This is a genomic window from Mucilaginibacter sp. OK098 (genome assembly GCF_900142915.1).
Classification (GTDB): Bacteria; Bacteroidota; Bacteroidia; order Sphingobacteriales; family Sphingobacteriaceae; genus Mucilaginibacter.
Genome location: NZ_FRCM01000003.1, coordinates 235,518 through 696,890 on the forward strand (window position 1 = coordinate 235,518; position 461,373 = coordinate 696,890).

Genomic DNA, 461,373 nt, shown 5'->3' on the forward strand with positions numbered 1-461,373 from the left:
CCAACCCATGGAATGTTGTTAATATCGAGCGCAACGCCGTGGTCGGTAACTTTTCCACCAATGCGATCAAGCGACAATATGTGATAATCACGCATTGCAAAATGATCGCCATTATCATTTTCGGGTACGCCTGCGTCAATATCATGGGATGGATAAATGTAAATTTTCCCATTGAACACGTGTGCGGATGGATCGGCTGTATAAATGGTTTTAATTAAGGGTTGATTAAGGAACTTAATTTTGTTGGTGTTTTTCTGCGCACTCAAGGAATTGAACACGAGTGTCGACGCCAGGGTCAAAATCGCGATCTTTGAAATAGTTTTCTTCATTATTTGGTTTATTTAGTATTGATTGACATCCTTAGGTCTTTGAAGTTTTACCTGTTGGCGAAGATAAGCCGGATTAATATCTCTGCTATACACGTTTGTGTATAGATATAACTCATATGTTCAATTGCTTTGTTCATATGTTATATTAATATACACAAATGTTGTGTTTTAAGATTTCGGGCTCATTTAAATTTGCTTAGTTAAGCATCTGCATCCAATTTTAAACCAGTTATCATGTTGTTGAGATATAGAATATTTACGATGTTATTTATAACAGGTATTTACGGTTTGGTGATCTCCTGCAAACCACATTCCCCAGCTAACATGGCCGAACTGTTGCAGCATCTTAAAAAACGAAATTATAACCCGAAAAATGTCTTTAGTTCTGATGCCCGGCTGGCGTCCAGTGATTCCACATTAAAGGCAGATTCGCCAAACTACGACGTTCAATTACTATCAAAAAAGGCATTGTTTGAATTGCAGGAAGGCCATGAACAACAGGCTGTTGATATATACGAGAAAATTTCAAAGATCCCTCATTACATGAGCCCTGTAGACATAGCGACTGACCAGGCCATCGCCTACATGCGTTTAGGGGAACGTGCTAATTGCATGTTCAATCATAATGGTTCATCTTGCATATTCCCAATCCGGGGAGCGGGTGTACATCAAGTGCAAACAGGATCGCGGCAGGCAATTGAAAAGCTGGAGAATATTTTGAAGAACAACTCCCACGATGTCCAATCCCGATGGTTGTTAAACATTGCTTATATGACATTAGGGCGTTATCCGGCGGAAGTCCCTACTCAATATCTTATCCCCAATTTAAATGCTGACGATGGGCCGTATAAAGTGAAGGCGTTCACAGACGTAGCAGCAAGCGTTGGCATTAATTTGAACAGCAGGGCCGGTGGCTCCATCGTCGATGACTTTGACAGTGACGGCTATTTAGACATCATTACATCAGGGATGGATCTACAGGATCACATGCATTATTTTCATAATAACGGAGACGGCACTTTCAGCGACCGAACCGCTCAAAGTGGCCTGCAAGATGTGGTGGGAGGATTGAATATTGAGCAAACCGATTATAACAACGATGGACACCCTGATATTTTTATAATGCGTGGAGGCTGGCTTAGGGATGGTTTTGGCAACCAGCCAAGTTCATTACTTAAAAACAATGGCAACGGTACGTTTACCGATGTAACCTTTGCGGCCGGTTTGAAGTTTATGCACCCTACACAAACTGCCGTGTGGGCCGATTTTAACAACGATGGCTGGCTTGATGTTTTTATCGGGATGGAAAGCCAATACGGAACAGGCCCTGACAATAATCATCCATCTGCACTTTATATCAATAACCATGATGGAACCTTTACCGAAATGAGCCAAAACGCACATTGCCAGATCAACGATTTTGTGAAAGGCGTAACAGCGGCAGATTATAACAACGATGGTTGGCCCGACATTTTTGTCTCGACGATGAGCGGGAGGAAATATTTACTAAAAAACAAGTGCAAAGGCGGCAAAAATGTAGAATTTGAAGATGTTACCGGCAAAGCTGGCATCAACATAAAGCAAAACACATTTACTACCTGGTTTTTTGATTACGATAATGATGGATGGCCCGATATTTTGGTTAGTAGTTATAATTTTAGCAACACCCTGGGTTATTACGCTGCGTTAGAGGCGTTGGGTACTCCTGTACCCGATAATGGTAATATTTTTCTTTTTAGAAACAACCGCGACGGTACATTTACCAATGTAACCCATAACGTCGGGCTGGACAGGGTAGTGTTTAGCATGGGGGGCAATTTTGGTGATATCGATAATGACGGCTATCCTGATATTTATTTTGGAACCGGCAATCCGGATTTTGGGTCGCTTATCCCAAATAAGCTTTTCCGGAATATAGGAGGCAAAAACTTTGCTGATGTAACCAATTCGTCACGTACAGGCAATTTGCAGAAGGGGCATGGTGTATCGTTTGCCGATTTCAGAAATAATGGACTGCAGGATATCTTTATCGAAATGGGCGGGGCGTACATAGGCGATGCTTATCCGAGTGCATTATATCTAAACCCGGGCCAAAATAATAATAATTGGATAGGTCTAAAACTGGTGGGTACAAAGTCAAATAGGTCTGCCATCGGCTCACGAATCAAAATCACCTTTACAGAAAATGGCTTACAGAGAAGTGTGTTTAAGGATGTAAACTCTGGCGGAAGCTTTGGTTCGTCTCCGCTCAGACAAGAGATAGGGGTAGGAAAGGCCAATATCATCGATGATATCGAGATCCGATGGGCGGGGAGCGGAATGGTGCAGCATCTCAGTAAGATAAAGCCGGGGCAGTTCCTGGAAATAACGGAGGATGGCAAGGTAATGCCACTTAATTTGAAGACTCTAAAATTTAACACCAGGACGCCGGCGATGTCAATGCCGATGGCTGATATGACGGTAAAGAGGTAAGGATATATTTGAGCAAAGGGCCCTATGTATCCAGAAAAAAAACCGCTATTTGACCTATGCGCAAAAAATAGTTAACAAACCATCTATAAAATCTTACACCGGCTTACGCAACAGCAAAATCAAAATAGTCATGCAGTCCGGCATGACTATTTTGATCAGCACCGATAGAAGAACGCTTTTTTAGGACAGCTATTCAATAATTAAACTACTAAAGATATCCGAGCTAAAATTTAACAACCCTCGTTTTCCCTGAACAATTTTTTATTGATACCTGTGCTACCTTATCATTGATGAGGATAAACCTGGAGGATTGGGAAAGAAACGAACTTCCATAGTAGAACTCCTGTTTGGTGCGGCTGCCATCTTTGCAAGTGATAACAGCGCTTTGATCTGTATCGCCTATTTGTAATACGGAAACATTAGCATTTAATCGAAAAATGCGGAGAGGCCCTGCGTGTTCGCTGGCCGCAAGCAGGTAGTTATTCGCGGCGCCTTTTAATTTTACAAGCGCCTTCCCGTTTCCGGGTAAGTAGATGCCGCTCCTTGCAATTGATAAAGGGGTAAACCCGCCCTTGCCGTCACCTTTTAATAATAAGCCATTTAAGGCATCATATCTTCCAATGGAAACATCGGTGCCAAAATCATTTCCATTGATCAATAGATCGAGATTGCCGTCCCCGTCAAAATCGTCGGCCACCATTCCATTTAATGCTGAAACCTGCGCCTCGGGAGGCAAGGGAATTGCTGTGAATTTGCCTTCGCCATCATTCCTGAAATAGCATGATCTCAATTCGGTGGCTTTAAGCCGCAACGCATTTTTCATTTGATCGGCACTCAGCACATCCTGCATAGTAGCTTCGGCATATGAATGATAATTAGTGAATTTTACGCGTAAACTTATCATCTGCTTAAAGGCGTCCTCCCTTACATTTGCAGGATATTCCCGTTTTATGCCGTCTTTGCCTGGGAGAAACAATGATGGAAATGCATCAAACCTGTCTCTTTTGTCGAAATCATTTGCTGTTATAAACACCGGAAATTCCTCACTGGCCTGGTACAGAGAGTTTAATCCAGCATTTCCAACTATATAATCCATTCTGCCTGTATGCCTGAAATCACCCGCCACTATTGAGTTCCACCACCCGGTTTTGTTGCTGACGCCACTTTTTGGTGTAACGTTTACAAACCTTCCATTTATATTTTTTAAGAAAGTTAGCGGCATCCATTCTCCCGCTAATACCAGGTCTGTTTTACCATCGTTGTCAAAGTCGCTAAAAATGGCATCGCATACCAATCCGATTTTTTTCAGGTCGGGTGCAACTTCATTGGTTACATCCGTAAACTTTACCTTGCCGTTCTTTGTGTCGTTTCTTAATATATAACTATTTACGGGTTCAGGATATCTCCATGGCTCAACTCTCCCGGAGATAAACAGATCTAATTTGCCATCATTATTATAATCGAATGCCCTTACACATAACTTACTTTTAAAACATACAGGTAACGCATCCTTTGCAAGTGTAAAATGGCCTTTGCCATCATTAATATACAAGCGGTCCTGGTATGCCGGATCATTTGCCGGCGTTTTGTAACCGCTGCCGGTAATTAATACATCCGGAAATTTATCGCCATTCGAATCAAAGATCAGAATTCCTCCGTCAAGGTAGGGGTGGTCGTATTTCTTTTCCTCTAAAAGGCCCCTTTGCATAAATGTGCCGTCCCTTTGTTGGAAAAAAACCTGTGCCGGTTCAGTAAAATTCCCACCGACAACTATATCATCTAAACCATCGCCGTTGATATCGCCAACAGACAGCGCAGGATTGTATTCTGAAAGCTTATGCGGCAAAAGCTTTTGAATATTAAAGTCTGCATAATCTGTGTCGCGATGAATGTACTTTACTGCGCTTTTGCTTGTGATATTTGTAAATAGCGGAGTTTTTATTTGTGCTGGATTTACCCAGGTATATGTTTGACGTGCATTATTAACGTTTGCGGACAACGTTTGATCTGTATTTACGTTTAAAAATGTTTGGCGATATTTGTTCGGCCATTTAACAACCACCGAATCGATGGTTTTGCATTTACCTAATCCAAAATGTGCCATAGGCTGGATGCTGGAGAGGTAGCCCCTGTAAGGATTGTTTTCATATACCTGATGCAACCCGTGCTGATAATAGATATCGACAAAAGCCCCGATTCCTTCTCGGTTCTTATCTGGACCTTTAAACGCTACGTTGAGATAATGCTGCACATTTTTTTTATCCTCCGCAGCGGTGTTTTTATAAATCAGCGCTTCATCATTAATATTATTAATCACAAGGTCCATTGCGCCGTCATTATTTAGGTCGGCATATACTGCCCCATTCGAAAAGGAAGGAATACCCAAGCCCCAATTCTGGCTCACGTCACTAAATTGCACACCGCCCTCATTACGAAAAGCGTAGTTGTGAATTTTGACAGACGGGATCTGGCTGAGGATCTCCTTTTTTGTAGCCATTAAAAATGCATTAGATCTGTAGGTAATAAAATCATGATCGGTAACATCGCGGGGATAACCATTAGTAACTATAATATCGCGGTAGCCATCGTTGTCAAAATCGGTAACCATCGGGGTCCAGCTCCAGTCTGTTTGCGCTACACCGCTTAAAAAGCCAATTTCGCTAAACGCAGGGTGACCGACCTGGTTGTTTTCTCCAATAGAAGGACCTTGATTTAACTGAAGTGTATTTCGCACATATTGATATTGATAACCGTAGTGGTCGAAATTCTGAATAGTATTATAGCTGCTTGGCCCCGACATCATTTTTTTTCGGAAATTATCAGCCGGGCTCATGTCTAATTCAAAAATGTCGGCCAGTCCATCGTTGTTTATATCCTCTATATCTTGCCCCATGGCATTAAACGAGGTATGCTTAAAATACTCTTTTGATTTGTTAGTAAAAGTGCCATCATGATTATTGATGTATAATATATTATTCGAAAGGAAGTCGTTTGTAACATAGATGTCCTTCCAGCCATCAAGATTAATATCGGCAATGGTTGCAGCGTGTCCGTATCCTTCTATTTTGATCCCCGCTGCCGCTGAAACATCTTTAAACACAGGATGTTTAAGTTTCGGGTTCCAGTCGTTCCGGTACAATCGTCCCATGCTTCTGCCGTTGCCGGCGGTATCAATAGGCCTGAACTGATTGGGGAATTCGGCAGGGTTCGGCTCATTTACGGTCAAATACATATCAAGGTCGCCGTCATTATCATAGTCAAAAAAACTGGCCATTGTAGAAAATAACTGAATATCAAGGCCATATTCCTTTGCCTCCTCCTTAAATACAGGGACACCGGCCTTATTACCCCCCTGGTTGATATACAGTAGGTTTTGCCTCTTTTTTGGATCATTTGCAAACGAATTACATACATATATATCAGGTAACCCATCATTATTAATGTCGATAATAGAAACGCCCTTTCCCCAACGCCCCTTGCCATCTACTCCTGCCGCGGCGGTAACATCCTCAAACCTAAAGTTCCCTCTGTTGAGGTATAACTTATTTGGTACCATGTTGCCGGTAAAATAAACATCCGGCAAGCCGTCGTTATTAAAATCTCCTATGCCAACACCTCCGCCATTGTATACAGTCGCATTATCGATAGGATTAATTGAATCGTTTTCGGTAATCAGGTTATTAAACGTGATGCCGGAACCGGATGATGATATTTGCTCAAATAGCGTATGTTTTTTACACGAAGACATTAGTATTGCTATAGTAAAACCAATAAAGAGCCTCTTCATAATTCGACAGGAGATTAAAGAAAAAACAGGCGGCTTATTGGCCGCCTGTTTTTAAAATTAGTACAAATAAATTAATAACCAGGATTTTGCTGCCCTTTAAGTAGCGGATTATTGTCAAGTTCAGCCTGTGGTATAGGCAGTAGCTCATCTCTGCCAGCGTGAAACTTATCAATCGGCTCAGTAGAGAAATATCCCTTTTTACGCCATCTTAAAATGTCGATATTACGTACCTGTTCATCGCCCAATTCTACCATTTTCTCGTGCATTATTGCCTTAACCACATCCCCTTTTGCAGCAACAGGAAATTGTGTTGTTGGATATGGCGGCATTGCAACATCGGGCCTTGCTCGTACCATATTCAGATAGGCTACAGCTCCGGGAATGTCACCCAGCTCATTAGCACATTCGGCAAGGTTAATTAAAATCTCCGAATACCGTATAATACGCTGGTTGTTACCGCCAGGGTGGAATCCAGCCGTACCTGCACTTTCCTGATAAATAAGCATAAATTTGCGCCAGCTTATTTTTTTAGTCTCACCGTGAAGAATAGAAGAATTTCCGTTTTGATCACCATCCGTTAAAACACTTAGCCCGTTATTATACTTATCTCCGCTTTGATAAACGCTATATGAAAAGCGCGGGTCCGTTTTTACAGCACCAGTAGCTGTACTTTCAAATTCATTTAAGTATTTGTCCGAAGGGATAAGGTTCCTCCAGGCAACAGGGCAATATTCCTGATTTCTCACCGTTGTTTGAGATTCAGTCGCGCTTTCGCCGCCCCAGTTATAGCTATTGTCACCTTTGTCCACAAATACAACTTCAAAAATTGATTCCTGGTTAAACTCTGTCGCTAACTCAAAATTATCCAAATAACGGTTTGTTAAAGAGTATCCGTCAGGACCTGTGGTCGGGATTTTTAAAAAGGCAGCTTTAGCACCCGCATAATCCCCTTTTTGCATTAACACCCTGCCTAACATCGCATTGGCAGCGGCGGCTGTGGCCCTTCCTTTATCAGTCCCTGTTTTCCCGGGTAATACGGCGGCGGCATCGGTCAAATCCTGAATAATCTGCGTATAAACTGAAGCAACAGATGCACGGGGCTGAAATGCGGCCGGACTTTTCGCTACTGCTGTTAACAAAGGCACACCGCCCCACATGCTAACCAGGTCAAAATAAGCCCAGCCACGTAAAAACTTCGCCTCGCCAACTGTTTCATTCTTGTCCGCCACATTGTCGGTAACGTTTGGCGCATTGTCGGTTACCACGTTGGCGCGGAATATTACTGTGTACCAGCCGTTCCATACTGAGTTCGTAACCGAATTTGTAGGGTCGTCGGTGTTTTCATACAACTGCCTGCGTGGTACTTCCAATTGACCACCGCCGGGGAAAACCTCATCGCTGCGGGTGTCATGTAAGTAATACCACTCACGAGACACCAGATTGTTCTGGTGCATAGCTGCGTAGGCAGCGTTAACCGCCGACTTTAACTGTGCTGCTGTTTTATAATAGTTACCGGTAGTCAGGTTGTTGGGATCAGATGTATCCAACGCTGATTTTTTACAAGAGAATACGATCACCGTTATCATTAGTATGATAGTGGCGGATAATAAATAAATTTTTCGGTGTTTCATAATATACAATTTTTATGATTATTAAAATGTTGCCTGTAAACCTACCAGAAGCGTCCTTGGTTGAGGGTATTGCCCATAGTCAATACCATTTGTAAGCGTTCCATTTTTAGAGCCGACCTCAGGATCCAGCCCAGTATATTTGGTAACAGTGAATATGTTTGCTCCCGACAGGTAGATCCTAACTTTGCTTACGTTATTATCGGTAGCATTCTTAAGCCACCCTATTGGTAAGCTGTATCCTATCTGCAGATTTTTTAAGCGAAGATATGAACCGCTTTCAATCCAGCGTGACGAAACCCTTAAATTACTGTTAGGGTCGCCAGAGATTGCTCTCGGAATATTAGTGTTAGTATTTGACGGAGTCCAGGCATTTAAAACGTTAACATCTGAATTAAACAACCTTGCCATACCTTCAAGTATTACTTTTTCGGCATTAAATATTTTATTGCCATACACTCCCTGGAAAAATGCAGTCAGATCGAAATTCTTGTAACTGGCGGAATAATTTAACGAATATGAAAATTTAGGAAGGTAACTGCCCAGGTTAACCCGGTCATTAGCATCAATAACGCCATTATGATCCTGGTCCTTAAATTTAATGTCGCCTGGTGCCGCATTGGTTTGGGTGGCATGGCCGCTTACATCAGCTGCACTTTGAAATATACCTTCAACTACATACCCATAAAAATACTGGATAGATTGGCCGGGTACAGTATTAGTAATCACGCCGTTTCCAAAGTCAGCATCCTGACCGGCCGATATAGAACCATTCGCACTTCCAGTTAATGAGGTAACTTTATTCCTGTCTAAACTAAACACACCGGTGATATCATATTTAAAGTCACCGGTTTTTTTATGATAAGCTGCGGTAAGTTCAATGCCCTTATTGTCCATTGAACCAACATTTGCTATAGGCCCGCCAACACCAAAGCTCGGTGGGATTGGTACACTTAAGATCAGGTTATCGGTTTTTCTGTCATAAACCTCGGCCGATAAAGTAAACGTGTCTTGGAATAAGCCCAGGTCAACACCAATATTCGTTGAATTGGTTATTTCCCAATGAAGCTGAGAATTACTTAGCCCACCGTAATAAGAACCGTTACCCTGGTTAACGCCGGTTGCCAAATTGTTAAACGGATAGGTTGTTCCGCCCGCTGAAACATTCGATACGTATGGATAATTACCCAATACAGTTCCGTTTATACCGGTACGACCATAACCGGCCCGCAGCTTCAATTCGCTGATTGAAGTGATACCTTTCATGAAATCTTCCTGGTCAACCTTCCAGCCCACTGAAGCTGCAGGGAACCATTCATATTTGTGCCCCGGTGCCCAAACCGACAGGCCATCCTGGCGTATTGAACCGGAAAGCAGGTATTTCCCCTCATAATCATAACCTACACGCCCAACATATGATGTCAATACATTAGTACCATAAGTATAATTAGTAGTTGTGTTAGTGGCGTTCTGCAGGGTTTTTATGGTGTTATTATTTTGGTTACCAAAGGAGTTTTGGTTATCACTCCGGTTGGTTTGAGCTTCGTAAACTGCCACAGCCGAAACGTGATGTTTGGTGGCGAATGTCTTGTCGAAGGTTAATTGCTCTGTATATAGCGTAGTTGTTCCGCTATTGGTATTTTCGGTTATAGAAGCAAGCGGGCTGCTTGACGTGCCGCCGTCATTGTATATGGGCGTATACTGTTCTTGCCTGTTTGTTCCGTAATCGATGCCGTAAGTAGAATTAAACTTCAGCCATGGGGTAAGCTTTACTGTTAAAAAAAGGTTACCATGTATTCCGAAGCCGTAATTACGGTTGTCATTAATTAACGCCTGTTCAACAGGGTTAACCGGGTCGGCGCCATCGAAACTGTTTTGAGGACCGAAATAACCACCCGGATTATTTGGATTGTGAACAGGTATATATGGCTGCATCCTTATCACATTGGTAAGAGGTGTCCTGTTGCCCGGGGGAATGCCAAAACGTTGGCGGGTAGAAGAAACATTGAACGTTTCGCCGATAGTAACGAACTTGTTTACATTGTGATCGGAATTCATACGAAAGTTTTTCCGGGTATAAAACGTTCCAACTGTGATGCCATCCTGATCAAAATAACCGCCGGATGTAAAGAAACGGGAAACATCATTTCCGCCGCTTATGGTAATATCATGCTGCTGTATAGGCCCTTTTTGGAAATATGCGCTTTGCCAGTCGGTATTAGTTTGAGCAAAAGTTTGCGTAGCCCCGGCGTAAATAGGCAGGTTAAAATTCGCAGGTTGTAAACGTGGCGGTAGCCCAATTCCTGCAGCTCCATCTAATGCCCGCTCATACTGAAGGTATTGATTTGTATTAAGGAGATCATAACGCTTGGTAACTTCCTGTATGCCTCCGTAAGAACTGATGCTTACCTGAGCCTTATTATTTCTTGACCCCTTCCTGGTGGTAATCAGGATAACGCCGTTGGTTCCCCGGGAGCCGTAGATGGCTGCCGAGCTTGCGTCCTTAAGTACATCAACGGATTGTATGTCCTGGGCGTCCAAGCCTCCGATAGATCCGGCGACACCATCAATAATGTACAGAGGATCACCTCCATAACCTATCGAACTTACACCGCGGATTTGAACTACAGGCGCACTGCCGGGAGAACCATTGTTGGTAACACTTAAACCAGCTACCCGGCCTTGTAAAGCCTGATCGACACCGGATACAGGGAGGTCTGTTAACGTTTTGCCGCTTACTGACGAAACAGCGCCGGTTACATTGGCACGCTTTTGCGTTCCGTAACCTACTACCACTACCTCATTTAGTGATTTGGTATTATTCCTTAACGTTACGTTGATTACTGAATTACCCGATACAGCTACATCTTTTGAAGCATAGCCTACAAAGCTAAAAACAAGTACTGCCTGGTCATTAGGTACCTCGATGTGAAACGCGCCGGTATTGTCGGTTGCGACTGCAGTAGTTGTGCCTTTTAACGTAACCGTTACACCGGGCAGCGCTAAACCATCCTCGTCGGTTACTTTGCCTGTTATAACCTTGTTTACATCTGATTTTGCTACATCAGGATTTAAATGCCGCAAATGAGCAGAGCCATTAGCCGCAAATGCGGAGTTTATAATAGTAATACATATAATTACCATTATAACCGTCATTCTCATGAAAGTGCTTAGTAAATATTTTTTTTTCATAATTGGTTTGTTAATTGAAAATTGGTGAAAATTAAATTGGCTGTTCGACCGGTGGTAGGTAACTGAGCGTCGATTCAATTAAATGCTGCTACGCAGTTGGAATACGCACCGATGTAGTTTAATACGGGCCGCAAACTGTGGCCGGCAAAACAAAAACATTTGATTTATTCTCTCATAAATATGTATTTAAAGGATCTGCAATCGATTGTAGAACCTAACCTGCTTATGCTTTCCGGCATGCAACAAAACATTGTGCGCAAGTCCATCAAGGGTTTAACTTAAATCGAAATTTAAAAGAGCTAACGGGTCGGCTTTACTGGTTTATTATACTAGCGGACAATGGATGAATTGCAAGTGCTATATGGGAGTAAAATTAGCTTTGCTGAATAATTCGGTAACACATTTTTTACCATAAAAAGACAACATTTGTCAAACACGGATAAATTCAAAGTGCATAGATTACCGCAAAGGGAGCCTGGCCGGTTTTGAAAAATTCCTTACCCGGTTAATGGTACGGTTCCCTCACCTTACGGCCTGGCTTAGCTCGTTAATTGAAGTGTTCGGCGGCCTGGCGATATTGTCCGGCCTTTTTGTAAGTATCATGGCTATCCCGCTGATCTATACCATGCTGGTTACTATGCTTTCCCCAATCTTATAATTACCGTTGGTACGATAAGGAAACAGTTTGTTTGAGGCCCAAAGTGACTTTAGAAGACGAACAACCCATCGATCATGTCATTCCGAACCAATTGCCCCGGCTTCGTATCTGATCATTTAAATGTTTTTCCACTTTGCTGTAAACAATTAAATTAAACGTGTATGCACAGATGTCATGATCAAACCCTTCGAAATACGCAGGCGTGATACTTTTTCCATCAATTTGAACATCCCGCACTCTATTTTTTGACTTTTGTACCCGTCCATTCAATTTTAACCTCTATAATTTTACCACCAGATTAATAAACCTGGTACCACTTAAAAAATATTGCCGCTAAAATTTGCTGTTGTTCCAATGGCTGCATTTAAGTGCCCGTGTTTTTATTAATTATCCTTTCGCCTTGCGCAAATAAAATTTAACCAATATATAAAATAAATGATAACGAGCTATCCATCCTTAATGAGCCTGATTATCTGATACCCTTACTTGCAATTAACCAATTATTAATAGCGGCAAATTGTATGTCGCATCTTAACCATTTTTTATGAAGAAGACTTTAAATTATCTATTGTGCATTCTTGCCATCCTGGCGCTGACCAGATGTACGAAGCAAATGACTGTTACTCCGCGTATTAAACCGCTTATGTCAAAAACGATTACTAGTTCATTGGATTCGTACCCGGGGTATAACACTTCGCCGCTTCCGCCAGATCAGACAGGGGTAGCCAGTACGGCGGTTCAGATCGCTTCAAGAATAACACTAGGATATAATATAGGCAACACAATGGAAGCCCCCGGCAGCGAAACCGGATGGGGAAACCCCATGATTACCCAGGCACTAATTGACAAGGTAAAACAAAGCGGTTTTAACGCAATACGGATTCCTTGTAATTGGGATTGGTCACATATATCAAACAGAACAACTGAACAAATAGACCCGGCCTGGCTCGCCCGTGTGCAGCAGGTTGTGCAATACTGCGTTAATGATGGTATGTATGTGATATTAAATATACATTGGGACAACGGATGGTTGCAAAGCAATGATACGGTCACCGCGCAGGCTGCAACTAATGCCAAACAAAAGGCACTTTGGGAGCAAATTGCAACGCAAATGCGTGGTTTTGACGAACACCTGCTTTTTGCCAGCACGAACGAACCCGGTGGAACCACTGCCGCCGCAATGAGCGTTCTGCTTTCTTATCATCAAACTTTTATCAACGCGGTGAGGTCAACCGGCGGCCACAATAGTTACAGAACTTTGGTTATCCAGGGCCCCAACGGAGCTGATATTGTAGCGACAAACAACCTGATGAACACGATGCCCACAGATCCGGCATCCAATCGTTTGATGGTGGAAGTCCATAACTACACTCCCTACAACTTCTGTTTGATGGGCTCGGACCAATCTTGGGGCAATGTGTTTTATTATTGGGGCTCGGGATATCATACCACTTTCGATGTTGCGCACAATCCTACCTGGGGCGAGGAATCGACCCTTAGCAGCTATTTTCAAATGATGAAAACAAAGTTTGTTAACAATGGCATCCCGGTGGTAATGGGCGAATTTTCAGTACAGGGTCAGAATCTTACAGGAGATTATTTAAATTACAACGTTGCTTCAAGGGCGTATTGGTATAATTACAATATGCACCAGGCATTGGCAAACGGGATGCTTCCTTTTCTGTGGGACACCGGTTCGATCATTAACAGGTCGACTTACGCTATACAAGATCAAAAACAGTTAGCGGCCCTTATACAAGGAACGCAAACTGCTTCCTCCCCTGGAATTCAGGTTGGTTCTGTTTACCAAATTATCAACAGGTACAGCTTTAAGCCTTTAGAGATTGCCGGGTGGGGCAATGCTAATGGATCGTTGGCAGATCAATGGGATTATTTAGCCGGACAAAATCAGCAATTTAAAGTGCAGAGCACAGGAAATGGCAGCTACCTGTTAACGCCTATGCATGCTTCGGCGGAGTGTTTGGAAGTATATGGGTGGAATGGCGCTAACGGCGGTACCGTGGATATTTGGTCTTACTCAGGAACAGGCGGGAATAATCAAAAATGGCTAATTCAGGCAACCGACAATGGATACTATAAGATTATCAATGTAAATAGCGGAAAAGCACTGGAAGTTACTTTAGGAACAAATGATCCACCAACTCCACTCAGAAATGGCGCTAAGGTTGATCAATATGATTATAACGGCGGCAAAAATCAGCAATGGGGATTTGTAAAAATATAGAGCAGAATAGAAGTAGATTAATCTAGTTAGATACAATCCCACAAAATCTCTAGTGCCTTACTTAAGTAAGATGTTAGAGGTTTGTTTATGCTACATGCTGATGATTATTTGAGTCAGTTGAACAAAGTTAAGGGACTTACAGCAATGCCTTAAAACAACGGAGTAACGGTACATATAAAAATTAGTCTGAAAATAATAAGAACGATTTTTATCAAATTGAACATTTCGTACTCTATTTTATGACTTTTGTACCCCCTCTTCCATTTTCCTCCTCTATACTTTTATCGCCGAATCAATAAACCTAAGACGGTATTAAAAATATTAGCAGCTCAAATTTACCTGTACCGGGACGGTTTGGGATGCTGGCTTTTAAACAGCGCTTGTTTTTATTATTTATCATTTCGCTTTGCGAAAAATGACATATAGCCAATAAAATAAATAAACCGGGAATAACCCTGTATTCATGATAAACACAAAAGTTATGTTAAATTCTGCGTTGTTCAAAATAATGACAGCCGTTCTATTGCTCTTAATTATGACAATACCTGCTGCTAACGCCTCCGTTATATCTTATAAAAAAGAGGCTAACGGGCTTTTATTTACATTAGATAAAGGCCTTATGAAGGTTGCCATTTGCAGGGACGATATCATCGAAGTAAAATATACTATTTTCAACGACTTCGCCAACAAGCCCTCACTAATCGTAAACGCAAAATGGAGTTTTCCGTCGTTTAAGGTTTCAGAAGACAAGAACCGGGTTACCATCATAACCGCGAAGTTGAAAGTAATAATAAACAAGGCCACTAACAATGTTAGCTATGAAGACCTTCACGGTAAAGAGATCGCTTCCGAAGACAATAAAAGCATTACTCCGGCCACCATTGCCGGGATAAGCACCTACAATATAAGCACCCAATTCAATTCACCAAAGGACGAGGCGTTTTTCGGCCTGGGTTCGCACCCTACCGACACGGGTTCTATCAACTATAAAGGCAGAAACCAGGATATGGCGATAAAATATATGACAGGTGCCGTACCTGTATTGCTATCCACCAGGGGCTATGGTTTAATGTGGGACAACTATTCGGCATCCAATTTTTATGGCGGCGAAGGAAATAATACCAAATTTAAATATGTATCCGAAAGCGGCAGGCAAGCTGATTATTATTTTTTCTATGGCCCCGGTTTCGATCAGATCATCAATCTTTACCGCACCGCTACCGGCAAAGCCCCCATGTTCGGTAAATGGGCATTCGGCTTGTTCCAGTCACAGAACAGGTATATGAGCCAGGATGAAATACTTTCGGTAAAGGATGGGTACCGCAATAATCACATCCCGGTAGATGTTATCGTGCAGGATTGGTATTATTGGGACCCATTCCCGATCGGCTCCCATATAATGAACCCGAGCCGTTATCCCAGCCCCAAAAACCTGCTGGATGAATTGCACAAGGCCAATATTCACGGGATGATATCCATCTGGCCTGTATTTGGTAAAGGAACAAAAGACTTTGATACCCTGAAAAAAATGGGCGGATTAACAAGTATTACCTGGGATAATGTTGTCAGCCATACCTTTGATACCTACTATGATGCACACAATCCAAAAGCCCGTGAATTATACTGGGACATGGCGCGCGACAGCCTGGTTAAAAGATATGGTTGGGATGCATGGTGGGTTGATCAATGTGAGCCGGACAACGGCCTGTTATTGGACGAACGCAGGAAAGCCGACTTTTGGACTGGTAAGGGGATTGATTATTTTAACACCTATTCGCTGGAGCATTCTACCGGCATCTAGCAGGGTTGGCGGCGGGATATTCCTAATAAAAGAGGCTTTTTTCTGCTCAGGCAGACCTTTGCCGGCGAGCAGCGAAATGCTGCGGTGATATGGACATCAGATATTTCCTGCTCGTTTGACGCGTTAAAAAGCCAGGTACCGCAAGGCATCAATACCTGTGTATCCGGCATTCCTTACTGGACCTCGGATATAGGCGGATTCCAGTACAACTGGACCATTCCAGATTGGTCGAAACCCGAATTCAGGGAACTGTTTACCCGCTGGTTCCAGTTCGGTGCATTTTGTCCCATTATGCGCATCCACGGCAATGGTGAACGGGCGATATTTTCAAAGAACTGGGACGAAAATACACGGGCAATCCTTTTAAAATACGACAAATTGCGTTATCGCCTGTTGCCTTATATCTATTCGCTTGCCGGAAAAGTTACCTCAGACAATTACACCATGATGCGTTCTCTGGCATTTGATTTTAGGAATGACACCAACGTTTATAAAATACCTGACCAGTATATGTTTGGCCCTGCATTTTTAGTTAACCCGGTAACCGCCAAAGGCAAAGCAGGAAGAAAAGTTTATTTACCCGGATCGGACCTATGGTATGATTTCTGGACTGGTGAAAAGACCGGCGGCGGCAAAACAATTAATGCAGCTGCGCCGATAGACCAAATGCCAATATACGTGCGTGCAGGTTCCATCGTCCCTATGGGCCCCGAAGTGGAGTATGCTACCCAAAAAACCAATAAGGTTATTGAACTGCGGATCTATCCGGGTGCTGATGGCCGGTTTACCTTTTATGAAGACGAGAATGATAATTATAACTATGAGAAAGGGCAATATGCCAATTTTACGTTTGCCTGGAATGACAAACAGAAAGAACTAAGTATATCAGGTACCAAAGGCAATTTTCCTGGTATGTTAAAGCAGCATACCTTCAATATTATTATGGTCCACGGCAAACATGGTTCAAGCTCAATCGCAACGACTAATGCTGACGAAACGGTTAAATACAACGGTAAAGCAATGGTAGTGAGATTGCGGTGAATGGCGTTTCGCAATGTCCCGGCTGTTCAGTTGCAGCATCGTATAATGTAATAAAGGATAGTCTTTAGTTGATGAAACCCTTAATTTATTTGATAAACAACGGGTTGATGCGTTCCGGGGTGAGATACGGGGCGCATTATTTGTTAATAAACTAGCTATTAATCCGGGGCATGAATTAAAAAACATCCGTTTTTATTAATTCACAAATTGTCTGTATATGCGGCATTTATATTATCTTAGTATACGCCTTAAAAAGTTAATCTGTTGCCTTTGGGCTTTTTTTCAAATGATACTCGATGCGCGTAAAATTTTTTTTTCTTGTTGGGGTTGCACTAATTTTTGCATGTAATAGCACTTTGGGGCAAAGCAGCCAGTACCGGTTTTCGCACCTGGATATCACCAACGGTCTGTCACACAACCAGGTAAATAGCATATTTAAAGATTCGCAGGGCTTTATGTGGTTTGGCACAGCGTCGGGCCTTAACCGGTATGACGGTTATAATTTTAAAGTGTTTAAGCATGATGCCAGTAATAAAAGGTCTATTAATGATGATTTTGTTTACAAAATTTTTGAAGGTCCCGGTAAAAAGTTATGGATATCAACGCGGGGCGGGTATTGTTTTTATGATCCGGAAACGGAACAGTTTAACAGTGATATGCAGCCGTTGCTTCGGTCTTTAAAGCTTCCTGGTTATCCCCTTGTTTCTAAAATAGTGAGGTCTGGCTCAGCGGACTTTTGGTTTTTGATCCCGGACTCCGGTATTTACAGATACAGTTTTTTAACCGGACAGACCAAGCGTTATTATCATAGCATTCATTCAACACCATCATTATACTCAAGTTCCATCGCGGATATCACCGTTGATGGCAAAGGCAATACATGGATAGTTTATAGTGATGGGATAGTTGAGATGTTTGATAATAGACTTAATAAAATTAGCTATCAGACTGATGTTTTTAGTAAGGCAACCCACAATAAAAACGGAAATTATTCCCTAACAATTGATCGGGATAATGATTTATGGCTTTACGAATCATACGTTGAATCAGGTGTGTTTTATTACAAACCGTCAACCGGGGTTTTCAGACACATTGATAAGGAATCAGCTGGGGTAAAATTAAAAGCAAACGTCATCAATAATATTATTCAAGCCGATGACGGCTTGATATGGATTGCCACCGACCACGGAGGCATCTGTGTATTGGATAAAAAGAATTTCACCGTCGCTTACCTGCTAAACCGCGAAGAAGACCCCACATCGTTAAAGCAAAACAGCCTGTTTCTGTATAAGGATAACCTGGGGATTATTTGGGCGGGTACTTTTAAAAAAGGAATAAGTTATTATCATAAAAATATCATCAGGTTCCCCCTTTACAGGCATCTTGCCTCGGATCCCGGTAGTTTGAGTTTTAACGATGTAGATAAATTTGCAGAAGACCAGCAAGGGAATTTATGGATTGGCACCAATGGGGGCGGCCTGATTTACTTTAACCGAAAAAACGGCAAGTTTACACAGTATAAATACGATCCTGCAAACCCAAATAGCCTGAGTAATGATATTATTGTTAGCCTTTGTATTGACCATGAGCAAAAATTATGGATAGGCACTTATTTTGGCGGTCTGGATAGTTTTGATGGAGCCACATTTACCCATTACAAACACGATGATAAATTAACTACCAGTGTTGCTGACAACAGGATATGGAGCATCATAGAAGATTCATCGCACCGCTTGTGGATAGGAACGTTTGCTGGAGGTCTTCAAATTTTTGACCGCTCAAAAAAAATATTTTATCACCCGTATAAACAGACCGATATCAGGTGTTCGATGATAGGCGCACTGTTCGAGGATAAGTTCGGCAATATTTGGACAGGTGGATACCTGGGTGTGGACGTAATACTAAAAAACGAGAAAAAAGTAATTCATTACGTCTCAAATGGCAGCGGCATAAATAGTTTAGTCGATAATACCATAAATAGTATTAACGAAGATAGCCGCGGGTTGATTTGGTTAGCCACATCAGGCGGAATAAGCATTCTGAACCCTAAGACAAACACTTTTACCTCGCTAACAACAAAAAACGGGCTCCCGGCAAATTCAATATCGAATACCCTTGAGGATAATAAAGGAGCCATGTGGTTAAGCTCCTCAAACGGCTTAAGCCGTATCTCTTTAAATCCAAAGGCTAATACTTTTAACTTTCACATCGAAAATTTTGATGAAATGGCCGGTCTGCAGGGCCGCGAATTTAATATAAATTCCGCTTTAAAGACACGCAAGGGCGAGCTGATATTTGGGGGCGGTGATGGGTTTAATATGTTCGATCCGGCAAGCTTAGAACCCAACACGAATAAACCTCAATTAATATTTACTGATTTTCAGTTGTTCAATAAAAGTATAACAGCTAATGAGGCAGTTGATGGCCACGTAGTACTCACAAAAGCTATATCGGTTACACGCCAAATTACACTCAATCACAGCGAAAATGTATTTTCCATAGAGTTTGCCGCTCTTGATTTTCTTAATCCCGGTAAAGTACAACATCAGTATACGCTGGAGGGTTTCGACAAAGGATGGGTAAACGCAGACAATAGAACCCGGAAAGCTAACTATACTAACCTGGACCAGGGCGACTATGTGTTTAAAGTACGGGCTTCAAATTCAGAGGGAGTGTGGAACCCGGATTATATTTCGTTAAGAATCAAAATACTGCCTCCATTTTGGAAATCGACCTTTGCTTATATTATTTACCTGGCACTTGTTATTGGCATTCTGTTGTTTATCCGACAGCGGGGAATCCAAAAAATAAGAAGGGGATTTGCGGCTGAAAAGGAAAAAGAAGAAGCGAAATTATTACTTGAACAGGAGCGCCAGGAGGTTAAGCGGATGCAAGAGCTCGACCAACTGAAAATTAAATTTTTGACGAATGTGAGCCACGAGTTTAGAACGCCGCTGTCATTGATTATGGCGCCGGTTGACAAAATGCTTCCCCGTGCTGACCAGGAGCAAAAACAGCAGCTCAATATGATAGGAAAAAATGCCAGGCGGTTGTTAAACCTGGTAAATCAGTTGCTTGATTTCCGTAAGATGGAGGTTCAGGAGTTAAAGCTGCATAGGAAGCCGGGGGATATTGTGAAGTTTATCGGAGAGATAAGCTTGTCGTTTACAGATATTGCAGATGAAAAACAGATTGACTTCATATTCGATACCACGGTTGATTCCTTGTTTACCAGTTTTGACCATGATAAGATAGAAAGGATTTTATTTAACCTGATATCGAACGCCTTTAAATTTACCCCGGCGGGTGGTCATGTTAGCGTGTTACTTAATGTATCGGAAAACCAGGGTAACAATGGCGTTTTACTTGAAATTAGAGTGATTGATACGGGTATTGGCATTCCATTTGAAAAACAAGATAAAATTTTCGAGCGATTTTTTCAACATGATGTTCCTGAGTCAATAATTAACCAGGGAAGCGGCATCGGTCTGGCAATTACACGTGAGTTTGTGAAGATGCATGGAGGAGAAATAGCGGTTGAAAGTGAACCTGACCATGGCAGTTGTTTTATGTTCAAACTACCGCTTGTTATACATCAGCAACCTGAAACGGATCGATTGGTCAATAATGGTGCTGATGACGAGAAGCCGGACATCAATAGCTACAATGAAGATAGAAGTACACCCATCCAGCACCACACAACTAAAAAACCGGTGGTTCTCCTGATTGAGGACAACGACGATTTTCGTTTTTACCTTAAGGATAATTTAAAGGATATATTTTTTATTATTGAAGCTTCGAACGGGAGAGATGGCTGGCAAAAGGCGCTTTCCCAACATCCGGATATTATAGTAAGTGATATTAGTATGCCTGAAATGACAGGTATTGAGCTTTGCAAAAAACTAAAAGGTGATAAGCGCACATCGCATATCCCCGTTGTCCTGTTAACAGCCTTAACTGGTGAGACCGAACAGTTAAAAGGTTTGGAAATTGGAGCTAATGATTATATGACAAAACCCTTCAATTTCGAGATACTTCTCTCAAAAATCAAGAACATACTTATTCTTCGGGATACCTATAAACGGACTTATAAAAAGCAAATAGATGTGCAATTGCAGGAAACTCCTTTACAAAATGAGGATGAGAAACTGTTACGGAGTATAGTTGAATATTTAGAACTCAATATATTAAATGAGAATCTGTCCGTCGAAGAATTAAGCCGCCAGATGAACATGAGCCGGGGGTCGCTGTATAATAAAGTCTTGATGCTTACGGGTAAATCTCCTGTTGAATTTATCCGTTCCATAAGACTAAAAAAAGCGGTGTATTTGTTGGAGAATAGCCAGATGACCATAAGCCAGATATGCTACGAAGTCGGCTTTAACACCCCCAAATATTTTACAAAACTATTTAAGGATGAGTATAACATCCTTCCGTCAGCGTATAACAGTTCAATTCGCCAAAAGAAAAACTTAACCGGGAGTAAAGAATAACAACTTAATTATTTCGCGATTAGCCCCACCCTCACGAGTTCGGTTATTCAGGCTTGTTTGTTATAGCTCCTGAAAAAACATACAAACGGCAGCCTTTTCACGCGCAAACCCCAAAAAAAACGCAGGTAGCCAATTAAACAGTATAGCTTGTTGTTTATATGTGTGTAAATATCTCATTTATAGCAAGTTGAATTCCTTTAAACATTTGGTCTATATTTTTGCTCAACTCTGCCACCCCCGCGTTTGTAACTAACCATAGATTCGTTTCTTAAGAATAGCGGCTCAATGTGATATGTTAAATATCTGTCGGGCCTTATTCCCCAATTATAATAATAGACCAACACGACTACTTTATTTTTTGAGACAATAAACAGGTTTTACCTGTGGCTAAAGTTTTTAATGGCAGTTCGGGCAGCGTATGCAAAAGAATTCCGGTAAAGTAGACTTTGGGTTGGTTTTGAACACGTGTTTATCACCTGCAATATTAAAACCAAAATAAATTATGAAGTAAAATTAAATCCAGAAAATCGCTAACCAAAAACCAATGAACCAATTATTAAAAAACATTTAAATCCCTTTATAAGATGGATAAAAATTTACAAAGAAGAATGAAATGCGGTATTTCGTTATTTATAGGCAGCATGTTGCTTTGCCTATCAAGCTACGCGCAAACCTTCCGTATCTCAGGAAAGGTAACAAGCGCCGATAACTCTGAACCAATGGTAGGAGTGAGCATTAAAGTTAAAGGGACAGCAACCGGCACCCTGGCAGCTATTGACGGTAGTTATGTTATAACAGCAAAGCAAGGCGATATACTCGTCTTTACTTATTTAGGCTATACACCTCAGCAAGTAACGGTTGCAAAACTCGACGTAATAAATGTTCAGTTGAGTTCAACATCCAGCAAATTAAACGAAGTTGTTGTTATTGGTTATGGTAAAGCGCGGAGACCAGACGTAACGGGCTCTATAAGTTCAATATCGGGGGCCGACCTGCGCCAAACGCAACCAACTACTTTTGACCAGGCCCTGCAGGGGAAAGTTGCCGGGGTTGTGGTTCAACAGATCTCGGGGCAACCCGGTGGCGGCGTATCTATTCAAATACGTGGAGTGTCGTCAATAAGCGGCACTAACTCGCCGTTGTATGTAATAGACGGTGTTATTATTCCTCCGGTAAACGACCCGGGTAAGGGTTCCAATCCATTAAATACCATCAATCCCGCTGAAATAGAATCAATAGATGTATTGAAAGATGCCTCGGCAACAGCCATATACGGTTCGCAGGCAACCAATGGCGTAATTGTTATTACTACAAAAAGGGGCAAAGTTGGGCCGCCACAGATAGCTTATGATTTCTATGCCGGTTACCAGGAAATACCAAAGCGGCTCCCGGTAGTGAACCTGCAGCAACTTGCCACTTTTATTAACGCCCGGGCTGTTGCCTGGGGCTTCGATGTGAGGCCCGAATTTGCCAACCCCCAATATTTAGGTACCGGTACCGACTGGCAAAAAGAATTGTTCCGAAAAGCACCGGAAAACAGTCACACAATTACTATAAGCGGCGGGGATACCAGAACCCAGTATTTACTATCAACCTCGTATTTTAATCAGCAAGGGATAGCCCTTGGATCTGATTTTAAAAGATACTCGGTACGGCTGAATTTAGATAATAAAACCACTAATTGGTTAAAAATTGGAACGAGCCTTCAATTGGCGCATGTTGATGAAAATGTAAATTCAACTGCCAATAATGTAATTAACGCCGCGTTAAACAATACCCCTGATGTTGCGGTAACAAACCCTGACGGCTCCTGGGGTGGTGTTACCAACACCAGCGGCTGGGTGCAACCTACTGCCAACCCGGTGGCATTAGCCAAAATAGTCAAAAACCTAAGAAAGAGAAATCAAATATTCGGCAATGTATATGCCGAAATACAATTCACTAAAGATCTGTCGCTGCGCAATGAACTATCCGGTAATTTCGATTTTAATACAGAAGATAGTTTTTCGCCAACTTATGCTTTTGGTAAAGGTGTTCCCAGCCCTAACAGCGGCTCCTCAAACGCCAGCCAAAATTTTTATACAGTAATTCGCAATTTTCTAACTTATAACCATAATTTCAGGAGATTTAATGTTAACGCTTTATTAGGGCATGAAGCGCAGTCAAGCACTTTCGAAAATGTTGGCGGTGCGCGAAGAAATTTCCCATCAAACAATGTACAGGCACTTAATGCCGGGGATGCTACCACTGCCACAAACTCAGGCGATAATTCGGGCTATAATGGAGGCTCTGCACAGGAATCCTATTTCGGCCGTATCAATTTTTCCTGGGATGATAAATATCTGCTAACCGGCAATGTACGGAACGATGGTTCTTCAAATTTTCCAGCTAACAATCGTTGGGTTACTACCTATTCAGGTGGATTTGCCTGGAAAATTAATAATGAGGCGTTTTTGAAAGGTGTGGAGAGTATAAATGAATTGAAGCTGAGGCTTGGCTATGGGCTTACCAACAATCAGGGCATACCGGGCAATACTTTTATAACTCAACTTACATCGGTGTCTAATAGCCTGGCAGGTACAGCACAGTTTCAGAGCAATTTGGCAAATCCGTTCGTAAAGTGGGAAAAAACAGATTATTACAGTGGGGGAATTGACGGAACGTTTTTGAATGGCCGCTTAAGTTTTTCATTTGATGTTTATGACCGTGAAACACACGGACTTTTATTGAAGGTACCGCTTCCGTTATACACCGGTACTGCCGCGGGTTATTCGCCGGGAACCATGGCAGCACCTTATGCCAATGTCGGTTCGCTCAGCAATAAAGGTTTTGACCTCCAAATCAGTTCTACCAATATTAATTCTAAAAATTTTAATTGGAAAACCAGTGTTACCGTATCGCGGAATGTTAACAAAGTGCTCGATTTAGGTTCAGGTGGAAGTCAGGCTAACTTAAGCGAGTCATTTAATAACGATGTAATTGAAAAAACGGTAGTGGGCCAGCCCATTGGCGAATTTTATGGCTATGTATTTGATGGAATTTTTTCAAAGCCAAGTGATTTTCAAAACCATGCCCGGCCTGTCGACCAAAGCGGCAAACCCTATCCAATTTCTCAGGCAGGCGGGGGGATTTGGTACGGCGACCGCATGTTCAAGGATTTGAATGGCGATGGCATTATTGACTCAAGAGACGAAACTTTTTTGGGTTCGCCGATCCCCAAATTCCAGTATGGTATCAATAATACATTTATTTACAAAAATTTTGATTTGAATATTTTCTTCAGTGGCAGCTATGGCAACAAAGTGTTCAATCAATTGGCAGTATCGCAAACCAATTCGCAAAATAATACTACCTATTTTACATCAGTATTAAATTATGCACGGTTGGCTCTGGTAAACCCCAATGGCTCTGCATCCGATGTTAACAATGTATATGTTATCAACCCAAAAACAACCGTTGTAGGATTGAGAAATGACAATACCAACAGTAATAATCGTCCTAATAATTTGTTTATCGAGGATGGTTCATTCCTGCGGTGCAAAGACATCACATTAGGTTATCGGTTGCCAGAAAACCTTTTATCAAAAATATCTGCACGTTCTGTTCGGATATATGCTACTGTATCCAATGCCTTTTTAATTACAAAATATAAGGGCATGGATCCTGAAATTGGCTCATGGAATCCGCTTCAGGCAGGTTGGGACGGCGGTAATTATCCGCTGCCAAGAATGTTTACTATTGGTGCAAACATAACCCTGAAATAATAAAACGATCACCGATTTAAAATATATGTTTATGAAATCAATTAACAAAATTATCATCATCCTGCTATTTGCAGCAGCAATTGCCGGATGTAAAAAGAGTTTCCTTGACCGTCCGTCCAACTCGCAGATCAGCTCTAACAATTTTTACAAAACCAATGCCGATTTAAGGCTGGCTACGGCAAGCCTATACGCCGGTGCGGAGTGGTGGCGATGGAGTAATAACGCTTTGATTCCACTTGGCGACGTATTGGCCGGCACCGGTGGTTTCCAATATAATGGCGATTTAGTACAGCTTTATACACGTACTATTACCGGGCAAAATAATCTTGTGTCAGATGGTTGGATTGGCTTGTACAGTGTTATAGCGCAATGTAATACGGTTATTAATGCCATACAGCAGCAGGCGCCCGCATCCATCCTGCCGGCAGACAAAAATGCGGCTATAGCAGAGGCGAAATTTATTCGTGCCGTAGCTTATTATCATTTGGCCGTGTATTGGGGGGCTGTACCTATTATTGAAGATAACACCAAACTGATAAAAGATCCGCTGCTTAACCGCAACATTGTTTCGGATGTTTATAAATTCATAGCCAGAGACCTAACTTACGCAGCGCAAAATCTTCCCAAAACAGATGAAAAAGGCCGGGTAACTTCATGGTCGGCGCAGGGAATGCTGGGCAAAGCATATTTGACGATGGCCGGTGTAGGCAAAAGTGGCGGGATGCGCGACCAGGCTTTGCTTGACAGTGCCAAAAAGTATGCGGGCAATGTATGTAAAAATAGCGGATTGGCGTTATTTTCCAGCTACTATGACCTTTTCAAGTCGCAAAACAACGATAGCCCGGAATCATTATTTGCCCTTCAATGGGCCGCAGGTGTGGGTTACGGTAATGGCAACGACATACAAACTTATTTTGCACCAACCAGCGAGGTGCTTCCTCAAAAGAACGGTGGATGGGAAGGATTACAGCCAACTTACGATTTATATCGGATGTATACGGCCAAGGATACAGTAAGGCGCAAAGCCACCATTATGCTCACCGGAGATTATTATCCCGAATTGAATGCAGCCGGTGGTGGTTATAAGGCAGGCGGTGTGGGCATGAAAAAACACGTTATTGGCAACGAAAAAGATAACAATGCACCAACAATGGATATTTGGTCATCCGTTGAACACAATGCAATTCTTAGATTGGCTGATGTGTATTTGGTGTATGCCGAAGCTATTTTGGGTAATAGCGCCACTACTGCCGATGGTAATGCGCTGTACTTTTTCAATGCTGTACGGAAAAGGGCCGGCGTGGACCCTGTGGCTGTGCTTGACCCTGTTACATTGCGTACCGAGCGGAGAGTTGAACTTGCTTTTGAAGGGCAATATTGGATAGACCTGGTTAGGTATTCTTATTATGATCCGGCTAATGCTGTGAAGTTACTTAATGATCAGGATGCAACTCACGGTCGGATTTCGTTTACTTATGATCCTAAAACGCATGTGGCTACAAGGGATACTACTGCCCCTCCGTCTGCGCTTCCGGCAACTATTAGTGCATTTACATTACCAATTCCGGCATCTGAGTTAACCAGTGACCCTAAATTAACACAGCCACCAGTACCTTACTATTAATTTTAATAATTAAAAATATATAATTATGAAAAAGAATTCATTTATCCGCTTGTGTTTATTGGCACTCATCTTCGGGATGGTGGCTTTATTCTCTGCTTGTAAGAAGAACAACGACAGCGGTGCTGCTCCTGTTATTACCGGCGTAAGACTTTATAAACCGTCACCTGGCGATACGGCATTAAAAAGCGTTCAGCCCCAGGGCCAGTATGTGGTTTTAGAAGGCCATCACCTGAAAAATGCCGTGCTGATAACTTTTGACGGTGTGAAGGTGCCTTTCAACATCGCACTGTTTTCAGATACGAGCGCAGTTGTACAGATACCTTCTATAATCCCGTATGACAATGTTTCAGCCAGTGATTTAAACACCATTAAGTACTTTACCACCAACGGTTCCACCACTTTCAATTATAATATCATAATTCCGCCGCCCGTTATAACAGGTATTTCAAACGAAGACGCCTCCGTTGGCGACTCTGTCAAGATCTATGGCGCAAATTTCTTTTTAATAAAGAGTTTAACCTACGCTGGTTTACCTATACCCGTTACCGGATATTCGCATTCAGGCGATGGGACAGTTATCAGTTTGGCAGTACCTTCAGGAATTCCGCAAACTGGCGGAATTGTTTCTGTTACTACAAAATCAGGGGTAGCCTCTACCGTTTACAACGTTGAAGATTTTGTTGACGGTGTGTTTCAAAACTGGGACAATGTTAACGGTTATCCATGGGGTTGCGGCTCATCAAACAGCTCGGCAGACTATCCGGGTAATGCTAATTGGTATGGTGTATTTAGCACATCTGACATGGCGGCTCACGATGGTAGTTGGTGGGCTCATCCTGGCGTAAATATGGGAGGCAACCAATGGGTGCCAGCTTCTGATATTTCAAACAGCCCGGCTAATTACGCGGTAAAATTTGAAATATCTGTGCCCGCTTCTACACCGTGGACCAATGGTTCTATTTTTGTAGCAGTAAACTATAGTTTTAACTATATAGCATTGTATAGGCCATGGAAAAGCAGTGGTTCATTTACCACCAACGGCTGGCAAACGGTAACTATTCCTTTGTCGACCTTTAAACCTAATAACGGTACAGGCGACCCCAGCGTTGCATCAATAACAGCTTTGGTTGGCGCCAGCGGTAATAATGGTATGAATATCTGGTTTATGAATGATGGCGATACCCCTGTAACGTCATTTAAGGCAGCAATAGATAATATCCGGGTTGTAAAAATTAAATAAACTAAAGCCCCACAGCAGCATATTGCTGCGGGGCTTTTTAACAAACAAAAAGGTTACTTTTTCCCTAAAACAAAATGTATATGAAAATAAGGTTAAGAAAAATTGAGACGGTGTATGCCATCATGGGGATATGTATTGCAGCTATGGTTGCGATCTCTTGTAAAAAAAATGAGACAGCGGCGCCAAAGCTTACACTTTCCAATTTAACAGATACTATACCCGAGGGTGGTGGTACCAAGGCTTTGGCGTTTACTTCTAATGCTGCATGGAGCGTTGATACTACTGGTACAGGATGGCTGCATTTGAGCCAAACATCAGGCAATAGCGGTGCTGCAACCATTAATTTGACAGCAGCAGGAAATTCAACAGGCAGTACCCGTTCTGTGCTTTTGAATTTAATTTCAACTAACGGCCAAAGCCGGCGGATTTCGGTATTACAAGCTCCCCAAATTTATCCATCCTATAATACATCGGCCATCGCACCCGATGCAACCGGCATGGGCAGCACTGCTACGCAATTGGCCGCAAATATTAAAATGGGATGGAATATTTATAACACAATGGAAGCCTCCGGCGGAGAAATCCGATGGGGAAACCCTAAAATTACCCAGCAACTGATTGACCTGGTAAAACAAAGTGGAATGAATGCCATACGCATACCGATCCAGTACGATTGGTCGCATATAATTGATAAGAAAACAGCCAAAATAGATCCTGTATGGCTTGCACGGGTTAAAGCAGTGGTTCAATATTGCTTTAATGACAATCTGTATGTAGTGGTCAATATCCATTATGATGGTGGCTGGCTTGATTGCACAGCTACTGGTGCGAAGCAGGACACTGTTAATGCGAAGCAAAAAGCATATTGGGAGCAAATAGCAACAACATTGCGGGATTTTGACGAACATTTGATGTTTGCCAGTTCCAACGAACCCAATGCGTCCGATGTTCCCACAACAGTTACGTTAATGCATTATCACCAAACGTTTATTAATGCAGTGCGCAGTACCGGCGGTAAAAACAGTTACCGTGCCTTGATTATTCAGTCCCCTTCTACATCAATTGATTTGGCTAACGCTTATCTCAATCAGGCTAACGTATATAAAACACCCACACTGCCTACTGACCCCGCACCTCATAAAATGATGCTTGAGTTCCACTATTATAATCCGCCGCAGTTTTGCATATTAGGTGGCGACGCAAGCTGGGGAAAAGAATGGTATTTTTGGGGAAAAGACTTTCATACAAAAAATCCGCTCTTCCTTGACCGCAACTCCACAGCTCCAACAGAAGAACACTATGTAGACTCTATATTTAACACTGTGAAAGTAAACTTTGCTTCGAAGGGTATTCCATTGGTTATGGGCGAATTTGACGTGCAATATCACGCTGAGAGATTAAAAGGGTATCCTCAGGATTCGCTATTGGCGTTAAAGTCGGGTTGGCATTTCTATGCTTATGTTACAAAACAAGCCAAAGCAAATGGCGTGCTGCCGTTTTTATGGGCCAGTGGTATATTTAACCGGTCAACTAACACTATAGGAGACCAGGCGGCACTGGATTCGTTGAAAAAAGGAGCAGGGTTTTAAGCAGAAAAGATCAAACTATGATTTTATCACAGCAATAGATAACATCCGGTTTGTGAAAATTAATTAATGCAGTTTTTAGTTAGTTTATATATGCCACGGGCCTTTCAAAAGGAGGCCCGGGCTTTTTTTAATAAATAAAAGCGTTGTTTACCCGTCATGAGAACAGAGGTAATAAGTGATGTTTTTGGGGCTATTTTACTGATCTGCAATGCGTTGAATTTAATCAGGTGTGTGGTTTTTAATAAGTCGTTTAATAGTAAATCTTATTTATAAAATGGGAAAGAGAAATGCCTTTAAAGGAGTGGAAACGCTTCACGAAGCTTTTAATAAGGTACAGATGAATATGCATTTTGAACAGGTGGATGTACAAAATGAAGATGAGAAATTTTTAGCAGAATTAGTTAAATACATCAGGGAAAATATTTCAAGCCCTGACCTGTCCGTTGAGGCACTCAGTTGTGAAATGAAAATGAGCCGGGTGTGGCTTTATAGAAAAATTTTAATGCTTACGGGCAAGTCGCCAATCGAATTTATACGTGCAATCCGGCTACAGAAAGCAGTTCTATTGCTCGGAAATCCACAGATGAGCATCGGCCGGATCGCCAGTGAAGTTGGGTTTGACAATCCTCCTTATTTTTCAAAGATTTTTAAAAAAGAATATGATATACTTCCCTCAATCTACATTCATTTTGCCCGAAAAACTAAAGCCCAGGCCATATTAAATGATTATGCGCTGACTAGTGTGGCTAAAACAGACGGATATTGTGATAGCGGTATGTCAAATCAAAAACTTTAATTTATTCAAAAAATAGCATAATTTACTAATATTCAATAAGTAACATGTTAATTTAAAGTTGCTTATAGTTGTTTGAACATTTGTTCTATATTTTTAATCAACTCTGCTATGCTTTTTTTTTAAGTAATCATAGCTTCACCCTTCCGAACTATGGTTCAATATGAACGTGTTTAAACATACTGTCTTTGAATCGTATTCGATCAATTATAACAATTTGAACCTGCGCGGTTAACTTATTTTTTGACTTATCTAAACGGCTTTATACCTGTCTTAAGTTTTTTTGATGGTAGCAGAGCGCCTGATGTAAGAATTATAAGCCGCAATAAAGGCAGGGATTGTTGGCGTGATAAGGTACAATAGTCACGGATTACATTACTTAAACAAAATTAGGTACCCTGGGAAAACTGATAAAAATAACATATTCAAATTAAATTAATATTTCATGAAGTATACAATAGTCTTCTTTATTACAATTTTTCTTTTTAGCGGAGTTTCGGCGCAAAGCAAAAAAGAGACCGCCCTTAAAACGAAGATCAACAGCATCCTCAGTAAGATGACCCTTGAAGAAAAAATTGAAATGCTTCATGGCAATGCCTTATTTTCTTCGGGAGGGGTAAAGCGTTTGGGTGTCCCTGAGCTAACATGTGATGACGGTCCCTTAGGTGTGCGCGAAGAAATAAAGCGCTTTGACTGGAACTCAGCCAATTGGACTACTGATTCCGCCACATTTTTACCAAATGGTTCAGCAATTGCAGCGACATGGAACCCCTTAATGGCGAATAAATATGGAGTAGTTATAGGAGAGGAGGCCAACTCCCGGAAAAAGAATGTAATGCTTGCACCGGCATTCAATATTTGCAGAATGCCGCTTTGCGGCCGCACCTATGAATATTATTCCGAAGATCCTTATTTGAACGGTCAATTGGCCATTCAATCAGTAAAAGGGATTCAAAGCCAGCACGTGGCAGCCTGTATAAAACATTTTGCTGCCAACAACCAGGAACTTAATCGCGATAGCGTAAATACGTTAGTTGATGAAAGAGCACTGCGCGAAATCTATTTCCCCGCATTTAAAGCAGCTGTACAGCAAGGTAATGCTTATACTGTTATGTCGGCTTATAACAAAGTGAATGGTTATTGGTGCTCAGAGAATGATTTTTTATTGAATAAGGTATTAAAAAATGAGTGGGGCTTTAAAGGAGTTGTCATTTCAGATTGGGGCGGCGTGCATCATACTGTTGCTGCCGCTAACAACGGACTGGATATTGAAATGGGATCAAGCGGGCCGTATGAGCAATGGTATTTTGCTAAACCACTGCTTGAGGCTGTAAAATCAGGCCAGGTTTCAGTAAAAACAATTGACGGTAAGGTGAAAAGAATTTTATGGCTGATGTACCATACATCCATGAGTGCAAATCATCCTAAAGGATCCATTGCTACACCGGCGCATGCCAAAACCGCATATGCGATTGCGTCAGAGTCGATAGTTCTGTTGAAAAATGACGCCCATTTATTGCCTTTGAAAGTGGGTAACATTAAAAGTATTGCGGTAATCGGTGATAATGCCACCCGTACATTTGCTTCGGGTGGTTATGGCGCCGGTGTAAAAGCTAAATATGAGATAACCGCATTGGAAGGCATAAAATCAAGATTTGGTAAAACGGCCGAAATTAAATTTGCGCAAGGGTATAAGGCCAATTATTCGGCGAGCAAAACTGATGCGCAAAACGCAGGATCTGATCAGCCAGATCAAACCTTAATTAACGAGGCCGTAGCGCTTGCAAAAACAACCGACGTTGCCATTTTGTGCATCGGTTCAAACCGCGAATATGAAAGCGAGGGCCATGATCGTAAAAATCTCGACCTGCCTTTTGGAGAGCAGGCTTTGGTTAACGCGGTTACCGCAGTTAATCCTAATACTATTATTGTAATTATGGCCGGCGCTCCTTACGATCTGAATGAAATCAGAAAGTCGAATCATACTATTGTTTGGGCGTGGTTTAATGGGTCAGAGGGAGGGAGTGCACTTGCCGACGTTTTAAAAGGTGTTGTAAACCCATCAGGTCGTCTACCGTTTACTTTTCCCGTCTCATTAAAAGACTCACCCGCTTCCGCCTTAAATACCTATCCTGGTAACAATATGACGGCTGATTATAAAGAGGGAATATTGGTTGGCTATCGCTGGTATGATACCAAAAATATTAATCCTTTGTACTGTTTTGGTTATGGATTGTCTTATACCAATTTTACTTATACTGGTTTGGCTACCAACAAGAAAACCTATAGCCCGGGTGACAAAATAATGGTGTCTTTAAAGGTTAAGAACTCAGGCAGCTTTGCAGGTAAAGAAGTTGTTCAACTCTATGTCTGCAAAATGAACTCCATAGTTTTACGTCCTGAGAAAGAATTAAAGGCATTTAAAAAGATTATGGTCTCGCCGGCTGAAACTGCCGCTGTTTCGATGAACATCGATGTAAATGATCTCGCCTATTTTGACATTAAATTACGCAAATGGATTGTTGAACCTGGCCAGTATAAAATACTGGCTGCCTCGTCTTCAAAAGATATCAGACAAATGGCATCTTTTCACATAAGCAGATAAACAATAACTGCCGGTAAACATAGGGTAATGTATGCATTAAGAATGACTAACGTTAAACAATATATAATAAATTTCAGATACTCGAAATTAGAAAATTGGCAATTACCCTTTCTTTGTTATTGTTGGCATTCACGCTTTATATCAATGCCCGGGTGCATGTAGGAAATGAAAATACAAACACATCGGATGTGATCACTGTTGACCAGGATTCGCTGGGTGTAGAAGCTTATCATTATTGTGCTTTTACGGCCTGGAATGTGAGTAAAGTCATCAAAGAACAACGAGGTTGGGGTTTGCTTCGTGAACCGGGTGTCGCATCTTGCCTTCTTTGAAAAAAGTCGGATTTATATAAAACAAAGTCTATTTAATACAATGGTAGACGTAAGGCTGACTAATAAATTTGTTATTACCAATTGTATTGATACGGCTTAAATATTAATAACTCAATTTTTGATAGATGCCCCTGTGAAAATAGCGTCCTCACATGATACTTGTAATTCTGGATTTATGCTTTTAAAACAATTTGGAATATAACAAACAATTTATTACGATGAAAAAATCTATACCACTAATTATATTAACAATACTTATTTCGGTATTGAATGTGAAATCGCAGGAAGTCAATCGTTTTTTTCCTGAAAAAGACTTGATCACTACCGGAATATACTATTATCCCGAACATTGGAAGGAAAGCCAGTGGGAGCGTGATATTAAGAAGATTTCGGATATGGGGTATGAGTTTGTACACCTTGCTGAATTTGCCTGGTTTAAGATGGAGCCGGAAGAAGGGAAGTTTGATTTTGAATGGCTTGATAAGGTGGTAGGCCTTTGTGCTAAATACAAGGTTAAGGTGTTTTTGTGCACACCTTCAGCCACCACCCCCATCTGGATGAGGGTTAATTATGCGGAGACCTTTATCATGGATGGTCATTATATCCGCGCGGAGAATGGCACACGGGGATTAGGCTCAATCGTCAATGTGAAGTATCGCGCGTTCGTCAAAAAAATCGTGTTGGAAATGGCAAGGCGTTACGGGCAGAATAAAAACGTGATCGGGTGGCAAATAGATAATGAACCGGGTGCTGTTACGGATTATAGCCCACCGTCGCAGGACGCATTCAGAACATGGTTAAAAAATAAATACAAAACCATTGATGCATTAAATACGGCCTGGGGAGCCGCATTTTGGAGCCAATGGTTCAATAATTTCGATCAGGTGATCATTCCGAATACAAATTTAGTAGGCTGGTGGGGAAATAACCCCCATGCCCTGCTCGATTTTAAGCGCTACTCGGCGGATGCCCAGGCTGAATTTCTCGATTTCCAGGCCGGCGCCTTGCGGAACTATATTTCCAATAATCAGTACATCACCACTAATTATACCGCAGTCTGCACCGGTTCTGATCCCGGGCGAACAAAGAAACTCGATTTTGCAGCATATACAGCTTACCCTAACGGTGGCAGCGATAATATTGGTGAGCTTGGATTCAGGTTAGGAAATAGCAAAGTGATCCTTTTTGCATCAGAATATTATAAAAAGGTGGGCGGCGTATCGGGGGTGATGGAAATTCAGCCAGGTCCGGTAAACTGGGGTTCGTATAACCCGCTTCTTTTGCCGGGAACAGTGCGCATGTGGTTGTACCACTCCTTTGCTGCAGGTGGGAAACTTGCCTGTTCCTATCGGTTCCGCCAGATTTTATACAGTTCGGAACAATACCATGCAGGCGTAATACTGACAGATGGGGTAACGCCTTCGCCCGGGGGTGAGGAGTATATGCAGTTTATGAAGGAAATAAAAGACTTGCGCAAACAATATAAGGCAGGAGCTAAGATGCCGGAAAAACTGGCTGCGCGGTCAACTGCTATTCTTTGGAACCTGGAAAATTACTGGACTATCGACAGGCAAAAGCAGACCTCGCAGTGGGACGCCTGGAATTATCCCATTAAGTTTTTGGAAATGGCGAAGTCTTTAGGGGCCCCGGTTGATGTAGTATCTGAAACCAGCGATTTGTCGAAATATAAGGTGGTAATTGTTCCTGCTTACGAAATGGTTGATTCTGCTACCGTAAAGAAATGGAATGATTATGTGGTCGGTGGCGGGCATTTAATCGTTACATGCCGCACAGCAACCAAAGACCGCATGGGGCATTTCTGGGAGGGCGCATTGGCAGCGCCAATATCCGGCCTTATCGGAGCTCACGTTCAGGCAACCGATATGCTTTCAGCTTATGGCAAAGGGGATATTCAAATAAAGTCAAAACATTACAATTGGAACACCTGGGCAGACTTGCTGGCGCCCGATCAAAATACAGAGGTACTAGCAACATACGACAACCAGTTCTATATGGGAAGAGCGGCGGTTGTAAAACATAAAATTGGTAAAGGTTCTGTAACCTACATAGGCGCAAACACTGGTGATTCCAAGCTGGAAAAGGATTTATTACGCGACATCTATGCAGACGCCGGAGCAACAACCGAAGACTATCCGGAAGGTGTTTATGTTTATTGGAGGGATGGTTTTTATATGGCCATGAATTATTCTTCTACCGATTATACCGTGAATATTCCCGGGACTTCTAAAATTCTTGTTGGGGAGAAAATATTGAAACCTGCCGGTGTATTGGTTTGGAGTGAGTGACTAATAATATAAAAAATGCTTTAAATGGAAACGGGCCTGTCATAGTGGTTCGTTTCATGATCATTAAAAGACAGAAGAACAGTATATAAATTAACATGAAAAGCTTTTTTTTAGTTCTGAGCCTTTTTTTTGGCGGCGTGAGTTATGCCCAACAGATTTTATCCCCTAATAAAAAAATTAAGGTTGTTGTAGAAATGCAGCAGGCAGGTTCAGATGGCTTAGGCGAGGCTTATTTTAAAGTGCTGTATAAACGCAAAGGGACTTATGTTGAAGTGCTGCCAACTTCGCCATTGGGCATATTAAGGGCTGACCAGCAATTCGTATCCAATCTCAAATTAATCGGCGAGAGCAAGTCTGCCGCAGTTCATGACAAATATGAAATGCTGACCGGAAAGCGGAGACTTTGCGAAAATTTTGGCGCCGAAAAAACGTTTAATTATCAAAACGCCTCAAAACAGCCCATGAATATCACTTTCAGGGTTTATAACGATGGGGTCGCATTCAGGTATGCTTTCCCCAACAAATCCGACTCTACTTTAGCAATTACCGATGAAGCTACCAGTTATGCTATCCCGAAGAGTACGGCAAGATGGATGCAGCCCTTTGATCAATCTTATGAAAAATTTTATCTCCTTAATACCGGGGCAAGTGACGAAAAAAACAATGGTGAGTGGGCATACCCGGCCTTGTATAAGGTTAATGACCAGCCTTTATGGGTGCTGATTTCGGAGGCAGGTATAACGCCGCAAAATTGCGCGGCGCGGCTTAGCTATAAGCCAGGCACTAACCTGTATAAGGTGAGTTACCCTCCGGCGAAAAAAAGCTGGCATGGCGGAACTGTGTCCAATTTGCCATGGAAATCGCAATGGCATGTGATGATAATTGGCGGACTAGCTGACCTAATGGAAAGTACACTAATCACTGATGTGAGCGAACCTGCTGCCTTTAAGGACACGAAATGGATTGCGCCGGGAAGCGTTGCCTGGGTATATTGGGCGAATAACCACGGCTCAAAGGATTATCAGAAGGTGATAGAATACATTGACCTTGCCCAAAAAATGAAATGGCCTTATGTGCTTATCGACTGGGAATGGGACGTAATGTCAAATGGTGGAACACTAAAGGATGCCCTGAGTTATGCAAAAGGTAAAGGTGTCAAAACGCTTTTATGGTACAACTCGGGCACCGATTGGCTTGATCCGACACCGGCAGACAAGCTGTTAACACCAGAGAAAAGAGCAAAGGAATTTTCATGGCTGAATGAAATTGGTGTATCAGGTATCAAGGTCGACTTTTTTGCGGGAGACCAGCAAGATATGATGAAGTATTATATGGATATTCTGGAAGACGCAGCAAAATACCATCTTTTGGTTAACTTTCATGGAGCTACCTTACCCCGTGGCTGGGCGCGTACCTATCCTAATTTAATGAGTACCGAAGCGGTGTACGGTGCAGAATGGTATAATAACGATGGTATTTTAACAGATAGGGCTGCTGCGCATAACACAACTCTTCCATTTACGCGGAATATAGTAGGTTCTATGGACTATACGCCGGTAACGTTTTCCAATTCGCAGCACGAACATAAAACATCCTATGCGCACGAGCTGGCTTTGGCTGTTGTATTTGAATCGGGACTGCAGCATTTTGCAGACAGGCCTTCTGCCTATTATGATTTAGCGGATGCACCCCGTAAATTTCTGATGGACTTTCCTACAACCTGGGATGAAACGAAGCTGATAAACGGCTATCCGGGCGAAATGGTTGTTATAGCACGAAGAAAAGGCAAACTATGGTATGTGGCCGGGCTTAATGGGAAAGATACTCCGCAAACACTTGATTTGAGTTTTAACTTTTTAGGCAACGCGGATTATTCCTTCCAAATATTTAAGGATGGAGCAGATACGAAGTCCATTACAAGCGAAACCAACGGTGTGAAAAGATCAGATACACTGCACATCCAATGCCTGCCCCGTGGCGGCTTTACTGGAGTGATAGGCGGGAAATAGCTGATAGCTTAAATAAAAATTGGTTAATAATGAACGAAGACGACGTTAAAACAAGAGATTAATAATATGAATAAGAAATTTATACCCATCGTGTTAGCTGGCTTACTTTTTAGTAATGTTTTTGCTCAAAGTAACAATCCAAAGAAAACGGCAAAAACCGAAAGAATAATCAGCCTTGACTTTAATAAAGAAAAAGGCCCTTTAAACACCGCATTTAAAGCGTGTGTGGGTGCAGGCCGTGCAAATGAAGGATTAAGAGCCGACTGGCAGCAGCAGTTAGCTATTGCTGGGAAAGAATGCGGTTTCAAATATATCCGGATGCACGGATTGCTCACCGATGATATGGCTGTTTACAGCGAAGATGGCAATGGTAAGCCGCAATATAATTACCAGTATGTTGATGCTTTATATGACTACATTATCAGTATCGGCATGAAGCTATTCGTAGAGTTAGGCTTTATGCCGGGAGCGCTTGCCAGTGGAAATAAAACAATTTTTTGGTGGCGGGGCAACGTAACACCGCCTAAGGATTATGAAAAATGGGAGGGGCTAATTCGTAACCTGACACAACATTTTACAGAGCGATATGGAGCCAATGAAGTGAAGACCTGGTATTTTGAGGTTTGGAATGAACCGAATCTGAAGGATGGCTTCTGGACGGGTTCGCAAGCAGACTATTTCAAACTATACCAATACAGCGCAAAGGCAGTTAAAAGCGTAAACCAGGCATATAAAGTTGGCGGCCCTGCAACAGCAGGTGCGGCATGGGTGCCTGAAATGATAGCCTTTTGTAAAAATAATTCGGTGCCTATTGATTTTATCAGCACACATTCCTATGGTGTAAAGCAAGGATTTCTGGATGAGCATGGATCGTCTGGAACCGTACTTGATAAAAACGAATGGAGCGTTAGTGGCGACGTTTTAAACTCGCGTAAGCAGATCCAAAATTCAGCTATTTCAGGTCTTGAACTACATTATACCGAATGGAGTTCGTCTTATACGCCTGCCGACCCGCTTCATGATAGTTATCACGAAGCAGCGTATATACTTAAAAAGTTAAAACAATCTGAACCTGCGGCCAATTCAATGTCATACTGGACGTTTACCGATATTTTTGAAGAGTCAGGGCCACGTTTTACCCCTTTCCACGGCGGATTTGGTTTAATGAACATCGAGGGGATCAAAAAACCTGCATTTTTCGCCTATTCCTATTTAAACAAACTGGGTGAAACTGAGTTAGCCAATCGTGACAGCTCATCGTGGGTCTGCAAAAATCACAAAGGAGATGTTCAGGTATTGTTATGGGATTATACCTATACTTTGCCCGATTCGGTAAACAACCAGGCTTATTATATTAAGGATCTGCCTGCCAAAACGAAGGGCAAAGTAAAAATAAATTTATCGCATATACCGGCTGGAAGGTACACGATGGAAATTTATAAAGTAGGTTATAGGGTGAACGACGCATATACAAGCTATGTGGATATGGGCAGGCCAGGACAGTTAACCTTGCAGCAGGTTAAGAAGCTAAAGGAACAAAATGGCGCTCCCGTGGCAACACAGCAAATTGAAATAAAGCCCGGCACTGCGTTTTCCCGCGAATTGGATATAAGGGAAAATGATGTTCTGTTGATAAACCTGGTTAAACATTAAGCAGCAAAGTTTCATTTAAAGAATCATTTCAGAAAGCGACAAAAAATAAAAAAGACACTAACTATATACCTTGCAAATAACTCCAATGATAAAAATAACTAATAAGTTTTTCCTGACGTTTTGTATGCTATTGCTAGCCGGCTTGTCAGTTAACGCTCAAACATTATACGTTGGCACCAATTATCATCCGCATGACGATAAGGATCAGGAAAAAATAAAAAAGGATATCATGTTGATGAAGGCTGCCGGATTCAAGTTGGTTCGGATGGGCCATTTAGCCTGGGACAGTTATGAACCCTCGGAAGGTAAGTTTGATTTTGAATGGTTTGATTTTGTGATGGATATGATGAATAAGGCAGGGATTAAGGTGATTCTTGATATCGCTATTCGCCCGGCTCCTATTTGGTTGCATCATAAGTACCCCTCAATTGATGTTACAAGTCCGGCTGGCGTGGCACAATATCCCAACCATCGCTACATGGATGATGTAGGTAACCCGATGTATCAAAAATATGCTGTACGCTATGCGGATTCACTTACAAAGCATTATGCCAAACACCCGGCCCTCTTAGCTTTTGGCATTGATAATGAATCTGGTGACGGCCCTATTTCCTATTCAGAAACGGTGAGAAAAAGATTCGTTGTTTGGTTGACGAATAAATATTCGAACCTTGATAATTTAAACAAAGCATGGGCTACACAACGTTGGTCAAGGCGGATTAATGAAGTTGATGAAGTTGGGCTACCCGCAAGCGGCGAAAAAAATGGCGCCCCTGAGAAAATATTAGATTTCAGACGTTTTATTTCAGATGAAGTCAACCAGATATTATTCAAAGTGCTCGACAAGGTTAATACCAATGCCCCCGGTGTACTTACCAATACCAATGCCTGGTTTTACAGTGCTTTGAAATATTTTGATTATTCACAGATTGCCTATTCCGGCAAAATGGCACGTGAAGGGGCAGGCTTTTATCCCGGAAATTCGTTGATAACAAACTGGGGGATCATGAATGCCCTGTTTGGGATTTCCCGTATTCAGTTTGAAAGTACAACCCCTTTTTGGTGCAGCGAGTTTACTACAATGACGGCGGTGCCCAATTCCATCAGAAAATCGGCCTATGCCACACTGATGTATGGCAATCAAGCGGTTTGCGGATGGACCTGGCAAAGTATGTGGTCGGGCGAAGAGCAATACCTGGAAGGGATGCTTGATTGGGACGGAACCCCCAACCGTAAGTATGACGAATACAAAAAGATAGCCACCGAGTTTAAAAAGATTGAAAAATTCTTTCCCTACAAGTCCAGCCCCGAAGTTGGCTTGGCATTCTCTTTCCCCAGCCAGATAGCCAGCAGTTCTTTCCCCGAGGCGCTGGACCAACAATTACAGGCCTGCTGGAATTTGTTTTATTTCCGCAATATGGATTCCCGTGTTGTTGAAATCAGCAAAAGTTCATTAAACTACAAATTACTTTTTGTGCCTGGTGTAACGGTAATGGATGAAACAACTGCCAATAAAATCCGGGATTTTGTAAAAAATGGCGGGACTGTTATTATGACAAGTAATTCCGCCGTGGTTGACGAAACCGGGAAAGTATTTGCATCCACCCATCCGGGGCGTTTAAGCGATGTATTTGGGATACGGGTAGCAGGTTATGAAGAAACAGAAACGATGAACGAATTATCCCGTGCATCACTGAAAGGCAAAAAAATCGAATTAAATTATAAAGGGAAAAATATTGAAACTGAATCAACGCGGTTTGATGTTATCGAATCTAAAGGCGCTGAAATTCTTGGTAATATAACCAGCTTAGATAAAGATTATCCGGTTATTACCGCTAACCAATACGGCAAAGGCAGGGCAATTTATGTCGGCTTGCCTGCCAGTGGCGAGGTACTGGGTCCATTGCTTGACGAACTGATAGATAAACTGGGTATTAAAAAAGGCCCCCAAGTACCAGACGGTGTTATGGCACGTCAAATCGATGCGAAACATGTTTTGTATCTAAATACTGGCAGGAATGCGGTTGAAATCAAGTTAAAAGGCGCCTTTAAAGGCATACTTACCGGCAAAAAATTTGTCGATAGCTTTAGTTTGCCGTCAGAAGAGCCGGAACTTATCGAAATTGACTGATCTTTTAGAATATGTTACAATAATATCTAAGGGCACTGAATTGGTAATAAGAATTTATATAGGTTAAAATGTTTAAAAGATTAATAAGGTATTGCGGCATCTGCTTTTTTTTATTGTTGTGCGCGATAAAGGGAATAGCGCAGAACGCGCAGCAAACAAGTCTTTCAAAAAGATCGAAGGAGTGCTTTGATTTTAACTGGCAGTTTCATAAGGGCGACATAGCGATCAAACGGGCAGTGAAAGCTGCTGGTTATGGAGGTTTAACTGATATCAACGTAAAAGTTGAAACAAACAAAGAAGCAGTTATTGCTTATACCGATGTTGATAAGGCAGCTATATTCAAACCCGAAGACTGGAAGGAAGTAAACCTTCCGCACGACTGGTGCGTGGAGGGGACTTTTGTTAATGATAAATCAATCGGGAGTTCGCCTGCCGTAAGCGGATATTTGCCTGGTGGGATAGGTTTTTATAGAAAAGAATTTGAAATACCTGAAACGGATAAAGGAAAAAAGATCTCTGTAGAATTTGACGGGATTTTTAGAAACAGTACCGTTTGGGTTAATGGTCAGCTTATAGGCAACCACCAAAGCGGCTACACTCCTTCAAACTACGATTTGACAGATGTTTTGCGTTACGGTAACGAAGGCAAAAATGTTATTCTGGTAAAAGTTGACGCTACCGAATACGAGGGTTGGTGGTATGAAGGGTGTGGGATTTACCGTCATGTTTGGCTCGATAAAACCAACCCTGTGCACGTTGATCGGTTTGGTACCTATGTTACTACATCCCCAGTTTCGCCGGATGAAGCAGCTGTCAACATAAAAACCAATATAAAAAACGAATACGGGGTAGTTAAAAATGTTACGCTAACCTCTAAGATCGTCGATAATAAAGGCGTTGTGCTCAATATAAAGACTTCCTCGCAAGCAATTGAGCCGTTTAGCACTACTGAATTTTCACAAAAAGGAGATATACAAAAGCCATTGCTTTGGTCGCCCGAAACGCCGAATCTTTATAAGGTACTAACAGAAGTTTCTGAAAACGGGATTGTCATCGACAACTATGAAACCATTTTTGGGGTAAGAATAATCGAAATTAACCGAAATGGGGTCTTTCTGAACGGAAAGCTTTATCCTGTGAAGGGTACCTGCAACCACCAGGATTTTGCCGGGATAGGTGTAGCCTTGCCTGATAAAATAAATGAATATAAATTAAAGTTGCTCAAAGAAATGGGAAGCAACGCTTATCGTTGTTCCCATAATCCACCAACTCCGGAACTGCTTGATATGTGCGACAGGATGGGTTTGCTTGTACTTGATGAAAATCGCATGTTATCAAGTTCTGAAGAAGGTAAAAAGGATTTGACAACCATGTTATACAGGGACCGCAATCATCCATCCATTTTTATGTGGAGTATGGAAAATGAAGAAGGGATCCAGGGTACCGTAACCGGGGCAAGGATACTTAAAACACTGGTTGACATCACACATAAAATTGACCCTACGCGCCCCGTGACTGCTGCCATGAATCATGGACGGAACGAAGGCGGGTATAGTGATGTGCTGGATGTTGTGGGGTATAACTATGGCGACAAGGGATTGGCCTATGTGAGAGACCATGAAAAATATCCCCGGCGAATAGAGTTTTGTACAGAAGCCACAAGTTTTATTTCAACTCGTGGGGAATATCAGAACGATTGGGGAAAAGGTTATGTTTCAAACCTTGGGCTATGGCAACCCAACTGGGGACCGCTGCCCGGCGAAGACTGGGCTGACATTGTTAAATATCCCTATCTCGGAGGGTTGTTTGTATGGACAGGTTTTGACTATCGCGGGGAACCTACACCATACCAATGGCCGTGCTTAACTTCTCATTTCGGATTTATGGATATTTGCGGCTTTCCCAAAGATGGATATTATGCGTACAAAGCTGCCTGGACAAATAAACCGGTAGTCCATATTTTTCCGCATTGGGACTGGCCCGGCAAAGAAGGAGACAGTATACAGGTGCATTGTTACACCAATTGTGATGAAGTCGAGTTGCTGCTCAACGGCAAAAAAGTGGGCACGCAAAAAGCAGTTCCGTATACTAAGCTGATTTGGAAGCTTGTATATAAACCCGGTAAACTGGAAGCAAGGGGTTATAAAGGCGGAAGATTGGTAACCACAGACATTGTTAAAACCACAACTGCGCCGGCGCAGGTTACCCTCAGCTGCGATACCAGCGTACTTAAGGCAGATGGTTGCGATGTGGCAGTAATACGGGTGGCGATTAAAGACAGCAAAGGAAGGGTTAATCCAACAGCCGCGAACCTGATAACGTTTTCCATTGAAGGCCCCGGACGAATCATTGGTACAGGCAACGGTAACCCCAGCAGCCACGAACCGGATAAAGCCAGCCAGCGGATGGCGTTCAACGGCTATTGTTTGGTGCTGGTTCAATCAAATAAACAGGCGGGGGAGATCCGGTTAAAAGCAAGTTCTGAGAAGCTTAAAGGAGACGAAGTGGTTATAAAAGTTCAATAGGATGAACTATTAAACTATCGCTTCGTCAAAAAAAATAAATCGTTATGAGACAGCATAATATTTACAACGTATTATATCACATGAAAACAATGCTTATCGCCGGCTTGCTTTTGGCTGGCAGCATGGTATGCCAGGCTCAAAATCCCAATAAAATTGAGCGAAAACAGCTATTTGACTATAAATGGAAATTTTATCAGGGAGATACGGCAGCAGCCAAATCACGGGATTTTAACGATCTAAATTGGCGAAGCCTTAATTTACCGCATGATTGGAGTATTGAAGGGAACATAGGTCCTAAAAATCCAACAGGCGGCGCAGGTGGATACTTTCCTCCGGGTATTGGCTGGTACCGGAAAACCTTCAAGGCCCCCGACGGATGGAAGGGCAAAAAAGTTTCTATCTATTTTGAAGGGGTTTATATGAATTCCGAAGTTTTTATTAACGGAAAATCACTTGGGATCTATCCTTACGGTTACTCATCGTTTAGTTATGACCTGTCGCCTTATTTGGATTTTAATAATGAGAATGTAATAGCTGTAAGGGTCGACAATTCGCAACAACTAAACAGCCGTTGGTACAGTGGTTCCGGTATCTATCGCCATGTTTGGATGATGGTTACCGATGCAGTGCATATTGCTAAATGGGGCGTTACAATCACAACCCCTGATGTTTCTTCGGAAAAAGCAACCGTTCGAATTAAAACATTAATTAAAAACGAAACTGGTTTATCTCAAAGCATTGTACTTAACACCCGGTTGCGGGACGCTAATTCTAAAGATGCAGGCTATAATCGAATAAACATTGGAGTGGCCGCCAATAGTGAGAAGGAAGTGACGCAAACAATAATCGTAGCGACTCCTTTGCTATGGACACCGGAAACGCCCCGTTTATACAATGCGCAAATACATATCATAAAAATTAATAATATAGCTGACGAGACTGAAGCCAGTTTTGGGATACGTTCCCTCAAATTTTCTGCTGAAAACGGGTTTCAACTTAATGGAAAAACGGTTAAGCTTAATGGCGGGTGTGCGCATCACGATAACGGCTGCCTGGGTGCTGCTGCATTTGATCGGGCTGAGGAACGGAAGGTTGAGTTACTAAAAGCTGCTGGCTTCAATGCCGTAAGAACTTCTCATAATCCCCCTTCCGAGGCTTTTTTAAATGCTTGCGATAGGCTGGGTCTGTTGGTGATAGATGAATCCTTTGATGGGTGGAGAACCGGCAAGAACAAATATGACTATTCCGTTTATTTTGACCTGTGGTGGAAGAGCGACCTTACTTCGATGGTAAAACGAGACTTGAACCATCCATCTGTTATCATGTGGAGCATAGGCAATGAGATCATAGAACGAAAGGAACCACGAGCTGTAGCTACTGCTAAAATGCTCGCAGGTTGTATCCATGAGCTTGATCCTACCCGCCCTGTAACATCAGCCATGACAACATGGGACCAGGACTGGAATATATTCGATCCGCTGATGGCAGCGCATGATGTATGCGGGTATAATTATCAGCTGTTTCGCGCTGCCACCGATCATATAAGAGTTCCTTCCCGTATCATTGTACAAACGGAATCCTATCCGCGCGACGCACTTGCCAACTGGCAACTTGTCCAAAAAAATAAATATATTATTGGCGACTTTGTGTGGACAGCGATAGACTATCTGGGTGAATCAGGTATTGGTCGGTATTATTATCCCGGCGAGACGGAAGGAGAACATTGGACGCACGATTTTTATCCCTTTCATGGCGCTTATTGCGGAGATGTTGATCTGACGGGATGGAGAAAACCAATTTCACATTACCGCAGTTTGCTTTACAACGGAAACGAAAAGATCTATATGGCGGTTAAAGAGCCGAACCCGCCTTCAGGTGAAATTAAAGAAACATTGTGGTCTGTGTGGCCAACCTGGGAAAGCTGGACCTGGCCGGAAAATGTAGGAAAGAACATCCAGGTAGAAATTTATTCGAAGTATCCTAAGGTGAGACTCTACCTCAATAATAAACTGATTGGCGAAAAATCAACTACTGAAGAACAGGGATATAAAGCTGAATTTGCAGTGGCTTATGCCCCGGGTGTAATTAAAGCCGTAGGCGTGGATAATGGTAAGGAAGTTGAATCAACCAATTTGCAAACGGCCGGCGATGCAACAAAAATTCAGTTAACTGCTGATCGAAAAGAAATAGCAGCAAACGGACAGGACTTATCATATGTTACTATAGAGATAACTGACGGGGATGGGGTATTTCAACCAAATGCCGCAAACCGGCTGGACTTCAAGATTGAAGGCTGCGGCACTATTGCAGGAATAGCAAATGCGGACATGAAGGACACAGACCCATATGTTGGAAATACCCGTAAAGCATGGCGCGGGCGGGCATTGGTTGTAATCAGGAGCACACACAGCGCCGGTGGTATTAAACTTACCGTTAGTTCCACAGGGCTTTCGGGAGCCGTACTAAATATCAAATCATTTCTAAAAAAGTAGCTTTAGCTGCAAGATAAAAGACGATCTCACATTCAGAGATACGAGAAGTTCAGATAATGCCAATTTCAAAATTTAAAAAGTAAAAAATTGAAAACTCCTAAAATTGTTAAAGCCTGTTTGTTTACAGCCCTCTTTTTCCTTTGTTGTTTTAGCGGCCATGCACAAAAAAATGCACCTGCCCCTTGCGGACCTTTGCCTTCGGAAAATCAAATGAAATGGCAGGAACTGCAATACTATGCGTTCGTGCATTTATCGTTGAATACTTATACCGATCAGTCCTGGGGATTCGGTAATGAAGATGTTAAACTCTTCAACCCAACAGCGCTGGATTGCCGCCAATGGGCCCGCATCTGTAAAAATGCAGGGATGAAAGGAATTATTCTTACCGCCAAGCACCATTGCGGTTTCTGTCTTTGGCCTTCCAAATACACCGATTACTCTGTGAAAAATGCCCCCTGGAAAAATGGTAAGGGAGACGTGGTCCGTGAGATGGCAGATGCCTGCAAGGAGTATGGTTTAAAGCTCGGCATTTACCTGTCACCCTGGGACAGAAACCGGGCCGACTATGGCAAGCCGGAATATATTACGTATTTCCGCAACCAGTTGACGGAACTGCTTACCAACTACGGCCCTATTTTCGAGATCTGGTTTGACGGCGCTAACGGTGGCTCGGGATATTATGGCGGTGCAAATGAAACCCGTATGATCGACCGTAAAACTTATTACGACTGGGCCAATACCTATAAACTTGTGCGCAAATTGCAGCCCAATATCGTCATATGGAATGATGGCGGAGAACGGGCCGACCTGCGATGGGTAGGAACAGAAGGCGGATCTGTCGGTGAGACAAATTGGAGCCTGCTGAATGCCACGGGTGATGTACCTTATGATATGTTGCATTACGGAGTGGAGAACGGCGATGCCTGGGTACCCGCAGAAGTTAATACGTCTATCCGGCCTGAATGGTTTTACCATCCGAGTGAAGATAAAAAGGTGAAGACTGTACCGCAATTAATGGATATCTACTACAATTCAATCGGCCATAACGGTAACCTGCTGCTTAATTTCCCGATTATGTCGAACGGACTTGTCCATCCAACAGATGAAAAAAATGTACTGGATTTTGGTAAGGCTGTAAAAGCGGCGTTCTCAGTAAATCTGGCTAAAAACAAACCGGCAACTGCGTCCAATGTACGCGCCAGAAGCAAAGAATTTGGCGCAGGCAACGCGACTGATGATAATAAAAATACTTATTGGGCCACAGATGACAATGTTAAAGCGGCTTCACTTACGATTGATTTCGGCCGACCAACCAGGTTTAACCGCTTTTTAGCGCAGGAATACATTGGATTAGGGCAGCGGGTAAAAGCGTTTACCGTTGAAGCACTCATTAATGGCAAGTGGCAGGAACTGGCAAAAGGGACAACTATCGGATATAAACGCATACTAAGCTTCCCGACTGTTAAGGCCACTCAGGTACGGCTGCATATTATTGATGCTAAAGCCTGCCTGGTTATCTCTAACGTTAGCGTTTATTATGCTTCGCAAATACTTGCCGCTCCCTCCATTGCCAGAAACCAGGCCGGTGAAATAACCATAACACCGGCAGATAAGGAATCAGCAATTTATTATACCACAGACGGAAGCATGCCGACCCCCGGAAAGAAAAAATATAGCCGACCTTTTCTCGCGGACGGTAAACCACAGATACGTGCGATTGTTTACGATCCCTCTAACCATCAAAGCAGCCCCGAAACGCATGAAAAATTTGACATTGCGAGAAAAGACTGGAAAATTGTTGGCATTGACGATAAAAAGGCTTCTGCTGTTTTAGATGGCGATCCGTCTACAGCATGGCACCAGGATAAAAACAAAAAAATGCCGGTTGATTTGGTGATTGATTTGGAAAAAGAAGAAAATCTATCCGGTTTCAGATATCTACCGGACCAGGGCCAATGGAATCCGGCTATTATTGCCGGCTACGAGTTTTATGTTTCGGATAATGGCGCAGACTGGAAACTGGTTAGCCACGGCGAATTTCCTAATATAAAAAATAATCCTTTGTGGCAAACCATAAAGTTTGCCAGGCAAAAAGCCCGTTATATAAAATTGAGAGCGGTAAAGAATACAGAGAATAGCGATGATGCGGGCTATGCCGAAATAGATATAATTACAGAATAGCAGTATTTTGTTATTAAGCCGCTGAATAAACAATTATGAATAGACTTAAAATAATCATGGTGATTACAATCACGCTACTTTGCCCGGTGCGATTGTTTTCGCAGGTAAATTATTTCGTGTCATCCCACGGAAGTGATACTAATCCGGGTACACTGGTAAAGCCTTTTGCCTCCATTTCCAGCGCGGTGGAAAAAGCCAGGGGCCAAAGTGGTAAAATTAACGTGTGTCTGATGGGGGGAACTTATCGTTTGGACCGCCCCGTTATTTTCACCGGTCAGGATTCAAGGCAAAACGGCAGCACACTTACGCTTACCAGCTACAAAAAGCAAAAAGTAATTGTCACCGGTGGCGCAGTGCTTCACCTGAAATGGGCGCCTTATAAAGATGGCATTTGGAAAGCCGATGTGGCACAAAATGTTCAGTTCGACGAACTGTTCGTGAACGGGCAGTTACAGCATATGGCCCGCTATCCCAATTATGACCCTTCTGCCCATTATTTGGGTGGAACTGTAGAGGATGTGTTATCACCACAGCGTATCGCCCGTTGGAAATCGCCGGAGGGCGGATATGTACACGCATTACACCCTTCCCAATGGGGTGATGTTCATTACAGGATTACCGGGAAAAATGACAAAGGTGAGCTAGTACTGGAAGGAGGATGGCAAAACAACCGCCGCATGGGGATGAGTGAAAAACACCGATTTGTTGAGAATGTTTTTGAGGAACTTGATACAGCGAACGAATGGTACTATGATAAGAATGCTAAAACGCTATATTACTTTCCACCTGCCGGGCTTGACCCGAAGGCCGCAACATTTGAGACACCGCAGCTTGCGAGCCTGTTCGAATTCCGCGGTACGGAAACAAAACCCGTTAGAAATATTACAGTATCCGGTTTGATTATCACTCAGACGGCAAGGACCTTTATGCAAAATAAGGAGCCTTTGTTGCGCAGCGACTGGACGATTTACCGCGGTGGTGCCGTAACGTATGAAGGCGCGGTAAATTGCAAACTAGTGAATTGTACGCTGGATAATGTTGGTGGTAATGCCGTGTTTTTCAGTAAGTATAACCGTAATTGCGCGGTATCAGAGTGCCAGATTTCTGATGCAGGAGCAAGCGCAGTTTGTTTTGTCGGTGATCCGGGCGCAGTTCGTTCTCCTAGTTTTGAATATAACGAGTTTGTTCCATTATCGAAAATGGATCGCACGCCGGGACCCAAAACCAACAATTATCCAAAGGATTGCAGCGTATATGATAACCTGATGTTTAACATTGGATTGGTGGAAAAACAATCGGGCGGTGTGGAGCTGTCCATGTGCCAAAATATCACTGTCAGTCACAATACAATTTATGATGTTCCCCGCGCAGGCATAAATGTAAGCGAAGGAACGTGGGGTGGTCATGTTATCGAGTACAACGATGTTTTTAACACGGTTAAGGAAACCGGCGACCATGGAGCCTTTAATTCCTGGGGCCGGGATCGTTATTGGCATCCCGACAAAAAGAGACTGGATTCAATTGTGGCAGCATACCCGGATTGGACCCTGCTTGATGTGGTAAGGCCGATCATTCTGCGCAACAACAGGTTTCGTTGCGATCATGGGTGGGATATTGACCTGGATGACGGATCTAGCAATTACATTATTTACAACAACCTTTGTTTAAACGGAGGTATTAAGCTGAGGGAGGGTGTGAACCGTGTTGTCGAAAACAATATTATGATAAATAATACCTTCCACCCTCACGTATGGTTTAAGAACAGCAATGACATATTCAGGCACAATATAGTGGGTGCGGGCTATCTTCCGATCGGGATTTCTGTATGGGGGAAGGAAGTTGATTACAACGTATTTCCTGACTCCGCCTCCTTATCCGAGGCACAGGCGAGAGGAACCGACATCCATTCAGTATCCGTCCCGCAGGTATTTGAAAACCCGGCAAAAGGAGATTTTCGGCTTAAGGCCAATGATGATGCATTTTCAGTTGGCTTCAAAAACATTGCAATGGACAGGTTTGGAGTGGTTTCTCCAAGGCTAAAGGCAATTGCCAAGCAAGTTGATTTTCCTCTGGTTGTGGTGCAAGGCCCATCAGTCGATAGTGAAATTGTTGATTTTATGGGTGCAAAGGTGAAAAAGTTGGCTACCCTGGGAGAACGATCCGCAACGGGAATGGATGATATCAGGGGCGTTTTGGTCATATCAATAATACCTGGGCGTGCCAACGCGTTTTTCCAGGCAAATGACGTGATCATATCACTAAATAGTGTACCAACGAACAGTTTGAAGGAATTGCAAAAAGCAAGAATGTCGGTTATTGCGACATCGGCAGAAATTGTCATTTTCCGTAACCAACGTGCGTATACTAAGAGAGTCGAGTTTGATGACCGTAAGTAAGCCGGGCTTAAGATTACGCTCAAACTTCTACGTGTAAAAATCAATACAGTGCCTCCTGATATTGGAATAGCTCAATAATTGCAGCTATGTAATAGCTTTATTTATAAGCATTTGCATTTGCTTGTACATTTGGTCTATGTTTTTATTCATCCCTGCCCCCTCCTTCTTTCTAAGTTACCATAGTTTCACCTCCCGGAATATATCTTCAACCCGGCAGTATTAAAAATACTGCTTTTGAATAATGTTCCACCAATTATCCATTGAACCAACATTTAATTTATTTTTTGACTTACTACACAGCTAACTGTGCTTAAGGTATTTAATGATATGTTAAAAAAGCCACTAATAGCCTGTAATATGTTTTTTGATGCCGAAGTTCTGCAATCGATTGCATATGGCAATAGATTCTTTGTATCAAAAATAGCATGGGTTGCCGCTGGGAAAGAGCACCAGGATGAACCCCAGCTTATAAATATAAATTGAGTTTTGCATGCGAGTACTTTAAAGCCAGCTATTCTTACCCTTAATATCCTGAATAATCAACCAATTATTTCACTTAAATTTTAAATTCATGAAAAGAAAACTACTAACAAAATTCCTGATTTTTATCGGGATGACCTTATCAGCTTTATTGATAAGTCTACCGGGCTTTTCCCAAACGGGGAAAATTACCGGCAAAGTGTCGGGTTCGGACGATGGGCTTTCCCTGCCTGGCGTTACGGTTAGAATAAAAGGCACGTCTGGGGGTACGGTTACGAATGCAGACGGTGTTTATTCCATAAATGCTGCTCAGGGAAGTACCTTAATTTTCTCTTTTCTTGGTTACGAACAAAAAGAGATTGTCATTTCGGCATCAGGCACACTTAACGTAACCCTGTCTAAAAGTACCAATAGCCTCAACGAAGTAGTTGTAATTGGATATGGTACGGCTCGCAGAAAAGACCTGGTAAGTTCTGTTGATGTGGTGGCCGCGAAAGATGCAGGTGCCAATACATCAACAAGTCCCGCACAATTATTGATAGGTAAAGCTGCGGGCGTTCAGGTGTTGCAGGCAAATGGTGTACCTGGTTCAGGAGCGCAAATCATTATACGCGGCACCGGTTCCTTCACTGATGTTAGCCCGCTTTACGTTATTGACGGCATCCAGGGCGACGCCAACCTTTTTAATACGATCAGTCCGCAGGACATTGAAAACATAACCATATTAAAGGACGCTGCGTCTACGGCAATATACGGTGTAGCCGCTGCAAATGGCGTTGTTATGATCACAACAAAAAAAGGTAAGGCAGGCGCCACTCAAATATCATTTATATCACAAGTTGGTCTATCCAATGTGCCGAAAAAGCTCGATTTACTAAAAGCGGCCGATTATGTAAAGCTCCTTAAAGACATTGATGTTTCGCTCAATCAGACAATACCGGCAAAACTTAACACGCCGTATGTTTTGGTTGACAGAACCGACTGGCAAAACGAAATTTTTAAAACAGCTTTGTCAACTCAAAATGATGTGAGTGTAAGCGGCGGAGGTGACAAGGTTACCTATAATATGTCGGCAGGATATGTAACGCAGCAAGCCCTGGTTAAGGATTATCAGTTTAAAAGGTTTAATAACCGGTTCGTATTGGACGAAAAATTGGGCCGCTTTCATTTCGGGCAAACTTTAAATTTAAGGTACACCAAAACTAATGGCCAAACAGCAAGCATCGGTAACGCACTTACTTATGCTCCTTATCAACCCATTTATGATTCTTCAATTCCGGGCGGTTACTCCATCCTTACCAATGTTGATGACAACAGCAATGCCGGAAACCCATTACAGCCGCTAGGCGTACAAACAGAAAGCAGCCGTGAAATGGTATTATATCCACAGGTATTTGGCGAAATAAGAATCATTGATGGTTTAACATTTCGTTCGCAGGCATCAGGAGTATATGGCAGTAGTGTAAGTGATTCTTATCAGATACCCTATGTAACTTCTAATAAACTGGCTTTCGACCGGCAGGCGGGACGTTCTTCCGGCAGCTTCTCCAATTATACCATTGAGAATTATCTATCTTATAACCATAGCTTCGGTAAACACAATCTTTCACTAACCGTGGGTACGAGTTACATAGACGCAGGTAATACCGAAAGTCTTGGTGCAACAGGGACCGGTATGCTTACTGATGCTGTAAAGAATATAGCTGTAGCCACAACTATAACCGGGAGTGCTTCTTCAGGTTATTACACTCAATTTGGCGATGTACAATCATATTACGGGCGTTTGATTTATTCTTATGACGATAAGTATATTCTTTCAGCCAGCATAAGGCGTGATGGATCTTCAAATTTTGGCCCCTTAAGCCGTTACGGTAATTTTCCGGGTGTAGGCTTCGCATGGCGTTTCAGTCAGGAAGATTTCATAAAGGCAGCCCTTCCATTTATCAGCGATGGTAAACTGCGCGTTGGATGGGGGCGTACAGGTAACAACAGGTTCGGCCTTACGAGTACAAATGTGTTTACCTTTGCCGGATCGCCTACCGGAAATTTGGTCTATTCTTTTGGTCAGCCTGAACAATTCGTTAGCGGAACAACGGTTACTACCATCGCCAACCCATTATTACACTGGGAATCAACTGATCAAACCGATGCCGGCATTGATCTTGCATTTCTCAATAACCGGGTAACTTTTACTGCCGATTACTATAACCGGAAAAGTAGTGGTTTGTTAGTGCAAATTCCCCTGCCGCCAAGTTTAGGTGTAGGCATAAATACAGGAGGCAGTAGTGAGACTGTTAACGCGGCCGATGCACAAAACAAAGGTTTTGAATTTCAACTAGGTTACCATTCTGAGGTTAAAAGGGATTTTAGCTATAACATAAGTGTTAACGGCGCTTTTAACAATAATAAAACAATATCGCTGGGTGTCCAATCGCCAACTCCGATAATTGGAGGAACCGGTGCTGTAGAGACAATGACTATGCAAGGCATCCCTATCGGATCATACTATGGTTATAAGGTTGATCATGTAGCCAGAAATCAGGCTGAAATCGATGCGTTAAATAAAATAGCGCAGCAGAAAAGCGGCAATCCGACTGCAGTTTACCAGGCTGGACTGCTCCCGGGCGACTTTATATATAAGGATTTGACCGGCGATGGAACCGTTAATTCAAAAGATCAGCAGTTTTTGGGGAGTTCTATTCCAAAGTTTATTTACGGAATTAATTTGGGTGCTACCTTTCATAATTTCGATCTTAATATAGTGTTATCAGGCGTGCAGGGCGTGCAAATTGGAAACAATCTGAAATCCACTTTGGAGTTCGCGGCAACAGGGCATAACGCCTCAACCGCCATATTAAACCGGTGGGAAAACCCGGGCGACAATGCCGCATTGCCAAGAGCAGGACAGAATGCAACCGGATCTGGGAATACAAGGCCATCAGATTTCTTTATAGACAACGGCGCCTATTTACGTGCCCGTAACATCACCCTCGGTTATACATTTAGTAAGGCCACTCTACAATCGTTTTCGGGTAAGGTTTTAAGCAAACTGCGTATATATATTGCCGCGGAAAATTTATTTACGATAACCGGCTATAAAGGGTATAATCCCGAACTAAGCACGGTTAACGGTGATAACAATGCGAACGACACTATTTTTAACCGTGGTATTGATAATGGCCAGATACCGCAGCCGCGTACATTTTTATTCGGGATACAAGCAGGATTTTAAGTGACATTTTTAAAAAATATAAACATGAAAAAATATATAAAATTTCTTATGACGGGAGGGCTTTTGATTCTCTCGATAGGGTGTAAAAAAGATTTAAGTTTACCAAATAAAAGCGCGTACACGTATGACACTTATTTTACCAGCGATGCTGCAATAAACCAGGCCGTTGTGGCCACTTACGCAGGTTTGTTGCATACTGGTTTGTGGGCACGGGAGTGGTATTATACCTTTGACCTGCTTGGCTATGATGGCAAAAACAATCAGCCCCTGGTAGGCGACCTGCTGCAAATGGCTCAGTATAATTTTGGTCCGGATCTTGACGTGATGAACGAAACATGGTCAGCATTATACCAGATAATAGCGCGCGCCAACGTCGTTATTGATCGTGCAGGGGCATGGAAACCAGCTAACGCCACGGAGACAACTGACCAAACTCAATATATTGCCGAGGCGAAATTTCTGCGTGCTTATTCCTATTTTCAACTCGTTAATTGTTTTGGGCGTGTGCCTTTGCGTACCAAGTATATCCCCCTGCCAACACCTGCAGAGATTAACCTGGCGAGATCACCTGTTGCAGATGTATGGGCGTTTATCGAACAGGATTTAAAAGATGCTGAGGCAGGCCTTCCTGTTTCATATCCTGCTGCTAATTATGGGCGTGCAACACAAGGTGCTGCAGTGGCACTTTTGGGTAAATCTTATTTATATGAGAAAAAATGGAGCCAGGCACAAACCGAACTTACGAAGTTAACCCAGTCAACTTTCGGTTATGCACTTGCACCAGTATATAACGACCTCTTTGACGATCCTAACCAGGATAATATTGCTAAAAACCCTGAAACCATTTTCCAGGTGATGAACCAACAGTGGACTGATTGGGGTATAGGTAATCAATACTACCTATTTGGGGGCCAGGAAACCTGGGGCGGAAAAGCAACACACTCAGGCCGTGCGCAGGAATATGGGTTTAATGATTGGAACAATGTACTTGTAACTACAACTGCTGTTAAAGCCTTCACCTACCCTAATCCACAAAACCCATCTGCGAATTATGTAGACCCCCGCGCAGCTTTCACCTTTTATGGCGATGCTGCAAGTGGCGGGCAAACGCAATATTGCCAGCAATGTTCTACAGGCCCCGTAGCTTATCCTTACGCCACAAAAGGGTACGAGTGGCTTAAATATGAATATTATAATAAGACAGCGTCTTTTGGCGGACCGGCAAGTGGTATAAATGGCCAGGTAATACGCTATGCTGATGTATTGCTTATGCTGGCAGAAGCTTACATACAGCAAGGAAATACTGGAGCACAGCCCTTGGGATTGATTAACCAGGTACGCAGCAGGCCAAGTGTTAATGCCCCGCAATATACCTCGCTGGGCAGCCAGACGCAAGCCATGACCATCTTAATGCGTGAAAGACAGTTAGAACTAACAGGTGAACAAAGCCGTTATTTTGACTTAATACGCTGGGGCATTGCGAAGCAAACAATAAATTCAGAAAGGCAAATTGAGGATGGTACACAGCCCTTCCAGGATAAAAATGTGCTTTTCCCAATACCTTTAGCCGAGAAGAATGCCAATTCTGCAATTGCTAAAGATGTTACAGGTGACTGGAATTAATAAGTTTTAGTTTATAATTATGAGAGCTTGCGACATTAAAATGTTGCAAGCTCTTTTTAGTTTAACACTGGTTGTCCATTCCTGTAATCATTTATTAATGCTCCGGGGTAACACCAGCAAATACATTTATCATTTCATCTATAACAGGGTTCTTTGCCTTTATGATAAAATCTTTATCACATTCGCATAGGTCAAATCATCAGAAGTTTTTTCAGGTAAGGAAACAATCAAGCCGTTTTCATTTCTTTCAAAACTTAACGACTGCTTTGTTGGCACCCATTCCATTTTCTGAATCTCCTTCGGAAAGTGTTCGTTATTTTTTGCTAAACTTTTTATAATCAACTTACCATTCTCCGGCCACCCCATTGCTGTCGCATAAAGCGCACCGTCTTTTGTTGCAAAGCGGATGTCTTCATGTGTAAACGGTTTCCCTTTCCCTTCATTGAAACCTTGTGCACTTAGTTGCGCTGCCGCTTTTTGTGCCGGGCCTTCGCCAAATATTTTCCATGGCCTTGTAGCATAAATGCTTTCGTTATTCGCCTTCATCCATCTGCCAATTTCTTCAACTATCCTTCTTTCTTTTTCATCAATGGTGCCATCGCCGCGAACAGGGATGTTTAACATCAGGTTTCCGTTCTTGGCTACAATATCAACTAAAGTTTGAACTACCGTCTTTGCCGTTTTGTATCCATCGCGTTCGTACAGCGCCCGGTCGTAGTGCCAGCCGCCAATACAAGTATCAGTTTGCCATGGCAATGGTTGAATTTCGTTGGCTTGTCCTCTTTCAATATCCCAAACCATTGCTCTACGTTGGTTTGGATCCAATATTTTTCCATTGATCACGGCACGAAGTTCCCCATGCTCTTTAATGCTCTTATTGTATAAATGGGCTGCTATTCGTAAACCAACATCGCTAACCGGCCAGAGCGGAAGTTGATTATCATCGAAATAAACAAGATCAGGATTGTATTTGTTGATCAGCTCTATGGTCCGGTTATAAAACTTTTCGATGTATGCTTTTGTTGGCGGATATACACCACCTCCCCAGCCCCATTGCTCTGCGTTGAAATTATCATCTAAACTGCCCTGGCTTAAGGGATGATTTTGAGCATACAGCTCTTGCGGATCCAACCCATCCCACCATTTTCCTTTTCCGTCTGCCGCTGTAAGTTTTCCATCATAAGGTATGCCTGCGTATGCCCCGGTTTTATCTGAACGTTGCGCCACTTCATACCAGCGCCAGGCATGCGAGGCGTGAACACTTACGCCAAATGGAAGTCCGTTATTTCTTGCTGCCTGTGCCCAACCGCCGATCAAGTCTTTTTTCGGCCCGATCCTGATCGAGTTCCAATGCTTTTGATATTTACTATCATACAGGTCAAAATTGTCATGATGATTGGCAAGCGCCATAAAGTATTGTGCACCGGCGCTTTTATATAAGCCCACCAATTCTTCAGGATTCCAGTTTTCAGCCTTCCATACATTGATCACATCCTTAAATCCAAACTTTGAGGGATGTCCATATTTTTGTAAATGAAGCTTGTATTGCCATGAACCTTCCTGGTACATGCCTCTGGCATACCAATCACCCGCTTCAGGCTGGCATTGCGGCCCCCAATGCGCCCACATGCCAAACTTTGCATTGCGATACCATTCAGGCGTTTGATAATTCTGCAACGATTCCCATGTGGGATTGAACGGGCCTTTTGCAATCGGCTCATTTACAAATTGGCCTTCAAAAAAATTATTGCCTAATGCCCGCGATAACCATAACGATGGTAAAGTGGCGGCAATTCCTTTAATTAATGTTCTGCGTCTCATTATTAGAAGTTAAGTAGGTTTATAAAAACTTGCTGAGTTAGGTCAGCATTATGATTACAATTGAAAGATCTTGTCCATCAAAATCCATTTCTCTCCTTTTTTAGCCCAGGGCAATGGTTGTTGAAACTTCCACATTAATTGTTCCCATTCCTGAACTTTTTGATTTGTATCGTCCATGGAAGCTTTGCGTTCAAAACTAAAACTATCATCAGTTTCCATGATCATGAACAAACGGCTACCCGTTCGGTAAATTTCCATATTGCGGATGCCCGAATCGGTAATACTTTTCATGACCGCAGGCCATGCGTTCTCTTTTTTGTGCCAGTTTTCATATTCGGCAATTAGTTCCGGGTTATCTATCAGGTCAACGGCCAGGCAATATTTTTTCATTTTTGTTCGGTTTTTGGGGATGATTAATTTTAAGCAACGTACATTTGTTAAACCATTTCCACTATTGCTTTTATTACGCCGTTAGCGGGGTTTAGCCAACCCTCAAATTCATCCTTCACCTGGTCAAAATAAACGCGGTGAGTGATATAAGTGGTTGGGTCGACTATTTTTTTCTTCATTGAAGAAATTACATGCTCAAAATCTTCTCTTGTTGCATTCCTGCTGCTCATGAGTGTTGCCTCTCTTTTGTGAAACTCAGGATGGCTAAAGGAAATCTCTTCTTTCTGCAGCCCGATCAAAACGTACCTTGCTCCGTGCGACATGTATTGAAACGCATTATTAATGGCTTTTAAATTTCCTGTTGCATCAATTACAACTGTTGGCATATCACCATTCGTGATTGATTTTAACTGCTCCGTTACATCAGCGTCCATTGCATTAATGATGTGCTCCACCTTTAACTTTTCCTTACAAAAGCTCAATCGGTCGTTGTTGACGTCAAGCGCAATCACACGCGCTCCCGCAATACGGGCAAATTCCATTGTTCCCAATCCAATAGGCCCCGCCCCAATCACTAAAACAAATTCATCTTTTGTTACTCCTGCTCTTTTTACCCCATGTGCGCCAATGGCCAAAGGTTCAACTAATGCCAATGCATCAAAACTCAATCCATCACCATGAACCAAAGAATAAGATGGAACAGAAAGATATTCAACCATTCCTCCATCCTGATGCACGCCACACACTTTTATGTTCTCGCAGGCATTTTGCTTTCCTTTACGGCAGGCAATGCATTTACCACAAAAGAAATACGGAATGAATGTTACGGCCTCTCCAATCTCAAAACCCGGCGCTCCGTCAACCGCAATTAATCCACCTGAAAGCTCATGACCAAGAATGCGCGGATATTCAAAATAGGGTTGTGTTCCTTCAAAAGCATGTAAATCGGTCCCACAAATTCCTATTCGCTTAATTTTTATGATGGCTTGTCCTGGTTTTAATTGGGGTTGTTCTCCAATTGCATATTCAAACTCGCCTGGTTTTGTACACACTAAAGTTTTCATTTTCGTTTTATTAATTTCAAGCAGTAGTTGCCCGTCGAAACAAGGGCGCGATATCTGCTTCAATTAGATTTTTATTTTTTAATTCTTTCCAAAATTGCGTTGGAATATTTTTGTCAACCATTTCCAGGTTGGATTGAACACGATCCGCATTAGTTGTGTTTAATGCTATGCTTTTTATTCCGGGCACATTTAGTGCAAATTGTACACATGCTTCAGCGGGTTTAACATCAAACTTATTGCATGTTTCAAAAAACTCATCCCGCCATTTGTACAATGCCTCATTTTGCAAAGCACCTCTTTCAATCAGGCGATAGTCGAAATAATTACTACCTACCAGGAAGCCCGAATGAAACACTGCGGAATTAATTACATAAACACCTTTTGCCGCCATCTCCGCAATAAAATCCAATAGTTCCTGCGAGTGACTTTTTATAGTCATACTGTTGGCAATCATGATCCAATCCAATTCTACATCCTTCGCTATCCGTTCTATGATTTTCCAATTTTTTGCACCCACACCGATAAACTGTACTTTTCCATGCTTTTTTAAATCATGCAATGCCTTGTACGCATTGAGAATATCATCGTACAATTTCTCCGAATGCTCATGATCTTTTGCGGTATTGATGTATTCATCCGGATCATGAACAGAGACCATTTGAGGAAGATATCCATTAAGCAATTCATTACCCTGTTCGAAACATTCGATAATGCCATCATAACTTATTTTTTGAACCGCATCATGTTTTAAACCCTTCCAAACACCGGGCTCGAAAGTTGGTTCTTTTGTTATTAGTTTGGTGCGAAACCAACCTAACTTGTTACTGATAATAACGTTTTCCCGCGGAATATTCAATTGCTTAAGACACTTTCCAAGCGTTTCCAGCGCAAGGCCTGCACCATACTTACCGGCAGAATCAAATACCACCTTTCCTTTCGATAAACGGACACATTCACTTACGATATTCAACTTCTCTTCATTTTGAAGAGCAATAAATAAGTTCCCTAAGCCACTGGTGCCAAAAATAACAGGCGGAAGATTCAGATGTGCTTTCTCCAACTCTTTTGGTGCTGTATTTTTATATTCCTTCATTTGTGCTTCTTAATTTTAGTAACATATTATAATGTTGCGCCAATCGGCGGTTCTTCTTCAAAATCAACTGCTTCAACCGTTTTATAACCCCTCCATCCGAAGTATGCTATGATCACAAAACAAATTAGTGGAACTATATAACCTAATTGGATATTGCCGGTTGAATCACTGATTACTCCGAAAATCCTTGGCAGAATGGCGCCACCAACGATGGACATGATTAATAAACTACTCCCATATTCCGTATCGCCACCAAGGTCAGATATTCCGAGGGCAAAAATGGTTGGGAACATTACAGACATAAAAAAGCAAACCGACATCACTGCATAAACAGTGATCATTCCATGGGCTGTAACCGCTACGGTACATAACAAAATGTTGATAACGGCGTAAATTGTAAGCAACCTGTTTGGCTTAATGTATCGCATAAGGAAAGTTCCGAGAAAACGGCCGATTAAAAACATTATACCACAAGCGCCTAAGTAATCTGCGGCTTTCATTTCGCTTATGCCTGCAGATTTAGTAGCATACAATACAAATAAGCTAAAAACACAAACTTGCGCGCCTACATAAAAAAACTGTGCGATTACCGACCAGGTAAGATGTTTATGTTTAAACGCATGCAGAATATTTCGGCTTTTCTTTCTTCTTGTCACTTTGTGTTGAATCTTGGGCAACTCGGTTAATGCAAAAGCAAGGGCAATGAGTAATAATACAGTGCCCAAAATAAAATATGGAGTTTTAACTGAAGAAGCTTCTGATGCCAAGGCGATCCGTTTTACACTGGGTGCCATTGCATTTAGTTGTTGTTCAGTATATACTTTGACAAGGATCACCCTTGCTCCAATAACAGGTGCAAGGGCAGCTGCCAACCCATTAAATGATTGGGCAAGATTCAGTCGTTGCGTACTCGTTTCGTGAGGGCCTAAAGCCGCCGCATACGGATTGGCCGCTGTTTCGAGAAATCCTAAACCACAGGCTATAACAAACAATGCAAACAGAAAAAATAGATAAGACTGCGTGTTAGCAGCAGGGATAAATAAAAATGAACCGATTGAAAAAAACATTAACCCTGTTATGATGCCAACCTTATAACCAAATCTTTTCATTACATAACCGGCCGGTAAGGCTATAAGGAAATAAGCGATATAGACTGCTGAATCAACTAAGGTTGATTGTGTAGTTGTTAGTGTAAACGATTTTTTTAAATGCGGGATCAGAATAGGATTCAGGTTGTTTGAAAACCCCCATAAAAAAAATAAAGTAGTCACTAAAATAAATGCAAACCCCGTTTTGGAAACTTTAGTCGTTGCTATGCTGTTGAGAGGTGAAGTGTTCATAAAATATGCATGAGAATTGGTGAAATTGGCTAACAACAAATTTATTAGCCAGCCTTATGCTTATCATTGTATTAAATAGACTTTATTTTATATAAATCCGACTTTTTCCGAAATTTGAGGCTTCATCATGAGTAAAAGATTATTTGGCTATAATTTTTCGTTATTGCACGTGGACCATGTTCAACTGAATGAAAAATGGAACTATACAAATGTAATTAGTCCTTATTATCGGATCTATTATATTGATGAGGGGGAAGGGCTTGTCTCAACCGGGCAGGACAAGATTAAACTTGAACAAGGCTATTTATATATTATTCCAAGCTTTACATTATGTAACTTATTTTGTAATGGATATTTAAGTCAGTATTTTCTTCACTTTTTTGAAGAATCTGCAGACAATATTTCACTCTTTGAAAATAACAGAAAAGTCATAAAGGTTTCAGCATGCGATATTGATATTGCGAACTTTAAGAGATTGCAGCAGATAAATCCAGGCAGGGGGATTAACAGGTCAGACAATCCAACGGTTTACGAAAAAAATACGTATTACAAAAGTTACCAGGAGCTTAACAATACCGTTAACGATTCCGTTTATTTTGAGACCCACGGTATAGTAATCCAGTTGATTTCCCGCTTTTTAAATTCTCATCGGTTTAACAGCAGGAACCCCGACCCCGTCCCTTCAAAAATATTAGATACAGCCAGGTATATCCAATTAAACCTGAAAGAAAATTTAACAGTTAGCTACTTAGCCAGCAGAGCAAACCTGCATCAGGATTATTTTTCAAGGTTATTTTTTAGATACACAGGGCAAAGGCCGTTAACTTATGTACACGAAAAGCGAATTGAACGGGCACAATATTTAATTGCAACTACTACTTTGTCCTATAGTGAAGTCGCTGAGGTAACAGGGTTTGAAAACCTACCCCATTTCTCAAAAATTTTTAAAAAGGTTACCAGCCTTACGCCAGGTGAGTATAAGAAACAAAACAGATTGATTTATTGAACATTATAAAATGCTTATGATGCATTTGGAGGCAGTAAAATATCGCCTCTTGCTATTATTCATTGAGGAAAGAAGATGGTATGGCGGCCTTGGAAATTCTTACTGTTCGAAAAAGAGAATTTCAATTCAGACTGGAATATTTACAATATACATTGTTATTCGGCAATCATCGCCGAAAAGCAGCTTTTTTACAAATCAATTTATTTGCGTATCTTTTAGTTTTCGGCGACCATCGCCGAAAACTATTTTTTTACATGCCGATAGATTCGCAACTACGTAAAGAAATGTCCCGTTTGGTGCAGGGGGTAACAGCGGCCTGATCAATCCTCCCTATGGTTCATCAGAGCCGGTCCCTTTGTCCGGAAAAAGAATCTCGATGCCAAAGCCACCGTTTTTCTTTACGATCTTTTCCCGATTTAGAAGTATTTGTAACATGACTAACTGTTTAACTTATCTTTTAAAAAGTTGCTGGCTTCCTGCATCGCTTGTTCTCCCATCGAACCCATCCCGAAAAATCCATGTATATTTTCGTAATTTTTATAAACCGTTGGTACGCCTGCCTTTTGCAATTTTTCCGCATAGGCTTTTCCCTCATCTCTTAACGGATCGTAGTTGCAGGTAAAGATCATGGCCGGGGGCAGGCCTGAAAAATCTGCCGAACGGAGAATTGATGCTTCTTCGAACAGAGCAGGATCAGCCACATAATTGTCCCAAAACCATTTCATGATCGCCGCTGTAAGCACATAGTCCTTCCCGCTTTCCTGGTATGATGGATGATTGGCACTGTAATGATCTGTCACAGGGTAGGTTGCGAACTGTGCTTTCAGCGCAATGCCTTGCTTTGTTAACATCCTGGCGACATATAATGCCATATAACCGCCCGCACTGTCACCTGCTACCGCCATACTTCCGCTTGAACCTTTATATTCCGCAGCATGTTCGTGAAGCCAAACAGCCGCTGCAACGCTGCTTTCTGGCCCTTGAGGATAGGGATGCTCGGGGGCCAGTTTATAAGCCACCGACATAATAATACAGCCTGTGTTTTTACAGATCTGCCGACAAATTTCGTCATGCGTTTCCAATCCCATCAAAACAAAACCGCCACCGTGGTAATAACTGATCACAGGAAATGGCCCTTCACCAAAAGGTATATAAATGCGAACCGGGATGGCGTTGTGCGTAATGTTTTTACTGATCACGTTTGCCACAGCAGTGGGGCCGGGATCCGGCATAGCCTTCGCCATCGCGTTCCTTGTTTCTTCCAGGGGGCGCAAGGTTTAATTTGTCAAATCCGTGTTGCTTTGAGAAAGCTATCGTGTCTAAAACTTCTTTTGATAATGCCATGATTTTATTTTAAAAAATTAGTGTTATAAATTACCATCCTTAAAATTTTTTGGTTTCACCTTAAAATACTTTTCAAACAAACGGGAGAAATAGCTCATATTGGTAAATCCCAGTATGTAGCCCGTTTCTGATACCGAACCCTCGGCCCTAACCGATGAGGTCATTTGAGCCTGGTTGATATCGCCAGAATTCCAATGGTTCCAATAAGCCAGAATTCCGAAGAGTTTTGAGGCGTTTTTAGTTCAAATTAATGATGCTAACTAATTGGCAACCATTTTGTTAACAGTTAACTCCAGACTAATTTAGCGTTTAGAAGCAGGCCACCGAATAGGTCACCTGCGTGAGTCATAAAACCTGAGTAGTTATGCGATTTTTTGAGCAAAAAAAACGCTTAAACCAGATGATTTAAGCGTTTTACGAAACCTTGCGGCTCTTTTTGCGGAATGGACGGGACTCGAACCCGCGACCCCATGCGTGACAGGCATGTATTCTAACCAGCTGAACTACCACTCCGTTTGGGATGGCAAATATACGCACCTTTTTGTTTTACACAAGCTGTTTTTCAAAAAAGTTTATTTTTAATGAAAAACACACCCGCATTGCCTTTTAAATCAGCTTTTTACATTTAAACCAAAGTTTATGCTACATTAAATTGTTGCTCTTTTTGGCTGTAATTTATCCATTCGGCCACCAAAAGGTTAGGGACCCAGCTTAAAAAAGCTATGATGAGGTAATTATTTTCAAAACCTACACCACTACCGAGTACGGTAAAAAGCCAGATATAGAACCGTAAGGTTACCGCGCCAAAAGCCAGGGCATAGCTTCTCCGCATCATTTTAATATGATCGTTAACGCGGCCGTTCATTACCAGCAGCCACGCTGCAAGAGTAAAAGCTACCCAAAGCGTGTTTTGCAGCAGGAAGGATATAAATACGCCTGTACCGCGATTAACAAACAGCGTCATAATATAAGCCCCGGGCGCGGCAAAAAATAAAACTCCGAACACATAAAACTTACCAAACACCTTATGTAAGGCGCGGTTATTATAAACCATTTTTGAGAACTGAAAAAAACCGATCATTAATATTATGCTGCTGCCAATAATGTGGCAATAAAAGGCAGGCAGGTACCAGCCGGTTTTAACTGCAGCTTGTTTTATTTGTAAAAAAGTTGAATTGTTTTTAAAATCATAATACTGGAAAAATGTACCAGCGCATAAAATCACGATCCAGAAAAAAGCAAAATACCATAATACCCTCCCTACTAGTTTCATTTAGCAGCAATTGTATTTTGAGGCGTCTTCTTGCCATTTAGCTTTTGGTTTATCCAGTTTACATTGTATTTATCAATTACTGTTAATGAATCGTCAACATTAGGGTTGTTGGGTTTGTTATCATTCCGGTGTCCATTATATGCAGGATTATCACCATCTTCAAATACGGCTACCCATCTTTTATCCTTAAATTGATATGCATAATCAGCAAATATTTCGTTTTTCATATAGCGCAGCATCTCAGGCGTTATTTGATTAATTGTTTTTTTCTGCATGTCTTTAAAGCTTCCGGATCCTATTTGCAAGTTATAGCACGCATTCAAATAAGAATCGTCCATTTTTACATACTTGGTAAAACCAAAGTTCCTGTTGTTGGGCAGTTCAACCAGCTTATTATTTTTAACGGCTAAATAATGATAGTAAGGACCACCCTCAATACTTTTGGTAGAATCATAAAGCTCAATATATAATGCAGCTCCCGCCTTTACTTCGTATAGCGAATCATTAATTGCTTTAATATTGTTTATATCGCACAAACCTTTGAATATGCTTCCACCCTCACCTGGGGTATAATCTACCATAATGTCCTTGGTAAATATCCTATTGTTCTTTTTGTCGACAATTACAATATTCTTTTTGTCGTAGAATTCTCCTCGTCCACCTAAAAAATAATCCCGGATAGAGTAGAAAGAAGCCTCCAGCCAGTTGTCGGGTTGTTTAACAGTACCTGTAAAACTCACCTGATAATTTGTATGTACCTCCTCATAATCAATCTTTCTTAAAGGATTTTTAAAATCACTCTCCTTCGATACCAGATTCATCTCCACAAGGTATGATGGGGCTATATAGATAGCGCCGTGCTCTGTTTTTGAATTATATTCGGTAACAACTTCCATTGCTTTTTTATACAGATCAAATGAACTGGTAAGGTTTTTAACTTTCGAAATAAAATCACCTATCTTCAGGTCAACCTTTTCAGAAATACTCAGATCTTGTTTCAGGTAGAAGTAGTCACCACCACTTCTTAAAACAGCAAGGTTCCCGTCATCGTTAATGGGTAATACCTGGTCGTAACTAACTGGGACAACAATTTTACCGTCAAGATCATAAAAGCCTTTTTTGTTATCCTTTTCAACTTCAACCAGGCCCGGAAAGGTCCCGCTGATGTTATGGATTAGATCGTACTCAGGTGGTATTATCTCCTTCAGCTCCGGATTAACCAGCCCCATTTTATAGGGTTCAACTACAGAATCTTTATAACGGTTTATATCTTCGTGCATTGCCCACTTACCTTTTACAACATAGTAAAAAGTTTTTTGGTCAACATGGGCAAACCAAACAACACTATCGTATTTTGTTTTTAAGAGATTAGCTGCTTTAAAGGCGGCAAGCGTAATAGGGCTGAAGATGTCTTTTTCGGACATAGTTTTTTGCCGCACAAAACTTTCATAGGCTACATAATCTGCCAAAAAGCGCTTTGCATCAACCACCGTAATTTTATACTTATGCGGGAGCACCTTATGAAGAGTTAAGGTTAAAACGGACTGCTTATCGCTCAAAGAATCATGACTGAACTTTGCAGGAATATGAGCCACAGCAATTTCCTCATTAATAAACTTGATATCTGAGCCATCAACATCAAGGTTAATGGCTGCTATAGCTTTTGTATCGCCGTTAAAACCTGTCCGGCCTATCAGTAAATTTACCAACCTGTTAAATGCCGGGTTTTGTCGGCCATTGTCAAAGTAATCTACAAGCGAATCTGTATTATTAGCTTTTGTGCTTTTATTAAAAGCAGCTAAAAACGCGTTTATTTCGGTTTTTTGTGCAGGAAGTGAACTTTTGCATTGGGCCAATAAAAGCACTGCAAAAACAAGGGCTGTACCTATAATTGGGGATAGGAAAGGTCTGGTTTTCATAACACCAATATAAGGTGTTTTGTATTACCCCAATAATATTTTTTTTTACTGCTTCTTAATTATAATGACCCCGGCTAAAAGAATAATTTTAAGGCCAGGGTAGTTTTTTGATCAGGCTTGCAGCTTAAATTTCATTTATTTTTCATAAATCACGTTTCTATCGCCAATAAAATTTGCGTTTTTCGCATTAAAAACTGTACATTTAGACCTTAGATTAAATAAATCCTGGCTTCATACCTATTAAGTTGTTACCGGGGTGAGAATAAAATTTTAATTGTAGTTTTTTGGGGAAAGCTGTTCATGTTAAAATGAACAGCTTTTTGTCATTAATGAGCATCTACAGGCATCTTTACAGCTTTCTTAAACGGCTGCAAATAAAGCAGCGGGATTGAGAAAAGCATTACAAGCCCCGAGATCCAGTAAGCATCATCATACGTTAACAGCAGGGTTTGCTTTGTTAGCGCGCCCTCAATAGCAGCATAAGCCATATGAGTGGCGTCAAGCACAGATTTTCCACTTGCTATAAATTTTTGCGTATACATATTAAGCCGCTGGGTAAAGTTTGGATTATACGGATTAATATTTGTTAAAAGGTTACTGCGATGCAAGCCTGAGCGGATATGTATAATTGTAGTTAATACTGCAATACCAAATGAACCACCCAACTGGCGCATCATATTGTTTAAGCCTGTACCCTGTCCCAGTTCGGGGCCTTTCAAATCGGCTATTGCCAGGGTAGTAAGCGGTACAAATAACAGCGCCATACCAACACCTCGAATCAACAGCGGGATAAGCACATCGCCCTGACCGGTACTGAGTGTAGAGTTGCTGAGCATGGTGGTAAACACAAAGAACAGGAACATACCTGCTGTAGCCATAAACTGCGCGGGAATGCCTTTGTTAAGCATTTTACCAATAAAGGGCATCATTATAATGGTACATAGCCCCCCCGGGAACAGCAGCTCGCCTGTTTGTTGTGCCGTAAAACCCAGCAGGTTTTGACAGAACACAGGGAACACGAAAACCGATCCATACAGACCAAAGCCCAGCACAAAGGACGTAAACATCCCTACCGCGAAACTTCGATGTCGCAAAATGCCAAAATTCACTATCGGAAACTCAATACTCAATTCACGCCAAATAAAGCAAATTGTTCCAATTACTGCGGTAATAGTAAGTATAAGGATATATGGTTTAGCAAACCAATCTTCTGATTCACCTTTTTCAAGGATGGTTTGCAAGCTACCTACTGCAACAGCAAGCAGGCCAATGCCCCACCAGTCTACCGGTTTCCCTTTGCCTTCCTTTGGTGTTTCTCTTACAAACGTATAGGCGCAGAAGGCCGCAATAGCTCCAACAGGAATGTTTACATAAAAGATCCACCTCCATGAGGCGTGGTCGGTAATATAGCCACCAATGGTAGGCCCAACGGTAGGCCCAACAACCGCTCCCAAACCAAATAATGCAGTAGCTGTGCCAATTTGTTCGCGCGGCCAGGTTTCAACAAGGATAGCTTGCGAGGTTGATATTAACCCACCGCCTGCAACTCCCTGCAGGATCCTGAAAAGCACCAGTTCATCAAGGCTGGTAGCATTACCGCATAAAAATGATGCGATGGTGAATACTATGATGGAAGTAATAAAATATTGCTTTCGCCCAAACCTGCTGCCCAGCCAGCCCGACATAGGCAGTACAATTACGTTTGCAACGGCATAACCTGTAACAACCCAGGCTACGTCTTCAAGTGTGGCACCCAGGTTCCCCTGGATGACAGGCAAGGACACATTCACAATCGTGGTATCGATCAGCTCCAGTAACGAAGCTACGATCACCGTGATGGTAATGATCCATTTTTTAAAGCCAGTTTCAGCCATTATATTGGTATATATTATTAATAGATAGTCTTAAGTTCTGAGTCGGTAATCTTAAGTCGATTTGACTCAAGACTACTGACTTTCGACTAATGCCTTAGTCTTTTACTATTACAGATACATTAACGCTCATCCCAGGGCTGAGTTTAGCCAGGTCTTCTTTTGATCCGGTTATTTTTATTTTAACCGGGATGCGTTGTACCACTTTAACAAAGTTACCTGTTGCGTTATCAGGTGGCAATAATGAAAATTTAGCACCTGTTGCAGGGGCAAAATTGTAAACCGTTCCCTGTATTTTCAGATCAGGGTATGCATCAATATCAACATTCACTTTTTGCCCGTTGCGAATCTTATCCAGCTGCGTCTCCTTAAAGTTGGCAGTGATGAATATGCTGTTATCATTAACTATTGAAAACAAAGTTTGTCCGGCTTGCACCAACTGACCTACCTGTACATTCTTTTTTGATGCCACACCGCTTGATGGGGATTTAACAATGGTATAAGAAAGCTGCAATTTTGCATAATCAACATCAACTTGCTTTTGCGATACGCCGGTGTGGGTAACATTCAACTGGCTTTTTGTTGTGCCCACCTGTTCAAGTGCAGCTTTATATTCATCCTGTGATGCTTTGTAGGTAGCTTGTGCTACTTCTAAATCGGCCTTAGCCTGGTCAAACTGTTGCTGGGTAACTGAGCCATCCTTTACCAGGTTAGCATAACGGTCGTAATCCTTTTTAACTTTTTCAAGCCTTGCAGCAGCTGATGCCACCTGGGCTTTTGCACTTGATGAATTAGCCGTGTTTGCAAAAATTTGTGATTGGCCAACGTTAATACCTGCACTCGCGCCGGTTTCGGCAGCTTGTGCCTGCTCCAGCTTAATTTTATAATCGTGGTCGTCAATTTTTACCAGTACCTGGTCCCTGTTAACATGAGTATTTTCCTGGAAGTAAATGCTGTCGACATAACCACCAACACGCGCTACAACCGGGCTTATGTCACCATCAATTTGTGCATCGTCAGTATCTACGTGCTTGCCGTAGTATATATATTCTTTGATCCCGAAAATAACACCCACCACAAGTATTATCCCCAGTATAATAGGAAGTACTTTGTTTGGTTTCTTTTTAGGTTCGTTTTCTTGTGTTTCTTGTGCCTTTGCCATTGTATGAATTGTTTGGGTGTGATTATTATTTGTTTAGTTTTCCGGTTGATTTTAGTAAGGTATAATATGCCAGGCCTGCATCGGCTTTTGCCAATTCAAGATTTATCTGTGCCTGGTATAATAATGTTTCGGCATCTGCCCGGTCTGTTGCCGAGGCTATATTGCTTTTATATTTTGATTCCAGGATCTTATTATTCTCACCAGCCTGGTCAATAGAGGTTTGCAAAAGCTTTATCTTATCCAAAGCCATTGTATAGTTCTGGTAATCCTGGTTAACCTCTTTCTTTACATTATCAAACTCAATGTTTTTGTTGATGATGGTTTCCTCGCGCTGGATCCTTGCTTCTGATACTTTGTTCTTGTTTGTCCATAACGATGCAAAGTTCCATTTTAAGCCTAACCCTAAAGTTATAGGTGTAATATAGCTCCCGCTTTTAGGGATCGGGTTTGCAGAAACATCAACGTAATAACCACTTACCGATGCACCCAGGGTTGGTAAGGTATTAGCCTGGATGTTTTTGATGCTGGTTTCAGCCACTTTAGTGCGTAAATCAAGTTGTTTAAACTCAATCCTGTTGCTCATTGCTGTATCCAGGTAGTTTGATAATGGTGCAACCCGTCTGTCAGCTTCATTTATTTGTGCTATTGTAAGTTGCGTACCTTCATTTAAGCCTAAAAGCACATCAAGGTTATAATTAATTATTTTACGGTTGGTTTCCAGGTCGATGCCGTTCAGCTCGATATTTGAACGTTGCAATTGAAAGCGCAACACATCATTTTTAGTAACAAGCCCCTGTTCAAAAAAGCGTTGCGATTGTTTGATCTGCTGATCAATTGATCCCAAATTTTGCTCAACCACTTTTTTGCTTTGTAAAACCTTGTACAGGTTATAGTAAGCGTTAATAATATCATAAGTGATTTGATCTTTGTCATTATCAGCGTCCAAACGCGCAACTTCAGTAAGCAGGGTTGTTGATTGCCTTGCGTACTTTAATTTATTGCCGCCAAATATGGTTTCGTTAAGCGAAACAATACCAAGGTAAGCATTTGCGCTTTTTGGTAACGACAAACTTTGATCGCCAAAAGCAAGCTTGTTTGCAGGGATCTGTGCGCGGTTATAATCAAAGCTTGCGCTCGCGGTTGGCAGCGCCTGGTCCTTTGCCTGGTTAAATTGCGATACAGCTCTGTCGATCTTATTTTGCGATAATTTTAAAACCTTGCTGTTATCAAGACCCAGCTTAATGGCTTCGTTAAGGGTAATTGTCCTGTCCTGTGCTTTCGCAGCCATGCCAAGCAGCAGCGTTAGCAATATTGCAGGAATAAGGATCCGCACGAAATTTTTTATCGTGCTTTTGTAAGGGTGTAGGTCGGTGTTATTATTTTGTGTTGTCATTGTCAGTCATTAAGTAAGCTTTTAAAAGTCTCTTCATGTAGGTTTTTATCCGGGGCTTTAATTTCTCCTCCATCATTTTATCATCCTGCACATCAAAACCCAGCATAGTGCTTGCCATAAGCGGCGTGTTTATTATATAGTTTTTTGTTCCGTAAAGCGTTGCCATCACCATTGCCACATCAATATCAGCACTAAACTGTCCCAACTTAACGCCTTCATCCAGAATTTTGGTAAGCTCACCTACATTTATCATCAAAATACTGCGAAGCTTATCCGAAAGCTCCGTCCGCCGGGTTATGCCCAACTCACGGTACAATAGTTTTTGGAAACAATTGTTATTCACTACTTTATCTCCATATATTTCTATATACCGCTCTATTTTATCCCATGGGCTCATCCCGGTATTACTCAGGTTTATCAAAATATCCTGGAATGAAGTTATTTTACGCTCCACAACGGCAATAAACAAACCTTCCTTCGAGCCAAAATAATAGTTAAGCATTGCCATATTAACATTGGCTTCACCAGATATCATCCTGGTAGAAGCGCCATCAAACCCATGTTCTGAAAATACCTTTTCAGCAACATCAAGAATGTGGTCTTTCTTATCTATTTTTTCCTTATCCATTTCTTTCTCTTGTACAAAATTAATCAAACGATTGATTGATTCAATCATTCATTTGTAATATTTTCCTAAGCAACTGATAATCAATAACAAATAATCAATCAACCGATTAACAAATGAGGATAAATATTGTTTTTAGGATAATATTATAATAATAAACGTGCCATAATAGTTAGTAAATTACTGATTGAGTGAATTAGTGATTGATGAATAAATACAGCAGAATATTGAGAACTACCGGCAGGTAATCAGGTGGTTTGGGTATGCTGATAGTCAGCCTTTCGTAACAATATTATCTTTCGGACTTCCGGACTTTCCCGACTTTCGGACTATTCCACTTCTTTCAATATATTTGCTTACATGAACCGCATTAAACTTATTGCCGCGCTTTTATTTGCCGCTCCTTATGCCTTTGCTCAAACGGCTCCGCCCACTGATATAGCTTCTATCCAGCAAAATTTCAAAAAGCTTGATGTGCTTGGAAGTGTGCTTTATGTAGCCGCTCACCCTGACGATGAAAACACCCGCCTGCTTGCTTATCTGGCGCAGGAAAAACATTACCGAACCGGCTATCTTTCAATGACGCGCGGCGATGGCGGACAAAACCTGTTGGGCAATGAACAAAGCGAGCTTTTAGGTTTGATCCGTACGCAGGAACTTTTGGCTGCCCGTAAGGTTGACGGCGCAGAACAGTTTTTTACGCGCGCAAATGATTTTGGTTTTTCGAAGGGGCCGGAAGAAACCTTAAAGATCTGGGATAAGGAAAAGGTTTTGAGCGATGTGGTTTGGGTGATCCGTAAGTTCAGGCCAGATGTTATTATATGCAGGTTCCCAACTACGGGCGAAGGTGGCCACGGGCATCACACTTCATCAGCCATATTGGCGCAGGAAGCATTTGCTGCGGCGGCTGATCCAAAACGCTTTCCTGAACAATTACAATATGTACAGCCATGGCAGGCCAAACGCCTGCTTTGGAACACCTTTAATTTCGGCACAACAAATACCACCAGTCCTGATCAGTTTAAGATTGATGTAGGTGTTTATAATCCTACCCTTGGTAAAGGCTATGGTGAACTGGCTGCCGAAAGCCGCAGCAATCATAAAACCCAGGGCTTTGGCTCTGCAAGGCAACGCGGCGAATCATTTGAATATTTTAAAACTATTTTGGGCGATGCGCCGCAAAATGATTTGTTTGATGGTGTAAACACATCATGGAAAAGGGTTAAAGGCGGTGAAGATATTGATGCGGGCATCAGCATAATCCGTAAAAGCTTCGACGCAGATAAGCCGGAAGAATCAGTAGCGGCATTGGTAAAGCTGCTTGGAAAGGTTGAAAAAATTTCGGACACTTACTGGCATACTCAAAAAGCAAAGGAGCTTAATAACCTTATTGCGGCTTGCGCCGGTTTATGGTTTGAAAGCTATGCCACCGAATCTTCATATGCTTTGGGCGATAGCATTCATATCCGCTCGCAGGTGCTTGATCGTTACAACAACAAAGTAAAGCTGAACAGCATCAGCATAAATCAAACAGAAAAAAGCTTTAACAGCCTGGTTATTCCTGCAAATCAATTGCAATCATTTAATACCAGCGCATTAGCCAATAAAATTACACAGCCTTACTGGCTTGAAACCGCACATAGTGTTGGTGCTTACAATATTCCCGGTCAGCTGTACGTAGGGAACCCTGAAAACCCAGACCTGCCAACGGTTGATTTTGAATTTATAATAGAGGGTAAGCCTATCCACTTTGAACGCCGCCTGGCTTATAAATATGTAACTCCGGTTAATGGCGAGATCTATCAGCCTATTGAAATAACACCTCCGGTAACTGCTAATATTGCCAGCCAGGATTATATTTTTAATAGCATCAATCCGCAATCCATTCAAATAAAATTAAAGAGCTATACTAAAAGCAGCGGAAATATCAGCCTAAAACCTATAGCGGGCTGGAAGATCAGTCCGGATAAATTTGACTTTTCCGGCAAAGAGAAGGGTGATGAATGGACAGTGGCCTTTACTGTAAGCCCAACAGACCGGCATCCCGGAACTGTCATTTTAGAGGCGGTTGCCACCGTTAATGGCAAGCCTTTTTCGTTGGGGATTCAGCATATTAAGTACGATCATATTCCTAATATTACCTTATTCCCGCCGGCACAGGCAAAACTGATAGATCTAAACCTGAAAATCGCAGGTAAAAAAATCGGCTACATTGAAGGTGCCGGCGACCTTGTGCCCGAAGCATTAAGGCAGGTGGGTTATGATGTGCATGAGCTTACAGAAAAAGAAATAATGAATGGCGATCTCGCAGGTTATGATGCTATAATTACCGGTGTGCGTGCCTATAACGTAAATGATCGCCTTGCCGTTGAGCAGCCAAAGCTGCTTGAATATGTAAAAAATGGCGGCAACCTGGTGGTGCAATATAATAACAACAACGGCCTTGTTACCAAACAAATTGGCCCGTACCCGTTTAAACCGGTTAACCAGCGGGTTACTGATGAAAATGCAAAGATCACCATTTTAGACAAGCAAAACCCCATAGTAAATTATCCAAACACAATAACACAGGATGATTTTAACGGATGGGTGCAAGAGCGCGGCTTATATTTTGTGGGCGATATCGACCCTAAATACCAGCAGGTATTACAGATGAACGACCCCGGCGAAACGCCAAATAACGGAGCGCTGATAACCGGTAATTATGGCGAAGGAAGGTTTGTTTATACTTCGCTTGCATTTTTCAGACAATTGCCTGCCGGGGTTCCGGGAGCATACAAGCTGTTTATAAATTTGTTGAGCAAGCCTAAAACACAGGCAATACCGTAAGCTTAAGGTACGCCTGGCTCTGTAAGAGGGACGTATGCGATACGCCCCTGTCCAATATACATTGTGTAATCTAATCTCAAAACAATTAACAATTACCCTATTGCTATCCATCATTTAATCAACTATTTTTGCCCCATAACAAACAACGTATTATGACACATCACGAAGAAGAAAAAAGTTACGATTACATATATTACCTTGTTGGCTTGCTTAGCGGCCTTTTTACAGGAATTGTTATTGATACGAGCTTTATATTGATCCCTATTTTAGGAATTGTAGGCTTATTGTTTGCCGGCTTCTTCCTGAATGTTTTTGTTAGAGGTCGTGGCAAAGCCTGATCCTGAACTGCCATCATTTATACATAGCTGGAACCAGTTTTACGGCATTGTGGCCGGCTGGCTGGTTCTGTTAATTTTTGTTTTCTGGCTCATTACCATCTTTTTTGAATGAGCTTAACCGACTGGATAGTTCTTGGCGTTACACTGCTTACCATTGTAATATATGGGGTATGGAAAAGCGGCGCCAACAAAAATATCGACCAGTATCTTATGGGCGGGCGCTCATTGCCCTGGTACCATGTTGGCCTCTCGGTAATGGCAACGCAAGCCAGCGCCATCACCTTTTTATCTGCACCGGGCCAGGCTTATTCAGACGGGATGCGCTTCGTTCAGTTTTACCTCGGGCTCCCGCTGGCCATGATAGTGCTTTGCGTAACGTTCGTGCCAATCTTCCATAAGCTTAAGGTTTACACTGCTTACGAGTTCCTGGAAAATCGGTTCGACCTTAAAACACGGGCGCTCACTTCTTTTTTATTCCTGATCCAGCGCGGCCTTTCAACTGGTATCACCATTTATGCACCATCCATAATTTTATCTACCATCCTTAATATCAATACGGTTTATACCACCCTGTTTATAGGCAGCCTCGTAATATTTTATACCGTTTATGGGGGCACTAAAGCGGTATCCTATACCCAGCTGCTGCAAATGAGCATTATATTTTTAGGGATGTTTTTTGCCGGAGCAATGGTAGTACACCTGTTGCCTGAGCGTGTTGGTTTTGTAAAAGCAATTAAGCTTGCCGGCAAACTGGGCCGGATGAATGTGATAGACTGGAAATTTGATCCAGGTAACCGCTATAACGTATGGAGCGGCCTTATCGGCGGTTTCTTTTTACAGCTTTCGTATTTCGGTACAGATCAAAGCCAGGTTGGGCGTTATTTAACCGGCAGTTCTATAGGACAAAGCCGCATGGGGCTCATCATGAATGGTTTGCTAAAGATCCCGATGCAGTTTTTAATTTTACTAATAGGCATCCTGGTTTTTGCATTTTACCAGTTTAACCGCCCGCCAATGTTTTTTAACCGTTACGAGGTTGAGCAGGTAAAGAAAAGCAATTATGCCGGCCAGTATAACCAGCTTGAAGATAAATACACTGCGGTTTTTGACCAACGTAAAAGCAAGGCAGAAGAGTTGGCAAATGCTTTAGATACTAAGGATAAGGCGCAAATAGACAAAGCACAGCAAGCCTTAAAGCTTGCTGACAAAACGTCAGGCGAGATCCGCAAGGAAGCCATCGCTGTAATGAAAAAGAATAATGAGAAGGCCAATGGGGATGATACCAATTATGTGTTTCTCAACTTTGTTACCCATTACCTGCCCCGTGGACTGATAGGCTTACTGGTAGCCATTATCTTTTTGGCATCGATGGGTTCAACGGCAAGCGCTTTAAACTCGCTGGCATCAACCAGCGTGGTTGATATTTATAAACGCATCATTAATCCCGGCGCTACTGATAAAAACTATTTAAACGCCTCAAGAATTGCCACTATATTTTGGGGCGTTGTATGCGTTTTAATGGCACTATATGCCAGTAAGGTTGGCAATTTACTTGAGTATGTAAATAAACTGGGCTCGTACATTTACGGCACCATACTGGGGGTGTTCGTGGTAGCCTTTTATTTGAAAAACATAAGGGGCAATGCCGTTTTTATAGCCGCAATTATTACTGAGATACTGATATGTGCTTTGGGATACTTTGAGCTTGTAGCTTATTTATGGCTAAACGCGATAGGATGTGTTTTAGTGATTGTGATAGCAGCTGTGATTAATCCTTTATTTCCTCAAAAAACGCCAATTGTTTTGAACCATGATTAAAGGATTATAAGATTACCTGATGCTTATCAGGCAGATAATCAAGAAATCCTTTAATCATAGTTCAAAAATCCGAAATCGAACATCCGAATTCCGAAATCAAATCAGCTCTTAGCCTGGTCAATCACTGCCTGGTTCAGCCTCACATATTCATCGTCATTGCTTGCTTTTGCAAGGTCAACACCTTCCTGGGCAGCTTTAATAGCGGCTTCTTTGTCGCCCATTTTAAGGCGGATGCGGGCTTCCCATAATTTATACCATGGGCCCTTGGGCTCAACCTTTTCGGCTTCCAAAGCCCAGCCTAATGCCTTTTTCATGTCTTTATTATTTTCATAATAGTACTGTATGGCATTAAAGTAATAAGGCTTGCGATTACCTTTCATCAATTCATCAATATTGGCTGTAATCTGGGCATCATCATCAGTATTTAACTTGATGGCTACTGCTGTATGATCCCACACTAAATACAGATCAGACGAGTGAGTAGTTTCATTGGCAAACTGGATGGTAAAGCTTTCGCGTTTTTCAGCAAGGTATTGGGGTTTTACCTTAAAACGTAAAAGATCATCCGCTTCTTTATAGCTGTAAGCCCCCCATTGTTTAGCTGTTTTATTTAATATAATTGTCCACTCCTCTTTTCCGGGGATGCTGAATAATGCGTAGGTTCCGGCAGGTACGCTGTGCCCCTCAACAATTACATTTTCGGTAAAAGTTATGGTGGTAGCGGCATTAGCGCCTGTACGCCAAACTTGTCCATATGGATTGATGCCGCCAAAAATCACCCTGCCTTTAACAGCAGGCCTTGAGTAGGTAATAGTAATTTTACCCAGGCCAAAATCCTGTATAATGGTTTGTGTAGGGCTTGCTTCGGGAATACGCGGCGCTTGTGCATTGCTTTTAAAACAGATCCCTGCTAATAGTATAGCAAGTACATACAGGTAACACTTTTTCATATTTGTAAATTTATATTGTTGTAAGAGTTAATAAGAGCCAAAAATTAAGCGTCAGGAACCAGGACGATAGGGGTAAGTAAAAATCCATCCATTAAAAACAAAGTTAAATAAAGTGCCTTAACTTAAAACAGAACATTAACAGATTACAGACTTTTTTTTCCTGATTCTTATACCTTGAATCTGTTAACAGTATCAGACCGGAAATTATTGCAAAAGTAAAGTGTGTAAAGTATAAAAAATAAAAGCCCCCTGCACTTGCTGCGGGGGACTTTCAACCTAAACCTTATCACAATTGAACTGGCGAGTGCCAATCCGCATTATATTTATCAATTACTATACCAATAATGGCTAATTAATTTTTTTATGACAATTTAACGAAATATAAACATCCCCGTTAAACAACTCATTACAGGTTTATTTATAAGTGTATACAACAGTAAATAAATTGTTGTTTTTTGCGTACACTAATTAGCTTGTTTGGAAATATTTTTTCGGCGTAAGTAAGTGTCAAACAGAAAAAGTGCCAGCACCACATCAAAAAACATAAACCCTTCAACAAGCGGTTTTGAGATATGCGAGCTAACATCAGGCACTTTAAAATTGGCTGGTACTTTTGCGGCAAGATCTGGCATGCCCTGGCCTGACCAATCCATACTGCCTAAAGTATATATCAGGAACCCGGTTAAGGTTATCACAAAAAATAAAGTTATTCCTAATATTATGCGCTTATTAATAGCAGCTTTAAGCGGCACCTGTGCCTGTTCTGTACGGATGGCCTCAATTACGTTGTAAGTAAAAGCCATTGACGGCTCCTCAAGTTCAATAGCAGCAAACTCCTTATTAAGGGCCAATAATTCCTGGTATTTTAGCCTGTATGCCTCATCACTAGCTATAAGCGTGCTGATGACACTTTGCTCATCCGGTGTGCAATTGCCATCAATATAGTTCCAAAGTGTTTCTTCTATGTTATTCATATCAGTTCTTTAGCTTCATGTTTTAAATTGCGTTCCAGCTTTTCTTTTAAACGCTGGCGCGCCCTGAATAATTTTACTTTAACCGTGTTGGCTTCCATTCCTAAGGCTTGTCCGATTTCCTCCAGCGATTGCTCGCCTTTGTAAAACAGGGTAATTATGGTTGCATCATCCGGCAAAAGCTGTTCTATAGCCTGGTTCAGGTAAAACGACCTCGACTTATTCTCCACATTATTAACATCATATGCGGATGATTGGTTTTCTACCTGTATAAAAGTGTTTTCGTCATCTATTGAATCGGTATCCACTCTTTTCTTTCGTAAAAACGTCATGGCGGTAGTATATACAATACTATAAAGCCATGTGCTGAATTTTGATTGCCTTTGAAAAGACCCCAATGAACGGTAGGCTTTTATAAAACAATCCTGCGCAATTTCTTCGGCATCTTCCCTTCCTTTTGCAAAACGCATAGCCAGCGTAAACACAAAGCGCTGATGCCGTTTAACCAAATCAGCATATGCTGCCTGGTTTCCCGCCAGTACCTGGTCTATCAACTCTATATCTGAAAGCTTGCTCTGCATCTATTATAGCTCTCTGACGATGTATTTTTGATGGAGGTTACACCCTTTTGTAAAGATAGTTTATTATTTGTTGTAGAGGTTGTAGTTGTTGTAAAGGTTGTAATAGTTAGCAAATTGTTGAATTGCTATATTGTTATGAAATTAACTCTATTATTTAACATGCATAATTCGATATTGTGTTATATTTAACGTACCGGCGTATCGCATACGCCCTTGCCAAGCGGTTGGCTGCAGTACAAGGGCGTCTACGATACGCCCCTACTGATACGCTGCAACCTTTACAACAACTACAACCCTTACAACTTTTTTTCACTCCCTCTGTAACCTCCTTCAAAACCATGTGGTCATAGCATACAAATACACCGAATTGGTGCTTAAAACAAAAAACATTTATTAACTTTTAAAAAATTAAATATCATGGAAGATCACGCAAAAGAACTGGCAATAATGGTGGCAATTATAGTACCACTGGCTTTGTTCGCAATGATTTTTGGCATTGTTTACCTTGCCAAACGGGAAAGAATGGCAATGATTGAACGCGGAATGGACCCACGCCGGTACAAACCACAATCAGCACCTTTCCAAACTTTAAAATGGGGTTTATTATTGATAGGTGCAGGCGCAGGCTTATTTTTCGCTTATGTATTGGATAACACTGCATTTAAACACATACATGACGAGTATAACGATGGGGGTAACGTTGCAATTTACTTCGCATTGATCGCCATATTCGGCGGCGCAGGCTTATTTGCGTCCTACCTTATCGAAAAGAAAGAAGCAGATAAAGGGGACAAAGATAAGCTGGGAGAATAAGAATCAGGAAAACAAGAGCCAAGAATCAAGAAAGAACTTCGATATGTTATCTTGATTCTTGCCTCTTAACTCTTGAATCTTTTTTACAAATAACGTTCCTTCAAAATCTTCACATGATGCAGCTCATGCCCTGCTATCATATAAGCATAAGCTCTAACAGAAAACGGACTGCCGCTGGCAATCCCTTTCTGCGTTGATTGCAGTTCTGTTAATGAGCGAAAAAGATACAGGCTTGATTCGCGCACGGTTTTTAATTCATTTGCCAGATCTTCAAGCGGGCGGCTGTTAAAGGTCGCCTGCTCCATATAAACATCCTGGTCAAAACCCGGCAGGGTTATCGATTCGCGAGAGAAAACAAGCGCACGGTAAGCAAAAACTCTTTCTGTATCGGCCATATGGCCAACAACTTGTTTAATGGTCCATTTACCGTCGGAATAGGCGTACAACGCTTTGTCAGCGCTTAAGCTTGTAAATAAGTTATAGCTTTCTTCCTTTTGACGTTCCAGGATCTCGAGTATCGGCTCATTGCCTATAAGGTTTACATACCTGCCGGCATACTCAGAATACTCATCTGGATTTGGTCTGTTTATCATATCGTGTATTTTTTAGTACAATTCTAAAAGTTGTGCCCTTCCCTACTTCCGAATCCTTCACAAAGATCTGCCCGTTATGATAGTTTTCTATCATCCGTTTGGTTAGCGACAGCCCCAGCCCCCAGCCCCTTTTACGCGTGGTGTAGCCCGGCTGAAAAACGGTATCAAATTTTGAGCGGGGAATACCCTTGCCGGTATCAGACACATCAATAAATACCTGTTTTTTTATTTTATTTCCTGATATTTCAACGCGTATTAACCCCTTACCTTCAATTGCGTTTACTGCATTTTTCAGCAGGTTTTCTAAAACCCAGTCAAACAACGGCACGTTTAGTCCGGCCTCTAAATGAGGGTTGCCGGTTAACTCGAAGCTTATATTTTTACTCACTCTAACCCTAAAGTAATCAACAAAATCTTTAACCACCTCATAAACTTTGTGTTCCTCAAGCTTTGGCGTTGATCCTATTTTTGAAAAACGGTCGGCAACAATTTCAAGCCGTTTAACATCGTTTTCCATTTCGGCAATTAATGAGTCGTCTCCGGCGCTATATTTCTCTTTCATCAGTTCTATCCAGGCCATTAATGATGAAATAGGCGTCCCCAACTGATGGGCTGTTTCTTTAGCAAGCCCCACCCAAACCTGGTTCTGTTCTGATTTACGCGAAGAGCTGAAGGCTGTATAGGCCAATAATAAAAATATGGCGATTACCGAAAGCTGGATATATGGGAAAAATTTCAACTGGGTAAGTAACGCTGAATCTTTATAATAAACCAACCATTTTTCGCCGTAAACCTTTAGCCCTATGGGTGTATGCTGATCCTGCATATAAGCCAGTTCCCGCTTAAAATATGTGGGGTCATACGTTAGTGATTTATTACTTTCCGCCTCAATCTTTATAAATGTTTTAGTGGGGTCGAGTCCTTTTTTATACTTAAAGTCGCCCTTTTCATCAATAACAATTGCCGGTACGGTAAGGCTATCGCGCACAGCAAAAACGTAGTTTAAAAAATCATTATCATCCGAGGTTGCCAGCTGTTTCATGCTTAACGCCCACACCTCGGCCCGTGTGCGCTCAGACCTTGCAATATTACGCACAAGGTAACTGGTGTAAAATAATGACCCACTGGCAATTACCACTGCAAAAGTAAGCAATGAATATTTCCAGCGTTTTTTTTGTTGATATGGATTCATGAGCGTAGTCCGAAAGTCGGGAAGTCCGGAAGTCCGAAAGATGGAACGCCAGGAAAACAGCTTTCTTATATCCGCCCAAAATACGTATTTAGTCCGAAAGCCGGAAAAGTCATTAAAGTACTGAAAAGGAAAAGTGCCGGATCAGCATTTTAACATACAGGGATGAGTTTAAAACCCGGAGGATTTTAAACTCATCCCTATTTTGCTATAGAATTTTTAATAAAACTTAGGCAGCGGGTTCAGTTTCACATTCTGCCGTTGATGCCAGTATGGGTAAATTGGGTCCACCTCGCTTGCGGCGTCCAGCTTTTTAACCTGGTCAGTAGTAAGGTTCCAGCCTACAGCGTCAAGGTTTTGTTTTAGCTGCTCTTCATTGCGGGCGCCAATAATAATATTGGCAACCGTTGGCCTTTGAAGCACCCAGTTAAGCGCTACTTGTGCTACTGATTTGTTGGTTTCTTCGGCTACTTCATCCAAAGCATCCACAATATTAAACAAATGTTCGTAATCAGTTGCGGGGCCGTGACTGCCGCCCTGTTGTGTCCGGTTATCTTTAGGAATAGGCTGTCCCCTGCGGAACTTTCCACCTAACTGCCCTGATGCAAGCGGACTCCATACTATTGTACTAACCTTTTGATCTATCCCGGCGGGCATCAGCTCCCATTCAAACTCACGGTTAAGTAAAGAGTAATAAGCCTGTTGTGCAATATATCGTGCCCAGCCATAACGCTCAGATACCGATAGCGATTTCATCAAATGCCAGCCTGAAAAATTTGAGCAGGCAATATAACGGACCTTGCCACTGCTTACCAGGTCATCCAAAGCACGTAAAGTTTCTTCAACGGGCGTATTGCCGTCAAAGCCGTGCATATGGTAAATATCAACATGATCAGTATTTAAACGGCGTAAGCTGTCTTCCAATGATTTTATCAAATGAAAACGTGATGATCCGAAATCATTTGGCCCGTCGCCCATAGTAAAGGTTGCCTTGGTTGATATGAGCACCTGGTTGCGTAAACCCTCCAATGCTTTTCCTAATATTTCTTCAGACAAGCCGCGTGAATATACATTGGCTGTATCAAAAAAGTTGACCCCGGCATCAATACACAAATTAACCATGCGTTTGGCCTCATCAAGCTGGGTATCGCCCCATGCCTTAAAAAATTCATTGCCGCCGCCAAATGTAGCCGTTCCGAAACTGAGTACCGGTACCTGTAGCCCTGATGCCCCTAATTGTCTGTATTCCATTATTGATGTAGTGTTTTATGTAATATTCAAAGGTAACGGCAATCACATCAAATCTTTGTCAGGGAAGTTTCAGGAAAAGGACACATGTCTGGATGCAGTTGTATTTTCTCCGGGATGGAGCTCTGCGATAGTAAGCGGTAACCCCGTCCCTTAAATTCAAAAAAAACAACGCTTCATCCAAAAAATCCGCACATTTGCATATCTGCACATTTGCACATCAAAAAAATGTCATTATCCGATTTTTTTTCACCTATCGATCACAAAAAGATCATCCCTGCAAAAGGATATTATACCAGTCAGCTAGGCAGTAAGATCGAATATTACGCTGTTGATTTTCCTTCTATGGAAGATAAAACAGACATCGCCATTATTGGCGTGCAGGAAGACAGGAACGCCGTAAACAATTCCGGCTGTGCATTGGCGCCTGATTACGTGCGTGAAAAACTGTACCGCCTAAACGAGGGAAATTACAACACAAAGATCGTCGACCTTGGGAATATCCGCCGGGGAGCCACAGTTACCGATACATATATCGCCCTTAAAACCGTGGTTAGCGAGTTGGTTAAAAAAGATATCATCCCCGTTATAATTGGCGGCGGGCAGGATCTTACCTATGCACAATACCTGGCTTATGAAGACCTGGAGCAAAAAGTTGACCTCGTGATCGTCGATTCGCATTTTGATCTGGATGATGACGACAACACGTCAGAAGGGATCGAAACCACTTCAGAATCATATCTCAATAAAATATTTTTACACGAACCTAATTACCTGTTTAATTACAGCAACCTGGGTTACCAAACCTATTTTGCCAGCCAGGATAGCCTTAGGGTAATGGAAAAGCTTTATTTTGATGTACATCGCCTTGGTGAGCTAAGTGGCAACGTTGCCGTTGCCGAGCCAATTATTCGCAATGCCAGTATGATCAGCTTTGATATGGGGGCCATCAGATCATCAGACGCTGTGGGAAATGCCAATGCAAGCCCTAATGGTTTTTATGGAGAGGAGGCCTGCCAGGTAGCGCGTTATGCCGGCTTTAATGATAAGCTGAGCTCTATTGGCTTTTATGAGTTTAACCCTGCTTATGATAATAACGGGCAAACCGCCACCCTGCTTGCCCAAATGATCTGGTATTTTATGGATGGCGTTTATAACCGCAAGCGCGATTTTCCGCTTAATCCCAAATCGCAATACCTGATCTATAAAACCAGCTTAAAGCATGATGAGCATGAAGTGGTATTTGTAAAAAGCAAAAAATCCGACCGTTGGTGGATGCAGGTACCCTACCCAGCAGGCGGTTCAAAAAACGAGCGTTTTCACCTCGTGCCCTGCCAATATGACGATTACAAGACCGCAGTATCCGGCGAAATGCCCGATCTTTGGTGGCGCACTTATCAAAAATTAAACTGATCTGCATAATTCAAACCCAATTTTAACGTTATCACAGCTTACATGCTGATAAACAGATGAAGAAAATAGTTCTTTTTATAATAACGCTGTTACCTTTTATGGCAATGGCACAAACCCCGGAAACCTTTTTAATAAAAAGTAAAATAGGCAATTTGAATGCCCCTTCAAGGGCATACCTTATATACAAAGTTGGCGCTAACCAGGTAATAGATTCGGCAATTATAACAACCGGAAATTTTGAGTTTAGCGGCCAGATCATGAACCCGTCCAACGCTGTTTTGGTTATTGATCATAAAGGCATAGGCTTTGAAAAGCTTGACAGCACTGCCGATATTTTGAATTTTTATATTGATAAAGGCGAATTTTCATTGAGCAGTCCTGACTCTGCCTCAAAGGCGCAGATAACGGGTTCGAAGATAAATGACGACGACAAAAACCTAAAAGCGCAATTAAACCCGATAAAGGATAAAGCCCAAAAACTGATGTCCGAAAAAAGGGCTGCCACAGGCGCACTAAATACCCCTGAATTCAGGAGTGCATTGCAGGGAAAATACAAAGCTTTGCAGGCAGAACAAAAAACCACCATCAAAAAATTCATCCTGGGCAACCCGGATAGTTTCCTGAGCCTGATGGCTTTATACACGGTAGATGGCCCATCACCTGATCCGTTTGAGCTTGATACGCTTTATAATTCATTATCAACAGGTTTAAAAAGCACAGAAACGGCGAAGATCTTTAAAAGTTCGCTCGAAACACTAAAGCACACTGCCCCGGGTACCATGGCGCCAGATTTTACACAAGCTGATGTAAACGGTGTTCCGGTTAAGCTCTCTTCTTTCAGGGGTAAATATGTTCTGATTGATTTTTGGGCATCATGGTGTGGCCCATGCCGGGAGGAAAACCCGAACGTGGTAAAAGCTTTCAATAAGTATAAAGAAAAAAACTTTACCGTACTTGGCGTATCGCTTGATAAGCAAAGTGGCCGGGCCGACTGGCTTGCTGCCATAAAAAATGATGGCTTAAACTGGACACAGGTTTCGGATCTTAAATTCTGGAACAATGAGGCTGCCGCTTTATATTATGTATCATCTATCCCTGCAAACTTTTTGATTGACCCCAAGGGTAAAATAATAGCCAAAGATCTGCGTGGCGATGATTTGGATAATAAGCTGAAAGAGGTGTTGGGGAAATAATATACCCTTTCAGCGTACTCACAGGGCGACACCCTGCGAGTACGCTGAAATATAATAAATCGTCTCTGCCCTCCTAAACCAGTTATCTTAATTGTTTTTATACAATTTCACCTGCTTTTTGACAGCTATTCTACATCAATCACAAATAATATTTTTTAAGTTTACGGTTAAAATTAAAAAGTAACTGATGAAAAAAATTGTTTTAATGGCATTGGCAAGCCTACCGGCACTTGCTTTTGCACAAACCGGTAAATATACGGTACAAGGCACTATAGGTGCATTAAATGCTCCTGCAAAAATATACCTGCAATTTCGCCAGGCTGGCAAAACAAGTACCGATTCTGTCGTACTTAAGGATGGCAAATTTCAATTTACCGGTAATGTGGGTGCTGCGCCGGTAATAGCATACCTGGAGCTTAACCAGAAAGGAACAGGCCCCGGTTATAAGGATTATAAAGGAATATACCTTGAAAACGGAACCATTAATGTAACTAGTAAAGATACCCTGGCAAGTGCTACGGTTGACGGTACTAAAACAAACCGCGAAGATGCGCTCTATACGATTGCCCACAAACCGGTTGACGATGCTTATGCCGCACTGGAAGCAAAGCGGAAGGCTGCTTCAGATGATGTAAAAAAATCAGATGCATTTATTAAAGAAAATTCCAAGGCCGAAAAAGCAATTGATGCTCAGGATGTCCAAATAAATAAAAAATTCATACAAGACAATCCAGACTCTTTTATTAGCCTTAATGCATTGGAAAGCTACGCTTACGGTGCTGATTATGTTGATATCGCCCCTTTATTTAATGGCTTATCACCGGCAATAAAAGCTTCAGAATCAGGAAAGCAATTTGCCGAAAGACTCCCTAAATTAAAAGCCGTTGCCCTTGGTGCAACAGCGCCCGAGTTTGCCGAGGCTGATACAGCAGGCAAAATGGTTAGTCTTTCATCGTTCAGGGGTAAATATGTATTGGTTGATTTTTGGGCATCATGGTGCGGCCCTTGCCGCCAGGAAAACCCAAATGTGGTAAAAGCATTCAATCATTATAAGGGTCAAAAATTTACCATCGTAGGCGTATCTTTAGATAGGCCCGGTGCAAAAGATAAATGGTTAAAGGCGATCCATAAGGACGGCTTAGCCTGGACACAACTATCTGATCTTAAATTTTGGGATAGCAAAACTGCCGGATTATATGCAGTGCGCGGGATCCCGCAAAACTTTTTGCTTGACCCTGACGGAAAGATAGTTGGTAAAAACCTTAGGGGTGAAGACCTTGAAAATAAATTAGAAGAGATTTTCGGAAAGATCTGAGTAGTCCGAAAGTCTGGAAAGACGGGAAGTCCGGAAGAAAGAGTTTAGAGCTTTACCTTCCGGGCTTTTTTGTTTACTCTGAATCAGTAATATGATTTGCTGTTTATAAAAATAGATTATAACACAAAAGCCCCCTTTGCGGAGGCTTTACAAATATTCCTGTTAAACTCAACCTTCAAGATATTGGAGGCTAACTCTTCACTCTTTCCACATACGATCCGCTAGCGGTATCAACCTTTACTTTATCGCCAATATTAATAAATAATGGAACCTTAATTTCAGCACCGGTTTCAACAGTAGCATTTTTTAAGGCGCCGGTTGAGGTATCGCCTTTAACAGCAGGTTCGGTATAAGTTATCTCCAGCTCGGCAGAACCAGGGATCGACCCCATAATTGGTTCATCACTCTCAAAGGCTACAATTACATTCATGCCTTCTTTTAAAAACTTAACAGCCGATCCAAACAAAGCTCTTGGCACATTATGCTGATCAAAGGTGGTGTTATCCATTACAACCAGCGAGCCGCCATCTTCATATAAATATTGATAATCGTTGGTTTCAACGCGCGCTATGGTCACATCCTCATCCGTACGGAAACGATATTCAACCAATTTACCCGATTTTACATTGCGCATGCGTGCCTGGTAAAAAGCGCGTAAGTTGCCTGGTGTGCGATGCAAAAATTCTTCTACCTGTAACAATTCACCATTAAAGCGAATGATATTGCCATTTTTAATTTCAGATGCTTTTGACATAACAATATAATTGAGGCGCAAACTTATGGAGTTAAAGGCAAAGAAACAAGAGGATGACGCGCTTCCGTTTCAGCAGGGTCTCATAGGCGAACCCTTCGTTGTATAGAGCCATTTCGGAGGAATATGCCGGTGGACCATCCGGGTTTATCCATTGCAATAAGTTTTTACCCGCCACAAACATTGCGCAAGGTCGTCTATGACAGAATCTGCGGAGACAAGAACATGTTCTCTTTTTAATCTCCGCGTCCTTCGCGCCTTCTCCGCACCCTCTGCGGTTAATAATCCACGTTCAACAATATGCCAAAATCACCAATCCAAGAAAAAAAATAAAAAATATTCAAGGTGTCGCTTGTTTCGTACGAAAATATTCCTATGTTTGTGTTATGATTTCAGAACAAGAAAAAAACAGCCGCAAATTTGATCCCACAAAATCAGAACTGGAGATCCTGCAGGTGCTGTGGGAACACGGCCCGTCAACAGTAAGATTTGTGAACGACAGGCTGAATGAGCAAAAGGATGTTAATTATACATCGACCTTAAAACTGATGCAGATTATGGTTGAAAAAGAAATACTGAAACGTGATGAAAGCCAAATGAAGCATGTATACATAGTTGTTGAAGAAGAACAAAAAACAAAAAATCACCTGCTGAATAAGTTTGTCGATTCCATGTACAAAGGCTCGGCGGGCAGCCTGGTGATGCAGGTATTGGGGAATAACCATGCATCGAAAGAAGATATTAAGGCAATAAAAGAATTGCTGAACAAATTAGATAAAGAATAATAACCGGGTTTTAAACTTAACCGCTATGGGAACTTTAACAACAGGCAGCCTGTTAACTGATCAGTTTATAAAAGCATTGAGCAACACCTTAATGCATTCATTATGGCAGGGTGTTTTACTTGCTGTTGCAGGTGGTTTTATTATAATTTTCACTAAAAAGTTAAGTGCGGCACTTAGATATAACCTGCTGCTTGGGGCAATGGTTCTGTTTACCTGTGGTGTTATATTTACCTTTTTATGGCAGCTGCAGCCCGTACAAACCGGCCACTTAATTTACAAAGACGGCAATGCAGCTATTAACTCACCGGCTATCATGCAAGCCCCTCAGGTTGCAGCTAACTATATTGATAAACAGAATGTTGCCGATACAGTTATTGGTTATTTAAATGCCCATTGCAATACCATTGTTTTAATCTGGTTTTTAATTATCTGCGCTAAAAGCATTAAGCTGGCGGTTGGCATTCATGAGATCTATCATTTAAAGCATACCAAAACTTATGCTGTAAGTAAATATTGGGAAACCAGGCTGGCGTATTTATCATATCAGCTTAAAATAAAACAGGCCATAAGCCTTGTAGAATCGGGCATCGCCAAAGTGCCCATGGTGATCGGGCACTTAAAGCCGCTTATCCTCATCCCGATAGGCTTTATAAACGCATTAAGCGCTGACGAGGTTGAGGCTATCCTGGTACATGAGCTGGCGCACATTGGCCGCAGGGATTACCTGGTAAACCTGCTGCAAAGCTTTTTGGAGATCATATTCTTTTTTAACCCCGCGGTGTTGTGGATCTCGCAGCTTATTAAAGCTGAGCGGGAAAATTGCTGCGATGATATAGCGCTTAAACAAGCCGGCAGTAAATCCGGCTATATACAGGCGCTTTTAAGCTGCCAGGAGTACCAGCTGGCAGCACCCGGTTTAAGCATGGCTTTGGCGCGCGACAAAAGCAAGTTATTGAATAGGGTTAAAAGGATGGTAAATAATCATAACCAATCATTAAACATCATGGAAAAAACATTGCTTACCATTTGCATGGTAACCGGCGGATTGCTCACCGTGGCATTTTCGACAAAAGATACAATTAGAAAACCGGCAGCTAAAATCCGCCAGGTTCAACAACAACCTATTAGCGTTAATCCTCAAGTTGTTGCAAAAGTAAAGGTCAATACAAAAGTAAACCTGGGAAAAATTGATACCACGTTAAACACTCATGGTAAAATTTATAACCCTTCCGATTTTGAGGATGGCACTACCATGCGCACCATCATATCAAAAAACGGAAAACCCCAAAAGGCATACCTGTTTAAACGAAGTGGTGTTTTATACCAGCTGGATATGGACCATAATAATAAGGTGGAAACATTATATGTAAATGCTATACAGAGGCCAGTAAGCCAATATCAAACAAAAATCAATGAATTGCTAAAAGAATATAAGGAAGTAGCCGCCGTAGCACCTGTACCGCCCGTTCCACCGGTAGGTTTACAAGGAGTAAAGGCACCTGTAACGCCTGCCCCAAATGCAATAGCAATGGTTGCACCACCTGCAGCTCCCCTGCCACCTGCAGGCCTGCAAGGAGTAAAAGTGCCGGTACCTGCAACGCCAATTGTTGCACCGCCAGCACGGCCCATGCCACCAGCAGGCTTGCAGGGCGTAAAAGCGCCGGTACCTGCAATGCCCGCCCCAAATGCAATAGCAATGGTTCCACCATCAGCTGCACTTACGGCGCCTGTTTCTCCCGCACCAAAAATTGCGGCTATGGTAACACCTGCAGCTCCTGTTCCACCTGCTCCATTAACAAGAGTAAATGGACTGCCATCCGTAGCACCAATGGCGCCCATCCCACCAATCAAACCGGACGGAAGATTTAAAGAGGCAGCTGACAGGTTGATAGAAAGAGGTATCATAAAGGATAAGAACGATTTCGACATGTCATTAAGTAATAAATCGTTAAAGGTTGACGGAGCATTACAGCCGGAAGATATTCACCAGGAGATCCTGAAAATATTTGCGAAAAAACCTGGTGATAAGGTAAACTGGCACTACAGTAAACATGAGTCTTCAGAATCCACCTCGGAAACCACCAAAAAGTAATTAGCGTTAAGAGGCTGTATCAAAATATTTAAATCTAAAAAACACTAAAAATAATATTTGGTCTCTGTGATCTCCGTGCCTTCTTTGTTATCTCTGTGGTAAAAAATTAACCGCAAAGTACGCAAAGAAGACACCGAGCAGCACGGAGCTTTTTATTGTCCAAAATTTAATTTTGTTTGGTATTTTATAATTTTGATACCGCCTCTTTATTCGGGCACATCTAAATCATTGGCTTTGCAGCGAATAAACCTTTAAGCCCATTATCCCGATCATTATCAGCAGCATAAAAAATATTTCGATCCACGAGATGCGCTGACCTAAAAATAGGAGTTCGGCAATTTTTATAAAGATCAGTGTAATTGCTGTCCAAACTGCAAATGCTGTTGCTGTTGGGATCTGCTTTATTGCGATGGAGAACAAGTAGATATTGGCCACACCAAATAAAATATAACCAACAAAAGGGACCAATACCGGCAGCCCGCCCTGCCATCTGTAAAAGTTAATAAATCTTAATGTTTTAAGATCGCTGAATTTCATGAACTTTAAGCAGAAGGTCCATGCTGTTTCGCATGATGCAGCTAATAATAAGTAGATCCAGGCCAATAGATTAAGTTTATTTGTTGTATGACATTAAGTTCTCACCCGCATCGGTGTCTGCTAATTCAGGCTGATGCATGTTAACAATGGTCGCGCCCTTATTTAACTTCAAAAATTTCTTTATTTTTAAGATAAGGTTTGGCCTTATCTCATAATAATACCTGAACCATTTATATTTTAATAAGCCCTTCTCATCAAAACGCTTTACCGAAAAAGCATGCTGCAAAAAGTAATCTTTAGGATAGTCGTAATACAGTCCCCAGTTTTCGGGCTGATTGCCTGGTTTAAAAGCGGGATCATATACGGTTCCAAAAAGATAATCCCATAAAGCAAATTTGGTTGATAAGTTGGCGTGAAATACCTCGTGGTAATTGGCGTGGTGCCATAAGTGCAGCTCGGGCGAATTAAAAATATATTTCAGCTTACCCAGCCTAACGTTAACATTGGCATGAATAAACATCCCGAACATAGCGTCGAGCATTGCTTTTATGGGGATAACCGCCGGGTCGGCGCCAAGTATAATTATTGGTGCAAACTCTATTGTTTGATTAATGATGATCTCGAAAGCATGCGAACGCGATCCTGCCAAAAAATCAACATCTTTACCCGAGTGGTGCGCCTCGTGCGTCCGCCACAGTATTTTGCTGGCATGTTGTAAACGATGAAAGAGATAGATATACAGATCATGCGTTACCAGGAAAAACAAAACCTGTTCAGTTACTGTCCAGTCTTTAAAAAACTGAAATCCATTCCAGTTAATATGGTGCTGAAGCGGGTAAATGATATAATCAAATATCACAATTTTAAGTACATAGCTTTGGATGATGGTATACCAAACTAAATCCACCCAAAAGCCCTCCCTAAAAAAGGGCAACCCCTTGCGATATGGCGAAATCCGCTCCCATGCTATGATGAATACTATCCAGCAGATGAGGATTGTGGTGGTGGTTTGTAAAATTGTCATATGCTGCTTAATTCATATTGAGGGGATTTAAAACCTGTCCTCCTGATAAATCTTCACCCTATTTCTCGCAGGCCTTCTACCTGCGCCGATGTATTTCGCCCTTTCAGGGCTTAGGGCATTGCCATAGAACGTTTAATTCTTTGGCCCTGAAAGGGTCTTATCTCTTAGCGCAGGGCAACGCCCCGCGTGTAGAAAATGGTTCAAACGCACATTGTTTAAACACCGTCACTCTTTTAAAGTTTACGCCAATGATTTATCCTTATACTCATCACTAATATTTACCCTTAAGCGTTTCATCGGGCCAAGCTCAGATTCATAAACTTTTTTAATGCCGTCGCCGGTAGCTGTTTCAACATCGCGGATATCCCGTACCATACGTTGAAATCCTTGTGGCTCAACAGATGCTGCATGGTCTGATCCCCACATCGCTCGGTCAAGTGTGAAATGGCGCTCAACAAATGTTGCTCCTAATGATACTGCCGCAACCGTAGTAGCCAGCCCGGTTTCATGGCCCGAATAACCAATTGGCAATCCCGGATATTTATCCCCAAGAGTATGGATCATCTTAAGATTCAACTCTTCGGGCTTGCAAGGATATGCAGACGTTGAATGTGCGATAAGTAAAGGATAATTTTCATCAAATCCTTTTACCAGGTTAACCGCATCTTCAATTTCTTTATTGGTCGACATGCCGGTTGAAAGCATTAAAGGTTTACCTGTTAGCAAAATTCTATTGATCAACTGAAAATCAGTTAGCGAGGCCGATGCCAGCTTGTATAAAGGAGTATCAAATCGCTCCATAAAATCAACCGCCTCAACGTCCCAGGTTGATACGAACCAATCTATCCCTTGTTTTTTACAATACTGATCAATGGTTGCATACTCGGCAATGCCAAATTCAGTTTTACGCTTATAATCGATATAAGAAATTCTTCCCCACGGAGTATCACGCATAATTTCCCATTGATCTTTAGGCACACAAATTTCCGGTGTTCTTTTTTGAAATTTTACGGCTGTGGCTTTGGCAGCCACAGCTTCATCTATCAATTGTTTTGCTATTTCAAGAGAGCCATTATGGTTGATCCCAATCTCTGCAATAATATAGCAAGGTTCGCCGGGACCAATTTTATTGCCCGTGTTTAACGTAATAGTTTGATTAGCTGTAGCTACTGTTTTTACCTTTTGGTGTGATGCTATGATCAGCTCGGCAAACTCCCTGAAACAACCTTGCCCGCCTTTAGCCTCGCATGTTATATTGGCAACATCTTTTATAAACGATATGGCATCTGCCGGGCAAGCGGTAACGCCGGCAAGCTTCATTACTTCCAAGTCATTGGTGTCGTCCCCAATATAAGCTACTTCTTCAGGCAACAGGTCAAGCCGGCTTAAGATCTCCTTAAATACGGCAGGCTTATCTTTAACCCCAAGATGCAGTTCGGTAATTTTTAATTTTTCCGCCCGTTTTATTAATGATGGCGATAGCTCCCCGGTAATAATACCGGTTGTTACTCCCGCAAAATTCCGCAGGCGCTCAACACCCATCCCATCGCGGATGTCGAACTTTTTAAATTCTTCTCCGGCTTCGCCATAATAAACACCGCCATCGGTCAATACGCCATCGCAATCTGTTAGAAGCAGTTTAATGCGTGAAAGTTTTTCGTTTAACATATTCATTATGTTTTAAGTTTAGTGTTTTAAATTGCTGTCCAGCCACCATCCACAATAAGGTTCGCACCCGTCATATAAGCGGATGCCTCACTGGCTAAAAAAACCAATGCACCCTGATAGTCAGAAGGGCTGGCCATGCGTCCCAATAAAGTTTTAGCAGAATAATTTTGAATAAAAAATTCGTTTTGCGCATTCTCTACGCCGCCCGGCGAAAGGGTGTTAACCCTTACGCCTTTGTTACCCCAATAGGCCGCTAAAAAGCGTGTAAAGTTTACAACTGCTCCTTTGGTAACCGGGTAAACCGGCGATTTATAAAAGGTTTGTTCGCCGCATTCATTCCTATAGATAGTTTGATCCGGCCCTACCATTCCATAAGTAGATGCAATATTGATGATGCTTCCACTCCCCTGTTCAGCCATTACGGTTCCAAAAATTTGCGAGGCTAAGAAAACGCCGGTAACATTTACATCCAGCGATTTTTTAAAGGCATCAAGCGGATAATTTTCAAATGCCGAAAGTTCTTTTGCCATGCCCGGATTTTCGAACATATCATTTATGGCAGCGTTATTTACCAATATATCTATTGATCCGTAGCGCGTTAAGATCTGGTCGCGCGCTATCTTTAATGATCTTTCGCTGGTAACATCAACCTTTAGGCCGCCATGCTGTTCGCCAAGACTTTCAGCAAAGCTTTCAGCGCCGCTCTCATCCAGGTCGGCTACTACTACATTAGCTCCTGCGTCGGCCAGTGCTTCGCAATGTTTTTTCCCCAGCAGGCCCAATGCTCCGGTAACAATCGCAGTTTTATTTTCAAGCGAAAACAGCTTCATAGATTTTAACTATACTATTTTAGGTTTAATATTGTAATTATCTATTTTGCGAAAAACAGCTTCAAGCACCCCGCCTTTTAAGTATTGTTTAATGTTGCCGCTAAGTATTGCTTCTTTCATAATGGGCATTACATCGCGGTAAGCCGAAAGGGTATAGGCTATATCTTCATCGCTATGGCTGTAGCACATATTGTGAAAGCTGGCCCATAAAACACCGCGTTTTATCATTTCCTGCTGCATAAGGGTTTTTACTTCCAGGCCGTTGCCTGCTTCCGGGGTAAACGTTACCATTGAGCGGCAATTGTAACCTATACAGCGGGTGTAAATGTCCATACCTGTTTCAATGGCTATGCTGTTATATCCATCTTTTATTACTGCACCTTTTTCATCCAGGTATTGAGGCACATTTTTATCACGCAGCTCATTTATAGTAGCAATACAGGCTGCCAGCGATAAAGCCTCGCCGCCAAAGGTGGTATAACTAAACACCTCCGAATTAAACAGCTCCATCACATCGGCCCTGCCGGTAAGCAGGGCGATAGGCATCCCGTTTGCACAGGCTTTTGAATAAACGGCCAGATCAGGCTTTACATCAAAATATTCCTGGGCGCCACCTATGGCTATACGGAAGCCTGTCCACATTTCATCGAAGATCAGCAGGGTGCCGTTAGCTTTGCACACTTCAGCCAGTTCTTTTAAAAAGCCTGGTTTTGGCGCCTCAAAAATAAATGGCTCTAGTATCAGGGCGGCCACAGTTTCATCAAGGGCAGCCTTTATGGCATCAATATCATTATACTGAAAAGTATAAGTCATGTTCTGGATTGCCTCCGGGATGCCGGCATTGCGGCTGGTGATCCCTATATACCAATCATGCCAGCCATGATACCCACAGCAAAACACTTTGTCGCGGCCTGTAAAAGCACGCGCCACCCGGATAGCTGCCGAGCAAACATCTGCACCGGTTTTGGAGATCTTTACAGCCTCGGCATTAGGAATAACATGTTTGATCAATTCAGAAAGTTCCACTTCAAGCGGGTGCATCAGCGAAAAAGTGATCCCATCACTTAGCTGCTTTTTGATAGCCTCATCAACAGCCGGGTAAGCATAGCCTAATGATATTGGGCCAATAGCCGAGTTAAAATCGATGTATTCGTTGCCGTCAACATCCCACACATGCGAGCCCTGTCCTCTTTGTATATATTTAGGGGCAACGCCATTGGTAAACTGACCCGGGCCTTTTGCAAGGGTTTGAGTAACCGGTTTCTGAACTTTTAATGCACGTTCATACAACTCGTTTGATTCGGTTATTACGGGATAACCAGGATTAAATTTTATTGAGTTTGGCATGTTGTTTTTTCTTTTATTATTCAGCAAATTGAGGCACAGCTATCCCGGGTTGTTTATAAAAGGTTTTGTATCCTAATATTCTTTCGGCTATTTGTTTACCTGTAAAACCCTCATATTCCAAAACATTTGGCAGCAGTGACGGCTTAAACCATTTTTCATTTAAGGCGAATGGTAAAACACTGGCTGTAAGTCCGTGTTTAAGTAATACTTCAGCAACAATGCTGTATAAACCTCCTGTTAGAAAATGATCTTCAAGTGTTACGGTTAAGCGGCTGTTCCGGGTAACTTCAATTATTACGCGCTCGTCTACAGGTTTAAGGCTGCGCAGGTTAACAAGGCCTACTGACAAACCTTCATTTTTAAGCATTTCAGCAGCAATAAGCGCCTGCTCAAACATTAGCCCATACGTTAAAATGGTTACATCATCACCTGTTGAAATCACCTCGGCTTTTCCCAATTCAAAGGGAGTGTGTGCATAATCAGTTTTGCGTGTGTTGATGCGAACATATGATGGATTGGGATGATCCCAGATCTGGGGCAGCATTTTTACCAGGTCGTCCTCATCTGCAGGCGCAAAAACCGTCATATTGGGAATTCCACGCATCAGCGAGATATCTTCGAGCGCCTGGTGGGTAGGGCCATTACCATCCGATAAAAAACCAGGTATAAAGCTGCTTAACTTAACCGGAAGGCTTGGGATGCCGGCATCGGTGCGGATAAACTCAAATGCCCGCATTGATAAAAATGAGGCCAACGCATGTACCACCGGGATGCGGCCACGCAGGGCAAGGCCTGCTGCTGCACCTATCATAGTTTGTTCGGTTATCCCGGTATCAATAAATCGGTTTCCCAACTTGCCGGGAATATTCCTTACTAATGCACGGTTCTCTGCCGTCATCACTATAAAGCGTTCGTCTGATAAAGCTATTTCTGTTAATAATTCTTCGTACGTCATCTTACCTTACCACTAAAGTTTCTGATGTTAATTGGGTTAAATGCTCACCGTGCATTTCTTTAAGCAGGTCATCCACCTCGGTTGCATTAAAATTGCAAAACCACCTGTCGGCACGGCGTTCAATGCTTGGTAGTCCTTTACCGCGAACGGTATCGGCAATTACCACATTAAGCTTCCCAGTCTGGAAAGGATAAGCTGAAAACGCCTCGTTTAAAGCATCGAAATCATGCCCGTTTATTCTTTTAACGGCCGCGCCAAATGCGGTAAACTTATCATGCAATGGCTCCAGGGGGATCAGGTCCTCCGTAGCCATATTGGCCTGGAACTGGTTACGGTCGATCACGAAGATCAGATTATCAAGCTTATAGGCATTAGCTACCAGCACAGCTTCCCAGCAGGTGCCTTCATTTAACTCCCCATCACCCATAATACACACTACTTTGTTTGTGCTGCCTTTAATTTTTAGATCCATAGCAACACCGATAGCTACGGATGGCAAATGGCCCAATGAGCCGGAGTGAAATTCGATCCCCGGAATTTTGGTATTAGGGTGCCAGTAAATATTATCGGATACGGATAAGTGATTTTTTAAACGATCAGCATCCAATAAGCCCATCTCCACAAAGGTTCCGTATAATGCAGGTACGTCATGGCCTTTTGATAAAAACAGGTAATCGCGGTCAGGATCGTTAAGGTTATCTTTATTGATGTTAAGAAATTCTGAATACAGGTAAACGATAAGGTCAGCAGCCGATAATGAAGCGCCAACAAAACAGCCGCCATCTGTCGACATTTTTATAATATGTTCCCTTACTTTCAAAGCAACTGCCTCAAGGTCTGTGGTATTTGCTATTACGTTTTGCATGGCTATATTTTAATTCTATTAGCTAATGATTAGTTTGGTTTGTTCAGGTGAAATTGTTGTTAGTTCATCCAGGTGATTACGGTACCAGTTTACACCGGCATATTGTGCATTGATATGGTAGATCTCTGGCTTTTCGGCCAGCAGGTTTAAAATATCCCAGCATGAAAAACGTGGATTTATTGGATATAGCTCTTCATAAACCCGTTTTATAAATTGATAATCGGCTTCATAATCAATGGTAAAGCGGTGCGACATGGAATAATCAATACCCGGTTGTAGGGATACATTGCCAATGTTGAACCTGTCGGGATTTTCCCATATATAAGGCGTTGTGTGTTCAAGTTCCAAAGGCCTTTGGGCTTCTTTCCATACTTTTTCAAGGCAATCCATCGTCATTATTTCCACATCATTTCCATCAGGGAAAGTTGCCGGATGCAAATTGCTTACATAACCATACCTGCCAGGATTGGCAAAGAAAAAACCGAGCACATCATCTATAATATCCGGATCAATGAGCGGGCAATCCGAAGGTATCTTAACTACATTATCAGCGTTAAAAAGCATAGCAGCCTGGTAATGCCGATCCAATAAATTATTGAGGCTCCCCCTATAGCAGGCAACATTCAATTGTAAAGCTTCCTGTTCTATAATATCATCTGCTGCATTCTGCGAGGTGGCAACAATAAGCGGTACTTCATGGCGGATCATTTTCAAACGCTCAACCATCCGGTACAAAAGGCTTTTGCCTAAAACAGGCAACATTACCTTTCCGGGTAAACGGCTTGACGACATCCGGGCCTGTACAACTATTACTGTTTTTCTTGACATAAACCTACTTTACAATTTCAAATCATCAGGCATATTGTAATTCGCAGTATTTTATAACTTCCGGCTCAAACTTGAATTGGGTTATAAAATCTTCTTTGCCGCCTTGGTGCTCAATAAAACTGCGGCATACCCTGGCTATATTTTTTGCGGAGGTGCCGCCATTCTGAATGGGCGCCAGGCGTTTTAATTCATCAACATCAAAATAAGAATGTACCTTTTTGCCGAGTGCGATACCGGTATATACTACGGTTGAGTATTGTGTTATCAGCTCACTGCAGTTGGCTATCATATGATTGGTATTGCCATTATGATAGATCAAAGCTCCGGCTGGGGCGTATTTGCGAATCTCGGCCCGGGCGCGGTCAAACTTTTCATTAGGGTGCAGCTTAAATAATAACTGCCTTCCGTTGGCTATTTTAGCAGCATGCTTAATAAATGCGGGCCTGTTCTCAAACTTATAAGTCTCACGCATATCAGAGGTAGCCACCATTACATAATCATGAAGCGGGAAGTCATTATCAATAAACTGGGAATGATCATCATAATTAGGAATTCCGGTTACCACCAGTTTTTTACGATCGGTTCCGTTATTAGCAAAATAACTTTTGTATCCTTCCGATGCCGCACAGTATATGTCGCAAATGTTTGTTGATCCGTTTAACGAGGTATCACCTGTAAAATAAGGAGCCATACCCAGTGCTTTTACAATGCTTGTTAAAAAGGTGCGTTTATCAATCATTCCTTCCTGCACCCAAATGGCTTTGGTTTGCTTAAATTTATTGGCTACAACCATATCAGTACAGTAAACTACCAGGTCATATTTGTTTTTATTACCGCCATAATCAACCTGTAAACCGTGTTGTTGAAGGTAATTTTCAGACTTTGCCCTGAACTGCCCTTTTAACACCGTTCCATTGGCAAAAGAGGTATATTTTACAATAGCTTTTAGAAATGCCGAGTCGGGAAATAACTGGCTAAACCAGCAATCATAATCTTTAAGATGCTTTGCGATCTGGTGCATCTGAGAGGTCTGATTTATGGAACCAGTTATAAATAGGATCTTTTTCCTCATTAGGATGACGTTATAAAGATTAAAACTAAGCATTAGGTTTTGGCTTTTTGAGGCCGGTAAAAAGGGTAATATTTAGTTAATTTTTGTTTAATGTGATATTGCGAAATACGCTCAACGGGGCACATTAACAATTTGACACTTAACTATTTTTAAATAAAAAGTTTAAACTAATTGAACATTTAAAATCATAAATAATATTTTTATAGTCTATGCCAGCAACCCCGCCTTTAAGAAAGATCAGGATAGTACAGCTTACCGCTGTAATTTTCTTTACAGTATCTGGCGGGCCTTATGGGCTGGAACCTTTAATAACTTATGCCGGCGAGCATGGCGCTTTACTGTTACTATTAATAACCCCTTTACTGTGGGATGTGCCCGCAATTTTTACCGTACTTGAGCTAAACAGCATGATGCCTGTTACCGGTGGATATTACAAGTGGGTAAAGTATGCATTAGGCAACAGATGGGGCTTTTTTGAGGGCTGGTGGACCTGGCTTTATACCTTTGTTGACCTTGCCATTTATCCCGGTTTATTTGTGCTGTATGCCTCCTATTTTTTCCCGGTACTGGCTGAGTACCGCATTCCGATATGTTTGTGTGTGATATGGGCGTCGGCCGGGTTAAATATATTGGGAATTGTTCCTGTAGGGAAAACCTCCCTGTTTTTGGGCGCTATAGTATTTGCACCCTTTATCATATTGTTTACGTTGTTTTTTATTCACCATGCCGGCAACATCAGCATTCCCTCTCCCTCATTAAAAGGCATTCCTTTCCCCTCGCTGGGTATGGCATTATATACCGTAATGTGGAACTGCCTTGGCTGGGATAATGTTACCACCTATGCCGAAGAGGTTGAAAAGCCGGTAAGATCGTACCTAGTATCTGTATTTTCGGCTTTTGTACTGGTAATGGTGCTTTACTTTTTAGTGATCTTTGTTACACATCAAAGCGGGATAAGCAACAGTGTTTTGGCAGACAAAGGCTTCCCCGCCGTTGCCGAACTTTTAAGTGGTAAATGGCTTGGCGGCTTAATTGCCTTTGGTGGCATGGCAAGCAGCCTGGGGATCTATGCGGCTGTACTGCTCTCCGTATCACGCGTACCAAAGGTTATGGCTGATGATGATCTTTTACCAAAAGGATTAAACAAGCAGCATTCCCGGTTTCAAACCCCTTATGTATCTATCCTTGTTTGTTCAATTATAGTTAGCTTGATGATATTATGGCCATTTGCTGACCTGCTGATCATAGATGTTACGGTTTATGGAGCAGGCTTGTCACTGGAATATATCACCCTGATCAAACTGCGCATGGCCGCTCCTGATGTACATCGTCCATTTAAGATTCCATTGAGCATTCCCGGCTTGTGTTTAATGATAATGCTGCCGGTAACTGTTTATTTTGTTGCATTGGCAGGCGCTTTTTCATCGCAGGAACATGCAGTTTGGGCAGCAGTTTTTGCAATTACAGCTCTATCCAGCGCTGAATTGGTATGGCGGTTAATTGTGTGGAAAAAGCCATATCATAAAAACGGAGACTCGTCAATTTTTTAAACTACTGTAAAACAGCCAATTAATCAACAATGATTATTATTAGATTAAATCTATAGATTTTGTAGTAATTAATATATTTTTCTATCTTTGTCCCGGAGCAGATGAAAAGATCTCTCCGCTACAACACAGGGAGCTGGCCGGCAGCAACAGATGGTTCGATCCTATCCCCTGTATCTCTCTTCATAATTTAGGTTTATAATTGGTTAGAATGAGTTCCTGCCCTACAGGAGCTCTTCTTTTTTAATTAATGGAATTGTAAACGTCTATTCCTGCAAATGAAGGGATATCCCTGCTGTATTTCTTCCGGTAATCCTGCGGGGTAAGGCCGGTTATTTTTTTGAAAACTTCCCTAAAGGTTTTTATATCGTTATAGCCGGCATCATACATCAATAAATTAATATTCTGCGCGCCTTTTTCCAGTGCTTTTTTTGCCGACTCGATTTTAACCCTTTGCAGGTATTCAAAAGGTGTGTTTTGCGTAGCCTTTTTAAAACGCCTGATAAAATTACGCTTGCTCATATTGGTATGCCCGGCAATTTTATCAATATTAAGCTCCTGGTGATGATTTTGTTCGATGTAGTTTTGCGCTTTTAAGATCTCATCGTCATTGTGCTGATGCTGCCCTTTAAATACCGCAAAATGCGATTGGCTGGTACGATCCATATCCAAACTGAACATTTTGCTGGCCCAGATACCTATTTCCCTGCCACAAAATTTATCAATAAGGTATAATACCAGGTTTAAAGAAGAGAATGCTCCGCCGCTGGTATAGATCCCCCTATCATCAGTTATTACCATATCTGATAAAAAATTCACAGCCGGGTACCTGCTCATAATATCATCCTTATCAAACCAGTGTGATGTGCATGATTTTCCGTTCAGCAAACCGGCTTCTGCTAAAAAATAACTGCCTGAGCATAAGCTGGCCACTTCGGTTCCTTTTTTATTCATGCTGTTCATCCAGTTTATAAGCGTTTGATGTTTTTGCGGGATAACACCACGATCACCATAAAAAGCAGGAACTATAATAAGGTCCGGATTTTTCAGATCGGCTATAGCGCTGTAACCAACATATGGCTCGGGGTTGCGTAAAAATTCATTTTCTGATTTTTCACCAACCAGCATAATTTTAAAAGGGAGCGGTTTGCCCGATTCATGAAAAAGCCTGTTGGTATGGATCAGCATATCCATTGCACCCGAAACAGTAGAAAACACGGCATCCTCATGTATTAGTATCGCAATTTCTTTCATGGCTTATAAAAGTATAATTCAAATATAATAAATGCGCTTGGCATAAAAGCAACCACGCGGGTGAGATTTGACAATTTTTTACGGTTGTCAAATCTACATTTACCAGCATGACGTGTATTTTTAAGCAATACTCAACGCATTTTGAGCATATTCACGGCATTTTATAACTTCTTTAACCGCGTCAGAGCCTTCGGGTATTTTATACTCCAGCTCAATTGTTGCCGGGAACTTATATTTTTTCCTTTTCATTAATGCCAGCACTTCCTTAATTGGGGTATCACCCTGGCCCCATGGCATATTGGTACCGTCATGAAATTTGCGGTCTTTAATGTGCATACTTACTATCCTGTCGCTATTTTTCAGGATAAAATCAATCGGGCTGGTGCTGGTACCTGCAACATAATGCCCAATATCAAGGTTAATTGCATTATAATCCGACTGGCGTAATGCGGTATCCCATAAAGTAGGCGTAGCCTGTGTATGAGCATGATAACCAACATACATTTGGTGCTCGGCTGCTTTATCGCCCAAACGTTGCGTTTGTTCATCATCCTCCGGCAGCTCAACCGTAACATGATTACATCCAAGTGCTTTGCCGGCGTTAAATGCATAGTTAATTTCGGCATCCGTATTTTTTGCTCCCAATGCATTTGGTTTCCACGCATAGATCTTAACGCCTGCATCATTATACATTTTGCGCAGCTCAATAAATTTATCCATTGATGCATTTAAACGCCAATCAGCCATTTTAGCTGCAAAGTCTGTACTACTGTCCCATTTAGGGGCGCCTGCATAAGCTTCGGCAGCATCGCCCATCATTTCAATGGCGTTAATGTTGCAATCTTTGCAGTATTGTAATAATTGTTCGGCACTGCCGGGCATGCTCCGGAATGAGTAAGTAATAACGCCCACCTGCACGCCATTGATCATTGAATTGGGTTTGCCATCTGCAAAAATTGAATTTGCAAATGAGGCTTTCGAGGCCAGGGCCATACCAGCTGCTGCAAGTACCCCGGTGCCTATAAACCGCCGCCTTGAAAGGTTTTGTTTTTCCATGCTGTTTATAACTTAGTAGGAAGGAATAATAGGTTGTTTATAATTGGTAATCAAATTTAGAATTTTTTACTAATAGGCAATGTCACCGCTTAGTAACGATTCTGTTCCTGTATTGACTGCTGAAAACGGTAAACGTTACAAAAAGAGTAAAAATAAACTTTCATTACATTTTGAAAGTTTTATAACATTAGTATATTTGTATATGGAGTTACCTGAGGCAAAGCAAAAGTTTATTGAAGCGTGGGGAAAGTTAGGTTCTGAGTGGGGTATAAACCGCACTATGGCCCAGGTACATGCCCTATTGCTGATAACTCCTGAAGCGTTAACTACAGAAGAGATCATGGAGTCGCTCAGTATTTCGCGTGGTAATGCCAACATGACCCTGCGCGATCTGATAGGCTGGGGACTGGTTGAAAAACAACACAAGCCTGGTGAGCGTAAAGAATACTTTTTTGCCGAAAAAGATACCTGGACCATTGCCCGCCAGGTTGCCAAAGAACGCCGCAAAAGGGAGCTCGACCCTGTAATTAAAATTCTTGATGAACTATCAAAAGTAAAGGGCGATGTTAAAGACCCTGCTTATAAAACCTTCAATAAATCGGTAACGGACATAAACAAGCTGGCAAAAAATGTAGACAAAACATTAGAAACTATGCTTAAAGCCGATGAAAGCTGGTTTTGGGGTTCGATATTAAAGATCTTTAAATAGATTTTTTGTTGATTCGGCCGGCCTCCGTAAAAATCACCAACCTGCATTAACCAAATAAAAGCATTATTTATATATTTGCACCGTTGGGTATAAATGCCCTCCTGAAATACCAAATTCCCTTATGGTGTAATGGTAGCACTTCTGATTCTGGTTCAGCCTGTCGTGGTTCGAGTCCATGTAAGGGAACAAAAACTTTGGGTTTAGTCCTGCCAATAATAGCAAAGCCTTTCTGAAACCGGAAAGGCTTTGCTGTTAGAAACCAACTATTTCGGTTCTTTGTTTATCACTGTTTTAGGAAGCATAAAACCAACACATACCAGCCATATAAAACCGGGAAACCTGGTTAAGGGAATCAGGGCTAGTAAATTTGGAACTACCAGGCTTAAACAACTTGCCTCGCCAATAAAAGCTATCACCAGTCCAATTATAACCAGCCACCTTGGTAAGAGTTTCATTAGACCAACAGAAACGGATATTCCGGCAATCAGAAGGCCTAACGGCACGGAATAACCCACTCCACCAACAGCAAAAGCCATATAATATAACGTGCGAATAACAGAAGCATCCTGGGCAATACCGGGATAAGCCATTACCCATAATATTGATGCTGACAAGGCAACATTGATGGCAGTTATCAAACCACCCATCAATGCGATATAGGGCCCCACTGATTTGTTGCCCAAAACCCAGAGCCTGTTCATTACCGTTACGGCAAAAAGAGCCAAAGGCACAGCTGCAATAAATTGAAAAAAACTACACATCAACACATCGTGCGGGTGGATTTGAAAGTAGGTGGTTATTGTTTGTGCCGGCTCCCAGGGCCCCGGAAAATGAGCTTGTTTGCCTGACATTGATACAACAAAAGATAACCCGGTGTTAAAGAACACCGTGAAAAGGAGGGCTAGTATTCCTAAATGTGGCCCCAGAGGTTTTTTTTGATTTGTTTCCATTTTTTTAATTTATATATGTGTATGTTAATGTAGTTTGCAATGCAAACTTAAGGTGCAAAAAAAATTATAAATGCAGGTATTTCTTAATATCGCTCACGTATTTTTCAAATGCCAATCTGCCTTTGTCTGTTAGGTTACAAATGGTATGCGGATAATTCCCCTTAAACGTTTTTAGCACTTCAACATATTCTGCCTCATTTAATTTTTTTATCTGGTGACTTAAATTGCCTTGTGTTGTTTTTGTTATCTCCATCAGGTAATTAAAATCAGCTTGTTTAATTTTAATTAAAGCCGAAACAATGGCTAAACGCACCGGGGTGTTTAAAACAGGGTCTAATTCATTATACATGTGCTACCGGTTATGCTTTTGAATATTTCAATAAATACCCGGGAACCAGGTACCCCATTGCAACAGCAATACCATGCAAAAGTGGTTTATATACATCCGGAATAAAAACACTGGTAACTGAAAATAACAGCAACAAAACTCCGCCAAACGCCAAAGGCCTGAAACGAAGCACCAATCCGGATACCAATGTACCAATTCCTCCTATCAACAATGTATAAGTAAAAGGCGGATTTGCTTTTACCACGTTGATAAATACAACCAGGATAAAGCTGATGCCCAATACCAGCCATAATTTTTTAAGGTAATAGCCAATGTATGTTTCAGACTCATACCGCTTTCCTGCATAATGTAAAAAAGAGATAATAATACCTGTAAACGCCAATATGGGAAACGGCAAAAAGAACAGTTTAAATGATGTGTAAGTATGCAGGATAAAAAAGGAGAAACTGGCTACTGCGATCAGCCATCCCCAGAGTAAAAATAAAAAGCTATGTTCTTTTATATTCTCTTTTGTTCTGGCGATCACATCCGTGATCATTTGTAAACTCTGAGCTGGGTCTAATTTATTTTCTATGGCTTCCATTGATCAATGATTTAAAACAAATATAAATATAGTTTGCAATGCAAACCAAATTTATATCTCACGGTTTTGTAAATATATTTATAGAAAGCTTCCCGCAACTTTAAACCATGTTCAATGTAATTACCCGCTTAATTGAAATGTCGCGTATCTTTATCCCATTCAAAACAAATGACCCGGCAGATTACAATAGATGATTTTTTACAATTAAGCATACCCATTGCTTTAATTGATGTGCGTACACCTGCCGAGTTTGAGCAGGGCCATATTCCGGGTGCTTTTAATATTCCCTTGTTCACCAATGAAGAAAGGGTTAAAGTTGGCACAACCTATAAACAGGTGGGTCGTGAAGAAGCCATTTTATTAGGATTTGATTTGACTGGTTCCAAATGGTCGGGTTTTATTAAAAGCGCACTGGAAATTGCGCCGGATAAAAAGATAGCTGTTCATTGCTGGCGTGGCGGGATGCGCAGCGGCGCAATGGCCTGGGCGCTTGACCTGTATGGTTTCGAGGTATTTATCATCCAGGGTGGTTATAAAAATTATCGCAGGTGGGTGCATAGCCGGTTTGAGTTAAATTACCAGCTTTGGATCCTGGGCGGGATGACCGGCTCGGGTAAAACCAGGATCCTGCAGCAGTTTAAAACCATAGGCGAACAGGTAATTGACCTGGAGGACCTGGCGCAACACCAGGGTTCATCCTATGGCACCATGAACAAAATGGTACAGCCTACCCAGGAACAGTTTGAAAACAATTTGGCGGAGGAGCTAAAGAGAATGGACAGAGGGCGCAAAATTTGGGTGGAGGATGAAAGCCTTACCATTGGTAAACGCTCTATCCCAAACCCATTCTGGCACCAGATGCGTGAAGCGGTATTGATTGATATGAAAGTTGATGCAGAACAGCGCATAACTATGTTGGTACAGGAGTACGGCAGCCTGGATAAAGATTTCCTGGCGGAATGCACCGAAAGGATCCGCAAACGCCTCGGGCCTGAACAAACAAAGCATGCCCTTGAAGCCATCCGGGAAAACCGTATGGATGATTTTATCAGGCTGGTATTGGTATATTATGATAAAACCTATCGCACCGGCTTATCCAAGCGAAACAGTGAACAAGTATTTCCGGTTGATATTAACGGGGATGACATTGTTAATAATGCCCATACAATTTTAACATTTACACAAACTATTGCTGAAAAAGCAGTGCTATCTTAATGGAACCAACAGCAATTAAACTTACGCAATACTCTCATGGCGCCGGCTGCGGCTGCAAGATCAGCCCGGCTATCCTTGATAAAATTCTTCATAGTCCAATAACCGCACCACCAGATGCAAGGCTGTTGGTGGGTAATGATAAACGGGATGATGCCGCAGTTCTTGACCTGGGCAACGGCACGGCACTGATCTCGACCACTGATTTTTTTATGCCGATTGTGGACGATGCCTATGATTTCGGGCGCATTGCATCTGCAAATGCCATTAGTGATGTTTATGCCATGGGCGGCAAACCGGTACTGGCTATTGCCATATTAGGCTGGCCGATAGATAAGCTCCCACCTGAAACCGCTCAAAAAGTATTAGAAGGTGCAAGGGCCATTTGCGCCGAAGCAGGGATTACTTTAGCAGGAGGCCATAGTATTGATTGCCCTGAGCCTGTTTTTGGTTTAGCCGTAAATGGACTGGTTGACATTCCTCACCTTAAACAAAACTCAACCGCAACAACAGGATGCCGCCTTTACCTTACAAAAGCGCTGGGCGTAGGCATTTTATCAACAGCGCAAAAAAGAGGCATATTATTGCCTGAAGACGCAGCAATAGCTTTGCAAAGCATGACCACCTTAAATAAACCGGGTGAGCTATTTAGTAAAATAGACGGCGTTAAGGCAATGACCGATGTAACCGGCTTTGGTTTGCTGGGTCATCTTTCAGAAATGTGCGAAGGGAGTGGTTTATCTGCTGTTATTGAGTTTAAGAAAGTTCCGGTGATAGCTTCCTTACCGGCTTATCTTGCCCAAAAATGTTTTCCGGGCGGCACGCAGCGAAACTGGGATAGCTACGGGCATAAAGTTGGCTCATTAACCGATGAGCAACGATACATACTTGCCGACCCGCAAACCAGCGGAGGCTTGCTGGTAGCTGTAGCAGAAGAAAGTTGTGCGGAATTTGAGCAATTGCTAAAAGAACTACAACTTGGGTTTAACTCATTTGGTTGGCTAAAGCCACAGGATGACGGATCATTGATAACGGTTATTTAATATAGCTAACTGTCTGCCTGTTGCTTTTTGAAGCTGCAGAACAGAAAGCTTTGAGTAGTATGGAATGGCGTTAAATGATCTTCATTGATACACCTGATCTTTTCAAAATGCTTGTTCAACTGATTTTTTAACTGCATTTCAGAATATTGTTTAACAGGTAAGCCACTGCATTTTTCGGGACCGTTTTCTGAAAAGGTGCTGATTATCATGTAATTATTAATGGCGCCGTGAGCGATAGCTAAATACTGATCGATCTGCTTTTCCTGCGTTAAGAAATGAAAGGTGGCGCGGTCATGCCAAAGATCGTAATGATCTTCCGGTTGAAAATCGATAATGTCTGAAATGATCCAGTTTACGGCTTTGCTTTTTTTGCCGAGGCGTTTTTTCGCCTTTATTAATGCTGCCGCAGATATGTCAAGTACGGTAATATTTGTGAAGCCTTCCTGCAACAGGTAATCAACCAATTTACTGTCCCCACCACCTATATCAATTATCTTAGCGTTTTTAGGCAGATTAAACGCATGTATAAAATCAAGAGATGTTTGCGGGATGGGCTGGGTCCAACTCACTTGTTGAGCGCTTTGGGTTTTATATACTTTTTCCCAATGCGCCTTTTTATTTTCTTTCATGGATAATCGTCATCTTTGAAGAATTAAAGGTCCTGATATTTATTTGAATATGAAAAAAAATGCTTTTATAATACTGGTATGTTTATTGGGTTTAACGATTTCCAATATAAAGGCGCAAACATCACCCGCCACTATGTCAATGCCGGGAATTAGTAATCCCTGGACCAATAGTCAATTGTTAGAGCCCGCCGAACTGGCTGCGGATATTAAAGCAGGAGAAACAAAAACACCAATTATCTTTAATATCGGCGCGGTAGAAGATATTAAGGGCGCCATACATATCGGTGCAGTTAGCAGTGCAGAAAACCTTGAAAAATTAAAGGAGGCAGTAGCAGCACTATCAAAAAATACAGCGATTGTTATTTATTGCGGATGCTGCCCATTTGCCAAATGCCCTAATATCCGCCCGGCTTTTATTGAGCTGCAAAAGTTAGGCTTTACCAATGTAAAGTTGCTTAATTTATCAACCAATTTAAAAACAAACTGGATTGCAAAAGGCTATCCTTTGACCAAGCCATAACAAGTTATATTGAGCATAACAGCCCTTTCTTTGTTTCTCAGCAAATAAACTTATACCCAATACTCCGGATGTTCATAATCTGGATCCCGGGTTCATCTTTTAGCAGTTTGCGCAAATGGGTCATAAAAACATCCATGCTGCGGGTGTTGTAATAACTGTCATCACCCCAAATTTTCAGCAACACATTTTGCCGTTCCAGTACAGTATTTTTATGTAGTATCATCATTTCCAGCAGGGCCATTTCTTTAAAGGACAGGGCAAATTCCCCCGTTGATGTTTTTAGTTTTTGATGCACGGTATCGAGTGTGCAACTGCCAAAATGATAAATGGTTGCTGTTTCATTGGCAATTGCTTCTTTTGGAGTGCCGGATCTTTTAAGCAGGGCTTCTATCCGTACCAGCAGTTCATCCATGCTGAACGGCTTTTTCAGGTAGTCGTTACCCCCGCTTTTAAAGCCTTTAACAATATCTTCGGTGAGTGCTTTTGCGCTTAAAAAAATAATAGGTAAATGCGGATCAGCTGCCCGCAGCTCATTGGCAATTTCGTAACCATCCTTTGATGGCAGCATAATATCAAGGATACAAAGATCCGGCTGCATGGCGCGGTATTCTTCCATTGCCCTGCCTCCGTCTGCAACCAGCTTAACGGTATAACCACTGCTTTTTAAGCCATCGCTAACAATGCGGGCCAAAAAAGGCTCATCCTCTACATATAATACTTTATAGCTCATACAGCAGCCGGTAATATAATTATAAAATTGCTTCCTCTCCCCTGTTCGCTTTTAATGGAAATGCTGCCCCCGTGTTTGCTGATGATCTGTTTTACATAATGCAGGCCCAGGCCCGATCCTTTTACATTGTGCCTGTCATTAACTCCCGGGATCCGGAAAAAACGGTCAAACACTTTTTCCTGGTAAACACCTGCTATCCCCGGGCCATTATCTTTAAAGCTTAACGTGATGTTGTTAGCCGAACACTGGCAGCTGATCTGCATTTCCATTTGCGGACCGGCATATTTTATGGCATTATCAATCAAATTATAAAACACATTGGTAAGGTGTAAAGGGTCGCCGTTTACAAAACAGGGCTCATTAGCTAACGATAGATGAATGGTTGATTTGCTGTTGTCCAGTTGTACCTGCATGGAGGCTACCACTTGTTTTAACCCGGCCTGCACATCGTACAGTTCTTCGTGCATAATGTTGCTGGTTTCCTCCTCCTGGCTTAGGTTCAGTACCTTTTCTATCATCAGGTTCAGCCGTTGTAGTTCATGCCTGCTGATATCAAGATAGTTTTGCAATTTTTCCGGATCATTAACCAACTGATACTTGGTGATGGATTCCAGCGCTACAGATATGGTGGCAACCGGTGTTTTAAATTCGTGCGTCATGTTACTGGTAAAGGTGCTTTTGGCATCGGCATATAACCGCTGGTTGCGGATCAGCTTTAACAAAAAGTAAAATACCAGGCAGGTAAGCAGGGTCATCAGCAATGATGAGAAAAGGTAATAACGCATTTGGTATATAACAACGCCGTTTAATTCATTTACAATCAACCGGTATTTGTGCATGCTTTTTAAGTTATAAGAATACTTGCCAGAATGATAGGCTGCGGTATTATACGCAGATTGAGGAATGGTCATGGATGTAAGTGTGTCTTTTCCGTAACCATATAAAGCATATTGTTTACTTTGATTGATGCCCAATCGTGCGAGCTGCCTGCTTACGGTAGAATCCATTGTTTTAATGTCACGATTGTCAATTCTTACTACCTCACCAGGCGATTCATCGTTCCACCTGAGGTCAGTTGCTGATGCTTCTTTTTTTGTTGAATGATTGTTGAACACGATCTCTATTTGAACAACTGAGCTGTCTGATCCAAGGCCATAGTGGAATTTGCTATGTACACCATTTATTTTCAGATCATCAAAAGCCTGCCGCATTTGCAGCCATTGGGGCGATAAAAAGAACTCTTTAAAACGATCGCCACGCTTACCGGATCCAGCGATTGATGCGTAAATGGTGTGGATTGCGGAAGTACTGACAACCCGCTCCAGATCTTTTTTTAACTGATCCTTTTGTGAAACAAACAGTTGCCTCAACCATACCGCCTGCAAAGCAATACTCACCACCAGCGAAAGGACGATAAGCGGGTAAGCATAACGGGAGCTGAACCATTTCATAAAGCTAATTTGATAATAATAACAGGTAATCTGATAGCCCCTTGTACGATTTAACTCTATTTAACCGAGTTTAACTTTGGTTTAGGAAGCATCATACTAAGTTTGGTGAAAATTATTCATGAAAAATATTTTTACTTTTCTGTTAGCATTTATACTATTTCCGGCGCTTCTATCGGCACAAAACAATAACCTGAAAGGAACGGTTCATGACAATAAAGGGAACCAACTTGATGGCGTCAGTATTTCTTTAAGCAAGGATGCGAAAGCACCGGTTGTGCGAATTTCAGATAAGGGTGCATTTGTTTTTACTAATATAACCGCCGGGACATACCAGCTAACAATAAGCCTGGTTGGTTATGAAACCATAGTGCGTAATATTAAATTGCCTAAAGACACATTAACACTTATTTTAACCCCAACTACCAAACAACTAATCGAGGTAACCATTGCAGGCAGCAAACCTTTGATTGAAAGGAAAATTGACCGGGTTGTATTTAACGTTGAAAACAGCATTACTGCCAGTGGCGGCACCGCCTGGGATGCATTGAATAAAGCCCCGGGTGTACAAACTACTTTTGATGGCACTATAAAAGCCAATGGGAAGGGCGTTACTATTTATCTTGATGATAAGCCCATAAGGCTCTCTGGCGAGGACTTGAGTGCGTATCTCAGAAATTTACCTTCGGATAATATTGCAAAGATCGAGATCATGGCAAACCCAACGGCCCGTTATGATGCGCAGGGTGGTGCGGTGATCAACATCATCTCAAAAAAATCAAAGGTACAGGGTTTAAATGTTATTGTTAGCGGTGCTTTTACACAATCGGCACATGGCAGTTATACTTCGGCGGCCAGCTTTAATTACCGTAAGGATAAGCTGAACATTTATGGCAATTACGGCTACAGCTATCGCGATAAGGAGCATAACGAAACCGAGTACATTATTTTTGAAACCCCGCAAAGCTATTCTTACTGGGATAACAATAAGATTGGCGAACGCAAAGGCAGGGCAAGCAGCTATAAATTAGGCCTTGATTATAACCTTACAGATAAACAGGTGATCGGCTTTTTAATAAACGGCACCAATAGTACCAATAACCGCATTAATAATGTGCAAACTAATATTTATAACAACCACCAGAGCACTATTGATTCTCTTTTAAAAACCACTAATAATACCGGTGGCAATACAGACCAGCTCAGCTATAACCTCAATTATAAAGCCAGGCTGGATACTGTTGGCCAAACGTTTAACATCGACCTTGATTATACGCCATACCGTAACAACGGGAACCAGGCGGTTAACAGTTTATCGTATTTGCCAAACGGCAGCATGGCTTCCACCCCCTATGGCATCAGCACATTTTCAAAACAAAAGATCGATATCTGGTCGGGCAAGGTGGATTATACTTATGCCTTCAACAAAAAATGGAATATGGAAACCGGCGTTAAATACAGTAACATCATCACCCACAACGGCTTTAACTTTTTTAATAATAGTACCGGGCTACCGCAGCTTGATCCAAGCAAAAGCGACCAGTTTGAATATACTGAAACCACCTCTGCTGCTTACGCAAGTGTTAATGGCACGCTTGGTAAATGGAGTTTAGAAGCAGGCTTACGCGGCGAATACACGCTCACCAAAGGCTACAGCGTAACACTTGATTCCCTTAACCGCAACAGCTATTTCCATTTGTTCCCTACTTTGTTTTTAACCTATGCTATCTCAAAAGATCATGAGCTAAACATCAGTTACAACTATCGCATCAACCGGCCCGATTACTGGCGACTTAACCCTTTTAAATATTATACCAGTCCGTACACTTATTTGGAAGGAAACCCATCGCTACAGCCTGCATTTATCCAAAGTGCCGAAGTTGGCTATACCTACAAACAGCAATATAATTTCAGCTTATTCTATCGCCAAACAAACGGTTATTTCAGCAATATAACGGTGCAGGATAATACGGATAAGATATTTTATGATACCCAACGCAACCTGGATAAGAGTTTAGAAACGGGTTTTACTTTGTCGGTTCCGGTGACCCCGGCCGATTGGTGGGAGATCAATAACTATATCCAGGGATCATACCGGCAAGAGAAGTCTGGTTACCTGCAGGGCAGTTATGACTACTATACATTAGGGTTGTATGCAAATACCAATAATGCCTTTACCATTAACAAAGCCAGCGGATTAAAGGCCGAGATCAGCGCCTGGTATTCATCGCCAACCATCCAGGGTATTTATAAACTGGATCGCACTTTTGATGTGAGCGCCGGCGTTCGCAAAACTATATTAAACAAGCAGGGCACTATCAGGCTGGCTGTTAATGATATTTTTTACGGAAACCCCTATCGCATTAATGTAAACTACCTGAACCAGCGTAACGGCTTTCATGAATATAACGATACCCGTAACATAGCCTTAAGCTTTAGCTACAAAATAGGTCACAAAAAAATTGCTGACTCCCGCAAAAGAGATGGCGCCAGCGAAGATGAAAAACGACGTGCACAATAACATAAATCAAATTAATATGAAAATTATCAGCTTTGTAGCTTTGCTACTACTTGTAAATACAACCTTTGCCCAGGTAAAACGGGTTGACAAATTACTTGATTCCTGCATCAAAAAAAACTTTAACGGTGCAGTACTCATCGCTAAAAACGGGAAAATTGAATACCTTAAATATACGGGCATAGCCAACCGGCATTACAATATTAAGTACTCAAACCAAACCATATTCCATTTATTTTCGGTTACCAAAACGTTTACCGCGGCTTTAATAATGCAATTGGTTGAGCAAAAAAGGATCAATTTAGATTCGACGATATCAACCTATTACCCTGATTATAAAGGCGAAGCTGCTAAAAAATCGACTATCCGGAACCTGCTCACTTATACCAGCGGCATGTATCATAAAGACCTGGACGGCCGGCAAATGTTGCTTGAAGCTTACAGTAATGATATATGGCCGCTGGATACTTTTATAACCCGCTATGTTTCTGAAAAGCTGATAGATACGCCCGGAACTAAATTTAATTATAACAACGGCGACTATATTTTACTGGGTAAGATAATTGAGAACGTATACGGCAAACCTTATGAGCAGGTATTAAAGGAAAAAATACTGATTCCGCTTAAAATGAATCATACAGGCTTGCTGCACCACGAGGATATTATAAAAAATATAGATGAAGGTTATTCAAACCAGGAAGGCAGCACAACTGCGCTTTACACGGCGACTAATTTTTACATAGATAATTATTATTCCGCAGGTGGGATTTATTCAACGCCTACTGACCTGCTTAAATTCGACCAGGCTATTTTTAACCATAAAATATTTAAAAAAGAAACGGCCGACCTGATGCTTACCTCGTATCCAAAACTTGGCGATGTGGCATTTGGCTTTTGGGTATACCCTAAAAAGTTTGGGAAAGTGAATACCATTTTTGTCGAAAGGCAGGGCACCGGCTACGGGCACCACTCCAACTGGATCCATTTGATTGATAAAGGGCTTACGTTTATTTTACTCTCAAATACCGATACGGTTGATTTAAATAAGATGCGGATGAGGGTGATTGCGGCTTATTTGGGGCAGTAGTAATTATTATAGCGGATGGTGTCTTTTCACACTGTCACAGTGTTAGTGTTGTGATAGGTGTGACAGTTATCTAATCCCGAAATAGGTTTATCCTTCCTTATCACACTTTGTCACGCTGTCACAGTGTTATGGCCTATGATAGTGTGACAGTGATTAAATAGATATCTTATTTCAGTGATATAAAACAATGCTTATACCTTATTTAATATATTATTTTTTATTTTATATAAAGATTATAGTATACCTCTATATTTTCATATTTAAAATTTGACCCTGAGGCATTAATCAATATTTAAAATCTGAAATCTTAATTTATTTCATTTAATCCCGAAATTGGCTTACCCAACTGTCACACTATCACAGACAGTAACACTGTGACAGGTGTGACAAATAAAGGTTCGGAAGATTATAAAAAATATTCCTTCTTGCCCTTGTTGGTTTCGTCACTAAGAGTGTTCGAAAGATTCGTTGTCTCTTACAGTAAGAGCCTTCGGCTCGATACATCTTGTAACAACGGGTTTCAACCCGTTGAGTACTATCATACCACACTTACAGAGTGCCGTCGGCACGATGCATAGCGATCTTCGGAAGTATTTGCCGTTTTGCATGGATTTATATGGACCGAACCTATGGTTCTCTTTTATCTGCTTTTTATAGCCAACGGATTAAAATCCGTTGTTACAATATAGGTCGAGGCTCCGCCTCTGGTAATTCTTTTTTAGCGTTTTGGAAATGAGGAGCTATAAATCTTTCGAACACTTGTAGAGCTGTCTCCAACAAAGGCGTAAATAAATTTTTCCATCCCCTCTGTCCGGAATTCAAAGATGGAACTGTCTTTTAATACAAATGATACCTTTTGGTGTTATTGATTTAAATATTATCTGATTAAATTTAATTAAAAATCCGATGGAAAAATTTATGCTGATAGTAAGGGAAGACCTGGCAAGAATTGGTCGCCTTACCGTAAAAGATCGCCTTTCAGAAGGCCCGGACATGCTGGGCTGGGTTCAGTCACTGTCAGAATCAGGCAATTATATTAGCGGGGAGCCGCTGGCGATAAAAGGCCGGTATGTAACTAAAGACGGGGTACAGTCTGACGGCCCCTTTATTGAGGCAAAAGAAGGTGTAAGTGGTTATGATCTGATCTGGGCCGAGAACATAGAACAAGCTACCGCCATTGCACAAAGCTGCCCCATGGTAATGGCGGGGTTTGCCATACGCGAAGTAAGACCGGTACAACCATTTCCCGGTAATGGGGAACAAAGTTAGTCTTGAGTCGAAAGTCTTGAGTTAAGAGAATGTTGGCCATAAACTCGCCACATAGCAACGTCCAATAGCCCCACCTAAATCCTCCCCGGTTGGGAGGACTTGAAAAAAATAAAAGCGGGCGAAGCTAAAGTCTCCCCTACCGGGGGAGATTTAGAGGGGGCTACTAAGCTTTTGCGAAGAATCACATTTGTGATATCCTTAACTTAATATTAGTTCTTTTAACCGGCAACAAACCCCCATTATGAATATAGTACAGCAGGAAGTTGACACACTTTACAAGGAGCACTTTGGAAAAATGGTTGCCTCCCTGCTATATTCCTTTCGGGACCTTGACCTGGAAACGGTTGAGGATGTTGTACATGATACATTTTCTTCGGCCCTTACCTATTGGCAGCAAAAAGGAATCCCGGCAAACACAAGCGGCTGGCTCTATAAAGTTTGCCGGAACAAAGCCCTGAATAAGCTAAAGAAAAACAACAGGCTGGTAAGCCTGGACGAAAAAACAGATCAAAGATCGGCAGAGATCGGGTTCAATGAGTCAGTACTGGATGATCCGCAATTGAGGTTATTATTTGCCTGCGCCAATCCTGATCTGTCGCCTAAAACGCAGGTTGTTATCACCCTTAAATATGTTGTAAACCTGAAAGTTGAAGCCATTGCCCAGGTTTTGGGGATGACGATAGACGGTGTGGATAAGCTACTTTTACGAGCACGGCAAAAAATAAAAGGCGAAAAGATCCTTTTGGAGGAGCCGCACGCATCGGCATTAAAGCAAAGGCGGCCTATCGTTCACAAAATAATTTACCTCACCTTTAATGAGGGCTATAAATCATCCGGCAGTAAAGAAGTTTTACGCGAAGACCTTTGCGAGGAGGCCTTGCTTTTAAACAAGGGGCTCATCGATAGCAATTTAGGCAACAAAGACTCGCTGGCACTGCAGGCGCTGATGCTGTTTAACAGCGCGAGATTTAAATCAAGGTTCTCTTCTTCCGACAAACTTTTGGATCTCGAAAACCAGGACAGAACACTTTGGAATAAAGATTTGATCCTGCTGGCAGAGGATTTTTTAACGAGATCACATAGCGAAGCCCTCTCTAATTACCATGTGGAAGCGGCTATTGCTTATAAACATTGCTCAGCTGTAAGCTTCAAAGCAACAGAATGGGAAACAATAGCAGGTTTATACAAACATTTGCTGCACAGCAATCCCAACCCGTTTGTTGAATTAAATTACGCCATTGCATTGTATTACGCGGGAGAAAAACAGTCCGCATTTAAGCTGTTAAATGAGCTGCAGCAGCATGCCTTTTTTAATCAGTATTATTTGCTGAGTATGACGCTTGGGAAGTTTTACCATTTGGAGGGAGATGATGGTTTGGCGAAGCAATATCTGCTGAAGGCCTATGATCAAACTAATAATGTGAAAGAGCGGGATTTTATTGGGCGGATGATGGAGGGGTTGGAATAACCCCCGAAAAGCGTTTTGTCATTGTGAGCGCAGCGTGGCAATCGCAAACTTTACAGAGCGAATAGAAAGATGTAGAACTTGTATTGGTGGTTGTGCACGGCGTGAGATTGCCGCGCTGCGCTCGCAATGACAAAGGGGCTTAATTCTTTCCCCTCACCCCTACTTTATACCCGCTTGGCGTTATCCCTTCAATCTTTTTAAAGGCCCGGCTAAAATAATTGAGGTTATTAAACCCTGCTTTAAAGCATGCTTCAGAGATGCTGTTGTAGGGGTTGTTCATCAGCTGCTTGGCCAGCAGGATGCGCTCTTTTATAATATAATCAACCGGCGAAATCCCCAGCTCATGTTTAAACGCACGGAAAAAGCTTGGCTTGCTCATAAATGCCATCTGGCTCAGGGCATCAATATTCAACTTTTCAGTAAGGTGAACCCTGATGTATTCCAGCACATAGGCAAACCTACTGCCCGCAGATAGCTCGTGGATATTATCGTGGATCTCGTGCAGATTTTGCATCTGCATAATACGGATCAGCAATTCCTTTAAGGTCAAATTAGCCAGCACATCTTTGGTCAAAGCAGCGCCGGTACTAATGCGGATCAGCTTATTGATAAGCTGGGCCAGCTCGTAATTATTAAAAAAGTGGAACTGGTTATAGTTTAGCTTCCAGGTATGCCTGTCTTCGCGCGGGTAATTCTCGTTCAAAAAATCAAGCGTATTCATTATCTCCTGGTGGTTTATGGCCAGCGCCGTGCACTGCGAGGGCTGATTTGCCGAAGCCTCAGGGAAATCAATCTTCATGGTGATGTTTGGCGGCACTATCACCGTTTCGCCGGGCAGGTAATCAAACCCCGGCTGATCGAACAAATGCATTACCTTTTTCCCCCGAAGCATACTGGTAATTACCAGGTCGCTAAAGGTTAAAGGCACCAACTCGCTGCGCTCATAGGTTTCAAATATGTTAAGCTCACAATGGTTCATGGTGTAAGCCTTTCTATTTTCAACAAGCGTTCTGATCTCTTTCTGGTTTGAAAGCGATAACGGGTTTACCAGGTTTCTATTGGTCATGGCTAATGCCTATTTGTGTACAAATTAGGTATAGTTATATTCATTTACAAACACTTAAGTAAAATGATACCATTGTGCTACCATTTGATATCATCGTGCAAATGGGCGGCCCCATCCTAAGCCTAAATTAGCACTACCAATTAAAACTAAAAAACATGAGTATTATTTCAAAACCCACTTTTAAAGAAAAGTACGACAATTTTATTGGCGGCAGATTTGTGCCGCCGGTCAAAGGCGAATATTTTGACAACATATCCCCTATTGATGGCAAGGTTTTTACCAAAGCGGCCCGATCAGGCAAGGAGGACATTGAGCTGGCTTTGGATGCAGCTCACGCAGCTTTTGCCACCTGGGGCAAATCATCAGCAGCTTACAGAGCATCTGTGCTAAATAAAATTGCTGATGTGATTGAAGAAAACCTGGAATATTTAGCCGTTGTTGAATGCATCGACAATGGCAAAGCTATCCGCGAAACACGGGCTGCTGATCTTCCTTTGGTTGTTGATCACTTCCGCTATTTTGCAGGCGTGATCCGCGCCGAAGAAGGTGGCATTTCTGAGCATGACGAATATACAGTAAGCATTTGCTTACATGAGCCGATCGGCGTTGTCGGGCAGATCATCCCCTGGAACTTCCCGTTATTAATGGCAACCTGGAAAATAGCCCCTGCGCTGGCAGCCGGTAATTGCTGCGTGGTAAAGCCGGCCGAACAAACGCCAACATCCATAATGATCCTGATGGATCTGATAAAAGATATTCTGCCGCCGGGTGTATTAAATATAGTTACAGGGTTTGGCCCCGAGGCAGGTAAGCCATTGGCGTCATCGCCACGCATTGCCAAGGTGTCATTTACCGGCGAGACCACTACCGGGCGCTTGATCATGCAGTATGCATCAGAGAATTTGATCCCGGTTACGATGGAGCTGGGTGGTAAATCGCCAAATATTTTCCTTGAATCTGTTGGCGATGCCGATGATGAGTTTTTTGATAAGGCAATAGAAGGTGCTGTTTTATTTGCCCTTAACCAGGGTGAAGTTTGTACCTGTCCGTCGCGCATTCTGGTGCACGAAAACATCTACGATAAATTTATATCGCGCGTAATTGAAAGAACAAACGCCATTAAAATGGGCAATCCAATGGACAGTGAAACCATGATGGGTGCGCAGGCTTCAAATGACCAGTACGAAAAAATTCAATCGTATCTCAAAATAGGGAAAGAAGAAGGCGCTGAAGTACTTTGCGGCGGCGAAATAAAACACATGGACGGTGAACTTGCGGGTGGTTATTACATCCAGCCAACATTATTTAAAGGGCATAACAAAATGCGCATTTTCCAGGAGGAGATCTTCGGCCCGGTAGCCTGTGTTACTACTTTTAAAACCACCGAAGAAGCTATCGCGATAGCAAACGATACCCTTTACGGGCTTGGCGCCGGGGTGTGGACCAGGGATGCCCATGAGCTTTACCAGGTTCCGCGTGCTATACAGGCAGGCAGGGTTTGGGTAAATAATTACCATGCCTATCCGGCACACGCACCTTTCGGCGGATACAAAAAATCGGGATTTGGACGAGAGAATCATAAAATGATGCTCGGCTATTACCGCCAAACAAAAAACATGCTGATTTCATACAACAAAAATAAACTGGGCTTTTTTTAGTAATTAATTGGTTAGCACATGCATGGGGATTAAACTACCTTGTGTGTGTGCTTTTATTATCTTAACTAAATAAGCATCATGACAAAAAGAGTGTTGGTAATGCCCGAAGCATCGGCCCTGATAAAGGAATTAAAAGGCCGTTTCGGCGATCTGATGTTTCACCAGAGTGGCGGATGCTGTGATGGTTCATCGCCCATGTGCTTTGAAAAAGGCGAATTTAAGCTGGGCGGCAGTGATGTAAAGATAGGAACCATTGATGATTGCGAATTTTGGATGAGTAAAGACCAGTTTGAATACTGGCAGCATACCCAGCTTACCATAGGCATTACAAAAGGCTACGGATCGAGCTTTTCCATCGAGATCCCTACAGGGTTCCGCTTCATGATCCATTCCCGGTTATTTACTGATGACGAACTGAAAGACCTTGAACCGGTTTCATTTTTTGAGGATTAAAATTTTAGATCAATCACTCTTCACATAGCCCTAACAAATTTTAATACCCTGTGTTGTAAAAAGCAAAAGGCGTATTTATGAAAGATCTTGTAGAAGAATGGTCAGGACGGATCCAACCGTTTGCCTGGAATTTAATTATAGTTGGCCTGGCTATAGTGATTGGCTTAGTTGTTAAATTCATTATTAAGGCCGTCCTTAACTATAATAAAAACCATACCGATTATTCCCTGTTCCGTAGTATCATTACGCATTTCAGCCGCCCAATGAACCATTTTGTGCCACTGCTGATGCTGAACCTGATGGAACCCTTAATGGTGCTTAGTCCGCAGTACGATCTTATATTAAGCCGCACGGTTGAAATTGGCCTGATCATATCTTTCGCCATCGTATTAATAAGCGCCATCAATATTTTCGAGGATTATGTTTATCATACTTATGATTTGAATAAGGACGATAACCTGAAAGAGCGAAAAGTTCGTACGCAGATGCAGTTTGTAAAACGATTACTGGCATCTGTTATCATATTTATTACCATCGCTATCATCCTGCTTAGCTTTGATAACGTGCGTAAAATTGGCGCGGGGCTGCTTACCGGGGTAGGTATTGGCGGGATAATTATCGGCTTTGCCGCACAAAAATCATTGGGGAATTTGCTGGCGGGTTTCCAGATAGCTTTTACCCAGCCCATCCGGATTGATGATGTTTTGGTTGTGGAAGGCGAATGGGGCCGGGTGGAGGATATAACGCTTACTTATGTAGTGCTTAACATTTGGGACCAGCGGCGGCTGATATTACCTATAAATTATTTTATTGAGAAACCCTTTCAAAACTGGACACGAACATCATCCGAAATATTGGGAACTATTTTTTTGTACCTTGATTATAACACACCTGTTGATACGTTGCGGACAGAATTCGACAGGTTGCTTACCACCACTACTTTATGGGATAAGCGTGTAAAAGTGATCCAGGTAACTGATGCAAAAACCAATTGTATTGAAATTCGCGTATTGGTTAGTGCCCGCAACTCCTCACAGGCGTTTGATCTGCGCTGTTATATCCGCGAAAACCTGGTAAAATTTGTAAAGGATAATTACCCGGAAAGCCTGCCGCTAAACAGGCTGGTTATGAAAAATGTTGATCTTATTAAGCCTGAAACACCTGGCAATTTATAAAGCTTCTACGGTTTTGAAGTAACGCTTGCTTTCAAATCAATTTGCTCTGTTTTTGCTGATATGCTCCTGATTATATTATCCAGTTCATTGGCGCAGGTGAGCAGATGGTCTAACAATTCTTTTTCTTCGTCATCATTGTTAGGGAAATCCTTTATCAGATCAACAAGCCCAATGATTTTTGTAAGCGGCGCCCGCACAACATGCGATTGCATCCAGGCGATCTCCAAAAGCTTTTTATTTTGTTTTTTAATAGCAGATTCGGCATTCTTAAGATCGGTAACATCCAAACCGATACATTGCACTTCAACAGCTTCGCCGTTTGAATTTGTTAGGCCTATAAAATGCCATAAAGTTGGTTTTACGCCGCCTGCTTTATCCAATTTATCAATTTCAACCTGGAATACTTTGTTGGGTTTTTTAACGCACTTCTCTATCATTTCCTCCACAAGCTGATGATGATATGGCTGAACGGTGAAAGATGAATCAATGTCTGTAATTTTTTTATTTTTTAAGATCCAGTCAAAGTCTTCAATATACTTTTTGTTGAAATAAGTAAGCCTCCCATCCAAACCAATCCGGATCACATAGTTGGTTTGCGAATCTGCCAGGGTACTCAGCCGCGACTCGCTCGATTGCAATTCTTGCTCCGTTTTTTTACTTTCCGTAATATCCAAACAAGCGCCAATCATTTCCAGCGGCATCCCGTTTGTATCGCACTTTAGCTTACCCCATGATTTTAAATACCGCATTTCCCCGTTAGGTCTTATTATGCGTTCTTCAAATTCAACATCTTCCCTGGTTTTCAATACATTGGAAATGATGTTATACACCCTTTCCTTGTCTTCCGGGTGCAGCATTTCCTGGTATCCTTCAAACGTAGCTTTAAAGTCTTTTTTGTTTAAACCGTATATCGCATACAAACTGTTTGACCAGCTTACTATATTATTTTGTACATCCCAATGCCAGTTTCCAAAGTGTGCCAGTTCCTGGCTTTGGGTCATCAAAACGCTTGTTTCGGCTATTATTTCGGCTTTTTGCCGGTTCTCTAAAATAATTTTTAAAATGGCCGTTACCCTTTCAATAACTTTTAATTCTTCTTCATTAGGCTTTTTGGGCTCTTTGTAATACATCCCCAATGTTGCAATCACTTCACCCTCAGAAGTAACAACCGGGTGCGACCAGCAAGCGCGCAGGTCATATTTCAGCGCTATCTGTTTGTGATCAGTCCATCTTGGGTCGGTTGCAATATCGCTTACAATTACTTTTTTCTTTAAATAAGCGGCTGTTCCGCACGATCCGCTGTTTTCACTTATCGGGAGGCTTTCTATTGCTTGTATGTATGATATTGGCAATGATGGGGAGGCCCAGTTATAAAGCCGGTTATTTTTTACCTGAAGAATAGAGCACAGCATTTTTGGAAACAGCGCCTCTATACCGCTAAGGTAATAGGATAAGATCTCCTGAACGGTTACATGATTTTTAGAATTTAATTCCAGTACATTTTTTTCCAGATTTTCCAGGTTGCTCAGTCTCCTGGTTGCCGTTATATCCAGCATAAGCCCGCGCAGCCATTTCGCCTTTCCCCCCTCTTTAACTATCGAAACAATATCTTTTATCCATACGGTACCGCCATCGGCCTTTATCATCCGGTACTCAAATGTATAGCTCTTGGCCGGCCGTGATTTTAAATTGTAATAATTTAAAACCTCTTCCCTGTCTCCGGGGTGGATATGGTTTTCCCAAAAACGGGGTTGCGCCAGCCACTCTTTTGGCGAAAAGCCTAAAATCTGCTTTACATGGTCGCTTACAAAAGTAAACCGTAAAGTATCCGCATCTGCCTCCCAAACTATCCCTTCAATGGTTTGCAATAACGAGTAAAGTTGGTTCCGGGATTCTGTTAAAGCCTGCTCTGTATCTTTCCTGGCAATAAAATCATGCGTATGATCGGTAATTGAACGCAGGATGAATACGATTTCATCATCATCGTTCAGGATAGGAATATTATCTATCTCCCAATATTTCACTTTTTTATCAAGCGTTCCGGCAACAGGTACCTCATATTTTCGAAGCGCTATTTTATCCGGTTTTTTTTGAGCCATAACAACGTCAAGTGATTCTATCCATCCGGGGATCTCATAATATTTATCACTATAAAAAACCTCAAATAACCCCCTCCCTATCGACTCCTCACGTGTAAATTCATTCAATTTAACATAGGCATCGTTTACATCAACTATTGAAAAATGGGGCGCATCAGGAAGCAGGATCATCATTGGTGATAATGACGAGTTGAATATTTCTTTCAGGTATTTTTCACTTACCATACATTTATTGGGTTCAGGTATTATTTAATGTTGATTAGTTAGTCATTGGTATAATTTTAAGGATTAAAATCTGCGTGAAAACACAATTAGTTTCAAAATACCCATATTTACCATACCACTAAACTAGCTATTAACAATCAGGTTAATAAAAATACAGATAAATAGTTGATTGGTAATATTTTCAATATCTATTTTTTTAGTTACCCGTTGTTTTTAATTTCCAATATATAAATGTTACCGCGTTAATAATTAAAAAACAATTTTCCCCCTTTCGTTTTTATTCGCATTTTTACGGCTCGGCATTATTCTAAATCAACACATTAAGCAATAACAAAACAATGGGTAAAGTAATTCTTGTAACCGGTGCTTCATCCGGGATAGGTTTGGCCTGCGCTACAGCGCTTCAGGCAAAAGGGCATACGGTTTATGGTTCATCCCGCGATCTGAAACGCATCAAATCGGTATCATTTAAACCTATTGAACTGGATGTTACTGACGATGCATCGGTAAACGCTGCCATTGATAAAATTATTAAAGCCGAAGGCCGCATTGATGTGCTGGTAAACAACGCCGGCAACGGTGTTACCGGTCCGGCTTACGCCATGCCGGTTGAAAGCGCTAAAAAACAATTTGAAGTTAACTTTTTTGGCGTAGTACGCGTTAGCAGCGCGGTGCTGCCGCATATGATAGCCGTTAAAAACGGCCTTGTTGTAAACATCAGCTCATTGGCCGGGCTATTTGGCTTGCCTTATCAGAGCATGTACAGCGCATCAAAATATGCTATTGAGGGATACTCCCAAAGCTTGCGGATGGAGTTGCGCAATACGGGTGTTAAAGTAACGCTTATTAACCCCGGAGACTTTAAATCAGACTTCACCCAAAATCGTGAGAAAGTTGCTTTCCCGATAAAAAACGAAATGCTGGAGAAAGAATATAATGCCGCTGTTGCTGCCATGGAAAAGGACGAAAGCATAGGCGCCAGTCCGGACTTAATAGGCAAAAAACTATGCCAGATAGTTGATTCATCAAGCCCGGCACATCGTTATTTGGTTGGAGCATTCGGACAAACAATTGCCAAAACTTTAAAACACGTATTGCCTGGTGGCTTGTTTGAAAAGTTGATGAATGACCATTACGGGATAAAATAGTTTATAATAAAAAATACGTTCCTGATCAGACTTACGAAGTTTTGAAAACTTCGTAAGTCTTTTTTTTGCTCTTTTTTTATAAAAATTGCGTCTCTGCATCCCTCTCAAAAAATAAAATTTAAAATTCTGCTAAGTTTTCCAGATACTGTGCGACTAATTGCATAAACAATATTTTTTTGAAAGATCAATTTCTTAAACTCATTGCCGAAAACCAGGGCCTCATCTATAAGGTTTGCAATATGTATTGCAACAATAAATTGGATAAGGAAGATCTTTTCCAGGATATAGTGCTGCAGCTTTGGCGATCGTATCCTGTATTTAAGGGCGATTCAAAAGTATCAACCTGGATGTACCGCATTGCAATTAACAATGCCATTACCCGGTTAAGAAAAGAAACCAGGCGCGAAAAATTTGCCGGTCTGGATGATGAAGCGTTCCATGTGGCAGCAGCCGGAAATGATAATGTTGATGAAGATATAGCTCAAATGTATGAAGCTATAAAAAAACTTACTGAAGTTGAGCGCGCATTAACCATGCTGTACATGGATGATTGCAGCTATAAAGAAATAGCAGAGATCCTGGGTCTTTCAGAATCAAACGTGGGGTTTAAGCTTAACAGGATAAAGGCAAAATTAAGAACACTTATTAATATTGGATAATATGGAACTGGACGATTTTAAAGCGCACTGGAACACTATCCAGCAAAAAGAATTTAAGCAACAAAAACATACACCTGAAACATTAAACCCTATACTTATGAACGCAACAAACACCTTAGGCCAGTTACACGAAAGAAATGTTTACTGGGGCAAACTTGGTAAAGTGATCTGCACAGCGCTGATCGTAATGCTTTTAATGATCTTGCCCGGACACTATTTCTTTCCGGATAAAAATACCACTTTTAGCCAGGCTGTGATATATGTAGCTATAATGATAATTTATGCCCTTGTAACCATATGGGTTTATAAACGACAGCAAAATATTTTCACTATTTACCGCAGCGAAAATCTGAAAGAAACGTTAACCAAAACAATAGCTGAATTTAAAAGATTTTATGTGCTGATGAACGTTATCTACCTTTTTCTTTACCCGGTATATTTTTATGCTTTCCTAAAATTGTTTATTAACTCCTATTGGGCAATACCAACAAACATTGTGCTAATGCTTTGCGGTGCTTTAACTATCGTATCATTAATAGGAAGCCATATTTATTATAAAATAAAATATTTCAAGAGGATAGCCTCCTTAGAAGCCGATTTGGCAGAGTTGAATGAAGAATAAGTGCAGATAATAAAAACTCCGTGTTGCTCTGTGCTTTCTTTGCGGACTCTGTGGTTAAAAATAAACCGCAGAGTACACAAAGATCACAGAGACCAAATATTATTTTAAGTCATTTTTAGATTTAAGACAACCTCTTTTTAGCTCTTATTTTGATGATATTTATAATGCAATTGCTTCAATGTTTCTGTTGAGTCATCATCAGTTGAGATCCCATAGCCCGACACAAATATTCCCTTTATACCCGATGCCGAAGCCAGTGCATAAACCGTAGCCTCATCAGCCGGATCAGAAGGGCCTTCATAACGATACAGGTCAACTATCTCAAATTCATCTGCCGGAAATTGTTGCTCGCCTGCCACAAAATGATTTTCCTTTAAGTTCAGATCAAGCGTATAACCCTGTTTTTTAAGTTGCTCAATGGCTTCTGTAACAGTGTCGTAATGGAATTTTTGTTTCATGGGAGATGGCTGAATATGATAAGGGTAAATTTAGGGATAAATTTGGAAATAGCTTTCAACGTTTATCCTTGTTAACTACATCTTAATCCCTAATTTATTTATGCTTCCTAACCATCCAGTTTTTCTTCCTTTTTTGTATTAAGTTCTTCCTTATTTATCTGTATCCGGTTTTTTGCCTGATGAGCGGATATTAACTGCCTTATTCAATAGATCGAACCAAAAACCTGAACTAAGCTGCAATGCAAATGAGGTTATTATTATGCCCAATAATTTTAGAAGTATTGCGCTGAAACCGTGCCATTGCCTGTTAAAGTCATCCCTTCCGGTATATCCAAGGTTGTACCCTGAATTTTGCTGCAGGAACAGGGTAAGATCTTTAGCCTGTTTAATATTCCTGTTAAGGTTATTGCTCGTATCTTTTGGCGTATTCGTATTCTTTATGGTTGCTGCAGCTGTTTTAACAGCTTGCTCACGGCTAACGGATATTACGCCATCTTTGGTTGTAATACTCACTGTTCCGGAATCAACTTTTATGTTAGAGATCTGTGCCGCCAGGTTACCCACTGTCTGATCCAGTTTTTTGGTATCTGCCAGCTGGTCCTTTACAATCTTAATGGTATCAAGGTTCAGGAAGAAGGCCAGGATAAAAGCAATTATCCAGGTAATCATCCTTATTTTCCTTTTATAAACGCCACCTGCCCTATCCATGGCATTATTATAAAATGCTTCCAGGCTCTTTTCAAAATCATTGATATCGTTACTTACCGAAGCAGCAATGTCGCTCAGTACCTTTTGAAATTCAGGCGGTAGTCCTGACCTCATAATGGCTGCCTGCAGGCGGCCCTGTTTATAATTATCTGATCCTATTTCACCAATTATAGCAAGCACAAAGTTTTTAGCCGGGATATAAGATGGGTATTTATCAGTGGCCTTCATCAACGACTGGATATGTGGGCTGGTAATGAGTTTGGTTTGAACAAAATCGCACCATGCCGGGCTAAAAAGCAAATTCTCGAGTGCTGTTTTCAACGCGTCAGGCCGCAGGCTCAACGCGCTGGCAATACCTTCGTTAATTGAGGATATAACAAGGCTGCCCACAAAATAAATGAACGACAGCAGGATAACAAGATCAATTACTGTTGAGTTGAACATGATAAAAGGGTTAAGCGCCTACTCTGTAAACCCCTTTTCGGCTTTCCGGGGTGTTGTTTATATGGGTGGCATCAAAGGCCGTTATTGCGAGGACAGAATTCCTTTAAGTGGCTGCTATACAACCCTTACTTACGCTATAAAAGTAATAGGAATATGGTTTAGTATATACCGTAAAAACACGCTATTTTATAGCGTAAAACTACTTTATCATCTGTAAGTTAGTTGGATACCAACGTTTGTTAATGGAGAATAATTTAAAAGCTTCTAACAACAAATTCCTGCCATTTCAAATCTTCTTCCGAGATTAGCTTTATGCAACTGTTTACCATAGCTTACGTCCACCTTGAATTTATCCGCAAAACATTGCTGGTGCTGCCCGGCGTTACGGAGAAACTGTGCTTTGACACACCGGCGTTTTATGTAAATAAAAAGTATTTTGCACGGCTAAAAGAGGATGGTGAAACCCTGGTGCTGCAAACGCTGCAACGCGACAAGTGGATAACGGCAAATCCGGATGCCTTTTTTATAACTGACCATTATTTTAATTACGATTACATGCTCATCAACCTTAAAACCGTATCGCCGGATGACCTTACAGCATTGTTGCTAACTGCATGGCACAACCGGGCCACTAAAAAGTTAATAAAGGAATATGAGGAAGGGCAAAACATAAATAACATTTAACATGATTACCTCAACCAAAAATGCTGAACATTATACCTGGGGCGAACAATGCGATGGCTGGCATTTGTTAAAGTCGGCCACGCTAAGCGTGATCCAGGAACGCATGCCTCCCGAAACTGGTGAGCAGCTACATTATCATCACCATGCGCAACAGGTATTTTACATCCTATCCGGCATTGCCACTTTTGAAGTTGAGGGAAAACTAAGTACTGTTCTGGCTAATCAATCAATCCATATCCTGCCAAATACAAAACATATGATTTTAAATAAGGGTAATACTGATCTGCATTTCCTGGTAATATCTGAACCAAAGGCACACGGAGACAGGGTGAATTTATAATTACAATTAATACTTAAAGGCGTCAATGCAAGGCTGGGCGGTGTTAAAATAAATCTTCTCAACTAAAACTTATTCTCCTTTTGGCATATTATACATGGTAAAAAAAACTACCATGAAAAGATTATATTTTCCGTCGCTCATTTTATTGATGCTTTGCTTAAGCAGTTGCTCCGTAATTGCCGGCATATTTAAAGCTGGAGCTGTTGTCGGTATTATTGCAGTTATAATTGTTATTGCTATTATTATCTGGATAGCCTCGATGTTCAGGAAATAAATTACCTTATTTTTTTATTATCCTGAACATAGTAAAGAACTATCACTTGAACTTTAGCGAAAAAGCTTATACTTCATTACTGTTCAGGATAATAAATAGAACAATTACACTGCTTTTGGCAGCTTATAATAAGTATAGTACGATACCGAAAGTAATACCAAAAACACTACGGGCATTATCCTTATGGAAACAGGATCGCCGGAAGCGGTATGGGCAATAAAGGCTGATATAAATGTGATAGCAAACCCTGCATAGGCCAATTCCTTTATTCTTGAGCTAAGTGGTGTGATGATCAATATAGCGCCGATAAGTTTAGCAACGGCCAGCTCAATCCTGAAATATGATGGAAATCCCAGGTGGTTAAATGCCTGTGTCATGGCGGGTTGGGTTAAATACGCATAGGCGGAATAGGTCATCATTAATGCAACAATTGAAGTGGTGACCCAGTAAGTGATTTTTAAAGCTTTCATTTTCTTTTTTTATTTGAGAACAAAAGTAATTACCTTTACTATCAAAAGAATAGTACTATCCCAAAGGATAGCGCTATCCTTTGGGATAGTACTCAATATTATGGAAACACATTTTGGAAATGAAGCACACAGCCCCGAGGCCTGTAATGCCAGTGTAATGGCTGTAAAAGATGCCTTGTACGTTTTAAATGGGAAGTGGAAGTTGCCATTGATAGTTACCCTTTCAAACGGGGCGAAACGCTTTAACGACATCCAGCGTTCGCTTGACGGCATAACACCAAAAATTCTTTCAAAAGAATTAAGGGAGCTGGAAATGAATGAGTTTGTTACCCGCACAGTTTTCCCCACCACTCCTGTTAGCGTAATGTATGAGCTTACGCCTTACAGCCGGTCATTAGATAAGGTAGTTACAGAATTGAAAAACTGGGGTATGCAGCACCGTGAACGGATTATAAAAGGGATACGGAAAGCGTCTGCAGCCTGATCCCTTCAATAAAAAATCCCGCTTTTTAAGGGCAGGACTTTCATTTTATAGGTAGATATTTAAATTATGATTTTACATGCGGCGACAAGTCGAAAGGTACAACTACCTTAAAGCTTACATTACGCCCCATATTAAAGATCCCCGGCTGAACGCCAGCCGGTACATTTGCATTATCGAAATACTTCAATCGGCTCATGTTCGACTGGTAGTTTACATTACCCAGGTTGGTGCCTTCAATAAACAATTTGATAACTGTTTTTCCGGCTGAGTTTACCAGCTCGCTACCTATCCCTGCACTTAACAGGTTATAGCCGGCAGTGTAGGTTTCTGTTCCGTATGCCGCAAAAAAGCGGTTCTGTGCGCTAAAGTGATCAAACCCTACAAAGGCATATACATTTCTGAAACTGCCGAACCCTTTGCTGAAATTCCCTTTCAGTTCTGAGTGAGTATGCAGTGGCGGGATAAAAGGAAGATACTTTAAGCTGTCTGCAACTTTGCCGCCTGTACCCAGGTTTTGACCGTAGGTTAATGCAAGTGAGTTTTCAAAATGCAGCCATTTAAGCGGATGGATGTCGAGGCTGAATTCGCCGCCATTTATCCTTGCCTTGCTCTGCACATAGGTAAAAGTATTATAGCCCTGCGTAATAACGGGCGAGCCATCGGCATTAAGCTCCTGCTGCTGAAAGATATAGTTTTGGATATTATTGTTAAATAATTCAACACTAAATGAAACGTTTGGCAGGGTAAGGAAAGCGCCGATATCTTCTTGTGTGCTAAACTCCGGTTTAAAATTACTGTCGCCTACATGGTAGATCTGCGAACCCGGATCGGGGCCATTTGCTGAAAGCTCGGCAATGCTCGGCGCCCTGAAACCGCGGGCGATGTTCGCTTTTAACAAAAATTTGTCTGAGAAATTATAAGCACCGCCAAAGCTTCCGTTAAATCCTGTAAATGTTTTATTCAGGGCAGTAAATTGCGGAACTACGTTAGGGGCGTTATTAGGATCTGCTCCGGTGTACAATTGCGGATATTTTCCGGCAAGCGTATCAATATAAGCCGCCTGGCCGTGGAATGAACGGCTATCAAACCTGGCGCCTGCCGAAAGATCAAGCTTGCCAAAGCTTTTCTTCACGATCAGAAACGGACCAATATCAAACTGGTGATAGGCCGGGATCGGGAAATCGGTAGCATCGCCTATGGTATTATTTTGGTATTGTCCGTTTATGCCGGCTGTGGTTTCATAACCTTTTCCAAGGTCAAAGTTGTATTTAACATCATAAGTATAGGTGCTGAGGTGAAGGTTTAAGCCTGCTACATCAGCATCTTCTGGGTGGGTATATTCCCTGCGGTGGCTATACTGGTAACCCAAATTAACAATAAGGTTTCCACTGCCTAAATTAAAATTACTGTTATTATAGATGCGGTAAAGCTGTACATGCTGATGCAAAACCGGGATGTTGTATGAATTTAATTCGGATGGAGAAACTATCTGACGCGATAGGTCGGCTTCTGTAATCTGTTTGGTAAACTTACGTGTTAGCGAATCGCGGCTGCCATCAGGAATCGCCTGCTGGTCATCAAATAATGAGAAATTTAAATACGATGTTCCCCATGCCTTGTTAAGGCCTACCATAAAACGTGCATCCTTTTCTTTAAAGTTTGTGGCATATACCCTGCCATCATGCTGATTCTGGTAATCCTTTGCTTCTTTGGCGGATAAGATGGTACCCCAAACCAGTCCGTTTTGATTGCCATATAGCCTGAACGAGCCATTCAGCAAACCATTATTAGTACCGTAAGTACCCTGTACCGATCCCAGGATCTTACCATCAGCAACCGGCGACGGCGTAATAAGGTTTACAACTCCGCCAATAGCATCTGACCCGTAGGATAAGCTGGCCGGTCCTTTAATCACCTCAACACGGTCAATAGAGTTTTGATCTACCTCAATACCGTGCTCATCACCCCATTGCTGGCCTTCCTGGCGGATTCCATCCTGCAGGGTCACTACACGGTTATAACCTAATCCATGTATAAAAGGTTTAGAAACGTTTGGCCCGGTTGTTACTGCGCTAACACCCGGCAAATTGGCAATCATATCAATAACGTTTCCCGCTGCCGAACGCTGATCAAGGTAAGTTTTACCCACAGCCACCATTGGCACAGGATCACGTTTTATTTCAGTTGCTTTGCTCACACCGGTAATAACTACCTCTCCGGCTTCAATTGACGATGCTTTCAGCTGAATATCAAGTGTTGTTGTTTTTGAGAAATCAACCTTTTGGTTGTAGGTGGCATAACCTAAATACACTACCTGCACCAGGTAAACGCCTTTAGGCAATTTTTCTAATGTATAATGGCCATTTACATCAGTAATAGCGCCACGCCTCAGGTCGGGTATATTTACAGTTGCGCCTATAACCGGTTTCCCATCAGCTTTATCAGTTACAGTACCGGAAATAGTACCTGCATCATCATCTTTTTTTATTTTTATAGCAGCATGCGCAATTATAGTACTTGATATAAGTACAAATAACAGGCTTAATATTCTTATCTTATATTTCATTATAGTATCCTGGTTGATATTGAAAATTTGATCCGGTTCATTAATTGTTTATTCTATCAGACTGATATTAGTCCAAAAAATTACATTAAATCAGATGATCATTACTTAATGCGTAGAAAGCGTTTTAGCTTTTAAGTTTAAACTGAATAATTGGCAAAGGGTGGGGCACGACCACCGGAGAGTACAAGCGCTAAACTTGTAAAATTATAAACGGGAGATTTGTAAACATAGTTTGCAGCGGCAACCGAAGAAAAGTTTACCTGGCCGGCCATTACCATACTGTTATGATGCATGGCATCGCAGAGCTGGCATTTTTCGGTAAGGGTTTGTTTGGGCTGCTGTTGATTTGCTGAATAAGTTTGTTTTGCTCCCTGGATCAGCTTATGCTGGTGAGCATATACCATATACTGGCCTGCTACAAAACAGATCAGCAAGATCCACGATTGGACAATATGGTATTTGTTTTTTTTCAAACTTTCAGTTACCTTTTTACAGTAAGTTGCAAACTTAGACAATTAAAATTTTAAAGAAGGTAACATTCTTGTTTAAATGCAACAAAATTGCTATTCGTAAAAAGTTCATAGCTGATGGTTCATAGTTCATGGGAGAAGAAAAGAAAGATTAGGCTCTTGGCTTTTTGTGTGCGTACACTTTCTTTTGCCGGTTATTTAAACAGTGGCTTCACATCTTAAAAAGTTTGTTGAAAGGAATAGCGTTAGAATTATTTAGATGAAGCGCCCAGAGGCATCGCCCCGACCTGTATTGTAACAACGGATTTTAATCCGTTGACGATATAAAGGGTAACAAAAAGAACAGTATGTTCGATCCATTTACATCATATTGGCCGTGCCTATGGCACTTGGTTTGGTGAGTTTTATCTGCGCTGGGTTAAAACCCAGCGTTACAAAATATTTCGAGCCCATGGCTCTATAAAGAACCATCACGCAAAATGACACAAGTACCCAAAACTACAACTTACCATCACCCATGAACCAACGGACAATTGCAACCGCCATGAACGATCAGCAGGCTTTTTGAGATGGAGTATTCAGAGGCATCGCCTCGGCCTATCTTGTAACAACGGATTTTAATCCGTTGATGATGTAAAGAATAACGAAAAGAACAGTATGTTCGATCCATTTATGCCATATTGGTCGTGTATATGGCACTTTGTTTGGCGAGTTTTATCTGCGCTGGGTTAAAACCCAGCGTTACAAAATATTTCGAGCCCATGGCTCTATAAAGAAATACCACGCAAAGCGACATAGAGTCTTAAATTGCTACTTACCATCATCCATGAACCAACAGCCAATTGCAGCGGCCATGAACTATGAACCATCCACTATGAACTGCCTCCATTAACTTTTTACTATGAACCATCAACTATGAACCATGAACTACCTTATATTTGTTCCCGTGAAACCTGCAGAGATCAATTTAAAATGGAGCGCATTACAACAGCGGATTGCTGATGAGTTTGATAATGAAAAACCGGATATAAAGGTAATGCTATTCCTTATTGGGGTGCAGGAGCTTGGGCAGGGCCCGCGCAAGTTCAGCAAGCGTCAAAAGGAAGAGCTGATGCATATAGCCAACTGCAAACTGTTTAGTATGATGGGCTTTTATGAGCTGGAGGGACTGGACCAGGATGGCTGGCCGCACTGGAAACGGGTAGGCGTTATCCCTAATTATACCCTGCTTGAACAGGAAATGGTGTTGAAATCATTAATAATTGATTACTTCCAGGAGTTGGGATTGGTGGAGTGAGGAGAAGCCGGAAAAGTCCGGAAGTCCGAAAGAAGCTGCGGTTGGTTAATGGGTATGTGTGTTCTTTATTGTTAACCCATCCCTGTCTGGCGGCTGGCTGTGAGGACACAGCCAGTGGGGATATGAATAAAACAACCTGTCATTGCGAGGTACGAAGCAATCGCATGCTATACAGAGCGAATAGAAAGGTGTAAAACTTGCATTGGCGGTTGTGTACGGCGTGCGGTTGCCACGCTACGCTCGCAATGACAAGGTTTTTAGTTGTTTTTTGAATAACAAAATCACAAATATGAAAAAACTGTTTACTACTGCCCTTATTTTACTGGTTATTACCACCGCTTTTGCCAAAGGACCAAAAAACCAGTATGTGCGGATAAAAACCAGCTATGGCACTTGTATAATCCGCCTGTATAATGAAACCCCAAAACACAGGGATAACTTTATCAAGCTGGTAAAAAAGGGGTTTTACAACGGAACATTGTTTCACCGGGTGATCCAAAACTTTATGATCCAGGGTGGTGATCCGGATTCGAGGGACACGACTAAGGCAAAACCCGGCGCCGAGCTTGGCAATGGGGATGTTGGCTATACTATCCCGGCCGAATTCAGGGATAGTCTTTTCCATAAACGCGGCGTATTGGCAGCAGCAAGGGATGATAACGCAGCAAAAGCATCAAGCGGGTGTCAGTTTTATATTGTTGAAGGCAAACGCTTTACCGATGGCAAGATGGATACCCTGGAAAATACACGCTTAAAGGGATTTAAAATACCGGCCTGGCAAAGGGAATATTACAAGTCAGTTGGGGGCGCGCCACATCTTGATCATGGCTACACCGTTTATGGCGAAGTAGTGTCAGGCATTGATATGGTTGACAGGATAGCCGCTGTTAAAAAGGACGGTAATGACCGTCCAACAGAAAACGTAGCCATGACGGTTGAATTGCTTAGTAAAAAAGAATGCAATCAATTGGATGAATTACTTTTCCCCGAGGCCAAATAAAATTTAAAATCCGAAATCGAACATCCGAAATCCGAAATGAAAATCATCACCTATAACGTTAACGGCATCCGCTCGGCAATAAACAAAAACTGGCTGGCATGGCTGCAGGCAACCGATGCAGATGTAGTTTGTTTGCAGGAAATTAAGGCAACGCCTGATGTACTTACCGACTTAAAATTGGTTGAAGACCTGGGTTACGAGCATTACTGGTACCCTGCCGAAAAAAAGGGATACAGCGGTACAGCCATCTTTACCAAACAAACACCAAAACACATTGAATATGGCTGCGGCATCAGCGACTATGATCGCGAGGGGCGTAATATCCGGGTTGATTTTGATGAGGTATCCGTGATGAGTGTTTACTTTCCATCGGGCTCAAGCGGGGATGACCGACAGGCTTTTAAATATCGTTTTTTAGATGAATTTGGCCGCTACCTGGAGTTGCTGCAATCACAATGCCCAAAGTTGGTTGTATCCGGCGATTATAATATTTGCCACAGGCCAATTGACATCCATAACCCAAAATCAAACGCTAATTCATCCGGATTTTTACCAGAAGAGCGGGAATGGATGGAGAATTTTATTGAGTCGGGCTATATTGATACCTTCCGTCATATGAATAAGGAACCGCATAATTATACGTGGTGGAGCTTCCGGGCAAATTCGCGCGCTAAAAACTTAGGTTGGCGGATTGATTATAATATGGCTACCCGCACGCTGGAAGGGAATATTAAAAGAGCCGCTATATTGCCTGAAGCAAAACATTCAGACCATTGCCCGGTGCTGTTGGAGCTGGAGTTTTAGCGTGAATATTCGTGCTTTTTTGAGCGTCATTGCTGTAAAAGTCAGATAATTTGGCAACAGAATTAGATTTGAAATATAATCTAATAAGTTATGCCAATAAAAACAAACGACAATCGGTTTCAGCAGCGCTACCTGGATAAATATCACTTTATGATCAAAGAATATGAGTTGGTCAAATCAAAGCAGCATCCAAAGTTTAAGTTTGCGAAGGAATTTTACCATGTGCATGATACCGACCCGCGCAATTTTCTGCGGTATTATAATAGGTTTAAACAGTCGGGAAAAGAGATTGACCTGCTACCGGGTAAACGTGGCCCTAAGTACCGTACGCGCCGGCCCATCCGCTTCATAGAGAACAAGGTGCTGGAATTGCGTGAAAAGGGTAATAGCAAATTAGAGATCGTAGATATTCTTAAACCGAAATTACATAAATTCACCCCATCTGCGTCCGGGGTATATAATATCTTAAAGCGTTACCAAAAGAACCGCTTAACACCCAAACTTAAGCAGAACAAACGTAAGATCATTAAAGAACGTATGGGACAGTTAGGCCATATTGATTGCCATCATTTAAGTAAAAGTGTTATTCGGGGGCAAAACCGTAAGCTTTACCTGGCTTGCCTGTTAGATGATTATTCAAAGCTCGCCTGGGCAGAGGTAACGGAAGACATCACGGCTCTGAGTGTAATGTTTGCGGCTCTGAAATGTATGAACTACCTCAATAATGAATATAGTATTAAGTTTGAGGAGATCATATCTGATAACGGCCCCGAGTTTGGGCCTGCTCAAAGTAAAAAAAAGCATGGACATCCTTTTGAACGATTACTCATCGAACTGGATATCAAACACCGTTATACACGTCCATACAGACCACAAACCAACGGCAAGGTCGAGCGTTTCTGGCGGACTTTAAAAGAAGACTTGATTCACGAAACGGACTTTGATTCGCTTGATGAATTAAAAGACGAGTTATTGCAGTATTTAGTTTATTACAATAATGAGAGGCCACATCAGGGTATTGATGGAAAAAAACCTAGCGAAATGGCCTCCCTAAACAACAAAAAATAATACTAATTCTATTGCCAATTTATCAAACCTTTACAATTGCGAGGTACGAAGCAACCGCTGCGAAGGACAATCAATGCACCTTAATGCTGATGGACCTTACAGCCGCTGATTGGTGGCCACATAACTAATTGCTCAATTACATGCATAGTTCAGAGATTGCTTCGAAGCCGGTTGTAAGCAACCAGCCTCGCAATGACGTTATTATTTAAAGTGTTACTCCGCTACCCAAATGGCATCAGTAAACCAATGCTTACTGTCAAAAAAGTGACCAACAGGTTTAAATGAGGCTTTTACAGCCATCTGGTTAACCTGTTCAACGGTAAATTTCTGCGAGATCTCCATAAAAATGTATTCATCTTTTTCAAAATGGATAGTTTCCATGCCATTTATCCTTACATCCTGGTCAATCAGGCTAACCAGGTAGCTTTTGCAGGCGCCTGTTTCAGGGTCATAGGTTGGATAATGCTCAAACTGGTTGATATCAAAATTGGCATTCAGCTCACGGTTTATCCGCTCTAACAAGTTAAGGTTAAATCTTTTGGTGATGCCTTCCTTATCATTATAAGCTGCTAAAACAGTTTTAGGATTCTTTTTCAAATCGACACCAATCAGCAGCATATCGCCCGGCGATAAGTGATTGCGCACATCCTGGCAAAACTTTTCAGCAACATCAACCGGCATATTACCAACGTTTGAGCCTAAAAACATAACCACCTTGCGTTTATTTGAGATAGAGGCCGCTTTTGTAAGCATATCAAAATACTCGCCGTTAAGGCCAGTCATTTGCAGGCCGGGCAGCGTTACGGGCAGGGTTATGTTTAAGTATGATATTACGTTAGATGAGATATCAATAGGCAGGTAACTAAAATCAGCCCCTTGCTCTAAAAGATATTTTAATAAATAGGCGGATTTGGTGGCATCGCCGGCGCCTAACTCTATTAGCTCGAAGGCATCACCGGCGCCTATTATTGCATTACAGATCTCAGCAGTTTTTTCAGAAAAGATCTCCAGCTCGCAATTGGTTGGATAATACTCTTCGCAGTTCATCAGCTCCTGGAAAAGTTTATCGCCATTTGCGTCGTAAAAATACATCGAGCTCAAAAATTTAGGTGCTGAGCTTAGCCCGCATATTACATCCTCATAAAACAAGCCTGTTCTACAATTTGAAAGCCCGTTTACTTCGGCCTTTGCTAACGTTGGTTCAATGTTCTTCATTGGTGGTAGTTTGTTACTTAGCCAGCCTTATGCTGGTAAATTGCCATCTTAAATTAGTTTGAAAAAAATTACGATAGGTAATACGACTATGCCCCGGCGATGTAACTTCCGATGCGCCCCGCAATACCTTTTGATTAACCATAAATTTGCCATTATACTCCCCTATTGCACCCGGCGCTTTGGCAAAGCCCGGGTAAGGCAGGTACGAGCTTTCTGTCCATTCCCAGCTTTTACCCCAGCTAAATTGCGGAGCGGCAGCTTCCCATTCAAACTCTGTGGGTAATCTTAAGCCCTTCCATGCGGCATAGGCATATGCCTCGAAATAGCTGATGTGGCAAACGGGTTCTTTTAAGTTTAAAGGCTCCAAACCATGATAGGTATAGTGGTGCCATTCTTCATCAATTAAATGCCAGTAAAGCGGCGCTTCAACCTTATTGGTTTTTACCCAATCCCAGCCCTCGGCATGCCAGTGGCGAAAATCGTGATAGCCGCCGTTGTTTATAAATTCAAGGTATTCGGCATTCGTAACCAGGTTTGGGCTGATCTCAAAAGCATTCAAATAAACCTTGTGCGGGTTTAGCTCGTTATCAAAACAAAAGCCCTCGCCTTTAAAACCTATTTCGTAGATGCCTTCATCCAGCTTTATAAATTCACCACCTTCATCCTGCTTAATCTTTGGCGATACATAAGCTTTTGAATAAGCCGGGAATAGGGGATTATGACCTAAAATGTATTTAATATCGGTATACAAAAGCTCCTGGTGCTGCTCTTCGTGGTTAAAACCCAGGATCAACAACTCTTTAATATCATCGCCTGGCTCTTCGCATAAAAACTTAGCCATGGCTTCATCAACATACTCACGGTATTTGTAAATTTCAGCTACGGTTGGTCGGCTTAAATTACCCCTGTCGGTGCGGATAACGCGGTTGCCAACGGTTTCATAATAACTGTTAAATACGTAATTGTAATCAGGGTTATATTCCTGGTAGCCCATAAAGTAAGGCTTAAGGATAAAAGTTTCGAAAAACCAGGTAACGTGGCCTATGTGCCATTTAGGAGGACTAACATCAACCACGGGCTGCACCACGTAATCCTCTGTTTGTAATGGACTACAAATTTGCTCCGTCCGCTTGCGCACTTTTATATAACAGTCGGCTATATTCATGATTGTTATCTATCCAAATATCGTTTAAGGTTAGAAATTGTTTTAATATTTAAACCCTTTGCTTGTTTTTTCCTCATCATTAAAGCATAGGCATTATTAAAGCCAATTGGCTTTAGCCATTTTATTTTATACTTTTTTTCAAACTCCTTTTGCACATAATTATAAGTTTCATCCTTGCTGTGCGTTAATGAATCAATTGTTTTTGGCGATGGCTGTAAAATGGCCAGCAAGCCTGTTCCCGTATATTCCGGGTAAAAATCAATCTGATCATTTGTCAAAGCGTCAAAACAAATTTTAGTTCCGCCAAGGCCGGTTTTTGTAGAAGTATCATAATTGGTATAACCTTTTATCAGCATGCTGTAAATACTTGCCAAAATATATTGCTCGCCAAATATTTTTGATCCTATCCTTACAATTCCGTCATTTCCATTACGTGCCGGCTTCCATAATTTATTAGCAACTAAAAAATCTTTTGCCACCCGCTCTGGGCTTTGGTGAAGATAATCAGTCTTATAATTTAAGGCAGTCATAGTGCTGTCATTTATTTTTCCAGCTAACAAATTTAGTATTTTTTCCAACAATGCAAATTTTTTTAGCGAATTTTCTCTCACAATTGGAGCGGCATAATAAGGCGGAAATATTTTTTTATCATCATCCAGAACCACCAGGTCATATGCTTTTAACCGGCCGTCTGTTGAATAGCCGCTAATCACATCCAGTTGTTTTTCATAAGCAGCTTTGTACATTACCGCATCATTTATAACCAGGGTTTGAATTTTTAATCCATATTTGCTGATGAGCCCGAGGTTGCCATCCTGCCTGCCCATAAACTCGGGCGTAAAGCCGGCTTTAAGCTTGGTCCCATAGGCTGACGGGATGAAGTATAAGGAAGAGAGGACGAGCAGTAGCAGCGGTAAATCAATAGTAACAGTTCTTAGTTTTTTTATATTGAGTTTATGCAATCGCGACAGCAAAAAATCAAAAATAATGGCTAGCAAAGCAGCCGGAATAGCGCCTGCCAGGATCATGTTGGTATTGTTTAGGGAGATACCGCCGAAAATAAATTCGCCCAAACCACCAGCGGCAATGTATGATGCCAGCGTAGCCACACCAACCGTTATTACCGTAGCCGTGCGGATCCCGGCAAATATCACGGGCATTGCGAGGGGCAGCTCAACCTTAAAAAGTATTTGCCATTTGCTCATGCCCATTGCAGTGGCGGCCTCCTTAACTGCTGCATCAACCCCTGTTATTCCGGTATAGGTATTACGGATAATGGGCAGCAAGGCATAAAGCAGCAAAGCCACTATAGCAGGTTTGGCGCCAATACCCAAAAGGGGGATCATAAAGCCCAATAAGGCAATACTGGGCACTGTTTGCAGGATGCTTGCTATTCCTAAAACAGGACCAGAAAAGTTTTTTTTCCGGGTGATAAAGATTCCAAGCGGCAAACCAATCAAAACGGCAATAAATAACGATACAAACGTAAGCCCGATATGCTGCAGGGTTTGGGTAAGCAGCTTATCACTTTGCTGTTGCATAAATTCCCATAAAGTTTGCTGCTGCTCATTCATGGAACTGCTGTTTTTTATATTGATAAAATGCCGACATCAGTTCCTCAAAGTTCGCTGACCACGTTTCATTATTTTCCTTATCAATGACATTCAACTCATCTACCCCATCAAACTTAAAGTGTTCAAGGACACTCCAAAAGCTAACGTCTGCCGAAATATTATTCACTTTTTGCCCCACTCCTTTTTCAGCCTCCCCTTTGAGTGGCCGGGAGAGCTGGTTTAGCTTAATGGCCTTAAACTCCAATTGTAGTTTTTGCTCCTGCAAAAACTCCTTTACAAAACTATTTTTGGGGTTGAATAAGAGATCAGCCGGTGTACCATCCTGTATTATTTTGCCTTGATCCATCAAACAAATATGGTCGCCCAGCTCAAAGGCTTCCTGCACATCGTGGGTTACCATGATAATGGTTTTTCTTTTCAGCTCGTCAAGCGCCTTAAACTCCGCATGAATTTTTGAACGGGTAACGTTATCCAGCGCACCAAAGGGTTCATCCATCAGTAACACTGCCGGATCAGCCACTAAAGCTCTTGCCAGGCCAATGCGTTGCTGTTGCCCTCCGCTTAGCTCATTGGGGTAAACGTTCAGGTAGTCTTTTGTGAGATGAAGCTTTTCAAGCAATTCGGCAACCCGCTTTTCTGTTCGTTTTTTATCCCATTTTAGTAGCTGTGGTACAATAGCAATGTTTTCGGCAACGGTATAGTGTGGAAACAACCCATTATTTTGTAAAACATACCCTATCCCCCGCCGTAATGTTTCAGGCGATTGCTCAAATATGTTCTTGCTATCAATAAAGATATTACCTGCAGAAGGTTCAATAAGGCGGTTAATCATTTTTAGCGTGGTGGTTTTACCACAGCCGCTTGTACCCAGCAAGATAAGGTTCTCATGCTCCTTAACTTCGAAAGAGATCTCATCCACAGCTTTAACCTTGCCGAAGTGCTTGCTTAGCTTTTGAACCTTTATCATAAAAAGCAGTTAATCCTCCAATGCCAGGAAAAGGTTATTTAATGATTCAGCATACAGCGGGTGGGCAAAAACGCAGTAGCGGATCTGCTCATAAGTAATATTACCCATCATGGCCATTTGCAGTACGGTCATGATCTCGCCGCCTTCCTGCCCCAATACAGCTGCGCCCAGGATCTTTTTAGTATCCGGGTCAACCACCGCTTTCATAAAGCCGCGGGTATCACCGGTTTCAATGGCACGGGCCACATGAGCCATAGGCAGCTTTGCTACTTTATACTTAATGCCCAGCTTTTTTGCTTCGTTTTCGCTCAGACCTATCCGGCCCAATTGCGGATCGGTAAACATGCAGTATGGAACCGGCCTGTCTTTTATCGTTAGTTTTTGTTTCTCTATTAAATTGCGGTAAACTATAGTGTAGTCATTATAGCTGATATGCGTAAATGCCGGCCCGGGCTTTACATCGCCCAAAGCATAAATACCTTTCACGTTGGTTTCCAGTTTATCGTTTATAATGATAAACCCCTTATCATCAACCTTAACCCCGGTTGAATCAAGGTTTAGCGATTTTGACTGCGGTGTGCGCCCAACCGCTATCAACACATGCGAGCATTTTATCTTTTCTTCCTTACCGTCTTTGCTGATGGTGGCTACTATATTTCCACCGGTTTTCTTTTTAAACCTGGTAGCGCTGGCATTAGTATGAATGGCGATCTTCTCATCCTTCAAAATTTTGGTTAACGCCTCTGAAATATCCTCATCCTCGCGCGATACTATCCTGCCTGATCTTTCAATAACGGTAACCTTGCTCCCAAACCTGCGGAACATCTGCCCAAACTCCAGCCCTATGTAATTACCGCCAATCACCAATAAATGTTCCGGAATGTGATCCAGCTCCATAATTGATGTTGAATCAAGGTAACCGATATCATTTATCCCTTCAATTTCGGGCACAAAGGGTTTGGCGCCCGTATTTATAAATATCAGGTCGGCTTTAAGCTCTTTTTCCCTGCCACTGTTTAGCTTTACCGAAATGGTTTTTTCCCCGGTAAATACCGCCTCGCCAAAAAGCAGGTCGAGGTTTTGAGTTTTTTCAATGCCCTTTTGGTTGCCCTCACGCGCTTGGTGAACAATATCGTCCTTCCGCTTTTTTATCTTCGGCATATCAACCGAAAAGTTTTTTATTTTAACGCCAAGCGGCCCGCTGTTAGCCGCCAGGTAAGCCATTTTAGCCGATGCAACCATGGTTTTGGTGGGGGTGCAGCCGTCATTAACGCAGGTGCCGCCAACCCATCGCTTTTCAATTATCGCTGTCTTTTTTCCGGCAGCAGCCAACTTTCTTGCCAGTGGCCCGCCAGCCTGTCCGGCGCCAATTATAATTGCATCGTATTGCTTCATGTTTATTCGGTTATTTTAACACCTTTCCAAAACGCCACATAGCCGGTTATGTTTGCTGCTGCGGGTTTAGGCTCGGGATAATACCATGCTGCATCGGGGTTTTGCATTCCGTCAACATCCAGGCTGTAGTATGATGCCAGGCCTTTCCATGGGCAGGTAGTATGCACAGGTGAAGGCTTAAGGTATTCGACCTTTACACTGTCTATCGGGAAATAATGATTATTTTCAACCACAACGGTATCATTGCTTTCGGCAATTACCTGGTTGTTCCATGTAGCTTTCATAATTAGTATGTATTTATTTATAAAGATAGGTGGTTAATTTGAATTTCAAGTCGGAAAAGTCAGCAAAGTCCGGAAGACCGTAAAGTCAGGCCGGTAAAAAAGAAGAGACCGGAAGCCTGGAAACTGTAATGGAATTGCCACATTTTTCAGCTTAAAATGCAGCTTCTTCCGGACTTTCGGACTTTTTCGACTTTCGGACTAAAAAAATTTCAAATAATATTTTTAATTTATCATTAAACGTATATCTTTGCAATCCCAAAATAAGGGTTACCAAATCCAAAATCATTGGGAAAATGCCTTAAAAAGGCCCGTTCGTCTAGGGGTTAGGACGTTAGATTTTCATTCTAGAAACAGGGGTTCGATTCCCCTACGGGCTACCAGAGGGGAAAGGTTATCAAAAGATAACTTTTCCCCTTTTTTTATGCTTCGTAACTGCCTGTTAATCTGCAAGATAAACTCAAGTAGTTCGCTAAGTCGAGGGGTTCGATGTGCCTTTCCGTCGAAACACAGATTTTTAGGGTACATCGAACCGATCAGTTTACGCTTTTCAACGATACCAGCAGATTTATAATGCAGCTGTATGTTGGAATATTTTTCGATAACAATATCCAATAAGCCTTCGATAGTTTTCATTCCATCGGCCTTATTAGGCATGTCTGCAAGCTTTGCTTCCAGTATCCTTAAGGCTTCGCTGCATTCTGATTTAATTGCCTTAAAGTCCTCCGCATCTATATCTTCCATCATAAACCGCTTACGGGCATCGGAGAGTATTTTCTCCTGTTCTTCAATATGCTCAGCTATAACTCTGCGTCCGTCTGATCCCGTTTTATGTTCTGATTGAAAGACATCCATTACTATTTGTTTATAGAAATCACCGATACCGGGAGCAAGCTGAAAGTTCAACAACTCGTTCTCAAAGTACTCGTTGACAGTTGCCGCCTTAAAGCGGCATTTGCACTTGCCTGTGCAATGGTAATAGTGAAAGTAATTACCATGCCTGCCTCTTGATGCGCTGCCGGTAAGCATCCGCTGGCAATCAGGGCACTCTAAAAAGCCCCGTAGCGGCAACATATCTCTCGAAACGAACTTAGTAGCCGTTTGTCTTTTATTTCCGTTCAATACGTCCTGAACCTCATAAAACAAGGCCTCAGATATAATCGGCTCATGCTGTCCCTTAACGAACTGGATTTCTTCATCTTCATATGGTGGAACAACGATGGTTCCGCAATAAATAGGGTTACGAATGATTTTCCAAAAGTTATTTCTTTCACATTTCAAACCTTTGATACACCGCCGATTCAGAGCTATTTCCATTCGGGTAATTAGTTGGCCAGGGTAATTCACTCACTGCATCTCATCTAAACAGGGATTTACGGCGTTGACAATCTTTTGTCTTCCCAATAAATAACCAGTTTTCTTTTTACAAACAGCCATAGGTTATTTTGACGGGTATAAGTATCATAATAACGAATAGCTTCTGTTTGTAATGTCCTTTTCCCGTCTTCAAAAAAGATATGATGGGCAAGACATTGGACGGTCCCGGTTGTATCATCCCCGAATTTGATCGAGTTCTGTCCGTTAAGATGAAACGTCATATCATATTTTTTTAGGCCATTGAACACTTCTTCTAATTGTTTGCGCCCTTTCAACACGAAAACAGGCTTACTTGTATCGGGCTCTGACCTATAAATTTCCAGCGTACCATTTTCAACAAAAAGAGCCGCCTGCCGTTGAGCATTGGTCCTGTCCGCATAATAGGCAAAACTGTCAACTAACTGGCGTATAGCCATGTAATTTCTGAATTCATTTGAATTTAGTTGCGTTACGGAATCCGGGACGGACTGCGATTTTACAGAGAAAGCCTGTGTTATAAATAACAGAATGATTGTTACATTTTTCATATGGTGGATTTGAATTTGCCGACCCTCAGCTTTTATATATCGTCCTGGATCATTAATCTATTGATGATTTGTTAAGGAAATTTTCAAAAACTTAATTCGTTAGTTTCAGTGACCGCTAACATCCTGTCAGCGGTTCGTTGTTATTGCCTGTCCACTGTGTAATTCAGTTCAGTTACCCCGCAAGTAAATTGTCGGGTAGTCAACAGGTTTAGTTTTATTTTGTCTTTGATGTCAGTAAACAATGGAATGCCTTGTCCAAGAATAATTGGATTAACAAATAGCCAGTAGCCATCAATTAAGTTCTGTTGAATAAGTGCATGTGTGGCTGTCGGGCTGCCAAAAAGCAGGATTTCTCCACCTGCCTGTTGTTTTATTTCGTTTATTTTATCCGAAACGTTGTCGCTGATAATTGTTGTATCAGTCAAACCCGCGTCTTTCATTGTTTTCGATAAAACAACCTTGTGAGCTTTGTTATACCACTTTGAATGTTCCATGTCGTGCTTGCTCGCATCCGGCTTGTCTCCTGCGGTGGGCCAGTAATTTTCCATCATCCGGTAAGTTACGCGTCCATATAACGCCGTATCGGTTTCGCCTATCCGCTTACCGACATGATCAAAAATTTCTTCACCAAGTTTGATCCAGTTCATCTCTCCATTCGGTCCTGCCACAAAACCGTCAAGCGATATGTGCATAAATGAAATTATCTTTCTCATATTTTCTATTTTTTTTGGTTTATTAATGGGTTTGTTACTTGCTAATATTTTAATATAGTTTTCAAGTCGATCTAAAGTCTGCTTGGCGCCTTCAATGGCCTTAACCCTTCTGTTTAATTCTTCAATAATTGCTTTTGACTTGAACACTGACTTCATTGTCAATAATGTTTTTCCTTCAACCTCCTCAAATAAAATGGACACTGTAAAGTTGTAATCTTCGCTTTCCCCGAAATGTTTATAAGATAAAAGGGAAGGTTTCATTACTTCCAAGTACTCAATTTTGTTATCAAAATCCTGCCCCCAACCATGCATAACAGAGTCCAAAATTTTGCCGGTTCCTACATTCATTGATCTTATAGTTAGCGAAAACCCATCCGGCCCCCACCATTCCTTGATATGTTCCGGGGTGGTCCATACTTCCCAAACCAAATCCCTTGGGGCATCGAGAATCTTTGTATGTATAAGCATGTTCTCTTCTTGTTTGAACGTATTATACTTTTCCATTTTTCTATTTCTTCTTTTTTTGAATTTTAGCCAGATAGCTTTCCAACGAGTCCAGTTTATTGTCCCAAAATTTTCGGTATTGATCTACCCAATCCGTGACTTCACTTAATTTTTCGAGTTTAGCTTCGCAATATCTTTCCCTGCCTTGCTTTTTGATCACAATAAGACCGCAATCATTAAGGTATTGGACATGTAATGAAACTGCTTGCCGGGTAATATTAAACTCCTGGGCAATAGCATTAACATTGAGTGATTTCTGAGCCAGCATACCTATAATTTGTCTACGAGTCGGATCTGCTATTGCTTGAAAGATGTCTCTTGTTTGTATCATAATGCGCAAGTAATTGCTTGCAAATATATGCGCAAGGCTTGACTTGCGCAAATTTATTTTAACTATTCCTATAAAAAATAGACCAATTATCGTTTTCGGGCTTTGAGACAATACACTATACAGGAATTTGTTCCTTTTTCTAAAACGATGCTGATGCTGCACTTCCATTAATGCGCTTACGATTTCAAAAAATAATTGACTACCGCGTACAAAACCAAGTAATCACATAATACCGGATTCCGATTAATATTTCAGCTTGCTAAAAGCCGAAAATTTTGCAAAAAGGGGTTCGAAAAGCTTCCCCTAGGGGCTACGAAGCCGCTTTACGAAAGTAGAGCGGCTTTTTGCATAAATGTTATCGCGAGTGTGGACACTCGCAACTATTTTTCGGTTAAGCGTGGACGCTTAACCGGGCGTGCGGAAATAATTTCCTGATAATCAGTAAGTTATTTTTATTTTAGGCCTTCCTTAAAAAAACCGAACCTGAATTTTTGACTATAAAATCCAAGTAAAACAGGCCATCTAAGCTCTAAAACGGACTATTTTCCAGACCTCTTAATCAAATCTTCCAAAAACACTCAAAATTAACTTGCGTCTTTACTACGTGTTTTTAATTTAGAAAGACGCCTTATTTACCTTGTAAACGATTGTAATAAAGTCATAAACAACTTGGATTGGAGATTCTGATGAACCAGACCACCTGATTCCGGCACAAGCTGACCATCAATTCCGGGGCAAACTGTTAAACGCTCATTGGGGCGTTTTTTTATTGCTTTTGGGGCTTTCTGAATCTGATTTCAAAAACATTTCTGTAAGTTAGTATCGGCTGTCCTGCTTTAAATGGACGGAGGCTAAATGAGTACTATAGAAAACAAGAAAGATGCTCCCATCAAATCATTTGCGTCTGCAAGTACGTGGGAGGAATGGCTTGCTGCCAATCATGCAAAGTCAGACGGTATCTGGCTGCGCATTTTCAACAAAGAGTCGGGTGAAAAAACCGTTACATATGCAGAAGCACTCGACGAAGCACTCTGTTATGGTTGGATTGACGGACAAAAGAAGAAAGTTGACAGTGATTCCTGGATCCAGAAATTCACGCCGCGCCGGGCACGTAGTATATGGTCTAAACGAAACGTCGAACATATTGAACGGCTTACGGACGAAAAGAGAATGAAAGCCGCCGGATTGGAGGCCTTTGAAGACGCAAAGAAAGACGGGCGACTAGCGGCCGCATATGATTCACCTTCCAATTCGACAACCCCTGACGATTTTCTCAAACTCCTTGAAAAAAACAAAAAGGCAAAAGCTTTTTTCAACTCGTTGAACAAAACCAACAAATATGCAATCACCTGGCGGCTTCAGACCGCCAAAAAACCGGAGACCCGCGAAAAGCGAATGAACATTATCCTGGAGATGCTGGCTAAGGGCGAGAAATTTCATTAGGTAAAAGAAACAGAAAGCAGCACCGGATTCTCTTTTACTCCTTCGTCAGCAAACCCACCTGGCAGTGATTGAGCTATATTTTAGACAAAAATCGCCTGAAGAAAGATTACTTGAGCTATATAAAAGTGTCGAGGGTATTGAGCAAAAGATACCGGAATTAATAGCTGCCATAACTAAAATAGTTCCCATTCTCGCACTCTAAGCACTACTAAAAGAGAAACCCCTCAAGTCGGAAGATTTTTTTGGAGGATTTACTACTATAGCTATGAGCGTAAAGCAACTCATGATACTTCAAACCCAACTCATTGCGTAAGGTGCCAGGATATGTGCTACTAAGAGGGATATTCGCGGCGCTGATTATCAAAACCTTAACATTATGTTAAGTAAAAAACGCAGAAATTTGAAGCCCTGGAAAAAGAGTACCTTGAAAACCGCACATAACACATTGAATGTCAGCGAGTAAATACTTAGGTTTGAAACCTTAAAAACTCACTAATCGTTTCAAATCTTTAAGAAAAAAGTTCGAGATTCTGCCACTCACGGCTACAAACCATCACAAACAAGTTGCTAACAATCTCATTATTAGCAACTTGTTTGTTTTATGACCATCTCCGTCCCCCCCCCTTCCCCAATAAGCTATAATTAATTGATAGTCAGTTAGATGGTTGAAAATTAGGATTCCAATTTCCGTATGGGCTCAATTGGAATTGTATTAGGACACCCGTCATTTATCCATGTTATTTTCTTCAGATAAATCGCCATCCTCTTCACTCATAATATGGTTTACAATTATTTGAGCGATCAGAGTCATTAACTTATCTTCTTCGTTATGTTTCGAAAAAAAGCTTTCATCGTTTTCTATAATTCGTTTAGTAGGCCTTTTATTTTTCATTTTAAGGAGCCTATAAAATCTAAAGAAAACAATTGGATTGATTCAACACTCGTGATTGGCATATACATTCTAAAGCTTCAGCATAAAGCAATCGCTATAAACGAGCGCAAGTTGGAGGCGTTAGTTTCTGTAAGATTGGTAAAGTAACTTTATAACTTTTACATTATCATTTTATGTTATTGAACGAATTTGAGCAATTACTAGATCACAACAAAGCAACAGATTGGATGATAGCCCCAGGGCTTTACGTCCCCGAAAGTTTAAATAATAAAGATTACATCGTTTTCAAGTGCAAAACGTGCGGTTCGATAAAAAGACATTCAGTAGGTAACGTTAAATATTCATTACTTAATGATCCATATCATTGCCGCTGCCAGATTTGTAGGTTAAAAATAAACCAAGAACTAACTAGTTTAAGATTATTGAAAAAAGCTGAGGCAGCTATGGCTGAATCTGCCGGTTTTCCATGGTACTTAGATGGATCTAAAATAAACCATGATGTGTTCTATAATGTTAAAACACCCTTGCCATTGCTTTGTAAAACATGTAATAATTTAAAAATGCATAGCTTTAGCAATGTGCTCACAGCCATCAAAAAGCCTGGCCATATTATTTGTCAACCTTGCTCGGAAAATCAAAGATTAAAACTTAAGCTTGAGAAATGGAGGCAAAAAGTTAACTTGATTACCTGTAATGAATATGATCTTGACACCTCAATAACAGCCAGTGGGTATAAAGTAATCCATCTGCTATGCGGGAAATTTTATTATATAAGGGTGCCTAATTCTTTAAAAAAAGGATTATGTCCATTTTGCAAACAAACTAACACATCCATATTTCAAAGACTTAAAGATGAAAATCAACTTATTACATACATCGCTCAAAAAACAGCTGATCAATTAAAACTTCACCAGGTAAACAAGGCCGATAAGATTTTAGTAGTTTCATGTAATTTACACCCCAAGCAGGGCACTTACCCGCTGCCCTGGAGTTCTTTTGTAATTTCTCATAGAAAAAAAGGGCCGATGCTCTGCCCATTATGTAACAAACAAAGGCTCAGAAGAACAACTTATGAGCAATATAATCGGCAGCTTGAAAAGATTCAGTTAAGGATTGAAATGCCTGCAGAAAAGGAAAAGATTGATACGAAAGAGAAAGTTCTGCATTGGTGCACTGCCAGGCAAGGTCATCCTGCCTTTTATGCAAGTCCTTACCAGGTATTGTCTAAAAATAAAAGGTGTTTGTTCTGCTATGACAAAGTTTCCTTTCATAAGAACTATGATTTTATTAAGATCTATACGGAAATGGATGACGATCGATTTTTTACACACGCTGGAAAAAAGTTCAGGCTTTTATCTTCAAAAGCAGAAATTGAAAGCCAGATAAAGCCTTTTCAACACATTGGCCAAGTATCTATAAGACTTAACGAATTAACATGTCACTTACACAACGAATATAATGTTACCTGGGGCAACTTTTACTATAATAATGCAGCCTGTGCCAAATGCACACGAGAGAACAATGTTTCATATGCACACAGCTATTACCAGGCATTACTTGCCTATTTTAATTTTAATTACATTCCGGAATTCCCTATAAAGATCAATTCAAAAACGACTTACAGAATAGATTTCAAATTATCAACGCAACCTAATTACCTGGAAATAGATAGTAGCCTTCATGTAAATAAAGGATGGGATAGAGATCAAAAAATGATCAGGGCTTATACAGAAAGAGACAGGATAAAGGATAGCAAATTAGGTGGCAATATCGAGCGCATTAAGTTGTACAATAACAAAAATCAACACCTGCCTCTAAAAACTCAAATACAAATAATTGAAACGGCTTTCTTAAATAGGGCTTTGCAAAATAATATTCCAATAATGGCAACTGATATTCAAACTGCAAAGCGGGATCCTGTTTTTTTTCGAAATGCACGTATTGTTAATTACATCAGAAAGCTTGAATATTACCATCAGGGACACATTGAATTTAAAAATAAGACCCATCTCTCTGTTTTGAATGCATTGGAAACCAATGAATCTGAGTTCTTCTGTAAAATTCATCAGCAAGCTTTTGTCAGGAACCTTTATTCTGTGGCAAAATTGGATTTTTTATGCCCAATATGCAGGAACAAAATAATACTTGGGCAGCAAAAAGACTATTATTTAAGTCAGGATAAAATTCAACAGATATCTGAATTTGTTGATGTTCGGTTTGACGGAGACTTTGCTATTGATACGGATAGATGGGCACAGGATGTGCATTTTTTCCAAACCATTGTTTTTCCTGCCCAGTGGCATTCCGAAAAAAGAACGGTTTTTATATCTATCAGGGAATTAATTAGTTTACCTGTTGAAGATGTGTATAAAAGATTAAAGAAAACTAAATACATATCTCCTTACATAAAACATAAACGCTATTTTAATAGCTATTGTCCTGTAGAAATTAACAGTATAGAATTTACAGAGCGGCTAAACGCTAACAAGAACAGTGAGATTATGTTGAGTAGCTATCAGCATGAGGCCAAATTAATTAACAGGTTAATGAAAAAATCAAATAAAGGAGGTTATATTGAGCAGTTGATTGATAATAATGAAAAAAAAGCCCTGCCATACACTCATAAAACCGCTGATAACGCTAAGCTTTGTTTGGCTACGTTTGACAGAAAAATAATCCCCTTTTTTGCCGATTTGTCTGATATTGAACTGTTAACCCCCAGAAAGAATTATGCATATAATAAGCAATATTTACTTTTAAGAGATTTAAGATGTGGCCATCGCTTTTATTGCAGCTGGAACTGGATAACAGTCAGAAAAAAGATGAATAAGGGTATCCAATGCCAGCACAAAGATTGTTTTGATGTTTACTATAAGCAAGCTTATAGACCCGGCAATAAAATGGCTGACAAAAAAATACTGGAGTATTTTAGGAATTTATTTAACGCGCAATATTATCCAGTTTATCCAGACCAGATAATTAAAATAAGAGAACCTATTGAAGTTTCTCATTTGCCTACAGGTAGAAAATTTAAGACGAGCGTCGACAATTTCAGAAGAGGGAAATTTAGATGCATATTCAAGAAGCTTTCCTCAATGGAGTTATCACAACTTTTTCCGTTGCAGACAACCAATAATATCAGATAACCTCAGGCACGCACTAGTATTTAAAAATAAAGGCATAGCTTCCGTTGATTACTTCTTGATTTACAATCATTGATTTAGCGTCAAATTACAGGAAAGGCCTATTGTACCATAAAGCAGAATTATATAAAAGCAGGTAAAATCAAATCCTGCTTTTAGTATCTCAGTCATCGCCATCTTTAACCGGGGATAATTTCACAAAGGCGCTCCTCCGCGGTTCCGGCATCCGCTGCTGTGATCCTTTCACCGCTTTCCAGATAATTTCGTTTAACAACCGGTCGGGAGCGGCATCTGCTTTGGCAAAGTTAAATGATGCCGATTGTTTGGCCTCCTTATTCCAGGCGGTATTCCGTTGACTGATGTCAACAGTAGCATCATGGGCTGTGTAGGCAGTGCTATCGGGGATAGCTTGAAAACAATTCCACATGGGGGTGGCAGCGGCATCGTACTGGCTCATAGGGGGCAGCCCAAGGATCAATTCAATGGTACGGAGCAGCCCCGAAGTGGAGTACATCGTGTGGTTAACGCTATGGCGTTTAACAAAAGGGCTGATTACCCAGGCAACGGAACGATGCGCATCTACATGATCCGGACCGTCCTGGGCGTCATCTTCCAGGACAAAAATGGCCGATTCTTTCCAGATAGAACTATGTGATATATGCTCCACCAGCCTTCCGAGTGCCAGGTCGTTATCTGCTACCTGCGCTATTGGGCTATAAGCCCCCTTCGATAAGCCACTGGTATGATCATTAGGCAAATAGATCGTGTTAAAATGCGGAACATTTTGCTTTACCAGCAGAGAATCAAAGTCATGTTCAAAAATTTTTTCTCTGTATATATCCTGTATAGCCAGGTTCCAGCCGGGATATGCCTTGCAATAATGTTCGTCCTCCCTAAGCAGGCCAAGGGTAGGTTTACCAGTGTCCATAAACTCCCCGTAGTTTCGAAAAGAAACGCCGGCACGCTGGCAGTAATTCCATATAAACCCCAAAGGTGGGTTTGCAATCGGGCGACTGCCGTCAAAGTCATAATTACCTCCCCTGCCTGCATAATTGGAAGGCCAGTTCTTCTCCACAAAATCAGTAGCATAGGCAGCCATCGACCAGTTGTGGCCATCGGCACTTACCTCAGCGTCTACATAAAAATTATCAAACAATACGTAGTCCTGCGCTAATTTATGGCCATTAGGCGTTATTTTCTTTCCAAAAAGACAAAGGCTGCTGTCTCCATTACCCTCCGGCATATCACCCAAAACCTGGTCGTATGTACGGTTCTCCTTCAATACATAGAATACATATTTAATTGGAGAAGTGCCACCGACTTTAACAGGAACCGGATTCCCTGTTTCGCCTGAAGGAGCGAGTTCCCGTTCTTTAGAATAGGGCGTATTATCGTAAACCTGTTGGCTATAGTTGCTTTGGATAGCCGGGGTTGGGACAGGGATTACCGATAAGGTGCCTTTAAACATACTCCCAATATATTTTATCGGGCTGACTGGTGATTGAACACTGTTATTGCTCTTTTTATATTTTGCATCATCAAAAGATGGCTTTGCGCCAGGCTTGTACGGATTAGACATAGAGGACATGCCTTTTCCGTTGGTAACCAGGATTTGTTTGCCCCACACACGCACACAAGTAGGATACCATCCCACAGGAATAAATCCCAGGGAACGACTATTGCCAGGATCAGATACGTCAAATTCGGCAAGATAGTTATTATCTGCATTGGCAATATAAAGGATTTTCCCATCGGCAGACAAAGCAACACTGTTAGTAGCAGAGCCTATTGGCGCATCAGGTGATAATGCCGTATGAAGTGTTTCAACTACTTCACGGGAGTTCAGGTTAATAACCGATACGGAATTAGAGCTGGCATTAGCAACATATAGCCATTTACCTTTTGCATCAACTGCCAGATCTGTGGGATGTTCTCCGGTATTTACAGAATCTTTTAATATGTTTTTTTGGGTATCATATATCCATACTTTCTGACCGCCCCATGCGGAAATATACAGCTCCTTTTTTACCGGGTTCAGGATGCATGTATAGGCCTCAGCAGATAGTGCAACCTTATTCAATACCTTCATCGTTTTAGTATCGCATACATACAAGGAGTTGTTTTCTTTAGTCACTACGTACATCCTTTCGTGTTTTTCGTCAAGGGTAAGCCCTGTAGGGCTTATCTTATCATTAGGCCAGGGGCGGCCCAGTACAAGCGTATCTTTATTAATGAGGCTTTTTCCGGTATATTGATACCTGATAATAATATCATCATTACCACCAGAGGCGTATAAATAATGTTTACTGAAGGCAAGCCCCAACCAGGCATCATTTACATTCATAGTAGCCACTAACCTTTGTTCCTGCAAATTGATCAGATCAATTGTTGGGTGTCCGTTACCATTGTTTGTTACCGCTACATGGATGCCATCCGGCGCAATGACCATATTGAGCGGCAGATCGCTGCTTAACGGGATTGAATTTCCGGCAGGTGAAAGGAACCAGCCATTTGGAAGCTGAACCCTTTGCGCAACAAGCTGATTGCTTAGCAGCAAGAAGCCACCACAGATAAACCAAAAAAAACAATTTCTCATAACTATAATATTAAGTGGCTTTTTATTTCAGTACTTTACTCAAGACAAATTTAATTTGCCTTGAGTATTATACCTTATAAATGAGTATTGCCTACGTTAAAAGACAAAGATACTTTGTAAAAGTAAACAGGATATTCCCTGCTTGTTAATAAGAATGCGGGAAGTATTCATTTTCAACGGTTCCATCATCATAAAAATTCAATATCGCATAACCCGGCGGGGTTTCCAGGTAATAGCCGGGTCCGGCTGATTCAGCATCGCCTTTGCCCCACCAGAACCCGCTCATTGCGCCATTACAGCAATATAAAACATCGTTATAACGGGTTTGATCGGATAAATGGTTGTGCCCGCTTAAGCAAATTTTCACTTTGTCGCGGTGTTTGTAAAACAAATCTTTTAACTTTTTGCAATCTGAATGGCCCCCACCAACCAGCACCTGCGTAGTACCTAAAATTGGATAATGTGACATGAGCAATACAGGAGCAGACGAAGGTATTTTTTCCAGTTCACCCTGTAACCAGCTATACTGTTCCTGATCCAGCGAAATATTGCTGTTGTTACCATCAAGCACAATAAAATGCCAGTTCTTTTTGGTGAAGCTATAATACCGGTGTGGAATTTTCAATCGTTTAACCACATATTCTTTCCCGTACATTTCATCCTCTTTAGAAGGAGCCTTCCACCATGGGTCATGATTGCCGATACAGCTATGCACCTCATATTTATCAAGTAATGCTGTGCATTCATCCCAAATGCTCCATTGCCGGATCACCTGGTCGTGCTTTACGTCATCATAAGATGCATCATTAATAGAATCCCCTCCATTTAAGAAAAAATCGGGCTTGTGCTTTGTTATGATGTGCTTTAAGCAGCTTTTAAACCTCTCCGGTGCATTATCCCCCTCCCTAATGTGTACATCAGTAATATGCGCCACGGTGAGCACTACCTTTTTACCTTTTTTTCCTTCGCCGTTATTTATGGAAGCCAGGGCAGGCAGCCCGCCGGTTACCACCATGCCGGTGGCCAGTCCCGCTGCCTTTAATAAAGATCTCCTGTTTAGTTTCATCATTTCATTTTGTATCATAAAACAGAACTACTTACGGCCTGTTACCAGCCGAATATTTGTTTAAGATTTGGATTCAGTATTACCTGCTGTTGTGGTATGGGGCGATAATAGTATTTAGGTTCCTGAAAATCGCGGGTTACCGATTCGGTTACAATGAAACTCCCGGTATTAACATTTTTTAAATACACGGTAGCGTCAGAACCAATTGTACCTGTGCGGTAATAAATTAGCGGCACCCCCAGTGAGTTCTTTTCCTTTTTGTCTTCCGCCGGGATGGTTGAAGATGCGTCTATCAAAATAATATCTTCAATGCCATCACCGGTTAAATCGTATTTTCCCAAGCCTGCGAAATACATTCCTTCTGGGCTTTTGGCTAATAATTTTCCGGCCTTCCACCTCATCAGGTCATCATACCTTGTATTTTCAAATGCAAATTCCACTCTCCGCTCTCTTCTTATCTCTACTATCACTCCAATGTTTGATCCTATATTACCAAATTGTTGTTGTAATAATACATCGGGAGACGAATTTGCCTGTGCCATATTAAGATCGGGTAATCCAGCTCTTCTTCTGATAAGGTTCACCGATGCATCAAGTTGTTGTTGCGTTAAGGTACCCAGTTCGGCAAGCGCTTCAGCGTAGCTTAGCAACACTTCTCCATATCGGTATACAGGGAAATCCACCCCATTTACAGTACTGGCATCGGTGCTGTTCACGTATCCCTTTAATTGGTGATAACCTGTAAAATTTTTATTTAAACTCTGGATGTACGGCTGTGTATTCGGAACCCTGATCCATCCCGGATAAGCCATCGTTTGGGCAAGCCTGGAATCACGGTTCTGAAACTCATTTACAAAATTCATTTTATCATAATTTGGCTGATCTGTAAAACGGCTGCCATCTTTCATCAGGTAAGTTTGGATCAGGTCTTTAGCGGGGGCTTGCTCATAATCGCCAAAAACCACCCCATTTACATTTTGGCTCCGGCTTTTACTAAAGTCAAAAATATTGGCCAAAATAACTTCCTTATTTGCGGTCAGATCCTGGCTGTTGAACAATGCAGCATAATCCTGATCAGGTTTTCCTGTATTATAAATAGCGAAATTTCCTGAGGCCATAATATCACCAGCTATTTTAACAGCGGTTGCAAGAAAAGTATTTGCAGAGCCTGTTAAATTTAGTTCTGAGTGATATTTACGGTAAGTGCCTTCATAAAGCGCCGTACGGGTATAAAACGCAGCTACTGCCCATTTCCCGGGTGTACCTGGCGCAACGCTTTCCCTGACATGCTGATAGGCAAAATCCAGATCAGCCATAACACTATCCATAACCAGCGCCCTTGGGTCACGTGCCTTGTATAAAGCCTTATCACCCGGGCTCAAAGTACCTGAGTACCATGGCACATCCGAAAAGCGTTTAATTTTATCCATGTAAAATAATGCACGGTAATATTTAGCCAATCCTACATAATGATTTTTTATGTCCGCGCTAACTTTTGCTTTATTATAGTTTTCTAAAAAGTAGTTAATATCACGTAACCTGCTCCAATCCCACCCCGTTGTAATATTTTGTGAATTGGCACTCCCTGCCATCACATTTTTCACTTCTACATTAGCGGTAGTTGCAACGTTATCGCTGCTTTGATCATTCAGGTAGCTATTCCTGTCTGGCATTGAAAGCAGGCCATTAACGTATAACGCGAGGTCATTTTCTGTATTAAAGAAAAGATTTGGTGAGATAGCCGTTTGCGGAAAACGGTCGAGTCCACTTTTTTTGCAGGCAGTAAATGCGATTGCAATAAACAGGATATATATAGTATATTTCTTCATGACTGATTTTTTTAATAATTATTAAATCATTTAAAAATTAAAGATCTAAGTTTAAGCCGATTGCATATTTTCGCTGGAATGGATAGGCCCATGCACTTGAGCCTTGATTTACCGCCTCAGGATCTATATATTTCTTTATAGCCGAGAACTCGTAAAGGTTATCGCCGGTCACAAAAATGCGAAGGCGGCTAATACCTGCTCTCTTTGTTAAATTGGCAGGTAAGGTATAACCCAATGAAACATTTTTTATCCTTAAATAAGCGCCGTTTAAAAGGTACTTTGTTTGTGGGATATCCAATCCGGCCCCATAATTAGCATCGGCTAGCCATGATTGCAGTACAGGATAGTAAGAATTTGTATTTGCATCGGCAAGGCCTGCTGCGATATAAGATTTCGAATCCTGAGCTCTTTGCGCAGGCGTCTCAGGTGTGGCACGGTAGAAATTAAGATTCCACGGGTATATATTGGCATAAGGCTGCTGGTAGGGCCCCCAAAACAAATAATGGTGTGGGTAAAAATCTCTTTTTAATACGCCTTGCAGGAATACGGAAAGATCAATGCCATTCCAATTCATATTTAAATTGGCGCCAACGCTATAATGATCGGCGCTGTTACCAATAATTTTTAAGTCTTTGGAATCATTTGAACTTAAACCTCTTTCAATTTTATGATTCCCATCCAGGTCTTTATACTGGGGCCATCCCGGAACAATACTTAAAGCACCCCAGGGTATAATACTCGATTCATCAAGCGCATTTATTTGGGCCTGATTCTGGAATAAGCCATTATTTTGCAGTCCCCATATCTCTCCAATTTTCTGACCTACGCGGTAGCTGGAAAAAAGATTCTGATCGTTCTTGAATTTCGTGATTTCAGAATCAGAATTGGAAAGGAATATTTTGGTTGAAAAAGTAAAAGGTTTAGAAGCCAGCGTAAACCTGTCCTGATAGGTTACTGATAGTTCCCAGCCTTTTGTTCTTAAATCAGCTGCATTTTGTTGTGGCACAGCGGTTCCAAGCACGCCCGGCAATTCCTGCCCTCCAGTAAGCATCCCCCTTGTATTGCGGATATAATAATCAAATCCAACCAGAAATTTATCATTAAGAAGGCCAATATCAGTACCTATATTAAATGTAGATACCCTTTCCCAGGTATATGTATTAGGGTCAACGGATAATCCGGGGGCGCCATTAATAATCGGGCTTTGATTATTGCCACCTATTAAATAACCAGAAACACCTGTTTGCAATGATTGTATATAACCGAAATCGCTAACATTTTGATTGCCAAGGTTGCCGTATGATGTGCGCAATTTAAATGTAGATACCACAGGAGCCAAAGGCTTAAAAAAATCTTCAGCACTTGCTATCCATGCTGCGGATGCCGATGGGAAAAAGCCATAACGACTTTTTGTAGGGAAACGCGATGAACCATCGTACCTGCCGGTACCCTCTAAAATATAGCGCCCTTTATAAGTATAATTTACCCGGCTAAACGTGCTAGCGGTGGCATAGGCTGAATAGTTTGCATTTACTGATGGGGTACCATTTGTAAGTGTAAGATAAGGTAATGAAGATGATATAAGCCCATCCTTTGAGGCACCTATAGTTGAATAATTGTAATCTTCAGAGTTATACCCAACCATAGCGCTAAAAAAATGGTCGCCGATGGTTTTTTTATACGTAGTATATAAATTGAAAGCATTATTATACAGATAGCCGTTATTTTCGGTTACGCCACCCGTACCACCTTCTTGCCTCACATCATTTGGCCCATATCCAATATTATACGTATTTGCATCAGAGTGGTATTTCCACAATTCTCTTTTAAACGAAGCATCGCCATTTACCTGCAAATCTCCGTTTAAGAATGTAGCTGTTGCACTGGTAATATTTTGAAAACCAAACATAGTTTGAAGGTTATTTCCGCCATCAACCAACCTGGCTGCAAGCCTGCCGGCGCCTGTATTGGCCCAGGTACCATCCGGATTTTTGGCTACATCGGTTGGTTGCAGGTAATAAATATCTGTAATGCTATTAAGCGGCTGGGCACGTTTAGTTTGATAAACATTGAGGTTATTATCTATTTTTAGCCACTTTAAAGGCGAAAACCCAAGCCTTGATCTCAAACCATACCGGTTCCAGAAATCATCTGAAAGTTTATTCAGGCCATTTTCTTTGGTATAATCTGCAGATAGATAATAAGTTAAGGGCGTGCTATTTACATTGGCGCCTCCCGAAAGCGTTAGTGTATGATTTTGTGATAAACTGGCATCATTAAAAAAATATTTATACCAATTGTTGCTTCCCATGTAATCCCATTTGGTTGGATCAGATGGATTTAGCCTTGTATCAGCAATAGATGGATTATCAGATCTTTCTTTGGCCCACTTGTAATGTTCATCACTATAATTCACGTAGTCCCACGGCGTATTATTTGTAGAAGTTTCGAGCACCTTTGAGTAGATAAAAGGGTCAGTTACAGGTTGCGGCAAAATGGTAGGTTTACCCCATGAAGACAACGCATTGTAACTAATGAGCTGATGACCTACAGAACCTTGTTTGGTTGTAATTAATATTACGCCAAAGGCGGCCCTTGCCCCGTAAATAGCCGCTGATGCGGCATCGCGTAATATGGAAATAGATGAAATATCTGAAGGGGTTAACCGCAACATATCATCATTACTTGATGCCGGGATACCATCAATTACAATTAATGGCGAGCCACCATTAATGGAAGTAAACCCCCTGATATTGATTGTTGGAACAGTACCAGGCGCGCCACCAGGGTATGTAATATTCAGACCGGGGCTAAGGCCCTGCAAGCCTTGCATTACATTCGCGATAGGACGTGATTCCAGCTGTTTACCCGAAATTTGATCAATAGCGCCCGCAATATTTATTTTCTTTTTGGCCCCAAAGCCAACAACTATAACCTCGTTGAGGTTACCGTAATCGGGAGTTAGGGTCACATTTAATTGTGTTCGCCCGTTCAGGCTGATCTCCTGGGGTTTATACCCCATAAAGGAAAAAACCAGAACAGCCCTGGGGTTTACATTGGCAAGAGAGTAAATACCCTGTAGGTTTGTTGGCCCTCCCTGGGTTGTTCCCTTTACCCTGACATTTACCGAAGGAAGAGGTCCTTTGGTTTCAGCATCCAAAACCTCACCGCTTACAGTGATGTTTTGAGCGAAACCCTTTGCTACAAAGAACATGAAGCAGATCAATAGTAATTTTTTTTTCATAATTGGGTTAATATTTAACAGTTTAATTTTCATTTACCGCATTATCTAAAGCGCGGCTAAGGTCAAGTTCTTATGTTATCAATTGGTTATCAAAAAATTAATAAATTAATTGAACAACCAATCAATTTATAGTCGACAAATAAAGCATTTATAAACAATTAAAGTTTTACGTTTTTACCCTATTATTAAGTGATATTGGGATTTACAAGCCAAAAACGTATACAAATAGGCTATCAAGCTGAATTTTAAATATTCCTGTTCTGCAATTCTTAGTCCCATGAAATTTTCATTATTAAAATCAGTAAATTAATTGAACAATCAATCAATTTATAAAATTTCAGAAATAAGATTACTTTTGAGTAGTTTAGTCGTTTCAGATATTATTAACATGGGTAGAAAGAGCCTTAAAGAGATAAGACAATTAGAAATTATAAAGACCTTTTACAAGGTTGCTAAAAAAGAAGGCTATGAGAATACTTCTATAGCCAAAATAGCAAAAGTGATGGATATTAATCCAAGCCTTGTCAGTCATTATTTTGAAACAAAGGAGGATCTTACTTATGCACTGATAGATTATATACTCGAAAGATATCTGCTGATCTACACGATTAAAAATAAGGAAGAGGTTACGCTGGCAGATTTGCAAAAAACGATTGAAATGCTTTTTTCTAAAAAATGGAATTTGCTGTTTGATGATGGCTTGTTTTATACCTTCTATGCGTTAGCATTCAGAGAAAAAAAAATTAAAACAAAATATAAAACCATACTTGATTCTCTTCGGCTTGCACTTGCATCCATGATTGAGCAATGCAATGAAAAGCAATTAATAAACGTTCCAACTCCTAAAACTGCGGCTGATTTAATTTTTGTACTGGTAGATGGTGCTTATTTTTATCTTTCATTGGAAAATGACAAAAAGGCGTATGCAGAAAGGCTTGAATATTATAAAAACAAAGCCTATGAAATTTTGGGCATGGATCACTTAATCAGTTCCGGCAGCGCCCTGAGTTCTTAACTGACGCCCCAAAGCATAAACTCCAATAAACATCCACAGCAGGTTAGCTACTGCATTTGGCATATCATTACTTTCAACAGCGGTGGTCACCAAACACAGCCCACCTAAAATATTCAATAACTGAAAGCTGCGCGATTCCGCCTTTATCACTTTCATACTTAATAACAAATAGCCTACAGTGCATAAAATCACTCCCAGCCATCCAATACTTGTCAATATAATTTGCCTCATAATTCCCGTTAATATTGCTCCTTACTGAGCTGCCTATAAATGTTTTTGTATGTAAGTAGAATATATTCAGGAACAAAGGTGATTTATTGAGAGGACATTAAAAAATTTATAACTAAACCATAAAAAGATATAATCACAACAAAAATGTAATTCACGCCGGGACAAGAATCACGGTCATAAAACGCTTGCGATTGTGTTTTTTAATGGCTATTCCAAGACTTTGCCAATAGTTATTTCATCCGTGAGAAGGTAACGTAAATGCCTTGATGATTATATGAATCCGATTAGAAAATGCCCTTTTTAATAATTGATAAGAACCCGAAAATTTGATTACACCATTATTGACAAAGAATAATTCCCCGGGCATGTTATCTGTTTACATTAATTTCTTAAGCATTTTTAAGACCCAGCCCTTGTTACCATAAGGAGGATATACCAAGCTGGACATGTTTATGGCCGACTGAAATACAACCGCCCTTTCATGAGAAAATGTTTTGAAGCCGAAAAAACCGTGACAACTTCCTGTTCCGCTTTGGTTAACCCCGCCAAAAGGCAGATTAGGATTAGAGATGTGAATCAATACATCATTTATACAGGCACCGCCTGAACTGGTGCTTTTCAGCAGGTGCTTTATATTGGGTTTGCTTTCGCTAAAGATGTACATAGCCAGCGGGTTGCTTTTCCCGTTGATGATCTCAATAGCGGCTTCCAGATCAGTATAAGGAATAACTGGCAATATTGGACCAAATATCTCTTCCTGCATAATTTTACTGTCGCCTGCCAGGTTAGTCAATACAGTTGGGTGAATTGTTTGATCGGGTAAAACAGATTCACCTCCCCAGGTTATATCAGCTCCTTTTTGCAGGGCATCGGCAATTAAACTCATAAGCCTGTCATAGTGCCTCAGATTGATGATCTTAGCATAAGAAGAATAATCAGGCCTTTTATCTTCATCAAGAAACATATCAGTTGCTGAGGATTTATAATACTTTATAAATTCTTCCAGTTTAGATTGATGAATTAATACATAGTCGGGGGCGATACAGGTTTGCCCTGCATTGATCAGCTTACCCCAGGCAATTTTTTTTGCCGCATTTTTAATTACAGCAGTTTCGTCAATAATTACAGGTGATTTACCTCCCAGTTCCAGCGTAACCGAACTGAGATGCTGAGCGGCCGCTTCCATAATCACTTTGCCTACTGTAGTACTTCCAGTAAAAAAAATGTGGTCAAACGGAAATTTCAGCAAAGCTTTTGAAACCGATTCATCGCCTTCAAAACACGCTATCTCGTTCTTATCAAAGGCTTTTTCAACTATTACGGCAATTATTGAGCTTGTTGCAGAACTGTATTCAGAAGGTTTTAAAATCGCACAATTACCGGCAGCAATAGCCGAGACCAGGGGGCTCATCATTAATTGAAAAGGGTAGTTCCATGGTGAAATGATGAGGCAAACGCCTTTGGGTTCATAATAAATTCTGTTTTTGGCTAAAATATTAACAACGCTTTTACCAGCATGCCTGGGGTTCATCCAGCTATTCAAATTTTTTATGGCAAAATCTATTTCACTATAAGTAAAAATCAGCTCGGTTAATGCTGATTCAAACTTGCTTTTTCTTAAATCGGCATGGAGCGCGGCATAGATTTCTTCTTCATGTTCTTTTATAACAAATTTCAGCTTATTCAACTTTTTGATCCGATCTTTTGCTGAACTTAACCTGAGTTTGTATTTGTTTTTTTGCTGGGCATCAAAAACCTGTGTTATTGTCTGCATCATTACCTTTAGGTATTAAATTGAGCGTTGAAAATAATGTTAATATTACAAGTATGTTTTAATATGCAAAAAAATACATAAATTCATTGCCCATGTTTTAAGTGTTTGTTATGGCAACGATCAGATCTTTTATGGTTAGCTCCGGTTTAAAAAATTTGTTAACCCATCGTTTCTCTTTACTGAATACTACTTATGATAAAATTATATTTATCATAATAACCGCGGTTTTCAATTTGCTTTTCATGGATACCTTCGTCCCTTTTAATATCAATAACTGGTATGATTTAAGTAAGCTTTCCTTATTGGATATCATCATTGCCTTTTCCTTTTGTGGAGCTTTAACCCTGCTGTTTACCCAATTCGGACTGCGGAAATGGCTGCGTCTTAAACAGCTTAGCAATGCACAGTATTTTTTGTGGGCTATTGGCGAGATCATGCTGTTATCAATGGTGATGTTAATGATTGATTGGTTGCTGAATAAACATCCCCCAATATCTGTAGATTATTACCTGGTTACTTTTAAATATACTTTACTTATCGCTATTCTTCCCTATATCATTTCTTTGCTGATTTTATTTGCCAGGCAGAAAGCTCAACTGGCTCAAAGGCTTTCCAGAATGAATGTAACAAAATCAGTTGCAGGCAATTTACTAATTGAAGATGAAAACGGAAAAATCATACTAAGTCTTCATCCAAAAAACATTCTGTTCTTCAAATCGGAAGATAATTATGTAGATGTACATTATTTGCTGGGAGGCAAAATTAAAAAGGAGCTTATCCGGACTACGTTAAAAAAAATTGAATCAAAATGCAATTATTCCTCCCTCATCAGGGTGCATCGCTCATATGCCATAAACATAGAAAATGTTTCCTCATCCAGGAAAACACCTAAAGGTTATATGCTTCAGTTTGATCTTTTGCCAGATTTGCAGATCCCGGTATCCGCCTCACATCAAAAACAATTTGAACAATACCTGGTAAATATATCCACTGATTTCCCTTTCACCCCATTATAGCGCCACTTCATCCCAAACCAGGCCGGACCACATTGTATTGAAGCTTACATAATTTATCATTGCGTTAACCAAACGTAATTCTAAATTATTTGAGCATGAAAAAAAACGTGTTGTGCTTTCTTTCTTTCACCCTTTTCATCATTGGCAATTTACAGGCACAAGTTATAAAAGGAACCCTTAAAAACGAAGCAACTCAAGAACCAGCCTATGCGGTATCCATCCATGTAAAAAATTCAACCGAAGGAACTTATTCAGATGACCGCGGAAGATTTCAGCTAACCATAAAAGAGAAACTACCTGTAACCCTTATTGTCTCTTCAATTGGTTTTGAAACCAAAGAAGTACTTGTACAAAGCTTTTCTGCGTCAGTTAATATCATCATTACTCCCGCCCCTGTACTGGGCAAAGAAGTAGTGGTATCTGCAAGCCGCAGTGTGCAAAATAAGCTTTCATCGCCTGTTACTATTGAGCAAATCAGCAGTAAAGAGGTTGCTAATTCTCCCCAGTTAAATTATATGGATATGATCCAGGGGTTAAAGGGAGTAGACGTAACTGTATCAAGTATTGGCTTTACAAGTATAACTACCAGGGGGTTCAATACCAGCGGAAATACCAATTTTACTCAAATAACCGATGGAATGGATAACCAGGCTCCGGGGCTCAACTTTCCGCTTGGATCAGCCATTAGTTTAACCCAACTGGATGTAGATAATATAGAAGTTCTTTCGGGTGCATCATCTGCATTATACGGTTCAAGGGGGCTCAATGGCACCATGGTTGCGACAGGAAAAGATCCCTTCAAATACCAGGGCTTAAGCGTGCTGATAACGCAAGGTATAAACCACGTAAAGAACTCCGCAAGTAATGACCCCGTAGGGCCGTCACCTTATTACGACTGGACCATCAGGTACGCAAAAAAAATAAATGAAAAGCTGGCTTTTAAAATTAACACACAATATACGCAGGCAAAAGACTGGGTAGCCACAGATTCAACCAACAAAAGCGGCCTGGGCACAAGATATACCGATCCGAACTATAATGGCGTAAATTATTATGGCAGCGCAACATCTACAGATATCAATCCTTTTCTGCAAGGAGCATTGGCTGCAAATCCATCACTTGCTCCTATAATAAACCCTTTGCTGGCAAAACCTAACTATGTTGCCCGAACAGGCTACCCGGAATACGGTTACCTGGATAATACAGCCAGGTTATTTAAAATAAATGCCGAATTAAGGTATAAGATAAACCCCAAATTAGAGGCAATTGTATCCGGCACTTATGGTACAGGTAATGTAGTATACACCAATGATACCAGGTACCAGATAAAGGACTTTAAAGTGGGGCAATATAGGGCGGAATTAAAGGGTGATAAATGGTTTGTACGCGCTTATACCACCCAAGAAAACTCCGGCCAAACCCTTATTGCCGGGCCTACAGCTCAACTAATTAATGAAGCCTGGAAACCAAGTTACGATCCCAACAGCGGCAATGGATGGTATCCTGATTATACTACTGGTTTGTTAACAGCCCTGGCAGGCGGGGCCAGTATTAAAGATGCCAATCTTACAGCAAGAGCATTTGCGGATCAGGGCAGAGCACAATTGGGAAGCCCTGAGTTTAATAATCTTAAAAACACCATTACCAATAAGCCCATTTCTGAAGGTGGGACCTTGTTCCTGGACCGCAGCAAATTATATAATGCCGAAACGCAATACAACTTTTCAGATATTGTTAAATTTATGAATGTAATAGCTGGTTTTAATTGGCGGCTATACAGTTTAAACAGCAAGAACACCCTCTTTCCTGATACAAATAAGCCCATTAATGTAAATGAATATAGTGCTTATGTCCAACTATCAAAGAAACTGGCAGATGACAAATTAAACCTTGCTACCTCATTCAGGTATGATAAAAACACTTTGTTTTCCTCTCCTGAAGTTACTTCCAGAGCTTCCATAGTTTATGAACCGATGAAAGAGAATTTTATTAGGTTCTCGTACCAGAATGCTTATAGCTTTCCTTCGAATATACAGGCACTACAAAACACGCTTAACGGCTATAACAGTTTTTCTTCGGGCGGTTCTTCCTTATTACTTAATGATACTTATCATTTTAATAAGTATGCTCCGTATACCCTTGAAAGTGTGCAGGCTTATCAGCAATCAGGCGATGCAACAGTATTGAAGAAGTTTGAATATAGCGACATTAAGCCACAATCAGTAAATTCTTTCGAGCTGGGTTATGCGGCCCTTATTGCAAAAAGGATCGTATTTGATGTTTTAGGTTATTTTTCTACCTGGAAGAATTTTATAGGCTATGCAAACGTAGCGAATACGCCGGGGACAAATGACGTGGCGGCATTTAAGGACCATAGTACTTATGTTCAATACAACATTGCGTTTAACGGTGGGCAAACAGTAAACACTTACGGTTACGCAGCTAGCGCAAGTGTTGATTTATCCCATAATTTCCTGGCCAAAATCAATTACTTCTCTGATTTTCTAAAAAATAAAAACAACAGCCAGATCAACAATTTTAATACGCCACATTATCATATAAACATGGAGTTTGGTAATAATGGTTTTGGCAAAAAACAAGTATGGTCTTTTGGAACTACGTTACGCTACAAGCCAGGGTATTACTATGTAGTATCAGGTGGTTTAGCTGCCGGAAATGTACCGGGTTCAGCAGTAATAGATGCCCAGGTAAGTTATAAATTGATCAAAGCCCATTCAGGGATAAGATTGGGCGGCACTAACATTACCAATAAATACTATTCAACCGGGTTAGCTAATCCAAATATCGGGGCAGTGTATTACATAACTTATGCCTATAACATTCTTTAAAACTTAATTCTTTAAACATCTAATAATATGAAACGTCTATTTCCACTTATCTTTCTTATAGTAATGATTGTAACAACTTTACAATTTTCCTGTTCAAACCAATCTGTTAATAAAAATGGATATAAAACAACGATAAGTTTTAAACCCGGAGATGAGAGCAAAATTATTGACGCGTTTTTATCAATAAAGGATAGTACCTGTATTATATTAAAGAGCGGCACCTATTCATTTGACAATTTAAGCATCGCCCAGGTAAAAAACATCCTGATACAAGGTGAGGGATATGACAAGACCATTCTTGATTTTAAAAAGCAAAGCGAGGGCGGTGAGGGGATACGGGTAACCAATGTGAAGCATTTTGTAATTGATGGTATGACCATCCGCGATTCGAAAGGTGACCTGCTTAAGATTACCAAGAGCAGTGATGTAACCATTGCCAACCTTCATGCCATATGGAGTAAAGCAGACTCTACCAGCGGCGGATACGCTATTTACCCGGTGATGTGCAAGAATGTGCTAATAGAAAACTGCTATACCGAGGGTTCGTCAGATGCAGGTATTTATGTTGGCCAAACAGATAGTGCGATTGTGAGGAAGTGTACGGCGACCAAAAATGTGGCTGGCTGCGAAATTGAAAATACATCAAACGCACAGGTTTACGACAACGAATTTTACAATAATACCGCAGGCTTCCTGGTTTTTGATTTGCCCGGTCTTTCAAAAAGGGGCGGACATGTAAAGGCTCATAATAATAATATTCACGATAATAACTTCAGGAATTTTGCGAAAGCCGGAAGTTTTGGCACTTCATGGGGCGTCGGTAATGCTTCACCAGGCACTGGGGTTATCATTCTGGCTGCTTCTGATATTGAGATTTATGATAACCGGATCATTAACAACAATTCCTCAGCCATAACCATGGCATCGGGTTTCGCTGTTGATGATAAAGCTGCAGAAAAAATAAATGCCAATTACTTTCCTATTTCCAAAAACATAAAAATCCATGGTAATAAAATAGAAATGGGGCCTGCTTTTCCTAAGCCGGCATATGAGCATCATATAGGAAAAATGCTGGTAGCCGTGGAGCAGCAATTAAACAGGCTTGATCCTTCAAGAAAAAATAAGCGCATCCCGTTAATTATGTATGATGGTATTTCAAGCAATGTGCTCACAAAAGGAACAACGGCTAATCCTGATTCAATATGCATACAACAGGCGGGAGATAATGTATTTGTAAATGCTGACTTTTTTAATATTACCAAGCCTCAAAATTGGCATCCAACAACAAATATGGCAGCCTACACCTGTAAATAATCATTATTGAATTAAGAATAATCGTTCTAATTATACCGTATAAAATGCGTAAGACTTATCTTGTTGCTGGTTTAATCCTTTTTACTGCCCTACTTTTTATGGTAAGTGAGCAAGGCTGCAAAAACAAACCAGCTAAAAATTCACAGGTAACAGAAAAAGAAGATTTTCAATTTAAAGAAAAGCTTTCCGAGTATGGTTTTTTTAAAAACAAACTGAATGCGCTCGATCCTAAAGAAGGTGTTTTGAGTTATGAATTAAACACCCCCCTATTTACAGACTATACCGTTAAAAACCGGTTTATTGTTTTACCTAAAGGGGGTGTTATAAAATACGTCTCTGATGGGATCCCCGCCTTTCCTGATTCAACCATTATGATTAAAAACTTTGCTTACACAAATGTTGAACATCAAAAAATAATGATTGAAACCAGGCTGTTGGTTAAAAACCCAAAAGATAAAGCCTGGAAGGTGATGGACTATCTTTGGAATAAGGAACAAACCGATGCGGTTAAACACATTACCGGCTCAAGGAGCCCGATCACTTTATTGGATAATGATAATAATAAAATATCTACCATTTACCAGGTGCCTAATACAAACGACTGCAAAAGGTGCCACATTAATAATGATGTGCTAACTCCGATTGGCCCCAAAATCCGAAATTTAAATCTTACCGTTGCCGGCCAAAATACAAACCAGCTTCAGCAGTGGGTAAAAAAAGGATTATTATCCGGCCTTCAGGACATCGGCAGTGTAAAACAGCTGCCTAACTGGTCAGATAGTAAGCATTTTAGTTTAGAACAGCGGGCAAGGGCTTATTTGGATGTGAACTGTGCACATTGCCATACTAAAGGAGGCGATGCTTATAACACAGGGCTTTTTTTAGAATATCAACAAACAGATCCTAACCATGTGGGGATAAAAAAGTCGCCGGTTTCTGCCGGCGGAGGGGCCGGTGGGCTTGATTATGATATTGTGCCAGGTGATGCCGCCCATTCCATTTTGGCTTACAGAATGAGCAGCGTAGAGCCGGGAACTGTAATGCCGGAACTTGCACGCACTGTTAACCATAAGGAAGGCGTCAAATTAATTCGGGAGTGGATAAACAGCTTGGCCAAAAATCATTAATTCACTTGTTTGTTTTTGGCTAAAAATTCCTTTTGATAATTTAAAGGACTTTTACCTGTAATTGACTTGAAAAATTTATGAAAACTTGCAAAGTTGTTATAGCCACACTCATAGCAAATTTGTTTAATATTTATATTGTCTTCAATAAGTAATTTACAAGCATTGCCAATTCTTATTTCGTTTATAAACTGAGTATAGGTTTTTTTTGTTTTAGATTTAAAATACCGGCAAAAAGAATTTGGGCTGATATTGGCAATCTCTGCTATTTCTTCCAGCCTTATTTGACTTTTAAAGTTCTTTAGTGAATAATCATAAATTGCATTTATACGGTCTTTATCAGAATCTTCAAAATTATGGTTAAATACAATAGACGATAATTGTTCATAATTACTTTGCCCTACAATAATTAAGGCCTCTATCAATAAAATAATTTTATTTGATCTTCCCTCACTTACCAGCGCATCAAAAACGGCTCCGAAATCCTGTGGCGTATTTACTTTTACCGATACGCCTCTTTTCGAACAATCAATAATTGATTTAATTAATTTATTTTCAGGTAAGTTGATGAAATCCTTACCCCAAAAATTTTCATTGAAGTGAATAACCCGCACATCGGCAACAGCCTTGGTTTCATCTTTAAAATACACGTCATCAAACCTCCAGTAATGAGGTAAAAAGGGGCCAACCAAAACAACATCACCCGACTGAAACCGCTTTATACTATCGCCTACAAATTGAGTTCCATTCCCATTTTTAAAATAAATGAGTTCAATTTCTGAATGATAATGCCAACGATTATTTACTGATGGAACGATATCACGTCGTACGCTAAATGAATTTACACTATTGTTATTTAGTTTTAGCAATTGCGGTTTCATACTTAAATAATTGGTTAAGTAATTTACCACAATTCCCTAATTTATATTAATCAAACACAGCGCAAACGTTTGCGTTAACGCCAGGCATTCAGATTATTACCTGTTATAAAATTTCTTTTCATTACTCTATTGTCAACCATGTATAATTTTCAGGTTCAATAGTTACTGTTACTTCAATTTCATAATTCCTGCTAAGGCTATATATACTGGCTGCCTTATCTTTTTCTTTTACAGCAGCGGTAGTGCTTAGGCCGGTATAATACAATGGCAGTTTTATTTTCCTGGTAATTTTTTCTTTGGTTGGATTGAACAACATTGCAAAGCCTTTTTGTTTTAATTGAGGGTTTACATGAATAATACCATCCCAATCCCTCCCATCTGCGCGCCTAAGATGGATAATGTTTGAATTAAGGATCTCCCTATATTTCTTGTACCATTCTATTGTTTTTATTACTAATTGTTTTGTTTTATCGGTATCATACAAACGTGGCCCCCTGTAACAAGCTTGTACACCAGCGCCATAATATTGCATCATTAATTGTTCATAATCTTTCAAATGATTTCCAAGCGGCTCTAATACGGCTTCTTCACCACCACCCTGGTACCGGGTAAGCGGAACAAACCCCCAAACCATTGAGGGCATTTCTTCCCAGGTTGCATCAAAAATATTCTGACGGTTCAGTATCTTTTGCTGCTCTCGTGGCAACGAAAAATTCACCTCACGATATCCTAATGCAATTTTGTTAGTTCCGTCAAGTAAATACCAATCAGGGGCATTAACGTAAATACCATGTTCGCTGCACCAATGATATAATCCTTTTTGTAATTCAATTTGTTTCCACTGCGAATCGCCCAAGCCCGAATGCCCCGGATGGGAGGTTGAGGCACAAAGATCGCCTGCATATGGGCCATCATTTTCGAAGATATCGAAACCTGTATTCTCCAAAAAATATTTCAGTTTGTTGATATAGGCAAGCCCCCATTTGCTTCCCATACATGGTGCATGCCCAAATAAAGCTGCAGCATCCGGTTTACCGCTTACGGGGTCGATTACATCATCTTCATCACTAATTTGGCGGGAGCTGAACAAGGAATAGCTGCCAATTTTTAATCCCTTTTGATGCGCCAGAATTGCCAATTGCTTCCATTTCCTGATGTTTGCAGCTGTTGTATCCTCCATGTTACAGTGACTGCCAAAGCTGAGTATCAATGCTTCATAACCGGTTAAAGCGCATTGTTCTATCGCACTTTTCACCTGTTCATCATTCCTGCTTACGAGGTGCATAAATATGGGGTTCTCAGCAGTCCAGGGGGCAACCGTAGTATACATTTTTCTAATGGCAAGCCCGCGTCTTTCCCTGTCATAACTGTCAAGCAATAGTTCATGGGTGCGAACGGAGTTAAAAACTCCGTTTGGCTGTAATTTAACATCGGTAACCTTTTCAGGATATACCTCCAATACGCAAGGAGTTTGATAATTATAATTTACCTGTGATGTATAAATCGAATCCGTTTTCCAATGGGTGGTTTGATCGCTCAGGTCATAGCGCATAGCATTGTTAAACGCGTAGTTTGTTTCTATATAAATGCCATGTTGTTTTTGCATTTGTTCCGGGGTTCCCACTACAGCACTTTCCTCTTCAACCAAACCCAGTATTTCATTAATGGTCTTATTTATAACTATTGAATGATCACTGTTATTGATTACTGACAACCACTTTACAATTAAAGGGATACCATCGTACAATTCATAATGAACGGCTATATCGATACCTTTTAATGAATTCGACTGAAAATTCAACGTAAGCATCTTCCCTGTAGAGTTCTTAACGTTGCCGGCCCAAAATGCTTGCTTCCATTTAATAAAGGGTTGAATTTCGGATACAGAATAGGACTTAAACTGGAAATCATTTGCATTTGCAGTAAAAGAGTCAATCCATTCAGGCAACAGGTAAGCATGTTCTTTTTGCCCATATAAACCGCCTACATTGATTTTTTTTTCATCAATAATTAATGCAGCTTCGGGCTTTACATCCCGTAGCAATTGTTGCCCGTTACTCAAATTTTCATAGCTGATACACGCTATATTAGGTTGTATGCGAAAAATTCTTTTCAACAACCCATTCGACAGAATAATGTCTTTTCCGGTTTCCGATTTTTTAACAGAGGCGACATAAGCTTTATTGTTGACAAGCCAATCATTTTTTTGCTTTTCATTGACTGTCTGCCCCTTACCAAACAAAGCGATAAGAATCAAAGAAAAAAAGATAACTGATTTTTTTATGTTCATTGTTTTAGAATCTGTTTTAAACCTGAGTTTTAAATATTAATTTTTACCGCATTAATTTACACCTCAAAGCCTTCAATAGCGAAAAGTATTGTTTATTGTAAGATCTCCATTTTGTGACTTAAAACAAAACTGCAATTTGGGCTTTTAAAGTCGGCCTGGCACTGAAAATTGGTATACAAATGAAAGAAATGTCAAAGGCTTAAAGTTTTACGTTTTTACCCAACTATTAAGCACTATTGGAAATTGCTAATCAAAACCTGCTTAAAGTAGGGAGAAGTAGACATGCAGGAAAAACGTTAGCTTACCGTTAAGCACCTAAATTTGTTTATTCAGGTTTGAATCCGATGACTTCATTGGCTATAGTTTTGATCGTAAAACGGGAACCTCTTGCGAATTCAGCATTTTTTCCGTTACGGACTATGCGGATGGCCTTTCCGGGCCAGGGATTAGCAAAGGTACAAGGCATCCCTTTTTCACTTACTATTTTAACATCTGAAACCACCCCATTTGTTAATCGTGCTGAAACCAAAAATGCACCCCAGGTTCTGATATTTTTAAAACTTGCATTTTGATTTTTGGGGAAAACACTGAACAACCGGATAACATTACCTGCGCTCATGCAAAGCATTTCGTTTAGTGCATTGGCCACCGTACAACTGTTTTCTATACCATGCGGATTGTTTAATTGAAAGCCATTGGGATAGATATGTAAAGCATATTTATGTAACTCATTAATGATAACGGATGGATCATAACCAACCCGGATACCAGCCACAAAAAAACTATTACTGGTATTTGTATCCTGCCAGCGCTGCATTTCGTCAATGGTATTGCGGGCTACTGTTAGCAATTCCTCTTTGCTGTCAAGCGTAATGGCATTGGCCGGATAAATTTGTTGAATGCCTAAGCCGTTGCCATCCCACCAATCAACACCTTCTTCGGTATAACGGAACACTTTTTTGCCATTTCGTATTTGAACCGGGAAATCACTGAGTTTACTTAAAATATCCTTCCATTTTGCCTGCCTGTTTTCATCTACTTTCAAAGTAGAGCTCAAATCAATGATCAGGTCTAATGCATTACGAATGAGCCCAAGCGATAAAACCGGATTTTTATCCTTTCCGGAACCTTCATGAATTGCATCTCCGTAAATAACATATCGGCCATTTTCAAACTTTAAGTAATCCTCCCAGAAATTGGCAATTGCCAAAGCATAAGGATAAATCTTTTTACCATATGCTATGTCATAGGTGCAGCGCCAATGCTGGGCCATGTTTATCAATCCATAGGATGCATTAGAACGTTGCCCGTAAAACAGACCCTCCTGTTCAATATCTCCTTTTTTTTGATAGCCCCCCACTGCAAAGTTCCTGGTTACTTCAATTCCTAATGGGCCAATCCCTACAGGATATAAAATACCTCGTGTATTGGTTACATTTTTTGCATACCATTCACCTCTCGGTATAAAATCAATTAACGGAGCATCATGCGGTTCTCCCTGCGCCACGCGATTGGCTGCAAACAGCCCGTAAAACGGTGCCTGAAAATTATAATTTAAATGATAGTCGCCATTCCACATGGGATTGTCAGTAGTAGTCCAGCCAAATATTCCCGGAGGAAATCTTTTATCACGGCTACAAGACGCCATTGTATAAAGTCCCTGGTAGTAGGCTTTCATCAAAACAGTGTCTTCAACAGTTACGGAAGATTTATCCCAATAGGTTTGCCACCATTTATTATGCTGTTGCATTGTTGTTTCAATAGCGTTTTTATTGAGTCTTTTTATTCGGCCCAATACGTATTCCAATGGTTCTGGCTTTTTAAACTTGCTTTCAATTGCGAGAGCAATAATCAATTTTTTGCCTGGTTGTATTACAACGGTATCGCCTGTATAATTAATAGTTTTTAAAGCTACTGCTACTTCAGTTTTGATATCTACACTATCAGCAAAAGCACGGGTGAGCCAATAAGTATCGCCTGCTTTTCCTGTTTTCAATTTCGCATATTTGTTTTCAGGTGCAGTTAAATTAATAGAAACTTTTGCCGCTTTATCTATCGCGCTCAATTCAATAAAAACCAGGTTGTCCGTTGCCGATACCCACGATTTCGTTTCTATCTTTTGATTGTTTTTATTCAATAAGCAAGTGGTAATGCCGTTGCTGATCTTTTGCTCGGCAGTAAAGGCCGCATCACTAAAATCTTCAATTTTTATATCAACAAAACCTACCATTCTTGGGCCTGATAAGCCATCCGCTTGTGATCGTAACCGCCAAAAATCATTTTTAGATAAGTAATAGCGCAAACAGTCTCCTTTGTAACCCACACTCATTGTTACATCGCCATTCCCCATTAAGGGAGCATCAATCGAAACATCATTTGGGATATGGGATGGCGGCTTCGTCCAGCTATTTTTATATCCTCCGGGCTGATCTATCCCAGAGATCTTTTTTTGGGCAGAAACACCAATACAACAGAAAAGTAAGAAACAACTTAACTTGATCTTGTTCATATTTTAAAATCATTGAAAAATTTCTTTTCTATTAAAATCCGGGCAGACAAGAAGGCCCAATAGGTTCAAATTTTTTATAGGTTAAAATAAATTCCTGGTGCCCCAGCTCTTCTGAACAACTTTGCCCGCCTTTTGCTACCCAAATAACTTTATTTACAATTTCATCTCCTACTTCATCAAGCGTAGCATTTCCATTTAATATTTTACCTGCATTAATATCCATATCATCGCTCAACCTATTGTAAGTTTCAGGGTTAGCACAGATCTTAATTACCGGCGAGATGGCAGAACCAACTACTGAGCCTCTTCCGGTGGTAAATAAAATGAGGTGAGATCCGCTGGCTATCATTTCCACAATCTCCGCGTTATCATTGATGTTAGGAAAACCAAATACGGGTTCACCATCAGGCACAACATCCATCAGGTACAAACCGCCCTGCGCGGGTATATCGCCAGGTTTTATTAAACCTGTAATAAGCGAATTTCCACTTTTGGAATAAGCTCCCATTGATTTCTCTTCGATGGTAGTCAGACCACCGTCCGCGTTACCGGGGGCAAAACTACCGTGCCCCATTTTGGAATAATAGATGGCCGCTTTTTCAACAGATTTTTGCAACTCTCCGGCCAATGCAGGGGTCCTGGCCCGTGTGCTCATCATATTTTCCAGCCCTATCATTTCACCCGTTTCTTCAAATATGCATACGGCTCCTTTGGCTACAAGTGTATCAAAGGCCCGTCCTACCGCAGGGTTGGCGCTAATACCGCTGGTAGCATCACTGCCCCCGCAAATGGTGCCGATTGATAGTTCATGGAGTCCCATATCAACCTGCGGAACTGATTTAATTTTTTCCACCGTTTCACTTACCCATCTTTTTCCTTCATCAATTGTTTTGCGGGTGCCCCCTGTTTTTTGAATACCTATCAAATGAACAGGGCGACCTGATTTTTCAATGTTATCTTTTAGTCTGTTTCTGTTAAAACTTTCGCAACCCAGCGATACCAGCAATACGGCGCCAACATTGGGGTGGGTACAAATGGAATTCATTATCCTATCAGCATATTGATTGGGGTAGCATCCCGGAAACCCGATTAAATGGACTTGCCCGCCGAAAGAAGAACTGATTTCCCTGGCCACATGGTGAGCGCATTCCACCAGGTACACTACGGCTATTACATTACGTATGCCTTTGCGCCCATCCTGGCGCTGATATCCTTTGAACGTTGAGTTATTTGTCATTACCAAATTCTTTTTCGAGTGTATAAGTGGGTAAATAGTCGCTTTTCATATTGTGCAGGTGTATGTGAGTTCCAACCGAAATATTTTCAGTGGCAGAACCAATAGAGATGCCGTACTTAATAATCTGTTCGCCCTGCTGGATATCCCTGGCTGCCACTTTATGGCCCACCTCTATTCCCTTTTTAAAAAGCAATAAATTGCCATTAATTACAACCTGTTCGCCCGCTTCAATTGATTTACGGACGATAAGTACATTATCCAGTACATGTAATAAAATAAGTTTTTCCATTTGGTTAGAGTTTCCCATACTTTAAATAGACTTTTTAAATAAACCGCCGTCCATTTATTCAATAATGTAAACAGTTGCGCTTCTTGCTCCATGCGCTCCAATCACCAGCGACTGTTCGATATCCGCCGTTTTGGAAGGCCCGGCTATGAATACGCCAAATCCTTCCTGTGCAGTATCAATTTTTGCATAAGCGTGATGCATAGTTGGCACAATATCTTTTTTATCAATCACTAATACCAGGTGCTGACAAATAAATGGCACCAGCCTGTTTAGCATCTGGCTTTCGTATATCCATACTGCACCGTTTTCAGCCACGCCGACAGTTCCTTTTATATAAGCCTTTTCCAGTTTTTCCAGTTGCGCTGCTGATAATGAAGAAACATATTCATCCACTTCGCCCAATGCCTCTATGGTATTGACAATAAATTTTCCAGTTGCTTTATCAGCGTTTACGCTTTCTTTTAATACCTGGAGGTCCTGAATGCACACTGCTTTGCCACCAATACTTTCGAGCATGGTATTAAATTGCATACCAACATCGTTATAACTAATCACCGTGTCCTTATCTATCACCGGTAACGGCACCGCCTCGGGCTGATTGGCGGCTATGGCATTCAATATTTTTTCTCTTGCATTCATGCTTTATATCTGCTACAGTTATTGCCTGTTATTTCCCCCTGTTTTTCAGATACCAATCTCTGAATGATTGTTTGGGAACTTCCGGCATTTCGCGTTGCTTGTACCAGGCATTTAATTTATTGTTTATCATAAAAGGAAATGTCCGCATTACCCATCTGCCCATTTTTCCTGCAAAGCGGTACATGCCTGGTTTTGCCAATATATAAGCCATCCCTCTCATGCCTGTTTTTTTGCTTGCATCCACATAACCTTCCGCTACAACCACCTGCCTCCATTTCCATAACTGTTCGTGTATATCAATTTTAACCGGACACACATTGCTGCAACTTCCACATAAGGTAGATGCAAATGGCAAATCAGCATTGGCTTTCATATCCATGTTCGGGTTGATAATAGAGCCAAGAGGCCCTGCCACTGCCGTATGGTAACTGTGCCCTCCACTACGCCTGTAAACCGGGCAGGTATTAAAACAAGCCGCGCAACGGATACACTTCAATGAATTTCGAAAGTCTTTTCTGCCTAACTGTTTGCTGCGGCCATTGTCTACAATCACAATATGCATCTCCTGTCCGCGTCTTGCTTTAAGAAAATGGCTGGAATATGTAGTGATGGCTTGCCCGGTTGCACTTCGGGCCAGTAATCGCAAAAACACGGCAAGATGCTCGGCTTTCGGAATAATTTTTTCAAACCCCATACAGGCAATATGCACAGCTGCGGTATGCGCACCCATATCAGCATTGCCTTCATTGGTGCAAACCACAAAGCCACCTGTTTCAGCAACGGCGAAGTTAACCCCTGTTATAGCCAGCTCCGACTGAATGAATTTATCACGCAAATGCTGCCTGGCAGCTTCTGTTAAATATTGCGGGTCGTTATTACCTTTCTCGGTTTGCAGGTATTTGTGAAAGGTTTCGCTAACATCCTGTTTTTTTAAGTGAATAGCAGGTAACACAATATGGCTGGGCGGTTCTTTCCTAAACTGTACAATCCGTTCACCTAAATCAGTATCCACCACTTCAATTCCCTGGTGCAGCAGGTATTCATTCAAATGGCATTCCTCTGTGAGCATACTTTTGCTCTTCACAATTTTTTCAATATTGTGTTTGCGAATAATGTCATGAATAATTTTGTTGTGCTCGTCACCATCGGCTGCCCAATGAACAGTTATGCCGTTAGCTTTTGCCTGTTGTTCAAACTGCCTTAAATATTTTTCAAGGTTAGAAAGCGTATGATTTTTTATTTGAGACGCCAACTCCCGTAATTGCTCCCAGCCCGGCAAGCCATGCGCCGCCTTATCTCTTTTTTGCCGCACAAACCATAAGGTTTCATCGTGCCAGTCTGTTCGTGGCTCGTCGGCAATAAATTTTTCTGATAAAGCAGCATGTTTTGCCATCACAATTTTTTCCTTTATGTACGTCTCTTATTTTCAGTATTTATAATTCGCTATTCAAGATCTCCGCAATATGAATGGTCTTTACGCTACTCCCCTTGCGTTTCAATATTCCCTCCAGGTGCATTAAACAACTCACATCTCCACCAGTAATATACTCCACCGCATTCACTTCGTGTTCTTTTATCCTGTCTTTTCCCATTTTCACACTTACGGCTTCTTCGAACACGCAAAAAGTCCCCCCAAATCCACAACATTCATCACGCCGTTCCGGATTGCTCAACTGAATTCCCTTCACCATGTTCAGCAATTGCTCTGGCTTGGAAAAAGCCGGCAGCATTGTTTCCGTCATAGAAGACAGATGCAAACCTCTTTGCCCATGGCAACTGTTGTGAAAACCAACACTGTGCGGAAAACTGGCATTGATGTGCTGCACCTTTAGTATATCTGTTAAGAATTCGGTTAGCTCATAAACGTTATTGCGGATCCGTTCTGCTTCCTTTGGGTGTCCCTGATCTTCCAAATGTTCTTTTATATGCAGCACACAACTTCCGGAAGGCGCCACAACATAATCAAAACCTGAAAAATTTTTAACAAAATTTTTGTCACATCCTTTACTTAAACCGGCAAAGCCACTGTTGGCCATAGGCTGGCCACAGCAGGTTTGCTGTAATGGGAAAGAAACGTTACAGCCCAATTTTTCGAGCAATTGCAGCGTAGCTATAGCCACCTGCGGATAAAACTGGTCGATATAACAAGGGATAAATAAACCAACTCTCATATCTTGTCTTCAATTTAGTATTATGATAAAGCCCTGTCCAGATGTACATACCCTCCATCCACGTAAATAACCTGCCCGGTAGTATGACTTGATACCGGGGATAAAAGGAAGGCAGCCGTATTAGCAATCTCCTCAACTGTAGTCATTCTTTTGCCCAGGGGAATATGATTACATATTGTTTCCAATTTTTCCTCCGGGTTTGCCACAGTTTTGATCCAGCGTTCATATAAAGGCGTCCAGCATTCAGCTACAGCGATAGCATTTACCCGGATACCGTGGGGAAGCAGCTCCACAGCCCACTCCCTGGTTAAAGCATTCCGGCCGCCATTAGCTGCCGCATAAGCTGAAGTTCCACCTTGCCCGGTATCAGCAGTTTTTGAACTGATATTCAGGATACTACCTCTTGATTTTATCAATTCGGGTAATGCAAAATGCGTCACCATGTAATAATGAACCAAATTTTTATGCAGCGATAGCATAAATTTTTCATAATTGCCGCTTTGCAGGCCAACACCATCATTTTCTCCGGCATTGTTAACCAAACCATCTATCCGGCCAAATTTAAGTATAACTTCATTAACAGCCCGCTCGCAAGCATCCGGACTAATAAGATCTGCTTCAACCTGGAAAGCTTTGCCGCCAAACATTTCTATTTCTTTAACAGTTTCAAGGCTTTCAGCCTCAGTCCGGCTAACAATAACGGCCGTGGCTCCTTCCCTGGCAAGGAGAGTAGCGATACCCTTTCCGATTCCCCTGGCCCCGCCGGTTACTATAATTATTTTATTTTGAAGTTGTAAATCCATATTGAATCTAACTTGTTTAATCAATCATTTAAATGGTACAAAATACCCTTATTGCTGAAATTTAAAACTTTAATCATCAGTGCTGAGATTGTTAATGTCTGAATTCAACCTTTACTGCAGATGAACTGTTCCCGTTTTTTACCCGGTAGCCTTTCCAACCATACCAGGCCACTATCAAAAAGCAAACCATTGGGATAATATAAGAAGTAGAGGTACTGTACTTATCTGCCAGCATTCCCATAGCAACCGGTACCAAAGCCCCGCCAACTATTGACATGATGATAAATGACGATGCTTTTTTAGTATGATGCCCCAGATCTTTTATCCCCAATGCAAAAATGGTGGGAAACATGATCGATTCGAAAAAGAAAATAGCCATTAAAGCATAAACCGAGATCCATTGATTATTCCATATCACAATAGCACACAGCAACACATTTATCAGGGCATAGGCAGTGAGTAATTTATTGGGCGCAAGTATCCGCATTAATGCGGTGCCTATAAAGCGGCCGGCAGTAAATAATATAAGCCCGATTGAAAGTAAGGCGGATGCTTTGCCGTTATGGATCCCTACGCCGCTTTCTGTGCAGTAATTTATAAAGAAAGCGGCAATACCTACCTGGGCAGCAACATAAAAAAATTGCGTAACAACCCCAAATGTGAAATTATTGTGGCTGAACAATGGTTTTTTATCAAGGGCAACAGAAGAAACTATTTCGCTTTCATTTATCTCCGGCAGGGTAGTCCGCATAAATAAGCCGGCAATAATCAATACCACTATACCAATAATAACATAAATTATCTTAACTGAATCAAGGTTGCCGCCTGATGTGCTTTTAGTGCCTCCAAAAAACAGATAAGCTGCAATAATGGGTCCCAGGAATGAACCAACACCGTTAAAACACTGTGCAAGATTCAACCTCGACTCGGAAGTTTCGGGGTTGCCCAATACGGTTATATAGGGATTGGCCGCTGTTTCAAGGCAGGCCAAACCTGAAGCAAGGATGAACAATGCCAGCAAAAAGAAATTGAAACTTAACTGTTGCGCAGCCGGATAAAACAGAAAAGCACCCGTAGCATACAGAAACAAGCCCAATATGATACCTTTTTTATAGCCATACTTCTTCATGAATAATCCGGCAGGTAATGCAATCAAAAAATAGGCGCCAAAATACGCGCCCTGTAATAGAGTCGATCTTGTTTTGGTGATATTCAGGGTCTCCTGGAAATGTTTGTTCAAAACATCCAGTAAACCATAGGCAAATCCCCAAAGAAAAAACAAGGAGGTAACTAGTAGTAAAGGTAAAAGGTATTTACTTTTTGGCATGAACTTTAGGTTTTTAGATCCAGGTTAACCCTGAAAAACTGGTATACAAATAAAGGAGTTATTAAAAACCTAAAGTTTTATGTTTTTATCCAATTATTAAGCGATATTGGAACTTATCAATTAAAAATAAACAACTTTGGGTTATTACGTTGAATTTTTACTATTTTCAAACTACCAATTATTTCATTATGAAACCTCAGTTATTAAAAGTCTCTAAAGACCTGGTAGATTCATTCAGTGCGAGACAGGATAATATGCCTGATGTAAATAACCGCTGGCATTATCATCCGGAAGTTGAACTTGTTTATTTTAAAAAAGGTAAGGGCACACAATTTATTGGCGATAGCATTAGCCCGTTTCTGATGGGTGATATTGTATTGGTAGGTACTAACCTGCCTCATTACTGGCAGTTTGACGATTGCTTTTTCCAAAAGCACCCTGATATGACTGCTGATGTAAGTGTTATACATTTTAATGAAAACTTTTGGGGTGACTTGTTTCTCAATTTGCCTGAAAACCAGTCGATCAGGACAACACTCGAAAGATCAAGAAGAGGCCTTCATATCTGCAGGCAGTCTGGTGAAAATATTGGGTGCCTGATAGAAAAAATCATTTGTGCCGAGGGCTCCCGTAAAATCATCTTGCTGATGGAAGTATTAACAGCTATCAGCGAATGCCAGGAAAGCAATCTGCTGGCTTCCATTGGTTTTCAGAACAATTTCCAGGAGTCGGAAAAAGATCGGATCAACTCTATTTATAATTACTCTATCGCCAACTTTAAAAAGCATATATCATTGGATGAGATAGCTAAAATCGCTAATATCAGCCCTAATTCATTTTGCAAGTTCTTTAAGTCAAGGAGTCGGAAAACCTATTCCCGGTTTATAAATGAAATACGCATAGGCCATGCATGTAAGCTTCTTATCGCAAACAAATTAAACATAAAAGAGATCTGTGATGAGAGTGGTTTTAATAACTTTTCCAGTTTCCATAAGTATTTTAAACAGATAAAAGGAAAAACTCCTTTAAGCTATCAAAAGAGCTTTTTGAGAAGCGATAAATAGCCGGTTAACGATCAATTATTAAAAATCAGATATTTCATTTTACTTTATTTTATAAGGATTTAATAGACTTCCCATCATTGTTAATGAGGAATAACCGGGTCATTCCTTCTTTAACTTCAACTTTTGGCCACTTTAGAAATGCGGTGTAACCCAGCGGCTTTTTAGAATCCGCTATGGTTTCGGCAAAAACTGAAATATTCGCATCATACCTGGTCGGGTTTGTAATTGAGATAACAAGCCCCTCTTTGGTTCGCCTTAGTATCCTGGATTCAACAGCGTCATAAACATAAATTTTACCCTTATCTGTTTGCAGGTAAATACCCGGCAACTCTAACGCCATCAGCATTCCATTGGTTTCTGTCCAGGAATTTCGGGTATTAATAAAATTACCAACGCTACCCCTACCCTCTGCATCACTGGGCTGAATCCGCTCCATCGATGAACCCACCAAATTGTTTGTCGTAATATGATTGGGGGGCATATTGACCGCTTCGGCCTGCGCATGCTGAATATCCCGTATCAAAGCCGCATAAAGCATATTTCCGGTAGCCCGATAGAGCTTAAAGATATAATCACCTGACGAAGTGCAAATGCCGGGAGCAGCATGTTTATTCTGAATACTCGCCCATACAGCACCCGCCATATTACACCCAAGTTTTCCAATCTGGCTATTTGGTGGAAACACAGGATCGTAAGAAAGAGTCCAGGTTGAACAAAGAGCAGCCTGTACTTCCGCCTTTTGCAACCAGGCCTTATCAGCCGTATAATCGTATAATAATACAATGCCATCAATGATTCCAGAAAACCAAAAGCAGATTCCGAATTAGCGTCCATCGATATATCGCCACAATCGCCACCGGTAAGCCCCTGCTTAACTACATCCCGTCTATAGTAGAAATTGGCTGCATCTTTGGCAACTTGTAACCATCCCGGCTGTTTAAAATAATCGGAAGCAATGGCTAACCCTGCCGGAGCGATAGCACCTGCTGTTGAATTAAATACGGCAATCTCTCCGGTTTCAGGTACAATGTACTGGCCAAAATCGCCATGCTGATGCCAAGTCCAGGCAAAAGCTGCTGCCAGTTTCTTTGCGGCAGTTTCCCATTCGGGTTTTATCATATTACCATAACTTTGCGCCTTAAAAAGCATTAAGTGCTTCATCATCCAAAGCAATGCATCGCAATTTTTGCGAACCATAGCCTGCATAGCCGGAAAATCGGGATGCATTTTTTCCGGGAGCAGTTCGCCGTTAGCCTTTATGCCACCATAAAAATACCCGCTTTTCCCTTGCAGCTTACTCACTACAAAATCGAGTTCTGCAGCTACCCGGTTACGCTCGGTTTCGTTGTTAAGGGCAAGCATGGGGTAGCTATTCATCATACCGCTAACCCACCCTAGCTGAAAATCATCATTGTTTTCAGGTTTGTAATAACTTCCCGCCGGAACTTTTATAAAATTGTTACTGCAAATAGAAGTTCCAGCAGCCAGCAATTGACTCATGGGTAGCTGATTGCGGGGATGATTAGGTCCTGTTAAATCTTTGCGTACCCGCATGAATTTTTTTAGCAGGTCGGGGATGCTTTTAGCATCAAACACATATAATCTCAAGTGTAAGGTCATTTTATCCCCTGACTTCCAGTTTGGCGCCTGATCGCCACTATTGTGGAAGTCTCCAAAGCCCGCCGCCAACTTCCGAACAGCAGGCGCTGAGATAGTAAAGTTGCAACTATCCTGTTTTGCGTTTTCAGCAATGGTTAATCCGCTGTTGCCAAATTTTGTTTGCTGTGTGGTAAGCACGATAAAGCCTTTGTTTTCAGCGGGTGAAAAAAAACACATTGCAGGTGTAGCGGCATTACCTGTTTGTAACTCAACCAGCGAAGACTTATCCGTTTCAACTGAAAGCCGTGGATTGTTTGAAATGGTTAGAGGTACACCAGGGTTGTAATACATGTCTTTGGGGTACGCTGGATTATAGCCGTCTCCAATGGAGTGATACCTGTTACCATTGTACATGCTTGCAGGCACCATAACATAGTTCTTTCTACTCCATTCGCTGAAATCAAACGAAACAGCCGGCGCAGTAGAATATGCTCTCCCTTCTTTCAGTATAAAATCTGCATTAATGTCTATTACTTCATGGTTTACTACTGTGCGCTCATTTAATAGTATTTGCCATTGAGCACTATCTGTTTGCAAATGGTTTTGCTTAAATTCATATTTATTGATTTGCCTGGTACCTTTGTATTGAATTACACTTACGTGCATACAACCATGCAACTGTTTTAACAGGGCTTGCGCCAACGAAGTTTGACTTACCTGTGCATTTACCTGTTGCAAGGTAGAGGCACAAATAATAAATGCCAAAGCATATTTTCTTTTATTCAGGATCATTTTAAATTTTCTCTCCTTTTCCAATCATGGAAACAACTAATTCAAACTTTATATTGTCATTACCACTATGTAATGCACTAACCTGGATTTGAGATTTACCATTTGGCAAAATCATTGGCTTTACAACTGGTATTTCTTCAAGTTTTTTTCTGTTTTTGTCCGCGGTATAAAGCGTCCCGTTTTTATATATAATAAACTGACCGTTAGAAAGCTTTTTATCAATCACCAGTTCGATCCCATTTTGCAGATTTATTTTAACTCCGTCAGCCTGTACATCCTTAGGCGCATAAATGCGAATAGCCAACTCCGGTGACTGAGCGGCAAATTCATTATTCAGTTGGAACGGCTTTGTTTCGGAGGTATATGGCTGATTAGCAAAGCGATTTTCTTGTACCGAATACAGGATAAATGACTTTTCACCAGTTTGTTCCAGGTGAAATTTGTAATTCAAATCTTTTAATTTCTCTTTATTTACTTTCGTAAATACATCTGCAGCGCGTGCATTTTCCCAGGTTCGGTAAGCGTTAAAGATTGCCTCTTTTTCGGCACAGTTTTCTACTGATTGCTGGCTAAGCCCCAACATATAGGTAGCATCCCAACCTATAGATTTAGCCTGAAGGTTTTCAGCATCATGCAAGCTCCAGTCGCTGTTTAAACTTATAATACCAAACGTAGCCGGCAAATAACTGCTTTGAAATACATAACGCATATCCTTGCCCTCTATTCCCCATTTATTGAGCACAGGGTTAAACATATTATCTCCTCCTCCAACATTGCAAACACTCATATAATGCCAGTTACCCTCGCCTACAGCACTACCCATAACGCGCAGGTATTTACCCCCATTTTGTTGGTAGCTATCGAACAACTTTCTAAAAAAACGTTTATAAGAATATTGGCCCTGTCCCTGGTACATACAGCTTTCCAATCCATCAAAGTCTATATAATCCATTCCGCCTTCGGTCAGCCATTTGCCATAATAGTTTGCATATACATCCTGTAGATTCATATCAGGCGCAAAACCACGGTAACAATTGGGTTGTAGTTTTACAATGGTTGTTCCTTTTTTGAAAGATCCTTTTTTAGTACCATATAAGCCTCTTTTCACATGCAAAAAAGTGTACGGTTTTGAGGTAGTAATACCATTGTACTCTATTAATTCTTTGCCAATTTTTAAAACATTGGTATGATTGCCTTCCCATCCACCAAACTCATTAAAATAAGCCTTATCAACCACAGTAATAATCGTGTCATGCTCAGAGATCTCTTTCGTAATATTAGTACGTTGCATAATAGCAAGGCTATCACTGGGAACAGGCGCTACGTCACTATTATTATCGGGCTGTAAAAACTCACAAAGGGTATGCAAACCATACCGGATTCCATTTTTTTTCATCAGCGCTCCGTACTCAGGTATACTCATGACATTAGATCCATTGAAACTGATTTTCTTGTTAGTCCAGCGATTAGCGGGGTTTGGATAATATTCGCCCCAACCCTCATCCTGTACAGATTTGATCCCAAGCCTGCTGGCATAGTTGATCAGGCTATCATGACCACCCCACCAGGCAATATCAGGGCGGTATGCTTTGGGATCCTTAATCCACTTCCCGTCTATTTCCGGATGCGGCAGACCTTCGGCGAGTACAATTTTTTCAATTGTATTTAAACCTAGCGAATCAGGACAGGCATATAATGCGATTGCTGATCCCATAAAGTCCGCATTTGTTGGCGTAACTAACTGATAACGGGCCGAATTAGCTTTACCATCCAGGTTGTCAGGTAAAACAGGGAAGCGGATCATCTGTTCCTTTCTGCGGTCTCTTGAATGCATACATATTGTTGACCCAAAAGCCGGTTCCAGTGTGGCCCCATTTCCATAGTTCATCCGATAATATTCTTCCGGATGTGAATAAAAAGCCACATCATTAATTCCGTCGCCACCTATGCTGAAATTTTGCCCTTCTTTAAGATTGGGTGGTAATGGATATTTCTTAGGGTCGGGTGAATGAATAAAATAATACAGGAAAGACATATCGCCGTCTAAAGGAGGCCCGCCTGTTGTGTTATCGTTCAATCCAAGCATTCCGATAGCAAAATCATCGCTCCTTACTACTCCAATAATGTCACCAATTGTTTTTGAAATATTGGTTTTATAAGGCCCCCAAACTACATTGTCGACCCCATTACGATTAGTAAGTGATATTAACTGAAAACGCAAATAGGTAGATTTTTGTTCCGCCTTAACCACAGCAACTGAGCCATTGGGGTAATGCAATAGAATCTGTTTATTGGCAGTATTGAAAGCAGCATACCTGGGCAAAATATAAGTTTTGTTTTTATACAAGCTAAGTAATGCTGATGAATCACCGCGCGGGCAATATTCTTTTTTAGATACTTTATCCTTAATGCTTTTAATATAGCCGCTTTTACTGATACCGATAGTTACATACCTGGTACTAAGTGTATAGTTCTGCGCAAAAAGCGGATGATATAAAAAAAGTAAAATGGCAGAGACTATCCAAAAGCGATAAATCTGATTTGTTTTTTTGAGTGGATTATTCATTTGAAAAAATGTAATTATAGGTCATAAAACAAAACTGCTGCATGACTCGTATTTTCTTTTTTTTTAATTCAGACTAACGCTGAAAATGGGTATACAAATAAAGGAGTTGTTCCCTTCTTAAAGTATATGTTTTTACCTGGTTATTGAGTGATATTGGACATACTAATTCAACTTAGTAATTTCAACATACTTAAACTTAATACAATAAAATATAAAATACCCGGAACAGGTCTTATATAATCATAAGCTGCTCCGGGCATTCTTTTTAATTGTTAATTAGCATTTTGGGGATCCTAATTTTTTGTACAATTATTGAATTACAGGGTTAAAAGAACCATTGTCCCAACCCACATTTTGTTGTAAGTTTTTATTCTGTAATATGTATTGCGGATCAATAGGGCCGAAGTAATAAGAATCAGGGATTTGAATCTGATTAGTTGCACTTAGGTCTATCGGCTCATATACAAAATTAGTTATTGCTTTTAGAAAGCTATTACGATCAAACGAAGCAGGCGAGTTTACTATAATATTAGAAAGCTGGAATGCTATTCCGCTGTTACTTTGGGTAATATCAACACCATATTGGGTCGATGCTGCCGTCCTGTTTAAATAGGGACCGTAAGCATGCAGCGTACCAAAACTGTTCAACACACTAAACATCCGTCTTCTCCGCAAATCCCAGAATCGTTTCCCTTCAAAGGCAAATTCTATTTCTCTTTCTTTCATAACGGCATTCAATGTGCTTTGGTAATCTGCGCCAACAGACGTTGCTAACCCATAATTACCTGAACCAAGATCAATATGCGCCCTTTTACGAATTTGAACGATGTAGTTTTTGGCGTCGCCTGAATGGCCTGTTTCGTTTGCAGCTTCGGCAAGGTTTAACAAAACCTCAGCATACCTGATAATAGGCCAATCAAAAGCCTGATGGCTCCATCCTACTGCTCCTAATGTGGTATCTATGCCTTTTCTGCAATAAAATCCGGTAATATTATAATTAGCAGTAGCCTTGTACGCATCATCACCTGCAATTCCGTTAAAGATCCATTGAACACGGGGTGTTATATCAGCAAAATCATACCTTGCTCCATTATAAACAATAGCCGTATAAAAACGCGGATCCCTATTCTTCCAGAATTCTGTAGGATCGTACCCTGAATTTGGATCTGAAATATCAAGCCCATTTTTCATAGGATATTCTTTTACCATTTCCCAGGTAGGGTCGCAAGACCCAGCTGCACCTGAAGTTTCTGTCAGCGGTCTTTGCCCTTGTTGAAAGCCATTGGTTTTTTCGGGATAGTGAAAACGTACGCTTAAGATCATTTCCTTAGCAGCTCCGGCTTTATCATACCACATATTTTCGTTAGTTTTTGCGGTATTATCCGTATATAAACCATATCCATCAGCATCCAGCTCAGTTTTAGCGGAAGCCAGCGCCGTATATGCATCGTTCCAATAGCCGGTGTTTGGTGATTTGCAAAATAATGGGCTGGCTTTTAATAACAGCGCTTCGCCTTTAACTGCCATTGCAGCACCTTTGGTAACCCTACCGGTATTATCTGCATCATAAGAAACCGGAAGTAAATTAATGGCGCTATCTAATTGTTTATTGATAAAATCAAAGCATTCAAGAGAGGTATTTCTCTTCACCAATAAGGTGTTAATATCGGCCGTTGGATCCTGAACAACGGTAATAATAGGAACGCCGCCTAATACTTTCACCATTCTATAATACAAATAAGCCCGAAAAAAGTATGCCTGCCCTTTCAAACTTTTGTAATCAGCATCAGACAAAACCGATTTACTTTTATCAATATTGGCAAAAAAATTATTAATACCGCGTAATGATGCCCAATCCCAAACTCTGTCAGGGTACCCGCTTTGAGTTGTATATTTGCCTGTAAGAAAGAAATTAAGGGCATTCCCTCCTGACCCACCAGAAAATGCCTCTGCAGAAATTTCCTCGTTCCGATTCCATGAAGGCAGGATATTATAAAAATTTGTTACGTATCCTTTTATAAAATCAGGATTTCCCCACTCCTGCTCAGGTGTAATCGGGCCTCCGGGATGATTAACATCAAATACTTTTTTACAAGACATTGAAAGCACAATCAATCCCAATAAAACCAATGATTTATTGAATTTAATTTTCATACTGTAATATTTTAATTTTTTTAAAATGTCGCATTTAATCCAAAAGTGAATCCCTTTAATATCGGGTACGTTCTAAAATCGCCCCCCAGTTCCGGATCCCAGTCTTTAGTATGGTTCCATTCATGCAGATTCTCGCCGCTGAAATAGAATTTAACAGCTTTAACTGTTGAGTTCTGCAACCATTTTGATGGTAAACTATAATCAACTATAAGCGATTTTAACCTCAGAAATGCACCGTTTTTCAACCAAAAAGTCGAGCTTTCCTGGCTATTATCCGTACCCTGCCAATCATTCATAATTGCACTTGGCATTGTGGCTGTGGCTGCGGTTTGAGGTGTCCACGCGTTTTTCCAAATGGTCAAATTATCGTTGCCTGGTAAAGGCCGCCTGTAATAGACATCTGTAGGCATAATGTCGTAACGCCCTAAGCCTGAGAATATAGCGCTGAGGTTAACCCCTTTCCATCCCAATGTGAAGTTGAATCCATAGTTAACACGTGGTATTCCATTTTTTGAAATAACTTGTATGTCGTTCCCATCAATTTTCCCATCGGGGGTATCTGTACCTAACGGGCCCCGGACATCTTTATACATCAGCATTCCAGGCTGTGGTTTACTACCGAATATGGTGAAATTGGGGCCATTAGCCCTTAAAATATTATCCACATCCTGCTGCGTTCTGATAATCCCTTCGGATACATAACCCCATATAACTCCACTAGTTGGAACATTATTAATTGACCCACTCAATGGTTGTCCTATCAAATTTTGGTAGTCACGAACCGATGCAGCCTGGTCAACCTTCAGATATTTATTTCCTGAATATGCCCAGTTAGCTGACACACGATAGAAAAAATCTTTTATATGCCTTTCGTGACTAACAGATAGTTCAATACCTTTTGCTGATGCAATTCCATAATTAACTGCCGGCAAACTTGCTCCAACCGTGCTGGGAACTGAGGCTGAACGCGCACCAAGGATATCGGTGGTTTTTTTGTACCATAAATCTACCGAACCAGTAAGCAATTTCTTGAGTATTCCGAAATCCATCCCCAGGTTATAATTCTTATTCTTTTCCCAGGTAATATTGGGGTTAATTGTGGAACCCAGTGTTGTAGATATAGGAAGTGAAGATCCAAGATAGATCCCTGAATTTGAATTAAAATTATAGGTTTGTTGCCATTGCCATGGAGCCGTGTTGTCTGTGCCGGTTATACCGTATGAAAAGCGCAGTTTCAGGAAATCAACATAGCGTGCATAATTAGAAAAGAAAGATTCTTTAGAGATATTCCATGCTGCTGAAACAGCCGGAAAATACCCCCATCTTTTATTGGCCGGAAAAACATATGAACCATCTGCCCTAAAGGTAAAGCCAATCATATATTTTGAAGCATAATTATAATCTATTCTTCCGAGGTAAGAAGCAAATCCTGTTGGTTGATTTTCATCTCCCCTGATGTACCAATCAGTGCTTTGTGAAGAGCCTCCGTTAATTTGCTGATAATCAGGATTACTATAATTATCATCCCAGATAGTTGAATAATGCCCACGGTATGCTGATTGCTCATATCCTGCAAAAGCGGTAATATTATGCAGCCCGAATGAACGATCATAGTTAAGCATTAAATCAAGTTGATAATTGGAGGATTGACTGTAGGATTCCTGCAATTCTGTAGGTGCTCCAATTCCTGAAATCTGAGCCTGATCCAATATTTTATATCCGCCCGACCGATTATAATCCAATTTATCAGTAACAATATGGTTATTAGTTCCGGCTGTTTGAAAATAATAAACATAAGGCGCATTACGCCAGGCCTTTGTATAACTATTTGTTGTATTATAGGCAAAGGTACCTTTAGCAGATAATCCTTCTATTCCCGGAATTTGATATTTTAATTGAAAAGTCGGGGTAATATTATTATTAGTCGGCCTGGTATACCCTCCATTTCCTTTTGCAAGATTAGCGGTGTTTGTGTTATCAAAATTACCAACAGGAAGGCCATTAATAAAAGACGGCCTTCCGGGAGTTACCATTAAGAGCCTGTTATAGATGTTTGACAAATTAAAGTCGCCATAATCATAAGCCCAAAAAGGACGGTCCCCGTTATCCCATTCTGTTAGAATGTTTAGGTTAAAGCTTATGCGATTGGAAATCTGGCCATCTAATTTTGCTGATAAATTGTATTTGTTAAAAGAATTAGATGTAGCTCCTTCCTGTTTGATATAGCCTGCAGATACATAGTATTTAGTTGTATTTGCCCCGCCGCTTACTGATAAATTATGAGCAGTATTCCAGGGATTTCTCCATGTATCTTTTAACCAATCGTATGAATGTGTTTTAAAATAGGCTAATTCATCCGGCGTGTAGTAACTCGGATCAGTTGCGGGCAAGCCCTTTTGTTCATACACCTGATTTGCAAAAGTATATGCATCAAAAGCATTCATCCTTTGTGGCGTTATTTCACGCGTATTCATGGTGTAGGAGGCATTATAAGAAATATAAGTTTGATTAGCCGTACCATGTTTAGTTGTTACTAAAACTACGCCATTACCTCCTCTAACCCCATAGATTGCTGTAGAAGCAGCATCTTTTAATATACTGATATTATCAATATCAGCCGGGTTAATTTGGGAAAATGCAGTAGCATTTCTTACAAAACCATCAATTACATACAAAGGATCCGATCCTCCCTGCCAGGTTGAGGTTTCCCTGATTTTAATGTTAGCGCTGGCCCCCGGATAGTTACCTTGTGTAGTTACTGTCATGCCTGCGGCCAATCCCTGTAATAAGTTTGCAGGCGATGTTGTAGGCCGGTCGCTTAATGATTCTGATTTAATTACACCTACGGCGCCGGTAAGATTCTCCTTCTTTTGGGTACCGTATCCAACCACTACAATTTCGTTTAGAACTGAAGGTGCGGCTACCAGCTTTATGATACTAATATCCTCTTTTACAGAAATTTCCCGGGTAACATAACCTATAAATGAAACTGTTAAAATAGCATTATCCGGTACATTTTTAATTTCAAATTCGCCCTGGGCATTTGTTATAACACCCAGATTTGTACCTTTAATTTTTACAGAAGCACCTGGCAAAAGTTTTCCTTTGTCATCAACAACCGTACCTTTTATATTAATTGACAGTACGGCCTGTTCGGGAGAAGCAGTGGCCAATTGAGGTTTGATCGCGCTTTTTATAACAATTATTTTCCCGGAAAAACTGTAGGTTAAGGCTTGATCATTTAAAATCTGGTCAAGAAGAGGTATTAGCGCTCCATCCTTTACATCAATAGTAATTGCGTGTGTGTTTTTTAAGAGTGCATTTTCATAAAAGAAAGTATAGCCGCTTTGCTTCCTTATTTTTTTAAGGACCTTTTCGAGCGGTGCATTTTTCTCGGATAAAGTTATTTTCTGAGCATAAACTGCAGCATTAACCTGGAGCGAGGTGGCTATAACTAACAATAAAATTATCTTCATAATTAGCAGATATTTGCGATACAAAAACACTGGATCATGACATTTTTTATCATGTAAATAAAATTTCATACATTTAAACTGTTTTGGGTTAATAAATTCGATGAATTGAGTCACATTTCTAAGAGTCCTAATTCAAAGCTTTCTGCGTGAGCAGACTATGCCGGCCGTGTTGTAGCACTTCCGGCATTTTTTATGAATTAAGATTTTGGGGTGGGTTTGATGTATACTATTTCTCCATATTTTATAATTTAATGTTTACTTATTTAGTTAATTATGATTTAATTATCACTTTTAAGGTGATACAATAACTTTATTACCGTCTATTTTAAAATTAATATTACTTAACTCAAGTGCTTTCAGCACTTCAGAAAGACGCGAATTTCTTGGCATATCACCGGTAAACGATCTCAATTCCGATATATTCCCGGTAAACCTTACATCAACATTATACCACCGGGCAAGTTGGCGCATAATGCTTTTTATATCAGCATTTTTAAAAGTGATAAAGCCATTTTTCCATGCAACTACATCATCCACATCTACATCAGCCACCAGGATATTTCCATTTTCTAGCTGTGCCTGTTCACCAGGTTTAAGCATTTTATTTTTATCCCCCGATGTTACTTTTACGCGTCCCTCAAGAAGGGTGGTTTTAACCGCATTTTCATCACTATAGGCATTAATATTAAAATGTGTTCCTAAAACTTCAACCTCCTGGCCGTTAGCAATTACTCTGAATGGTTTTTCCTTATTATGCGCTACTTCAAAGTAGGCTTCTCCTGTAAGCTCTACCTTACGTTCATTGCCATTAAATGCCACGGGATATTTGATGGATGAAGCGGCATTTAGCCAAACTTTGGTTCCATCAGCTAAAATTAACTGGTACTGGCCGCCACGTGGAGTGGTGGCTATATTGAATCCATTATTTTGTGAAGGTGAATCATTTTCCGAATCGGCATAAACAATCTGGCCATTAGTATTTTTGCTAATTACCATACTGCCCTGATTGGTTAGCTTCCCGTTCTTTGCGGCGCTTAAATCAATCGTACGCCCGTTTGTCAGGGTTAATATAGCTTTATTACCACCGGGGGCTATGTCATGCGTTTGAGCAGCTTGTTGGGTTGATTGTTTTTTGTGTATAAGGAAATAACTACCTATAGAAATACATAAGAGAATGGACGCTACAGCTGCAATGCGCGGCCAAATAGCAACAATACGCATAGGTTTAGGCAATAAATCAAATACTTCCTGTAGATCCTGCCCAATCTCTTCCGCTGATAAAGCAGATGGTTTTTCATTAGTATTTTTAATATACCAGGTTTCGAGCAAGGCTTTTTCCTCGTCGGTTGCCTGCCCTGTGTTATATTTATCAAGTAATGCCTTTATTTCTTCTTTGTCCATATATACAGTAAAGACCTGTAAGAACACTGAAGGGCGTAGATGATTTTAAAAAAATAATCAGGCATGTAAATAACACAAGCCGATGAAACAATCTCACCTTACTTAACGAGGCATAGTCTGACAATAATAATTGCCTAAACCTTTTACACAAAAAAGCGACTTACCATAAGGCAAGGGCTTACATAGTGCGTAACTAAGATCATGTAAATCTTATCGGAGGCATTATTAAATAAGCTACGTAGCGCTGTCAGTTTGTTTTTGCTTTCTGCCTGGGTCGGCCCAGCATCTGCAGAATGGACTCATAATACTCCTCAATTGGCCCCAGGCCAACTTCTTTTCTTCTTTTGTCTACATTTTCAGGGTCGGCCAGGTCAGGCGGATATATAATCTTGTTGTTGCTGTCGAACAGATTGCCGCTTTTATCATAGGTAGGTTGCGTGCCATAAAGCTGTTTCCCTCTTGTATTACATTGCACGCGGTCATATAGGTATGCATAATCCTTCCGGGAAATATTTGCATTTTTAGAAAGCATGTCCAGTACTGGCAGCATTTCTACCTGGAAACGCGGATCGCTGTCCGAATGCTGGATAAGCACGAAAAAATGATGTGAAGCATCTTCACCAACCATTTTTTCCGTCGGATAACCATATTGTGCATAGATCTTCTTCGATAGAAGAAGCCCGTTCATATAGGTGGCTTTTTTTAGAGAGTCCTGCATCTTCAGGCTATCTTGAGGTGCATGCCGCTCGTACATTTCCTTCAATCTGAGCTGCACAGATTGATCAGCTTCATACAGGCTGTCAATAGTTTTAGCCAACTTATGGTTCACCTGGGCACTTGCCTGAGCGGCAAAAAGACAAAAAAGTATAAAGTAGTTTTTTTTCATTTTGAACAAATTTGTTTCCATGTTTTTGCAAATTTAGCTCTTCACGAAGCCCTTTAATTGTATAAATGGAAACTACACATATAGCCAAAGATTATCTTTCCGGGCATCCACCTTGTCAAAAAACAGCTTCGGAGTGAGGGCGGTTAATTCTTTAAAATTCTTAATAAAGTGAGATTGATCATAAAAGAAGTTGCCGAGGCCCAGCGCAGTCAAATTTCCGTAGCCGGTTTTAGCCCTGACCACGTTCCTGAAGCGATGGATCTTACGGTATGTCGCTGGCGTTTTTCCAAAATTTTTCAAAAAGAGCCGTGAAAAATATTGTCGCGAAAGATGTAAACTGTTAGCGATTTCCGCTACAGCTTTCCCGCCTTCCATTTCATGCGCGATACGCAACAGGAGCGGCTCAGGCTCCCGCAATTTTTTTGAGATCCAATAGCCCTCCAATAAAGTAATTTGTCGTTCCCGGTCGTTAAGATGAAGGATACGCATCATCACTTCCTGAAAATCCGCGAATGGGTCGAAGTCGGTAAAATTGGCAGTCTGATTACACCACGTAACAGCAGGAAAAAAGGCATGAAGTCCCAGGGGCTTAAAATAAATCGTCAGTTCATTGAGCTGCCCGGTATATTGTATCAGTAACGGCTCAGTATAGTTATAGGTCAGGTTAGCCTGAAAACACTGATAGGCTGCCGGGGTACAAGTTACCCGGTTTCCCTGTACAAAGATCTGCGCATTTTCGAGTACCGACACAATTAAAAAATTATTCGGAAATGTGTAATAGCTTAATTTAGCTTCCGGTGCGGTCCCACTTAAAAAATAATAGCCCTCGATAAGATCTGAAAGTAACGGATGGCGTGGCCGGTAAAAATGAAGTTGCATATCAAATCTTTTCGTACAAGTAAGAATAAGACGCCTGCAAACCGATTTTGTTGCAGCTGACCTGCACCTACTCTTTTAGGCTTTACATCCGTAAAAAAATACAAGACTGTTGTGACCTTAAAAGGCCGAAGATAATTGCTTTATATTAATCTCAGATACCTTTTAAAGGTATAAATGGCTCAATGGCTTTGGTTAAAATGTGTCATCGTCTAAAATTATTGTGACGACAACTAAAATTTAATGAAAATCAATAAGCATGTAAGTAATCCCAGTTTGGCCCGCAGTATTTTTAAGGCATTATTAACCTGTTTTTTGGCAGTAGACTCTGTGATGCCGAGTTGCCCGGCTATTTCCCTGTGAGATAAATGTGCTTTACGGCTTAACAGGAAAACCTCTTTCATTTTCGCTGGCAGAGATTCAATTTCATTTTCAATGATGACTGCAAGTTGATTTTGCCGGGTTAAATGATCCGTTATGCACTCCCATTGGTTTGCATATTTCTGAATAGAGGTGATATATTGCGCTTCTACCTCTTTACTTGCTATCTGCTTAAATACCCGGTTCCTGATCGCCGTATAAAGGTATCCGGATAGACTAGTCTCAATTTTTAATTCTTTCCGCCTATTCCAGATGTTTGCGAATAGTTCCTGTAAAATATCTTTAGCTTCTTCGCGGTTTCTTAATTTATTGTAAGCATGGAGATAAAGCATACCGCTGTATCGTTTATAAATTTCTGCATAGGCAGTATGATTGCTCTCCCTAAGCAGAGATAACAGTTCCTGATCCGCATATGAACTTATATTTTCCATCCTTTACAAACCATGCCTTTCCGAAAGCTAACCTATTAAAAATTGTCAAAAGATAAAAAGTAAGCCTATCAACTCACTCCAGTTGATGGGAATAAAAAAAGTGCATATAAAAGTTATCCCCTAAATAAACTCAGGAAATGATTGTTGAACAAGTAAACATTTACACCTTTTTCAATTATCATTAAACTTTCTCATCAATATAAAAAATCAAATTCTTCCTATTTACTTTCTATTGTTAAAGCCGCGCCATCTAATCCAACACTTTCTGCCTTTACAGAAAACTTGCCTTTCTTTCCTTTTACAATTACCAGCACCATTCCGTTAAAGGCAGGCCGCTCATGGCTTTGAAAGGGTACGAAACTGGTAGCATCACCATTGTCGGTGGCAACGATTTCCCCGGGCCCTTCTACAGAAAATTTAATCAGGGGTTGTGAACGCGGTACTACCAATCCTTCTTTATCAGTCACCTTAACAGTAACATAAGATAAATCATCTCCATCTGCTTTGATAACAGTACGGTCGGCAGAAAGTGTAAGCTTTACCGGTTCGCCGGTTGTTTTCACCAAATCGGTAGCCCATTGTTTTCCATTTTTATAACAAATTACTTTCAGCTCACCGGGAGCATATTTTACAGAATCCCAAATTAACCGGAAATCTTTTCCCGGCGTTTTTATTTTGCGCCCCAGGCTCTTTCCGTTCAAAAACAATTCGGCTTCATCACCGGAAGTGTAAACATGCACAGGTGTTATTTGTCCAACCCTTTCTGCCCAGTTCCAATGCGGTAAAATATGCGCCATGGGGTAACCAGGTCTCCAATGTGATTGATAAAGATAAAAGCGATCTTTTGGAAATCCGGCCAGATCTACAATACCGAAATAACTGCTTCGGGAGGGCGGATTCTTTTTGCGGATCTCATCGAGTTTTGCCTCCAGTTCTTTCTTTTTTTCAGGATCATTGCGAAAATTTTGCAAATTAGTTTCATCTGAATTATATGGAGTTGGTTCTCCTATGTAGTCAAAGCCCGTCCATACAAACTCACCTAACAGGTGCGGATACCTGGCATTGGTACGAAACTGTTCATCCGGAGAGCAACCCCAACCCGGATAGGCATTATCATAAGAAGATATTTGCCAGTTCTGGTATTCATTTCCAAAGAAATATTCGCCGCGAGATGATACACATGAGGAGGTTTCGCTGCCAATGGTTGGTTTGTTTTTATAGCGTGCATCGGCATCCCATTTGGGCTGCTGGTTGAAAAAATAATTCACACCCATAATATCTAAACCTTCCACCGCGCCAACTTCACGCCCCCCATCGGGATCGTTGTATCCGTTGGAAACCGGGCGGGTGGGATCTTCTGCCCGAACAATGTCGGCCAAATGTTTTGTCATTACTACGTTGCGCTGATCCATTACCTCATTTCCAATTGACCAGATGAACACAGAAGGATGGTTACGATCGCGATGAACCATTGCTTTTAGGTCTTTTTCATGCCATTCTTCATAAAGCCTGTTGTAATCCAATTTCCGTTTGCCATTTTTCCAACAATCAAAAGCTTCATCCCAAACCAGGAACCCCATCTGGTCTGCCAGTTCGAGCAACTCGGGCGCAGGGGGATTGTGTGAGGTACGCAATGCGTTACAGCCCATAGCTTTCAGAATTGTTAATTGCCGACGTAAGGCACTGGCGTTAAAGGCAGCGCCTAAAGCCCCTAAATCATGATGGTTGCACGTTCCCTGGATTTCAACCCTGCGACCATTTAGCAAAAAACCATTTCGGGCGGTAAATTCAATAGTGCGGATACCAAATGGGGTGTGATAGGTATCAACCACTTTACCATTTACGCTTATGGTAGTTTGGGCAACATAACGATGAGGCGAAGCAATATCCCAGCGTTTTGGATTCTTAACTATGGCCTGTGATGTTATGATAGTACTCTTTCCGGGTCCAATTTTTACAACGGATTTATTGAAAGAAGTAACTTTTGTGCCTTGTTTATTATTTCTATCTAATTCAAATACATCTGTTTGAATGTTTGCATTAACTACTGATTTGCCTTGATTATCAACAGTTACATCCATTTTAACTGTTGCCGAAGCTTTCGAAACTTCAGGAGTAGTAATGTAAGTTCCCCAGTGACCAACATGCACCTGTTTTGTTTTAACGAGCCAAACATGGCGGTAAATACCGGCGCCCGGATACCAGCGGGAATCCCAATTTTCAGTATCAAGCCGAACAGCCAATACATTCTCTTGCCCGGCCTTGATATAAGGCGTTAGATCCATTTGGAAAGAATTATACCCATAGGGCCATGTTCCTACGTAATTGCCATTAAGCCAAATTTTTGCATTGGCCATGGCTCCGTCAAAATCTACAAAAATCTGTTTGCCTGCATCTGCAGCCGGGATGGTAAAATGTTTTCTGTACCAGCCTATTCCTTTCCAGGGCAGTTTGCCTGTTGCTCCTTCAAGCTCAATCCTGAACGGGCCTGTAATGGCCCAATCATGGGGCAGGCTAAGTTTTTTCCAATCGTTATCATTGAACTTAACACTTTCTAAATTTTCAGGTTCTTCAATCCTTGTAGCATCAGCTTGCAACCCATACCGGTTAAATAACCAGCCTTCATCAAATGACCGCGTATCAGCAGCACCCATCCTAATAATAGACTTATTTTGTGAAAATGATGCTGTTGCTACCACCAGCCCCAGGATAACCAGGGCAGCTGCTTTGATGGAATACAAACGATTGATGAAATTCATTTAATTTAATCCTCCCTGGCCGCGGTACAATTGTACAGGTTTATCTAATTGCAATTTAATAACTGTCATATAAGGGTCCTTATCCTTTTCAGGCACATTTATAAAAACAAGGCCGGGTACTGAGCTCCAGGATATTTTTCCCACAACTTTCGGTTTTAGGTGAACATCAGTCCCCACCACCTGTGCATCTTTAATTGTGTTCACCAATCCTTTCAACATGATGTTTCCAGCAGTTTGTCCCGGTAAAAAAAGATAAATAACTGTTGAATCTTTTGATAAGGTGGTAGGCCCATAAAAATGGCCCTGAGGTAAACCCGGTAATGTTCCAAAAATCGCTTCCCCATTTTTCTTGTTCCACTTTCCAAGCTCTTTTAAAATGTGTACTTGTTCTGCAGGGATGGTTCCGTCTTCTTTGGGGCCGATATCTAATAAAAGATTCCCTCCATTGCTAACTGCATCTACAAAAATGCTGATTACTTCAAACGGCGTTTTATAATTGTTATCATCAGGATGAAAACCCCAGTTGTTATTGGTAGTCATGCACAATTCCCACCAATTAAATTTCGGGCGGCTAACCGGGAAATTTTGCTCTGGGGTATCGTAATCGCCATAGCCCTGCAACCTGCCATTAATAATAGCCCCGGGATGAATATTTAAAATTTGTTTCCGTACTTTTTCCGCCTGCCATTCGTCGGCGCTGTGTTCCCAGTCGCCATCAAACCACCACAGGTCTGGTTTATACGCTTTATTTACTTCATCAATTTGTGATTGAAAAAAATGTTGGAAACGCTGCCATTTTTGAGGGTTATCAGCAACCTTGTACCTGCTGCTGTCTTTTAAAAACCCGGGGTAATCAGGATGGCTCCAATCTATCAAAGAAAAGTAAGCTCCGCGTTTGATGCCTCTTTTATCTAAAGCTTCATAAAAGGGTTTTAATACATCCCTCTTTGCGGGCGAATTTTCAACCACATTAAAATGATGCTGCTTTGTGGGCCATAACGCCACCCCGTCATGATGTTTGGTAGTGATAACTGCATACCGCGCTCCGGTTTCTTTAATCAAATCAGCCCATTCTTCCGGATTATACCTGGAAGCAGTGAACCCCTTTATTTGCTTCATGTAATTTTCATAGCTGATTTTTTTATTATGAAAACTCCAGCTTTCATCAATACCATTTACCGAATAAATACCCCAATGAATAAAGATGCCAAGTTTAGCGTCGGCAAACCACTGCATTTTTTCCCGGATCGAGTCGGGGTTTGTTTTTTGCTGAGCGCAAACAGTTGCAGAATAAAAAAAGAGGTTGGCAACTATTAAAATGCACAATGAAACCTGCTTTTTAAGCGTAATAAAAAGTTCAAAAATAAAATTCATAAAAACCTGTCAGGATACCGATTATACCTGCAATATTTTTTTCCAAAATAAAGGTCATCGGATCCAATTTTTTTAAATAGTTAAATAAATGTGGAGACATTAAATAATGTAATCTCCTGTATTTTAGGCCCTAAAACAATACTGTTTTTAAGCATAAACCTGGGTTTTAAAATCCAGGTTATCCCTGATATAATTGGTATACAAATAAAGGTGTTGGTACAAGCTTAAAGTTTTATGTTTTTATCCTATTATTAAGCGATATTGGAATTTATAAGCCAAAATCTATATAAATAGGGTTATCAAGTTGAATTTCATTGTGAACCGCCTTTATTTTCTTTTGTTGATACAAAGAAATAGAGATACTGTACAGTGTATTTAAGAAGGTTAAATTATTTTGAAAAAAGTTTGATTTTTTTCAAGAGTGAAGAGAGACTCGAACTCTCAATGGGCTATGGGTTAGTATATAGAAGTCAGGGTTCGGGGCCCATCATTTACCCCAAAGGTAAAGTTGCTAATGGCATGGGGAGCCTGTCTTGTCCTGAAATAGGTTTACCAAACCAGGGAATTCTTTGCACCTTGTTAAAGTGTTTATCATTCTCAAAGTGTACTATCCTGAAACCCAATTCTCCCTCAGCAGGATTTCTAACCATCATGGCCGATTCTGTTTTCATAATTTAAGAATTAATGTTCTTTAGCTTTTTATTCAGACACCCTCTCTCATTTCTGCCCTTGCCATTCTTTACCAGGCAGCTGCAATTGCAACCACCCGGTATTTATTTCTGATGATCGTACCATCCTTCCCAAACAACATCCATTCATCACCGTTCATGCATGATACTTTCACCCGAAATAAGAATGGGCAAAAGGCATTACCCCCCTATCATTATTGATAGGAAACAGTTAAAGCAATAGGCACACTCAGCGCCTTGGATACAATACAATTGGCTTTAGCACCTTCTGCAATTTCCTGGAAAGCTTCGGCAGATACGCCATCAATCAATGATGCTTTCAAATCCAAATGGATGCCGGTGATCGTAAGATTAACGAAATCCACATCCAGGGTAGCTTCGGTGTTCAGGTCGTTGGCCAAAAAGCCTGCGCGCTCAAGTGTTGCACTTACCGACATGGTAAAACAGCCTGCGTGTGCCGCGGCTATCAATTCTTCGGGATTGGTACCAACACCCGACTCGAACCGTGTTTTAAATGAATAGGGTGTTTGGTTAAGGACGGTGCTTGGGGTAGATATCTCTCCTTTACCTTCTTTAAGGTTACCGTTCCAATGGGCTTTTGCTGTACGTTTCATGTTGTTTGTTTTATTTGGTTAAAAATTATACAACAAAATACGGCAGTAAAATTCAGGTGGCTATGTGACCTATATCACATTTAAAGGCAGGCAATATTTATGTGATATAGGTCACTTTTCAGCCATGGTAAAACCCGTTAAAGTCAAAACAATACAGATTTTTGCTTATCCCTGAAATGTATAAGAGATCAGTTGAAACGTATAAATCGGGCAGCATCCTTAATAACACCTTTGCTTTATAAATTAATAATAAAAAGCAATGAAAAAGACAGTATTAATTACAGGTGCATCATCCGGCTTTGGGAGAATGGCCGCCAAGCTATTTCATACAAAAGACTGGAACGTGATCGCTACTATGCGTTCACCCGAAAAAGAAGTGGAGCTAACTACACTTAGCAACGTTTTTATTAGCAAACTGGATGTAACAGATAAGCTAAGCATACAAAACACGGTTGCAGCCGGCATCGAAAAATTTGGCAAAATAGATGTATTGGTAAACAATGCAGGCTACGGTGCATTAGGCGCATTGGAAGCTGCAACCGAAGAACAGGTTAAACAACAGTTCGATGTAAATTTGTTTGGGTTGATAGAAGTAACCAAAGCTGTATTACCAGGTATGCGGCAACAAAAATCCGGTATTATCATCAATGTTTCTTCAGTTGGTGGAAGGATTACCTTCCCGTTCTGCTCCCTTTATCATGCAACTAAATTTGCGGTGGAGGGGCTAACAGAATCGTTGCAATACGAATTAAACCCGCTTGGGATCCGCTTAAAAATAGTTGAACCGGGAGGTTATAAGACCGAGTTTGCAGGGCGTTCGATGAACCTTTTCGGTGCTAATGATTTGAATGATTATAAACCCGCATTTGATAATTTCATCGCCATGTTAGATAATTGGCCTATGTCTGAAAATATTGGCGAAGTGGCCGATGCCATTTATGAAGCAGCAACTGACGGAACTGAAAAATTGCGTTACCCTGTAGGTCATGACGCCGCGCAATTGATAGAAGCCAGGCAGCAAATGGATGATGTGGATTTTAAAAAAATGATGACTGCCCAAACAGTTATCTAAAAAAATGTGGCTGCCAACTCAGGGCAGCCACATTTTTTTAGATAACTTTATAACAAGTAAAAAACATGACGGATAAATACATTGATCTGCAATCTATCAGCGATCTGCACAAGCTGGTTAAATACGCGCCGCCCAGGCATCCCCTGGTAAGCCTGATAGACCATACAGACTTTTATGCAAAACGCCCCAGGGAGGATGCTTTTTACCGCTTTGGCTTTTATATCATTTCCTGCAAAAAATTCGAGGGCACGTTAAAGTATGGTAAGGGATATTACGACTTCAATGAAGGTTCCCTAATGTTCACCGCACCCGGACAAGTCATAGCGCCAGGTCCGGATGTTATCGTTGATGAAGGTTGGGCACTGTTTATTCATCCCGACCTGATCCATGGTACCGATTTAGGCAAGAAGATCCATCAGTATTCCTTTTTTAATTATGAGGTTAACGAAGCCCTGCATATTTCGGAAGAGGAAAAACTGATCATTAAAGATTGTGTGGCAAAGATTGAAAGGGAGTATTCACAAAATATAGACAAGCACTCGCAAGGCCTCATTGTCAGCAACATCGAACTCTTGCTGAATTACTGCAGTCGTTTTTACGACCGGCAATTTTACACCCGGGCAAAAGTTAACTCAGATGTGGTGCAACAGTTTGAAAAAATATTAAAAGATTATTTTTCGCAAAGCACCCTGATTGAAACAGGCCTGCCAAATGTTAAATATTTTGCCTCCCGGCTTAACCTGTCGCCTAATTATTTGTCTGATCTTTTAAACAAATTCACAGGCAAAACCACACAGGAACATATCCACCTGGAGCTAATAGATAAAGCAAAATCGCTGTTGTGGGGTACGAATAATTCTATCAGCGAAATTGCGTACGGGCTTGGGTTTGAGCACCCTTCGCATTTTACAAAAATATTCAAATCAAAGACCGGAAAATCGCCAAGCGAGTACAGGCATATTAATTAACAGCAACCCCTATATAACCGATTCAGATCTGTCAAAAACGGTTCGGACATGTTGCTCTACAGGCCATGAAGCCGCTTTACGAAAGTAGGGGGGCTTTTTGTTTATAGGTGAGTAGAATGATTGGTGTGTTTTAGGCCGGGGTTATAAACTTTGACCGATGAGAGGAATTAAGCGCTGGTGATTTCATCTATCTTAAAAAGCTGATTTTTAAGTGCGAACAAAATTAATCCTGGGCGATTTTTTATACCAAATTTGTTAAAGATAGCACCTCTATAGCCATCTACTGTTTTTGGGCTCACAAACATCTTATCCGCTATTTGCTCATATGTCATATCGGAACAAGCCAGCTTGATGAATTTCCGTTCAGTCTCGTTAAGTTTTTTCCAAACGAGATTCTCTGACATTTCATCATTTTCGTTCTTTTCAGAATGAGCATTTTGAAGGGAATCTATCAGTTTTCCGGTAATGAAATCCGTATAGTAATGCCCTTTGGAGCTTATAGCCTGCAAAGCTTGATGAATATCTTCTACCTCTATATCCTTTGATAGATATCCTTTGACACCCAAACCCATCATTCTTACTATCGCTTCCTCGGTTGTTATCATTGAAACCACCAGTACCGCAATTTGAGGATAATGTATCCGCAGCCATGCCATTGCCTCAAAGCCATCCATGTCCGGCATGTCAATATCCAATATCAAAATGTCCGGCAATGCCTTTTTATCAATTTTTTTCATCATATCTTTCCCACTCTCGGCTTCGAGAACCACTAGATAATTTTGTTTGTCGGCAAGTTTAATGAGAGTAATTAACCCTTTACGAAAAAGGTTGTGATCATCTACTAATGCAATTTTAATTGGGGGTTTGCGGTATGACATGATTATTAATTTTCTATTGGAATAGTAACTTCAACTGCTGTTCCATCACCCGGACTGCTATGAATATTAAGATTAGCGTTGATCAGTTTTGCTCGTCCTGCAATATTTAGCAAGCCTGTGCTTTCTTTCTCGATGCTTCGCTCTTTAACAACATCAATGTCAAACCCAATTCCATCATCTTTAATTCGAATGGAAAGTGCTGTTTCTGAATAATCAAGTGTGATGTCCACTGTCTTAGCTTGAGAATGTTTAACTATATTATTTAAGATTTCTTGACATAACCTGAAAAGAACAATTTCCTGGCCGGAAGGTAAACGATATGGAACTCCGTTTTGAATATAAGATACTTGATATCGCCCTGTCTTTTTTAACCGCTGAAGCTCATTTTCAATTGTCTTATGAAAACCGGCCTTCATAATATAATCAGAATTCAAAGATACACTCAGAACCTTAATTTCACTCATTAGCTGTTTAGAAAGCAATTTAGTTTCGCTGATATGTTCTTTAACTTCACCAGAACTTTCAGCGAGGATGGCTGAGAGATTTATGTTAATTAAGGAAACCAAATGACTAAAGTTCGCATGTAATTCTTTTGCAATATGATCCAATGTGCGTTCCTGAATCTCAAGTTTAGATTGGAGGATAGTCTGATTGAATGACTCTCTAAGCTCAAAAACTTCTTGCTGATGCAGAAATCTTTTTTTTTGCTGCTGAAAAAAAAAGTATGTGATCAGGCAAACGAAAACTAACAGTAATGACGTAGAAATTATTATGGTTAAAGCTGTTTCTTGAGATATGGTTGTTTGCATAAAAAGGCCATTAAGTAAAATGAATACATAAATATATTCAATGCCAATAGTATATTGAATAGCACTATTGCCAATGGAAGATTTGTTCTGCTTAAGTAATTAATTGAAATGAAATATGGTAAACTTACAGTATGAAACAAAAAACCACCTAGTGCTATCCAAAAAAGTGGTTGTTTCGTAACAGGCAGTGGTTCTTTTCGGTTTATTTCCTGTGCAAAATAAGAAAGCGAACCAAGTAAAACCAAAGCACTTCCTGAAACGATAGTAAAGGTATTCAACTGTGCCATCGATTGAATAAAGAACATATTTACCACCCCGAACAAGGCATAGCTTATCAATACAGGATATCGAACTTTGCTGAGCCATTTACTATCTAAAGCCATGGAGTAGAAAAGGAAATAAAACAGGTACTGGGGTCCTAAATAGATATTGTATATCCACAAGTTTGATTGGGAATAACTCCAGTACGCTGTTTCATGTAATGACAGTTTCCAGCTTATGGCAAAGAGCTCTACAAGCATTGTTACCATTAAGAATATTGAAAATAATCGGTATGGCAGCGCCCATCCATTTTTGAATGTTTTAATACTAAAAATTATACTTAGTAAAAGGGGAATAAGGTAAATGTAATGGACAAAATTTGGCATCCCTTAATATACATCTTATTTCGGATATGCCATGCCTAAAGTGCAAATTGGCGGGCAAGGGGACCCCACATTGAAATCCCTCGGCTTCTTATTGTTCACAGATCTGGCTTGGAAGTCAGGCGCATCCTCAATGGTGATATCAGATTGAGCACCCGTTTCTTGTTCCTCCTTTGTCATCACCATAAGCAAACATAACTGTCCACTGTAATTTTCACTCTCACCATACTCCCCCAAATAAATCCTTAAGCCATCCGCATTGGCGTGATCCATTTCTTGAAGTAACAGCGCGATGTGCTCCTTGGTATACCAAACCGCTTTCGTTTCCGGTTTACCGAGTTGCTCGCTTAATAGTGCATGTTTGTTTGTTGAAAACCTTGAAACACGTTGATTCGTAATCGTTGTTCCTACATAGAAATAAGGAAGTGGCCTCGCGGCATCTTGTTTTAACATGATTTTTTTATTTTAAATGTTTAAAAATGAGCTGCAAGTTTACATTCCGGAAGGTGGCGAAGTCAATAGATTGTTCATCACAACAAGTCCCAGAGCTCTGTTTTGGCTATAATTAGCATGACTAAAAAGGGTTTCCCCTGTATCAATTTAGGAAAAACCCTTGGAGACCTATTCCTATAACTTGTGGATTCGCCTTCCGAATGATCTCATCGTCTTTTAAAATCGCACTTTAACTAGCTTCAAACGTATGTTTTCGCATAATCAGGGTTTTTCCTGTCAACTTCAGGTTTTTACCCAACAACATTCCAAATACTTTTGAGCCATTCAAAAACAAAAAAATGGCTTTATACACAAGTAACTATTTAAAAAATGTATCTCGCAATAAAACATCAAATGAGCGGATAAATCTTTCTGAACAACGCAACATCTCTCACGGTAGTTTCGACATATTTCTATGTCACAGCTATTTGGACAAAGAAGAGGTAGAAGGGTTGTATCTGGAATTAACCAAAACAGGATTTACAGTTTATGTCGACTGGATAGTTGATCCCCAGCTTGACAGGAGCAATGTTACCAAGGAGTCGGCAGAACTTGTTCGCAGAAGGCTACGTACTTCCAAGACTTTATTGCTTGCTATTTCTGCCAATGCAGCTCTTTCTAAATGGATGCCCTGGGAACTAGGTTATGTAGATGGTAACACTCAACTGTGCGCATTAATACCGGTTGCCCCCGGTAGTTCACAAATTACATCATTTACAAGGACAGAATATTTGATGCTTTATCCTTACGTCGAGAAGCCTAATGACTTGACTCGCTTCAGAGATAAATTATGGACAGTGGATGGTGCTAATAGCTACGTTGAATTCGACAATTGGATCAGAGGTCGTAAACCAACGTATGAGTCCCTTAGGTTCTTTTAATAAAAAAACATAAAATTATGAGTGATAAAAAAATAATATTCATTGCGTTTGCCATCGAGGATGAGCGTCAACGCGACTTTCTAACAGGACAATCTTTATTAAACAAGAGCCCTTTTGAATATATCGACATGTCGGTTAAAGAACCTTATACCAGCGAATGGAAAGAAAAGGTTCGTACCCGGATCCGACGTTGTAATGGTGTAATCGTATTAGTAAGTGAAAATTCTCTGACCTCTTCCGGGCAGAAATGGGAGATCCAATGCGCCAAAGAAGAAGAAAAACCCATTTTGGCGATATGGGCATACAGTGATGACCGAACTACGCTTACAGGAGTTTCTACAAAAGTTTGGAACTGGACGACAATCGGTGATTTTATTGACAACCTATAATTATTAAAGATGAAAATAGCATTAATTGTTGGTATCGATCACTACACACATGTTAGTGGGCTGCACGGCTGTGTTAACGACGCCTATAGCGTTGATAGTATGTTAAAGCGTAATGATGGGGGATCGGTAAACTTTGAAACCAAGCTGATGACCTCCACAGGTCCAAGTGATTCTATATCTAAAAGTGAATTAAAAGATTCGATCAAACACCTATTTACGCAGAAGGCCGAAATTGCGGTATTTTACTTTGCGGGCCATGGCCACATTGAATCTACCGGTGGCTATTTGGTAGCTTCGGATGCCCAAAGAGGAGATGATGGCTTGGCTTTAAATGAGATTATGATGCTTGCAAACCGATCGCCCGCAACTAACAAGCTAATTATTTTGGATAGTTGCCACTCCGGTTACGCCGGTGCATCTCCGGAAAACGTTGATGTGTCTACTCTGGCTGAGGGTATGACGATTTTAACAGCTTCGACCGCAGAGCAATATGCTTCAGAAGAAAATGGCAGTGGCATTTTTACATCACTCATGGTAGATGCCTTAAGTGGTAGTGCCGCCAATCTAGTGGGGCAGATTACACCAGGTAGCATCTATGCTCATATTGATCAATCACTCGGTGCCTGGGACACGCAAAGACCTGTTTTTAAAACTAACATAAAAAGTTTTGTGTCTTTAAGGGATGTGACACCACCTATTTCCCTTGAGGATCTTCGTTCAATTATAGAGTATTTTCCAAAAGCCGGTTTCGAATATCAACTTGATCCAACGTATGAACCGGAGTTAAGAGGACGTGGCAAAACAATGCCTAAGCCCTTAGAGGAACACACCAGGATATTTGCCAGATTGCAAAAATTTAACAAACTTAATCTATTGGTTCCAATAAACGCTCCGCACATGTGGCATGCAACTATGGAAAGCAAAACTTGCAAGCTTACTGCTTTAGGTGAACATTACCGTAGGCTTGTTGCAAAAGGACGTTTAGGTTAAGCTTCAAGAAATAAAGGCTAAACCTTGCAGAACAAACAATCATGACAATAGGCATTACCGGGCACCAAAAGTTGCCAGATGGGTCAGGTCTTGAATGGCTTAGAGGAGGATTAATATCTGGGATTAAAGATTTCAAAAGTATCATTTATGCTTATAGTTCTTTAGCGGTTGGAGCAGATCAGCTTTTTGCAAAGACTGTGCTTCAGATGAGTATTGATTTAATAGCTGTAATACCTTGTTTGCATTATGAAAAAACATTTAAGGGTGCTGATCAAAACAGCTATTTCGAAATGTTGTCGAAGTGCAAGACTATTGAAACCCTTGACTTCTCAGAGCCCTCCGAGGTGGCATTCTTTTCGGCGGGTAAACAAGTGGTTGTTAAATCTGATGTTCTTTTTGCGATATGGGATGGAAATCAAGCAAAGGGCTTGGGAGGCACTGGTGATGTTGTTCAATATGCATTATCACTTAAAAAAACCGTCGTTCATCTTAATCCGATCTCCAGAATGAAGATTATTCATAATTAGTTATTAGTTGACAAATAATTTAATCCCATTAAAAATAGAAATATGAGTTTAAAAATTCACAGTGTTGTAAACGGCAGTTTAGCCAGTCAAGAACATGTCTGGCTAAACACAACTGAAGCCGTAAATTTAAAATGGTATGCCGTGGTGGACCGTACATTCACTGCAAATGGGCAATTGTCCAACGAATTCAGGCATATCTTTGTATTTCCAGACAAAAGCATCGAAAAAGATGACTGGATTCGGCTCCATACATCAGCTGGACAATATTATAGGGAGAAAATAAATAATGGCCCAGGCTATATCCATAATTTTTATTGGGGATCTGCTCATCCCGTTTGGAACAATAACGGAGGGGATATTGCCTCCCTTATTAAGTACAGCCTTGTAAATGCAGTGACTGTTCCTGCTGTTGCTTAAGAGAAAAAATAACGCGTTGGAGTATCCCAGGGACGTTACTTTTCAAACATATTTAGCTAGCAATGAAGCAGGATTTCCTGGGCTTATCTCAAAGCAGGGTGAATACAGAACCATATGGTCATTTTGCATCAAAAATTTACCGAAACGATTATTAATAAGTTCAATGGCTGACAATCAAAAAATTAAGCTCTTACAAGCCTTGATAGACGGCTCAGTAAAAATCAAGGACAAAAGCAGTAATGACGCCGATTTTAAAGCATGGAAGACTATGGTCGAAAAAGACCTCATTAAAATTTTTGGCATTGATTCTATAGAGTTGAGAGAATTCAAAAAACTCAATTTTTTCTATAAACCACGGCATCGGACTTTAGGTAGCAATTTTACGCGTGAGGATAGGCAAATATTTACCCGCAATCTTGATTCATTGGTAAAGTCACTGAACAGCTATATTCTGGAAATAAAAGAAACTGTAGACGATAAAGAAATTCCTATAGACCGAAGCCATCATCATACTCCGAATAAAATATTTATTAGTCATGCATCTTCGGATTCACGCATTGTCGAAGAAATCATTGATCTGCTTGAAAATATTGGATTAGGCAGTAATCAAATTTTTTGCAGTTCCATTGAAGGATATGGAATAAATTTAGGTGACAATTTTCTTGAAGCTATTAAAAGCGAAATAAATGATTCTGTTCTGGTTCTTTTTATTTTAAGTAATAATTTTTACTCCAGTCCTATATGCCTATGTGAAATGGGCGCAACTTGGGTTATGTCAACCCAACATATCCCAATTTTGATTCCCCCTTTTGACTTTGCGAATATTAGAGGCGTTATTCCATTCACACAGGGTTTTAAAATTAACGATGCAAAGAAATGGAATCTATTGAAACAGCAGCTTGAGACGGCGTTTAAACTTAACCCATTGAACCTATCTACATGGGAGCGTAAAAGGGATAAAGCCATGTTGATTATAGATGATTTTATAAGTAATTAGCATTCACCCCGCTGCCGCAAGGGTCTCCCTTGTGGCCCGCAGGACAGGCACCCAACAAGCGAAGTAGCCTGCTACACAAACAACCTGCAGGCTATTTTACTATATAAATTATATGCACAAAACTGCATTTTTCAAAACATGAGCGGTAATCACTTTAAAATTCTGTTCCACTTGTTTCAAAAGGCATAATTTTGTTCCTCTTGTTTCCCGTGCGCTCGCTCTTTTGCGGAACGACATATATCTGCGTCTTTTCCATACTGTTATATTAATAAAGCGTTGGAGCGCAATAATTCTGCAAAATCCTCCATATGAATTTGAAAATGTATTTAATGTATGTATGTTTGTACATAATATTATTATTACGCACAACCAATCATTTACCTTTAACGCCCTTTTTTCTATGAAGCTATCGCTATCTGCTTTCCTTATTTTGTTATCCGTGTGTTCTTTAAACGCCCAGGTCCAACCCAATAAAGCCCAGCTTGCAAAAACCATATTAGCAGATGCCCGCTTAGATACCATACAAGCGAGGGGACTAAAGCTGCTTTCGGGTTTTTCGGCCGGTACATCATACGCCGAGGTTTGGATCCGGGATTTTAATACTTTTATTAAAGGCTCGCTAAAGGTGCATCCCAAAGAAGAGGTAAAGAGCAAGCTCCTGATGTTTTTTAAGATCCAGGGTGCTGATGGTAATATAGTAGATGGCGTTGTTGACAGTGCTACGGCTAACGTGGGTTATGTGTACCGTTATTCGCCATTATTGCGTGGTTGGGCGGCTCATAAAAACACAGTAGAAACAGACCAGGAATCGTCATTAGTGCAGGCTGTTAAAAAATACATTGATGTTACCGGTGATGCCACCATACTTGATGAGGTTATTGGCAATAAAACCGTTATGCAGCGCATGGAAGATGCGTTTAACTATATTCAAAAAGATAGATGGTCGGCAAAATATGGTTTGGTTACCGGGGCCACCACTATTGATTGGGGCGACGTGCAGGCAGAAGGGGGCTGGGGCGTAGCTATTAATGATAAAACCAAGTGGTGTGTTGATATATATGATAACGCCATGTATGTTAAGGCTCTTCATGATTTTATAGCCATGAAACCAAAGAACTACAAAAGCACTAAAAATTGGGCAGCTGTGGCAGCCGGCATTACCAAAAATGTACGCAAGTATTTATGGGATGCCAAAGTGCAAAAATATCATCCGCATATTTATTTAAATGGAAGCCCTTTTCCACCCGGTTTTAATGAAGACCAGATACTTTATTTAGGTGGATCTATCTGTGCTATACAGGCTGGCTTTAATACACCTGCCGAGGTTAAGGAAATAAACCGGCAAATGCTGGCTGCTGCGGCCAAAGAAAAACATGCTACCATCGGTATTACGGTTTACCCTCCATATCCTAAAGAGGAGTACCCGAATATGGCCCCTTACAATTATCAAAACGCCGGCGACTGGACATGGTTTGGCGGCCGGATGATAGCCCCTTTGCTATCATACAGTATGCCCCTGGATGCTTACAACGAACTATCGCCCATGCTGGAGAGGGTTATCGTTAATAAAGGTTTTTATGAGTGGTACAACGTACAAACCGGCAAACCCGAGGGTTCTGGCGATTTCAGGGGCGAGGCGGGTGTATTATACGAGGCGATCACCGCCATAAAACAATGGGCCGAAAAGAATAAATAATCATCCGCCTGTCCAAGCGTGTCGGTTGGGCACAAAACCACATTTTAAAACCTGAGCGGTAATTGTAAGTTCAATAAAAGGGTACAAATGTTAAGCTTTACTTGCTTTTATAAAGCTATTCCCCCTTCTCTCACTATGCAGCGGCAGGTTGCAAAGGTGTAGGGTACTAGTGCGCCGCAATTAGGTAGCCAGCGCGCAAAGTTGTACAATCAGTCAAAGGCTATTTCCTCTTTTTTAAGTTAATTAATTGCCTATCAAGATGTTTCATGAAATTAAAAATGCAAAACCTGGAAGCGCTGATTATCAGCACATTGTAACTTGTAAAAATTGAAACAATTGATAATCAGCGTGTTTCACTGCGTTCCACGTGTTCCGTGTGCAAAAATGGAACACTTGCTGCTTTTATAAGTTAATTAATTGATTATCAATATGTTTCATGGTATTAAAAATGCAAAACTCAGAAGCCCTGATTACCAACACGTTACAATTTGAAAAAAATCTAAACAATTGATAATCAGAATGTTTCACTTCGTTCCGCGTGTTCCGTGTGCAAAAATGGAACGCTTGCTGCTGCCGATTCCCTGCCATTTATTTACATAACCACATCAAACCCACAGGCTATTGCACCATTATATTTTGTTTAACGCTGCCAGGGATCTTAATATTTTTTAAGCTCTGGCCGCTTACTTTATTGAGCAGTATCACCGGTTGCGCTTTTACCTGTTTGATGTTTATGCCGTTTAAGTTTAGCCCTTTTACATCATCGGCAATAAAGGCAGGGCGGTAATCAGTTCCTTTACAGGTTAACACCATGTTTTTAATTTTGATGCCATCAGCATGCCTGATGTAAAAGCCCCAGGCGGGCAACTCGCCAAACATAGAAAACTCCGGGTAATTCGGGATCTTTTCCGGCACTTTTTCAAGCGTATCTATACCGAAATATGCCCGTTCTTTTTTTGCCCCGCCTGCATAATTAATGGTGATATTTTCGAGGGTTACGTCTTCAACCCGGCTGCCGGGGATGCCTGTAATAGATGACGGGAAAACATTATGCGGAATGGTTACCAGCGGGCCTTCCATCGTGTACCCAGCGTCGGGCTTGCCGGCGGGCACATCAACTTTTACATTACCGATATAGATCCTCCGTAAAATTCCCGCAGGTGCTTTTTGGTTCCGGCGACCAAGCCTGATCACCAGGGCATTGCCTGTATTGGTGGCTGTAATATCGCGGATATCAATGTCTTCAAGTGTTGCTCCGTCAACCGTTTCAATCGCTATGGCCGACCGGTAAGTATCATAAACGCTGATATTCCTGATGGTGATCTTTTTAAATCCACCATGTGAAGCGGTGCCAAATTTTACCGCGCTCGCGCTCGAACGGATCCTGCAATTCGCAATATAAATATTTTCACAAGCGCCATTCCGGTCTTCCGATTTCAGGCAGATCCCATCATCGGCAGCGTTAAAAAAACTATTGGTGAGCTTTACATTTTTACAATCAACTAGATCTATCCCGTCGTTATTCCAGTAAGTCACGCTTTCAACCTTTATGCTGTCGATCACCAGGTTTGAACAATTTTTGTAATTCTGGATCCAGCACAGGCCATTTTTAATGGTTATATTTTTGATCTGCACACTGTCGCAATTTTTAAATTCAATAAGTTTTGGGCGATTGTCTTCAGTTGGCCGCATCTGGTGCCACGGGTTGGGGGTTTTCCACTCCGTATCCTGTAAAGTCCCGGCATTTAACCGGCTATAAATATCCTTTATTAAGTCATCTCCCTGCCCGTCAATAGTCCCCTGCCCGGTTATGGCAATATGGTGCTGGTTGTTTGATACGATCAAGGGTGAAGCCTTGCCTTCGCCATAATCAGCCCGGATGGCGCTTCCCAGCAAAAATGCGCCTTTATCTACGTGCAGTTCAACATTTGATTGAAGAGTGATCACCCCGGTAATAAACTTACCGGCTGGAACAACAACCCTGCCTCCGCCCCTGCTTGAGGCTTCATTAATAGCCTTTTGAATAGCAATTGTGTTATTTGTTTTACCATCGGCAACAGCGCCATAGGTGGTAATGTTGTATATTTTTGTTTGTGCCGATGCGGTAATGCTGATAAAACCGCCCACCAAAACAAGCGCAAGTGATTTGAAAAAATATTTCATAGACATAATTGACTAAACTTTTAAAAATAATTTATTGCGATACAACAGGTATAAAAAAATAAGTTGCACCAGGGTAACACTTACTGCCGTCCACACGGCTTGCCATGCCAGCGGGGTTAGGTAAATCAGTCCGCCGAACACGTAGTTTGCCGTATAGCCGAAATTAACCAGGCCCTCCGAACACAGGTAGATGAGGATAGAATTGGTGCCGATCCACACAAAAGGGATGGCCCATTTTTTAAACCCGGCCACATCAATTACAAGGTAGAACACGGATAAAAACACCATGCTCCAGCCACCTACATACAATACAAACGAGCTCGACCATAAACGTTTATTGATAGGGAACTCCGGGTTCCATAGCCAGCCCAATCCTATTAACACCAAACCTGCTCCAAAAAGCAGCAGCCCTTTTTTGAGCATAGGCCAGCGGGATGAATCCCATTTTAAAAAACTCCCGGTAAATATGCCCAATAATGCGGTGCCTATTGCCGGGATTGTTGAAAGCCCCCCTTCAGGGTCGTGGATCTTATCATGCAGCCTGCCGGGTAAAAGCAACCTGTCGATATACGATTCCAGCGAACCCTGCATAGTCAGCACCCCTGCTCCATAACCCGGCACCGGGATAAACAGCATTGCGGCCCAGTAGCCTGCCAAAATTCCAACAAGCCATACTATTTGTCCCTTAAGATTGAAATTCAGATAGATAATCCCTGCAAAAAACCAGGCGAGGCCTATGCGGCCAAGCACGCTGGCAAAACGCGTATTTTCATAGCCATTAAACTTAAGCACGCCATTTACCACCATGCCCAGCAGGATTAGGATCACCGTACGCCGCAACATAGAGAGGTAAATCCCCCGTTTGCTTTTTGCCGGCAGTTGATTAGCTGATTGAACCCCCGCTTTAGCAATTTTATTCCCCATTGAATAAGGCATGGACACACCGGCTATGAACAGAAAAAGCGGAAAGATCATATCATAAAAGGTGATGCCATTCCATACCGTATGGTGTAACTGGCCCGAAAACCATAAAAGCACAGGCCATTGGGTAACCTTCGCAAGTGTGTGAATGATCTGCTCGCCGCTCATGATCCAGAACATGTCAAAACCGCGCAGTGCATCGAGCGATAACAGTCGTTTTGTTGGTTGGGCAAGGGATGGTGTTGTCATTTTTAAATATTTTATTGATACGCCGCTTCTATCAGCTTACGATACTTGTTGTAAATAATATTAGCCTGGCTCGCACTGTTGCCGCTTGCCTGTAGCGGATAGCTTTTATGGCTGTTTACCCATTGCCATTCCCATTGGCTTATGGTATGGTCAAAATTCTTAAAATCAGCTTCCTTGCCCTGTTGCAATGCATCTTCCAGCAAAGTGAAAAACTTCTCCCATCGTACTTTATAAAAATCATTCAGCAAACCGCTCCACTGCCTGCATGAATATTCATGCAGCGGACTGTTAGCATCGCCCCAAAGCGTTACCAGGTCGCGGGCATTGCGTTCGTAAAGGTCTTTTTCATCGGCTGTATAGCCTTGGTTTCGGGCATCAGCCAGCCAGGGGCCTAATAAAAAATCTTTCCGGGTTGCCAGCAGCGCGTCTATATCGCCAATAAGCTGCAGGTATTCCCCGCTATATTTTTTAAACCCGGCTATGTTTTTTTGGCGATATGCATTTACCCACTTGCTTTGCAATGGCAAAGCATAATTGGCCAGCACCTGCCGGGTTACATCTACCAGGTCGTACCTAAAGCCGTCACTATTGCTGCAGGCGGGAACAGCATTCATCATCGCATCCCAGGCTGGCAAAAGATCTTTTGGTTTATAGTTAAAGGTGGTACGCGTCCATACGGTGATAGAGTCAAGCGTTGGGCGACCACTAATAATAGATTCTGAACCATCCCTTATGATATGTCCGCCGCTGTAAACGGTGTTGCGCAGCACTTTCCAGGCTTGTTCAGTATATTTATTAATGTGGCCATACCGGTTCAGCTGGTATTGTTTTATCCATTCATCAGGGTTAATGGGCTTATCACGCCATGTATTAGCAGTCATAAGCTCATAAAGCACCGGGTTTTGTTCTATGGCTTCCATAGTAAGGCCTATGCCTTCCAGTTGTTTTGATTTGGGATCTTTAAGCGCGGCAGCCGGACCAGCAGCCACTTCGTTCATCCTGCCAAAAAGCACAATGTTGCCGCCAAAGTTGTGCAGCATATTCCAGATCCATGGTTTGCCGTAAAAAGCATCGGTACGCTTCCAAACCGGCTCAATTTCTGCGGCCAGGTCAAGGATGATCATGTGTTCATTAGGTACAGCATCCAGCAGGGCTTTGATCTGCGGGGCGTTCCAAAATTTCCTGTCGCTGTAAAAAAGCCAGCCCTGCATTACCCATGTTGCTTTGGGGTCGGCATTGCTCATAGCCTGGTACACCCTTGAACTCAAAGCGGAAAGATAAGTGGTATCGTTGGTTGGCGGTTCGTTTTCGTTAAAAGTATCGGCAGAGTATAGATGATCCGTTCCGTATAGCCTGGTTTGGGTTTCAATAAACTTGCGGCCAATTTCGGCAAAAAGCGGGTCTTCAGTATCCAATATATAAGTATCGGCAAATCCGTTTTTCCAGTTGGTTTTTTTAAGTTTCGATGCCGGGAAATGTTTTTGAAATGATGGCGGCACATGCCCTGTGAATGATTGTAAAATGGGTTTCATGCCAAGTTCGCGCTCTCGCTGCAATATTTCTTGCTGTAAATCCCGATGGCTTTGCATCCAGCTTAGCGGCAACGGACCGCCCCAGCCATCAAGATTGCCCATCCAGAACCAGGAGAAATATGCAGGGCCGCAGAAAAACTCGTTCAAATCAGCATCAGAGAAGCCCATGCTTTTGTAAACTTCATACCAGGTATATTCCTGCCCGGTTAGCGCCAGCGGCATGTTGACGCCATGCAGGGCCATCCAGTCAATCTCTTTTTGCCATCTGCCCCAGTCCCACCAGCTCATGCTGTAATTAAAGGTGCAATAATTAAGATAATAGCGGTATTGATATGGCGTTTTTTTATGCACAAGGGATTTAACAACAGGCAATTTTGCAGGTAAATTCAAATTAACGCCATTCCAGGTTACCTGGCAATGGGCATAATTGGTAAGATACTCATATAAGGCGGATGCAACCGAAACGCCGTTCGTCCCTCTAAGGATGATCTTGTCTTTACGACTTTCAATTTCAAAAGCGTCTTTATCGGCGCCAGGCAGCTGTTCAACCACAAATGAGTAAGCCCGCTGCGGGATCACCCTTTTTATAAGGGCATAGGATGCAGGGATATTAACTTGCGCAGTTACGGTAGTATTGCTCAAAACTGCAGCAAGCAAAAAGATGACAATGAATTTTAAGCAATAACTTAGGTTATCTTTCTTCATAAACAGGAAACGTAAAACTGGCGTATAGTTAGGGCCGGATACCAAGTTATTAAATATAGGTAAAGAATAAATAAAATATGGGCCGGAGCCCACATTCTATCTCAAACAACTAATCAATTATTATTTTTATTAATATCCCGGGTTTTGCACCAGCTTGCTATTCAACTGCAACTCAGGAGTAGGGATAGGGAAAATCCGTTTATTCGGATCGGCATCTGTTTTTATGCCCCAGGCGTTTTCATACATCCCGTACCTTATCAAATCATTCCTGCGCCAGCCCTCGTCAGCAAACTCTCTTGCACGCTCTTCCAGCAGGGTTGTTAAAGTTACCGATGTAAATGCAGTAGCTTTTGCCCTGGTGCGAACCTGGTTTACTAATGATAATGCTGTTTGTCCATTGGTAGCGCTTGCCCCCCGCAATATGGCTTCGCCTTTTTCAAGTAAGATATCTGCATACCTGAAAAGCGGCACATCATTGCTTTGGTTACGGGTTGAGGCAAGGCTGTCCGGGTAAAACTTGTTGTTCCGGTAACCTTCTTCATTGGCAAGCTCGTCATTGCCAATATCAAATGTTGCATTGTTTCTCCACACAATATTTGGAGTAAACTCCAGCTGATGTACTACTGTAGCGCCTGGATTAGGCCCGCTGTAACTGGCATCAAGTCCGATATTTGTAGTTGTTATTGTAATCGGGGTTCCGTCATTATAATATTGTTTCCCGGTTAGGTATTGTCCTTTGCGGATATCACTCGGATCATTAAAATACGCATAATACGATGGATAAGTATAAACCGGCCCATCAGGTGCATAAGGCATGCTGTATTTTTTCTTTAAAGCCGGGTGTAAGGTCCAGCGGGCGTAATACATATACTGTGCATGAACGGCGTCATATGGAATGGCATAAATAAAATCGGTGATCTGTGGGCCATTATTAGGCTTAAACATCCCTAAATAATCAGCATCCAAAGCATATTTACCACCCTGGATAATGTTATCGCACATGGTAACACAATCCTGGTACCTGGCGGTACCTGTGTAATAGGCAGCATTAAGGTACATTTTAGCTAATATGGCATAAGCCAGGTATTTGGTAGGCCTGCCATACGTAGAAACTCCCACGGTAGTGCTTAAGTTTGGAATTTGCGCCAGTAATTCACTTTCAATAAAGGTGAAAACCTTTGCCCTGGGTTGTGTGCCCAAATTGGAAACATCGCCAAATGTGGTAGTTATCGGAACATTCCCGAAATTATCCATCATGAAAAAATATGCCAGGGCGCGCATTGTCTTTATCTCGGCAACGGTTTGGGCTTTAGTAGCGCTTTCGGGTACTGAATTAAACAGCGATAAAACCTGGTTACTGGTACTTATAGTTGTATATCCCCATTGCCATATGGTTTCGAGCATGCCGTTATCAGCCGTATAGGTATGCAGGTTCATGGTAGAGTAGGTGCCGCCATCAAACCAGTTTCCGCCGCGGGCAACTAAAACTTCCATATCTGTACTAATGTCTTCGGTTAACCACCACTGCCGCCCCGGGGCGCCGCTAAATGCCGTATAAATAGGGCCTGTGGCAGCTACAAATTGTGCCGGGGTGGTTGGGAAATTTGCCGGAGTAAGTGTAGAAACAGGGGTTACATTCAATTTTGTACAGCCCGACAGGTAAACTGCCGCTATACACAGAGCAGTAATGCTCAGAAATATATATTGTTTAAAACGATTCATCTTGATTGATTTTAAGGGTTAATTATAAATCTACTTGTACACCTGCAAGGAACGTGCGTGTTTTCGGGTAAAAATTATTACTGTCGACACCGATAAACTGTCCGCTTGCCTGGTTATTCAGCGTTAAATTCAACTCCGGATCAACACCTTTATATTTGGTAATAACAAACAGGTTTGTAGCTGTGGCATATAAACGCAAGCCATGGATATAATTACCCTGTACTTTTAGTCTGTATGACAGTGTTGCATTGCTTAACCTTACAAATGTGCCGCTTTCAAGGTAGCGGGTAGAGTATTTATTCGCATTTACATCAGTAGATGGTTCGCTTAAAGTAATCAACGGAACATTGTGTGTTGAAGCGGATGATGGCGTGTTAAAGTTTGCCAGCGAAGCATCCATTATTTTATTGCCGCCTTGTCCCCTGAAAAAGAAGTTGAAGCTGAACTTTTTATAGTTAAGTGTATTTCCCCAGCCAAATGTATAAGTTGGCTGTGCATTGCCGGCGTAAGTTTGGTCGGCGCTGGTAGGGCTGGTGGTAGGCTTGCCATTGGCGCCTAAATAGGTAGATACCCCATTGGTCATCCCGATATATTTAAGCGTATAAAACTCGCCAAGCGGATAGCCGGCCTTTATAATTGAAACTTTGATCCCGCTTTGGCCAGGTCCTTCAGGATCGCCCGCAAAAATTTGGGATATATTATTACCCAGCGAGGTGATCCTGTTTTTATTAAAAGAGATATTTCCGTAGCTATCCCATGTGAAATCAGTTCCTTTTACCGGGGTGCCGTTCAAGCTTATTTCAACCCCTTTATTGCTCATACTGCCAACATTTGCGGTTAAATTACCTACCAAATTGGTAACAGTTGAAACAGGGATGGAGTAGATCATGTCGGTAGTTTTTTTATTATACACATCAACCGAACCGCTTAAACGCCCTCCTAGCAATGAGAAATCAACGCCGGCGTTCAGTGTTGCCGTAGTTTCCCATTTTAAATTGGGGTTAGGGTTTTGAGTAGGGCCGATAGCGCCTATCCATTGCCCGTTATAATAAAATGTGCCTGTTGTGCCATACTGGGTTAAAGGTGTATAAGGATCAAAACCAAGTGCGTTACCGGTTTTACCATACCCTACCCTAAGCTTAAGGTCATCAAACAGGGTTTGTGATTTCATAAATGATTCATCACTGATCCGCCATGCGCCGGATACTGCAGGGAAATACCCCCATTGGTTGTTAGTACCAAAAGCATTTGAACCATCACGGCGTATGGATGCCTGCAAAATATATTTACCCAGGTAGCTATAATTTAAGCGGGAATAAAATGAAACTAATCGCAGGGTTTCATCTAAAAAGTTTCCATAATTAGCAACATAGCCTGCCGGGGCTGTACCTAAGGCGAGGTTGTGATAGCTTGTGGCGTCAGACACGAAGTTTTCATTACTCGACTGAAAGCCATCCCCTGTCTCAGTTTGATCAAATGAATATCCAAACAGCGCTTTAAAGTTATGCGCATTATTCCAGGTATGCTCATAGCTCAGGTAGTTTTCAAATAGTTTCTTGGTGTCTTCATTTTGTGAGCGGGTGGCTACACCTCCAAGGTTTTGAGCTAATTCTGATGCTGAATTAAGGTATATGTTATTTGTTGTGTTCCTGTCCTGGTAAGCTACGTTTAAGTTATACTGAAACCCAAAAGGCAGTTTTAATTCGGCCTTTGCATTGGCTAATAAGAGATTAACTTTTTGTTTGTAAGTGTTGGTCTCAAGCAGGCCCAAAGGGTTATAGCCTAATACTAAGGTAGGGTCATTATAAAAAGTGCCATCGGCATTATAAACGCTGCGGGTGGGTAGCGCCTGTATTGCTGACCGGAACACATTTGGGTTAGCACCATTTGCGCTATACAAAGGAATATCGTTTACAAAAAGATTCTGGCTGGTTATTGAATTGCTTAAAGAAAAATCCAGTTTCAATTTGTTATTTAAAGCCTTTTGTGATAGGTTAAGCCGACCTATAAACCTGTTTAATCCGCTGGTTTTAACAATACCCTGGTTTTCGAGGTAATTGATGCTTCCGCCAAATACACTCTTATCAGTACCGCCGCCAAATGATAAATTATGATTTTGAGAAAACCCCTGATTACGTTCAATTTCTTTCTCCCAATCGGTAGTACCATTATTATTTGCCGGGGTTAAGCTTTGCCCGTTAGCAGCCAAAAAGGTTTTTAACTGAGCTGCGCTGGCCACCTGGAACTGGTTAGCTATTTTTTCAATCCCTGCATAAGCATCGTAGCTCATTCTTAACTGACCTGCTTTAGCTTTTTTTGTGGTAACGATAATAACGCCGTTGGTGGCCCTGCTACCATAAATGGCTGATGCCGATGCGTCTTTTAAAACATCCATTGAAAGAATATCCGACGGCGCAATAAGATTAATATCAGCATCAGGAACATCGTCAATAACATAAAACGGTGATGATGCAGCTCCGGCACGCAGCGTTGAGGGGCCCCTGAGCGTAACAGTTGCCTGGCCGTTGGGGTTACCGTCATTGGTAATGTTAAGGCCCGCAACCTTGCCTTCAAGCAGGTCGGCTGGTGATGCCACTACGCCGGCGTTAAAATTTTCTGCTTTAACAGTTGTAATGGCGCTTGTCAATTGCCTTTTACTTGCGGTGCCGTAACCTACCACAACTACATCATTTAGTGCTGTTTGACTTTCGGTAAGCGTTACATCAATGTGGCCCGCATCTCCTACTGTTGCATCAAATGGTTTAAAGCCGATAAAACGGAACAGCAATACACTTCCTTTATCAGCATTGATAGAGAAATTTCCATCAACTGAGGTTGAAGTAGATTTGTTAGTGCCCTTTACTTGCACCGTTACGCCCGGCAATGGGCTGCCTTTTGTGTCCTTTACAGTTCCTTTAACAACGCCGCTTTGTGCCGAGGCGTTGCTAAAGCAAAAGAACAATAACATGAGTAAGATACCGAACAGATATCTTGTCATAAATAGTTTACGTCTAATTGTTATCATATTGGTTTGTTTAATTGGTGGCTTTTTAGGGTTAATTTAATTTTTAATAAAAGCATCATTAATAACTGTTCTATAAACAATTAATCATTGTTTATAGCATTGATTAATTACAGGCAGAAGATTTATAAAGCATTTTTCAGGTTCAACAACTATCATTTAAAACTCGTTTTTTATGACATTTAAATGATTAAGTTCTCTAAAAGTGAAAAAATTAAAACTTGCTTTTATCAAATAGAAAGTATTTATTTACGTAAACGTTTACGGAATAATCGTACATTACACACTAATAAACTATTCCAGGAAATGGGGGGAATCAATATAAAAAAGCTTGCCTGTGAACTGAATTTATCAGCGGCAACTGTTTCAAGAGCTCTCCGCGATAGTCACGAGATCAGCAGTGAAACCAAGGCCAGGGTGCTTGAAATGGCCAAAAAACTTAACTATGAACCCAATCCATTCGCCAGCAACCTGCGGGGGCAAAAAAGTAAAACAATTGCAGTAATAGTACCTGAAATTGCCAATAACTTTTTTTCACTTGCTATTAACGGTATTGAAGACGTGGCTCGTGAGCGTGACTATCATGTATTGATTTACCAAACGCACGAGAGCAGCGAAATTGAAACATCTTTTCTTATGCGTCTTTTAAGCGGGCGCGTTGATGGAATTCTAATATCACTTGCCTGTGAAACTGTTGATAAAGAACATCTTAGAAAGGTGAGCGATCAAGTACCTGTGGTTTTTTTTGATAGGGTACATGACGACATTGAAGGCGTAAAAATTACCACCGACGATTATGAAAGCGCTTATAATGCCGTACAACACCTTGTTGAAAACGGTTGTAAAAAAATAGGTTACTTATTAGCGCTTAACACTTTATCAACCGGTAAAAAGCGGCTCCAGGGTTACCTTGATGCCTTAAAATACAATCACTTTCCGGATGATAGGAAATTAATTGTGGAAAGTGGTATAAACAGTGATGAAAACTACGCGCTTATTAAAAATCTTATTGCTGAACAAAAACCCGATGGTATATTATCCTCTATTGAGGACCTTGCCATGCCATGTTACTATGCCTGTAAAGAACTGGAATTAAATATACCTGCTGATTTAAAACTCATCAGCTTCTCAAACCTTGCTCATGCCGAACTGCTTAGTCCATCGCTTACCACCATTAACCAGCCTGCTTTTGAAATAGGCGTGGAAGCGGCAGGCATTTTATTTAAAATATTTAATAAACGGTGGTATGAGCCTAATGAAACCATTATATTGAAATCCAACCTGATAAAAAGGGAATCTACAAGGGCCGTCTTCTAAAAGTGACTCAAAACCGTACCATAGCAGTGTATCTAAGCTGTTGTTAGATCATCATTGTTTAGTACCAGCCATCAGGTTTGACTATATCCGGAAATGGCAGCGTTATCGTTTTAAGAGTTATATAAGACTCAGCTTTCAACCCTCAAACACTCACTAATCGTTTCAGTTCTGTTATTAAAAAGGGGGGCGCCAATATTCAATTCATCCGTGTTTTCTCTCCCCTAATTCAACAACTGCTCAAAAAAGCCACCGATCTTTTTTACTCTGTCCACAAAGTGGATCTCTAAGATCCAATGCCTGTTGTTGCCTTGTTTGTCTGCCTGAAGTATATCACTATGGTTGTCGGGGTGGATATCTAAACCCAGATCATCCGGCCCGAGTTGCTCGTGTGGGAAATGCCCTACAATATGGCCGCCTATTTCTCCGGCATACTCCCAGCCATATTTTTTTGCAAGGCCGGTCAAATAGCTAAAATATTCCGCACCTGTAAGGCTGTTTTCTCCGGCATGCCAGGCTTTCGCTTCGTGCCAGGCTGCTTCTATATCTTTCTTCAACTTCAGTTTTAAAGGGTCGCTGCCAATAACATAGGTTCTTCCCAGGTCGGCCTCCCAACCGTCGTAAATGGGACCAAAGTCTAAAATCACGATATCATCTTTTTGAATAACCCGGTCGGGCGGATTTCCGCTATAGGATTGAAGCGTGTTGACACCTGCCCGTACAATTTTTTTATGCCAGAAGTTTTCTATTCCGAACTCATTTTTGGCCAATTCAACTATTTCTTCCGTCAACTCACTTTCCGATTTGCCGGGCGCTATTAATCCCCGTTCCTCCACCGCATCAAACAATTCTTTTGCCTTCTGTTCGGCAAGGGCAAGTTTCTGTTTCGCTTCGTTCATAATTTCATTTTACTGGTTAGTTACAAAACAAGCGTGTTTACCTGATAAAATAAAATACTTAATTTTGATTAATTGATAACTTATTCTGATCAGTATGGATATCCAGCAAATCAAAAACTTCCTGGTTTTATGCAACACGCTAAATTTCAGGAAAGCCGCTGAGCAGATCAATATTGTGCAACCGGCGCTGAGCCGCCAAATCCAATTACTTGAAAATGAAATAGGCGTTCTGCTGTTTAACAGGAGCAAACGAACCGTTACTTTAACCGAAGCCGGGATCTTTTTTCAAAAAGAAGCGGATAGAATTTTACAGGATTTGAGCAAAACAATTACCCGGACCGCTCAAGTGCACAACGGCGAAGCAGGTGAAGTAAGGGTTACACATGCAAGTTCGGCTATGAATACCGTAGTGCCTTCTTTTTTAGTTAAGGTGAAGCATAAATGGCCGCACCTAAAAACCATTGCACAGGAAACATCAAACTTTCAACAAATTGAAATGTTGCTGACCAGGAAAACGGATCTTGGTGTTGCTCCTAATATTATGTTGCCCCAGGAAGTAAACTCCAAAATTTTATACAGGGAAAATTTTGTATTGATTTTGCCTGGCGATCATCCTTTATCAAAAAATAAATTTGCTGATCTATCCGTCTTAAAAAACGAAACATTTATTTTACCGCAGCTTTCAACCGGCGTTGGTTATGTTGAAGCAATATTGCAGATTTGCCAGGACGCTGGCTTTAAACCAAAAGTGGCGCACGAGTCGGCACATTCCATAGGTGTATTGCGCCTGGTAGAAGCCGGCCTTGGTATTTCAATTGAGCCCGTATCTTCTGTTCGTGGAACAAATATGAATATCGAATTAATTGAATTGAAGGATCTTCCTCAAAAAGTAACAATGACACTTTTTTGGCTAAAGGAACGCGAAGAAGAGTTAGATAGATTTATAAAAATGTTTTGAGAACCTAATCTCTGTAAATTCAGGAAAAAGAGGCTGTATCAATAGTCATAAACCTAAAAAACATTCAAAATATTATTTGATCTCTGTGATCTTCGCCCCTTCTTTGTGTACTCTGTGGTTTATTTTTAACCACAAAGCTCGCAAAGTAAGCTCAGAGAAACATGGAGCTTTTATTATCCAAAATTTAATTTTGTTTAGGATCTTATGATTTTACTTTTGATACAGCCCCATTTTTTCACTATTCTAATGCCTGGCACTCAAAACCTTTATCCGCCAGTATTTTAATAATGTTTAATGAGCAAAACTTTTCGCCTTTAACCCTTAATATGCGGTCACAATCGTCAAGATCAAAGTTGATTTCAGTGGAGGAAAAATGCTGATGCAATAAGACAAGTAAACTTTTTGCTTGTCTTTCATTTTCAACATTAGTTTTAAAAATTTCAATCATAAGAAGATCTTTTTTACTAAAAAGTTCCGGCACGTAATGCGACCGGAACCCTCTTTAATTGTAAACTGATTTTTGGGATAGATGCCTGTTAAAAAACGTAGAAAATACTTGCCTGGATACTATTATTTTTGATGTCCCCTAAGATAGGCGAAGGTGTTTCCTGAACTTTTTGCAATCCATAAACATACCTCGCGCCGATTCCTAAGCCCATTTTAGATTGGTAGCCAAGCCCTCCGGCCATAGCAAAATCAATTTTTTTAGCAAATTTGCTGTCTGTTATCCCTCCAAGATCTTCCTTTACTTTAAAACTTGCCTGCGGGCCTGCTTCAACATAAAAGCCGGAATTAGTACGGTATTTGAAAAGGATTGGAACCGAGGCATATGAAAGTTTAATCTCTTGCCCGGCAAGCGTTCCATCTTTAACTTTGGCTCCCTGCAGAGAGTAGAGGAATTCTTCCGATACCAGAAAATTGTCAGTAAACTTGTAAGAAACAGTAAGTCCGGCATGGAAACCAGGAAGTGGGTCAGTAGCAAAATTGGCCCCGGTAAAATTACTGTAATTACCACCTGCTGTTATCCCGAATTCTAATTTCTTCATGAGTTTTTTACCGAAACTTTCATTTTCGGAAGTTGTCTTAGTAGTTGTCTGACTAAACCCTTTGGCTGATACTAAAACCAAAACAACTAACATTAATAATAGCTTTTTCATAAATTCTTTTTTTTGTTTGACTTTTTTTAAGTGCCGCCTGCGAGCGGGCTGATTCATTTAAGTCAAAGGTGCGTGTCAACCCGGCGTCTAAAAAGGAAAACATAACCGAAGCGGGCAAAGTGAGGGCGGAAAGGGCATAAAGAGAACTCAAGAGAACCGGGGAAAATTTCATGAAACGTATTAAAGGGATACTCAGATGGAGCCCAAACTGGGAGATTGATTTTAATTGGGGCTATGACCCGGAGGGCAATGTCATATATTAAGAGAATGTTGGTGATAACAAACCACATAACAATGTCCAGTAGCCCCACCTAAATCTCCCTCGGTTGGGAGGACTTGAAAAAAAACAAACGCAGGCGAAGCTAAAGTCTCTCCGCTAACCAGCGGAGGAGATTTAGAGGGGGCTACTAAGCTTTTGAGGAGGATCACGCTTGTGTTATCCTACTATTGCATTTTTCTACAAAGGGGCAGATCCTCCTGGTCATTCTTGATTTTTTTGTGTTTTATACCAGGAAGTTGCCATCATTAGCATAAATGCCGACCAAATTCAAAAAGACATATACGCACTGTAACTTCCCAAAGGAGGGAGTCGCTCTGGTCCATGCTTTTTTACAATCTTTCAAACACCTTTGACGTTAGGCTTACACTGGGAAATATACTGTATTATATCAGCCTTTAGCCAACCAGTTCAGAAACTGAGCGGCCTTCCCTTTACTTACAATTACCTTTTCATTGAAAGGGATGTTGAGGTTCAGTGACAATTTTCTTGAAAAAAAGCTGGATACGTCAATGATAGCTTTCCGACAAACCAGGAATTGGCGGTTGGCCCTGAAGAAGTAATTTCCGGATAACCTTTCCAACTCGTCAAGATTTTTATTAGGATAATAATTTTTACCCGAAAAGGTAAGGAGGTGGGTAACCTCATTCTCCAGGTAGAACATAGCGATATCCTGCAGCTTTACGGGAATGATCTTATCCTGGTGATACACCAATACAGAAGCAGCCGTTTGCTGTTCCCTGTTTGCTAACAGTTGCATCAACGCATCGTACTGGGGCGTTTGATCCGCTGAAAAGATCTTTTTTAGCTGCCTGTATTTTTCAAGGGCGCTATCAAGGGTTTGCCTGGTAAAAGGCTTTAATATATAGTCTATTCCGTTGGCTTTGAACGCATCTAACGCAAACTCGTCATAAGCGGTACAAAAAATAACGGGCACCGAAACCGGGATCTCAACAAAGATCTCGAAACTCAGGCCATCGCCCAGCTGAATGTCGCTGAAGATCAGATCAGGGGCCTCTGCTTTTTTGAAATAAGCAATCGCTTGCTTCACAGATCTGAGCTGGACAATGTCCACCGGTTCTTCTATCAATTGCTTGATGTTCAATTCAAGTTCATCTGCAACAACCCCTTCATCCTCAATTATTACTATATTCATTTTTTAACAATTTAATACTTACTGAAAATGAGTCACGCCCTTCTTTGATAATAATTTCATCTCCCGACCAAAGACGGTATCTTTCTGCCAGGTTAGCCAGTCCATAATTAGTTGACGGGGCCTTCATTTTTTTCTTCTGCAGATTATTGCTGATGATCAACCGTTCATCTTTCTGACTAATTTGTACCCTCAACGGATCTTCCCGCGTAAAATCGTTGTGCTTAATGGCATTTTCAAGGAGCGGCTGCAATGAAAAAGAAGGCAGGTAATAGCTTTTTAATGTTTCTTCCGGTAATGTTATCGTACAGTCCAATGCTTCACCGAACCTGATCCGCTGCATTTCAAGATAGTCGCTTAACAATCTTACTTCATCTTCCAGGGTCGAGATCCTGGATGCATGATGAAAAATGGATGCCCTTAAAAAATTAGCCATATGAACAATATACGTATCCGCTGCATGCGTGTCTTTGTGATAAAGCGCTTTTAAGGTATTAAGCGCATTAAACAAAAAATGGGGTTGGATCTGCTGTTTCAAAAGCAGGTTAGAAGCTTCTGCATTCGCCGTTTTTAATTTGGAAAGTTCCAGGTCGGCATACAATTTATGTTCATATAACAACACGGAATTGTGCAACAGCATGATAAGCGTATTGATGACGATACCAGACCCGACAAATGCGAAGAACGAGCCAACATCCCAAAATGACCATGTTCTGCCTGATACGTAAGAAAAGCAGGGCCTTAAAAGGAGATAGATCAAGACACTGACAGGATAGGTTAACAGGACACGGTAAGTTGAAAATTTTCGCGACCTGATCGAAAAGTATTTTGCCAACAACATCATCAAAAAGATATCAGCATGCCCCACCAGCAAAATACCCGATGTTGTAAGCAGCGTAAACGGGATGATATGGCCCGGTGTGTTGCTATTATAAACAACCAAATAGAAGATAAAACCGATGATTATAGCCTGTAGCCAGGTAAGGCGGCTTAATCGTTTTATTGGTAGCTTCTCTTCCATAATAACAAATGTAGGCAATAGATATAATGTTATTAACGATTGTTAACCGAAGCGGGCAAAAGCAGGCCCGAACCGTTCAAACTTGAGTTGAAATGGTACCGGGACAGTTACAAATGCCTCACCTAAGCGGCACAGCCCTCATGAACGTCTAAAAAATAAACAACTGTGAATAATCCTCCGCGGCTGGGAGGCCTCAAAAAAGCGCGAAGCTAAAGTCTCTCCGCTAACCAGCGGAGGAGATTTAGAGGGGGCGACAAGGCTTTTGGGGAGAATCTCGTTTATGTTATCCTTTAACTTAATGACATTGGGCCCAATCAGTGGCCCATACTGCGTTTTTTTCAAACTATCTATAATAACGTTGAGGTGTTATTTTGCCCGCCTCACTATGTTTTTAATAGCCCGGCGTATGGAATGCCGATACTTTCGCTTCAAAATAAATGTCAAATTAAATTTTACAACTATGAAAAAGACAACTGTATTAGGTATTAACCTGCTAATTGGCCTGCTGTTTATTTTCCTTGCTTCTTATATCCAGGCACAGGAAACACAGGTTAAAGTTACCGGGATCAGATCCCCGAAAGGAAAGATCATACTCAATGTATTTAAAGACAATGCGAGCTATGATGATGAAAAGCCTTATAAGACATTCACGTTCGACAAAACAGGCATCACTGACGGTACACTCGTGTTGAAATGCAAACTCGAACCCGGAATTTACGGGTTCACCATGGTGGACGATGAAAACAGCAATGGCAAGATCGACAAAAATTTAATCAGAATCCCGAAAGAAGGATTTGGCTTTTCCAACTTCTTTATGGAAAAGATGAAAAAGCCAGCGTTCGATGACTTTAAAGTCGATCTGAAAACCCAGTCTAAAATTGATATCAGGGTAAAATACATGTAAGCAGGTCGCCCGGCTTATTTAAACAACAAACGGATTAGAAATCAACAACAACAATTTAAAATGAAAACAACATCAATTTATAGCAAACTATTCGCAGGCCTGGCCCTGCTGATAACGGCAGGATCTTTTTCCTCATGTAAAAAAAATAATATAGACCCTTCAGGGCAATTTCACCTAAAAGTCGTGAACGCGTCCGCAACTGCCGGCCCGCAAAGCTTTACACTGGCAGGAACTGTGTTGGTAAGCGGCGGACTTAATTTTACCGATGCCTCCGCTTATATCACAAGTCCTTCCGGAACAAGGTTGGTTGCAGAATTCAAAAACGACGGAACAAATAATGTTTATGCTTCCGGCGAGATCTGGACGGCAAACACTATAGACCAAACGGTGTACCTGGCCGGAAATGGTTCAAAGGCCCGGGTTAAAGTGTATACAGACGATCTGGGCGTTCCCAACAACGGCAAGGTAAAGATCAAATTCATCCATTTAAGTGATGACGCACCTTCTGTTATCACCATAAAAAACTCATCAGGAGATGACCTGGTGACTACTTTGGCCAGGGATATTTCCAGCGATTACAAATATGTAGACCCTGGAACCTTTTCTGTCCAATTTTATGGCTCCGCGTCCAGGAATAACATCGGGAACTTTAATGTGACGGATCTGCAAGCCGGTAAAATTTATACCCTGTACCTAACGGATTCCGCCAATGGCAGCCTCCTTCTGAACAAGGTTCTTCATAATTAAGGAAAACAAAGCCGGCAATTATGTTATACTTAATATAATTGCCGGCTTGGCTGCTTTTCCACAGTGACCGGCATCTACAAAAATTGAATTATAGTCTGATGAAAGCAAAGTTCCATCAGACTATTCTACATCAGTAAAAACATTAATATCAAAGTGAATAAACATGCCGTATTTGTGTTCCATCTGATCTTTCCCTGGCTTAACGGAAGGAACCGGAGTAGATATTCCTGGCTGGGCGAATGAAATACCTGGTAGAAGATACAGCAAATATATCAGTGATAATTTTTTCATATTTAGCCAGGAATATTGACAGCTGTTAAGGTTTCTTTTCCTCCAATACTGTATTTTTAATCGGGGATTGCTGACCGAAAATATCCGTTATCTGCAAGGTGATATAATAGTTTTGATATTTTAAATTCAAACCTTTTACTCCAATTGCTATACTGTTCAAATCGGGATCAGTCCCTTTTATTGATGCCAGGGGCTTTCCGCTGTATGAACTGTTATCAAATATTTGCACCTCATAACTTAACTGTGGTGTGGCTGTTTGCAGAATACTCCAGTTAACAAATATCTTTTTTTGCGAATGGTCATAATAAGAAGCAAGGTCATAAACATCCGCAGCGATGGTCGCTGGATTGTCTTTTTGAATTACAGGATAAAAAGTCTTCTTTTGCCATGGGCTTGTTCCGCATGAGGTTACTTTTACCCCATCATTACCATATCGTTCTGCCTTCCATGAACCATCACCGGCTTCGGCTACCAATGAATCAGGGTGCAGCCATTTATGCTGATCACTTAGCATCCAGTAAGATTTGTATATAGCTACCCTGGAACTTTTCTGCTCATCTGCAAAATTTTCAAGAAAACTTCCAATGTCGCCATGCAACATAGCCTCCTTTTCTGGCACAGAAAAAGTCACATAATGTCTGTAAGTTTTTTCACTTTGATCATATATCCAATAGCCAACAAGTGTTGTAGAATCATTTACTGACCATCGCCTTACAATGTTGGTATACCAATGATCCGGCTTCCATCCAAAGTCGGCATGCGAGTGCAATCCTGTGCCTTCGCCCCCAAAGCCCCCAACAAAAGTTAGTGGGTCTTTATATTGATCGGATATCTGTATTTTATTGGGGAAATCCCAAATAGAGAATATGTTATTTGGCATGCGTGTTTCTGTTAACCCTGCCTTTTGAATGCCACAATAGCCGCCACTTTTCCCTATGCCAAATTGTACTGAACAGGCGTAAGTGTAGGGCGCCATACCATCAGACGGAATCATCACATCAGCCATCATAAGCACGGCATTATTTTTCGCCATGTGTACTGCTTTTACATACGGCCCCCATTTCGGACAGCTTTGCTGGGCAAAGCTATGTGATGATAAAGTAATAATTAAGATGGCTATTAAAAGAGGCTTAATTTTTGATTTCATTTGATTTGCATGTTTTTAAAGAGAATTAAGTAGGTTGAAGTAGAGTTCCGCATTTTTTACATTCTTCCAGGTTTATTTATATAAACAACCCACTAAATAGTATTATTTAGCGGGTTGTTGAACAAGGTTAATTCCCAAATGGAACTAATTTTGTGGTTATTCATTTACATAAATAATGCTCCACAGTTTCATTATTTATTCGCAATGAAAATTGCAGGTGTATTATGCGGCACTGCAGTGTAAAGGCCAGCCCGTTCCACCACAAGGGTTATTACATATAGGATACTTTGGATCTTTGCAATCTGTATCATCATAACAAATATTTTCCTGGCAAGGACCACCGGTAGTTGTGGGACTACTTCCCCCCAACACATTTTTCATTTGTGCCCTGGTAAGTATTTCAGTTGCGCCGAATTCCAGCGCTTTTAATTTTAACTTTTTCATTTGATTATGTTAGTTTTTTAAAAAAATATGTTTGTACTAGTTTACTTTGGGGATTACTTATTCTCCAACCCGTCTACTTCCCGCGTATACAGGCTTATTTTTCTTTTAATTTCTATTTTATGGCCTCCTTTCTTTATTGTTTTCCGGTTTAAACCATTAACACTATAGGGGTGCAATTACAGCCGCTTTTATTTATCTAATATTTAACTCGCAAATAAGCTATTCTTCTATGGCACATGCGTTACATCGGGGAACTGCATGGTTACCAGGTACGATCCGGGTACATATATACGTATCGGGAATCGCGGATTCAGGCTCCACATTCCATCCGGTTGTCCGTCAATATGTACAAGATTTGTAGGTATCCTGTAATAGGCATTAAATCCGTTTGGTAATTGATTTAATGGAAATGGCGTAAAAGGAAATTTAAAGATCATTGCCTGGTCCGTAATAGAATAGAAATTAGTAAAATCCTGGAGTGTTTGTAAATACGGGGGGCTGGGATTTAAACCCGTTGCGGGCCTTCTTTGAATTTCGCCCTTTTTGGGATTGAAATACACGCCGTTTTTATCTAAAAATTGAACAGTTACTATATTTGGTGTATCAGCCACCCTTGTAATTGTAAGAACAGGAACGCCTGCTAATTTAGAAACGCTTTCATTTCCAACTTTAAACAATTTATCATATTGTGTACCCAAAGCCGGAACAGCATCATAGGTAGTAGTATCTCTAAGTATAAAATCGCCGATTTTAGGATATACTCTTGTACCGGTTTCATTTTTTATTTCTAAATCAAATTGATATTCCCCCCCCGGCAGCTTTAAAGCGCCATAGTTAGCAACAATTTGACCACTTGCAGGATTAACTGAAATTGGTGCTGTATTAACTGTTTTAAGCTTAGCATTTATCAGTTGCAGGGTTGTATCTGTTTTAGGGTTATATAATCCTGTCCATATCTGCACCGGAAAGGTTTTAGCAAAAAGCGTGTCTAATACTTTACCCGTTGCTTTATCGTAATAATGAAGCACCCTGACAGAAAAAGGCTGTGACGTCCCGTCGCCATTCAATCCAGCACTAAGAAAGGCACGTCCCTTTGGAATTAATATGGGGCTTTGCTCATAATGAATGTATGGACTAAGAAACCCATCAGTAGTTTTTTTACAAGCATACGTTGCTGCAAAACATATTAATAGCGATGTTATATAAAAAAATGATTTACGTTTCATATTGCTTTTAGTGTTTAAAAAATAAAACATGTGAATTACTAAGAACATTTAATTGACCTGTGGAAGTGGTTAGCCCTGATGTTTGACATAAAACCCTGACGCCAACGGTATCAGGAATTTGTGATGCCACAACTACCGGGGGTAAGTGCCCTTTAATAAAAGTATAATACTCAATACGTGGCGCCGTGCTTACAGCCGAAGTATACCCCAGGTTTGTATCGAATGTTTGTTCGTAGGAGATAACCGCCTGGCTTCCGTTTTTTGCTGTATTAAAAACAACTCCGCTTTCTGTAAGGGAGCTGGCAATAATTTTTTGTGGTATGATATAAGTATTAAGCGAATCTTTGAATGTGTTTAAATCATATTTGATCAAAGTATCAATGCTATACCTGGCAAACGGATTATTTTTTTGGGCGGCAATCGTTTTTGCCTGCAGATAATTATTAATTGAGAAATCTGTAGGGGCGTAAAAAGTTATTCCTTTTGCGTTAATTACATCCTTTAATCCGGCTTTATCAATTACCAGCAATAAGGTGTCAAACATCTTATACCTGTTATTTTTCAAATAGTCATAAGTGCTTAATGTGGTGGTAGCGTTTTCCAGCTTGCCACCTATAATATAGTTGTCCTTTTTGCATGCAACAAAAACAATATTGGCCAATGCAAAAACTATAATGAGTTTACTAATATTTTTCATCTTTTCTTTGTTTAAGTTAATTATTGACCAGCTTGTGCCCACCATGGGTTTTGTGTTAATAAGGGATCCTGTGGCAAAAGCGTTCTTAAATCCAGCGGCCATTGATAACCTTTGTTAGCAATCCTGGTTGGCAAATAGCCATCTATAACATTGTAATAATTAGGATCATCAATAAGGCCTGAGCGCACCAGGTCAAAGTACCATTGGCCTTCGCCATATAGTTCCCTTCCCCGTTCGTCCATAATAGTATAAAGCAGGTCGCTGGGGCTGCTCGGAATGTATGGGCCAGTACCCGCCCGCTGCCGTACCCTGTTAAGGTAAGTTAGTGCAGTACCCTGGTCGCCTAAATCTATCGCTGCTTCTGCTTTTATTAAAAGTATATCGGCCAAACGTAACAATACCATATTATTACTCACAAAAGGCAGTGTTTTTTGCGATGGGTTCTGATATATTACATTGGCGTATTTAACCATTAAGGGGTTAATAGTTTGCAAACCATAGAATGTTGATTTAAGACGGGCATCCTGTGTTGAGGTTGTGTCAAACAGGCTGTTTACCAGGTCTAAATTCACTACCCAGTTGTCGCCCGACTTACCATTTACAAATGGAGTTGATAAAAAAACCGAGAATACCCCAACGTTTCCATATTGATCAGGCTTTCCGTTCTGAGCTTCATTCTGGTTGGGTGAATAAAGCATATTCATTTCAAAAATACTTTCCTGGTCATGCCCCTTATAAATATTTGCCAGGCTTGACCCTGATTCAAGTGTGTATTGGCCATTCTGGATTACGCTATCAGCAGCTGCCGATGCCTGGCTGTACTGTTTTTGCCACATGTACACTTTTGATAAAAGCGCAAAAGCAGAACCTCTATTTGCCTGAACAGCAATTTTAGAGGCATCAGAATAGCCATACTTTAGCAGGCTGATACTCTTTTTGAGATCGCTTACAGCCTGGTTAAAGCCATCTGCATCACTGCTGCGGGCAATAGGTTTGGCATTGATCGGGTCAGTATAAGCCTGGGTAACTATAACAGGCTGCCCCCAAACCTCTGTTATATAATAATAGCAATAAGCCCTTATAAAATAGGCTTCGCCTAAAATTTGATTCCTGGTTGCTACCGGGTCATCTGTGAAATTGGCCGCCGGGATAGCCGGCACTTTATTTAATATCAAATTACATTGACTTATAACCTGGTAAAAGCTCGTCCAGTTGTGGAGTACCCCCTCATTGTATGGCACGTAATTAAAGTTCCATCTGCCGGATGAACTTATGCTTCCAAGTGTCCAATCACTGCTGTAGCTGCTAAATTCATTGGCTGTAGCATCACCGAAAATAAAGTATGCCTTATCGCTTGTTAAAGAGGTACGCAATAAACCATAAGCTCCGGCTAAGCCACTTTGTGCGGCTCTTTCTGTAGTCCAGAAATTAGCATCTGTTGGAGTATCAATTGGCCCCTCATTAATATATTTTTTGCACGAAGTCAGTAATCCAACACTGCAAAGAAATATTATTGCAAAGTATTTACTTATAGAATTTTTCATTTGTAATTTCATTGAATTAATTAAAACTGAACATTTACGCCTACGGTTAATTTTTTCGGAATTGGGTAGGTGGCTCCATCATATATACCAAAAGGGTTTACCTGTTCTGCATCAGGAACTTTAGCTTTCTGGAAAATGTACACATTATCTAAAACCGCGTAAAAACGGCAGCTGGTAATTTTCAAAGCATCCAGGTATTTTTTAGGAAGTTTATATCCTACAGAAACATTGGTTATTCTGAAATAAGCCCCATTCTCATTAAACATGGTTGAAAAAGGGAAAAACTGGTAGAAGTTTGCGCCATTTGGGTTCAAAGCCGGAAATTTAGCATTGTAACCACCAGGGTTTTGAGCAGCCTGGGCTGGGTTCCAAAATCCTATTTTTGATAAATCGGGGATTCCTGAATTGGTAAAACTATATTGGCCGTTTGTCCAATTAGTAAATTGGTTTGCCTGCAAACTATTAATTATATCTCTTTTCAGGGTAAAGGTTGTACCAATACCTAATGAGAAGTTTTTATAGCTGAAATTATTATTGAATCCACCTGTTATTGCAGGATTCGGATTTGCGGTTGGTAACAGATCTCCCTGCGCATTCCCTTTATCTTCATCAGACCAAACATCATAATCACCATTTACGTCTTTCCATATCGGATAGCCTGGTTTAACCACATAGTTACCCTTAAAATAGGTTAGTAACTGGCCTGTATATGGATTTACCGGCACTTGCGACTGTGAGTTATAAACTCCCTGGTAAATCATCTGGTTTAAGATATACAGGGGTTTTCCAACCTGGAAAATGTAATTCACACTTAACCCACTATTATAATCATTATAACTTGCATAGATGGTACGGTTGCCATTTGGAAGGCTGAGTATCTTATTTCTGTTATAAGAAAAATTGAAATTGGTATTCCATTGAAGTTTACTTGTTGGCGAAAGATTATGTGTATCTATATTAACCTCAATACCTGAATTACCAACTGATAGTCCTGAATTAGAGGTTTGTTGTGTATAACCTGTGTAAAAAGCCAGCGGGAAAGTATAGTATTTATTACTTTGAATTTTATTGTAGTAATCAAAAGTGAAGTAAATGCGATTATTCAAAAAAGCCCCGTCAAAGCCAATGTCGAGCTGTTTGGTTGGCTCCCACGTAAGATTTTTATCGGTTACCCCATTTCCTGTATTAAAGTTTGGAGTACCCATGGCAGTACCATTATAATAACCCTGTGTTAGATTATACCCATTATACGGGGCATAAAAACTGGATGGCTGGTCGCCGTTTACTCCATAACTTGCTCTTAGTTTTAATAATGAGATCCAGTTTATTGATTTCAAATATTTTTCGTCCGAAAGAATATATCCTACGCTAACCGAAGGGAAATATCCCCATTTATGATTTGCACCAAACCTGGAAGATGCATCAGCACGCATAGTGGCATCAAATAAGTATTTTTCTTTATAATCATAATGTACCTGCGTAGCATAAGATAGCAGGGATGAGGCCTGATAATCAGTTGAAGCGCTCAAACTGGATTGCGGCACACCCTGAACTACCTTAATATTATCATTTGGAACATTATCGCCATATATATTAGTACTGTTCACTACATCCCTTTGAAAGTTTTGCAGTACCAAAACATTAATGTTATTGTTAGTGCCAATTTTCTTGGTGTATGATAAAACGTTATTGATGTTGGCCGAAACAAAATTGCTGCTATAATCATAAGACGTTGCAATGCCCTGGGCTGATAAATTGGACGGGGAACTGAACTGGTTATCACTCATATTGGTGTTGGCAGAACCTTCTATTTTATAAAGTAACCCGGGTAGAATTTGATAATGCAAGCCAATAAATCCGGTTAGCTGGTCATTCCTGTCCAGATTTCTTAATTGACTATACTGCCCTTTTAACCTGGAAATATCTGTATCGTTGACATAATAAAATGAACTTGGCTGATTAAAACCGGATAAAGGGTTAATAGTGTGAGGGTTATTTCCTAAACCGGGTTGCCTGTCTATCCGTGAAATACTGATATTCACCTCAGTACTAAGTTTTGGGCTGATCTGGTATTGGATGTTTGACCTAAATGAATACCTTTTAAAACCAGTTGCCTGTAACACCCCATCTTCATTGTAATTATTTAAGCTAAAACGATAATTTAAAGCATCAGTAGCTCCGGCTACGGATAAATCAACATTATGTAAATACGCCTTACGATAAAGCATCCCCTGCCAGTTTGTAGCATTATTGAAAGCAGGGTTTAAACTATCAGTTAGCATTTGAGGCAGGGTAGAAATAGGATGAAGCCCTGCTTGAGTAGTTAAAAAATCCAATTTTTGATCTCTTTCAAATGAGCCGGTAGCTGTTTCCTGCAGCTTAGGTTGTGCAGAAAACCCACCATAAACATTTAAAGTAACCTGGGGCTTTCCTTTTTTAGCCTTTTTGGTTAAAATTGTTACTACACCATTCGCCCCTCTTGATCCCCATATAGCTGTAGCAGCTGCATCTTTAGCTATTTGTATGCTTTCAATATCATTAATATTAATACCTGCAAGCACATCTGTTTGTGTATTATCATAATTGCCCAGGTCTGTAATACTTGTTGGCACACCATCAATTATAAATAAAGGGGTGCTCAAAGCATTTGCTTCTGAAAGATTTGTTGACAGTGCCGAATTACCCCGTACGGTAAAAGTGTTTCGTACTCCCGGCTGTCCGCTAAAGTTTTGAATGTTTACCCCAGTTACCTTTCCCTGTAAAGCAGTTGCAAAACTCGGCGCCGGTAAATTTTCAATATCTTTCCCGGATATTACAGTTATGGCAGCTGTAGTTAATCTTTGTTTAACGTCATGATAGCCAACTACCACAACATCGTTCAGGCTACTCAGTTTAGGGACTAATCTAATAGTCATGTTTGAAGAAATTTTAATTTCCTGGGTTGTATAACCTACAAATGAGACAACTAAAATTGCGTTTTCGTTGAGCCCCTTAAAAGCAAACCGGCCATTTATATCGCTCGCCGCTGTTGATCCGGTTCCCTTTACCTTAATGGTTGCCCCGGGAATAGCCTTCCCATTTTCATCCAGTACAATTCCCTGCACATCAACAGCAACTAAAATATTCTGCTGTACTCTCCTGGTAATCAGGATTGTTTTTTCATCAATTGCATAGGTAAATTTATCCTGGAGACAAACTTTCATTACCTCATCCAGGGGTGTATCGTTAAAATTGGCGTCAATCCGGACTGACGCGTCCAGATTGTCTGGCCTCCATAATACATTGTAACCGGTCTGCTTGCGAATTGTCTTAAATACCATGTTAAGCTGTACATTCTTTTTGTTCATGGTAATATTCTGTGCAAGAGTTTCGGCACTTAGCTGAAGCATGGAAGCAATGATTAATATTATTGTCAGCTTCATTACATTCAGGATTTTCTTCATGCAGGAAGAATTACTGCATATAAAATTTGTAGAATTTTTATACATTTGGTTGTTTGGGTTAAGACTATACTTAATTTGTTTTACGACATTTTTACAGATACCTGAACAATACTACCGGTAGTGTTCACAGCACTTCCGGTATTTCTTATTCAGCTACGATCGTTATAAATTATGGTCCCGATTGCTGATGATTTTTCATTTTTTTTTGTTTGTTAGGTTTGTAAATCCAGGCAGCTTCTCATTGTGCCCCTGTATATTTTTAATAGTTTAAAAAAGAAGATTCCGTTTTATATCTGTATTTATTTTCTCATTACGATGATTTTATGAGGTTCCATACGAAACGATACACCTCCCAGAGCTTCCAGTTTTCTCAACACCTGAGAAACCTGGGCAAAACGGGAAACTGTGCCGCTAAACATTTCCTTTTTCAGCACCTCATCTTTAAATTCCACATCCACATTATACCATCTGCTGATTTTTTTCATTATTTCATCTAAATGATCATCATTAAACAGGAAAATTCCATCTTTCCAGGCAATCGCGTCATCTGCGTCTACATTGGTTACATTAATTCCAATATCCGACAGCACAGCTTCCTGACCGGGCTTTAGCAGTTTAGTAATATTTTTATCAGGCTGTGATACTTTAACAGAGCCTTCCAGTAAAGTGGTCTTTATATTTGCATCATCTGAGTAGGCGCTGATATTAAAATGGGTTCCCAGCACTTCTACATCCTGTCTGTCGCACTTCACATGAAAAGGCATTTTTTCATTATGAAACACTTCGAAATAGGCCTCACCTTTAAGCTCCACATTTCGTGTGTTACCTTCAAAGTGCTCAGGATATTTTAAAGAGGAAGCGGAGTTTAACCATACCTTTGAATTGTCAGGCAATATAATCTGCCATTGTCCTCCCATGGGTGTTGTAATGGTATTCCAGTTTATATTCTTTTTATTATCAGCTGTAAATTCAACAGCGTTCAATACTTTATAAATCAACTGGCCATTTTTTGATTTGATGACCTTTATTCCGGATTGTTGCATAATAACGCCATTAACGGTATTTGTCAATGAGATTTTTTTACCATTTCCAAGGGTCAGTGTAGCATCATTTTTACCCGGAGCTATCTCGTTTTTTACAATAATATTTGTGGGAACCTTGCTTTTTGAGCGCACTAAGAAATAACCTCCAATAGCAACAAAAATCAATATGGAAGCAGCAATAGCCAGGCTGTAGCTTAAGTTATTTTTTTTTTTGGAGCTTTGGTTCTTCTGTATCATAGCCCATATCCTATCCACGTCTTCGTTTCGGTCGTCATCCGGCATTACATAGGGAGCTGATTGGTTATGTGTTAAATACCAACTTTCTAAAAACGCCTTATCTTCCGGAGTAGAGCTGCCATTTCTGTAACGCTCTAATAATGCCTTTAATTCGTTATTTTCCATGTTAATTAAAGGCTAATTCTGCCTTAATTAATTGTAAGGAAAGATCAAAGGATGAAACAGGTAGAAAAAAAATGAAAAAGCTAATTTTATAATTGACTTAGCGATGCATCATCAAAAACAAATAGATCAAGATTCCAAGTTTTACTTTAAGAATCTTTAAAGCATTAGTGATTTGCTTACTGACGGTTTGCTCAGATATCTCCAGCTTCCAGGCAATTTCTTTGTGAGTCAAATATTCCTTTCTGCTCATTTCAAATACTTCCCTCATTTTACGCGGCAATAATAAGATCTCCTTTTCTATGTAATATTTAAGCTGGTTTTCTCTGATCAGGTGATCGGTTACCACATCTCCCTGCATAGCAAACGCTTTAATGGAATCGAAGTATTTTTCCTGGACTTGTTTGCGGGTTACTTTGTTTAATATCGCGTGACGGATTGCACCATAAAGATACCCAGATAAACTTCCGGAAAACTGAATTACCTCGTGTTTGGACCATAAATAGGTGAAAACTTCCTGAATAATATCCCTGGCCTCTTCACGTTCACGAAGTTTATTTACAGCATGTGCATGCAAAATGAATTTATAGCGGTTATAAATTTCGGTATAAGCCGGATGGTCCCCTTCTTTTAGAAGAGCAGCTAATTCTGTGTCAGTTAATTTACTATAATTGGTCATTTACCATTTACCTTATACTCAGCGCAATAAAACCAAATACTGATCTACAATGTAGTGGTTGTTTTTTAAATACTTCAGCAAAACAATGCGCAAACGTTTGATAAGCAAACGCATCAATAAAATATGATAACAGATCCAACCGTTTAAAACAATCAACATATTTATAGTCGCCATCCTTAAATATTTAATATTGTAAGTGGAACTATTTGATCTGTTTAAATTAGCTGTTCGAATGCTAATTAAATAATCATTTTACATGGCTTCGTAATTTTAGAAGCATAAAATCTACGCAAACGTTTGTCTTTGAATCTAAAGCGCGTTATAAGATTATTCCCTGAAAAAAATTTGCTTTTCCAACATTCTGTTAAGCAATAAAAAGCAGGGTTTTCATGCCTAAAATTAAAGAATCATACCTAACCTATTGGATTTGCTACTTTGGCTGGCATCAATTAACCTATAACGTAATTACCAACTACCGGCTTGGCAAACGGCTTAGTTATCATTATGCTTTAAGCGGCCAGGTCTACTGTGGCAATTTTACCTAAGCTATTTGCTATCCCGGATGCAAGGCCTCCGCTTTGCATGTCTCCTCTATGTCCATTGAAAGTTGTTTAATTTATGTAAATTATAAATAAACATCATGTATTTTATAAGTATAATTTATGTAAATCATAAACAAATACTATGTAAATTATAAATAATCATTACTTTTGTTTAAGTTTATCGTTATGAGCAGGTTTATCCAAAGGCAAATTGCACCTATAATAGAAGCCCAAAAAAGCAAATTTCCAGTATTGGCGCTTACCGGGCCAAGACAATCAGGTAAGACAACTTTGCTAAGGGAGCTTTTTAGCGACTACCGGTATGTAAGCCTGGAGAATCCTAACACACGTTCATTTGCCCTGGATGATCCTATCGGTTTTTTGAACCTGTATGATCAGAAAGTTATTTTAGATGAAGTGCAGCGAGTGCCGGAGTTGTTTTCCTATATCCAGGGCAGGGTTGACGAATCTAAAATGATGGGGCAATATATACTATCGGGTTCTCAGAATTTCCATTTATTAAACAGTATAACTCAAACTTTGGCAGGTAGGGTCGCCTTATTTAAATTACTGCCTTTAGATTTTACCGAGTTAAAACAACCTGGCTTATTGGCAAACTCTTACACGCAAGCAGCCGCTAAGGGGTTTTATCCAGCCATATTTGACAGAGATATTGATTCGACTATTTTTTACGCTAATTACATTCAGACGTATATAGAAAAGGATGTAACGGAACTTTTGAATATAAGGGCTCTGAAGGTATTCCGTACCTTTTTAAGTTTGTGTGCAGGTCGCGCCGGACAATTACTGAATTTCAGCGCACTGGCTAACGAATGTGATATATCTTATAATACGGCCAAAGCATGGCTGTCTATACTTGAAAGCAGTTATATCGTATTTCTTTTACAGCCTTATCATCAAAATTTCAACAAACGTTTGATTAAAAGCCCTAAGTTGTATTTTTACGATACGGGGTTGCTAACTCATTTGTTGGGAATAAGAACTGCTGAAGAACTGGAAGAAAACAGGTTGAAAGGCCACATCTTTGAAAATATGATGCTGGCCGAATACCAAAAGCAGAACCATCATTTATATCTGCATCAGGATTATTATTTCTGGCAGGATAGTAATGCCCATGAGGTTGATCTGCTCATGAAAAAGGGACAAGGCTTTTCCATTTTTGAGATCAAGGCAACACAAACCATAACCACCGCCTTATTTAAAGAAATGGATCGGTTTGAAGAAATTGCCGCTCCAGCAAAAGTAAATAAGACGCTGATCTATGGTGGGTCCGAAAATGAGCTAAGAACAAACTATAATGTTCTTAGCTGGCAAAATATCTCTGGGAATGTAAGCTGATTTTTGGTTTTTTTCCTGCTTAGCAAACAGTTCAGTTATTGCTCTTCTTTAATCGGCTTTCTATGCCAATAATTAGCCAGTAATGATCCGGTGGTATTCATAAGCGGACCAAATACCGCAGGCGCCAAGCCAACAGTAGCAATTTTACCCATTGCTTTTGCCAGTCCTGATGCCAGCCCGGCGTTTTGCATCCCTACTTCTATAGCCATTGTGCGGCAATCCCGTTCAGACATTTTAAATAAACGGCCCGACCAGTAACCCAATGTATACCCCATTAAATTATGGATCAGCACCAGTAAAACTAACAAACCGCCAATATTTAACAGGCTATTCCTGCCGGCAGCGGTAATAATTACGATAATAAACGCTATTCCGAACATTGATACCAGTGGCATAAGTGTTTCCAGCCATAACGCCCGCTTAAGTAAATATTTATTAAAAAGAATCCCTGCCCCAATAGGTAAGATCACTATTTTTACAATATCCCACATCATGCTAAGGGCATCGATCTTAATAAATTCCCCGCCAAGCAGCTTCATGAGCAATGGCGTAAAAATGGGAGCCAGCATAGTAGAAACTGCAGTTATTGTAACCGATAATGCCAGGTTGGCCTTGGCCAGGTACGACATTACATTGGAGGCCATACCATTGGGTGAGCAGCCTACCAGGATTATTCCGGCAGCGATCTCCGGCGGAAAACCACTTAATTTGGCTAAAGTAAAACCAAGCAGCGGCATAATTATAAAATGGCTCCCAACACCTATAAACACCCCTTTCGGCATTTTGATAACCCCGGCAAAATCCCCGAGGCCCATTGATGTGCCCATTCCAAACATAATAAGTTGTAAAAGCGGTGTAATAAGCCCGGAGAGTTTAAAGCCATTTACTACAACAAAATATTGCGGATAATATAAGGCGGTTGTTACTGCAGCAAAAATGATAAGCGTGTACGAAAATCCTTTTGACAGTTCTGCCCCGCGGGCTGCAATGGATAACAGAATAAAAAATGCGATGATAAAAGGGCCGGCAAAGGCAATCCCATCCTGGCAAATGCGCCAAATGGCGGCAAGCAGGCAAAGTGCTGCAATACCTGCAACAATTTTATAAATACCAATATTTTTCAAAACTTAAATTTAGGTTAGGGTTTATTACCAGGTACGTTTTTCCATAAAGGCATCTAATTGCGCCCTCGTTATTTTTGTTTCATTAGGGTTTTGGTCAAGCCATTTCATAAAAGCATCTTTGATCTGGTTAGTCCATTGGCTGTCTATTTCGCCGGTGGCAAATGTGCCTGCTTTAAGCATAGCATGGCTAAATTTGTCGCGCAAGTCAATAAATTCAGCTATAGCTATTACTTTTTCGGCTAAATGAGCCGGGATAAAAAGCACACCTTCTTTTTCAGATAAAACAAGATCGCCCGGCAACACTAACGCCCGACCTATCCTGATAGGTGTATTCAGCCCCATCAATACCATTTCTTCAAGGTATGAAGGATCAAAATCGCGTACAAAGGCATTAAACCCCTTGATCTCTTTCAACCCACTCAAATCCCGTGCGGAGCCGTCAAAAATTACACCGTTGCCCGATTTGCTAAAGATCGAGTTTCCAAGGTTGTCACCTATCAAAGTTCCTCCCCTGATCTTACCGAAACCGTCAGCTACATAAACATCTCCTTTGGTCAAAATATCTATCGGCCACGAATTGGTATTTCCCTTTCGCCCTTGTTTTGCGCCCCGCTCTTTAATGCTTTTTTCTACATCGGGGCGGCTTGGCATAAACATGGCGGTAACAGCGCGGCCAACAACCGGTATGGTGTCATTCACCAATTTCCAGCCGCCTTCAAACTGGTTATTGTATCCCTCGTTTCTTAACACCGTCCAGGCTTCCTCTATGCCGATCTTTTTTGCCCTTTCAATCAGGGCGTCCGGAATTTTTGGCCGGCCATCAGCGAAACGCTCGCCTTTCCATTCAGATGTAAAAAAGATCAGCTCATCTTTTGAGATGGTTTGCGCTTTAGCTTCGCGGTAGCCGCCTATACTTGCAATAAGCGCTAAGGTTAAAAGTTTATAATATTTCATGGTTTTTATTAAAAACAAAACATACTTAAATTAATGATCTTCGCCCTTTAATGCCGCTTGCTTACTTCTGGCAACATTCCTGGGCGGATAAACAGGCGTTGCTATCCCGTTAAGATCGTATACAATTTTACCCGCCCTGATGGTAAGCTCACACTCCAGTTTCTTATTGGTTTCCATCTTATAACCGGTATAGTCGTATAAACCGAATTTACCATCACGAATATTTAGTATAGCCACATCTGCACCAGACCCTACAGACAGGTTCCCCAGCTCCTCGTGCTTTATTTCTTTTGCCGGATTTGAAGTACTGGCCTGTATTACATCATGCAGCGACATCCCCATCGCCAAAAATTTAGTCATACAGGTAAGCATATCCTTCATGGCATCATTCATGCTGCCAACGTGAATATCGGTGCTGATGGAATTAGGAAAGAAACCTTCTTTCATTGCGGGCAACGCCTGCGAATAAGCAAAGCTGATACCTCCATAACCCACGTCAAAAATTATCCCGCGTTTCCTGGCTTCATAAACAAAAGGTTTTACCTTATTGGTTTGCAGGTCTACCAGGTACTCCCGGCTGCCCAGCTGACCAAAACAATGGGTAAAAATATCGCCCGGGCGCAGGTGTTTCATAAACAACTCTTCAATTGAAAGCGGTGGGTTACTCCCGCCAAAGTCGATCATAACCGGGATACCTCCTGCAAGTGTACCTGCTTCCACCGCACGGTCGGCAGGCGTCCAGTCGTGTCCTTCAAAATGGGCCAGTTTAATGCCTACTACAATGTCCCTATATCTTTTGGCAACCAGGGCGGTCATCTTTGGGTCCATGTCGTTAACGTTTTGCTCATAGCCGCCACGCATCCCCTCGCCAACAATATTTAAAAGCGCCAATACCCGCGTTTTTGAAACATCAATGGTTTGTGATTTAAAAGTGGGGAACGTCCGCCAGCCTGAGCTGCCGGCATCTACAACCGTGGTTACACCGTTTCTGAAAGTAAAGCCATCAGGGGATATGCCCAGGTTTCCGTCTTCATACTGGTGATCCGGCTGCGTACCATAAAAATCATGCGTGTGAATATCAATTAACCCGGGCGTAACGTACATCCCCTTTGCATCAACTACCTGGATTCCTTGTTTTGGGTCGATGTTTTGTGAGAGAAGGGCTATTTTACCATTGCTAACAGCAATGTCCATAACAGCATCTATGTCATTTTTAGGGTCGATGATGCGACCGCCTTTGATCACAATATCATACGATTGCGCCATAGACACCTGGCTGAGTATGCCCAAAAGGATCAGTAATAGGAAATAGGTTTTTAGCATTTTGAATTTACTAGTTAATTCACGATCAAATATTATGGTTTATAATTCCGGCTTATCAATAATAAGTATAAAACATTGTTAGGTAGCCTGTTGCAATATAGATTTTACTCTTCCTGCCACAACGTCAACCTGGTCAGGCCGCAAAAGCACTACGCCAATGGTCAGGTGATCTTCCCTCCCGTTAGCAACAATACTTGGCGTACCATCTTTCAGGGCCTTTACCACCTCTTTGGGTTTAATTTTAATTTTATTTTGATCCCAGGTTACGTTAAGGCTCGGAAAGGCATTAGCCGGCCCCGGGTCAACTACGGTTTCGGTTTTAACACCTGGTAAGCTTTCCAGCTGAGCGCCGATATGTTTGGTACGCTGAAGCCAGTCTTCCCATTCTTTTTTATGGTCTCTTTCAATATAAGCTTTCAGGGCGGCATACATGCCAAACATTTCTTCCTTATTTACCTTCATAGGCCTGCCAATAGGCGCTTCGTTGGGGCTGTGATTAAGGCGGGCAGCGGTGATCAGGTCTTTACGCCCAAAAAGCAGACCTGCGCTTTGAGGGCCGCGGATCATTTTACCACCCGAAAAAGTCACCAGATCGAAGCCTATTTTCTGAAATTTGAACAGGTTTTCAACAGGTGGCACATCCGCTGCTGCATCTAAAAGCGTTGGGATCTTATGCTTTTTAGCAACTGCTACAAAATCGCTGTGTGAAATGCTGCTTTTATTTGCCGCATTAAAAAACAATGCCATTACTGTTCTCTCATTAATGGCTTTTTCCATTTCTTCAGCACCTTCAACCTCAATAATTTTAGCTCCGGTTGTAGTTACAGCCTGGTCAAAAAGATACCTGTGTGTTTTTTGCATTATTACCTCTGCACGTGGCCCTGGCAGGTTTGGCAATAGTTTGATCTTTTCAGGATCGGTACCGGTTATGGCGGCAGCGGTGCTCAGTAATATGGCACATGCTGCACCCGAGGTAACCATGGCCGATTCCACCTGCAGCATTTCAGCAATTTTAGCGCCTACTTTATCCTGGAGCTGGTACATATCGGCGAAATCGTGAGCGGTTGAATTAATCGCCTCCAATACTTCAGGGAGCATTAGCGAGCCTGATAAAAAAGTCATAGTTACCGATGCATTAATTACCGGTGTAACGCCGAGCTCTTTAAACAGGTCGCGCCCTGGTGCTTTTAATGGGCGTGAGGTGGTCTCTCCAATAGAAGCTGCCTTGCTCACCAGGCCGCTTGCCAATGGCAATAGGGTAAGGCCTTTTAATATATCTCTGCGTTTCATTTCAATTTTGTTTATATGTAAGCAATACAATCCATTTCTACCAATGAGTTGCCCGGTACGCCTCCTTTGGCTACGGCAACAGTGGTACGTACCGGCGGGTTTTTGCCAAAGCGGCCTTTATAAACCTCATTCATGCCCTGGTAGTCTGCAATATCATTCAGAAACACGCCTACTTTAAGTACTTTTTCCATTGAAGACCCAGCTTTTATCAGCTCTTTTTCCAGCTCTTTCAGCACAATCTCGGTGTGGGCCTTAATTTCAAACGGCTCAACATGCGCCCCTTTGCCGGCAATAAAAACCATGTTACCCAGTTTGGTTGAACCGGAAAATAATGGCACATCCTGGAAGGTTGTTACATTGTTTGCTACCTTTTCATCAGCAGGCGCTGCTATTGCATCTTTGCTTATTCCGAATACAGATAACCCGACCACCGAGACCAGCATTGTTTTCAAAACAGATCTTCTTTTTTCCATGTTGTTTAAGTTTTAGTGAACGTTTGTATGATGTTTTATTTTCTATTGCTATTCATGCTTATTTTGAGATGACCGGGGGACTCTTTGAGTTCAACGTAAGAATATATTTTACTATTTTATTGGCATCAGCCAGGGTAATTGCCGGATGGGGGGCCATTGCAACGGGTCCCCAAACACCGCTGCCGCCACTAATTACTTTTTGCGAAAGCATATCTACCGTACTTTGGTTCTGCGGATATTTTTCAGCAACGGCATTATATGCAGGTCCCACCAGTTTGGTGTCTATTTTATGACATGCAAGGCAGTCAGATTTAGCAATAAGTGCTTTACCATCTTCAATTTCCGGTGCTGTGGCAAACGGTGGCGGAGGTGTTGTTTTAGCTACTATGACAGGCGCCTTCTTTTTTACGATGGCTTTTTTCTTTACCTGGGCCGATGCATGGCCGACGAATACAATAAATGTAATGCATAAACCGGCTGTTACTAATTTTTTGATCTTCATATTATAATTTCTGTTCTTTAGCCATCTTCCATTCACGACCGGGATCAGCAACCCTGAAAGTTTCCAGGTTGCCCTGGTCCTGTAAGGTAACGTATATGGTCCTTCCATCGGGGCCGCCAAAGGCAACATTGGTTGGCCGCTTACCGGTGAGTGTTATTTCCTGCAGGATCTTTCCGTCAGGCGATACCTTGGCTACTGTCCCTTTGCCAAACCGGGCCTGGTAAATATTTCCTTTTATGTCGCATCTTAATCCGTCCATTCCAAAATCCGTAAATTCAATTACAAGTCGTTTATGGCTTATTTTGCCTTTGGATGAAAGGTCATAAGCCCATATTTTACGTTTTTCATTTACATACAAAGTGTGATTATCGGGGCTTACATCAATTCCGTTAACGGTGGCCATGGTATCTAAAAGTGTTACTTTACCATCCGTATCAATGCGCCAGATCTTACCCGTTCCGGCCTTCCAGTTCGGGTCGCTGGCATAAAGCCTGTCTTTGTTATCAATGGCAATATCATTTGGCTGGCTCATTCCATCCTCATGGGCAAAAACACGTTGCTGTTTGGTAACCATATCAACCTTAATAATATTGTGCCCTGTATAGTCTGCAATGAACATATTGCCATGGCTGTCAAACCTGATCCCGTTGCCAACACTGCCTTTAGGCAATTCAATAAATATGCTGGTTTTTCCATCGGGCGTCATTTTTCCAATGGTGCCATTATGGTCAAAGTTAACAGCATAAACATTGCCTTCTTTATCAACTGCGGGCCCCTCTACTCCGGTGGTAAAGCTTTTAACAGGTGTAAACAGCGATGACTTAAAAAGTGCGGTATCTGCAGATTGCGCATTTGAATTTAGTGCGATAAATAATGCAGGCAGCAATAACCGCCCGGATTTGAAGGCCGAATTAAAAAGTGATTTAATCATGGATTTGGTTTGATGTCTTTTTTCTTACAGCACTTACTTGTGCCGGTGTCACAATTTCTGGTATATTATTAAAATTTGATTTTATATAGGTGAGCACTTCGGCTATCTGGTCGTCTGTTAAAAAGCTGCCATGTCCTGGCATTACTTCGTTGTACGATTGGCCTTTTACCTGTACTGGTCCCTTAAGGCCGTTAAGCACCACGTTTATCAGCCTGTTGGTATTATAATTTACCCATTCTGATTGCGCCAGCGGAGGGAAACGGTTCCCATCACCCTTCCCATCATTTTGATGGCATGCCACACAATAAGTACTGTATACTGCCGATGTTGTTGGCAGGTCTTTAAACAGGTTGTCTTTGATCTCATCGGGTGTTTTGATATTGGATGCCGTCATCTTGCGATTTTCCATAGCAGCCAGCTGGGCTGTCCCGAAGATTTTTTTATCGCCTTTGTAGATAATCCGCCAGATCTTTCCCTTTTCGGTATCGCTTACATATAATGAGCCATCAGGCCCTTCGGCCAAACCCATCGGGCGATATACGGCATTGCTCACATTTACAATAGGTTCAACTCCGGCAAAGCCATCTGCGAACACTTCCCATGGGCCAGAAGGCTTGCCATCTTTAAACGGAACAAATGCAATAATATAGCCTGCCTGCGGATAAGGGGCGCGGTCGGTAGAGCCGTGAAAAGCAACAAAAGCACCGTTTTTATACCGGGCCGGAAATTGTTTCCCTTTATAAAATAATAAGTCGTTGGGTGCGAAATGAGCGGGGAAAGCCATTATTGGCTTAGTTAGTTTTGCGCCGTTGCCGTCTTTTGTGCCGTCACCGCCAAACTCGGGGTTAAGCAGCTTTTTATCCTTGATCTCATCGTAATAATAATAAGGCCAGCCGCCGTCAAGACCTTCATTTACCTTAAAAAACTCTTCGGCGGGTTGCATCGCGCTTTGCCAAGGTGAATAAAGATCCGGCCAAAGCATGCGGAGATCATCGCGGCCATGACTAACCGTATAAAGCGATTTACTCTTCGGATCCCAATCCATAGCAACGAGGCTTCTTAACCCTGTTGCATATTTTACGCCATCCAATTGATGCTGACTGCTTTTATTAACATCAAACATCCAGATGCCGCCATGGTCTATTAACCAGGGATTCCCTTTACCGGGCGAAGCTGGGTCTCCAACACCGGGAGAACCCGGTAAGCGATTTTTTTCCTGCCCCGCGTTTGATCCCGCACCCCAGCCCACAAAAATGTGCCCTTTATTATCAAACGCAATCGGCTTGGTCTGGTGTTCGTGATAGGGTGGATTATCAATCACAACCGTATCCATCTTGCTATTCGGAACTAATTGTCCGCGTTTAAGCTTCATTCGGTAAACCATTAGCTCTGAGCTGAAATACAGGTAGCCATCATGGATCCGCATAGCCGTTCCGTAGGTATGACCGTCGTATTTACCGAAGGGGGTTATAATATCGGCTTTACCGTCACCATTTGTATCCCTGAGTGCGATATTACCATAACCGCCATTTGCGTAATGATTCCTGGCTTTTACATAAATATCGCCGTTTGAATTAACAGCTATATGCCGGGCCTGCCCCTTTAAACTATCAACAACTACCAGCGCCTTGAAACCGTCAGGTAAAAAAAGTCCACCATTGTCGGCATCGGCGGTTAAACGGGTATTATTCAGCGAAAAACCCATTATGGTAAGCAATGCCCCTGCAATGATAAACTTTAATGAATGTGAACGAAAATAGCGCAATGCATCAGTTATAGCTTTTCGAGGGCTGTTTGTAAGCTTCATTAGGTAAAAAATATATATAAACAAATAAGTCGATCCGGCGGAAACCGGACAGAGGTTTTAATATTTTGATCTGTTAATTTAAATAAACTAACGGGCTCATATTTTTTATAACTATTGAAAACGACGCCAGGCAAATATGTATGCTGCATATGCTAACGGGATAGTGTCGGGCTTATCCGATAGCAAACATCATATTGCCGTTGTGTTATTACACGCGGCTCGATTAATATTAATTCAGAGTTGTATAAATTGCAGCAGCAAGGTAAGAGAAAATATTTGTTTTTTTATAATTTAAACACACTACAACTGCACTACATGTAATTTGAGCAGCTGACTTTACTTAATAAATCGGGGGTTAAGCCTGTGGTAACCAGGATGAATTGAACGGAAACACCTGACCTATGACCGGTTTATTATCTTTTTAATAATCGCTGGTGCACAACCTTCATTACCATTTCCCTATAATTACGGCTTATCGGCAATGGCTTGCTTCCAATCTTAATTTCGTTGCCTTCTATTGCATCAATTTTTGAACAATTCACCAGGTAAGATTGATGGATCTTAATAAATTCGTCAAATGGCAGCTGACATTCCAGGCTTTTCATAGTAAGATAAGCAAGGATCTTTTTACTTTCAGTATAGATACACACATAGTTGCCCACACTTTCAGCATAAAGAATATCCTTTAGTTCGACTTTTTCGATCCTTTTTTCGCTTTTGATAAAGATATACGAAGGCTGCAACGTAGTTGCTGCCATATGTTTCATTTGATGGTAGTCCTTTGCTTTTTGTACGGCTTTAAGAAACCGGCTAAAGGCAAAGGGTTTTAAAAGATAGTCGATGATATCCAGCTCATATCCCTCAAGGGCATATTGAGGGAAAGCGGTCGTCAGTATTACCATCGATTCGATGTTCATTTTTTGTAATAACTGCAGTCCCGAAACCTTTGGCATCTCGATATCAAGGAATATAATGTCGGTAGTATTACTCTTCAGAAATGCTTCTGTCTTGGTCGCATTCTCAAATTTTCCCTGCAGATCCATAAATGGCACCTGTTCCACAAACTCGTGCAATATTTTTCGCGCAACCGGCTCATCATCAACAATTATACAGCTGAGTTTTTTCATGTTGTAAGCGATAAATGAACCTGATACATGTTTTGTTCTTTTTTAATATCAAGCTGGTAACGACCCTTATACAATAGCTCCAGCCGTCTGACGGCATTATTGAGGCCGATCCCACCGGATGAAGTTTCCGCTTCATCATAAGAATTATCACAGGTAAAATCAATCCGGCCCTCTTCTTCAGTCAGCCCGATGTTGATGCTATTGATGGCATTATCCTCTCTTGAAACATACTTAAAGGCATTTTCAACAAAAGCCATGAAAATAAGTGGGGCAATTTTTACGGCGCCGTTCTTATAGTTTATTTTTAACTCCACCTGCATATTATCATTACTGCGGGCTTTTTGCAGGGCAACGTAATTTTTCAGATATTTTATTTCCTTTTCCAGCGCTATCAGGTCCACATCCGCCTCATATAAATTATACCGCAGCAGGTCTGAAAATTGCACCATCATGTCCCGCGCCTGGCTGTTGCTCATATCAATATAACCATAAACCGTGTTGAGGCCATTAAACAGGAAGTGCGGGTTGATCTGCGAACGCAGGTATTTCAATTCCGTTTGCAACTGGTTGATCTGGCTGTTTTTAACCTGCTCCTGCTGTTCCGACCATTTTTGTGTGATATACAGCATTGAGGCAATAACAGTACAACAAAGGGCATACACAAAATTATCCCAGAATCCGGCGCTGGTGCCGATACTCCGATCGTGAAAAAGAACGTTATGAATAAACCCGTTATACCGGCTGGTGAAGAAGGTATAGAACCAGATTGAAGCGATGAGGCCCGAAGCGTACAAGCCGAACTGTTTCTTTTCAAGCAGGTAAGGGATTAGCAGCGCATTATTGGCCAATATCATTAATGTAAACAGCGAAAAATGTACAATAACAGTAAACAGGTAAGAAAAGCAATCCTGCACAGTACTTCCTGAATAAACAGGTTTTTCAATGATCACGGCCCCGATATACGCGATAAAAAAGAGTAAATAAGATATGCGTTTTTTTAAAAACATGGCGCCGGGTCTGTCTATAATATATATAAATATATCCCATTGATTTGATAACCGGAAATAGCGCTTTCATCCGGATGCAGTTTATCACGGAAATAGGTATAGTTATCATGTAAGCCGCACATATTATCACATAAATTTTGATTATAAACTGAGCGGACAATTTTTTATTTTTGATAGTACAGCCCTGGAAATCAGTGAAACATTAAAACAATTAGATATGTCAACGCCATCCAATATCCGCCTGGCAGTGCCGTTTTTTATGGTGCGCGATATGGAAGCTTCGCTGAATTTTTATGTGGATAAGCTTGGTTTTAAAATAACTAACCAATGGACACCCCGTGGTAAAATTGAATGGTGCTGGCTGCACCGCGAAGCTGTTTCCCTAATGCTCCAGGAGCAACTGGACAAGGAAAAATTTGACCACGAAGGCCCGAAGGGAAAAGGAATCTCTATCTGCTTTCAATGCGTTGATGCGCTTGCCCTATATCATGAATTTACCGCAAAGGGCGTTGAAATCAAGGAGCCATTTGTAGGAAATAATATGTGGGTGGTTGCTTTCCCCGATCCTGATGGTTACCGCCTTGATTTTGAAAGCCCTACGGATGTGCCCGAAGAAACAAAATATTCGGAGTGGTTTAAGTAATTAATTCTTAGTCTTTTCCAGGCAGATCTCCGCCTCGCATCGTCCGTAGTGATTTCATGCAAAACCTTCCTGTTACGTAGAATATCCATACGGCTATCACAATATTTTTTTTATCTCACAAGCCTCCTGTACATTTATGAAAAGATAGCGGGACATCCACTAATTAATCTTAAATTCTGTAACAAAAGTTCCTGTAAATCATTTAATTATAACAAGCGATATTCATATGAAAAAAGTTATACAATTTGGCGAAACTGTTGAAGGATATGATATTCCTGTTTTAAATGAAAGAGAGATAAGAGCAGCGGCCGGAATCCTGTTCTTAGTTATTTTTTTCTCTTTGATGCTTATCATGTTTAACAACAATTTTTTACTGGCAAAGTATTCGATAACAATATTCCTGACAGATTTTATCATCCGGGTATTTGTTAATCCTAAATTCTCCCCCTCCCTCATCATCGGGCGTTTGATCGTCAGGAACCAGGTTCCGGAATATGTTGGTGCTAAACAAAAAAAGTTTGCGTGGATCATCGGTGTGGCTTTGTCTGGTACTATGTTTATTTTCATGGTGGTAGTAAATTCATACAGCCCTATTACAGGTATTATTTGTTTGATGTGCCTAATATTCCTGTTTTTTGAATCGGCATTCGGCATTTGTTTAGCCTGTAAAGTTTACCGGATGGTTTATGGGGAAAAAGCGCAATACTGCCCGGGCGAAGTTTGTGATGTAAAGGCAAAGCAAGACATTCAAAAAACATCAAAAGCCCAGGTTTTTATTGTTTTTGGATTTATAGCTTACATTTTCCTCATCAGTTATTTAGTTGGGGATAATTTAAGGAAAACTCCCTATGACCTGTTTGGCATTTTTTCTGCAAAGTCTAAATAAAAGATGACCTCAAAAAGCGCATTGGAAAATTTCTTTTCTGCCTTCCGCAGAAACATCATCGGCTATAACCAAACCTTTGAATCCCCTTTTGGGAAGAAAGCAATAGTTTATGCCGACTGGACGGCAAGCGGCAGGGCTTACCAGCCGATTGAAGAATGCCTGCGAAAGGAGATCATGCCTTTTGTGGCCAATACCCATACGGAAACTACTGTCACCGGGAAATTGATGACCAAAGCTTATGAAGCTGCTAAAGTTATTGTTAAGGAGCATGTACATGCAGATGACGATGATGTACTGATTTTTTGCGGCAGCGGAATGACAGGCGCAGTAAATAAGCTGCAAAGGATCTTAGGGCTGAGGATGCAGGAACGGCTAATGGATTATGTGGGTAATGCCCCGCAAATAAATGAGGAGCTACGGCCTGTTGTGTTTGTAACCCATATGGAGCACCACAGCAACCAGGTTACCTGGCTGGAAACTATTGCAACCGTTGAAATAATCAGGGCTGATGAAAACGGAAATGTTGATTTAGCACACTTCAGGAGCTTATTAGAGCAATTTAAGCACCGGAAGAATAAAATAGCTGCAGTTACCGGATGTTCTAACGTAACAGGGGTCCAAACCCCGTATCATGAAATTGCAAAAATGATCCATGAATATGGCGGGTTATGTTTTGTTGACTTTGCCTGTTCTGCTCCCTACGTTAATATGGACATGCATCCCAAAGAAAAAGGTGCCCATTTAGATGCTATTTATTTTTCGCCCCATAAATTTCTTGGTGGCCCGGGTACATCGGGTGTGCTGATCTTTAATAAAAAGGTTTATAACAATACAATACCTGATCAGCCGGGAGGAGGCACTATAGTGTACAGCAACCCATGGAAGGTTCATGAGTATATCGCAAATATTGAATTGCGGGAAGATGGCGGCACTCCGCCTTTGTTGCAGGGGATAAAAGCGGCAATGTGTATCCGGTTAAAGGAAGAGATGGGTGTTAAAAATATAATGCTGCGGGAAAAAGAAATATTGCAGATCATCTTTGACAGGTTCTCGAAAATGAAAAATATTGAAATACTGGAGGGAAATATAAAAAAGCGGCTCGGCATTGTTTCATTCATTGTAAATGGAGCACATTATAATTTGATAGTTAAAATACTGAATGATCGGTTTGGTATTCAAACAAGAGGGGGATGCTCTTGTGCCGGGACGTATGGGCACATGCTGCTGCAGGTTGACGAGACTAAATCTTATGAAATATTGAATGCTATCCGTTCCGGCGACCTGTTGTGCAAACCGGGGTGGATCAGGCTATCTGTCCATCCAACCATGACCAATACCGAAATTGATTTTATTATGGATGCGATTGAATTGACCGCATCTCATTTTCAAGAGTGGATGAAAGATTATACCTATGATCCCGGATCAAACGAATATTTATTTAACGGGATGGCAAGGGAACAGGACAAAGTAGCCGATTGGTTTAATGCTTCCCTGTGGAATGACCCTGCTGCTTTAATCTTCAGCGATGATGCTCTGCCTGGTTTTGCAACAATACGATCATGATGAAATTATAAACGGAGGATTTAAAATGACAAACAATACTGCCGAAAAACCACAGGTGCGTTATGCAAGACTGGCCGGCTTTGCGCTGCTACTTTGGTTTCAGCAATTGGTATTTCAACGCTTTTTAAGTTTTAACCTGCTTTTTATATTCAGAGGGGGTTTTGCCCGTAATTGATCTGAAAAACTTATTAAAATTGGTAAAATTATTATACCCGCATTGATAACATACATCAGCAATAGTGTTCTCTGCATTCTGTAACAATTTACAGGCGTGCCCTATGCGTAATTCATTAATAAAGCGGGTGAGTGATTTTTGTGTGCTCGTTTTAAAAAATCTGCAAAATGAGTTAGTAGTCATATTACAAAGATCAGCAACTTCTTTAAGCTCAATATCACGATGAAAATTCTGCATTAAAAATTGATAAACTTCATTAATTCTCTTTGTATTCTTTTCATCACATAAATTCTTAAAGGAAATACTTGCCAGGTAATTATATTCCTGGGAAACTGCTAGAATTTCAATGGCTTGCAGAAAATGGATTATTTTTTTAAACCCTTCTTTTTCGGATATCCGTGAAAGGATCTTTGTTACTTTTTTATTTGTTTCACCATAAAACCTTAGTCCTCTTGCCGACCGTTTAATAAGCTCTTCAGTTGGGTTTAAAATATTCTGCTCATCAGTTAGGTTCAAAAAAAAATCCGGGGGGAAATATATAACAGTCGACTTAACCTTATTTCCACTTATTTCGTGTTGAAATATTTCATCATTTAGCCATATATGAGGAAGATCGGGCCCCATTAACACCAGGTCACCTTCCTCAAAGTTGTCAATATGATCGCCAACAATGCGCTTGCCATAGCTTTTTTCTATCCATACCAATTCGCAAAGATGATGGAAATGGAAAGGGGAAGTAAGATTGGAAGTTTCGAGTTTTTTTATCCGGATGGTTTTAGTGCCGGATAAGTTTATATCAATTAATTGCGGTTTCATGTAACATCCTTCCCAGTTATTATTATTAATAGCATGCACCCTTTATCAATGTGCAAGTCAATCAACCAAACTATAGTTTTTGTTTAAAACGAATTTATCCATATTTTTTCATCAATCAGGCATATAGGGTAAAATAGTTTAACAATCTGCTAACCTAATTTTAGAAGATGGTTTATAAATGATCTACATTTATCCTGATTAATTTATCTGCAATAAGTATAAATAAATCAAGTCCCAAACAAGAGATAAACAGTTATGGAAGTAAATAATAAGGAAAAAGCACAATGGCTTTGGGATAGCGATGAAGAACTCTTTCATCTAGTTCGCAAAGAGCTTTATACTGCGGTGGTAGGAGATATTATGGATAAATTAGGGTTTTTGAACCAATTTTTACCACCACAAATAATGCCGCTAAGTGAAAGTTCTTTTATAATAGGCAGGGCAATGCCGGTATTGGAAGCTGATGTGGTTTCTGAAACAAGTCAGCATAACGTTATTTTAAATAAACCTTTTGGTTTGATGCTCGAAGCCCTTGACGACCTTAAAAAGAACGAAGTGTATATCTGTACAGGTGCATCACCCAGCTATGCGCTTTGGGGGGAGCTGATGAGTGTAAGAGCTAAAAAATTGGGGGCCGCAGGCGCTGTAGTCGATGGTTATTCAAGAGATACTAATGGGATCCGCAATATTAATTTTCCGGTATTCTCCCATGGCCGGTATGCTCGGGATCAGGCTCCACGTGGTAAAGTAATAGATTTCCGAGTACCTATTGAGATAAAAGGAGTGCACATTAAACCCGGTGACATTGTATTGGGGGATATAGATGGCGTATGCATTGTTCCAAAGGAAGTGGAAGAAAAAGTATTCAATTTGGCTATTGAAAAAGCAAGAGGAGAAAAAATGGTACAGCAGAAAATTGAAGAAGGTATGAGTGCAAAAGAAGCCTTTGAAAAATATGGTATCCTGTAATAATAGTTTATACGCTAAAAAATTATCATTTATTAAATACAATCAGAATGGTTAAAACCAGGTTTCTTACTAAATTTTATTTGCCTTTTTTACTTTTTTGCTGTCCCGTTTACTCTTTTGGGCAAAACATAATTAACGGCTTTGAAATCCCGAGGATTTCACCTTTACCGGCAGCTGTTGCAGGGACACAACAGGCACAAATTTCGTTAAGTGGTAAATGGGATTTCCAAATTGAAGGCCAAAATGTAAAACATACCATTAATGTGCCGGGCGAGTGGGAAATGCAGGGATTTACAGTTAACGAAGGAGAAACGGCGGTATATAGCCAACGACTTGAGATTCCTGCAGATTGGAAAGGTAAGCGAGTAAAAATACGTTTTGACGGTGTAAGCTCGCATGCAGCCATAAAACTTAACGGTGTTAAAGTAGTAGAACACGAAGGCAGCTTTGTGCCCTTTGAAGCCGATATTACCAACGCGCTTAAACCTAACAGCAATATATTGCAGGTAGATGTGCAGGCATTAACCATTAGCGACAGGCTGGCCTGTACATCTCAATATGCTGTACATACCGTTGGCGGTTTGTTGCGTAAAGTTGTTCTTTTTGCAGTGCCGCAAACAAACATCGCATCAAACGTTGCAACAACAACATTTGATCCGCAGTTTAAAAATGCCATTCTAAAAATACAGTCAGATCTTGCTAATGAATCTGCATCCCCGGCATTGGCTCAGCTTCAATATGTTTTAACTGATGCAGCAGGTAAAGTGATCTTTCAAAAACTGTCGGCTATTGAAAAAGATTTAGTTCCCAATGGTATTGCAAACACACAAACAACTGTCAGTGTAAAACAGCCGCAGCTATGGAACCCTGAACATCCTTATCTCTATCATTTAAAAAGCACGCTGCTGGTAAACGGAAAAATGGTGCAAACTATAACTCAAAATCTGGGTTTCCGGCAAATTGAGATCAGGGGTAATCAGCTGCTTGTTAATGGGAGAGCAATAAAGATGCATGGCGTAAACCGGCACTCTGTGTACCCGCTTACTGGCAGGAGTATTAGCCCGGAGTTAGACCGGAAAGATGCAGAATTGTTCCGCAATGCAAATTGTAATTATATCCGCACTTCTCATTATCCGCCATCCGAAGAATTCCTGAACGCTGCAGATGAATTGGGATTATTTGTTGAAAGTGAAGCTTCATTATGCTGGATAGCGCATGGTGCGGCGCCTGTTTGGAAGAAATGGGATTATAAGGATGAAAGGTTTTTACCCTACATGGTAAAAGCCGACGTTGAAAATGTATTGGCGGGCCGTAACCATCCATCTGTCATTATCTGGTCTTTAGGAAATGAATCCATGTGGAGCCCGTTATGGGAAAAAGTGCTGTCTGTTGTTAAGAAGCTTGATCCTTCACGCCCCACTACTTTTCATGATCAGTGCTGGGGCGGCTATAATAATGCGCATAGCAAGGCAGATATCGCAGTATATCATTATCCGGGCATTAATGGGCCGGCGGCATCTGATACCATGAAACGCCCTGTTCTTTTTGGAGAATACGCGCACATTTCCTGCTATAACCGGCGGGAATTGTTAACAGACCCGGGCATACGCAGCAGCTATGGTAAACCACTTGAAACAATGTACGATTCCATTTACGATCATAAAGGATGCCTTGGGGGAGCAATATGGAGCGGTATTGATGATACGTTCGATATGCCTGACGGACGTATTATTGGTTACGGCCCATGGGGGCCTATTGATGGCTGGCGCAGACCGAAACCCGAGTATTTTGGCATGAAAAAAGCCTATTCCCCGATAAAAGTAAAACACATTGCCTGGCCGGCAACAGGTAAAAAATATATTGAATTAAGTGTAGAGAACCGTTACGATTTTACCTCATTAAAAGAAGCGAATATTACTGCCATTGTAAATGGGGTTTCGCAAACGGTTAAGGCCGATATTGCTCCGCGTAGATCCGGTATTATAAAAATACCGGCCGATGATGCAAAAACGCTGCAACTCATATTTAAAGATCCAAGGGGCTTTATTGTTGATGAAGAAAAATATGAAACCGATGCTAACTCAGTTGATACGAATGGTCAAAATACAGCGGTTTCATATGCAGAAAATGAAGCAGCTTATTTTGTAAAACAAGGGAACGTACGATACAGCATCAGCAAGATGACAGGAATTATTACCTCTGTAAGAAAAGGCGATACTGAAATTATGAAGCAGGGACCGGTATTCGGCATAGTACCTATGAATGAAGAAGATGGTGGTAAACCTAATGTGGGGGGAGAAACTTATCAGAACAATATATATCCTGTTAAAAATTACCCTTTATACACGCTATTTGCCAGCAATCTTGTCGCACAAAAAATCAACGATGGGCTCAGGTTTTCTATGGATCTTTCCTATATTGACTGTAAAGGGAAACAAACCTATTTGTTTACAAACGATGGCAAACTAATAACTGAATACGAAGTTCAATACACAAAGGCCAATATATCCCCTTATCAATACGGACTAATGCTGCAATTGCCAAAAAGCTTTGATCAACTTAGCTGGAAGCGAAAAGGTGAGTTTACCGAATATCCTGAAAACGATATTGCAAGAACCCGGGGAACGGCAACACTTAATGCGAAGCATGTAAATAACGTGGAAGAGTGGGGCGTTGTACCTAACGGCGATTGGAAAGATGATGCCAATGACTTAGGCAGCAACGATTTTCGTTCAACTAAACGCTATATCCATCAAGCATCATTGCAGGATAAAAACGGGAATAGTGTTACTATACTTTCTGATGCTACGCAGGCATCCCGCAGCTGGTTGCAGGATGAGCGCATTAACTGGCTGATTGCAGATTATTGCAACAACGGTTCGGAACCATTTTATGGTTCCCCGCACTCGGACGGGCGAATTAAAATAAAAGATAATACTTTAAAAGGTAAATTAGTGCTAGTAGTACGATAAGTTGGAAAACATGAAAATTACGGATGTAAAAGTATGGTTGGTTGAAGGCGTTAAGTATAACTGGACACTATTAAAAATATATACTGATACCGGGCATACAGGGGTTGGTGAAGCTACCAACTGGCCCGGCAGCCCCATAGTTTATAATGCTGCAAAACATGTTGGTGAACGCATTATCGGGCTTGACCCCATGAAAACGGACTTTATCTGGACAAAACTCTATCGCGATCTTAACTGGATAGGGCCTTTTGGAGCCAGTATGTGTGCCATCAGCGGCATTGATATGGCATTACTTGATCTGAAGGGAAAAGTACTGGGCACGCCTTGTTATGAATTGCTGGGAGGTGCATTCCGAAAAGACATTCTGTTGTATGCCAACTATTGGTTCACAGGTGGCGGCCATAACGCAGATGATTATGCTGCACAGGCAAAAAAAGTAAAAGAAGCAGGTTTTACAGGGTTAAAGTTTGATCCTTTCGCTCATACTAATTATCTGTATGGTGATGATCTTTCAAGTAATCTTAGCCTTACCGCAGGGCAGCAGGATCTAGCCTTTAATGTAAGTAAAGCTGTCCGGGATGCGGTTGGCCCCGATTTTGATATTATGATTGAAACCCATGCCATGCTTAATTATCGGGTAGCAGTAAAAATGGCTCAGCGTTTATCAGCGTTAGATATCACTTGGTATGAAGAACCGGCGGGCCCTGAAAGTGCAGATACCTTGCGGGCCATGCGCGAACGAATCCCTTCCAATGTATCTATTTGCGTTGGCGAGCGTCATTATACCAGGTATGGTATTCGCCCGGTATTGGAAAAAAACATTTGCGATATCATGATGCCTGATATTACCCGTTGCGGCGGCCCTTCTGAAATGAAACGAATGGCCACCATGATGGAAGCGTATAATGTTTTACTGGCGCCGCATAATCCAAACGGCCCATTGTCGACCTTGGCATCTGCTCATGTATGCGCATCGGTACCAAATTTCTTCCGGCAGGAATTTATGTTTAATGATGTACCATGGAGAGATACTGTTATTACCCACCCTATTAAAGATATGGTCAACAATGGTCACCTGCAACTAAGTGATCGCCCTGGTTTAGGTGTTGATCTGGTGGAAGAAGAAATGGAAAAGCATCCGGGGATCTTAATTCCACGGCCTGGCTTTTATGTATAATAAAAAGATATAGTATGTTTCAGATTGATCTTACAGGAAAAACAGTATTGATAACCGGTGTTTCATCAGGTATCGGAGCCGATATTGCAAAAATGTTTGCAAAAGCCGGCGCAAATGTTTCTGGTTGTGATTTATCTGAAGAGAGTGCCGGATTTATAGATAGTATTGAACAAAATGGCGCCAGTGCATTATATACCAAATGCGATGTTACTAAAGCAACAGAGTTAAAACACTTTATAGATAATAGCGCAGTAAAATTTGGCAGCATTGATATCCTGGTATCAAATGCCGGCCAGAATTTCTTCCAGGGAGCTGAAGAATGTGATGAAGACCATTGGGCCCAAAATATTGATCTGAATCTTGCTTCGCACTGGCAGCTTGCAAAATTATGCAAGCCATACCTGGAAAATAATAACGGCGTGATCATAATTATGACATCAAATCATGCTTATCAAACCATTCCCGGATGCTTTCCTTACAATGTGTCCAAAACGGCATTAACCGGATTGGTAAAAAGCCTTGCCATAGAATGGGGGCCAGCCATCCGGACGGTTGGCTTAGCTCCTGGTTTTATTGACACGCCGGGTAATCAGCAGTGGTTTGATTCAAAACCTGATCCCGCAAAAGAACGAAAAAAAACAATTGATCTTCATCCGGTCAAAAGGATAGGAACTGCAGAAGAAGTAGGTGCGTGGTGTGTGTTTTTGGCAAGCGATTATGCAGCTTTTGCATCCGGAACCACCTATCTGTTAGACGGGGGGAGAAGTGCGCTGATGCAGGATAGTTGATTAATTTGGCTTTACAATTAATCACATACACTTTATGAAAACCTGGAACGCAAAACTGCTTTATAAAACCGAACTACTGTTAGGAGAGGCTCCTCACTGGCATCCGGAATGGAAAAAGTTTTTGTTTATAGATATTGAAGGCATGAAAGTTGGCTGTATTGACCCTGTTACTAAAATAGTTGAAGAAAGGGTTTTTGATAAAAAGATTGGGACAGTTGTTCCATCTGCCGATGATAAGCTGATTATTGCATTTAAAGACACCATTGAAGAATTTGACTTTTATACGGGAGAGTTAAAGGAGATGACAGGGATAGAAAAAGACAAGCCTGGCAACCGTTGCAATGAAGGTAAATGTGATTTTGCCGGCCGTTTATGGGTAGGAACCATGAATATGGAAGAAAAATTAAAACAGGGGGCCTTATATTGTTTTGATGGTTCTTTACAAAAGAAGTTAGATGGGATCAGTATCTCAAATGGGATTTGCTGGTCGAAGGATAATCGTACGATGTACTATATTGATTCATTTGATTATAATATTAAAGCTTATGATTTTGACCTAACAACAGGCAACATTTCCAACGAACGGGTTGTTGCGGAAGTAAGTGAAATTGGATATACCCCCGATGGGATGGCAATAGATGAGGAAGGTATGTTATGGGTGGCTATGTGGGGTGGTGGCTGCATTCACCGGTACGATCCGGCTAATGGCCGCCTGATCGGCAAAGTGGAAGTGCCGGCGCCTAATGTTACTGCATGTACATTCGGCGGAGAGGATAGTAAACAATTATTTATCACCACTGCCCGGACTGGGTTGAATGCAGATCAGTTGCAACAATATCCCTTGAGTGGTTCGTTGTTTTATGTAAACATAAATATAAAAGGAGCCGCAATGAACAGGTTTCGTTTAAAAGGAAATTCTTGCTCATGATTTATAAAATTTTCCAGGCTCATCATTCGTAAGCGGTATAAGTTCGCCTATTCGATATATACATTTTAGGCATCAAATAATCGCTTTAAATCCCTAATAAAAAATCCGGGTCACTTCCCATAAGGGTTACCAAACTGCTTTGCGAAAGAATGGAGCTTTCTGTTCCTATTTATTGGTTTATCGATGCGTGATAATATCAATATAGACCGGCTTAAATTTTTATTATCAGACCATTTTAATACTTCCGAGTAAAATAAACTTTCACAACTCAAAAAAATAGTACATTCAGGCACAAATAATTTATAAACCTTATTGCATGAAGAATTTTTATCTATTTCTATTAGCAGTTTTTATACTGCCATTATTTTCATTTGGCCAGAGCAATTATAAGCCCGGCTACGTGGTTACTTTAAAGGGTGACACCGTAGGGGGATTTATTGACTACAGAGAATGGAATTCAAATCCCACCTCTATCAATTTTAAAACGACTGTTACCGATACGAAAACTCACAAATATACGCCGACAGAAATTAATTTCTTTACTATTAACGGAATGGAGGCCTATGTACGCTATTCGGGACCCATTACTATGGACGCTACTGATATAAATCATTTATCCACCAGCAGGGACACCAGTTTTCGCCAGGTAATTGTTTTTTTTAAGATATTACAAAAAGGTAACAACCTGGCCTTATATTCTTACACGGACGATATAAAATCGCGTTTTTTTGTTGGTGAAGCTCCTGGTTATATTCCTCAAGAGTTAGTGTACCGGAGATACAGGGATGGTTCAACAATTAATGAAAATACTTATATGAAGCAGTTGTTTGCACTTGCCAATAAATACCAGGCACTAAATCCATCTCTCCAATTGGATATTGAACGCATGGGATATAATGGAGCTGCTATCCTTGATATTGTAAGTAAGATAAATCATATTTCTGCGGCCGATGAAAAAAGGGATAATAATAAGGCTTCTGCATTTAATTTATTTGCAGGGGTTGCGTTAAATATTACTAATTTTAGTGCTGCCGCAGGAAGTCCATTTTACAATGCGGGTGGCAGGTCAAATAGCTCTTATCTTGCTGCTGCATCTTTTGGCATTAACATATTTGCAAACCCTAATACCCGGCGGTTACAGTTCAGGATTGAAGCAGGCATAGCCGAAAGCCGGTTCAAATCATTGTATACAAGTAAAGTTTATCCTTATATTCCATTCAGGGCGTCCTTTGATGCGCAAACATTTAGTATTACGCCGCAAATAATATATAACTTTTATAATGGAGATAAATTTAAGGTTTATGGCGGTTTAGGTATTTCGTTTAATTATTTTACATATTCAAATTCATACCTGGGATCACAAAGCCAGCCTAATTCGGCCTCGGATGTCGAAGCCAATGAGCCTTATCTCTTTAACTCCAGTGATGATTCAATTGTGATTAAAGCCGGGGTGCAGCTTGGAAAGCATTTCGGTATATTTTCGCAATATTTGTCCAGTATAAATATTAATAAGAATGCTTATTGGCAATTGTCCTTTACTTCCGAACAAGCTGGCATTAACTACTATTTTTAAATAGGCGCTGGACATTAATTGAAAGAATTATACGCAATTGGTAGTTTTGCCCGGTCATCATGGTGTATTTATGGGAACAGCAGAGTCTAATGCTGTTAAAGGCAGCAAGTTGCCTGAAGTAGCCACCGCCTTGGTTGTAGGCTTTTTAAATGAGTAACCCTGTTTGCTTTTCATTCAAAGTCAGGACAACACATAAAACAACCGGGGGTTCCTTGTTTATGCCAAACCTTAATTATTTAACACTTTATATTGTTAAATAATTAAGGTTTGGCGTTATCATCATATCTCTTTTTTGCTTGTTATGCCGCCACTATCTCTTTCAGCACTTCATTCCCTTTCATAGCTTTTAAACCCTCTTCATAACCAATCATATAAATTTCATCGGCAGCATCGGTGTCAAATATACCGTAGCCACCCAGGCCATGTGGCTCAATAACTATATCGCATAAATTTTTATGGGTATTGAGGCTTGCATTAATAGCTATCATAGCGGCCCTGTCAACCAGGCCCCCAAAAGATTTAATTTCCGTAACCACCGGTAAATGGTTACATGACGAGCCAATTATCAGGTCGCAATTGCCCACCAATGGTTCAACCGGGAAATTATTGAGGATCCCACCATCCACGTACATATGGTTGTTAATAATAATGGGCCTAAAAATACCCGGTAAACAGCACGATGCCAAAATTGCCATGTCAAGTTCGCCATCGGTAAAATAAACCAGCTTCCCTTCACCCAGATCAACAGACGCGATAGTAATATGCGTTTTGAGTTTTTGAAAAGAATTATGCGGGATATATTTATTAATTAAAAAACGGGCCTTTAATATAGAAACCAAACCAGCGCTACCAATTGCAGGGCGCAACAATTTAATCAGCCTGGTATCTTTAATGAGCTGTAAGATTTCTTTAGGCGAATATCCTTCAGCAAAAAAAGCTGCGGCAATTGCTCCCGCACTTGTGCCTGATATATGTGAAAATTTAATGCCGTGATCGGTCAGCGCCTGCATTACACCTAAATGAGCCACTCCTCTTATGCCGCCTCCTGATAGCGCTAACCCTATCTTTTTAGACTTATTTTGATCGGTACCTGTATCCATTTAATATTCTTTGTGTCATTATCAGCCATTATCATACCAATTATTAAATTTATCTGAAGATGAATATTCGCATGTTATTTTACTTCAAATAAGGTTAAAAAATCTGCCATATCCAGTTTTACCTGTTTTAATCTCTTTTACCGGAGGGTATTATTCACTTCACAATATAGAAAAATAGCAGCGCTTTAATTTATTATTTATTCCAAACTATCTGCGTCAATATAAACATGAGAACATGGGGACTTCTAACCTATATAGAAACAGGTATTATTATTCAACAAAGTGGAACAGTTAAATAACACGCAGCCTTGTGTAGCGGAACGGGTCAATGAGCGGACTTCCAAAAAAAATCAGCTAGTGAAAAAAGGGGGCTTATTGGGAAGGTTTTGAGCTTTAAAAGCAGTCTAATACAGTGGCGGTTTGCACTCTTTAAACATTGCAAACCGCCGCTGAGAATAAACTTTATGGGAATTTAACCCCGTTATAATCAGATACATTGGCCAAAGGTATGGAAGAACCATACTTTGCATTAATAGCCTTTATAAATTCATTAGCCACTATAGCGTATCCGCGTGGCGTAAGGTGTATGCCATCTAATGAAAATAAGCCGCCGCTAATATAATTTAAATTTAAACTTACCCCATTCACTATTAAACCATTCTGCTTAACATTGTTCAGAAAGGCATAGGAATCAAACACAGCCAAACCTTTTGCTGCCGCGATAGATTTAATGGTCTCGTTATATGATTGTATGTAGTTTTGTGTAAGGGCAACCTCGTTCGCATCAAGCACATACTGATTATCAATAGGCGTATACGGCGTTAAACCGTAAGGAAGCGTGCCATAAGGCGTAGTAACCGGCTGACCGATCTTGCTGGTTGGGAAAGTTAATACGATCAAATCTTTAGCAGTAGCAGGCCTTGGGGCATAAGTGCCGCCTGATACAAGCGCGTTAATAAAAATTGCCTGTACCTGCGGGTTTGCCTTTTGCACAGCACCTAAAACTGCGCCAACTGTTATCGTATTAAAATAAGGGCCAAAGGTTACGTCAGGTATAGTACCCACAACACCTTTTTGCCCCGAAGCGGTCATTTTGCTGATCAGCAGGCTATAAAGCTGGGCAAATGTGTTCTTATCTGTCAGTACATCGCCCGCGCCGCCTGATGTGGCATAGCCCAAAGCATCATTATTCCCTAACCAATTGGAGAAAAAAGTAAATGGCTTTGCAGTCACAAAATCAAGATAAGTAGTGCTGTTAGTAGGTGCGCTACCTGTTAATAGCCGCTCATAAAACCCGTTCAGGTTTCCGTAAGGAGCATAAACTATGTGTAATAACTTTATTCCGGGCACGCCGTAGTTGTTGATATCACCGGTATATTTTGTGTATAAGGTTACATTACCAAATCCGGGGACAGGAAGAATTCCCCTGATAGCCAGGTTAGAGGTAACCGGTGTGGTAATAGGCGTTCCATCGGCATTAAATCCGGTAAGTGATAAATATCCCGATCCGTTTGCCTGGTCGGTACTGAACAATGGCTGGGTAAAAGAGCCGCCACCCACTGATTCCATTTGTTTGGCAATAATGCTTGGATAGGATACCAGCTGCCCGGCGCGATATAAGCCACCATCGGCATAACCGGCGGTTAATGAATTACCGATGGATATGTATCTTGAAAAATCAGCTGAACCTTTGGATGGTTTAGGTGTATTAATCTCGGGCTTGCAGGCACTAAGTAAAAGTAACCCTGCAATAATATAAATATGTTGTTTAAACGTTTTCATGTATTAATTTCTTTTAGGGTTACCAGTGATAAGCAAGTGAGATACCGGGTATGTATACATTGGATTTAAAGGCACCCGCTAACTGCGATTCGATATTGGTTTGTGTACGCTTTAATACGCGCTCAAACTCAAAACCGAGATCAATATCGAGATGTTTGGCCATGGTATAGCCTAAACCTACAGTACCATATACCCTGTTAGCATCAGGCGCTTCGGGTGTTACATAGCCGTCCCGTACAGCCGTGCCTACGTACCCGCCGCCAAAACGTAATGCCAGGTTATCCGAGGCTTTATATTGCGCGCCTCCGCGTACATTAAGCGCGTCCTGGTAGTTTCGCGGAGAATGGGTATCCTGTAATGCCGGTGTATTTGAAGCATAATCAAACGATAATGTTTTGTAAACACTCCAGCTAACCACGTTAACATCAAGGGCCAGTATCCATTTGCTGGAAGGATAAAATCCAAAACCAATAGCATTAGTAGCCGGCAATGGTATACTTGCGTAAAAAGTATTGGGTTGTGGGAAACTGCTTTTTAGGGATGCAGGCACATTAAAAATGGCATTGCCATCAGGAATGGTTGTGTTTACCTCTGAGCGGTGGGTGATGCCTACAGTAACGCCAAATTCCGTTTTGAAATAAATACCGGCATTCCATCCATAACCTTTACCGCTTCCTTTTAGTTCGGCCTGGCCTACTTTCTCATTTCCGTCAACTAACGGAATGGCCCTGGTAAGGTCCACACTACCATGATTGTATACAAAGCCTCCGCCTATGCTCACAAAGTCGGCCAGCTTAATACTTAAAGTAGGCTGAAAATAAATGGCTTTCAGGTTAAGGCTTTCCAGCACATATTTACCCTGCCAGTTATTGCCCCAGTCGGTTAAACCGCCGAAAGGCGTATAAACACCCATACCTAATTTCCAGAAGGATGATTTAGGGCCCCATACTGCATAAAATGAAAATGGAGTTGCAATTTTATTGGCAGTTTGATTTTGTACTGATGTTCCTGACGGATTAAAGTCAGATTTGAAGAGCAAAGGGCTGAATGCCCCCTGTACATAGTTTTGCGGCAGCATAGCTACGGCGCCGGGATTAAAAAATACAGAGGCGCCGTCCTGTAATATCCCTGTTCCGGTATGGCCCATACCTATTTGCTTCTGTCCTTCCACATTTACCTGGAATCCCTGAGCAAAGGCTAGCACTGGTACCAACGCGAGCGCCAAAAGTAAAAGTTTTCTCATAAAAATAATAATTGGTTCATAATAGGTAATTGTAGATGAATTACAACCAGCAGCTATCAGGGATAAAATTAGTTTGGATTGAAAAGAAAAAAAGGGCTATAATGCGGAGATTTTAGTCAAAAAGTCGGATAAAGTTTAATTTTAATACCAAATGCTAAAAACATATAGAAAAGCATGCTGTTTTTAGGTTGAGTTTTTAAATAAGTTCAGCTATTAAATTGTATATTGAAAATGTATGAGTAAAAAAATCGGACAATTAAGCTTATCTAAATTTGCAGACCTTTATGCAGACAACCTGGCAAGTGCTGACTTTTTTGTAGTTGATGAAAAACAATTATTAAGTTTGAGCGAATACCCCTATCGCTCAGACGGTTACATTATAGGAATCTGCACCCGGGGAGCAGCACAGGTGGAGGTAAACCTGCAGATTTACGAAGCCCGGCCCGACGCTATGCTTTTGGCAACACCGTTTCACGTTTTAAGGATCTATAACAGCAGTGCTGATTTTTTATGCCGGTTTATTGTTTTTAGTAAGGCCTTTTTAATAGAGAATAGTGTCAACAGCCACTTCCTTGAATCGTTCAGCTACTTTAAAAGCGCATCCATCCCCGTAATTTACCCGGATAGCAAGGATGCCAGGATGATATTGGAAATTTATTTGTTGATACAACAAAAACTTGAGCGTGGCGGGCATCCATACCATGTTGAAATATCAAGGAGCATTTTAATAACGCTGCTTTATGAAGTACAGGCAATTTACGAAAAGCAGCATACCATAATAAAGGGCAAACAAACCCGGAAACAAGAACTGAATGTGCTTTTCCAGGAATTTGTTTTTCATCGCTATAAAGAGCATCGTAATGTGCAATACTATGCCGACGCGCTTTATGTATCTCCGAAACATTTAACAGAAACTATTAAGGAAGTAACCGGCCGAACGGCCGGAGAGTGGATAGACGATGCTGTAATACTTGAGGCTAAAGTATTATTAAGAAACCATGAGATAAGCATTGCCAGGGTAGCCGACGACATCCACTTTCCCGATCAATCTTCATTCGGTAAATATTTTAAAAAGCATACCGGCATGTCTCCGTCAGATTACAGGGAAGTATCTGCTTATTAACATTGCACGGTTAAATATGATCGACATTTAACCAAACACAACACCTTTATTATTAAGCCGAATATAATATATATCAACCACTGTGTTTTGTGCCGCAGTTGATCTTATATCCCTCTTTCCGACTTTTTGACTAAAATCTCCGCATTGCAGACCTTTCTTTGATTTAATAACGCTTCTAATTTTACTCCTGATTATAAAACTAAAATTTATCGCTAAACCGTATATGGTTTTACGCGATAAGTAATAGATACGCACAATACGCTATCGCAACCCTTTTCAGGCAATCACTAATAGATTGCTTGCGATGATTAAATAACTGTGAAATTAAATTAAAGATCAAAACATTAATTATTTGTTATGAATGCTACTGAATCTATAAAAGCTATAAAGGGAGGCGAGTTCCTGATCAGGGAAACTGCTGCTGATAGTATTTTTATTCCGGAAGAATGGAATGAAGAACAGCTAATGATTGCTGAAACCTGTACTAATTTTATTGCACAGCAGATAGCTCCAAATCTGCAACGCATTGATGACCAGGAAGCGGGCTTAATGCCGCATTTAATGGAAGAAGCCGGCGAACTCGGCTTATTGAGCATATCCATACCGGAAGAATATGGCGGCTTTGGAAAAGATTTTAAAACATCAATGCTGGTAACTGAAAAACTGGGAGCCGGCCATTCATTTTCCGTTGCGTTTTCGGCCCATACAGGGATAGGTACGCTGCCTATATTATATTATGGTAACGAGGCACAAAAACAAAAATATATTCCAAAACTGGCCAGTGGTGAATGGAAAGGGGCTTATTGCCTTACTGAACCCGGCGCTGGTTCTGATGCCAATTCGGGCAAAGCAAAGGCAAAACTATCAGCGGATGGGAAGTATTATCTCATCACCGGTCAAAAAATGTGGATCACCAATGCGGGTTTCGCCGACATATTTACCGTTTTCGCCAAAATTGATGATGATGAAAACCTGAGCGCTTTTATTGTTGAAAAAGATTTTGAAGGCCTTTCTTTAAATACAGAGGAACACAAAATGGGCATTAAAGGAAGCTCAACCCGGCAGGTGTTCTTTAATGATTGTAAGGTACCTGTTGAAAACCTGCTTTCTGAACGCCAGAATGGATTTAAGATAGCAGTGAACATATTAAACATTGGCCGCATAAAATTAGGCGGGGGCACTGTTGGGGCCAGTAAGGAGGTTATTACATTAGCCGTACGTTATGCCAATGAACGTGAGCAATTTGGGCGACCTATTGCAAAATACGGGGCTATCCGGTATAAACTTGCAGAACAGGCCATTCGTACTTACGCCTCTGAGTCGGCAATTTACCGGGCCTGCCAGAATATGGAAGAAGCAACCGAAATGTTAATGGCATTAGGCCTTGATGAAACAAAAGCCAAATTGAAAGGAACAGAGCAGTTTGCCATTGAAGCGGCAATTCTAAAAGTTCACGCTTCAGAAGTTTTGGATTATGTGGTTGACGAGGGTGTTCAGATCTACGGCGGCATGGGATATAGTGCAGAAGCGCCTATGGACAGGTCTTATCGCGATTCAAGGATCAACCGGATCTTTGAAGGCACCAATGAAATTAATCGAATGTTAACGGTTGACATGATGCTTAAGCGCGCCATGAAAGGCGAACTCGACCTAATGGGCCCTGCTCAAAAAGTTGCAGGCGAGCTGGTAAGCATCCCCGACTTTGGAGCGGCTGAAGCCGAAGGCTTGTTTACAAAAGAGAAAAAATATATTGCCAATTTTAAAAAGGCCATATTAATGGTAGCAGGCGCGGCTGTTCAAAAGTTAATGACGCAGTTAGGGAAAGAACAGGAAGTGTTGATGAATATGGCTGATATGCTGATTGAGCTGTACGTGAGCGAATCGTTACAATTACGGGTAGAGAAACTGGTTGCTTTAAGAGGCGAAGAAGCTTGCAAAGAACAACTGGATATTATGCGGGTGTACATTAATGATGCTGCCGAGCGCATAGCCAGGTCAGGTAAAGAAGCACTGAACTCATTTGCCGAGGGGGATGAAAGAAGAATGATGATAATGGGCCTTAAACGGTTCACCAAAACCGAAGATATAAATACTACACAGGCACGAAGAAATGTTGCCGCTAAGCTGATAGCCGAAAACAAATACTGTTTTTAATTTACTCACCACAGTCTCCCTATAAAAGAGAGTGTGGTGATCCATCCGCCAATTGGCGGAGAAGATGTGGCGGGTCTGCCCGCCGGGTTTGATGATATTAAATAGTAAAAACAGTTCCAAAAAAACAAGAATTTAATAATGAAAATATTAGTGTGCATAAGCCAGGTGCCGGATACCAGTACTAAAATTATATTAAAAAATAATAACACCTCGGTTAGCAGTGATGGAGTTACCTATGTAATTAACCCCTACGATGAATGGTATGCATTGATCAGGGCGATTGAACTAAAGGAAAGCGGGACTGCCAATGAAATTCACCTGGTAACTGTAGGGAAAGCAGATGTTGAACCTATAATGAGAAAAGCGCTGGCATTAGGTGGCGATGAAGCCATCCGTATTGATGCAGAGAGCAATGATCCGAATGAAACCGCAAATCATATAGCGGCATACGCCGCCGGGATTGGCTATAACCTCATTTTATGCGGTAAGGAATCAATAGATTATAATAATGGCACTACCGGGGTTATGCTGGCCGAATTGCTCGGCATGGATTTCCTTGGCTTCGCAACTGATATCCAAATCGAAGCAGGCACAGCCATAGTAAAACGGGAAATAGAAGGCGGTGAAGAAACTGATGCCTGTAGTTTACCGATGGTTATTTCCTGTCAAAAAGGCGTGGCAGAGGCCAGGATTCCAAATATGCGGGGGATAATGGCTGCACGTACCCGTCCTTTAAAGGTGATCGCACCTGCTGCACAAACACCTTTAACTGCTATTTTATCTTATGAGCTACCTCCGGCGAAGACGGGCATTAAATTGATAAGCCCGGATAATATGGACGAACTTATCGACTTGCTGCACTCTGAGGCTAAGGTTATTTAATTTTATTTTTTGACCCGGAGGCTTGCCGGGAACATCTTAACTAAAAAACTTAAAAATGTCTGTAATTGTATTAATAGAACATACTGGGGGAATTATAAAAAAGAAAAACTTTGAGGCTGTGCAATATGGCGCACAGATAGCTCAAAAAATGGGGACTACTGTAACTGCTCTTGTTTTGGGCAGCATTGCTGAGGCTGAAATGGAAAGCCTTGGCGAATATGGCGCAAAAAAGGTATTGCATATTGCCGATGGCCGATTGGATGAATTACATGCGCGAGCCTGCGCCGCCGCATTGGTGGCCGCTGCAAAAAAAGAAAACAGCAAAGTAATTATAACCTTACATGACATTAACGGCAGAACCATTGCACCGCGGGTTGCCGTAAAATTAAATGCAGGCCTTCTAGCCGGTGCGCTTTCATATCCTGATACGGAAAACGGATTTGTGATAAAAAAAGCGGTGTTTTCAGGTAAGGCATTTGCCTATGTAAATATCATAAGTGATGTAAAGGTAATTATGCTGATGCCTAATACCTTTCCGCCAAATAAAGTTGAAGGGAAAGCAGTTATAGAAAAATTTGATGTAAGCTTTGGCGAAAAGGATTTTGGAATAAAAGTTAAAGAAGTAAACAAAGTGAAAGGTGAAGTACCTCTTTCTGATGCAGAAATGATAGTTTCAGGAGGCCGTGGCATGAAAGGCCCGGAAAACTGGGGTATATTGGAGGATTTGGCAAAAGAATTGGGCGCCGCCACAGCATGTTCACGCCCTGTAGCCGATTCGCACTGGCGGCCGCACCATGAGCATGTGGGCCAAACAGGTGGTACGGTTCGTCCTAATTTATATATCGCGGTAGGGATCTCGGGTGCCATTCAACACCTGGCAGGGGTTAATGGTTCAAAAACTATTGTGGTGATTAACAAGGACCCCGAAGCTCCATTTTTCAAAGCAGCCAACTACGGCGTTGTAGGCGATGCACTGGAAGTTTTACCCCGGCTAACAGCTGCCGTTAAAAAGTTTAAAGAACAGCGTAAATAATTCAGATTATGGATTTTTTCTATGAAGGGCAGGTATTATGGTCGCAGATTGATGCTAACCAGCACATGCGGCACACCGCCTATGCGGATTTTGCTGCACAGGCCAGGCTAACTATGCTTGAAAGCTTAGGCTTAAAGCCATCAACTCTCTATAAGTTTAAAGTCGGCCCTGTGTTATTCAGGGAAGAGCTTATTTACTTGCGTGAGATAGGCCTCAATGAACACATTAAGGTAACCTGCGAAGTCACTAAATCACGCCCCGGTGGCTCCCGCTGGTCTATCCGGCATGAGTTATACCGCGGTGATGGCGTTAAGGCAGCGGTAATTACTGCGGATGGCGCCTGGATTGATATGGAAAAACGGAAACTGGTTATACTGCCAACCGAGCTGAGTGATTTATTTATGAATGCACCCCGGAGCAGCGATTACGTTGAAGAAGCCGGTAAGGCTTAACTAAATCTGACTAATAAAAATAAATAATAATGGATCTGAAAGATGCTTTTGAAAAAGCCGTTAAAGAAAGTAAGGAATTACCATCCAAGCCGGATAATGAAACATTACTGCGCTTATATGGGTTATATAAACAGGCAACCGAAGGAGATATAAATACAGAAAATCCTCCGGGAATGTTTGATTTTGTGGCTAAGGCAAAATACGATTCATGGTTAAAGCTAAAAGGCATTACTGCCGGTGATGCTATGCAACAGTATATCAGCCTTGTAACACAATTATCAAATAAAGTTAGTTAACTTTAAAGTTCCGAAATATTGACAAATGTTTCCGCCATTTAGACCTTTATAAAACGCTGCCAAAAAGGATATTTGTTACTATAAACCAATACTAAATTATTTAATCATTTATAGTTCTGTCAATTTTTTTAAGAGATAGCAACTTATACAGGGAGCTATAGTTGGCTGGCTCTGTAAGTATGCATATAACTCAAAAAAGAGGAATCAGATTATTTAACATTAATACCTAAAACAATGTCAGTAACAAGAAAACATTTTATCCGGTTGATATTAGTCATATTAACTTTTATTTCGGTGAATATCAGCGCAAAAGCGCAGGCTGATAAAATTGAAGGGCTGTGGTATAACGATATAAAAAGCGCCAAAATACAAATCACAAAAGAGAGTAACGGTAAGTTTTATGGCAAAGTGGTATGGCTTAAGGAGCCTTTAAAAAACGGCAAGCCTAAAGTTGATGAACTGAACGCTGATGAAAAACTACGCACCAGGCCGAGGTTGGGTTTACAAGTGCTGACTGATTTTGTAAAAGATGGGGATAACAAGTATACCGACGGGAAAATTTATGATCCGAACAATGGTAAAACGTATTCCTGCAATATTACTTATAAAGGTAAAGCATTAGCGATCCGCGGATATATTGGCATTTCACTTTTCGGGCGCACAACTACCTGGACGCGTGTAGAATAAAAGCATAAACAAAATTAAAAATCTAAAAAAAACCAGCATATTCTATGGATGCTAAACGAATAATAAAAAAGGTTGCGGTATTGGGATCGGGAGTAATGGGCAGCCGGATTGCCTGTCATTTTGCAAACATCGGCTTACAGGTGCTATTGCTTGATATTGTACCTAAAGATGCCCCTGGGGATGATAAAAAAGCCCGGAATAAGATTGTTAATGATGCGCTGGATTTTGCTTTAAAATCAAACCCCTCGCCTATCTACCTTAAATCATTCGCCAAACGTATAGTAACCGGGAATTTTGAAGATGACATGCCCAAAATTGCGGACTGCGATTGGGTAATTGAAGTAGTGGTGGAACGTTTGGATATTAAGCAAAAGGTATTTGAAAACGTAGAAAAACACAGGAAAGCCGGAACGCTGATCACTTCAAACACATCCGGCATCCCGATACATTTAATGACCGAAGGCCGCAGCGCTGATTTTAAGCAGCATTTTTGCGGGAGCCATTTCTTTAACCCGCCCCGGTATTTAAGGCTGCTGGAAATCATCCCTACTAAAGATACGCTACCTGGAGTAGTAGATTTTTTAATGGAGTATGGCGAGAAATACCTTGGCAAAACTATGGTGTTAGCCAAAGATACGCCTGCATTTATTGGTAACCGGATAGGCATTTTCAGTATCATGAGTGTTTTGCACTATGTGGAAAAAACGGGGATGACCGTTGAGGAGGTAGATAAGCTTACCGGGCCGGTAATAGGGCATCCAAAATCAGCAACATTTCGCACAAACGATGTGGTTGGGTTAGATACGATGGTGCACGTTGCCAATGGGTTATATCAAAATGCACCAGGTGATGAAGCAAGGGAATTATTCAGGATCCCTGCCTTCGTTGAAGGTATGGTAAAAAATAATTGGCTGGGAAGCAAAACCGGCCAGGGCTTTTATAAAAAAGACAAGGTTGACGGCGTAAACCAGTTTTACGCGCTCGATCTGAAAACACTTGAATATAAGCCCTCGCAAAAAGTAAAATTTGCGGCACTTGAAACCACTAAAGCAGTTGAGAGCCTGAAAGAGCGGCTAAAAATTCTTGTTGCGGCTAAAGATAAAGCCGGTGATTTTTACCAGGCTACCTTTTACCAGCTATTTGCTTACGCCAGCAACCGGATCCCCGAGATTTCGGACGAACTTTACAAAATAGATGCTGCTACCAATGCCGGGTTTGGCTGGGAAATGGGCCCCTTTGAAAAATGGGATGCCCTGGGCGTTGAGGATACATTGAAACAGATGGAAGCGGCCGGGGATAAACCTGCAAAGTGGGTATATGATATGCTTGCATCCGGTGCAAAAAGCTTTTATAAAATTGAGAATGGTAAACGCCTGTATTATGATATCCCATCAAAAAGCTACAAGGTAATTGCGGGTACAGAAGGTTTTATTCTACTGGATAATATCCGCGCAACAAATACGGTATGGAAAAACAGCGGCGCCACCATTACAGATCTTGGCGATGGCATACTTAACCTGGAGTTTCATACTAAAATGAACACGATTGGCGGTGAGGTGATTGAAGGCATTAATAAAGCCATCACCCTTGCCGAAACAAGTTACAAAGGCCTGGTTATCTCCAACGAAGGTGCAAACTTCAGTGCCGGCGCAAACGTAGGCATGATATTTATGATGGCTGTTGAACAGGAGTTTGATGAACTGAATATGGTAATAAAAGCTTTTCAGAATACCATGATGCGGGTTCGTTATTCGTCTATTCCGGTTGTTGTTGCCCCGCACCAGATGGCATTGGGCGGCGGGTGTGAAATATGTTTGCATGCGGATAAAGTAGTTGCCCATGCCGAATTGTATATGGGCCTTGTGGAGTTTGGAGTTGGCTTGATACCAGGCGGTGGCGGAACAAAAGAATTTGCCTTGCGCCTGTCAGACGAATTACAGGAAGGCGATATCGAATTAAATAATTTCAGGGACAGGTTTTTAACTATAGGCCAGGCAAAGGTATCAACATCGGCGTATGAGGCTTTCGAATTTGGGTATCTTAAAAAAGGCAGGGATGTTGTAGTTGTATCCCGTAACAGGTTGCTGGCCGAAGCAAAACAGCACTGCCTGATGATGGCTGATGAAGGATACGTACAGCCAATCCCGCGCAGCGATATCAGGGTGATGGGCAAACAAGCTCTTGGCTTGGGCTATGTAGGCGCCAATACCATGTATAGCGGTAACTACATCAGCGAGCACGATGTAAAAATTTCTCAAAAACTGGCTTATGTACTTTCGGGCGGCGATCTTTCGCAGCCTTCGATCGTAAATGAAGAATACTTATTGGGTTTGGAGCGCGAGGCCTTTGTTTCGCTTTGCGCCGAAAAGAAAACGCTTGAACGGATCCAATCTATTTTAACAGGCGGTAAAGTATTAAGGAACTGATTTTTTGACTGATAAAACTTAAAATAAATGAATGCATATATAGTGGCAACCAGCCGTAGTGCTGTTGGAAAAGCTACCCGGGGCGGATTTAGGTTTACCCGGCCGGATACGCTTGCCGCGGATGTTATTAAAAATTTGATAGCGTCGGTACCGAACGTAGATAAGGAGCAGATTGAGGACGTGATTGTAGGCAATGCTACCCCCGAAGCAGAACAGGGCCTAAATGTAGCCCGGCTGATCTCGCTGATGGCGCTGGATACCGATAAAGTACCAGGGATGACCGTAAACCGCTACTGCGCTTCAGGTTTGGAAACTATCGCCATCGCGTCAGCAAAAATACATAGCGGCATTGCCGATTGCATTATTGCCGGTGGTGTTGAAAGTATGAGCCTGATCCCCATGGGGGGCTGGCGTATTGTTCCCAATGCTGATGTTGCTCTTGCACATCCTGATTATTACTGGGGTATGGGCCTTACAGCCGAAGCCGTTGCAAAGGAATATAAGATCAGCCGTGAAGATCAGGACCAGTTTGCTTATAACTCACATCAAAAAGCTATCAGCGCCATAAAAGAAGGCAAGTTTAAAGATGAAATAGTGCCTGTAAATATCATAGAAACCTATGTTGATGAGAACGGCAAGAAAAAGAACAGGGAGTTTAAAGTTGATACAGATGAAGGCCCGCGCAGCGATACTTCAATTGATGCATTGGCTAAACTTAAACCGGTTTTTAACGCAAAAGGTGTAGTTACAGCCGGAAACTCATCGCAAACAAGTGATGGGGCGGCTTTTGTAATGGTAGTTAGCGAAAGGTTTTTAAAAGCGAATAATTTAAAACCTATTGCACGCCTGGTTAATTATGCTGTTGTTGGCGTTCCGCCGCGCATTATGGGTATAGGCCCGCTTTTAGCTATCCCCAAAGTACTTAAAATGGCGGGCATGAAACAGCAGGATATAGAGTTGATTGAATTAAATGAGGCCTTTGCTTCACAATCCCTGGCTGTAATTAAAGGATTGGACCTTGACCCGGGAATAATAAATGTAAATGGCGGCGCTATTGCGCTTGGTCACCCGCTTGGCTGCAGCGGCGCCAAACTTTCTGTCCAGCTTTTTAATGAACTTAAAAGGCGGGATAAAAAATATGGCATGGTTACCATGTGTGTTGGTACGGGGCAGGGCGCGGCGGGAGTGTTTGAATTATTATAGGGATAACCTTTATCTAAATAACAGTTGCACGCATGGAAAAAGCGACAAGATTGTTTGATTGCATAGCAGCCCAGGCCAAAGAGCCCAAAGCTGATCTTTTAAATGCAAAAGTGAATGGCGCATGGAAATCATACAGCACAGTGGAAGTGCATGATATGATTTACGAGTTAGCCGCAGCACTTTTGGATCTGGGTGTTTCGCAGGGCGATGGCACAACGGAAGGGCGCGATAAAATTGGCCTGATCAGTAACGGGCGGCCAGAATGGTTAATAACCGATTTGGCGGTACAGCTTATTGGTGCGGTTTTAGTGCCCTTGTATCCTAATACCAACACGAAGGAGATTGAACAGATCTTAAAAGAGGCCGAGGTTAAATATGTATTTGTAAGCAATAAAGACCTTTGCGATAAAGTAAATGAAGTACATATAAATGTTCCATCGTTAAAAGCAATTTTCACATTTGATGAGGTAGACGGCTGTACCAATTGGACTAAACTATTTAAGCCGTTGCAGGAAGTTTTCAGTCAAAAAATAATAGCGATAAGCAATACCATAAAAGAAGATGATGTAACAACTATTATTTACACGTCAGGCACTACCGGGCGGCCTAAGGGCGTGATGCTTACTCATAAAAACATTTTGAGCAATGCCATTGCTTCGGGGGATGTACTAGCCCAGATCCCGATAGCAGAAAAACGTGCGCTGAGCTTTTTGCCAATGAACCACATTTTTGAAAAGATGTGCACCTATATCTATCTCTTCTTTGGATTTTCCATTCATTATGCCGAAAGTATGGATACCATCGGCATCAACATGAAAGAGGCAAAGCCTTATATTTTTACCGCTGTACCCCGGTTGCTGGAAAAAGTATTTGAAAAGATCATGATTGAGGGCCAGAAGTTAACCGGCATTAAAAGAAAGATCTTTTTATGGTCGATAAAAGTGGCCGAACAGTTTGAAATTAATAATACCAGCGCCGGGTATAAAATTAAGTTAGCCATTGCCGATAAATTGGTTTATAGTAAATGGCGGAATGCAATAGGCGGAAATGTAAAAGCAATAGTAATAGGAAGCTCTGCCTGCCCAATTAAGCTTGAAAAGATTTTTACTGCTGCAGGTATGGTTGTTTTAGAAGGTTACGGGCTTACTGAAACTTCGCCGGTAATTGCCGTTAATTACTATGATAAAAAGGGCAGAAAGTTCGGCACCGTAGGGCCCCTGCTTGGTGGTGTACAGGTTAAGATTGCCGATGATGGCGAAATACTTTGCAAAGGCCCCAATGTTATGGCGGGATATTATAAGAACCCCGAATTAACGGCAGAAGTATTACAGGACGGATGGTTTTATACCGGCGACATCGGCGTACTGGACCAGGATGGCTTCCTGAAAATAACCGACCGCAAAAAAGAGATCTTTAAAACATCGGGGGGTAAGTATGTGGCTCCGTTGCCTATTGAAAATAAGATGAAAGAGAATCATTTTATTGAGCAAATGATGGTTGTTGGCGCCGAAAGGAAATTTACAGCAGCGTTGATCGTACCTTCTTATACCAATTTAAAACCATGGTGTAAGCAAAACGACATCTCTTTTTCATCCAATAAACAACTCATAGAGGATAGCAGGGTAATTGCTTTATACCAAACAATAGTAGATGCTTTTAATCCTGAATTTAATCATGTTGAGCAGGTAAAGAAAGTTACATTACTCGCTGATGAATGGTCAATAGATAGCGGCGAACTTACCCCAACAGGGAAAATGAAACGGAAAGTCATCACGGAAAAGTACAAAGCCGAAATTGACAAAATGTATGCCGGCCAGATAAGTGAAAACCCATCCCTTGTAAATTAATTAACCCGATGAGCACATTTCAAATAACCATTAACGAAGGACTGGCCGTAATTACGCTTGACAGAGGGCGTTCAAACCCAATAAACCATCAAATGGTTAAAGAGTTAACCAGCTGTATAAAAACACTGGAGAACGATGATAGTGTGGGTGGTTTGATTTTAACAGGCAAAGAAGGCTTTTTCTCTTCGGGGATAGACCTGATTGAAGCTTATGATTACAGCGAGGAGCAAAGCAGGGAATTTTGGGTTGATTTTTTAGCGCTGCAAAGTGTATTGGTGGCTTTCAAAAAGCCAATGGTAGCCGCTATAAGCGGTCATAGCCCTGCAGGTGGTTGCATATTGGCCATTTGCTGCGATTACCGGGTAATGGCAGAAGGAAAATTCATCATCGGGTTGAATGAAATTCCGGTAGGGATTATCATTCCGGATACTGTTTTTAATTTATATTCATTTTGGCTTGGGCAGCGCAAGGCCTATCAATATTTGATGGAGGGTAAACTGCTTAATATAGATGAAGCGCTTGAAGCCGGGCTGATAGATGAAATCAGCACTCCCGAAAACTTAATGAATGCGGCTGAGGTTAAGATTCGGGCTTATATGAAATTAAATACGGTTACCTGGGGCCAGAGTAAATTAAATTTACGCAGTGGCCTGATCAGCAGTTTAAAAACAGATCAAACCGATACTTTAAATAAAATGCTGGAACAATGGTGGGCGCCTGCAACCAGGAAGGGCCTGCAAATGATGATCCAAAATTTAAAATCAAAAACCACGTCTACTAATTGATTGATAATGACTGATCCTACAACTATAAAAGATACTACAGCGCCTGAAGCTGCTAAAGGAATGCTAAGGGATGATGCTTTAAAAGGGAAAACCATTATAGTAACGGGCGGCGGTACCGGCCTGGGCAAGGCTATGGGCACTTACTTTTTAAGATTAGGCGCTAACCTGATTATTACCAGCCGGAAGCTGGACGTGTTGAAACAAACAGCTGCCGAAATGGAAGCTGAAACCGGGGGAAAGGTATTACCTGTTGCCTGTGATGTGAGGAAGTATGAGGAAGTTGAAAAGATGCTGCAGCAATCTATTGAGGCTTTTGGCCGGGTTGATGTATTGTTGAATAATGCGGCAGGTAATTTTATTTCACCTACAGAGCGCTTGTCGGCAAACGCATTCTCAGCTATAATTGATATTGTATTAAAGGGTTCGGCCAATTGTTCACTGGCATTGGGTAAATATTGGATCAGTGAAAAAATCCCCGGCAACATATTGAATATTATAACAACCTATGCTTTTACAGGGTCTGCCTATGTTGTACCGTCGGCTTGTGCAAAGGGTGGTGTTTTGGCCTTAACCAGGTCATTAGCGGTAGAGTGGGGCAGGCACCGGATCCGTACCAATGCCATTGCTCCGGGGCCATTTCCAACCAAAGGGGCATGGGAAAGGCTGCTTCCCGGAAACATGGCTCAAAAGTTCGATTTTAAAAACAGGGTACCCCTTAAGCGGGTAGGCGAACACCAGGAACTGGCCAACCTGGCAGCTTTTCTGGTGTCTGATTTTTCAGGCTATATAAATGGTGAGGTGATCACTATCGACGGCGGCGAATGGCTACAGGGAGCGGGTCAGTTCAGTGCACTTGAAATGATCCCGCCTGAAATGTGGGATAGCATTGAAAAATCTACCCGTTCTGCATAATCCGGCATATTTTTATTTAATCATTATCCCGGCATCTTTAAAACCGGCCAGGTCAGCCAGGGAGGGATCTTTTTCAGTAATAAGCACATCAATTGCATTGGCGGCACATACATAATAGGGATCAGAGGCGCCTAATTTTTCGTAGGTGGATAAAGCTATGATATGTTTTGATGTTTCGATCATTGCCCTGTCAACCAAACTTTCCTGGTGGTCAAATCCGGTTATTCCTACTTTTAAATCAATGCTGCAAATCCCAAGCAGGCATATATCAGCCCTGAAATTGCGGATAGCTTCAATGGTTTCGTACCCGGTTGTTGAAAAACTGTGTTTATTTAGTTGGCCGCCGATAAAAAATACCGTTACATTAGGGTAATCTTCTAAAATTGACACAATTGGAAAGCTGTTTGTTATAACAGTCAGGGCTATTTCCTTTGGCAGGGTACTTACTATCGCGGTTGTGGTAGTTCCGGCATTAATCAAAAGCACCTGGCCTGGTTTAATAAACTCCAGTGTTTTTTGAGCAATTACTTTTTTATGCTGTGTATCAATATTTTGACGCTCCTTAAAATGCGGATGTACTGGAGAGCCTATAATAGCGCCACCGCGAACCGCTTTCAATAAGCCTTTATCCGATAATTCTTTAATATCCCTTCTTATTGTATCGGTTGATACGTTAAGCAGCTGGCTTAAGTCGTCAAGAATAACTTTGTTATCTTTTGCAATTTGTTCAACTATTTTTTGAAGTCGCTCGGCTTTCAACATAAAACAAAGATAACAACAAATTAACAATTGCAACACTTTGCATTATAATTATGTTTATTTGCAAATATTTGCATAATATTGCGACATGAAATCATTAAAAAGAATTGCGGTAGATATGGATGGTGTTTTAGCAGACACCGATTCGCACTTTATAGCATGGTATTACAATATTTATGGCATTAAAGTTCCGTATGAAGAATTACTGGGCAAACCCGAAGGCGAAGGCTTCCCTGAAAAAGGCGCTGCTCGAAAATTTGCATTCACACCCGGTTTTTTCCGTACGCTTCCGGTAATGCCAGGCGCAATTGAGGCCATAACCGAATTGATGAAGGATTATGAAATTTATATTGTATCGGCAGCTATGGAATTTCCACAATCACTTCCTGAAAAGCACGAATGGCTGCAGCAGCATTTCCCTTTTATATCATGGAGAAATATTGTTTTTTGCGGGGATAAGAGCCTGATCAATGCAGATTATATGATTGATGATCACCCTAAAAATTTAGATAATTTTAAAGGAACAACCATTATGTTTCATGCTGCGCACAATGCAAACATTACCCATCACCAAAGGGCAAATACCTGGAATGAAGTTATGGCATTGCTAAAAAGCGATAATTAAAATCTAGCGGGATTTTTATTTATTTTTATAAAATCAATCCGCATTAATTTTATAAATGCCCCATCTATCTAGCCGCTTTAACAAAACACGTATTGCCCCCACTCCCAGTGGGTATCTGCATGTGGGTAATGTACTATCATTTGCGGTTACTGCTTTACTTGCCCGGAAAAGCGGGGCAAAAACATTATTGCGGATAGATGACCTTGACCAGCCCCGTGTAAATAAACTGTATTTGCAGGATATCTTTGACACGCTTAACTTTTTGGAAATCCCCTGGGATGAAGGCCCGCGTAATTTGCAGGAGTTTGAAGCTGGTTATTCGCAACTGCATCGAATGCCTTTGTATATGCAAGCACTTAACCAGCTAGCTGATGAAAGGCTTGTTTTTGCATGTTCCTGCTCACGCAGCCGGTTAGACGCAGGCGACGAGTGTTTATGCTTTGACAAGCAGATCGCATTATCTTCAGAAAACACAAGCTGGCGATTGTTAACGACCAATAATAATGATATACAGGTTAAAGGTTATAGCGGCAACATTATTAAAACTACTTTACCTGAGGGTATGCACAATTTTGTTGTTCGAAAAAAAGATGGTTTCCCGGCGTACCAGCTTACTTCAGTTATTGACGACCTGTTTTTCGGGGTTGATCTTGTCGTAAGAGGCGAGGACCTGTGGCCTTCAACATTAGCGCAGCATTTGCTGGCAAATGTGCTGGGGGAAAATAATTTTGCTGATGTTACTTTTTATCACCACCCCTTGCTGATGGAGGCTGGTAAAAAGATCTCCAAATCTTCAGGAGCAGTTTCCATTCGCTACCTGCGCGAAAGCGGTAAAAAACCAACTGATATTTATATCATGATTGCCGGCATGCTGGGCATTAAAGACCCCATAAACAATTGGGAGGAGCTTGCCGGAAGGGTTATAATGGAAGTGAAACTATAAACGAAGTTCCGCCGCCTAATAACGACCGTACCGTTATAGTGCCATTCATATCTTCAATGGCTTGTTTAGTAAAATACAAGCCAAGTCCAGTGCTTTTTTTATTGATCCCCGATTTAAAGTATTTATTAAAAATACTGCCACGCTGGTCGGGTTTTATACCTATGCCATTATCTTCAATTTCAATAACACAACGCTTGTCATTTTTATATGACCGCACCTTTATCCATTGTTCAGGCTTGCTGAAGTCGGCATATTTAATGGCATTTGAGATCAGGTTATTAAACACCGTTTTTAAATTAGTGATATTACATTTAAGCTCCCATACTTCCAGCTCGCTTAAAAATTTCACCTTCTTTCCTTCGGCAAAAAAACTGTTCTGGCTTATTACGTCGCTTACTATCACTCCCAAATTACAAAGCTCGGCATTCGTTCCGCTATCGTTACGGATGGTATGTAACACATCCTGGATATGCTGATCCTGTAACTGGATGCTTTCGCGCATCATTGCGGTATAGCTCGAAATTTTGGAAATATCCTTTTCGCGTTCCAGTACCGAAACCAGGCCGGTTAAGGATGAAAGCGGCGAGCGCAAATCATGCGTAAGGGCATAAACAAACTTATTTATACGTTCGTTCATGTTTTTAAGCGCCAGGTTTTGTTCTACGATCACCTTTTTTGAAGTATGCAGCTTTCTCAGCATTATCCCGGCCAGTAAGGCAGAACATGCCAGGATTATGATGGAGATCAAAAGATCCGCAATGAAAACGTAATGGTCAACAATACGTGAGGTAGTCCCAAGCAGCGCCGAAAAACTCTGCTGGTTAATGGTTAAATTATCAGATATGGTATTTATCTGTAAAATAAGGCCTTCTTTGTCAATTGGCTTACCCGAATGGATGTTTCTATAAGCTAGTGAACCTATTGCATTTAGTTTGCTTACCATCACATCAGCCTGCTGCCACGATGCAATTGCTTTTTTAAAGAAAGCCGCATTTTTAAACTGTTTAAAAAACCAGATCAGCTCAGGCAGATCATCAGGATGGTTGCCAGCCAACAAAAAACCTATCCGCGCTATTCTTATATCCTTTCCCGCTAATAGTGCCTCGCGGGCAATACTATCCCCTTTAGGAATACTGATATCATTTTTAAAATACAGGTAATCCGTTTCTTCGTGCGAATAGATATAGTTCATTAAATGCCGGGTGGCATCTTTTTGGCCAGTAGAATATTGCGATTCAAAATTGGTGTACGCCCTGCTGGCCGATAAAATCTTTACCGAATAATAGTGCGTAATACCAATTGCCGCGGTAGCAACTAATACTATTGTTGTTAAAGCAATAATTACTCTTTTCATGGATTAAAAACATTGCCGTGCCACACTTTTCTATCTGCGGAGCTTATACTATTTGCCGGCTAATGCCCTTATACGAAATGATAGCTGTTTAGGTTATAAAATATTGAGCTGTTAAAAATAAATTTCAACCCGCTTAAGCTATTCAGCTCACGGGCTTTGCGCCGGATGGCTACTGCTGCTTTTATAGCATGGTAGCTAATGGCAAGTAATGCTATTGTTGCAGAAAAATCACAAATTATAAATTAGCCCACCCTTGAAGGTGCTACACCATAAGCCTTTTTAAAAGCAAATGAAAAATGCGAAAAATCTTTAAAGCCAACCTCCATATAAACGTCTGATGTTTTCCAGCCTTTTTCTTTGATCAGGAAATATGCGTCATTAAGCCGCTTATGCTGTAACCATTTGTTAGGCGATGTATTAAAGATCTTTTCAAAATCCCGCTTAAATGTTGCAAGGCTGCGGCCGGTAAGGTAGGCAAAGCGGCTTATATCAACATTAAATTTATAATGCTCATTCATGTAAGCCTCGAGGTCAATTTTGCCCGGTTCGCTAAAGTCGAAAAGAACATTCTTTAACTCCGGATTGCTTTCCAACAGTATCATAATGGCTTCCTTAACCTTTAAATTGGTCAGCATTTTATTGGCATTGCCCGAGCCATCCATATATGGCGCTAATGATTCAATATAATTTTTGAACAGGCTATTGGGTTGCAGCAATAGGGCGCTTTCGCCAGTGTAAGGGCCGGTCATTTGCTGGTTCATCTCTTCGATTACACTGCGCAAGGTATCCTTATCCATCACAATAGATATGGTTTTAAACTCGCCGCCCTTTGGCGGGTGCTTGGCAAACTTAGCCAGCTGATTTTTACGAATAAACCTGAAATCGCCCTCCTTAAACACATACATTTTGCCATTCATATACAGATCCGAGCTGCCCGACAGGATATAACCGAACACATGATCAGCAATAAACTGCTCACCCTCCCGGCTGGTATGAGAGTAGCAGGAGTATAGTATTTTGGGTGATGTTTTTTCTTTTACAGGAGGCATGATTATCAAATTTAATATTAATGTGCGGATTGGAAGATGATGTGCGAATGTGCAGATATGCAAATGTGCGGATGAAAAATAGAAAATGCCATCGGGTTTTTCATTCGCACATCCGCACATCCAAAATCTGCACATTACTTTATATTCAAGATCGCTTTTCCTGCGGTTGTATCTAAAAAGTCCTCTGCCTCATCATGGTCTGTTGAAAGGCTTACGGGCAGCCATTTTTCAAGCTCGATCCGGCGGGCTTCATCGGCCAGCTTTAATAGGCCTATGGCTTCGCTGCCTAATACCAAATGTACCGGTGGCTCGGGGCTATTGGCAAGGTCAACCATTGCTTTTGCTGCTTTGTCAGGATCGCCCATGGGCACAAATTTGCCGCTTGAAAAATAATCGGCACGCTGACCCGCTGTAGTTTCATAACCATCCAACTTCGGGGCAAAGCTCATGGATGCGCCGGCCCAATCAGTACGAAAGCCGCCGGGCTCAACACTGGTAACAAATATGCCAAGTGGCGCAACCTCTTTTGCCAAAGCTTCGGTAAAACCTCCTAAACCAAATTTTGCAGCCTGGTACACGCTCAACCCCGCATTGCCTACGCGACCGCCAACAGAACTGATCTGTAAAATGCGGCCCGAACGCTGCTTGCGCATGTACGGCAGTACCGCACGGGTAATTTCGATAGGGGCATACAGGTTTGTTTCCAGTTGACTGCGAACCTGTTCATCGGTAAATGCCTCTGCAGCACCAATAATCCCAAAACCCGCATTGTTTACCAGCACGTCAATTTTGCCGAAATGAGCCACCGAATCTGCAACTGCTGCATAAATTTCGTCGTGATTTGTAACGTCAAGTTTTATTGGATAAACCTGATCCGGGTATTTTTCAACCAAGTCGTTTAATGTGTCTGTATTTCTTGCTGTTGCTGCAACTTTATCGCCGCTTTCCAGCACTGCTTCTGTAAGGCTGCGCCCTAATCCGCGGGAACTGCCTGTTATAAACCAAATTTTTGTCATCGCTTTAAATTTTATTTATACAAAGGTAATTCGTCCAGCAGGTGAAAGTTTTGTTGAAAGGCTCAATCTGTTTTGTTAGAAAGCTCATCCCTTTTTTTGTAGCGATGGACCCCAACCCATTGAAAATGATCAAAAAAACAAATTAAAAAACTATTGCGTAAGTGAATGCTTACATATATATTTGTAAGCGTTCACTTACACATTAATTAAGCTGATGAGAAGAGATGTTTTCCAGGCCATTGCCGACCCAACCCGTAGAGAAATAATAAACTTAATAGCGTTTAACCCATTAAATCTGAATGCTATTGCAGACAACTTCGAAGTAAGCCGGCCGGCCATATCGCAGCATATCAAAATTTTAATGGAGTGCGGGCTGATCAATATTAAGAAGCAAGGCCGGGAAAGATATTGCGAAGCCAGCCTTCAGCAGCTGAATGAGGTATCAATCTGGATTGAGAAATACAGGCTGCTTTGGGCCGAAAAGTTCGACAGGCTGGATAATCTGCTGGATAAAATGAAAAATGACCCGCCCTTATAGGATGTAAGGGCGTATTGCATAAGCCCAATAGCAAGGTAGGATTTATACAGACGTTTAAAAGTGGATACAGATGTATAGGGACGTATGCGATACGCTCCTACAGATAAAAATAAACAAAATCAAAAACATAAAATTATGGCAACTAAAAATGAAACCAGCATTAAAGCCGAACCAGGCAAACAGGAAATTTTTATAACCCGTGAGTTTGAAGCATCACGCGAGATTGTTTTTAAAGCATTTACCACTCCCGAGCTAATTGTTCAGTGGCTTGGCCCGCGTGAGCTTAAAATGCGATTGGATAAGTTTGAACCCAAGAGCGGCGGCTCCTATCGCTATGTACATATTGATCCGGCGGGTAACGAGTATGGCTTTCATGGCGTAGTGCATGAGGTACTGGCTCCTGAGCGGGTTATCCAAACATTTGAATTTGAAGGACTACCTGAAACAGGGCATGTAGTACTTGAAACTGCAAGGTTTGAAGCATTGCCCGGCAACCGCACCAGGTTGACAATGCAATCGGTATTTCAATCCGTTACTGACAGAGATGGGATGCTGCAAGCAGGTATGGAGCGTGGAGTAAACGATTCACATGCGCGTTTGGATGAGCTTTTTGCTAAAGCATCGGTTAACTAGCGGGTGTTTTTAAATGGCGATTTAATGAGATCTGTGATGTAGAGACGCGGTGCATCGCGTCTTTGACCAACATATCCGACCGATTTTATAGGAGATTTAATTCATGCCGGTTACTTGTCTGCAGGAGACGCGATGCATCGCGTCTCTACCTCAAATAATTTCCAATAGGATCTTAATTAATGCCTTGCCCGTTTCTTTAAGACGCCACCGGCAGCTTCTTTAATGGTGCTGGTAAACACAAAAGCTTTGGGGTCAATTTCGTGGATCAGGTTGCGCATGCGCCGTACTTCCAAACGGGTTACTACGGTAAAAATAATATCAACCGGGTGATGAATATCAAAGCTGTCTTTTAAATAGCCGCGCTCGCCTTTGTAAACGGTTATGCCCCGGCCGAGGGTCATTACCAGCTGTTTTTTAATTTGCTCGCTCTCGCCCGAAATTATGGTTACCCCGGTATATTCTTCCAACCCCTCAATAACAAAGCTGATAGTTTTTGAGGCTGTATAATACGTAAGTATTGAATACAGTGAGGTAGGCAAGCCAAGCTTAATTGCCGCAATAAGGAATATGATAATGTTAATGCCCAGGATAATTTCGCTGATGGTAAAGCTGATGCGTTTGCCGGTGTATAATGCCAGTACTTCAATACCATCCAGTGCGCAGCCACCGCGGATAGCCAGTCCAACTCCAATCCCCATAAACACCCCGCCGAAGATTGATACCAGTAATTTATCAGAGGTTATTTGTGGGTAAGGAAGATACAACAGGCACAGGCCTAAGCCTATCACAGCGGCAAAAGTGCGGATAGCAAATGTTTTATTAACCTGGAAAGCACCCATAATAATAAACGGGATATTGGCTATGATAATAATATAGGCTATGTTTAAATGATAAAGTTCATGAATAAGCAGCGAGATCCCGGTTACCCCACCGTCAAAAAAACTGTTGGGGACCAAAAAGCTTCGTAATGCAAATCCGCAAAATAAAATTCCGCATACTACATAAATGGTATCCTGGAGCCAATGAGGTAATTGTAAACTTTTCATTTATGAATTCACCTGTGCTTTAATGCGCCCTAAGTTAGCATCCTTTTTAGCTTGCCGCAAATTAATGGCGCTTTTGGTAAAATATTGATGTTTTTCAATGAAATCTATTTGCTGCTGGTTCCATTCATTTTTATCACCAACCTTGCCAAAAAAAGAATTTTCAAGAAATAATTTATGGGAGATCTCGAAAAAATCATCGCGCCCAAGATTATCCAAATCGGCATCAGCTATAATTTCTTCAAGGTGATTTGCAGGCGATTGCGGCAGTCTGGTAGCCATTATCATTCCGCAGATCCTATCTATTTCATCCTCATTATAACCATAACCGGGCAAAGCTTCCCGGGCAATTTTGCATGATTCTTCTTCATGCCCTTTTGCCTTTATTAAAAAACCGGAATCATGGTAATAGGCGGCGGTTAAAAGTAATTGCATTTCATCTGCTGTAATCCCCTCGGCTTCTCCAATCCGTTTTGCAGCCGTGTAAACATCCCTTGTGTGGTCGGCATTATGGTAATACAGATTGGCAGGCAACTCGTTACTCAGCTTGTTTAAAATATAACTTCCGGCCTTTTCAGTTTGCATTTTATAAAAAATTTGGCGGCTAATATATTTAAATGTTTTGTGTTAATTTCAACCATTAGCAAGCACAGCTTTTAATATTTAACTTTAGTTCGTAAATTTTTAATTTTAAGGCATGACTTTTTTTTACTACCTGGCAGCATTTTTATTGATCAGACGCTTAATAAAGCGACTGAAATATTCTATATTATATCCAAAATGGCGAAGTTTACTAACAACCTCCAATTGGGTAATAATAGTACTTTACTTTGCTGTTGCTTTTACTGTTGATGACGGTGTAAACGAGTTGATTGCCAGCGCAATATTACTGACTTTGCTGCTGTACGTTGATAAAGAACCCGATTTTAAATCGCAAAAAGCCTATGTACAGGCAAATTTCCCCTTGGTAGGTGTGGGGTTTTTAAATGGTTTAGCTATACTTTTTGCTTCTAAATTTTATGATAAGTACGATACTTATTTTAACCTGGTAACGGTTGCCGCCTTTGTTTGGATCTTTGGCAAATGGGCAACCTCAAACAAACAGGAAGAGGAATTACGGATAGTTGCCGAACGCAAGGCCGAGCTTGAAGCACTGGTAAATGAACGAACAGCCGAGTTGGTTAAACAAAAGGAAAACCTGCAGGAAATAGTTGAGGAACTGAAAGCTACCCAGGATCAGTTGATCCAATCAGAAAAAATGGCTTCCTTAGGTGAGCTTACTGCCGGTATTGCGCACGAGATCCAGAACCCGCTAAACTTTGTTAACAACTTTTCGGAAGTAAGCATGGAGCTTATTGAAGAGATGACAGAGGAATTGGAAAAAGGGGATAAAGACGAAGCCATCGCGATTGCTGCCGATATTAAACAAAATTTGGAAAAGATCCGTCACCATGGTCAGCGGGCCGATGGGATTGTTAAGGGGATGTTGCAGCACAGCAGAGCAAGCAGCACCACTAAAGAGCCGACGGATATAAATAAACTGGCTGATGAGTACCTGCGCCTTTCATATCATGGCTTAAGGGCAAAGGATAAATCGTTCAATGCAAACCTGGCAACCCATTTTGGCGAAAATTTACCTATGGTAAACATGGTGCCACAGGATGTAGGCAGGGTGCTGCTTAATTTATTCAACAATGCGTTTTATGCCGTTCAGCAAAAGCAGAAAACTGCAGGACCCGATTTTAAACCAACGGTTGAGGTAAATACAACCACAAAAGGCAAAAACCTGGAGATAAAAGTTAAAGATAACGGTACCGGGATCCCTGATGAGATAAAAGAAAAAATTATGCAGCCGTTTTTTACCACAAAACCAACCGGCGAGGGCACCGGCCTCGGCTTATCTTTAAGCTACGATATAATAGTAAAGGGGCACCAGGGTAAAATTGATATTGCAACTAAAGAGGGCGAATACACAGAATTTACTATTTCATTACCCTTATAGTTTAAACTTATCGCTAATTTTAACCCATTGCCATGAAGATATTAGTAGTAGATGACGAAGCAGATGTTCAGCCCCTCTTTTTACAGCGCTTCAGAAAAGAAATAAAGAATAATGAAATTGAATTTTCATTTGCGCTTTCGGGCGAAGATGCGTTGCATGTTTTACATAATGCCCATTCAGAAATTGTATTGATCCTTTCGGATATTAATATGCCCGGCATGAGCGGGCTGGAGTTACTTACGCACATCCGCGAAGATTTTAATGCCCCGCCCCCGCCGGTTGTTATGATGATAACCGCCTACGGCGATGAAGAAAACCACAGGCAGGCTATGGAAAAAGGCGCTAACGACTTTTTAACCAAGCCGCTTGATTTTATTTTATTAAAAGAAAAACTTAAAACATTTAGTGAATAATGGCGAAGATATTAGTGGTTGATGATGAAGCTGATTTGGAATTGTTGGTAAAGCAAAAGTTTCGCCGTAAGATCCGTGAGAATGTATATGAGTTTGTTTTTGCACAAAATGGCGAAGAGGCCCTTGAACGCGTAAAGGAACACCCCGACCTGGATATTATTTTAAGCGATATAAATATGCCGGTAATGGATGGCCTAACCCTGCTTAGCCGCCTGCCGGAAGCTAATCCTATGGTTAAAGCCGTAGTGGTATCAGCCTATGGCGATATGCAGAATATCCGCACCGCCATGAATCGCGGTGCATTTGACTTTGTTTGCAAACCTGTCGACTTTGAGGATCTTGATCTCACCATGGAAAAAACCATAGTACATGTGAGGCAACTACAGGCAACCATGAAGGCCATTAAGGAAAACAACATCCTTAAAATGTATGTGGATGAGAATGTGCTGAACTTTATGAACCATAAGGAGTTTGAAGGCAGCCTGATGAAGAATGAGCTGATTGATGCAACCGTTGTTTTTATTGATGTTTGTGGGTTTACTGCCATTACCGAGCAGGTACCTGCCAACACAGTAGTAACCCTGCTTAATGGTTTGTTTGATAACATAGTAAAGGAAATTCTTGCCCAGGGCGGCCATGTGGACAAGTTTATGGGAGATGCCGTAATGGCGGTTTTCAGGGGCGAATATCACCTTGACAAAGCTATTGATGTGGCATTGGTGGTAAGAGAGCAGTTAAAGAACATGGAAGAGATAAAGCTGGGCGATGTTTCCTATAAACCTGCAGTTTCTATCGGTATAAACTCCGGCGAGATGGTTTCAGGCAACATTGGTTCTGCATCCTTAAAACGCCTGGATTATACGGTGATAGGCGATACTGTAAATTTGTCGCAACGCCTGCAATCTGCTGCAAAAGCCGGTCAGATCATTATTACCGAAGAGGTGTATCACAAAGCCAAAGAATCATTTAAATGTGAAAAAATTGGTGAGGTTACGCTAAAAAACAAAGCCAAACCGGTTACTATTTATGAAGTATTGGAGTAAAGGATGTTTTTAAATTTCTTTACCAGGTACTTAAGCTAGCAATACTGCAGCCGGGATCCCCAATTTGTGGTGGAGAACTTTGGCTATTCTTAATGTAAGCGGCTTTTTCCCGCTAAGAAGCGCAGATACATATCCTTTACTTCCTATCCAATTAACCAGGTCTTTATTTATAAGCCCTTTTTCATCCATTTTCAGTTTTACAACGGCTATAGGATCGGGAGAAGGAATAGGGTAATGCAGGTCTTCATATTGCTTGATAAGTAACAAAGCAATTTGCAAATGCTGACCTGCCTTACTTTCAGGGGCTATATCCAAATCAAATTGGCTATCAACCCATTCCAATAAATTCTGATACTCTTTGTCGGTTTTAATGATTTGCAGATCCATGTCGTTTAATTTTTAAATTTAATTGCAGCCACATCAATCATATCATATTCTTTATGTGTACCAAACCACTTTATTTGAATAGTCTTATAAATAAATATGATACGAATTACAAGTCGGTAATGGTTACCTTTTATGTTTATTACAACTCGATTATCTCCAACCAGGCTTGCACTTCCATGAACAGCCTTTAATTCCTGAAAGTTTTTAAAATCAGCTGATAGGAACTCATAGTACCACTCAAACAAAGCATTTTTAGCGTCAGGATATTTTTCGCCATAAGCTAAAAGAGTTTTTCTATTAATAATATTAAACATGTACCCGCTGAGTTTACTAATAGTGAACAAATATATGAGGTTTTCTATTGGTAAACAAAAGTTCTTACTAAAAGCCGTTAAGTATATTCCGTAATCGCAGATTCCTATGAGAGACCCTGTGGGAACAGAAATGGATTTTTATTACAATAGCTAATTCGATCTTAATTATGATACGCTAAACTTGCCGCACCAAGCCTGCAAAATTATTTTTTTTGCAGCTGTGCAGATACTTTTATCTTTGGCGCCATAACCCTTATTCAACAATGAAAGCCCTTCTTATTTTCAGCCTTACAATTTTATCTTTTACTGCATTTGCCCAAAATTACGGGAATAACGAGCATACAATAACCATTGGACTAGCGGGGGGTTCGAACTTTGCTTTTTTACAAGTGAGCTCGGCTCACCGGCAAGAGGTGTACACGGATGCTGCAACCCCTTTTTCAATAGGGATAAATGCCGATTTTAAGTTTAGTGATTATTTCTCTATCCGGCCGGGCATATTTTATTCAGGCAAAGGTGGAACAATAAATGCGGTTTATGATGATGATATGGGGAACAATACCTCTGTTTATGATGAATATAAATTGCATTATCTGGAAATACCCATTAACTTAATTGGTCACTTACCGGTTGGGAATGGTGCAAATATTTTTTTAGGTGCCGGGCCGTATTTTTCACTGGGGTTAAACGGCACAAATAAGCAAACTCTTTTTACAGACGACCCGGTGATTCGTAAAATCACTTATGGAAAAAATGGAGATTTTAAATCAACTGATTTTGGCGCAAGCACTGTGCTGGGTTTTCAGGGTGCAAGTGGATGGGCTATAAGCGGGAATCTCGAATTTGGGCTTACGAACATACTTCAAACCAATAATTCTGCTTTTGATGCCACCAAATTTAAAACAATTACATTTTATCTTTCGATTGGGCAAAGCTTCTAAACTATTGGAGTACCTGTTTCTTTGATTTATCCATCCATTAACTTATTCAGCGCCGCATACTGCAACAGCATAATGGTTTTTGCATCTTTAATTTCCCCGGTTTTTATCATGCCCAATGCCTGGCTAAATGAAAGCTCCAGCACCTCAATGTTTTCCTGTTCTTCTTCAAGTCCGCCACCTTCTGTTACCCTCATTTCCTTAGTGTATTCAGCTATAAAGAAGTACAGGATCTCGGTTACCGAACCGGGCGACATATAGGCTTCAAAGATCTTCTCGACATGGGTTACCTTAAAGCCTGTTTCTTCTTCGGTTTCGCGCCTGATGCAATCTTCCGCATTATCAGCATCCAGTAAACCAGCGCAGGCTTCAATTAAATAACCGCTGGCATTGCCGTTTATATACGTAGGCATGCGAAACTGGCGGGTTAAAACCACGGTGCCGGCATCTTTATTGTATAGCAAAATAGTCGCCCCATTGCCTCTGTCATAAGCCTCTCGGTTTTGCGTAAGCGCAGTTCCGTTATATGTTATTTCGTAAGTTACCTTTTTCAGCGTGTACCAGTTATCAGAAAGAATTTCGGTATTCAATATCTTAACATTGTTCATTTTTGATATATTTTGATTATTTTTGATCAAATAACAGAATTTTTATGATATTTCAAAAAAGAAAACAAAAAATTCTGCAAATACTGGAACAAGCGGGTGAAGCCGACATCCACCAGCTTGCTGTTGAATTGGGCACATCAGAGATCACCGTGCGCCGTGATTTGAACAGTATGGCGGCTGATGGGATGCTTTACCGCACCCATGGTGGTGCTACAAAAATTGACCCTTTAATGGGTGCAAAGGCTTTTGAAAATAAAGCGGCTGTTAATGTAAAAGCCAAAGATGCTATCTGCCGCCGTGCAGCTGATGAAATAAATGATGGAGATATAATTTTTATGGATTGCGGCAGTACTGTATACCGTTTATGCCAGTTTATCCGGAATAAAAAGATCAAAGTAATTACCAATTCATTACCGGTAGTTTATGAATTACAAAACAGCCAGGTTTCTATAAATTTAATTGGCGGGGAGGTGGACCGTGACCGGCAAGCCGTCCATGGCAAAATAGCTGAAGAACATATCGGCAAATATCGGGCAGCAAAAGCGTTTTTGGGTGTTGATGGCATCTCTGTAAACGGCCTGTTTGCCCAAAGTGAAAATGAGGCATCAATTACTTTAGCGTTAGCCACTAACAGTAAGCATACCTATATTTTGTGCGATGCTGGTAAAATAGGCAAAGAAACTTATTTAAAATTCGCCGAACTAAGTTTGGTCAACACTATAATTACTGATTATGATGGGCCTGAGGTTGCGCTTTTTAAAGAAAAGGGGGTGGTGGTTTTGCTGGTTGGAGGAACTTAATCACCGCGCTTATTTTTTAATTCCATTCTTTCTCCATCACCCCAAAAACGTCCAGCATAAAACTCGGCTTACCTTTTGCCCCTGCGCCATATTAATGGTTTTAACATCAAGCGCTTTAACCTTTTTCAGTGCTTTATGAACTAAAGGCAGCGTTTCCTTTTTTGAGACCAGCGTTGTAAACCATTTGCAGCTGTCCGGTGTAAGCGCACTTTCATCAATCATCCGGGTAATAAACGCGGCTTCACCACCGGGGTACCAGAGCTCGGTTTTTTGTCCGCCAAAATTGAGGGCGTTATTTTGTTTAGGGTTGATGCCGAGCTTTTTCCATTTGGTGTCGGTTGCTGATTTTGCTTCCAGTGCGGATGAGTGGAAAGGCGGGTTACAGATGCTTACATCAAACAGCTCACCCGGTTTAATTATACCATTAAAAATACTCGCCTTACTTGTTTGGCGGCGGATCTCTATTTTATCTTTCAGCTGCTTATTTAACGCAACGATATTTTTTGCAGATGCCAGCGCAATAAGGTCAACCTCGGAGCCGACAAATTGCCAGACGTATACGCTGCTGCCAATTAACGGGTAAACACAATTGGCTCCCGTTCCAATATCCAGAATTTTCACCTGGCTGCCTGTGGGAATAACACCATTATTATTTTCGGCCAGCAGATCGGCAATGTAATGGATATAGTCGGCCCTGCCGGGTATTGGCGGACAAAGATATCCTGCCGGGATATTCCATCCCTCCACTCCATAAAAGTGTTTTAGCAATGCATTATTTAGTGCCTTAACGGCTTCCGGATTAGTAAAATCTATCGACTCATCCCCGTATTGATTAAGTGACACAAATGCCCTCAATGCCGGGCTGCTTTTGCAAAGCTGCTTAAAGTTATATCGCTCCCGGTGCGGGTTGCGCGGGTGCAGGTTTTCTTTTTCTATGGGTTTTGCTTCAGGAGGCATCAGGCAAAGTTAACCTAACTATCACCAAAAACATAAAATGATGCTATCCCTTTTGGAGCGATTGCTTATATCAACCATCTTTACAAATTAAAGAATGAACATAAAGAGCTATGGGCGGGTTGTATAACCTTGAATGTTGAAACCTTATCAATAACGCAAGCCTTCGACCTGCGCTATTGTATGTCGCCCTTTCAGGGCTTGAAATTTTATTTTTCCGGCCCTTGCAGGGCCCAATACGTCAGCGCAGGGCAACGCCCTGCGTTAAATTCAAGGTTGTATAACCCTTTAAAAATGTAAGTTAAAAGCATGGAAAATTACAGCGTCGTTATATTTATCCTGGCCATTATGATAGGCCTGTCAGCAATTGCCAATAGGATAAGACTGCCCTACCCGGTACTATTGATCGTTGCAGGCATTGGCATAGGGTTTGTTCCGGCTATCCCGGATGTTGTGTTAAACCCCGAGATCGTTTTCCTGATCTTTTTGCCACCGCTGTTGTACGATGCCGCTTTTAATATTTCATATCAAACATTTAAAACCAATATTAACACCATTGGCACCCTGTCAATTTCACTCGTTTTCATCACAGCATCGGGCATTGCTGTTGCCGCGCATTATTTAATTCCGGGAATGACCTGGCCGCTTTCTTTTGTTTTAGGTGCGATACTATCTGCAACCGATGCCGTGGCAGCCATGAGCATTACCAAAGGGCTCGACCTTTCACACAATACCAATACCATACTGGAAGGCGAAAGCCTGGTGAACGATGCCTCGGCATTAGTGGCTTACCGTTTTGCAGTAGCGGCTGTAACAGGTACCGCATTTGTGTTTTGGAAAGCATCGTTAGAATTTATTATCCTGATGGTGGGCGGGGTAGCCATCGGAATAATTATGGGCGCAATACTGGCCTTTATTATTAAACGGGTACGGCAAAACAACCTGGTAATCATCAGTTTTATGTTGTTGATGCCCTTTGTAACCTACCTGGTAGCCGAGGATCTGCATGTTTCGGGGGTTATTGCCGTAGTTATTTTAGGCTTAAGCATTGCCCGCTTTAGCAAGAAGGTTTTCCCTGATCAATTAAAAAATCAATCAAAATCCATCTGGGATATTATCATTTTTTTATTGAACGGATTGATCTTTATCCTGATAGGGTTGCAGTTTCCCTTTGTAATAAAAAGCATCAGCAGCGCCAAGGTTTTGCCCTATATCGGCTACGCATTTATGATAACAGTTCTTGCTTTGGTATTACGGATGGCAAGGGTGTTTTTGCAAAAAATAAACCTTCAGCGCGCCTTTAAAAAAGGGAAACACAAAATTACCGAAGATGCGCTGCTTGATTTTAAGAGCAGCCTGATCATCAGCTGGTCGGGAATGCGGGGGATAGTTTCGCTGGCTATTGCTATTGGCTTGCCGGTTACCCTGGCAGATGGCCGCCCTTTCCCGGAACGAAATGCCATTATATTTATTTCTGTAGTGGTGGTACTGTTTACACTAATTGGCCAGGGCTTAAGCCTCCCCTGGCTGGTGAAGCGCTTAAAAACTGATAAGTAAAAGGTACTATAACAAAACAAGCCTGATTATATTTTATAACATACCAGGTAGTCAGTTTTTAATTTTAAAGACCTTCATAAAGGTGTGGGTTAAAAAGTAGCCGTTGCGGTTAAAAAATGCATTATCTAAGATTTTTTGTCACTATTTGGCAAATTTTTTATCTAACTATAAAATAATAAAAAACAGAGTAAGGGTAAAGCATGATCAACGTGTCGTTATACGCGCCGGATCATACTATCAATGAAAGGCCTGTCCAAATTATAAAACAGAAAAACCTGATGACTGTAAATCGAAGACTAATAACCAACACCCTGTTACTTTTTATACCCCTGTTTTTTTCCACCAAATTGCATGCTCAAAGCAATTTAATGAAGCAAATATCCATTGGTGAGCTAAAGCAGCAACCCATGGCCAGTGTACTGAACAAAATAGCCAGCAAAGAAAATTTTTACTTCGCCTATAACAATAAAATTGTCCCGGCTGATAGCCTGGTATCTGTTTCAGGCTACCGGGGAACACTTTTTAGTTTGCTTGAGAAACTGCTGGGCGAAAACTATGAGTTTAAAGAGGTGCCCGGATACGTTGTATTGAGATATGCACCCCGCAAATTGTTTATTACCGCCGAGGTTGGTAAAGACCAGGGAAAACAAACCGTGGTAAAAGGATATGTGAATAATGTTGCCGATCAAAAAGAAGTTGCGCAGGCCAGCGTGTATGAAAAAAACTTACTAATATCAACACTTACTGATGATAACGGCTACTTTGAGCTCAAGCTAAAAAACTACACGGGATCAATAGTGCTAACAGTAAGCAAGGAAAACTATCGCGACACCTCCGTGTATGTGCTGCCTGTTGTTATTGTAAATGAAAAGCGCGCCAATAGCAGTAAAAATTACAAATACTATCCGGATGGTGGTCCGGATGCCGGGGTGGAACATAGCAGGTTTGCCCGGTTTTTTATCAATTCAAAACAATTGGTGCAGGGGTTGAATCTTGGCAATTTTTTCGCCTCCAGTCCGTACCAGGTTTCGCTCACCCCGGGGTTAAGCACCCAGGGCATGTACAACAGCCAGGTAATTGATCATTTTTCACTGAATATTTTAGGGGGGTATACCGCGGGGATAAATGGCGTTGAAATGGCCGGGATCTTTAATATTAACCGGAAAGACATGCGCTTTTTACAGGCTGCCGGCGTCTTTAATTTTGTTGGCGGCAGTGTAAAGGGGATCCAAATGGCAGGTGTTTATAACAGTGTGCTGAATGATGTATTTGGACTACAGGCTGCAGGCTTTGCAAACAGGGCCAACCATTTCACCGGCGGGATGCAAATGGCGGGCCTGGCTAACATTGATAAGCAGGTGGCTGGCTTTCAAGTTGCCGGCCTTATGAACATTTATGGCATCGGCAAGGGAATTGCCTTTGCCGGTTTTACCAATGTTGCCCGTGATAGCAGCGGAACTCAAATAGCAGGATTTATGAATAAAGGCGGTAATGTTTCGGGTTTACAATTGTCTGCATTTATGAATACGGCCCAAAAAGTTAAAGGTGTACAGTTTGGACTTATAAATATTGCCGATAGCAGTGATTACCCCATCGGCATCATCAACCTTATTAAAAACGGCGAAAAAAGTATTGGTATAACTACCGATGAATCCGCGTTTGCACACGTTGATCTTCGTTCCGGCGGCAGGGTGTTATATGGCTTGCTTGGAATTGGTTATAAACCGGGGGCCGAAAAAATCAAATACGCACTTGACCTTGGGTTTGGTGCGCACATCGTTAACCACAAAAAGTTCTTTTTAAATGCCGAATATGTTGCAGCGCTTATTACTGACATTGACAAGACTTCTTATCAAACAAGCTCATTCAAATTATTACCAGGCTACAAATTTAATAAACACTGGGGCCTGTTTGCTGGGCCAAGCATCAACCTTACATCAACAGATACAGGCAATGATGTGAAAATTAATGGCTGGGTACTGGGCAGATCTGTTACTGACAATCATATCAACACTTCATTTACAGGAATAACCGGCGGGGTGCAATATGCCTGGTAGCAGCAAGCGTTCCATTTTTGCACACGGAACACCCGAAACGCTGTGAAACACGCTCATTATCAGTAGATTTACTTTTAACAAGACCGCAACTAACTAATAATCAAACAATAGGAAAACCAGGGTTCCTCTTTCGTTCTGAAAAAATTTCACATTGTGCACGCGGACCATAAGCGTATTATCATATCCTTGCTTACTTGATAATAATGTTGCCCCCGCTTTTATCTATATGCATCTCAGGAGTTGTTTCCTTTATTAAATTTAATATATCGGTAAGTGAATCCTGCAGCCTGATGGGAATCGTTATTGGGGTATTGCGCAATACGTTGTTTTTAATTTTAATATCAGCGCCATAAGCTTCGTTTAGCACAGCAATCAGTCGCCACAATGGTGTTTTATTAGCAAAAAAGGTATTACTTACGTAATAGTTGTATAGCTCATCGGGTGTCTGTTCAATTTTAAACGCTTTGTCGCCCAACTTTATGTTTACCATTTGCTGAGCCTTTAGCTGTACCGCATTGTTGTTTTTGCTCACTTTCACTATTCCGCTCTCCACAATAACTTCGGTATTATGCAGCCTGCTTTTTACATTAAAAGCCGTACCTACGTCAATGATGCTAATATCATTTACATGCACGGTAAATGGCGCGGCTTCGTTATGCTTAACGTTAAAAAACGCCTCTCCTGTAAGCCTGATCTCCCTTTTTGATTTAAAATTGCCAGAATACGATATAGCTGAGTTTTTATTGATGTGCACTATTGATCCGTCTGGCAGGGTATCTATCCGTACCGAATTTGTGGCTTTTAAATTCACCCAATCAGCTGATGTGCCTTTTTGCCCGCTGTATAAATAATAGCCTATCCATCCGCCTCCTATTAAAAATATAACCGCTGCGGCTATTCTCAACCAATTTGTATTTGCCGTAAAGGGAATAACCCTGGCGGGCTCATTTTTTGCCGCGGTTCTTTTGTCTTTGAACTTTTCCCACGCCTCAACTTCACCCAGCGGACTATCCTGCGCCAGGCGTTTGCTGGTTTCAAGGATAATTTTCACCTCTTCCAGTTTTTTGGCATTAGCGTTGTTTGCCGCTGCCCAGGCTTCAACTTCAAGGGCTTCGGCAGGGCCTCCTTCTCCCAAAAGGTACTTGATAAGTATATCTTCACTCATACGCTGTTTCATGATCTGAACATATTAAGTAGCATTAATGCAATTATTGGTAAAAACTCTTTCATTTCTTTCCTCAGGATTCGCAATGCCTTACCCATGTGTGTTTCTACTGTTTTTATGGAGATCTCCAGCTGACTGGCGATTTCCTGGTATTTTAATTCCTCAAAGCGGCTCAGGTGAAATATGGCCCGGCACTTTTCGGGTAGTTTGCTTAAGGCCTGTTGTAAATGCTGCTCCAACTCGCTCATTGTTAATTTTCCAGCGGCATCATCAGTATGGTTCTTCATTGAATAAGCGGTTGTTGTTTGATACTTTAACTGAACCTTTTGCCCCCGCAGGTAATTAAGGCTATCGTGATATACTGATTTGTATAAGTATGACTTGATGGACGTTCTGATCTGCACTGCCTCATTTCGTTCCCATAGTTTAAGAAACATGCCCTGCACAATTTCTTCCGCAACATCCCAGTCCTTCAATAAGGAGAAGCCATAAGCATGGAGCTCCCTGAAATGTTTTTTGAACAAGTGCTCAAAAACAACTTCGTTATTAGTGCTTAAATCGTCCGTTACTGCGTTATAATTCATTAAGAGTTATCAGGTATGGCAAAGTAAGTGTATTGATTGGAAACGGACAGGTAAAAAACACCTGTCCGCTTTATCAAACTTAATTATTATTGAAATTTAAAACCAACGCCCAGGCTGAAGATATTTGATTTTTGGCCTAGGTCCTTATTAAACTTACTTAAACCAAGGCTGTAACGGGCATCAAATGTTAAGCTGCCAATATCAACTCCTGCATTTACAACACCGCCGGCTGTAAGGTCTTTATATTTGAATCCTCCCGGAGCAATAGGCTTTTTCAAATTGTAATACAGGTCGGGCCCTGCAGATACACGGAAGATCAGCTCATCGGTATTTACTATTTTATAACCTACCATTAAGGGTAAATTTAATTGCCTGAACTTAGCCTGGAATGCGGTACTGTTAAATTTGTAATTATCGCTAAACGATACGTAATTAAGCTCCGGCTGAAAGAATAGGTCTTTACCAATCCTTGCGAAGACGCCTACGTTGAAGCCTGTTTTACCCGATTTATCGGTAACGGCATTTAAGCCTGTTTTTAAGGTTGAAAAGCTAACGCCAGCTTTAACACCAAATTCAATTTCTGGTGATGACGAAGATGAAGAAGAGGCTGTCGTTGTTGTTGTTTGCGCTTTTACCGAACTGATGCCCAGCGTAATTAAAATAGCTGTGGCGAATAATTTAATAGTTTTCATTTTCTGGCTTTTGTTTTTAATGGTTTTCATGTAATTGTTATTTGTTATTAAGATCTGTGTTATGACACGCGGCTCAGCTTTTACCCTGACCGCTTTTATTTAAATAATTTGATTGGTGGCTATCTCTAAAAATGTACCTGGATGCCGGCTGTGTAACCGAAATAAAATCCATAAAAATCGCGGTCGTTATTCCTGGTCCAGCTGGATACATAGTTTTTTATCATGTTCCTCCCTTCCTCCGTATCCGTATTTATAAAGTTGAAAGATGGTCCGGCGAATATTTCAATCGATTTAGTAATTTTCAAAGCCGGCAGCAGGTAGAATGATGATTTTAAGTATTCGTCCCCTTTAAAGCTTTCCAGCCCGCTGCTAATCAGTTCAGTTTTCAGGCGGAAGATGCCGGCACTTAACAAATGGGCGCCAATACCAGCCTCGTAGGCATATTTTTGTTTCTTATTATTAAAATTGTGGCCAATGCCAACAATGCCATAAAATACATTCCCGCCCGAGCGGAAGGATAACATGGTGGTTTGGGTTTCATCAATACTTAAGCCAAAGCTTTTTTCGCTGTTTTTCGCAAGGTTAATTATGCCCAACTGGGTGCCTGCGCTATCGGCAATGTTTATAAATCCTATCTGGGTGCCTTTTGATTTTTTAGCAATATTAAGGAAACCGGCTACTTGCGTTCCCTTTAAATCGCGGGCAACATTCATAAAACCGGCTACCTGCAGTGAAGAAATATTCCCGCCTTTATTCAGAAATCCGGCTACCTGTATGCCACTGCTGTTGCGGGCTATATTGGCAAAACCTGCTATAGCCGTACCATTTCCTCCAGCATAAGTATTTAAAAACCCGGCTACCATAACACCATCCGCATTGTTGCCAATATGGTTTGAAAACCCGGCTATCTGGAAGCCCCTTGCGTCATGATGAACAACGTTAGAAAATCCCGCTATTGAAAATCCCTGTTCTGCTGCTGATACCCCGGCTATCAGGTTAAAAGAAAAAGTATTGGTATCGCGGGGGGCATTTCTGCCGTTGCTGCTTAACGGATAAAACAAGCCAATATTTGTGCGGGTACGGTCGTTATTTTGGGCAAAAATGTTTTTGGTGGTTCCCATCATTAATAAAAGAGCCGATACTTTTATTATGGCTGATGCGATGCTGTTTTTGTACGGTTTTAAATTCATCTGGGTACTGTTTTTGTTTATTTACAGCAATGACACGCTGTACAAACTTTACCCTTACTCGTTTTAAAAGAAATTTTGTTTTATGTGATAATTAACATGATCATTTCTTTTTAATGAGATATTTTACCGATAAACGGTTTATGACAGTGCAATCAGGCCTCTTAACCTGATTCCGGGTCGTTATGAACCTTTTAAATTGCCACGTTAGTTTTGTCATCATTAATCACAGTCCAATTGCGCTATTAACGAACGCCGGGTGCACGTTTATGATACATTGCACTACCGCGCTGATAAGGTAACCGTAAAATAAGATCATTTTAATATTATTTATTTATCTTATAATCAATGGCTTATATTTGTTTTTATTTAAATACTAATTAATTAGTATTAATCTTAATCAATTAGTATTGTTTTTGATAGTTGAACAGAATAATCAACAAATAATGCCGTTCGCTTTAATTCAAACCTAATAGTATCATTATGATAAAGAACTACATTAAAACCGCCTGGAGGAATTTATTAAGGAACAAATTCTATTCCGCGATCAATATTGCCGGCTTAACTGTCGGGCTTGCGGTAGGCATCCTGATCTTGTTATGGGTGCAGGATGAACTAAGCTTTGATAGCTTCCATAGGCAGGGTGCCAACATTTACCGGTTAGAACATTATGGCGGCACAGGTGCGAGCAGGCAGATCTATGGTATTGATGTTGCCCCGATAGGGCCATTGGCAAAAGCGCAGATGCCGGAGGTAAAAGACCAGGTACGCATAAGAGGAAATTATGAATATTCGCTTTACAAGTACCAGAACAAGACGTTTGCCAATGAAAACGTCGTTTTTGCCGACCCTTCATTTTTCTCGATGTTTGATTTTCACCTGATCAACGGGAATTCTGCACTCCCCTTCGCAGATAATACTTCTGTTGTCATCACCAAATCGACTGCCGAAAAATTCTTCGGGAACCAGGATCCTATCGGTAAAGTGATCAGCGCAGATAATAAAACAAGCTTTTCAGTCAGCGGGGTGATCAATGATTTCCCTAAAAACTCCGGCATGAACTATGATATGATCATGCCGATGGATTTTCATATCCGGGCGATGCTGGCCGATCACCAGGATGTGAACAGTGATTTTTCCTATCTGGATTATGAAACTTATTTACTGCTTAAGCCGGGCAGTTCCTTAAAAGCACTGGCGCATAAATTATGGCAGTTCCATCAGCAACATAACCCCGGGCGTTCCAGCGGCGAATATCTGTTGCTGCCATTATCAAAAATGCATTTATATAATGCTGATCTAAGCGATAAGGGGATGTCAACGGTGCGGATCTTTATCATTATTGCCTTATTAACCTTGTTGATTGCCTGCATTAATTATGTAAACCTTTCAACAGCCCGGTCTATGCTGAGGTCGAAAGAGATCAGCATGCGCAAAATAATCGGGGCAGGTAAAGGTCAGCTTTTTGCTCAATTTATTGTGGAAACCGCCTTACTTTTTTCATTAGCCGTTATATTGGCTTTAGCGTTGGTGAATGTGTTGATGCCGGTATTTAACCAGCTGGCAGGAAAACAGCTGGCATTGAACCTGGCTGATTACCATATCTGGCTGATCCTGCTGGCTACCATAACTGGCACACTGGCTGCTTCCAGTATTTACCCGGCATTGTTGCTTTCCTCTTTTGAACCCTTAGCGGCGCTGAAAGGGAAGATCTCAGCGGGTATAGGTGATGTTCTTTTCCGTAAAATATTGGTCGTTACCCAATTTACATTTTCTATTATCCTTATCATCGGTACTATTGTCATCACCAGGCAGCTGGATTATATCCGTTCGAAAAACCTGGGTTATGACAAAACAGATGTAATCACGATGTGGATGCGCGATATGGGCCCGCATTATGATGCAGCAAAAGCTGAACTATTAAAGGAAACCAGCATATTAGGTGTAACCCGGTCGGCCCAAAACATTGTACGGAATTTCGCTTTTTTCGGGGATGCCGACTGGGACGGCAAGGATCCAAAACAAAACCTGATCTTCCATCCCATAGGGATCGATAAGGACTTTATATCTTTCTTTAAGATGAAATTGGTTCAGGGGGTTTCTTTTACCGGTGCGCTAATGGATACGGCGCACTTTATTTTAAATGAAACGGCGATCAAAGAGATGGGGATCAAGGACCCTATTGGTAAGCAGTTCAGGATGGGGGCAACCACCGGAACGATCATAGGCATAGTCCAGGATTTTCATTATGCATCGATGAAGGAAACAATCGCACCGGCCGTATTTTGGTACGGGCCTCATTCTTATTACAGGATGTACATAAAAACTACCCGTAAGGATGCTCCAAAAGCTATAGCAGCGCTCGAAAAGCAGTTTAAAGCATATAATGGCGAATTTCCCGCTGGCTATGAATTTTTGGATGATACCTTTAACAGTATCTACCGGGACGAACAACGTGAAGGAAAGCTGTTCACCAACTTTGCTGCCATCGCTATATTTATTTCCTGCCTGGGCTTGTTAGGATTGGCAGCATATACCGCGCAGGTACGTACGCGCGAAATTGGTGTCCGTAAAGTATTGGGGGCCAGCGTGAGCCGCATCGTCGGGCTATTAATATCTGATTTTATCAAACTGGTAATTTTAGCGTTAATAATTGCCGCCCCTATCGCCTGGTTTGCTATGAATAAATGGCTCCAGGGGTTTGCTTACAGGACAAACATCAGCTGGTGGGTGTTTGGGCTGGGAGGAGCAACCGCTATATTGATTGCATTTATTACTATAAGTTTTCAATCTATAAAAGCGGCCGCCGCCAACCCGGTTAAAAGTTTGAGAAACGAATAAAAACCGCAATCATAGCGTCAATGCTATGATTGCGCTAACCAGATTCTGATAGGACTAATATCAATGCTCCTTAATTACCAGGTTTGCAAAATCATTGGTAAGGCCATCGGAATAAAGCCCGAACAATCCATCCGCGCGGTCACTGAGCATAGTTACAGTGAGCGATGGCGTTGTTGAATGATCAACGTACACGGTTAGCTGTTTGCCTTTAATTACAATGGTAGCATGAAACCACGCATCCATATCGGGAACCGGGGTTACTTTGTTTTCATAAACTCCGGGATGCTCTTTACGCAGTTTTGCATAATCATTATCCGGGATGTGCATATAAGCCACAGACCATTTATGCCTCGAAGTATCGGCATGCTTGAAATTAAAGGGACGAAAATACAGGATATCGCAGGTTGTTGTATCAGTGCCATGAAACGCCACACCCAGGAAGCTTTTCAGGAACTCATTTTTCCCGCGAAGATCAATATCAATCGTTCCCTCCTTAAAGTTTATACCTTTGATCCAAACAATCCCTTTAGTAGTAATGGCCCCTTTTTTTGTACCATCCAGTACTTTTGTTTCGTGCCCGGGAACAGTTACAATTTGATCTTTCTTTAATAGTTGCTGCAAATTGTAATGCCGGGTTTGGGCATTAACAACCAGTGTGCCAAGTGTTGCTAATAGCAGGCAGAGCTTTAATTTTAATAATAATGTTCTTTTCATTTTCAAGCTTTTTAAAATAAACGTGTTATACTGCGGGAAAGGCCTTATTAAAGAAAGCATCCATCAAATGCTGATCTTCGGGAAAATTAAACACCCTGCTGACCATCCCATCCTCAAACTTCCATAACAAGCACGACATCCGCTCAATATTATCCTCATTTTCCAGGTTACTCCAGTTTAAGTGGCAGTCTATTACATAATCATCACTCACCCCCATAACAATGGGCCTTGCCTGAAACGCAAAACCTTGTAGCTGTTTAAAATATTCCAACACCTCATCCACCCCGTTTTTGGTGCCGCTTAATGGGTGCCGGCCGGGAATAAACCATTTAATATCAGGCGACAGGATCTCCCTGATGGCTTCCAGGTCATTTGCGCCATAAGCCTCAAAAAAGCGGTGAATAATTTGTAAATTAGGGTGTGCCTGGTTCATGGTGTAAGTTGGTTGCGTTTGACGGGCTTAATAATTAGTTTGTTTTAACTGAATGACTTATATCATAGAAAAACGTGACAGACAATTAAGGATTTATTGAATTATTCACAATTTCACTAATTGCTGTTTAATCAAATATTGCATTGCCTCTTTTACAGCCTGATCCGGTTTTTTAGGATCAAAGCCCAGCTCTTTTCTCGATTTTGTCAGTTCAAAATCCTGCTGTAATCCTGAAAACATAGCAATGTCCTTTACACTTAGTAAGGGGGCTTTGTCACTTATTTTACTTCCTAATTCCATAAACCAGGCTATAATGTACAAAATTGACTTAGGCACGGCAACCGGCAGCTTAATTTTTAATTCGGGAAAAAGTTGCTGTGCAATTTTAGTTGTATCCTTAATAGAGGTGCATTTTTCATTAGCCAGGATATACCTTTCGCCGTTTAGGCCCTTAGTTGCCGCTAAATAACAACCTTCGGCAACATCCTTTACATCCACCCAATTAAGCGCTATGTTGGTTTCTACCGGGATCTCCTTTTGCAAAATTAACCTGAGAATATTGTACGATACGTTTAACGGGGCAAAAGCTTCACTTCCTATCATGGCTGACGGCAAAACGGCCACCAACTCAATCCCATGTTTTTTCGCCAGTTCAAAAGCCAGTTTTTCTCCGTCATTTTTTGAATTGTAATACACGTCCCTTCGATCAGGATTGTAGCCATAGCTTTCTTTCGCCGGGATGGTGGTATAGTTTAATGCAGCTATTGAGCTCACATAAACAATTCTTTTAACCCCAGCTTCCGCAGCTGCCTCAACCATGTTACTGGTACCACTTATGTTCACATCATAGATCTCTTTTTGCGGATCTTTTGCCCAAAGCTTAAACGCGGCGCCTACCGCGTAAAAAGTTTCTACCCCTTGTAATGCCTTTACTAACGATTTCTTATCGGTGATATCAGACTGAACCACTTCACAATCCAACCCCATAAAGGGCTCTTTGTTATTGATATTCCGTACAGCCGCGCGTACCCGGATGCCTTTACTAATGAGGAGCCTAACTAAATTATTGCCCAGGTGCCCGTTTGCTCCGTTAACGAATGATAATTGCTGATTTGCCATTTTTTTAATAATTAATGGCACAAATGTGCTGACTGTTAAACCGGAACCACTTGACAAATGTTAGGAATTCATCCGCTTCCTGATCCGGCTTAAGCTTTCGGCTTTCATTCCCAGGAAGGACGCAATATATTGCACCGGTACATGATGGACTATGCCGGGATAATTTTCGATCAGCTTTTTATAGCGCTGTTCTGCGGTTAATGTCGCCAGTTCTTTTGACCTGTTTTCATTGTAAGCGATAGACTGTTGAAATACGCCGATACTAAAATCTTTAAAAACAGCGCTTTGGCTGGTTAGCCGGTCTAAATTGCTTTTTGTAATCCTTAGCAGTTCACAATCTGTTATACATTCTACATTTTCATCTGCTTTAGTTTGATCAATAAAATGAGAGTAGGAGGTTAAGAAGCCCGGCGGACAGTTGATATGGGTAGTTACCTCATCACCATTTTCATTATAATGGAATAAGCGCATAAAGCCTTTTACAACAAAGTACAGGTATTTCGGTATTGTACCTTCTTCTTCAACAACCCGGTTTTTAGGAAACAACACCGGCTCAAAGCAGGCTTTGCATAAATCAATATCAGCATCAGTCAGTGAAACCTTTTGGGATATTATATTTAACAAATAACTATGCATCCGGCCAAGTTATTAATTATTTTATCGATAGTGATCCGGTATCAACTTTGAATTTATTTAACTTAAAGCTAATTTTTATCCTCCTGATTTTCTATCTTTAATCATCAAACCTTAGTCTTATGAAAAATTTATCCCGGTTACTATTATTAATCACACTGATCTCTTCCTGCGTTTCTACACAGAAATTATTCGATAAGGGAGAATATGACAAAGCCTTTTATGCTGCAATAAATGATCTGAAAAAGAAGCCTGCTGATGCAAATGCCTTAAAGATTCTTCCCGAGGCCTATAAAGAAGCGGCCTCCAAATATGAGCAGGATCTTATTATTGCCAAAAACAGAAGCGACAAGAAAACAGAGAAGTGGGACCAGATCTACAATAGCTACCAGTCGTTACAGAAAATGTATGATACTTATGTAAATGCAGGTGTACAGGTAAATTCCTTCAGCCCCAAAAACTATAGCACCGAATTTGACCAGGCTACATCTGACGCTGCTGCAGCACATTATAACAGGGGCATTACTTTATTGCAGCGCAACAATCGCGCTGGCGCCAGGAAAGCGTATGATAACCTAAAAATGGCTGACAGTTATATTCCTGGTTATAAGGATGTAATTGCGAAGAAACAGGAGGCTTATGATGCTGCTATTACAAATGTGGTGGTTAGCAAACTGGATCAGCGTTTTGGGTATTATTCCATCAATGGTGATTTTTTTGAGCGGGACATTTTGTGGAATCTGAATACAATTGGCAATACCAATTATTATAAATTTTACGACGCAAACGATAGCCAAACACAGGATTTGCGGGTTGATCAATACATAGAGCTAAACATGTACAACATATGGTTCAGTAACCTGGCTACCAATAATTATTCTTATACCGTATCTAAAAAAATCCCCGTAAAAAGCGATAAAATGGCTAACAGCACCAGTGTTATTACGGTTTCGGCTACTATACAGGCAACAAGGCGCGTGCTTAATTCCAGTGCAGTAATGGATTACCGCATTACAGATGCTGTTTCACAGAAAATAATTGCTGCTGACCAGGTTCCCGCTCAATATACATGGGAAAGCCTTACTGGCAAGTATACCGGTGATTCAAGAGCCTTGAGCGAAAAAGACTGGGCTATAATCCGCGGCGGCTTTAATAACCGGCCGGGCCATGATGAACTGTACCGGGAACTTTCCAGGCAGATCATGACCCAGTTTAATTTCAGGATACGAAGTGTTTACCGTTAAAGCTTTCCCCGTTACAAATAAGCCAGCCACCATTGCTGGTGTGATCTTTTATAATTGGCATACCATTTACATGGAAAATAAAGGACTATCAACACAAAAAGCCAAATTAAATAAACTACCCATAATGGAAAGCCAAATGCCGGGGCCTGAAACACGAATGGCGAGCTTGAAGTCTTCAAATTAAGCCCCGATGCAAAAATCAGGGCAATGTTTATAGCCCTGAGGAAATAAAGGTGCAGCACAAAGTAAAAGAATGGCACATTGCCATATACCAGGCAAATAGCGCTGAGTTTATTTTGAACGCGTTCAATAAGTGATAACAGGATTAGCGCGGGGCCAAGCGTCATACCCAAAAACAATAATGAGGGCGGGTATTTACTGGTATTTAAAAAAGAGAGCAATGTGTGGGCGGTATTCCGTTGTGCTGACCATGGTGCGGGATCGCCATAAATATTAACAACCCGTAAAAAAATAAACAGCAAGGTTAATAAAACACCTGCTACCAATAATATTTTCTTTCGGCGTTTAGCATCAAAGCCCGATTGATAAAACGAACCAAAAACATAGCCCATCAGCATTACCCCCGTCCACGGGATAATGGCATACCCATCAAGTATTAAATGATTGCTGTTTATTGGCAAGACCGTTCCGGTTGCAGTAAAAAATACGGTTAACAAAACATGGCCTGGTCCGCTTTGGGGCAATTGCATGTAGTCGAGCACATTATGTCCAAAAAAGATAATGCTGCCAATAACCCCGATAACTACTAAAGGTGCACGTACCAGCAAACCAAGAATGATCATACTGCAGCCTATTGCCCATAACACCTCCAGGATAACGGTGTTATACAACGGGTTAAACGAAAACATAAAATTTATCACTATTATATCCATCAGCATAAGCCAAAGCCCCCTTTTGATAAGAAAAATGCTTAACTCGCTTTTTGACCGTTTTAAACCCGCCAAATAAGCTGACACACCGCTTAGGAAAACAAAAACCGGCGCGCAAAAATGAGTGATCCATCGGGTAAAAAATAACAGTACGGTGGTGGTTGCCATATTGGTAGGGCTATACTGGCTTCCCTGGAAATGGAAGAAATCACGACAATGATCAAGCGTCATTATCAGCATAATAATTCCGCGCAAAACATCAATGGATTGTATGCGGTGCTTTAAGGGTTCAGACGGTTCCATATTGAAAAATTGGCTTGTCTAAAATACTAAAAATCATTATGCATGTGCCTGGTTTTCTTTGCTTTCAGCGCCATTTAACATTCATTTTTCTTTTTAATTTTTATACAACCTTTTCCTATCTCCCTACGTAATAACAATTTGGGGGAAATAGGGATGAAAAAATTGCTGATAATAATTTGGCTAATGCTTCTTCTTTCTGCGGTGAGCGCTTTGTTTTGGTATAACGAATGGGTATACCATTTGCCTACTCCTGTTCCCGAAAACTACAAACCAGTAAGCCAGGGAAGTATTATTAAATTAAATAGTCTGTTAGAGGCTGATCACACAAAACCCCTGTTTCTTCATTTCTTTAATCCTGATTGCCCATGTTCCAGGTTTAACATTACAAATTTCAAATCGCTGGTAAAACGCTATGGTCACAAGGTGAAATTTGTGATCGTGGTTATGAACAATAATTTATATTCAGCTAAGCAGATTCGCGATAAGTTTGATTTGGATCTTCCTGTTTTATTCGATGCTTCTCTTGCTACATCCTGCGGGGTTTACTCTACGCCGCAAGCTGTGCTGCTTGACCAGGATCATGTATTATATTATAGGGGAAACTATAACAGCAGCCGTTATTGTACGGACGAAAAAACCAGCTATGCAAAAATAGCACTGGCAGGGCTGTTTAATAATCATGAAAAAATATTTTTTAACCAACTGGCACTAAGGGCATATGGTTGTAGGTTGCCCAAATGTACCGGGCAATAACCTTAACCTAACCTTTATTATGAATACTCAGCCCGCAGCATTCGGTAACCAAACCATCGCTTTCCAATCTGTAGTAAAAGAAAGATCGGATAGGCTGATGAACTATTTTCTGATCAGTTTTTTTTTAGTTGGGTTAGCATTAGCTTTTTTTTATGATACATGGCTGATTGCGTTTGGTATAGGCGGGCTTTCGCTGCTGGCCTACTATTCTGCAAAAATGGCCTTACCTCATTCTTCCTTATATCAATATGTTTTAAGCACCGTCTTAGGTGTTTTCATGGCCCAGTTTATTTACCAGATGCATGGGCTGTTTGAAATGCACTTTTTTGCCTTTATAGGCAGCGCCATACTCATTACTTACCAAAAATGGAAACTCCAGATCCCGTTGTTGATAGTAGTGGTTATTCATCATGCTTCTTTAGGGTACCTGCAGAACATCGGCTTTTCCACTGTTTATTTCACGCAACTTGATTATTTTACCATCCAGACTTTTATTATCCATATTCTGCTGGCTGCGGCAATATTTTTTATCTGCGGACTATGGGCCTACCAGCTAAAAAAATATAGCGAAGTTCAGATCCTTCAAACCATACAAATGGCCGAACTGCAAGAGAAAGCCAAGCTTTCTATTGAACATGAGCGGGATACCCTTGAAAACTCTAATCAACAGCTCAGACAATTAAACCAGGACCTGGAAAAGGCCCGCCATGAGGCCGATCAGGCCAACCAGGCAAAGAGCATTTTCCTGGCTACCATGAGCCATGAGATCCGCACCCCGATGAACGGTGTGATAGGGATGGCCGCTTTGTTGAATGAAACCCATTTAACAGATGAGCAGCGGATGTTTACCGGAACAATTACTACTTGCGGCGAAACGCTGATCAACGTTATCAATGATGTTTTGGATTTCTCCAAAATTGAATCGGGTAACATTGAACTTGAAAGTGAAGATTTTGATCTGCGCCACTGTTTAGAGGATGTAATTGATATCTTCAGCTCTCGGGCAGGGCAATTAGGGTTGGAATTATTTTACCAGATTAAGGAAAATGTGCCTTTGCAGATAGTTGGAGATCATTTACGCCTTCGGCAGATCTTAATCAACCTTGTGGGCAATGCAATGAAATTTACTGAAAGGGGAGAAATTTGCATCTTCGTTTATTTACAAAAAATAGGAGTCGACGGAAAAGTTGAATTAAGGTTTGATGTATTGGATACAGGGATTGGCATCCCTGAAGATAAATTAAACCGCCTGTTTAAAGCATTCTCGCAGGTAGACTCATCTACCACAAGGAAATACGGTGGCACCGGGCTGGGTTTGGCAATCTCTGAAAAACTGGTCGCACTAATGGGTGGGGGAATCAGTGTAAAAAGTATGCCTGATAAAGGATCCACCTTTTCGTTTACGGTTATGACCAAGCCCGGCACCAGGGTATTGGAACCTTATACGTACTATAACATGGCTGACATTGAGGGTGCGAGGATACTGATAGTTGACGATAATTCAACTAATCTTACTATTTTGAACCGCCAGTTTGAATCCTGGAAGTTAAAGTCAATCCCTGCAGGCTCCGGTCAGGAGGCCTTAACTATCTTATCAAAGAAAATTGAAATAGACCTTGTAATTACGGACATGCAAATGCCGGGCATGGACGGAATAATGCTGGCAGATCTCATCAGGGAAGAATACCCAACCATTCCCATTATCCTTTTAAGTTCTATTGAGGTTGAATTTAAAAACAACCAGCGCCAGCTCTTCGTTTCTGTTATGTCAAAACCGATTAAGCAACATATCTTAAGCAAACAAATTCTTAATGCGCTGCACAGGCAGATCTCCCTTAGTGAGGAAAAAGTTAGCCCGAACAGGTTATCGGCTGATTTTGGCGGGAAGTATCCCCTAGCTATCCTGATAGTGGAAGATAACCAGATGAACCAGCGTGTGATCATGCACATTTTGAATAAAATGGGGTATCAGCCTGATTTAGCTAAAAATGGGCAAGAAGCTATTGAAGCAGCAAACCAAAAGGATTATGGAATAATATTAATGGATATGCAAATGCCGGATATAGACGGGCTGGAGGCAACAAAGGTTATTCGCCAAACAGTTGTAAAACAACCCATTATCATTGCCCTTACTGCCAATGCGATGGCAAATGACAAAGACGCCTGTTTGGTGGCCGGGATGGATGACTATATCAGTAAGCCTGTTAAACTGGAAGACCTGATGAATAAGCTTAAAAAATGGTATGAGATCATTTTTTGAAGCGAAAAACCAGGTGATTCAGATAGCTAAAACGGAATAACCATTTTCTCAATTCACATAAATTTAACCCTGGTTCAACCGGTTGAAAGCCCCCTGTAATTCATCGGGATTTGCTTTAGCCAAGGCCGCACTAAATCCAAATGTAATTTCAGCTTCCCCTTCTTCTAACTGTTGAAATACAGCTTCAATAAAATCACGTACCGGCGGCGCAGCATCGTGCAAGCCTTTACCACCCAGGTCCGTATTAAGTGCTGGCGGAATTATTTCAATTACATCAATATTTTTTGATTTAAGTAATTGGCGTGACGATAGCGTAAAGGAATGGAAAAATGCTTTTGTAGCGCTATATACAGGTACTTTTGTGAACGGAACAAATGCTAAACCTGACGTTACGTTAATAATGGTGCTTAATGCCTTTAAGTTACTAAACAACGCTGTTAAATGAATCGGTGCTTCAATATTAGTAGCAATCTCCGTTTTAGCGCGTTCAAAAAATCCCTCATCCGTTATCGCCATCCATTGCTGGACCCCTGCATTGTTTACAAGTACATTTAAATCGCTGTGATTTTCTGAAACCCATTTAAATAGTTCTGTGCGTTCTGCTTCAACAGATAGATCGCAAACGTTGGTAATTACAGCAGGAAACTTATCAGCAACCTCTTTTAAGCTTACTTCGCGCCTTCCGCAAATAATAACCGTGTTTCCTTCCTTAATAAATCTTTCGGTAAGCCCCAGTCCAATACCACTTGCGCCACCTGTAATTAAAATTTTGTTGTTTGATAACTTCATCATTAATTGTATTAGTTTTTGAGATCCAAAATTGCGACAAAAACAATGCGGTAGTTTGCAAAAATCAATCTGTTAATTGCAAAAATCAAACAAATTGGGTTATCATCAAATAATAAAGCTGCAGATTCTGATAAACTTCAAAAGTGCTTTATAACAGTAGTTTTACTGCTTACTGTTTGTGCGCTGAAGTAGCCTATACAGCCCCCGGTTATATTTGATGTTGGTGTTGCCGGGGCCACCAGGTTGCTATTATTATAGGCTACATCTTCCGCTTCTTTTAAAAAATTAAACGCACCGGCGTCAAGACCAACTAAACTAACCTTTACCATATCACCATGATGAAAGGTGCCGGTATCACAATCCAGGTTATCCCTAATATATCTTCCGTTCGATAACCGGTCATCAAAGGTTTGAAAATGGTTTACATGGATCCCGTTTTTTTGCATGGAGTATTTGTAATAATTTTTCTGATTTGCAGGGTCCTGGTAATTTGCAGTTGGCCTGATGTTATTTGATACCTCATAGTCAACTGTCACAGAATCCAGCAAAACAGGATTCGGCATCGTTGATGTTGCTGTATACGTTTTACCATCAAGCATTACCTTCATCTGGTAGGTATCACCCGGTTTACCTACAATGGCATGGGTAACATAATCTCCCTGAGCGGCTTCTGTTAAAACATCTGTTATGTTTGTGGTAACATCTGTTATTACTACTGTAGCACCGGAAACTGCTGGATAAACATTATCAGAATAAAAATTGGCCGTTTTTGAAATGCTGACATGGTATGGGCCCGCCGTGTCACTAACCGCTCCTTCAATTACCAACCGGGTTGAATTATTAAGCGAAGGTGTGATGGTTTTAGTGCAGGCGGAAAAAGTAATAATAATGGTAAATACTATTAAGAATGCTGGTATATTTTTCATCTTATTAAAATTTAAAGTTGTAAGTAACTGACGGAACCATTTTAAAAAGTGTGGTTTGCTGCACTTGGGTCTTATTCATATTTGCAGGGTCTGCCTGGAAAACAATCGTATATGGGTTTGACTGGCCATAAACATTGTAGATAGAAAAGTTCCAGCTGCTTTCTACTTTTCTCGTTTTCTTTACCGTAAGGGTGGCGCCAAGGTCAAGCCGGTTATAGGAAGAAAGCCGCTGACTGTTCCTATTACCGTAATCATACACAGGAGATCCGTCTACTGGGAATTTTCCATCGGGCCAGGTAATAGGGCTCCCGGTGCTGTAAACAAAGTCTGCAGAAAATGTCCACTTTTTACTGGCCTGGTATAAACCAACTACAGAAAGGTGATGTGTTTGATCCTGTGATGCGGGATAATAATTGTTGTTATTGATCCCGTTTATTTTCCTTTCAGATTTAGAAAGGGTATAACTTATCCAGCCGGTTAGCCTGCCATATTTCTTTTTAATATAGGTTTCCCATCCATAAGCACGCCCTGTTCCAAATAACAGGTCGGCCTCTACGTTTTCATTACCAACCAGGTTGGCGCCGTTTTTATAATCGATTTGGTTCTGCAGGGTTTTATAATAAATTTCCGAGCTGAACTCAATGCCATTCTGATGAAAAGTGCGGTAATACCCCATAGCTACCTGGTCTGCAATTTCGGGCTTTACCACATTTGAACTTGGCAGGTAAACATTGGTTGGAGACGTAGCGGTTGAATTATTCAACAAGTGAATGTTCTGAACATTCCGGTCATATGACAGCTTTATCGAGCTGCTGTCATTAAGCTGATAACTTGCTGCAAAACGGGGCTCGGGGTTAATATAGTTTTTTACAATTTTTCCGCCGCTGTAATAATTGTTACTGGTAATACCTCCTGCGGCGTCATAGGTATAAAAGTTTCCAGGTCCCAGCACCGCCAGGTCACTCACCCGTAATCCATAAGTTATTTTTAATTTATCCGTTGCTGTCCATTCGTGCGAAACGTAAGCAGCGCTTTCAAGGCTATACTTTTTTTGCAGCACCACGCTATTATACTTGGAGGTTTGGCTGGTTACTGCGGCTCCAGGCTGTGTAAGGTGGAAAATACTTTCAAGGCCCACATCCAGCTTGTTGGTAGAGTTAAGATAATAACTGAAATCCTGTTTGATGTGATAATCAGTAATGGCCGAGGCAACCGTGATGTTGTTGATGTTACTTTTATAGGTAGTATTATAATTAAAATTATTATAAATCAGGGATGTATTGGAGAAAAGGTTGTTGTTAAATATATGGTTCCATCTGAAAGTTGCTGTTGAATTGCCATAATTAATGCCATCGGCGTTCCTGATCTGCAGGTAATCTTTCCCAAAATAACCAGACAAAAAAATACGGTTGTTTTTATTAACCTGGTAGTTCCCTTTTAAATTGAAATCATAAAAATACAGTACAGTTTTTTTAACATTTGTGTCGGGTACCAGCTTTGTAAATAAGTCGGCATAGGTTCTCCTGGCACTCACAATAAATGATCCTTTATGATCAAAAAGCGGCCCTTCAACAGTTAGCCTCGATGCAATAAGGCCAATACCGCCACTCATACCAAATTTTCGGTTATTACCATCGTTCATATGAATATCTTCTACCGAGGATAGCCGGCCACCGTAATCAGCAGGCATGCCGCTTTTATAGATCTGGATATCTTTAATAGCGTCTGAATTGAACACGGAGAAGAAACCGAGCAGGTGCGACGCATTGTATACGGTTGCTTCATCCAGCAGGATCAGGTTTTGATCTGCATCACCACCACGTACAAAAAATCCGGATTTCCCATCACCCGCAGCTACAATTCCGGGCAACAGCTGGATCGTTTTTAAAATATCTTTTTCTCCTAATAACACGGGTACATTCCTGATGTCAGAAACAGTTAATTTTTGCGCACCCACAGGTGATACTAAAATATTATTGCTTCGTGATGAGTTGCTGCTGCTGATCTTAACTTCTTTTAACTGGTTTGATGAGGCTTCCAGGCTGATATTTTGCTGCAGGTTCGCCTTTAATTCAATATGCAATGTCTCGGTGCTGTAACCTGTATAGGTTGCCAATAGGGTATAACTGCCTTCGGGAACGCTGACTGAATAAAAGCCATAGGAATTGGCAGAAACACCAACTCCCAGTAACTGCAGGAAACTTACGGTTGCGCCGGGCAGGGTTTCTCCGGTCGCTTTGTCTTTTATGGTTCCTGAAATTGTTATATGCTTCTTTTGCTGTGCCAGGGACAAGCCCGGTAAAAGGAAAAAGAAAACGGCAACCAGGTTGATTGATTTGAGCATTTTTTGTGATCTAAAGTGTTGAAGAGCGCTTATTAATATGAGATTGGGTTGGATTGGCAGGAATTTCTTCTAATGAATTTCCTTTACATATTTAGCCAGGCAAAAGGTTTGGGTAATTCCATCATCTACCCTCGTAAATATTAATTGATCCGGGGATAATTTGATAATTGTGGCAACTGTTTTCTCTTTGGCGTCGTCTATAAAGTCTACCGTTTTACCATCATTGCTCATTACCCATTTTCCTTTATGCCCCAAATACGATAAATAGCCATCTTTACTAAAAACAAATGTTGTTTTCTTTAGCCGGCCGGTAAGATCCTTAATGTCAGCTTCAGCCGCAGATTTTGATTTACCCATCATCGTTTTAGGATATTGCGCTGTAAGGCTTTTCAGCTTCCACGATCCGATTAGAGTTTCTGAATGCTGTACCTGGAAAGCTCCCAATATTAACATTGCCAGGATAGGGAGTAAATAAGTGCTGATTTTAGCTTTCATTTTCTAAATAATTTTAAGCGTTAAGTTTTTATTGAAACAATGATAGTTTTTGGGACACTAAAAAATCATTGAATACGAATGAAGCGGAGATAAATGCTTATGAACCGGAGTTTTACCCATATGGAATTTGGTAGATCTTTGAAAGATCTATCCCTGCAGAGGTTGCGATAAGAGTATACCTGGAGATTTATTTATTTGGAAAGTAAAGAATGGACGGTCAAAAAGTTCAGGAATAACAGTACTCTTATAGAACAAGTTGTTTACCTGTTGAGCCACAATTTTAAATAATGCGATTTGTCTTTGCTGACAACGATACCGGTAGAAAGTTCAGGAGTTACATAAACTTTTAGCTTGCCGTTAAAATAATTATGAACGGCCTTAATAGCGGGAAAAGAAACTATATATTGCCTGTTAAGCCTGAAAAACAGTTGTGGATCAATCAGTTTTTCAAGTTCATCCAATGTATGATCCAGCATATATCTTTTTGCTGCGGTGGTATTTAAAAAGGTGAGCTTATCTTCAAAGCTGAAATAAGCTACTTCTGAGATTGGAACAGGGATAAACTTGTCGCCGACTTTAACAAGAAACCTGTTTTTAAATTCGGATTGGGGTTGCCGGTTCCTATAATTGGTTACCAGTAACGATTCCATCACTTCCTTTAATTTTTCGGGCGATGGCGCCAGGGTTTTGTATTTTTTTAGGGATGATTCAAGTAACAACGGCTCTATAGGCTTTAACAGATAGTCAATGCTGTTTACTTTAAAGGCCCGGATAGCATATTCGTCATACGCGGTAGTAAATATGATGGGAACATTTACTTGTACCTGTTCAAATATTTCAAATGACTGCCCATCCGCAAGCATAATGTCCATAAATATCAGTTCCGGGTGAGGAAAATCCTTTAGCCACTGCACAGCATCTTCTATGCTGTCAATAACGCTTATAACCCGGATGGAAGGATCATAACTCTCTAATAACAACTGCAACCGGCGCGCCGCCGGCGCCTCATCCTCAATAATCAGTACTTTCATAAATAATCACTATCATAAATAAGCGGAAGGGATACGCTGAAACTTGCGGAATCAGCCACAACTTCAACCTTTTTATTGGTAAGTAATTCATACCTGTTGGTAATATTCTGCAATCCGGTGTTAGTAGACTCTACGCCTGAGGTCTTTATTTGTAAATTATTTTTTACTACAATAAAACTCCCGGTCTTACTGATGGTAATAACAAGTGGTTTTTTACCCGATACAATATTATGTTTGATAGCATTTTCAACAAGTATTTGTAAGGTAAACGGAATCACTTTTATTTGCGCCAGGTTTTCAGGGAGCTGGTAAATAACGTTTAAATTTTCACCGAAACGCATTTTATTCAAAAATATATAATCATCCAGGAATTTTAATTCTGTTTCCAGGTCAATAACATTTCTTTCATTGTAATTTAAAACATGCCGGTATACATTGGAAAGCCGCTGAATAAACAGTACTGATAATTTAGGATCTTCGGGGACTAAAGTGATCAGCGCATTTAAGCTATTAAATAAAAAATGCGGACTGATCTGGTTTTTAAGCAATTCTAACTGCGAGATCAGGTTTTCCTTTTTTAAACGCTCCGACTCATAAAGGCTATGCTCCCAGCGCCCGAAAAAATAAGCGCATTCATAAAGAACCGTTATGATCCCCAACAAAACCAAACTTTTTTCAAGTATATCGTAAAACTCTGATAAAAAATCTTCTTTTTCTCCGGTAGGATAATAATAATTGATGGACGCAATAACACAGGTCGCAAATAAAATAAACAGGGAAATTGCCAGGCTTTGAATGGCTATTCTTTTTGCTGTTTCTTTTAAATGCGGAAATTTGTTGCGCATATAAAGAAATATAAAGCGACTGCATTCCCAGTAGCTTATTACATAAACAAAATCTTTTGCTATGTTGAAAATTAAAATTTTATAATTCTCACCTTTTATGGCACTATCCCTCGTAAGCAGCAATAAAATAACAATAACCGGGATACCGATTATTCTTGCCCATTTGTCATTCAATCCATTTTTCTTTGCTGCAATCATATGATAGTCCGGCTCTTTCCCGGCAGTTCCCAGCATCGGCACTTTCTAAAGAAGACGGGCAAAGATGGGCATACATTATTTATATAAACATCATGAATTATATTTACGGAAACAACTAATATGGAACGAAACGGAAGATTTAGTATTTAAAACGGCTATAATAATATTTTAAGTACTAAAAGAAGGCAAGAAGCCTTTCAGGGTTAAAAAGATTCTATATGTAATAACGATATCCCTAACGGGAAAGATTCAAAAAAAGCAGGCATTGATCAATGATCAATGCCTGCTTTACTTGTAGTTTTTGTTTTTTCAATTATGGAACTACCTTGTCAAGTGGCGGAATATTACTTGCTGAACCGGAATATCCTTTATTTTGATTGATATGCCCGTTTACATTTAAGTCGATCTCATTTTGGGGGATTGGCCACAAAACATGGTAAGGAGAAATGGTAAAATGGTTTCCCGAATTTGTAACAACATTCGGATTCTTATAAAAATCGTTCTTTTCCATAATCCTGTCATAAAAGAAGTTATCGGTCGAGAAACTGGCTGTGTTATAACTTTTTCCGTTATATGCCGCTATTCCCGTTTGCGCAAATATGTATGCTATGCGGGTAAGCTCTGTTTTACGCGGCTCTTCCCAATATAGCTCACGCTGGCGCTCATCAAGCACAGTACCGATGTTAACAAGTGCCGGGTTGGTTAACAATTGTGCATTTGCCCGGGCCCGCACCTGGTTAATATCAGCCATTGCCAATGCATTTTGGCCCTTCCATAAATAAGCTTCGGCGCGTAACAAGTACGTTTCAGCCAGCCTGAAAACATACCAATCTGTATTGGTACCGCGTGGCGGGCTCCACCACTTATCTATTGCTATCGGTCCTGAGCCAATAAACACTTTATAATGAGGCCAGCCAAACCAGGTACGGATGGTATCTTTCGCCCCGTTTAAAAACCTTTGGTTTACATTGGCGGCTGTATACTGCTCCAGGTGTTTGCCATACCAGGCAGGATCGCCTGTTTTTAGGGCTGGGCTGTTGTAAACCAGGTCGGTCATATTCATCCAGTTACCGGGGGCATGCCTTAAATCGGTATTGTCCGTCCAGATGTATTTGGTTGCATACGGTGTACCGCGTAACCGGCCTATCCCCCTGCCATACCATAGGGTAAGCGGAAACTCTTCGGTAACCTTGTCAGAGATCCCGGGTTTAAGGGCGCCGGGGGTAAGTATTGTACCATTATGCCACATAGGGACACAATTTCGCATCACTTGCGATCCGTTTGGCGTGGCGCCATCAAGCGTTTCCCGGTCAATTACCACGTACAGTGCCTCGGAATTTGATGCCAGGGATTTATTTTCCGGGCGATGAAGATCCCAGATCACATTCCTGGTGGCGTCGTTTGCAACAATACCAAAACGGCTGGTCATCAGGTGATAGGGGCCATTAATAACACTTGACGCGGCTGTAATGGCATCATCAAATAAACCAAGTGCAAGATCAACCTTTGTTAATAAGTGAGCTGCTCCGCCTTTTGATATATCGCCTTTATTATTGGCATCTGTTAAGTTAGCCACGGCAAATTCAAGGTCGGTTTTTATTTGCTTAAGTATCACCATTCGCTGGGTGGTAAAATATGCCGTATTTACACTCGTTTCCTCCTTAAGCACCAATGGCACATCGCCAAACTCATGTACCAGGCGATAGTAACGATAAGCCCTGTGAAATAAAGCGGCGGCCTTTACCTGGTTTTTCTGGACATCAGAGCTCCAGGTAGCGTTATTAAGCCTCGACAGGATTACGTTAGCACTATGAATGCCCTGCCACCATGCGCTCCAGTATTGGCCTATCTTGTTATAATCGTTGCTGTTAAGGTTAGCTGTTGGCGTTATCCTGGCGTTCAGATCCTGGGCCGGTGTAGTTTTATCCGTTGTACCTTCAACAGCCGCGTCGGTAAAAATCGACTCTGTAAGCAATGGTGCGGAATCACCAAAATATTCAAACCGGACACTAATGTTTAGTGCTGCTAGTGCGTTCATGAATGCCGCGGGGGTGGTAAGCGTTACATCAGGTGTAAATTTTGAAGGGGCCTGCGGATAAAGCTCGCTTCGTTTTGTGCATCCTCCCATTATAAATATGGTAGCCGCCGTAAAACCTGCTATGATATTTTTATTTATCTTTTTCATATTAAATCTTTCCTTTTAAAAAACCACGTTAAATCCTGCTGCTAAATACCTAGGTGTAGGACCGTTGTTTTGCGGATCCCACAAAGGCCAGCTTGAAAAGACATAGGCATTGGTTGCATTGATGAATACTTTTGCACTTGAGATGCCAAGTGGTTTGATCAGCTTTTTGCTGAAAGTATAACCCAGGGAGGCAGTTTGCAACCTTACAAATGATGCCTTGCGCCAAACATTGATGGTTGTACCCGATGAACCGGAATTAAGGCGTGCATAATCATTTATTTGGTTATCAGGTGTCCAGTACGGTAAAACGTACGAGTTCATCCTTGAAAAACCTACGCTGCCCGGGTTGTTCAGGGCTTCATTATACTGCCTTAACTGGCCCATACTTGATACCAGCATAAAAGCAAGATCAAAGTTTTTCAGGAAATTGAATTCATTACGTAACGACCAGTTAAAACGGGGATTGGTAGTGCCAAGAAATTGTTTATCATCATTGGTAAACTTAAAATCACCGTTCACATCCTGCAATTTAAAATCGCCGGGTTTAGCACCGTATTTTGCAGCTTCTGTAGCCTCGGCTGTTTGCCATACACCCAGGATCTTATAGTCCCAAACAGCATTGATATCTTTACCAATAAACCACCCGTTACCGATATCGTCCTTCTCCACATTGGTGGTAACGCCATTGGCACCAGTAACAGGGAAGGCGCCATAAAGATGAACTATCTTATTGCGGTTAAAGAAGAAAGTTCCTGAAGCATTCCAGTTAAAGTTTTCGCTCTTGTAGATCTTTCCTTCAAGCGAAATTTCCATTCCTTTATTATTTACCTCACCAATGTTGGTGTAAACACTTGAATTATTTGAGCCGCCGGGTATATCATTTGAAGAATTAAAGCCCTGTATATCAAGTATGCTGCGCTGAACAAGCATGTCGGTAGTTTTACGGTTGTAAACATCTATCGATCCGCTGAGCCTGTTATTCAAAATGGCAAAGTCCAAACCAATATTAGCTCCTGTTGTGCGTTCCCACTTAAGGTTGTTGTTCTGCAGCGAGCTAACATAAATGGCGCTGTTATTAACTACAGTACCAGATGGGGTTATTGTAGGGTACTTAGGCGTGCTTAATAATGCCAGTGCGATGCTTGGGTCGGCAGTACCGGTAGATAAACGGTTGCCATTTGCACCATAGCCAAAACGCAGCTTACCAAAGTCGAGCCATTTGAAAGAATCACCTTTCGTGAATTTTTCATCGCTAAAAATCCAGGCAGCTGCTGCGGTAGGATATACAGCGCGCGGATGCTCTAAACCAAATGGCGAATAACCATCGCGGCGAACGGTAGCGGTTAAAATATATCTCCCTAACAGGGTATAGTTTATACGGCCCATTAATGCGTCGGCAGTATAAATACGGTCATCGCTGCTTTCTACAGGCAAAGTACCGGCACCAATATTATGATAGCCTAAAACATCGCTCGGGCTAAACTGGGTATTTGATGTGCTTGTATACCAGGTTTGGTACTTTTCTCTATTGAGCAGGAAGGTTGCATCAAAATTGTGGATCCCAAAGGTTTTGTTCCAGCTTAACACGTTATCAATATTATACCTGTAACGATTTTCCATAGTGCGGATAGCGGTACCACCTGACAGTTCATTGGGGTTAGCTACAGGCCGGAAGAAAAAGTTGCGGTAAGACTCAATGGTGGGAGAAAAATTCAAATTGTACTTAATGCCGAACGGAAGGTCAACACGTGCAAAAAGATTGGAGAACAACGTGTTCTGAATTGCCACGTTACTGTTATATTGCGCGCCAAGGAAAGGGTTGCGCTGGTTTAACCCGCTATCATCAGTATCAATCCGGCGTAATGATCCATCCGCATTATAAACATTGCCATAAGGTGATGAATTGATGATCTGTGTCCAGTCGGCTTCGTGGCCATCTATTGCCTGGCCGCTTAGCGGTGTACTTGAATCGCCTTCATTCCTGCTGGCAAACTGGGCATTAACGCCAACGGTTAAGAACTTAGCCACCTTGCCTTCTAAATTTACCCTGAAGCGGCCATCGGTATAATCGCCGCCCTTTATCAGGTTTTGATTTTTTGTATAGTTGCCAGACATGTAATAGCTGGTATTATCCGAACGGCCGGACATGCTTGCTGTATAATCCTGGCGAAAACCGTTCCTGAAAATTAATTTAGACCAATCAGTTACTTTCCCAGCCTGGTAGTTGGCTATTTCGTTCGGGAACAGCCCTAACCGCTGAAGCCAAACCGTAGTTGGGTCGCCGGTAGCTCCATTCAAAAATTGTTGAACGGTTATACCCGCAGGCAGGTTAGACGGATTGCTGTAATAGTAATATGGGTTAGAAGTGTTTGAGCTCCTTGCCCCGTCGGCACGCCAGTTAAGGAAAGCTGTGCCCTGGTAGTATGCCTGGTTTTGCAACAGCTGGGCAATCCCAAAATTGGCATTCAGCACAATTTGCGGTGCGCCCTTTTTACCCTTTTTTGTGGTAATTGCAACCACGCCACCGGCAGACTGTGCTCCGTATACGGCAAGCGCACTCGGATCGCGTAACACATCCATCCTGTCAACATCATTTGGGTTGATATCAGCCAGCTGGCCGGGATAGATAACCCCGTCTAAAACAATTACAGGCTGGTAACTGCCTGACAGAGACGCCCGGCCGCGGATTTGCAGATCGCCTACACCACCGCCTTTGGCAGATGTATTTAAACTAACCACAATACCAGGAATACTTCCTTTTAGGATGTCAGTTACACTGGTTGGGTTATCGTTTTCAAACTTCGCGGCTTTTACACTGGTAATAGCGCCGGTAACATCTTTAACAGCACGTGTGCCGTAACCTATAACTACAACTTCATCAAGTTGCTTGTTTGACTCAGCCAGTGAAATATCAATTATAGTATGGCCGTTTACCGGTTGCTCCTGTGTTGTATAACCAACAAAGCTAAAAACCAGGGTTGCATTACCTGATGCTGTAATTGTGTAGTTACCCTTAAGGTCAGTTACCGTTGCGGCCCCGGTTGATTTATTTTTTACAGTTACACCAGGCATGGATAACCCCTGGCCGTCTTTAACAACACCTTTTACAGTAATATCCTGTGCAAAGGATATTGTTAGCGTTGTTATTAGAAAAGCAAAAATTAGCGTAATTTTTTTCTTCATAATTCAATTATCGTTTAATTAGTTAAGCAGCCAGGCTGCCGAAATTTGCAAACAGCAAACCTGGTTTGCTCCATGCCTGCGCAGATCATACTGCTGCGATCAAAGCGGTTACCTCATTGTCAGCCCTTTTAGTTAAAATGGTTTTTGAATAATAATTGCCCTGTAAATTTAATGTGGAATAAATGACAATTGCAAATGGTTTATTCTTATAAATAACTGAAAATAAGCAACTTAAGTTTGTTTTGATACGTTTTGATCGCGAGAGGCAAACTAGCTAAATAGCTGTTCTAACGGCATTTAGGCTAACATACATCTTATCCGTTTTTCCAGCTGATACGCTTGTTGAACAATAAAAAAAGATGGAAAAAAAATGAGAAAAAATTGGTGGGCAGGAGTATAAAATAAGCAATGGGCATGCTTAATAAGAAACAGGGTAAATTTGTAAGGAATTAGCAGATCATCTACCCGGATTTTGAGCTTTTTGGGATGAATTATACACCTGTTAAAGGCTATAATATGTGCCAATTGCGGGGATTTTGGGCTATAATTACTTCAGCAGACCAGTCATTTCCTGCCAGTGAAATATTTTTACTTTTTCTTTTTGGTTTTTTGCGGCATTCATCATTGCTGTTGCAATGTCCTGACCAGTTATGCCACGGTATTTTTTTAGTGACTCACCTATTATAAGCGGATTAATAAAAGCCCAAACTTTAATAAGTATTTTTTCAAATCTTCTACTTTCCTTCCGCTCTCCCATAATCATTGACGGGCGAAAAATGCAGGTATACTCAAAATTTAGCGAAATAATGTCCCGTTCCGTCTCCCCTTTGGTTCTGATATAAAAAACACCGGAATTTGCATTAGCGCCAACCGCAGTTACCATGAACACTGATTTTGCACCAGCCTCCATGGCGATTTTAGCAGCCTCCACCGGGTAGTCATGATCAATCTGATAATATTGATCTCTATCGGGCGTCTTTTCCCTGGTAGTTCTGATCGTGATAAAAATTTCATCTGCGTCGATCTGCTCTTTTAACATGTGCAGGGTGTGGTAATCAGCGATTAGCTCTTTTAATTTCGGGTGATTAATACCAAGCGTCTTTCTAACTACAACGCTTACCTGTTCGTAATCCTTATTGTCCAGGAGATCAAGTAGCAGACAGGATCCGATAAATCCGTTTGCGCCGAAAATTATTGCTTTTTTCATGTTGTGAGATCATCTGATCAATCGAAGTTCGCGTCAAAGTATACGTTATTAACCTGAGCTCAATTAATAATTGAGGAAAAGTTTGTCAATTAAGGGAGTTGTAAGATCTATTTAAATATCTTACAGTCAAAGTTACTCTTATTCGCAAGAGATTTAGGCGGGTTAAGAGTATCTTCTAACAGGCAAGGAAGCGTGGATCTGATTACATCACTAAAGTGCTCCACCCCTGCTCGTGGCTTTTTTTCCTGGATCTTCTCTTATCCTGCATCACTTTCCTAATGCGGATGGCATAGGCCCAGCACGTGCTTTGCCTGATATTCAGTTTTTCAGAAAGCTGGTGGGAGGATATGGTACCGTTGGTACTGTAAATGAGGTATGTTAAATAAAAAGCTTTATTTATCGGGATACGGTTGTTTTGAAAAATTGTATTATGCAGGGCCGATTCTTCATAACTGCATTTTGTACACCTGCGGCTGTGCGGGAGTCGTCCGGCGCAATAGGTACTATTTTCACAGCGGGTACATGTAAAGCCATCTTTCCATTTTAGAGCAGATAAAAACCTGAAACAGGTTTCCTGGTCGGGGTATTTTGCACTAAACTCTTCAAAGTTTAATTCTGTTGATAAAGCTCTCGACTCCGTAACTTTCTCAATATTTGTTTTCAGCTGCACATTATCTTTCTCAAGCAATACGTTCATCCTTGAAATCTCGCCTGCCTGTTGTTCCAGTTGCTGGTTTACGATCAATAAGATCCTGTTTTGTCTTTCTATGATCTCTTTTTGATCCTGTACTTCGTCTGATTTCTCAACCAACTCCCGGGTCCTTACATTTACCTGTTGCTCAAGCTCCCGGTTGATAGAATCTTTAAGGCTGTTGTTAAGCTCCATTTGATAAATGGTTTGTTCGCGGGCGTCATCCTTTTCTTTTCTTAATATGCGCACCTGGTCGCCAATAGCAAATGATAGTAAAATCATTTCAACAACAAAACAAAGGCTAAGGCTGTAATAACTAACCGGAGCAGGAAGAAAATAGGTATACCCCAGGGCACTAAGCGCCTTTACCGTAAACCCAAGAAACAGAATGGAATAAGCAAGGACGAAAAACCTTGCTGATTTGAATCCGTTTTTATAGATATACACACCGGTAATAAACGCTATGGATAAAGGGATGATATCTACAAACTTGTAAGCAAACAGCGATTTGTTAAAAAACAGGCAATATAAAAAGTAAGCTGTCCGTACTGCAATTACATAATTAATAAGCCAGTAAAACCGGGGGGCTCTTTGTTTAACCTGTAACAGCTCTTTACTAAAGATCAAGGCAAAAATACTTGCAAGATAAAGTGCAATACCATTACCATAATGATTAAACATCGGGTAGCCGGGCCATAGGTATTGAAATGCTATACCATCTGCGCTCATTTCATATAGGCCAATACTTAAAATGTAGAATACGTAGTATAAGTATTGTTTCTTTTTAACAGCAAAAAACATCAACAGGTTATGGAAACAAAAAATCAGGATCATTCCATAAAACAGGCCAAAGGTTAGGTACTCATTCAGGGCGTAATGAACAAAGTAGTCCATTGTGCGGTATACAATAATTACGTTAACCACGTTATGCGACTTTACTTTAAAATAATAAGTGTAATCTCCTTTTTGGCTGTCTTTTATTAAAAATTCAAAGTTTTTGTGATGATAAAGCCTGCTGCTAAAGTCATGATTAGCACCTGAAATACTTTCAGTATAATTTCCGCCTGCCTCGGGCAGATAAGCCTTTACCTCGTCCGTTGTTTGATCAAAGAGCTCTATAATGCTATTGTTAATGCTCATTGACTCGGTAAAACGAACGTTAACACGAAACCAGTAAGTATACTCATGGTTATTGTTCCGGGGGTAATAAGTCTGATTTTTTTGGAACCCGGAACGGAGCTTTTTAATGTCAGAAAAAGTTAAGCGGTTGGTGTTGTCTTCCAGGTACTCAATCTCATTCAGCGTAAATTTGTGTTGCTGAACACTTTTATCGATCCTCAGTATAGGCTGCGCATGCAAGGAAAACACGGCAAAGCACAAATAGTATATAAACAATAATAACTTCTTCAATTCAGGTAGCGGTTAGTTCAAATTTTCATACTGCTTATGGTACCGGTGTTAGTAATATGGCTGTCTCAAAAACACAATAATATTGTTTCCAATCTTATTTGAAAGGGGATTAGTTTGGAGACTAAAATATTTACTGAGAACTGGTTTATACCTATCAAATATAATCAATTGCGAATTATTTATCCTCATTTTATGATGGATTTTTAACCCATTACCCCAACTAAAGGCAAATATTACAGTGCGAAGCAAAACAGGTTTGATTTCTTTAAAGTAAAATGTGCGGCAAGCGTATCAAAAGAAAAATTTTTAAAAAAAATTTAAACCGATTCCGCTCTACAAATACTTTTCTATCGCTTTATCACCTTGCGCACAAAGCGTATCAGTTGATTTATATCTTGTTAGTAATCAATAACTTACAGTATATTTACTTTATGATTTTTTGTATTTGATGAACATATTACCGATTTGTAAGACCGCTTCTCCTTTTAAAAGGCACTTCAGCAGGGTTAAAAAAAGAGCGGCAAATACGGGCACAATAGTATCACATTCGAAAAACCATTATTAACCAAAAATTAACCAATATTAATTATGAGAAAGCAAAGGTTTAATTATTTTATCAGTGCAGTTACCGCTGTGTTTTTAATTTCGGTATTTCTGATAAACTGTACAAAAAAAGAGGCTGCAGACCAGCCTGCTCCAGGTAGCGAGAAAACATCAACAAAATTAAAAACTGATGCAACCGGTTTTATACATCCCGGCATCCTGAACACCCAGGCAAGCCTGGATTTTATTGCCGGCGAAGCTAACAACACTTCAACTCAGCGCTATACCGATTACACCAACACGGTACTTGTTTATTGTAACAGCCACTCGCCAAGCGGCCAATATAAAAGCAATGTGGTTGTTGCCGGGGGTGTTACCACTCCTGATGAAATAAGTTTCAAAGGCGATGCCTTGTTAGCTTACGCGCTGGCACTACGCTGGGCCAAAACAGGCACTGCTTCATACGCTACTACGGTTAAACAAATTTTGGACGGCTGGGCAAATGCCTTCAGAACTATGAGCGTTAGCAGCGGTAATGCCGCTCAGGCTACTCTCGAAGCATCATGGGCAGCGCCAACATTTACGGCAGCAGCCGAAATTATTAAGTTTTATATCCCTGCCAGCGGGCAGGGCGCCGGCTGGACCACTGCAGAGAACACCCAGTTTACCACCTTTTTAAACCGGCTAAAAGATCAGTATATTAATCATGTTGCCGACCAGCATTATAACAATAACTGGGATGTATCTTCAGGTTATGCAAAAATGGCTATTGGTATTTTTGAAGACAGCCAGACTGTTTACCAAAATGGTTTAACCATTATAAAAAATATGCTCCCGCTTGTTATTGCAGCAGATGGCTCAATGGACAATGAGATCTGTGGCAGTCATAATGATTGTACACATTTTCAATATTCCCTTACCGGTTTTACCTACGCTGCAAATATTGCAACCATACAGGGCGACCCTTCTGTTTATACCGCAAGCAATAGCAGATTGCTTACCGGGTACAATTATCAATATGGGCTTTATCAGGGTACGTCGCATCCAAGTTGCGGACAATCATGCTCGCCTAACGGAGCTACAGTATGGCCAGGAATTGAAATTGCAGACAGGCATTATCATACAACTGAAACCTCATATATCAGAAATCTTGATGACCCATATGGACTTCCGGGTGGGGATCTCGGCTTTCTTGGCTGGACTACTTATACACATCATAACGTTCCGTGAAACCGGAACTATTAAAATTTGAGATCATTTAAACAAGATAGTGCTGGCTAACCAGCACTTATCTTGTTGCCTTAAAATCAAATAAACATCAATTCTCATTATGCATAACCGGCACTTTTGTATCGGTTATTGTATTATCAACCAGCGTATTATTAAAAGGTGCAACATCCTGTACCGTGCGCGATGGGTATTTAGCCGTATCAAACTTCCCTGTCCAGTCGGCGTTTTTGCTATCGCCCAGTAAAATGCCGGTACCGCAGTAGGTAATATGGTTGCTTTTTACCAGGCAATCGCTCGCTGCAATATAAAACCCGATCTCTGTTTTCCCTTTAGCCATGCCGTACATCAGCCTGATCCCCGTAGGTAATTTATTTAACCAATTATTGGTAATGATATGATGTGTTCCGTTTATTCGGATCCCGCCTTTGCCGCCTTCAAACGTATTACTGTCTATCAGGCAATCGTGCCCGCCGCGCATAACCAGTTCGCCATGGCAGTCTTCAAAATAGTTATGAATATAGCTGTTGCCCGAGCTTTTGTTACTGATAACTTCCGGCTCCGCGCTGCAACGGATAAAGCGGTTATCACGCACAATGCTCCGGGTGTCCTGGTTACCTAACAATACCGGGTCCTGGCCTATCTGTACACATTCGCCGCCATTGTAAACTTTCCACGTTACGCTGTCTTTATCTTTAAATTCGTTATGGTCAACCATTGTAAATAAGGGGGCTGCCTTGGCTGTAACCTTAACCTGTAGCTCCTGGTTATTTATGTTGCTTATAAAATTACAATGGTCTACCCTGTTATGCTCTCCTATTCCTGACACCACAACAATTGGCATAAATTGCGTTTTTACTTCATTTTTGGTGAAAGTGCAATCAGTTATACGGCAATACTTTGAATCTTTCAGTTCAATTAAAACACCGGTATTCCCTTGTCCTTTAAACAGGTTACAGCCGGTAAAATTTAATCCTGAAATTACCGTATAGCTTCCCGTTAGCTGAAATACAGGATTATTTACCTCTCCTGAAAATATAACCTTTCCGGATGATTGAGCCCTTATGATAACCGGTTTAGCAGCCGTTCCGTTAATTTGGGCAACTGCCTCCCAGGCATTATAGTTACCATCGGCAATTACAATTTCATCGCCGGCCTCCGCTGTACCAGCTGCTTTTTTAAACTCATCCGGGTTGCTTACTTTATAAATTTTGGCTGATGCGCTGGTAAGGATGCAGAACAGGCAACTCATCGTTAATAACAAATTCCTCATATTAAGCTATTAATTTGTTTAATTTAAAACCAAATCAGTGGGTGTCTTACCGGCAAATTTCTAATTATCTCTTCATCCTGCGGTTCATGATCAAGCTGCTTCCAGGTTGTTAACCAGTCAGTATTTTGATAAGCCATTGCTCCAAAAACAAGAGATGGCCCGGCAACCGGCCAGCTTTCCCAATGCATTACATCATGTGGGTAAGGCCATTTATTTTTATCTCTCAAATAGGGATCTAAAAACTCAATGCCTTTTTTTATTGATTTGCCATCACTGGTGCTATAATTCCACAAGCTATTTTGTTTAGTGTTGAGGATGCTGCAGATGGTTGTCATAGCATCAAGGTTAAATATTGAATAACTGTATGGCTTTGTGCGTTTAAGCTCGAGCGGGAAACTGCCGTCGGTTGCCATTTGGGTTGGCAACAGTATTTCCTTATAACGATCTGTGCAGAGCAGCAGCAATTTATTATTTTCTGTAAACCTGGCAAAACAGGCAACCTGCATTACCCAGCATGTGCCATGGTTATTTTTGGCATTCATTTCATCTTTACCATACGGGTGTGTTGTAAGCCATTTAAGATATTCATCAAACCATAATTTAATAACCGATAAATTTTGTTTGGTTATGGCTGATGAACCCTCCATCGCCATGATGCCCTGCGCCACTTCCATTAATTGTATCGTATCAATAATACCTATTCCCCTGCCGGTTGCCACGCCTTTAATGGCCTGGGCATATTGCAGGTTTGGGTTCATCAGTGTTTCAGGCTGAATGAACCAGGCCTGTAAATGTTTTACAGCCTGTTTTACATATTTTTCATCATGGGTAATTTTATAGGCCGATGCCAATGCACCTATAATACGGCTAAAACGGATCATAGCTAAACGGTGCGCTACAAAATTCTGCAGGTTGGTCATACCATCTTTCTGAAGATAAGGTCCATCCGGATTGGAAGGATCAGGCCACCAGTAATCGCCTTCAGAATAATAATCATGTTTTCCACCAGCGCTTCGCAGACTTGTTTCTGCTGTAATAGTTACCGGCTCCTGCATTAAGGCCCAGGCCGCTTCTTTCAAAATATATGGTCGTAACGTAGCTTCAACCTGTTGTTTAAAAGAGTTGCCGGTTGTAAAGCCACAAAGCAGAAATACAATAAGGCACAAAGGAAAAAGGATTTTATGTCTCATTATTTATAAGTTTAAAAACTGCACAGGCGCATTTTATAGCGCATGTTTACCAGCTGAAACCCATCTGTTTAATTACCTGAGAAATTAAAACCAGGATAACCGACCCTGCTTTACGCAAGGCCGGTAAACTGGCAATTAAATCGACTACTCAATATTTTAATAACCGGGGGCAGCTTTTTATTAGCATCAATTTCTGGTTGAGGTAATGGCAGCAACAGTTATTCCTTCATTGCCATAATCAAGTTTTATTGAATTAGTTTAATGTTTATAGTGGCTATTGGCAAGTGCGTAATTGACCAGGTCAATGGCCGCCTTATCATTATCAAAACCTATCGGCAACCGGCCGTTAACATATTCATTGTACAGCCATGGGTCGCCTACGGCAAATACTGTCCCCTTACCATATTTACTTATAGCAGCTATTACAGAGCCGTTGGCCGCTTTTAACGCGGCTGTTGCGCCTCCTTTTAAGCCGATGCTGCAAACATCTTTCATGAATGCTTTTTTAGCTGTTTTAAAAATGGGGTTATTGTTTATTAATACTGCCCCGTCATCAAAGTGGGCATCATCAATAACATGGTTTTGCAGGTCGTTATTAAAGTGCATGCCAAAGCGCTCAGCAAGTGTGTTAAAATGCTCTAGCTCTACATTTACGCTATCATTTGCCATTAAGATAAGAACACCGCCTGCTTTTACCCATCCGGCTATTTGTTCTACATCGATTTTTTGAATATAATTAGGTTTAGGGTTATCTTTTAAATTATCCGGGTCAACAATAATGTATACTGCTGTCGCCCGTAGGTTTTTTGCCGTTGGCGCAGCATCCAGGCTGGCTAAAACAGCTCCTTTTGATTTGAAGACTTCACCCAGAACAGAGAACCCTGAATTGGCCGTATCCTCCCACATATAATGAAACCTTTTTACCTGGCCTTCTTTTGTAATATATGTTTCGTGGTTAAAATAGTAGTCGAGCGTTACGGTTTGCGCCGTTGCGTTTTCTATCGCAATTAAAAACACGAAGAGTATAGTGAAGAGCAACTTTCGTTTCATTTCAAATAAATATTTAATAGGGAGACAGGGTTTATAATTGGAATATGTATAACTGCTCTTTATCAAAAATACCTTGATTACATTACTGTTTGCAGGCTTTTGAAATATTTATTTACGATATCGTTTTCGCTGTTGCAGATAAACCGTACAAATTGAGCATGAAATAAAAGAAAGATTGCCCTTTTACTTCCGAACACTAAGGCCATTTGGAACTGAAAAGCCCGCGGTTAATTTTTGCGGGCGGTTGACATTCGGATAAACAATTGTGTGGGTAATACGAGTGTTTGAAATTCAGTAACCGGCCTTTTGCTTAATATAAGATTTAAAAGCATTTCTGTTGCTTTTACACCCATTTCAAAACCAGGTTGGTAAACAGAACTTAATGAAGGGTTAAGCACATCAGCCAGCATGGTATTCGTATAACCTATCAGGGCTATCTCTTCAGGGATCTTTATCTTCATCTTATTGAGCAGGTACAGGGTGGTGGTGGTGATCCTGTCTGATGTTGTAAAAATGGCCTCAGGTTTGTCTTCCAGAGAAAGCAGCTCATTTAATGCGCTCTCAATTTCATTCTCATCCCTGCCTCCGTGCGAGCAATGTTTAATGTAATAATCAGGAATAGAAATTCCGGCCTCTTCCAGCGCCCTGTTATAGCCGGCAAGCCTTTCCCGGGTGATTGATATATTTGGCGGACTTGTAATATGAGCTATCCGGGTATAGCCTGATTCAATCAGGTGGTGGGTAGCGTCGTATCCGCCTTTAAAATTATCGGCAATTACTTTGTGCGTTTCTATCTCGTCGCTTACGCGATCAAAAAAAACGATAGGCAATCCCTGGCGGTGTGGTTTTTGTAAGTGTTCAATATTCTTGGTCTCGGTGGATAAAGATATAAGCAACCCATCAATAGAACGATGCATCAGGTGGCCCACATTTTTTACCTCAAGGTCAAAAGATTCATGCGTTTGCGTAATAATAACGTTAAACCCGGCGCTGTACGCAACAGATTCAATACCATTGATCACCTGCGAGAAAAACTGGTTCTCGATAGTGGATACAACAATACCTATTGATTTGCTATGGCCCTGTTTTAAACTTTGAGCGATAGGGTTAGGCCTGAAGTTATGTTCTTCGGCATAAGCATTTACTATTTTTTTTGTGTTCTCACTAATTTCATGGCTATCTCTTAATGCTTTTGAAACTGTTGATACTGACAGATTGAGCTCTTTGGCAATGTCCCTTATTGTTAGAGCGTTGAAATTCATAGCGGTTAGCTGAAAGCAATCGCGACTATATTGTGCTTAGCTGTTCACCAATATAAATAAACTTAAGTATATAAGGAAATTAATTAAGGTTACAGCTTTACCACCTTCATCCTTGGGGTTAATAAATGCATGATCACCCAGGCCAGCATATATGCTAAACCGCAAATAATGAAAATGATATTATACCCGGCTGTAATATTACCGGCTTTTTTGGCAGTATCCAGTATAAAGCCAATAAAAAACGGGAATAAAGTCCCTCCTACAGAACCGGCCATCCCACCGATCCCGACTACGGAGCTCAACGCTTTTTTAGGGAACATGTCAGACGCTGTAGTAAATATATTGGCGCTCCAGGCCTGGTGTGCTGCCGCCGCAAGGCTAATAAGCGCTACGGCCTGCCAGATATTGGTTGCATAACGCGCGCCAATTATAGGAACAACGCAAACCGCAAAAATAAACATAGCTGTTTTTCGCGCCTTAAAAACAGGCCATCCTCTTTTTATGAAATAGGATGACAAATAGCCGCCCCCAATACTGCCGATAGTAGTTGCGGTGTAAACAATAACCAATGGCAAGCTGGGTTTTTTAAGATCTAAATTAAAGGTGCTTGAAAAATAAGAGGGCAGCCAAAACAGGAAGAAATACCATATTGGGTCGCTTAGTAATTTACCAACAATAAAGGTCCAGGTTTGGCGAATGGTGAACAGCTTTGCCCATTTAACTTTACCGGTTTCGGGTTCGGTAATGTCCTCATCAGTATCGCTGTCGATATAAGCTATTTCTTCCGGGCTTACTTTTTTATGTTTAGCCGGGATCTCGTAAAAAAACCTCCAGAATATAAGCCATATAAAACCAATGGCGCCTGTTATAATAAATGCCATCTGCCAGCCATAAATACCCAATATCCAGGGCACCATTACCGGGGCAACCACCGCACCTATATTAGCCCCCGAATTAAATATACCCGTTGCAAACGCGCGTTCTCTTTTGGGGAACCACTCGGCAACTGTTTTTATTGCAGCAGGGAAGTTTCCGGCCTCGCCCAAACCTAATAGGGAGCGCACTACGCCAAAACCGAATGTGCTTTTTACAACTGCGTGCAGCATAGCTGCCACACTCCATACCACTAACGAAAGCGTGTAGCCAAGCTTAGTGCCTATTTTATCAATAAAATTCCCAAACACTAACAAACCAATTGCATACGCTGCGCTAAAAGCCATTACGATATCGCCGTAATCAGATTCTGTCCAGGCAAATTGCTTTTCGAGCGTAGGTTTTAACAGGCCGATCACCTGCCTGTCCAGGTAATTAATTGTTGTGGCAAAGAACAATAAAATTACAACCACCCACCGGTAATTCGTCTTTTTATTCCCGTTCATATGATTGTATTTTAATAGCCTTGTCCACCATATTAATTGTAAAGTCTTAGCGCTCTTTCTATAATTGGTTATCTTATTTCTTCAATACCGATGGCATCCATGTCGGTATAATCCAGGTTCTCTCCGGCCATACCCCATATAAAACTGTAGTTACATGTGCCCGAGCCTGAGTGCATGCTCCACGGCGGAGATGCTACTGCGCCATAGTTATCAATCAATATATGCCTGGTTTCTGTTGCTTCGCCCATATAATGAAACACGCGCTGCCCTTTGGGAATATCAAAATAAAAATAAGCCTCCATCCGGCGGTCATGTACATGCGGGGGCATGGTGTTCCAAACACTTCCCTCGTGCAAAATGGTTAAACCCATAACCAGCTGGCAGCTTTGAATCCCCCCGGTATGGATATATTTATTTATGGTGCGTCGATTGGCCGTTGATTCACTGCCTGCGCTAAACTTTTCGGCCTCTTCTATCGTCATTAACCTGGTTGGCCAGGTTTGATGTGCCGGCGATGATAACAGGTAAAATACCGGCGGATTTGCAGCATCCTTCGCAATAAAAGTTACTTGTTTGGTTCCTTTGCCTATATAAAGACAATCCAGTTTTTTTAACTGGTATATGGTACCGTCGGCATTCACCTCGCCGTCACCGGCTACGTTAATTATGCCTATTTCCCGTCGCTCTAAAAAGTATTCCGCTTTAAGATTAGTGTAGTTTTCTAACGCGATAGTTTCTGTAACAGGATGCGCCACTCCAATTATCATACGGTCATAATGCGTATAAGCGCAGTTTACCTGGTTAGGGGTTACCAGGTTATCTAATAAAAAACGATCACGTATTTTTTCTGTCTGATAAGATTTAAAATCATCAGGGTGCACACTATGTAGTACTTTCAAAGCCAGAGCTGTTTAAGGGTTAAACTTTTATAATTGTTCAGCAAGTGTACAACTATGACATTTGAATTTGAAACAAACGGCCCGTTATTTCTACGCAAACGTTATCGAAAACTTTTGATGTGCCAAAACCAGCGGCATAGGGCCTAACTATTACGTTTGCGTAAAATTATTGCCTAAAACGCAATTGATTTACAGGAATACATTGTAATATTGACCGGTAGTGGAATTGTTTTGCTAATAACAAACACTATTACCTGATAATAAACCAATTATTGAACATGAAAATTAAACCTGTATTTCAGCTGTTTTTGGCTGTAATGAGTTTTGCAGTTATGAAAAACAATGCGACCGCCCAGCAAATAAAAAATGTGTCAGTTAATCTTTCCGTTGCCGAAAAATGGCTAAAAAGCAAGGAGTGGAACGGGCATATCAAGCTTAATGTTCATGAGTCTGTTAACGCGACTGAGTTTTATGAGCAGTACCATGCTAATAAGGCTGTTTGGGATAAAGTGTTCCTGTTTTTAAAGACGCATAACCTTGACACGCTTAGTGCCGGTAAATACCCTATTGATAGCGAAAATGCTTATGCCAGTATTACCGAAGCACCTTCTAAAGAACTTGACAAATCTGGCTGGGAATCGCACAAAAAATATATCGACCTGCAATATGTAATTAAAGGTAAAGAACAAATTGGCGTGGCCTCGGTAAGCACTGCAACCGTTACCAAACCTTATGACGAGGCAAAGGATGGAGCTGCCTACACTGCAGAGGGAACCTATTATACAGCGGAACCCGGAACATTTTTCTTGTTTTTTCCGCAGGACGCACATCGCCCGAACATTAAGGTTGCCGGGTATGATGTCGTAAAAAAATTGGTGATAAAAATTAAAGTGGCTAACTAAGGCCACGTTTTTTATTAAGATATACCATGAAGATGAAACACCTGTTGATACTGGCTCTGCTAAACGGTTTAACTCTTAGCCTTTTTGCACAAAACAATGCTGATAAAGCCTTTGCTTTTGCACAACATCAAACCAAATTACTGCTTAATGAAACAGATAAAGCCAAAAAAGCAGGTACCAAACCCAACCTGTTATCGCCCCGGTCACTAACCCCTAATGGCGATTTAATTATTGTTGCCCCGAAAGATTGGTGCAGCGGTTTTTTTGCGGGGAACCTTTGGTTTTTATATGAATATACCGGTGATAAATATTGGAAAGAACAATCTACACCTTATACTATTGCAATGGAAACAGAAAAAATTGATAGCGGAACCCACGATATGGGTTTTAAAGTTTACAACAGTGTTGGCAACGCATATCGCCTTACGCATGACCAACAGTATAAAGCGGTAATTTTACAGTCGGCCAAAACTTTAATTACGCGTTTTAACCCGGTTATAGGTTGCCTTAAATCATGGGATAACCGCAAGGAGTGGAAGTTTCCGGTGATCATAGACAATATGATGAACCTGGAACTTTTGTTTGAAGCAACCAAGTTAAGCGGCGATTCCAGCTTTTATAAAACAGCTGTAACCCACGCCAATACCACCATGAAAAATCATTTCAGAGATAACTATAGCTCCTATCACGTTATTGATTACGACCCGGAAACAGGCAGGGTGCTGCATAAACAAACGCACCAGGGGTTTTCCGATAGTTCATCCTGGGCCAGGGGGCAAGCCTGGGGCTTATATGGATATACCATGTGCTACCGGGAAACAGGCAATAAGATTTATCTTCAACAAGCAGAAAACATTGCCGGGTTTATTTTCAGCAACCCGGCCATGCCTGCCGACCTGGTGCCTTACTGGGATTATGATGCCGCTAAACTACCGGGCCAGCCCCGCGATGCATCAGCGGCGGCAATTGCTGCGTCGGCCCTTTACGAGCTGAGCACATACAGTAAAAATGGCGACCTGTATAAAACAATGGCTGACAGGATACTGAACAGCCTTGGCAGATCATACCAAGCAAGGCCAGACAGTGCCAGGGGCTTTTTACTGCTGCATAGCACCGGGCACAAACCTGCTAAAAGCGAAATAGATGTACCGATAGTTTATGCCGATTATTATTACCTGGAAGCATTACTGCGACAAAAACGATTGGCTAATAAAAAAGCTGTTATAAATGTGGCCGGTAGTTTAAAAAACTAATGATATGATACAAAGCAACTTGTTTCAATATGGACAGGACATTGCCTGGGAAAAAGCCGGAGACGGTGTGCAACGCCAGCTTTTAGGGTTTGATGATACGCTGATGCTGGTAAAAGTAAAATTTAAAAAAGGCAGTTGCGGTGCTTTACACAGCCATATGCATTCGCAGGTGAGCTACGTAGAAAGCGGCATTTTTGAAATGACCATGGGTGATATCGTAAAAATAATTAGTAAAGGGGATGGCTATTATGTTCCGCCACATACCGTTCACGGTTGTGTTTGTTTAGAAGAGGGCATCCTAATTGATGCCTTTAGCCCTGCACGGTGGGAGTTTATCAACTTAGAAGGTAAAGAAACCTCTTTATGATCCCTGCATAATAATAAAACCATTTTAACCTGGGCACGCAGTAAAACTGATGAAGAAAGTTATATATATTTTAGGATTATCAAGTATCATGACATTATCTGCCAGGGCTCAACTGGTAAGCCTGAATAATAAGGAAGTAAGTTCAATGCGCAAGGCGATAAATCTTGACAAATACGAACCATCAACCTACAGAAAGGTTTTTAACCCTTATTTGAAAGCTGCGGATGAGGCATTAACAGAAACACCTAACCCTATAGCAGAAATATTATCGCAGGGGCTATTAGAAGGTAATCCTAAAAAGACCGCCAGCCTAAAGGCTGTTGAAGATGCTTATAAAACGTATGCTTTATCATTAGCCTATAAGTATAATGGGGAAAAGAAATTTTTAGATAAAGCAACTGAATATTTGCTGGCCTGGGCAAAAGTCAATAACGCCACAGGCGACCCGATAAACGAAACTAAACTGGAAGATATGGTTACAGCCTATGACCTTACCAGGAATGACATACAGCAAGATAACAGGGTTGTGATTGACCATTGGCTGAGCAGTATTGCTGATGCCGAAGTAAACAGCGAATCGGCAAAGCCGGGTAGAGGCACGGCAATCAATAACTGGAATTCGCACCGCATAAAAATGATCGCGCTGATCAACTATACTCTGCACGATCACAAATATGACAACCTCATAATCAGCGAACTGGAAAAACAACTGGCTGTCAATTTAAATCCTGACGGAACCACTCATGACCTGGTGGAAAGGGATGCCTTTCATTATCACACTTATGATCTTGAGCCATTACTAACTACCTGCATTGCCATTTACAGGGCTACCGGTAAAAATTACTTTACCTTTCAAACTGCAAATGGCGCTTCTATCAAAAAATGTGTGGATTATATGATCCCTTTTATGACTGGTGAAAAAACACACCCGGAGTTTGTAAACAGCACGGTTCCATTTGACCAGAAGCGCGCTAAAAACAATGAGAAAGGTTATGCCGCAGGCACACTGTTTAACCCTCAAAACGGGTTACAGGTGTTTTCATTAGCCGAATTTTTTGATCCCGGCTACTTGAATGTAATTTTCAAAGCTTCAAAAGATGGGAACCAATATTTTAACTGGCGCATGGCGATGAACAAGTTTACAAGGAATGATAAAAATTAGTTCAGGAACATTATGATCCCTTGATCAACTCCTGCATCTTTAAGTTAAAATTTGTTTTGTTTATCCCGGTAAGCTTATCAAGCGCCTTAAAATAATTTTCATCACCTGGTTCTTTCTTACCGCACCCCAATAGCTCCATAACAACCGGGAAGCCCTTTTCTTTTTCTATCTTTTGCACAATTAAGGCGTTCAGCATGTATGATATTTTTAATGTTTTATCTGTTCCGACAAAGTTACTTCCATCTAAGTATAGCTTTAACCAATCTGCATTCGGGTTATCCGACACATACTTTTTAAACTGGGCCAATATTTCGTTCCAGGTAAATCCCCAGCTTCCCCCATATAAATAAGCGCATGCTTCATCAACCGGCCTGTTAATTACGCCTGGTGATAATATAATCCGCAGCCTTGCATGCCACAGATCATGCGGATCAAACCGGCGCGTTTCTGAGTTCCATCCATTTACAACTAAGGTTGTATTATTTCCACGGGTGTCAAGGTTAATTGTTTTATAACCTGCATAATCCTGCATGTATTCAATCCCCGTTAGTTGCTGCACTTCCAAAAAATTATCACATAAGTAAACTTCAACAACTTGTTGCGGCGCTTTTAACTTATCATCATAAAAATTCACCTTTTTTTGATATGCTTTTGCGTTCACTATATCTATGGTATCGCGAAAATAATACGTGATATTATTAAACTTCCTGGTTTTCCAGCCAATGGTATTTTGCTTTAAGGGCGAATAAAAACAAAACTGTGTGCCCTCTCTTTTTGCCAGCAGCCTGTAGCTTGCGTGTAAAACAGGGGTATGTTCATCAATACTCATATAGGAGATCTGCGCAACGAAATTATCGTTATCCAGCCGGGTTAGGTTTGTCAAATAGCATTTATAATAATTGCTATCCTTTAATTTCCTGCTCAGCCCTGATCCTTTCATTGCGTCTAACAGGATCTCTGTTTCCAGTAATCTTTCCTTTAAAACAAAATTATTGGCATTGTTTGGCTTTTCCTTTTGTTTAAGAAATCCATTCAGCGAGGTTATTACCTGGTTGTTGGTAGTTGTATCCTTTGGCAATAGGATCCCGCTTTGTATAATAACAGATTGGGCTGAACAAAAACAAGTAAAACTTACTAAAATGAAGGTTAAGGTGAGCCTGTGCGATATGATAAGCATGGTTAAGGATTTTAGGCTTCAAGATAAGAATATAATTAACCAGGAAACGAATTTAAGTATTCCAAATATCATGATCAGTTTATTATCGTAATCGCTTCATATCCTGGCATTTCCGATCCATCTTTAGGCAGGATCAGGAAAGAATTGGTAAAGAAATAGTAACCCCAGGCATCCGTTTAATTCCGCAGGCCTTCGACCTGCGCTGGCGTATTACGACCTTTCAGGCCTTTTGGCATTGTGGCAGAACCACAAGTATCCAGCCCAGAAGAGGCAACATATAATAGCAAAGGTTGAAGGCCAGCAACAGAAGTACGCGAGTTGTTATAAAAAACAATTATCACAGCGTTCATTTCTTGCCAATTGGCAAGAAGCCCTTGTGTTTATTGCTGTTCCTTTGTTTTATAAAAAACAAACAAATGGAACACTTACCAATTTATATCAGCATTGTATTTATGCTCACCACACTTCTTGCCATAGGCCTGTTGTACAAAGCCGCTAACCATTCAAAATTTGTATTAATAGCCGCAATATTGTGGCTGGCACTTCAGGCGATCGTTGGCCTGTCCGGATTTTATACCGTTACGAATGTAATTCCGCCAAGATTTCCGTTATTGCTGATGCCACCGGTAGTATTCATCGCAGCCCTGTTTATTATTAAAAAAGGAAGATTGTTTATGGATGGCTTTGATGTAAAAACACTGACCCTGCTCCATATCGTAAGGATTCCTGTTGAACTTACCCTATACCTGTTATTCCTGCACAAGCTGGTGCCCGGAATAATTACTTTCGAGGGCCGGAACTTTGATATCCTTTGCGGACTAACCGCGCCAATTGTTTATTATTTTGGATACATTAAAAATGTGCTGAACAAAAAGATAATAATAGGCTGGAATATCATCTGCTTACTGTTCCTTGCAAATGTTGTTATCACCGCGGTTTTATCTGCTCCATTTCCTTTTCAAAAATTCGGGTTCGACCAGCCTAACATTGCGCTTTTTTATTTTCCGTTTATCTGGCTGCCTTGCTTTATTGTGCCTGCAGTGTTATTCGCCCACCTGGTATCATTAAGGAAACTGATAAAATAATCCGATTCGAAATGTACCTTAAGGCGTTGTTTAATTATTAAAGGTTAATGAATTTAATTGGGTGTTAATCGTTTTATTAACCGGTTTTTTAATATCCGGCATCTATTATTGCGATACCAATTAAACACACCTTTACTATGAGAAATCTTTTTTACATTTTATTTATTGCTTTAGGTTTTGCCTGCATGGGCTGCACTAAAGCCTATCAATTACCGGCACCGCAATCAGTAAAACCTGCGCCAGCTACCGTTATCACAAATTTTACATTGAAAGATGCGGATGCAGCTTACACAGCCTTCAACACTTATTTTTATAACCCAACAGCCAAACTATATTACAACGCTACCGATAAAAGCGGCATAGGAGCCATATGGACCCAGGCCATTTACTGGGATTTGGCCATGGATGTTTACGAACGGACCAAAAGCCCGGCCCAGTTAACAATGGTAAATGATATTTACACAGGCGGGGCCAGCCAGTACGATAACTACAACTGGAACAATCAAACTACCTGGTTCATTTACGACGATATGATGTGGTGGGTAACTGCTTTGGCAAGGGCCAACCAGCTCACAGGCAATGCAGCCTACCTGCAAAATTCAATTGCGGGCTTTAACCATGTATGGGCCGGTTCATATGATCCCATTGATGGTGGTATGTTTTGGGATTTTCAGCACAGCGGTAAAAATGCCTGTATTAATTATCCTACAGTTATTGCGGCTGTCCGCCTGTATCAGATCACAAAAGACACCAGCTATCTTGCAAAAGCAAAATCAATTTATGCCTGGTCGAAAACAAATTTATTCAATGCAACCAATGGTGAAGTGGCCGACCATAAAATAGGCAATAACCCACCCGGCTACCAGGATTATACTTATAACCAGGGCACTGCCATTGGCGCAGCGGTTATGCTTTATAAAGTAACAAACGATGCCACTTACCTGGCTGATGCCAAACTGGCTGCCGATTATACCCAAAACAGCATGTGTGTTGACGGCATATTACCTGCCGAAGGTGATTTTAACGAACAGGGCGTGCTGAAAGCCATATTTGCCCAATACATAATGATGCTGATAAACGATGGCGGCCAAAAGCAATATTTAACCTGGATCCAGAAAAATGTTAACACAGGCTGGACAAACCGCGATAAAGCCCGCAATTTAACCTACCGCAACTACGCAGTAGCATGCCCGACAGGGATCATACAATCATACGAAGCAAGCAGCGTGGTAACGTTTATGCAGATTTGTCCGCCATCTGAATAATTTCATCAAGGCATGTTTAGGGCTCAATTATTATAACAGGACTTACTAATAAATTACTTTACCCAATAAGCATCGGCTACACCATTTTTGTTAAAGTATTTGCCATCGGCTTCCAGCCTGATCATTTTAATGGCAGGTACCTGACCATCAGTTAGCAGGCACAGATAGTCGCTATCATCAGCAATCAAATCTTTAACAAACAACCCTGATTTTAAGAGCTCTACTGATGTTTTATAGGTAAACCATTGGCCATCTTCGCGCATATAGCTGATCTGTACATGCGGCGGGCTGCCAAAAAAGGCCTTTATTTTGCCTGCAAGGTTATATTGGATCTCCAGCTTTATGAAATTGGCCTGGTTGATGTCTACAGGATCTTTTAAAGAGAATTCCTGCTTTTTCAACGGCGTAAATTGCAACGGGCTTGTCTTGTTTTTTCGCTGTAGCACCATTCGCAACCTTTCATTTGATGTAAATGAATCGATGAGGGTGTAGTTATTCAGGATGAACAAATTAATCAGGCTTTCATCGTTAAACGGATAGCGGTTATCAATAGCATCGTAATTATAAATCAGGATATCGGGCGCCTGCTTTACGTAATAGTCGTAGTTGGTTTTTTCCAACGCCGCTGTATACACTGAATAAGACTGGAAGACAGGCCTTGGTCTATAATTAAGTTTGTTTTCCATCGCATATTCGCTATCCCATGGAAAAACATCAACTGTTTTATTCCCTATGTTATTCAGCACACGCTGTGGTATGTACCGTTTATCCTGCTGGTTAACGTAAATGAGGGAATTATACTCCCTAAACTGCTTTATGTATGCAGCCGGCCCCGCAACCCGCTTTGCGAATGATTCATCAATTGTCCTGTTCTCCGAAACAAAGAAAAGCGCAAACAGGATAATAACCAGTAAATATTTTAAGTGCGGTTTCTGCTTTTCACCAGTTGTAAATCCGCACAATAATATAAGAGGCGCAAAAGAAAAGTATTCATACAGATGTTGTACATCATTCCTTAATGTGGCTTGCTTCTGCAATAAGAAGATAAATATGATACATGCAATTGTGTATATGATAAGGCTATGCTTTTTCTCCCTGATCTGCCAATATAATTTATAGAAAAACCACAGCAGCAGGGCAAAGAAAAGTATATACAGGCTATGTTCTATATGGAAGTGTTCTTCATCAAGATACATAACATCGTTATAACCTTTTATTATTTCTAACGAACCGGCTATATAACTGATAATGGAAACATTCAACAGCACAGCCGAAGCAATAACGAGCACCATAAAGGAAACACAGCAGATCAGCAGTTTTACCGGTGTTATTTTTTTGCAAACGAACAAGTTTATAAAATGACCGCATAGAAACACCATGGCAATAAGGCCCGTATTCATTTTAATATAAAAAGCCAATACTGTTAGTACTATTAGCATGGCCAGGAAAAATGGCCGCTGATCATAAAAGGTTTTCATCATCCAGTAAATAATGAAAAACAGGAGCACCCATGACAGGTCGGAACCAAAATTCTGGTTAACAACCAGCATTGTGCAGATAAGTATGGATGCCGCCAGGAACTTATCAATATTGGTTTTAAGAAAATCAATAAAAACGAAATAGAAGTTAATAACTATAAATCCGTCAAATAACACAAAAAACCATCTTGAAATTCCCCAGCCTGTTCTTGTTGCAAAGTAAGCCAGCGGCCCGTAGGTGTATACAATATCCTTTCCCCATACCAAATGTTTTATAGATGCGTAGCTCAGCGTCATTACCCAGGAAACATCGAGGCCAAACCAGCTTGGGCCCTTATCCACCAACTGGCTGCGTACGGCAAACGGCGTATTAATCATCAATAAGGCCAACAGGGCAGCAAAGGATTGCCAAAACAGAATGGAAGAAAAATTTTTTTTCATTTAATGGATTGAGTACTGTGCATAGCAGCTAATGAGTTAATAATAATGATACTCCATAAAACTGCATCCGGTTGCTTTTTCGCCGGCTGATAAGAAAATAAATATGCGCTGAATAAAAAATCAACTTTTGTACAGGCCCTTTTTTATAAGATCTGGTTAAACTCCAGCCGCTCTCCGTCGGGACCTAAAATATTAAAGTATTTACACCCGTTTTTCCAAAAAGGGAGAAAAACCGGCGCATCCTCAACGATGCGAAATGTGGCGTTTTTCAATTCACTGAACGCTAAATCAATATCATCTACATCAAAAGCTACATGATCTACATGGCCATCTACCCGGTTTCTTATTTCATCAAGCGCCGGATCCGGAAACTGGTAAATTTCAATGATCATTTCTCCTTTTTGCATCATAGCCATTTTACCCTTGCCGCCATTATGATCAAATCCCGATGCCATTACATTTTCAAATCCCAGTTTCTTATAAAATAATTCAGATCTGTTTAAATCAGTTACGGGGATTCCTATATGCTGGATATGGTTGATTTTAAAGTTCATAAAATAAAGGTAGTTGTTTACAGAATAGAAAGCCTTCAAAAAAAATCGCCCCAACAGCGGGCTTTCATAGGGGCCCCTTGGGGAAACTAATCCCGCAATTTAACCTACCGTAATTCCGCGGTTGCCTGTCCAACCGGGATCATACAATCGTACGAGGCCAGCACCTTGGTAACTTTTATGCAGATTTGTCCACCGGCCAACTAATCAATATTCATACAGGGCTATCCCGGGTTGAAATATTGAGAATAGCCCTATAATTTTGAAAACATATTTGCCGTGCCCTTTTTATTAGAGCGTCCCACCCTTAAAAACTTGTTGTCAAATTTGAAGGGGATAAAATTTTTAATACTATTTATGTAATTCCAAAACTCCTGATTAGGTTCAGTAAAAGGAAAACATAAACTTACGCTAACACAGCTGCTTTTTGTAAGCCATATTAAAAAGCTAGAGTCATACTGCTGATTTGGCAATTCAACTCCGCTAATGGGATCGATCAATTTAAAATCATATGATATAATCAATTCAATTGGGCCAAGATTATACTTAGGATAAGGCTGTCCGTCTATTAAATATTTGATTGCTTTTTCCAAATCCTGCGCGGTTAACTGCCACTCTGTTCGTGTTTGTTTTGAAGGGATGTTTGCCGGATATAAATAACTAACTGGTTGGGTTTCCCCGGTCCCGAAAATGTTTTTTGCGTTCTCAAGTATTACATCTGCTAATTCCGGTGTTTCTCCATGATCTTCATCAGCTGTATAAGCGGTCAAGTATATATTCCGCGGTTCGTTGACTTTTGTAGTAGTGCAAGCCGTCAAAAAAAGTGTTACATTTTTCCAAACCTTTTCAATTTTACCCCCGGTAAGTGCCTGCGTAGTCCGGCTAACCGGCAATTTGTAGATTACATAAGGCCTTTGAGCTATCATTTTGTTTATATTAACTCACATAACTAATTTATAATTTATTAAAAAAAGCCTTCAAACTTTCATTTAAAGGCTTTCTTAACTTCATTTATTCCGTGTGATATTTAATTCGCCGTCCACGTATTATTCTTCATATCGGCATCCACAAAGATGCCACCGTCAAGCGTTATTGATTTTACGTCTTTTGTGGTTTTGATCTTTACCGAAATAGCTTTCTGATCCTTTTCCCAAACTATAGGTGTTTGGTGGATGCTTTCAGTTGTACCATCTGCGTAAGTTACAATTGCATCAAACGGAACTGCAAAGCCACCGATATTCTTTATCGATAAAGTATAGCCACCATCAGCCTTTTCCGCTTTCTCCAAACTCAGATCGATATAATAAGGAGTATAGAACCAGTTATAAAAGAACCAATCAAGGTTTTTACCTGATCCGCTTTTCATGGAGTTAAAATAATCCCATGGGATAGGGTGCTTGCCATTCCAGTTATTCATGTAGGTATGCAGTGCTTTTTTAAACAGCTCATCGCCCAGCATGTCCTTTAAAGCCAGGTAGCTTAATGATGGTTTGCCATAGGCATTGTTCCCTCCGCCAAAAGTTACATCAGGCGATGGCGTAATTATCGGCATTTCCTTTTCGTGCGGGCCATGTGTCCACCTGTTAACACGGAACTGTTTATAAAATTCGTCAGCCACTTTTTTGCCTTTTTCGGCAGTGCCTATTAATAATTCAAAGGTGGTTGCCCAGCCTTCGTCCATAAACGCGTAGCGGCTTTCGTTGGTACCCATATAAAACGGGAAATAGGTATGCGCTATCTCATGGTCCTGTACTAATTGCGCAAAAGTCAGGTCTTTTTCATGACTGTCATTCACCATCATCGGGTATTCCATATCGGCATAGCCCTGGAATGATGTAGTTTTTGGGAACGGGTAGGGAACTCCCGGTAAGTTATGTGAAAACCAGTCTAAAGAGTTATGCGCAAATTTCACATATTGGTGAAAATCATTTGAACTATCAGGGAACGCCGCCTGTACGCTTGTGCGGCGTTGTGCTTTGTCATCAACAATAACACTTGCAGCATCCCAGTCATAGTGGTCGCTTACACCCAGGGTAACATCGGTAATATGGGTTGAGTTCCATTTCCAGGTGTTGGTTGCGTTTTGTGCCGTAATATTTTTATTAGTCAGGTCCTGCGCGGTAGCAATGTGTATGGTTGAATCGCTGGTCATTGATGTTTGCAGGCGTTTAGCAAACTCAGGCTGTAAAACCTCGCTTGGATTTTGCAGTGTCCCGGTTGCCCACACAATAAAGTTTTTAGGTACGGTTACGCTCAACGCATAGTCGTTAAAGTCATTATAGAACTCAAGGCCGCCTGTATGCGGCTGCAGGTCCCATCCTTTATAATCGTCATAAACTGATACCCTTGGATAAAAATAAGCCAGGAAATAGCTGGTAGAATCAATTGCACCATCGCGTCCGCGCCCTGTAGACAATTGATAATGCCACTTGATGTTCATTTTTAACGAATCATGCGGTTGCAGCGGCGATTTTAAGTCAACCATTTGGTTAGTGGTTACTGCTTTTTCGTTATCCCAATCAGCCTTGGCGCCGTTTATGGTTATCTCTTCAACCGTTATACCCTGGGGAGCATTGGCAGCCGTTGGAGTCCGCCCGCGGTGAACGTTTACAATCAGCTTCATGTTCAGGCTGCTCAGTGCATCAGGGCTGTTATTAATGTAAGTAATGTCTTCAACACCAGTAATGGTTTTATTTGGTGGTGTCATGCTTACCGAAATGTTATAACGGCCATGGTTTTGCCAGTATTTTTTACCGGGCTTGCCATTTGTTGAGCGGGTGCCTTTGTCAAAGGCCTGCTTTATTTCGGGAGGCATGGTTAGCGTTTGTGCATTTACCTGTACTAATGCCAGGCAAAAAATGGCGGCGAGCGTAATTGGTTTTAACATAAATGATTGGTTTTTGTGGTCAGTTGCCCAAATCTATAAATTTATATTCATTGTTAATAGTCATTTCCCTAAGCCTTGCTTCAATATCAAAATTGTTGCGTGATCATGAGGTCCTTGCGAGCAATGTAAGTTACGGTAATGCATAATTAATTCTGCCCACAAACTTAGTTGCCTCACCCTGCCCTCTCCAAAGGAGAGGGTTCTAAAAGATCGAAGTTAAAGTCCTCTCCTTTGGAGAGGATTTAGGTGAGGCCAAATCGTAAGGGTAACCTTAACTTGATGACATTGCCCCAGCCTGTTTAAAATTTGGCGAAATTATTATTATTCGGTATCCTTGGAGCCGTACGCAGCCCCAACGTACATTTTGCCATTAAATTTAACCCGATCAGCAGAAATCAATGAACACAAAAGCGTTAAGCACTGACATTTTAAAAACCAAACAACATTTTGAAATTCTTGACGGATTAAGGGGTGTTGCGGCTTTGGCGATTGTAGGCTTTCATTTTATGGAAATAGTATATTCAGACTATAGCAAAAACTTCATCGGGCATGGCTTTTTAGCCGTCGACTTCTTTTTCTGTTTGTCCGGGTTTGTAATTGGCTACGCTTATGACGACAGGATCGGGAAAATGGGGGTTATCGAGTTTTTTAAATCGAGACTGATCCGGTTGCACCCTTTGGTTATTTTGGGTTCCGTATTGGGCTTGTTAGCGTTCTTGTTTGATCCGTTTGGCGGCCACCCGGAATTGTATTCCGCTGGTAAAACTATCCTGATATTTCTTGCTTCTGTTTTTCTGATCCCCTACCCGGTAATGCCTGATCGTTATTTTAACCTGTTCAGCTTCAATGCGCCAGCGTGGTCGTTATTCTGGGAATATATTGCCAATATTTTTTACGCTTTCATCCTCTGCAAGCTCGGTCGCCGTTATTTGCTTTTATTAACAACAGTTTCAGCAGCAGTGCTTTGCTTTGTTTGTTACCGTACAGGGAACCTGATGGGCGGCTGGAGCGGCGGCACCTTTTGGGACGGCTGCGCCCGCATTTGTTTCTCCTTTTTGGCGGGGCTATTGGTTTATCGCTCCAACTGCATCATTAAAAACAAGCTGGGCTTTTTGGGCATAGCGGTATTGCTGGTGCTGGCATTTATCTCGCCTTTTTCAAAATGGAACTGGCTAACCGAACCTTTCATTGTATTATTCTATTTCCCTTTACTTGTCGCATTGGGAGCCGGTGCGACGTTAACCACGGGCTTTAAAAAACTTTGCGCGTTTTCGGGGAAGATCTCCTACCCCATCTATATGACGCATTATGCCGCACTATGGATGTTTGGAAACTATTACGCCAGCCACAAACCGGGAACAGCCCAATTGGCTTTTATTATAATAACAGGGATGATTCTTTTGGTTAGTGTGGCTTATTTAGTAATGGTAATTTATGATATTCCGGTAAGGAAATACTTGAGTGATAAAAGAAAAGGACTGTTGCAATGAGAGAACTACACGCATACTGCAACGCTAAACCCTTTATACCGAAACGCTGAACGGTTTCAACGGGCTATTTCAACCCGGAAAATAAGGTAAAATCACGCTCATAAATCCCGTGTTTTTACGCTGGTCAAAGTCCCGTTAAAATTTTAATATTATACTTTAAAATTTAAAAGCATGTCAGACAATCCCAAACCAAATCCAGCATTTCAACTTGGCATTTGTATGGCCGGCGCCGTGTCAGCCGGCGCTTATACTGCCGGTGTTATGGACTACCTGTTAGAGGCGCTCACTACCTATGAGGAAAAGCGCGGTAAAGACGGGTTTCCTTCGCACAAAGTCGAAATTCCTGTTATGGGCGGCGCGTCTGCCGGCGGTATGACCGCTATTATTACTGCTGCCGCTTTGCAGCAGGGAATTACCCCAATAACAACGCCCTTAAGCGACCCGCAGGAAGAGCGGCCGGAAAATATTCTGTATCATTCCTGGGTGGATTTAACTGCCCGTGATATGTTTAGTAAAATGCTGGACAATGGAGATATCGGTACTGACGTTGTTTCCGCGCTTAACTGCCAGTTTATAGACGAGGTAGCGCAACGGGCCATCCGCCCTGCCGGTACTGTTAAATGGCAGGAAATGCCCGCTTTCTTTCCAGGGAAACTCAAATTATTTACCACCTTAAGTAACCTGGAAGGCTTTACTTATGATATTGCGTTTAAGTCGGCTGAGCCGAGCTCTTTTCATCCATATTATATGCAGCTTCATAATGATTACGCTTGCTTTGAACTGCTAAGGCCGGGAGAACAACCAACTTCTGACGGATGGATGCCCCTTAATATCAATTCCGGTGAAAACACCCGCGCTGCGATGGATGCAGCTATGGCAACCGGGGCTTTCCCGGTTGGTCTTCGTTCCCGGATTGTGAGCCGGACAGAAAACACAGCTAATAACAATCCTTTGTACGACAATAAAACACTTAAAGCCATCAAAATAGATCGCGACCCATATAACAGCCTGAATGTAGATGGCGGGATGATCAACAATGAGCCTTTTGATAAAGTACGAGAGCTGTTAATGGATATTACGGACCAGCGTGAGCAAGATGCTTATGAAAGCTATGATACCTTTAAGTCAACCGTGTTGATGATTGCTCCGTTCCCGAGCACAAAACCACAGGCAATAAGCCTTGGCGATAAGCTGCTGCATGTAGTGGGGCTTACACTTTCAGCGATGATCAGCCAGATGCGTGCCAAAGCCTCACAAATTAAAGATGCCATGAATCCTACATGTGCCGGGCAATACCTGATCGATCCTTCGCGCACTATTCACAAAAACACACCAGAGCAAAAGACCATCCAGGGCGAACGCGCAATTGCCTGCGGCGCACTTGGCGGTTTCAGCGGCTTTTTGAACAAAGAATTTCGGGTACATGATTATTTTCTTGGCCGGTATAATTGCCAGGTTTTCCTGCAGCAATATTTTACTATCTCGGCAGCGTCACTATCAATTAATCCTATTTTTAAAGAAGGATATGCCGGAGTGAAAGATCTTTCGCCATTTACCGCAAAAGATGGTGGCATTCAAATTATCCCTGTAGGGAATCAGCCCTTAGCAATGCCCGATATAAATTTTAGCGGTGGCAACAAAAAATGGCCCGAACAAAGCTGGGACAATATTGAGCAATATTCTGACGCACTGGAACAACGCATCCAGAAAGTGATCATGAATGTAACTACTTACAACCCTGTGGCTAAATTCTTTCTCGGGATCGGAACCTTTATTCTTTTACGCGGGATGCTGGCCAAAGCGGCGCTTAAAACCGTGAAACAGGAACTTACAAAATGGCACTTGATAAAAGGGGCAGAACCTGAAGCTGTTAAGGATCCTAAAACATTTCCTGTAGTTATTTTCAATTCAACAGTAACCGGTAATTTCAGGTATCTTGATTTAACCATTAATGGTGAACCGGTTCCTGTAACAAAAACGGGAATTTCCTATCAACAGCATCTCGACCATCCGGTGCTTATGGTTGTTTACCATTTTTCGGGGAGTCCGGGAGATTTCATTATTAATTATAACTGCAGCAAGGATGGTATAATAAAATCCGATAAAAACAATCCGCCAGGTATCCATGGTAAAATTGGGCCCGAAGGACATCATAAATTTACCCTGGAGATTCCGCTGAGTTAAATGATGAATACAAAAGAACCCTTATCTCAAAACTTGATGATAATGTGTTTTGTTTATAGATGAATTACACAATGCAACGCGTTTAAATTGTGGCATAATTCCTATATTTGAATCAGGCGGTTCCAACACCACCAGCTAAGTTGATGGCAGAAACTCAGATTTCGAGAGCAGAATTGCTTGCTTACTATGATCAGCTGGTGGCCGTGCATCCCCATGCTGTACTGAAAGGCGATACGATGCCTTATACATCACTTAACGGGCATATGTATAGCTATTTTACCAAAGATAATTTTTTAGCACTCAGACTCCCTGAAGCAGAAATCGAAAAATTCCTGGCCCAATATCAAACTACGTTGGTGCAGCAATATGGCATCATTCAAAAACAGTATGTAAGTGTACCCGGCGGCCTTCTGCAAAAAACGGATGAACTGTTATATTGGTTCGCTATGAGCTATGCATATGTGAGCACGCTCAAACCTAAGCTGACTGCTAAAAAGAAAGATTAGTGCTATACTGATAGATAATTTATTAAAAAAGGAGATTGGTCTTTTGTATATGTTTCATCTTTCCTTCCTGATTTTATCGCGGTGCATGGTACCCCAATCTGCCAGGGCAAGCAATACATCACCCAGTGTATCTGCATAATCCGTTATCTGGTATTCAACCACTACCGGAGTTTGCGTATGGACGATCCTTTTAATTAAACCATTCAGTTCCAATTCTTTCAATTCACTTGATAATACCCGGGCCGAAATGCCATCAACTGTTCTTTGTATTTCATTAAAGCGTTTATTGCCCTCACGCAATGCTGCAATTACCCGCAATTTCCATTTACCGCCAATTACATATAGCGAATCACCAATCGCGGTCAAAAGACCTGCGCACCCCTGGGTGCTTACCGGCACAGTAGAATTCATAATTATTTGATTTTAAGTGAACTATACAAAAGGATAGCACTAACCTTTTGTATACTACTAATATTTTATAAGCAAATGTAAATAGATTTGGCCTGATAAAATTAAAACGATGAAAAAAATACTTCATATTATTTCAAGCCCAAGGGGCGAAGCTTCTCTCAGCATTAAATTGGGAAATGCTATTATTGAAAAGATCAAAGCCGAACACCCCGGTAGTACTCTGAAAGAAATTAACCTGGTTACACAACCATTTCCTCACCTCGAAGAAGCACACCTGGCCTCTTTTTTTACTCCGGCAGAAAACTGGACATCTGAAAATATAGCAGCCATTAAATATTCGGAGGATGCCATACAGGAAATCCTGGATACAGATATCATTGTGATTGGCGCGCCGCTTTATAACTTTAGCATTCCTTCCAACTTAAAAGCATGGATAGATCATATTGTTAGAAAAGGGATCACTTTTAAATATGATGAAAATGGTGCTGAAGGGTTAATAAAAGGCAAAAAGGTTTATATAGCTTTATCATCAGGCGGAATTTATTCAGATGGCCCAATGCAGCCTTTTGATTATGCTGAACCCTATTTAAAATTTATATTAACTTTTATTGGGCTAACTGATATCAGCGTATTCAGGGCAGAAGGCTCGTCCATACCAGGCATGCAGGATGCCGCCCTGGAAAAAGGAATCAGCAGCATTCATCTGAATTAAGATTGATGGCGGCCTATAAAAAGCACGGCAATACTCAGTACTACCGTGCTTTTGTGTTTCTTACACTGCTCACTATAAATTGCGATCCAGGAACAACACTGGCAGACCAAATACCCCCTTCAATTTTATAAACTGGTGAAAATATCCAGTTTATAAATATTATCATCTTTGGAGAATGCAGAATGGAGCCAACTTTGCAAAGCGACCTGGGCAGTACAAGGCCCATAGGTGATGATTTTAATTTTTCTCTTTAGTGATTCTTTCCTTAAAACCTCTAACACCTCTTCCATTATTTCGCCCTTGAAGGGTGTAAACATAAAAAACACAGTTCCTTCGGAATAGTCTGCTTTCCGTGCATCAACATTTATAAAGGTCACATTGGGTAAATTAAGGCCCGCCGCGCAATCCCTCGCAAAATTGCAATAGGCCGGCTCGAACTCTACACCTTTGACGGTGATTCCTGCGAGAAGATTTACCAGGATGGCCGCCTGGCCCAAGCCAGCGCCCAGATCAAAAAAAACGTCTTCTTTCATGAAATGAGCTTTCTCAACAAGCTCGAAAACGACCCTTGCCGACGTTTTCTGATAGTATACCATTTCCGGTTCCAGATCTTTAGTCTGCTCCGGCATAGCCTGAAAAGGGGAAAGCCCATTGATAAAGACATCAAGGTTATCATACCCCGGTTCTTCCTGGTGTTTGTTATCGTCTAAATTACAATCGATGTATTCATTAATCAGGGTCTTGAATTCTTTTCCTTTATATCCCCCTGTTCGGATATTTGCCTGAAGTTTTTGAAACAGGTTAATATCAATTTCTTCCAGTTCAGCTATTACTTTTTCAGCACGATATTTCAGTAAAATCAATTGAGCTGGTTGAATTGTTTTTAGCAGGAGTGTTTCTATCTGACTAATAACTTGAAACTCAATAAAGTCTATAACTCCAATACGTGTATCAAAATTTTTCTCTTCATAGGGTAAAGGATCTTTCTCTATTTCCTCAATATATGATTGTATTTCATAGATTTCCGGCAGGTTAAAATTAATAGTACATGATTCCTTTTTAGTCAATTTAATATTTTGATTTTAAATATGGTTATCCTCTGAATTTCAAACGCACGTTTTATTCTGCAATATTCTACAAAAGAAAGACTTTTCTCATTAAAGAAAAACCAATCGATGTTTAATTAGATAATCGTTACGTGCGCGTAGATACAGGTAGATATGCGGGGCCGGGCGGGCGTAAAAGCTTTTCCTTTGCCTGAACAAGATTAAAGGCTAACCTATATTATTAATTATGAAGATCTTTCAGTTGCTTACCAATTATTTCCATAGCCTTTGAGAATGTCCAGGCCGTACCTGGTTTTCTAACCAATGGTACGGCTTTGGTTTAATTGATAAGCAATACCGATCCGCGCCTTATACAATACCTTTATGCTTTGCAAAAATACCTTCCCCTGTAAAACGCTGTTAAAGACATTTTTTTTACATTATTTTTTTTACGAAAGTACAATCCATTGCTGCTACTACCTATGATTGGGCAGGAGGGACCAGCGCTAATTGGGCACTAAGAAATATAAAAACGGAAAATATGTATAATGGTTACGATGTAAATACAAAACAGGACTTATGGTATTAAAAGCGAAGAGATCACCCTGGCAAAATTAAAAACGTGTTTTTATAATTACCCGGAGTCAAAGTATTTTATTTAATTATAAGAAAAAATATAAAATGATTTAGGTAACTTACATTAACCACTTATCATTTTCCATAATGATTTCATTTTTCAGAAGGAAACTGCGGGATATTACCATTTCCATGAAATTGTATTTCACGGTTGGTATTATGGCATTACTGGTAACAATTGAGTTATGTACCCTTTGGTTTGCCATTAATACCCTTTCATCGGTGCGGTCATTTGTAAACGGTGAGGGGTTATGGTCAAAGGCACAGAAAGATGCGGTTTATAGCTTGTTTATTTATGCCAATTCGCATAAAGAAGCCGATTACCAGGCATTCAGGCAGTTTTTAAAAGTTCCCCAGGGCGATAATAAAACCCGCCTTGAGCTCCAAAAGCCACAACCTGATATGCGAATTGCGCGGGAGGGTTTTATTGAGGGCCGTAATCATCCTGAGGATGTTGATGGCATGATCCGCCTGATTACCCGTTTTCACAATATCTCCTATATCAACAAAGCAATTATTGCCTGGGGTAAAGCAGAAATAACCATGGAGCAATTGATCGCCATCAGCGACAAGCTTCACAATATGATACGTGCTAATGTTGTTTCGCAAAAAGAGATTGATAAGGTTATGAGGGAGGTTAATGGGTTAAATAGCAAAGTCACGCTTCTTGAAGACGAGTTTTCATTTACGCTGGGTGATGGATCCCGGTGGCTCGAAAATATTGTATTGAGGCTATTGCTGACCCTGTCGCTTACTATCGGGACAACGAGTATCCTGATAACTATTTCAGTAAGCCGGGGTATTGAAAAAGGGGTTAAAGCAATAATTGAAGGGGCAATACTTGTTGGTAAAGGAGTATTAAATAAACGGGTAACAGTGTACTCACGGGATGAGATTGGGATACTCGCTGATTCATTCAACAGGATGATTGATACACTTGAATATAGCCTGTACAACATCCGCAAACTTAAAGATACGGAGAGAAAGCTTAAAAAAGAGAAGGAAAAGGCAGAAACATCGGAAAAAACGAAGCAACTTTTTTTGGCTAAAATGAGCCATGAAATCCGCACCCCAATGAATGCTATCCTTGGATTCGCGAAGTTGCTGGAAGAGTCAATTGAAGGCAAAGAGCAGCAAGAGTTCATCCGGATAATTATCAGATCAGGGGATGACTTGCTGGTTATTTTAAATGACATCCTTGATTTTTCAAGGATGGAGGCCGGCAAGCTTGTTTTTGAGAGCATCCCGATCAGTCTTAAGGAGATTATCAAGACCAACATTCTGATGATAGAAACGAAACGGAAGCAAAAAAACATTGAGATTAACTACCTGATTGATGAAAAAATTCCGGATGTAATAATGGGAGATTTGGTGAGGATGAATCAAATATTATTAAATCTTATCTCAAATGCGGTGAAGTTTACTGAAAAGGGCCAGGTCAGCATTTCCGTTGTCTGCATTGAGCAGAATGAAGAAAAGATCGTACTTGACTTCGGGGTCAAAGATACCGGCATTGGAATTCCCGGGGAAAAGCTGGGGCGGATTTTTGAAAGTTTTGAACAGGCAACTAATGATACAGCCCGCAAGTTTGGTGGCGCAGGGCTCGGGCTAAGTATCGTAAAACAGTTAGTGGAATTGCAGCACGGAGAAATATTTGTTAACAGCAAACCTGGATTTGGTTCCGACTTTCACTTCCGGATGTCTTTTTTAAAGATTTGCAGCCAGGTTAAAAAAGATGTTGCTGAAAAACTTGCAACAGGAGTTCAGCTTGGAACCGGCATTCACATTTTGGTTGTAGAAGACAACCTGATCAATCAAATGTTGGTAATAAAAGTATTGAAACAACGGGATTTTGAAACAGATGTGGCGGAAAACGGGCGGATAGCGCTTGACAAATACGAGAAAAATGATTTCGATATCATTCTGATGGATGTGCAAATGCCGGAAATGGATGGCTATGAGGCAACTCAAAAAATACGGGAGCTAAAAACGTTTAAAAAGAGCATTCCAATTATCGCAATGACCGCTCATACTATTAAAGGAGAATATGAGCGTTGCCTTGAAATGGGAATGGATGACTATATTTCAAAGCCATTCGACAAAAAAGATCTGTTTGAAAAAATATTTAAGCATTTAAAAAGAACCTGAAATTAACCGGTTTCATATTAAAAAGATGATGCCTGGTACCCTATTAAACATAATTAGCTTACTTACCTTTTACTTTCTTAAAAAACTGATCTTGTAAATCGTTAAGCTCCGCATCGTATCCTTTTCTATCTATAAAAGCATCCGGATTATAACCATCGCCGGGGTTGTGTTTGCGATGAAGCTCAAACTGGCTGGAATGCGATGCAAGCCAAATATCGAACGATAGTTTTTTCATGGCATCTAAAGTGTAGGCATAATCCCTTTCTATACCGGGATAGGCGGGAATGTCAGAAAAGCTTTTATCCGTAACTATGGTAGGCATATTGGCTATCAGTACTCTATAAGTCCGTTTTTTATCCTTCACATCAAACAAAAAACTACAGGAGCCTTTAGTATGCCCAGGATGATGAAGCATAACCAATTGCATCCCTCCCAATTTTATGGTGTCGCCATTATGTAATAAACGGTCCGCCTTTACCGGTGCATAAGTGCTGGTGTTTCCGCCTAATGCATAATCCGAACGGCCTCCATCGGCCACGACTTCCGCATCTCCTTCATCCACCATCATTTTGGCGCCTGTTAGTTTTTTTACTGCTGCCATTGCCCCCATGTGATCATAATGCGCCTGGGTTGTTAAAAGGATTTTGATATCGGCAAATTTAAACCCTAAAGCTTCAATGTTTGCTTTAATCATGGAGAACGAGGCGGCAAGCCCGGTATTGATGAGCATATTGCCTTTTGGTGTTACAATAAGGTAGCAGGCCAGGTCATAAGTACCCACATAATAAAGATTCCCGGCAATTTGAAACGGCTGATAGGGTCTGGACCATTCGGGGTGCGTGTCTGCAGGCGCTGCCGCATTTTGCGCAGGTGCCAAAAAGTTCACAAATAATAAGCTGATTAACAGCAACGTCCTTTTAAGTGCAGATTCCGACATATAATTGATAAATGAGGACTAAATATATGCTTTGTTATTGATATCGGGATTGTTTAAATAGTCATTTTATTTCCCTGTTTTGCTTAGGTCTATCAATTCCAAAACCGAACTCTTTTATGCTCTCCCGTGAACAGGTTTATTTTGACCCCGGACTATAATTTCGCTAACATTGATAATTTTAAATAAAATAAGACCGTTCTTCCCTGCCAATTGTAGCGTGCCCCGGTATACCCTTAGCAACTCCGGAAATTTTGCCATGCAAAAATTTATCAAAGAAGCAAACAAAGACGGCTCGCTGTATTCCGCATAGATAAAGATGAGTTTAAGGCCCAGGGTATAAAATTCCCAGCCCTGATGCTTCAGGATTTGAATGACTTTCATATTTGATGTCTGGCTTAAACGAGTGCGTAATCATAGTTATCAAAGGCCTGCCGCATAAGGCTGCCCGCATCCTTCATGATCGGCCTGCCGCGCCCGAAAACCATTTTATCAAAGTCAAGGTCTGTTACTTTCAGGATACTGCTAATGCCTTCCGCCATGTTTTCATAGATGACGCTCAGGCCCAGGCCGGCGCTGTTCGACAACAGATCGCCTGCTATCAGTACCTCTTCGTTTTCTGCCAGCAGGGAGATATGGCCCCTGGTATGGCCCGGAGTGTGGATTACGCGAATGCCGCCCAGCAATGGCAGCAGGTCACGGTCATTTAACTGTTCGTCTATGACTAGCGGCTCAATATTGATGCCGGAGCGCTTGATGGCCAGCTCGTAGATCAGCCAGTTTTTCAACCCGGGGGTCAGGCAGATCTCTTTGCGGCAGGCAATCCCATAGCGCATTATCTCCGCATCCTCGCGGTGTGCCATTACCGGAACCCTCAGCATCCGCTTGATCTCCTCGGCACTTCCTGAATGATCCGGATGTGCATGTGTCAGGATGATCCGTTTGATAGCATAAGGGTTCATACCACTGTTCTTAATTGCGCTGAAAATTTTTCCTGTACTCCCTTTGGGACCGGTATCTATCAGGGTGAGGCCGTTATCATCTATCACAAAAACGTTAACCCAGCCTAAGCTGATCTGGTATATATTATTGCTGATCCTTTTCATACGATTATTCATGTTTGAGTTAAAAAACTTATTGATTAATGCGTAAAAAATGCGTTCATAGCTCTTGCTTTCGGGTTAAAATATTTATTTAACGGTCATTGTTTGTTCCTGCCGGTTGTCATTTCTGAAAATACCTAAACGTTGTTTTATGCTACAAAAGTTCAAAAAGGGGGTGTTAACAAATGTTAAAGTCGACGACCCGGTGCATTTTGCCGATCAATAGCTAAATTAAAGCGACGGTATCCGGCTAACTTTTTTGAAGAAACAGGCAGTGTCAGGAAATAAACAGGCATGGATTCCTGTTAATCCTTTGAATGATTGGGGGGAAAGTGGGTTTACATGGGTTAACATAATTTAATGTTAACCCATGCATAATCAATTGCATATCAAATATTTATATTGATTTTAGAAAAAAGGGTGGGTTTACATTTTTTGATAGTTTCTTTGCTACCACATTCCGATTATGGTCTATCGTAGCGTTAGTTTGGCGCGTTTAGGTAGTTCGCTTTATTATCGAAGCGGATTATTTGATAGCGGGAATTTGTAGTTTTAAAATTAGTGGTAATACACAATTAATGCGCCCTCCCCTGTTCACTATCAGCGCCACCGGTCTCGCGTTTTTGAGGCGTATTGGTTGACTTGCCAAAACTATAGGTAAATGCCAGGGTTGCCACCCGGGTATCTATAAAGTTGTGGTAGGTTGCAGTGGCGTCCACAATATTGGTAATGGTGCCGCTTGGGCTAAACGAGTGAAGGATATCCCGCACATTTAATTTGATCGAACCTTTATTATTCAGTATTTTTTTCTGAATAGCTGCATCAAGCATACCGGTTGGGATAGAAACAAACTGACCGTAAGTGCCGCTGGTATTAAAAAAACCGCTTAATTCGGCGCTCCAGGTTTTTGATAAAGAGAACTGGTTATTACCATTGGTCGAAAATGTATATTTGGATTGATTGAGGTAACCGGTGTAAAATGCCCCCTGGTAAGTATTCTTATATACCTCGGCATAAAGATTAACCGACCACCATTTGGTGGGCTGAAAATTGGTATTAACGGAAAAATCCAGTGTTTTCTGTTGCCCAATGTTGCCCTGTGTACTGATAAATATATTGCCGCTTTTGTGAATAGTTTCACCCTGAACATCGGCTGTATGGTTATAGGCAACTGCAACGGTAAACAGGCTTCTGAAACTATAGGCTAATTTATAATTATCCGTAAATTGCGGTTTCAGGAAAGGGTTGCCTGAAAAATAGGTAAACTCGTCCACAAAAAAGGTAAAAGGGTTTAGGCTTCCGTAATTGGGCCGACCTATCCGGCGGCCATACGAAAGCACCAGCACATTATGACCCGCGGTATCAAGATTATAGGAAAAATACGCTGTTGGAAACAGGTTTGTATAATGATTTATAAACGATGAATCGGCTTTTTGGGCATTACCCAGCTGGTGCCCGTTGCCATTGGTGTTCTCTACCCGCAGGCCTGTTTGCAGCGAGAACCTGCCAAAGTTTTTATTAAAATTCACGTAGGCCGCATTTAAATTCTCTTTATATAAAAACCGGTTGGTATTGTTATAATCAATTGTGCTTACACCATCAATCACATTAAAGTAATTGGCGGCGTTATCCGTATTTACATAGCTGCTCTTAACACCGGCTTCCAGCTTTGACTTGCCTTTTAGCGGGTGGGAATAATCGGCCTTGGCGGAGTAAATATTGGTCGTAGCAGGCAAATTATCATTCAGGGTCCGTGAATTTGTTAAAGTGCCATCGGGCAAAAAAGTATTATTTACAAACATTTGGTTACTGCCCGATACATCGCGGATGTAATCCAGATCAAAGGTAAGCGCCCTGCCGGTACTATCATACTTATGGGTATAGTTCAAGTTTACACCTCCGCTGTTAAACTTATTTTTGGAAGTGTTGAGGGTATTAATAGTTGAATCTAATCCGCCGTTTTTATCATATAGCAAACTGTAAACCGGGCTGCTGTCATGATCGTGCGATATAGTGCCGGTAAATACTACCCCCCAGGTTGTTTTCGGCGATACATAATAATCCATTCCCGCCTTGATATTGGTATTGTTACCTTTTGGCCTGAAATAGGAAATATCCTTTAGCGACGAGGTTAAGTCTCCGTTCGCATCAAAATAATCCCTGTCAATTTCAAGCCTTCTGAAAGTTTTTTGTTCATTATAGGCAAGGTTAGCAAACAGGTTAACTTTATCTACACGGTAATTGAGGTTAATGCTCTCATTGGTACGGCCATAAAATCCCTGCGCGTAATCGGCAGACACCACGGCATTAAATCCCCTGATGGTGTTTTTTTTAGTTTTGATGTTGATTACGCCAGCATTTCCCGCTGCATCGTATTTTGCCGGCGGATTATCCATCAACTCTATCTGATCTAATGACGAAGATGGTAAAGAACGCAGGTAAGTAGCCAGGTTTGCTGCCGACAGATAAGTAGGTTTATCATCAATCATCACCAATACACCGCTTTTTCCCTTAAAGGTAATATTGCCATCGGCGTCTACCTGCACGCCAGGCGTCTTTTCCAGCACTTCCAAAGCATTAGCGCCTGTATTGGAGATCAGCGCGCCTACATTAACTACAGTGCGGTCAATTTTTTGCTGGATATATGATTTTTGAGCGGTTACAGATACTTCCTTCAACGTTTTTCCAGCCGACGATAAAACAAATGCAGGTAAACTAACCGGCTTTTGCTGGCTTACGACCACATTGCCGCTCCGGTAATTTTTATAGCCTATATAAGTTACCTTTACCAGGTAAGTATTATCCTTCAGGTTTTCAAAGGCGAAACTGCCATCCCGGTTAGCCAATTGGGTGCCTACAACTGTTGAATCTTTTGCGACAAGTAAAATCACGGTTGCGCCATCAAGGGGCTTTTTAACATCGTCTAAAACTGAACCGGAAATTTTGCCGCCCACAGTTTGTGCATTGGTAAAATTGAACAGTAACAGCGCGAATAAGGTTAAAAAAGGTACTTGTTTCAGTTTCATGTTTACAAGACACATATTGTGGTGAAATGGTTACATGAAGGTTACAATTTAAAACATAATTTTAAGTAACAAAGTTGTGCTAAAACGGAATAATTATTAGCCAACCAATAATAACCAGGTCAATATCTGGTGGTGAAATAAAATCATTGATTGGATTATTTGCAGAGTGCGGCGAATTGCCTGCCTGAGATCTCCGGAACATGGTGATCAATGGTTCCATATTCTCTCGGTTAATTACAAAACAGTAAAAAATCAAAGCTTTTATACGCTTTTGTCCGGATCTTAAAAATTGGAATGTCTTTAGTTAAAAACCTTAAATTCATTCAATGATTAAGAGTAGAGTTCCTTTTAAAACTTGAAAGATTATTACCCTTAACAAGCTAGTTTTTAAAACAATAAAAATTAAATAATATGACAACGAATGAAATCGCGCAGAAACTTTATGAAAACACCTCCAAAGGTGACCATGCCAGAAATTATGAACTTTTTTCGGCTGATGCCATATCGTACGAAGATGGTCCTGATCCTTCAAACAGGGAGACAATAGGTCTTCAGGCTATTATCGCCCGTTGCAATAAATTCGGCGAAAATATTGAAAAGGAGTTGAGCATAGCGATGAGCGAACCGCTGGTAGCCGGCAATACCATTGTCTACAAATTAATCATTGAGTTTGAATTTAAAGACACGGGGTACTTTAAACTGGAAGAACTTTGTTTATATAAAGTTAAAGATGGTAAAATTGTATATGAGGAATATTTTAATCAATAAATACAAATTATATATTTGGTAAATAGATAGTTAAGCATGCCTTCAGTACACTTTTTATTCCGCCTTGCCAAAACAACCGCAGTGATTGCAATTGGTTTAATGGCTTTATTGATAGTAATTGGTAATACAACAGATTACTTTACAAACTATCTGTTTGTTGAGCATGTGATGAAAATGGATACTATTTTCCCTGGCAGTCATTTACAATACAGAAGTGTTAACAATACCTTTATGTTTCACACAGGATATATCCTGCTTATCATCATGGAAGCGGCTATGGCATTTTGTTGTATAAATGGAAGCCGGCTCCTTATTAAAAACCTTAAAAGCAGCGCAACTTTGTTCCATGCCAGTAAAAACTGGGCTGTTGCGGGTTTGACGATCGGTATAATAATTTGGTTTTTAGGGTTTGAAGTTATAGGCGGAGAGTGGTTTGCCATGTGGCAAAGCAAAATCTGGAATGGATTGGCGGCAGCCGAGCGGATCCTTAGCTTTATAGTATTAGTGCTCATTCTTTTGCATTTAAAAGAAGAAGATTATTAAAAAACGCAGTCCTTCGACCTGCGTTATTGATAAGGTTTGAAACCCATCGCTATACCAGGAATAAAAACGCTTATTCTGCAACGCAGTCCTGTTCCTACTCATCCATCGGTTCCCAAAGCTCAATAATATTGCCTTCCGGGTCGAGCACATGGACGAATTTGCCATAATCATACTCCGCTATCTCATCAACAATCGTCACATTGTCCTTTTTCAATTCGTCAACCAGCGCAACGAGGTTTTCTACCCGGTAATTGATCATAAAAGGCTTTTCCGACGGATCGAAATATTTGGTATCATTCGGAAATGCACACCAGGATGTCGATCCTTTTTTTGACGGATCATCATCTTGCCGCCATTCAAAGGTTGTTCCGTACTCGCTGGTAGGCAATCCAAGATTTTTGACATACCAGTCTTTCATGCCTTTCGGATCATTGCATTTAAAAAATACGCCGCCCAGGCCCGTTACTTTTTTCATATTTAATCTGTTTTATTTTAATCTATACATTTACAGTAGCCGGTTTAGCATTCTTTTTAAGTATAAGCGCGGCTATTAACGATACCACGACGCCAATCGGCGCAATTTCCAAATAAGTGAACATCACTCTAAAGAAGGCGCTTGATTTATATTTCGCCATCGAGGATGTTATTTCAGCTGCCTGCCTTTGTATTTCCGCGGCGCTTGCCCCGCTTGCCTTCAACTCGGCTATAGCCTGGGCCTGGTATTTGTCGCCATAATCAGGAACGAAATAGCTATAGTCAATCATCCAAACCACCACATACACAGTTGACGCGATAAGCGTTATCAAAAGGCCAGTCCCAAGCGCTTTGCCAAAAGTAATTTGGCCGCTATTATAATTATCCCGGTAATTTTTAATGGCTACAAAAATGAGCGAAAAGCCCAATAACATAGTTACATAGCCAAAAATCATCTTGGTGTTCAAGCTAAGACTATCGCTCAATACTGCTTCGCCAAGCACCCCCCATGATACACTTATAATACCGGCTATTACTCCGCAAACCCAAATTATCTTTTTCATTTTGTTTATTGTTTTTAAGTTTAAATCCGCCTCAAAATTGAATTAATGGCACGTGTTTTTAGTCATACTTTCGGGTGATTTTAATAAAATTAGCAATTATCACACTAAAGAATGATGTGCATCAGGGTATCAGTCCTAACCTTTTTGCCATTTCAATAGCCTGCGTACGGCGCTCCACTTCCATCTTTAAAAACAGGTTTGATGTATGGGTTTTTATGGTGTTTAATGATACAAACAACCGCTCGGCAATTTGCTGGTTACTCAGGCCGTCGGCCATTAATTGTAAAACCTCCAGTTCGCGGGGGCTTAAACGCAGTCGTTTAAATTCGGCTTCGTTTAAAACAAAATCGACACCGGCAAACACCTGTTTTTCAATTATTACGGTTTTTACTTTGGGCTTTATCAGTTTTATGGCAAGCCAGATACCCAGGCCGGTAAAAACAACAGCTATGGCGCCGGCATAAATTTCAAAAGCATGGTTAATAATAATAAAGTGCCACTCCAGCCATTTTAATAGCAGCAATAACAAAGCAAGCGATACGCCGTAAATTATAATTTGCTTGTTCTTTGCAGAGATCCTAAATGTCATTGCTCGTTATTGGGTGTTTAAAAATAGTCCTTTATGACGAATATATCATAATGTTATACCCCCTAATTAATTGTGCAAAAATTCGATTCAGGAAGCTGACCAAATTAAAAAAGTCAACCCGTATTTTGAGTTGACTTTTACTGAATTCAGTTTTTATGTTGTCCTTAGACTATAAAACCCGAACTCTTAATGAGTGATTTGGGTAATGAGGCGGGATTGGAGGATAAATTGAATCCCTATTGTGTTTGCTTTAATAGCTCAAATTATCTTTTTGGAATGAAGCCCGGTACGCCTGTATTCACCACCTGATTAAATCTCTGCCTTGTCTGAATGCGGTTGATTTCATTAAAGGCGTCTTCGGGCAGCGGAGAAATGTCAAAATTCTCCCGCGCACGGGCCGCACTTTTGGCCGTGGTAAGTAAAGCCGTGCCACGCTGCACCGCCCAGGCCAACAGCACCTGTGCCGGCGTCTTTCCAACTCGTGCCGCAATTGACAAAATTACAGGATCTTCGAGCGGCCCCGGCTTTATTCCGTGGCCCAATGGCGCAAAAGCTAAAAAAACAATGCCCTTTTCCTTGCAAAATTCTAAAAGTTCTGTTTCCGGCAGATACGGATGCGCTTCGACCTGGATCACGGCCGGCTTGATTCTAGCCGATGCATAAATAGGCAACAGTTTGTCCAGGGTGATATCAGCCAATCCGATGGCCCGGCATTTGCCACCGTCCACAAGGTGCTCCATCGCCTTCCAGGTGTCGGGCAAATTCACGCCGCTGTCATAAATAACATTGCCGTTTTGATCCCTCGGATCCTGCTCATCCCCCGGTTGAAACGCAAACGGAGTGTGAATGAGATAGAGATCCAGATAATTGAGCCGAAGCCTCTTTAAACTCTCCCCGAATGCAGGTTCTACCCGCTCGGGCCTATGATTTGTGTTCCATAGCTTCGTAGTAACAAAGATCTCTTCGCGTGCAATTCCTAAATCGGCAAGGCCTGCCTGTAACGCCTCTCCTACCTCGCTCTCGTTTCGATATCGTTCAGCACAATCGAAGTGTCGGAATCCAGCTTCCAGTGCGTCCCTGGTAGCACTTATCGTCACCGCCGCATCGGGGATCAGGGTGCCAAACCCGAGGGCGGGCATAGGGATGGTCTTATTTATTGTCTTCATTTTTATGATAATTTATTGTGCCTTTTTTATTGACTAATCCGGTTGATGTTGCTTTGGGTACTTAAAACATCAAACTACACAACAAAGTTCGGCAGAAAATTTCAGGGAGCTGTGTGACCTATATCACATTTGAAGATTGGCAGGATTTCGATTCAAAAAACGTATTATTTATGGTCAATTACCGGCGTTTTAGTGGCCTTTAGAATACAAAACCCTACCCCTTTTATGGTTGATTTATAAAATGCAGCGGGTTTAGAGGATAATTTGGTATAGTTTTTAATTGCCGATATTTCAAGCTAATCCCCGTAATATTTGCAATCTATTATCAGGAGCATTTGGCGAGAAAAAGTCTGGGATAGTATTTTGATTTCTTTTCGGGCGACTAAGAAACTCAACTGGCCATTCCGTTACTCTTTGCTCTTTAACATGGATATAATTGCCCGGCTCAGCCTCATCTATATACTCCTCTTGCAAAATAAGAGCCAATGGTTCCTCTGATCCTGCATTTTCTCCTGAAAATTCAAAGGCGCCTTCATAGCTGTCAAAAGCATAATAATAATCGTCTCCTTCATAAATATCAAGAGCGCCATCGTGTGGATGGCACCAAACCCGGTATTCCAATACTTCATCCCAAACGTATCCCCCGCCGGATTTTCCAAAAGCAGGATATGAACCAACTAAATCTTTATTTTTTACTTCCGGATAATTTGTCATTTGCCTTTTAATGGGGGTACAACTACGTAACGAAAGTAAAAAGAATTAAAATAAAAAGCCTTCGGATTTTCATCTGAAGGCTTTTTGAATAGCATTCCATACTTAGCATACTCTGGTCATTTTGTGGTTTAGGAAGTGGCGCGGAAGTGGGTTCGTAACATTACTAATCGCGGGCCCGGGAAAATGCGCCCCGTTTTAAAGTGATCGCCGCAACTTCGGGCCACATACCGATTCGCCCTTTCAATCCTAAAAATCCAAAACCGCGGTTAACATACAAATACCTTCCGGCATCCTGGTAAAGCCCGGCCCACTGCTTGTAAACATATTGGATAGGGCTCCACTTAAATCCTAAAAAATCGATGCCGAATTGCATGCCATGAGTATGCCCTGATAGTGTCAGATGGATTCGCTGTTCATGTTGCAGCGTTACGCCCTCCCAGTGTGAAGGGTCGTGCGACATAAGGATCCTGAATGCATCACCGCTTATGTGCGCGGTCGCCTTTTTTAGATCGCCATACTGATGAAAGCCGCCTTTACCCCAGTTTTCCACCCCGATAAGCACAATAGACTGATCATCTTTTTTGAGCGTTACCGCTTCGTCCAGCAGCAAACGGAACCCGATCTCGGAATGAACTTGTTTTAAGCGGTTCAGATTTGCCAACTTTGCCCCGGCATTTTCCCATTGGATATAATCTCCGTAATCATGATTCCCAAGGATAGAAAACTTGCCCATCGGGGCCTTCAGCCCGGCAAAGGCCGGGATCCATTGATCCATTTCCGAAGCCCGGTTATTAACCAGGTCACCGGTAAATAAAATGACATCGCTTTGCTGCTCATTCACCAGGTCCAACCCTTTCTGTACGCCTGCTGCATTGGTAAAGCTACCGGAGTGAACATCCGTTATTTGTGTGATCGTAAAGCCATCGAAGGCCTCCGGCAGATCCGGGAACCAAAGGATCTCACGCCGCAGGCGATAAAAATGCCTCCCGCGTGTAATACCAAACAGTACCACCAGGAACAGTATTGCAGAGATACTTAGTGCCAGTTCACTCACCCAAAGTTGCCTTGGCGGAAAACCCCGAAACAGCCGTGAAAAATCTTCGATCAGCAGAACAGGCACGGAAAACAAGCGTGGAATGAACGCCAACAGCATTAACCCCATCACCCAGGTGATCAGCCTTTGCTGTACTTGTGAACCCCGCCGTACAAAAATCACAGCGGCCAGGCCGGCCATTAATACCAGATCAATAACCCAATAGACCCATAAATTATGAGCAGAACCTGTAAAAGTGTGTAAAGCCTGGTAAAAATAAAGGTCGGTACAAAACCAAAGAAGAATAATTAAGGGAAGTCTTTTAGCCATTTTAATAATGATATATGAAACAGATATCACTATGTAGACGATTGAGTTGGGGGAATATTTTAAATGGGGGAAATATGGGATTTATTGGGTGATATAACAGGAAGCCTTCAGACTTTCATCTAAAGGCTTTTTAAATAATTTTTCCCACCATATGCGAAATACAACGATTAGTGTTTTTTTATATCGAAACTAAGGTAGATTTCTTAACTTCGGTTACCATAACCGTCTCACAACTTATGCGAAAACCGCTTATTAAAATATTGCTTGCTATACCTTTTCTTGCTATAGGCATTTTAATCTATTTTTTATTTAAACCAGTAGAATTAGAAAATTTCAATTCTTCATTTATTTCTATATCGTTAACAATAGCGACCTTTTCGATAAGTTTTTCTTTTTTACAATATACATTTTCACCTTATAAATCTCTATTACGTTCAATAAGTACCCGACAATTAATATTTACCTACGCAACACTGATCGTAGCGTTGGCTCCAATCGGCGGGCTGGTCATTAATAAATCATTGGTTCCCCAAATTAGTTTGTTTACGATACCGCTCCTTGCTTACAATATTCTATTATTATGGACAGTCGCTTATGAAGAATGCAACCCAGTATTCCTGTTAAACCGGGCAAAACGTCCTAAAAAGCTGCTTTCATTTTTACAAAGATTTAAAGACGACATAAACCAGCAATTGATAACACAGGAGAGTTTTAATTTTTCAAAAGGAGATGAGACACCTTCTCACGATTGGGGCGATAAGTATTCTGTCACGGTACCTGGCGACCCTTTTCATCTGGCCAATATGATTGCTGAACATGCTTTAAAGAATGGCGATGTATTAATGTACGTTGAAGTTGTGAGATCATATGGAACGATAATCGATGCTATGTTAGCAAATCCTATGGTGAAAGAAATGGATTTTCGTTTTAAGATCGAGCGATTGGTTGGTTATTCTTTTCGTAATCTGGTCAAGCTTAGTGGAAAGCTATCTGATAATCCCGTGCATCGTAATGAATTGATCCTAAGCATCAGTAATTATTTGCGTGAAAAAGCGCTGCTATACTTACAAACGCGGAACCCATTTGAAAACATAGCAGGTATCCTTACCGATTTTGCAGAAGAACTGGTTTCTAAAGATAGGGATGCGGTTATTCTGGTGTTGTCACTTCATCGGCAACTTTGTCAAAAAGGCATTTACGACCCGCCGCCAGAACAAGGGCACGAATTTTTTAAATTACATCTTCCTGTCTATCCGATGTATATCAAACGTATTGGGCAGGCGGCGATTAGAGATGGTTCCTCGGAGATGATGTATCGTTGCTTGGAAGAATTAGGTTACTTAGGCTGTTCTGCGGTAAAAAATTATCAATTTCAAGTGATCATCGAGACATTGCAATCCATCGTACAGTTGGGACGTGAATCAAGAGCTGCGGGTTTGGTATGCTTTGACCAACGTTGTACGCTTGACCCGCCTGCTCATGCCAAAGAGCGTCTGTGGTGGATGCTTAGTTGGATTCATCACCTATCGGATGACAAAGTACAGTTAATACATCGTTCGTTCGAAACCGCTTATTCTCGATTAAGTGGCTTCAAAACGACTATCGTTATGTCAAGAGAGGGCGACCAGCCGGTATTCGATATAAACGAGAGTAAGGAACCACACGTCGAGGGGTATATATCTGGAAACCACCCCGGAAAGATCGACTATTCTGATCCCAAACAGATTAAGGAATATAAATTATATTGATTGTCTTAAATTTATTAACTCGAAACAGTCTTGTCGATACTTTTTAATGAAAACTGAATGGTATAAAAGTTGCCAGCTTGCCTAAAATAGTTGTCCCGACGAATCTTAAACTTGCTTAGCAAACAGCTATTTTACAGGACGTTATATGCTTTGATAAAAACGAACGCCAAGAATGACACAAGTTTCTATTAAATTTATAATTCATACAAATTAGGCAACATGATTGCCTGCTCATACGATAAATCTTAAATTAACGTGAGTTCGATATAAGGCCGGCATAATAGTGTCTGACTATCAATCACTTACAGCTATTTATGCGCCGATAAAAAGTGAATCATCTGATAATCAACATGTTTCACAGCGTTCCAGGTGTTCCACGTGCAAAAGTGGAACGCTTTGCCGGAGTGGATACACAACTTGTGCTTCACCTCAACACGGTTGGAGAAGGGTTGAGGTGAGGTGACCATTTGCTTATGTCGAACTCACGTTAAATTAATGACATCAAGCCTCTGACCCTCAAAACACCCCTCTGCTCCAAAACTCCGAACACGGTCAGATCAAGTTCGAAAAACGCGCCGCTATGGGGCTCGTCGGGCATGTGGCGTCGCTTCCATTCGTCGATAGCGGTGGCCACCCTGGCGGCAAGCCCTGTGGCATAAGCCTCTTTCGGTAATAGCAACACCGGCATGATCACCGGCATCCCGGGTCCGACTTCATAACCATATGAGACGGTCAACCGCAGCCAGCGACCGGTTGTGTCGCCGAACAGTCGGGTGAAAAACCCGTCGATGCGTTTGGCCAGCGTTTGGCCGAAACCCGATATGTCGATCGGATCCGGTGCGGCCAGGAAAGGCGCAGCGGCGGCACCCGGGCCCATGAACCCGGTGCGAAGGGCGAAGTCGGGGTTCGGTGTCTTTCCGTCAACCGGCAGCAGGTTGCGCTCGAGCGCTAGCTCGGCGCGGGCGCTTTCGACCCCAAGTACATCCAGCTTTTCGAAAACCAGGCTACGCAAGTGCCAGTTGCGGTCTGCAAAGGACAGGTAGCGCTGTGTGGAGTCGGAACGGAACCTCCAGTCTTCGCCTGTCTTTTCGGCAGTGTAGCCTTCGTAACGCGGCAACAGCTGTGGCACGCCCGGCCCTTCAGGCCCGGTGATGGCGACGCGCAATGTGCCATCTTCTCCTTCGGCTTCCGCGATGCGATACGACGCCTGCTGTTTCATCCTCATCATTTGGGTGCGATACATCCAGGTATTGCATACGTTCAATGCCAGCCAGTCGAACGATTCGCGGGCCTCTGGCATCACGTCTTCCTGTTCCAGGTCGGTGCGGAGCTGCGCATAGGCCTCCGAAAATTCGACCAGGGCGTCGAAGAGGTCGGGCCTCGGCGTAGCATTCACTACGGATGCACCCGTATTGCCGGTATCGAGCCGCACGATCAGGGTGTCCTGAACGGCTGATTGGCGGTCGTAGGCGATGCGGTAATCCCACAGTCGTGATTCGAGCAGTTTTGCTGCCGCATCGGCTGCAGCGTCGCCTTCCGAAGCCAGCGCCTGCTGTTGCAGGATGATTGCCGGCATGGGCAGGGTTTGAAGCAGGACGGGAACGCTGGCTTTCAGCAGCGGCCCGCTGCCTGTCGGCAATGTAACGGAATGGCAGAGGCGGATGTCGCCTTCTCTGTAAAACGGATTGGCGGCCCCGGTTACCCGAATGCTGCACTCAAGCGGCAGCGCCTTATGGTCAGCACGGTCGGCAGTATCAGCTGAGCAGGCAGAGATAAACCAGGTCTTGTTTTCCCGGAAATTGAGAAAGCCCTGCGACACCGCAAGCATTTGTCCGGCATTGACCGGAACGGCTTCCGCCAGCAGTCCGATGCCCGCCGGAGCTTCGACACCACCAAGTTCCCCAACGAGCACGGCCACCAGCGTATTGGCACGGCCAGACTTTTCTTCAAGCCACCCCTGCAACCACCATTGGGCTTGTGCGAGCAGAGCTTCATGTCCTGTGTCGGTGAAAAGCGTCGCGAGCTCCTGGCGTGCACGCTGGCTGGCAATGGTCTGGCGCGCGGCAGTGACGGCATCAGACGGATGCCTGTCAAGCGCCTCGACGAAGCTTCCGGCCAGGACGTTGAGGTCGATGTCCTTCACTGACCGCTTTCCGATGACCGTATCGTGCGACCAGAGCGATTGTCCACTCACGTATTGCCGCACCGGCACATCCGGCCTCGACTGCAAAGCAGCCGATAAGGGCCGCAGCCCAAAAAACGCAGGACCAGAGAGTGAGCACCCGTCTTCGATCGTCCGAAAGGGCACCAGCCATAGTATTTTCCGTCCGTTGTTCTCCGAGTATCCCATCTTCACATAGGGCGTTTTGTTTTCGTACGTCGTCACCCATGCTTCGAGCTCTGCATCCGGAATTATGTCGAAAGGCAACTCAAAGCCTGGATTTCCCCTGGTCGGCGTCGGCCCGAAAGGATCCGGGCGCCAGGGCCTGTCCCAAAGATACAATGCGAGCGGCCTTAGCCCTTTGAGCTGGCTTGACAGCGCGGCGGAAGGCAGGCTGATCGACTTTGTAACGGGCTCAGGGCGACTACCGTCGTTGAGCATGGCGTAGAAGGCATCCAGCACGGCCCTGGCAAAAAACAGGATGTGGTGGGCCGAGTCCCAGGCCGCGACATCCGGCACTGCCAATAGCAGGTGCCCCGAATGGGAAAGAGCGTCTTCAGCTTCGGAATATCGGTAAAGGTCCATAGCGGCCTTTTCGGTGTCGATGGGAGGCCCTTCGGTTCCGGCTTCGGTGAAATACGGAGCGGTATCGAACCGGAGATCGATCACGAAAGCGTCGGGCAGCAGGCGGGCACTGTAGGTTAGATTGGGCCATTCCGCGAAAGGGGGAATTTGTTTATGCTGTCCGGAAAGATCGCGGGTTTGTGTTTGTATCATGGTCAGGTTAGTATGGGTCTTAAAGTCGAAGGGAAGATAGGAAAAAATAAGGTAAGAGTTTGGAGTTAACGGCCCGCATAGCTATGTTTGATTCAATATGGTGCTTTTGCTTCCTGCCGGAACTGGCAATTGACGTCTAACTAACCAATAACGCAAGTTCTTCAAATTATAATTTACAAAGCGCACCACATTGCTGTGTTTCTTTCAGCGCTCCCGACGAGAATCAAACTCATATCTATAGTTTAGGAAACTCCCATTCTATCCGTTAAATTACCTCGCTTAAGAATAACATTACAGGCAGTACCTTTCGCCAACAGCAATGTTAGGCGGTTTTATTTGTATGCTACTGCCGCGCTTGATGGCCCTGCTAACGGAAGAAGTGAGGTTGATTTAAACCCGGCAATATTTGCCCACCTGTTAAAGTCGGCAAATGTGTAATCAAACCCTGTTCCTGTTTCAATAAGCATATTCAAACTCATCATCATACCAAAAACGTTTTGCTTTCTTTCATCATCTATTATGCCTTCAATTGCCACAAATACCCCGTTGGCAGGGAGTGTGGCATAAGCTTTTCTCATTAATGATATTTTATTTTCTTCGTCCCAATCATGAAGGATATTTCCCATTACAACAACGTCTGCATTGGGTATTGGCATAGTGAAGAAGTCGCCGTTTGCGGTTTTTACACGATCTGATAACCCAAATTGCTGTATGGTAGCGTTTGCAATAGGCTCAACCGGCGGCAGGTCAAAACTTGTACAATGCATATGAGGATTATGTTTTGCAACCATAAGTGAAAGCAACCCGGCCGAACCACCTACATCAATTAGCGTTTTATATTTTGTAAAATCAAATTTTTGAGCAAAGGTTATAAAATTACCCATTTGGATCCCGCTCATTGCACTGGTAAATTCCTTTAATTTTTCAGGGTCATTGTATATCAAACCGAAAAAATCTTCGCTTCTTTTTGCTTCGTTTTGCGGAAGCCCGGTAAGCAGCCCCTCGCCCAGGTTACCCCAAAATCCATATAAACGATTGTTCATCATTTCAAGGATCCCTCCAATATATGATGGTTTGTTTTTATCTAAAAATGTATCCGTATCTACGGTATTTGAATAAATAGCGGTTTCCAAAATACCTTCACGCTTTAAAAAGCCAAACACGGTTAAAGCATCTAAAAAATCATAAATATTCCTGTCTGTGCATTTAAGCCCTAAAATGTCTTTGACATCTTTGGCTTTCATCGTTTTCTTTTCAGCAAGTTTGGTGAATAATTGAAAACTCACTGCGGTTAAAAGAATTTTTGAGGCCCAAAAGCCGGTGCCAATTTTCATAATGTTTTCAGGCGATGGCTGGTTAGTTTGCTGTTCCATTTTTTTCTTATTAATTATCAGGTTTAATAAATTGGTAGCGCCTTCCGGAAAATTATCGGAGGCAGGAAAAAATCAGGGTATTTAAAATTACGGCTATTTAATTTGATATAAGAATAAAGGTTCATTTAAGAATAATTTTCCCTTTACTGCTCAAATCAAAGCTGTTAAATATGGTAAAGGTTGCTGTTGTATCTCTGCAAATAAATTACGGATCTTTTCCAGGTGGCCTTTCGTTGCGAAGAACACCACGCTGTTGGAGCACCAAAACGATGTTCCGCCTTCTTCTTCATCCGGCGATTCAAGCCCCACAGGAATAGCGCCAGGATCCCAAAGCCGACCGCTATAACTGGAGGGGTGTTTTGGAATACAACGCCCCCATGAAAGCACCAGTCGAAATGAAGCAGGTAAAAACCAGGTAAACGAACGTTTTCATATATAAATACATTTAGTGAGTTAAATATTTCTTTTCTAAAAAGGTGGTAGGATCATGTATTTATATATTAAATTTAACATTAAAATAAACCAAGTCCTCCGTGGTACAAACTGATAGCCAAACAAATATTGAATTGGGATCGCAAATTGAATCCAAGTGTAATCAGATGACAAAAAGACTCCTAACACTCGCCTTCGTGATCTTTAATTGTGGTGTACCATCCCTCTTTGCACAAACCCAAAGTGCCACTGATTCAGCCTATGATAGTTACAATAAAATGTTAGCGTCGCCGCCACAAACACCACGTGAGGTATTTTACCAGTTGCTTGATAAAGAACATAAGCTGCACGATAAAGCGACAACACTTAAAAAACAAGGCGATATCATGGGCGCGTGGGAAGCCTTTTCGGAGATGGTACAGCTGGATCCTGCCCCGTTAGATGCCCGGGTGTTTTGCCATTACAGTTTTGACGCTGGCAAATACAGGGACGTGGTTTGGTGTGGCCAACGCATTATGGATGCCATAAATGCCGACAAAGTAAACGCCTGGATGATGGACGCACCGGTGCAGATGGAATGGGGAATATCATTAGCAGTTTTGGGCGATTACCGGAAGGCTGATTCTGTTTTGGTAGACGGTATTGAAAAGCTGCATACCGCAAACAGCGATTTTGGCTACGAAAAAGAGTGGCTGGATTATTACAGGGAATGGCATTATACGTTGAACTACATAAACAATGATTTTTCATCCACGCTTATATTGGCCGAAAAAGACAATACTATAGCGACAGACGGACATCAAACTGCAAACTTATACAACCTGCTGGCGCGCGATATATCACATCTTGTCGGGTTGGCGCAGGGCCAGGGAATGAACTACCCTCTGCTGAGCCATTGGAGTGCGCTCCATCGGTTAGTCCGCGAGGATATGGTGGTGGATTACGCTTTTGACAAGAGCGAAAGCCAAAGAAGTAAAAATGAAGGCATTGTTACCGGCATTGCCTGGCATGCAATTGATGTTTATAATGGGTTGCCACTAAAACCTTTGCCGCCTGCTGATGTAGCAAGAGAATACCAGGATGCGATGAATGTGATAGCCACAAAACCTTATGGCAGTTGGTACGATGCTATCCAAAAACTGATAGATGTTACCCGCAGGGTGCCTTGGTGGGCGGAAGTGCATTATAACCTGGCCAGCATTCTTAAAACCGATAAGGTTACCATCAGCAATTATTATTGCATAGAGTATACCGGCGCAAACATCGACAATAAAATTGTTGCACAGGAGCTAATATTTTACCTTGCCCTTGAACCAAATGGCGAAAAGGCAGGTGAAGCTAAAAAAATACTCAGATCATTAAACCAACAGATACCTGGAGAATGAAGAAGTTAAGATATATGCTCCCATGCAAAAAGCTCGTCCTCGGAATGGGCATCAGTGCGGCCATACAACTTTTGTTTGTCAGTGCAGGATTTTCACAGATTGATTTTTCGGTATTGGATAAATGGAGGGGCAACCAGCGGCCGGCCTTCACCCGCACCATAAATGTAGCAAGGGAGCGGAATGAGCAGGTTAACAATACCCCGGTAGTACACCAGCCTACGGAAAAAGAGATAAGGCAGGCAAGAGCGTATGCCGAAAAACAGGCTGCAGAGGTCCGTAAAAATTTAATTACCCCAAACGCCAATACGTCATCCGTAACTTATAGTTTAACTACAGTAAATACTGTTCAAAATGGTGGTTATTTAAATAGCACGCCGAATGGCGGCGGGGCTTTCTATGCCTTCGCTGCTGACACCCGCAACACAAGGGCTACCGCGATACCTACTGTCGCGATCAGGCGCACCGTTGCAATACTTGCAAAAGCTTCAGAAGGCAGTGCTGAAGACATGTTTTCACTTGCCGAACAGGCATCCATAGCCATGCAGGGCGGCGACTTGCAGGTAAAAGTTAATGATAATGCCATCAACTCAAGTGAAAAACAGGAACAGCAGTTCAGGGACCTGGTGCAGGAGCTTAGCCAGGACTACCAGGACATTGAATTTGTAAAAAAGGAGGAAGACCTGATAGACAAGGAGGCAAACAACGTTGATGCCGATGTTTACGCCGGAAAAATAAGCAAAGAAGAAGGCAAAGCAAAGTTGCTTGACCTTACAAAGCAATTGATAAACGCAAAGACAAAAAGCGAGAAAGCTAAAGAAGACATAAAGAAACTACCTAAAAAAATAGAAACTATCTATGTACTTGTGCACTAAAAACAACCCACAATGATATGCAGCAATTAAAACGGTGCTTTTTGAAGATATTATTGGCCATACTATTTGTTTCGAGGGCAATTCCCGCGCCGGCTCAACAGCCGCCCGGCACAATTGAGGTCGGGCGATCGGAAACTGACGGCAAATTATCCATATTCATCAAAAGAATTAGTGAACTTACATTTGACGAATTAAAGAAATTAACATCCGATGCCATAGCGTCGTTAACCAGGGCCGACCGCGATAGTTTAAAAATGCGTTCGCTGGAGTTAAAAAAGGAAAATACACCGTTGAGTTTTGCTGAAATTACCGATTCATTAAAATACAGGGGAAGGTATTATACCATAGATTCCTCGAAAAATTATGTGGAGGACAAAGCTCATAAAGATGATAGTTTTTATAAATGGGACCCGGCCTGGAACAAGTTTATTGCGGATGAATTAGTTAAGCACTCCATTTTTTTGGATAATTCAAAACTTCCGCAGGATGATATAAATTTACTTTACCCGGATTTCTTTAAACCAACCACATCCGACAATGAAAAAATAGCCTTCTGGACCTTACTGCTATCATCATTGACTGTCCCAGAATCGCAGTTTAACCCCAGCGCTCAATTCAGGGAAAAGAGTGGCGGCATGAGCGAGGGCCTGCTGCAGTTGAGTTATAACAATGCGGAATGGTACAGTGAGAAATACAGTCTGGTTTTATTGGATGAAAAAAAGAAAAATATTTTCGATCCGCAGGTAAATCTCCAAACGGGCGTGGTGATGCTTGCATGGCAATTGGAAAAGAAACAACAACTATTTGGTCTCGACGGAAAGGGCGGGTCTTTCAAGGGGCATTGGAGCAGCTTTAATATTCACGACAAAGACCATGTTGACAGCGTGGTAAAGTTTTTCAAAAAACATAGTGCCGACCTGAAAAATAAATACAAGTAGGATTGTGTATTTAATTCGCATTTGATCACTTTGTAATTGTTGAATTGAACTCCTGAATTACTCACCTTATTATATAGGAAAAGCCAGAAACTTACTCTCTTTTTAAAAAGAAAAAAGCCTGCAAATATTTTATTTGCAGGTTTTTTTCTGTTTTAATTGCTTTTATCCGTGGTCCCGGCTTTACAAATTCTTTAAGCAACCCGAACGATTAGTTAATAATTAAGGGGTGGCCCGACAATTTTAACTTGATTGATTTACAATGTTTTAGTTGCAAAACCGCATATCCCTGACAAGATTGTCGTAGTTTTTTCGTGTTTTTTACTTAACATAATATTAAAGGGAGGAGTAATACCGTTCGTTGTCTTTTTTTCCGAGTATTTTTCAAAAGAAAAAGAGGAAAAGAAAGCCATAGGAAAGGCCGGACGCATGGCAAAAAGGAAACGGAATAAGTGCCGGAGGCCGGCTAAGCGAGCAACGAGCGAGTCTGTTATGCCGTAGTCTTTTTGCTTACTCCAAAGAGGAAACCTGGCCAGACCCTAGCTGCGCTTTTTACCCGTTTCGATGGAAAATAGTAGTTGCCCTGATTTAAGGGTGCTAAATCAACGAAAAACTAAATTTCAGAGCCGCGCTGGTTCCTCGTTAATTAATTGAAAATACCGTAAAAACACCCTTTGCAGGATATTTTTAAAGTCTTAATTTAGAGAAAATTAACTTCCGTCAACCACATTTAACGGATTATATACCCAAACCATGTCACTATCCAAGCTAAATTACATTGATGTTGGTGCCAATGGCACTTTTAACCCATCCGGCAACCCGGCCTATGATTCCACGCCTGCGGACGTGGACCAGATTTTCGCGGATCTGCAGCAAAAAAATCAAAAGAAAATTCTCCTGTATTTCCATGGTGGACTTGTCGGTGAAGAAAATGCGATGGCTTCAGCCATATTGATAACTGATCAACTTACAACGGGCACGGATGTCCACCCGATATCATTTATATGGGAAACCGATTTGCTTGAAACAATTGAACAAAACCTTGGAAATATCGCAAGTACCGATTTTTTTAAAAAGTTGCTGGAGAAGATCATTAAGGTGGCGGGCTCTAAATTGGGTATCGATGTTGATTCTGTGGTGGGCAAGCGTGGCGTAGGCAATCTTTCCGATGAAGAAATACGATTGGAACTGCAGAAAGAAGCGCCTTTCGACAATTATACCATCAACTCCGGCACGAGGTCAGTTAATGTCACTACCGGCAATGATAGGTACCTGACGGACGAAATTGAAGTCAGTTTCGAAACCGAGATCGGCGATGATGACGAGTTCAATAACCAGCTTATTGACCGTTTGACGCCATTGCAGCTTAATTTGATCAATAAGGATAAAGTTATCAATGTCCCTCAACCTGGTGCCAGGAGTATATTATCACTTGCAAAAATCATCAAATCGGCCGTAACTATTATCTTCAAAGTGATCAAGCGGTTCGTTAACAAACGTGATCATGGATTCTATCCGACGGTGATGGAGGAGATATTGAGGGAAATATATGTTGCCGATGTTGGAACCGCATTGTGGGGATTTATGAAGACCAAAGGGGAGATGATGTGGCTTGAGGACCCTGCTGGCACCTCAGGGCTGAACCAGCATGCGGGAAGGTATTTGCTCAATGGATTGAAATCTTATGCTGACGCAAATCCCGGCGTAACGATTGACCTCGTCGGTCATTCCGCCGGCGCGATTGCTATTTGCTTCTTTATGCGGGAATATTTAAACATGGGCATCAATGCGCGTGTCCGGAATATTATTTTCATGGCCCCTGCATGCCGCTCCGATTTATTTGCAGGCACGATCGGGAGCAATAGAAATTCTTTCGACCGCTTTCGCATGTTTACCATGAGTGACTTTTATGAATCGCAGGACCGGTGCGTACCCTTGATCTATACACGCTCTTTGCTCTATATGATCTCGGGCATCCTGGAAAAAGATGAATTTGACGCATACATATTGGGCATGCAGCGTTATTTGCTCAAAGACCCGCCGTACGATACTGACCCTGACTTGCTGGCAAATATCGACTTCATGGCCCTGGCGTCTGACAGGATCGTTTATGCAGTGACGGATGACAACGCCTTGCCGGGACTACAATGTACAGCTAAAAAGCATGGTGACTTCCACGATAAGAAGTTCCTTACAATGGACAGTATTGTTTACATGCTCAATCATTGAAGGTATGCCGAACGACAGAGATTTCGCTATAATCGTCGGTATTAACGAATACCAGGAGCTGCCCACTTTAAATGGCCCGATTTCGGATGCGCAAGAGTTTCAGAAATGGCTCATCAACCCGTCAGGCGGCGATGTGCCCGAGGGCAATTGTAAGTTCATACTGGCCGGAAAAAATCCCTTTATTCCAACTCAGGACCTGATCGATGCTGCATTGGATGAAATTATCAGTGATGGCAATCAAAAAAGGCGTCTCTATTTTTTCTTCGCCGGGCACGGCATCGGCATCGACTGGAACTCCAACGGGTTATGTCTCCCGAGTTGGACGACGCGTTTCCGAAATAAATCCATTTCGTCAAAGGAATACCTCAACTATACGGTTGGCTCAGATTTTTTTGAAGAAATCTATTTCTTCCTGGATTGCTGCAGGGACAGACTGATCAACGCTATCGCGTTGCCACCAACATTAGGCCTTGCGAAGCCACGGGGTGACGGGGTGACCAGCCTGGTATTGTATGCATCGGATTTCGATAATCCGGCAAATGAGGCACCGGACAAGGACATGAGTTCTACGGTCAGGGGCTACTTTTCACAGGCGCTTGTGGGCGGGTTAAATGGCGGGGCGGCAGATGCAGACGGAAATATTACGGTTAACAGTCTGATTAATTTCACCCAGTTGAAAACAGCGGAACTTGCGCAAGCCGACCAGCAGGTACAGACGGTAACCCATCAATTCAACGGTGCCGGGATTACAATGGACCAGGTATATATCAAAAAAGGCGTAGCACCGAGGATCACGGCAGTTACTTTTAATTTCCAAACTGCCGGGAGGGTTGAGATACTAAACTCAGACTTGCAGCCAATATATGATCAGGTCGTTATTGCCGGGCAATCGGCCGGGCCATTTCCGTTAAAAAAAGGTTTATATGAGATCAACAATCTCGATACAAACCAAACAATGAATTTTAAGATTGACGGTACACTAGATGAAAAAAGCTATGACTTCTAACGAAATATATCGGTTTACGGCAACAGCTTCAGGTGTATTAGCAGATTTTTCGCATTTGACGCTGTACAACGGCAACCTGGATACCGTTCTCAAAGGGTATGGAAAGATCGAGGGTACATTACCCAAAGGTCTTTATAAACTCGTGATGGTATTGAATGACACGATGACCGAAAAATACATCAAGCTAACCCAGGATACCAATGAAATGCTTACGCTGGATGCGACTTCTTCGTCAGCATTAGCGACCGGTTTGGGCAATACGCACGAATATTATAGTGAGACAGCCAAGATGAATTATTCCGTGCCCACAACCGTGAAGGGCAATAATTCAGCAAAAGAATCCATTTTTCTTTTTTTTCGCTATCCGGACGATGTAACATTCAAAACACTAAACCCTTCTAAGGAATCGCTGGGAAAAAATTTCAGGTTGCTGGATCAAATGCGAAGGCCTATTTGCCTGCTTGCGGGCAAAGATATCAAAGAAGATGTGAAGGATTCCGGGTACTTGCTATTTAATATCAAACTTCAACCGGGTACCTATTACCTTAATTACAGTGGCAGAAAGGCGGATAAAAGCAGCCCGGCTAAGCCATCGCTGCCGGCAAGGGAAATTCCGATCACGGTGTTTGCGAATTGGCAAACCCAATGTTTCATAACTTTCGGCAACGGACCCATTTTTAAATCGCTTTTCGTGGCCATGCGCAATGTTGAATACAATAGCCTTTATAATCCGGATACCAATAGCTTGTACGATATTGAGGGAATACTCCAAAAATTCAATAACGGAATTTATTATTTACCACCCGCTGTACTGGAGACGCTGGCTATCGGCAAATGGGAAAATCCGATTTTGGGTCTGTTAGCGGCTTACGCATATTTCAAAAGTAACCAAACCGGGCAAGAGCAATTATTTCGTACGGTGGTGGCAAATTTGTCGCGAATGCTCGGTAACGAGACGCCGGACGTTGTTGCACTTTCGGTTCTTGCAGCAAGTCATTTTAATGAACTCGTTCCTTATAGTTGGCAAATGTCGTCGCCCTGTATGTTTCTGCCAGGGATGAAATCGGTCCTTGAATCGATGGGGAGCCTCATTCAGCCTGACAGTATCGCAGAAAGGGTTGTCGACAAATTTTACCAGGATATGGTATGGACCTCTTATTTACCACCAACAAGTTTTAGAGAGATAACGGTAAGGAATAGGACGTCGGGAAAAAAAGGCTATGCTTGGGACGACGATATTAACGTTCTTTTTGATCGGGATGATGTCGGCAGGAGCAGAATTTTTGAGAAACTAACGGGCGAAGGACATGAAATCAAAGGACGGCAGGGGTCATCCGAAAAACATCCGTCGAGAAAAAGAATTACTAATCCGAGGCCAAAAATATTGAGTTCGTGGATCGCAAATAGTGTGATGGATATCCTTACCAGTGCAAAAGATCCTATACCAAATGCAGAACAAATGGCCTCCCGGTTGAAAATTACGCCGAACATTTTGAACCAGGCCGTCGATGAACTCCTCGATAACGAGGATGCAATTTTTGCTTATTTATCAGGGAAAAAGGCGAGTGTCGAATTCGAAGCTTTCAATATCACAAGTTTCAGGCGGCTTAAGCTTTTGCGTTTTGACAGGCTTGGAACTGTGCCGGCGTTACCGGAGTTGGAGCCAGCATAAAAAAGTGCCGGCAAGCCAAATTACAATAGGGTAGAATTTTTGCATTAGGGATTGAAACGGCGTCACCCTTATTAATTTTAACTCTACAATCAATAAAATGCAACAACAGATTTATAAAAGCCCTAAGGCTTTTTAACATAAAAAAGATTCAGTTAATCAAGCTATCAAAATATTAAACCGAAATGGAATTCAAACAAACGGAGAGCAGGCCAAAGTAATATTAAACTTTCTCTATTTACTTGCCAAGACATTTAAAAACATCGAAATTCAAATAAGTTATGAATAAAAAAACGCGGTGAGAATCAAACTCCCAAATCGTCGTTTAAACCACAAAAAGGCACATTTTCAGAAAAGGAGACTTCAAATTTTAATCGCTTCAGAAAGTGTCGAACACCATTTTTACGACATGAAAAATAGAATAATCGACTATTAATCAAATAGTTGAATGCACAAAAAAAGAAACATTCTGTTAAGAATATTTCCTTAAGTGGTCCTTAGACTACAAAACTCGAACTCTTTTATGGCTGATTTGCATTGTGCGGCGGGTTTGAAGGATTGTGATTACGATTCTGAGACATTCTTTAGAGGTTAAGTGTCTGGATTTTTTTGTCTTTTCGACTTCTTAATTCCGCAGTTTCATATTCCAATAATTCGATAAACAACTTATCCACTTTATTAAAGATGTCAAGTTCATGATCCCATCTATAAATTCTACCCTTTTTATTAAAACAATATACATCAGCGTCTCCAATGACTTTCATGAAGGGAATATAATCGTTAGTAGCTTGCTTTGTAAAGGCGTCTGTTTGAATATTAATATCCATCCATTCTGGTATATCAGCTGCAAATCCAAAAACTTCCAATCCATAAAGAAAAGACCAAAATGGACCAACTTCTAACTGTTTAGGTCGAGGCCAAATATCCTCTTTAACTTCAATGCTAAGTCCACCTAATGGCGAAAGTGAATAATCCTTAAAATCATTGGGTAACTTGATTTTATATCGTTTCTCAAATTTATTTAAAACATTACGTTGAGGTGCGTCTTTGCTACAAGCGAAAAGTGAAAAGTCTTCATCTATATATTTAAGAAGCATTTTTTCGTAATCGAATGGTTTTTTGAAAAACATCATTGATGATTGGGATTTAAGCCTGAAGTAAAGATAAAAACTATCTCAACAAAAAAACCCTCAGATTTTTATCTAAAGGGTTTTTAACAGTCTTCCCATGTTGTTCCCAAGGGGGGCATTTAGTGGTCCCGGCAATACAAAACTCGAACTCTTTTATGGGTGATTTGCGTTGTGCGGCGGATTTGGAAGATATCGTCAATTAACTTTTATGAATACTTAAACCATTACTGAAGTGCAATTTTTCGAATTGTATTATTACCTGTATCAGCAACATATATGTTGCCCGAGGCATCGACAGCTAAACCAGTAGGATTGTTAAACGTTGCTACTTTACCATCGCCATTGTTAGATCCTGCATCAACAGTTCCTGCGATTGTATTTACATGCTGATGATCAGCGCTTATAACAACTATCTCGTTATTACCCGACACATATATATTACCTTTAGAATCTACAGCTAAACCGTTAGGATTGTTAAAATGAAAAAAGGCCGCAATTGTTGAGACTGTACCTAACAGGTCAACAGATCGGATCTTATTATTGTTGAAATCCGCGACACATAACAGACCTGACGGGTCGAACACCAAACCAGCAGGCTCCCAAAAATTTCCTGGTTTACCATCGAGAGAGCCAGGAGCGCCACTACCCGCGAAATTAGTCACAACCCCACCGGGCGTTATCTTATGTATCTGATTCATCCTATAAATAGACACGTATAAATTCCCCGAAGCATCAATTGCTAAACCAGAAGGATATTCAAAACTATAGCCTGGAACAAATTCTCCGTTTATAAATGTAGTGGCTACAGCACCCGGAGTTATTTTACTTATTAAACCTTCATAATCACTCACAAAAATATTGCCTGAAGAGTCAAAGGTGATAGCGGTTAAATCACCGAATGAGGCTGATGTTCCTGTTCCATCCTTCTTCGGCCCTCCTGCTCCACCAGCAAAAGTTGTTACTGCACCCGCAGGGTCAATTTTGCGAACGAGTCCGTAATACTCGTCAGTCACAAATAGGTTACCGGCCTTATCAAACGCAAGACCCGATGGGGTATAAAAAGACGCATTGGTGGCAGAGCCATCCTGATTTCCTTTAGTCCCGTTCCCCGCAAATGTGCTGACAACATACGAAAGAACATAATTAAAAACGGGACCAATTGTACTATTTCCATTTACGGTCACCGATACATTTCCAGTGCCCGCTCCCAATGGGACTGTCGCAGTTAAACTGGTACCACTTGCAGCAGTTATAGTAGCTTGTTTGCCATTGAAGCTAACTTTATCTTCCGATTTAACAGTACTGAATCCTGTGCCGTAGATTACTACAGATGTATTGTAAGCTCCAGTATTTGTACTAATGGATGATATAGACAAGGATGGGCTAGTTTTACTTTTTGAACAAGAAAGGAATACGCATCCTATACTAGCTATAATAATGTACGTAATAGATTTCTTTAACAGATGATTCATTGTGATAAGGGTTATGGTGGTAAATTAATAATTTATCTTAAAGCAACACACGATAGAAATTGGTTCACATATAATTTACGTTAATACGAACATGCCATTAATTATGCGGAATTATTAGTTTCTTCGCGTTTTCGATGTTATGAAAACTCTGTAACTCTTAAAAATCAAACAATATAAAGTTAATATTTTCCGACATAATATTCACTCACTTCGGCTGAAACTCGCTTATTGATCCAACCGTATTATTTTCCCCTTAACGAAAAACCGCAGCTTCCGTGCAGGAAAGCTGCGGTTTTTGTGGTCCCGACGAGAATCGAACTCATATCTAGAGTTTAGGAAACTCCTATTCTATCCGTTGAACTACGAGACCTGTTGTGAATGTGCAAATGCGTGGATGTGCAAATTCAGAATTCTGCAAAGGTGCGAATTATAGATGATTTGTCAAAACCATTTGTGCTTCATCCGCACATCTGCATATTCGCACATCTGCTCATCAAAAAATCATCTCACCACTGATCCATTATGCATCTCATCCGCAGGCGAAACAAAGCTTAGCTTGCCATCGGCATTCTCTGCCATCAGGATCATGCCCTGCGACAGGATGCCTTTTATTTCCCTTGGCTCCAGGTTTACCAATATGCTTACCTTTTTGCCTATGATGGCTTCGGGTTCAAAATATTCAGCAATGCCTGACACGATGGTACGTACGTCAATCCCTGTGTCAATGCTCAGCTTCAGCAGCTTTTTGGTTTTGGCTACTTTTTCGGCGGTTAAAATGGTGCCTGTGCGAATGTCCATTGCGGCAAATGATTCAAAAGTAATATTCTCTTTTGCCGGTACAATAGTTGGTTGAGGTGGCGCGGTGGCGGCTTTTTTATCCAGCAGTTTTTGAATTTGTGCATCTATCACCTCGTCCTCTACCTTCTCAAACAACAATGCAGACGGGTTAAGCTGGTGCCCGTTCTCAAATGCCATCTCCTTGTCAAAGGCAACTGCACTGAAAGGAAGGTTAAGCATCCCCACTATCTTTTTAACCGTAGCAGGTAAAAACGGCTGCAGGCAGGTTGCTAAGTGGCCTATCAATATTAAACTGTTATGCAATACTTCTTTAGCTTGCTCCGGGCTGGTTTTTATAGTTTTCCAGGGCTCGTTCTCGGTGAGGTAACGGTTGCCTAAACGGGCAATGTCCATTACACTTTGCAGCGCTTGCCTGAATTTGTAGGCTTCTAGGTTAACTTCTATCTCGTCATAAAAACGGCTAAGCTCTGCATCAAGGTGTTTATCGGTAAGCACAATTTTTCCGGCTTCGCTTTCTATCTTACCCTCATAAAATTTGTGCATCAGTATCATCACCCGGTTCACATAGTTGCCTAAAATAGCCACCAGCTCGTTATTTACACGGGCCTGGTAATCTTTCCAGGTAAACTCGCTGTCGCTTGTTTCGGGAAGTATGGAGGTTAGCACATAACGCAGTTCATCCTGCTTGCCGGGGAATTCTTCCAAATATTCATGCAGCCAAACCGCATGGTTCCGCGAGGTGGAAAGCTTGTCGCCCTCCAGGTTTAAAAACTCGTTGGCAGGCACGTTTTGCGGCAGGATATATTCGCCGTGCGCATGCAATATGGATGGAAAAATAATACAATGGAACACAATATTATCCTTACCGATAAAATGGAGCAAACAAGCTTCATCAGCCTCATTCTCCTGTTTTTTCCAGTAAAGTTTCCAGTCTTTTCCATTATCCAAAGCCCATTGTTTGGTAGCCGAAATATAGCCTATCGGCGCATCCATCCACACATAAAGCTTCTTGCCTTTGGCTTCTTCCAATGGCACATCGATACCCCAGTCGAGGTCGCGGGTCATGGAGCGTGGTTGCAGGCCTGATTTAAGCCACGATTTGCATTGACCGAATACATTTACCTTCCAGTCGCCTTCCTTGGTGTCAATCCATTTTTCAAGCCATGGCTGGTACTTATCAAGCGGCAGGAACCAGTGTTTGGTGAGCTTTAATATTGGCGGCTTTCCGCTTAAGGTTGATACCGGGTTTATCAGGTCGGTTGGGTTTAATGATGTACCACAATTTTCGCACTGATCGCCATAGGCATTTGGATTGCTGCAATTAGGGCAGGTACCGATGATATACCGGTCGGCTAAAAATTGCTGGTAATCTTCATCAAAGTATTGTTCCGAAAATTTTTCTATAAACTCATCCTTTTCATACAGGTTCAGAAAAAACTCCTGCGAAAGGTCATGATGAATTGGCGATGAAGTACGGTGATAAATATCAAATGAGATCCCGAACTCTTCAAAGCTGTTTTTTATCTGGTTGTGGTATTTATCAATTATAGCCTGCGGGGTAGTATTTTCCTTTTTGGCTTTTATGGTTATGGCGGCGCCATGCTCGTCTGATCCGCAAATGTATACCACATCCTTATGTTTAAGGCGCAGGTAACGTACAAAAATATCGGCAGGCAAATATGCGCCGGCCAGGTGCCCTATATGCAGCGGACCATTGGCATATGGCAGCGCTGAAGTAACTGTAAACCGTTTAAATTTATTAAGCTTCGACATTATTTGGCAAAGATACTTTTTTTAGTCCGGAAGTCGGAAAAGTCAGTAAAGTCCGAAAGACGATTTATTGGGCGTACAATTGAAACCCATTGCAGGCCTTCGACCTGCGCTGGCGTATTTCGCCCTTTCAGGGCTTAGGCATAATGTATAACTTGCATTTTCTTTTTGATTGAAACTTAATGATAGATAACCCACCAAACGCAGCTTCTTCCGGACTTCCCGACTTCCGGACTTTCGGACTTCCTTCCCCCTTAAAGGCCGGTGATAAAATTGCAATTACCTGCCCGGCTAAAAAGCTGCCAAACCCTATGACGGATGCCATAAAGCTGCTGCAATCATGGGGATTGGAGGTTGTTTTGGGCGATACCGTTAATGCTTCATACCATCAATTTGCCGGTGATGATGCCTTCAGGGCAAAGGATCTGCAGCGTTTTATTGACGATGATGGCATTAAGGCTATTATTGCCGCCCGCGGCGGATACGGAACAGTCCGGATGATTGACCTGGTTGATTTTGGCCGGTTTGCTCAAACCCCGAAGTGGGTAATTGGCTTTAGCGATATTACTTTACTGCATGCCCATTTGTTCGCCAATTTTAATGCACCCAGCATTCATGGGCAAATGCCTATGACCATTCCTGATGCATCGGCACGTTCATTGGATACTTTAAGAAAAGCCCTGTTTGGCGAGGAGATCCGCTATCAGCTTAAACCAAATGCTTTAAACCGCAATGGTGAAGGTCAGGGTTTATTAATAGGCGGCAACCTGTCTATCCTTCTTTCTGCATCAGGCTCGGTTTCAGATATGGATTATACGGGTAAAATATTATTTATTGAAGATATAGGAGAGTATTTATACGCCGTTGACCGAATGCTGCGGACACTTAAACGCGCCGGAAAACTGCAGCATCTTAAAGGCTTGATTGTTGGCGGATTTACTGATATAAAAGATAACGACATCCCCTTTGGACAAACCATACCCGAAATTGTTATGGATGTGGCAAATGAGTATAATTACCCGGTATGCTTTGATTTCCCGGCGGGGCATGTAACTGATAATTGCAGCCTGGTATTAGGTAAAATGCTAAGTTTATCGGTGACGGATCAAGAAGTAAATATTTTTTACCCTTAATATACTAATCAAAATTTAAGCACTTAAATTTGTTTCTCCATTAAATCTTCCGAACTAAGAACAACTAATCTTTACAATATGGCACTATTTGGCAAACTTGGTAACTATAAAAATTTTGGCCTGCTTATCATCAGGGTTGGGCTGGGTATAATGTTCATTTTTCACGGGTATCCCAAATTACTTGGCGGTGTTTCTATGTGGGAACAATTAGGCGGCTCAACGAAGTATATTGGCATTCATTTTCTCCCCGCGGTTTGGGGCTTTTTATGTGCGGCAACAGAAACCTTTGGGGGCTTTTTACTGATACTGGGACTTGCATTCCGGCCTGTTTGTATCTTACTCCTCATAAACCTGGTGGTAGCTGCTTTATCACAAATTGGCGCCGGTGGTGGTTTGATGGATGCGTCACATGCTATTGAGGACGCTATTATGTTTGCCGGGTTATTATTTGTTGGGCCGGGCAGATACAGCGTAGATAAGAAATAGGCTATCAGTTAGTTATAAACAAAAGGAGCTGCCTTAAAATAAAGCAGCTCCTTTTGTTTCACGATTATGGAAATACGTTATTTACTCAAGCTACTTCCTAAATCCTTCACATATTCCTCATCAACATCTCTTGATCCCTGTGAGGCAATAAATGTATCGGCATCGCCAGCTAATAATTTCTTAAGCGTGCTCTTTTTAAGTGAAATTGATTGTGGTTTGCTATCTGCTTTATTTATAAATACATAACGCTCAACATCTATATATTCGTCATATCTATGCCCCATCTCTAATACGCCATCTGTATGGAAATCGGCACGTTGAAGTTTTGAGTCAATCTTTTTATAAATTTTATATTTAGGTGTACTTAACAAAACCTCAACAAAGGGCTTGTTATTTATTTCAGGGGCGCTTTCAAAAGTGTGTGCTTTTCCGTTTTTATCATACAGATTAAAAGAGTTGATTTGCAGTGGAGACACACCAGCAGTTGATTTGCCGTCATTTGTATAGATCAGGTTACCGTTTATTTTATCATAATTATACACATTGGTTATCTCGTTTACAACAGAGTCTTTTTTGGTGATCCCAAACCCGGGCACCCAACCATTAAAAAGATACCTGCTCCCCCTGGTTTCTTCCTGATTAAAACCGGATTTCACGGTAAGCACAGTCGATCCACCACCAGGCGCTGAAATCATGCTTCCGCTAAGCAGCTGCTGTCTGGTGGATATAATGGGAATGCCTGAATTTGCGCCGTCCGTTTTAGTAGTTGAAATAGATGCTCCATCAGCCGCTCCGGTCGGCATTACAATATCAACTTTGGTTTTATTTTCGGTTTTCACTTCTGTGGTTTTATAACTAAGGGCAACTACCTGCAGGGAGGAAGCCGGATCTGCCTTAAGCATAAAAGTTCCTGCTGAATCAGCATAGGTTGCATAGTTATGATTAACATCCCGCACAAAGGCAAATGGAATCGGCTGCCCTTTTTGATTATTTACCGTGCCGCTTACGGATATAACCTGGCTAAAAGCAATTGTGTTTGTAAGCACAAGCAAGCCTATAGTAGTAATAAATTTCATATAATTTTTCTTAAATCTTTAAGTTTTAAAGATAAAATTTTAAAGCTTAAAAAGCCAAGAGAAGGATGGTGAACAAGGAATTATTCTTTCTTAAAAAGTAAAAAAAACGTTACAAACCGATAAAAGTTAAACAATTTTATCAGTAACAAGTAATGGCCATGCTATTGAGGCAGCTTAAGGTTAAGCTCACGCAGGTAATCGTCATTAATATCCAACGAATTATGGCTGGCTAAAAACTTATCCGCATCCCCGGCAAAAAGCTCCTTTATAGCCTTCCATTTTAATGAGAATTGCTTTGCGGCCCCGTCAGGCAATTTCACAAAATAATAATGGACAACATCCTGGTACTCATCATACCTGTTGCCTGTTTCGATCACGCCATCGGAATGAAAGTTAGCCCTTTCCAGCCGGGTGTCGGTTATCTTATAAACCTTATACTTTGATGTATTTACCAACAATTCAACAAAAGGTTTCTTACTTATTGCGGGTGCACTTTCAAAAACATGTGGGTATAATTTCCCGTCCGATAAGGAAAAATATTTTACCTGCTGTTTGTTAACCTGCATAATAACATTCTTATCCCGTGTAAACAACAGGTCGCCGCTCATTTTATCATAGTTATATAGACTATTTAAATCAAATAACAGGGAATCACCTTTACTTACAGCAAAACCCTGCACCCAGTTTACAAACATATAGGGACTGCCTTTTGTAGGTTCCTGGTTAAAGCCGGCTTTAGCAACCTGGGAGCTCCCTACCTGGGCTACTAAATTCTGCCTGTTAACAAACATCAGATTGTTAGAAGAGTTCCCAGTGTTTCCCGAAATGCCGGAACTATTATCAGATGATGAGGTGCCTTTGGCCATTACTATGTTAATGGTTCCTTTATTTTCAATAGCTACTTTTGTATCAGTATATCCCAGGGCTATGGCAATAAGCGATGAAGCCGGATCGGCCTTCAGTGTAAAGGCGCCTGATGAATCGGCATAGGTTGCATAATAATGCTGTGCATCCCGCACAAAGGCCACTGGCACGGGTTGTCCCTGGGCGTCCTTCACTGTTCCGCTTATCGAAATAGTTTGGCTAAAAGATTTTGTTCCACCAAAGAAAACCAGAAGAATAAAGCAAATATTTTTCATAGCGATTGGTATATATTTTGTGAGAAATATGATACAGGATATAAGAAAACGATAAAGGGTATAAACAACTGAATATAAGTCATAACGGAATTATTTAATTAATTATTGTTATCTATAAAATCTTGTTTCTGGTGGGCCATAAAAAAGCCGCTCCTAAAATGAAGCGGCTCTTAAATTAATTTTAACCTAAGCTAACTATCGTGAACCTTTATAAGTATAGGTTTCATCAAAATGACATCTGTCAGTGCCGTCGCTTACCATTATGTATTTAACTTTTATAGTTTTTGTACCGGGGTCATATGCGTTTTCACCAGATGGGTCAAGCTTAGCTGACCGACTGTGTGCCCCTGAGCCCTGCCCGTAATGATTAACCACAGAAATAACTTTATTTGTTGCAGGATCAAAAGCAAATTGCGGTGCCCAACTTCCATATTCGCTGTTCCCACTACCAGTATTAAATACAAATCCATACGTTGCAAATGTTTTGTTGTATACATCGTTTGCTGTTGCAGATATGGTTTGCAAATCTACGTTGTATGGATAAATACCTGTATACGCAGCGTTGGCTGCATCAGTATAGCTACCTGTCACATCATAGTTGCCATCATATTTATTTTTGATAGCTACTGTAGAAAGTATCGTATCAGTACCCACCTTTTTCGTAAAGCCACCAAAATTCGTTATAGCATAAGCAGCAGCATATTGTTTTGAAAGGTCAACTTTGCTGCCATCAACAAAAAAGAATACGTTTTTGGCAAATTCGCCAGGAGCAAAATTAATTGTAAAACCAGTGGCCGTTTGTGTTATCCCCTCTGACCCCGTAAAAGCACCCCCAGAAGCAATATCTGCTGCTGTTGGCAAAGTATAGATATTTGTACCGATCAGTGATGTATACCCAGAACCCAGCCCATCCAAATAGCTTTGCGGTAAAGCAGTAAGCGTAACTGTTCCAGCTTTTTGTAAATCAGCGTTGCTCGCAGCGTCTCTGCGTATTACAAACATGTTTACTGTTTTAATATCGGTAAATACATCAAAAAATTGATTTTTTACCGGAGCTTCAGTAACCCATACAAATGTCTTACCAGATTGAAGCGTTTCAGTGGTTTTTATCCGATCCTTACGGCAAGCGCTTAAAAGCACCATTACCGAGCAGGTCAGGAACAAATATTGTAAAAATTTCTTTTTCATTTCGTTAATTATTTAATGTTTAACTTATCATGATCAGGCTTCATTCGCAGAACCCTGATCATGACGTGTTACAATATTATTGTTTATATAAAATATTATATATGATCTCTATTACCGTCCAGGGTCCCACCATACTGTGTTATCCTGAGAATCTGTTCCTGCATTGGGGCCTTTTTCACGTGCCACAGCAGCTCTTACGTTTGCCTCGTTGGTGGTATATTCATTTGTGTTATATACAAACCTTCTAACAATCTGTTTTGAAGAGTTTGTTGCTTCGGGCGCAGGGCTAAGCACAGGAAAACCTGTTTTACGCCATATATCCCAACCATAGTGACCATCGGGATAAGCGGCTATCCACTGTTGAGTTGCAATGTTCTTTGCATTGTTTGCCCCGCCTATGCTTATTACAACGTTAGCATTAGTGTAATAAGATGCTGCAGGATCTGCAACGCCCCATTGCTCAAATGACAGTTGGATACCTTTTTGATAATTACTTAACATAGCAGTATTCGGAATCCAGCCAATGTTAGCACCTTCCGTTAAAGCCAGTAAAACCTCGGCCGCGCTCAGGGCAACAATACTTGAAGCCTGCGTACGGTAATCGGCACGTAAAACAAGTGCCCAACCCGGATTAGCCGAAGTAAAGGCGATTGTTTTAGCACGGTCATATCCGTTTGGCACACCAACATTTGAAGTTATTGTACCACCCTTCACCTGGTTTGGGTCAGTAAACGAACCACCGAACGGAACAGTTCTGCCATCATTTAAAGAAGCAGTCATATCAGTCATGGTTTTACTTTCAGCCCAGTCAGTTCTGCCATTGTACAAATTATACCATGGAGAGTTATAGTTACTTGTACCACCAGGCAAGCTTAATTTAAAGTTTTGCGAATTATCAGTGATCAGACCAGCTGCATCGCTTGTTGCCTGAACAAATGCGGCTTTTGCAAAATCATTGTCAGCTGCCTTTGATGCCTGTAAAGAAATAAGCAGTTTTAACGAATTGGCCATTCTTTTCCACGAAGCAGCATCACCACCGTAACATAAATCTCCTGGAACTGATCCGCCATCCATTGACGCGATTGCAGCAGTAAGCGTGTTTAATAACCCTTTGTAGATGTCTTCCTGTTTGTCATAAACCGGGTTAATTGACTTAATACCTTGTAGCGCCTGGCTGTATGGAAGGTCGCCAAAACTATCGGTAAGAATCCAAAAGTAGTATGATTGAAGTATTTTAGCTGCTGCTACGCTATTTTTGCTTTGGTTAAGGTTAATAACATTCTGCAAATCATACAATGGCCCATTATAAACACCGGTAAAATCAACCTGCGGAAGGTTATATAGTGATGTTCCGGGATATTGTGTTTCAGAAAAATACTGGGCATATGCACCAGGCCCAATTGAATAGGTATTGGTTGTTACATAAGGCCCAAAGCTATTTATTGCGTTTGCAAACAACGCAGCGGGTATAGGTATATTTACGGCCTTGGGGTCAACGTTCGTGCTCCCAAAGTCATTCGGTTTTTTACAGCTAGCAGCTCCCCATAAGGCCAGCGATGCAAGTGCGTATATATATATCTTTTTCATTTTCTTATCTATCTAATTTAATTTTTTTAAACTACTCCAGATTCTCAGAAGCCAACTCTCAGGTTAAATCCAAAACCTCTTGTTCCTGGTAACTGTCCTGATTCGCCCTGTACTGCACTGATCTGTGATGGATCAAAATCTTTTGTTTTAGCATAAATCAGCCAAAGATCATGAGCATCTATCTGTATTGAAGCACTCTTTATTGCGCTGCCTAAGCCCCATTTCTTAACAGGAAGACGGTAACTCAAACCAACTTCACGTAATTTTATGAAACTAAGATCGTAGATAAACTCATCAGTAGTTTTGGCGTTGAAAACATTGTGATAATACGCCTGGGCATCTACATACGTGCTTACCGGCTTACCGTTTGCGTCAACACCAACCATGTGAATACCACCGCCATCAGCAGGAGCATCACGAACAGGGTTCCCTTTATCATTTAAGGCAGCAGTACGCGCAGTTAACCCGCTGAATGAGCCAAATGCGTCAGACAATGAAGCAAATTTACCACCAAACTGATAGTCGATATTAAAGTTAAGTGACCAGTCTTTCAGGAAAGTGAATGTATTTTGAACACCACCTGTATGCTTAGGTAATACACTACCAAAATAAACAGAAGGATTGTTTTTGTAGAAACCATTATCATCCAGGATAGGTACGCCGGAAGCATTACGAAGGATACCGCCGCCGAATAACTGTCCCCAGGCCATTCCTTCTTTTTGAACCAATACCGGCAGGTTACTAAATGTATTGCCACCACCGGATACAACCACTTGCGTAACCTTATATTTTTTACTTACCTCAACTACTTTATCCTGCAACAGGTTTTCGTAGCTTAAGCTAATGTTCCATGAGAAGTTTGTGCTTCTTACAGGGTAGCCATAAGCCTGGATATCGATACCTTTTTTGGTAACCAAACCAAAGTTGGTTAATATGGTATTGAACCCGCTGGCGCCGTTAACAGTGATATTTTGAGGGATCCCTCTTTCATCTCCCCAGAAATAAGTACCGCCTAATCCAATCCTGTCATTTAAGAATCTAAAATCAGCGCCAAGCTCCTTTTGAGTTACAACTGAACCATGGATCTGAGGATCAACATATGCGTCAGGCGTATTCATCAGCAATTGCCCGTTATAAGTAGTGGTATTAACACCATATGAAAGCCCGGGATACCTGTAAGCTCCAAAAGTTTCGTTGCTTGTACCTAAAGCTTTAGGGATCTGACCATAGGTGGCCCTCAGTTTACCATAGCTTAACCAAGGCGTTTTATCTTTCAGCAGGTCGCTGAATACAAATGACAAACCGAATGATTTTGACAACACGTCATTATTTGCCTGCGGTAATGTTGAGAACCAATCGTTACGTACTGATCCATCGAGGAAGATCATATTTTTCCAGCTTAAAGCCAAACGACCTAAAACAGCATTATATTTTTCAGATGTCCTGGAGTTTATAAGGTTGGGTGCGGTAGCACCGTTGTTAACTGTATAAAGGTCAGGAATTAATAAACCTGCAATAGTTGAGGGATTTGAGTTGGTAGAAGTCTGTATTGAAATATCTTTGTAAGTCCAATTAAATGAGTCAGTACCTAAGTTGGCATCAATTCTAAAATCTTTAAAGGTTTTGCCATAAGTAGCTAAAAACTCGTAGTTCTCACGATTTGAATAAGTGCTTTGTGTATAATAGTTGCCAAAAACACCTGTTTGTACAGCGCTGGTTTCCAGTTCAGTAGGAATTATATTTTCTGTCCAGCTGGTAACCTGTTGTTTACGATATGTTGCTTTGAAGCTTAAATCGTTATTAACTTTATAAGTAAATGCGATATTTCCATAAAGGCGGTCGCGGTTGGTATTATAGTTTAACAACTTCTGATAAGTATAAAAGTTATACCAATAGTTTGCTCCATAAAAAGCAGTGGGGTTATCCGGGTTCCAGGTACCGGGATCATTATGGTTCCAGGTTGCATATTCGCCGGGAGCATATTGTAAGCCACTAAGCTCTTTCATGATTCCCATGTCAAGATCCCGGTGAAACCATTGGTTAAATGAACCAGAGCTTTGGTTTCCGTACCCGTCATTAAGCTGACCATGAATTTTCTGATTAACATAATTAACGTTTGCGCTAAATGAAAAATGTTTGCTCAGATCATAGTTATAGTTAATGTTTAAAGTATTTCTTTTCAGACTCTGCTCTGGAATAACACCTTTTTGATAAACGTTACCATATGACAATTTAAAGCTGTAATCATCACCTGCCTTGTTAAACGTTATGCTGTTATCAAGCAGCACTCCTGTTTGAAAGAAATCTCTTGAATTGGTAGGCTGTGGAGTCCATGAAGCAGTTTTACCGGTATATTTTGTACCAGGGTACCATGCATACCATGGAATATATTCCTGTCCAACCATTTTAGGGCCCCAGCTGCTATCATCTGAATAATCGGGATAGTATTTACCGCTTAAAGATTTCCATGCATCAGGATCGCCTGCTTTCCAAACATATTGTTCAAAGTTTGCATCCGCACCGCCACCATAAGTATTTTGGTATTGTGGCAATATATAAGCTTTATCCCAGGTTGCGCCTAATTTCAGATCAATACCAAGGCCGCCGTTCTTTTTAGCTTTGCTGGTAGTGATAATGATAGCACCGTTAGCACCTTGCGAACCTAATAAGGCAGCAGCAGCAGCACCCTGTAATACAGTAACGCTTTCAATGTCGTCAAGATTCACATCATCAGAGTTTGGCAGCACAGTACCGTCAACCACGTAAAGTGCGCCTGAGCCTGAACCAAAGCCTGACGCACCGCGAAGCCTTACTTCAGTGTTACGGCCCAATGCAGCAGCCGACTGGCTGCGAACCTGAACACCCGCAACCTTACCTGCTAAGGCGTTGTTGATGTTAGGCTGGCGAACAGTGTTCAATTCAGTAGCCGTTACAACCTGTGCCGAATTTGAAGTTGAACGAACTGATTGTTTAATGCCGTAACCACCGGTTACCACAACTTCTTTCAACTCATTTGCGTTTGCCTCAAGTGAGGCATTAATAAGGTCAGTTGCACCAATTGTAGCGGTTATTTTTTTAAAGCCTACAAATGTAAATGCTAGTGATTTTGCCGATGCCGGCACCTTGATGGTAAACTTACCATAATCGTTGGTTTGAGTACCAACTTGAGTTCCAGGTACTGTAACACTTACCCCAGGAAGCGGCAAACCGTCATCCTTTGAAGTAACTGTACCAGTAATTGTTCGATTTTGTGCAAAAGCCTGTGTTATACATAACATCAGGAAACACAAACTTACTAGTAAAAGTTTTTTCATTTCGTTAATAATAAGATCAGTTAATAGTTAATTAATGTTAAAAGTAGTGTTACATTATCAAATTGTCAAGGGAAATCTTAAAAAACATTGCTTTTTTTTGAAAAAAATCGCACTTTAAGTATAAATGAAATATTTTTAGTACTATGTATTGCATAATACAATTTAAAACATATATCTTTGTAGTATGATTGTTGAAAACACACAAACCCAAATGCGGAAAGGGATACTGGAGTATTGCATTCTTTCCATAATAGCAAAGGGCGAAACATATGCATCAGATATAATAGCTGAGCTAAAAAAAGCCCAATTGCTTGTAGTTGAGGGTACTCTGTATCCTTTGCTTACCCGTTTAAAAAACAATGGCCTGCTTACCTACAATTGGGTTGAGTCAACATCAGGGCCACCAAGAAAGTATTATATCCTATCAGACGAAGGCAGAAGTGTGCTGGAGCAACTGGATAAGACCTGGGAGGAACTATTATTTGCTGTACAAACAGCTATTGGGAACAGAAAATAAAAAAACCTGAAATTATTATCATCATGAACAAAACTATCATTATAAATATAAACGGCATCGTATTTCACATCGAGGAAGATGCCTACGAGATCTTAAAAAACTACATGACGGATGTAAAACGTCATTTCTCAAACTCGGCTGATAGCCTTGAGATAACAACCGATATTGAAAACCGCATTGCCGAAATGTTTAGCGAGGCCCTTGAAAAAGAAAACAAGCAGGTTATTGTTGAACAGGATGTTAACAGCATTGTTGAACAAATGGGAAGCGTTGCTGACTTTGAAAGCGCCGAAGGTGAAAACAATAGTCACACTACAACTAATGCTTATAATACTGAAGGCCGCAGGCTATTCCGCGACCCTGACGATCATTTGGTTGCAGGCGTATGCTCCGGAATTGCCAATTACTTTAATATTGACGCTGTTTGGATAAGGCTTGCCTTTGCATTATTTACACCGGTAGGCGGTACCGGTTTTTTGCTATACATTATATTATGGATTGTTGTGCCCAAAGCAGTGAGCCGCGCCGATAAAATGGCCATGAAAGGCGAAAAACAAAATCTTCAGGGCTTTAAAAAGAATTTGGAAGATGAATTAAGTTCTGTTCGCCAAAACCTTTCAAATTTTGGCCATGAGGCCAGGCCATTTGTATATAAGGCACGCGACTTTGTGGGCGATTTTTTTCATCACCTGGGGATCTTTTTTAACGGAGCAGGCAGGGTGTTTATAAAACTGCTGGGCGTAGCTATATTGCTGGCCGCTTTTGCCGCTGCTATTTTCCTGGTGGTGGTTTTTGTAGGCACAATAGGGTTTGGTGCTGAATTTGGCGACCATATACTCCCATTCCGAATGGCTTCAAGCGAGCTTGCTGATAACGTTTTAACAGCTGGCTTCCTTACCGCTTTAATACCCCTTATAACCATTATACTGGCAACCATTAAAGGGATATTTAATGTAGGCAGCATTGGCAGATCAACAGGTACTGTTTTATTAGTATTGTGGCTATGCTCATTGGGTATGCTTATATTTTATGCCACTAAGATTGCTTCGGGTTTCAGGGAGCAGGCCAGCTTTACCGAGACCGTTAATTTAAAGCTTACAAAAAACAACACCTATTACCTGAAACTGAACGATATAAAATATTTTTCGCACGATGACAGCGTACGGCTTGATATTAAAAACCATTTCCGCAACATGGTAGTTACCGATGAAAATTACAATGGCTTTCATAGCGAGCCACGCAGCGTTACCTTATATATTGAAAAAAGCGATGTTAATCATCCAGTGCTTGAAGAATCGTTCAGGGCTAACGGCGGCAACTATGAAGCAGCTTTATTTAACGCCCGCAACACCTCTTATATATTTGCACAGCAGGACACCGTTTTAAAGTTTGATTATACCCTGCGTAAAAGGCCAAATGCGTTATGGCACGCCGAAGAGGTGGTGCTAACCTTAAAATTGCCTTTAAACGCTAAAGTTATAATTGACCAAAAGCTTGACAATTATTTACAGGACGTTAATTTATATGATTGCCGTAATTTAAACAAAACGGACAATAAAGCTACTTCTTCAATTTTTAACATGACTGACAACGGGCTACAATGTAAAGTTGATACCATTGTTACAGCTAAAAAGGATAGTGTTAGAAAAGACAGTGTTAAGAAAGATAGCGCGCAGTAGGCAGTAAAAAAGTTAGCAATTGGCAATTGGCAGTTTGCGGCAGGCAGTTATTGGAGAATTATATCTGCAAACTGTTTTCTGAAAACTGCCAATTTTTTTTCTGCCTGCTGAAAACTGCGAACTAAAACCGTTGACCGATAAAAATTGGCTGCTTACCGATGAAATCCGCCCATTGACCAAAAAATCAGGTTTAGCTGTAACCTTGCACCCTCTTTTTGCATCTTACAAATAACTAAAACAAATTTAAAGCACTAACCGGCGGCCCAAATAAGCTGCCAATTAAAATAGGTCAAAAATCCTTATGGGAGTTTTATTGCCTTACAACAACTAAAACATATGAAGCAAATAAAATATACATTCTAATACATCAGCCACTGCCTGGTAAATAACCGGGGAATTCAAAAACTTAACAAACAAATTTTTAAAAAGAACAACATTCTTTAATGGGCAAGTTATTGCCTTAAAATTAACAAACCATGAGACCCATCGCCATAAAAATATTAACCATAATACTGTTTGCCATTGCAGGGATATCCCTGGGATATGCGCAACCGTCAAAATCATCAGCCAAAATCACAGGCGCGCTGCTTGATGAAAAAGGTAAACCAATGGATTACGCAACGGTATCCCTTCTTAATGCCGCCGACTCATCAGTAGTTAAAGGTACATTGAGCAATGATGCCGGCACTTACGCCTTTGATCATATAAACACCGGTACCTATATTATTAAGGCTAGCGTTGTAGGATATGAAAAAACTGCCAGCAAACCTTTTAGCGTAACTGATGGCTCAATTGTTACTGTACCAGGGTTAAAAATGCAACAGGCCAGTCATGCTTTAAATGCAGTTACCATAACAGCGTCAAAACCGCTGATTGAACATAAGATTGACCGCACCGTGATGAACGTTGAAAACAGTGTAATTGCAGCAGGTAATACCGCTCTTGAAATACTGGAACGCGCACCCGGTGTTTCTGTTGATAAGGATGATAACATCAGCATAAAAGGAAAACAAGGTGTTACAGTAATGATAAATGATAAGCTTACTTATCTTACTTCAACCCAGCTGGCTACGTTGCTTCGGTCGACCGATGGAACTACTATTCAGTCTATCGAGATCATTACCAATCCTTCTGCCAAATACGATGCAGCGGGTAATTCAGGTATTATAAATATCAAGCTTAAAAAGAACAAGCAAAGCGGTACCAACGGCAGCGTAACACTTGGAGCAGGTTATGGTTCTACTTTTAAGGATAACGGCACTTTAACATTGAATCATAAAGAAGGTAATTTAAATGTGTTTGGCTCATTTAGTCATGATGACCGTAAACGTGAACACACCCTGAATATTAAAAGAATTGTTACTGACAGCACAGGGGCCAAAACCTATTTTAACCAGTTCTCGTCAATTCCGAATGATAACCATAATAACAGTTATCGCTTAGGCGCCGATTATGACATCAGCAGCAAAAACACTATTGGCTTTTTAGTGAATGGATACTTTAATAAGGAACAGGACGATAATGCTAATAAGACATACATAAGCACACAGCCAAATGTTGTAAATTCCTACCAAACCACAACGTCGCAAATTAACCAAACCTATAATAACATTGCCCTTAACCTTAATGACCGGTATAAGATAGATACAGCCGGCCAGGAACTTGCCGTTGATTTGGATTATTCGAAATTTAAAAACAACTCAGCCGCTCATTACGATACCTATTTTTATTTACCTGATGGCAGCACAATGGCGCCGCCTGTATTTTTACGCAATCAAACGCCATCGGTTATTACTATCCGTACCGCTAAAGTTGATTACACTTATCCTATTAATAAAATACTTAAGCTGGAAACCGGCTTTAAACTGAGCGATGTAAAAACCGACAATAATTTACAGGCACAGAAACAGGTAAACGGCAGTTTTATAAATGATACCACGCTTACAAACAGGTTTGTTTATACCGAAAAAGTTGATGCCGTTTATGCAAACCTGAGCCAGAATTATAAAAACTTTTCAATACAGACAGGGCTAAGGGGAGAGTACACCAGCTCAATTGGTAATTCGATCACTAACAATCGGGTTGTTAAACGCCATTATTTTGATCTTTTCCCCAGTGTTTTTATAAATCAAACCCTTAATGATAAAAATGAAATGGGATTATCTTACAGCCGCCGTATTGACAGGCCGGGATATGATGACCTTAACCCATTTGTATATTACCTTGACCAATATACTTATCAAAAAGGTAACCCTTTCTTAAATCCGCAATACACTAATAACTTTGAGTTTAATTACACTTATAATAAATCAATTACATTAACATTGGGCTATAGCCATACATCAGGCGCAATAACCCAGATCTTGTTAACTGACCCAAAAAGCAAGGCCACTTACCAAACAAATTTAAATTTACAAAGCCAGAACAACTATAATGTAAACCTGTACGCACCTTATACCATAGCCAAATGGTGGGAAGGCAATGTTAACGTTACCGGGTTTTACCTGAAGTTTAAAACGGATACACTTTTAGGAGGTAAACTTGATAATGGCAAAGCTGCCTATCAAATCCGGACCACACAAACTTTTATGATAGCCAAAGGCTGGAAAGCTGAACTGTCAAACTATTACAATTCAGCAATGACTTACGGCATTTTCAACATCAAACCACAATATGCAACAGATGCGGGTATCAGTCATTCATTTGCCAACAAAAAGGCAAATATCAAACTTTCAATGAGCGATATCTTCAATACCCGCCGTAATGATGTTACCAGCTATTACCAAAGCAATAACCTGGACATCAAACAAAAAAATGAAAGCCGGATTACCCGTTTAACATTTACTTACAACTTTGGTAACAATAAAATAAAGGTACGCCAGCACCAAAGCGGCGCCGATGACGAAAAAGGAAGGGTGAAGGGAAATTAGTAGAAAGTTGGCAGTAAGCAGTGGACAGTTTAAAAAAGCAAGCAGTTTGCAGTGAGTATGACACTGCAAACTGGCAACTGCCCACGGCCAACTTTCCCCTACTGCCCTACCATAAATACAGCATTGCTTAATAATAGCTTACCGTTTTCCCAGAAGCTGCGGAATATAGGATCATCAACCATGTATATTACAGAGCCACGGCCCATTGACTGGACACCAAGCAGCAGGCCATCTTTAATTTTCTCTTTACTTTTTTGCCCTACAAAGCCTGATACAAGCCCGTCCTTTTTAACCGTACCCACATTCCAGCCCTCATCACCCAAAAAATCATAAATATCATCGCTCAACTTTATAGAGTAATAGTAATTAGGCAAGCCAAAACCGAGCGGGTGCGTGTTATCAAGGTTCAATTTATAAATAGCGCCCGGTACGCTTGAGCGCAGGGCGTCGCGGTCGCGGGAATCATATAATAATATAGGCAAGTCCTTACTTTTTATGTCGGCCTTATCCTCTTTCTTTTCCTCTTTTTTCTTTATCAAAAATCCTTTTTTATCAACCAATTGCGCTACCGCATTCTGGATAGCTATCAGCTTACCGCCATCGTGGATCCAGCTTATCAGTTTATCGGATGGAAAACCATCATACTCACCGTCAGGAAATATGGCAACATCAAAGTCGGCAAGCCTGGCCCTGCTCAGGTCCTTGTACCTTACCAGTGTAATGGGGTAGCCTATCTGTTGTTCAAAAAAGTGCCATACTTCGCCCATCGCTTCTGAGTTTACATCATCACCTGCTGCAAGCATAACCCGGGGCTGGCGGATATACTTTATAACATCCGACCCTAAATCATATCCCTTTTCAACAAAGCCTGATGTTAGGGGGGTAAGATCCTGGTTAAGATCTGTAGCTATGCGGGCAACGGTTTCATCAAAATCGCCACGGTCATTCCCTGCTCTGGTTACCAGTAACGACCCGGCTGCAAACTTTTTGCCGGCTGCCTGGAAAGGCCGTTCGGAATAACGTACTTTAATCCCGCTTTTTAGCAGCGTTGCCAAAAACTTTACATCATTAACCGATTGCCAGGTTGATACATAAGCATAAGCATGCGTGTTAACCAGCACCTGCGGTTTTGAAGCGCCGAATGTTGCAGCAGCCGGTTTTAACGATTCTTTTAAAGCGTAAGCCTTTAAGCCGTAAACATAAGGGAGCGACCATGCTGTTATGTCATAAGTGTTTGAGTCGGCCACAAAGGTTTTGGGCTCGAGCAATACATTTAATAATACTGACTTTGACTGGTAGGCATTTATCACCAAATCATTGGGGCCAATGGTGTACTGTTCGGTTTTGTTGGTAGTATAATTATACCCGGTAACATTATTTTTTAAGCCGAAGCCATATTGAATGCCATTCCTGTCGAGGAGTTTGGCCAGTGCATTTACCTTATCTACGTTATCATTTTCAATAACGTATGTTTTGTATTCGCCGGGAGGATTGGCTCTGCTGTTATCATAAAACCTTTTAAACTCATCCAAAAGCTTTAATGAATATGCCGATGCCGATTCAATGGTGCTTAAACTGGTTGAATGATGATGTGCAACCCTTTGTACCAGCGTTAATGTATCGCCACTACGGGTAAGTACGGCAAGCCCAGCGCTTATTCCGCCTTGTTCATACGTCATCCCTATTGAGCCATTGTAGATAGGGTAAGTATCGCCATATGATGGATATAAAAGATCAAATTCCTGTTTGGTAAAATACAACCAGCCATTCTGATCAAAATATTTTGCATTGTTTTTACCGATGATTGTTTGCATTTCGCGCTGCCATGAGGTAATCACCTTGTGAAAGGGTTCGGCTGCCGGGGCAAAGTAGTAAGGTGAATTATAGCCCTGCTCGTGGTAATCAACATGTACCTCGGGCAGCCATTGATTAAATAATGCCAGGCGGGCCTGTGTTTCTTTTTGCGTTTGCCATGCCCAATCGCGGTTCAAATCGAAATAATAATGGTTTATCCTGCCTCCCGGCCATGGTTCGGCATGTTCGCGGGCAAACGGGTTGGCATCGGGCTTATCGCCTTTAACCGAATTATAAAAATTCACATAACGATCGCGTCCATCAGGGTTTAAGCAGGGGTCAATAACCACTACCGTGTTTTTTAACCAGGGTTGTGTGCGTGTGTTTGCCAGATCAACTATATCATACAAAGTCCACATGGAAGCCTCCGAGGATGCAGGCTCATTTCCATGTACGTTGTAGCTTAACCAGCAGATCACGGGTTGGTTTGAGGAAGGTGCAGTTGCATTAATAGCAGCCGTTTTCAAGCTATTGTTATTGCCACTACCTGCTGCACCTATATTTAATCCGGCAAGCTTCAAATTGTTCTGACGGATCTCTTCAAGCCGGCCTATGTTCTCGTCTGATGCAATGAACATGGCTAAAAGAGGCCGGCCTTCGTTAGTTGAGCCGTACTGAACCAGCTTTACATTTTTCGACGCCTGGGCTATGTATTTAAAATATTCTACAATTTTATAATGTGGGGTAAATTGCTCCCCTAATTTATAACCTAAAAACTTTTCAGGCGATTGGATTCCCTGCGCAAAGGCAGTACAGAAAGAACCTAATATTATAAATGACAGGAGTAGCTTTTTTATCATGGATGTGGATTAAGTAAAGGCTAATATAAAATTAATTTGTTTGAACTGGAACTATGCTAGTTAAAGAAGGGGCAGAATTTCATTTTCCTAAAAATTTTAGCAAAAACAATTGAAAATTCTTAAATTCGAAAAAAATCAAGGCCCCGGACAAAATCAAATCATAATGACACCCATACAGGCACTGCAAAAATATTTTGGATACAGCGCGTTCAGGCATCAGCAGGAAACAATTATCCAGCATATTTTAGATAAGAAGGATGTGCTTACGCTAATGCCTACAGGTGGTGGTAAATCTCTATGTTACCAGCTGCCTGCTGTACTGCTGGATGGTTTAACCATTGTGATCTCGCCGCTTATTGCATTGATGAAGGACCAGGTTGATGCCCTGAATGTTAACGGCATCCCGGCGGCGTTTATTAATTCAAGCCAATCTACACAGGAACAAATAGAAATAAGCACCCGGCTAAAAAACAACCAGATAAAGCTGCTGTACCTTGCCCCTGAGCGTTTGTTTGGGAAAGAAAGCAAGCTGATGGACTTTTTAAAATCTCTGCCTGTTGCACTTATTGCTATAGACGAGGCGCATTGCATTTCGCACTGGGGGCATGATTTCAGGCCCGAGTATTTGATGCTTGCCGGTCTGAAGACTGAATTTCCAACTGTGCCGGTTATTGCGCTTACCGCCACAGCCGATAAACTTACCAAAAAAGATATCCTTGAAAAGCTGAACCTTAAGGATCCGGAGGTATTTATCTCCTCATTTAACCGTGAGAATATTACATACCGCGTTATCCCAAAAAGAAACAGTTTTAACCAGTTGCTTACTTTTTTGGATGAACGGAAAGAGGATTCAGGCATTATTTATTGCCTGTCGCGGAAATCAACCGAGAGCCTGGCCGCCGACTTGAAGGAAGAAGGCTTTTTAGCGGAAGCTTATCATGCCGGTTTACAAAATGACGTTAAGGCCCGTACGCAGGAAGCTTTTTTGCGAGATGACGTACGGATAATTGTTGCTACCATAGCCTTTGGCATGGGCATCAATAAATCGAACGTGCGCTACGTGGTGCATATGGATCTGCCAAAAAATATTGAAGGCTATTACCAGGAAACGGGCCGTGCAGGCAGGGATGGGTTACCGTCAGACGCTATGCTGCTCTTCTCGCCGGGCGACGCAATAAAACTGAAACAGTTTGCCATGGTTGAGGATAACCCGGATCAAAGCCGCATCATGCTTAAAAAGCTGGATGACATGGTGAATTACTGCCAACTGCATGCCTGTCGCCGGCAATTTTTACTCAAATATTTTGACGAAGATTTTCCAGCAAATTGCGGCTCATGCGATTTTTGTTTAACTGAGTTCACCAAATTTGATGCAACGCTGATTGCTCAGAAAGCGCTATCGGCAGTATCCCGGCTTAAAGAACGTTTTGGCGGTGCTTACGTGGTTGATTTTTTAAGAGGATCGCGAAGCGAAAAGATCCGCGAAGAGCATAAGCAACTTAAAACCTATGGCATAGGCGCCGATATCAGTAAACCGGAATGGCAGCGTTACCTGCGTGAGCTAACCGCCATGGGTTATTTACAGGTAACTGACGATATGTACCCGGTTTTAAAGCTCACGCCAAAAAGCGAAGCGGTACTAAAAGGACTGGAAAAGGTTGAGCTGGTTGCATCGCAAACTATTGAAGAACATCAACCCGCAATAGAGGCCCTTCCATTTGAAGCTGCCTTGCTAAACGAGTTGAGAAGCATAAGGCGGGATATTGCGCAACATGAAAATGTGCCTCCGTATATTATCCTGTCTGACGCCAGCCTGCAGGAAATGGCCACCTACCTGCCCCAAAGCCTGGATGAGTTGCGGCTGATCTCCGGTTTTGGTGATATAAAACTGGCCCGTTATGGCAGGGAGTTTTTGCTTCCGATTAAGGATTACAGCGCAAAAAATGGACTGTCATCCAAAATAAAAAACAAAGTGCCCAAGCGTGAACGCAAAGCTAAAACGGGAAGCAACAGATCATCAGATACGGCAAAGGAAAGTTTTACCTTATACCGGGCTGGGAAACCTATCAGCGAGATCGCCACGCAGCGCGGGTTAGCGCCAACCACTATTGAAGGCCATTTAAGCTTTTACATATATAAAGGCGAAATGGAGGTGACCGAGCTGGTAAAACAGGAAAAGATCCCCGCCATTAAAGATATAGTTGAAAGCTACGGGGCCGAAAAACTGGCGCCTATAAAAGAGGTTTTGGGGGATAACTATAGTTATGGCGAGATCAAAGCAGTTGTAGCCTGGATGCGGAAGAACGGGGACATTTAAAGATCTTTTTGGCGGTGTGTGTTATGCTGCTGCTAAAGTTAAGGGAACGCTGGCTATAACAAGCCACAGGGCAACACCCAATAGCCCCACCTAAACGGCAACGCCTTCATGAACGCCCATAAAAAACAAACAACCGTGAATAATCCTCCCCGCTAGGCTACCGTGTACCCACAAGTTTTTATAAAACCCATGCGGGGTTCAATATTGGTAGAAAAATGCCAAGAAATATTTTTTGTGCCGGAGGTACAACACCTATTCCGCCTTTTGGCTGGTTAACGAAAATCCGTGGTAAGATAGTTCAATAGGTTTCGCACCTATGGAGCGAAAATTGATTGTTTTTCTATTTTTCTACCAATATTTTGCTCCTAACGGAGCAGCCTTTCTTTATAATTAATTGAAATAAAAGATGTGGGTACACGGTAGCCTACCGGGGGAGATTTAGAGGGGGCTACCATGCTTTGGGGGGAGAATTACATTTGTGTTACCCTTTTTCTACAGACGTTTTGCACCTACGACTTATTTCTAAAACGGGACCTCTTAACTTAATAACAGCTAACCTGCAGCATGCACCTATCATTTAAAAAACGTGCATTCAGTTCAAATTATTGGCGCTGCACTTTTAAAGCCGGATGAACCGCATTATCAACCATATCTAACTTTAGTTGAGCGGGTTCTGTAACATATATTGCCGACTTACCTTTATAATCAACCACCTTGCCGGTTACACAAACAGCCCTACCTTTAAAATCAGTTTCAGGGTGCCATTTAAATTTTGGATTTTCGGGTCCTTTAACCACTACCGTTAAATATTCCCCGGTTTCACTGCCAAGGTATAACAGCGTTGTATTTGAGCCAGAAACCACTTCGGTGCTGTAAACCTTATCGCAGATCATTACACTTTCGCCGGTATGTATAGCCGCATCCTTAGCGGCAATTTTTTTTTGTGCCGAACAGCTAAATGCCAGCAGCATTATAAACGCGGGGATTAAAATTAATGGTTTCATTGAATAAAGTTACTGAATTGAAGGCGTATGTATGAACGTAATTAACCGGGAAGAATTGTACCCCGGTTACCTTATTGCATTCCCGCATTTTATAATGCATAAAGAGGCCGCCTTATGTAAATTATAAGGCGGCCAAGGCGGCCTCTTTATGAAACAGATAATTAGTTCTGTTTTACAAGCGTTGAATCTTTCTTCTTGCCTGTTGAATCCTTTTTCATTGGTTTGGTTTTCTTTTTCTTGGTGGTATCTGTCTGCATTGTTGATTTAACAGGATGCGGAATAGCATATACACTTCCGAAAGAGATTGCTGCTAAAGCAATCATGCTGATTATCTTTTTCATAGTTTTTCAATTTGTTATAAGGAGGTAAGCATAATGATGCCAGAAAAGATACAATACATTAATTATCTTATTATCAACTCTTTAATAAACCTTGAACTTTTATCAACCTGTGGAGTTTCTCCACAGGTTGACGACAAATTCAGCATTACTTTGCGGCAGCTATAAAATATATTAATAGCTTTGAGATACAGCATAATCAATTTATGAGCACCATCTTCTGAAAGATATTTTCTGCGATCATTACCCGATGCAAATCTTTCAGAAAATTCTATTATGTTTATTTCTTCAAGCATCTTATTTCAATATCGATATCTATTAATACCTATAAAAATAATTATTTTAGAAAAATGATTTATTTATCAGCCCAACCCGATGACTATTATTTTCTCTGGCAGTTACAACTGCAATTATTTAATTTTCACTCGCTTGGTATTAAATCTGAATCTATACACATACTAATTGGATATAACCCCAAAAAAGGGTTAAGTTCGGAATTTGAGCAATGGATTAAAGAAAACAGCTTGGCACAAATCTTTATTTATCCGGATGAAAGGGTTAATCCTCAATATCTCTCCTCTATTCGTCCGCATATTATTGCCAGGCATTTTGAGACACATCCGGAACTGAAAGAAGAAGTGATTTTTTATCATGATTCGGATATAGTCTTTAACCAATTACCTGATTTCGATTTGCTTATGCATAACGACGTTTGGTATGCCTCCGATACCCGCTCATACCTTGATTTAAATTATATCAAAGATACGGCTGGTGCAGAAATATTAAATGAAATGTGCCGGATTATTGGTATAAACAAATCAATGGTTGAAATAAATGACAAAAACGCCGGCGGGGCTCAGTACCTGTTAAAAAAAACCACTGCTGAATTTTGGAAAAAAATTGAAAAAGACGCTGAGCAACTTTTTCAATTGCTAGAAAATCATAACGCTAATCAAGCATTTAATGACAATAAAGGATTGAAAATTCAAGCTTGGTGTGCTGATATGTGGGCTTTGTGGTGGAATGCGCTGCTATTGGGCAAACAATTTGAAATACATCCGGAATTGGACTTTTGCTGGGCTGATAGCACTATGGAGCATTTGGGATCACGTAAAATATTACACTATACAGGTTCTATAGCTAAAGAAGACAAGCAGATCTTTCGTAAAGGGAATTATGTAAACTATTCGCCATATTATGACGACTTGAATGAAATTAGTGAAAATACTTGTGGCTATTTATTAAAAGATATAATTAAGAAATACTGCCATTCTCAAAAGGATAAAAGGATTGATTTAAGTGATGTTTCTTTCTTGATTCCTGTAAGAATCGATTCTGAAGATCGTTTAGAAAATGTTTATGCTATTACCAATTACTTAACAATCCATTTTAACACTTCTGTTTTAATAACGGAAATTGATTCATCCTCCAAAATTAACATCAAAAAGTTACCGGAAGAGGTGCAATATTATTTTGTTTATGATAACAACAAAAAGCTTCATCGTACAAAGTATAATAACCAATTAATACGAAGAGCATCAACCAAATTTATTGCACTTTACGATACAGATATGATTGTTCCCGTAACGCAGGTAATTGAATCAGTTGGACTATTAAGAGAAAATAAAGCCTCCATGGTTTCGCCTTATGCAGGGAGCATCGCAAATGTAGACAGGTTGTTAAAAGCAATGTTCATTAAAATACAGGATGCGGAATTTTTGCGGTCTAATCAAAATAAATTGGCAATAGGGGTAAAACGTTCGTATGGGGGTGTAATGTTTATGAACAAAGAACACTACTCAGAAGCGGGAATGGAAAATGAAAACTTGACATCATGGGGACCAGACGATATTGAGCGGGTTAAACGAATGGAAGTATTAGGATATAAAGTAAAAAGGGTGAGGGGCGATCTTTATCATTTACTGCATGAACGGGGACTTAACAGTTCCTATCAATCAATTAACGAACGGTGCGTTATGATGAGCGAGTATTTAAAAATATGTGATATGGAGAAGTATGAGTTGCTAAATTATGTAGAAACATGGCATTGGAAAAATTAGATACTCAAGAATTTAACATGGAGCTATCAGTTGAAATAAAAGAAAAACTGGAGGCTTTTGAGTTAAAATGCGGAGACAATTTCAGCTTGTACCGGGGAAAAACTGGCCTTTGCATGGCTTATTTTATATTATCTGCGGCTTGTGATAACCCAGCTTATAAAACAAAGGCGCATGAATTATTGGATGAGCTGAGCGAAAATATGGCTGATGTACAGAAACTGCATTTTGCTGCCGGCATAGCCGGGATTGGCTGGGCCGTTGAATGGTTGGTACAAAATAAATACATAGATGCCAATACCGATGACATTTTAGAAGACCTGGACGATGAAATATACAAAGCTGTTGTATATGAAAAGTCGCCTGATCTATCAATTGCAAATGGCACCTTAGGTAAGGCAATGTATTTCTATAGAAGACTGTTGGCACAAAATCCAACCACAAACCGTTACAGGACCATTTGCAACCAGGAATGTTTGGTGTTATTAACTGACGAAATAAACGAAGTAATGCTAAATGAAGAATCCGGGTGGTTATGTAATAACCATGTGCCTACCCCAGATCAACTCACACAAATAGCGCAATCCATCATTTTTCTTAGTAAACTGACCCCATTCAGAATCAATATAGAAGTTTGCAAAAAAGTAACCTCCTCTATTATATCATTTATTAAAAATTGTTGCGAACAGGATGATTTCTTTCACTCTGAAAAAAGTGTAGAAAAGCTTCACCTGCTTTATGCAAACTACATGGTTGCTATTGGCTTGAAAAACGATGCTTTAATAAAAGATGCTTCAAATTATTACTCTCGTTATTTATCAAATATTGATACAATAGGTATTATTGAACCTTTTGAATTTTATATACGGAAGAAGCTGGCTGGATTATTAAACAAGGATATACCAGGTAAAACATATAGTAACATTGCACATATTTTTGATGTGATGAATTTAATAAGTGGCCCGGCAAAAATAAATGATATTGATTGGGATGAAGCCTGGGGCTTATGATGTTAAATTTCCTTGAAATGCTTTTGTGCTATTGAAGGATCCGCACTTTCGGGAAGACATTGGCAAACCGGCTAAACCAATCCGCTTTGATGATAGCTTTACGGGGGTTGAAGAACATCTATAATCTGAGCCACGAAAGTGTAATGGGGCAATGAGCGGATGTTGATCTGTGGAGAAGGTATTATAGAAACCCGTAAGGGTTTTGATTCCGGGATAACCTATTGATTGAAAAAATTGAATTCGGTTTGAATTGGATTGATGAGCAGGCACTTGAGTTTACTTACATTTTTCAAATAATAGTGCTTTACATTTAAAATATCCATATTCACCATCTTCTCTTGCTATAACTTTACCATTGGGATCAATAAGGATAAATGTTGGAAATACGCCTACATTATACACCGTTGTTATACCATTGATGTCCTTTTTATCCTGGCTGCTCCATAAATTCACCCAATTCATACCCAGTTTACTAACTATTTCTTTACATTTATTTTGGTTGGCATTGTAATCATCAGCTATGCTCACAAATGCAATATCTTTGTTTTTATATTTTTTATTCTCTTCAACTAAATCAGGTAAAAGCTTTATGCAGGGCTGACACCATGATCCCCAAAAATCAATCATAACATATTTGCCTCTTAATGATAATAAATTAAAAACCTTATTATTAATATAATCCCTGCTTATAATATTAGTTGCCATGGTACCTACTGAATTCCCTGCTATTTTAGCTATATTAGTTAAAAGGTACTTGCCATTTATGCTGGCCTGGAGTATGGCGCCCATGTTATTATAAATTTCGTTTAGCTCTTCCACTGTATAATAGTGATAGTGTATAGCCAATAGGTAGGGAGTAACATATGACTTGGGGTGGCTTTTAAAAAAATCATATTCAACAAGATGTTTCTGTTTATTATAAAGCACTAAGCTATCCTCATAGTTTTTTAGGTTAATAGTATCTTTCTTATCTGGTGTATAGTTTAAAACACGAGAAAATATTTGCTTTAAATCATTGTCGGCATTCTTCCACGCCATCAATTCATCATGTGTTTTTGAACCTTGAACCTTTACAGTTGAAAGTGGCTTATCAGTTAACGCTACATTAATCAAGGTGGGTTCTAAAAATATGTATTGTGATGTGTGATCAATTGCTAAATTATTGGACAATTTTAAGTAACCAATAACAGGGTAAGCTATTTTACCGGAAAATTCGAAATTGCCGTTAACAATTTTACTACTATCAACAATTGATTTGTTGTAGAAATAGTTAAAATATATTGTTCCTTTATCCAGATTAGCAATATGGCCTTTTATTTTAAAGGCACTGTCAGGCGCTTGAGAAAATACATTACCAGCAAATAAAAGTAAAGTTATGTGTATAAGATTCTTTTTCATAAGGCTCCTTCTTTCTAAAAAATGTAGGGATACATTTCCATTATCCCTACATTAAATATTTATTTAATAACTTACATACACACGTACCCGGTTTGAGCATTGCCATTATATAAACACCTTCCGCTTCCACAGCAGTCGGTTTCTTCAGTAACCGGGCTGCAAAGCCAATCCCGGTGGAGACAGCCTGGGTTGGTAGATAGCGCTTGAACGCCACCCAATACATTTTTCAATTGGGCCCTTGTTAGCACTTCGGTAGTACCGAGTTCCATTGCTTTTAATTTCAGCTTTTTCATTTTTCTAGATTTTGGTTTATAAAAAATTTATTGCGCCCCTATTTAAAGCCCGGGAAGCATTAAGGCCCAACCCATTAGCTATCGTTTGCAACCAATAACTGCAGGTATATCTATAAATTTCTTTTCTATAGTTTAAACAGAAAGAAAATATTTCAAGTCGCTCACACTGTATATTTCGGGTAATTGATGTCCGTTTATAAAAAACGTAGGCGTAAAATCTATCTGTGTTTTATCGCACCACTCCATCATGGCATTTACTTTATCGTCCTGCTGTTTTAATTCACCGTTCATAGGGTGTTTGGAAGCAAAGATCTCATAGTCTTTCTTGTCGGCTAAATACCAGTCGTCCAGTGCCTGTCGGGTTATGGTTTCACCGCCTTCAGCTATAGCCAGCAAATGTTTAACCGGTGGGGCCTTTGTGTCACCTTCATTATTGGTTGCGGTAAACAGAATTTGTATTTGTACATCGGGGTTGCTGTGCAGCAGCTCTTCCATAGGTGTATGCGCTTTGGCGCAAGGCCCGCAATAAGGGTTGCAAACCTTTATTATTTTATGGGTTGCATTCGGGTTGCCTAGTATAATACCTAACCCGGCAGTGTTTTCCGTTACCCGCTTTTGCTTTGCCAGTAACGCTTCAAATATCTGTGGGTTATGTTTAAGGCGTTGCAGTTCAGTTTTATTGCGCTTGCTTTCTTTTGCAGAACGATATGCCGGCAATAACAGGCTCACCATAATAAATGGAATGGTATAGGCAAACAGAACAGGTATAATTATTTCGGTGCTAAATGCCTGGTTAACTGGCATTGAGGTATGCCATTGGGCCGTAAGCGCAGTAACCAGTTGTAACACAAGTACCCCCTGCACGCACAAACACAATACGCACCATTGTTTAGCTATGTGCCATTGGTAATAAACAGAAAAAAAGACATACGGGATAGCCAATACGTTAAACCAGGCCAAAATAAACAAAGCGCCGGCATTTGTTATTCCTTCAAACAGTAAGGTAAATAACCCTCCGGCAAAGTAAGTAAATCCAATAGCGCTCCAGCTAATGCCTGCTATTTTGGAAGCTTTTGAGTTAAGGATCGCTCCACAGTTTACTTTTTTCCCTGCGCTGCATATTTGCTGCAGTATAGGGTTGTACTCATCCAGCTCATACCAAAGTAACAGGCCGCCCATTATACAGCCAAATAAAGTAAGCATCGTGAAAATTATTGGAAAACCCTCCGATGCACCATACTTTGCAAAAGCCAGTACACAGGCAAGGATAACAAATACAGGCAAGGCTAACCAAGTGGTATATTTAGCAATGTTCACCTGCTTTTCTTCGCGGCGTTTACTAATAAAATCTTTTTCTCCCCTGGCATCTTCAGCCCCGGCCAGCAATACAATACCTGAGGGCCAGTTTTTTTCAAAATCTTCTATTCCAATATTTTCCCATTTATATTTTTCAGGATGGTAGTAGCTAACTGTATGATCTTTTATCGATCTGATAACCGTAAATAAATTACTATTTGATTCCCCTTTTATAGGGACAATGCAAGGCATAGGCATTTCAGCAAGTTTATCAACAGTGCTTTTTATCGAGATGTTCTCAACGCCATATCCTGCAAGAACATCGCTTATACTTAATAAGCTTGGATAATCCGGATGGTTATATAAATCATTTTCTAAGGTAGTAGTGGTAACGGTTACATTTAATGTCAAAAGTAATTTGCTGGCTGCTTTAATGCAATTTTCTTTGTTATTAAACAGAGGGCGAATCTTCATAAATTCTATGATTTAGGTGATTATACTACTTGGGACAATAAAGTGCGTCTTGAAGTTTTTTACAGATATTAGGTCAATGCAATACTAATGGTTTAGTTATACTGCTTATCAAACATGAGCAAATTTGATTGTATTTTTAAAATTAAAGCCACACAAACGTTTGCGTTATGATTATCTGATAGTTAAATATTTAATAGTAATCAAATGGGGCTTGTGGGGATAGTTTTTCCACATCATAGGGTTTCATTGTGCTGAGCGGCGCAATCGAAACAATTTTATGGCTGTGCATATCTGTTGATGATAAAACTGCACAAAACTTAAATTTATGATAGTGTTAAGTGTTAACAAACGTTTGCGCATTATTAATAAATTTATAGAAGGCGATGTTGGTTATAGCGTTATAAAATCCCGAATAACATGAACCAATCCATGCTCAGCTAAGTCTAACTACGTAAGCAGCCTGTCATGCTGTTTGTGAGCACAAAGTCGTCAACTCACACTCGCTTTCTCTGTATTTGAATCAGTTTCTCTTATGCTGCGCTCTCACTTGGTTTGCAACCAGGCGAAACTTACGGCGCTCAACAAATTCAAATCCAAGCGCTCATCTATATTTTACTCGCATACACCCGACGAAAAAGGCTTCAGCCCTGTCATGGCTTTTGATATTCCCTTAGCACAGTCTAATAGGTTCAAAAACAACGCCAGGCCTTTGTGAAGCATTCTTTGAAGTCGCGCAGTGGCGCTTTCCCTTCAAAGACCTTGTTCGTTGCTCATAGGACGGCTCACAGATATTTAGTGTTGCTCGTTGCAATCCCTTGGAAAGTAGTAGTAACATCTTTTTTAATAATATAATCACATTTGAAAGCTGCATTTTCTTGTATAATTGCAGTAGCCATTAGAAGCAATATTTACAATAACCTTATCGTGAAACAAACACTCTCCAGTAATATAACAATAGCAACATGCTATTGCTCCATCTATACTCAAATTTGACATATCTAACCTCATTAATAACTTAAAAGCTCATCATTAACATGAAAACTTTTTTAATCACAACCTTCACTTTTTTAGCAATTTCAATAACCTGTAAAGCGCAATGGACAACGTCTAGCACCAACATTGTCCCTCTTCCAGCAAACCTTGGCTATAATGTGGGTATTGGTACAACCACACCGGGATTTAAGCTTGATGTAAATGGAGCTATTAACTCAAACAATGATATAATTTCCACAAATGGAACTATAAAAACATTTTTATCAACATCCAATTCTTATAATACAGGTGTAGTAGGTACTCAAACCAATCACGATCTGGCGTTTTATATTAATTCATTACCTGTGGCAAGGTTAACTACAAATGGTAATTTTGGCATCGGTATATCCAACCCAACAGCTCCGTTAAACGTTCAAGGTGGAGGGGTAACAACGGGTATAACTAATATAGGATCAACGCTAACAGCAAGATTTAATACAGCAAACCCTCCTGTTGTTCTGGGCATAGGTTATGTGTCATCTGATAATCCTTTCATACAAGCTTTTAATAGTGGAACAAACTCATCCAATTCTCTTATTTTTAACCCTTTTGGAGGTAACGTTGGTATTGGAACAACCGGCCCCACATCAAACCTGCATATTTGGGAATTAACAGATAGTAAGCCTGGCGGTGTTACCGCGCCTAACAAAAGTATTCTTAAACTTTCCAGAAATGGGACATCCAATTATTCTTACAATGAAAGTGCTGAATTTAGAATTGGCCATGGCGGAGCAGGTGTATGGGGCTCCCAATTAGATTTGTTTTTGAATGGAGCGTCCAACATTAGTAATGTCCCCGATCAACAAGCAATGACCTGGTTATATAACGGCAATGTAGGTATTGGGACAACAAATCCTCAAAATAAATTAGATGTAAACGGTACTATTCATTCCAAACAAGTAAATGTTGACATGAACGGTTGGTCTGATTATGTATTCAAACCGAAATATCATCTCCCTTCATTAACCGAAGTAAAAACCTACATCGTCAAAAATCAACATCTACCAGAGATGCCATCAGAAAAAGAGGTTGTTAAAAATGGCGTTAACTTAGGTGAAATGGCTAAGTTACAGACTAAAAAGATTGAAGAGTTGACCCTATATCTTATTGAAAAGGATAAACAGCTAACAGATCAACAGAAAAAGAGTGAGCAACAGGATGCACGTATAGCAGCATTAGAAAAAGCGCTTACAAAACTAACAGCTGGCACAAATAATTAATAGAGCTAAATTTGAATACTAGGCAAAATGCTTTAAAGCAGCGAATGAGAAACAATATGAGCAGCGGGCTCAATAAAAATCTCTTTACATTCACAGCATCGCCGGCGAAGACTACGTAGAGCAAATGACCCAAAAGAAGTTTGAACTAACCGTACGCGACTATATAGAAGAACCAGGAAAAAGACTACCGGATTTTAAGATTACTCATGAGGCACAGCTGGCCGACAGCGAGGCGAAGATTATGAGCCCGGTAGATTATTAAGACAATAAATTACCTATTATGGCAACAAATATTTCATCTATTATCATTAATGCATCAACTCAAAAAGTTTTTGAGACCCTAACAAACCCCGAACTTATAAAGCTTTGGCAATACGGGCGGGTGGTAACAACGGATTGGAAAACGGGCAGTGAAATAAAATTCAGAACTGAGGGAGGGGGGAAAGCATTAGAGCAGTGGGGAACCGTTTTAGAAATGCGAACTAACGAATTGATAAGATATAATTTGTTTACACCAGCACCCAACCTTGAAGACAAGATGGAAAATTATTGTATAACGAGTTATGTTTTAACAAAGGACGAAGGGCAAACCAGGCTTGAACTTATCCAGGAAGACAACAGGCCCAATGCTTTTGCACCGGGAACCCTTATGCCAATCCTGGAATCGCTCAAAAAAATAGCTGAAACTAATTGATACGCGATCAGGAATGTTTCTAATCCTGGCAAAGTGATTTTCGGAGAATTTAATGTTAAATAATTGTAACAAGAATGTTGCACAACATGGCTTTATTTTGTATCTTAGTTACTTCATATGGCGGGGATTCTTCCTGCCTATTGTGATAAGGTTTAGGTTAAGGCATCCAAACAGCGAGTGTGAGGATGCCTTGTTTTTTGCACAGCAGCTCAGTTAAAAAATTAGGTTCAGATTGCCCGGTGTTATTTCTTTAGCCGGAAGTCGAATTTTTGTCTTTTTTGACTTAAGACTAACGACTTTGGACTGTTGACTTAACACAGGGCGCTTATCACAATCAGCACTAAATACATCAAAATAAAACATAAATTTAACTGTACGTTAATAGCATTTAACTTAAACTTGTTATCTAACTTATAAATTACATTTATGAAAATCAAACAGTTACTATTCACCTTATTCACAGCTGCATTTTTCTTGTCCGCCTGTCAAAAATCAGCTGTTGCCCCGGCTTTTAACAGCCAGGCATCCGGTCAGACCTCAGCGGGAGAAATAACCAAGAGCTTAGCAATAACGCAAACTTTTGACGAAGGCTTTGAATCTGCCTCCAAAACAGGCTATGCCGACGGCAATGTAACTTTTACCAGCGGATCATGGGATCTTAACGATGCCCTGGTTGGCACAAGCAGTTCCGACGCTAAGACTGGCAGTAAGTCTGTCCGCATTCGCAATACGGGCACATTGGGAATGAATTTCGACGTTAGCAGCGGTGCATCAACGGTAACCCTTAGTTATGCAGTTTATGGCTCCGATGGCTCATCTGCTTTCCAGCTCTGGGTTTCTTCCGATGGCGGGGGCAGCTACGCACAGGTGGGTACAACATCCATAACCGCAAGCAGCACAAGCCTTGCAACCGCAACCTTTACCGTAAACCAGGCTGGGGCGTTACGTTTTCAGTTAAGGAAAACTACCGGGGGCACAAACCGCATTAATATTGATGAATTTACAATTAACAGTTATAACAGTGGTTCCGGCGGTGGTGGAACCGGGGGCGGCTCAACGGGCGATAATACAAACCTATTGCTGGGTAACCCAAGCGGCGCAACCAGCAACATTGTAAATGCCGATAACTACCTTATTGACCAAACCTATTATACCGAGAGCTATAACCGGGATAAAGGAGAACCAAACTGGGTGAGCTGGTATGTTGGCAGCACTACCTTAGGTTCACAAAGCCGGGCCAATGATTTCAGGGCTGATATCAACCTGCCTTCCGGTTGGTACGAGGTACAGGCAACCAGCTATTCTGGTTCGGGTTTTGACAGGGGCCACAATTGCCCAAGCGGCGACCGTACATCAACCACGGCAGCCAACGAGGCTACTTTTTTGATGGATAATATGATCCCGCAGGCTCCACGAAACAATGAGCAAACCTGGGCTAATCTGGAAGAATATGGCCGCAGCCTGGTAAACGCCGGTAACGAAATTTATGTTATAATGGGCAGCTATGGCTCGGGCGGCACCGGATCTGCAGGGTCTGCAACAACAATAAACAGCGGCAACGTGGTGGTGCCTTCAAATATCTGGAAAGTAATTGTTGTAATCCCCAATGGCAATAACGACCTGAGCCGCATTACCTCATCAACAAGGGTAATTGCCGTAAACACCCCAAACATCAATACCATCAGCACCGATTGGACACAGTATATAACCACAGTGCAAGCTATTGAAACAGCTACAGGCTATAGCTTATTAACCAATCTTCCTGCCGCAGTAAGAACAGCGCTTGAAACAAAAATTGATGCCGGAGCGATATAGGTAATAAATAAAAGTATGATTTAAACGCCGGGCTTGGGGCCTGGCGTTTTTGGTTTTATGTATTTGCGGGGGGGGGGGGTGCGGAGGCCTTTGTTCAACAAAATGGCATCATGTTTAAGACAGCTCTTGAAAAGGAGCAAGTGATCCTTAAGGAATAGCATAAAGAGTAAGAGATCCCCTTTTTGGGTTTTTCTCTTAGGTGACCTTTTTCGTTGCTAGTAGGACGGCTCGCAGACCTTTAATGTTACTTGCCGCAATCTCCAGGAAGATAATCGTAGTATCTTTTTTAACAGTATAATCATATTTGAAAACTGCGTTTTTATTGTATAATTGTAGTAGAAATATAATCGAAGTAGACATTAATTATTGCTTATAGAAGCACTATTTACAATAACCTTATCGTGAAACAAATAATCTCCTGTAACATAACAATAGCAAAGTGCTATTGCTCCACCTATACTCAAATTTACCATATCCAACCTCATTAATAACTCAAAAATCCATTATAGAATGAAAACCTTTCTAATCACAACCATCGTATTTTTAGCATTCGCAATAACCTGTAAAGCACAATGGACAAACACCACACCCAATATTAATAACACCAATAGCGGTAACGTAGGTATTGGAACAACCAGTCCTGTTGCAAAACTTGATGTAAATGGAGCTCAGAGATTAAATGGAGATTTAACATTTGCAGCAGACGTAACAGCATATTTTATTCATGGACCTGCAAATGGAGGGGCAATACGCATTCGTTCAAACGCAGGTAACGCAATTGATAGAAATGTGCAGTTTGGCAGTATAGATAATAACGGCACATGGGCCAGTTTTATGACAGTTGATCAAACCGGGAATGTTGGCATTGGCACAACAGCCCCTCTTACGCCACTGGATATTAAACTTACAACTAATCAACACGTACAGTTTGCGGCTAATTTAAACGGTGGTTATCCCGGTCTATCGGGTATCGTTTGCCTTAATGATGCAAACTCGGGTTACACTCCCCTCGGCTTTTTTGCCAGCAATTATTACTTTGGTGGTGGCAATGTAGGGATCGCTACAACTGACACTAAGGGCTATACATTTGCAGTAAACGGCACAGCAATAGCAACTTCAATGACGGTTAAAGCTTATGCCAACTGGCCTGATTTTGTTTTTAAGCCAACCTATCAATTACCCTCTTTAACAGAAGTAAAAACCTATATTGATAAAAACCACCATTTACCTGATGTGCCATCAGCAGCCGAAGTTGAAAAGAACGGCCTTAACCTGGGAGAAATGAACAAGGTATTGATGCAAAAAGTGGAAGAGTTAACGCTTTATTTGATTGAGAAAGACAAGCAAATTAAAGTATTAGAACAGCAAACGACTCTCTTTCAATCCCTGCAAAAGCAAATTGATGACCTGAAAAAAAACCAAAACAACCTGAATCATAAAAACTGACAAACAAAATATTTAAACTTACCTACCGGATATTCTTGAAAATCACCTCATAAATATATGTGGCTCTTTCGGGATGTAACGTAGCCCCATAGCAAATCGCAAAAATTACACTTTTTTAGAAAGTTAGCTTCTTAAAGGGCAGTAACTGCGCCTGTAAGGAAGTTAATTAAATAACCTTTATAAGAACCATCATTATTTTTAAAGTACACCTTTGCTGTATTATCTGGTAAAAACAAGATATACCCACTATAATAGCTAGTGTTGCCGTCAATGCTTGTGGTTGCATCTTTATCAGCTTTCGTGGTACTAAAGTCTGCTCTTCCCAACACAAACACAGGGTTTCCGGCAGTACGTTTAGTAGCAATATCATGCAATTGATAGCTGGTTGCCAAGTCGTGGTATTCTGTAGTAGCCCCTCCACTAAGTTTCGAGATATGTGATGAGTTACTGGTTGTACCGCCAACGGTAACATAAATGTACTGAACATCCGTTGTTTTTACCACATAATTTAGGGTAAGGTAATAACTGTTGGCAAAGCCGGTGCCGGTTTCGGTAGTTTTCAAAGTATCAGACAAGGTATAGGCATCTATATTATAGTTATTGTGAAGGTATCCATTGCACATATAAGTAAATATAGAATTGCCCACATAATTGCGGGTGGTATCGCCGCTTACAACGGTGTTGTTGGTTGGTGTAGTAACCACTTCGCCGCATCCATGGTCATTGTCCATTGTTGTAAGGCCGCCATGGGCTTGATTTGTTTTTAAATTATTGGATGCGCTTACCCCGCCCGATAATGAGTGATAAAGACCTAACGCAATCTGTTTGCTCATATCGGTAGTATTAATCGCTGCTTTATTTTGAGTAGATACAGTCTCACTTTTTTTGCACGATATGTACAGGCACGTCGCACCAACTAACAAAGCCAGGATAATTTTAGGTGAAGTTTTCATGTAGATGTTTAGGTAATTGTTTTCTTAAGCTAATAAAAATGTTTTCAGGCAATTACTTATCAAAAAGAATACCAGTTGTTTAACCCTGTATAAGCAATATTAATATTTTACCATTGGGGATTTAATGGGGAAACTTATGCACGAATGAATGGGCATACCACCCCGTATGATAAGAATCGGGATTGGTGGAAAACTAAAAATAAATGCGGTAATATCAATTGGCATTATGGAAGCTATTAAATAAAAATAGATTTGATAAAGGCTTTTACTTAAACGTCAACTTCTAATTTAAGCGAAGTCAATTATTAAAAAGTACAAAAACAGAGGCTATGATTATCAGCTACTTACTTAAGTTTTGTCTTTTATAAAATATCAACACATTGATAATCAGCATCTTTCACAGCGTTCCGGGTGTTCCACGTGTAAAAATGGAACGCTTTTCCGGTATTGCACTAGTGAAAAGTGTAAACCAGCGGATCATAAAGTGCTGCCATAGGTTCAGCTAAAACACGCAGAACCATCAATTTTAAGCAACTCAAGAATGGAACATGTTGATTATGAATAAATTACAAGTGTTAAAAATATAATATTCTAATAATCAACGTGTTTCACAACGTTCCGGGTGTTCCGCATAAAAATGGAACGCCTGGAACGGCGTTATCCTAGACAAAGAAGTAATTATCATCGTAGCTAAACAATAGGAGTTAGCGGCGTTTAGCACTAAATAAGAAGTTGCACGAATTTTTAGGAATTTCTGCCGGATAATATATATTTGTAACCCTTTCGGGATGTAGCGTAGCCCGGTATCGCGCCAGCATGGGGTGCTGGAGGTCGGAAGTTCGAATCTTCTCATCCCGACGGATTAGTCAAAAAGTCTCAAGTCGAAAGTCCTGAGACTTTTTTATGGTATCGCGTCCCGATAGGACCGGGAAGGTCGGAATAATGATGCGATTCCTGAAGTTGCTCTATTGTTTTTTAGGCCAGTATGACCACAGGATAGCGAACAGGCAGGCAATAAGAACGACGCTGTATTCCATGCCGTTTCTCCCGCCGCCCACAACAAACCAGCCATCATGCATATGATCAAGCAGGATCCCCATGAAAAGAACGATCATATGACAAATGCAGGCGGGGACAACCATGCGGCGGATGATAAGTGCAACGCTGGACGCAAGTGTGGAAAGGGTAATAAGCCAGGCGAGCGCTACACCCAGCGGGAAGCCAATAGAACCAAGGTATTCCCCAAAACCAGTGACATCTCCTGCGATTATTCTATAGATGGAATGTACACTCAGGACAAGCGCTACAACGATGCGAACAATATCCAGGCTACGGTCTGAACGGGTTGAGGGGGTGATGAGCCAATTTTGTGCCATACAATCTTTTCGGTTTATTGATATAAAAATTATGTGGAACGAAGATAGCTTCCGAAATAGAAAGGGACATGTGCAGAAATGCTCAATTTTAACTAACCGGCTGCCCTGTAATGAAGCGGTGAAACGCCGTATGCAACCCTGAATGCCCTGCAGAATGCGCTTGAATCTTCAAACCCGCATCTCCAGGTGATCTCATGTACGGGCGTGGATGTATGTTGCAATAACCTTGCGGCATGGGAAAGCCTTACCTGGACGAGATATTGATGAGGCGTTATGCGGAACACCGTCTTGAATTGCCGGATTAGCTGAGGAGTGGATAAACAGGCGGTATTACTGATTAAGGAAAGATCCGGCTTGTTCATAAAGGATGAATGCAGGAGATCCCTGGCGATGCAGAGGCGTTTAAAGATCTCCGTTTTTGTAGACCGTTTGATCGCATCCACGCGGATTGTACGATCCGTCTCCGTTTTGTGTACCCGGATCAAATGCTGCAACAGGAAGAACAGGCGCTCATCCACCATATCGCCATCGTAGCCATTTTCATCCAGCTCGTTCATCAACCCCTTCAGATCTTTCTCCAATATAGGATCGATATGGTCAAGCGCCTGGAAGAATTCAAGTGGGCGGGCCGGCTTGTCAAAGGGATTGTCAAGTAAAGCCTCCTCTTTACAAACAGCATCGTGGAATACGGCGGAGGCAAACTCCTTCCTGAAGAAGACGGATTGAACCCGTACCTGCCCTGCTGTATCTATCCTGCAGGAATATTCCTGATCGTTGTTGAGGATGAGTAATTGTCCTGGCCTGACTGCTAACCGGCGGTGGCCTATGCCATACCACTCTTCGCCGCCAGATACCGTTTTGATAGAAAGACAACCCACATGGCGATCGCAATGGCTTTTGTTAGAGATGGCATTGAATATGATATTTTGGCGCTGGAATTTGCTGAAATGCCCGGGCTCGTCAAAGTCAGGGCTGTTATGGTCTGGCAGGCTGGTGAAGTACATATTGCATGATTTGGGGACAGTAAATTATACTTTTTTTGGCAGTTTAAAAAGCAGGAAGAATTTATTGCTTTGATTCGAAGATTAGGCACATACGGGGCAATCGCTTTAAAAAATAGCAGGACCAAAAATTGATTAGAAAACTGCGATGACTAACTATCAGATTTTGTTAGTATACTTCGTACGCCTTCTCGCGCAGACCTTCGACCTGCGCTGAGGTGTTTCGCCCTTTCAGGGCTTGAAAATGTGAATAAAACCAAAAATATTAAGCCCTGAAAGGGCGACATCCAACAGCACAGGTCGCAGGCCTGTGAAATAAATGGTGTTAGAAATTCTAAAAGCGATTGCCCCTGCAGGCACATGGTCAAATGCCATTGTTTCACATCGCAGCAACGGCCCGGTTTTCAATCAGTATACTGATCTTTGTGGCAATTAAGCAACCAATAATTCCCAAACTTATCGGTAAGGCCGCCAAATACCGCACCCCAAAAGTTTTTCTGTAAGGGGTGCGTTACCTGCCCGCCTGTCGATAGTTTTTTAAAGCAGCTTTTGAGTTCTTTTTCGTTCCCGGAATTCAAAACAAGAGAGACCGCATTCCCCCTGATCAATCCTGTTTCCGGCACCATATCAGAACCTACCAATAGCAGGCTGCCCTTAGTAAGGGTAGCCTGCAGGATAAAGTCTTTCATTTTTTTTGGCATCTTTTCAGATAATGGGGATTCTCCAATGGTTTGAAAAACCAACTCGCCCCCCAGGCATTGCTGATAAAATGTCATGGCCTCCCGGCAATTGCCGCTGAATGTAAGGTATGAATTGATCGTGCTCATCTTTTACAAATAGCTTATATTAAATTACTTCTCATATTGCCAAAACCTGCCTTTTCCTTCGGCTATCCATTCTAACGATTGTTCCATTCTATTTTGGCGCGTAGCTTCTGTTTTTGCACCTGTTATCCAAATCAAATAGTCTTTGCGAAAGGATTGGGATTTGTTTTCGAAAATTTCTTTCGCCGCCGGATTTGTTGCCAGCTTTTCACTAAAATAATCGGGCACCTCAATTACTTGTGGCTTCTCAGATTTTTCAGCTTTGGGCTTTGTTTTTTTCACCCCGGTTTCATTTAAAACCATGGCTTCTTTTATATAAGCAACCAAAACAGCCTTTTCGGGTAAATCAGATAAAGAGGTGAGCTTATCCATATTTCCCATAGTTTGCCCTGGTTTGGCGTTTTCCTTCAGCTTTGGGTTGCTCATTAGCTCCGCTTTATAAAGGCTGAATGAGCAATGTTTTTTATATGCCGCAAGGATGCACATCATATCGCCTTTGTAATCGAAATGCGGAAGCCCCCATTTCATTATCTCTTCAACTCCCGGGCATGTTTCGTGAATTATTTTACGCAAATATTCAAGGATTGGCTTTGCAAAATCTGCCGATTTAGCGATATAATCATCGAATTGTGGATTTAATTGTGGCATTTTATTTAGAATTTGGTGGATTTTGCAAATATTTTAGTTGATATATAATTGGATCTTTTTACGCCTGCTCTGTCGGAAATTTACTCATGTCCATGTAAAAGATCTCCCAGGTATGTCCGTCAGGATCTTCTATGTTCCTTTTTTGCATAAAGCCATAATCTATAAATGGCACGGGTTCAACACCTCCGGCCGCTACCCCTTTATCAGCGAATTCATTTACCTTATCAAGGCTTTCTACTGATAGTGCAAATAATCCGGCAACATTATTCTTTGTGTCTGCAATGGGTTTAGTTACAAAAGTTTTAAACTTTTCGTGGGTCATGATCATTACAAAAATGTGTTCGCTCCACACCATACATTTAGTGGTGTCGTCTGAAAATTGCGGATTGTTTGTAAATCCTACCTGGGTGTAAAAGTCCAATGATTTTGTTAGATCTTTTACTGCTAAATTGATAAATAGCTGAGATGCCATAATTTTAATTTTTAAATTGTTGTGTTATAAATATATTGACAACACAAAGATGGCAGGAAAAACAAAAACAGGTGCTGTAGGTCTGTGCCAAATAAAGGGTATTTTACGACAGAAATGTTTTTACCTTTATTGCGTGAAAGCATCATGAGCCGCCATTCAAAAACAGGAATAAGTAAGCTCATGATAGCTTCATTACCATTAAAATCGAATAATCACTCCAATGAAAAACGTAAGCATCCTGGTTCCGGAATCATCAGTAATGCAGGCCATTGCCGACCCACAGTATCTTTTTTCTGCTGCTAACCAGTTCCTGGTGGCAGCGGGCAAGGCTCCATTATTCCATGTGGAATTAGTGGGGGCAAAAAAAGATGTGAAATTAAATAACGGATTATTTTCTGTGCATACCGATAAGCAATTGAAGGACGTAGTGAAGACTGACCTGGTTTTAATCCCCGCATTGTTTGGCGATATGCAAGCAGCCATATCAAAAAACCAAACACTGCTGCCCTGGATCAATGAACAATATGAAAACGGTGCTGAGGTAGCATCACTTTGCGTAGGTGCTTTTTTGTTAGCCTCTACAGGACTATTGAACGGAAAAAAATGCTCAACCCACTGGGGCTTTCAAAATGAATTCAGGCAAATGTTTCCGGAGGTAGAAGTGGTTGACGGAAGTATTATTACGGAGGAACATCGGATCTATTCCAGCGGCGGCGCTAATTCTTACTGGACTTTGCTATTGCATTTATTAGAAAAATATACCGACAGGGCAACTGCCGTTCTTGCCTCTAAATATTTTGCTGTGGATATTGACCGGGACAGCCAGGCGGTTTTTGCGATGTTTATGGGTCAGAAAAATCATGGTGATGAAAGCATAAAAAAAGCACAGGAGTATATTGAACAGCATACCCAGGAAAAAATTTCTATTGATGAACTGGCTGATATGGCTGCCGTAGGGAGAAGAAGTTTTGAAAGAAGATTTAAGTTGGCTACCAATAATTCAGTATTAGAATACATCCTCAGGGTGAAGATAGAAGCTGCCAAACGCCAGTTTGAAAACAGCCGTAAAAATATTAATGAAGTAATGTATGATATTGGTTACACAGACACCAAAGCATTCAGGGCGATGTTTAAAAAATTAACCGGGCTAACCCCTGTTGAATACAGGAATAAGTATAATAAGATGGCCACCCCTGATTGAGATTTTATTTTTGAGTAAGCAAAGAAGGGTTTAATTCCTCCATAGGAGTTCTTCGGACTTTACCCATACACTTAGTGTACACTAAGCATGCGGGCATGTCCTGTGGGGTGCCGAAATAAATTCGGCATGACGTGCTTTTTTGAACGCTCAAACTGTTAATACTCTCATTCAATTACCCCCTTCAATGTAGTTACCGAGCGCGCCGGGATCAACATTGAACTTTTAACAACTGTGATTTTTCCTGGTTCCAAATCAGCAGTTTGCGAGGTAGTGTAGGCCCGTATAAACCCAACTTTTCCGTTGCTGATGTTTAAATGGATAAATGTGTCATCAGTGTTATTATTTATAATGATGGTGGTGAGATCTTTCCCGTTTTTAAATGCCGAAACAAGCAACGGGCTTTTTAAATCCTGTCCGCCGGTGGCATCTGCATCAACCCTTATGGCGCCGGGCTTTACGAAGCGGCTGTAGTTGCCCATTGCCCAGAGCATTTTGCTGGCATAATAATTACCATCCGTTTTATTTTTATCAACGTAAATCAGCCCGTCTTTATAATCGTAGGCAGATATTGCGGTCCACCATTGCCATGCGGAGGCATTTGCAGCTGTAAGATCAGTATGGATAACCTTAGCCAGGTACAGGGCGGCATTAATGCCAAGGTCGCGTTTATCGCCATTTATCTCGCCCGCGTTATCCCCTAAAATACAATATTCCGATTGCCAGAAACACAAGCCCGGGATGGCAGTAATGCGCTCAGCAAGTGCATTGCGCGTTTTTATGGCGGCTGTAATTGGCGATGTGGTAAAATAACTGTGCGCGGAAATTGTTTTGCTTACATTTTGCAGATCGCCGATATAATTGTGCGAACCCGGTTTAAAAAAATCATTTACCTGGTTGCTTTTGTCCGGTTTATCACTTGCAGCTAACAGGTAATTAATGCTCCCGGCCTCCGCTACCAATATTTGAGATTTGATATGCGCTTTAACAAACGTGGTGTTAATGCTTCGTACCAGGCCAGCAATTTCATTATTGGTATAAGGGCAGCCTTCCTGTCCGCCATCACTCCAGCCCCATTGCGGTTCATTAACCGGGCTTATATAATTAAATCGCACCCTACTTACCCGCTCAACACCTTTTACAACATCGGCCAGGTAAGCGGCAAATGCATTGTATTTATCGGCAGCGATATTTGTTTTCCCACCACTGGCATAAGCCTTGCCATTTACAGTAAACTGTACCGGCGGACTATTATTGAAGCCCAAAAACTGACTTACTCCGCGTTGTTTGGCAGCCTTTAAAAACCAGATTTGTCCGGCTTGCTTCTGCCAGTTATAGCTGCCGTCTGTGTTTAAAAATGATTCCGCCCGGCGCCATTCGTCCTTAATGCCACTTTGCGCTCCCTGTTCTGTGCTGCCGGCGCCAATATTGAAACGCCATAGCGATAAAGCAATCCCTTTAGGTGATCCATTAGCCAGGGTATCGCTGCTAAAAAGCAGGTCGGCAATTTTATTTCTTTTTTCATCGGGCCATTTCCCTATAAACTGGCACGACCATGCATCGGATGCGCCAAAATTATTTATGGTTTGATGGGTTTTTAAAAGATCGATGTTTACCGTAATTGTTTTTTCCTGGCCCATTGAGAATATAGCAGACAGCATTAGCGGTAAAACAGCCGGAAGGATTTTTTTAAATGAAAGGTTCGATATCATTGTACAGGAAAAAATTACAAGAAGGCGCTTTTGCCCCCCTCTTTTCATAGCTTATGTTTACCACAGCCGGTAAACTATCAACCAAAGTACATATTATTTTGAAAACAGAAAGTTTAACAAAACTTTAAATAATAATACCCCCATCTGCAAATGATATGTTGTTTTAGAAGTACTAAATGTAACCTCAAAAACTTAATTTAAGCAATAGTGTTTTAATCTTAACCCGGCATGAAAAAAAGAGAGGAAAGGAAATATTTTGATAAAGAGTGGAAAGGCATGAAAAGCAGCCTTATAGCTTTTTTCAAAAAAGAAGACCAGGAGGACCTGCACCGTTTCAGGGTGCAGGTTAAAAAACTGCGCGCCTTTTTGATCTTGTCAGACAGTGCAGGTCATCAGCCCAGTTTGGCGCTGTATTTTAAACCTGTGAAAAAGATCTTTAAAGAGGCCGGCGAAATCCGGAATGCTTTTATGAACCAGGAATTGGCAAAGGAATACCAAACAGGTAATAATGCTTTTATAAGCAGCCAATGTCAGTTGCAGATAGATGCCACCAGTAAGTTTAAATCAATGAGGGTTAAATACCTTAAAAAAATAAAGGATACTCATGAAACCATTAAAGGAGAAATAAGGGCGATAAGTGATGTTCACATCAGCCTGTTTTATCAAAATGTGTTGCAGCAAATATCAGGTACTTTAACAAACCTTAAATTTAATGAGGAGTTGCATGACTGCCGGAAACAGGTTAAAAACTTAATGTACAACCATAAGCTGATCCGTTCTGGCCTGGCTATTGGATTTAATATTAATTATATGCACCAGGTGCAAACAGTAATTGGCGACTGGCATGATAACGCGCTGGCAATAGAACTTTATCAGGGAGATAAAGCAATGGTGACTGGGTTAAAAAAACAAGGGGCAAAACTAAAAAGAAATATCACCTCCCTTACAAAAGACTTTTTTAACCAGGCAACAACGGTTGTTGATCTGCCGGTTGAACAGCTAAGCTAAAAGCGATGAATGCAAAAAATCCGCACACCTCAACAGGCATGCGGACTTCAAACAATACAAATCAGGAACTTATTTACCTTTTGATGCGTTTTCGGCAGCGGCGATAATTACTTTGGCAACTGCTTCCGGTTGCGACATAAACACTACGTGGCTTCCTTTTATCTCGGTAACTTTTGTGTTTGAACGTTTGTACATAGCGCGTTCAATCTCAGGGTTTATGCTTTTATCTTCTGTAGCTACAATACCATAAGCGGGTTTATCTCTCCATGCGGCGTGGGTAATAGGGCTTACAAAACATTTGGCAGCAAAAGCGCCTTGTGATGCGTACATAAAATCTGCTTCTTCAACGCTAAGGTCGCCGGCAAAACCTGCGTGAAATTTGGCTTTGTCATAATAAACTATGCCTTTATCGTTTGGAGGCAAAACACCATTTTCAGGTGCCGGAGGAGCAGTCTGGAACCATTGCAGGGCAGTTTCGGCATTGTCAGGCTGAAATGCAGCTACATAAACAAGACCGGCAACTTTAGGGTGATTTCCTGCTTCAGTAATTACAACGCCGCCCCATGAATGGCCTACCAGTATTGTTGGTCCGTCCTGGTTGTCTAGTACAACTTTGGTTGCTGCTGCATCATCTTCCAATGAGCTTAATGGATTCTGAACAATTGTTACATGGTAGCCTTTTTTAGTAAGTATGGAATAAAGGGCTTTCCATCCCGAGCCGTCTGCAAAGGCGCCATGCACCAATACTATATTTTTAACGGTTTGCGCCTGTGTTTTTGAAACTGAACCAAATATGGCTGCTGTTGCAATTACTACGGCTAACAAGCCGCTTCTTAATGTGTTTTTTAATGCTGAGGTTTTCATTTGTTTGGATGTTGATGTTTTATGTTTGAATCAACGATACAAAGATGCCCCTTAAGCTACCGCCCAATAATGGACATACTTCCCGAAGAGTTGTAATTATTTCCCATCAAGTACAGTTTCCTTGCTGCTTCTGAATTCTAAAGGAGATAACGAGGTATGTTTCTTGAAGAAGTTACTAAAGTAGGCGGGGTCCTCAAAGCCCAGCTCATAGGTAATTTGCTTAACCGATTTACCTGTATAGTAAAGCAGCCGTTTAGCTTCTATTATTATCCGCTCCTGGATAACCTGCAATGGCGTTTTGCTATTATACAGCGAAAAAATGTTGGATAATGTTTTTGGCGACTTATTTAAAAGCCGGGCATAATAGTTTACAGAATGCTCTGTGTGGAAATTACGCTCAACAAAAATATTAAACTTGCGGAACACGTCCAGCCGTTGATCCTGCAGTTTGGGGTCGGGGATATATTTTGATCTTGCCAGCCGGGTTATGGTAATAATAAGCCGTTTTAACAGCATGATCAGCATGTCGTTTTGAATATTATCACGGGTGTTTAGCTCTTCAATAAAAACGTTAAGCAGCAGCTTCAGTTTATATTGCGCCGGATCATCAAGACTGATGAACAGCTGGTCGCCCATGCCAAATAAAAAGCCTACGCAACTTACTTCGGCATCATGATCAATAATGCAATAAAACTCCCGGTTAAACTGCCAGGCCACAACATCAGCAGCGCGTTCAAAATAAAACGACTGGTTGAACATGAGCGGGATAATGGTATGCGGCATAAAATTATGCGCCACACCATCAATGGTTATGGTTTGCTTTTCACCGTGGTTCCAGGCTATGGTAAAGTATTTCTTTTCCTTATCGCGCGAATAAAAAAGACGGTCGAAGTTTTGTTCGCCGCTAAAAAGCAGCAAATCGCCCCCGGTTTTTTGATCTGTAATTGTTAGTTTCATCAGCGAGCGAAAGTTATATTAGTTTCTCAGCAATATTTTTAGCAGTTTGTACGGGCCAGGCCCCGCCATGCACCTTATTAGTAATTAATGCGCCATCAAAAAGCATATATAATTCATCAGCGAGTTGTTCTTTTTTCATGGGCTTCAGGATTTCGGCAAACAATGCCCTTACGTTATCTTTTTGTTTTTTAATAATTGCGTTTGCCCTGCCACTATCAAATGGGATGTCTGAAACCATATTCAAAAAACTGCAACCACAATAATCAGCACGTGATGAAAGTACAGCCAGGAAATCAAATAAGGCCATTACTTTTTCTTTGGGGCTATTAAACTTATCCACTTCCGCTTTAAGCCAGCCATCGGTTTCATCGCTTATGTTGGTCAGGTATTCAACCAGCAGGTCCTCTTTTGAATGAAAATGTTCATAAAGAGTGGTTTTGGCAACACCCGATTCTTTTATTATCTGGTTTATTCCCGTAGCAACACAGCCCTGCTGGTAAAACAGCCTCGACGCCGTTTCAACAATCTTATCCCGTGCCTTGCTCTTTTTCATATAACGAATATAAGGGTATAATCATAAAACCTACAAGTCTGTAGGTTGTGCTTATAAAGCAAATGCCTGAATATGACACAGTGTAAATAGAAGTCCGGTTTTTCAGCAATACTTTCGATCTTATATAACAGACCGGTCGGTAGTATTTTAAAACAAATAAACTTTTAATCATGTCAACAGAAAATCAAACAATCGAATCCGCAAAACCTGCAGCAGGTTTTAAAACAATTCTTTGGTCCGGCTTGGTAGCCGGCATTTTAGACGGTATAGCAGCTATTATAGTTTTGCATACCTGGTACAAATTAACCCCTCCCCAGGTAATGCAATGGATTGCCAGCGGAGCATATGGTGCAGCTGCTTTTACCGGTGGCACATCAACAGTTATAGCCGGGATCTTTTTCCATTTTGTAGTGGCTTATGTTTTAGCAGTCATTTATTTCTTTGCTTTTCCTAAAATCAAATTTTTAAGTGCCCGGCCGGTTTTATCGGGCCTCCTCTTCGGCCTTGGGATCTTTTTAGTGATGAATTTGCTGGTTATCCCGGCATCCAATATTCAAAAGTCGTCTTTTGACCCGGGATTGGCAGCGGTAAGCATTATCTGGCACATGGTATTGGTAGGTTTGCCCATTTCCCTGATCACTAAAAAGCACTATGCCGAAAAGAATGCCTGAGGGAAATATTATTTCACATTATTATCATCAAAAAAAATGAAAACACCATTAGAACTATTAAAGGCATACCTGGATAATGTTCAGGATGCCGGGCAGGCTGCTGCATTGTTTGCTGAAGACGGCGCGCTTGAATTGCCTTATTTGGCCACACTTGGCTTTCAACCAAGAGCAGAAGGGCCTGAAGAGATCAGGAAATTCCTGGAAAACGTTTTATCAATTTTTGCAGACTTTAAATTTCACAACGTGAAGATCTTTATGGAAACAGCCGACCAGGTTTTTGGGGAATACGAGGTAACAACAACCGTTGTATCAACCGGGAAAGAGATTCACCAGCTTTATATGGGGCGCCTGGTGGCAGAAAATGGCAAAATAAAGCTGTTACGTGAGGCTCTTGATACAGCTGCCACCGCAAAAGCTTTTTCTGAAACGGATATTTAATTACAATTGAAGACGGAAAAACTAAAGGGGGGAGCCGGGTGTTGAACCACCTGGCACATCCCTCTTTATTTTTTTAATACCGGTTTAATATCAATTACCGGTGTTTGATCAAGCGCTTCAAGCCCCGAAACCTTTATTATACCGTTGGCTGACACCGAAAGGATCTTTACCGGATGAACGCCTATTGGGTTTGGCCGATCAGGAGACCGGGTTGAAAATACGCCCATAAACGGCGCATCATAATTATGCCAGGGATAACATTTAATAACCGTTCTGTCGGCCAGGTGGAGCCAGGTTAATAGCAACACTTCCTGACCGGCGGCCAGGTCTTTAATGCCTTCAATAAATTCCGGGGAAATTATTATAGTGACTTCAGGGGCATTTTCAGCGCCTTGTAAAGGGCAATCTTCAATATTTTTTAATGCTGATTGAATTTTGCCTATAAATTTTATTGCTGGTTCCATCCGTTTATTATTTTTTATAAGGGATCTAAAGTTGAAAAATAAAATGTTATCGGGTTAAAAAATATGTTTTTCTTAACTCAATAACATTTTATATCGGGCTATATGCCAGTTGATTAACCTTGTTTTAACAATTATGCAAATGCGCCAACCTTGTAAGTGCCAACAACCGGAGGAAAGGCAATATTGATCCGGTTGTAGCTGTTAATGGTTATAACCGCCAGGGTAAGGTCAATTAGTTCCTCTTCTGAAAACTGTTTGCGTGCTTCGTCATAAACCTCGTTGGGAACATTACCGCCTGTTATTTTGGTAACGGCTTCGGCCCAGGCCAGTGCGGCACGCTCGCGTTTAGTGTAAAAAGGAGCTTCTCTCCAGGCGTCCAGCACAAAAAGGCGCTGTTCGCTTTCGCCTTTTGCAAGCATGTCCTTTGAGTGCATATCCAAACAAAAGGCACAGCCGTTTATTTGCGATACCCTGAAATAAATTAACTCTAAAAGATGCTGTTCTATTGGCGATTTAGCAAGATAAACCCCTAAACCATAAAGCGCTTTCATTGCGTTTTGACCTTTTTCGAAAACATTAATTCTCTGTTCCATTTTGTTTTTATTTTAGTTATTTATTGAATTATACCCCAATGACGAATTGGGTGAAAGAAATGGGACAGGGAAAGAAAAAAAATTGGAGAGTTTTAAAGCTTTATTATTTCTTTATAATAATCCTATGCGCGAGCCGGAAAGCCGTTTCTTTAAATAAAAAAAGCCACCATCACCGGTAGCTTTTTCTATTCAATATGGGGTACCAGGGTTACCGGCCATGGATATTATAAAAATTATAATCGGTATTAGGGGCATCGGTAAAACCAAGGCTGCGGCCCATGGTTATAATTTGTCCGCGGTGGTAGGTGCTATGGTTCAGAACCTGCATAATGTATTCAAAATTCTGAAAATCGCATTGAAACCATGGGTTAATAACCATATTGTTTTCTTCGATTTGCTGGTCGGTCATTGATTCAATATAATCTGCAAACTCATCAGAATGTTCAACAAGGCTTTTAAAGGCGTCTTCCAATGTGCCGTTAAATTCGCCAACATTTTCCGGTTCGGTTCTTTGTATGGTTGATAACCAGTACCGCTGTGTGTTCCAAATATGTACAATGGTTGCTTTTATAGTTGTGAAGCTTGATGGCACTTCCTGTGCTAAAACATCAGCCGGTTTGGTGCGCAGCCAGTTTACAAGGGTTGCATTTGCCCAAAGATTATAGCCGGCATAGTTTTTCATTAAATAAACAATAGGCGATACACTTGTTTGGATGGTTGATTCTTGCTGTTTCATTGTGGTTTTGTTTTGATCTTTATACAAAGAAAAGGCAGGCCAGTGACAGCCCTATGTCAGCAGTAAATTTAAAAAAATAAAAATTAAGAAATCAGCTCACTCTTTTCGCACAATCTGGCTGTTCACTTCAATTTCTTTCAGCAATCCGGCCGAGTTGGAGGTGGTACTAAAGGCTTTATCGGGGTTGTTTTGTGAAAGTTTATCCAGGTCATTATCGGTTTGGTCCAGCTCTTTAAGCAAGCTGTTGATCTCTTTTAAATGCGAATTAAAGAACTTTACCTTGTTATTATAAGCATCAATTTTATAGTTGTGGTCTACGGCCGCAGGGGCTTTAGATGTATCCTGGGCCATATTAGTATACGGCGACAGGTTGTTTACCGTAGTTTGAATAGGTACTATAGAAGGCTCGGCATCTTTTGGATCAAGCGCCTGCAGGGTTAGCTTTACAGGATCGGGGTTATAGGCTACCAGGCTTTTGTATTCATCAACCACGGCAGCTATAATTTTATGCTGATCGGCACGGGTATTGGCAATGATCTGGTTCCTGGTATTTTTTTTGAAACTGTTAAATAACAGCGACGTAAAATCATACGCTTTGGTACGCAAAACCGCGTTTTGAACCGAATAATAATTGCTCAGCGTTTTATTTTTGGTGTACATTACCCCCAGGTTGGTACTAAAAACTTCTGCCGGGGTACTTAATGACAGATCGGCTTCGTTCCCAAAATTGTAATATTGTTTTCCGTAGATCTCCAGGTCATCAATCCGTTCATAGGAGGATAGAAAGTAAAGCCGGTAGCGTTGGTACTCCTGGTCGGGGCTATCAATCTGGGCGTAGCAGTTCTGCAAAAAGGTTTCCACAGCCTTATCATTAAAAACCTGGTAAATATTGGCCGTAGGCGTAGGTTTCCACCGGATTAATGAAAGCTTTGCTTTAAATTCAAGCTCAGCGGTGTTGTTTACCCTTAGCGAGTCGAACATTTTTGCCACAAAGTAGGCCACCTGAGCGCTGGCCATTCCGCGGCGGTCTTTATTTACCATTGCATATAAGCTGTCCTGTATCGTAAGGTAATTTTCACTGCTGTTCCAAAAAGAGGGCTCAAGCGGGGGCAGCAACAGCCGGTTTGATTTTACATCAACAAAAATGAAAGTGCCAAGGGGGTAAACATTCTGAAAGTTTTTCTCCAGCATTGAAAGGCTGCTCATTGATGTTGAGTCCATCTTCAACAAAAAATTCAATACCTTATTGTGCTCAAGCTTTACGCTCAACCCCTCCAGCGATTCAAAGTTTGAGGTTTCCTTTTCTGGGATTATAATAGGGATGTATAATAGCTGATCCTTGTTTTGATCAAGTAAAGCAAAATCCTTTTTTATGGTGAGCGAAGTTTGGTCCTCAGCATCCTGCCCATAAAAGGCGATCGTATCACCTTTGCTAACCGCAACTTCTTTTATTTTTTCTTCGCCGGGCTTTAGCTTTAGCAAAGCCCTTAATTTAAACTTTCCTGATTTTTCGCTAATCTTATAAAACACAGCTACGTTTGTTTTGGCAGTGTTCTTTATCTTGAATTTAAAGCCTTTGGCAATTACAAGAACAGGGAAGCTCAATAAAACGATCAGCAATAATTTTAATAGGGATCTACGGTTGGCCTTCGGGGTAAATAAAGCGGAAAAGTTCATTAAAGTGTTGTTATTTCATGTGGGATGTACAGTTAGAACGCCTTTTAATGGGATTTAGTTTTTATGATATATAAGCTTATTAAACTACTTTAGTTCTAAGTATGAAAATCCCCACTATAACAGGAATAATAGACAGGCGTATCTTAGTTAACTTCACAGTAGATCCTGAGATTGCAAAAGCTGTTGTACCATCTCCTTTTAAACCTAAAATTGTTAACGGAAAAGCAATAGCAGGAATTTGCCTGATCAGGTTAAAGCATGTTAGGCCCAAGGGGCTACCTGCGTTTACAGGTGTGGGGTCTGAAAATGGAGCCCACCGGTTTGCAGTTGAATGGGAAGAGGATGGACAGCTGAAAGAAGGCGTTTATATTCCCAGAAGAGATACCTCTTCATTATTTAATACAATAACGGGCGGAAGAATATTTCCAGGCAAACATTACCGGGCAAAATTTGATGTAAGTGAGGCTAATGGCAATTATCATGTAGCATTTACAAGCACTGATGGTACCATCATTAGTATTGATGCTACTATAAAAGAAACGTTTGGGGACCAGTCAATATTTAAAGATCTTAATACAGCTTCGGATTTTTTTAAAGCAGGCGCTACCGGATATTCACCTAACCGAAACCAGTATGAGGGATTATTGCTCAAAACAGATAAATGGGTGGTTAAACCTCTTGAAGTAAGCAATGTGAAATCCAGCTATTTTGAAAATGAACAGCTATTTCCAGCAGGGTCAGTTAAGTTTGATAATGCCTTGCTTATGGAAAATATACCGCATGAGTGGTCGTCAGTTTTAAATAAAACACGTTGTTAATACCTAAATAACAAAGCACCCATGCGGGGATGACGTTAAAAATTAGCTTTGGCTTCCCGGGCGGTTTTACTTACCTGGTTAAGCGCATCTTCGGCATATTGCTTAGCCTTATCGAACCAATCCGGGGCATTTTCTGTAAGGTCGTCAATTATTGAGCGGCCATCCGCGTTCTTTTTGGTGATGTAATTAATCCCGAATCCTACGGCAGCACCAACTATAATGAATTTTAATATGCTCATGATTTTAAGTTTTTTAATAGAACGGGATTAGGGAAAGAATGTTTTGTTGATGTGAGTTGGAATATGTTGTAAGGGTTGTAGAAGTTGTAAGGGTTTTTATAAAATGAGGCTAAACAAAGGTCTGCCATGTGTTTATGCCCCTCAATAATTCACATATTGCTCGCTAAAACTTCCATCGGCATAAAAATCTATTAAACCATAGCCGGGAGCTGTTTCGCGTTTATTGCCTTCCCACCAGGCACCGCTTACCGCGCCGTTGCATATATAGGTTACGTTGTTGTAAACCACCTTATCGCGCAGGTGAATATGGCCACTCAGGCACAGTTTTACGTTTTGATGCCGGTAAAACAGGTCAATTATTTTAGCGGTATCGGTGTGCATATCCCCGCCAAGGATCTCCCATTTATTGCTCCCGGCTGCAATATCATCAACCATTAAGGTTGCCGAAAGGATAGGGATATGCGATAACACACAAACCGGCATCGTAGCTGGCGTAGTCTTTAGCTCATTCTCCAGCCAGCTGAACTGCTCATCTCCCAACTTACCAATGTACCAGGTGCCGTCAATATCAAGGTGAACACTATCCAGCATAATAAATTTCCAGCCATTTTTTATAAAGCTGTAATAGGGTGTGGTAAGCAGCAGCTGGTCCATGGAATATTTTTTACCATAGATGGCTTGCTCCTTATCATTCTCATTCCACCAGATATCATGATTGCCCAAAACATAATGCATGGGTATACTGGAATCTGCTTTTATGGTTTTATGCCATAAATTCCATTGTGTATTTATGGTATCCATGTTCTCCTTATTCATATCAAAAACCACATCGCCGCCATTCAGTATAAAGTCGACGCCTTTTTGTTGCTGTACATGGTGCAGGCATTTTACAAAACGCGCAGGCGCATCCCATTTATCTTTTAAATGGATATCGGTAAGGTGAGCCACGCGTAAAACGGGCTTTATGTCGGCAGCTGTGCTTTTAAAAGGCAGGGCGGGGATCAGCAATAGTCCGCCAAGGTTTTTCAGGAGTGATCTTCTTTGCATAACAGAACGTCTTTATAGTAACGCGAAAGTAGGGATACAAAGTAAAATTTGAATGAGCTTTATATGAATAAAAATGCTGGTCTTTTGAATTTTTATGGCGCGAAGAGTAGTCTTGAGTCAATTCATGATTGACGCTACACTGGTTTAATTTTTCTTCCCGAAAAATTAACATAAACATAATTGCATAACTATTGCTATACGGCAAACCATACCGTATATTTACATTCATCAGATGATACGATGAGCCCAACCCTTATAACACGCAAATCATTAGCCGATGAAGTGGCTGCCAAATTACAGGAACGCATACTTAAAGGAACCTATAAGATAAATCAGAAGTTGCCGGTTGAAGCAGAATTGATGAAAGCTTTTGGCGTTGGCCGGTCAACCATCAGAGAAGCCGTTAAAATTTTAGTGAATTCGGGCTTTCTGCGGGTTCAGCAGGGAATAGGCACTTTTGTTGAGGATAGCTCTGGCATAAACGAGCCGCTCGGTCAGCGTTTAAAACGGGCCTCAGCAAAAAACATTGATGAGGTGCGCGAGATCCTGGAAATGAAAATTGCCGAGAAGGCTGCAATGAACCGTACCGGTAATGACATTTCAAAACTGGAGCATTTTTTAAAAAGACGAACAAAGGCCGCCCATGATAATTTGATTGAGGATTGTATTGATGCCCATGTTAGCTTTTATATTGCACTGGCCGAGGCTTCAAAAAACGATATCCTTGCCGACCTATACAAACAATTTGCCGTGCAACTAAAAAACGACCTGCTGATTGCACATCCGGATACCACTTTTTTTAAAAACGCGCCGGATAATCACCATAAATTACTTGACAGCGTACTGCGCGAAGACCCCAAAATGGCTTGGTACTGGAGCGCAAAAATTACCGGGCAAATAATCAAATAAAGGTTTTATGCCGCTTTCCACAATCACAGGGCGATGCCCAGTGCTATTATATTTCGCCCTTTCAGGGCTTGGTATTTTCATTTTTCCGGCCCTGAAAGGGCCTAATCCATCAGCGCAGGGCACCGCCCTGCGATAATGATAATAACGTGCAGCGTAATTTAAAACAACGAGATCTGCTGCGATTTAAATTCAACAACCCGGCTTTGTGTAGCTGAAGAAGCAGCAGCCGTGTGCCCGATATAATAAACTTCCGTTTCTGCATATCGCGAAGCCACAATAATATTTACGCCATCAGCACAGCTATCAAACAACTCCTGCACCAATTGTGGGTCGTTATTGTTTTTGGATAGGTGTGATAACAACAAATGGGTCATAAACACGGGTTTATGGGTTGTAAAAAGCTCAAGGGCCTGCTTGTTTGATAAATGGCCATGTCCCCCGCGGATGCGCCGTTTTAAATGGTAAGGATAGCCGCCCTTATCAAGCATTTCATCATCATAATTAGCCTCCAGGAAAGCCGCATGGCACTGACTAAAATGATGGATGAGATTTTCGCAAACAATCCCGATATCAGTAAATACGCCTACCTTGATATCACGGCAGGTAATTAAAAAGCTGTGCGGGTTGCTGGCATCATGCTGTTTAGGGAATGCGGTGACATGCAGCCCGCCTATGATAACTGTTTCAAATGCACCAAAAGAAATAACCAGCTCATTATCCAGCCTTAAGCCACCCCTTTGCAACGTTGGGGGCGTAATATAAACCGGCAGGCGGTATTTTTTGGCGATTACCGGAATGCCGTTGATATGGTCGGAATGCTCATGCGATACAAAAATAGCTTTTACTTTTTGCATGGATAGGCCCAGCCGCAGCATGCGTTTTTCCGTTTCGCGGCAGGAGATCCCGGCATCAATCAATACAGCCTCCTGCTCATTACCCACGTAATAGCAATTACCGTTACTTCCGGAATTTAATGATGCGATGAACAGCGACATATAATTACAAAGTAACGTGATTATTTCGGATGTCGGATGTTCGATTTCGGAATTATTAAGGTTGAATTAGTGATTGGCTTGACCGCAAATTGCAGAATTAACGAATTGATTTTGAGCGAACCCATCCATTCCGCCATCTACATTCCGGCTTCCGCACTCAAAAAATCCGAAATTCAACCCATTCCGCAATCGGCATTCCGACTTCCGCATTGAAACAAATTCCGAAATCGAACATCCGACATCCGAAATCAAAAATATATCTTTACTCCCATGGACTCACCAATAACTTTACCTGTACTTGATGCTGAGGAACTTCGTGTGCTTGGCGTATTAATGGAAAAAAGCAAAACCACGCCCGATTATTACCCCATGACCATTAACAGCCTTACCCTGGCCTGTAATCAGAAAACGTCGCGCAGGCCGGTTGTTAATTATGATGAGGATACGGTTGCCCAGGCATTAAACACCCTTAAAAGGCGCGGATTAATATCAACTGCTACAGGCGGCTCTATCCGCAGTGTAAAATACAAGCATAATTTTGCTATTGTATTTCCTGTGTTGCCCGCTGAGGTTGCCATTATTTGCCTGTTAATGTTGCGCGGACCACAAACACCGGGGGAAATAAACACCAACTCGGGCCGGATGTATGAGTTTGAATCAATAGAAGAGGTGCAGGAAAAACTGGAAAGGCTAAGTAGCGCTGAAATGCCGTTTTTAATGCAGCTGCCCCGTCGGCCCGGACAAAAAGAAGTACGGTATGCCCACTTATTATGCGGAATCCCCGAAATAAACGATGACGATTTTAATGATGATGCGCCCGCAGGCAAAAGCGGCCTTGAAGCACGCATAGTAAAGCTGGAAACCGAGCTTGCAGAACTAAGGGAAGCTTTTGATAAGTTGATGAAAGAGTTAAGCTAAAGTTTTAAAACGATCAAATATTATTTATTAGTTAAAACTTTGTGGGCGTATAATTTGTTGCTATTAACACACAAACTATATACCTATGAAGAAGTTAAGTTATGCGATCATGATCGCACTTGCAGCCTATGCATTGCAGGGTTGTAACACCACTCCAAAAGACGCTAAAGCAAACGCCGACAGCTTAAACAAAACCAAGGATACTACCACTAATGCTGCTGCTACAGGCGGCATAGCGGTAACGGCAGATGATGCTAAATTTGCTACGGATGCCGCTAACGGAGGCCTGGCCGAAGTTGCTTTAGGCAAGCTGGCCCAAACAAAAGCCACCAATGCCCATGTTAAAAGCTTTGCCGACATGATGGTTACAGACCATACCAAAGTAAACGATGAGCTTGCGGCTATTGCCAAAACAAAAAACATTACGCTTCCTGCCGCTCCTGATGCCGATCATCAAAAGAAACTGGATGACCTTTCAAAATTATCAGGTAAAGATTTTGACAAGGCTTATGTTGATGCCATGGTTGACGGGCATAAAAAAACGCTCGATTTAATGCAGATGGCCGCCAAAGATTGCAAGGATGCTGACTTAAAAGCATTTGCCGCCAAAACCGCACCTGTTGTACAAACACACCTCGATGCGATCAATAAGATCCACGATAGTATGAAATAATATTAGCGAAACTCGCTGCTGTGGGGGAATGGGTATTATACCTGTTCCCCCCTTTTTTTACGGCCCCTGGCCAGCAATTTCCACTCATAAACACTGTGAACCAAATTGTATCATCTTGTACGGAGTTGTATAACCCTGATAACTTTTGATGTGTTATTTTTGTTATAGAGGTTTACAAAAAAGCGCTAGCCGCTTCATAAGTTTGGTGGGGACACGGATAAGTACAGGGGCACAAAACATACTTAATTAGTGTTATTTCAGCTAATCCCACCGGGCAGGGTTTCTTTAAAAAGAAGCCCTGTTTTTTTATGCCCTGTTTTAAGATATTGATTGCTGTTTTTAAATTCCAATATATTTGTTGAAGTGATTGGATGCTTGAAATAGCTTTAGTTCAGAACCATCGATATATATTATGAAAACCCTTAACGACCTCCTTTTATTGGGCGATCCCCGTTTATACGAAACCTGCGAAGCTGTTTTAAAAACAGAATTGCCCCTTGTTAAAAACTGGGTTGCCGATATGGATAACGTAATGAAGGAGATAAGGCTGAAATATAATTTTGGCCGGGCCATTGCCGCGCCGCAGCTGGGCATAATGAAAAGGCTGATCTATATGAATATTGACCGGCCGGTTATATTTATAAACCCGCAACTAAGCGGCTTAAGCGATGAACTGTTTGAGCTTTGGGATGATTGCATGAGTTTCCCCAATTTGCTGGTGAAAGTAAAAAGGCATCAGTCATTAACCATAAATTACCTGGATGAGAACTGGGAGCCGCATGATTGGAAAATGGAGGGCGCCCTGTCTGAACTTTTACAACATGAATATGATCATTTAAACGGCATTCTTTGTACCATGCGGGCTATTGATGAAAGATCTTTCAGGTGGAGGAGCTAATTATACCTTACTATATTTATTCTATCTTTAACATCCGTACCGGGCAACGCCCTTATAACCAATTATGAAACGTTATTTATTCATCCTTCTTTCTACTACAATGCTTACAGCTTTTAAACCCGTTCAAAAAACGGAATCATTTGATAAGTACCTGGTGTATTCCGGGAACGATCTCGGGGTTATTTATTCGCCACTAAAAACGTTTTTTAAAGTATGGGCTCCAATGGCTTCTGAAGTAAAACTGAGGCTGTATGATGCGGGCAATGGCGGGCAGGCCATTAATACCATCAGCATGGTTAAAAGTATTGAAGGCACCTGGCAGGCCATCATCAATAAAGATCTTAAAAATAAATACTACACCTTCCAGACCTTGCAGAACGGTAAATGGTTGCTGGAATGCCCTGATATTTATGCCAAAGCCGTTGGTGTTAACGGTGCGCGCGGTATGGTTGCCGATATGGCATCAACCAACCCGGCTGACTGGCAAAACGATAAGAAACCTGCGCTTAAAAACTTTACAGATATTGTGCTTTATGAATTGCATATCCGTGATATTTCTATCAGCCCCAATTCAGGGATAAAAAACAAGGGCAAGTTTTTAGGCCTTGCAGAAACAGGAACAAAAAGTCCGGCTGGCGAAGCAACAGGGCTCGATCATATCAAACAGCTGGGCGTAACGCATGTACACCTGTTGCCCGCTTTTGATTTTAATTCGGTTGATGAAACAAAGCCGGAAGCCAATAAATACAATTGGGGATATGACCCGTTAAATTACAATGTGCCCGAGGGTAGTTATTCAACCAACCCTTATGATGGCAATGTGCGGATAAAAGAATTTAAAACGATGGTGCAGGCCTTACATAAAAAAGGATTAAGAGTAATACTTGATGTGGTTTATAACCATACCAGCGACACCCAAAACTCAAACTTTAACCAGTTTGCTCCGGGGTATTTTTACAGGCAAAATGCTGATGGCTCTTATTCAAACGCTACGGCCTGTGGTAACGAGGTAGCGTCAGAAAGGGCTATGGTGCGTAAGTTTATGATCGAGTCGGTGGTGTACTGGGCAAAAGAATATCATCTTGATGGTTTCAGGTTTGATTTGATGGGTGTGCATGATATAGAAACCATGAATCAAATTAGTACTGCCTTGCATAAAATTGATCCTACTATTTTTATTTATGGCGAGGGGTGGACAGCCGGGAACAGCCCGCTGCCGGAAGATCAGCGGGCCGTAAAAAAGAACACCGCCAAACTGAGTGAGATAGCAGTTTTTAGCGATGACATCCGCGATGGCATAAAAGGCGGCTGGAGCGACCTGAAAGAGAAGGGTTTTGTAAGCGGCGCCGTAGATAAAGCTGAAAGTGTGAAATTTGGCATTGTTGCATCAATCCCAAACCCGCAGGTTGATTATACTAAAGTAAACTATTCAAAAGCGCCATGGGCGGTCGAACCGTTTCAAACAATTACCTATGTATCCTGCCATGATGATAATACTTTGTTTGACAGGTTGAAAATTTCAAACCCCACTGCTCCGGAGGCCGACCTGGTAAAAATGGATAAGCTGGCAAATGCAATTGTGCTAACTTCACAAGGCGTTTCCTTTTTACATGCCGGGGTCGAAATGCTGCGGACCAAACAGGGTATAGCCAATTCATATAATTCGCCCGATTCTATCAACCAGATAGACTGGAGCCGGAAAACAAAATATAAGGCCATTTTTGATTATTACAAAGGCCTTATCGCTTTGCGAAAAGATCACCCGGCATTCAGGATGCCATCAACAAAAATGATCCAAAGTAATTTAAGATTTATAGATATAGGTGATGCCGGAATAATTGCCTACCAGCTCAGCAACAATGCTAATGGCGATAGCTGGAAAAACATTATAGTTGTGCTGAATGGTAATCCATCTGCCAAAACAATTAAAATACCTGCAGGGAAATGGAAACTGGTTGCGGATGAAAATAAAATTGAGGTGAAGGGCATAAAAGATATTTCAGCGGGAGATATAACGGTGCCTGGTACAGCGGCCTATATTTTATATAGCAATTAGAAACCTTAAAAAAAGATCGCCATGCGTATTATCTCTGTAAGCGATTTAGGAGACAAGGACACGGGAAACACAATACTTTGCATCTTTAATGATTTAAACAAATAGTATGACATCAACAGAAATTATCATTTTAAATTACGAAGAGGTAAGAAGGCGCAGTATTAAATTATGGACGGGGATTCCCGAAGAGTTTTACAATTGGCAGCCCGACCCAAATGCAATGACCATGATTGAAATGGTGCGCCATGTTTTGGAGGGCGAGCATGCGTACCATGAAATTATTGAGCGCAGGGGATCGATAGGTGCCGACTATAAGTCGCCCTGGGAAAACCGGCCTTATACAACCATTGCCGATGAAATAGCCTTTGCTCAACCCTATAGGCAACGTTACCTTGAAATGGTCCGATCGTTTTCTGAACAGGATTTGTCGCAAATTGAAATAGTCAGGGCTACAGCCGGACAAAGGAGAAAACTTGGCGATTACCTGTTAAGGGTTGCCTACCATGAGTCGGTACATGCCGGGAACATAATTTCGTATTTACGAACCCTTGATGTTGACAGGCCTAAGATCTGGGATTAAAGTGCCGCCCTTATTTCACTCATTACAGCAGCATGCGAGCTTACCCGACCGCTTTTTATGTCTGCCAGGTTTTCCTGGATAGCTTCCTTCAAATCAAGATCACACTGCAATTCAAATAATGCGGTTTGAAGCTGTGTCCTTTCCTTTTTATTTAAATTGGGCAGGTGGTCAATTATATCGTTGATATTCATTTTTGTATCGCTTAAATTATTCAGCCGAACATACGATTTTATTTTTATATCCCCCCTTGCCGGGTTAAATTTATTTCGGTCCGGGTGGTAAGTCAACAGCCTTAAGTCGAAAGTATTAAGTCAAAATTTGTTTTTTTCTGATGAACAAGCCCCTTGTATGCATGCGCGATGTTGGATTAGCCGAAACGGGGTTAGGCGGCTCAGATGAAGCCCAGCTCTGAAGTCTTCTTCTTTCAATATTTTCAGGATCGGATAGCAATTAAGTACCCCATTGGGGACCTTGATGCGCGCTTGCTTTACAGTTATATTTATATCAGTTTAAAGCATAACAGTTATGAAAAAGCTTGTGTTTCTGTTACTCGTCCCTGTTATTTTCTGGAGTTGCAAAAAAAGCGGCTCTTCAGTAGATACTAAACTAACCGTTGCCCGCCAGTTAGCCGGAAACTGGACAACACCAAATCCCGTTACTTTTTATTACAGCAGCGATGGTTGTGGTGGCTATTCCAGGTATAGTTCTTTTAAAATGAAGGTGAACTGGCAGATCACTTCCACCAGCGACAATTCAATAAGCGTTACCTGGAGCCTGGTATCAATAGGCGGGCAGACCATTGTAGGCAGTAATTGCGGTTTGGGCGCGCCCCCGATTACCTTTCCGCAGGATTTTGTGGGCATTGTTACCGGCAGTAAATTTTCAATGGATCAGAACCAGGCACTGCAGGGTGTATTTAATTTTACAACAGATAATATAACCGGAACGATGTCTGAAAAAGACTGCCTTATTTATTGCAGCGGCTACTCAACAGACCAGAATACCTTTATATTAACCCGGGTAAATTAGCATTTCGTTTTGAGTTGGATAGAAAAACGTTGCAACGTTTTTAAACAGTACGGCCCTTAATGAGGCCGTTTAAAACTGTTGCAGCGGGTTAAAGCTTCAAAGCCAGCGTGGCTACTTCTTCGCCCACTAAACTTCCCATTGCAACGCCCATTCCATTACATCGTACTGCGCAGAAAATGTTTGGTTCAACCTGTTTAACAATGGGCCTTATATCATCGCCAAAACCCATAATACCGCTCCACCAGTAATCAACTTCAAAATTTTGGCCGGGAAGTATTACTTCTTTCAAGCAGGAAATGAGCTTGTTTTTAACAGTATCCGTATGGCCGAAATCCCAGGTTTCTTCGGCGGCATAGTCAAGGTTGCGGCCGCCGCCAAACAACACCCGGTTATCAATATTTCTGAAATAATAATAGCCTTCGTTAAAATGATAGGTGCCCTTTAGTTTTAACCCGGCAATAGGTTTTGTTACCAGCACCTGCCCGCGGCCAGGCGTAACTTTAAGCTCAGGAAACAGCTGGTTTGCAAAAGCGTTGGTGGCCAATATTACTTTGCCGGTTTTAAAATTCCCTTGCGATGTTGTGAGCTTTACCCCAATGCCTTCATTTTCAATTTTTTTTATCTCACAGCCATTTAAAACCATTACGCCCAGGCTGTACACTTTATTTAATAAGGTACACATCATTTTACCCGTATGCAGCTGGCCTTCATAAGGGTTATAGATCATCCGGCTAACCTTACCAAGCCCAAAACCT

General features: G+C 41.2%; 375 protein-coding genes, 4 tRNA genes and 1 pseudogene (2 of these 380 running past the window's edge). 165 read left to right on the plus strand and 215 right to left on the minus strand.

From position 1 onward, the window contains the following. Nucleotides 1-329 carry the start of a glycoside hydrolase family 43 protein gene (locus BUE31_RS11320; protein ID WP_073403489.1) on the minus strand. The gene continues 751 nt to the left of window position 1, outside the view, so only the first 329 of its 1,080 coding nucleotides appear in the window; it begins with the start codon at nucleotides 327-329; the stop codon falls past the left edge of the window. A 261-nt stretch (nucleotides 330-590) separates the two neighbouring features. On the opposite strand from BUE31_RS11320, the gene BUE31_RS11325 reads away from it, so the two are divergent. Continuing rightward, nucleotides 591-2,801, plus strand: coding sequence for a CRTAC1 family protein (locus BUE31_RS11325; RefSeq protein WP_159440662.1), 2,211 nt, complete (start codon nucleotides 591-593; stop codon nucleotides 2,799-2,801). A 223-nt stretch (nucleotides 2,802-3,024) separates the two neighbouring features. Here BUE31_RS11325 and BUE31_RS11330 read toward each other — a convergent pair whose 3' ends face one another. The 3 genes from BUE31_RS11330 to BUE31_RS11340 all read right to left on the minus strand — a co-directional run bounded on the left by BUE31_RS11330 (nucleotide 3,025) and on the right by BUE31_RS11340 (nucleotide 11,408). Further along, a complete protein-coding gene (locus tag BUE31_RS11330; RefSeq protein ID WP_073403491.1) occupies nucleotides 3,025-6,588 on the minus strand; it encodes a VCBS repeat-containing protein in 3,564 nt (1,187 codons plus the stop codon). A 71-nt stretch (nucleotides 6,589-6,659) separates the two neighbouring features. Then, entirely contained in the window at nucleotides 6,660-8,219 is a 1,560-nt protein-coding gene (locus BUE31_RS11335) for a RagB/SusD family nutrient uptake outer membrane protein (protein WP_073403493.1), read from the minus strand. A gap of 21 nt (nucleotides 8,220-8,240) precedes the next feature. Continuing rightward, nucleotides 8,241-11,408 carry a SusC/RagA family TonB-linked outer membrane protein gene (locus tag BUE31_RS11340; RefSeq protein WP_200801910.1) on the minus strand — a complete coding sequence of 1,056 codons (3,168 nt, stop codon included), beginning with the start codon at nucleotides 11,406-11,408 and terminating at the stop codon, nucleotides 8,241-8,243. A 475-nt stretch (nucleotides 11,409-11,883) separates the two neighbouring features. Between BUE31_RS11340 and BUE31_RS11345 the strand changes: the two genes are divergently transcribed. The 23 genes and pseudogenes from BUE31_RS11345 to BUE31_RS11445 all read left to right on the plus strand — a co-directional run bounded on the left by BUE31_RS11345 (nucleotide 11,884) and on the right by BUE31_RS11445 (nucleotide 56,621). After that, nucleotides 11,884-12,066, plus strand: coding sequence for a DoxX family membrane protein (locus BUE31_RS11345; RefSeq protein WP_255376662.1), 183 nt, complete (start codon nucleotides 11,884-11,886; stop codon nucleotides 12,064-12,066). Between the two features lie 643 nt (nucleotides 12,067-12,709). Then, complete coding sequence (locus BUE31_RS11350; RefSeq protein WP_200801911.1) at nucleotides 12,710-14,311, plus strand: cellulase family glycosylhydrolase; 1,602 nt, start codon at nucleotides 12,710-12,712, stop codon at nucleotides 14,309-14,311. 619 nt (nucleotides 14,312-14,930) lie between these two features. After that, nucleotides 14,931-16,799 (plus strand): annotated as a pseudogene (locus BUE31_RS31415) (TIM-barrel domain-containing protein); the annotation flags it as partial. 15 nt (nucleotides 16,800-16,814) lie between these two features. Further along, complete coding sequence (locus tag BUE31_RS31420) at nucleotides 16,815-17,153, plus strand: DUF5110 domain-containing protein (protein WP_234997811.1); 339 nt, start codon at nucleotides 16,815-16,817, stop codon at nucleotides 17,151-17,153. A 296-nt stretch (nucleotides 17,154-17,449) separates the two neighbouring features. Continuing rightward, a complete protein-coding gene (locus tag BUE31_RS11365; protein ID WP_073403500.1) occupies nucleotides 17,450-21,646 on the plus strand; it encodes a hybrid sensor histidine kinase/response regulator transcription factor in 4,197 nt (1,398 codons plus the stop codon). Between the two features lie 584 nt (nucleotides 21,647-22,230). Next, a complete protein-coding gene (locus BUE31_RS11370) occupies nucleotides 22,231-25,410 on the plus strand; it encodes a SusC/RagA family TonB-linked outer membrane protein (protein ID WP_073403502.1) in 3,180 nt (1,059 codons plus the stop codon). 31 nt (nucleotides 25,411-25,441) lie between these two features. Further along, the gene (locus tag BUE31_RS11375; protein WP_073404262.1) at nucleotides 25,442-27,034 is read left to right on the plus strand and encodes a RagB/SusD family nutrient uptake outer membrane protein; all 1,593 of its coding nucleotides are present in this window, start codon (nucleotides 25,442-25,444) and stop codon (nucleotides 27,032-27,034) included. Between the two features lie 25 nt (nucleotides 27,035-27,059). After that, complete coding sequence (locus tag BUE31_RS11380; RefSeq protein WP_073403504.1) at nucleotides 27,060-28,274, plus strand: glycan-binding surface protein; 1,215 nt, start codon at nucleotides 27,060-27,062, stop codon at nucleotides 28,272-28,274. An 80-nt stretch (nucleotides 28,275-28,354) separates the two neighbouring features. Continuing rightward, nucleotides 28,355-29,863 carry a cellulase family glycosylhydrolase gene (locus BUE31_RS11385; protein ID WP_159440663.1) on the plus strand — a complete coding sequence of 503 codons (1,509 nt, stop codon included), beginning with the start codon at nucleotides 28,355-28,357 and terminating at the stop codon, nucleotides 29,861-29,863. A gap of 274 nt (nucleotides 29,864-30,137) precedes the next feature. Beyond that, on the plus strand, nucleotides 30,138-30,659 hold the full coding sequence (locus BUE31_RS11390) for a helix-turn-helix domain-containing protein (protein WP_073403506.1): 522 nt from the start codon (nucleotides 30,138-30,140) through the stop codon (nucleotides 30,657-30,659). Nucleotides 30,660-31,101: 442 nt separating this feature from the next. Next, nucleotides 31,102-33,261 (plus strand): glycoside hydrolase family 3 C-terminal domain-containing protein, encoded by a 2,160-nt coding sequence (locus tag BUE31_RS11395; RefSeq protein WP_073403508.1) that lies wholly within the window; start codon nucleotides 31,102-31,104, stop codon nucleotides 33,259-33,261. 95 nt (nucleotides 33,262-33,356) lie between these two features. After that, nucleotides 33,357-33,593: a hypothetical protein gene (locus tag BUE31_RS30700; protein ID WP_143167094.1), complete on the plus strand. Its 237-nt coding sequence runs from the start codon at nucleotides 33,357-33,359 to the stop codon at nucleotides 33,591-33,593. 218 nt (nucleotides 33,594-33,811) lie between these two features. Beyond that, a complete protein-coding gene (locus BUE31_RS11400; RefSeq protein ID WP_073403509.1) occupies nucleotides 33,812-35,899 on the plus strand; it encodes a beta-galactosidase in 2,088 nt (695 codons plus the stop codon). A 95-nt stretch (nucleotides 35,900-35,994) separates the two neighbouring features. Next, complete coding sequence (locus tag BUE31_RS11405; protein WP_073403510.1) at nucleotides 35,995-37,908, plus strand: glycoside hydrolase family 97 protein; 1,914 nt, start codon at nucleotides 35,995-35,997, stop codon at nucleotides 37,906-37,908. 66 nt (nucleotides 37,909-37,974) lie between these two features. Beyond that, a complete protein-coding gene (locus tag BUE31_RS11410) occupies nucleotides 37,975-39,561 on the plus strand; it encodes a GH39 family glycosyl hydrolase (protein WP_073403511.1) in 1,587 nt (528 codons plus the stop codon). Between the two features lie 85 nt (nucleotides 39,562-39,646). Continuing rightward, nucleotides 39,647-41,692 (plus strand): beta-galactosidase, encoded by a 2,046-nt coding sequence (locus tag BUE31_RS11415; protein ID WP_234997794.1) that lies wholly within the window; start codon nucleotides 39,647-39,649, stop codon nucleotides 41,690-41,692. Nucleotides 41,693-41,760: 68 nt separating this feature from the next. Then, nucleotides 41,761-44,217, plus strand: a complete 2,457-nt coding sequence (gene galA / locus BUE31_RS11420; RefSeq protein WP_083619733.1) for a beta-galactosidase GalA — start codon at nucleotides 41,761-41,763, stop codon at nucleotides 44,215-44,217. Between the two features lie 44 nt (nucleotides 44,218-44,261). After that, nucleotides 44,262-46,709, plus strand: coding sequence for a glycoside hydrolase family 2 TIM barrel-domain containing protein (locus tag BUE31_RS11425; RefSeq protein WP_083619736.1), 2,448 nt, complete (start codon nucleotides 44,262-44,264; stop codon nucleotides 46,707-46,709). A gap of 87 nt (nucleotides 46,710-46,796) precedes the next feature. Further along, entirely contained in the window at nucleotides 46,797-48,890 is a 2,094-nt protein-coding gene (locus BUE31_RS11430; protein WP_234997795.1) for an alpha-L-fucosidase, read from the plus strand. 56 nt (nucleotides 48,891-48,946) lie between these two features. Beyond that, nucleotides 48,947-51,286, plus strand: coding sequence for a right-handed parallel beta-helix repeat-containing protein (locus BUE31_RS11435; protein ID WP_200801912.1), 2,340 nt, complete (start codon nucleotides 48,947-48,949; stop codon nucleotides 51,284-51,286). Between the two features lie 327 nt (nucleotides 51,287-51,613). Beyond that, nucleotides 51,614-51,769, plus strand: coding sequence for a hypothetical protein (locus tag BUE31_RS31010; RefSeq protein ID WP_159440664.1), 156 nt, complete (start codon nucleotides 51,614-51,616; stop codon nucleotides 51,767-51,769). A gap of 88 nt (nucleotides 51,770-51,857) precedes the next feature. Continuing rightward, nucleotides 51,858-54,998 (plus strand): SusC/RagA family TonB-linked outer membrane protein, encoded by a 3,141-nt coding sequence (locus tag BUE31_RS11440; RefSeq protein ID WP_073403514.1) that lies wholly within the window; start codon nucleotides 51,858-51,860, stop codon nucleotides 54,996-54,998. Nucleotides 54,999-55,022: 24 nt separating this feature from the next. Then, nucleotides 55,023-56,621, plus strand: coding sequence for a RagB/SusD family nutrient uptake outer membrane protein (locus tag BUE31_RS11445; RefSeq protein ID WP_073404272.1), 1,599 nt, complete (start codon nucleotides 55,023-55,025; stop codon nucleotides 56,619-56,621). A 159-nt stretch (nucleotides 56,622-56,780) separates the two neighbouring features. Here the strand turns inward: BUE31_RS11445 and BUE31_RS11450 are convergent, their stop codons facing one another. The 5 genes from BUE31_RS11450 to fucP (BUE31_RS11470) are packed head-to-tail and all read right to left on the minus strand — an operon-like array spanning nucleotide 56,781 to nucleotide 62,365. Further along, nucleotides 56,781-58,442, minus strand: a complete 1,662-nt coding sequence (locus tag BUE31_RS11450) for an alpha-L-fucosidase (RefSeq protein WP_073403515.1) — start codon at nucleotides 58,440-58,442, stop codon at nucleotides 56,781-56,783. Nucleotides 58,443-58,496: 54 nt separating this feature from the next. Continuing rightward, nucleotides 58,497-58,832, minus strand: coding sequence for an L-rhamnose mutarotase (locus BUE31_RS11455; protein WP_073403516.1), 336 nt, complete (start codon nucleotides 58,830-58,832; stop codon nucleotides 58,497-58,499). Nucleotides 58,833-58,879: 47 nt separating this feature from the next. Then, nucleotides 58,880-59,896 carry a zinc-binding alcohol dehydrogenase family protein gene (locus BUE31_RS11460; protein WP_073403517.1) on the minus strand — a complete coding sequence of 339 codons (1,017 nt, stop codon included), beginning with the start codon at nucleotides 59,894-59,896 and terminating at the stop codon, nucleotides 58,880-58,882. A 16-nt stretch (nucleotides 59,897-59,912) separates the two neighbouring features. Further along, nucleotides 59,913-60,989, minus strand: a complete 1,077-nt coding sequence (locus BUE31_RS11465; RefSeq protein ID WP_073403518.1) for an aldo/keto reductase — start codon at nucleotides 60,987-60,989, stop codon at nucleotides 59,913-59,915. Nucleotides 60,990-61,015: 26 nt separating this feature from the next. Next, entirely contained in the window at nucleotides 61,016-62,365 is a 1,350-nt protein-coding gene (gene fucP / locus BUE31_RS11470) for an L-fucose:H+ symporter permease (RefSeq protein ID WP_234997796.1), read from the minus strand. Nucleotides 62,366-62,456: 91 nt separating this feature from the next. Here fucP (BUE31_RS11470) and BUE31_RS11475 point away from each other — a divergent pair, with 91 nt between their 5' ends. Next, complete coding sequence (locus tag BUE31_RS11475; RefSeq protein ID WP_073403520.1) at nucleotides 62,457-63,335, plus strand: helix-turn-helix domain-containing protein; 879 nt, start codon at nucleotides 62,457-62,459, stop codon at nucleotides 63,333-63,335. 437 nt (nucleotides 63,336-63,772) lie between these two features. Here BUE31_RS11475 and BUE31_RS11485 read toward each other — a convergent pair whose 3' ends face one another. The 9 genes from BUE31_RS11485 to BUE31_RS11520 form a co-directional block, all read right to left on the minus strand. Further along, complete coding sequence (locus BUE31_RS11485; protein WP_234997797.1) at nucleotides 63,773-64,609, minus strand: alpha/beta hydrolase; 837 nt, start codon at nucleotides 64,607-64,609, stop codon at nucleotides 63,773-63,775. Between the two features lie 93 nt (nucleotides 64,610-64,702). Then, a complete protein-coding gene (locus tag BUE31_RS31015) occupies nucleotides 64,703-64,843 on the minus strand; it encodes a hypothetical protein (RefSeq protein ID WP_159440665.1) in 141 nt (46 codons plus the stop codon). A 275-nt stretch (nucleotides 64,844-65,118) separates the two neighbouring features. Continuing rightward, nucleotides 65,119-65,192: transfer RNA gene (locus tag BUE31_RS11490), tRNA-Asp, on the minus strand. A 124-nt stretch (nucleotides 65,193-65,316) separates the two neighbouring features. Beyond that, a complete protein-coding gene (locus BUE31_RS11495) occupies nucleotides 65,317-65,952 on the minus strand; it encodes a DUF2306 domain-containing protein (protein WP_073403523.1) in 636 nt (211 codons plus the stop codon). Then, nucleotides 65,949-67,871, minus strand: a complete 1,923-nt coding sequence (locus BUE31_RS11500) for a WG repeat-containing protein (protein ID WP_073403525.1) — start codon at nucleotides 67,869-67,871, stop codon at nucleotides 65,949-65,951. The genes BUE31_RS11495 and BUE31_RS11500 overlap by 4 nt, the downstream gene beginning before the upstream one ends. A gap of 326 nt (nucleotides 67,872-68,197) precedes the next feature. Next, nucleotides 68,198-69,745: a DHA2 family efflux MFS transporter permease subunit gene (locus tag BUE31_RS11505; protein WP_073403527.1), complete on the minus strand. Its 1,548-nt coding sequence runs from the start codon at nucleotides 69,743-69,745 to the stop codon at nucleotides 68,198-68,200. A gap of 94 nt (nucleotides 69,746-69,839) precedes the next feature. Then, nucleotides 69,840-70,904, minus strand: coding sequence for an HlyD family secretion protein (locus tag BUE31_RS11510; RefSeq protein WP_073403529.1), 1,065 nt, complete (start codon nucleotides 70,902-70,904; stop codon nucleotides 69,840-69,842). 25 nt (nucleotides 70,905-70,929) lie between these two features. Then, nucleotides 70,930-72,297 carry a TolC family protein gene (locus BUE31_RS11515; RefSeq protein ID WP_073403531.1) on the minus strand — a complete coding sequence of 456 codons (1,368 nt, stop codon included), beginning with the start codon at nucleotides 72,295-72,297 and terminating at the stop codon, nucleotides 70,930-70,932. Beyond that, nucleotides 72,281-72,973 carry a TetR/AcrR family transcriptional regulator gene (locus tag BUE31_RS11520; RefSeq protein ID WP_073403533.1) on the minus strand — a complete coding sequence of 231 codons (693 nt, stop codon included), beginning with the start codon at nucleotides 72,971-72,973 and terminating at the stop codon, nucleotides 72,281-72,283. The genes BUE31_RS11515 and BUE31_RS11520 overlap by 17 nt, the downstream gene beginning before the upstream one ends. 309 nt (nucleotides 72,974-73,282) lie before the next feature. Between BUE31_RS11520 and BUE31_RS11525 the strand changes: the two genes are divergently transcribed. The 3 genes from BUE31_RS11525 to BUE31_RS11535 all read left to right on the plus strand — a co-directional run bounded on the left by BUE31_RS11525 (nucleotide 73,283) and on the right by BUE31_RS11535 (nucleotide 77,907). Continuing rightward, nucleotides 73,283-75,751, plus strand: a complete 2,469-nt coding sequence (locus BUE31_RS11525) for a PIG-L family deacetylase (protein ID WP_073403535.1) — start codon at nucleotides 73,283-73,285, stop codon at nucleotides 75,749-75,751. 152 nt (nucleotides 75,752-75,903) lie between these two features. After that, the gene (locus BUE31_RS11530; protein ID WP_073403537.1) at nucleotides 75,904-76,089 is read left to right on the plus strand and encodes a hypothetical protein; all 186 of its coding nucleotides are present in this window, start codon (nucleotides 75,904-75,906) and stop codon (nucleotides 76,087-76,089) included. Nucleotides 76,090-76,197: 108 nt separating this feature from the next. Beyond that, nucleotides 76,198-77,907, plus strand: a complete 1,710-nt coding sequence (locus BUE31_RS11535; RefSeq protein WP_073403539.1) for a sodium:solute symporter family protein — start codon at nucleotides 76,198-76,200, stop codon at nucleotides 77,905-77,907. A 101-nt stretch (nucleotides 77,908-78,008) separates the two neighbouring features. Here BUE31_RS11535 and BUE31_RS11540 read toward each other — a convergent pair whose 3' ends face one another. From BUE31_RS11540 to BUE31_RS11550, 3 genes are all read right to left on the minus strand, one after another. Then, the gene (locus tag BUE31_RS11540; protein ID WP_073403541.1) at nucleotides 78,009-78,857 is read right to left on the minus strand and encodes a DUF2911 domain-containing protein; all 849 of its coding nucleotides are present in this window, start codon (nucleotides 78,855-78,857) and stop codon (nucleotides 78,009-78,011) included. Between the two features lie 464 nt (nucleotides 78,858-79,321). Next, nucleotides 79,322-79,831, minus strand: a complete 510-nt coding sequence (locus BUE31_RS11545; RefSeq protein WP_073403543.1) for an anti-sigma factor — start codon at nucleotides 79,829-79,831, stop codon at nucleotides 79,322-79,324. Further along, nucleotides 79,828-80,409, minus strand: coding sequence for an RNA polymerase sigma factor (locus tag BUE31_RS11550; RefSeq protein WP_073403545.1), 582 nt, complete (start codon nucleotides 80,407-80,409; stop codon nucleotides 79,828-79,830). Before BUE31_RS11550 ends, BUE31_RS11545 begins: the two co-directional genes overlap by 4 nt. A gap of 417 nt (nucleotides 80,410-80,826) precedes the next feature. Between BUE31_RS11550 and BUE31_RS11555 the strand changes: the two genes are divergently transcribed. Further along, nucleotides 80,827-81,222, plus strand: coding sequence for a DUF6249 domain-containing protein (locus BUE31_RS11555; RefSeq protein WP_234997799.1), 396 nt, complete (start codon nucleotides 80,827-80,829; stop codon nucleotides 81,220-81,222). 83 nt (nucleotides 81,223-81,305) lie between these two features. On the opposite strand, the gene BUE31_RS11560 is transcribed toward BUE31_RS11555, so the two are convergent. The 3 genes from BUE31_RS11560 to BUE31_RS11570 all read right to left on the minus strand — a co-directional run bounded on the left by BUE31_RS11560 (nucleotide 81,306) and on the right by BUE31_RS11570 (nucleotide 84,255). After that, nucleotides 81,306-81,815, minus strand: coding sequence for a DinB family protein (locus BUE31_RS11560; protein WP_073403547.1), 510 nt, complete (start codon nucleotides 81,813-81,815; stop codon nucleotides 81,306-81,308). Beyond that, nucleotides 81,790-83,007: a sensor histidine kinase gene (locus BUE31_RS11565; RefSeq protein ID WP_073403549.1), complete on the minus strand. Its 1,218-nt coding sequence runs from the start codon at nucleotides 83,005-83,007 to the stop codon at nucleotides 81,790-81,792. Before BUE31_RS11565 ends, BUE31_RS11560 begins: the two co-directional genes overlap by 26 nt. A gap of 216 nt (nucleotides 83,008-83,223) precedes the next feature. Beyond that, complete coding sequence (locus BUE31_RS11570) at nucleotides 83,224-84,255, minus strand: aldo/keto reductase (RefSeq protein ID WP_073403551.1); 1,032 nt, start codon at nucleotides 84,253-84,255, stop codon at nucleotides 83,224-83,226. A 225-nt stretch (nucleotides 84,256-84,480) separates the two neighbouring features. Here BUE31_RS11570 and BUE31_RS11575 point away from each other — a divergent pair, with 225 nt between their 5' ends. From BUE31_RS11575 to BUE31_RS11585, 3 genes are all read left to right on the plus strand, one after another. Further along, a complete protein-coding gene (locus BUE31_RS11575; protein WP_073403553.1) occupies nucleotides 84,481-85,665 on the plus strand; it encodes a formimidoylglutamase in 1,185 nt (394 codons plus the stop codon). Nucleotides 85,666-85,721: 56 nt separating this feature from the next. Beyond that, nucleotides 85,722-86,858, plus strand: coding sequence for a TlpA disulfide reductase family protein (locus BUE31_RS11580; RefSeq protein WP_073403555.1), 1,137 nt, complete (start codon nucleotides 85,722-85,724; stop codon nucleotides 86,856-86,858). Between the two features lie 187 nt (nucleotides 86,859-87,045). Beyond that, nucleotides 87,046-88,173, plus strand: coding sequence for a TlpA disulfide reductase family protein (locus BUE31_RS11585; protein WP_073403556.1), 1,128 nt, complete (start codon nucleotides 87,046-87,048; stop codon nucleotides 88,171-88,173). 190 nt (nucleotides 88,174-88,363) lie between these two features. Here BUE31_RS11585 and efp read toward each other — a convergent pair whose 3' ends face one another. Continuing rightward, nucleotides 88,364-88,927, minus strand: a complete 564-nt coding sequence (efp, locus tag BUE31_RS11590; RefSeq protein WP_073403558.1) for an elongation factor P — start codon at nucleotides 88,925-88,927, stop codon at nucleotides 88,364-88,366. Nucleotides 88,928-89,310: 383 nt separating this feature from the next. Between efp and BUE31_RS11595 the strand changes: the two genes are divergently transcribed. Both BUE31_RS11595 and BUE31_RS11600 read left to right on the plus strand, forming a co-directional pair. After that, nucleotides 89,311-89,709, plus strand: a complete 399-nt coding sequence (locus BUE31_RS11595) for a BlaI/MecI/CopY family transcriptional regulator (RefSeq protein ID WP_073403560.1) — start codon at nucleotides 89,311-89,313, stop codon at nucleotides 89,707-89,709. 25 nt (nucleotides 89,710-89,734) lie between these two features. Next, nucleotides 89,735-91,801 (plus strand): M56 family metallopeptidase, encoded by a 2,067-nt coding sequence (locus BUE31_RS11600; RefSeq protein ID WP_073403562.1) that lies wholly within the window; start codon nucleotides 89,735-89,737, stop codon nucleotides 91,799-91,801. 225 nt (nucleotides 91,802-92,026) lie between these two features. Here the strand turns inward: BUE31_RS11600 and BUE31_RS11605 are convergent, their stop codons facing one another. The 9 genes from BUE31_RS11605 to BUE31_RS11650 form a co-directional block, all read right to left on the minus strand. Then, on the minus strand, nucleotides 92,027-92,404 hold the full coding sequence (locus BUE31_RS11605; protein WP_073403564.1) for a DMT family transporter: 378 nt from the start codon (nucleotides 92,402-92,404) through the stop codon (nucleotides 92,027-92,029). A 10-nt stretch (nucleotides 92,405-92,414) separates the two neighbouring features. Beyond that, nucleotides 92,415-93,362 carry a sterol desaturase family protein gene (locus BUE31_RS11610; RefSeq protein ID WP_083619739.1) on the minus strand — a complete coding sequence of 316 codons (948 nt, stop codon included), beginning with the start codon at nucleotides 93,360-93,362 and terminating at the stop codon, nucleotides 92,415-92,417. Between the two features lie 240 nt (nucleotides 93,363-93,602). Beyond that, nucleotides 93,603-95,030 carry an N-acetylneuraminate synthase family protein gene (locus BUE31_RS30550; protein ID WP_234997800.1) on the minus strand — a complete coding sequence of 476 codons (1,428 nt, stop codon included), beginning with the start codon at nucleotides 95,028-95,030 and terminating at the stop codon, nucleotides 93,603-93,605. A 26-nt stretch (nucleotides 95,031-95,056) separates the two neighbouring features. After that, nucleotides 95,057-95,860, minus strand: a complete 804-nt coding sequence (locus BUE31_RS11625) for an SDR family oxidoreductase (RefSeq protein WP_073403566.1) — start codon at nucleotides 95,858-95,860, stop codon at nucleotides 95,057-95,059. Nucleotides 95,861-95,869: 9 nt separating this feature from the next. Beyond that, nucleotides 95,870-97,207, minus strand: a complete 1,338-nt coding sequence (locus BUE31_RS11630; RefSeq protein ID WP_073404278.1) for an aminotransferase class III-fold pyridoxal phosphate-dependent enzyme — start codon at nucleotides 97,205-97,207, stop codon at nucleotides 95,870-95,872. 16 nt (nucleotides 97,208-97,223) lie between these two features. After that, nucleotides 97,224-98,162 (minus strand): transketolase family protein, encoded by a 939-nt coding sequence (locus tag BUE31_RS11635; protein WP_073403568.1) that lies wholly within the window; start codon nucleotides 98,160-98,162, stop codon nucleotides 97,224-97,226. A 1-nt stretch (nucleotide 98,163) separates the two neighbouring features. Next, on the minus strand, nucleotides 98,164-99,027 hold the full coding sequence (locus BUE31_RS11640; RefSeq protein WP_073403570.1) for a transketolase: 864 nt from the start codon (nucleotides 99,025-99,027) through the stop codon (nucleotides 98,164-98,166). A gap of 18 nt (nucleotides 99,028-99,045) precedes the next feature. Continuing rightward, nucleotides 99,046-99,855, minus strand: a complete 810-nt coding sequence (locus tag BUE31_RS11645; RefSeq protein WP_073403572.1) for a cytidylyltransferase domain-containing protein — start codon at nucleotides 99,853-99,855, stop codon at nucleotides 99,046-99,048. A 25-nt stretch (nucleotides 99,856-99,880) separates the two neighbouring features. Further along, nucleotides 99,881-100,927 (minus strand): hypothetical protein, encoded by a 1,047-nt coding sequence (locus BUE31_RS11650; protein WP_073403574.1) that lies wholly within the window; start codon nucleotides 100,925-100,927, stop codon nucleotides 99,881-99,883. 209 nt (nucleotides 100,928-101,136) lie between these two features. Between BUE31_RS11650 and BUE31_RS11655 the strand changes: the two genes are divergently transcribed. Continuing rightward, nucleotides 101,137-102,477: an APC family permease gene (locus tag BUE31_RS11655; RefSeq protein WP_073403576.1), complete on the plus strand. Its 1,341-nt coding sequence runs from the start codon at nucleotides 101,137-101,139 to the stop codon at nucleotides 102,475-102,477. Between the two features lie 240 nt (nucleotides 102,478-102,717). Here the strand turns inward: BUE31_RS11655 and BUE31_RS11660 are convergent, their stop codons facing one another. Both BUE31_RS11660 and BUE31_RS11665 read right to left on the minus strand, forming a co-directional pair. After that, nucleotides 102,718-103,728 carry a GlxA family transcriptional regulator gene (locus BUE31_RS11660; RefSeq protein ID WP_073403578.1) on the minus strand — a complete coding sequence of 337 codons (1,011 nt, stop codon included), beginning with the start codon at nucleotides 103,726-103,728 and terminating at the stop codon, nucleotides 102,718-102,720. A 120-nt stretch (nucleotides 103,729-103,848) separates the two neighbouring features. Then, nucleotides 103,849-104,784, minus strand: a complete 936-nt coding sequence (locus BUE31_RS11665) for a sugar phosphate isomerase/epimerase family protein (protein ID WP_073403580.1) — start codon at nucleotides 104,782-104,784, stop codon at nucleotides 103,849-103,851. 79 nt (nucleotides 104,785-104,863) lie between these two features. Here BUE31_RS11665 and BUE31_RS11670 point away from each other — a divergent pair, with 79 nt between their 5' ends. Further along, complete coding sequence (locus tag BUE31_RS11670; RefSeq protein ID WP_234997801.1) at nucleotides 104,864-105,493, plus strand: GbsR/MarR family transcriptional regulator; 630 nt, start codon at nucleotides 104,864-104,866, stop codon at nucleotides 105,491-105,493. A gap of 263 nt (nucleotides 105,494-105,756) precedes the next feature. Here BUE31_RS11670 and BUE31_RS11680 read toward each other — a convergent pair whose 3' ends face one another. The 3 genes from BUE31_RS11680 to BUE31_RS11690 form a co-directional block, all read right to left on the minus strand. Further along, a complete protein-coding gene (locus BUE31_RS11680) occupies nucleotides 105,757-106,443 on the minus strand; it encodes a hypothetical protein (protein ID WP_073403582.1) in 687 nt (228 codons plus the stop codon). A gap of 64 nt (nucleotides 106,444-106,507) precedes the next feature. Then, the gene (locus BUE31_RS11685; protein WP_073403584.1) at nucleotides 106,508-106,792 is read right to left on the minus strand and encodes a winged helix-turn-helix domain-containing protein; all 285 of its coding nucleotides are present in this window, start codon (nucleotides 106,790-106,792) and stop codon (nucleotides 106,508-106,510) included. 10 nt (nucleotides 106,793-106,802) lie between these two features. Continuing rightward, the gene (locus BUE31_RS11690; protein WP_073403586.1) at nucleotides 106,803-107,375 is read right to left on the minus strand and encodes a hypothetical protein; all 573 of its coding nucleotides are present in this window, start codon (nucleotides 107,373-107,375) and stop codon (nucleotides 106,803-106,805) included. 168 nt (nucleotides 107,376-107,543) lie between these two features. On the opposite strand from BUE31_RS11690, the gene mnmH reads away from it, so the two are divergent. After that, nucleotides 107,544-108,590 (plus strand): tRNA 2-selenouridine(34) synthase MnmH, encoded by a 1,047-nt coding sequence (mnmH, locus tag BUE31_RS11695; protein ID WP_073403588.1) that lies wholly within the window; start codon nucleotides 107,544-107,546, stop codon nucleotides 108,588-108,590. Continuing rightward, nucleotides 108,590-109,630 carry a selenide, water dikinase SelD gene (gene selD, locus BUE31_RS11700; protein ID WP_073403591.1) on the plus strand — a complete coding sequence of 347 codons (1,041 nt, stop codon included), beginning with the start codon at nucleotides 108,590-108,592 and terminating at the stop codon, nucleotides 109,628-109,630. The genes mnmH and selD overlap by 1 nt, the downstream gene beginning before the upstream one ends. Nucleotides 109,631-109,635: 5 nt before the next feature. On the opposite strand, the gene BUE31_RS11705 is transcribed toward selD, so the two are convergent. Next, complete coding sequence (locus tag BUE31_RS11705) at nucleotides 109,636-110,259, minus strand: class I SAM-dependent methyltransferase (protein ID WP_073403593.1); 624 nt, start codon at nucleotides 110,257-110,259, stop codon at nucleotides 109,636-109,638. Nucleotides 110,260-110,308: 49 nt separating this feature from the next. Here BUE31_RS11705 and BUE31_RS11710 point away from each other — a divergent pair, with 49 nt between their 5' ends. Then, on the plus strand, nucleotides 110,309-110,779 hold the full coding sequence (locus BUE31_RS11710; RefSeq protein WP_073403596.1) for a rhodanese-like domain-containing protein: 471 nt from the start codon (nucleotides 110,309-110,311) through the stop codon (nucleotides 110,777-110,779). 37 nt (nucleotides 110,780-110,816) lie between these two features. Here the strand turns inward: BUE31_RS11710 and BUE31_RS11715 are convergent, their stop codons facing one another. Continuing rightward, nucleotides 110,817-111,509, minus strand: a complete 693-nt coding sequence (locus tag BUE31_RS11715) for a response regulator transcription factor (RefSeq protein WP_073403598.1) — start codon at nucleotides 111,507-111,509, stop codon at nucleotides 110,817-110,819. Beyond that, nucleotides 111,506-112,960, minus strand: coding sequence for a sensor histidine kinase (locus BUE31_RS11720; RefSeq protein ID WP_073403600.1), 1,455 nt, complete (start codon nucleotides 112,958-112,960; stop codon nucleotides 111,506-111,508). Before BUE31_RS11720 ends, BUE31_RS11715 begins: the two co-directional genes overlap by 4 nt. Before the next feature lie 118 nt (nucleotides 112,961-113,078). Between BUE31_RS11720 and BUE31_RS11725 the strand changes: the two genes are divergently transcribed. The 4 genes from BUE31_RS11725 (at nucleotide 113,079) to BUE31_RS11740 (ending at nucleotide 119,299) form a co-directional block, all read left to right on the plus strand. Then, on the plus strand, nucleotides 113,079-115,478 hold the full coding sequence (locus tag BUE31_RS11725) for a TonB-dependent receptor (RefSeq protein WP_073403602.1): 2,400 nt from the start codon (nucleotides 113,079-113,081) through the stop codon (nucleotides 115,476-115,478). Nucleotides 115,479-115,494: 16 nt separating this feature from the next. Further along, on the plus strand, nucleotides 115,495-116,562 hold the full coding sequence (locus BUE31_RS11730) for a serine hydrolase domain-containing protein (RefSeq protein ID WP_073404280.1): 1,068 nt from the start codon (nucleotides 115,495-115,497) through the stop codon (nucleotides 116,560-116,562). Nucleotides 116,563-117,468: 906 nt separating this feature from the next. Then, nucleotides 117,469-117,831: a YciI family protein gene (locus BUE31_RS11735; RefSeq protein WP_073403604.1), complete on the plus strand. Its 363-nt coding sequence runs from the start codon at nucleotides 117,469-117,471 to the stop codon at nucleotides 117,829-117,831. Between the two features lie 241 nt (nucleotides 117,832-118,072). After that, nucleotides 118,073-119,299: an RNA polymerase sigma factor gene (locus BUE31_RS11740; RefSeq protein ID WP_073403606.1), complete on the plus strand. Its 1,227-nt coding sequence runs from the start codon at nucleotides 118,073-118,075 to the stop codon at nucleotides 119,297-119,299. A gap of 139 nt (nucleotides 119,300-119,438) precedes the next feature. Here the strand turns inward: BUE31_RS11740 and BUE31_RS11745 are convergent, their stop codons facing one another. Further along, nucleotides 119,439-120,365, minus strand: coding sequence for an AraC family transcriptional regulator (locus BUE31_RS11745; protein ID WP_073403609.1), 927 nt, complete (start codon nucleotides 120,363-120,365; stop codon nucleotides 119,439-119,441). Nucleotides 120,366-120,520: 155 nt separating this feature from the next. Between BUE31_RS11745 and BUE31_RS11750 the strand changes: the two genes are divergently transcribed. The 3 genes from BUE31_RS11750 (at nucleotide 120,521) to BUE31_RS11760 (ending at nucleotide 123,651) form a co-directional block, all read left to right on the plus strand. Continuing rightward, on the plus strand, nucleotides 120,521-122,023 hold the full coding sequence (locus BUE31_RS11750) for an aldehyde dehydrogenase family protein (protein ID WP_073403619.1): 1,503 nt from the start codon (nucleotides 120,521-120,523) through the stop codon (nucleotides 122,021-122,023). 78 nt (nucleotides 122,024-122,101) lie between these two features. Further along, complete coding sequence (locus BUE31_RS11755) at nucleotides 122,102-122,476, plus strand: DUF779 domain-containing protein (protein WP_073403621.1); 375 nt, start codon at nucleotides 122,102-122,104, stop codon at nucleotides 122,474-122,476. 77 nt (nucleotides 122,477-122,553) lie between these two features. Next, nucleotides 122,554-123,651 carry a mechanosensitive ion channel family protein gene (locus BUE31_RS11760; RefSeq protein ID WP_073403623.1) on the plus strand — a complete coding sequence of 366 codons (1,098 nt, stop codon included), beginning with the start codon at nucleotides 122,554-122,556 and terminating at the stop codon, nucleotides 123,649-123,651. 5 nt (nucleotides 123,652-123,656) lie between these two features. On the opposite strand, the gene BUE31_RS11765 is transcribed toward BUE31_RS11760, so the two are convergent. Next, the gene (locus tag BUE31_RS11765; protein WP_073403625.1) at nucleotides 123,657-125,975 is read right to left on the minus strand and encodes a PAS domain-containing protein; all 2,319 of its coding nucleotides are present in this window, start codon (nucleotides 125,973-125,975) and stop codon (nucleotides 123,657-123,659) included. A gap of 338 nt (nucleotides 125,976-126,313) precedes the next feature. Here BUE31_RS11765 and BUE31_RS11770 point away from each other — a divergent pair, with 338 nt between their 5' ends. The 3 genes from BUE31_RS11770 (at nucleotide 126,314) to BUE31_RS11780 (ending at nucleotide 128,404) form a co-directional block, all read left to right on the plus strand. After that, on the plus strand, nucleotides 126,314-127,123 hold the full coding sequence (locus BUE31_RS11770; RefSeq protein WP_073403627.1) for an SDR family oxidoreductase: 810 nt from the start codon (nucleotides 126,314-126,316) through the stop codon (nucleotides 127,121-127,123). A 176-nt stretch (nucleotides 127,124-127,299) separates the two neighbouring features. Continuing rightward, complete coding sequence (locus BUE31_RS11775; protein ID WP_073403629.1) at nucleotides 127,300-127,782, plus strand: RNA polymerase sigma factor; 483 nt, start codon at nucleotides 127,300-127,302, stop codon at nucleotides 127,780-127,782. A gap of 1 nt (nucleotide 127,783) precedes the next feature. Further along, on the plus strand, nucleotides 127,784-128,404 hold the full coding sequence (locus BUE31_RS11780; protein ID WP_073403631.1) for a hypothetical protein: 621 nt from the start codon (nucleotides 127,784-127,786) through the stop codon (nucleotides 128,402-128,404). A 137-nt stretch (nucleotides 128,405-128,541) separates the two neighbouring features. Here BUE31_RS11780 and BUE31_RS11785 read toward each other — a convergent pair whose 3' ends face one another. Together BUE31_RS11785 and BUE31_RS11790 are read right to left on the minus strand one after the other, a co-directional pair. Then, nucleotides 128,542-128,862, minus strand: coding sequence for a hypothetical protein (locus BUE31_RS11785; RefSeq protein WP_073403633.1), 321 nt, complete (start codon nucleotides 128,860-128,862; stop codon nucleotides 128,542-128,544). 150 nt (nucleotides 128,863-129,012) lie between these two features. Next, the gene (locus BUE31_RS11790) at nucleotides 129,013-130,014 is read right to left on the minus strand and encodes a hypothetical protein (RefSeq protein ID WP_073403635.1); all 1,002 of its coding nucleotides are present in this window, start codon (nucleotides 130,012-130,014) and stop codon (nucleotides 129,013-129,015) included. A gap of 312 nt (nucleotides 130,015-130,326) precedes the next feature. Here BUE31_RS11790 and BUE31_RS11800 point away from each other — a divergent pair, with 312 nt between their 5' ends. From BUE31_RS11800 to BUE31_RS31315, 3 genes are all read left to right on the plus strand, one after another. After that, nucleotides 130,327-130,698, plus strand: a complete 372-nt coding sequence (locus BUE31_RS11800) for an MmcQ/YjbR family DNA-binding protein (protein ID WP_073403639.1) — start codon at nucleotides 130,327-130,329, stop codon at nucleotides 130,696-130,698. A 1-nt stretch (nucleotide 130,699) separates the two neighbouring features. Next, nucleotides 130,700-131,038 (plus strand): cupin domain-containing protein, encoded by a 339-nt coding sequence (locus tag BUE31_RS11805; RefSeq protein WP_073403641.1) that lies wholly within the window; start codon nucleotides 130,700-130,702, stop codon nucleotides 131,036-131,038. 112 nt (nucleotides 131,039-131,150) lie between these two features. After that, nucleotides 131,151-131,312, plus strand: coding sequence for a hypothetical protein (locus BUE31_RS31315; protein ID WP_200801913.1), 162 nt, complete (start codon nucleotides 131,151-131,153; stop codon nucleotides 131,310-131,312). A gap of 104 nt (nucleotides 131,313-131,416) precedes the next feature. On the opposite strand, the gene BUE31_RS11815 is transcribed toward BUE31_RS31315, so the two are convergent. After that, complete coding sequence (locus BUE31_RS11815; RefSeq protein ID WP_073403645.1) at nucleotides 131,417-131,782, minus strand: DoxX family protein; 366 nt, start codon at nucleotides 131,780-131,782, stop codon at nucleotides 131,417-131,419. A gap of 100 nt (nucleotides 131,783-131,882) precedes the next feature. On the opposite strand from BUE31_RS11815, the gene BUE31_RS11820 reads away from it, so the two are divergent. Next, on the plus strand, nucleotides 131,883-132,266 hold the full coding sequence (locus BUE31_RS11820) for a winged helix-turn-helix transcriptional regulator (protein ID WP_073403647.1): 384 nt from the start codon (nucleotides 131,883-131,885) through the stop codon (nucleotides 132,264-132,266). 64 nt (nucleotides 132,267-132,330) lie between these two features. On the opposite strand, the gene BUE31_RS11825 is transcribed toward BUE31_RS11820, so the two are convergent. Both BUE31_RS11825 and BUE31_RS11830 read right to left on the minus strand, forming a co-directional pair. Continuing rightward, a complete protein-coding gene (locus BUE31_RS11825) occupies nucleotides 132,331-134,832 on the minus strand; it encodes a TonB-dependent receptor (protein ID WP_073403649.1) in 2,502 nt (833 codons plus the stop codon). A 137-nt stretch (nucleotides 134,833-134,969) separates the two neighbouring features. After that, nucleotides 134,970-135,305, minus strand: a complete 336-nt coding sequence (locus BUE31_RS11830; protein WP_143167096.1) for a hypothetical protein — start codon at nucleotides 135,303-135,305, stop codon at nucleotides 134,970-134,972. Between the two features lie 943 nt (nucleotides 135,306-136,248). Here BUE31_RS11830 and BUE31_RS11835 point away from each other — a divergent pair. From BUE31_RS11835 to BUE31_RS11850, 4 genes are all read left to right on the plus strand, one after another. Beyond that, nucleotides 136,249-136,599 (plus strand): hypothetical protein, encoded by a 351-nt coding sequence (locus BUE31_RS11835; protein WP_143167116.1) that lies wholly within the window; start codon nucleotides 136,249-136,251, stop codon nucleotides 136,597-136,599. Nucleotides 136,600-136,888: 289 nt separating this feature from the next. Beyond that, nucleotides 136,889-137,599, plus strand: coding sequence for a peptidylprolyl isomerase (locus BUE31_RS11840; protein WP_073403655.1), 711 nt, complete (start codon nucleotides 136,889-136,891; stop codon nucleotides 137,597-137,599). Between the two features lie 36 nt (nucleotides 137,600-137,635). Further along, nucleotides 137,636-138,403 (plus strand): exodeoxyribonuclease III, encoded by a 768-nt coding sequence (locus BUE31_RS11845; protein ID WP_073403657.1) that lies wholly within the window; start codon nucleotides 137,636-137,638, stop codon nucleotides 138,401-138,403. A 90-nt stretch (nucleotides 138,404-138,493) separates the two neighbouring features. Next, nucleotides 138,494-139,471: an integrase core domain-containing protein gene (locus tag BUE31_RS11850; protein ID WP_073403659.1), complete on the plus strand. Its 978-nt coding sequence runs from the start codon at nucleotides 138,494-138,496 to the stop codon at nucleotides 139,469-139,471. A gap of 213 nt (nucleotides 139,472-139,684) precedes the next feature. On the opposite strand, the gene BUE31_RS11855 is transcribed toward BUE31_RS11850, so the two are convergent. The 6 genes from BUE31_RS11855 to BUE31_RS11880 are packed head-to-tail and all read right to left on the minus strand — an operon-like array spanning nucleotide 139,685 to nucleotide 146,071. Beyond that, the gene (locus BUE31_RS11855; RefSeq protein ID WP_073403661.1) at nucleotides 139,685-140,686 is read right to left on the minus strand and encodes an L-histidine N(alpha)-methyltransferase; all 1,002 of its coding nucleotides are present in this window, start codon (nucleotides 140,684-140,686) and stop codon (nucleotides 139,685-139,687) included. A 13-nt stretch (nucleotides 140,687-140,699) separates the two neighbouring features. Beyond that, nucleotides 140,700-141,851, minus strand: a complete 1,152-nt coding sequence (egtB, locus tag BUE31_RS11860; RefSeq protein ID WP_073403663.1) for an ergothioneine biosynthesis protein EgtB — start codon at nucleotides 141,849-141,851, stop codon at nucleotides 140,700-140,702. Between the two features lie 5 nt (nucleotides 141,852-141,856). Then, nucleotides 141,857-143,425: an ABC transporter permease/substrate-binding protein gene (locus tag BUE31_RS11865; protein ID WP_073403665.1), complete on the minus strand. Its 1,569-nt coding sequence runs from the start codon at nucleotides 143,423-143,425 to the stop codon at nucleotides 141,857-141,859. Further along, complete coding sequence (locus tag BUE31_RS11870; protein ID WP_073403667.1) at nucleotides 143,418-144,392, minus strand: ABC transporter ATP-binding protein; 975 nt, start codon at nucleotides 144,390-144,392, stop codon at nucleotides 143,418-143,420. The genes BUE31_RS11865 and BUE31_RS11870 overlap by 8 nt, the downstream gene beginning before the upstream one ends. Nucleotides 144,393-144,401: 9 nt before the next feature. Continuing rightward, nucleotides 144,402-145,787, minus strand: a complete 1,386-nt coding sequence (locus tag BUE31_RS11875; RefSeq protein ID WP_073403669.1) for a mercuric reductase — start codon at nucleotides 145,785-145,787, stop codon at nucleotides 144,402-144,404. A 2-nt stretch (nucleotides 145,788-145,789) separates the two neighbouring features. Then, complete coding sequence (locus BUE31_RS11880) at nucleotides 145,790-146,071, minus strand: DUF427 domain-containing protein (RefSeq protein WP_073403671.1); 282 nt, start codon at nucleotides 146,069-146,071, stop codon at nucleotides 145,790-145,792. A gap of 305 nt (nucleotides 146,072-146,376) precedes the next feature. On the opposite strand from BUE31_RS11880, the gene BUE31_RS11885 reads away from it, so the two are divergent. Then, nucleotides 146,377-146,451 (plus strand) — tRNA-Glu (locus BUE31_RS11885). Here the strand turns inward: BUE31_RS11885 and BUE31_RS30555 are convergent. From BUE31_RS30555 to BUE31_RS11910, 4 genes are all read right to left on the minus strand, one after another. Further along, nucleotides 146,411-147,385: a recombinase family protein gene (locus BUE31_RS30555; protein WP_083619853.1), complete on the minus strand. Its 975-nt coding sequence runs from the start codon at nucleotides 147,383-147,385 to the stop codon at nucleotides 146,411-146,413. The genes BUE31_RS11885 and BUE31_RS30555 overlap by 41 nt on opposite strands. Before the next feature lie 56 nt (nucleotides 147,386-147,441). Continuing rightward, nucleotides 147,442-147,972 (minus strand): nuclear transport factor 2 family protein, encoded by a 531-nt coding sequence (locus BUE31_RS11895; RefSeq protein WP_083619745.1) that lies wholly within the window; start codon nucleotides 147,970-147,972, stop codon nucleotides 147,442-147,444. A gap of 140 nt (nucleotides 147,973-148,112) precedes the next feature. Further along, nucleotides 148,113-149,189, minus strand: coding sequence for an SRPBCC domain-containing protein (locus BUE31_RS31435; RefSeq protein ID WP_234997802.1), 1,077 nt, complete (start codon nucleotides 149,187-149,189; stop codon nucleotides 148,113-148,115). 4 nt (nucleotides 149,190-149,193) lie between these two features. Next, nucleotides 149,194-149,688, minus strand: a complete 495-nt coding sequence (locus BUE31_RS11910) for an ArsR/SmtB family transcription factor (RefSeq protein WP_234997803.1) — start codon at nucleotides 149,686-149,688, stop codon at nucleotides 149,194-149,196. 687 nt (nucleotides 149,689-150,375) lie between these two features. On the opposite strand from BUE31_RS11910, the gene BUE31_RS11915 reads away from it, so the two are divergent. Continuing rightward, nucleotides 150,376-150,963: a YdeI/OmpD-associated family protein gene (locus tag BUE31_RS11915; RefSeq protein WP_073403673.1), complete on the plus strand. Its 588-nt coding sequence runs from the start codon at nucleotides 150,376-150,378 to the stop codon at nucleotides 150,961-150,963. Between the two features lie 724 nt (nucleotides 150,964-151,687). On the opposite strand, the gene BUE31_RS31020 is transcribed toward BUE31_RS11915, so the two are convergent. Further along, nucleotides 151,688-151,855, minus strand: coding sequence for a hypothetical protein (locus BUE31_RS31020; protein ID WP_159440667.1), 168 nt, complete (start codon nucleotides 151,853-151,855; stop codon nucleotides 151,688-151,690). A gap of 173 nt (nucleotides 151,856-152,028) precedes the next feature. On the opposite strand from BUE31_RS31020, the gene BUE31_RS11920 reads away from it, so the two are divergent. Continuing rightward, nucleotides 152,029-155,001 carry a hypothetical protein gene (locus tag BUE31_RS11920; protein ID WP_073403675.1) on the plus strand — a complete coding sequence of 991 codons (2,973 nt, stop codon included), beginning with the start codon at nucleotides 152,029-152,031 and terminating at the stop codon, nucleotides 154,999-155,001. 160 nt (nucleotides 155,002-155,161) lie between these two features. Here the strand turns inward: BUE31_RS11920 and BUE31_RS11925 are convergent, their stop codons facing one another. From BUE31_RS11925 to BUE31_RS11940, 4 genes are all read right to left on the minus strand, one after another. Continuing rightward, nucleotides 155,162-157,594, minus strand: a complete 2,433-nt coding sequence (locus BUE31_RS11925) for a bifunctional YncE family protein/alkaline phosphatase family protein (protein WP_083619748.1) — start codon at nucleotides 157,592-157,594, stop codon at nucleotides 155,162-155,164. A gap of 145 nt (nucleotides 157,595-157,739) precedes the next feature. Next, nucleotides 157,740-158,663, minus strand: a complete 924-nt coding sequence (locus BUE31_RS11930; RefSeq protein ID WP_234997804.1) for a metallophosphoesterase — start codon at nucleotides 158,661-158,663, stop codon at nucleotides 157,740-157,742. A 38-nt stretch (nucleotides 158,664-158,701) separates the two neighbouring features. Beyond that, nucleotides 158,702-160,489 carry a RagB/SusD family nutrient uptake outer membrane protein gene (locus BUE31_RS11935; protein ID WP_073403678.1) on the minus strand — a complete coding sequence of 596 codons (1,788 nt, stop codon included), beginning with the start codon at nucleotides 160,487-160,489 and terminating at the stop codon, nucleotides 158,702-158,704. 37 nt (nucleotides 160,490-160,526) lie between these two features. Further along, nucleotides 160,527-163,733: a SusC/RagA family TonB-linked outer membrane protein gene (locus tag BUE31_RS11940; RefSeq protein WP_073404285.1), complete on the minus strand. Its 3,207-nt coding sequence runs from the start codon at nucleotides 163,731-163,733 to the stop codon at nucleotides 160,527-160,529. Between the two features lie 310 nt (nucleotides 163,734-164,043). Between BUE31_RS11940 and BUE31_RS11945 the strand changes: the two genes are divergently transcribed. Then, the gene (locus tag BUE31_RS11945; RefSeq protein ID WP_234997805.1) at nucleotides 164,044-164,748 is read left to right on the plus strand and encodes a TetR family transcriptional regulator; all 705 of its coding nucleotides are present in this window, start codon (nucleotides 164,044-164,046) and stop codon (nucleotides 164,746-164,748) included. On the opposite strand, the gene BUE31_RS30705 is transcribed toward BUE31_RS11945, so the two are convergent. Then, complete coding sequence (locus BUE31_RS30705) at nucleotides 164,716-164,979, minus strand: CBU_0592 family membrane protein (RefSeq protein WP_410503973.1); 264 nt, start codon at nucleotides 164,977-164,979, stop codon at nucleotides 164,716-164,718. The two genes, BUE31_RS11945 and BUE31_RS30705, sit on opposite strands and share 33 nt — an antisense overlap. 376 nt (nucleotides 164,980-165,355) lie before the next feature. Further along, on the minus strand, nucleotides 165,356-166,756 hold the full coding sequence (locus tag BUE31_RS11955) for an aldehyde dehydrogenase family protein (RefSeq protein ID WP_073403682.1): 1,401 nt from the start codon (nucleotides 166,754-166,756) through the stop codon (nucleotides 165,356-165,358). 107 nt (nucleotides 166,757-166,863) lie between these two features. Here BUE31_RS11955 and BUE31_RS11960 point away from each other — a divergent pair, with 107 nt between their 5' ends. From BUE31_RS11960 to BUE31_RS11975, 4 genes are all read left to right on the plus strand, one after another. Then, a complete protein-coding gene (locus tag BUE31_RS11960; RefSeq protein ID WP_083619754.1) occupies nucleotides 166,864-167,769 on the plus strand; it encodes a LytR/AlgR family response regulator transcription factor in 906 nt (301 codons plus the stop codon). 95 nt (nucleotides 167,770-167,864) lie between these two features. Next, nucleotides 167,865-170,618 carry a TonB-dependent receptor gene (locus BUE31_RS11965; protein ID WP_073403686.1) on the plus strand — a complete coding sequence of 918 codons (2,754 nt, stop codon included), beginning with the start codon at nucleotides 167,865-167,867 and terminating at the stop codon, nucleotides 170,616-170,618. Nucleotides 170,619-170,645: 27 nt separating this feature from the next. Beyond that, the gene (locus BUE31_RS11970) at nucleotides 170,646-171,932 is read left to right on the plus strand and encodes a parallel beta-helix domain-containing protein (RefSeq protein WP_083619757.1); all 1,287 of its coding nucleotides are present in this window, start codon (nucleotides 170,646-170,648) and stop codon (nucleotides 171,930-171,932) included. A gap of 44 nt (nucleotides 171,933-171,976) precedes the next feature. Beyond that, complete coding sequence (locus tag BUE31_RS11975; protein ID WP_073403690.1) at nucleotides 171,977-173,059, plus strand: SO2930 family diheme c-type cytochrome; 1,083 nt, start codon at nucleotides 171,977-171,979, stop codon at nucleotides 173,057-173,059. Here the strand turns inward: BUE31_RS11975 and BUE31_RS11980 are convergent. The 10 genes from BUE31_RS11980 to fucP (BUE31_RS12025) form a co-directional block, all read right to left on the minus strand. Continuing rightward, nucleotides 173,056-173,937, minus strand: coding sequence for an AraC family transcriptional regulator (locus BUE31_RS11980; protein ID WP_073403692.1), 882 nt, complete (start codon nucleotides 173,935-173,937; stop codon nucleotides 173,056-173,058). The two genes, BUE31_RS11975 and BUE31_RS11980, sit on opposite strands and share 4 nt — an antisense overlap. Before the next feature lie 121 nt (nucleotides 173,938-174,058). Further along, entirely contained in the window at nucleotides 174,059-176,227 is a 2,169-nt protein-coding gene (locus BUE31_RS11985) for an alpha-galactosidase (RefSeq protein ID WP_073403694.1), read from the minus strand. A gap of 325 nt (nucleotides 176,228-176,552) precedes the next feature. Then, on the minus strand, nucleotides 176,553-178,736 hold the full coding sequence (locus BUE31_RS11990) for a glycosyl hydrolase family 95 catalytic domain-containing protein (RefSeq protein ID WP_073403696.1): 2,184 nt from the start codon (nucleotides 178,734-178,736) through the stop codon (nucleotides 176,553-176,555). 31 nt (nucleotides 178,737-178,767) lie between these two features. Continuing rightward, the gene (locus BUE31_RS11995; protein WP_073403698.1) at nucleotides 178,768-179,973 is read right to left on the minus strand and encodes a UxaA family hydrolase; all 1,206 of its coding nucleotides are present in this window, start codon (nucleotides 179,971-179,973) and stop codon (nucleotides 178,768-178,770) included. Next, nucleotides 179,963-180,262: a UxaA family hydrolase gene (locus tag BUE31_RS12000; protein ID WP_073404287.1), complete on the minus strand. Its 300-nt coding sequence runs from the start codon at nucleotides 180,260-180,262 to the stop codon at nucleotides 179,963-179,965. The genes BUE31_RS11995 and BUE31_RS12000 overlap by 11 nt, the downstream gene beginning before the upstream one ends. Before the next feature lie 54 nt (nucleotides 180,263-180,316). Next, nucleotides 180,317-180,901: a LutC/YkgG family protein gene (locus tag BUE31_RS12005; protein ID WP_073403700.1), complete on the minus strand. Its 585-nt coding sequence runs from the start codon at nucleotides 180,899-180,901 to the stop codon at nucleotides 180,317-180,319. Nucleotides 180,902-180,929: 28 nt separating this feature from the next. Then, complete coding sequence (locus tag BUE31_RS12010) at nucleotides 180,930-182,294, minus strand: lactate utilization protein B (RefSeq protein ID WP_073403702.1); 1,365 nt, start codon at nucleotides 182,292-182,294, stop codon at nucleotides 180,930-180,932. A 40-nt stretch (nucleotides 182,295-182,334) separates the two neighbouring features. Next, nucleotides 182,335-183,072 (minus strand): (Fe-S)-binding protein, encoded by a 738-nt coding sequence (locus tag BUE31_RS12015; RefSeq protein ID WP_073403704.1) that lies wholly within the window; start codon nucleotides 183,070-183,072, stop codon nucleotides 182,335-182,337. Between the two features lie 20 nt (nucleotides 183,073-183,092). After that, the gene (locus tag BUE31_RS12020; protein ID WP_073403706.1) at nucleotides 183,093-183,875 is read right to left on the minus strand and encodes an SDR family oxidoreductase; all 783 of its coding nucleotides are present in this window, start codon (nucleotides 183,873-183,875) and stop codon (nucleotides 183,093-183,095) included. A gap of 91 nt (nucleotides 183,876-183,966) precedes the next feature. After that, nucleotides 183,967-185,202, minus strand: a complete 1,236-nt coding sequence (gene fucP / locus BUE31_RS12025) for an L-fucose:H+ symporter permease (RefSeq protein ID WP_073403708.1) — start codon at nucleotides 185,200-185,202, stop codon at nucleotides 183,967-183,969. Between the two features lie 188 nt (nucleotides 185,203-185,390). Here fucP (BUE31_RS12025) and BUE31_RS12030 point away from each other — a divergent pair, with 188 nt between their 5' ends. Beyond that, nucleotides 185,391-186,266 (plus strand): AraC family transcriptional regulator, encoded by an 876-nt coding sequence (locus tag BUE31_RS12030; protein ID WP_073403710.1) that lies wholly within the window; start codon nucleotides 185,391-185,393, stop codon nucleotides 186,264-186,266. A gap of 49 nt (nucleotides 186,267-186,315) precedes the next feature. Here the strand turns inward: BUE31_RS12030 and BUE31_RS31025 are convergent, their stop codons facing one another. The 13 genes from BUE31_RS31025 to BUE31_RS12095 all read right to left on the minus strand — a co-directional run bounded on the left by BUE31_RS31025 (nucleotide 186,316) and on the right by BUE31_RS12095 (nucleotide 206,264). Next, nucleotides 186,316-186,789 carry a hypothetical protein gene (locus tag BUE31_RS31025; RefSeq protein ID WP_159440668.1) on the minus strand — a complete coding sequence of 158 codons (474 nt, stop codon included), beginning with the start codon at nucleotides 186,787-186,789 and terminating at the stop codon, nucleotides 186,316-186,318. Continuing rightward, nucleotides 186,786-188,657, minus strand: coding sequence for a hypothetical protein (locus BUE31_RS12040; RefSeq protein ID WP_073403714.1), 1,872 nt, complete (start codon nucleotides 188,655-188,657; stop codon nucleotides 186,786-186,788). The genes BUE31_RS31025 and BUE31_RS12040 overlap by 4 nt, the downstream gene beginning before the upstream one ends. Before the next feature lies 1 nt (nucleotide 188,658). Continuing rightward, nucleotides 188,659-191,223: a hypothetical protein gene (locus BUE31_RS12045; RefSeq protein WP_073403716.1), complete on the minus strand. Its 2,565-nt coding sequence runs from the start codon at nucleotides 191,221-191,223 to the stop codon at nucleotides 188,659-188,661. Nucleotides 191,224-191,532: 309 nt separating this feature from the next. After that, nucleotides 191,533-193,377 (minus strand): RagB/SusD family nutrient uptake outer membrane protein, encoded by a 1,845-nt coding sequence (locus BUE31_RS12050; protein WP_073403717.1) that lies wholly within the window; start codon nucleotides 193,375-193,377, stop codon nucleotides 191,533-191,535. A 20-nt stretch (nucleotides 193,378-193,397) separates the two neighbouring features. After that, entirely contained in the window at nucleotides 193,398-196,853 is a 3,456-nt protein-coding gene (locus BUE31_RS12055; RefSeq protein ID WP_159440669.1) for a TonB-dependent receptor, read from the minus strand. A gap of 291 nt (nucleotides 196,854-197,144) precedes the next feature. Continuing rightward, a complete protein-coding gene (locus BUE31_RS12060) occupies nucleotides 197,145-198,254 on the minus strand; it encodes a FecR family protein (RefSeq protein ID WP_073403719.1) in 1,110 nt (369 codons plus the stop codon). Between the two features lie 247 nt (nucleotides 198,255-198,501). Further along, on the minus strand, nucleotides 198,502-199,140 hold the full coding sequence (locus BUE31_RS12065; RefSeq protein ID WP_143167098.1) for a DUF6624 domain-containing protein: 639 nt from the start codon (nucleotides 199,138-199,140) through the stop codon (nucleotides 198,502-198,504). Between the two features lie 72 nt (nucleotides 199,141-199,212). Continuing rightward, nucleotides 199,213-200,019: an AraC family transcriptional regulator gene (locus tag BUE31_RS12070; protein WP_073403721.1), complete on the minus strand. Its 807-nt coding sequence runs from the start codon at nucleotides 200,017-200,019 to the stop codon at nucleotides 199,213-199,215. 230 nt (nucleotides 200,020-200,249) lie between these two features. Further along, a complete protein-coding gene (locus BUE31_RS12075) occupies nucleotides 200,250-200,828 on the minus strand; it encodes an RNA polymerase sigma factor (RefSeq protein ID WP_073403722.1) in 579 nt (192 codons plus the stop codon). A 218-nt stretch (nucleotides 200,829-201,046) separates the two neighbouring features. Further along, nucleotides 201,047-203,587 (minus strand): beta-galactosidase GalB, encoded by a 2,541-nt coding sequence (gene galB, locus BUE31_RS12080; RefSeq protein WP_073403723.1) that lies wholly within the window; start codon nucleotides 203,585-203,587, stop codon nucleotides 201,047-201,049. Then, nucleotides 203,588-204,961 (minus strand): alpha-L-fucosidase, encoded by a 1,374-nt coding sequence (locus BUE31_RS12085; protein ID WP_073403724.1) that lies wholly within the window; start codon nucleotides 204,959-204,961, stop codon nucleotides 203,588-203,590. It lies immediately after the preceding gene. 491 nt (nucleotides 204,962-205,452) lie between these two features. Further along, a complete protein-coding gene (locus BUE31_RS12090) occupies nucleotides 205,453-205,632 on the minus strand; it encodes a hypothetical protein (protein WP_073403725.1) in 180 nt (59 codons plus the stop codon). Between the two features lie 212 nt (nucleotides 205,633-205,844). Further along, nucleotides 205,845-206,264 carry an OsmC family protein gene (locus tag BUE31_RS12095; protein WP_073403726.1) on the minus strand — a complete coding sequence of 140 codons (420 nt, stop codon included), beginning with the start codon at nucleotides 206,262-206,264 and terminating at the stop codon, nucleotides 205,845-205,847. A gap of 259 nt (nucleotides 206,265-206,523) precedes the next feature. Between BUE31_RS12095 and BUE31_RS12100 the strand changes: the two genes are divergently transcribed. Continuing rightward, nucleotides 206,524-207,336: an SDR family oxidoreductase gene (locus tag BUE31_RS12100; RefSeq protein ID WP_073403727.1), complete on the plus strand. Its 813-nt coding sequence runs from the start codon at nucleotides 206,524-206,526 to the stop codon at nucleotides 207,334-207,336. A 65-nt stretch (nucleotides 207,337-207,401) separates the two neighbouring features. Then, entirely contained in the window at nucleotides 207,402-208,304 is a 903-nt protein-coding gene (locus BUE31_RS12105; protein WP_073403728.1) for a helix-turn-helix domain-containing protein, read from the plus strand. Between the two features lie 167 nt (nucleotides 208,305-208,471). Here BUE31_RS12105 and BUE31_RS12110 read toward each other — a convergent pair whose 3' ends face one another. The 4 genes from BUE31_RS12110 to BUE31_RS12125 all read right to left on the minus strand — a co-directional run bounded on the left by BUE31_RS12110 (nucleotide 208,472) and on the right by BUE31_RS12125 (nucleotide 211,088). Continuing rightward, nucleotides 208,472-209,182, minus strand: a complete 711-nt coding sequence (locus BUE31_RS12110; protein WP_073403729.1) for a response regulator transcription factor — start codon at nucleotides 209,180-209,182, stop codon at nucleotides 208,472-208,474. A gap of 5 nt (nucleotides 209,183-209,187) precedes the next feature. Further along, complete coding sequence (locus BUE31_RS12115; protein WP_073403738.1) at nucleotides 209,188-209,991, minus strand: sensor histidine kinase; 804 nt, start codon at nucleotides 209,989-209,991, stop codon at nucleotides 209,188-209,190. Next, nucleotides 209,958-210,512, minus strand: coding sequence for a hypothetical protein (locus tag BUE31_RS12120; RefSeq protein ID WP_143167099.1), 555 nt, complete (start codon nucleotides 210,510-210,512; stop codon nucleotides 209,958-209,960). The genes BUE31_RS12115 and BUE31_RS12120 overlap by 34 nt, the downstream gene beginning before the upstream one ends. Before the next feature lie 141 nt (nucleotides 210,513-210,653). Further along, complete coding sequence (locus BUE31_RS12125; RefSeq protein WP_073403742.1) at nucleotides 210,654-211,088, minus strand: hypothetical protein; 435 nt, start codon at nucleotides 211,086-211,088, stop codon at nucleotides 210,654-210,656. Between the two features lie 338 nt (nucleotides 211,089-211,426). On the opposite strand from BUE31_RS12125, the gene BUE31_RS12130 reads away from it, so the two are divergent. The 7 genes from BUE31_RS12130 (at nucleotide 211,427) to BUE31_RS12160 (ending at nucleotide 217,024) form a co-directional block, all read left to right on the plus strand. After that, nucleotides 211,427-212,008, plus strand: coding sequence for a toll/interleukin-1 receptor domain-containing protein (locus BUE31_RS12130; protein WP_083619760.1), 582 nt, complete (start codon nucleotides 211,427-211,429; stop codon nucleotides 212,006-212,008). Between the two features lie 17 nt (nucleotides 212,009-212,025). Continuing rightward, on the plus strand, nucleotides 212,026-212,397 hold the full coding sequence (locus tag BUE31_RS12135) for a TIR domain-containing protein (RefSeq protein ID WP_073403744.1): 372 nt from the start codon (nucleotides 212,026-212,028) through the stop codon (nucleotides 212,395-212,397). A 9-nt stretch (nucleotides 212,398-212,406) separates the two neighbouring features. After that, nucleotides 212,407-213,387 (plus strand): caspase family protein, encoded by a 981-nt coding sequence (locus BUE31_RS12140; protein ID WP_073403746.1) that lies wholly within the window; start codon nucleotides 212,407-212,409, stop codon nucleotides 213,385-213,387. Between the two features lie 41 nt (nucleotides 213,388-213,428). Further along, nucleotides 213,429-213,914: a hypothetical protein gene (locus BUE31_RS12145; RefSeq protein WP_073403748.1), complete on the plus strand. Its 486-nt coding sequence runs from the start codon at nucleotides 213,429-213,431 to the stop codon at nucleotides 213,912-213,914. A 42-nt stretch (nucleotides 213,915-213,956) separates the two neighbouring features. After that, on the plus strand, nucleotides 213,957-214,331 hold the full coding sequence (locus BUE31_RS12150; RefSeq protein WP_073403750.1) for a hypothetical protein: 375 nt from the start codon (nucleotides 213,957-213,959) through the stop codon (nucleotides 214,329-214,331). Nucleotides 214,332-214,494: 163 nt separating this feature from the next. Beyond that, nucleotides 214,495-215,328, plus strand: coding sequence for a toll/interleukin-1 receptor domain-containing protein (locus BUE31_RS12155; RefSeq protein WP_073403752.1), 834 nt, complete (start codon nucleotides 214,495-214,497; stop codon nucleotides 215,326-215,328). 400 nt (nucleotides 215,329-215,728) lie between these two features. After that, entirely contained in the window at nucleotides 215,729-217,024 is a 1,296-nt protein-coding gene (locus BUE31_RS12160; protein WP_073404289.1) for a hypothetical protein, read from the plus strand. Between the two features lie 618 nt (nucleotides 217,025-217,642). On the opposite strand, the gene BUE31_RS12165 is transcribed toward BUE31_RS12160, so the two are convergent. From BUE31_RS12165 to BUE31_RS12185, 5 genes are all read right to left on the minus strand, one after another. Next, the gene (locus BUE31_RS12165; protein WP_073403754.1) at nucleotides 217,643-219,187 is read right to left on the minus strand and encodes a glycoside hydrolase family 28 protein; all 1,545 of its coding nucleotides are present in this window, start codon (nucleotides 219,185-219,187) and stop codon (nucleotides 217,643-217,645) included. Nucleotides 219,188-219,199: 12 nt separating this feature from the next. Beyond that, nucleotides 219,200-220,357 (minus strand): acyltransferase family protein, encoded by a 1,158-nt coding sequence (locus BUE31_RS12170; protein WP_073403756.1) that lies wholly within the window; start codon nucleotides 220,355-220,357, stop codon nucleotides 219,200-219,202. Between the two features lie 11 nt (nucleotides 220,358-220,368). Further along, nucleotides 220,369-222,594, minus strand: a complete 2,226-nt coding sequence (locus BUE31_RS12175) for an alpha-N-acetylglucosaminidase (protein ID WP_073404291.1) — start codon at nucleotides 222,592-222,594, stop codon at nucleotides 220,369-220,371. Nucleotides 222,595-222,723: 129 nt separating this feature from the next. After that, complete coding sequence (locus BUE31_RS12180; RefSeq protein WP_073403758.1) at nucleotides 222,724-224,316, minus strand: RagB/SusD family nutrient uptake outer membrane protein; 1,593 nt, start codon at nucleotides 224,314-224,316, stop codon at nucleotides 222,724-222,726. Between the two features lie 22 nt (nucleotides 224,317-224,338). Continuing rightward, nucleotides 224,339-227,341, minus strand: a complete 3,003-nt coding sequence (locus BUE31_RS12185) for a SusC/RagA family TonB-linked outer membrane protein (protein WP_083619766.1) — start codon at nucleotides 227,339-227,341, stop codon at nucleotides 224,339-224,341. 303 nt (nucleotides 227,342-227,644) lie between these two features. Here BUE31_RS12185 and BUE31_RS12190 point away from each other — a divergent pair, with 303 nt between their 5' ends. After that, entirely contained in the window at nucleotides 227,645-228,655 is a 1,011-nt protein-coding gene (locus tag BUE31_RS12190) for a LacI family DNA-binding transcriptional regulator (RefSeq protein ID WP_073404293.1), read from the plus strand. 221 nt (nucleotides 228,656-228,876) lie between these two features. Here BUE31_RS12190 and BUE31_RS12195 read toward each other — a convergent pair whose 3' ends face one another. Beyond that, nucleotides 228,877-229,551 (minus strand): M24 family metallopeptidase, encoded by a 675-nt coding sequence (locus BUE31_RS12195; RefSeq protein ID WP_073403762.1) that lies wholly within the window; start codon nucleotides 229,549-229,551, stop codon nucleotides 228,877-228,879. Between the two features lie 94 nt (nucleotides 229,552-229,645). On the opposite strand from BUE31_RS12195, the gene BUE31_RS12200 reads away from it, so the two are divergent. Continuing rightward, nucleotides 229,646-230,509, plus strand: coding sequence for a LysR family transcriptional regulator (locus tag BUE31_RS12200; protein ID WP_073403764.1), 864 nt, complete (start codon nucleotides 229,646-229,648; stop codon nucleotides 230,507-230,509). A gap of 238 nt (nucleotides 230,510-230,747) precedes the next feature. Here BUE31_RS12200 and BUE31_RS12205 read toward each other — a convergent pair whose 3' ends face one another. The 4 genes from BUE31_RS12205 to BUE31_RS12220 all read right to left on the minus strand — a co-directional run bounded on the left by BUE31_RS12205 (nucleotide 230,748) and on the right by BUE31_RS12220 (nucleotide 234,117). Further along, nucleotides 230,748-230,957 carry a hypothetical protein gene (locus BUE31_RS12205; RefSeq protein WP_073403766.1) on the minus strand — a complete coding sequence of 70 codons (210 nt, stop codon included), beginning with the start codon at nucleotides 230,955-230,957 and terminating at the stop codon, nucleotides 230,748-230,750. Between the two features lie 88 nt (nucleotides 230,958-231,045). Further along, nucleotides 231,046-231,666, minus strand: coding sequence for a porin family protein (locus BUE31_RS12210; protein WP_073404296.1), 621 nt, complete (start codon nucleotides 231,664-231,666; stop codon nucleotides 231,046-231,048). Between the two features lie 668 nt (nucleotides 231,667-232,334). Then, on the minus strand, nucleotides 232,335-233,099 hold the full coding sequence (locus tag BUE31_RS12215; protein ID WP_073403768.1) for a LytR/AlgR family response regulator transcription factor: 765 nt from the start codon (nucleotides 233,097-233,099) through the stop codon (nucleotides 232,335-232,337). Continuing rightward, entirely contained in the window at nucleotides 233,080-234,117 is a 1,038-nt protein-coding gene (locus tag BUE31_RS12220) for a sensor histidine kinase (protein WP_073403770.1), read from the minus strand. Before BUE31_RS12220 ends, BUE31_RS12215 begins: the two co-directional genes overlap by 20 nt. Nucleotides 234,118-234,577: 460 nt before the next feature. Between BUE31_RS12220 and BUE31_RS12225 the strand changes: the two genes are divergently transcribed. Then, nucleotides 234,578-235,021, plus strand: coding sequence for a DUF2141 domain-containing protein (locus BUE31_RS12225; RefSeq protein ID WP_073403772.1), 444 nt, complete (start codon nucleotides 234,578-234,580; stop codon nucleotides 235,019-235,021). 60 nt (nucleotides 235,022-235,081) lie between these two features. After that, nucleotides 235,082-235,768 (plus strand): DUF4397 domain-containing protein, encoded by a 687-nt coding sequence (locus BUE31_RS12230; protein ID WP_073403773.1) that lies wholly within the window; start codon nucleotides 235,082-235,084, stop codon nucleotides 235,766-235,768. Between the two features lie 120 nt (nucleotides 235,769-235,888). Here the strand turns inward: BUE31_RS12230 and BUE31_RS31030 are convergent, their stop codons facing one another. The 9 genes from BUE31_RS31030 to BUE31_RS12270 all read right to left on the minus strand — a co-directional run bounded on the left by BUE31_RS31030 (nucleotide 235,889) and on the right by BUE31_RS12270 (nucleotide 246,681). Further along, on the minus strand, nucleotides 235,889-236,059 hold the full coding sequence (locus BUE31_RS31030) for a hypothetical protein (RefSeq protein ID WP_159440670.1): 171 nt from the start codon (nucleotides 236,057-236,059) through the stop codon (nucleotides 235,889-235,891). 25 nt (nucleotides 236,060-236,084) lie between these two features. Then, nucleotides 236,085-237,206 (minus strand): DUF3472 domain-containing protein, encoded by a 1,122-nt coding sequence (locus BUE31_RS12235; RefSeq protein ID WP_073403776.1) that lies wholly within the window; start codon nucleotides 237,204-237,206, stop codon nucleotides 236,085-236,087. A 222-nt stretch (nucleotides 237,207-237,428) separates the two neighbouring features. After that, nucleotides 237,429-237,650, minus strand: coding sequence for a hypothetical protein (locus tag BUE31_RS12240; protein ID WP_073403778.1), 222 nt, complete (start codon nucleotides 237,648-237,650; stop codon nucleotides 237,429-237,431). A 227-nt stretch (nucleotides 237,651-237,877) separates the two neighbouring features. Continuing rightward, a complete protein-coding gene (locus tag BUE31_RS12245) occupies nucleotides 237,878-238,876 on the minus strand; it encodes a hypothetical protein (RefSeq protein ID WP_143167101.1) in 999 nt (332 codons plus the stop codon). A gap of 7 nt (nucleotides 238,877-238,883) precedes the next feature. Beyond that, complete coding sequence (locus BUE31_RS12250) at nucleotides 238,884-239,573, minus strand: fasciclin domain-containing protein (protein WP_159440671.1); 690 nt, start codon at nucleotides 239,571-239,573, stop codon at nucleotides 238,884-238,886. Between the two features lie 20 nt (nucleotides 239,574-239,593). Continuing rightward, nucleotides 239,594-241,117 carry a RagB/SusD family nutrient uptake outer membrane protein gene (locus BUE31_RS12255; protein WP_073403784.1) on the minus strand — a complete coding sequence of 508 codons (1,524 nt, stop codon included), beginning with the start codon at nucleotides 241,115-241,117 and terminating at the stop codon, nucleotides 239,594-239,596. Between the two features lie 20 nt (nucleotides 241,118-241,137). Further along, on the minus strand, nucleotides 241,138-244,560 hold the full coding sequence (locus tag BUE31_RS12260) for a SusC/RagA family TonB-linked outer membrane protein (protein ID WP_073403786.1): 3,423 nt from the start codon (nucleotides 244,558-244,560) through the stop codon (nucleotides 241,138-241,140). A 299-nt stretch (nucleotides 244,561-244,859) separates the two neighbouring features. Further along, a complete protein-coding gene (locus BUE31_RS12265) occupies nucleotides 244,860-246,005 on the minus strand; it encodes a FecR family protein (RefSeq protein ID WP_073403788.1) in 1,146 nt (381 codons plus the stop codon). Between the two features lie 97 nt (nucleotides 246,006-246,102). Then, complete coding sequence (locus tag BUE31_RS12270) at nucleotides 246,103-246,681, minus strand: RNA polymerase sigma factor (RefSeq protein WP_073403790.1); 579 nt, start codon at nucleotides 246,679-246,681, stop codon at nucleotides 246,103-246,105. Between the two features lie 389 nt (nucleotides 246,682-247,070). On the opposite strand from BUE31_RS12270, the gene BUE31_RS31035 reads away from it, so the two are divergent. Beyond that, nucleotides 247,071-247,226: a hypothetical protein gene (locus BUE31_RS31035; protein WP_159440672.1), complete on the plus strand. Its 156-nt coding sequence runs from the start codon at nucleotides 247,071-247,073 to the stop codon at nucleotides 247,224-247,226. Nucleotides 247,227-247,409: 183 nt separating this feature from the next. Next, a complete protein-coding gene (locus BUE31_RS12275; RefSeq protein ID WP_073403792.1) occupies nucleotides 247,410-248,582 on the plus strand; it encodes an ATP-binding protein in 1,173 nt (390 codons plus the stop codon). Nucleotides 248,583-248,617: 35 nt separating this feature from the next. Here the strand turns inward: BUE31_RS12275 and BUE31_RS12280 are convergent, their stop codons facing one another. The 10 genes from BUE31_RS12280 to BUE31_RS12325 form a co-directional block, all read right to left on the minus strand. Then, the gene (locus BUE31_RS12280; RefSeq protein ID WP_200801914.1) at nucleotides 248,618-249,706 is read right to left on the minus strand and encodes a bile acid:sodium symporter family protein; all 1,089 of its coding nucleotides are present in this window, start codon (nucleotides 249,704-249,706) and stop codon (nucleotides 248,618-248,620) included. A 24-nt stretch (nucleotides 249,707-249,730) separates the two neighbouring features. Next, nucleotides 249,731-250,660, minus strand: a complete 930-nt coding sequence (locus BUE31_RS12285; protein ID WP_073403794.1) for an RraA family protein — start codon at nucleotides 250,658-250,660, stop codon at nucleotides 249,731-249,733. A gap of 30 nt (nucleotides 250,661-250,690) precedes the next feature. Continuing rightward, a complete protein-coding gene (locus BUE31_RS12290) occupies nucleotides 250,691-251,983 on the minus strand; it encodes an amidohydrolase/deacetylase family metallohydrolase (protein WP_073403796.1) in 1,293 nt (430 codons plus the stop codon). A 78-nt stretch (nucleotides 251,984-252,061) separates the two neighbouring features. Continuing rightward, nucleotides 252,062-253,273, minus strand: a complete 1,212-nt coding sequence (locus BUE31_RS12295; protein WP_073403798.1) for an aminotransferase class V-fold PLP-dependent enzyme — start codon at nucleotides 253,271-253,273, stop codon at nucleotides 252,062-252,064. A gap of 11 nt (nucleotides 253,274-253,284) precedes the next feature. After that, nucleotides 253,285-253,746 (minus strand): RidA family protein, encoded by a 462-nt coding sequence (locus BUE31_RS12300; protein WP_073403800.1) that lies wholly within the window; start codon nucleotides 253,744-253,746, stop codon nucleotides 253,285-253,287. Between the two features lie 58 nt (nucleotides 253,747-253,804). Next, entirely contained in the window at nucleotides 253,805-254,248 is a 444-nt protein-coding gene (locus tag BUE31_RS12305) for a c-type cytochrome (protein ID WP_073403802.1), read from the minus strand. A 1-nt stretch (nucleotide 254,249) separates the two neighbouring features. Further along, entirely contained in the window at nucleotides 254,250-255,179 is a 930-nt protein-coding gene (locus BUE31_RS12310) for an SMP-30/gluconolactonase/LRE family protein (RefSeq protein WP_083619781.1), read from the minus strand. Next, nucleotides 255,172-256,986: a PQQ-dependent sugar dehydrogenase gene (locus tag BUE31_RS12315; RefSeq protein WP_083619783.1), complete on the minus strand. Its 1,815-nt coding sequence runs from the start codon at nucleotides 256,984-256,986 to the stop codon at nucleotides 255,172-255,174. The genes BUE31_RS12310 and BUE31_RS12315 overlap by 8 nt, the downstream gene beginning before the upstream one ends. 413 nt (nucleotides 256,987-257,399) lie before the next feature. After that, nucleotides 257,400-258,113 (minus strand): LytR/AlgR family response regulator transcription factor, encoded by a 714-nt coding sequence (locus BUE31_RS12320; RefSeq protein WP_073403804.1) that lies wholly within the window; start codon nucleotides 258,111-258,113, stop codon nucleotides 257,400-257,402. Further along, a complete protein-coding gene (locus BUE31_RS12325) occupies nucleotides 258,110-259,063 on the minus strand; it encodes a sensor histidine kinase (protein WP_159440673.1) in 954 nt (317 codons plus the stop codon). The genes BUE31_RS12320 and BUE31_RS12325 overlap by 4 nt, the downstream gene beginning before the upstream one ends. Before the next feature lie 274 nt (nucleotides 259,064-259,337). Here BUE31_RS12325 and BUE31_RS12330 point away from each other — a divergent pair, with 274 nt between their 5' ends. The 3 genes from BUE31_RS12330 (at nucleotide 259,338) to BUE31_RS12340 (ending at nucleotide 262,212) form a co-directional block, all read left to right on the plus strand. Then, the gene (locus tag BUE31_RS12330; RefSeq protein ID WP_073403809.1) at nucleotides 259,338-259,763 is read left to right on the plus strand and encodes a VOC family protein; all 426 of its coding nucleotides are present in this window, start codon (nucleotides 259,338-259,340) and stop codon (nucleotides 259,761-259,763) included. Between the two features lie 226 nt (nucleotides 259,764-259,989). Next, nucleotides 259,990-260,649 (plus strand): DUF4395 domain-containing protein, encoded by a 660-nt coding sequence (locus BUE31_RS12335; RefSeq protein ID WP_073403811.1) that lies wholly within the window; start codon nucleotides 259,990-259,992, stop codon nucleotides 260,647-260,649. Nucleotides 260,650-260,652: 3 nt separating this feature from the next. Continuing rightward, the gene (locus BUE31_RS12340; protein WP_073403813.1) at nucleotides 260,653-262,212 is read left to right on the plus strand and encodes an aminotransferase class V-fold PLP-dependent enzyme; all 1,560 of its coding nucleotides are present in this window, start codon (nucleotides 260,653-260,655) and stop codon (nucleotides 262,210-262,212) included. Nucleotides 262,213-262,336: 124 nt separating this feature from the next. On the opposite strand, the gene BUE31_RS12350 is transcribed toward BUE31_RS12340, so the two are convergent. Then, nucleotides 262,337-263,203, minus strand: coding sequence for an AraC family transcriptional regulator (locus BUE31_RS12350; protein ID WP_073403817.1), 867 nt, complete (start codon nucleotides 263,201-263,203; stop codon nucleotides 262,337-262,339). A gap of 255 nt (nucleotides 263,204-263,458) precedes the next feature. Between BUE31_RS12350 and BUE31_RS12355 the strand changes: the two genes are divergently transcribed. From BUE31_RS12355 to BUE31_RS12380, 6 genes are all read left to right on the plus strand, one after another. Beyond that, entirely contained in the window at nucleotides 263,459-264,172 is a 714-nt protein-coding gene (locus BUE31_RS12355) for an RraA family protein (RefSeq protein WP_073403819.1), read from the plus strand. Between the two features lie 47 nt (nucleotides 264,173-264,219). Continuing rightward, on the plus strand, nucleotides 264,220-267,144 hold the full coding sequence (locus tag BUE31_RS12360) for a glycoside hydrolase family 2 TIM barrel-domain containing protein (RefSeq protein ID WP_073403821.1): 2,925 nt from the start codon (nucleotides 264,220-264,222) through the stop codon (nucleotides 267,142-267,144). Between the two features lie 10 nt (nucleotides 267,145-267,154). After that, a complete protein-coding gene (locus BUE31_RS12365) occupies nucleotides 267,155-268,321 on the plus strand; it encodes a mandelate racemase/muconate lactonizing enzyme family protein (RefSeq protein WP_073404304.1) in 1,167 nt (388 codons plus the stop codon). A 14-nt stretch (nucleotides 268,322-268,335) separates the two neighbouring features. Beyond that, complete coding sequence (locus BUE31_RS12370; protein WP_073403823.1) at nucleotides 268,336-269,109, plus strand: SDR family NAD(P)-dependent oxidoreductase; 774 nt, start codon at nucleotides 268,336-268,338, stop codon at nucleotides 269,107-269,109. Between the two features lie 34 nt (nucleotides 269,110-269,143). Further along, entirely contained in the window at nucleotides 269,144-270,037 is an 894-nt protein-coding gene (locus BUE31_RS12375) for an SMP-30/gluconolactonase/LRE family protein (protein ID WP_073403825.1), read from the plus strand. Between the two features lie 316 nt (nucleotides 270,038-270,353). Continuing rightward, nucleotides 270,354-271,610 (plus strand): hypothetical protein, encoded by a 1,257-nt coding sequence (locus tag BUE31_RS12380; protein ID WP_073403827.1) that lies wholly within the window; start codon nucleotides 270,354-270,356, stop codon nucleotides 271,608-271,610. Between the two features lie 299 nt (nucleotides 271,611-271,909). Here the strand turns inward: BUE31_RS12380 and BUE31_RS12385 are convergent, their stop codons facing one another. The 3 genes from BUE31_RS12385 to BUE31_RS12395 all read right to left on the minus strand — a co-directional run bounded on the left by BUE31_RS12385 (nucleotide 271,910) and on the right by BUE31_RS12395 (nucleotide 275,735). Then, nucleotides 271,910-272,710 carry a patatin-like phospholipase family protein gene (locus tag BUE31_RS12385; protein ID WP_073403829.1) on the minus strand — a complete coding sequence of 267 codons (801 nt, stop codon included), beginning with the start codon at nucleotides 272,708-272,710 and terminating at the stop codon, nucleotides 271,910-271,912. Between the two features lie 462 nt (nucleotides 272,711-273,172). Beyond that, entirely contained in the window at nucleotides 273,173-274,492 is a 1,320-nt protein-coding gene (locus tag BUE31_RS12390) for an SGNH/GDSL hydrolase family protein (RefSeq protein ID WP_073403831.1), read from the minus strand. A gap of 19 nt (nucleotides 274,493-274,511) precedes the next feature. After that, nucleotides 274,512-275,735, minus strand: coding sequence for an OmpP1/FadL family transporter (locus BUE31_RS12395; RefSeq protein ID WP_073403833.1), 1,224 nt, complete (start codon nucleotides 275,733-275,735; stop codon nucleotides 274,512-274,514). A gap of 235 nt (nucleotides 275,736-275,970) precedes the next feature. Here BUE31_RS12395 and BUE31_RS12400 point away from each other — a divergent pair, with 235 nt between their 5' ends. The 12 genes from BUE31_RS12400 (at nucleotide 275,971) to BUE31_RS12455 (ending at nucleotide 289,535) form a co-directional block, all read left to right on the plus strand. Then, on the plus strand, nucleotides 275,971-276,858 hold the full coding sequence (locus tag BUE31_RS12400; RefSeq protein WP_073403835.1) for a helix-turn-helix domain-containing protein: 888 nt from the start codon (nucleotides 275,971-275,973) through the stop codon (nucleotides 276,856-276,858). A 357-nt stretch (nucleotides 276,859-277,215) separates the two neighbouring features. Next, nucleotides 277,216-279,012 carry an acyl-CoA dehydrogenase family protein gene (locus BUE31_RS12405; RefSeq protein ID WP_073403837.1) on the plus strand — a complete coding sequence of 599 codons (1,797 nt, stop codon included), beginning with the start codon at nucleotides 277,216-277,218 and terminating at the stop codon, nucleotides 279,010-279,012. A gap of 138 nt (nucleotides 279,013-279,150) precedes the next feature. Continuing rightward, nucleotides 279,151-279,894 (plus strand): electron transfer flavoprotein subunit beta/FixA family protein, encoded by a 744-nt coding sequence (locus tag BUE31_RS12410; protein ID WP_073403839.1) that lies wholly within the window; start codon nucleotides 279,151-279,153, stop codon nucleotides 279,892-279,894. A 55-nt stretch (nucleotides 279,895-279,949) separates the two neighbouring features. Beyond that, complete coding sequence (locus BUE31_RS12415; protein ID WP_073403841.1) at nucleotides 279,950-280,927, plus strand: electron transfer flavoprotein subunit alpha/FixB family protein; 978 nt, start codon at nucleotides 279,950-279,952, stop codon at nucleotides 280,925-280,927. A gap of 8 nt (nucleotides 280,928-280,935) precedes the next feature. Then, nucleotides 280,936-281,379 carry an acyl-CoA thioesterase gene (locus tag BUE31_RS12420; RefSeq protein WP_073403843.1) on the plus strand — a complete coding sequence of 148 codons (444 nt, stop codon included), beginning with the start codon at nucleotides 280,936-280,938 and terminating at the stop codon, nucleotides 281,377-281,379. A 29-nt stretch (nucleotides 281,380-281,408) separates the two neighbouring features. After that, entirely contained in the window at nucleotides 281,409-281,675 is a 267-nt protein-coding gene (locus BUE31_RS12425) for an acyl-CoA-binding protein (RefSeq protein ID WP_083619786.1), read from the plus strand. 234 nt (nucleotides 281,676-281,909) lie between these two features. Beyond that, nucleotides 281,910-282,362 (plus strand): DUF2147 domain-containing protein, encoded by a 453-nt coding sequence (locus BUE31_RS12430; RefSeq protein ID WP_083619789.1) that lies wholly within the window; start codon nucleotides 281,910-281,912, stop codon nucleotides 282,360-282,362. Between the two features lie 44 nt (nucleotides 282,363-282,406). Next, nucleotides 282,407-284,788, plus strand: coding sequence for a 3-hydroxyacyl-CoA dehydrogenase/enoyl-CoA hydratase family protein (locus BUE31_RS12435; protein WP_073403845.1), 2,382 nt, complete (start codon nucleotides 282,407-282,409; stop codon nucleotides 284,786-284,788). Between the two features lie 27 nt (nucleotides 284,789-284,815). Then, nucleotides 284,816-285,991 carry an acetyl-CoA C-acyltransferase gene (locus BUE31_RS12440; RefSeq protein ID WP_073403846.1) on the plus strand — a complete coding sequence of 392 codons (1,176 nt, stop codon included), beginning with the start codon at nucleotides 284,816-284,818 and terminating at the stop codon, nucleotides 285,989-285,991. A 32-nt stretch (nucleotides 285,992-286,023) separates the two neighbouring features. Continuing rightward, nucleotides 286,024-287,838, plus strand: coding sequence for an AMP-dependent synthetase/ligase (locus tag BUE31_RS12445; RefSeq protein ID WP_073403847.1), 1,815 nt, complete (start codon nucleotides 286,024-286,026; stop codon nucleotides 287,836-287,838). A gap of 8 nt (nucleotides 287,839-287,846) precedes the next feature. Continuing rightward, nucleotides 287,847-288,623, plus strand: a complete 777-nt coding sequence (locus BUE31_RS12450; protein WP_073403848.1) for an enoyl-CoA hydratase/isomerase family protein — start codon at nucleotides 287,847-287,849, stop codon at nucleotides 288,621-288,623. Between the two features lie 6 nt (nucleotides 288,624-288,629). Then, nucleotides 288,630-289,535, plus strand: coding sequence for an SDR family oxidoreductase (locus BUE31_RS12455; protein WP_073403849.1), 906 nt, complete (start codon nucleotides 288,630-288,632; stop codon nucleotides 289,533-289,535). Between the two features lie 12 nt (nucleotides 289,536-289,547). Here BUE31_RS12455 and BUE31_RS12460 read toward each other — a convergent pair whose 3' ends face one another. Continuing rightward, nucleotides 289,548-290,297 (minus strand): DeoR/GlpR family DNA-binding transcription regulator, encoded by a 750-nt coding sequence (locus BUE31_RS12460; protein WP_073403850.1) that lies wholly within the window; start codon nucleotides 290,295-290,297, stop codon nucleotides 289,548-289,550. An 85-nt stretch (nucleotides 290,298-290,382) separates the two neighbouring features. Between BUE31_RS12460 and BUE31_RS12465 the strand changes: the two genes are divergently transcribed. Further along, nucleotides 290,383-290,919 carry a 5' nucleotidase, NT5C type gene (locus BUE31_RS12465; RefSeq protein ID WP_073403851.1) on the plus strand — a complete coding sequence of 179 codons (537 nt, stop codon included), beginning with the start codon at nucleotides 290,383-290,385 and terminating at the stop codon, nucleotides 290,917-290,919. A 55-nt stretch (nucleotides 290,920-290,974) separates the two neighbouring features. Further along, nucleotides 290,975-291,862, plus strand: coding sequence for a glutamate--tRNA ligase family protein (locus BUE31_RS12470; protein ID WP_073403852.1), 888 nt, complete (start codon nucleotides 290,975-290,977; stop codon nucleotides 291,860-291,862). Here BUE31_RS12470 and BUE31_RS12475 read toward each other — a convergent pair. From BUE31_RS12475 to BUE31_RS12485, 3 genes are all read right to left on the minus strand, one after another. Continuing rightward, nucleotides 291,840-293,216, minus strand: a complete 1,377-nt coding sequence (locus tag BUE31_RS12475) for a sensor histidine kinase (RefSeq protein ID WP_073403854.1) — start codon at nucleotides 293,214-293,216, stop codon at nucleotides 291,840-291,842. The genes BUE31_RS12470 and BUE31_RS12475 overlap by 23 nt on opposite strands. Nucleotides 293,217-293,458: 242 nt before the next feature. Beyond that, nucleotides 293,459-294,265, minus strand: coding sequence for a helix-turn-helix domain-containing protein (locus BUE31_RS12480; RefSeq protein WP_073403856.1), 807 nt, complete (start codon nucleotides 294,263-294,265; stop codon nucleotides 293,459-293,461). Nucleotides 294,266-294,399: 134 nt separating this feature from the next. Continuing rightward, nucleotides 294,400-295,281, minus strand: coding sequence for an oxidoreductase (locus BUE31_RS12485; RefSeq protein ID WP_073403858.1), 882 nt, complete (start codon nucleotides 295,279-295,281; stop codon nucleotides 294,400-294,402). A gap of 214 nt (nucleotides 295,282-295,495) precedes the next feature. On the opposite strand from BUE31_RS12485, the gene BUE31_RS12490 reads away from it, so the two are divergent. Together BUE31_RS12490 and BUE31_RS12495 are read left to right on the plus strand one after the other, a co-directional pair. Continuing rightward, the gene (locus tag BUE31_RS12490) at nucleotides 295,496-295,819 is read left to right on the plus strand and encodes an ArsR/SmtB family transcription factor (protein ID WP_073403860.1); all 324 of its coding nucleotides are present in this window, start codon (nucleotides 295,496-295,498) and stop codon (nucleotides 295,817-295,819) included. A 135-nt stretch (nucleotides 295,820-295,954) separates the two neighbouring features. Continuing rightward, nucleotides 295,955-296,452 (plus strand): SRPBCC family protein, encoded by a 498-nt coding sequence (locus BUE31_RS12495; protein WP_073404308.1) that lies wholly within the window; start codon nucleotides 295,955-295,957, stop codon nucleotides 296,450-296,452. A 176-nt stretch (nucleotides 296,453-296,628) separates the two neighbouring features. On the opposite strand, the gene BUE31_RS12500 is transcribed toward BUE31_RS12495, so the two are convergent. Both BUE31_RS12500 and BUE31_RS12505 read right to left on the minus strand, forming a co-directional pair. Further along, a complete protein-coding gene (locus tag BUE31_RS12500) occupies nucleotides 296,629-297,498 on the minus strand; it encodes a YitT family protein (protein ID WP_073403862.1) in 870 nt (289 codons plus the stop codon). Continuing rightward, on the minus strand, nucleotides 297,499-298,080 hold the full coding sequence (locus tag BUE31_RS12505; protein ID WP_073403864.1) for an HD domain-containing protein: 582 nt from the start codon (nucleotides 298,078-298,080) through the stop codon (nucleotides 297,499-297,501). A gap of 112 nt (nucleotides 298,081-298,192) precedes the next feature. Between BUE31_RS12505 and BUE31_RS12510 the strand changes: the two genes are divergently transcribed. The 3 genes from BUE31_RS12510 to BUE31_RS12520 are packed head-to-tail and all read left to right on the plus strand — an operon-like array spanning nucleotide 298,193 to nucleotide 300,953. Continuing rightward, entirely contained in the window at nucleotides 298,193-299,497 is a 1,305-nt protein-coding gene (locus tag BUE31_RS12510; protein WP_073403866.1) for a sensor histidine kinase, read from the plus strand. Between the two features lie 32 nt (nucleotides 299,498-299,529). Further along, nucleotides 299,530-299,910, plus strand: a complete 381-nt coding sequence (locus BUE31_RS12515; protein ID WP_073403868.1) for a response regulator — start codon at nucleotides 299,530-299,532, stop codon at nucleotides 299,908-299,910. Then, nucleotides 299,910-300,953 (plus strand): adenylate/guanylate cyclase domain-containing protein, encoded by a 1,044-nt coding sequence (locus BUE31_RS12520; protein WP_200801915.1) that lies wholly within the window; start codon nucleotides 299,910-299,912, stop codon nucleotides 300,951-300,953. The genes BUE31_RS12515 and BUE31_RS12520 overlap by 1 nt, the downstream gene beginning before the upstream one ends. A gap of 30 nt (nucleotides 300,954-300,983) precedes the next feature. Here the strand turns inward: BUE31_RS12520 and BUE31_RS12525 are convergent, their stop codons facing one another. After that, on the minus strand, nucleotides 300,984-301,340 hold the full coding sequence (locus BUE31_RS12525; protein ID WP_073403872.1) for a helix-turn-helix domain-containing protein: 357 nt from the start codon (nucleotides 301,338-301,340) through the stop codon (nucleotides 300,984-300,986). Between the two features lie 5 nt (nucleotides 301,341-301,345). Continuing rightward, on the minus strand, nucleotides 301,346-301,654 hold the full coding sequence (locus BUE31_RS12530) for a type II toxin-antitoxin system HigB family toxin (protein ID WP_073403874.1): 309 nt from the start codon (nucleotides 301,652-301,654) through the stop codon (nucleotides 301,346-301,348). Between the two features lie 263 nt (nucleotides 301,655-301,917). On the opposite strand from BUE31_RS12530, the gene BUE31_RS12535 reads away from it, so the two are divergent. Further along, nucleotides 301,918-302,595, plus strand: coding sequence for a porin family protein (locus tag BUE31_RS12535; RefSeq protein ID WP_073403876.1), 678 nt, complete (start codon nucleotides 301,918-301,920; stop codon nucleotides 302,593-302,595). Nucleotides 302,596-302,621: 26 nt separating this feature from the next. Here BUE31_RS12535 and nudK read toward each other — a convergent pair whose 3' ends face one another. Then, a complete protein-coding gene (nudK, locus tag BUE31_RS12540; protein ID WP_073403878.1) occupies nucleotides 302,622-303,200 on the minus strand; it encodes a GDP-mannose pyrophosphatase NudK in 579 nt (192 codons plus the stop codon). A 44-nt stretch (nucleotides 303,201-303,244) separates the two neighbouring features. On the opposite strand from nudK, the gene BUE31_RS12545 reads away from it, so the two are divergent. Then, a complete protein-coding gene (locus tag BUE31_RS12545) occupies nucleotides 303,245-304,000 on the plus strand; it encodes a DeoR/GlpR family DNA-binding transcription regulator (protein WP_073403881.1) in 756 nt (251 codons plus the stop codon). Between the two features lie 36 nt (nucleotides 304,001-304,036). On the opposite strand, the gene rlmF is transcribed toward BUE31_RS12545, so the two are convergent. Further along, nucleotides 304,037-304,957 (minus strand): 23S rRNA (adenine(1618)-N(6))-methyltransferase RlmF, encoded by a 921-nt coding sequence (gene rlmF / locus BUE31_RS12550; RefSeq protein WP_073403883.1) that lies wholly within the window; start codon nucleotides 304,955-304,957, stop codon nucleotides 304,037-304,039. A 306-nt stretch (nucleotides 304,958-305,263) separates the two neighbouring features. Here rlmF and BUE31_RS12555 point away from each other — a divergent pair, with 306 nt between their 5' ends. Next, nucleotides 305,264-306,511: a Na+/H+ antiporter gene (locus tag BUE31_RS12555; RefSeq protein WP_073403885.1), complete on the plus strand. Its 1,248-nt coding sequence runs from the start codon at nucleotides 305,264-305,266 to the stop codon at nucleotides 306,509-306,511. A 368-nt stretch (nucleotides 306,512-306,879) separates the two neighbouring features. Then, a complete protein-coding gene (locus tag BUE31_RS12560) occupies nucleotides 306,880-308,568 on the plus strand; it encodes a peptidase associated/transthyretin-like domain-containing protein (protein WP_073403887.1) in 1,689 nt (562 codons plus the stop codon). Between the two features lie 190 nt (nucleotides 308,569-308,758). On the opposite strand, the gene BUE31_RS12565 is transcribed toward BUE31_RS12560, so the two are convergent. From BUE31_RS12565 to BUE31_RS12580, 4 genes are all read right to left on the minus strand, one after another. Further along, complete coding sequence (locus BUE31_RS12565) at nucleotides 308,759-309,745, minus strand: FecR family protein (RefSeq protein ID WP_073403889.1); 987 nt, start codon at nucleotides 309,743-309,745, stop codon at nucleotides 308,759-308,761. Continuing rightward, a complete protein-coding gene (locus BUE31_RS12570; RefSeq protein ID WP_073403891.1) occupies nucleotides 309,742-310,317 on the minus strand; it encodes an RNA polymerase sigma-70 factor in 576 nt (191 codons plus the stop codon). Before BUE31_RS12570 ends, BUE31_RS12565 begins: the two co-directional genes overlap by 4 nt. 86 nt (nucleotides 310,318-310,403) lie before the next feature. Beyond that, nucleotides 310,404-311,009, minus strand: coding sequence for a porin family protein (locus BUE31_RS12575; protein WP_073404310.1), 606 nt, complete (start codon nucleotides 311,007-311,009; stop codon nucleotides 310,404-310,406). Nucleotides 311,010-311,134: 125 nt separating this feature from the next. Continuing rightward, nucleotides 311,135-312,199 (minus strand): hypothetical protein, encoded by a 1,065-nt coding sequence (locus BUE31_RS12580; RefSeq protein WP_073403893.1) that lies wholly within the window; start codon nucleotides 312,197-312,199, stop codon nucleotides 311,135-311,137. A gap of 480 nt (nucleotides 312,200-312,679) precedes the next feature. On the opposite strand from BUE31_RS12580, the gene BUE31_RS12585 reads away from it, so the two are divergent. Continuing rightward, nucleotides 312,680-315,037 carry an ABC transporter permease gene (locus BUE31_RS12585; RefSeq protein WP_073403895.1) on the plus strand — a complete coding sequence of 786 codons (2,358 nt, stop codon included), beginning with the start codon at nucleotides 312,680-312,682 and terminating at the stop codon, nucleotides 315,035-315,037. 60 nt (nucleotides 315,038-315,097) lie between these two features. Here the strand turns inward: BUE31_RS12585 and BUE31_RS12590 are convergent, their stop codons facing one another. From BUE31_RS12590 to BUE31_RS12605, 4 genes are all read right to left on the minus strand, one after another. Beyond that, a complete protein-coding gene (locus BUE31_RS12590; RefSeq protein WP_143167103.1) occupies nucleotides 315,098-315,751 on the minus strand; it encodes a hypothetical protein in 654 nt (217 codons plus the stop codon). Between the two features lie 25 nt (nucleotides 315,752-315,776). Continuing rightward, nucleotides 315,777-316,184 (minus strand): nuclear transport factor 2 family protein, encoded by a 408-nt coding sequence (locus BUE31_RS12595; RefSeq protein WP_073403899.1) that lies wholly within the window; start codon nucleotides 316,182-316,184, stop codon nucleotides 315,777-315,779. Between the two features lie 105 nt (nucleotides 316,185-316,289). Then, a complete protein-coding gene (locus BUE31_RS12600) occupies nucleotides 316,290-317,303 on the minus strand; it encodes an NAD-dependent epimerase/dehydratase family protein (protein WP_073403901.1) in 1,014 nt (337 codons plus the stop codon). A gap of 60 nt (nucleotides 317,304-317,363) precedes the next feature. Beyond that, complete coding sequence (locus tag BUE31_RS12605; protein ID WP_073403903.1) at nucleotides 317,364-317,939, minus strand: Crp/Fnr family transcriptional regulator; 576 nt, start codon at nucleotides 317,937-317,939, stop codon at nucleotides 317,364-317,366. Nucleotides 317,940-318,058: 119 nt separating this feature from the next. Between BUE31_RS12605 and BUE31_RS12610 the strand changes: the two genes are divergently transcribed. Further along, nucleotides 318,059-319,180 carry a hypothetical protein gene (locus BUE31_RS12610; RefSeq protein ID WP_073403905.1) on the plus strand — a complete coding sequence of 374 codons (1,122 nt, stop codon included), beginning with the start codon at nucleotides 318,059-318,061 and terminating at the stop codon, nucleotides 319,178-319,180. Nucleotides 319,181-319,191: 11 nt separating this feature from the next. Here BUE31_RS12610 and BUE31_RS12615 read toward each other — a convergent pair whose 3' ends face one another. Next, a complete protein-coding gene (locus BUE31_RS12615) occupies nucleotides 319,192-320,373 on the minus strand; it encodes an acetyltransferase domain-containing protein (protein ID WP_073403907.1) in 1,182 nt (393 codons plus the stop codon). 183 nt (nucleotides 320,374-320,556) lie between these two features. On the opposite strand from BUE31_RS12615, the gene BUE31_RS12620 reads away from it, so the two are divergent. Further along, nucleotides 320,557-321,126, plus strand: coding sequence for a TlpA family protein disulfide reductase (locus BUE31_RS12620; protein ID WP_234997807.1), 570 nt, complete (start codon nucleotides 320,557-320,559; stop codon nucleotides 321,124-321,126). A 19-nt stretch (nucleotides 321,127-321,145) separates the two neighbouring features. After that, complete coding sequence (locus BUE31_RS12625) at nucleotides 321,146-323,386, plus strand: response regulator (RefSeq protein WP_159440674.1); 2,241 nt, start codon at nucleotides 321,146-321,148, stop codon at nucleotides 323,384-323,386. 63 nt (nucleotides 323,387-323,449) lie between these two features. Here BUE31_RS12625 and BUE31_RS12630 read toward each other — a convergent pair whose 3' ends face one another. The 10 genes from BUE31_RS12630 to BUE31_RS12675 form a co-directional block, all read right to left on the minus strand. Further along, nucleotides 323,450-324,178 carry an SDR family oxidoreductase gene (locus BUE31_RS12630; RefSeq protein ID WP_234997808.1) on the minus strand — a complete coding sequence of 243 codons (729 nt, stop codon included), beginning with the start codon at nucleotides 324,176-324,178 and terminating at the stop codon, nucleotides 323,450-323,452. A gap of 134 nt (nucleotides 324,179-324,312) precedes the next feature. Next, nucleotides 324,313-325,101, minus strand: coding sequence for a DUF4249 domain-containing protein (locus BUE31_RS12635; RefSeq protein ID WP_073403913.1), 789 nt, complete (start codon nucleotides 325,099-325,101; stop codon nucleotides 324,313-324,315). 4 nt (nucleotides 325,102-325,105) lie between these two features. Next, nucleotides 325,106-327,445 carry a TonB-dependent receptor gene (locus BUE31_RS12640; RefSeq protein WP_073403915.1) on the minus strand — a complete coding sequence of 780 codons (2,340 nt, stop codon included), beginning with the start codon at nucleotides 327,443-327,445 and terminating at the stop codon, nucleotides 325,106-325,108. Nucleotides 327,446-327,514: 69 nt separating this feature from the next. Continuing rightward, complete coding sequence (locus tag BUE31_RS12645; protein WP_073403917.1) at nucleotides 327,515-327,940, minus strand: hypothetical protein; 426 nt, start codon at nucleotides 327,938-327,940, stop codon at nucleotides 327,515-327,517. A gap of 260 nt (nucleotides 327,941-328,200) precedes the next feature. Next, nucleotides 328,201-328,971, minus strand: coding sequence for a LytR/AlgR family response regulator transcription factor (locus tag BUE31_RS12650; protein WP_073403919.1), 771 nt, complete (start codon nucleotides 328,969-328,971; stop codon nucleotides 328,201-328,203). Then, a complete protein-coding gene (locus tag BUE31_RS12655) occupies nucleotides 328,968-330,050 on the minus strand; it encodes a sensor histidine kinase (protein ID WP_083619798.1) in 1,083 nt (360 codons plus the stop codon). The genes BUE31_RS12650 and BUE31_RS12655 overlap by 4 nt, the downstream gene beginning before the upstream one ends. A 277-nt stretch (nucleotides 330,051-330,327) precedes the next feature. Next, entirely contained in the window at nucleotides 330,328-332,199 is a 1,872-nt protein-coding gene (locus BUE31_RS12660; protein ID WP_073403921.1) for a RagB/SusD family nutrient uptake outer membrane protein, read from the minus strand. 15 nt (nucleotides 332,200-332,214) lie between these two features. Then, nucleotides 332,215-335,382 carry a SusC/RagA family TonB-linked outer membrane protein gene (locus tag BUE31_RS12665; RefSeq protein WP_073403923.1) on the minus strand — a complete coding sequence of 1,056 codons (3,168 nt, stop codon included), beginning with the start codon at nucleotides 335,380-335,382 and terminating at the stop codon, nucleotides 332,215-332,217. Between the two features lie 547 nt (nucleotides 335,383-335,929). Next, on the minus strand, nucleotides 335,930-336,589 hold the full coding sequence (locus BUE31_RS12670; protein WP_073403925.1) for an NAD-dependent epimerase/dehydratase family protein: 660 nt from the start codon (nucleotides 336,587-336,589) through the stop codon (nucleotides 335,930-335,932). Between the two features lie 202 nt (nucleotides 336,590-336,791). Next, nucleotides 336,792-338,690: a 7TM diverse intracellular signaling domain-containing protein gene (locus tag BUE31_RS12675; protein ID WP_073403927.1), complete on the minus strand. Its 1,899-nt coding sequence runs from the start codon at nucleotides 338,688-338,690 to the stop codon at nucleotides 336,792-336,794. 588 nt (nucleotides 338,691-339,278) lie between these two features. Between BUE31_RS12675 and BUE31_RS12680 the strand changes: the two genes are divergently transcribed. Next, nucleotides 339,279-340,463: an alginate lyase family protein gene (locus BUE31_RS12680; protein WP_073403929.1), complete on the plus strand. Its 1,185-nt coding sequence runs from the start codon at nucleotides 339,279-339,281 to the stop codon at nucleotides 340,461-340,463. An 88-nt stretch (nucleotides 340,464-340,551) separates the two neighbouring features. Here BUE31_RS12680 and BUE31_RS12685 read toward each other — a convergent pair whose 3' ends face one another. The 6 genes from BUE31_RS12685 to kduI all read right to left on the minus strand — a co-directional run bounded on the left by BUE31_RS12685 (nucleotide 340,552) and on the right by kduI (nucleotide 347,513). Further along, nucleotides 340,552-341,733: a chondroitinase-B domain-containing protein gene (locus tag BUE31_RS12685; protein WP_083619801.1), complete on the minus strand. Its 1,182-nt coding sequence runs from the start codon at nucleotides 341,731-341,733 to the stop codon at nucleotides 340,552-340,554. A gap of 23 nt (nucleotides 341,734-341,756) precedes the next feature. Beyond that, complete coding sequence (locus BUE31_RS12690) at nucleotides 341,757-342,923, minus strand: alginate lyase family protein (RefSeq protein WP_073403933.1); 1,167 nt, start codon at nucleotides 342,921-342,923, stop codon at nucleotides 341,757-341,759. 258 nt (nucleotides 342,924-343,181) lie between these two features. Beyond that, nucleotides 343,182-343,973, minus strand: coding sequence for a DUF4350 domain-containing protein (locus BUE31_RS12695; protein WP_073403935.1), 792 nt, complete (start codon nucleotides 343,971-343,973; stop codon nucleotides 343,182-343,184). Nucleotides 343,974-344,200: 227 nt separating this feature from the next. After that, entirely contained in the window at nucleotides 344,201-345,235 is a 1,035-nt protein-coding gene (locus tag BUE31_RS12700; RefSeq protein WP_073403937.1) for a LacI family DNA-binding transcriptional regulator, read from the minus strand. 89 nt (nucleotides 345,236-345,324) lie between these two features. Next, complete coding sequence (locus tag BUE31_RS12705) at nucleotides 345,325-346,614, minus strand: MFS transporter (RefSeq protein WP_073403939.1); 1,290 nt, start codon at nucleotides 346,612-346,614, stop codon at nucleotides 345,325-345,327. A 68-nt stretch (nucleotides 346,615-346,682) separates the two neighbouring features. Continuing rightward, complete coding sequence (kduI, locus tag BUE31_RS12710) at nucleotides 346,683-347,513, minus strand: 5-dehydro-4-deoxy-D-glucuronate isomerase (protein ID WP_073403941.1); 831 nt, start codon at nucleotides 347,511-347,513, stop codon at nucleotides 346,683-346,685. A 278-nt stretch (nucleotides 347,514-347,791) separates the two neighbouring features. Here kduI and BUE31_RS12715 point away from each other — a divergent pair, with 278 nt between their 5' ends. The 4 genes from BUE31_RS12715 to BUE31_RS12730 are packed head-to-tail and all read left to right on the plus strand — an operon-like array spanning nucleotide 347,792 to nucleotide 351,197. After that, nucleotides 347,792-348,415 (plus strand): NanQ anomerase/TabA/YiaL family protein, encoded by a 624-nt coding sequence (locus BUE31_RS12715; RefSeq protein ID WP_083619804.1) that lies wholly within the window; start codon nucleotides 347,792-347,794, stop codon nucleotides 348,413-348,415. A 26-nt stretch (nucleotides 348,416-348,441) separates the two neighbouring features. Further along, nucleotides 348,442-349,668, plus strand: a complete 1,227-nt coding sequence (locus tag BUE31_RS12720; RefSeq protein ID WP_083619807.1) for a glycoside hydrolase family 88 protein — start codon at nucleotides 348,442-348,444, stop codon at nucleotides 349,666-349,668. Between the two features lie 4 nt (nucleotides 349,669-349,672). Then, nucleotides 349,673-350,035 (plus strand): cupin domain-containing protein, encoded by a 363-nt coding sequence (locus BUE31_RS12725; protein ID WP_073403945.1) that lies wholly within the window; start codon nucleotides 349,673-349,675, stop codon nucleotides 350,033-350,035. A gap of 49 nt (nucleotides 350,036-350,084) precedes the next feature. Continuing rightward, nucleotides 350,085-351,197 (plus strand): alginate lyase family protein, encoded by a 1,113-nt coding sequence (locus BUE31_RS12730; RefSeq protein WP_073403947.1) that lies wholly within the window; start codon nucleotides 350,085-350,087, stop codon nucleotides 351,195-351,197. 10 nt (nucleotides 351,198-351,207) lie between these two features. Here the strand turns inward: BUE31_RS12730 and BUE31_RS12735 are convergent, their stop codons facing one another. Then, a complete protein-coding gene (locus BUE31_RS12735) occupies nucleotides 351,208-352,374 on the minus strand; it encodes a hypothetical protein (RefSeq protein WP_073403949.1) in 1,167 nt (388 codons plus the stop codon). 416 nt (nucleotides 352,375-352,790) lie between these two features. Here BUE31_RS12735 and BUE31_RS12740 point away from each other — a divergent pair, with 416 nt between their 5' ends. Beyond that, nucleotides 352,791-353,459, plus strand: a complete 669-nt coding sequence (locus tag BUE31_RS12740; RefSeq protein ID WP_073403951.1) for a hypothetical protein — start codon at nucleotides 352,791-352,793, stop codon at nucleotides 353,457-353,459. A gap of 137 nt (nucleotides 353,460-353,596) precedes the next feature. Further along, nucleotides 353,597-354,724: a glycoside hydrolase family 76 protein gene (locus BUE31_RS12745; RefSeq protein ID WP_073403953.1), complete on the plus strand. Its 1,128-nt coding sequence runs from the start codon at nucleotides 353,597-353,599 to the stop codon at nucleotides 354,722-354,724. Between the two features lie 53 nt (nucleotides 354,725-354,777). Here the strand turns inward: BUE31_RS12745 and BUE31_RS12750 are convergent, their stop codons facing one another. From BUE31_RS12750 to BUE31_RS12765, 4 genes are all read right to left on the minus strand, one after another. Then, complete coding sequence (locus BUE31_RS12750) at nucleotides 354,778-356,643, minus strand: hypothetical protein (RefSeq protein WP_073403955.1); 1,866 nt, start codon at nucleotides 356,641-356,643, stop codon at nucleotides 354,778-354,780. Nucleotides 356,644-356,786: 143 nt separating this feature from the next. After that, the gene (locus BUE31_RS12755; RefSeq protein WP_073403957.1) at nucleotides 356,787-357,197 is read right to left on the minus strand and encodes a VOC family protein; all 411 of its coding nucleotides are present in this window, start codon (nucleotides 357,195-357,197) and stop codon (nucleotides 356,787-356,789) included. A 251-nt stretch (nucleotides 357,198-357,448) separates the two neighbouring features. Next, nucleotides 357,449-358,120, minus strand: a complete 672-nt coding sequence (locus BUE31_RS12760) for a hypothetical protein (protein WP_073403959.1) — start codon at nucleotides 358,118-358,120, stop codon at nucleotides 357,449-357,451. A gap of 101 nt (nucleotides 358,121-358,221) precedes the next feature. After that, nucleotides 358,222-360,081, minus strand: coding sequence for a M1 family metallopeptidase (locus tag BUE31_RS12765; RefSeq protein ID WP_073403961.1), 1,860 nt, complete (start codon nucleotides 360,079-360,081; stop codon nucleotides 358,222-358,224). A gap of 398 nt (nucleotides 360,082-360,479) precedes the next feature. On the opposite strand from BUE31_RS12765, the gene BUE31_RS12770 reads away from it, so the two are divergent. The 3 genes from BUE31_RS12770 to BUE31_RS12780 all read left to right on the plus strand — a co-directional run bounded on the left by BUE31_RS12770 (nucleotide 360,480) and on the right by BUE31_RS12780 (nucleotide 364,261). Beyond that, nucleotides 360,480-361,571: an acyltransferase family protein gene (locus BUE31_RS12770; RefSeq protein ID WP_073403962.1), complete on the plus strand. Its 1,092-nt coding sequence runs from the start codon at nucleotides 360,480-360,482 to the stop codon at nucleotides 361,569-361,571. A gap of 171 nt (nucleotides 361,572-361,742) precedes the next feature. Then, entirely contained in the window at nucleotides 361,743-363,755 is a 2,013-nt protein-coding gene (locus BUE31_RS12775; RefSeq protein WP_073403964.1) for a patatin-like phospholipase family protein, read from the plus strand. A 143-nt stretch (nucleotides 363,756-363,898) separates the two neighbouring features. Continuing rightward, nucleotides 363,899-364,261: a hypothetical protein gene (locus tag BUE31_RS12780; RefSeq protein WP_073403965.1), complete on the plus strand. Its 363-nt coding sequence runs from the start codon at nucleotides 363,899-363,901 to the stop codon at nucleotides 364,259-364,261. Nucleotides 364,262-364,315: 54 nt separating this feature from the next. Here the strand turns inward: BUE31_RS12780 and BUE31_RS12785 are convergent, their stop codons facing one another. Continuing rightward, nucleotides 364,316-364,672 (minus strand): winged helix-turn-helix transcriptional regulator, encoded by a 357-nt coding sequence (locus tag BUE31_RS12785; protein WP_073403967.1) that lies wholly within the window; start codon nucleotides 364,670-364,672, stop codon nucleotides 364,316-364,318. A gap of 109 nt (nucleotides 364,673-364,781) precedes the next feature. On the opposite strand from BUE31_RS12785, the gene BUE31_RS12790 reads away from it, so the two are divergent. Beyond that, a complete protein-coding gene (locus BUE31_RS12790) occupies nucleotides 364,782-365,384 on the plus strand; it encodes an FMN-dependent NADH-azoreductase (RefSeq protein ID WP_073403968.1) in 603 nt (200 codons plus the stop codon). Nucleotides 365,385-365,509: 125 nt separating this feature from the next. Here the strand turns inward: BUE31_RS12790 and BUE31_RS12795 are convergent, their stop codons facing one another. After that, nucleotides 365,510-366,451, minus strand: coding sequence for a class I SAM-dependent methyltransferase (locus BUE31_RS12795; protein WP_073403970.1), 942 nt, complete (start codon nucleotides 366,449-366,451; stop codon nucleotides 365,510-365,512). A gap of 747 nt (nucleotides 366,452-367,198) precedes the next feature. Here BUE31_RS12795 and BUE31_RS12800 point away from each other — a divergent pair. Next, nucleotides 367,199-369,214 carry a response regulator gene (locus BUE31_RS12800; protein WP_234997809.1) on the plus strand — a complete coding sequence of 672 codons (2,016 nt, stop codon included), beginning with the start codon at nucleotides 367,199-367,201 and terminating at the stop codon, nucleotides 369,212-369,214. A gap of 58 nt (nucleotides 369,215-369,272) precedes the next feature. On the opposite strand, the gene bla is transcribed toward BUE31_RS12800, so the two are convergent. The 4 genes from bla to BUE31_RS31040 form a co-directional block, all read right to left on the minus strand. Beyond that, nucleotides 369,273-370,151 carry a subclass B3 metallo-beta-lactamase gene (gene bla, locus BUE31_RS12805; protein ID WP_073403973.1) on the minus strand — a complete coding sequence of 293 codons (879 nt, stop codon included), beginning with the start codon at nucleotides 370,149-370,151 and terminating at the stop codon, nucleotides 369,273-369,275. Nucleotides 370,152-370,546: 395 nt separating this feature from the next. Beyond that, nucleotides 370,547-371,254: an MBL fold metallo-hydrolase gene (locus BUE31_RS12815; protein WP_200801916.1), complete on the minus strand. Its 708-nt coding sequence runs from the start codon at nucleotides 371,252-371,254 to the stop codon at nucleotides 370,547-370,549. Nucleotides 371,255-371,826: 572 nt separating this feature from the next. Further along, nucleotides 371,827-374,277 (minus strand): TonB-dependent receptor, encoded by a 2,451-nt coding sequence (locus tag BUE31_RS12820; RefSeq protein WP_073403991.1) that lies wholly within the window; start codon nucleotides 374,275-374,277, stop codon nucleotides 371,827-371,829. Nucleotides 374,278-374,356: 79 nt separating this feature from the next. Beyond that, nucleotides 374,357-374,497 carry a hypothetical protein gene (locus tag BUE31_RS31040; protein WP_159440675.1) on the minus strand — a complete coding sequence of 47 codons (141 nt, stop codon included), beginning with the start codon at nucleotides 374,495-374,497 and terminating at the stop codon, nucleotides 374,357-374,359. 191 nt (nucleotides 374,498-374,688) lie between these two features. Here BUE31_RS31040 and BUE31_RS12825 point away from each other — a divergent pair, with 191 nt between their 5' ends. Next, nucleotides 374,689-375,045, plus strand: coding sequence for a SnoaL-like domain-containing protein (locus BUE31_RS12825; protein WP_073403993.1), 357 nt, complete (start codon nucleotides 374,689-374,691; stop codon nucleotides 375,043-375,045). A gap of 36 nt (nucleotides 375,046-375,081) precedes the next feature. Beyond that, on the plus strand, nucleotides 375,082-375,588 hold the full coding sequence (locus tag BUE31_RS12830) for a DUF2165 family protein (RefSeq protein ID WP_073403995.1): 507 nt from the start codon (nucleotides 375,082-375,084) through the stop codon (nucleotides 375,586-375,588). 94 nt (nucleotides 375,589-375,682) lie between these two features. Here the strand turns inward: BUE31_RS12830 and BUE31_RS12835 are convergent, their stop codons facing one another. The 6 genes from BUE31_RS12835 to BUE31_RS12860 form a co-directional block, all read right to left on the minus strand. Continuing rightward, complete coding sequence (locus tag BUE31_RS12835; protein WP_073403997.1) at nucleotides 375,683-376,063, minus strand: VOC family protein; 381 nt, start codon at nucleotides 376,061-376,063, stop codon at nucleotides 375,683-375,685. Between the two features lie 22 nt (nucleotides 376,064-376,085). Beyond that, complete coding sequence (locus BUE31_RS12840) at nucleotides 376,086-376,625, minus strand: DUF4199 domain-containing protein (RefSeq protein WP_073403999.1); 540 nt, start codon at nucleotides 376,623-376,625, stop codon at nucleotides 376,086-376,088. Between the two features lie 121 nt (nucleotides 376,626-376,746). Continuing rightward, on the minus strand, nucleotides 376,747-377,214 hold the full coding sequence (locus tag BUE31_RS12845; RefSeq protein ID WP_073404001.1) for a response regulator transcription factor: 468 nt from the start codon (nucleotides 377,212-377,214) through the stop codon (nucleotides 376,747-376,749). A gap of 263 nt (nucleotides 377,215-377,477) precedes the next feature. Further along, nucleotides 377,478-378,380, minus strand: coding sequence for an aldo/keto reductase (locus BUE31_RS12850; protein ID WP_073404003.1), 903 nt, complete (start codon nucleotides 378,378-378,380; stop codon nucleotides 377,478-377,480). Between the two features lie 291 nt (nucleotides 378,381-378,671). Further along, on the minus strand, nucleotides 378,672-379,094 hold the full coding sequence (locus BUE31_RS12855; protein ID WP_073404005.1) for a GCN5 family acetyltransferase: 423 nt from the start codon (nucleotides 379,092-379,094) through the stop codon (nucleotides 378,672-378,674). Between the two features lie 163 nt (nucleotides 379,095-379,257). Next, nucleotides 379,258-380,457 (minus strand): metallophosphoesterase, encoded by a 1,200-nt coding sequence (locus BUE31_RS12860; RefSeq protein ID WP_073404007.1) that lies wholly within the window; start codon nucleotides 380,455-380,457, stop codon nucleotides 379,258-379,260. Nucleotides 380,458-380,693: 236 nt separating this feature from the next. Here BUE31_RS12860 and BUE31_RS12865 point away from each other — a divergent pair, with 236 nt between their 5' ends. Further along, a complete protein-coding gene (locus BUE31_RS12865; protein WP_073404009.1) occupies nucleotides 380,694-382,205 on the plus strand; it encodes an ABC transporter permease in 1,512 nt (503 codons plus the stop codon). Between the two features lie 487 nt (nucleotides 382,206-382,692). Here BUE31_RS12865 and BUE31_RS12870 read toward each other — a convergent pair whose 3' ends face one another. Both BUE31_RS12870 and BUE31_RS12875 read right to left on the minus strand, forming a co-directional pair. Continuing rightward, nucleotides 382,693-385,143 (minus strand): hypothetical protein, encoded by a 2,451-nt coding sequence (locus BUE31_RS12870; RefSeq protein ID WP_073404010.1) that lies wholly within the window; start codon nucleotides 385,141-385,143, stop codon nucleotides 382,693-382,695. A 332-nt stretch (nucleotides 385,144-385,475) separates the two neighbouring features. Then, the gene (locus BUE31_RS12875) at nucleotides 385,476-386,516 is read right to left on the minus strand and encodes a methyltransferase (RefSeq protein WP_200801917.1); all 1,041 of its coding nucleotides are present in this window, start codon (nucleotides 386,514-386,516) and stop codon (nucleotides 385,476-385,478) included. 599 nt (nucleotides 386,517-387,115) lie between these two features. Here BUE31_RS12875 and BUE31_RS12885 point away from each other — a divergent pair. From BUE31_RS12885 to BUE31_RS12915, 6 genes are all read left to right on the plus strand, one after another. Next, a complete protein-coding gene (locus BUE31_RS12885; RefSeq protein ID WP_143167104.1) occupies nucleotides 387,116-388,333 on the plus strand; it encodes a hypothetical protein in 1,218 nt (405 codons plus the stop codon). Next, entirely contained in the window at nucleotides 388,330-389,205 is an 876-nt protein-coding gene (locus BUE31_RS12890) for a hypothetical protein (protein ID WP_143167105.1), read from the plus strand. The genes BUE31_RS12885 and BUE31_RS12890 overlap by 4 nt, the downstream gene beginning before the upstream one ends. 41 nt (nucleotides 389,206-389,246) lie before the next feature. Continuing rightward, nucleotides 389,247-390,143: a transglycosylase SLT domain-containing protein gene (locus BUE31_RS12895; protein WP_159440676.1), complete on the plus strand. Its 897-nt coding sequence runs from the start codon at nucleotides 389,247-389,249 to the stop codon at nucleotides 390,141-390,143. Between the two features lie 750 nt (nucleotides 390,144-390,893). Continuing rightward, entirely contained in the window at nucleotides 390,894-392,369 is a 1,476-nt protein-coding gene (locus tag BUE31_RS12905) for a lipase family protein (protein WP_073404022.1), read from the plus strand. Between the two features lie 4 nt (nucleotides 392,370-392,373). Then, complete coding sequence (locus BUE31_RS12910) at nucleotides 392,374-393,375, plus strand: caspase family protein (RefSeq protein ID WP_073404024.1); 1,002 nt, start codon at nucleotides 392,374-392,376, stop codon at nucleotides 393,373-393,375. Further along, a complete protein-coding gene (locus BUE31_RS12915; RefSeq protein ID WP_073404026.1) occupies nucleotides 393,353-395,047 on the plus strand; it encodes a hypothetical protein in 1,695 nt (564 codons plus the stop codon). Before BUE31_RS12910 ends, BUE31_RS12915 begins: the two co-directional genes overlap by 23 nt. Before the next feature lie 581 nt (nucleotides 395,048-395,628). Here BUE31_RS12915 and BUE31_RS12920 read toward each other — a convergent pair. From BUE31_RS12920 to metG, 4 genes are all read right to left on the minus strand, one after another. Next, a complete protein-coding gene (locus tag BUE31_RS12920; RefSeq protein ID WP_073404028.1) occupies nucleotides 395,629-396,177 on the minus strand; it encodes an SMI1/KNR4 family protein in 549 nt (182 codons plus the stop codon). Nucleotides 396,178-396,398: 221 nt separating this feature from the next. Continuing rightward, entirely contained in the window at nucleotides 396,399-397,550 is a 1,152-nt protein-coding gene (locus tag BUE31_RS12925; protein ID WP_159440678.1) for an SBBP repeat-containing protein, read from the minus strand. Between the two features lie 394 nt (nucleotides 397,551-397,944). Next, a tRNA-Arg gene (locus BUE31_RS12930) sits at nucleotides 397,945-398,016 on the minus strand. Nucleotides 398,017-398,147: 131 nt separating this feature from the next. Further along, a complete protein-coding gene (metG, locus tag BUE31_RS12935) occupies nucleotides 398,148-400,217 on the minus strand; it encodes a methionine--tRNA ligase (RefSeq protein ID WP_073404032.1) in 2,070 nt (689 codons plus the stop codon). A gap of 179 nt (nucleotides 400,218-400,396) precedes the next feature. Between metG and BUE31_RS12940 the strand changes: the two genes are divergently transcribed. Both BUE31_RS12940 and BUE31_RS12945 read left to right on the plus strand, forming a co-directional pair. Next, entirely contained in the window at nucleotides 400,397-401,347 is a 951-nt protein-coding gene (locus BUE31_RS12940; protein WP_083619816.1) for a S66 peptidase family protein, read from the plus strand. Nucleotides 401,348-401,425: 78 nt separating this feature from the next. Then, on the plus strand, nucleotides 401,426-401,833 hold the full coding sequence (locus BUE31_RS12945) for a DoxX family protein (protein WP_073404034.1): 408 nt from the start codon (nucleotides 401,426-401,428) through the stop codon (nucleotides 401,831-401,833). A gap of 77 nt (nucleotides 401,834-401,910) precedes the next feature. Here BUE31_RS12945 and BUE31_RS12950 read toward each other — a convergent pair whose 3' ends face one another. From BUE31_RS12950 to BUE31_RS12970, 5 genes are all read right to left on the minus strand, one after another. Then, a complete protein-coding gene (locus tag BUE31_RS12950; protein WP_073404036.1) occupies nucleotides 401,911-402,909 on the minus strand; it encodes a peptidase associated/transthyretin-like domain-containing protein in 999 nt (332 codons plus the stop codon). A gap of 161 nt (nucleotides 402,910-403,070) precedes the next feature. Further along, the gene (locus BUE31_RS12955) at nucleotides 403,071-404,048 is read right to left on the minus strand and encodes a carboxypeptidase-like regulatory domain-containing protein (protein ID WP_073404038.1); all 978 of its coding nucleotides are present in this window, start codon (nucleotides 404,046-404,048) and stop codon (nucleotides 403,071-403,073) included. A gap of 195 nt (nucleotides 404,049-404,243) precedes the next feature. Then, complete coding sequence (locus BUE31_RS12960) at nucleotides 404,244-405,236, minus strand: hypothetical protein (RefSeq protein WP_073404040.1); 993 nt, start codon at nucleotides 405,234-405,236, stop codon at nucleotides 404,244-404,246. 111 nt (nucleotides 405,237-405,347) lie between these two features. Next, nucleotides 405,348-406,823, minus strand: a complete 1,476-nt coding sequence (locus BUE31_RS12965) for a SusD/RagB family nutrient-binding outer membrane lipoprotein (protein ID WP_073404042.1) — start codon at nucleotides 406,821-406,823, stop codon at nucleotides 405,348-405,350. 44 nt (nucleotides 406,824-406,867) lie between these two features. Then, nucleotides 406,868-410,137 (minus strand): SusC/RagA family TonB-linked outer membrane protein, encoded by a 3,270-nt coding sequence (locus BUE31_RS12970; RefSeq protein WP_083619819.1) that lies wholly within the window; start codon nucleotides 410,135-410,137, stop codon nucleotides 406,868-406,870. Between the two features lie 184 nt (nucleotides 410,138-410,321). Between BUE31_RS12970 and BUE31_RS12975 the strand changes: the two genes are divergently transcribed. From BUE31_RS12975 to BUE31_RS12985, 3 genes are all read left to right on the plus strand, one after another. Next, nucleotides 410,322-410,654, plus strand: a complete 333-nt coding sequence (locus BUE31_RS12975; RefSeq protein ID WP_073404046.1) for a PadR family transcriptional regulator — start codon at nucleotides 410,322-410,324, stop codon at nucleotides 410,652-410,654. A 23-nt stretch (nucleotides 410,655-410,677) separates the two neighbouring features. Beyond that, nucleotides 410,678-412,333 carry a PspC domain-containing protein gene (locus BUE31_RS12980; protein ID WP_073404048.1) on the plus strand — a complete coding sequence of 552 codons (1,656 nt, stop codon included), beginning with the start codon at nucleotides 410,678-410,680 and terminating at the stop codon, nucleotides 412,331-412,333. Nucleotides 412,334-412,809: 476 nt separating this feature from the next. Further along, entirely contained in the window at nucleotides 412,810-415,263 is a 2,454-nt protein-coding gene (locus tag BUE31_RS12985; RefSeq protein ID WP_073404050.1) for an outer membrane beta-barrel family protein, read from the plus strand. Between the two features lie 98 nt (nucleotides 415,264-415,361). Here the strand turns inward: BUE31_RS12985 and BUE31_RS12990 are convergent, their stop codons facing one another. After that, a complete protein-coding gene (locus BUE31_RS12990) occupies nucleotides 415,362-417,917 on the minus strand; it encodes a M14 family metallopeptidase (protein ID WP_073404052.1) in 2,556 nt (851 codons plus the stop codon). 163 nt (nucleotides 417,918-418,080) lie between these two features. On the opposite strand from BUE31_RS12990, the gene recQ reads away from it, so the two are divergent. After that, a complete protein-coding gene (gene recQ, locus BUE31_RS12995) occupies nucleotides 418,081-420,234 on the plus strand; it encodes a DNA helicase RecQ (protein WP_073404054.1) in 2,154 nt (717 codons plus the stop codon). A gap of 602 nt (nucleotides 420,235-420,836) precedes the next feature. Here recQ and BUE31_RS13000 read toward each other — a convergent pair. The 3 genes from BUE31_RS13000 to BUE31_RS13010 form a co-directional block, all read right to left on the minus strand. Further along, a complete protein-coding gene (locus BUE31_RS13000; protein WP_143167106.1) occupies nucleotides 420,837-421,238 on the minus strand; it encodes a hypothetical protein in 402 nt (133 codons plus the stop codon). 161 nt (nucleotides 421,239-421,399) lie between these two features. Further along, a complete protein-coding gene (locus BUE31_RS13005; protein ID WP_073404058.1) occupies nucleotides 421,400-421,579 on the minus strand; it encodes a hypothetical protein in 180 nt (59 codons plus the stop codon). 62 nt (nucleotides 421,580-421,641) lie between these two features. Continuing rightward, a complete protein-coding gene (locus tag BUE31_RS13010) occupies nucleotides 421,642-421,872 on the minus strand; it encodes a hypothetical protein (protein ID WP_073404060.1) in 231 nt (76 codons plus the stop codon). Nucleotides 421,873-421,926: 54 nt separating this feature from the next. Here BUE31_RS13010 and BUE31_RS13015 point away from each other — a divergent pair, with 54 nt between their 5' ends. Next, nucleotides 421,927-423,636: a galactosyltransferase-related protein gene (locus tag BUE31_RS13015; protein ID WP_073404062.1), complete on the plus strand. Its 1,710-nt coding sequence runs from the start codon at nucleotides 421,927-421,929 to the stop codon at nucleotides 423,634-423,636. Further along, complete coding sequence (locus BUE31_RS13020; RefSeq protein WP_073404064.1) at nucleotides 423,618-424,643, plus strand: lanthionine synthetase LanC family protein; 1,026 nt, start codon at nucleotides 423,618-423,620, stop codon at nucleotides 424,641-424,643. The genes BUE31_RS13015 and BUE31_RS13020 overlap by 19 nt, the downstream gene beginning before the upstream one ends. Before the next feature lie 276 nt (nucleotides 424,644-424,919). On the opposite strand, the gene BUE31_RS13025 is transcribed toward BUE31_RS13020, so the two are convergent. From BUE31_RS13025 to BUE31_RS13035, 3 genes are all read right to left on the minus strand, one after another. Continuing rightward, a complete protein-coding gene (locus BUE31_RS13025; protein WP_073404066.1) occupies nucleotides 424,920-426,041 on the minus strand; it encodes a TlpA disulfide reductase family protein in 1,122 nt (373 codons plus the stop codon). A gap of 71 nt (nucleotides 426,042-426,112) precedes the next feature. Next, nucleotides 426,113-426,334, minus strand: coding sequence for a hypothetical protein (locus BUE31_RS13030; RefSeq protein WP_073404068.1), 222 nt, complete (start codon nucleotides 426,332-426,334; stop codon nucleotides 426,113-426,115). A gap of 132 nt (nucleotides 426,335-426,466) precedes the next feature. After that, entirely contained in the window at nucleotides 426,467-428,104 is a 1,638-nt protein-coding gene (locus BUE31_RS13035; protein ID WP_073404070.1) for a vitamin K epoxide reductase family protein, read from the minus strand. Nucleotides 428,105-429,138: 1,034 nt separating this feature from the next. On the opposite strand from BUE31_RS13035, the gene BUE31_RS13040 reads away from it, so the two are divergent. The 5 genes from BUE31_RS13040 to BUE31_RS13055 all read left to right on the plus strand — a co-directional run bounded on the left by BUE31_RS13040 (nucleotide 429,139) and on the right by BUE31_RS13055 (nucleotide 434,311). Further along, entirely contained in the window at nucleotides 429,139-430,356 is a 1,218-nt protein-coding gene (locus tag BUE31_RS13040) for an autotransporter outer membrane beta-barrel domain-containing protein (protein WP_073404072.1), read from the plus strand. A 124-nt stretch (nucleotides 430,357-430,480) separates the two neighbouring features. Then, nucleotides 430,481-430,618, plus strand: coding sequence for a hypothetical protein (locus BUE31_RS31045; RefSeq protein ID WP_159440679.1), 138 nt, complete (start codon nucleotides 430,481-430,483; stop codon nucleotides 430,616-430,618). 18 nt (nucleotides 430,619-430,636) lie between these two features. Then, complete coding sequence (locus BUE31_RS13045; RefSeq protein ID WP_073404073.1) at nucleotides 430,637-431,050, plus strand: SRPBCC domain-containing protein; 414 nt, start codon at nucleotides 430,637-430,639, stop codon at nucleotides 431,048-431,050. Nucleotides 431,051-431,476: 426 nt separating this feature from the next. Beyond that, on the plus strand, nucleotides 431,477-432,865 hold the full coding sequence (locus tag BUE31_RS13050; protein WP_073404075.1) for a DNA/RNA non-specific endonuclease: 1,389 nt from the start codon (nucleotides 431,477-431,479) through the stop codon (nucleotides 432,863-432,865). A gap of 510 nt (nucleotides 432,866-433,375) precedes the next feature. Next, a complete protein-coding gene (locus BUE31_RS13055; RefSeq protein ID WP_073404077.1) occupies nucleotides 433,376-434,311 on the plus strand; it encodes a hypothetical protein in 936 nt (311 codons plus the stop codon). Between the two features lie 131 nt (nucleotides 434,312-434,442). On the opposite strand, the gene BUE31_RS13060 is transcribed toward BUE31_RS13055, so the two are convergent. Then, the gene (locus tag BUE31_RS13060) at nucleotides 434,443-435,144 is read right to left on the minus strand and encodes a hypothetical protein (protein WP_234997810.1); all 702 of its coding nucleotides are present in this window, start codon (nucleotides 435,142-435,144) and stop codon (nucleotides 434,443-434,445) included. Nucleotides 435,145-436,048: 904 nt separating this feature from the next. Here BUE31_RS13060 and BUE31_RS13065 point away from each other — a divergent pair. After that, a tRNA-Pro gene (locus BUE31_RS13065) sits at nucleotides 436,049-436,122 on the plus strand. Between the two features lie 107 nt (nucleotides 436,123-436,229). Here BUE31_RS13065 and BUE31_RS13070 read toward each other — a convergent pair. Further along, nucleotides 436,230-436,640: a DoxX family protein gene (locus BUE31_RS13070; RefSeq protein WP_073404081.1), complete on the minus strand. Its 411-nt coding sequence runs from the start codon at nucleotides 436,638-436,640 to the stop codon at nucleotides 436,230-436,232. 92 nt (nucleotides 436,641-436,732) lie between these two features. Continuing rightward, the gene (locus tag BUE31_RS13075) at nucleotides 436,733-437,518 is read right to left on the minus strand and encodes a helix-turn-helix transcriptional regulator (RefSeq protein ID WP_159440680.1); all 786 of its coding nucleotides are present in this window, start codon (nucleotides 437,516-437,518) and stop codon (nucleotides 436,733-436,735) included. Here BUE31_RS13075 and BUE31_RS31570 point away from each other — a divergent pair, their 5' ends adjacent. Further along, nucleotides 437,519-437,653 carry a hypothetical protein gene (locus tag BUE31_RS31570; RefSeq protein ID WP_255376661.1) on the plus strand — a complete coding sequence of 45 codons (135 nt, stop codon included), beginning with the start codon at nucleotides 437,519-437,521 and terminating at the stop codon, nucleotides 437,651-437,653. Nucleotides 437,654-438,045: 392 nt separating this feature from the next. Here BUE31_RS31570 and BUE31_RS13080 read toward each other — a convergent pair whose 3' ends face one another. Genes BUE31_RS13080 through BUE31_RS13090 form a run of 3 tightly spaced genes read right to left on the minus strand, consistent with a single transcriptional unit; the run spans nucleotide 438,046 to nucleotide 439,585 of the window. Further along, entirely contained in the window at nucleotides 438,046-438,468 is a 423-nt protein-coding gene (locus BUE31_RS13080) for a VOC family protein (protein ID WP_073404085.1), read from the minus strand. Between the two features lie 24 nt (nucleotides 438,469-438,492). Next, complete coding sequence (locus BUE31_RS13085; RefSeq protein ID WP_073404087.1) at nucleotides 438,493-439,113, minus strand: YdeI/OmpD-associated family protein; 621 nt, start codon at nucleotides 439,111-439,113, stop codon at nucleotides 438,493-438,495. Between the two features lie 58 nt (nucleotides 439,114-439,171). Continuing rightward, complete coding sequence (locus tag BUE31_RS13090) at nucleotides 439,172-439,585, minus strand: VOC family protein (RefSeq protein ID WP_073404089.1); 414 nt, start codon at nucleotides 439,583-439,585, stop codon at nucleotides 439,172-439,174. 220 nt (nucleotides 439,586-439,805) lie between these two features. Between BUE31_RS13090 and BUE31_RS13095 the strand changes: the two genes are divergently transcribed. Continuing rightward, nucleotides 439,806-440,786, plus strand: a complete 981-nt coding sequence (locus tag BUE31_RS13095; protein WP_073404091.1) for a GlxA family transcriptional regulator — start codon at nucleotides 439,806-439,808, stop codon at nucleotides 440,784-440,786. A gap of 164 nt (nucleotides 440,787-440,950) precedes the next feature. Here BUE31_RS13095 and BUE31_RS13100 read toward each other — a convergent pair whose 3' ends face one another. After that, complete coding sequence (locus BUE31_RS13100; RefSeq protein ID WP_073404322.1) at nucleotides 440,951-442,495, minus strand: glycoside hydrolase; 1,545 nt, start codon at nucleotides 442,493-442,495, stop codon at nucleotides 440,951-440,953. A gap of 228 nt (nucleotides 442,496-442,723) precedes the next feature. Between BUE31_RS13100 and BUE31_RS13105 the strand changes: the two genes are divergently transcribed. Beyond that, nucleotides 442,724-443,503, plus strand: a complete 780-nt coding sequence (locus BUE31_RS13105; protein ID WP_073404093.1) for a CHAD domain-containing protein — start codon at nucleotides 442,724-442,726, stop codon at nucleotides 443,501-443,503. Between the two features lie 69 nt (nucleotides 443,504-443,572). Here BUE31_RS13105 and BUE31_RS13110 read toward each other — a convergent pair whose 3' ends face one another. The 3 genes from BUE31_RS13110 to BUE31_RS13120 all read right to left on the minus strand — a co-directional run bounded on the left by BUE31_RS13110 (nucleotide 443,573) and on the right by BUE31_RS13120 (nucleotide 445,877). After that, the gene (locus tag BUE31_RS13110; protein WP_073404095.1) at nucleotides 443,573-444,367 is read right to left on the minus strand and encodes an alpha/beta hydrolase; all 795 of its coding nucleotides are present in this window, start codon (nucleotides 444,365-444,367) and stop codon (nucleotides 443,573-443,575) included. Between the two features lie 96 nt (nucleotides 444,368-444,463). Beyond that, on the minus strand, nucleotides 444,464-445,324 hold the full coding sequence (locus BUE31_RS13115) for a helix-turn-helix domain-containing protein (RefSeq protein WP_073404097.1): 861 nt from the start codon (nucleotides 445,322-445,324) through the stop codon (nucleotides 444,464-444,466). A gap of 13 nt (nucleotides 445,325-445,337) precedes the next feature. Next, nucleotides 445,338-445,877, minus strand: coding sequence for a TetR/AcrR family transcriptional regulator (locus BUE31_RS13120; RefSeq protein WP_073404099.1), 540 nt, complete (start codon nucleotides 445,875-445,877; stop codon nucleotides 445,338-445,340). 170 nt (nucleotides 445,878-446,047) lie between these two features. On the opposite strand from BUE31_RS13120, the gene BUE31_RS13125 reads away from it, so the two are divergent. Both BUE31_RS13125 and BUE31_RS13130 read left to right on the plus strand, forming a co-directional pair. Next, nucleotides 446,048-446,548, plus strand: a complete 501-nt coding sequence (locus tag BUE31_RS13125; RefSeq protein ID WP_073404101.1) for a hypothetical protein — start codon at nucleotides 446,048-446,050, stop codon at nucleotides 446,546-446,548. Between the two features lie 36 nt (nucleotides 446,549-446,584). Then, nucleotides 446,585-446,986 (plus strand): nuclear transport factor 2 family protein, encoded by a 402-nt coding sequence (locus BUE31_RS13130; protein ID WP_073404103.1) that lies wholly within the window; start codon nucleotides 446,585-446,587, stop codon nucleotides 446,984-446,986. 65 nt (nucleotides 446,987-447,051) lie between these two features. Here the strand turns inward: BUE31_RS13130 and tsaA are convergent, their stop codons facing one another. From tsaA to BUE31_RS13150, 4 genes are all read right to left on the minus strand, one after another. Continuing rightward, nucleotides 447,052-447,450 (minus strand): tRNA (N6-threonylcarbamoyladenosine(37)-N6)-methyltransferase TrmO, encoded by a 399-nt coding sequence (tsaA, locus tag BUE31_RS13135; protein ID WP_073404105.1) that lies wholly within the window; start codon nucleotides 447,448-447,450, stop codon nucleotides 447,052-447,054. A gap of 131 nt (nucleotides 447,451-447,581) precedes the next feature. Further along, a complete protein-coding gene (locus BUE31_RS13140) occupies nucleotides 447,582-448,043 on the minus strand; it encodes a carboxymuconolactone decarboxylase family protein (protein ID WP_073404107.1) in 462 nt (153 codons plus the stop codon). Between the two features lie 208 nt (nucleotides 448,044-448,251). Beyond that, nucleotides 448,252-448,779: a DinB family protein gene (locus BUE31_RS13145; protein ID WP_073404109.1), complete on the minus strand. Its 528-nt coding sequence runs from the start codon at nucleotides 448,777-448,779 to the stop codon at nucleotides 448,252-448,254. A gap of 96 nt (nucleotides 448,780-448,875) precedes the next feature. Next, a complete protein-coding gene (locus tag BUE31_RS13150; RefSeq protein WP_143167108.1) occupies nucleotides 448,876-450,456 on the minus strand; it encodes a hypothetical protein in 1,581 nt (526 codons plus the stop codon). 101 nt (nucleotides 450,457-450,557) lie between these two features. On the opposite strand from BUE31_RS13150, the gene BUE31_RS13155 reads away from it, so the two are divergent. Beyond that, nucleotides 450,558-451,274 (plus strand): DUF2071 domain-containing protein, encoded by a 717-nt coding sequence (locus BUE31_RS13155; protein ID WP_073404113.1) that lies wholly within the window; start codon nucleotides 450,558-450,560, stop codon nucleotides 451,272-451,274. A gap of 35 nt (nucleotides 451,275-451,309) precedes the next feature. On the opposite strand, the gene BUE31_RS13160 is transcribed toward BUE31_RS13155, so the two are convergent. Continuing rightward, nucleotides 451,310-451,513, minus strand: a complete 204-nt coding sequence (locus tag BUE31_RS13160; protein ID WP_073404115.1) for a YtxH domain-containing protein — start codon at nucleotides 451,511-451,513, stop codon at nucleotides 451,310-451,312. Between the two features lie 141 nt (nucleotides 451,514-451,654). Next, nucleotides 451,655-452,560, minus strand: a complete 906-nt coding sequence (locus BUE31_RS13165; protein ID WP_073404117.1) for a metallophosphoesterase family protein — start codon at nucleotides 452,558-452,560, stop codon at nucleotides 451,655-451,657. A gap of 240 nt (nucleotides 452,561-452,800) precedes the next feature. Between BUE31_RS13165 and BUE31_RS13170 the strand changes: the two genes are divergently transcribed. Then, entirely contained in the window at nucleotides 452,801-453,469 is a 669-nt protein-coding gene (locus BUE31_RS13170; protein ID WP_073404119.1) for a FadR/GntR family transcriptional regulator, read from the plus strand. A 158-nt stretch (nucleotides 453,470-453,627) separates the two neighbouring features. Here the strand turns inward: BUE31_RS13170 and BUE31_RS13175 are convergent, their stop codons facing one another. After that, a complete protein-coding gene (locus BUE31_RS13175) occupies nucleotides 453,628-454,464 on the minus strand; it encodes an MBL fold metallo-hydrolase (protein ID WP_073404121.1) in 837 nt (278 codons plus the stop codon). 270 nt (nucleotides 454,465-454,734) lie between these two features. Between BUE31_RS13175 and BUE31_RS13180 the strand changes: the two genes are divergently transcribed. The 5 genes from BUE31_RS13180 (at nucleotide 454,735) to BUE31_RS13200 (ending at nucleotide 459,589) form a co-directional block, all read left to right on the plus strand. Continuing rightward, the gene (locus BUE31_RS13180; protein WP_073404123.1) at nucleotides 454,735-455,382 is read left to right on the plus strand and encodes a YceH family protein; all 648 of its coding nucleotides are present in this window, start codon (nucleotides 454,735-454,737) and stop codon (nucleotides 455,380-455,382) included. Nucleotides 455,383-455,467: 85 nt separating this feature from the next. Then, nucleotides 455,468-456,055 (plus strand): DUF4142 domain-containing protein, encoded by a 588-nt coding sequence (locus BUE31_RS13185; protein WP_073404125.1) that lies wholly within the window; start codon nucleotides 455,468-455,470, stop codon nucleotides 456,053-456,055. Between the two features lie 412 nt (nucleotides 456,056-456,467). Continuing rightward, nucleotides 456,468-456,953 carry a peptide deformylase gene (locus BUE31_RS13190; RefSeq protein ID WP_073404127.1) on the plus strand — a complete coding sequence of 162 codons (486 nt, stop codon included), beginning with the start codon at nucleotides 456,468-456,470 and terminating at the stop codon, nucleotides 456,951-456,953. 64 nt (nucleotides 456,954-457,017) lie between these two features. Beyond that, nucleotides 457,018-459,009 (plus strand): type I pullulanase, encoded by a 1,992-nt coding sequence (gene pulA, locus BUE31_RS13195; RefSeq protein WP_073404129.1) that lies wholly within the window; start codon nucleotides 457,018-457,020, stop codon nucleotides 459,007-459,009. A gap of 106 nt (nucleotides 459,010-459,115) precedes the next feature. Continuing rightward, nucleotides 459,116-459,589, plus strand: a complete 474-nt coding sequence (locus tag BUE31_RS13200) for a DinB family protein (RefSeq protein ID WP_073404131.1) — start codon at nucleotides 459,116-459,118, stop codon at nucleotides 459,587-459,589. On the opposite strand, the gene BUE31_RS13205 is transcribed toward BUE31_RS13200, so the two are convergent. Beyond that, nucleotides 459,586-459,780 carry a hypothetical protein gene (locus BUE31_RS13205; protein WP_143167109.1) on the minus strand — a complete coding sequence of 65 codons (195 nt, stop codon included), beginning with the start codon at nucleotides 459,778-459,780 and terminating at the stop codon, nucleotides 459,586-459,588. The two genes, BUE31_RS13200 and BUE31_RS13205, sit on opposite strands and share 4 nt — an antisense overlap. A gap of 334 nt (nucleotides 459,781-460,114) precedes the next feature. Here BUE31_RS13205 and BUE31_RS13210 point away from each other — a divergent pair, with 334 nt between their 5' ends. Then, complete coding sequence (locus tag BUE31_RS13210) at nucleotides 460,115-460,618, plus strand: hypothetical protein (protein WP_073404135.1); 504 nt, start codon at nucleotides 460,115-460,117, stop codon at nucleotides 460,616-460,618. Between the two features lie 88 nt (nucleotides 460,619-460,706). Here the strand turns inward: BUE31_RS13210 and BUE31_RS13215 are convergent, their stop codons facing one another. Then, nucleotides 460,707-461,373: the 3' portion of an NAD(P)/FAD-dependent oxidoreductase gene (locus BUE31_RS13215; RefSeq protein ID WP_073404137.1), read on the minus strand. Its footprint extends 476 nt past the window's final position; the window shows 667 of its 1,143 coding nt (coding positions 477-1,143); its start codon lies off the right edge, out of view; it ends in the stop codon at nucleotides 460,707-460,709.

Excerpts from the sequence above, each read along its gene's own strand:
- BUE31_RS12765 (WP_073403961.1), bottom strand. The coding sequence starts at position 360,081 with ATGTTAAAACCAATTACGCTCGCCGCCATTTTTTGCCTGGCATTAGTA.
- BUE31_RS12715 (WP_083619804.1), top strand. The coding sequence starts at position 347,792 with ATGAAAATTAAACCTGTATTTCAGCTGTTTTTGGCTGTAATGAGTTTT.
- BUE31_RS11845 (WP_073403657.1), top strand. The coding sequence starts at position 137,636 with ATGAAAATCATCACCTATAACGTTAACGGCATCCGCTCGGCAATAAAC.
- BUE31_RS12940 (WP_083619816.1), top strand. The coding sequence starts at position 400,397 with ATGATAGATAACCCACCAAACGCAGCTTCTTCCGGACTTCCCGACTTC.
- BUE31_RS31035 (WP_159440672.1), top strand. The coding sequence starts at position 247,071 with ATGCCTAAAATTAAAGAATCATACCTAACCTATTGGATTTGCTACTTT.
- BUE31_RS12470 (WP_073403852.1), top strand. The coding sequence starts at position 290,975 with ATGCCCCATCTATCTAGCCGCTTTAACAAAACACGTATTGCCCCCACT.
- BUE31_RS12770 (WP_073403962.1), top strand. The coding sequence starts at position 360,480 with ATGAACACAAAAGCGTTAAGCACTGACATTTTAAAAACCAAACAACAT.
- pulA (WP_073404129.1), top strand. The coding sequence starts at position 457,018 with ATGAAACGTTATTTATTCATCCTTCTTTCTACTACAATGCTTACAGCT.
- BUE31_RS11925 (WP_083619748.1), bottom strand. The coding sequence starts at position 157,594 with ATGAGAAATTGTTTTTTTTGGTTTATCTGTGGTGGCTTCTTGCTGCTA.
- BUE31_RS12555 (WP_073403885.1), top strand. The coding sequence starts at position 305,264 with ATGGAAAATTACAGCGTCGTTATATTTATCCTGGCCATTATGATAGGC.
- BUE31_RS12120 (WP_143167099.1), bottom strand. The coding sequence starts at position 210,512 with ATGCTTGTAGAGCTCTTTGCCATAAGCTGGAAACTGTCATTACATGAA.
- BUE31_RS11655 (WP_073403576.1), top strand. The coding sequence starts at position 101,137 with ATGCCAGCAACCCCGCCTTTAAGAAAGATCAGGATAGTACAGCTTACC.
- BUE31_RS12380 (WP_073403827.1), top strand. The coding sequence starts at position 270,354 with ATGAAGAATTTTTATCTATTTCTATTAGCAGTTTTTATACTGCCATTA.
- BUE31_RS13160 (WP_073404115.1), bottom strand. The coding sequence starts at position 451,513 with ATGAGCATATTAAAATTCATTATAGTTGGTGCTGCCGTAGGATTCGGG.
- BUE31_RS12010 (WP_073403702.1), bottom strand. The coding sequence starts at position 182,294 with ATGGCAAAACATGCTGCTTTATCAGAAAAATTTATTGCCGACGAGCCA.
- BUE31_RS12850 (WP_073404003.1), bottom strand. The coding sequence starts at position 378,380 with ATGAAGACAATAAATAAGACCATCCCTATGCCCGCCCTCGGGTTTGGC.
- BUE31_RS12665 (WP_073403923.1), bottom strand. The coding sequence starts at position 335,382 with ATGAAGAAAAAAATTACGCTAATTTTTGCTTTTCTAATAACAACGCTA.
- BUE31_RS30550 (WP_234997800.1), bottom strand. The coding sequence starts at position 95,030 with ATGTTAAACGAAAAACTTTCACGCATTAAACTGCTTCTAACAGATTGC.
- BUE31_RS12295 (WP_073403798.1), bottom strand. The coding sequence starts at position 253,273 with ATGAAACGCAGAGATATATTAAAAGGCCTTACCCTATTGCCATTGGCA.
- BUE31_RS12200 (WP_073403764.1), top strand. The coding sequence starts at position 229,646 with ATGGATATCCAGCAAATCAAAAACTTCCTGGTTTTATGCAACACGCTA.
- BUE31_RS12205 (WP_073403766.1), bottom strand. The coding sequence starts at position 230,957 with ATGATTGAAATTTTTAAAACTAATGTTGAAAATGAAAGACAAGCAAAA.
- BUE31_RS12740 (WP_073403951.1), top strand. The coding sequence starts at position 352,791 with ATGGAACACTTACCAATTTATATCAGCATTGTATTTATGCTCACCACA.
- BUE31_RS11650 (WP_073403574.1), bottom strand. The coding sequence starts at position 100,927 with ATGAGGAAAAAGATCCTATTTATAACTGGTTCCATAAATCAGACCTCT.
- BUE31_RS12605 (WP_073403903.1), bottom strand. The coding sequence starts at position 317,939 with ATGCATAGTTATTTGTTAAATATAATATCCCAAAAGGTTTCACTGACT.
- BUE31_RS12855 (WP_073404005.1), bottom strand. The coding sequence starts at position 379,094 with ATGACAAATTATCCGGAAGTAAAAAATAAAGATTTAGTTGGTTCATAT.
- BUE31_RS12530 (WP_073403874.1), bottom strand. The coding sequence starts at position 301,654 with ATGTTTAATATTATTAATAGAAAAACTCTTTTAGCTTATGGCGAAAAA.
- BUE31_RS13155 (WP_073404113.1), top strand. The coding sequence starts at position 450,558 with ATGAAAATCCCCACTATAACAGGAATAATAGACAGGCGTATCTTAGTT.
- BUE31_RS13185 (WP_073404125.1), top strand. The coding sequence starts at position 455,468 with ATGAAGAAGTTAAGTTATGCGATCATGATCGCACTTGCAGCCTATGCA.
- BUE31_RS12645 (WP_073403917.1), bottom strand. The coding sequence starts at position 327,940 with ATGAAAGCTAAAATCAGCACTTATTTACTCCCTATCCTGGCAATGTTA.
- BUE31_RS11855 (WP_073403661.1), bottom strand. The coding sequence starts at position 140,686 with ATGAAGAACATTGAACCAACGTTAGCAAAGGCCGAAGTAAACGGGCTT.
- BUE31_RS11985 (WP_073403694.1), bottom strand. The coding sequence starts at position 176,227 with ATGAACATAAAAAAATCAGTTATCTTTTTTTCTTTGATTCTTATCGCT.
- BUE31_RS12700 (WP_073403937.1), bottom strand. The coding sequence starts at position 345,235 with ATGAATTTCAACGCTCTAACAATAAGGGACATTGCCAAAGAGCTCAAT.
- BUE31_RS13005 (WP_073404058.1), bottom strand. The coding sequence starts at position 421,579 with ATGAAAAAGATAATCAGCATGATTGCTTTAGCAGCAATCTCTTTCGGA.
- BUE31_RS12495 (WP_073404308.1), top strand. The coding sequence starts at position 295,955 with ATGGCAACTAAAAATGAAACCAGCATTAAAGCCGAACCAGGCAAACAG.
- BUE31_RS11375 (WP_073404262.1), top strand. The coding sequence starts at position 25,442 with ATGAAATCAATTAACAAAATTATCATCATCCTGCTATTTGCAGCAGCA.
- BUE31_RS12545 (WP_073403881.1), top strand. The coding sequence starts at position 303,245 with ATGATATTTCAAAAAAGAAAACAAAAAATTCTGCAAATACTGGAACAA.
- BUE31_RS11815 (WP_073403645.1), bottom strand. The coding sequence starts at position 131,782 with ATGAAAGCTTTAAAAATCACTTACTGGGTCACCACTTCAATTGTTGCA.
- BUE31_RS13115 (WP_073404097.1), bottom strand. The coding sequence starts at position 445,324 with ATGAAACTAACAATTACAGATCAAAAAACCGGGGGCGATTTGCTGCTT.
- BUE31_RS11530 (WP_073403537.1), top strand. The coding sequence starts at position 75,904 with ATGACACATCACGAAGAAGAAAAAAGTTACGATTACATATATTACCTT.
- BUE31_RS12610 (WP_073403905.1), top strand. The coding sequence starts at position 318,059 with ATGAAAAATTTATCCCGGTTACTATTATTAATCACACTGATCTCTTCC.
- BUE31_RS31010 (WP_159440664.1), top strand. The coding sequence starts at position 51,614 with ATGTTAAAAAAGCCACTAATAGCCTGTAATATGTTTTTTGATGCCGAA.
- BUE31_RS12660 (WP_073403921.1), bottom strand. The coding sequence starts at position 332,199 with ATGAAAAAGATAAATAAAAATATCATAGCAGGTTTTACGGCGGCTACC.
- BUE31_RS12515 (WP_073403868.1), top strand. The coding sequence starts at position 299,530 with ATGAAGATATTAGTAGTAGATGACGAAGCAGATGTTCAGCCCCTCTTT.
- BUE31_RS12890 (WP_143167105.1), top strand. The coding sequence starts at position 388,330 with ATGAAGAAGTTAAGATATATGCTCCCATGCAAAAAGCTCGTCCTCGGA.
- BUE31_RS12785 (WP_073403967.1), bottom strand. The coding sequence starts at position 364,672 with ATGAATTCTACTGTGCCGGTAAGCACCCAGGGGTGCGCAGGTCTTTTG.
- BUE31_RS13120 (WP_073404099.1), bottom strand. The coding sequence starts at position 445,877 with ATGAAAAAGAGCAAGGCACGGGATAAGATTGTTGAAACGGCGTCGAGG.
- BUE31_RS11435 (WP_200801912.1), top strand. The coding sequence starts at position 48,947 with ATGGTGATTACAATCACGCTACTTTGCCCGGTGCGATTGTTTTCGCAG.
- BUE31_RS12350 (WP_073403817.1), bottom strand. The coding sequence starts at position 263,203 with ATGAAACCGCAATTAATTGATATAAACTTATCCGGCACTAAAACCATC.
- BUE31_RS12525 (WP_073403872.1), bottom strand. The coding sequence starts at position 301,340 with ATGGATCTGCAAATCATTAAAACCGACAAAGAGTATCAGAATTTATTG.
- BUE31_RS12845 (WP_073404001.1), bottom strand. The coding sequence starts at position 377,214 with ATGACATTTAGGATCTCTGCAAAGAACAAGCAAATTATAATTTACGGC.
- BUE31_RS11940 (WP_073404285.1), bottom strand. The coding sequence starts at position 163,733 with ATGAAAAAAAAATTACTATTGATCTGCTTCATGTTCTTTGTAGCAAAG.
- BUE31_RS11500 (WP_073403525.1), bottom strand. The coding sequence starts at position 67,871 with ATGAAAACCAGACCTTTCCTATCCCCAATTATAGGTACAGCCCTTGTT.
- BUE31_RS11385 (WP_159440663.1), top strand. The coding sequence starts at position 28,355 with ATGAAAATAAGGTTAAGAAAAATTGAGACGGTGTATGCCATCATGGGG.
- BUE31_RS12090 (WP_073403725.1), bottom strand. The coding sequence starts at position 205,632 with ATGAAAACAGAATCGGCCATGATGGTTAGAAATCCTGCTGAGGGAGAA.
- BUE31_RS11555 (WP_234997799.1), top strand. The coding sequence starts at position 80,827 with ATGGAAGATCACGCAAAAGAACTGGCAATAATGGTGGCAATTATAGTA.
- BUE31_RS11730 (WP_073404280.1), top strand. The coding sequence starts at position 115,495 with ATGAAAATTATCAGCTTTGTAGCTTTGCTACTACTTGTAAATACAACC.
- BUE31_RS13015 (WP_073404062.1), top strand. The coding sequence starts at position 421,927 with ATGATTTATTTATCAGCCCAACCCGATGACTATTATTTTCTCTGGCAG.
- BUE31_RS11665 (WP_073403580.1), bottom strand. The coding sequence starts at position 104,784 with ATGGAAAAACAAAACCTTTCAAGGCGGCGGTTTATAGGCACCGGGGTA.
- BUE31_RS12670 (WP_073403925.1), bottom strand. The coding sequence starts at position 336,589 with ATGAAAAAAGCAATAATTTTCGGCGCAAACGGATTTATCGGATCCTGT.
- BUE31_RS12595 (WP_073403899.1), bottom strand. The coding sequence starts at position 316,184 with ATGAACCAGGCACACCCTAATTTACAAATTATTCACCGCTTTTTTGAG.
- BUE31_RS11790 (WP_073403635.1), bottom strand. The coding sequence starts at position 130,014 with ATGTTCAACTCAACAGTAATTGATCTTGTTATCCTGCTGTCGTTCATT.
- BUE31_RS11525 (WP_073403535.1), top strand. The coding sequence starts at position 73,283 with ATGAACCGCATTAAACTTATTGCCGCGCTTTTATTTGCCGCTCCTTAT.
- BUE31_RS12365 (WP_073404304.1), top strand. The coding sequence starts at position 267,155 with ATGAAAATTACGGATGTAAAAGTATGGTTGGTTGAAGGCGTTAAGTAT.
- BUE31_RS11600 (WP_073403562.1), top strand. The coding sequence starts at position 89,735 with ATGGGAACTTTAACAACAGGCAGCCTGTTAACTGATCAGTTTATAAAA.
- selD (WP_073403591.1), top strand. The coding sequence starts at position 108,590 with ATGGAACCAACAGCAATTAAACTTACGCAATACTCTCATGGCGCCGGC.
- BUE31_RS11740 (WP_073403606.1), top strand. The coding sequence starts at position 118,073 with ATGAATATAGTACAGCAGGAAGTTGACACACTTTACAAGGAGCACTTT.
- BUE31_RS11920 (WP_073403675.1), top strand. The coding sequence starts at position 152,029 with ATGTTATTGAACGAATTTGAGCAATTACTAGATCACAACAAAGCAACA.
- BUE31_RS12190 (WP_073404293.1), top strand. The coding sequence starts at position 227,645 with ATGGGGGGAATCAATATAAAAAAGCTTGCCTGTGAACTGAATTTATCA.
- BUE31_RS12435 (WP_073403845.1), top strand. The coding sequence starts at position 282,407 with ATGGATGCTAAACGAATAATAAAAAAGGTTGCGGTATTGGGATCGGGA.
- BUE31_RS12400 (WP_073403835.1), top strand. The coding sequence starts at position 275,971 with ATGAGTAAAAAAATCGGACAATTAAGCTTATCTAAATTTGCAGACCTT.
- BUE31_RS12195 (WP_073403762.1), bottom strand. The coding sequence starts at position 229,551 with ATGAACGAAGCGAAACAGAAACTTGCCCTTGCCGAACAGAAGGCAAAA.
- BUE31_RS11455 (WP_073403516.1), bottom strand. The coding sequence starts at position 58,832 with ATGAAAAAATATTGCCTGGCCGTTGACCTGATAGATAACCCGGAACTA.
- mnmH (WP_073403588.1), top strand. The coding sequence starts at position 107,544 with ATGACCCGGCAGATTACAATAGATGATTTTTTACAATTAAGCATACCC.
- BUE31_RS12290 (WP_073403796.1), bottom strand. The coding sequence starts at position 251,983 with ATGCTAAAAACCTATTTCCTATTACTGATCCTTTTGGGCATACTCAGC.
- rlmF (WP_073403883.1), bottom strand. The coding sequence starts at position 304,957 with ATGCCTCCTGAAGCAAAACCCATAGAAAAAGAAAACCTGCACCCGCGC.
- BUE31_RS11785 (WP_073403633.1), bottom strand. The coding sequence starts at position 128,862 with ATGAAACAAAAATTCCATTACGACACTGTTACAGAAGCCATTGAGCAA.
- BUE31_RS11760 (WP_073403623.1), top strand. The coding sequence starts at position 122,554 with ATGAAAGATCTTGTAGAAGAATGGTCAGGACGGATCCAACCGTTTGCC.
- BUE31_RS11645 (WP_073403572.1), bottom strand. The coding sequence starts at position 99,855 with ATGTCAAGAAAAACAGTAATAGTTGTACAGGCCCGGATGTCGTCAAGC.
- BUE31_RS11995 (WP_073403698.1), bottom strand. The coding sequence starts at position 179,973 with ATGACAAATAACTCAACGTTCAAAGGATATCAGCGCCAGGATGGGCGC.
- BUE31_RS12410 (WP_073403839.1), top strand. The coding sequence starts at position 279,151 with ATGAAAATATTAGTGTGCATAAGCCAGGTGCCGGATACCAGTACTAAA.
- BUE31_RS12225 (WP_073403772.1), top strand. The coding sequence starts at position 234,578 with ATGAAAAAGACAACTGTATTAGGTATTAACCTGCTAATTGGCCTGCTG.
- BUE31_RS13040 (WP_073404072.1), top strand. The coding sequence starts at position 429,139 with ATGAAAACTTTTTTAATCACAACCTTCACTTTTTTAGCAATTTCAATA.
- BUE31_RS12590 (WP_143167103.1), bottom strand. The coding sequence starts at position 315,751 with ATGAAAAGAACATTATTATTAAAATTAAAGCTCTGCCTGCTATTAGCA.
- BUE31_RS12125 (WP_073403742.1), bottom strand. The coding sequence starts at position 211,088 with ATGTTAAAACAAGATGCCGCGAGGCCACTTCCTTATTTCTATGTAGGA.
- BUE31_RS12185 (WP_083619766.1), bottom strand. The coding sequence starts at position 227,341 with ATGATAACAATTAGACGTAAACTATTTATGACAAGATATCTGTTCGGT.
- BUE31_RS12955 (WP_073404038.1), bottom strand. The coding sequence starts at position 404,048 with ATGAAAAATATTTGCTTTATTCTTCTGGTTTTCTTTGGTGGAACAAAA.
- BUE31_RS11970 (WP_083619757.1), top strand. The coding sequence starts at position 170,646 with ATGAAACGTCTATTTCCACTTATCTTTCTTATAGTAATGATTGTAACA.
- BUE31_RS11915 (WP_073403673.1), top strand. The coding sequence starts at position 150,376 with ATGAGTACTATAGAAAACAAGAAAGATGCTCCCATCAAATCATTTGCG.
- BUE31_RS11755 (WP_073403621.1), top strand. The coding sequence starts at position 122,102 with ATGACAAAAAGAGTGTTGGTAATGCCCGAAGCATCGGCCCTGATAAAG.
- BUE31_RS11990 (WP_073403696.1), bottom strand. The coding sequence starts at position 178,736 with ATGAACAAGATCAAGTTAAGTTGTTTCTTACTTTTCTGTTGTATTGGT.
- BUE31_RS12730 (WP_073403947.1), top strand. The coding sequence starts at position 350,085 with ATGAAGAAAGTTATATATATTTTAGGATTATCAAGTATCATGACATTA.
- BUE31_RS12620 (WP_234997807.1), top strand. The coding sequence starts at position 320,557 with ATGCTTCTTCTTTCTGCGGTGAGCGCTTTGTTTTGGTATAACGAATGG.
- BUE31_RS12755 (WP_073403957.1), bottom strand. The coding sequence starts at position 357,197 with ATGAACTTTAAAATCAACCATATCCAGCATATAGGAATCCCCGTAACT.
- BUE31_RS12360 (WP_073403821.1), top strand. The coding sequence starts at position 264,220 with ATGGTTAAAACCAGGTTTCTTACTAAATTTTATTTGCCTTTTTTACTT.
- BUE31_RS11460 (WP_073403517.1), bottom strand. The coding sequence starts at position 59,896 with ATGAAAACTTTAGTGTGTACAAAACCAGGCGAGTTTGAATATGCAATT.
- BUE31_RS12695 (WP_073403935.1), bottom strand. The coding sequence starts at position 343,973 with ATGAAACGAAAGTTGCTCTTCACTATACTCTTCGTGTTTTTAATTGCG.
- BUE31_RS12535 (WP_073403876.1), top strand. The coding sequence starts at position 301,918 with ATGAAAGCCCTTCTTATTTTCAGCCTTACAATTTTATCTTTTACTGCA.
- BUE31_RS11910 (WP_234997803.1), bottom strand. The coding sequence starts at position 149,688 with ATGGAAGTGCAGCATCAGCATCGTTTTAGAAAAAGGAACAAATTCCTG.
- BUE31_RS12950 (WP_073404036.1), bottom strand. The coding sequence starts at position 402,909 with ATGAAATTTATTACTACTATAGGCTTGCTTGTGCTTACAAACACAATT.
- BUE31_RS12305 (WP_073403802.1), bottom strand. The coding sequence starts at position 254,248 with ATGAAGATCAAAAAATTAGTAACAGCCGGTTTATGCATTACATTTATT.
- BUE31_RS12175 (WP_073404291.1), bottom strand. The coding sequence starts at position 222,594 with ATGAAGAAAGATAACCTAAGTTATTGCTTAAAATTCATTGTCATCTTT.
- BUE31_RS13080 (WP_073404085.1), bottom strand. The coding sequence starts at position 438,468 with ATGAGCACGATCAATTCATACCTTACATTCAGCGGCAATTGCCGGGAG.
- BUE31_RS12015 (WP_073403704.1), bottom strand. The coding sequence starts at position 183,072 with ATGAGAGTTGGTTTATTTATCCCTTGTTATATCGACCAGTTTTATCCG.
- BUE31_RS12640 (WP_073403915.1), bottom strand. The coding sequence starts at position 327,445 with ATGCTCAAATCAATCAACCTGGTTGCCGTTTTCTTTTTCCTTTTACCG.
- BUE31_RS11610 (WP_083619739.1), bottom strand. The coding sequence starts at position 93,362 with ATGACAATTTTACAAACCACCACCACAATCCTCATCTGCTGGATAGTA.
- BUE31_RS12340 (WP_073403813.1), top strand. The coding sequence starts at position 260,653 with ATGACCTCAAAAAGCGCATTGGAAAATTTCTTTTCTGCCTTCCGCAGA.
- BUE31_RS11560 (WP_073403547.1), bottom strand. The coding sequence starts at position 81,815 with ATGATAAACAGACCAAATCCAGATGAGTATTCTGAGTATGCCGGCAGG.
- BUE31_RS11750 (WP_073403619.1), top strand. The coding sequence starts at position 120,521 with ATGAGTATTATTTCAAAACCCACTTTTAAAGAAAAGTACGACAATTTT.
- BUE31_RS11570 (WP_073403551.1), bottom strand. The coding sequence starts at position 84,255 with ATGGAATACAGACAATTAGGGGCATCAGGGCTACAGGTACCGGTACTC.
- BUE31_RS11765 (WP_073403625.1), bottom strand. The coding sequence starts at position 125,975 with ATGGTAAGTGAAAAATACCTGAAAGAAATATTCAACTCGTCATTATCA.
- BUE31_RS13090 (WP_073404089.1), bottom strand. The coding sequence starts at position 439,585 with ATGGCATCTCAGCTATTTATCAATTTAGCAGTAAAAGATCTAACAAAA.
- BUE31_RS11585 (WP_073403556.1), top strand. The coding sequence starts at position 87,046 with ATGAAAAAAATTGTTTTAATGGCATTGGCAAGCCTACCGGCACTTGCT.
- BUE31_RS12990 (WP_073404052.1), bottom strand. The coding sequence starts at position 417,917 with ATGATAAAAAAGCTACTCCTGTCATTTATAATATTAGGTTCTTTCTGT.
- BUE31_RS11595 (WP_073403560.1), top strand. The coding sequence starts at position 89,311 with ATGATTTCAGAACAAGAAAAAAACAGCCGCAAATTTGATCCCACAAAA.
- tsaA (WP_073404105.1), bottom strand. The coding sequence starts at position 447,450 with ATGGAACCAGCAATAAAATTTATAGGCAAAATTCAATCAGCATTAAAA.
- BUE31_RS12980 (WP_073404048.1), top strand. The coding sequence starts at position 410,678 with ATGAACAAAACTATCATTATAAATATAAACGGCATCGTATTTCACATC.
- BUE31_RS11735 (WP_073403604.1), top strand. The coding sequence starts at position 117,469 with ATGGAAAAATTTATGCTGATAGTAAGGGAAGACCTGGCAAGAATTGGT.
- BUE31_RS12370 (WP_073403823.1), top strand. The coding sequence starts at position 268,336 with ATGTTTCAGATTGATCTTACAGGAAAAACAGTATTGATAACCGGTGTT.
- BUE31_RS12430 (WP_083619789.1), top strand. The coding sequence starts at position 281,910 with ATGTCAGTAACAAGAAAACATTTTATCCGGTTGATATTAGTCATATTA.
- BUE31_RS11515 (WP_073403531.1), bottom strand. The coding sequence starts at position 72,297 with ATGACAACACAAAATAATAACACCGACCTACACCCTTACAAAAGCACG.
- BUE31_RS11955 (WP_073403682.1), bottom strand. The coding sequence starts at position 166,756 with ATGATGCAGACAATAACACAGGTTTTTGATGCCCAGCAAAAAAACAAA.
- BUE31_RS12735 (WP_073403949.1), bottom strand. The coding sequence starts at position 352,374 with ATGCTTATCATATCGCACAGGCTCACCTTAACCTTCATTTTAGTAAGT.
- BUE31_RS13045 (WP_073404073.1), top strand. The coding sequence starts at position 430,637 with ATGGCAACAAATATTTCATCTATTATCATTAATGCATCAACTCAAAAA.
- BUE31_RS12780 (WP_073403965.1), top strand. The coding sequence starts at position 363,899 with ATGGCAGAAACTCAGATTTCGAGAGCAGAATTGCTTGCTTACTATGAT.
- BUE31_RS31435 (WP_234997802.1), bottom strand. The coding sequence starts at position 149,189 with ATGGAAAAGTATAATACGTTCAAACAAGAAGAGAACATGCTTATACAT.
- BUE31_RS11715 (WP_073403598.1), bottom strand. The coding sequence starts at position 111,509 with ATGAGCTATAAAGTATTATATGTAGAGGATGAGCCTTTTTTGGCCCGC.
- BUE31_RS13110 (WP_073404095.1), bottom strand. The coding sequence starts at position 444,367 with ATGAAAACCTCAGCATTAAAAAACACATTAAGAAGCGGCTTGTTAGCC.
- BUE31_RS11875 (WP_073403669.1), bottom strand. The coding sequence starts at position 145,787 with ATGAAGCAATACGATGCAATTATAATTGGCGCCGGACAGGCTGGCGGG.
- BUE31_RS11365 (WP_073403500.1), top strand. The coding sequence starts at position 17,450 with ATGCGCGTAAAATTTTTTTTTCTTGTTGGGGTTGCACTAATTTTTGCA.
- BUE31_RS12745 (WP_073403953.1), top strand. The coding sequence starts at position 353,597 with ATGAGAAATCTTTTTTACATTTTATTTATTGCTTTAGGTTTTGCCTGC.
- BUE31_RS12825 (WP_073403993.1), top strand. The coding sequence starts at position 374,689 with ATGACAACGAATGAAATCGCGCAGAAACTTTATGAAAACACCTCCAAA.
- BUE31_RS12560 (WP_073403887.1), top strand. The coding sequence starts at position 306,880 with ATGAAGCAAATATCCATTGGTGAGCTAAAGCAGCAACCCATGGCCAGT.
- BUE31_RS12750 (WP_073403955.1), bottom strand. The coding sequence starts at position 356,643 with ATGAAAAAAAATTTTTCTTCCATTCTGTTTTGGCAATCCTTTGCTGCC.
- BUE31_RS13030 (WP_073404068.1), bottom strand. The coding sequence starts at position 426,334 with ATGAAAAAGCTGAAATTAAAAGCAATGGAACTCGGTACTACCGAAGTG.
- BUE31_RS12680 (WP_073403929.1), top strand. The coding sequence starts at position 339,279 with ATGAGAAAGCAAAGGTTTAATTATTTTATCAGTGCAGTTACCGCTGTG.
- BUE31_RS12485 (WP_073403858.1), bottom strand. The coding sequence starts at position 295,281 with ATGACAAAAATTTGGTTTATAACAGGCAGTTCCCGCGGATTAGGGCGC.
- BUE31_RS13200 (WP_073404131.1), top strand. The coding sequence starts at position 459,116 with ATGACATCAACAGAAATTATCATTTTAAATTACGAAGAGGTAAGAAGG.
- BUE31_RS11580 (WP_073403555.1), top strand. The coding sequence starts at position 85,722 with ATGAAGAAAATAGTTCTTTTTATAATAACGCTGTTACCTTTTATGGCA.
- BUE31_RS11965 (WP_073403686.1), top strand. The coding sequence starts at position 167,865 with ATGAAAAAAAACGTGTTGTGCTTTCTTTCTTTCACCCTTTTCATCATT.
- BUE31_RS31030 (WP_159440670.1), bottom strand. The coding sequence starts at position 236,059 with ATGAAAAAATTATCACTGATATATTTGCTGTATCTTCTACCAGGTATT.
- BUE31_RS12970 (WP_083619819.1), bottom strand. The coding sequence starts at position 410,137 with ATGAAAAAACTTTTACTAGTAAGTTTGTGTTTCCTGATGTTATGTATA.
- BUE31_RS12075 (WP_073403722.1), bottom strand. The coding sequence starts at position 200,828 with ATGGAAAATATAAGTTCATATGCGGATCAGGAACTGTTATCTCTGCTT.
- BUE31_RS12885 (WP_143167104.1), top strand. The coding sequence starts at position 387,116 with ATGACAAAAAGACTCCTAACACTCGCCTTCGTGATCTTTAATTGTGGT.
- BUE31_RS12425 (WP_083619786.1), top strand. The coding sequence starts at position 281,409 with ATGGATCTGAAAGATGCTTTTGAAAAAGCCGTTAAAGAAAGTAAGGAA.
- BUE31_RS12800 (WP_234997809.1), top strand. The coding sequence starts at position 367,199 with ATGAAATTGTATTTCACGGTTGGTATTATGGCATTACTGGTAACAATT.
- BUE31_RS12960 (WP_073404040.1), bottom strand. The coding sequence starts at position 405,236 with ATGAAAAAGAAATTTTTACAATATTTGTTCCTGACCTGCTCGGTAATG.
- BUE31_RS12720 (WP_083619807.1), top strand. The coding sequence starts at position 348,442 with ATGAAGATGAAACACCTGTTGATACTGGCTCTGCTAAACGGTTTAACT.
- BUE31_RS11440 (WP_073403514.1), top strand. The coding sequence starts at position 51,858 with ATGAAAAGAAAACTACTAACAAAATTCCTGATTTTTATCGGGATGACC.
- BUE31_RS11630 (WP_073404278.1), bottom strand. The coding sequence starts at position 97,207 with ATGCCAAACTCAATAAAATTTAATCCTGGTTATCCCGTAATAACCGAA.
- BUE31_RS13050 (WP_073404075.1), top strand. The coding sequence starts at position 431,477 with ATGAAAATCAAACAGTTACTATTCACCTTATTCACAGCTGCATTTTTC.
- BUE31_RS12585 (WP_073403895.1), top strand. The coding sequence starts at position 312,680 with ATGATAAAGAACTACATTAAAACCGCCTGGAGGAATTTATTAAGGAAC.
- BUE31_RS11340 (WP_200801910.1), bottom strand. The coding sequence starts at position 11,408 with ATGAAAAAAAAATATTTACTAAGCACTTTCATGAGAATGACGGTTATA.
- BUE31_RS13165 (WP_073404117.1), bottom strand. The coding sequence starts at position 452,560 with ATGCAAAGAAGATCACTCCTGAAAAACCTTGGCGGACTATTGCTGATC.
- BUE31_RS11380 (WP_073403504.1), top strand. The coding sequence starts at position 27,060 with ATGAAAAAGAATTCATTTATCCGCTTGTGTTTATTGGCACTCATCTTC.
- BUE31_RS12815 (WP_200801916.1), bottom strand. The coding sequence starts at position 371,254 with ATGAAAAGGATCAGCAATAATATATACCAGATCAGCTTAGGCTGGGTT.
- recQ (WP_073404054.1), top strand. The coding sequence starts at position 418,081 with ATGACACCCATACAGGCACTGCAAAAATATTTTGGATACAGCGCGTTC.
- BUE31_RS12475 (WP_073403854.1), bottom strand. The coding sequence starts at position 293,216 with ATGAAAAGAGTAATTATTGCTTTAACAACAATAGTATTAGTTGCTACC.
- BUE31_RS11450 (WP_073403515.1), bottom strand. The coding sequence starts at position 58,442 with ATGAGACGCAGAACATTAATTAAAGGAATTGCCGCCACTTTACCATCG.
- BUE31_RS31020 (WP_159440667.1), bottom strand. The coding sequence starts at position 151,855 with ATGAAAAATAAAAGGCCTACTAAACGAATTATAGAAAACGATGAAAGC.
- BUE31_RS12155 (WP_073403752.1), top strand. The coding sequence starts at position 214,495 with ATGGCTGACAATCAAAAAATTAAGCTCTTACAAGCCTTGATAGACGGC.
- BUE31_RS12055 (WP_159440669.1), bottom strand. The coding sequence starts at position 196,853 with ATGAAGATAATTTTATTGTTAGTTATAGCCACCTCGCTCCAGGTTAAT.
- BUE31_RS11670 (WP_234997801.1), top strand. The coding sequence starts at position 104,864 with ATGTCACCGCTTAGTAACGATTCTGTTCCTGTATTGACTGCTGAAAAC.
- BUE31_RS11390 (WP_073403506.1), top strand. The coding sequence starts at position 30,138 with ATGGGAAAGAGAAATGCCTTTAAAGGAGTGGAAACGCTTCACGAAGCT.
- BUE31_RS11780 (WP_073403631.1), top strand. The coding sequence starts at position 127,784 with ATGGAACTGGACGATTTTAAAGCGCACTGGAACACTATCCAGCAAAAA.
- BUE31_RS11565 (WP_073403549.1), bottom strand. The coding sequence starts at position 83,007 with ATGAATCCATATCAACAAAAAAAACGCTGGAAATATTCATTGCTTACT.
- BUE31_RS12315 (WP_083619783.1), bottom strand. The coding sequence starts at position 256,986 with ATGAAGCTTACAAACAGCCCTCGAAAAGCTATAACTGATGCATTGCGC.
- BUE31_RS31570 (WP_255376661.1), top strand. The coding sequence starts at position 437,519 with ATGGCGATCGCAATGGCTTTTGTTAGAGATGGCATTGAATATGATATT.
- BUE31_RS11405 (WP_073403510.1), top strand. The coding sequence starts at position 35,995 with ATGAAAAGCTTTTTTTTAGTTCTGAGCCTTTTTTTTGGCGGCGTGAGT.
- BUE31_RS11825 (WP_073403649.1), bottom strand. The coding sequence starts at position 134,832 with ATGAAATATAAGATAAGAATATTAAGCCTGTTATTTGTACTTATATCA.
- BUE31_RS12905 (WP_073404022.1), top strand. The coding sequence starts at position 390,894 with ATGTCACTATCCAAGCTAAATTACATTGATGTTGGTGCCAATGGCACT.
- BUE31_RS11395 (WP_073403508.1), top strand. The coding sequence starts at position 31,102 with ATGAAGTATACAATAGTCTTCTTTATTACAATTTTTCTTTTTAGCGGA.
- BUE31_RS13010 (WP_073404060.1), bottom strand. The coding sequence starts at position 421,872 with ATGCTTGAAGAAATAAACATAATAGAATTTTCTGAAAGATTTGCATCG.
- BUE31_RS11510 (WP_073403529.1), bottom strand. The coding sequence starts at position 70,904 with ATGGCAAAGGCACAAGAAACACAAGAAAACGAACCTAAAAAGAAACCA.
- BUE31_RS13210 (WP_073404135.1), top strand. The coding sequence starts at position 460,115 with ATGAAAAAGCTTGTGTTTCTGTTACTCGTCCCTGTTATTTTCTGGAGT.
- BUE31_RS12975 (WP_073404046.1), top strand. The coding sequence starts at position 410,322 with ATGATTGTTGAAAACACACAAACCCAAATGCGGAAAGGGATACTGGAG.
- BUE31_RS12405 (WP_073403837.1), top strand. The coding sequence starts at position 277,216 with ATGAATGCTACTGAATCTATAAAAGCTATAAAGGGAGGCGAGTTCCTG.
- BUE31_RS12580 (WP_073403893.1), bottom strand. The coding sequence starts at position 312,199 with ATGAATTTAAAACCGTACAAAAACAGCATCGCATCAGCCATAATAAAA.
- BUE31_RS11960 (WP_083619754.1), top strand. The coding sequence starts at position 166,864 with ATGGCAACGATCAGATCTTTTATGGTTAGCTCCGGTTTAAAAAATTTG.
- BUE31_RS12690 (WP_073403933.1), bottom strand. The coding sequence starts at position 342,923 with ATGAGACATAAAATCCTTTTTCCTTTGTGCCTTATTGTATTTCTGCTT.
- BUE31_RS13105 (WP_073404093.1), top strand. The coding sequence starts at position 442,724 with ATGAAAAAAAGAGAGGAAAGGAAATATTTTGATAAAGAGTGGAAAGGC.
- BUE31_RS30555 (WP_083619853.1), bottom strand. The coding sequence starts at position 147,385 with ATGGAAATAGCTCTGAATCGGCGGTGTATCAAAGGTTTGAAATGTGAA.
- BUE31_RS12000 (WP_073404287.1), bottom strand. The coding sequence starts at position 180,262 with ATGGAAAAACTTATTTTATTACATGTACTGGATAATGTACTTATCGTC.
- BUE31_RS31045 (WP_159440679.1), top strand. The coding sequence starts at position 430,481 with ATGACCCAAAAGAAGTTTGAACTAACCGTACGCGACTATATAGAAGAA.
- BUE31_RS12065 (WP_143167098.1), bottom strand. The coding sequence starts at position 199,140 with ATGAAAAAAAACTACTTTATACTTTTTTGTCTTTTTGCCGCTCAGGCA.
- BUE31_RS13125 (WP_073404101.1), top strand. The coding sequence starts at position 446,048 with ATGTCAACAGAAAATCAAACAATCGAATCCGCAAAACCTGCAGCAGGT.
- egtB (WP_073403663.1), bottom strand. The coding sequence starts at position 141,851 with ATGAATATAGCCGACTGTTATATAAAAGTGCGCAAGCGGACGGAGCAA.
- BUE31_RS12005 (WP_073403700.1), bottom strand. The coding sequence starts at position 180,901 with ATGAATGCAAGAGAAAAAATATTGAATGCCATAGCCGCCAATCAGCCC.
- BUE31_RS11410 (WP_073403511.1), top strand. The coding sequence starts at position 37,975 with ATGAATAAGAAATTTATACCCATCGTGTTAGCTGGCTTACTTTTTAGT.
- BUE31_RS11635 (WP_073403568.1), bottom strand. The coding sequence starts at position 98,162 with ATGACGTACGAAGAATTATTAACAGAAATAGCTTTATCAGACGAACGC.
- BUE31_RS11445 (WP_073404272.1), top strand. The coding sequence starts at position 55,023 with ATGAAAAAATATATAAAATTTCTTATGACGGGAGGGCTTTTGATTCTC.
- BUE31_RS12415 (WP_073403841.1), top strand. The coding sequence starts at position 279,950 with ATGTCTGTAATTGTATTAATAGAACATACTGGGGGAATTATAAAAAAG.
- BUE31_RS11400 (WP_073403509.1), top strand. The coding sequence starts at position 33,812 with ATGAAAAAATCTATACCACTAATTATATTAACAATACTTATTTCGGTA.
- BUE31_RS12835 (WP_073403997.1), bottom strand. The coding sequence starts at position 376,063 with ATGAAAAAAGTAACGGGCCTGGGCGGCGTATTTTTTAAATGCAATGAT.
- BUE31_RS12085 (WP_073403724.1), bottom strand. The coding sequence starts at position 204,961 with ATGAATTTTATTTTTGAACTTTTTATTACGCTTAAAAAGCAGGTTTCA.
- BUE31_RS11865 (WP_073403665.1), bottom strand. The coding sequence starts at position 143,425 with ATGAATGAGCAGCAGCAAACTTTATGGGAATTTATGCAACAGCAAAGT.
- BUE31_RS12650 (WP_073403919.1), bottom strand. The coding sequence starts at position 328,971 with ATGAAAGTACTGATTATTGAGGATGAGGCGCCGGCGGCGCGCCGGTTG.
- efp (WP_073403558.1), bottom strand. The coding sequence starts at position 88,927 with ATGTCAAAAGCATCTGAAATTAAAAATGGCAATATCATTCGCTTTAAT.
- BUE31_RS12860 (WP_073404007.1), bottom strand. The coding sequence starts at position 380,457 with ATGGCTAAAAGACTTCCCTTAATTATTCTTCTTTGGTTTTGTACCGAC.
- BUE31_RS11335 (WP_073403493.1), bottom strand. The coding sequence starts at position 8,219 with ATGAAACACCGAAAAATTTATTTATTATCCGCCACTATCATACTAATG.
- BUE31_RS11540 (WP_073403541.1), bottom strand. The coding sequence starts at position 78,857 with ATGAAAAAGTGTTACCTGTATGTACTTGCTATACTATTAGCAGGGATC.
- BUE31_RS12570 (WP_073403891.1), bottom strand. The coding sequence starts at position 310,317 with ATGAATTATAACGCAGTAACGGACGATTTAAGCACTAATAACGAAGTT.
- BUE31_RS13145 (WP_073404109.1), bottom strand. The coding sequence starts at position 448,779 with ATGAAACAGCAAGAATCAACCATCCAAACAAGTGTATCGCCTATTGTT.
- BUE31_RS12450 (WP_073403848.1), top strand. The coding sequence starts at position 287,847 with ATGAGCACATTTCAAATAACCATTAACGAAGGACTGGCCGTAATTACG.
- BUE31_RS11325 (WP_159440662.1), top strand. The coding sequence starts at position 591 with ATGTTATTTATAACAGGTATTTACGGTTTGGTGATCTCCTGCAAACCA.
- BUE31_RS12630 (WP_234997808.1), bottom strand. The coding sequence starts at position 324,178 with ATGATGAAGTTATCAAACAACAAAATTTTAATTACAGGTGGCGCAAGT.
- BUE31_RS12465 (WP_073403851.1), top strand. The coding sequence starts at position 290,383 with ATGAAATCATTAAAAAGAATTGCGGTAGATATGGATGGTGTTTTAGCA.
- BUE31_RS12245 (WP_143167101.1), bottom strand. The coding sequence starts at position 238,876 with ATGAAACGTAAATCATTTTTTTATATAACATCGCTATTAATATGTTTT.
- BUE31_RS12240 (WP_073403778.1), bottom strand. The coding sequence starts at position 237,650 with ATGAAAAAGTTAAAATTAAAAGCGCTGGAATTCGGCGCAACTGAAATA.
- BUE31_RS11705 (WP_073403593.1), bottom strand. The coding sequence starts at position 110,259 with ATGAAAGAAAATAAAAAGGCGCATTGGGAAAAAGTATATAAAACCCAA.
- BUE31_RS11535 (WP_073403539.1), top strand. The coding sequence starts at position 76,198 with ATGAGCTTAACCGACTGGATAGTTCTTGGCGTTACACTGCTTACCATT.
- BUE31_RS31040 (WP_159440675.1), bottom strand. The coding sequence starts at position 374,497 with ATGGAACCATTGATCACCATGTTCCGGAGATCTCAGGCAGGCAATTCG.
- BUE31_RS11820 (WP_073403647.1), top strand. The coding sequence starts at position 131,883 with ATGGAAACACATTTTGGAAATGAAGCACACAGCCCCGAGGCCTGTAAT.
- BUE31_RS12725 (WP_073403945.1), top strand. The coding sequence starts at position 349,673 with ATGATACAAAGCAACTTGTTTCAATATGGACAGGACATTGCCTGGGAA.
- BUE31_RS11895 (WP_083619745.1), bottom strand. The coding sequence starts at position 147,972 with ATGAAAAATGTAACAATCATTCTGTTATTTATAACACAGGCTTTCTCT.
- BUE31_RS11850 (WP_073403659.1), top strand. The coding sequence starts at position 138,494 with ATGCCAATAAAAACAAACGACAATCGGTTTCAGCAGCGCTACCTGGAT.
- BUE31_RS12135 (WP_073403744.1), top strand. The coding sequence starts at position 212,026 with ATGAGTGATAAAAAAATAATATTCATTGCGTTTGCCATCGAGGATGAG.
- BUE31_RS13170 (WP_073404119.1), top strand. The coding sequence starts at position 452,801 with ATGAGCCCAACCCTTATAACACGCAAATCATTAGCCGATGAAGTGGCT.
- BUE31_RS11520 (WP_073403533.1), bottom strand. The coding sequence starts at position 72,973 with ATGATTGAATCAATCAATCGTTTGATTAATTTTGTACAAGAGAAAGAA.
- BUE31_RS12920 (WP_073404028.1), bottom strand. The coding sequence starts at position 396,177 with ATGATGTTTTTCAAAAAACCATTCGATTACGAAAAAATGCTTCTTAAA.
- BUE31_RS12420 (WP_073403843.1), top strand. The coding sequence starts at position 280,936 with ATGGATTTTTTCTATGAAGGGCAGGTATTATGGTCGCAGATTGATGCT.
- BUE31_RS12335 (WP_073403811.1), top strand. The coding sequence starts at position 259,990 with ATGAAAAAAGTTATACAATTTGGCGAAACTGTTGAAGGATATGATATT.
- BUE31_RS30705 (WP_410503973.1), bottom strand. The coding sequence starts at position 164,979 with ATGAGGCAAATTATATTGACAAGTATTGGATGGCTGGGAGTGATTTTA.
- BUE31_RS12705 (WP_073403939.1), bottom strand. The coding sequence starts at position 346,614 with ATGAACGGGAATAAAAAGACGAATTACCGGTGGGTGGTTGTAATTTTA.
- BUE31_RS12615 (WP_073403907.1), bottom strand. The coding sequence starts at position 320,373 with ATGGAACCGTCTGAACCCTTAAAGCACCGCATACAATCCATTGATGTT.
- BUE31_RS12460 (WP_073403850.1), bottom strand. The coding sequence starts at position 290,297 with ATGTTGAAAGCCGAGCGACTTCAAAAAATAGTTGAACAAATTGCAAAA.
- BUE31_RS12820 (WP_073403991.1), bottom strand. The coding sequence starts at position 374,277 with ATGAAACTGAAACAAGTACCTTTTTTAACCTTATTCGCGCTGTTACTG.
- BUE31_RS11575 (WP_073403553.1), top strand. The coding sequence starts at position 84,481 with ATGTCATTATCCGATTTTTTTTCACCTATCGATCACAAAAAGATCATC.
- BUE31_RS12440 (WP_073403846.1), top strand. The coding sequence starts at position 284,816 with ATGAATGCATATATAGTGGCAACCAGCCGTAGTGCTGTTGGAAAAGCT.
- BUE31_RS12385 (WP_073403829.1), bottom strand. The coding sequence starts at position 272,710 with ATGGATACAGGTACCGATCAAAATAAGTCTAAAAAGATAGGGTTAGCG.
- BUE31_RS13140 (WP_073404107.1), bottom strand. The coding sequence starts at position 448,043 with ATGGAACAGAGAATTAATGTTTTCGAAAAAGGTCAAAACGCAATGAAA.
- BUE31_RS12355 (WP_073403819.1), top strand. The coding sequence starts at position 263,459 with ATGGAAGTAAATAATAAGGAAAAAGCACAATGGCTTTGGGATAGCGAT.
- BUE31_RS11505 (WP_073403527.1), bottom strand. The coding sequence starts at position 69,745 with ATGGCTGAAACTGGCTTTAAAAAATGGATCATTACCATCACGGTGATC.
- BUE31_RS11690 (WP_073403586.1), bottom strand. The coding sequence starts at position 107,375 with ATGGAAGCCATAGAAAATAAATTAGACCCAGCTCAGAGTTTACAAATG.
- BUE31_RS12300 (WP_073403800.1), bottom strand. The coding sequence starts at position 253,746 with ATGGAAAAAAGAAGATCTGTTTTGAAAACAATGCTGGTCTCGGTGGTC.
- galA (WP_083619733.1), top strand. The coding sequence starts at position 41,761 with ATGTTTAAAAGATTAATAAGGTATTGCGGCATCTGCTTTTTTTTATTG.
- BUE31_RS12170 (WP_073403756.1), bottom strand. The coding sequence starts at position 220,357 with ATGACAACACCATCCCTTGCCCAACCAACAAAACGACTGTTATCGCTC.
- BUE31_RS12215 (WP_073403768.1), bottom strand. The coding sequence starts at position 233,099 with ATGAATATAGTAATAATTGAGGATGAAGGGGTTGTTGCAGATGAACTT.
- BUE31_RS13180 (WP_073404123.1), top strand. The coding sequence starts at position 454,735 with ATGGACTCACCAATAACTTTACCTGTACTTGATGCTGAGGAACTTCGT.
- BUE31_RS13085 (WP_073404087.1), bottom strand. The coding sequence starts at position 439,113 with ATGCCACAATTAAATCCACAATTCGATGATTATATCGCTAAATCGGCA.
- BUE31_RS13000 (WP_143167106.1), bottom strand. The coding sequence starts at position 421,238 with ATGAAACCATTAATTTTAATCCCCGCGTTTATAATGCTGCTGGCATTT.
- BUE31_RS31315 (WP_200801913.1), top strand. The coding sequence starts at position 131,151 with ATGAAAAGATTATATTTTCCGTCGCTCATTTTATTGATGCTTTGCTTA.
- BUE31_RS12865 (WP_073404009.1), top strand. The coding sequence starts at position 380,694 with ATGCGAAAACCGCTTATTAAAATATTGCTTGCTATACCTTTTCTTGCT.
- BUE31_RS11680 (WP_073403582.1), bottom strand. The coding sequence starts at position 106,443 with ATGGAAACAAATCAAAAAAAACCTCTGGGGCCACATTTAGGAATACTA.
- BUE31_RS12270 (WP_073403790.1), bottom strand. The coding sequence starts at position 246,681 with ATGACCAATTATAGTAAATTAACTGACACAGAATTAGCTGCTCTTCTA.
- BUE31_RS12830 (WP_073403995.1), top strand. The coding sequence starts at position 375,082 with ATGCCTTCAGTACACTTTTTATTCCGCCTTGCCAAAACAACCGCAGTG.
- metG (WP_073404032.1), bottom strand. The coding sequence starts at position 400,217 with ATGTCGAAGCTTAATAAATTTAAACGGTTTACAGTTACTTCAGCGCTG.
- BUE31_RS11550 (WP_073403545.1), bottom strand. The coding sequence starts at position 80,409 with ATGCAGAGCAAGCTTTCAGATATAGAGTTGATAGACCAGGTACTGGCG.
- BUE31_RS13130 (WP_073404103.1), top strand. The coding sequence starts at position 446,585 with ATGAAAACACCATTAGAACTATTAAAGGCATACCTGGATAATGTTCAG.
- BUE31_RS12375 (WP_073403825.1), top strand. The coding sequence starts at position 269,144 with ATGAAAACCTGGAACGCAAAACTGCTTTATAAAACCGAACTACTGTTA.
- BUE31_RS12840 (WP_073403999.1), bottom strand. The coding sequence starts at position 376,625 with ATGAAAAAGATAATTTGGGTTTGCGGAGTAATAGCCGGTATTATAAGT.
- BUE31_RS12505 (WP_073403864.1), bottom strand. The coding sequence starts at position 298,080 with ATGCAAACTGAAAAGGCCGGAAGTTATATTTTAAACAAGCTGAGTAAC.
- BUE31_RS12945 (WP_073404034.1), top strand. The coding sequence starts at position 401,426 with ATGGCACTATTTGGCAAACTTGGTAACTATAAAAATTTTGGCCTGCTT.
- BUE31_RS11880 (WP_073403671.1), bottom strand. The coding sequence starts at position 146,071 with ATGAAAGCTACATGGAACAACCAGGTAATTGCCGAAAGCAATGATACC.
- BUE31_RS12870 (WP_073404010.1), bottom strand. The coding sequence starts at position 385,143 with ATGATACAAACACAAACCCGCGATCTTTCCGGACAGCATAAACAAATT.
- BUE31_RS11975 (WP_073403690.1), top strand. The coding sequence starts at position 171,977 with ATGCGTAAGACTTATCTTGTTGCTGGTTTAATCCTTTTTACTGCCCTA.
- BUE31_RS13205 (WP_143167109.1), bottom strand. The coding sequence starts at position 459,780 with ATGAATATCAACGATATAATTGACCACCTGCCCAATTTAAATAAAAAG.
- BUE31_RS12235 (WP_073403776.1), bottom strand. The coding sequence starts at position 237,206 with ATGAAATCAAAAATTAAGCCTCTTTTAATAGCCATCTTAATTATTACT.
- BUE31_RS12565 (WP_073403889.1), bottom strand. The coding sequence starts at position 309,745 with ATGAAACAGCGTATGAGTGAAGATATACTTATCAAGTACCTTTTGGGA.
- BUE31_RS11625 (WP_073403566.1), bottom strand. The coding sequence starts at position 95,860 with ATGAAGCTGTTTTCGCTTGAAAATAAAACTGCGATTGTTACCGGAGCA.
- BUE31_RS12060 (WP_073403719.1), bottom strand. The coding sequence starts at position 198,254 with ATGGACAAAGAAGAAATAAAGGCATTACTTGATAAATATAACACAGGG.
- BUE31_RS12140 (WP_073403746.1), top strand. The coding sequence starts at position 212,407 with ATGAAAATAGCATTAATTGTTGGTATCGATCACTACACACATGTTAGT.
- BUE31_RS12625 (WP_159440674.1), top strand. The coding sequence starts at position 321,146 with ATGAATACTCAGCCCGCAGCATTCGGTAACCAAACCATCGCTTTCCAA.
- BUE31_RS12310 (WP_083619781.1), bottom strand. The coding sequence starts at position 255,179 with ATGATTAAATCACTTTTTAATTCGGCCTTCAAATCCGGGCGGTTATTG.
- BUE31_RS11800 (WP_073403639.1), top strand. The coding sequence starts at position 130,327 with ATGCAACTGTTTACCATAGCTTACGTCCACCTTGAATTTATCCGCAAA.
- BUE31_RS12760 (WP_073403959.1), bottom strand. The coding sequence starts at position 358,120 with ATGATAGCTCAAAGGCCTTATGTAATCTACAAATTGCCGGTTAGCCGG.
- BUE31_RS11685 (WP_073403584.1), bottom strand. The coding sequence starts at position 106,792 with ATGTATAATGAATTAGACCCTGTTTTAAACACCCCGGTGCGTTTAGCC.
- BUE31_RS11805 (WP_073403641.1), top strand. The coding sequence starts at position 130,700 with ATGATTACCTCAACCAAAAATGCTGAACATTATACCTGGGGCGAACAA.
- BUE31_RS12445 (WP_073403847.1), top strand. The coding sequence starts at position 286,024 with ATGGAAAAAGCGACAAGATTGTTTGATTGCATAGCAGCCCAGGCCAAA.
- BUE31_RS13150 (WP_143167108.1), bottom strand. The coding sequence starts at position 450,456 with ATGAACTTTTCCGCTTTATTTACCCCGAAGGCCAACCGTAGATCCCTA.
- BUE31_RS12500 (WP_073403862.1), bottom strand. The coding sequence starts at position 297,498 with ATGAAAAGTTTACAATTACCTCATTGGCTCCAGGATACCATTTATGTA.
- BUE31_RS11370 (WP_073403502.1), top strand. The coding sequence starts at position 22,231 with ATGGATAAAAATTTACAAAGAAGAATGAAATGCGGTATTTCGTTATTT.
- BUE31_RS12250 (WP_159440671.1), bottom strand. The coding sequence starts at position 239,573 with ATGAAAAATATTAGTAAACTCATTATAGTTTTTGCATTGGCCAATATT.
- BUE31_RS12285 (WP_073403794.1), bottom strand. The coding sequence starts at position 250,660 with ATGAAATATTATAAACTTTTAACCTTAGCGCTTATTGCAAGTATAGGC.
- BUE31_RS12390 (WP_073403831.1), bottom strand. The coding sequence starts at position 274,492 with ATGAAAACGTTTAAACAACATATTTATATTATTGCAGGGTTACTTTTA.
- BUE31_RS12045 (WP_073403716.1), bottom strand. The coding sequence starts at position 191,223 with ATGAATAATCCACTCAAAAAAACAAATCAGATTTATCGCTTTTGGATA.
- BUE31_RS12180 (WP_073403758.1), bottom strand. The coding sequence starts at position 224,316 with ATGAATCGTTTTAAACAATATATATTTCTGAGCATTACTGCTCTGTGT.
- galB (WP_073403723.1), bottom strand. The coding sequence starts at position 203,587 with ATGAATTTCATCAATCGTTTGTATTCCATCAAAGCAGCTGCCCTGGTT.
- BUE31_RS12040 (WP_073403714.1), bottom strand. The coding sequence starts at position 188,657 with ATGATCCTGAATAAAAGAAAATATGCTTTGGCATTTATTATTTGTGCC.
- BUE31_RS11330 (WP_073403491.1), bottom strand. The coding sequence starts at position 6,588 with ATGAAGAGGCTCTTTATTGGTTTTACTATAGCAATACTAATGTCTTCG.
- BUE31_RS31420 (WP_234997811.1), top strand. The coding sequence starts at position 16,815 with ATGGGCCCCGAAGTGGAGTATGCTACCCAAAAAACCAATAAGGTTATT.
- BUE31_RS12110 (WP_073403729.1), bottom strand. The coding sequence starts at position 209,182 with ATGTCATACCGCAAACCCCCAATTAAAATTGCATTAGTAGATGATCAC.
- BUE31_RS12070 (WP_073403721.1), bottom strand. The coding sequence starts at position 200,019 with ATGCAACTTCATTTTTACCGGCCACGCCATCCGTTACTTTCAGATCTT.
- BUE31_RS12030 (WP_073403710.1), top strand. The coding sequence starts at position 185,391 with ATGAAACCTCAGTTATTAAAAGTCTCTAAAGACCTGGTAGATTCATTC.
- BUE31_RS12095 (WP_073403726.1), bottom strand. The coding sequence starts at position 206,264 with ATGAAACGTACAGCAAAAGCCCATTGGAACGGTAACCTTAAAGAAGGT.
- BUE31_RS13190 (WP_073404127.1), top strand. The coding sequence starts at position 456,468 with ATGAAAACCCTTAACGACCTCCTTTTATTGGGCGATCCCCGTTTATAC.
- BUE31_RS11350 (WP_200801911.1), top strand. The coding sequence starts at position 12,710 with ATGTCAAAAACGATTACTAGTTCATTGGATTCGTACCCGGGGTATAAC.
- BUE31_RS11495 (WP_073403523.1), bottom strand. The coding sequence starts at position 65,952 with ATGAAACTAGTAGGGAGGGTATTATGGTATTTTGCTTTTTTCTGGATC.
- BUE31_RS11475 (WP_073403520.1), top strand. The coding sequence starts at position 62,457 with ATGAGTAAAAGATTATTTGGCTATAATTTTTCGTTATTGCACGTGGAC.
- BUE31_RS12480 (WP_073403856.1), bottom strand. The coding sequence starts at position 294,265 with ATGCCTCCTGTAAAAGAAAAAACATCACCCAAAATACTATACTCCTGC.
- BUE31_RS11745 (WP_073403609.1), bottom strand. The coding sequence starts at position 120,365 with ATGACCAATAGAAACCTGGTAAACCCGTTATCGCTTTCAAACCAGAAA.
- BUE31_RS13095 (WP_073404091.1), top strand. The coding sequence starts at position 439,806 with ATGAAAAACGTAAGCATCCTGGTTCCGGAATCATCAGTAATGCAGGCC.
- BUE31_RS12600 (WP_073403901.1), bottom strand. The coding sequence starts at position 317,303 with ATGGCAAATCAGCAATTATCATTCGTTAACGGAGCAAACGGGCACCTG.
- BUE31_RS12150 (WP_073403750.1), top strand. The coding sequence starts at position 213,957 with ATGAGTTTAAAAATTCACAGTGTTGTAAACGGCAGTTTAGCCAGTCAA.
- BUE31_RS12790 (WP_073403968.1), top strand. The coding sequence starts at position 364,782 with ATGAAAAAAATACTTCATATTATTTCAAGCCCAAGGGGCGAAGCTTCT.
- BUE31_RS12050 (WP_073403717.1), bottom strand. The coding sequence starts at position 193,377 with ATGAAAATTAAATTCAATAAATCATTGGTTTTATTGGGATTGATTGTG.
- BUE31_RS11545 (WP_073403543.1), bottom strand. The coding sequence starts at position 79,831 with ATGAATAACATAGAAGAAACACTTTGGAACTATATTGATGGCAATTGC.
- BUE31_RS12020 (WP_073403706.1), bottom strand. The coding sequence starts at position 183,875 with ATGGATTTACAACTTCAAAATAAAATAATTATAGTAACCGGCGGGGCC.
- BUE31_RS12320 (WP_073403804.1), bottom strand. The coding sequence starts at position 258,113 with ATGAAAAAACTCAGCTGTATAATTGTTGATGATGAGCCGGTTGCGCGA.
- BUE31_RS12395 (WP_073403833.1), bottom strand. The coding sequence starts at position 275,735 with ATGAGAAAACTTTTACTTTTGGCGCTCGCGTTGGTACCAGTGCTAGCC.
- BUE31_RS12775 (WP_073403964.1), top strand. The coding sequence starts at position 361,743 with ATGTCAGACAATCCCAAACCAAATCCAGCATTTCAACTTGGCATTTGT.
- BUE31_RS12635 (WP_073403913.1), bottom strand. The coding sequence starts at position 325,101 with ATGAAAAATATACCAGCATTCTTAATAGTATTTACCATTATTATTACT.
- BUE31_RS12915 (WP_073404026.1), top strand. The coding sequence starts at position 393,353 with ATGAAAAAAGCTATGACTTCTAACGAAATATATCGGTTTACGGCAACA.
- BUE31_RS12490 (WP_073403860.1), top strand. The coding sequence starts at position 295,496 with ATGAGAAGAGATGTTTTCCAGGCCATTGCCGACCCAACCCGTAGAGAA.
- BUE31_RS12160 (WP_073404289.1), top strand. The coding sequence starts at position 215,729 with ATGAAGCTATCGCTATCTGCTTTCCTTATTTTGTTATCCGTGTGTTCT.
- BUE31_RS12275 (WP_073403792.1), top strand. The coding sequence starts at position 247,410 with ATGAGCAGGTTTATCCAAAGGCAAATTGCACCTATAATAGAAGCCCAA.
- BUE31_RS12655 (WP_083619798.1), bottom strand. The coding sequence starts at position 330,050 with ATGCTGGGAACTGCCGGGAAAGAGCCGGACTATCATATGATTGCAGCA.
- BUE31_RS11725 (WP_073403602.1), top strand. The coding sequence starts at position 113,079 with ATGAAAAATATTTTTACTTTTCTGTTAGCATTTATACTATTTCCGGCG.
- BUE31_RS12130 (WP_083619760.1), top strand. The coding sequence starts at position 211,427 with ATGGCTTTATACACAAGTAACTATTTAAAAAATGTATCTCGCAATAAA.
- BUE31_RS12575 (WP_073404310.1), bottom strand. The coding sequence starts at position 311,009 with ATGAAAACTATTAAATTATTCGCCACAGCTATTTTAATTACGCTGGGC.
- nudK (WP_073403878.1), bottom strand. The coding sequence starts at position 303,200 with ATGAACAATGTTAAGATATTGAATACCGAAATTCTTTCTGATAACTGG.
- BUE31_RS11720 (WP_073403600.1), bottom strand. The coding sequence starts at position 112,960 with ATGAAATGGTTCAGCTCCCGTTATGCTTACCCGCTTATCGTCCTTTCG.
- BUE31_RS13070 (WP_073404081.1), bottom strand. The coding sequence starts at position 436,640 with ATGGCACAAAATTGGCTCATCACCCCCTCAACCCGTTCAGACCGTAGC.
- BUE31_RS12115 (WP_073403738.1), bottom strand. The coding sequence starts at position 209,991 with ATGCAAACAACCATATCTCAAGAAACAGCTTTAACCATAATAATTTCT.
- BUE31_RS11660 (WP_073403578.1), bottom strand. The coding sequence starts at position 103,728 with ATGAAAGAAATTGCGATACTAATACATGAGGATGCCGTGTTTTCTACT.
- BUE31_RS12105 (WP_073403728.1), top strand. The coding sequence starts at position 207,402 with ATGACGGATAAATACATTGATCTGCAATCTATCAGCGATCTGCACAAG.
- BUE31_RS12230 (WP_073403773.1), top strand. The coding sequence starts at position 235,082 with ATGAAAACAACATCAATTTATAGCAAACTATTCGCAGGCCTGGCCCTG.
- BUE31_RS11980 (WP_073403692.1), bottom strand. The coding sequence starts at position 173,937 with ATGAAACCGCAATTGCTAAAACTAAATAACAATAGTGTAAATTCATTT.
- BUE31_RS11870 (WP_073403667.1), bottom strand. The coding sequence starts at position 144,392 with ATGATAAAGGTTCAAAAGCTAAGCAAGCACTTCGGCAAGGTTAAAGCT.
- BUE31_RS12165 (WP_073403754.1), bottom strand. The coding sequence starts at position 219,187 with ATGAAATATTTTTTCAAATCACTTGCGCTTGTTTTGGTGGGCGGTTTT.
- fucP (WP_073403708.1), bottom strand. The coding sequence starts at position 185,202 with ATGCCAAAAAGTAAATACCTTTTACCTTTACTACTAGTTACCTCCTTG.
- BUE31_RS31015 (WP_159440665.1), bottom strand. The coding sequence starts at position 64,843 with ATGACCTCATCGGTTAGGGCCGAGGGTTCGGTATCAGAAACGGGCTAC.
- BUE31_RS12985 (WP_073404050.1), top strand. The coding sequence starts at position 412,810 with ATGAGACCCATCGCCATAAAAATATTAACCATAATACTGTTTGCCATT.
- BUE31_RS12265 (WP_073403788.1), bottom strand. The coding sequence starts at position 246,005 with ATGGAAAATAACGAATTAAAGGCATTATTAGAGCGTTACAGAAATGGC.
- BUE31_RS12510 (WP_073403866.1), top strand. The coding sequence starts at position 298,193 with ATGACTTTTTTTTACTACCTGGCAGCATTTTTATTGATCAGACGCTTA.
- BUE31_RS11425 (WP_083619736.1), top strand. The coding sequence starts at position 44,262 with ATGAGACAGCATAATATTTACAACGTATTATATCACATGAAAACAATG.
- BUE31_RS11415 (WP_234997794.1), top strand. The coding sequence starts at position 39,647 with ATGATAAAAATAACTAATAAGTTTTTCCTGACGTTTTGTATGCTATTG.
- BUE31_RS13100 (WP_073404322.1), bottom strand. The coding sequence starts at position 442,495 with ATGATATCGAACCTTTCATTTAAAAAAATCCTTCCGGCTGTTTTACCG.
- BUE31_RS12520 (WP_200801915.1), top strand. The coding sequence starts at position 299,910 with ATGGCGAAGATATTAGTGGTTGATGATGAAGCTGATTTGGAATTGTTG.
- BUE31_RS12220 (WP_073403770.1), bottom strand. The coding sequence starts at position 234,117 with ATGGAAGAGAAGCTACCAATAAAACGATTAAGCCGCCTTACCTGGCTA.
- BUE31_RS12260 (WP_073403786.1), bottom strand. The coding sequence starts at position 244,560 with ATGAAGAAAATCCTGAATGTAATGAAGCTGACAATAATATTAATCATT.
- BUE31_RS12145 (WP_073403748.1), top strand. The coding sequence starts at position 213,429 with ATGACAATAGGCATTACCGGGCACCAAAAGTTGCCAGATGGGTCAGGT.
- bla (WP_073403973.1), bottom strand. The coding sequence starts at position 370,151 with ATGTCGGAATCTGCACTTAAAAGGACGTTGCTGTTAATCAGCTTATTA.
- BUE31_RS12210 (WP_073404296.1), bottom strand. The coding sequence starts at position 231,666 with ATGAAAAAGCTATTATTAATGTTAGTTGTTTTGGTTTTAGTATCAGCC.
- BUE31_RS11640 (WP_073403570.1), bottom strand. The coding sequence starts at position 99,027 with ATGCAAAACGTAATAGCAAATACCACAGACCTTGAGGCAGTTGCTTTG.
- BUE31_RS13060 (WP_234997810.1), bottom strand. The coding sequence starts at position 435,144 with ATGAGCAAACAGATTGCGTTAGGTCTTTATCACTCATTATCGGGCGGG.
- BUE31_RS12910 (WP_073404024.1), top strand. The coding sequence starts at position 392,374 with ATGCCGAACGACAGAGATTTCGCTATAATCGTCGGTATTAACGAATAC.
- BUE31_RS12455 (WP_073403849.1), top strand. The coding sequence starts at position 288,630 with ATGACTGATCCTACAACTATAAAAGATACTACAGCGCCTGAAGCTGCT.
- BUE31_RS12330 (WP_073403809.1), top strand. The coding sequence starts at position 259,338 with ATGTCAACGCCATCCAATATCCGCCTGGCAGTGCCGTTTTTTATGGTG.
- BUE31_RS12255 (WP_073403784.1), bottom strand. The coding sequence starts at position 241,117 with ATGAAAAATTCTATAAGTAAATACTTTGCAATAATATTTCTTTGCAGT.
- BUE31_RS11770 (WP_073403627.1), top strand. The coding sequence starts at position 126,314 with ATGGGTAAAGTAATTCTTGTAACCGGTGCTTCATCCGGGATAGGTTTG.
- BUE31_RS11935 (WP_073403678.1), bottom strand. The coding sequence starts at position 160,489 with ATGAAGAAATATACTATATATATCCTGTTTATTGCAATCGCATTTACT.
- BUE31_RS12965 (WP_073404042.1), bottom strand. The coding sequence starts at position 406,823 with ATGAAAAAGATATATATATACGCACTTGCATCGCTGGCCTTATGGGGA.
- BUE31_RS11465 (WP_073403518.1), bottom strand. The coding sequence starts at position 60,989 with ATGAAGGAATATAAAAATACAGCACCAAAAGAGTTGGAGAAAGCACAT.
- BUE31_RS12875 (WP_200801917.1), bottom strand. The coding sequence starts at position 386,516 with ATGGAACAGCAAACTAACCAGCCATCGCCTGAAAACATTATGAAAATT.
- BUE31_RS11710 (WP_073403596.1), top strand. The coding sequence starts at position 110,309 with ATGAAAAAAAATGCTTTTATAATACTGGTATGTTTATTGGGTTTAACG.
- BUE31_RS13025 (WP_073404066.1), bottom strand. The coding sequence starts at position 426,041 with ATGAAAAAGAATCTTATACACATAACTTTACTTTTATTTGCTGGTAAT.
- BUE31_RS11840 (WP_073403655.1), top strand. The coding sequence starts at position 136,889 with ATGAAAAAACTGTTTACTACTGCCCTTATTTTACTGGTTATTACCACC.
- BUE31_RS12685 (WP_083619801.1), bottom strand. The coding sequence starts at position 341,733 with ATGAGGAATTTGTTATTAACGATGAGTTGCCTGTTCTGCATCCTTACC.
- BUE31_RS11930 (WP_234997804.1), bottom strand. The coding sequence starts at position 158,663 with ATGATGAAACTAAACAGGAGATCTTTATTAAAGGCAGCGGGACTGGCC.
- BUE31_RS13055 (WP_073404077.1), top strand. The coding sequence starts at position 433,376 with ATGAAAACCTTTCTAATCACAACCATCGTATTTTTAGCATTCGCAATA.
- BUE31_RS12100 (WP_073403727.1), top strand. The coding sequence starts at position 206,524 with ATGAAAAAGACAGTATTAATTACAGGTGCATCATCCGGCTTTGGGAGA.
- BUE31_RS13020 (WP_073404064.1), top strand. The coding sequence starts at position 423,618 with ATGGCATTGGAAAAATTAGATACTCAAGAATTTAACATGGAGCTATCA.
- BUE31_RS13035 (WP_073404070.1), bottom strand. The coding sequence starts at position 428,104 with ATGAAGATTCGCCCTCTGTTTAATAACAAAGAAAATTGCATTAAAGCA.
- BUE31_RS13175 (WP_073404121.1), bottom strand. The coding sequence starts at position 454,464 with ATGTCGCTGTTCATCGCATCATTAAATTCCGGAAGTAACGGTAATTGC.